This window comes from Pseudomonas guariconensis (assembly GCF_900102675.1).
Lineage (GTDB): Bacteria > Pseudomonadota > Gammaproteobacteria > Pseudomonadales > Pseudomonadaceae > Aquipseudomonas > Aquipseudomonas guariconensis.
This window is the reverse complement of sequence record NZ_FMYX01000002.1, coordinates 114,406-533,285: the sequence shown is the minus strand read 5'-3', so window position 1 is coordinate 533,285 and position 418,880 is coordinate 114,406. Positions and strand designations below refer to the sequence as shown.

The window sequence follows — 418,880 nt, the reverse complement described above, 5'->3', positions numbered from 1 at the left end:
GTCGGGTGTGTAAGCGCTGTGAGGCGTTGAGCTAACCGATACTAATTGCCCGTGAGGCTTGACCATATAACACCCAAGCAATTTGCTTCTGCAGATTGCGGTGGTGAAGACGAAAGAACCGAAAGTTCGCAACCACAACGATCACATATCCGAATTGGCTGGAGTGTCATAAGACAGTCTGGCAACAGAATTTCTTGACGACCATAGAGCATTGGAACCACCTGATCCCATCCCGAACTCAGTAGTGAAACGATGCATCGCCGATGGTAGTGTGGGGCTTCCCCATGTGAGAGTAGGTCATCGTCAAGATTCATTTCGCAAAACCCCTATCTGCGTGAGCAGGTAGGGGTTTTGTCTTTAAGTAGAGAGACCAGAAATTCGCAGGCACGTCCGAGGGACGGGCCAGCACACAGAATTTCTTGACGACCATAGAGCGTTGGAACCACCTGATCCCATCCCGAACTCAGAAGTGAAACGACGCATCGCCGATGGTAGTGTGGGGCTTCCCCATGTGAGAGTAGGTCATCGTCAAGATTCAAACCCAAAGCCCCTGTTCGCGATGCGAACAGGGGCTTTGTCTTTTCCGGCTGTCACACTGCTGTTCTACGCACCTTACCGCTACGTCGTGCCTGTAGCTTGCGCCACCAGATGTACACCCCTGTGATCGATAACATTGCGATCACCACCCCTAAAATCGCAATCAGCACCTGCCCCGCGACTCCGATGATGCGCCCCCCATGAATGGGAAGCTGCAAACGATAGAACTGCTCACCCAGCGTGCCTTCTCCGGCAATTTCCTGCCCTATTAGCTGGCCATCGGTGCCGTGAAAGAACAGCCAGGACTTACCATGGGCTTGTGTATCGTGCTGGCCAAACCCCGCGCCATAAAAGTTGTACTCGAAGCTGTAATAGAGCTCACCGATCGGTGCGCTCAGTCCAAGCCTTGCGCCTTCCTCCTGCGCGCGTTGATACGCCTGTTGGTAGGTAAGCTGTGTCACACCCAGGGCTTCCTTGGGCATGACGCCCCGGGCTTCGTAGACACTCGGCTCAACGGGTGAAAACAACGAAATGGCGGGTTTGAAGACCTGGGCCGGCAGGTTCATCGCCACACTGCTGATGGCAATGGGCAACAGTAGTAGCCACAGCCATAAGCCGCTGGCTCTGTGGATATCCATGTTCAGTCGATACGCGTGCCCGCCCTTGATCTTCCAGGCGGTGCTCCATTTGCGCCAGAACGGCCGGCCGCGGGGCAGGGTGAGTAATACAGCGATGAGGCAATCCACGACCCAGAGGATCGCCACCACACCCATCAGCACAATCCCCCAATTGCCCGGCAGAGTCAGGCTGTAATGTAGCTCCAGCATGAACGGCATGAAGTTCTCGCGTGAGAAGCAGCATTCGCCCCAGTAGCGCTGGCCCAAAGTCTCACCGCTGACCGGATCGAGATAGAACACGGTGTTCTTCTCGTCATAGGGCTTGCCGGACTGTGGATCGTTGCGTGGAACCATCGCCAGCAGCGCGGAGTGCCCCGCCTCCTGTGGATATTCCATGTACCAGACTTGCAGCCGCGGATACTGGGTCTGCAACTTGTCCACAAGCGTGCCGGGTTGTTGCAGCGCCCCGGTGGCCGAAGCTTCGTAGAAACCTGGGTTGAGCCATTCGTCGAGTTCGTGATGGAAGGCCAGCACGCTGCCAGTCAGGCCGGCGACGGCCAGAAACGCTGCCGTGGCCAGGCCAAGGTAGCGGTGCAACAGGACATAGAGTTGACGCATTTACAGGGCTCCAGGAAAGCGCCGGAAACGAAAAAGCCAGCACCTGGGTCAGGAGCTGGCTTCGAGCATGGAAAGGAACGAGTCAGAACTGATAGCTGACCGTGGCACTGACATTGCGTTCTTCGCCCATGTAGCAGTAGTTCAGGCTCGCACAAGACGCGACGTAGGATTCGTTGGTCAGGTTATTGGCGTTGAGTCGCACATCCATTCCCTTGAGCCCGACCTTGCCCAGGTCATAACCGACCGAGGCGTCGAACAAGGTATAGGAGGGAACCTTCATGCTGTTTTCCGCATCGACCCAGCTATAACCCACATAACGCACGCCGCCACCCAGGCGCAGGCCATCAAGCGGGCCTTGGAGGAAGTTGTAGTCGGCCCACAGCGAATACATCTGTTCCGGCGCCTGGGTCGGCGAACGGCCTTTATTGTCCAGGCCTTGGGTCACCAAGCTCGGCATCGATTTGGTGTATTCGATGTCGGTGTAGGTATAACCCCCGATCAGCTTGAAACTGTCGGTCACCTGCACATGAGCTTCCAGCTCCAGGCCCTGGGAGCGAACCTCGCCCACCGCACGATAGAACTCTTCGTTCGGTTGCTTGGAGGCCAGGTTCTCTTGCTCGATGCGGAACACCGAGGCCGTGAACAAGTTGTCCGTGCCGGGCGGTTGGTACTTGATACCGGTCTCCCACTGCGTGCCTTCGGTCGGCGCCAGCGGACGGCCGTTCTGGTCGGATACGGTGTTGGGGTTGAACGACTCGGAGTAGCTCACGTAAGGCGCAACGCCGTTTTCGAACAGGTACAGCACACCCGCACGGGTGGTGAACTTGGAACGGTCGTCGTTGACCTTGGTATCGGTGTCGCGGTTCTCCTCCGATACCTTGACCCAGTCCTGACGCAGGCCCAGGGAGAAGCGCCATTGGTCCAGTTCGACCAGATCCTGTAGGTACACGCCGGTTTGCTGCAGACGCCGCAGGTAGTTGTTTTCGCCGAGGGCCTGAAGGTTGCCGTTGCCATAGTGCGGGTTACCGGCATCCAACGGATCGACAGTGCCGTAGCGCCAGGTCACATCGGCCTTGCGCCGCTGATAGTCGGCGCCGAGCAAAACGGTGTGTTTAGCAGCGCCTGTGAAGAATTCCGCCTGGAGCATGTTATCGACGATAAACGAATGCAGGCGTTCGTCGCCGCCGGTATAGGCGCGGTTGAGGATGTTGCTGGTGGCATCCGCCCAGCCAGCCGAATAGACCTGGTCCATCGACACATCCGAATCTTGATAGCGGAAGTTCTGACGTGCGGTGAAGACATCATTGAAGCGATGTTCGAATTGGTAGCTGAACGACTGCTGGGTGCGCTCGTAATCGTCGATGTCCGGTTCGCCCTCGAAGAAGTGGTCGGACAAACGCAGGCCGTTGCGAGGGTGCAGCATGCCATCGGCCGGGTTGCCGCCGTGATAACCGCCATTGGGGTCGTGCTGCAGGTAGGCCTGCAAGGTCAGTGATGTGTCTTCGCTAAAGTCGATGCTGACCGCAGGTGCGATTGCGTAGCGTTCTTCCTTGTTGTGATCGAATTGAGTGTCCGAAGCGTCCGCAAGACCAGTCAGGCGATAGGCGATGCGTTTGTCGTCATCCAGCGGGCCGCTGAAGTCGAAACCCATGCCACGTTGGCCCTGGGTGCCAACTGTGGCCTGGATCTGATGATAAGGATCGAACAGTGGCTTCTTGGTGGTCAGTGCCACCAGCCCGCCTGGCGAGCTGCGGCCATACAGCACGGAGGAGGGCCCTTTGAGGATGTCGATGCGCTCGAGGAAGTACGGATCCACCTGCATGGTGCTGTAGGTGCCGTTATCGCCCATGGATTTCAGGCCGTCTACGTAGATGTTATCCACAGACCCGTCGTTGAAGCCGCGCATGGCTACGTAGTCGTAGCGATGGGTCGCGCCGTAGGGGTTGGTCAAGACGCCAGGGGTGTAACGCATGGCCTGGGCGACGGTCTGGGAGCCCTGGTCGTCCATCTGCTGGCGAGTGACCACCGAGACCGACTGGGTGGTTTCCAGGATCGGCATGCTGGTCTTGGTGGCCACTTGGCTATGAGTGGCGTTGTAGCCTTCCATGCTGCCCAAGGCATTGCCCAGGGTGAAGCTGCGGATGTCGGTGCTTGGCAACGACAGCGCAGCATCCTCAGGCTGCGCGCGCAGCACATAGCTGCTTGCGTCCTGGCTGACGGCTTCCAGCCCAGTGCCATTGAGTAACTGGCGCAGGGCCTGGTCGATGGCGTACTGGCCCCGTAAGCCAGGCGATTGCAGCTTACCTGTCATCTGCGGGGTGCTCGACAAGGTAATGCCCGCCTGGCGGGCGAACTGGTTGAGCACGTCATCCAGATTTCCGGCGGGGATCGAGTACGGCTGGCTCATACCCACCGGATCGGCGGCCAGGACATGTGGAGCAACGCCCAAGAAACCGAGGGTCGTGCCGAGCAGGGCTGCGCGTATGGCTCGGCCGAGAAAAACGCAATTCAAGACAGGTCGAAAATCATTCTTATCGACGGTGCTTAGTTGAGGCAAGGCATCTGGCATGGAAAAGGTCCGTGGGTTCGGTAAGGGCTGAAGGAGTCGCTTACTGTCCTAGCCGGACTTGTGAGAAAAACCCGCCAGAAAAACCTGCAGGAAAATGAAAAAATCAGGCCAGCCGTTCCAGGCGGACCCACCAGCGGGTGCGTTGACGAACGAATACCGGTAGCGTCTGGGGCAACAATTGCAGCAGTTTGTCGGTGTCCTCCAGGCGGAACACGCCAGACAGCCGTAGGTCGGCGATGTCCTCAGTGCATCCCAGGTAGCCATGGCGATAGCGGCTCACCTCCCCCAGGAAGTCGGCCAGACGCATGTCGCGGGTGACAATCAGCCCCTCGGCCCAAGCGCTGGCGTCCATCGGCTGTCGTTCGATCGGTCGCGGCCCGAGGGCATCCACGCGCCAGGACTGGCCAGGGGTGATCCACTGCAACGGCGCGCCATCGGGCCGGTGCAGGGCTACCTTGCCCTGGCTGACGCTGATGCGTGTGCAATCGGCGTCCTGACGCACCACGACCTGGCCACCGAAATCTTCGAGGAGGGCGTCACGAGTCTGGATCAACAAGGGGCGCTGTGCGTCATTGCATGTGAGCATGAGTTCGCCCTGGCGCAGCTGGATGAGCCGCTGGCGTTCGTCGAAAGCCAAATTCACGGCGCTGCGGGTGTTGAGCTGCAGCAATGAGCCGTCCTCAAGCGCAATGCTTCGGCGTTCGCCTGTGCCTGTGGCGTAGTCCGAGGCCCAACTGCTCAGTGCCTGTTGATCCTTGCCCAGCCAGGCAGCCGTACCGACCAGGGCGAGCCCGCCTAACAGCTTGAGTGCCTGGCGTCGGTTCAAGCGGCGTTGGCTGGTTTCGAGGGTCTGAAGGGCGACGTTGACGCCCGCCATGGCACGCAGGTCCAGATCCTGGTGCAGGCTCACGACACGCTGCCAGGCCACTTCATGCGCATGATCGGCGCTGCGCCATTGTTCGCATTGCAGCTGCAGCGCAGGGGTATGGCCACTTTCACGCAGGCGCAGGAGCCACTGGATGGCTTGTTTGACTACCTTGGGCGAAGGCGGGCAGACGCCTATCGGCTCATGGCTCATCGTCATAACGCAGCTGGTAGCAGTGATACAGCGCGTCCGCCACATAACGTTCGACAGAGCGCAGGGAGATACCCATTTGTTCGGCGACTGCCTTGTGGCTCAGTCCTTCGCATTGGGCGAGCAGGAAGGCGCGGCGGACCTTGGGCTTGAGGCCGTCGAGCATGCGCGCAATGCGCTCGAGCAGTTCCAGCATCAGTTCGCGGGTTTCGGCCGAGGGCGCTTCGGCCAGCGGTAGGTTGGCCAGCGCTTCGAGGTAGGCTCGTTCAACCTCTTCGCGTCGCCAGTGATCAATCACCAAGCCACGCGCTACCGTGCGCAGAAAGGCGCGCGGGGCGTTGAGTTCCAGGTGATCGCGTTGCAGCAGACGCACGAAGGTGTCATGGGCGAGGTCTGCGGCATCGGCGGCATTGCCCAGCTTGCTGCGCAACCAATTGTGCAGCCAGCCGTGATGATGGCTGTAGAGCGTATGCACGGAATCTCTGAAAGACATGGAGGCGCGCTGTGCTGTTAGGTATTAATGATAATAAGTCTCATTGTTAGCGGGCTGGAATTATTTTGCAACTGCCTTGAGCGGTGGGCTCGGCGTGCGGGCCCTACCTGCAGGTTTTAGCGTGCTGCCTGGCTGTCCAGATAGTTGCGAATGGTGCGCGATGCGTTGTTCAGGTGCCGCTCCAGTACGCTGACGGCTTCGTCCACCTGCTTTGCGCTGGCGGCATCGACCAACGCAATGTGATCGTCCTGAGTCAGCTTGCCCAGGCCCATCGAGGACAGGTGAAAACGCAGGAAGCGTTCTTCCTCGTTGAGCTCGACCTCGATCATGCGCAGCAGCTTCTGGTTGCGCGCCTTGCTGTAGAGCGTCATATGCAGCAAGCGGTTGAGACGGCCGATGTCGGCATGGCGGGTTTCGTGCTCCAACTGCTGGATATAGCCGCGTGCCAGGGCGATGTCTTCTGGTTCGAGCAGGGGAACCGACTGGCGTAGCGCCTCGGACTCGAGCATGACTCGCAATTCATAAGTATCGACCGCATCCTCGCCGATCAGTGGGGCAACCACGGCGCCCTTGTGCATCACCACTTGCAGCAGGGACTGCGCTTCCAGCTGGCGTAGGGCTTCGCGCACGGGCATGCGGCTGACGCCGAACAATGTGGCGATCTCCTGCTGCCGCAGGGCGGTCCCAGGTGGCAGGCGGCCGTCGACAATGGCGCTGCGCAGACGCTCTTCGATCACGCTGCGTGCCAGATGCGCTGGCACCTGTTCGCCGCCCAGAACAGTTTTCAGAAGTCGGGGTTTTTCGGCCACGTGGACGTCTGCCTTGATAGAAATTGGATCCAATAACACTAGAAAGCAGCGAAGGGGGTGTCAAACCAACGCGATAACAGGCGCTGAGCCGACTGGCATGGCGCGAAGAACGGCTATCGTGAAGGAAGTCCCGTAGTAAGGGAAGCGCTACTTCATGCAGCGATAAATCCGCACCGTCCGAGGATTTTCGAAGCTTTACAAGGCATGATGCGCAAGCGTTTGCGCGGGGCGACTCCAATAGTTTTGTGATGATCGTCACAGGGGCGCAATGAAACTTGTTTCCTGTGAATCGGCGTCTAGGCTGTCTGGAACAGGCGTGCTGGTTTGAGTCTGTGAAGATACCGACCAGCGAATTGACACTATTCTGCGGGAGTGCTGTACAATTGACGCCTGCTAAGCTGTGCTCTTTGATCTGATGTTTTTTTGACGCTTTGCGTTCTGACAAAGTGCACCGATATTTTTGATCTCCGACAAATGGATGTGCGGCATCTATCGGTAAAACGTCGGTCCTGAATTACAGAGTCATAGTTTTGGCGAAAATCATTCCTTCTTTGGCCATTCCCGGCCTGAGTGCCGAGCACTGCCAGTTCCACACCCAAGGACTGTACTGGGTGGCCTGTGACACGGCCGAAGATGCCAGCGCGATTTGCCGCCAGGTCATCGAGGCAATGACAGGCGATGCCAAAGCGACGCTGATCGACAGTGCGCAGGGGGTGCGCGAAATCGTCGATGGGCTTGCTCCGGACCGTGGACCGGGGCAACTCGCCTTGTACCAAGCCCAGCCTCATGCCGCACGCCATCTTGCCCAAGACCTGCCACGCATCGACCCGACCGGTCGCGTGATCGTGGCCCGGGTATCGGCGACGGATTGGGAGGACAGCGACATAGGGAGTTGGTGTCGCGAAATGGCCGACAGCCTTCGTGATGCGGGCAGCGTCCTGTTGATGGTCAGCGAAGGGCAGAGCGTCTGGCTGCTCGAGCAGCTGCGTAGGTGCAATCAGGATCTCGATGGGTTGGCCCAGCTCTATCGTGGCCAGGGTGGGGTACGTTACCTGTTGCATTATTGGCGCAACGCGCTGGGTGTCGTTGGCACCGAAGATATCGAACTGACGCGTCACACCGGTGGTTTCGTGCTTGCAGGCCGTCCTCAACCGCTGGCCGAGACCGGCGGCGACGAGCTTCTGTTCCTGGCCCAGCGACAGGTGCTGGAAGGCGCGCCGGCCTTCTCCGAGCACTGGCAATTGTTCGATAGCATCAGCGAACTGGGTGCCAGGGCTGGTGTGGCGGTGTCCGCCACGGTGATCTTCCCCATGGACGGCGGGCAGCGCCTGGACGTTCTCGCGCGGCAACTGCACACCCTGCGCCTGTTGCGGGGCAACGCCCTGAAACTGGTGGTGCGCGAAATGGCACCAACGCTTCGCTATCAGGACGAGCAATTGCTGCTGGCCTGTGGTGCCAGCTTGATCGTGCCTTTCGGCGCCAGCCTTTCACGCTTCCTGACTCAGGTCGACAGCATCCAGGGCTACACCTGGCGCCGTCGGCTGCCGGCTGACTTCGATGCGTTGCTGGCTCGCCTGCGGCCGCTGCCGATATCGGGCCTGGTCTCACCGCGCGCCTTCGCCGATGCCGTGCTGCAGATGTGGCAGGGCATGCGCAACGGGGAAATCGTCCACCAGCTACTGGTGCTGCGTCCCGCCCCTGGTCTGTCCTCCTTGCAAGCGTGTTCACGCAGTATCTTCCGCCGCGACGGGGATATCGCCTGCGTGGTCGACGACATGCTGTACCTGTTCCTCTTCGCTTGCCGCGCCGAAGGCGTCGAGCAAGCGCTGGACCACATTTTCCAATTGTCCTGGCGGGAGCTGTTCATCGGCCGGGAACTGCTTGTCACGCCTGAAAGCCTCGGTGCGCCGGCATTCATGGATGAGACGCAGCCGGTGGCGCCGGTTGCCGATGCGGCCAGCGTGCCGATGTCCAAGGTCCGTGCCGTATTGCAGCCAAGGCCCATATCGCTGCCACGACGAGGCAAGGCATGAATTTCGAGCAACTGCTGCAAGTCATCGGCATCAGTGCGCTTGGCACGCTGATCCTGGCGTTCGCTCTGCTGCGCCTGAAAACCTGGGTGCAGAGCTGGTTGAAACACCGTTTGCCGCCACGTCACATGAAAGCTGCGGGCGTGCGTCGACGTGGGGAGAAGCATGAGTAACTCGATGGTCATTGCCCACCCACTGTCCCGTTGGCCGGGCCTGGGCGCCTGGAACCTGTATTTCCTGGCGAAGTTCGTCATGCTCGCCGCGGGGCTGCTGGACTTCCAGCCGTTGCCCAACCTGCTGTTCGCAGCCTTCCTGATGGTGCCACTGCCAGGGCGCTGGTTACGTGTCGTGCGGCAACTGGTGGCTGTGCCGATCGGCATCGCTTTGTTTTATCAGGACACCTGGCTGCCGCCATTCGAGCGTCTGCTCGCGCAGCCCGGTGTGCTCGATTTCACGCCTGACTACATGCTGGAACTGCTGGGCCGCTTCATCAATTGGTACTTGGTGGGCGCCTTGTTGTTGACGGTGGTGGGCTACTTCTACCTAAGACACTGGTTGCGCCTGAGCACCCTGAGTGTGGTCGGACTGCTGTGGCTGGCCGCAAGCGGATTGCCGTCGATCACGCCGGTCACCTCGCGCCAGGTCGTGACCGACGTTGCTACGCAGGAGGCAGCTGCCGTGGCAGCAGACGATGCCACGCTCAATGCCAAGCTGGATAGCTTCTTCGACCGCGAGCGCCAGCGGGTCACCGCCTTCCCGGTGGTCAAGCCCGATGAGCAACCTTTCGATTTGTTGGTGATCAACGTCTGCTCCCTGGCCTGGGATGACCTCACCGCTGTCGGCCTGCATGAAAACCCACTGTTCTCGCGCCTGGACGTGATCTTCGACCAGTTCAACTCGGCTACCTCGTACAGTGGCCCGGCCGCGATCCGCGTGTTGCGGGCCAGCTGTGGCCAGCCCTCGCATGAAATGCTCTACAAGCCGGCACCCGATCAGTGCCTGTTGTTCGATAACCTCGCCCGGCTGGGCTTCGAGCGTGAGACATTGCTCAACCACAGTGGGCACTTCGATAACTTCCTGGGTGACATCACTACCCAGCACATGCCGCAGCCGAGCCTGTCCAGCACCGACTTCCGCCGCTCGCTGGTCGGTTTCGATGGCTCGCCTATCGCCAGTGATCTGGAGGTGCTGCAAGGCTGGTGGGGGCGCCGCCAGGCGTCGGGAGCAGCGCATGTCTCGCTGTTCTACAACACCATCAGCCTGCATGACGGCAATCGCATAGTGACTGCTGATGGGGGAACCCGTATGGCGGACTACAACACCCGCGCGACGCGTCTGTTCGATGACCTGGGCAAATTCCTGGATGAACTGCAACGCAGCGGTCGCCGAGTCGTCGTGGCGATCGTACCGGAGCACGGCGCGGCGCTGCACGGCGACCGCATGCAGCTGCCCGGCATGCGCGAGATCCCTACGCCATCGATCACCCATGTGCCGGTAGGGCTCAAGTTCATCGGCATGGATCAACCAGGCCGGCGCGAGCCTCTGCATGTCTCGGCGCCCACCAGCTACCTGGCCCTGTCCGAACTGGTATCGCGCGTCTATGCCAACCAGGGAGCCGGCCAGGTCCTGGATTTGCCTGGTGTGCTGAAAGATTTGCCCACCACCGAACATGTCGCTGAAACGTCCGGCGCCCAGGTAATGGATTTCCAAGGCACCAGCTACATGCGTCTGCAAGGCCAGCCGAACTGGCAACCGATCCCGAAGGAGAGCAACTGATGACAAGGAAAGCAGATCCCGCTGATCGCAGTGATGACATCGCCCGGTTGCGTCAGCATCTGGATATGCCCGAACTGAACTACCAGGACATCTCGTTGATGGTGGGGGTGCGCGAGGCGCTGCGGCGCTGGCCCTTGCTGGGAGAAAGCTGTGCGAAGTCCATGAGTGACCTCGCCCATGAGATAGCTCCAGCGCCCAAGGCTACCGCGCGATGACCAGCCTTGCGCTGCATGGGCTGCGTGGCGGCCTGGGGCGTAGCTCCGTGCTCGCCGCGTTGGGGCATGCCCTGCGGGAACTGGGTGAGCGGGTGCTGCTGGTCGACTTATGCTCGAACAACCTGTTGGGCCTGCACTTCAATCTGCCGCTGGTTGGATGCGACGGTTGGGCGAACGCCGAACGGGACGGTCGCCCGTTCGGCGATCAGGTATTCGAAGTGTTCGACGGCTTATGCGTGATGCCCTTCGGCGAGCTTGACGAACCGGCCCTGGCCGAGCTGAGCGGGACATTCAACCCTGGGATCTGGAGTGCCCGCCAGGCGCAGTTGGTCCGGCACTTCGACTGGGTGCTATTCGATTTGCCATCTTCGGGCGCCTTGCGTGAAGTGGAGGTCGATGTACGTGTACTGGTCGCAGAAGCTGAAATGACCAGCCACATTTTGCTGGAGCGCCAGGCGCCGGAGCGCTTCGATCTGCTGCTTATCAACCGTTTCGACGCGGCCAGTCGCTTGCAGAGCGATGTGCTGATGGTCTGGCGCAGGCTTTACCACAACCGCCTTCCTCTGCAGGTGATACATCGCGACGAGGCATTCGTCGAGGCGCTGGCCTGCAAGGCTCCGGTCGGCCACTACGCCCCCCAGAGCCTGGCCTCCCGTGACGTACAGAGCCTAGCTGTGCGCTGCCTGACGAGGCGTCGATCGTGAAACTGTCGCCGGCCAATGCCTACCACTACTACTCCCACCTAGGTGCGGCGCGCCTGACTGCGCTGGTGTTCACCCTGGGCACCTGGCTGGCCTTCCTTCTGCTGCGTCTGGAGTCCCCGGCCTGGCAAGCGCTGCTGGCTGATCGGCGGCGGCTGTTCCCGCAAGTGGCCGGCAAACCGCCGACCTTGGGCGACCCACTGCGCTTGCTGATCCAAGGTGCGTGGTTGTTGATCCGACACGAGCCGCAACCGCGCAAACCGTCCGCGCTGGCCCGCGGCTGCCGCGCCCTGTTTGACGCCGGGGCCGCCCTGCTGCAACGCCTGCGTCGCCTTCGCTTGCACATGGTCGAGAAGTTGCGGCGGGTGCCCAGCCAGGTGCGCACCAGCACTTGGCAGCGTAACGCCGCCCAACAGCTGCGGGGCCTGAGCAAAGGTGCCCGGCGCGCGTTCTACTTTGTGCTCACGGTGTGCGCCCTTGCACTGGCGCTGCTGTGCGTGACCGAGCCATTCGGCTACCTGGCCCAGCTGATGTTCATTCTGCTGCTGTGGGGCATCGCCATGCTGGTGCGCCACATGCCCGGTCGCTTCCCGACCCTGATGTTGATCATCCTCTCGACGATCATTTCCTGCCGTTACCTGTGGTGGCGCTACACCTCCACGCTCAACTGGAACGATACGTTGGACCTGGTGTGCGGGCTGACCCTGCTGATTGCCGAGACCTACTCCTGGTTCGTGCTGATCCTGGGTTATATCCAGACCTGCTGGCCACTGGAGCGCAAGCCGGCTAACCTGCCGGAGCAGCTTACCGAGTGGCCGACCGTGGACCTGATGATCCCCACCTACAACGAGGACCTCTCGGTGGTGCGTACCACTGTGCTCGCGGCGCTGGGCCTGGACTGGCCGCGCGAGCGTCTGCGCATCTACCTGCTCGACGATGGCCGCCGCGATAACTTCCGCGCCTTTGCTGAGGAAATGGGTGTTGGTTACATCATCCGTCCCGACAACAAGCACGCCAAGGCTGGCAACCTGAATCACGCCCTGGGTGTCACCGACGGCGAGCTGATCGCGATCTTCGACTGCGACCATGTGCCGGTGCGTTCCTTCCTGCAGATGACGGTGGGCTGGTTCCTCAAGGACCCACGCCTGGCGCTGGTGCAGACACCTCACCATTTCTTCTCGCCTGACCCGTTCGAGCGCAACCTGGGCACCTTCCGCAACCGCCCCAACGAAGGCGAGTTGTTCTACGGCCTGATCCAGGATGGCAACGACATGTGGAACGCGGCCTTCTTCTGCGGCTCCTGTGCCGTGCTGCGGCGTACTGCCCTGGAAGACATCGGCGGGTTCGCCGTCGAGACCGTGACCGAAGACGCCCATACCGCCCTGCGCCTGCACCGCCATGGTTGGAACTCCGCCTACCTGCGCCTGCCGCAGGCGGCCGGGTTGGCCACCGAGAGCCTGTCGGCGCATATCGGCCAGCGAATTCGCTGGGCGCGCGGCATGGTGCAGATCTTCCGTACCGACAATCCGTTGTTCGGTCGTGGCCTGAGCCTGTTCCAGCGGGTGTGCTATGCCAATGCCATGTTGCACTTCCTGGCCGGTCTGCCGCGTCTGGTGTTCCTGACCGCGCCGTTGGCGTTCCTGCTGTTGCACGCCTACATCATCTACGCCCCGGCGCTGATGATCCTGCTCTACGTGCTGCCGCACATGATCCACGCCAGCCTGACCAACTCGCGCATGCAGGGCAAATACCGGCGCACCTTCTGGGGTGAGGTCTACGAGACCGTGCTGGCGTGGTACATCGCACGGCCCACCACGGTGGCCCTGTTCGCGCCGAAGAAGGGCAAGTTCAACGTCACTGCCAAAGGCGGGCTGATGGAGGAGAGCCAGTTCGACTGGCGTATCGCCCAGCCTTACCTGTTGCTGGCGGTGCTCAACTTCGTCGGGCTCGGGTTCGCGGTCTGGCGCCTGTTCACTGGCCCGACCGAAGAGATCGGCACGGTCATCGTCAGTTCGCTCTGGGTGACCTACAACCTGTTGATCATCGGCGCCGCGACGGCCGTGGCCGCCGAGGTTCGCCAGGTACGACGTGCGCACCGGGTGCAGATGCACCTGCCGGCCGCCCTGGTCCTGGAGAACGGTCACGCCTATCCGTGCACCCTGGTGGACTATTCGGACAGCGGCATCGGCCTTGAGCTGGGTGACGGCCTGGCACCGAAGACCGGTGGCCGGGTGCGTCTGCTGCTCAGCCGAGGGGAGCGTGAGTTCGCCTTCGATGCACGAATCACCCGCCGGGTTGGGCGCCACCTCGGCCTGACCTTCGATGAACTGGACACACAGCAACGCATCGACCTGGTGCACTGCACCTTCGCCCGTGCCGACGCTTGGCTGGCCTGGCAGGAGGCGCATCAGCACGACCGCCCGCTGCAAAGCCTGGTCGATGTGCTGAAGCTGGGTGGCGTCGGCTACCTGCGACTGCTCGAGTACGTTCCGGTGCGGCTGTTGGGGCCGGTACGACCTCTGGTCGTGCTGGCGCGCTGGCTGGCCACCTTCATGCCGCGCACCCCGCGGCCTCTCCCTTCCACGAATCTTTCAACCCGAGACGCATCATGACTCGTTACCCCGCACGTACCTGGGGCCTGGCGATGGCGCTGCTCGCCTGCGTGTTCCAGGCCACCGCCGACACCACCCCGCCCACCCCCGAGGCCGTTGCCGAGCCGGTGGTACCCAACTGGCCCGTGGCGAGAACGTTCGAGCAGCTCGGGCATCCGGCCGACACCCTGTTGCTCGGTGTGCGCAACAGCGAGCAGATCGAATTCGGCCTGCGTCGCGACCGGCTCGCCACCGAAGCTGTCCTGCAGTTGGACTACACGCCCTCGCCGGCGCTGCTGCCGACCCTGTCGCACCTGCGCGTCTACCTCAATGATGAGCTGATGGGCGTGTTGCCGGTGGAAAAGGACCAGCTTGGCCAGCGCGTCCAGCGTCAGCTGCCGCTCGATCCCAAGCTGATCAGTGACTTCAACCGGGTGCGTCTGGAGTTCGTCGGGCACTACGCCGACGTCTGTGAAGACCCCGCGCACAGCGGCCTTTGGCTGAACCTCAATCGCAAGAGCGAGGTTCATCTGCGCGAGCAGGCCCTGGCGATGGAAAACGACCTGGCCTTCTTCCCGTTGCCGTTCTTCGACGCGCGCGATACCGGCAAGGTTGACCTGCCGGTGGTCTTCGCCGCGAGCCCGACGCTGGGGGAGCAACGTGCCGCCACGATTCTCGCGTCCTATTTCGGCAGCCAGGCGGGTTGGCGCAAGGCGACCTTCCCGGTGCTCTTCGATAGCCTGCCGGCTGCAGGCGACAAGCCAAAGCCGGCGATCGTCTTTGCCAGCAACGAGCGTCGTCCGGCATTTCTGGCCGACTACGAGAAGTTCCCGCGGGTGGACGGCCCGGTGGTGCAACTGATCGACCATCCGAGCGATCGTTGGAGCAAGCTGCTGCTGGTGCTGGGGCGCAACGACGAGGACCTGGTCAAGGCTGCCTCGGCATTGGCGGTGGGCAACAACCTGTTCCGTGGCGACCGAGTGAAGATCGAACAGATGAGCGATCTGCAGCCTCGCAAGCCATACGATGCGCCGAACTGGACCCGCACCGACCGTCCGGTACGTTTCGCCGAGTTGCTCGATTACCCGCAGCAGTTGCAGGTCAGCGGCTTGCAACCGAACGCGATCATCCTCGATGTGAACCTGCCGCCAGACCTGTTCGTTTGGCGCAACCAAGGCATTCCGCTGCGCACGCTGTACCGCTATACGCCGCCAGCGGTCACGGACGAATCGCGCCTGACCATCAGTGTCAACGATCAGTACATCACCAGCATGCCCTTGGTAGGCAATGATCGTCGTGGCGGCACGCTCGAAGAGCTGCGCCTGAGCGTGCTATCCAGCGATAGCACGGCATTGAGCGAGCAGGCATTGGTGCCGGCGCTGAAGATCGGTGACCGCAACCGCCTGCGGTTCGACTTCAGCTTCGCCAGTAAGCTCGGCAGCTCTCAGCGTGATCAGTGCCAGACCTCCTTGCCGGTGGACGTACGCGCGGCCATCGACGAGAACTCCACCATCGACCTCTCCGGTTATCACCACTACATCGCCATGCCAGACCTGCGTGCCTTCGCCCGCAGCGGTTTCCCGTTCAGCCGCATGGCAGATCTGTCCGAAACCCAGGTCTTGGTACCCGCCAAACCGACGCCGATGCAGGTGGGTATTCTGCTCGATGTGGTAGGTAGCATTGCCGGTCAAGTCGGCTACCCGGCCTTAGGGATTCGCCTGATCGACGACTGGAAGCAAGCGGCCTCGGCGGATGCCGACCTGCTGGTTATCGGCACATTGCCCCAGGAGCTGGCCCAGGAGCGCAACCTTGGCCTGCTGCTCAACGCCCAGCGCGACTGGCTGGCGCAAGGACGCTCCACAAACATGCCCGGTCGCCACCGGTTCGACACATCGCCCGTGCCGGCCAGCAGCCATGTGGCAATAAGTGCCCAGGCGCCGATCGGCGCGATCACAGGGCTCAAGTCTCCCTTCCACGAGCAGCGCAGCGTGGTCGCCTTGCTGGGCAATACCGATGCCGACTATGCGCTGCTGCGTGAGGCGCTCGGCGATACCGGCAAGCTCGATGCGGTAGCCGGCTCGGTCACCCTGGTGCGATCCAGCGGGGTGAGCAGCCAGTTCGTGGGCGAGCATTATTTTGTCGGCCAGTTGCCCTGGTGGCTGCTGTTGTGGTTCCACCTGTCCGAGCAGCCGTTATTGCTCGCGGTCCTTGCCACCATCAGCGTGCTGTTGTTCGCCTTCCTGCTGTGGCGCGCGCTGCGTTGGGCTGCCCGACGCCGGCTGGGTGAGGCTGACTGATCATGTGGCGGTTTGTGCTGATGCTGGCGCTGAGCCTGCCCGCAATCGCGGGCGCAGCGCCAAACTGTCCTTGGCCGGCCTGGGAGCGTTTGCGCACAGAGCTGGTGAGTGTGGACGGACGCGTGCTGGACCCCAGTGATGAGCGCCTGATTACCACCTCCGAAGGGCAGAGCTATGGGCTGTTCTTCGCCTTAGTGGCCAATGACCGGGCAACCTTCGCTCAACTGCTGCGCTGGACCAGCAACAACCTGGCCGAAGGAGACCTCACGAGCCATTTGCCGGCCTGGTTGTGGGGGCGTGACGCCAAGGGCAAGTGGCAGGTACTCGACCCCAACAATGCCAGCGACGCTGACCTTTGGATCGCCTACAGCCTGCTTGAGGCGGGGCGTTTGTGGAACGAACCCAGCTATACCCAGCTGGGTCAGCACCTGCTATGGCGCATCAGCGCTCAAACCCTGCGCAAACTGCCTGGCCTGGGCATCATGCTGCTGCCGGCGGACTACGGTTTTGACGATGCCCGAGGCTGGCGCCTTAACCCGAGCTATCTGCCACCGCAACTGCTGGACCGCTTCGCCCTGGTCGACCCCCTGTGGGGCGAGCTTGCGGGCAACACCCGTCGGCTGCTGCGCGATGCCTCTCCCAAAGGCTTTGCGCCCGACTGGCTGCTATGGACGCCCACCGGCAAGATCGAGCCCGACCCGCAACATGGGAGTGCCGGCGACTATGACGCCATTCGTGTCTATCTGTGGGTAGGCATGCTTGCCAAGGACGCTGCCCAACGGGTTGAACTACTCCAGCATTTCGCGCCGATGGCCATGCTGACGACACAAAAGGGACAGCCGCCGGAAACCGTAGACGCCCGTAGTGGCCAGGCTCGTGGTGGCGGACCAGGTGGTTTCTCGGCCGCACTGCTGCCATTGCTGGCCGTGACACCGAATGCCGACGAAGGGCTGCGCGCCCAGCGCCAGCGAATAAAGGATCATCCGATAGAGCCTCGTGCGTACTACAGCCAGATGTTGGCGTTGTTCGGCCAGGGCTGGGATGAGGCGCGGTATCGCTTTGACAAGGAGGGTCGCTTGTTGCCGGCCTGGAGTACGTCATGTACCGATTGATTAGCATCGTGCTGCTCACAGGGCTTTGCAGCCAGGTTGCCGCGCAACCGACTGACCGCAGCGAGCAACGCCAATGGCTGCTGGAGCAGATCCGCATGGGCGAGGCTTTGCACCGCGATGATCTGGTTCGCGATGCGCTGGGTCGCTTGCGCCTGCTTGAGCCGCGCGACGCCGAGGTGCTGTTCGCTTCGTTGCGCCTGGCCCTGCGCGAGCGTGATCAGGACCAGGTCACCCAGCTCATGGCGCGCATTAGCCAGGAGGCGCCCGGTAGCGTCCAGGAGCACAAGGCCAAGCGTCTGATCGAGTTGCAGCAGCCGGAGGCAACCCGGCGCCTACAACAGGCACGCCTGTTCGCAGTGACCGGGCGCAATCAGGAGGCGCTGGAGATTTACGATCAGTTGTTCGCGGGTGAGCCGCCCAGTCTGGAGCTGGCGCTGGACTACTGGCGTGTGCGCAGCGCCTTGCCTGGCCAGCGGCGCGAAGCGATCGAGCAATTGCAGGCTCTGGATCGGCAGTACCCAGGGAATGCTGGGCTGCGCCAGACCCTGGTGGGGCTGCTGTTTGCTGAGAAACGAGATCCCGAGGCGCTGGCCCTGCTCGAATTGCTCTCACGTGATCCAGGCGCACGCGATTCTGCTGCGCAGCGTGAATTCGACTATCTCTCTGGGCAGCCCGTGGGCGCTGCCAGCGTGGCGGCCTGGAAAGCTTTCGTCCAACGCTATCCGGCATCACCGCTGTTGCCCCAGGCCAACCAGACCCTTGCCCAGCAACGTCAATTGATCGCCGATCCCGCTTGGCAGGCCGGTCAGCGTGGCAAGCAGTTGCTCGACCAAGGGCGTAACGCCGAGGCTGAGGCCCAGTTGCGCCGTGCCTTGCGCCAATACCCCGACGATGCCAGCCTGCACGGCGCCTTGGGTTATGCGTTGATGCGCCAGAGCCGTTTCGAGGACGCCAACGCCGCGTTTCGTCTGGCTGCCACCAAGGAGCAGGACACCTATTGGATCAGTCAGTGGAAGGATCTGGAGTCGTCCAGCCATTACTGGATGCAATTGAAGAAAGCCGACCAGGCGCTGGAACGGCGCGATATTTCCACCGCCCGTGCGATCTATCAACAGGCGCGTCAGCAGCGGCCCCAGGATGAATTCGCCGTGCTTGGCTTGGCCGACGTGGCGGTCGCCGAGGGCGATCCGGCCACTGCTGAGCGGTTGTACCTTCAGGTTCGGCGCATGGCGCCGGACAACGAGAGTGCTGTGCGCGGCCTGATGCGGATCTACCAAGCACAATCACCCGACAAGGCGCGTGCCTACCTTAACGGCCTGCCACCTCGGCAACAGGCAATGTTCGCCAGCCTGCGCCGCAGCCTGGAACTGGAGCAATTGCGCAGCGAAGCCGATGCAGCCGTGCAGCGGCAGGACTGGGCAGCGGCAAGCCTAGCGCTGAAGCGGGCAGTCGAGTTGGCGCCAGATGAACCCTGGCTGGTTTACCAACTCGCCGGCAGCCTTCGTCAGCAAGGGCGTATCGGCGAGGCCGATGCCGCCTTTGCCAAGCTGTTGCAACGGCATCCGACCGACCCGCAAGCGCGCTATGCCCATGGCCTGTTCCTGGAGTCCACTGACCGTGATGCCTTGGCACTGGATAGCCTTGCCGGTGTCCCCAAAGGTGCATGGACCGACGACATGCATGCCCTTGAAAAGCGCGCGCGGCGCCGTGTCACTCTGGCTCAAGCGCGACAGTTGCGCGACCAGGGGCGCGAAGCCGAGGCAAGCGCACTGCTCGAGGCCGGGATTGCCCGCGGCGAAGGCGACACCGATGACCTACTGATGCTCGCGGACTGGGCGGCGACCCGGGGGGATCACAGCACAGCCCGAACGTACTTCGAACGCGTGCTGGAGCGCCAGCCGGAGCAACCTGAGGCCCGCCTTGGGTTGATCGAGGGCTGGATAGCCGAAGGCAACCTGCCCCGAGCACGCCAGGCCCTGGAGCGGCGTGCGCCCCAGTTCCCGCCCGGGCAGATCGACGCACAGCGGCGTCTGGCTAATGCCTGGCTGGCAGTGGGCGACCGGGCGCAGGCGGCGTCGCTGCTAGACCGTCTGGTGGCCGAGCAAGCCCAGCCTGATCCGCTATTGCGTCGAGATGCTGCGCGATTGGCAGTGCAGCAGGACCCGCAACGAGCACTGGATCTTTACGCCGCGGCGATGGCCGATGCCGACCTGCTCGAGCGCCGCGCGGTGCAACCAAGGGACGATCGGGCGCTGACCTATGCGAGCCGCGCCAAGGACGAGGATGACTGGCTGGCGCGTAGCCTGCGCAGCGACGTCGATGAGCTGTACCGTCAGCAGAATCCCAGCATCACGCTGATGCATGACTATGGCTGGCGCAATGACGATGGGACTCCTGGGATCTCTGAGCTCAAGAGGCAGACGACTCTGTTTCATGCCGACATGCCCCTGCAGGATGGCAAGGCGTTCGTGCGCCTGGAGCGGATTGGCCTGGATGCGGGCAGCTTCGATCTCGAAGATGGCCAGCACACCGAGGCCTTCGGCACCTGCCAGGTCCGCGGTACCACCCGTTCGGGTGATCCGCTGCCGGCCGGTTGTCCTGGCGGGTCGCAGACGGCCAATGGCCGGATCATGGCGCTGGGCTGGGAAGGGGAGCGCTGGGCTGCCGACCTCGGCACTACCGATGGCTTCGAGGTCAACAACTGGCTAGGCGGTGCAACGGTCAATGGCGACCTGGGAGAGCTTGGCTGGTCGCTGACCGCCTCACGGCGGCCGATGAGCAATTCGCTGCTTTCGTTTGGTGGTGCCAAGGACCCGCGCACGGGCGTGCGTTGGGGCGGGGTCACCGCTAACGGCGCAACGCTCGGGCTGAGCTGGGACCAGGGCGGCGACGATGGTGTATGGGCCAGCCTCGGTCATCATTGGCTGTATGGTGAGAATGTCACCGACAACCAACGTACCCGAGCCATGGCGGGTTACTACTACCGTCTGCTGGAGCGGGCTGACGAGCGCATGCGTATCGGCCTGACCGTGATGCACTGGCGGCATGACAAGGATTTGGGCGATTACTATCTGGGCCAGGGCGGCTACTACAGCCCGGAGCGCTACAACTCCATCGGCGTGCCGTTCAGCTATGCCTGGCGCAACTACGATTGGTCGGTATTGCTGGAAACCTCGGTCAGCTGGTCCCAGGCTAAGAGTGGTAGCCGTCCGCGCTATCCCAACCAATCGCTGAACGACAAGATGATCAATCGCTATGATCTCGAAAGCTCGAACCTCGGCGATATCAGCGAGGGCAGTTCCAGCAACGGCGTGGGTTATCACTTAAGAGGCCTGTTCGAGCGCCGCCTGAGCGACCATTGGGCCTTGGGCGGGGGCTTCGACTGGCAGCACAGCGATGACTACGCGCCGAGCAGCGCCATGCTCTACGTGCGGTATCTGTTCGAGCCCTGGCGCGGCAACCTGCTGTTGCCGGTGGAACCGCTGGAGCCCTACAGCGAGTGGCGTTGAGGCCTGGCAGCCGCTTTTAGCAGGAACACCTGCCCCTGCTGAAAGCGGCCAGACGGTCCCCAAGATGAACAACAATTCATCCAGGCGATCCATCGCCCCCGGTTGACGACAGGGGGAGGGCAAGGCGTAGTATTGATAGTTAGCAAACTATGAATATCCTTGGTTCCTCTCATGACGCTTGATGCACTGCACATGAAGATCAGCAGCGGCATGGTCGTGGCCGCCCGCCACTGGCGACGCATCTGCCAGGCGGCCCTGACGGGCTACGGCATCTCCGAAGCCTGCGCTGTGCCACTGCTGATGATCGTGCGCCTGGGCGATGGGGTGCACCAGGTCGCGGTGGCCCAGGCCGCCGGCCTGGAAAGCCCGTCGTTGGTGCGCCTGCTCGACCAGCTGTGCAAGGCCGGGCTGGTATGTCGCAGCGAAGATCCCCTGGACCGCCGTGCCAAGGCCCTGAGCCTGACCAAGGAGGGCCGCCGTCTGGCCGAGTCGATCGAAGAAGAGCTAGTGCGCCTGCGCCGACAGGTGTTGCGCGGGATCGACCAAGCCGACCTGGAGGCCACCTTGCGGGTGATCCAAGCCTTCGAAGACGCCAGCCAAGTCGCACCGGGCGGGCTTGCATGAACGGCTTCTTCAGTTCGGTCCCACCGGCCCGCGATTGGTTCTATGGCGTGCGCACCTTCGCCGCTTCGATGATCGCCCTGTACATTGCCCTGCTCATGCAATTGCCACGTCCCTACTGGGCCATGGCCACGGTGTACATCGTCTCGAGCCCCTTCGTCGGGCCGACCAGCTCCAAGGCGCTGTATCGCGCCTTGGGCACGTTGCTGGGTGCCGGCGGGGCGGTCTTGCTGGTGCCGCCTTTGGTACAGTCGCCAGCGCTGCTCTGCGTCGCCATTGCCTTGTGGACCGGCACGCTGCTGTTCCTGTCGCTGAACCTGCGCACGGCCAACAACTATGTGCTGATGCTGGCCGGCTATACCTTGCCTATGATCGCCCTGGCGGTGGTCGACAACCCGCTGGCGGTGTTCGATGTGGCCTCCTCCCGAGCCCAGGAAATCTGCCTGGGCATCGTCTGCGCGGCGGTGGTCGGCGCGATCTTCTGGCCGCGCCGCTTGGCGCCGGTGGTGCTCGGCTCGGCCAACAGCTGGTTCCACGAGGCGATTCGCTACAGCGACACCTACCTGGCCCGCGAAGTCGCCGCCGACAAGGTCGCCGGCATGCGCGCCTCGATGGTCGCCACCTTCAACAGCCTGGAGATGATGATCGGCCAGCTCGGTCATGAAGGCACCGGCCCCCATACCCTGAAAAATGCCCGGGAGCTGCGCGGACGGATGATCCACCTGCTGCCGGTGATCGATGCCCTGGACGATGCGCTGATCGCGCTGCAAAGCCGCGCCCCGGCCCAGTTCGCTCAGCTCCAACCACTGCTGGCCGAAACCCGCACCTGGCTAGAAGGCACAGCCCAAGACGCCTCGCTGGCCCGCTGGACTGCCCTGCACGAGCAGCTCGAGCGCCTGCAGCCCAGCGCAGCCGCACTGGACCAACGCCAGCAATTGCTGCTCTCCAACGCCCTTTACCGACTGAGCGAATGGATCGACCTCTGGCAGGACTGCTGCGCGCTGCAGCACGCCTTGCGCAAGGATGATGCCACGCCATGGCGTGCGGTGTACCGCCACTGGCGCCTGGGCCGGCTGACGCCGTTCTTTGACCGCGGGCTGATGCTCTACTCGGTGTTTTCCACCGTCACCGCGATCATCGTCGCCAGTGGCCTGTGGATCCTGCTCGGCTGGAACGATGGCGGCAGCGCGGTGATCCTCGCCGCGGTGGCCTGCAGCTTCTTTGCCGCCATGGATGATCCGGCGCCCCAGATCTACCGATTCTTCTTCTGGACGCTGATGTCGGTGATCTTCTCCAGCGTCTACCTGTTCCTGGTGCTGCCCAACCTGCACGACTTCCCGATGCTGGTGCTGGCCTTCGCTGTGCCGTTCATCTGTGTCGGTACCTTGACCGTGCAGCCGCGCTTCTACCTCGGGACCTTGCTGACCATCGTCAACACCGCCACCTTCATCAGCATCCAGGGCGCCTACGACGCTGACTTCCTGACCTTCATCAACGCCAACATGGCGGGCCCTGTGGGTTTGCTGTTCGCCTTCATCTGGACCTTGCTGTTGCGTCCGTTTGGCGTGGAGCTCGCGGCCAAGCGCCTGACCCGCTTCAGCTGGCAGGACATCGTCGAGATGACCCAGCCCGCGACCCTGGCCGAGCATCGCCATGTCGGCGTGCAGATGCTCGACCGCCTGATGCAGCACCTGCCGCGCCTGGCCCAGACCGGGCAGGACAGTGGCGTGGCGCTGCGTGATCTGCGTGTGGGCCTCAACCTGCTGGACTTGCTGGCGTACATGCCGCGAGTCGGCCAGGCGCCACGCGAACGCCTGCAGACCGTGGTGGATGAGGTGGGCGCTCACTATGCCCAGTGCCTGCGCGCCAAAGAGCGCCTGCACGCCCCGGCGGCATTGCTGCGCAACATGGAGCGCGCCCGCCAGGCGCTGGCCCTGGATGCGCACGACAACGACCGAGGCGATGCCCGCGTGCACCTGTTGCATGCCTTGAGCGGCCTGCGTCTGGCGCTGTTGCCGGGCGTCGAGGTGATGCTCGAACCGGCCGACCAACCGCAATTGCCCCCGGGCATCGATGGAGCCCCACTGTGATCGGTGATCTGGATATCAGCGGGGTATTTCTGCCCACGCTGCTGGTGATGATGGTCTTCACCTACCTGTTGTTCCTGGGCGTGCACGCCGTGCTGGTGCGCCTTGGGTTCTACCGCCTGGTCTGGCACCGGGCGTTGTTCAACGTTGCCCTTTACGCCGTGCTCCTTGGCGCGGTGGATCACTTTTGTCGAAACCTGATGCTGCCATGAAAAAACCGTTGTTGACCTTGGGCCGAGTGGTCCTGACATTGCTGGTGGTGACCTTCGCGGCCGTGCTGGTCTGGCAGATGGTCGTGTACTACATGTTCGCGCCCTGGACGCGCGATGGGCACATTCGTGCCGACGTGATCCAGATCGCCCCGGACGTATCGGGGCTTATCCAGAAGGTCGAAGTGCGCGACAACCAGATGATCAAGCGCGGCGACGTGCTGTTCACCATCGACCAGGACCGCTTCACCCTGGCCCTGCGCCAGGCCAAGGCGACCCTGGCCGAGCGTCAGGAAACCCTGGCCCAGGCCTCCCGTGAGGCGCAGCGCAACCGTAAATTGGGCAACCTGGTGGCGGCCGAGCAGTTGGAGGAGAGCCAGTCGCGTGAGGCACGCGCTCGTTCGGCGGTCAGCGAGGCCCAGGTGGCGGTGGACACGGCCCAGCTCAACCTCGACCGTTCGGTAGTGCGCAGCCCAGTGGACGGCTACCTCAACGACCGCGCGCCGCGTGCTCATGAATTCGTCACCGCCGGGCGGCCAGTGCTGTCGGTGGTCGACAGCGCCTCGTACCACGTCGATGGCTATTTCGAAGAGACCAAGCTCGGCGGTATCCACATCGGCGATGCCGTGGACATCCGCGTGATGGGCGACAACACCCGGCTGCGAGGCCATGTGCAGAGCCTGGCGGCGGGCATCGAGGATCGAGACCGCAGCAGCGGCGCCAACCTGTTGCCCAACGTCAACCCGGCCTTCAGCTGGGTGCGCCTGGCCCAGCGGATCCCGGTGCGTATCGCCTTCGATGACGTGCCAGAAGACTTCCGCATGATCGCCGGGCGTACCGCCACGGTGTCGATCATCGAGGGCCAGCGGCCATGAAACAGCTGATCCTGGCGGGGCTGTGCCTGTCCCTGGGCGCCTGTATGATGGTCGGCCCGGACTACGAAGTGCCCAAGGACGCCGCCGTGCAGCGCAGCGACCTCAACGGCCCGCTGCGCCAGGACGCCGACAGCGTGGTCTCGGCGCCGGTACCAGACGACTGGTGGCAGCTGTACCAGGATCAGCGCTTGAACGAGCTGGTGCGCCAGGCCCTGGCGGCCAACACCGAGCTACGCGTCGCGGCGGCCAACATCGCCAAGGCTCGTGCCCAGGTGGAAGTGGCCGAGTCCCAGGGTGGCTTCAACGGTGGGGTCAAGCTCGGCGCCCAGCGGCTGCAGGAATCCGGCGAAGCTTTCCTGCTGCCGGAAAAGGTGCCGGTGGCCAACATCGGCGAGGCGATCATCAGCGCCAGCTACCAGTTCGATCTGTGGGGCACCTTCAAGCGTGGCACCGAGGCCGCCAAGGCCAATGCCGACGCGGTGCAGGCCGCGGCCGATACTGCGCGCATCACCCTGGTGGCCGACGTGGTCAAGGCTTACACCCAGGTGTGCTCGGCCAACGAGGAGTACCACATCGCCCGTGAGTCCCTCGACCTGCAGGAACAGAGCGTGCAATTGAACCAGCGCCTGCGCGACGCTGGCCGCGGGGATGAAACCCAGGTCACCCGTTCGCAGACCCAGTTCAAATCCTTGCGCGCCGAGCTGCCGCGCTTCAAGGCCGAGCGTGAGGCTGGCCTTTACACCCTGGCGGCCCTGCTGGCCAAGCCGGTCGAGCAGCTGCCGGCCGGTACCGCTGACTGCGCGGAGCTGCCACACATCACCCAGTTGCTTCCGGTAGGCGATGGCGCTGCGCTGCTCAAGCGCCGCCCCGACGTGCGCCAGGCCGAACGTCAGCTCGCCGCCGCCACCGCCGCCATCGGCGTGGCCACCGGTGCGTTGTATCCGGACATCAGCATCGGCGCCCAGGTCGGCACCATCGGTATCCTTGAAAACCTCGGTGACCCGTCGACCAACCGTTGGGGCTTCGGCCCGCAGGTCAGCTGGACGATCCCCACCAACGGCACCCGGGCGCGCATCCGCATGGCCGAGGCCTCGACCCAGGCGGCGTTGGCGCATTTCGATGGCGTGGTACTCAATGCCATCCGCGAAACCCAGACCCGCCTGGCCCAGTACAGCGCGTTGCTGGAGCGCCGCGACGCCCTGGCCGACGCCGAGCGTTCGGCGAAGGAGTCGGCGGACCAGACTCACCTGCGATACCAGGTGGGACGCGAGTCGTTCCTGGCCGATCTGCAGGCGACCCGCACTTATACCGATGTGCGCGCGCAGCTGGCTGCTGCCAATACCCAGGTGGCCATGGGGCAGATCGGGGTGTTCCTGGCCTTGGGCGGTGGATGGCAGGGCGCGGCGGCCAAGCCTTGAGGACCCATACGCGAGCGTCATGATCAAGGGCAACGCCCTCGGCGCGGCGCAAGTGTCGTCAGTTTGTCACAAGATTTTTCATGAAATCCGCCCATGAGCCTTGAGCGAAAGGGAGTGGAAGTGAACAATGTTCTCTTTCGTATTTACCGCGAGAGTGGCCATGATGTTCCCCTTCCGTCTGCTCGCCTGGCTGCCCGCCTTGTTGCTCGGCCCGATACTGGCGCTGAGCAGCACCCCGGCGCTGGCCGAATCCCCCGCCGAGGCTGCCAAGGCGTTGCACCTGCTCGACTACATCGGCGCCGACTACCCACCGACCGTGCACGACGGCAAGGTGGTGGATGCGGGTGAATACCGCGAGCAGCAGGAGTTCAGCGCCGTCCTGGCCGAAGTGCTCAAGGCCCTGCCGGACAATCCTGAGCGTAACGGGCTCGAACAGGGCGTGCAGGCACTGCGTCAAGCCATCGACCAACGCCAGGAGGGTGCAGTCGTCGCCAAGCAGGCCCGCCAGCTGGGCGCACGACTGGCGGTGGCTTATGAAGTCAGCCAGGCGCCGATCATCACCCCCGATCCGGCCCGTGGCGCCTCGCTGTACGCACAGAACTGCGCCATCTGCCACGGTGATACCGGTGCCGGCGATGGCCCGGCGGGCCTGGGGTTGGAGCCGCCGCCGGCCAACCTGCGCAGTGTCGCGCGCCTCGACCAGCTGAGCCTGTTCGACCTCTACAACACCCTGGCGCTGGGCATCGAAGGCACCGAGATGCCGTCGTTCGCCGACCAGCTCGATGAACGTCAGCGCTGGGATGTGGCCGCCTACGTGGCGAGCCTCACGGCCGACCCGCAGGCCGCCAAGGGCGACAAGACCTGGAACTTGGCCGACCTGGCGCGCCAGACCCCGGCCGAAGTCGCTGCCAGTGAAGGCGCCGAAGCCGTGCTCGCCTTCCGCGCCCAGCGTGCCCAGCCGCCGCAGGTCAAGCGTGGCCCTGCGCAGTTGCTCGAGTACACCGCCAGCACCCTGGACAAGAGCTTGGCCGCCTACCGCGAAGGCGACCATGACCAGGCTTATGACCTCTCGGTAGCGGCCTACCTCGAAGGCTTCGAGCTGGTCGAAAGCTCCCTGGATAACATCGACACCCTGGCACGCAAGGACACCGAGAAAGCCCTGATGGCCTATCGTCAATCGCTTCAGGACGGGCTGCCGGTCGCCCAGGCCGAGCAGCGCCTGGCCGAGGCCAAGGCCAAGCTCGACGGCGCCGCCAAGCTGCTGGGCGGCGATGGGCTGAGTTGGTCGCTGAGTTTCGTTTCCGGCCTGTTGATCCTGCTGCGTGAAGGGCTTGAGGCCATCCTGGTGCTGGCGGCGATCCTGGCCTTCTTGCGCAATACCGGCCAGCAATCGGCAGTGCGCAGCGTCAATCTCGGCTGGGGCCTGGCGCTGGTCGCAGGCTTCGCTACCTGGGCCCTGGCGGCCTACGTGATCGACGTCGGTGGTGCTCAGCGCGAGCTGCTCGAAGGCTGTACGGCGTTATTCGCCGCGGTGATGGTGCTGTGGCTGGGCGTGTGGATGCACGACCGTCGCCACGCTGCGGCCTGGCAGGACTACATCAAGAGCAGCCTGGTCAGCGGTGGTGGGCGCTTCGGCTTTGCGGTACTGGCGTTCTTCTCGGTGTACCGCGAGTTGTTCGAGGTGATCCTGTTCTATGAAACCCTGTGGCTGCAGGCCGGCCCAGCGGGCCACAACGCCGTGCTGGCCGGAGGGGCTACTGCGCTGGTGCTGCTGGTGGGCCTGGCCTGGGTGATCCTTCGTGGCTCGGCCAAACTGCCGTTGTCGCTGTTCTTCACGATCAATGCGGCCTTGCTGTGCGTCTTGTCGGTCGTGTTCGCCGGGCATGGCATCAAGGCGCTGCAGGAAGCTGGCGTGTTGGGCACGCGGCCCGTGGCGTTCTTCGAGTTCGACTGGCTGGGCATTCATGCCGATGCCTATTCGCTCGGCGCGCAGGCGCTGGCATTGCTGGCGATCATGTTCCTCTATGGGCGGTCACGCCTGGCCGAGAAGCGCCGGATCGCGGCGAGCTGAAAGCCGCTCCCGCAGGCATACTGTGAACCTGTGGGAGCGGCCTTGGGCCGCGATTGGAGGGGCAAGCCCTCCCCAACGATTTCGAGGAAACACCTGCAATGCGTGTATGGATCGATGCCGACGCCTGTCCCAAGGCGGCCAAGGACCTGATCGTCAAGTTCGCCCTCAAGCGCAAGTTCGAGGTGGTGCTGGTGGCCGGCCAGGCCCAGATCAAGCCGGCGTTTGCCTGTGTTCGGCTGATCGTGGTGCCCAGCGGCATGGACGCGGCCGATGACTATCTGGTGGAAAACGCCGTGCCGGGCGAGCTGGTGATCTGCAGCGACGTGCCGTTGGCCGATCGCCTGATCAAGAAGGGTGTGTCCGCCCTCGACCCGCGTGGGCGTGAGTTCGATGAGCGCAACATGGGCGAGCGCCTGGCGGTGCGCAACCTGTTCACCGAGCTACGCGAGCAAGGGCAGGTCGGGGGAGGGCAGGCGCCTTATGGCGAGCGGGAGAAGCAGGCATTCGCCAATGCCCTGGACCGGATTCTCACCCGGCTGTCGAAGGTGTGACGAACAGCCCCCAAGGGTTGGATGGGTATCCGACTGCTTGGGGGCGGAGCTGGTCAATCGTTCTCGTGGGTCAGCTCCAGCACTCGATCCACCAGCTTGTAGATACCGCTGGCCGCCTCGCTGATGGACGTGGCCAGCATGTAGGCGGGTGTGGTCACTAACTTGCGTTGGGTGTCCTCGACGATGTCGTGCACATCGCACTCCTCGTGGGTACCGCCCATCTTCACCACCGCCGCGCTGGTGTCGGCGTCGGTACCGATGGTGCAGACCACGCCCGGGCCGTAGATCTTCGCCGCCAGCGCCGGGGAAATGCAGATCAGACCCACCGGCTTACCCGCCTCGGCGAACGCTTCGGCCAGTGCCAGCACGTCCGGATTGACTGTGCAGTTGGCGCCCTCGACGGCAAAGTTGGACAGGTTCTTCGCCGCGCCGAAGCCACCCGGGACGATCAGTGCGTCGAAGTCCTCGGCCCTGGCTTCGCGGATGTCCTTGATCTGGCCGCGAGCGATGCGCGCCGACTCCACCAGCACGTTGCGCGATTCAGGCATGGGCTGGCCAGTGAGGTGATCGATCACATGCATCTGGGCGATGTTGGGCGCGAAGCACTGCACCTGGGCGCCGCGCTGATCGAGGCGCAGCAGCGTGATCACGCTTTCGTGGATCTCGGCGCCGTCGTAGACGCCACAGCCGGAAAGTATCACCGCAACTTTTTTCGTCATGCTCATTACTCCAGTGTCGAGGCGCTAAATGTCCTCTAGTTTGGCAGATGTCGCCATAGGGTTTCCCACGCACGAGGCCTAATCTTTGGGGATAACCCCGGAGATGCTTGTCCATGGACCTGATTCTGCTGGCCGTGCCGTTCTTTTTCGTGCTGATCGCCGTGGAGCTGATTGCCGACCGCGTGCGTGGTCAGCGCAACTACCGGCTGGCCGATGCGATCAACAGCCTGAGCACGGGCGTGCTGTCGACCAGCACCGGCCTGTTGACCAAAGGCGTGGGGCTGGTGAGCTACGCCCTGGCCTGGGAATATCTGGCCTTCTCGCGCCTGCCGGGGGACGCCTGGTGGACCTGGCTGCTGGCTTTCGTGCTGTACGACTTGTGCTACTACTGGCTGCACCGCCTGGGACATGAGCGCAATATTCTCTGGGCCGCCCATTCGGTGCATCACCAGAGCGAGGAGTACAACCTCACCACCGCCCTGCGCCAGACCAGCAGCGGCTTCATCTTCTCCTGGATCTTTTACCTGCCCCTGGCGCTGATCGGCGTGCCACCGCTGGTGTTCGTTACCGTGGCCTCGCTGAATCTGCTCTACCAGTTCTGGGTGCACACGCGGCACATCCCCAAGCTGGGCTGGCTCGAATGGGTGCTGATCACGCCGTCCAACCATCGCGTCCACCATGCGCAAAACCCTCTGTACTTGGATCGCAACTACGCAGGCGTGTTCATTCTCTGGGATCGGCTGTTCGGCACCTTCCAGGAAGAGGACCCTCGTGAACCGGTGGTGTTCGGCGTGACCACACCGCTGGCCAGCTGGAATCCGCTGTGGGCCAACCTGCAGTTCTATGCACAGCTCTGGGAGGATGCCAGGCGTACCCACTCGCTGCGGGACAAACTGCGTATTTGGTTCATGCCCACCGGCTGGCGTCCGGCTGACGTCGCGGCACGTTATCCACAGGCCAAGCCGGACCTGGCGCGGTTTCACAAGTTCGAGATTCCGTTGGGGCGAAGGTCACAGGTTTACGTCGTGGCGCAGTTTGCAGCCTACGTTGCCTTGGGCAGCTACCTCATGCAGGTGGCCGAACAGGTGCCCACGGCCGGCCTCGTGCTGGGCTGGACAGTCATGGCGTTTGGTTTGTTCGTGCTCGGCGCTGCACTCGAGAATCGGCCTTGGGCCAGGCGCCTGGAGCTGGCACGACTGACATCGAATGCACCGGCGCTGTACCTGGCCGGTGCCATGGGCTTAGGGCCGGTCACGCCCTTGGGGTGGCTCCTGCTCCTGGGATACAGCGTTGCCAGTCTCTGGGGTCTGACCCGCTGCGGCTGCCTTGCGCTCGGCGCGCAGGGTGCGGAACCGGCGGCGCAACCAGAGCAGGCCACCGAGCGCCAGCAGGCCGCCGAGCACCCATAGCTCGTACTTCTTCACATTGCCCAGCATGCCTTCGAGGATGGCGCCGAAGTGGTACGCCGCGGCGCCCAGGGCCAGGGCCCAGACCGCTGCGCCGATGCCGTTGAGCAACAGGTAGCGCCGGGGTGGGTAGCCGGACAGACCTATGGCCACGGGCATGACCGTGCGCAGGCCGTAGACGAAGCGAAAACTCAGGACCCAGATGTCCGGATGGCGGCGGATGTGGTCAAGTGCCCGGTCGCCCATGGCTTGCCAGCGTGGTTTGCGCGCGAGGATGGCCCGGCCGTGACGGCGGCCCATGAAGTACCACAACTGGTCGCCGGCATAGCTGCCGAAGAACGCTGTGAGCACCACCAGATTGATATCCATGTATCCGCGGAACGCAAGGAAGCCCGCAAGAACCAGGATGGTCTCGCCTTCAAAAAACGTGCCGAGAAAAAGGGCAAAGTAGCCGAAATCCTGCAGGAATTGTTGAAGCATTTTCTGGGGTGCTAGCGAAATGAACGCGCAGCCTACCCCTTCGCGCGCGTTCGGGAAAGTGTCCAAATGTGTCTCGACGTGAACAATTCCTACAGGAAAGGTCGCTTTGGCCTCTGGTCAAAGGGTTGCCCAATACTGTCATCCCAGCGTCATAATGGCGGCTTATAACTGTCGCGCCAGCCCGCGTGCGCGGGCCCAGGAGTCTGCCGTGAGCGTTGCCCCGTTCATCCTCCTTCCTCTTGCCACCAGGCTGCGCAGCGACCGTCGGGATGCGTTTTCCACCAGGATCCTCTCCCTCGATGTACCGCTGGAAGCTGCGCAGGACTGGTGCCGCTTCAAACGGGCAGGCGCCGATGGCATCCTGACCTCTTTTCGCTGCCCGCGCCGCTCAATTGTCGAGAGGGCAGTCACGCCCTCCAGGAACGTCAGATGAACAATGAAGTGCTAACACCTGTCGCGATCAAGGATGCCCAGGCGGTTCCCGAAGAAATGGTGCAGACCCCGCCGGATCTGCCACCAGCAGCCGAGCCTGCGGCCGAAGCTGTCGCGCCTGCGCCCGCGCCTGCCATCGCCATTCCGAGCCTGGACGACAGCAGCCTGTACATTCATCGCGAGCTTTCGCAGCTGCAGTTCAACATTCGGGTGCTCGAGCAAGCGCTGGACGAATCCTACCCGCTGCTCGAGCGCCTGAAATTCCTGTTGATCTTCTCCAGCAACCTGGACGAGTTCTTCGAGATCCGCGTGGCGGGCCTGAAGAAGCAGATCACCTTCGCCCGCGAGCAAGCCGGTGCCGACGGCCTGCAGCCGCACCAGGCGCTGGCGCGCATCAGCGAGCTGGTCCATGGCGAGGTCGAACGCCAGTACGCGATCCTCAACGACGTGCTGCTGCCGGAGCTGGAGAAACACCAGATCCGCTTCATTCGCCGCCGGCACTGGACGACCAAGCTCAAGACCTGGGTACGTCGCTACTTCCGTGACGAAATCGCGCCGATCATCACCCCGATCGGCCTGGACCCGACCCACCCCTTCCCGCTGCTGGTCAACAAAAGCCTGAACTTCATCGTCGAGCTCGAAGGTGTCGATGCCTTCGGCCGCGATTCGGGTCTGGCCATCATCCCGGCACCGCGCCTGTTGCCGCGGGTGATTCGTGTGCCGGAAGACGTCGGTGGCGCCGGGGACAACTTCGTGTTCCTGTCCTCGATGATCCACGCCCACGCCGATGACCTGTTCCAAGGCATGAAGGTCAAGGGCTGCTACCAGTTCCGCCTGACCCGTAACGCTGACCTTGCGCTGGATTCCGAGGATGTCGAAGACCTGGCGCGGGCTCTGCGTGGCGAACTCTTCTCGCGCCGCTACGGGGACGCTGTGCGCCTGGAAGTGGCCGACAATTGCCCTAAACACCTGTCGGACTACCTGCTCAAGCAGTTCAGCCTGAGCGAGAGCGAGCTGTACCAGGTCAATGGCCCGGTCAACCTGACCCGGCTGTTCAGCATCACCGGCCTGGACAGCCACCCTGAGCTGCAATACACCCCATTCACCCCGGCGATTCCGAAGATCCTGCAAAACGCCGACAACATCTTCAGCGTGATCGGCAAGCAGGACGTGCTGCTGATGCACCCGTTCGAGTCCTTCACCCCGGTGGTCGACCTGCTGCGCCAGGCCGCCAAGGATCCGCACGTGCTCGCCGTGCGCCAGACCCTGTACCGCAGCGGCGCCAACTCCGAGATCGTCGACGCCCTGGTGGATGCGGCGCGCAACGGCAAGGAGGTCACGGCGGTGATCGAGCTGCGTGCGCGCTTCGACGAAGAGTCCAACCTACAGATGGCCAGCCGTCTGCAGGCTGCGGGTGCGGTGGTGATCTATGGCGTGGTCGGCTTCAAGACCCACGCCAAGATGATGTTGATCCTGCGTCGTGAACAGGGCGAGATCGTGCGCTATGCCCACTTGGGCACGGGCAACTACCACGCCGGTAATGCGCGCCTCTACACCGACTACAGCCTGCTCACGTCCGACGATGCGCTGACCGAGGACGTCGGCAAGCTGTTCAGTCAGCTGATCGGCATGGGCAAGACCCTGCGTATGAAGAAGCTGCTGCACGCGCCGTTCACCCTGAAAAAGGGCATGCTGGACATGATTGCCCGGGAAACCCAGTTCGCACTGGAAGGCAAGCCTGCGCACATCATCGCCAAGTTCAACTCGCTGACCGATGCCAAGGTCATCAAAGCCTTGTACAAGGCCAGTCAGTCGGGCGTGCGCATCGATCTGGTGGTCCGCGGTATGTGCTGCCTGCGCCCAGGGATTCCGGGGGTTTCACACAATATCCAGGTGCGCTCGATCATCGGTCGCTTCCTGGAGCACACGCGGGTGTTCTACTTCCTCAATGGCGGCGAGGAGCAGATGTTCCTGTCCAGCGCCGATTGGATGGAGCGCAACCTCGACAAGCGCGTCGAGACCTGCTTCCCGGTGGAAGGTAAAAAGCTGGTGCTGCGGGTCAAGAAGGAGCTCGAGGGTTACCTCACCGACAATACCCACGCATGGATCCTGCAGCCGGACGGCCGCTACGTGCGCAGCACGCCGACCGGCAACCAGAACCCGCGCAATGCCCAGGCCACCCTGCTCGAGCGCCTGAGCAATCCGGTTCTCAACGTACGCTGAGGATGAAGTTGACCCGGGCCAGCCACTGCGCCTCGTTGGCGAAGTCGGCCTGGGTCAGCTGGTTTTCTTCCAGCCAGCCCTGCGGGAATACCACTTCCAGGTTGTCCTCGCCTGCCTTGAGCTCCACCTTCGGCATCTGCTGTGTACCGCGGATGTGGTGGAACAGGATGGCGAAGCGCAGCAGCACGCACAGACGGATCAACTGCACGCCTTCATCGCCGAACTCCGCGAACTTGTCCTTGGGAATGTTACGGCGGTGGCCACGAACCAGCAGGGCCAGCATCTGCTGGTCCTCGCGGGAGAAACCAGCCAGATCGGAGTGTTCGATCAGGTAGGCGCCATGCTTGTGGTAGTGGTAATGGGCGATATCCAACCCGACTTCGTGCACTTTGGCCGCCCAGCTCAGCAGGTCCCGCCAGTTGCCTTCTTCCAGGCCCCAGGCCTTGGCCACTTGGTCGAACGCATGCAGCGCCTTGCGTTCGACACGTGCCGCTTGGCCTTGGTCGACGTGGTAGCGCTCCATCAGCGAATTCAGGGTGCGCTCACGAACGTCCTCGTGATGGTGACGGCCTAGCAGGTCGTACAGTACGCCTTCGCGCAGGGCGCCGTCACAATGGTCCATGCGTTGCAGTTCGAGGGCGTCGAAGATCGCCTCGAGAATCGCCAGGCCTGCCGGGAAGATCGCGCGACGATCCGGCTTGACGCCTTCGAAATCGATTTTGTCGACCTCGCCGAGCTTGAACAATTTGCGCTTGAGCGCCGCCAGGCCTTCGGCGTTGACCTCGCCACTGCCCATGCCGTTGGCCTTGATCGCCGCGCCAATGGCACGGATGGTGCCAGACGAGCCGATGGCTTCGTCCCAAGTCAGGCGATGCAGGGCGTTCTCGATGCTCATCAACTCCAGGCGTGCGGCGGTATAAGCCTGGGCGTAGCGTGCGGGGGTGATCTTGCCGTCGCGGAAATATCGTTGGGTGAAGCTGACGCAGCCCATCTGCAGGCTCTCGCGCAGCAGCGGCTCGAAGCGCTGGCCGATGATGAACTCGGTGCTGCCGCCGCCGATGTCGGCGACCAGGCGCTTGCCCGGGGTATCGGCCAGCGTGTGGGAGACGCCCAGGTAGATCAGGCGCGCTTCCTCGCGGCCGGAGATGACCTCGACCGGATGGCCGAGGATGGCTTCGGCGCGCAGGATGAATTCGTTGCGGTTTCGTGCTTCGCGCAGGGCGTTGGTGCCGACGATGCGAACGGCGCCCTGGGGCATGCCGTTGATCAGTTGCGAGAAGCGCTTGAGGCATTCGAGGCCGCGCTGCATGGCTTCTTCGCTCAACTGACGCTCTTCACTGATGCCGGCGGCCAGCTGCACTTTTTCCCCGAGCCGCTCGAGAATGCGGATTTCACTGTGGTGGGCCTTGGCCACGACCATGTGGAAACTGTTGGAGCCAAGGTCGATGGCGGCGATCAGAGACAGGTTCTTCGCGGTGGTATGCGGCATGATCTCGATGTTCTCGGTCGATAACCCGCCAATCCTGCCATGATCCATGGCTTGCGCCAACGCATGACAATTGTCGGGATTGATGCAGGGCAATGTGCCACTCGATGCTATGACAGTGATGTGACAGTTTCGATTCGTGGCGTCTTGCACAACTATAGTTACACTCAATCGTGCGCGACTTCCTGTAGGACGTAGGTGCAGCTATGATGGGCAACGTTTTTTATTGCTTACGACCTTGGAGATTTCCATGAGCGACAAAATCAAACACGTCACCGACGCCAGCTTCGAAGCCGACGTACTGCAGGCTCAAGGCCCGGTGCTGGTCGACTACTGGGCTGAATGGTGCGGCCCATGCAAGATGATCGCTCCGGTCCTGGACGACATCGCGGCTACCTACGAAGGCAAGCTGACCGTCGCCAAGCTGAATATCGACGAAAACCAGGAAACCCCTGCCAAGCATGGCGTGCGTGGTATCCCGACCCTGATGCTGTTCAAGAACGGCAACGTCGAAGCGACCAAGGTTGGCGCCCTGTCCAAGTCCCAGCTGGCCGCGTTCCTCGACGCCCACCTGTGATGTGAAAAGCCCCGCACATGCGGGGCTTTTTTCTGGGCCCAAGCGCTTGTGAGTGCAGGATTGCCCGCGAATTCGAGGGTGAAGCCACGGCTGCCTTCACAGGTAAATCGGTTCCCACGAGGCACGATTTACCCAGTCAAAACCCCTAGACGTCGAAAAAAGCAAGTGTTACATTCGGCCTCGCACTGTTTCTCCAGTGCCCTCTGCACGCCGTCGCCGAAGCATCCCTAATTCGAATCAGTACGCGATCCTGTCGCCATCTAGCGGCGCGGCCTCATTAAGCCAACGCTTAATTCTCCCTTCTTACATGATTACGTCACTCCCCTTATGAACCTGACTGAACTCAAGCAAAAGCCGATTACCGATCTTTTGGAAATGGCCGAACAGATGGGCATCGAAAACATGGCCCGTTCGCGCAAACAGGACGTGATTTTCGCCCTGCTGAAGAAGCATGCGAAAAGCGGCGAAGAGATCTCGGGTGACGGCGTGCTGGAGATTCTCCAGGATGGTTTCGGTTTCCTGCGTTCGGCGGATGCCTCCTACCTGGCCGGCCCTGACGATATCTACGTCTCGCCCAGCCAGATCCGTCGCTTCAACCTGCGCACTGGTGACACCATCGTCGGCAAGATCCGTCCGCCGAAGGAAGGGGAGCGTTACTTCGCCCTGCTGAAAGTCGACACCATCAACTTCGACCGCCCGGAAAACGCGAAGAACAAGATCCTGTTCGAGAACCTGACGCCGCTGTTCCCGAACGAGCGCCTGAAGATGGAAGCCGGCAACGGCTCTACCGAAGACCTCACTGGCCGTGTCATCGACCTGTGCGCACCGATCGGTAAAGGCCAGCGTGGCCTGATCGTCGCTCCGCCGAAAGCGGGCAAGACCATCATGCTGCAGAACATCGCGGCCAATATCACCCGCAACAACCCCGAGTGCCACCTGATCGTCCTGCTGATCGACGAGCGCCCGGAAGAAGTGACCGAGATGCAGCGCACCGTACGCGGCGAAGTGGTCGCCTCGACCTTCGACGAGCCGCCGACCCGTCACGTGCAGGTTGCCGAGATGGTCATCGAGAAGGCCAAGCGCCTGGTCGAGCACAAGAAAGACGTGGTCATCCTGCTCGACTCCATCACCCGTCTGGCCCGTGCCTACAACACCGTCATTCCGAGCTCCGGCAAGGTCCTGACCGGTGGTGTCGACGCCCACGCCCTGGAAAAGCCAAAGCGCTTCTTCGGTGCGGCGCGTAACATCGAGGAAGGTGGTTCGCTGACCATCATCGCCACCGCGCTGGTCGAAACCGGCTCGAAGATGGACGAAGTGATCTACGAAGAGTTCAAGGGCACCGGCAACATGGAGCTGCCGCTGGACCGTCGCATTGCCGAGAAGCGCGTGTTCCCGGCCATCAACATCAACAAGTCCGGTACCCGCCGCGAAGAGCTGCTGACCGCCGACGACGAACTGCAGCGCATGTGGATCCTGCGCAAGCTGCTGCACCCGATGGATGAAGTTGCCGCCATCGAATTCTTGGTCGACAAGCTCAAGCAGACCAAGACCAACGACGAGTTCTTCCTGTCGATGAAGCGCAAGTAAGCGCTGTAGATCAGGATGTAATTGGGGCCGCCTCGTGCCCCTTCGCGGGTAAATCCGCTTCCACAGGTTTCGTGCGATTCTGGTGGAAGCAGGTTTACATGCGAAGGGCTGCGAAGCGGCCCCAAGTCATTTTTGCCCCCAACAAAGCCTTGAACGGCGCTACACTCTGCAACCCCGATCGATACGGCCAACACGAGGCTTCTGCATGCAGTATCGCGACTTGCGCGACTTCATCCGTGGCCTGGAACAGCGCGGTGAACTCAAGCGCATCCAGGTTCCGATCTCCCCCATCCTGGAAATGACCGAAGTCTGCGACCGCACCCTGCGCGCCAAGGGCCCGGCGCTGCTGTTCGAAAAGCCCACCGGCTTCGACATGCCTGTGCTGGGTAACCTGTTCGGTACGCCGGAGCGCGTGGCCATGGGCATGGGCGCCGAGTCGGTCGATGAGCTGCGTGAAATCGGTAAGCTGCTGGCCTTCCTCAAGGAGCCCGAGCCGCCGAAAGGGCTCAAGGACGCCTGGTCCAAGCTGCCGATCTTCAAGAAAGTCGTGTCCATGGCGCCGAAGGTCATCAAGGACGCGGTGTGCCAAGAAGTCGTGGTCGAGGGCGAGGACGTCGACCTCACCCAGCTTCCGATCCAGCACTGCTGGCCGGGCGATGTGGCGCCACTGATCACTTGGGGCCTGACCGTCACCCGCGGCCCCAACAAGGATCGCCAGAATCTCGGTATCTACCGCCAGCAGCTGATCGGCCGCAACAAGGTCATCATGCGTTGGCTGAGCCACCGTGGCGGTGCGCTGGACTACCGTGAATGGTGCGAGAAGCACCCCGGGCAGCCATTCCCCGTGGCCGTTGCCTTGGGGGCGGATCCGGCGACCATCCTCGGTGCCGTGACCCCCGTGCCGGACACGCTCTCCGAATACGCCTTCGCAGGCCTGTTGCGCGGCAATCGCACCGAGCTGGTCAAATGCCGTGGCAGCGACCTGCAGGTGCCGGCCACTGCCGAGATCATTCTCGAAGGGGTGATCCACCCAGGTGAAATGGCCCCGGAAGGGCCGTATGGCGACCACACCGGTTACTACAACGAGGTGGACAGCTTCCCGGTCTTCACCGTCGAGCGCATCACCCACCGGCAAAAGCCGATCTACCACAGCACCTACACTGGCCGTCCGCCGGATGAGCCGGCGATCCTGGGCGTGGCGCTGAACGAAGTGTTCGTGCCGATCCTGCAGAAGCAGTTCCCGGAGATCGTCGATTTCTATCTGCCGCCGGAAGGTTGCTCGTACCGGATGGCGGTGGTGACCATGAAAAAGCAGTATCCAGGGCACGCCAAGCGCGTGATGCTGGGTGTGTGGTCGTTCCTGCGACAGTTCATGTACACCAAGTTCGTTATTGTCACCGACGATGACATCAACGCCCGTGACTGGAACGACGTGATCTGGGCCATCACCACGCGCATGGACCCCAAGCGTGATACGGTGATGATCGACAACACGCCGATCGACTACCTCGACTTCGCGTCGCCGGTATCGGGCCTGGGGTCGAAGATGGGCCTGGATGCCACGCACAAGTGGCCGGGCGAGACTACACGCGAATGGGGGCGTGCCATCGTCAAGGACGAGGCCGTCACCCGCCGTATCGATGAGCTGTGGGATCAGTTGGGAATAGATTGATGCAGGTAACGTTGCAGCCGTCCGGAGCGGTACTGGCCGTCGAGCCCGGAGAACGGATTCTGGATGCGGCCCGGCGTCTGGGTTATGACTGCCCCAACAGCTGCCGCAACGGCAATTGCCACGTTTGCGCCGCGCTGCTGGTAGAAGGGCGGGTGCGCCAAGAAGGTGAAGTTCGCGATCATGGCGAGCTGTTCACCTGCATCGCCGAGCCGCTGGAGGACTGCGTGGTGCTCTGGGATGGTGTGCTGGCCCTGGGTGAGTTGCCGGTGCGCAAGCTGGCCTGCACCTTGAGTGAGTGCGTCGAGGTTGGTGGCGACGTCTGGCGCGTGCGCCTGCGCGCCCCCGCCGGCAAGGCGCCGCGCTATCACGCCGGACAATATCTGATGATCGAACGTGAGGGAGCCGACAAGGCGGCCTTCTCCCTGGCATCGGCCCCCCATGGCGGTCGTGACCTGGAGCTGCATGTGCTGGCGCGTGAAAACAGCGCCCGGCAACTGATTAGCCAGTTGCAGCGCGACGGCGTGGCACGCATCGAGCTGCCGTTTGGCGACGCGCACCTGGCCGAATTGCCGGACGGGCCGCTGGTATTGATCGCCGCCGGTACCGGCATGGGCCAGATGCACAGTCTGATCGAGCATTGCCGCGCCCAAGGCTTCAAGCATCCGGTTCACCTGTATTGGGGCGTGCGTCGACCCGAGGACTTCTACCAGATCGAGCATTGGTCCGAATGGGAGCAGTTGCCGAATCTTTTCCTGCACAAGGTGGTGAGTGATCTGTGCGGTTGGGAAGGACGCTGTGGGCTGTTGCATGAAGCGGTCTGCGAAGATATCGCTGACTTGAATCAGGTGCATGTCTATGCCAGCGGTTCGCCCACCATGGTCTACGCGACTCTGGATGCGTTGGTCGAGGCCGGTATGGATGCGCATCGCATGCGCGCCGATGTTTTCGCCTACGCACCGCGGGCCTGAAACAGCACACGGCACACCGCAAAGGTGTGCCGTTTTTAATAACCGAAGTGTGCCATTCGTATTATAAGGCGCTCATTGTTGCCGCCGCGGTTAATAACTTTCACTATACTCGGAACAATACCTGTCTGTTATCCGCAAAGGCAGATGAATACTGGGCTCACGCAATACTTTTGACTTGAGTTCCGGACACTTTCTGCCGTACGGTAATTCCAGCGAGGCGTCACGGCTTTTACAGTGACAGCCTTCGGTAGTTTACGGGGAATAATGGCGGCAGCATGATGTCGACACTTGAAAGTTCGTCGTGGCAGGTGACTTATCCTCCTTCGCTGGATTTCGGTCAGCAGTTGACCGAAGAGCAGTTGCATCACTCCATGAAACTGACCATGTCGCGTCACGAAGGTGGACCGGTGTGGTTGTTCGCCTATGGTTCGCTGATCTGGCGGCCGGAATGCAATTCGGTCGAGCGCCAGCGGGCGCGCGTGCATGGGTACCACAGGGGCCTGTATCTATGGTCCCACGAGCATCGTGGCACGCCCGATTGCCCGGGGCTCGTGTTCGGCCTGGACCGTGGTGGCTCGTGCAGCGGTTTTGCCTATCGCCTGGACGAGAACAACCTGGATGACTCGCTGATGGCCCTGTGGCAACGCGAGATGCCGTACCCGGCGTACCGGCCGCACTGGCTCAACTGCCGGTTGAGCGACGGCAGCAAGGTGCAGGCCCTGGGTTTTGTGCTGGAGCGGCATCTGCCGTGCTATGCCGGCAATCTGCCGGACGCGTTGCTCAGTCAGATTCTGGCCAGTGCCAAAGGGCGCTATGGCAGTACCCGGGACTATGTCGAACAGACGCTCAACGCCTTGCGCAGCCACCAGATGCCCGATCGCAATTTGGAAGCGCGGTTTCGCAGGTGCCATAACCTGCGCGAGGTGTAAGAAACGCCCGTTCCCCATCAAGTGCTTGCGACTCTCGGGGGGCTTGCCGTCCGTGGGCAGGCCTCGCCCAGCCCCCTATTTGGTCAGCACCACCAACTTGCCCACAGCCTTGCGCTGCGCCAATCGCTCGATGGCTGCACCGGCTTCTGCCAGCGCATAGGTCTGCGACACCAGCGGTTTGAGCTTGCCCTCGGCATGCCAGACGAACAACTGGCGGAAGTTGGCTGCGTTGTCCTCGGGCTGGCGCTGGGCGAAAGCGCCCCAGAACACGCCCAGCACTGCGGCGCCCTTGAGCAATGCCAGGTTCACGGGTAACTGGGGGATGGTCCCGCTGGCAAAGCCCACCACCAGTAGTCGACCGTTCCAGGCCAGACCGCGTACGGCCTGCTCGAACAGTTCGCCACCCACCGGGTCGTAGACCACATCGACGCCCTGGCCCCCGGTCAGGCGCTTGATTTCATCCTTCAGGCTGGCCTGGCTGTAGTCGATCAGCTCATCGGCTCCGGCAGCCTTGGCGACGGCGAGCTTCTCGGCGCTGCTGGCTGCGGCGATCACCCGGGCGCCCATGGCTTTGCCGATCTCCACGGCGGCCAAGCCCACGCCGCCGGATGCACCGAGCACCAATAGGGTTTCGCCGGCCTTGAGCTGGCCGCGCTGGCGCAGAGCATGCATCGAGGTGCCATAAGTCATGCCGAACGCTGCAGCGGTGGCGAAGTCCATCGACGCGGGAATCGGCAGCACGTTATAGAAGGGCACGGCGACCTGCTCGGCGAAGCTGCCCCAGCCGGTCAGTGCCATGACCCGGTCGCCGACCGCGAAGGCGCCGGCCTTATCCCCGACCGCCGCTACCACGCCGGCCGCTTCACCCCCAGGGGAGAACGGCAGCGGTGGCTGGAACTGGTACTTGCCCTCGATGATCAAGGTATCGGGAAAGTTGACGCCGGCGGCATGAACCTCCAGCAGAAGCTCGTTCTTCTTCGGTACCGGGCTTGCCACCTCCTCCAGCACCAGGTTTTGCGCAGGGCCGAGGGTTTTGCACAACACTGCTTTCATCGGGGCTATTCCTTTGCGTGCGTTGGCCGATAAGTGTAGGAGGGGCACAGGACGGGTCAACGAGCATGCCCCGCCCTGATGGGGCGGCATAAGCCCGGGCTTGGGTTTGAGCGATGTGCTGGGTAAGCTGGCGCCAACTGTATTGAGGAGCGAATTCGTGAAAGCGTGGATCTTGATGATGCTGGCCTTGTTGTTGCCAGCGGCGGCCCTGGCCGAGGAAGCCAAGGAAGGAGAGCCCAAGGTGGCCTACATCAGCCTAAGTCCACCTTTCGTCGGCAACTATGCCCTCGACGGCAGCCCCAAGCTGCGTGTGTACAAGGCCGACGTTGCCCTGCGCGTGACTGGTGATGCCGCGGCCACCGCGGTCAAGCACCATGAACCGCTGATTCGCAACCAGCTGGTGGCACTGTTCACCCAGCAGGGTGTGGACAACATGAGCAATGTCGAGGCCAAGGAAAAGCTGCGCCAGGAAGCGCTCAAGCAGGTTCAGCAGGTGATGGAAGCCGAGGAAGGCAAGCCGATCGTCGAGGACTTGTTGTTCAACAACCTGATCGTGCAATAAACGCGCTTTTCACGGGTGGACCCGTTCCCGCAAGGCTTACCGTCGGGCCTGCGGGGCCGGGTTTACCAGTGTGTCAGGTCGTCAGCGCCAAAATCGCTGCCCACTGTTCGGCCGTGACCGGCATTACCGACAAGCGGCTGCCTTTTTGCACCAACGGCAGTTCGTCGAGGGCGGCCTGCTGCTTGAGCAGCCCGAGGCCCAGCACCTGGCGAAAGGTCTTCACATGGGCAACGTCCACGGCGCTCCAGGGGTTCTTCTCGGCAGTGGCCTTGGCATCGTAGTAATGGCTCTCGGGGTCCAGCGCGGTCGGGTCGGGATAGGCCGAGGCAGTGATGCGCGCGATACCGGCAATGCCCGGCTGTGGGCAGCTGGAGTGGTAAAAGAAGAATTCGTCGCCCACGCTCATGGCGCGCAGGAAATTACGGGCCTGATAGTTGCGCACCCCGTCCCAGCGCGCCTGTCCGAGACCTGCCAGGGCTTCGATGGAGAGCTCGTCTGGCTCGGATTTCATCAGCCAATAGGCCATGGGTGAGGCTCCTGAAAAAGTTTGAAATAACCTGACGCATTTAACCGACAGTCGGTTGGCGTCAACGTTTGCGTGTCGACTCAGGTTGTCGGAAAATGCGCCGATTTTAAGCTTGACGCTCCGGCAGCACCAAGAAGGTTGCCGAGCCTGACTGTTTGCCTAGGGGGGCAATCATCAATGAACCAACGCAAACCGGACCTGCTCTGGATCCTGGTCTTTATCTTTGGCCTGGGTGTCGTCACCACCGGTTATGCGCAGAGTTTCCTTGAGCGCAAGGTGGACGCCGCCTACCAGATGCCGGTAGATCCAGCCCAGCCGCAGCGCTGATCTGTCCGCAGGCGCCGTTCAAGCCGGCGCCAGGTACCAGCCTCGGTCCGAGACCGTTCCCTTGAGCGGAACATCCCAACTGGCCTGAGCTAGCCGCTCCACTTTCTGGCACTCATGGGCCAGCCCCAGCAGCAGCGGTTTCTTCCACATCTTGCGGCGCGCCTGGTAAGCCAGGCTGCGGTCATAGAAGCCGCCTCCCATGCCCAGGCGCCCCCCCACCTCGTCGAATCCCACCAATGGCAGCAGGATCAGGTCCAATGACCAGATCGGCCGTTGGCGCTTGCGTTCGACCACAGGTTCAGGAATGCGGAAGCGGTTGGGGCGCAGCTTTTCGCCGTGCTCGAAACGCTGGAAAACCATGCGCGTGCGCGGCCAGGCATGCAGTACCGGCAGGTAGACACGCTTGCCGCGTCGTTGGGCCTCGCGCAGCAACAGGCGCGGATCGATCTCGCCATCGTTGGGCAGATACAGGGCGATGTGCCGGGCGCGGCGGAACAACGGATGCTGGGCCAGCTGGCGGTACAGGCCGAGGGAGGCTTGGCGTTGTTGGGCGGGCGTCAGTGCGCGGCGGGCATTGCGAAGCAGACGGCGCAATTGGGGGCGGGTGAGCGGCGCGGTGTCGGTCATGGCACAGGCGTTCCCAGATGTGCCGGACGCCGTGGCGACCGGACGATTTGCCCGCCAGGGCAGGCGGGCAAGAAAGAATTCAGGCTCCCCGACAAGACCGCTATCGGTGTAGCCCTTGAACCCGAAAGTTCAAGGTGGAGATTGCAGGGGGCGTTAAGGCTTTCCGTCGGGCGGACATGCACACCGGCCCCAGCGTGCAACCCCCGTGGTTGTGCGTATCGGCTCAGGGACATAACCGACTGGCGCATCCCCCAGGGAGTGGCGCCAGTATACCAAGCTCAGCCGATTTTGGTATCCGCGTCGTCGGACAGCGCCTGGTCGACCCGCTCGAGCAGGTCGCGCACTTGCTCGCGTGTGGTGCCGCTGGCGGCAACATCCGGACGCTCCTGACGGTGCAGCAGTTCGTGGGTGATGTTCAGGGCTGCCATGACCGCGATGCGGTCCGCACCGATCACCTTGCCGCTGCTGCGGATCTCGCGCATCTTGCCATCCAGGTAGCGGGCGGCGCTGACCAGGTTGTTGCGCTCTTCCGGCGGGCAGATGATCGAGTATTCCTTGTCGAGGATCTGGACGGTGACGCTATTGCTTGAACTCATGAGTCTTGCTCCAGGGCCTTGAGGCGTAAAATCATCGACTCGACCTTTCGCCTTGCGATCTCGTTCTTTTCGATGAGGTGGGCGCGCTCCTCGCGCCAGGATTTTTCCTGCGCTAGTAGGAGTGCATTTTGCCGTTTTAGTTGCTCGACTCGCTCGATCAGCAACTCGAATCGGCTCATCAGCGCTTGCAAGTCGTTCTCTGGCATGGGTTGCACTCGATTCGCTCCCTCGTTGACTGCCTGGCGATCATGCCTCTTCCGGGGGCGGTACAGCCAGTGCGGATGGTCTTGGCGCGCCTGCCGGTGCTAGGATACAAGGTCTTCATTCTAGTCATTGCGCCGCCTGGCGCCTAGCTGCCCATGCCCAATACCCAATCGCCCTACACTGCCTTCGCCACGCTGCTCTCCAGCAATGGCCATCCTGTCTCCCCCGCCGAACTGCACGGCCTGCTGATCGGTCGCAGCTGCGCCGGCGCAGGCTTCGATGCCGATTCCTGGCTGGCCGACGCCGCCGGTGCGCTGGAGAACGAGCCGGTGGATGCCGTGCGCGCCGCCTTGCTTGGTCTGCAGGAAATGGTCAAGGCCGAGCTCACTGGCGAAGACATTGCCATCGTCCTGCTGCTGCCGGGCGACGATGCGCCGCTGACCGAGCGTGCCACTGCCCTGGGCCAATGGTGCCAGGGCTTCATCACAGGCTTCGGGCTCAACGCCGGCGGCAAGGACCTCTCCGACGAAGCCAAGGAAGTCCTACAGGACTTGGTGGCCATTTCCCAGGTTCAGGACGCCCTCGAAGAGTCCGAGGACGGTGAGAGCGACTACATGGAAGTCATGGAGTACCTGCGCGTCGCCCCGTTGTTGCTGTACACCGAGCTGGCCAAACCCGCTGCGCCCGCGCCCAAGCCATCGCTGCACTGATACCCCGGGGGTCCTGCCCATGAGCCATATTCCGAAGGCCGAATATGCCCGTCGGCGCAAGGCGCTGATGGCGCAGATGGTCCCCAACAGCATCGCCATCCTGCCGGCGGCCGCGGTTGCCATCCGCAATCGCGACGTCGAGCACGTTTACCGGCAGGACAGCGACTTCCAGTACCTGAGTGGCTTCCCTGAGCCCGAGGCGGTCATCGCGCTGATTCCTGGCCGTGAGCATGGCGAGTACGTGCTGTTCTGCCGCGAGCGCAACCCTGAGCGTGAGCTGTGGGATGGCCTGCGTGCCGGCCAGGAAGGCGCGATCCGCGACTTTGGCGCCGACGACGCCTTCCCCATTACCGATATCGACGAGATCCTGCCCGGCCTGATAGAAGGCCGCGACCGGGTCTATACCGCCATGGGCAGCAATCCCGAGTTCGACCGCCGGTTGATGGAGTGGATCAACGTGATTCGCTCCAAGGCGCGGCTCGGCGCCCAGCCTCCGAACGAATTCGTTGCCCTGGATCACCTGCTGCACGACATGCGCCTGTATAAATCGGCGGCAGAGGTGAAGGTGATGCGCACCGCCGCGAAGATTTCCGCGCAGGCTCACGTGCGGGCCATGCAGGCGTGCCGGGCCGGGTTGCACGAATACAGCCTGGAAGCAGAACTGGATTACGTATTCCGCAAGGGCGGCGCGAAAATGCCGGCCTATGGTTCGATCGTCGCGGCCGGACGCAACGCCTGCATCCTGCACTACCAGCAGAACGACGCCCCACTCAAGGATGGCGACCTGGTGCTGATCGATGCCGGCTGTGAAATCGACTGCTACGCCAGCGACATCACCCGGACCTTCCCGGTCAGCGGGCGTTTTTCGCCGGAGCAGAAAGCCATCTACGAACTGGTGCTCAAGGCCCAGGCCGCCGCGTTCGCCGAGATCGCGCCGGGCAAGCACTGGAACCACGCCCATGAGGCGACCGTGCGGGTTATCACCGAGGGGCTGGTGGAGTTGGGGCTGCTCAAAGGTGACGTGCAAGCGCTGATCGACAGCGAGGCCCATCGTGCGTTCTACATGCATCGCGCCGGTCACTGGCTGGGCATGGATGTGCACGATGTGGGCGATTACAAGGTGGGCGGGCAGTGGCGCGTGCTCGAGCCGGGCATGGCGCTGACCGTCGAGCCCGGTATCTACATTGCCGCCGACAACCAGAACGTCGCGAAGAAATGGCGCGGCATCGGCGTAAGGATCGAGGACGATGTGGTGGTGACCAAGCAGGGCTGTGAAATTCTGACCTCCGACGTACCGCGCACGGTTGCCGAGATCGAAGCGTTGATGGCCGCCGCCCGTAAGGACGCGGCATGAACCGGGTCAACCTGGCGATCATCGGTGGCGGCCTGGTCGGGGCCAGCCTAGCCCTGGCCTTGCAGGCCGGCGCCAAGGCGCGCGGTTGGAAGATTCTGCTGATCGAGCCGTTCGCCCCGGGTCACAGCTTCCAGCCCAGCTACGATGCCCGCTCCTCGGCGTTGTCCTACGGCACCCGGCAAATCTATGAGCACTTGGGCCTGTGGCAGCTGATCAGCCAACGCGCCGAGCCAATTAGCCAGATCCAGGTGTCCGACCGAGGTCGCTTCGGCGCCACCCGCCTGGATGCGATCGAGGAAGGCGTGCCGGCGCTGGGCTATGTGGTGGAGAACGCCTGGCTTGGCCAATGCCTGTGGCAGAGCCTTGATGCCGATGTGGTGAGCTGGCGTTGTCCGGCCGAGGTCAAGGCCATGCAGGCTGTCGCCGGCGGCTACCGCTTGCTGCTGGACGACGACACCAGCCTTGAGTGCGACCTCGCGGTACTCGCCGACGGTGGCCGCTCGGGCTTGCGCGAACAACTGGGCATCCATGTCCGGCGTACCCCCTATGAACAAAGCGCACTGATCGCCAACATCACCCCGGGCGAAGCCCATCGCGGGCAGGCCTTCGAACGGTTCACCGAGCAGGGCCCGATGGCCTTGCTGCCGCTGCCGGAAAACCGCTGTGCGCTCGTCTGGACCCGCCAAGGGATGGACGCCCAGCGCCTGGCCGAGATCGACGAACGCAGCTTCCTGCGTGAACTGCAAGATGTATTCGGCTACCGCCTGGGCGCCCTGCGTCAGGTAGGGGTGCGCCATCTGTATCCGCTCGCCTTGATCGAAGCCCAGGAGCAGGTGCGTCCACATCTGGTGGTGCTGGGCAACGCGGCCCACAGCCTGCACCCGATCGCAGGGCAGGGCTTCAACCTGTCGCTGCGTGACGTGCAGTCGCTGGCCGAAGCCCTGCTGGCCGGCCCGCAGCCGCTGGGCGACCTTGCCACGTTGCAGGCCTACCATCAGCGTCAGCAACTGGACCAGGCCATGACCATCGGTTTTTCCGACCAGGTCACCCGCTTGTTCGGCAGCAGCCAGCCTTTGCTGGCCGCCGGTCGCAACCTTGGGTTGCTCGGCCTGGACCTGCTGCCGCCGGCCAAGCGCTGGTTCGCCCGACAGGCCATGGGCCTGGGTACCCGTCCCGACCCGCGAGGCCGTGCATGAGCGATTCGCGCAGGCTCGCCCGAAAGGCCCGCATGTTGCGGTGGCTGCTCAACCTCTACCCACCCTATCTGGGCGCCGGTATCCGCGTGCAGCACATCAGTCCCGACATGCGCAGCATCAGGGTGCGCATGAAGCTGACCCGTTGGAACCGCAACTACGTCGGCACCCAGTTCGGTGGCAGCCTCTATTCGATGGTCGATCCTTTCTACATGTTGTTGTTGATCGAGCGACTCGGGCGTGAATACATCGTCTGGGACAAGGCCGCCACCATCGATTTCATCGCACCCGGCAAAGGCCCGGTATTCGCCGAATTCCATGTCGATGACGCGTTGCTGGAGGACATTCGCCAGCAGACCGCCAGCGGCAAGAAGTACCTGCCTCGTTTGCAGGTCGATATCCGCGACGGTGCAGGCGAACTGGTTGCGCGGGTCGATAAAACCCTTTATGTGCGGCTCAAGCCGCAAGCGAGGCAGGCGTAAGGCATGGAAATGCGCGCAGATCTGTTGATTGTCGGTGCCGGTATGGTCGGCAGCGCCCTGGCCTTGGCCTTGCGCCACAGCGGCCTGGAAATTCTCCTGCTCGACGGCAGCCCGCTGTCGGTCAAACCCTTCGATGCCCAAGGGCCATTCGAACCCCGCGTCAGCGCACTGTCGGCGGCCAGCCAGCGTATCCTCGAGCGCCTGGGCGCCTGGGAAGGCATCGCCGGGCGCCGGGTCTCGCCGTATACGGACATGCACGTCTGGGATGGCAGCGGTACGGGTCAGATCCACTTCTCGGCAGCCAGCGTGCACGCCCAGGTGCTTGGCCATATCGTCGAGAACCGCGTGGTGCAGGATAGCCTGCTGGAGCGTCTTCACGACAGTGACGTCGGCCTGCTGCCCAATGCTCGCCTGGAGCAGATGCGCCGCTCCGGCGACGAATGGCTGCTGACCCTGGCCGATGGGCGGACCCTGCGTGCGCCGCTGGTGGTGGCCGCCGATGGCGCCAACTCCGCGGTACGCAAGCTGACCGGTTGTGAAACCCGTGAGTGGGATTACCTGCACCACGCCATCGTCACCAGCGTGCGCTGCAGCGAGGCGCACCAGGCCACGGCCTGGCAACGCTTTACCGATGAAGGGCCGCTGGCTTTCCTGCCGTTGTCCCGTGATGACGGGCAGGCCTGGTGCTCGATCGTCTGGTCGACCACGCCGGAGCAGGCCGAGAAACTCATGGCCTTGGATGACGCCGCCTTCTGCGAGGCGCTCGGTCGTGCTTTCGAGGGGCACCTGGGTGAGGTGGTGAGTGCCGATCCACGGCTTTGCGTGCCGCTGCGCCAGCGCCATGCCAAGCGCTATGTGGACGAGGGGCTGGCGCTGATCGGCGACGCCGCGCACACCATCCATCCGCTGGCCGGACAGGGCGTCAACCTGGGCTTTCTGGATGCTGCCGTGTTGGCCGAGGAGCTGGAGCGCGCCTGCGAACGTGGCGAACGGCTCGCCGACGTGAAGGTGCTGAGCCGCTTCGAGCGGCGACGCATGCCGCACAACTTGGCGTTGATGGCAGCGATGGAAGGTTTCGAGCGGCTGTTCCAGGCTGATCCATTGCCGCTGCGCTGGCTACGCAACAGCGGGTTGAAGCTGGTGGAGCAGATGCCGGAGGCAAAGGCGTTGTTCGTGCGCCAGGCGCTGGGGCTTTCCGGGGATCTGCCGGCCTTGGCCAAGGCCTGAGGGCGTCCGGCAACATTCGGTAACGTCTGCGCAGGTGAGGTAGATAATGGGATTCACTACCATTTGCACCTCTCAACTCAGCGAGGAAGACCCCGATGTTGCCACGCAAGCCCCTATTGGCCGCTCTGGCCCTGACCCTGTTCGGCGGCACTGCCCAGGCGGCGGATGAAGTGGTGGTGTATTCCTCGCGCATCGACGAGCTGATCAAGCCAGTGTTCGACGCCTACACCGCCAAGACCGGCGTGAAGATCAAGTTCATCACCGACAAGGAAGCCCCATTGATGCAACGCATCAAGGCCGAGGGCGAGAACGGCGTGGCCGACCTGCTGCTCACCGTCGATGCCGGCAACCTCTGGCAGGCTGAACAAATGGGCATCCTGCAACCGATCAAATCGGACGTCATCGACCAGAACATCCCTTCCCAGTACCGCGCTTCCTCCCACGACTGGACAGGCCTGAGCCTGCGTGCGCGGACCATTGCCTACTCCACCGAGCGGGTAAAACCCCAAGAGCTGACCACCTACGAAGCCCTGGCCGACAAGCAATGGGAAGGCCGTCTGTGCCTGCGCACGGCCAAGAAGGTCTACAACCAGTCGCTGACTGCGACCCTGATCGAGAACCACGGCGAGGCCAAGACCCAGGAAATCATCAAGGGTTGGGTGAACAACCTGTCCACCGATGTGTTCTCCGACGACACCGCCGTGCTCCAGGCCATCGAGGCCGGTCAGTGCGACGTGGGCATCGTCAACACCTATTACTACGGTCGTCTGCACAAGGAAAAGCCCAACCTGCCGGTCAAGCTGTTCTGGCCCAACCAGGGCGACCGTGGCGTGCATGTCAACTTGTCGGGCATCGGCCTGACCAAGCACGCGCCGCACCCGGAGGCGGCGAAGAAGCTGGTCGAGTGGATGACCGGCGTCGAGGCGCAGAAGCTGTTTGCCGACATCAACCAGGAATTCCCGGCCAACCCGAAGGTCCAGCCGTCCGAGGAAGTCGCGGCCTGGGGTAGTTTCAAGGCCGACAGCATTCCGGTGGAAGTGGCCGGCAAACGCCAGGCCGAGGCCATTCGCTTGATGGACCGGGCTGGCTGGAACTAAGACCCAGGCTTTATCCTTCAGGGCCTGCAAAGGCCCTTCGCGGGTAAACCCGCTCCCCAGGAACACCCGCTCCCTCGAGGGTGTTCCTGGGGAGCGGGTTTACCTGCGAACGACCGCGCAGCGGTCGCCATCAGCACAGAGACGTTCGCCTTGCCCCACACCCTCCAACGCCGTTGGTACTTCCCGGTCTTTCTCGTCGCTGCTTTGGTGCTCTTGCCCCTGAGCGTGCTGCTGCTGTCCTGGCAGTCGATCGACGTGCAAATCTGGTCGCACCTGCTCGACACCCAGATGAGCCGCTTGCTGGGCAACACGCTCACGCTGGTGCTGGGAGTGGGCGTCGGGGTGACGGTGCTGGGTGTGAGCCTGGCCTGGCTGACCAGCCTTTGCCAATTCCCCGGCAGGCGGTGGCTGGACTGGGCGCTGATGCTGCCCTTCGCCATCCCAGCCTACGTATTGGCATTCGTCTTCGTCGGCCTGCTCGATTTCGCCGGCCCCGTGCAGACTGCCCTGCGCGAGGTGTTCGGGCCCATGCGCCTGCCTCGGGTGCGCTCCACCGGTGGCGTGATCACCGTGCTGGTGCTGGTGTTCTACCCCTACGTCTATCTGCTGGCGCGTAGCGCCTTCCTGGCCCAAGGCAAAGGGTTGATGGAGGCGGCGCGGGTGCTTGGGCTGTCGCCGCTACAGGCGTTCTGGCGTGTGGCGCTGCCCATGGCCAGGCCCGCCATCGGTGCAGGCATCGCCTTGGCCCTGATGGAGACCCTGGCAGATTTCGGCGCCGTGGCGGTGTTCAACTTCGACACCTTCACCACGGCCATCTACAAGACCTGGTATGGCTTCTTCAGTCTTTCCAGCGCAGCGCAACTGGCCAGCCTGTTGCTGCTGGTGGTGATGCTGGTGCTGTACGGCGAGCGGCGGGCTCGTGGCAAAAGCCGCCATGGCAACGAGCGGCCCCGGGGGCAGGCGCTCTATCACCTGCGTGGCCTGAAAGCGCTGGCGGCTACCGGCTGGTGCCTGTTGGTATTCGCCTGTGCTTTCGTCATCCCGCTGCTGCAATTGCTGGCGTGGTTCTGGCAGCGGGGGCGGCATGACCTTGACGAGCGGTACATTGGCTTGGTGCTGCATACCCTCTACTTGGGCGCCATGGCTGCCTTGATCACGGTCAGCGTGGCCCTGCTGTTGGCCTTTGCGCGGCGTCAGTCGCCAACCCGAGGCATCCGCGCCGGGGTGGGCGTGGCCAACCTGGGCTACGCCCTGCCGGGCTCGGTACTGGCCGTGTCGATCATGCTTGCCTTCAGCTACCTGGACAACCAATGGGTGGTTCCGTTGTCCCGATGGTTGGGCGGCGCCGGCAAACCGTTGTTGCTGGGCAGCCTCTGGGCTTTGCTGCTGGCCTACCTGGTGCGCTTCATGGCCGTGGCCTACGGTCCGCTGGAGAGCAGCCTGGAGCGTATACGGCCGTCGCTGCCGGAGGCTTCGCGCAGTCTGGGGGTCGGTGGCGTGGGGTTGTTTTTCAAGGTGTATCTGCCATTGCTGGTGCCGGGCGCCCTGAGTGCGGCGCTGCTGGTGTTCGTCGATGTGCTCAAGGAGATGCCGGCGACGCTGCTGATGCGACCGTTCGGCTGGGACACCCTCGCCGTCAGGGTGTTCGAGATGACCAGCGAAGGCGAATGGGCACGAGCCTCGCTGCCAGCGTTGACGCTGGTGCTGGTCGGCCTGCTGCCGGTCATCGGGTTGATCCGCCGTTCGGCTCGGCGTCCCGGGCATCGTCACTGAGGGTGCCAGGCTCCGCCCTTGCGGCTACAATGCGCGGCATTCGCTGCGGCGGGTCCTGAACAAGATCAGGCGACGGATCAACGTTGCCGACCGCCGCTGCCTCGCCACGCCCGGAAGGAGAAACCCATGGGACAGCGTACGCCTCTGTATGACCTGCACTTGGCGCTCGGCGCCAAGATGGTCGATTTCGGTGGTTGGGACATGCCCCTGCACTACGGTTCGCAAGTCGAGGAGCACCACCAGGTGCGCAGTGATTGCGGCGTCTTCGATGTATCCCACATGACCGTCATCGATGTTGCCGGCGACCAGGCCACACCCTGGCTGCAACGTTTGCTGGCCAACGATGTGGCCCGTCTGGATAGCCTCGGCAAGGCGCTGTACAGCCCGTTGCTCAACGCCGACGGCGGCGTCATCGACGACCTGATCGCCTACCGCACGGAAATCGGCTATCGCCTGGTGGCCAACGCCGCCACCCGCGACAAGGTCCTCACCTGGCTGCAGGCGCAGAGCGCCGGTTTCGCCATCAACTTCGTCGAGCGCTCCGAGCTCGCCATCCTCGCCATCCAAGGCCCCCATGCCCGCGAAAAAGTCGCCCAGTTGCTCAGTGCCCCGCGTGCTGCACTGGTCCGTGAGCTGCGCCCGTTCGAAGGGGTTGCCGAAGGTGACTGGTTCATTGCCCGCACCGGCTACACCGGCGAGGACGGCCTGGAGATCATCTTCCCCGGCCAGCAGGCGCCAGCCTTCTTCAACGACCTGGTCGGTGCAGGCATTGCGCCGAGCGGCCTAGGTGCGCGCGACACGTTGCGCCTGGAAGCCGGCATGAACCTTTACGGCCAAGACATTGACGAAAACCATACGCCACTGACCTCCAACCTCGGCTGGAGTGTCGCCTGGGAACCGGCCGAGCGCGACTTCATCGGGCGTACCGGCCTGCTTGCGGAAATCGAGCAGGGTGTGCAAGAGAAACTGGTCGGCCTGGTGCTGGAAGAGCGTGGTGTACTGCGCGCCCATCAGGTAGTGCGGGTAGCCGGGATTGGCGAAGGGGAGATCACCAGTGGTAGTTTCTCGCCTACGCTGAGCAAATCCATCGCCTTGGCGCGTGTGCCCATGGCTACGGGCGAGCGTGCCGAGGTGGAGATTCGTGGCAAGTGGTATCCGGTGCGGGTGGTCAAGCCGACCTTCGTGCGCCATGGAAAGATTCTGATCTGAACAATTACCGGCGGGCTGACCGCTGAGCCAATCGAGGAAGACAACAGATGAGCAATATCCCCGCCGAACTGCGTTTTGCCGAAAGCCACGAGTGGGCACGCCTGGAGGCCGATGGCAGCGTGACCGTCGGTATCAGCGATCATGCCCAGCAAGCCCTGGGTGATGTGGTGTTCGTCGAATTGGCAGAAGTGGGCAAGGTGTTTGCCGCTGGCGACGCCGCGGGCGTGGTCGAGTCGGTCAAGGCCGCTTCGGATATCTACGCACCTGTGGCCGGCGAAGTCATCGCCGTCAACGAAGAACTGGCCGACAGCCCTGAGCTGCTCAACGAAGAGCCCTACGCTGCCTGGATCTTCAAGCTCAAGCCAAGCAACCCAGCCGATCTGGACAACCTGCTGGACGCTGCTGGCTACCAAGCTGCCATCGGCGAGTAAGCCTTCCTGGCACAACTAAACCCCTCCTGCAGGCGCGATCCGAGCCCTGCGGGAGCGGGTTTATCCGTGAAGAAGTCACTGGGCAACGCAAGATTTCACGCAGCATGGGCAATCCCTTCCTAGACTTGTAAGTCTCCATGAGACCTGGTCCAGGAAGAGACGATCGCCATGTCCCAGTCGCCATCCTTGAGTCAACTGCAAGAGCTCAACCCCTTCCTGCGTCGTCACCTGGGGCCTGATGCCTCAGAGCAGAAGGCCATGCTCGATGCCCTCGGCATCGCCAGTCGCACCGAACTGATCGAACAGACCGTCCCCCCGGGCATCCGCCTGGCCCGCCCGCTGGACCTTCCGCCCGCCCTGGATGAGCAAGCTGCCCTGGCCAAACTGGCTGGGTACGCGGAGCAGAACCAGATCTGGACCAGCCTGATCGGCATGGGTTACCACGGCACCGTCACGCCCACCGTCATTCTGCGCAATGTGCTGGAGAATCCGGGCTGGTACACCGCCTACACGCCTTACCAGCCGGAAATCGCCCAAGGGCGGCTGGAGGCGCTGCTGAACTTCCAGCAAATGGTGATCGACCTCACCGGCCTGGCCCTGGCCAATGCCTCGTTGCTCGATGAAGCCACTGCGGCGGCCGAGGCCATGGCCCTGGCCAAGCGGATGGCCAAGAGCAAAAGCAATGTCTTCTTTGCCGACGAGCACTGCCATCCGCAAACACTCTCGGTGCTGCGCACTCGCGCCGAGGGGTTCGGCTTCGAACTGATCGTCGATTCACTGGACAACCTGGCCAAGCATCAGGTGTTCGGCGCCTTGATGCAGTATCCCGACACCCATGGGGAAGTGCGCGACCTGCGTCCACTGATCGAGCAATTGCATGGCCAACACGCCTTGGCCTGCGTCGCGGCGGATATCCTCAGCCTGGTGGTGCTGACCCCACCCGGTGAGCTGGGGGCCGATGTGGTGCTGGGTTCGACCCAGCGTTTTGGCGTACCCATGGGCTATGGCGGCCCCCATGCCGCATATTTCGCCTGTCGTGATGAGTTCAAGCGCGCGATGCCGGGGCGCATCATCGGCGTCTCGCGCGATGCTCGCGGCAATACCGCCCTGCGCATGGCCTTGCAGACCCGCGAGCAGCACATCCGCCGCGAGAAGGCCAATTCCAACATCTGCACCGCTCAGGTGCTGCTGGCCAACATCGCCGGGTTCTACGCGGTCTATCATGGTCCTGAAGGGCTCAGGCGCATCGCTCAGCGCGTGCATCGGCTGACGTTCGTCCTGGCCGCAGGCCTCGAAGCCAAGGGCATCAAGCGGGTGAACCAGCACTTCTTCGATACCTTGACCCTCGACGTTGGCGGTACCCAGGCGGCGATCATCGAAAGCGCCGAGAAGGCCCGGATCAATTTGCGCATTCTCGGGCGCGGACACCTGGGCGTCAGCCTGGACGAGACCTGCACCGAGGCGACGGTCATGCGTCTGTTCGATGTCTTCTTGGGCGTCGACCATGGCCTGCGCATCGCCGACCTCGACGCCCAGGCGCTCCCCGAAGGCATTCCGGGGGCGCTGGTCCGGCGTACGCCGTTGCTCACCCATCCGGTGTTCAATCTGCACCACAGCGAAACCGAGATGCTGCGCTACCTCAAGCAGCTGGAGAACAAGGACCTGGCGCTGAACCAGTCGATGATCCCGCTGGGCTCGTGCACCATGAAGCTCAATGCCACCAGCGAGATGATCCCCATCACCTGGCCTGGCTTCGCCTCGCTGCACCCCTTCGTCCCGGCCGGCCAGGCCCAGGGCTACAAGGCCATGATCGACGAGCTGGAAAGCTGGTTGTGCGCCATCACCGGCTTCGATGCCATCTGCATGCAGCCCAACTCGGGCGCCCAAGGCGAATATGCAGGGCTGATGGCAATCACCCGCTATCACCAGAGTCGCCATCAGCCGCAGCGGACCCTGTGCCTGATTCCATCATCGGCGCACGGCACCAACCCTGCATCGGCGCAGATGGCTGGCATGGAGGTGGTGATCGTTGACTGCGACGATGATGGCAACGTCGACCTCGGCGACCTCAAGGCCAAGGCGCGCGCTGCTGGCGATAGACTTTCCTGCCTGATGATCACCTACCCCTCGACCCATGGGGTGTATGAAGAAGGCATTCGTGAGATCTGTGAGGTGATCCACCAGCAGGGGGGCCAGGTGTACATGGACGGCGCCAACCTCAATGCCCAGGTCGGCCTGACACGGCCGGCCGACATCGGTGCCGATGTCTCGCACATGAACCTGCACAAGACCTTCTGCATCCCCCATGGCGGCGGGGGGCCCGGCATGGGGCCGATCGGGGTGCGTGCCCACCTCAAGGCGTTCGTTGCCAGCCACCCGGTGGTGCCGGTGCCAGGGCTCGACCCGAACAATAGCGCAGTCAGCGCCGCGCCCTGGGGCAGTGCGAGCATCTTGCCGATCAGCTGGATGTACATCGCGATGATGGGGCCGCAACTGGCCGATGCCAGTGAGGTGGCGATTCTTTCAGCCAACTACCTGGCTCACCAGCTCGATGGGGCATTCCCGGTGTTGTACCGGGGGCGCAACGAGCGTGTCGCCCACGAGTGCATCCTCGATCTGCGCCCGCTCAAGGCGCTGACTGGAATCACCGAGGAGGACGTGGCCAAGCGCCTGATGGACTACGGCTTCCATGCCCCGACCATGTCCTTCCCGGTGCCGGGTACCTTGATGGTCGAGCCTACCGAGAGCGAATCCAAGGCTGAGCTGGACCGCTTTGTCGAGGCGATGCTGGCGATCCGGGCGGAGATCGATGAAGTGAAGGAAGGCAACTGGCCCGCCGAGGACAACCCGCTCAAGCATGCCCCCCATACCCTGGCCGATGTGCTGGCGCCCTGGACGCGCCCCTACAGCCTGGAGCAAGGCGTAGCTCCCAGTGCTCATGTGCGCTTGCACAAGTATTGGCCAGCGGTGAACCGGGTCGACAATGTGTATGGGGACAGGAACCTGTTCTGCTCGTGCGTGCCGGTGGAGGCGTATCGCTGAGGCTGATGCTAGGCCACCCAAGGTAGGTAGGAAGCAGAGGGAAATGGGCGATTGAAGCAGCGGTTAGATGACCCCAGCATCTGAGTCGTCTGCTTGCGGGTCAGCCGCTCCCACAGGGCCAGCGCGGACCAGTGGGAGCGGGTTTACCCGCGAACAAGACGCCACGGAGCAAGACCGTTGCTCATACAGGCCCGAGATGGATCTGTCGGAAGGACCCTGCGGTGTTACTCGACGACGGCGTTCTTGGCCAGGATAGCGTTGGCCAGGTCCATGTCGGTCGCTTGCATGCCAGGGTTGTCGGCGCGCACCTTACGGAGCGCTGCCTCCAGGTATGGCCCGCGGATGGCGCCTTCGCTGGCAACGAAGCTGCCGGCATCGTCTTGGGCGGCCACGACCATCTTGTGGTCTTTGGAGGTCAGGTAGCTCGACGCGGTGGTCGCGCCGGAAGTCATGACGTTACGCCAGAAGGTATCGGCCATGGCGGAGCCAACAGGCAGCGAGAGCAGGGCGGCGGCTGCGATGGCGGTTTTGAGACGCATGGTGCATTCACCTCGAGTGGTGAGGGTTGTGGGAATGGCCGTTTGGATCGTGTCTGAGTGACGCAAGTTCCCTGAATACAAGGGAATTTTGCTCAGGAGCAGACCCTGAGCACCTCCGCCAGGCTGGTCTGTCCGGCGCTGATTTTCACCTCCCCGCAGTGGCGCAGGTCCTGCAAACCTTCCGCCAGAGCCATCCGACGCAGGGCGGCCAGATCGCTGTTGGAGCCGATACTGGCGCGCAGGCCTTCGCTTGGGATCAACAGCTCGAACAGCCCCGTGCGGCCATGAAACCCCGTCCCTCGGCAAGCACGACAGGCAACACCGTCGAGGGCCGCCGTGCCCTGGCAGTCGCCGCAGAAGGTACGCACCAGGCGCTGGGCCATGACGCCGAGCAGTGTGGCTTTGAGCAGGTAGTCCGCCACACCCAGCTCCTGTAGACGGGTGATCGCGCTGCAGGTGTCGTCGGTGTGAAGGGTGGACAGCACCAGATGTCCCGTCAGGGCTGCTTGCACCGCGACCTGGGCGGTCTCGCGATCACGTATCTCACCGATCATGATGATGTCCGGATCCTGGCGCAGCAGGGCGCGCACGCCATTGGCAAACCCCAGGTCGAGGCTCGGCTGGACCTGCAGCTGGTTGAACGCAGGCTCCAGACGCTCGATAGGGTCTTCGATGGTGCACAGGTTGACCTGGGGCGTGGCCAGTTGGCGTAGGCTGGCGTAGAGCGTGCTGGTCTTGCCCGAGCCTGTGGGGCCTGTGACCAGGACGATACCCTGGCGGTGGTTCAGCAGCCCTTGCCATTGGCGTAGCAAGTCGCCCTCCAGGCCCAAGTGGTGAAAGTCCTGGTGCGATTGTTGGGAGTCGAACAGCCGCAGTACCAGTTTTTCGCCGAAAGGCGTGGGTAATGTGGACAGCCGCAGTTCCACGTCGCCCCCCCCCGGCAGACGGCTTTTCAGTCGACCGTCCTGGGGGCGGCGCTTTTCTGCGACATCCATGCGCCCCAAGTGCTTGAGGCGGCTGACCAACGCCAGGGTGACACCTGCCGGAAAGGCATAGACCGTATGCAGCAAGCCATCTATGCGATATCGCAGCTGGCCCTGTTCTCGGCGCGGTTCGAGGTGGATATCGCTGGCGCGCTGTTCGATGGCGTACTGCAGCAGCCAGTCGACGATGTGCACGATGTGGGCGTCGTCGGCGCTGGCCTCAGTGTGGCGCTGGCCGAGCTCCAGCAGATGCTCCAGTTCACCCAGGCCAGTGGTCTGCTGGCGCTGTGCGCCCTTGACCGAGTGGGCCAGGCGAACGAAGGTCTGGGCCAATTGGCGAACCTGCACCGGGCTGGCCAGTACGCGGCGGATCGGCTTGCCCAGGCTGCGGACCAAGTCGGCCTCCCATTCGCACTGGTAGGGTTGGGCGCTGGCCACCGTGACGCAGCTGTCGTCCACAGCCACGGCGAGGATGCCGTGGCGCTGGGCGAAAGCTGGCGACATCAGGCCGCTGACCTGCTGCAGGTCGACTTGCAGTGGGTCTATGCGCATGAACGGTTGGCCGGCCCGGTTGGCGAGCCATTGGCAGAGGATGTCCAGGTCCAGGCGTCGGTCGGGGTGGCGACGGTCATGGAGGTCGAGGCTGGCGATGGTCTCGAGCGGATGCTGATCTGGGTGGCGGTGGGCCTGTTCGAGAACGCGCAGGGTGTCGCTGGCGTCCAGGTGCTGTTCGATGAGCAGGGCGTCGAGCACTCGGCTCAGGTCAAGGGCGTGGGTGTCGTCGGTATACATAGATGGCTTCCTTGCCAGGGTGGATCGGTCCCGGGGAAGGCTAGCCGGCGTCAGGTGAAGGAGTCGGGGCAAAAAGTGTCTGGATCTTGCTCAGAGAAGCCGAACGAGGCCACCCCCGTCTCGCAGTCCTCAGCTTGCAGCCACCTCGGCCATCCGCGGCATGTTCTCAAGGCGCACTTCACCGACACACACCAGGTTGCGCAATTTCTGTGCAATGACTTCGGCCCGATGCCAGCTAAGTCCGTCCACACCCACTTCGATATCCAGCAGATCGTCCTGCTGTTGCACATGGACGCTGTGCGGAGTCAGAAACTGCAACGCGAACAGATTGAGCACCCGGCACAGGCTGTCCGGCTCGGCCTCGGCCTGCAGGCGATAGCGTGCGGTGCAGTGAGCGGCGCTGGCGGCCCAGGTGTCGGTGCGTTGCGGGGTGTCGGGGCGTTCGAGTGCGTTCATGCCGATCTCCATCGTCGAGGGAGAAATTCTGGCAGGTCGAGGGGGGTATTTTTTCGCTATGATTCCAGCCAATCGCCCCTTGGTAGCTATTTCTATTCGAATCTGTGCGAAATGGAGAATTATTCATGCAAAGCGACCTTGACGCTTACGATCGCCGCATCCTGGAGCTGTTACAAGAGGATGCTTCGCTGTCCAGCGCGCAGATCGCCGAGCGTATCGGCCTTTCGCAATCGCCGTGCTGGCGGCGCATACAGCGCTTGAAGGACGAGGGGATCATTCGTGGCCAGGTGACCTTGCTCGACCGCAAGAAGGTTGGCCTCAATACGCAGATCTTTGCCGAGGTTAAGCTCAATGCCCATGGGCGTTCTAACTTCACCGAGTTCACTGAGGCGATCCGGGGTTTTCCGCAGGTGCTGGAGTGTTATGTGCTAATGGGATCGGTTGATTTCCTGCTGCGCATCGTCACGCCGGACATCGAAGCCTACGAACGGTTCTTCTTCGAGAAATTGTCCAACGTGCCAGGGATCCAGGAAGTCAATTCGATCGTGGCCCTGTCCGAAATCAAATCCACCACCAGCCTGCCGTTATCGAGGTGAAGCGTTCACAGGGGAACCCGCGCTCACAGGGCTGCGCAAAACCAGGATCTGCGCCGTATCTGTAGGAACGGGTCCACCCGTGAAGTAGCGAGCCGGTATCAAACTTTGAGCAAATGCTTCCAGCCCCTGCTCTGATCGATGACGCGGGCCTGCTCGATCCGCGCCTCCAGCAGTTCATCGCTGATCGGCAGTTCCGCCAGCTCATGTAGCTTCTTCAGGTCGCCATACAGCCGGTCCATCTGCGGCGCCTCGAGGACGTGACGCGCGTGGTGCAGCCAGGCCAGCAATTGCTCGATGCGCGGCAGTTGCTCGGCAAGGTCTTCTGGACGCTGGGCATACAGCGGCAACTTCAGCGAACGGCCTTCCTCGCCCAGCAGGTGCGCCAGCCAGCTGGCCAGGTGCGCCTTGCCCTGGCGCTCGCCCCGGCCGGCGCGCTCGACGGTCCAGGTACGGGCCAGCAGCCAGCGCGAGGTTTCCAGGGAGAACTGACCCCAGCGAGTGTCTTCGAGCTCGTCGGCGAACTGCTCGGGGGCGGCGCGGCGGACGTCTTCGTCGTCGTTGCCGGCCTGTACCAACGGACGCCAGTCTTCCAGCAGGGCGTCCAGGCGCAGACGTAGGTCACGTGTGGTCGCGCGGGGGGCGGCCTGGCCCAGAGTGCTGACCAGGGCACGCAGCTCGGCCAGGCACTGCACCCAGTCCTGCAGCAGGCGCCAATGGCCGCTGTGACGGTACTGCTCGGCCAGGCGCTGGCTACTGCCGAGCAACTGCCAGGCCAGCGCCGCGAAGGCGTCGTCCACCGAGGTTTCGGCTTCAAGTTCGGTGTTCGGCAAACTCAGCTCATAGCTTTCGGGCTCGAGCAGGCGGTAGCCGCGCTCGGCTTTGCTGATGTCGCAGGGCATCAGCGGCAGACTGGCGGCCAGTTCGGCGGCCAGTTCCAGCAGCGCTTCAGGGGCACCTTCGCGCAGCTCAAGCTCCAGCTCGCAGATTTCTTCCTTGCGCTTGCCAGCGATGACGAAGCCTTGGTCAAGGGCGGCTTCGATCACCACCTTGGCTTTGCCACGACCCCAGGCGATCTCGGCGAATTCGCGGGTGAAGTCGGTGGTGAACAGCGGCTTGATGGTCTTTTTGTCCAGCCCCGCTAGCTGCTCTGGCCAGCAGGTGTGGTCGAGCTTCTTGAGGTCCAGCTTGACCTTGTCCAGGTGCCATTCGTGTTCGTTGCGCTCGGACAGCCCGGCCACGCTCTGGCCGCGGCACTTGAGGGTCTGGATGATGACCTCGCCGTCCCGACGCAGGCGCAGGGCAACGCGGGCAGCCGCGAGGTCGCGGTCTGGGGTGTCGAAGTACTGGTTGAGCAGTTCGCGGGTCTGCCAGCCGGACTTGTTGCGCTTCTTCAGCAGGGGGTGCTCGCGCAGGGCGGCAAGGGTCTCGCGGCTGGCGCGGAGCTTGAGTTCGGTTTCTTTGTGCATCGCAGACTCGAAGGAGGGGGCATCGTTGTCGTGCAGTCTACAGGAGTCGGCTCCCGGCTGTTGGGTTGTTCCGGGGACGGGATGCATTGCTATGATGGGCCTCGAGCCCGAGGAGAGCGCTTATGCCCCTGCCGTCGCTGAAAGACCAGTTCGCCGCCCTGATCGCCGCACCGTCGGTCAGTTGCACCCAGGCTGCGCTGGACCAGTCCAACCGTCAGGTCATCGACTTGCTGGCCGGCTGGCTTGGCGATCTTGGCTTTGTCTGCGAGATCCGCCAGGTAACGCCTGGCAAGTTCAATCTGCTGGCCAGCCGTGGCACGGGCCCCGGCGGCCTGGTGTTGGCCGGACACAGCGACACCGTGCCCTATGATCCACAACTGTGGGCCAGCGATCCGCTCAAGCTGACCGAGGTCGATGGCCGCTGGGTGGGCTTGGGCAGTTGCGACATGAAAGGCTTCTTTGCGCTGGTCATCGAGGCCGTGTTGCCGCTGTTGGAACACGATTTCAAGCAACCGCTGCTGATTCTTGCGACCTGCGACGAGGAGAGCTCGATGTCCGGCGCCCGCGCCCTGGCTGAGGCCGGTCAGCCCCTAGGCCGCGCGGCAGTGATCGGTGAGCCCACGGGCTTGCGGCCGATTCGCATGCACAAGGGCATCCTCATGGACCGTATCGACATCCTGGGACGCAGCGGGCATTCCTCTGACCCAAGCCTTGGGCACAGTGCCCTTGAGGCGATGCATGCGGTGATGGGCGAGCTGATGGGCCTTCGCCAGCAATGGCAGCAGGCCTACCGCAACCCGCAGTTCAGCGTGCCGACCCCGACGATGAACTTTGGTTGCATCCACGGCGGCGACAACCCTAATCGCATCTGCGGCCAATGCGCCCTGGAGTTCGACCTGCGTCCGCTGCCTGGCATGGATGTCGAACAGCTGCGCGCGGCGATCCGGGAAAAACTCGTGCCGGTGGCCGAACGCCACGAAGTGCGCATCGACTATGCGCCGTTGTTTCCGGAAGTCCCACCGTTCGAGCAGGCCGCCGACGCCGAACTGGTGCAATTGGCCGAACGTCTGACCGGCCATCGCGCCGAGGCAGTGGCCTTTGGCACCGAAGCGCCTTATCTTCAACAACTGGGCTGCCAGACCATCGTGCTGGGCCCGGGCGACATTGCCTGTGCCCACCAGCCGGGCGAATACCTTGAAATGTCACGTATCGAGCCTACCGTGCGTCTATTGCGTGATCTGATCCGGCACTATTGCCTGAGCTAGGGTCTGTATGAAATGTGTTCGCCCGCGCGTACACGCGCATTGGAGCCCTGTTCCAACGCAGCATGGGCCAGAGCGGATACATTTCGTACAACGCCTAAACGTCCATTGACCTGATTCGTCCCTGCCTAGAGGAGACCGCGCGTGACCGCAAGCCTGTTCCGACGATGATTTTGAACGCCGCCGTTTGTTCGCCGTTCTCCGTTCACTTATCCACAGGCCTTGTCATGCCCGATTACGTCAACTGGCTGCGCCATGCTTCTCCCTACATCAACGCTCATCGCGACTGCACCTTCGTGGTCATGCTCCCAGGCGATGGCGTGGAACACCCCAATTTCGGCAACATCGTCCACGACCTGGTGCTGCTGCATAGCCTCGGCGTGCGGCTGGTGCTGGTCCATGGCTCGCGTCCGCAAATCGAGAGCCGCCTGGCCGATCGCGGCCTGACACCTCATTATCATCGCGGCATGCGTGTCACCGACGCGGCGACCCTGGACTGCGTGATCGATGCCGTCGGCGCCCTGCGCCTGGCCATCGAGGCGCGCCTGTCGATGGACATCGCCGCCTCGCCGATGCAAGGCTCGCGGCTGCGGGTGGCGTCGGGCAATCTGGTCACCGCCCGGCCGATCGGGGTGCTCGAAGGGGTCGACTATCACCACACCGGCGAGGTGCGGCGGATCGACCGCAAGGGCATCAACCGCCTGCTCGACGAGCGCTCCATCGTGTTGCTGTCGCCCTTGGGCTATTCGCCTACCGGCGAGATCTTCAATCTGGCCTGCGAAGACGTGGCGACCCGCGCCGCCATCGAGCTTGGCGCCGACAAACTGCTGCTGTTCGGTGCCGAACCCGGCTTGCTGGACGAGCAGGGCAAGCTGGTGCGTGAGCTGCGTCCACAACAGGTACCCGCGCATCTGCAACGCTTGGGCAGCGACTATCAGGGCGAACTGCTCGATGCCGCCGCCGAAGCCTGCAAGGGCGGTGTGGCGCGCAGTCACATCGTCAGCTATGCCGAGGACGGCGCGCTGCTGACCGAGCTGTTCACGCGTGGCGGCGGGGGCACGCTGGTGTCCCAGGAGCAGTTCGAAGTGGTGCGTGAGGCGACCATCGACGATGTGGGCGGTTTGCTGGAGCTGATCAGTCCGCTGGAGGAGCAGGGGATCCTGGTGCGGCGCTCGCGTGAAGTGTTGGAGCGAGAGATCGAGCAGTTCAGCGTCGTCGAGCGCGAAGGCATGATCATCGCCTGCGCGGCGCTGTATCCGATCGCCGATTCCGACGCAGGAGAGCTGGCGTGCCTGGCGGTGAACCCTGAATATCGCCATGGCGGACGTGGCGACGAGTTGCTGGAGCGGATCGAGAGCCGGGCACGGCAGCAGGGCCTTAGCACCTTGTTCGTGCTCACCACCCGTACCGCGCATTGGTTCCGTGAACGCGGCTTCGCGCCCAGTGGGGTGGAGCGGCTGCCGGCGGCGCGGGCATCGCTGTACAACTACCAGCGCAATTCGAAGATTTTCGAGAAGCCGCTTTGAGACTGTGCTGATCTCTTCGCGGGCGACACGGTCCCGGAATGAAAAACGCCGCCCCTTGGGGCGGCGTTTTCGTTTACACGGTATGCAGGTACCAGTTGTACTCGAGGTCGGAGATCGAGTGCTCGAACTCCTCCAGCTCGCTCTCCTTGCACGCGACGAAGATGTCGATGTACTTCGGATCGATGTACTTGTTCAGGATTTCGCTGTCGTCCAGCTCGCGCAGGGCATCGCGCAGGTTGTTCGGCAGGCTCTGCTCCAGCTGTTCGTACGAGTTGCCTTCGATCGGCTCACCCGGCTCGACCTTGTTGGTCAGGCCATGGTGCACACCGGCCAATACGGCGGCCATCATCAGGTACGGGTTGGCGTCGGCACCGGCCACGCGGTGCTCGATGCGCACGGCATCCGGCGAACCGGTTGGCACGCGCAGGGCTACGGTACGGTTGTCCAGGCCCCAGCTCGGCGCATTCGGCACATAGAACTGTGCACCGAAGCGACGGTACGAGTTGACGTTCGGGCACAGGAACGCCATGGACGCGGGCAGGGTCTCGAGCACACCGCCGACAGCGTGACGTAGCGCGGCGTTCTGCTCGGGATCCTCGCTGGTGAAGATGTTGTTGCCATCTTTGTCCAGCACGGAGATGTGTACATGCAGGCCATTGCCCGCCTGGCCCGGGTAGGGCTTGGCCATGAAGGTGGTGTCCATCTCATGGTCGTAGGCGATGTTCTTGATAAGGCGCTTGAGCAGTACGGCGTAGTCACAGGCCTTGAGCGGATCGGGGACGTGATGCAGGTTGACTTCGAACTGGGCCGGGGCGCTTTCCTTGACGATGGCGTCGGCCGGAATGCCTTGCTCCTTGGCGCCTTCGAGGATGTCCTGCAGGCAATCGGCATACTCGTCCAGGTCGTCGATCAGATACACCTGGGTCGATTGCGGACGCTTGCCCGAGATTGGCGAACGCGGCGGCTGGGGACGGCCGTTCACGTTTTCCTGGTCGATCAGGTAGAACTCGAGCTCGAAAGCTGCGCAGATCGTCAGGCCCATCTCGGTGAACTTGTTCACCACTTGGCGCAGGACCTCGCGCGGGTCGGCGAAGAACGGCTCGCCTTCCAGTTCGTGCATGGTCATCAGCAGTTGAGCGGTGGGGCGCTTCTGCCAGGGTTCGTTGGAGAGGGTGCCGGGGATCGGGTAGCAGATGCGGTCGGCATCGCCGATGTCCAGGCCAAGGCCGGTGCTTTCGACGGTGGAACCGTTGATATCCAGGGCGAAGAGGGAGGCGGGCAGGTTGATGCCTTTCTCGTAAACCTTGTGGAGGCTGGTGCGCTCTATGCGCTTGCCGCGCACCACACCATTCATATCTGCAATCAGAAGGTCAACGTAGAGAACCTCAGGATGTTCCTTAAGGAACGCGTTCGCTTCGTTAAGCTGAACGGCACGCGGGGGTACCGACATGATGCAACACCTTTGTTGTTAAAAATATCAATCAAGGGGGGCTTGCAAGCCCAGTCAATCCGAAAGACCTAGCGAAGTCAAGCCAACCCCATGATGCCCCGAAATGGCACAGCAACGGCAGAAATGCTGCATCTGGGGGCAACTCATTATCCGCTATTTTGGCCCCAAAGGGCTATCGCAGGCTGAGCGTGGTTTATTTTTTACGGAGTGGTTGTGTAAAAAAATGAACAAGGCTAAGCTCGGCCTCAACCCAGAACACAATAATACGAGGGTCACATGGTCCGCCTGCCGAGACCTGAAAGCGCTGCCTGCGCCGCGCACACAGGTGTTCCCAGCATTCGCCGCGAAGGCTGCGCACGCATCGAGTCCTGCGCGCGCGCTCTGCTCGCAATAATTGACGGCTGGTCAGGTCCATCCTCCGTTCGTAGCAGTTTCCTGCACGTCCTTTCGCTTCTCTGCCCTTTGTTTGTATCGCGGACACGCTTGTTTCGAGTGTATCTGCTGTCGTCTTGCGCGTGGGTTTTTGCTTTAGCCAAGCACTGCATCCAGAATCAAGGCGCGGGTCTGCCATGGCATTTGCGGCCAGGCAGCGTCCGTCTTGATCGACGCCAGGCGTCAGCGGCGCCCGACTATCGTCAGCCGGGCCACATTACCTCCTGAGGTATTTATGAGTACCAACCTCGACCAGCTCACCGATTGGTTGAAAGAGCACAAGATCACCGAAGTGGAATGCCTGATCAGCGACCTGACCGGCATCACCCGCGGCAAGATTTCGCCGACCAACAAGTTCATCGCCGAAAAGGGCATGCGCCTGCCCGAAAGCGTCCTGCTGCAGACCGTGACCGGCGACTACGTCGACGACGACATCTATTACCAACTGCTGGACCCGGCCGACATCGACATGATCTGCCGCCCAGACGAGAGCGCTGTGTTCCTCGTGCCATGGGCCATCGAGCCGACCGCCCAGGTCATCCACGACACCTACGACAAGAAGGGCAACCCGGTCGAGCTGTCGCCGCGCAACGTGCTCAAGAAAGTCCTGAAGCTGTACGCCGACAAAGGCTGGCAGCCGATCGTGGCGCCTGAGATGGAGTTCTACCTGACCAAGCGCAGCGAGGATCCGGACTTCCCGCTGCAACCGCCAGTGGGTCGCTCCGGCCGTCCGGAGACCGGTCGCCAGTCGTTCTCCATCGAGGCTGCCAACGAGTTCGACCCGTTGTTCGAGGACGTCTATGACTGGTGCGAACTGCAGCAACTGGACCTCGACACACTCATCCACGAAGACGGCACGGCGCAGATGGAGATCAACTTCCGTCACGGCAACGCTCTGCACCTGGCCGACCAGATCCTGGTGTTCAAGCGCACCATGCGCGAGGCGGCGCTCAAGCACAACGTGGCCGCGACCTTCATGGCCAAGCCCATGACCGGCGAGCCGGGCAGCGCCATGCACCTGCACCAGAGCGTGGTGGACGTGGCCACCGGCAAGAACATTTTCTCCAACGAGGACGGCAGCATGAGCGAGCTGTTCCTCAACCACATCGGCGGCCTGCAAAAGTTCATCCCTGAAGCGCTGCCGCTGTTCGCCCCCAACGTCAACTCGTTCCGCCGATTCCTGCCGGACACCTCGGCACCGGTGAACGTCGAATGGGGCGAGGAGAACCGCACCGTTGGCCTGCGTGTGCCTGATGCCGGGCCGCAGAACCGCCGCGTGGAAAACCGTCTGCCAGGCGCCGACGCCAACCCTTACCTGGCCATTGCCGCGAGCTTGCTGTGCGGCTACATCGGTATGGTCGAGGGCATCGGCGCCAGTGCGCCGGTCCAGGGCCGTGGCTACGAGCGGCGCAATCTGCGCCTGCCGCTGACCATCGAAGATGCCTTGGAGCGCATGGAAAACTGCCGCGCGCTGGAACAGTACCTGGGCAAGAAATTCATCAGCGGCTATGTGGCCACCAAGCGGGCCGAGCACGAGAACTTCAAACGGGTAATCAGCTCCTGGGAGCGAGAGTTCCTGCTGTTTGCCGTCTGATCAAACTTGGGGCCGCTTCAGCGCGGCTGTCGGATAACGGAGAAGCACATGAGCGTCAACAACCCGCAAACCCGTGAATGGCAAACCTTGAGCGGTGAGCACCACCTGGCGCCTTTCAGCGACTACAAGCAGCTGAAGGAAAAAGGACCGCGCATCATCACCAAGGCCCAGGGCGTGCATTTGTGGGACAGCGAGGGTCACAAGATCCTCGACGGCATGGCCGGCCTGTGGTGTGTGGCCGTCGGCTATGGCCGTGAAGAACTGGTGCAGGCGGCGGAAAAACAGATGCGAGAGCTGCCGTACTACAACCTGTTCTTCCAGACCGCTCACCCGCCAGCCCTGGAACTGGCCAAGGCGATCACCGATGTGGCGCCCAAGGGCATGACCCATGTGTTCTTCACCGGTTCCGGCTCCGAAGGCAACGACACCGTGCTGCGTATGGTTCGCCACTACTGGGCGCTCAAGGGCAAGCCTGGCAAGCAGACCATCATCGGCCGCATCAACGGCTATCACGGCTCCACCGTCGCTGGCGCAAGCCTCGGCGGCATGAGCGGCATGCACGAGCAGGGCGGCCTGCCGATCCCGGGCATCGTGCACATTCCACAGCCGTACTGGTTCGGTGAGGGCGGCGACATGACCCCTGATGCGTTCGGGGTATGGGCTGCCGAGCAACTGGAAAAGAAAATCCTGGAAGTGGGCGAAGACAACGTCGCGGCGTTCATCGCCGAGCCGATCCAGGGGGCGGGCGGGGTAATCATTCCACCGGACACCTACTGGCCGAAGATCAAGGAGATCCTCGCCAAGTACGACATTCTGTTCGTCGCCGACGAAGTGATCTGCGGCTTCGGCCGTACCGGCGAGTGGTTCGGCTCGGACTACTACGGTCTGGAACCCGACCTGATGACCATCGCCAAGGGCCTGACCTCCGGTTACATCCCCATGGGCGGTGTGATCGTGCGTGACACCGTGGCCCAGGTTCTCAGCGAAGGCGGCGACTTCAACCACGGCTTTACCTACTCAGGCCACCCGGTGGCCGCTGCCGTGGGCCTGGAAAACCTGCGCATCCTGCGTGATGAGAAGATCGTCGAGCGCGCCAGGACCGAAACGGCACCTTATTTGCAAAAGCGTTTGCGTGAACTGCAAGACCACCCACTGGTGGGCGAGGTACGCGGCCTGGGCCTGCTCGGTGCGATCGAGCTGGTCAAGGACAAGGCGACCCGCACCCGTCACGAGGGCAAGGGCGTCGGCATGATCTGCCGTACGCACTGCTTCGAGAACGGGCTGGTGATGCGTGCGGTGGGCGACACCATGATCATCGCGCCGCCCTTGGTGATCAGCCACGCAGAGATCGATGAGTTGATTGAAAAGGCGCGCAAGTGCCTGGACTTGACGTACGAAGCGATCAAGTGACGGTCTGCTAGGCTGGCAAAGCGACATTAAGCGGTTACAGGGCCCTGCTTTCCTTGAAACAGCGCCTTGTAACTTGCCAGACTAGCGGCTGTTTCAGTCGCCCAGCGCTGTACCGTGGGATCTTGGCTGCTGAACAGATGGCTTGATAATAAATTCTGGAGCATTACGCATGAAGAAAATGGGCAAGACGTTGCTGGCCGCGGCCCTGATGGGTGCCATGGCTACCGCTGTTCAGGCTGACGACAAAACGCTGCACGTCTACAACTGGTCCGACTACATTGCACCGGACACCATCGCCAACTTCGAGAAGCAGACCGGCATCAAGGTCGTCTACGACGTTTTCGACAGCAACGAGACCCTGGAAGCCAAGCTGCTGGCCGGCAAATCTGGCTACGACGTGGTCGTGCCGTCGAACAACTTCCTGGCCAAGCAGATCAAGGCAGGTGTCTACCAGGAGCTCGACCGCTCGAAGCTGCCGAACTGGAAGAACCTGGACGAAGACCTGCTCAAGGCCGTGGGCGATGCCAGCGACCCGGGCAACAAGCATGCCTTCCCGTACATGTGGGGCTCGATCGGCATCGGCTACAACCCGGAGAAGGTCAAGGCCGCGCTGGGCGTGGACAAGATCGATTCTTGGGACGCCGTGTTCAAGCCTGAGAACATCGCCAAGCTCAAGAGCTGCGGCGTGAGCTTCCTGGATGCACCGACCGAAATGATCCCGGCGGCCTTGCACTACCTGGGCAAACCGTCCAACAGCACCGACAAGAAAGACCTGAAGGCCGCCGAAGAGCTGTTCCTGAGCATTCGTCCTTCGATCACCTACTTCCACTCCTCCAAGTACATCTCTGACCTGGCCAACGGCAACATCTGCGTGGCAGTCGGCTACTCGGGCGACCTGGAGCAATCCAAGGCCCGTGCCCATGAAGCCGGCGACAAGGTCAAGCTGAGCTACGTCATTCCGAAGGAAGGCGCCGGTACCTTCTACGACATGGTCGCCATTCCGAAGGATGCCGAAAACGTCGAAGCCGCCTACAAGTTCATGGACTTCCTGATGCAACCGGAAGTCATGGCTGGCATCACCAATGCCGTGCGCTTCCCGAACGGCAACAAAGCTGCGACTGCACTGGTAGACAAGGAAATCACCAGCGATCCGAGCATCTACCCGCCAGCTGACGTGAAGAAAAAGCTGTACGCGATCGCCGACCCGGGTGCCAAGGCACAGCGTGAGATCACTCGCAGCTGGACCAAGATCAAGTCGGGCAAGTAAGCCCGTCTCGAAGCCCTCTGGGCCGGGGTTTCCCGGCCCGGAAGGCGTGTAAGGCAATTTTGTTTGCGGCATCGATGCAGCAAAGGTAAGTTGCGCGCCGGTTTTGCGTGTACGGCAGCGTCGCCGTCACCCAGAGGCACTGATTGTGAGGACCATCCACTTGTCTATTTCCGTATTTCGCAAGGCCATGATGGCTGGAGCGGGTCTGACGCTGGCATTCGGCGTCCAAGCAGCGCCCACGGTGCATATCTACAACTGGTCGGACTACATTGGCCCGACGACCCTCGCCGATTTCCAGAAGGCAACCGGCATCGAGGCCAAGTACGACGTCTTCGATTCAAACGAAACCCTGGAAGGCAAGCTGCTCGCCGGTCGCACCGGCTATGACGTGGTCGTGCCGTCCAACCATTTCCTGGGCAAGCAGATCAAGGCGGGCGCCTTCCAGAAGCTCGACCGCAGCCTGCTGCCGAATTATTCCAACCTGGACCCGGCTCTGATGAAGCGCCTCGAGCGCAATGACCCGGGCAACCAGTACGCCGTGCCGTATCTGTGGGGCACCAACGGCATCGGTTACAACGTCGAGAAGGTCAAGGCGGTGCTGGGCACCGACAAGATCGACTCCTGGGCCGTGCTCTTCGAGCCCGAGAACATGAAGAAGCTCTCCCAGTGCGGCGTGGCGTTCCTGGACTCGGCCGACGAAATGCTGCCGGCCGTGCTCAACTACATGGGCCTGGACCCTAACAGCAGCAATCCCAAGGACTACCAGGCGGCCGAAAAGAAACTCCTGGCCGTGCGTCCCTACGTGACCTACTTCCATTCCTCGAAATACATCACTGACCTGGCCAATGGCGATATCTGCGTCGCCGCCGGATTCTCCGGTGATGTGTTCCAGGCCAAGGCCCGCGCCGAAGAGGCCGGCAAGGGCGTGAAACTGGCCTACGCCATTCCAAAAGAAGGCGGCAACCTCTGGTTCGATGTGCTGGCGATTCCCAAGGACGCCAGCAACGTCAAGGAGGCCCATGCCTTCATCAACTATCTGCTGAAACCTGAGGTCATCGCTCAGGTCAGCGATTATGTCGGTTACGCCAACCCGAACCCCAGGGCTGGCGACCTGATGGATCAGGCCGTGAGGACTGACGCTGCGGTCTACCCTCCGCAGGAAGTGCTGGACAAGATGTTCGTCAATGCTGAGTTGCCACCGAAGGTGCAACGTCTGATGACCCGTAGCTGGACCAAGGTCAAGTCGGGCAAGTAATCATCCAGACCCTCTACGTTCCTGCCAAAACAGGCCGTGTGGGCATAAAAATCTTGTTGGGAGTTTCACTCATGGCAGTTGCCTCCGGTGCCTATAAAAAAGCCCTCGAGGGTGGCCAGCAACCCAAGCAGGTGCTGGTCAAAATCGACCGGGTCACAAAAAAGTTCGACGAAACGGTAGCCGTGGACGATGTGTCCCTGGAAATCCGCAAGGGTGAGATCTTCGCCCTGCTGGGTGGCTCCGGCTCCGGCAAGTCCACCTTGCTGCGTATGCTTGCCGGCTTCGAGCGTCCGACCGAAGGGCGGATCTTCCTCGATGGCGTCGACATCACCGACATGCCGCCCTACGAGCGGCCGATCAACATGATGTTCCAGTCCTACGCGCTGTTCCCGCACATGACCGTGGCGCAGAACATCGCCTTCGGCCTGCAGCAGGACAAGATGCCCAAGGCCGAGATCGACGCCCGCGTGGCCGAGATGCTCAAGCTGGTGCACATGACTCAGTACGCCAAGCGCAAGCCGCACCAGCTTTCCGGTGGCCAACGTCAGCGTGTGGCCCTGGCCCGCTCCTTGGCCAAACGCCCCAAGCTGCTGCTGCTGGACGAACCGATGGGCGCCCTGGACAAGAAACTGCGCTCGCAAATGCAACTGGAGCTGGTCGAAATCATCGAGCGGGTCGGCGTGACCTGCGTGATGGTGACCCACGACCAAGAAGAGGCCATGACCATGGCCCAACGCATCGCCATCATGCACCTGGGCTGGATCGCCCAGATCGGCAGCCCGGTGGATGTGTACGAGACCCCGACCAGCCGCCTGGTCTGCGAGTTCATCGGTAACGTCAACCTGTTCGAGGGTGAAGTGGTCGACGACGCCGAAGGCCATGCGCTGATCGCAAGCCCTGAGCTCGAACGCAATATCTACGTGGGCCACGGTGTCACCACCTCGGTCGAAGACAAGCACATCACTTATGCGCTGCGTCCGGAAAAACTCCTGGTGACCTCCGAGCAGCCGACCTGCCAGTACAACTGGTCGCGTGGCAAGGTCCATGACATCGCCTACCTGGGTGGTCATTCGGTGTTCTACGTGGAGCTGCCGAGCGGGAAAGTGGTCCAGTCCTTCGTCGCCAACGCCGAGCGCCAGGGCACCCGCCCGACCTGGGGCGATGAAGTGTACGTCTGGTGGGAAGACGACAGCGGCGTGGTATTGCGCTCATGAACATTCGCAAGCTCAAGCGAGCACTCAACAAAGTGACCCCGGAGGGCCGCCATCTGGTGATCGGCGTGCCGTTCATCTGGCTGTTCCTGTTCTTCATGCTGCCGTTCTTCATCGTCCTGAAGATCAGCTTCGCTGAAGCCGACGTGGCGATCCCGCCCTACACGGAGATCTACAGCTACGTCGAGGACAAGATCCAACTGGTGCTCAACCTGGCCAACTACGGCCTGTTGACCGAGGATGAACTGTACATCTCGGCCTATCTGGGCTCGCTGAAGATGGCCTTCTTCAGCACCCTTCTGTGCCTGCTGATCGGCTACCCGATGGCCTACGCCATCGCCAATGCCCGCAAGGAAACCCAGACGGTCCTGCTGCTGCTGATCATGATGCCGACCTGGACCGCGATCCTGATCCGCGTCTATGCCTGGATGGGCATCCTCAGCAATAACGGCCTGCTCAACAGCTTCCTGCTGTGGATCGGCTTGATCGACCAGCCGCTGCAGATCCTCAACACCAATCTGGCGGTGTACATCGGCGTGGTCTATTCGTACCTGCCGTTCATGATCCTTCCGTTGTACGCGAACCTGGTCAAGCACGACCCGAGCCTGCTCGAGGCCGCAAGCGACCTGGGTTCGAGCACCTTCAACAGCTTCTGGAAGATCACTGTGCCGCTGTCGAAGAACGGCATCATCGCCGGCTGCATGCTGGTGTTCATCCCCGTGGTGGGCGAGTTCGTGATTCCTGAACTGCTCGGCGGCCCGGAAACCCTGATGATCGGCAAGGTGCTGTGGCAGGAGTTCTTCAACAACCGTGACTGGCCGGTGGCATCCGCCCTGGCGGTGGTGATGCTGGCGATCCTGATCGTGCCCATCCTGCTGTTCAACCGCAGCCAGGCCAAAGAAATGGAGGGCAGAGCATGAAGCGCTTCGGTTTCTCCAAGCTGATGCTGGTGCTCGGCTTGCTGTTCATCTACCTGCCGATGCTGATCCTGGTGATCTACTCGTTCAACGCCTCCAAGCTTGTGACGGTCTGGGGCGGCTGGTCGGTGAAGTGGTACGTCGGCCTGCTGGACAACAGTCAGTTGATGGGCTCGGTGATGCGCTCGCTGGAGATCGCCTGCTACACCGCGATCGCCGCCGTGGCGTTGGGTACCCTGGCCGCCTTCGTGCTGACCCGGGTGACCCGTTTCAAGGGCCGTACCCTGTTCGGTGGCCTGGTAACAGCGCCTCTGGTGATGCCTGAGGTGATCACCGGTCTGTCGCTGCTGCTGCTGTTCGTGGCCATGGCGCAGATGATCGGCTGGCCTCAGGAGCGTGGCATCGTCACCATCTGGATCGCTCACACCACTTTCTGCGCAGCCTATGTGGCGGTGGTGGTGTCGGCGCGCCTGCGTGAGCTGGACCTGTCCATCGAAGAGGCTGCCATGGACCTGGGTGCCAAGCCGTGGAAGGTGTTCTTCCTGATCACCATCCCGATGATCGCGCCATCGCTGGCGGCGGGCGGCATGATGTCCTTCGCCCTGTCGCTGGATGACCTGGTACTGGCCAGTTTCGTGTCCGGTCCAGGTTCGACCACCTTGCCGATGGAAGTGTTCTCCGCTGTGCGCCTTGGCGTGAAGCCGGAAATCAACGCCGTGGCCAGCTTGATCCTGCTGTCGGTATCGCTGGTGACCTTCCTGGTGTGGTACTTCAGCCGCCAGGCCGAAGAGCGTCGTCGCAAGGCTATCCAGCAAGCCATCGAAGAGGGCGCTGCGGCGAATGTTTCGCAGCCGCAGGTCAAGCGTCCGGTTCAGGCTACCGCGTCGGTCTGATCCATCCGTGGGCCGCTTTGCGGCCCTTCGCAGGCTCCGCGAGCTCCTGCAGGTATCACATGCGATACCTGCAGGAGCGCATCGGGGCCGCGCGAGGGCTGCGACGCATCCCCAGGCTCAATCCGGCCAGTTCCAGGCCGGTTCATCGAGCATCCCCTGCCCAGCCATCAACGTCTGCCCGAGATCTTTTTCCAGGCGGATCGAGTGACAGGCTTCGTCTTCTTCCAGCGCCGCCACCAAGCGCGGAGCATGGGAGACCACCCACACTTGGCAATGCTGCGCAGCGTGGCGGATCAAACGCGCCAAGGCCGGTAGCAGGTCCGGGTGCAAGCTGGTTTCCGGCTCGTTGAGCACCATCATGCTCGGCGGCCTGGGCGTCAGCAGGGCGGCCACCAGCAGCAGATAGCGCAGGGTGCCGTCGGACAGTTCCGCGGCGCTCAACGGGCGCAGCAGCCCGGCTTGGTGAAAACGCAGGCTGAACAAGCCCCCGGGCTGCGCATCGATTTTCAGATGAGCCCCAGGGAAAGCGTCGCCGATGGCTTGCTGCAAGGCGCCGAAGTCACCGATCTCATCGATGGTCTGCAAGGCAGCGGCCAGGTCGCGGCCATCGTGGTGCAGCACGGGGGTGCGGGTGCCCAGGCGTGGCTGGCGTGCCGGTGCCTCGGCGTCGGTGCGAAAGTGATCGTAGAAGCGCCAACTGCGGATGCGTTCGCGCAGGCGCAGGACTTCCGGCGAATCCTGCAGGCTGCCGACGTGGTCGAACAGGCTGTCGAATTCGGTCATGTGCTGGTTGCGCACCTGCCACTGGCGCGTCTGGCGTGCCTTGACCATGGCCGCGCTACGCTCAACCAGCAGACTGGCAGGGCGGCACACCGGGCCAGCCCAGATCGCCTCGTGCTTGATCTGCGGGTCGAGGGCGAACTTCGACCGGCTCGGCTCGGGCAATCCGAGGCTGATGGCGTAACCGAAATCGTCGTCGGCAAACCCCAGGCGCAGACGTTTGACATGTTGACGCGGCCCACCCTGCACGGGCACGTCGCCCTGGCGCATGCGCCGGCTGATCGTCTCGGGGCCGGCCCAGAACGTCGACTCCAGGCCGCCCTCGGCGGCCAGGGCGTTGACCACCCCGCCACGGGCCGTCTCGGCCAGCAGGCGCAGGGCTTTGTAGAGGTTGGACTTGCCGCTGCCATTGGCGCCGGTGATCACGTTCAACCGGCCCAGGGGGATGACCAGCTGGTTGATCGAGCGGTAGTTGGCAATGGCCAGGGTGTTGAGCATGGGCCTTTTCCTTGTCCTGTGAAGCGGCAGTATCCCCGATTCTGCGTGCAGAAGTTTTGATGGATCTGAGTCAGTGCCAGTTGTCCGTGCCTGATCTACGCTTTCACTCGCGTCCCTCAATCCAATTGGCACAAGCAAGGAGCCTGCATGACGTTAGCGCGTCCGCTGATGGTCGTTTGCCTGGGGCTGCTGTCCATGCTGTCGGGCTGTAGCAAGGAAGAGTCGAAAGCTGAACTCCCCAGGGTGGGTGTAATCCAGGTCAAACCTACCGATTTTGCCGCCAGGGTGACCCTGACCGGCGATGTCCAGGCGCGGGTTCAGACCGACCTGTCGTTCAGGGTCGGCGGCAAGATCATTTCCCGTAGCGTGGATGTAGGCGATCACGTCAAAGCCAACCAGGTGTTGGCGCGCCTGGACCCCAAGGATCTGCAGAACAACGTCGATTCGGCCAAGGCCGAAGTATTCGCCGCCCAGGCGCGTGTCACCCAGACCAGCGCGGCCTTCGTGCGTCAGCAAAAGCTACTGCCCAAGGGCTACACCAGCCAGAGCGAGTACGACTCCGCCCAGGCGTCGCTGCGCAGCGACCAGAGTGCGCTCAAGGCTGCCCAGGCGCAGTTGGCCGATGCCCAGGAGCAGTTGAGTTATACCGCGCTGGTATCAGAGGCCGACGGGGTCATCACCGAGCGTCAGGCCGAAGTCGGCCAGGTGGTGCAGGCGACCATGCCGATCTTCAGCCTCGCCCGCGACGGCGACCGCGATGCGGTGTTCAACGTGTATGAGTCCCTGCTGGTGGCGCCGCCGAGCGATGCAGGCGTCATTGTCAGTCTGCTGGACGATCCCAAGATCCAGGCGCAAGGGTTTGTCCGGGAAATCACGCCGACCGTCTCCGCGCAGAGTGGCACGGTGCAGGTCAAGGTAGGGCTGCGCAACGTACCTCCCGGTATGCAGCTGGGCGCGCCGGTCACCGCCACCACCAATGCCCAGGGGCGGCCGAGTGTCGAGCTGCCCTGGTCGGCCTTGACCAAAGCGTTGCACGAGCCGGCGGTCTGGGTGGTGGGCGAGGGGGACAAGGTCGAATTGCGCAAGGTCGAGGTCACACGTTACCTGACCGGCAAGATCGTGGTCGCCAGCGGCCTGAAAAGTGGTGAAACCGTCGTGGTCAGTGGTGGGCAATTGCTGCACCCGAACATGCAGGTGCACAAGGTCGACGCCAAGGACGGGGGAGGAGCGCCATGAAGCGCGTGCTGCTTGTGTTGCCGGCCAGCCTACTGCTGGCCGCCTGTTCCAGCGAGGAGCAAGCACCCGAGCCGATCCGGCCGGTGTTGTCGATGACCGTCGAACCCCAGGTACAGTCGCAGCTGGGGCGCTTTGCGGGCAGTATCCAGGCCCGCTTCGAAAGCACGCTGGGGTTTCGTGTGTCCGGGCGTATCGCCCGGCGCTGGCTGGACGTCGGCGCCCAGGTAAAGCCCGGCGATACCTTGGCCACCCTCGATCCGACCGATCAGCAGAACCAACTGCGCGCTGCCGAAGGCGACCTGGCCAAGGTGCAAGCGCAGTGGATCAACGCCCAGGCCGACGCACGACGGCAACAGCAACTATTTGATCGAGGCGTTGGCGCCCAGGCGCAATTGGACATCGCCCAGACCAACCTCAAGACCACAGGCGCTGCACTGGAACAAGCCCGTTCGGCAGTGAGTCAGGCCCGTGACCAGCTCGACTACAGCACCCTGCGCAGCGACCACGCCGCCGTCATCACCGCCTGGCAGGCCGAGGCCGGGCAGACGGTGACGGCCGGGCAGGCCGTGGTCACGCTGGCCCGTCCGGACGTCAAGGAAGCGGTGATCGATCTGCCTATCGGTCTGGCCGAGCAACTGAACAAAGGCCTGACGTTCACCGTCGCCTCGCAACTGGACCCCACCATCAACACCACCGCTACCTTGCGCGAGCTGGAGCCCCAGGCCGATGCCACGACGCGAACCCGTCGTGCGCGGCTGACCCTGGCCAGCACGCCGGCCGCCTTCCACCTGGGCACTGCCATCAGCGTGACGTTGAGCTCCGCGGTTTCGCCGCGCAGCCAGCTGCCGCTGAGCGCCTTGCTCGAACGCGACGGCAAGACCCAGGTGTGGGTGATCGACCCGAAACAGAAGACCGTGGCCATCCGTGACGTAGCCCTGATCGAGCGCACGCAGGACAGCATCGTCCTGACGTCCGGCGTTCAGCCAGGCGAGCGGGTGGTCACAGCCGGCGTGAACAGCCTCAAGCCGGGCCAGAAGGTCGCATTCGATGAGGACGCGCAATGAAAGGAAGCTTCAACCTGTCCGAGTGGGCGCTCAGGCACCAATCGTTCGTCTGGTACCTGATGTTCGTCGGGCTGCTGATGGGGATTTTTTCGTATTTCAACCTAGGACGTGAGGAAGACCCGTCCTTCACCATCAAGACCATGGTGATCCAGACCCGCTGGCCAGGGGCGACCCAGGACGAGACGCTGTATCAGGTCACCGACCGCATCGAAAAGAAGCTCGAGGAGCTCGACTCGCTCGATTACACCAAGAGCTATACCCGCCCTGGTGAATCCACTGTCTATGTCTACCTGCGCGACACCACCAAGGCCAAGGACATCCCGGAAATCTGGTACCAGGTGCGCAAGAAGATCCAGGATATCCGCGGCCAGTTCCCCTCGGGCATCCAGGGCCCTGCCTTCAACGACGAATTCGGCGATGTGTTCGGTTCGATCTATGCCTTCACCGCTGATGGCCTGACCTTGCGCCAGCTGCGCGACTACGTGGAAGTGGCGCGGGCCGAAGTGCGCGATGTGCCCAACATCGGCAAGATCGAGCTGATCGGCACCCAGGACGAAGTGCTCTACCTGAACTTCTCCACCCGCAAGCTGGCGGCCCTGGGCATCGACCAGCGCCAGGTGATGCAGGCTTTGCAATCGCAGAACGCGGTCACCCCGGCGGGCGTGATCGAAGCGGGCCCCGAGCGCATCTCAGTGCGTACGACCGGGCAATTCGCCTCGGAAAAGGACCTGCAGACCGTCAACCTGCGGATCAACGACCGCTTCTTCCGCCTCGCGGATATCGCCGATATCGAACGTGGCTATGTCGATCCACCTTCGCCAATGTTCCGTTACAACGGCCAGACGGCCATCGGCCTTGCGATCGGCATGAAGGCCGGTGGCAACATCCAAGTGTTTGGCGCCGCGCTGAAGAAGAAGATGGACAGCGTCGTCGCCGACCTGCCGGTGGGCGTGGGCGTGCACACCGTGTCCGACCAGGCCGTGGTGGTCAAGCAGGCGGTGGGCGGCTTCACCAGTGCGCTGTTCGAGGCGGTGGTGATCGTGCTGGGGGTGAGCTTCGTCAGCCTGGGCGTGCGCGCAGGTCTGGTGGTGGCGTGCTCGATCCCGTTGGTGCTGGCCATGGTGTTCGTGTTCATGGAGTACAGCGGCATCACCATGCAGCGGATCTCCCTCGGAGCGCTGATCATCGCCCTGGGCCTGCTGGTGGATGATGCGATGATCACGGTGGAGGTCATGGTCACGCGGCTGGAGATGGGCGAAAGCAAGGAGCAGGCGGCGACATTCGCCTACACCTCCACAGCCTTCCCCATGCTTACCGGCACGCTGGTGACCGTGGCCGGTTTCGTGCCGATCGGGCTCAACGCCAGCTCTGCGGGTGAATACACCTACACCTTGTTCGCCGTCATCGCGGTGGCGTTGCTGGTGTCGTGGGTGGTGGCGGTGTTCTTCGCGCCTGTGCTGGGCGTGCATATCCTGAGCAGCAGCAAGCTCAAGGCCCATGAGGCCGAGCCTGGCCGCGTGGGACGGGCGTTCGAGCACAGCCTGCTGTGGTGCATGCGTCATCGCTGGCTGACCATCATCGGCACGGTGTTGCTGTTTGTCCTGGCGCTGATCTGCGAGCGCTTCGTGCAGAACCAGTTCTTCCCTTCGTCCGACCGCCCCGAGATCCTGGTCGACCTGAACCTGCCCCAGAACGCGTCGATCGAGGAAACCCGCAAGGTCGTCGACCGGTTCGAGGCCAGGATCAAGGACGACCCGGACCTGGTGCGCTGGAGCACCTACATCGGCCAGGGGGCGATTCGCTTCTACCTACCGCTGGATGCGCAATTGCAGAACCCCTACTACGCGCAGCTGGTAATCGTCAGCAAGGGCTTCGAAGAGCGCCAGGGCATGATGAAGCGCCTGGAGAAGATCCTGCGCGAAGAGTTCGTGGGCATCGGTACCAACGTCCAGTCGCTGGAAATGGGCCCGCCGGTGGGACGTCCGATCCAGTACCGGGTCAGTGGCAAGGACATCGACCAGGTGCGCAAGCATGCGATCGAGCTTGCCACCCTGCTCGACGCCAACGAGCACATCGGCGAGATGATCTACGACTGGAACGAGCCCGGTAAGGTGCTGCGCGTGGAGATCGCCCAGGACAAGGCGCGCCAGTTGGGGCTGTCGTCCGAGGACGTGGCCAACGTGATGAACAGCATCGTCAGCGGCACGCCGATCACCCAGGTCAACGACAACATCTACCTGATCAACGTGGTCGCCCGTGCCGAAGACAGCGAGCGTGGCTCGCCCGATACTCTGCAGAACCTGCAGATCCTCACCCCCAACGGCACCTCGATCCCGCTGCTGGCCTTCGCCACCGTGCGCTACGAGCTGGAACAGCCCCTGGTATGGCGCCGCGACCGCAAGCCAACCATCACCATCAAGGCCTCGGTCAACGGCGACATCCAGCCCACCGACCTGGTGGCCCAGCTCAAGCCTGAAATCGACCAGTTCATCGACAAGCTGCCGGTCGGCTATGAAGTGGCCACCGGCGGTACGGTGGAAGAAAGCGCCAAAGCCCAAGGGCCGATCCGCAAGGTCATTCCGCTGATGCTGTTCCTCATGGCGACCTTCCTGATGATCCAGCTGCACAGCGTGCAGAAGCTGTTCCTGGTGGTCAGCGTGGCGCCACTGGGGCTGATCGGCGTGGTGCTGGCGCTGGTGCCCACCGGCACGCCCATGGGCTTCGTGGCCATTCTCGGTATCCTGGCCCTGGCCGGCATCATCATCCGCAACTCGGTGATCCTGGTGACTCAGATCGACGAATTCGAGGCGCAAGGGTTCTCGCCCTGGGATGCCGTCGTGGAGGCGACCAACCACCGCCGCCGACCGATCCTGCTGACCGCGGCGGCGGCGAGCCTTGGCATGATCCCGATCGCTCGGGAAGTGTTCTGGGGGCCGATGGCCTACGCGATGATCGGCGGCATCATCAGTGCAACGCTGCTGACGCTGTTGTTCCTGCCGGCGCTCTATGTGGCCTGGTACAAGATCCGCGAGCCGCAGACACAACGTTAGGGCACGCAACGGGTCTGTGGGAGCGGGTAGATCCGCTCCCACAGACCCGTTGCCACCTTCGAAATCGGCGCGGAATTTTAGTTATATAAAAATTCTTAAACAGTATTTTTCAGAATAAATACACGTCTCTAAGATTGCCCTCAAGCCAGGCGCAATCACCTTCCTCTGCCCGGCACTTCATACCCAAGGAGAACGAGCATGAGTGCATCTGTGCGTAGCATCGACGGTCAGGACGAAACCACCATTCTGCGTGAAATCCAGAGCGCGCTGCGCGATCTGCGCTTCGGTGCGGTGGAGATCACCGTGCACAACGCCCAGGTCGTGCAGATCGAGCGCAAGGAAAAATTCCGCCTCCAGCAGCCAGGCAACAAGTCCGGCTGATACCGCCCCCTCTAACAAACTAGAAAAATGCCAATCGGGAGCTTCACCATGTCCATCCGCCGTTATGCGCTTGCCGCTCTGGCCAGTGCCGTTTTTGCCGGTTCCGCGATCGCCAAGGACTACGAACTGCTGAACGTGTCCTACGACCCGACCCGCGAGCTGTACCAGCAGTACAACGCCGAGTTCATCAAGCACTGGCAGGCCGCTCATCCCGGCGACAAGGTGAAGATCCAGCAATCCCATGGCGGCTCGGGCAAGCAGGCCCGTGCGGTGATCGATGGCCTGCGCGCGGACGTGGTGACCCTGGCCCTGGCCGGCGACATCGATGAAGTGGCCAAGCTCGGCAAGAGCCTGCCGCAGGACTGGCAGAAACGCCTGCCTGAGGCCAGCACGCCCTACACGTCCACCATCGTGTTCCTGGTGCGCAAGGGTAACCCCAAGGGCATCAAGGACTGGGGCGACCTGATCAAGAAGGACGTCTCGGTCATCACCCCCAATCCCAAGACCTCCGGCGGCGCCCGCTGGAACTTCCTCGCCGCCTGGGCCTATGGTCTGAAGACCGGCGGCAGCGAAGACAAAGCCAAGGCGTACGTGCAAGAGCTGTTCAAGCACGTGCCGGTGCTCGATACCGGCGCCCGTGGCTCGACCATCACCTTCGTCAACAACGGCCAGGGCGATGTGCTGCTGGCGTGGGAGAACGAAGCGTTCCTGGCCCTGAAGGAAGACGGCGGCAGCGACAAGTTCGAGATCGTCGTGCCGTCCCTGTCGATCCTCGCCGAGCCACCGGTAGCCGTGGTCGACAAGAACGCCGAGAAGAAAGGCAACACCGAGATCGCCACCGAGTACCTCAAGCACCTGTACAGCCCGGCCGGCCAGAAGATTGCCGCCGAGAACTTCTACCGCCCGCGTGACGAAAAGGTCGCTGCCGAGTTCGGCAAGCAGTTCCCGAAACTGGAGCTGGTGACCATCGACAAGGACTTCGGTGGCTGGAAAACTGCACAGCCCAAGTTCTTTAACGATGGTGGTGTGTTCGATCAGATTTATCAGGCACAGTGATCGGCCATGAAAACTTGCGGGGCCGCGGTGAGGCCCCGAAAAGCAACACCCTTCAGTAGCCTGCACCAGCCCGGGATCACGCCCGGGCTTCGTGCGTTCAACCAGGGAACTTTATGTCACGTCGTATTTCCCCCGTCATACCCGGCTTCGGGCTGACACTGGGCTACACCTTGGTGTATCTCAGCCTGATTGTGCTCATACCGCTGGCCGCCATGTTCGTGCATGCCGCGCAGCTCACCTGGGAACAGTTCTGGAGTATCGTCAGCGCTCCGCGGGTTCTGGCCGCGCTCAAGCTGAGCTTCGGCACCGCCCTGTTCGCCGCCCTCATCAATGGTGTGATCGGCACCCTGCTGGCCTGGGTGCTGGTGCGCTACAGCTTTCCCGGTCGCAAGATCATCGATGCGATGATCGACCTGCCGTTCGCTTTGCCCACCGCTGTGGCGGGTATCGCCTTGACCGCCTTGTATGCGCCGGCCGGCTGGGTTGGGCAGTTCGCGACCGACCTGGGCTTCAAGATCGCCTACACCCCACTGGGCATTACCCTGGCGCTGACCTTCGTCACCCTGCCGTTCGTGGTGCGCACGGTGCAGCCGGTGCTGGCCGATATTCCGCGTGAAGTCGAAGAGGCCGCTGCCTGCCTGGGTGCCAAGCCGCTGCAGGTGTTCCGCCACGTGTTGGCCCCGGCGTTGCTGCCGGCCTGGCTGACCGGCTTCGCCCTGGCGTTCGCCCGGGGCGTAGGCGAGTATGGTTCGGTGATCTTTATCGCCGGCAACATGCCGATGAAGACCGAGATCTTGCCGTTGCTGATCATGGTCAAGCTCGACCAGTACGATTACACCGGTGCCACCGCCATTGGCGTGCTGATGCTGGTGGTTTCCTTCATCCTGCTGCTGCTGATCAACCTGTTGCAGCGGCGCATCGAAACCCCTTGAAGGAGGCCCGGTAATGTCTTCGTCATCCCTTGGCGCAGCGGCCGCCGCCAACGCCGCCCGCCGTGGCAGTGCCACCTCAAGGCGTGTGCTGATTGCCCTGGCCTGGCTGGTGTTCGCGCTGTTCTTGCTGCTGCCGCTGTTCATCGTCGTGTCCCAGGCCCTGAAGAATGGCTTTGGCACGTTCTTCGAAGCCATCTTCGAGCCCGACGCCCTGTCGGCGCTGAAGCTCACCCTGTTCGCGGTGATCATCTCGGTGCCGCTGAACCTGGTGTTCGGCGTCAGCGCCGCCTGGTGCGTGAGCAAGTACACCTTCCGCGGCAAGAGCCTGCTGGTGACCCTGATCGACCTGCCGTTCTCGGTTTCGCCGGTGATCGCCGGTCTGGTCTATGTGCTGATGTTCGGTGCCCAGGGGCTGTTCGGCCCCTGGCTGCAGGACCACGACATCCAGATCGTGTTCGCCCTGCCGGGCATCGTGCTGGCGACCATCTTCGTGACTGTGCCTTTCGTGGCCCGAGAGCTGATCCCGCTGATGCAGGAACAGGGCACGCAGGAGGAGGAGGCCGCGCGCCTGCTCGGCGCCAACGGCTGGCAGATGTTCTGGCACGTGACGCTGCCGAACATCAAATGGGGCCTGATCTACGGCGTGGTGCTGTGCACCGCGCGGGCCATGGGTGAGTTCGGCGCCGTGTCGGTGGTGTCCGGGCATATCCGTGGCGTCACCAATACCTTGCCGCTGCACGTGGAGATCCTCTACAACGAGTACAACCATGTCGCGGCCTTCAGCGTGGCCAGCCTGCTGCTGATCCTGGCGCTCTTCATCCTGCTGCTCAAGCAGTGGAGCGAGAACCGTATTAACCGCCTGCGCCACAGCGCCGCGGAGGAATGATTCATGTCGATCGAAGTTCGTAACGTCAGCAAGCGCTTCAACGCCTTCCAGGCCCTGAACAACATCAACCTGGATATCAACAGCGGCGAGCTGGTGGCCCTGCTGGGCCCGTCCGGCTGCGGCAAGACCACCCTGCTGCGCATCATCGCCGGCCTGGAAACGCCCGACCAGGGCAATATCGTGTTCCATGGCGAGGACGTGTCCGGCCATGACGTGCGTGATCGCAACGTCGGTTTCGTGTTCCAGCACTACGCTTTGTTCCGCCACATGAGCGTGTTCGACAACGTCGCTTTTGGCCTGCGCATGAAGCCCAAGGGTGAACGCCCGAGCGAGAGCAAGATCGCCGAGAAAGTGCACGAGCTGCTGAACATGGTGCAACTGGACTGGTTGTCCGACCGCTACCCTGAGCAGCTGTCCGGCGGTCAGCGCCAGCGTATCGCCCTGGCCCGTGCCCTGGCGGTGGAGCCCAAGGTGCTGCTGCTCGATGAGCCCTTCGGTGCGCTGGACGCCAAGGTACGCAAGGAGCTGCGCCGTTGGTTGGCGCGCCTGCACGAGGACATCAACCTGACCTCGGTATTCGTCACCCACGACCAGGAAGAAGCCATGGAAGTGGCAGACCGCATCGTGGTGATGAACAAGGGTGTGATCGAGCAGATCGGTTCGCCGGGCGAGGTGTATGAACACCCTGCCAACGACTTCGTCTATCACTTCCTGGGCGACTCCAACCGCCTGAGTCTGAGCGAGGGCCAGCATGTGTTGTTCCGTCCGCACGAAGTGTCGCTGTCGCGCCATGAGACCGAAGGCCACCAAGCCGCCGAAGTGCGCGACATCCGCCCATTGGGGGCGACCACGCGTGTCACCTTGAAGGTGCCAGGACAGAGCGAGTTGATCGAGGCGGAAGTGGTCAAGGACCACGACAGCCTGTCGGGGCTGGCGCGGGGGGAGACGTTGTTCTTCCGGCCGAAGGTCTGGCAGAAGGTAACGGACATCTGATCCATCGTGCACACCGATAACCCGGGCATCGTCCCGGGTTTTTTTGGACTGCAGGAATCTGTGGGAGCGGGTTTGCCCGCGGATGCATGGTGAAGAGGCGGGCGTAGTCGAGGGCGAACCCGCTCCTACGGAGGGTGTGCAACCCCACCTGTGCGCCAGGGCCATGCCTTGTCGCTATATTTCATATGCCGAGCAGGCATCGTTTTTTCGGTGCACTGCTGCAGCCCTTGAACGACGCGGCCTGGGCGCAACCGTAGCTTCTTTATATTCAAAAAAGATCTATTTTTAATTTTAAATATTACTTTCTGGGATAAGCCTTCGCGCCCGATGATTCAGCCATGAATCACGCCCCAGGGAGTTCTATCGATGGGTAATGTCCAGTCGGCCGTCAGGGCCTACGACCAGCCATGGCGTCCGGCATCGGGCGACCTGGTCGAGCTTGGACGCACGCTTCGCCTGCCATTGGGCCAACTGCGCCTGCAACGCACGCCTGTCAGTGGCCTCAAGCGTCGCGACACGCTGGCACTAGGGCTGCTGGTTTTGGCCCTGCATGGCGCTGCGGCCTACTGGATCAGCCAGGCGCCGACTCCAGTATTGCCCGTGGTTCCACCACAGATTCCGCCGATGACCATCGAGTTCGCCGCGCCCGCACCACCTGTGGTCGAGCCCCCTCCACCGGCTCCAGCGCCGCCCGTGGTCGAGCCGCCACCCCCTGTGGTGGACGAGCTGGCGGCCAAGCCTGCGCCAAAACCGATACCCAAGCCCAAGCCGAAACCTGCGCCCAAACCAGTGGCCAAGCCGCAGCCCAAGCCCGTCGAGGCGCCGCCCGCTCCACCGGTGGCGGCCCCCGCGCCGGTGGCTCCGCCGGCACCGGCGCCGGTTACGCCACCTTCGGCCAGCGCTGCCTATTTGAAGAACCCCGCGCCGCAGTACCCACAAATGGCCCATCGCCGGGGCTGGGAGGGGTCGGTGCTGCTACGTGTCGAGGTGCTCGCCAGCGGCAAGCCTGGGCAGATCCAGATCCAGAAGAGCAGCGGTCGCCAGGTGCTGGATGACGCGGCCCTCGCCGCAGTGAAGCGCTGGAGCTTCGTGCCGGCCAAGCAGGGCGAGGTGGCCCAGGTTGGCTGGGTCAGCGTGCCGATCGATTTCAAGCTTCGTTAATTCGCGCCCATCGACGTACAAAGGAAGACTTCATCATGAGCCTGTTGGCATCCCCACTCGAATCCGTTGAAAGCGCCGTCATCTGGCTGCTGGTTGGTTTTTCCGTGGCTACCTGGGCGTTGGCCTTGGTCAAGGTCGTGCAGTTCGTGCGCCTGAAGCACCAGGATCGGCGCTTCCATGAGCAGTTCTGGGCGGCCTCGAGCCTCGATGCGGCAGCCCAGCCCAGCCACGATCTGCCCGGCCCCGCCGCCCGGGTGGCCCAGGCAGGCTACGCGGCGATTGCCGTCGGGGAGCCGGGCCAGGCCAATGACCTGAGCCATGCCATCAATCATCAGGACCGTCTGGAGCGCGCGCTGCGTCAGCAGATCGTGCGTGAACGCCGCTCCCTGGAAACGGGCCTGGCAGTGGTCGCCAGCATCGGCAGCACCTCGCCTTTCATCGGCCTGTTCGGCACTGTGTGGGGCATCATGGAAGCGCTCAAAGGCATCAGCGCGGCAGGCTCGGCGAGCCTTGAAACCGTGGCCGGGCCGATCGGCGCGGCGTTGGTGGCCACCGGGGTCGGTATCGCCGTCGCAGTGCCTGCGGTGCTGGTCTACAACTACTTCCTGCGTCGCCTCAAGCTGACCGCCGCCGACCTCGACGATTTCGCCCATGACTTCTACAGCCTGGCGCAGAAGAGTGCCTTCCGCGTACTCGTGCACCCTGCAGTGCACAAGGCCCAGACCGGATTCACCCAACCGGTGAAGGAGGCTTCCTGATATGGCCTTCTCGACCCAGGACAGCGATGAAGTCCTCAGTGAAATCAACGTCACGCCCTTGGTGGACGTCATGCTGGTGCTGTTGGTGGTGTTCATCGTCACCGCACCGCTGCTGACCAACGCCATCCCCATCAACCTGCCCAAGACCGAGGCCGTGGCCCCGGTCGAGCAGAAGGACCCGCTGGTGGTGAGCATCGATGGCAGCGGCAAGCTGTTCATCAACAAGGACGAGATCCAGCCCGATCTGCTGGAAACCAACCTCAAGGACGCCAAGGCCAAGGACGCCGAGCTGCGCGTCCAGTTGCAGGCCGACGATGGCGTCAATTACGGCGAAGTGGCGCGGGCCATGGCTGCCATCGAACGCGCCGGGATCAGCAAGTTGGCGGTGATCACCGCACGCTGACCGGCAAACCCTCTTCAGGCAAGTGCTTCAGGGCCATTTTCCTTGGCAGGGGATGGCCCTTTTTTTTGGGCTGTACGTTTTGAGCTTCGTGCGGCAAGAGGGCACGAGTTAGCGACTGAAGCGTGTCGCTTAAAACTTAAAGCTATTAATAAATAGCGCCTTATTCCTTTACTGATATAACCGTCTCCTCAATACTGGTCCCAAGCACGCAAACTTCCAGGAGGCGTCCCCATGCGCAATGAGTCGATCCGTTACCTGATTGTGCCGGGCTGGCAAGGATCGCCAGACAACCATTGGCAAACTCACTGGCAGCGTAGTCTGCCCAACAGCGTCCGGGTCGAGCAGCGCGACTGGCTCACGCCTCAGCGGCGCGACTGGGTCCAGGCGCTGGAGCAGGCAATCGCCGCCGAACGCTCGCCGGTGATCCTGATCGCCCATAGTCTGGGCTGCATCACCGTCGCTCATTGGGCCGCCCAGGCCCGCCCGGCCTTGCTGCGCCAAGTGCGCGGCGCATTGCTGGTGGCTCCGGCGGATGTCGAGCGGCCCAGCTGCTCGCCCGCGCTGCGCAATTTCGCACCGATCCCGCTACAGCCGCTGCCATTCCCGAGTCAGGTGGTCAGTTCGGACAACGACCCGGCCGTCAGTGTGCCGCGTGCATTGCACCTGGCACGGGCCTGGGGCGCCGAGGCGGGGCTGCTGGCCAATGCCGGTCATATCAACGTCAAGTCCGGCCATGAGCGCTGGGAGCAAGGTTTCGCCTACCTCTATCGCCTGCAAGGCCGTATCGAACAGCGGGCCTTGCGCCGCGCCTGATCCGCGAACCGTTCACGTACACCAAGACGCCCGGCCGGCGGCGGCCTCGGGCGGGAGCGCGTCATGACCATCCACAACACTTTCGGTCAGCCTTTGCTGACCTTCCCCGAGCAAGACAAAAGCCCATTGAGCATCCGCGCCAAGGCGCTGGTGTTCATCGACCCTCGTTCGCAACAGCTGCGCGATGCCTTGGAGCACCTGGCACCGCAACCGGTGCCGGTGCTAATCCGCGGCGAGACCGGTACCGGCAAGGAACTGCTGGCCCGACAGGTCCATCGTGCCAGTGACCGCAGTGGGTTGTTCGTCTCGGTGAGCTGCGCGGCGATCAGCCCGACCTACGCCGATGCCGAGTTGTTCGGCTACAGCGCCGGCACCCTAGGGGGAACCGCCAGCGGCCGGGCGGGCTGGTTCGGCTCGGCCAATGGCGGCACCCTGTACTTGGACGAGATCGCCGACCTGCCGCTGGCGATCCAGGGCAAGCTTCTGGCGGCGCTGGAGAACCGCGAAGTCACCCGCGTCGGCGCCCAGCGGCCGCAGCCGGTGGATGTCCGCTTGGTGGCGGCGTCCAGTATCGACTTGGCCCAGGCCGTGCGTGCCGGGCGCTTCAACGAGCGACTCTACCTCTACCTGCGCGAAGGCCAGCTGGAATTGCCGGCGCTACGCGAGCGGGTGGGGGATATCCTGCCGCTGGCCGAATACTTCATCGGAATCTACAGCCTACGCCTGGGCGTTCCGGTGCCGCTGATCAGCGAAGCCGCCCAGCAGGCCCTTGAGGCCCATGCCTGGCCCGGCAATACCCGCGAGCTGGAAAACGTCATCCACTTTGCCCTGTTGGTGAGCGATGCCGGGGAAATCCTCCCACAGCACCTGGACCTGCCCGACACCACGCCGCTGGCCAGCCTGGCGCGCCAACTTGCGCAACTGGGCCAGAGCCAGGAGCCGCAAACGAAATCGGCGGTGCGCCAATTGCTGGCTTCGACGTTGGCGAGCCTGGGATAAACCCTGTGCTAGAGCGGGTAACCGTTGGTCAGAAGCGAATGCGGTAATGGCAATTTGTTTTAGTTATAAGCGGCTAAGCAAAAGATATTGTTCCGGAATAAAAATTCCCGGTATCGTCCGCTTCACGCCCCCATTCAAAGGGTGGGCACCGACTTCGCCATCATCAATGGCTCCAGCTTGATAACAAGGATCACCATGAAAAAAACTCTGCTGACCACTGCCCTGGCCGCTGCCCTGTCGCTGGCCGGTTTCGCCAACGCCGCCGAGAAGCTGGTCGTGGCTGCTACCCCCGTACCCCACGCCGAAATCCTCGAACTGATCAAGCCAACTCTGGCCAAGGAAGGCGTGGACCTGCAGATCAAGGTCTTCACCGACTACGTCCAGCCTAACGTGCAGGTCGACCAGAAGCGTCTGGATGCCAACTACTTCCAGACCCTGCCGTACCTGAAGAACTTCAACGAAGGCAAGGGTACTCACCTGGAAACCGTGATCGGCGTACACGTCGAGCCGTTCGGTGGCTACTCCAAGAAGGTCAAGAGCCTGGCTGAGCTCAAGGACGGTGCCACTGTCGCCATCCCCAACGAAGGCAGCAACAGCGGCCGTGCGCTGATCCTGCTGCAAAAGGCAGGTCTGATCACCCTGAAAGATCCGAAGAACGCCCTGGCCACGCCCAAGGACATCGCCGAGAACCCGAAAAACCTGAAGTTCCGCGAGCTGGAATCGGCCATGCTGCCGCGCGTGCTCGATCAGGTCGACCTGGACATGATCAACACCAACTACGCCCTGGAAGCCGGTCTGAACCCGGCCAAGGACGCCCTGGTAATCGAAGGCAGCGACTCGCCGTACGTGAACTTCCTGGTTGCCCGCCCGGACAACAAGGACAGCGAGGCCATCCAGAAACTGGCCAAAGCCCTGACCAGCCCGCAGGTGAAGGAATTCATCGCCAAGAAGTACAGCGGTGCGGTGCTGCCGGCGTTCTGATCTTCACGCCTGAAAGAAAAACGCCGACGTATTTGCGTCGGCGTTTTCGTTCATGCCCCCGATTTGGCCAGCGCCCGACGCAAGGCCAGGAGCCATTGAAGTTGCTCGTTCGAAATGGGTGGGCAGGCGCTGTTCATTGGGGATTCCTGAAGGCTGTCTGAGTGCCCTTTGAGAGGCCATCGACAGGAAAGATCCCAGGTCAGGACGAAATTTCCGCGCCCGCCGACGAAGGGTACGCGTTGCGGCCGATCGCAGGCTTTGCTCCCAAGGGCACAGCGCCAAGCCGAAGAATGTCGCCGTACCTGTGGGAGCGGGTGGGGCTGCATGGCAGCCCCGGGGATTTCAGCTATTGCGCGGCAACCAGTTCAACAGAAACTCATTCACCACCTGCGGGCTCTCGAGACTCGAGATGTGCCCCGCGAACGGAATCTGCGCCGCCAGGCAGCCGATCAAGCGGGCCATTTCGTTGGACTCTGCCGGTGGCCGGGGAATGTCCTGGTCGCCACACAGCACGATAGTACGTTCGCCTGGCAATTCGCCCAGCCGCGCCAGCAGGTCTGGCCGACCGAAAATCACTCGGCCCATCGGCTCGAGGCTTTCCCGGATCGCCTGGGCGCTGCTGGCCTTGAGCTGGGCGCGAAACTGCTCACGGATCTCAGGTACCGTCTGGCCCCCGGCATGGAAGAAGATCGGTACGACGATGTCGAGCAAGGCATCGCTGAAGCCGCCCGCTGCGCTCGCGGCATCGAGCAGGCCAAAGTATTTCAGGCGGGTGGCGTCCGGCTCGGCGCCCAGGTAGGTGTCCATCAACACCAGGCGGTCGATGCGCTGGGGGTGCTCGATGGCCAGTTGTGCGCCCCACATGCCGCCGACCGACAGGCCGACCAGATGGCATTTCGGGATATCCAGGGCATCGAGCAATGCCAGGTGCTGGCGCGCCAACACGCTCATGTCGGTGGTGGTGGGCGGTGGCGCTGTGGAGTCGCCGTGGCCCCAAAGCTCGGGCACGATCACCCGGTAGTGTTTCGACAGTGCCTCGATCTGCGGCTGCCACATGGCCGCCGACCACAAATAGCTGTGGCCCAGCAGCACGGGGAAACCTTGGCCCTGGTCGACATAGCTCATGCGGGCGCCGTCGATTTCAATGAAGTGCTTGTGCATCGGGATCCTCGGGAGCGAGTTGAAGGTCATGGCTCGGGCCGTCACTGTACCGGCAGCAGTCGCAAGGTGCTTTGCGCTGGAATCACACCCATCTGCGCCCGTTGATATCGCCCATTGATGTAATCCTCGGCTTGGTCGCCATAGTGCGGGTCGAACAGCACACCGCTCTGGCCTACCGGGTTGATGGTCAGGGCCGCGCCGGGGTCTGCGAAATCGATCAGGCGCCGGGTTGAGGGGCCGTAGTTGACTGCCCAGGGTGCCGGACCGATCTTCGCCGAGAGGTTGTTGGGCACCTCATGGGTACCGGGTGCGGCGAAGGGGCCAACGTTGAACAGCAGGTTCAGCGGCTTCTTCACTCCCAGCGGGTGGTTGTGGGTCAGGGTGTGGGCTTTGCCCCACTGCCAGCGGGCCGGGTCCTTGCCGAACGTCTCGCGCAGGTGAGCGAGGCTGCGTTGCCAGGCCAGCTTGACGATAGCGGTGCGGTCGGTATGTTCGCTGGCGCCGCGTAGCGCCCACCAAGGCGACTCGGGATCGGCTGCCAGGCGCGGCAGGGCTGCATCGATGACGCGGGTGTTGATCAGGACCGGGAACCAGGTATCTCCCAGTTCGTCGTGCAGGGCTGCGAAGGCCAGTTCATACAGGAACTGGTTGAACAGGGTGGCACTGGTCGAATCCAGCGGGTAGTCGCCCCGCCAGGCGGCCAATTGTTCCACCAGTTCCTTCTCCTGCTCGCCCTGAGCGATGGCGCGCAAAGTGCCCATCAGCGGTGCCAAGGTGCGTGGGCCGTAGTCGGTGGCGGTATCGAGCTGCAAAGCTTGGGTGTTTTGGGTGTCCCACTGGATACCTGGCGCGGCCAGGTGTCGGTCGAGCTGGCGACCACGATCGGGCAGGTTGTAATAGCCAGGGACCGGCACGACGGCCGGAGGCTGGAAGTTGGCCGAGACGATGTAGCCGCTGGCAGGGTTCTCTTGCTGTGGGTTCACGCTGAACGGGTAGAAGCCGGGTTTGTCGGCCTGGGACGTGCTGCCATCGAGAATGAACGACGGATTGACCCCCTCTGGGCGCACCGGCAATTGCGCTGCTGCCCACCACCCGATGTCGCCACGGGCATTGGCCCAGACAAGATTCAGGCCGGGGGCATGGATCTTCGCTGCCGCGTCGCGCATCTTGCCCAGGGTATCGGCGCGGTTGACCTGATAGAAGCCATCGAGCAAGGGGTTGTCGGTTTCCAGGAATGCCCACCACATGGCAATCGGCCTAGGCCCGGCGGTGGCGCCGATCACATCGTTGACGATCGGGCCGTGGGGCGAGCGACGTAGGGTGATAGACGCGGGGGCCTGGCCTTTGACAGCGATCTGCTGCTCGACTTTTTCCAGCGGCTGCCACCTGCCAGCGACCCTGACCTGATCGGGGTCGTTCGGGTTGACCTGCTCGGCGATCAGGTCCACGTCGTCGTTCTGGAACATGGTCAGGCTCCAGCCGAAGTCCAGGTTGTGACCGAGCAGGGCGAAGGGGTTGAGCGCCTGGAAGTAGCCATACAGGTTGAACCCCGGTGCCGACAGTTCAGCCTCGTACCACACTGCCGGGACGGCAAAGCCAATGTGCGGATCGCCGGCCAGCAATGGGCGGCCGCTGCGCGTGCGGGTGCCAGACACGGCCCAGGCATTGCTGCCTTCGAACTGGGGGATGCCGGCCTCGCCCAAGGCCTCGTGACTCAAGCGTGCCAACTGCTCCAGGCTGCGCCAGTCCGCAGCAGCCAGGGGCGCGGCCAGGGCGCCGTCCGGTTGCCAGTCGAGATCGAAGATTTCCAGGTACTGAGGGCCGAGCTGATCGCGGATATAGGTCAGCGCAGGCTCGGTGCGAAAGGCAGCGGCAAAACTGTACGCCAAGTAGCCGGCGATGCTGAGCGTGTCCTCGGCGGTGAAGGGGCGTGGGTGGATGCCCAGCAGGTCGAACTCCATGGGCTTGGGGTGGCTGGCCTGCCATTGGTTGACCCCGTCCAGGTAGGCCTGTAGCGCCTGCCAGGCCGGCGATTGCTGGTCCTGGCGCTGGGCCATGCGTGTGGCCTGTTCGCGGATACGCAGGCTGCGAAACAGGGTGTCGGTGGGGATCAGGTCGGCGCCCAGCACTTCGGCCAGCTCTCCACGGGCCAGGCGCCGCAGGATTTCCATCTGGAACAACCGGTCCTGGGCATGCACATAGCCCAGGGCACGGTACAGGTCAGACTCGTTCTGCGCCTGCAGATGAGGGACGCCGCGAGCGTCGTAGCGTACGCTGACCGGCGCCTCGAGGCCGGCAACACTTGCCTGGCCCTCGCGCTGTGGCTGCTTGCCTTGCACGTACCAGTAACCGGCGCCTACGGCAGCGGCAATCGCCACTGCCAGCAGGGTCAGGCTGCGCTTCATCAAGACTCCTTGTGCATTCGAGCGAAAAGTGTGGTCCGATCATCGACGGATTCGCGAACTGAGCATAGTCCCCTGGAAGGAGTCTCCATGTCCCTCAGCGAAAAACAGAAAATGCTGACTGGCCAGCTTTACCATGCCGGCTGCCCTGAACTGCAAGCCGAGCAGATCGCCAACAAGCACTGGATGCACCGCTACAACAGCAGTGTCGAGCTGCTCAACGACGCCCGCCACGCGCTGTTGGTGGAGCACTTCGGCCATGCCGGCCCAGGCGCAGTGATTCGTCCGCCATTTTATTGCGACTACGGCTACAACATCAGCGTGGGTGCCAACACCTTCATGAATTTCAATTGCGTGATTCTCGATGTGTTGCCGGTCCATATCGGCGAGGACTGCCAGATCGGCCCTGCGGTGCAGATCTACACCGCTGACCATCCGCTGGACCCCGAGGTCCGCCGCAGCGGGTTGGAGAGCGGCCGGCCGGTGCGCATTGGCAACAACGTGTGGATCGGTGGCGGGGCGATCATCCTGCCGGGCGTGAGTATCGGCGACAACGCCGTGGTGGGCGCCGGCAGCGTGGTCACCCGCGACGTGCCGGCCGGGGCGATCGTGGTGGGCAACCCAGCGCGGGTGCGTCAGCCGGCCCAAGGGCAGTAGCAGCCCTGGGCCAGGGTGTTGGACGCGTTGATCTTGCGGCCTTCGACCAGCGCCTTGAGGACCGGCTCGATGAAGCTGTTGCTGGCATTGCACACGGCGCCCTCGCTATAAGGGCCGAAGTAGGCCAGGCGGCCTTCGCGGTCCCAGATGGCCACGGCGGGAGACGCTGGCAGGTGCTCGCTGCCGGGCAGCGCGGCCAAGGGTTGGAGCGCCGCCAGGTTGTCAGGCAACTGGCCTTGGCTACCGGGCTTTTGCACCACATGAAAGCGCACGCCTTGAGGTGCGAAATGTTCGATCAGCTCGCCCAGGTGCTGCTGGTTGCCGACGTTGCAGGGGCAGGCCGGGTCCCAGAAATGCACCACCCGGATCGGGCCTGGGCCGGCCAGCTCGGCGGGCAACTGCAATTGGCTGCCCTCGAACAGCGTTGTCTGGTCGTCGAACGTGCGCAGGTAGCGCGCCTGGAAACTGGCGTACGCCCACCAGAGGACGGCAGCGCAGAGCAGCAATGCGAAGGCGGTGAGCAGGGATTTTCGGGTGGGCATGGTGTGTCCGCAGGATTTGGGGCAGCGAGAACCCTGTGGGAGCGGTCTGTTCTGGCAAAGGGTCTAGCTTGCCACGATGACGCCCAGAGCTGAATATCACAGGTCAATACTCGCTTCGCTGTGGATCCGCCCGATGCCCGCCACCTTTCACCCCGACCTCCTGCGCGCCAGCCTTGCGCCCTTGGCGGCCCGCCACCCTCTGTCGTCCCAAGGCCTGGACTACCAGCGTTTCTATGGCCTGGACCTGCCGGTGCGCCAAAGCTGGCTGGGCGGCTTCAAGGCGGCGGGCTTCGAGTTGGTGGGGCAGGTGTGGTTGCCGCAGCGGCCTGTGGCGACGCTGTTTCTGCTGCACGGCTACTACGACCACATGGGGCTGTACTGCCATGTGATCGAATGGGCGTTGGGTCAGGGGTTCGCGGTCATCAGTTGCGACCTCCCAGGCCATGGGTTGTCGAGTGGCGAACGGGCCAGCATCACTGATTTCGCCGTCTACCAGCAGATGCTCGATGCTTTGTTCGAACAGGCCCGTCTGCTCGACTTGCCACGCCCATGGCATCTGTGCGGGCAGAGCACTGGCGGGGCGATCGTGGTGGATCACGTGCTGCACCACGGCGAGCAGAGCCCGGCCGATGGCCAAGTGATCCTGCTGGCGCCTTTGGTGCGGCCACGCTCGTGGTATTGGTCGAAACTCAGCTATTGCGTGCTGCGCCACTTCGTCAACGGCATCGAGCGGCGCTTCAGCGAGAACAGCAACGATCCGGCGTTCCTGCCGTTCCTGGAGGCCGACCCACTGCAACCGCGGCGGTTGCCGACGGCCTGGGTCGGGGCCCTGGTGGCCTGGGTCAAGCGTATCGAGGCCGCGCCGCGCAGCGTGCGGCGACCGGTGATCGTGCAGGGGGAAGCCGACGCCACGGTGGATTGGCCCTACAACCTCAAGGTGCTCAAGGCCAAGTTCGCCGAGCCGCAGATCCTCATGCTGCCCGAGGCGCGTCATCATCTGGCCAACGAGTTGCCGGCCATTCGCCAGCGCTACTTCGCCTTCATCGATCAGCGCCTTGGCTGATCACTGCAGGTCTGCGGCGCTCCGCCCCACCGCCAGACCGGCGCGCACCGCTTCCAGGGCTGCCTTGTAGTAGGCCTTGCCCTCGGCGGATTCGGCGAAGGTGGCGAATTCCTCGAGCTCGGCGTCGGACAGGTCGCGGTAGACGTACAACAGGGTGTTGTTCAAATCCTCGCCGATCTGCTGCATCAGGCGCTGGCGCTGGCCATCGAGCAGGCTGCTGGCCTGACCTGCCCCGAACAGGCCGGGGATCATGGAGCTGAGGCTGTCGGCCGCGACGCCGGCGATTGCCAGGCTCACCTCGGCACCGGCTTCCCGGGCAGGCAGGGCCTGGGCCAGGTGGCCGATGATCAGCATACGGTTGTCGCTGGCCTGGATCTTCGGCAGGCCCTTGGCATTCTTGGCCAGTTGGTCCTTGCGCGTAGCCAGCAGTTCGGCGGCCACGACCTTGCGCCCAAGCGGCGACTGGAAGAAGGCCAGCGCAGGCGCAGGGTTGGGCAGGTTGGCGCGCAATTGCGCCTGGGCCCGGCGGTCCATGGCCTGGGCCTGGAAACGCTGGTTGCTGTTGTTGACCAGCGCCTGGTAGACCGCAGGCGGCAGGCTGTTCTTGTAGCGCTGCTGGGCAGCGCTCACGGCATCGGTGAAGTGGGCGCGCTGGTCGGGCCAGCCGGCGACCTTGTACAGCTGATCGAGACTGTCTGCCCAGACAGGCATGGTGCAGATCATCATCAGCAGCAGGGAAAACAAACGGCGCATTCAGGACTCCTGTCGGCAGGCCGCTATTGTCCTTGGGGCGGCGTGGCTTTGTCGAGACGCCGATGACGGTTGGCGGCCAAGTGGCGCTGTCGGTTTTCACGGCGAGTCGATACTATGCGCCATGCCCATCTCTCTTGAATATCCGATGCTTTCTACCATCGTCGACGACCTGGCCAACCGTGGTTGGTCCCGCCAGCCTTTTTTCCTGCCCGAAGCATTGATCAGCGCCTTGGCGGCCGAGTGCCGACACCGTGCCGCCGAGGGCGAATTGAGCCCGGCCGGCGTGGGGCGCGGCACCGGACAAGAGGTGCGCGAAGCGATCCGTGGCGACCGCATCCAATGGCTGGAGCCGGGTGAGTCCGAGGCCTGTGACCGTTACCTGACGGCCATGGACAGCCTGCGCCAGGCGCTGAACCAGGGCTTGTACCTGGGCCTTGAGGACTTCGAGTGTCATTTCGCCTTGTATCCACCAGGCGCCTTCTATCGCCGTCATGTGGACCGTTTCCGCGACGACGACCGACGCGCGGTCTCGGCCATCCTCTACCTCAACGAGAATTGGCAACCCCAGGACGGTGGCCAGTTGCGCATGTTCCTCGCCGAGGACGCGCAGCTGGATGTGCAGCCGGAGGCGGGCAGCCTGGTGGTGTTCCTGTCTGGCGATATCCCCCATGAAGTCTTGCCGGCCAGGCGTGATCGCCTGTCTCTGACCGGCTGGTTCCGCCGTCGTGGCAATGAACCGTTCTGATTTGCCCAGGGTCCTGGTCAGCGCCTGTCTGCTGGGGCAGCCGGTGCGCTACGACGGGCGCGACAGCGGGCACCCGGATCTTCTTCAGCGCTGGCAGGCCGAAGGCCGCGTGGTGCCGCTATGTCCAGAAGTGGCGGGCGGCCTGCCGACACCCCGCCCCCCAGCGGAAATTCCGGGGGGGCAGGGGGCGGCGGTGCTGGACGGGCAGGCCCAGGTAGTGACGGTGACCGGGTTGGATGTCAGCGAAGCCTTTCTTGCTGGCGCCCGGCAGGCCCTGGCGCTGGTGCGTGAACATAGCATCCGTGTGGCGGTGCTCAAGGCAGGCAGCCCTTCATGTGGCAACCGGTTGACCTACGATGGGACCTTCAGCGGCGTGAAGGTCCCGGGGGAAGGGGTGACCACAGCGCTGTTGCGCCGCGAAGGCGTGCTGGTGTTCAGCGAGCTGGAGCTCGAAGACGCACAGCGAGCGCTGGAAGGTATGGGCCACTAGCAAGGATTCGCCAGACGATAAAGGTCGATGCCCCCTGCAGCGTTTGGCAGGCCATCACTGGCTCGCTGCCTGGTTCTTGAGCCACTTCTGTTCCAATGCCGTCAGACGGCCGTCGTCCTTGATGCGCTGCAGGGCATTGTTCACTGCGCTTTCGAACGCCGGGTTGTCCTTCTGGAATGGAATCACCCGTGCGTCGGCGCCATAGGGCTGGCTGATATCCAATTGCCCATCGAGTGTCTGTTTGGCATCGAGCTGATCGAGGGCGATGTCGAACTTGCCGCTCTGAACGCCAGGCAGCAACTGATCCGCAGGGGCCTCGACGAATTGCGCACGCACATCCAGTTCCTTGGCGATGGCCTGGCCCAGCTCGATTTCAAAGCCAGTCAGGTGTTCGTTTTCCTTGTAGGCGTAGGGTGGGGTATCGGATTGCACGGCAATGCGCAGCTCGCCCCGGTCGTTGACGTCGTCTATCAGCTCGGCCTGGGCCAATGGGCTGATCAAAAGTGCCAGAAGTACGCCAGTGCTCAAACGCATGAATGCCCCCATTTTCTTTTGGCAGTTGAATATGTTTCGCCGCGACTTTCTGACTTGTTACGGTCGAATGCAGGCTATGACCTTAGCTGCGCTGCAATGTTTTGAGCGGCGATCATTTTTTCTGGTCCTGTCCGGCAAGACCTTGGCGCCCAATTGAACTATGGTGATTTATCGCTGCGGTTCGTTAATGGACAGTAGTCAATGAAAGTGAAACACAGGAGATGTGAATGAACAGCCTATTTTCGCGTGCTGCCGTTGCCGGCTTGTTGATGGGGGTGTCGGTGTTCGCGGGCGCCGCGGACGCGCTGAAGAGTCAGGAGCCGCCCGAGGGCGCCAAGGTCTTCATCGTTTCCCCCGCTGACGGAGCGACCGTCGACAAGACCTTCACGGTCAAGTTCGGCATCGAGGGCATGGGGCTCAAGCCTGCGGGCGATGCGACCCCGCACACGGGTCACCATCACCTGCTGGTTGATGTCGACAAAGAGCCTGCGGCTGACCAGCCGCTGCCGACCACCTTGATGCCGGAGAACAACGCACCACTGCCGGCCGGCCCGCAAGTGTTGCACTTCGGCAAGGCGCAGACCGAAGCCACCATCACCCTGACGCCAGGCAAGCACACCCTGCAACTGGTCCTGGGGGACCGGTTCCATGTGCCGTTCAAGCCAAGCGTCGAGTCGCAGAAGATCACCGTGCAGGTGAAGTAAATCCCGACTCTTTCGCGGCCCTCTGGCACAGCGAGATGCTTGAGAGCGATACATGACCTGTGGGAGCGGCGGTTCGGCGCTCCGATTTACCCGCGAAACAGACACCGTCGATACACAGGCAAAAAAAAGGAGGCCACCCGGGCCTCCTTTTTTTATGCAGCGCAGTAACTTAGAACAGCACGCGAGAGCGGATAGTGCCCTTGACCTGCTGGAGTTTTTCCTGCGCCAGGTCCGAGTATTCGGCATCCACGTCGATGACCACGTAACCCACTTTCTCGTCGGTCTGCAGGAACTGACCGGAGATGTTGATCCCGTTTTCGGCGAAGACCTTGTTGATTTCGCTGAGTACGCCGGGGATGTTTTGATGAATGTGCAGCAGGCGGTGCTTGCCTGGGTGCGCCGGGAGGGCAACTTCCGGGAAGTTGACCGACGATACGGACGTACCGTTGTCGCTGTACTTGACCAGCTTCTCGGCCACTTCCAGGCCGATGTTGGCCTGGGCTTCGGCGGTGGAGCCACCGATGTGTGGGGTCAGGATCACGTTGTCCAGGCCGCGCAGCGGGCTTTCGAACTGCTCGTCGTTGGAGCGAGGCTCGACCGGGAAGACGTCGATGGCGGCGCCGATCAGATGCTGATCCTTGATCGCGGCGGCCAGGTGGTCGAGTTCGACCACGGTGCCACGGGCGGCGTTGATCAGGATCGAGCCCTTCTTCATCGCACGGATTTCCTTCTCGCCGATCATCCACTGGGTGGATGGCAGCTCAGGCACGTGCAGCGAGACGATGTCGGCCAGGCCCAGCAGCTCATGCAGGCTGGTCACCTGGGTGGCGTTGCCCAGCGGCAGCTTGGTCAGCGGATCGTAGAAGTAGACCTGCATGCCCAGGCTTTCGGCCAGGACCGACAATTGGGTGCCGATCGAGCCGTAGCCGACGATGCCCAGTTTCTTGCCACGAATCTCGAAGGAATTGGCCGCGCTCTTGATCCAGCCGCCACGGTGGCAGGAAGCGTTCTTCTCGGGGATGCCACGCAGCAGCAGGATGGCTTCGGCCAGCACCAGCTCGGCAACGGAGCGGGTGTTGGAGAACGGCGCGTTGAACACGGCGATACCGCGCTCGCGGGCTGCGTTCAGGTCGACCTGGTTGGTACCGATGCAGAAGCAGCCGACAGCGACCAGTTTCTTCGCGCAGTCGAAGATCTCTTCGGTCAGCTGGGTGCGAGAGCGAATGCCGATGAAGTGGGCATCAGCGATCTTTTCCTTCAACTCTGCTTCCGGCAAGGAACCAGTGAGGTACTCGATATTGGTGTACCCGGCAGCCTTGAGGGTATCGACCGCATTCTGGTGCACACCTTCAAGAAGAAGGAACTTGATCTTGCTCTTGTCGAGAGAAGTCTTGCTCATCTGCGTAAACCTGTATCCCGGAGAAAAAATGGCAGGGGGGTAAAGCGGCGCGGCGTCGGCCTTAGCACGAACGGCGGGAGCGCTATGCTAGCATACGCGACAGAATCTGAGCTTATCCCGACAGGTGAAGAGTGCTCAGGGTGACTATGAATAGTTCGAGAGTTCAGCCGATGACCAACACCGCGGTACTTGATGAACTGATGACCCTGGTCGACCCGAGCAAGGTTCTTACCGACCCGGCTTCGCTGGAGGCCTACGGCAAGGACTGGACCAAGCACTATCCACCGGCGCCCTCGGCGATCGTCTTCCCTCGGTCCATCGAGCAGGTGCAGGCCATTGTCGCCTGGGCCAATCGACATCAAGTCGCGTTGGTGCCCTCGGGCGGGCGCACCGGCCTCTCTGCCGCCGCGGTGGCCGCCAACGGCGAGGTGGTGGTGGCCTTCGACTACATGAACCGGATCCTCGACTTCAACGCTTTCGACCGCACCGTGGTGTGCCAACCGGGCGTGATCACTCGCCAGTTGCAGCAGTTCGCCGAGGACAACGGCCTTTATTACCCGGTGGATTTCGCCTCGTCGGGCTCCAGTCAGATCGGTGGCAACATCGGCACCAATGCCGGCGGCATCAAGGTCATTCGCTATGGCATGACCCGTAACTGGGTAGCAGGGCTGAAAGTGGTGACCGGCAAGGGTGAGCTGCTCGAGTTGAACAAGGGCTTGATCAAGAACGCCACCGGCTACGACCTGCGTCAGCTGTTCATTGGCGCCGAAGGCACCCTGGGCTTCGTGGTCGAGGCCACGCTGCGTCTAGACCGTGCGCCGCGCAACTTGACCGCCATGGTGTTGGGTACGCCGGACTTCGACTCGATCATGCCAGTGCTGCATGCCTTCCAGGGCCGGCTCGACCTCACCGCGTTCGAATTCTTCTCCGACAAGGCCTTGGCCAAGGTCATGGGGCGTGGCGACGTGCCGCCGCCGTTCGAGACCGATTGCCCGTTCTATGCCCTGCTGGAGTTCGAAGCCAGCACCGAAGATGTGGCCAACGAAGCCCTGGCCACCTTCGAGCATTGCGTCGAGCAGGGCTGGGTACTCGATGGCGTGATGAGCCAGAGCGAGACCCAACTCAAGAACCTATGGAAACTGCGCGAGTACATCTCCGAAACCATTTCCCACTGGACACCCTACAAGAACGACATTTCCGTCACGGTTTCGAAGGTGCCGGCGTTCCTGCGGGACATCGATGCCATCGTCGGTCAGCACTATCCGGACTTCGAAGTGGTCTGGTACGGCCATATCGGCGACGGCAACCTGCACCTGAACATCCTCAAGCCCGATGACATGGCCAAGGACGCGTTTTTCGCCACCTGCGCCAAGGTCAACAAATGGGTGTTCGAGATCGTCCAGCGTTACAACGGCTCGATCTCCGCCGAGCATGGCGTGGGCATGACCAAGCGCGACTACCTGGGCTACAGCCGGTCACCTGAGGAAATTGCCTGCATGAAGGCAATAAAGGGGGTGTTCGACCCGAACGGCATCATGAATCCGGGTAAGATCTTCGCTCCTGAATAAGTACGCAGTATCCAGAGGAGTCGGCCATGAGTTACCAGCACCAGTACCTAGACGGCACGCGCATCCACTTTCCCCTGGGCAAGGTGGTCTGCATAGGCCGTAACTACGCCGAACATGCCAAGGAGCTGGACAACCCAATCCCCAGCGAGCCTCTGCTGTTCATAAAACCCGGCAGTTGTGTGGTGCCCTTGGAGGGTGGTTTCAAGATCCCGACCGAGCGGGGGGCCGTGCATTATGAAGCGGAGATTGCCGTGCTGGTCGGCAAGCCGCTGTCGACCCACCCCAGCGAAGAAGAAGTGCGCGATGCCATTTCCGGCTTTGCCCCGGCCTTGGACCTGACCCTGCGCGACGTGCAGGCCAAGCTCAAGGAGAAGGGCCTGCCTTGGGAACTGGCCAAGAGCTTCGACGGTGCCTGCGTCCTGCCGCCGTTCGTGGTCGCCGACACCTTCGAGGACCTGACCGATATCGGCATTCGCCTGTCGATCAACGGCGAAGTCCGCCAGGACGGCAACAGCGCGATGATGCTCAACCCCATCGTGCCGGTCATCCAGCATATTGCCGCTCACTTCTCCCTGCTCCCGGGTGATGTCATCCTCACCGGTACACCCGTTGGCGTCGGCCCCTTGAGGGTGGGCGATGAGCTGGCGTTGGAGCTTCCCGGCGCGAGCCGCTTCGAAAGCCGCGTGTTGTGACCCGCTGACGATGACAGTCTTATCGGGCTGTCATCGTATTCAACGCGATATTTGCCGTTTTTTTCACAAATCATCCGGATAATGCCCCGGATATTTCATTAGCCGAAGTTAGGGAGAACTCGGCGATACCAGGAAGCGCTCTTCTATGGCATTTACCTCCAGTGCTCCACGCCCAGTTCGCAAGCGCGGTATTTTCCGTCGTTGGCAGGTATGGGTAGGGGTAGTCGCAGTGTTGGGCTATGTCCTGGCGGTGATCATGCATTGGGACGATCGCGCCGTGCTGTGGGTCAAGGAGCGCTTCGAGAACAAGGTCGAGCGCGGTGAAAGCGTCTGGCTGCCGGACTACGTGGCGGACATCGATGCCAAGGTATTGCCGGGCATGTCGGACGATGAGCCATCGGACCTGGCGTTCAACCCGTTTACCCGGACCCTGTTCGCGGTAATGGGGAACAACCCTTTCCTGGTCGAGCTGAGCCTCGAGGGTGATGTGCTGCGCAAGATCCCGCTGGTGGGCTGGGACAACCCCGAAGGGGTCGCGGTGTTGGCCGATGGCCAGATCGCGATCGTCGACGAGCGCAAGCATGACATGACCCTGGTGAGCGTGGATGCCAGCACCGCCAGCTTGACCTACGCGGACCATCCGCACCACGACCTGGGCAAGTCAGCCAACAGCAACAAGGGTTTCGAGGCCATCGCCTGGGACCCTGTCCGCCAGCGTCTGCTGTTGGGTGAAGAGCGTCCGCCCAAACTGTATGCCTGGAGCACCGATGGCAAAAGCCCGCTCAAAGGCGAAAAGCAGGTTGTGCCCAGCGACCAGCTCGATGTGCGCAATCTCTCCGCCTTGTGGATCGATCCCCGCACGGGGCATTTGCTGGTCTTGTCGGCTGATTCCAACTTGCTGCTGGAACTGGACGAAAAGGGCAAACAGGTCAGCTTCATGACGTTGCTCGGCGGTTTCAACGGCTTGAAGCACACCATTCCGCGCGCCGAGGGCGTGGCGACGGATGACCAGGGCAACCTGTACATGGTGAGTGAGCCAGACCTTTTCTATCGTTTCAGAAAGAACTGACGGCATTAAGTTTTATTTCAGTCGACCATGATTAGATTCCGGCCTTTCTTATCGGATCTATCTTCATGTGTCGTCGTTCACGCCTGTTCCTTGTTCTGGTGCCGTGCCTTGCGCTGCTGGCGGGTGGATTGGCCGCCCATGAGTTTCGTCTGTTCGAGCGTGGCTGGTTCAATCTTCAGGCTTGGTGGCAGCCTGCCGAGCAGGGCATAGGCCTTGATCGTTACCGTGTGACGCTCGAAGCCCAGCCTATCGCAGGGCTGGATGACGATATCTCGGCGCTGACCTTCGACCCCGACCGCAAGACCCTCTTTACCGTCACCAACAAACGCTCCGAACTCATCGAACTGTCGCTGGAAGGTCGCATCCTGCGCCGCGTCCCCCTGACCGGCTTCGGCGATCCCGAGGCGGTGGAATACGTGGGAACCAACAGTTATGTGATCACCGACGAGCGTGAGCAGCGGCTGATCCGCGTGCATCTGGACGACGACACACTGTTTCTCGACGCCAACGATGCCGAGCAGCTCACCTTGGCCATTGGCCGTAATGGCAACAAGGGCTTCGAAGGCCTAGCCTACGACTCGGCAGGCAAGCGCCTGTTCGTGGCCAAGGAGCGCGACCCGATGATGATCTACGAGATTCACGGCTTCCCCCACGGAAAACCCGGAAAACCCTATGCGGTGCATGTGGTGCAGGACCGCAAGCGCGATTCGCGGTTGTTCGTGCGTGACCTGTCGAGCCTGCAGTTCGACGAGCGCACGGGGCATTTGCTGGCGCTGTCGGATGAGTCTCGGTTGGTGGTGGAACTGGATGTGGAGGGCCGGCCGCTGAGCACGCTTTCGTTGAACAAAGGCTTTCAGGGGCTCAAGCGCAGTGTGCCGCAGGCCGAGGGCCTGGCCATGGACGAGGAGGGGACCATCTATCTGGTCAGTGAGCCGAACCTGTTCTACGTCTTCAGGCAATCGACAGATTGAACGCGGGGCGCGAGCAGGTCTGAGCTCGAAGTCGCCAACTCCCACCGGATACCGGTGGAAACTGGCGAGGTCTTCAACGGGCTGCAATGCAGCCCCAGAAGGGTTACTCGGCCTTGAGCGTCTTGACGCCTTCGGCGGTGCCGAGCAGCAGCAGGTCCGCCGGACGCGCCGCGAACAGGCCGTTGGTGACCACGCCGACGATGGCATTGATCTGCGACTCCAGGCCGACCGGGTCGGTGATTTGCAGGTTGTGCACGTCAAGAATGACGTTGCCGTTGTCGGTCACTACGCCTTCGCGATACACCGGGTCGCCGCCGAGCTTGACCAACTGGCGAGCCACGTGGCTGCGGGCCATGGGGATCACCTCGACCGGCAGCGGGAAGGCGCCCAGCACGGGCACCAGCTTGCTGGCGTCGGCAATGCAGATGAAGGTCTTGGCCACCGCCGCGACGATCTTCTCCCGGGTCAGGGCCGCACCGCCGCCCTTGATCAGGTTCAGGTGCGCATCGCTCTCGTCGGCACCGTCCACATAGAACTCCAGTTCGCTGACACTGTTGAGTTCGTACACCGGGATGCCGTGGGACTTCAGGCGCTCGGCGGTGGCTTCGGAGCTGGCGACAGCGCCGTCGAAGGCGGTCTTGTGCTTGGCCAGGGCATCGATGAAGAAGTTGGCGGTCGAACCGGTGCCGACGCCGACGACGCTTTTCTCATCCAGCTTGGGCAGAATGAAGTCGACGGCAGCCTGGGCGACGGCCTGTTTGAGTTGGTCCTGGGTCATGCGGGCTCCGAGAGGGGCGGGATTTCAAAGCCCGGTATTATAGACGCAAGTGCCGGCAAAACCTCGGTTTCGCTGTGGTCGCCCGACGTAGCGCTGCGGTAGACTCCCAGGCCTTGTCCCGCGGCCAGTGATGCTTTCCCGATGCTCGAACAGTACGTCAAGAAGATCCTCACCTCGCGCGTCTACGACGTCGCTGTCGAAACCCCGCTGCAGAGCGCTGGCCAGTTGAGCAAGCGGCTGGGCAACCAGGTCCTGCTCAAGCGCGAGGATCTGCAGCCGGTGTTCTCCTTCAAGATCCGTGGGGCGTACAACAAACTGGCGCAGCTGAGCCCAGAAGAACTGGCCCGCGGCGTGGTCACCGCCTCGGCCGGCAACCATGCCCAAGGTGTGGCACTGGCGGCGCGCGAATTGGGTATCAAGGCAACCATCGTGATGCCTAAGACCACCCCGGAGATCAAGGTCGAAGGCGTGCGCTCGCGCGGCGGCAAGGTGGTGCTGCACGGCGACTCCTTCCCCGAGGCGCTGGCCTATTCGCTCAAGCTGGTCGACGAGAAGGGCTTCGTCTACATCCACCCCTATGACGACCCCCACACCATTGCCGGTCAAGGCACCGTGGCCATGGAAATCCTGCGCCAGCACCCGGGGCGCCTGGACGCGATCTTCGTGCCCGTCGGCGGCGGTGGCCTGATTGCCGGCATCGCCGCCTATGTGAAGTACCTGCGTCCCGAGATCAAGGTGATCGGCGTCGAGCCGGACGATTCCAACTGCCTGCAGGCCGCGATGGCTGCAGGCGAGCGCGTGGTGCTGCCGCAGGTCGGCCTGTTCGCCGACGGCGTGGCGGTGGCGCAGATCGGCCAGCATACCTTCGACATCTGCCGACAGTATGTGGACGAGGTGGTGACGGTCAGCACCGACGAGATTTGCGCTGCCATCAAGGATATCTACGACGATACCCGCTCGATCACCGAACCTGCAGGCGCCTTGGGCGTGGCGGGCATCAAGAAATACGTCGAGCTGTATGGCGTATCCGGCCAGACCCTGGTGGCGATCGACTCGGGTGCCAACGTCAATTTCGACCGCCTGCGCCATGTGGCCGAGCGCGCCGAACTGGGCGAAAAGCGCGAGGCGATCATCGCTGTGACCATTCCAGAGCGACCGGGCAGCTTCAAGGCATTCTGCGAGGCGATCGGCAAGCGCCAGATCACCGAGTTCAACTACCGTTACCACGCCGACAAGGAAGCGCACATCTTCGTTGGCGTGCAGACTCACCCTGAAACCGATCCGCGGGCGATGCTGGTCCAGCAACTGACCGAGCAAGGCTTCCCTGTCACCGACCTGACCGACAACGAACTGGCCAAGCTGCATATCCGCCACATGGTCGGCGGGCACTCGGCAGGGGCCAGCGACGAGATGGTGCTGCGCTTCGAGTTCCCCGAGCGCCCAGGGGCGCTGTTCAATTTCCTCAATAAACTCGGCGGTCGCTGGAACATCTCCATGTTCCACTACCGCAATCACGGCGCAGCCGATGGCCGAGTGGTCGCAGGCCTGCAGGTACCGGACGACGAACGCCACCTGGTACCGGCGGCACTGGCCAAGATCGGCTACCCCTACTGGGACGAGACCGATAACCCGGCTTACAAGCTGTTCCTGGGCTAAACGACTAAGCTTGCCCTATCGCTCAAGGACGTCAAGATATGGAATACCTGACCACCCTCAAGGCCCTGCACATCGGTGCCACCGTGTTGTTGCTACTGGGCGCGCTGGGCCTGGCGATCTGGACCGTCGCTGCCCGCCGTCGTGGCGATGCCGAGGCCTACGGCAAGCTGCTGCGCCGGCCTCTGGTGTTTGTCTGGTTGTTGATGGGCGTTTGCTTGGTGAGCATGCCGTTCACCGGTTGGTGGCTGGTGCACCTGATCGGCTGGCCCCTGGGGCAGACGTGGTTACTGGCCTCCAGCGTCATTTACAGCGTGGGCGCGTTCACTGCCTGGTGGTTGTTGGTCCGTCTCAACCGGCTGCGCAAGGCTGAACCCACGGGGTTGCGCTTCACCCTGGCGTTGGCGTTGATCAGTGGCGTGTGCTTGCTCTCCATCGCCGGACTGATGGGCGCCAAGCCGATCTGAGCCCCAAGGGGTCGTTCCACGCCCCATCGCAGGCTTGGCCAGCTTCCACCTGGATCCGCTTTGAAAGGTAGGCGCTGGCGCAGCTGCGATGCTCCGTCACCAACCCTTCATGAAACCGCGGTATATCGTTACAGACCCTCGGCGACGTTCATGAGCCGGGCCCCGGCAAGACCCCATGGAACACAGAGTTTTCACCTCGCCGCACATAAGCTTGGCGGGCGCGTTGCTGCGCTCGTGAGCTTTGTGGAACAATGCGTTGACATGCGTTTGCGAGGTTGCTGCCGTGATCGACCCGGATGGTTTTCGCCCCAATGTCGGGATCATTCTTACGAATGATGCCGGGCAGGTGCTATGGGCTCGACGGATCAACCAGGATGCCTGGCAATTCCCCCAGGGTGGCATCAACCCTGACGAGACGCCGGAAGACGCCCTGTACCGCGAGCTGAACGAAGAAGTAGGCCTGGAACGCGAGGATGTGGAAATTCTTGCCTGCACCCGTGGCTGGTTGCGTTATCGTTTACCCCAGCGCCTGGTGCGCACCCACAGCCAGCCCCTGTGCATTGGCCAGAAACAGAAGTGGTTCCTGCTGCGCCTTGTGAGCAATGAGCAGCGGGTACGCATGGACCTGACCGGCAAGCCGGAATTCGACGGCTGGCGTTGGGTCAGCTACTGGTATCCCTTGGGCCAGGTGGTGACATTCAAGCGTGAGGTCTATCGCCGCGCCTTGAAAGAGCTAGCCCCGCGCCTGTTGACGCGCGACTGACGACGGAGTCCGACCCCGAGCCATGCTCAATACGCTGCGCAAGATCGTCCAGGAAGTGAACTCCGCCAAAGATCTCAAGACGGCGTTGGGGATCATTGTCTTGCGCGTCAAGGAAGCCATGGGCAGCCAGGTCTGCTCGGTCTACCTGCTCGATCCGGATACCAACCGATTCGTGCTCATGGCCACCGAGGGCTTGAACAAACGCTCCATCGGCAAGGTCAGCATGGCCCCCAACGAAGGCCTGGTCGGCCTGGTCGGTACCCGGGAAGAGCCGCTGAACCTCGAAGACGCCGCCGCTCACCCCCGTTATCGCTACTTCGCCGAAACCGGCGAGGAGCGCTTCGCCTCCTTCCTCGGTGCACCGATCATCCACCACCGTCGTGTGGTCGGGGTGTTGGTCATCCAGCAAAAGGAGCGCCGCCAGTTCGACGAAGGCGAAGAAGCCTTCCTGGTCACCATGAGCGCCCAGCTCGCAGGCGTTATCGCCCATGCCGAGGCCACCGGCTCCATCCGGGGCCTGGGCCGCCAGGGCAAGGGCATCCAGGAGGCGCGCTTCGTCGGTGTGCCTGGCTCGCCGGGCGCTGCCGTCGGCAAGGCCGTGGTGATGCTGCCGCCGGCCGATCTGGAAGTGGTCCCGGACAAGACCGTCGAGGACATCGACACCGAACTCAAGCTGTTCAACACCGCTCTGGAAGGTGTGCGCGCCGACATGCGCAAGCTGTCGGCCAAGCTCGCCACCCAGTTGCGCCCGGAAGAGCGCGCGCTGTTCGACGTCTACCTGATGATGCTCGAGGACGCGGCTTTGGGCGGCGAGGTGGCGCAGGTCATCAAGACAGGCCAATGGGCCCAGGGCGCCCTGCGCCAGGTGGTGGGCGAGCACGTCAGCCGCTTCGAGTTGATGGACGACGATTACCTGCGTGAGCGGGCATCGGACGTCAAGGACCTGGGCCGGCGCCTGCTGGCCTATCTCCAGGAGGCGCGCTCGCAGACGCTGGTCTACCCGGACAACACCATCCTGGTGAGCGAGGAACTGACCCCGGCGATGCTCGGCGAGGTACCGGAGGGCAAGCTGGTCGGCCTGGTCTCGGTACTCGGCTCGGGCAACTCCCACGTGGCGATCCTGGCTCGGGCCATGGGTATCCCGACGGTCATGGGCCTGGTCGACCTGCCGTACTCGAAGGTCGACGGCATCGAAATGATCGTCGACGGCTACAAGGGTGAGGTGTTCACCAACCCGGGCGAGGTGCTGCGCAAGCAGTACAGCGACGTGGTCGAGGAGGAGCGCCAGCTGGCCCAGGGGCTGGATGCCCTGCGTGAGCTGCCGTGCGTGACCCCGGATGGCCACCGCATGCCGTTGTGGGTCAACACGGGGCTGCTGGCCGATGTCGCCCGTGCCCAGCAGCGTGGTGCCGAAGGCGTGGGCCTGTACCGCACCGAAGTGCCTTTCATGATCAACCAGCGTTTCCCCAGCGAGAAGGAACAGCTGACGATCTACCGTGAGCAACTGCAGGCGTTCCATCCGCTGCCTGTGACCATGCGCAGCCTCGATATCGGCGGCGACAAAGCGCTTTCGTACTTCCCGATCAAGGAAGAAAACCCCTTCCTGGGCTGGCGTGGCATCCGTGTGACCCTCGACCACCCAGAAATCTTCCTGGTGCAGACCCGCGCCATGCTCAAGGCCAGCGAGGGCCTGAACAATCTACGCATTCTGCTGCCGATGATCTCCGGCATCCATGAGCTGGAAGAGGCGCTGCACCTGATCCACCGCGCCTGGGGCGAGGTGCGGGACGAAGGCACCGATGTGCCGATGCCGCCGGTCGGGGTGATGGTCGAAATTCCTGCCGCGGTGTACCAGACCCGCGAGCTTGCGCGTCAGGTGGACTTCCTGTCGGTCGGTTCCAACGACCTTACCCAGTACCTGTTGGCGGTCGATCGCAACAACCCGCGCGTCGCCGACCTCTACGACTACTTGCATCCAGCGGTGCTTCAGGCCTTGCAGACCGTGGTCAGCGTCGCCCATGAAGAAGGCAAACCGGTGAGCATTTGCGGTGAGATGGCCGGCGATCCAGCTGCCGCCGTGCTGCTGATGGCGATGGGCTTCGATAGCCTGTCGATGAACGCCACCAACCTGCCAAAGGTGAAGTGGATGCTGCGTCAGATCAACATGAGCAAGGCCAAGGAACTGCTGGTCGATGCCATGAGCCATGACAACCCGCAGGTTATCCACAGTTCGCTGCAGTTGGCCCTGAAGAACCTGGGGCTGGCGCGGATGATCGGGCCTGGGGCCAACAAGACCCTCTGACATCACTCCTGGCCTCTTCGTGGGTAAACCCGCGAAGAGGCCGATACACCAATGCCTTTCAGACCAGCAGCTCGACCTCTCCCAAGTGCCCGCCAAAGGGCCCGAAACTGCGCTCGATGATTCGCCGCCGTCCTTGGTCATCGACCAGCAATACCGTACTCGCCCGTGTTCCATAGTTCTGGCTGGCAATGAACACGCTCGACAGCAGCTTCTCGGTCGCCAACCCCACGCCAGTTTCCGGCAGATCGCTGTCATGGGCCGGCGCTGCATCGGCGAGCAACGCCAGCAGATGCTCCGGCTGAGGATCCTCAAGTAACGCCTCCAGCCCATTACGCGCCTTGATCAGCTTGGGCCAGGGCGTATCCAGCCCGGCATTGGACAGCCCGTACACCCCAGGCTCCAGCAGGCGCGGCGAGGTCTGGCGTGCGTTCAGGTAACCCAGCTGCCCTGCATCGTCCACCAGTAGATTGAATCCTGAGTACTGGCTGCTGCGGCTGGCCACCTGGTCGAGGTAAGCCTCCACGCCCAGGTCCCCGCGCAGATAGGCCGCCACCAGCTCGCCGCGTGAGCGTGGCCCGAGTGGCTGTTGTGGGTCACGGATGTTGGTCAGCGCCGCGAAGCGTCCCAGGGGGCCGATGCCCAGCCAGGTGCCACCGGCTTCCAGGTCGCGACCGGCATGCACGCCCGGGGCGTCCTCCCAGGCGGCCAGGGCCTGGGTCGGGCGGGCGTAGAACTCGTCACGGTTGGCCGCGACGATCAGCGGCAGGGCGTGCCCCGGCCGCCAGGCGAAAACGATCAGGCACATGTCAGGGCCTCGGTTGTTTTGGCCACTCTACCCACTAGGGCTGCGTCTATCCATCACCTGACAGAGAGTTCACTAGAGCCACGGGGCTGGCTTCCGCTACCATGGCGGATTGTTTCCATAAGGGGCGACGAATGGAATTCGTACTCTATCTGCTGTTGGGGGCCTGCGCCGGTGTGTTGGCCGGGCTGTTCGGTGTGGGCGGTGGCATCATCATCGTGCCGGTGCTGGTGTTCAGCTTCACCCTGCAGGGCTTCGACCCTTCGGTACTGACTCACTTGGCCGTCGGCACGTCGCTGGCGACCATCGTCTTCACGTCGATCAATGCCGTGCTCGAGCATCAGCGCAAGGGCGCGGTGCAGTGGCCGATCTTCGCCTGGATGACCCTGGGCATCCTGCTCGGCGCGCTGGTCGGGGCCAAGACTGCCTCGCTGATCCAAGGCCCGATGCTGCAGAAGATCATCGGCGTGTTCGCCCTGGTGATCGCCGCGCAGATGGCCTTGGACCTCAAGCCCAAGGCCAGCCGTGGTATCCCCGGCAAGCCTGGCCTGACCGCTGCTGGCAGCGTGATCGGCTGGGCCTCGGCGATCTTCGGCATCGGCGGCGGCTCGCTGACCGTGCCGTTCCTGACCTGGCGCAGCCTGCCGATGCAGCAGGCAGTGGCGACCTCGTCGGCCTGTGGTTTGCCGATTGCCGTGGCCAGTGCCCTGAGCTTCATGTGGCTGGGTTGGAACGAGCAGCACTTGCCGGCTCACAGCATCGGTTACGTCTATCTTCCTGCGCTGGTGGGTATCGCGGTCACCAGCATGTTCTTCGCCCGATTCGGTGCCCGCCTGGCGCACAGGTTGTCGCCGCGTTTGCTCAAGCGCCTGTTCGCCGCGCTGCTGTTTTGCGTCGGTCTGAGCTTTTTGATTTAACCCGAGAGGAATGACAATGCTGCCTTACCCGCAGATCGACCCCGTGGCCGTGGCCATCGGGCCGCTGAAAATCCACTGGTACGGCCTGATGTACCTGATCGGCATCGGCGGCGCCTGGCTGCTGGCCTCGCGCCGGTTGAACCGCTTCGATCCCACCTGGACCCGCGAGAAACTCTCCGATCTGGTGTTCTGGCTGTCCATGGGGGTGATCGTCGGTGGGCGCCTGGGCTATGTGCTGTTCTATGACCTGCACCAGTACTTGGCCAATCCGACGTTGATCTTCGAGGTCTGGAAGGGCGGCATGTCGTTCCACGGTGGCTTCATCGGCGTGATGCTGGCGGCATTGTGGTTCGGCAAGCGCAACAACAAGTCGTTCTTCGAGCTGATGGACTTCGTCGCCCCGCTGGTGCCGATCGGCCTGGGCGCCGGGCGCATCGGCAATTTCATCAACGCCGAGCTGTGGGGCAAGGCCACCGACCTGCCTTGGGCGATGGTCTTCCCGCCGTTCAGCGACCCGGCGCAACTGCCGCGTCACCCGTCGCAGCTGTACCAGTTCGCCCTCGAAGGTGTGGCATTATTCGTGATCCTTTGGCTGTACTCGCGCAAACCGCGCCCGACCATGGCCGTTTCCGGCATGTTCGCGCTGTTCTACGGGATTTTCCGCTTCATCGTGGAATTCGTGCGGGTACCCGACGCCCAGCTGGGGTACATCGCCTTCGGCTGGTTGACCATGGGTCAGTTGCTCTGCGTGCCGATGATCGCCGGCGGCATCTTCCTGATCTGGTGGGCCTACAACCGCAAACCTACGGCCAAGGCCACCGTTTGACTCTCACGGCAGGGGCGATCCCCCTGCCGTTCTTGCTACAGGTAAGCCATGAAACAGTATCTAGACCTGGTCCGTGACGTCATCGAAAACGGTACGTTGCAGGAAAACCGCACCGGCATCCGCACCATCAGTCTGCCGGGCGCCATGCTGCGTTTCGACCTGCAGAAGGGCTTCCCGGCCATCACCACGCGCAAGTTGGCGTTCAAGTCGGCGATCGGCGAGATGGTGGGTTTTTTGCGCGGCGTGAAGAATGCCGGGCAGTTCCGTGAGTTGGGCTGCAAGGTCTGGGACCAGAACGCCAACGAGAACGCTCAGTGGCTGGCCAATCCCTTCCGCCAGGGCCACGACGACCTGGGTGAAATCTACGGCGTGCAATGGCGCCAGTGGCCGGGCTACAAGCGCATCCCGCTGAGCAATCCGGCGGCCATCGAGATGGCCGAGAAGGCAGGCTTTCGCCGCATCGCCCAGGATGAAGAAGACGGCCAGGCGTTCGTCATCCTGTACAAGGCCATCGACCAGGTGCGCCAGTGCCTGGACACCATCGCCCACGACCCGGGCAGCCGCCGCATTCTGTTCCACGGCTGGAACTGCGCCCAGCTCGATGAAATGGCCCTGCCGCCGTGCCACCTGCTGTATCAGTTCCACCCCAATGTCGAGACCAAGGAAATTTCCCTGACGCTCTACATCCGTTCCAACGACCTGGGCCTGGGCACACCGTTCAACCTCACCGAAGGCGCGGCGCTGCTGTCGCTATTCGGCCGGCTGACCGGCTACACCCCGCGCTGGTTCACCTATTTCATCGGCGATGCCCATGTGTATGAAAACCACCTGGACATGCTGAACGAGCAGATGAAGCGCGAGCCATTGGCAGCGCCGAAACTGGTGATCAGCGACCGCGTGCCGGCGTTCGCAGAGACGGGCAAGTACGAGCCCGAGTGGCTGGAGAAGATCGAGCCGAGCGACTTCTGGCTGGAAGGGTACGAGCACCATGCACCGATGACCGCGCCGATGGCGGTCTGACCCTGAGAGGGCTGGGCTGCTCGCAGCCCCCCCTCAATGCCCGTGACTGCGTCCCACGTGGGAGTGCTCGGTTTCAGGTACCGATACCGCCCCGTTCGTCTCCAGTTGCTGAAGGATCGCGCACTCCGATCCTTTGGCGTTGCACTGCTGGCGCAGCTCCACCAACTGCGCCTGCAGCGCCATCAACCCATCGATTCTCGCCTGCACATGCTCGATATGCTCGTCGATCAGCGCATTGACGCTGCCGCACGAATCGTCGGGGCTGTCGCGCAGGCGCAACAGGCTGCGGATTTCGTCCAGGGTCATGTCCAGGGTGCGGCAGTTGCGGATGAAGGTCAGTCGCTCCACATGGGCCTGGGTGTATTGCCGGTAGTTGCCTTCGGTGCGGGCGGGGGCCGGTAGCAATTGCTCGCGCTCGTAGTAGCGGATGGTCTCCACGGCGCACTCGGTGGCCTTGGCCAGTTCTCCGATCTTCATGGCAATCTCCAGGAAAGGGGCTTGACCCTATAGTGGCTACAGGGTGTTCACTTGGCAACAACCCACTCTGTGGATACCTGCAGAGGTCAGCGCTCACGTTAAGGATGATTCCATGAACCAGCCTGTCAGCCCCGAACATCAGCATGACCACGGCCATGATCACGATCATGGCGACAAGGCGCACAGCCATGCCTCCCATGGTCACGGTTGCTGCAGCTCCAGTGCCGCGCCAGCCAGGGTGCAATTGACCGAGAGGGCCAGTGGTCAGGCACGGCTCAGCCGTTTCCGCATCGAGGCCATGGACTGCCCCACCGAGCAGAGCCTGATCCAGGACAAGCTCGGCAAGCTGGCGGGCATCGAACAACTGGAATTCAACCTGATCAACCGCGTGCTCGGCGTGCGCCACACGCTGGAGGGTACGGCCCAGATCGAGCAGGCCATCGACAGCCTGGGGATGAAGGCCGAGCCTATGAGCGCTGAGGGTGACGATGCCCCAGCCGCGCCCCTGGCCCACAAGCCCCGTTGGTGGCCGCTCGCGTTGTCGGGTGTGGCGGCGATCGCCGCCGAGCTCGTGCATTTCTCCGGCAAGGCACCGGAGTGGGTCGTGGCGCTGTTGGCGCTGGCAGCCATCCTCGGCTGTGGCCTGGGCACCTACAAGAAGGGCTGGATCGCCCTGAAGAACCGCAACCTCAACATCAATGCATTGATGAGCATCGCCGTGACCGGTGCCGTGTTGATCGGCCAATGGCCGGAGGCGGCCATGGTCATGGTGCTGTTCACGGTTGCCGAATTGATCGAGGCGCGCTCGCTGGACCGCGCCCGTAATGCCATCGGTGGGCTGATGCAACTGAGCCCGGACCTGGCCACGGTGCAGCAGGCTGACGGCCAATGGCGTGAGGTCGAGGTGCGGGATGTGGCTATCGGCGCCTTGGTGCGCGTGCGCCCTGGTGAACGCATCGGCCTGGACGGCGAAGTGGTCAGTGGGCAATCGAGCGTCGATCAGGCGCCGATCACCGGCGAAAGCCTGCCGATCGAAAAGGCTGTCGGCGACAAGCTGTTCGCCGGCACCATCAACCAGGCCGGTGCCTTGGAGTACCGGGTCACTACGGCGGCAGGGCAGTCGACCTTGGCGCGCATCATCAAGGCCGTCGAAGAGGCCCAAGGCGCCCGGGCGCCGACCCAGCGCTTCGTCGACCAATTCTCGCGCATCTACACCCCGGCGGTGTTCGCGGTGGCCCTGACGGTGGCGATCATTCCACCGCTGTTCATGGCCGGCGCCTGGTTCGACTGGATCTACCGCGCGCTGGTCCTGCTGGTGGTGGCCTGCCCTTGCGCCCTGGTGATCTCCACCCCGGTGACCATCGTCAGTGGCCTGGCGGCGGCGGCGCGCAAGGGCATCCTGATCAAGGGCGGCGTGTACCTCGAAGGCGGGCGCAAGTTGGACTTCCTGGCTCTGGACAAGACCGGCACCATCACCCATGGCAAGCCGGTACAAACCGACAGCAAGGTGCTCGACCCGTTGTTCGAAGGCCGCGCCCAGGCGTTGGCGGCAAGCCTGGCGGCGCGCTCCGACCACCCGGTGTCGGGCGCCATCGCCCAGCATGCCCAGGCGCAGGCCCTGGAGCTGAGCGACGTGCGTGAGTTCACCGCCCTGGCTGGTCGCGGCGTGCGGGGCGAAATCGACGGCACCCTGTATCACCTGGGCAACCATCGCCTGGTCGAAGAGCTGGGCCTGTGCTCGCCGGCTCTGGAGGCCGAACTGGACCAGCTCGAGCGCCAGGGCAAGACCGTCGTGCTGCTGCTCGACGGCTCCGGACCGCTGGCGCTGTTCGCCGTGGCGGACACGGTCAAGGACAGTAGCCGCCAGGCCATCGCCGAGCTGCATGCGCTGGGTATCAAGACTGTCATGCTGACCGGCGATAATCCCCATACCGCCCAGGCCATCGCCGCCCAAGTGGGCATCGACCGCGCCGAAGGCAACCTTTTGCCGGCGGACAAGCTCGGCAGCATCGAGGCACTGTACGGCCAAGGGCATCGTGTCGGCATGGTCGGTGATGGCATCAACGACGCGCCGGCCCTGGCCCGCGCCGAGATCGGCTTTGCCATGGCGGCGGCTGGCACCGACACCGCCATCGAGACCGCCGACGTGGCGCTGATGGACGATGACTTGCGCAAAATCCCCGCCTTCGTCAGGCTGTCGCGCCAAAGTGCGGCGATCCTGACGCAGAACATCGTTCTGGCATTGGGCATCAAGGCGATTTTCCTGGCGATCACCTTCGCCGGCATGGCGACCATGTGGATGGCGGTGTTCGCCGACATGGGCGTGAGTCTGCTGGTGGTGTTCAACGGCTTGCGCCTGCTGCGTAAATAGAGGTAATTCGATGCTGAGCGCGGAGCTCAAAGCCTTCTACATGGTGGCCCGCCTGGGCAGCATCACTTTGGCTGCGAAGAAGCTCGGGCTCAGCCAGCCCACGGTGACCACGCAGATCCGCAACCTGGAGAGCCACTACGCAGTTGAGCTGTTCTACCGGGGTGGGCGGCGCTTGGTGCTGAGCGAGGAGGGCGCGCGACTGTTGCCGATGGTCAAGGCCTTGCTGCAACAGGAAGCCGACATCGAGTTCGAGCTGCGCAACAGTGGTCAGGCCCAGGGCGGTTTGCGCATCGCCGCCACCGCACCCTATTACATCCTCGATCTGGTGAAGATCTTCCGTGAACGCTTGCCACAGGTGGAACTGACCGTAGAAATCGGCAATTCCCAGCAGGTGCTGGAGATGCTCGAGGACTACCGGGTGGACATCGCTGCCTCTTCCCAACTGGTGGAAGACAATCGTCTGGTGCGTCGCGTGCTGGGTAGCGACCCGCTGGTCGTGGCGGTGCACCGCAACCACCCGCTGGCCCATCGCCACGCAGTTTCCATCGACGCGCTGGCCGGGCACTGTCTGTTGATGCGTGAACCTGGTTCGACCACTCGCAAGCTGACCGAGCGCATGCTCGAGGAGGCCGGGGTCAACGGTGGGACGCTGTTGGAAATTGGCAGCCGTGAATCGATCCGCGAGGCGGTGCTGCGCAACATCGGCATCAGCATCATTGCCCGCCATGAAGTGCCGCATAACCCGGAGCTGCGGGTGTTGACGCTGGAGAATGCTCCAGTGATGCACGAGTACTTGTACTGCCTCAAGGAGCGGCGCCAGGCCAGGTTGCCGGCGGCGTTCCTGGGCGTGGCACAAGAGGTGGTGGGATCGCAGTTCTAGATCGGTGTTGGCTCCTTGGGGGTGTGTGCTGAACCCTGTAGGAGCGGGTTTCCCCTGAAAGCGCCGTTGAGTTCACTACAAAAATCCGTGAATGGCACTATCGGCAGCTTTTGCTTACCAGCCACATAACCTTCGCATTGAGTTCCTAGCATGGCCCCATCTGTTCGATGAGGCCCTGTCATGAACAACGCTATCCCTGCCCCGGGCGCACAAATGAAAGTGCGCAACATCCACAAGCGTTTCGGCGCCTTCACGGCCCTCAACGATGTCTCCCTGGACATCGCCGCCGGCGAGTTGGTCTGTCTGCTGGGCCCTTCCGGCTGTGGCAAGACCACGCTGCTGCGCTGCATCGCCGGTCTAGAGCGCCAGGACCGTGGCGAGCTGTACATCGGCGAACGCGATATCTCCCACTTGCCACCCCAGGCCCGTGACTACGGCATCCTGTTCCAGTCCTATGCGCTGTTCCCCAATCTGACCGTCGAGGCCAATATCGCCTATGGTCTGACCGGCAGTAGCCGCGAGCAGGCACGCCATCGTGTGGCGCAGATGCTCGAACTGGTCGGTCTCTCGGGCAGCGAGAAGAAATACCCCGGCCAGCTGTCCGGCGGCCAGCAGCAACGCGTGGCCCTGGCCCGCGCCCTGGCGCCGTCGCCTTCGCTGTTGTTGCTCGACGAGCCCATGTCGGCACTCGATGCACGTGTTCGCGAGCACCTGTGCACCGAGTTGCGCCAGCTTCAGCGCCAGTTGGGCATCACCACTCTGATGGTGACCCACAACCAGGACGAAGCCATGTTGATGGCCGACCGCATCGCCGTGATGAACAACGGCCAGGTCGAGCAGTACGCCACCCCGCAGGAAATCTACGACCAGCCCGCCACGCCGTTCGTGGCCGAATTCGTCGGTCAGGGCAACTGGCTGCCCTTCCAGCGCAGCGGCGACAGCCATGCCCAGGTGGGGGGCATGAACATGCGCCTGGCCCCTGGGGCGGTGCACAGCAGCAGCGGTCGACTGTTCTGTCGCCCTGAGGCGATCACCGTCAACCCGGTGGTGCATGAGGAGAACCTGTTCCCGGCCATGGTCCAGGAGATCACCTTCCTGGGTAACCGCTGCCGCATGAGCTTCGAGCTCAAGGCCCTGCCTGGCCATTCGCTGCTGGCGGAGCTGGCGCCAGAGGCCATGCCGCGCCTGGGGTCCCAGGACATCTGGGTGGCCTTGCCGCCGCGCAGCCTGCAGGTCTTTGCCTGAGATGGCCGCGCCCCTGTCCGTCGCGATCCCCCAGGCCAAGTCGGCACCACGCAGTGGTGTCGCTCTGGGCGATCGACTCTTCGTCGTCGGCGGCAAGTGCTTGCTGCTGCTCCTGCTCATCCTCGCCGTGCTGATGCCACTGCTGGCGATCTTCTGGCGTGGCTTCAATGGTGAGGCCGGTCAAGGTGGCGGCCTGGTCGCCGCCCGTGAACTGTTCGCCAGCGAGAACTTCCACTGGCTGTTGGGCAACAGCCTGAAGGTCGCCTTCAGTGTCGCGGCCATTGTCGTGCCGCTGGCCTATCTGTTCGCCTATGCCTTGCAACGCACGCTGATCCCCGCCAAGGGGCTGTGGCGAGGCATCTCGCTGCTGCCGCTGCTGGCGCCGTCGATGCTGCCGGCGATCGCGCTGGTCTACCTGTTCGGCAACCAGGGCCTGTTGCGCGGGCTGCTGACCGATAACGTCTATGGCTTCTGGGGCATCGTGCTGGGCGAGGCGATCTACACCTTCCCCCATGCTTTGATGATCCTGCTGTCGGCTTTGACGTTGGCGGATGCACGTCTGTTCGATGCCGCGTCGAGCATGGGCGCCGGGCCCTGGCGCGCGTTTCGCAGCATCACCTGGCCCGGCACCCGCCAAGCGGTGTTCGCCGCGTTCTGCCTGGTGTTCACCCTGACCATCACCGATTTCGGCGTGCCGGTCGTGGTGGGAGGCGACTATCAAGTGCTGGCGCTGGAAGCTTACAAGGCGGTGGTCGGCCAGCAGCAGTTCGGTCGGGGGGCGTTGATCGGCATGGTGTTGCTGGTGCCGGCGTTGCTGAGCTTTACCGTCGATGCCTGGCTGCGCCGACGCCAGGGCGATGCCATGAGCGGTCGTGCGCAGGTGTTCCAGCCCCAGCCGTCGCGCCGCCGTGATGCGTGCTTCCTGGCCATCGTGCTGCTGGTCTGCGCGGTGCTGTTGCTGGTCATCGGTATGGCGGTGTACTCGTCGTTGGTAAAGTTCTGGCCGTACAACCTGTCGCTGTCGTTCAAGCACTATATGTTCGACGACACCGCCGGTGGCGGCTGGCTGGCGTACCGCAACAGCGTGACCATGGCGCTGGCCACGGCGCTGATCGGCAGCCTCGTGATCTTCACCGGCGCCTACCTGATGGAGAAGACCCAGGGCCAGCGCCTGCTCAACCAGTCCCTGCGCCTGCTGAGCTTCATTCCCATGGCGGTGCCGGGCCTCGTCCTTGGCCTGGGCTATGTGTTCTTCTTCAACCTCAACGGCAACCCATTGCACGTGTTCTATGGCGGCATGGCGCTGCTGGTGGTGTGCACCATCGCCCACTACCTGACCACGGCGCAGATGACCGCGACCACTGCCCTGCGCCAGCTCGACAGTGAGTTCGAAGCCGCCGCGCTATCGCTCAAGGCACCGTTGTACAAGCACTTCATGCGGGTGACCGTGCCGATCTGCCTGCCGGCGCTGCTGGACATCATCCGCTACCTGTTCGTCTCGGCGATGACCACCGTGTCGGCAGCGATCTTCCTGTACAGCCCCGACACCATTCTCGCCGCCGTCGCCGTGTTGAACATGGACGACGCCGGCAATGTGGGCGGCGCCGCCGCCATGTCCACTTTGATCCTGCTGACCAGCGCGACCGCTTCGCTGCTGCTGGCCGGTGCATCCCGCGGCCTGCTGCGCCGCTCCCAGGCCTGGCGCCAGCGTGCGCCCGGCCATTGACCGACTGCCAACCCTGTAAGGAACCGCATCATGTTCAAGCCCCTCGCACTTGTCGCTGCCGTATCCGCCGTGTTCAGCCTGCAGGCTTCGGCCGCCGGGACCCAACTGACGGTCTACACCGCCCTGGAAGCCGAGCAGCTCAAGAGCTACAAGCAGGCCTTCGAGAAGGCCAACCCGGACATCGAGATCAAATGGGTGCGTGACTCCACCGGTATCATCACCGCCAAGCTGCTGGCCGAAAAAGACCGCCCGCAGGCAGACGCGGTGTGGGGCCTGGCTGCCTCCAGCCTGGCCATCCTCGACCAGCACGGCATGCTCGAAGCCTACGCGCCCAAAGACCTGGGCAAGATCTCCCCCAACTACCGCGACGCCGCCAACCCGCCTGCCTGGGTCGGCATGGACGTCTGGGCTGCCACCCTCTGCTTCAACACCGTCGAGGCCGAGAAGCAGGGCCTGAGCAAGCCGGTGAGCTGGCAGGACCTGACCAAGCCTGAGTACAAGGGCAAGATCGTCATGCCGAACCCGGCCTCGTCGGGCACCGGCTTCCTGGATGTCAGTGCCTGGCTGCAGACCTTCGGCGAGCCTCAGGGCTGGGCCTACATGGACGCCTTGCACCAGAACATCGGTCAGTACGTCCACTCCGGGTCCAAGCCGTGCAAGCTGGCTGCGGCCGGTGAGTTCCCGATCGGTATCTCCTTCGAGTACCCGGCCGTGCAGCTCAAGCGCCAGGGCGCGCCGCTGGATATCATCCTGCCCAAGGAAGGCCTGGGCTGGGAAATCGAAGCCACCGCGGTCATCAAGGGCTCGCCGAAGGCCGAGGCTGCCAAGCGCCTGGCCGACTTCTCGGCAAGCCCTGCGGCCATGGAGCTGTACAAGGAAAACTTCGCCGTGCTTGCCGCCCCTGGCATCGCCAAGCCGCAGACCGAGCTGCCGGCAGATTACGAGCAGCGCCTGATCAAAAACGATTTCGCCTGGGCCTCGAAGAACCGCGACGAGATCCTGAGCGAGTGGCGCAAGCGCTATGACGGCAAGTCGGAGAAAGTCGCTCAGCAGTAATCGCGGCTAGTCTCTTGCGAGGGCCGCTTGCCCTCATTCGCGGGTAAACCCGCTGCCACAGGGATGATGCTGAACCTTGTGGCAGCGGGCTTACGCGCGAATGTATTGGTACCTAATTCTGGAGATGAGCAATGCCCACCCCCGAACAGATCATCCATGCCACTTTCACTCTCTACGAACGCCACGGCGCCGACGACTACATCGGCGAGGCGATCACCCAGATCGAGCACATGTCCCAGGCCGCCGAATTGGCCATGGCCGAGGGTTTCGACGATGAAGTGGTGTTGGCCGCGTTCTTCCATGACATCGGCCATCTGTGCGGGGAGGGCGAAGGGGACATGGGCGGCTATGGGGTGGTCAGCCACGAGCGGATCGGGGCCGAGTACCTGCGTCGCTGCGGTTTCGGCGAGCGCATGGCGCGGTTGGTGCAGTACCACGTCGAGGCCAAGCGCTACCTGACCTTGCGCCAGCCGGGTTACTACGACCGCCTGAGCGAGGCGAGCCGGCGTACGCTCGAATATCAAGGCGGGGTGATGAGCGATGCCGAGGCCGACGCATTCGAGCAGGACCCGTTGTTCAAGGTCAGTCTGCGCATGCGCGAGTGGGACGAAATGGCCAAGGAGGTCGGGGTACCGGTGATCGACCTGGCGCTGCTCAAGGAAAAGGCCCTGGCGTTGCTCTGACAGACCTCTACGCGGCTAAACCCGCGAAGGGATCTACAAGTCGTTCACCAGGGCTTCGAGTTGCTCCTGCCGCTCGGCCTGATTGACTCGCGCGCCAGGGTTGAGCGTCGACCACTGGGGGTGCGCCCGGGCGCGCTTGAGGGCCTCGGGCAGCTTGCCCTCACGCCAGGCTTTTTCATCCGGCTCGCTTAGGCGGATGCTGTCTTGCGCGGCATGTCCGCGGCTGTCGAGCGCTACCATCAGCTGTTGTTGGCGCAGCGCCAGCAGGCGCAGCACTGTGTCGTCCACGGTCAGTTCGCGCTGGCCTTTGAGCTTGCCCATCAGGCGCGACCCATAGTTGCGCGCCGTTTGCAGTGCGCCACCGGCAATGGCCCCGGCCAGGGCGGCGGCACCCAGGGTCAGGCCACCCACCAGCAGGTCCACGCCAGCCCCGGCGGCAGCCCCGGCCGCCACGCCGCTGCCCAGGCGCACGCCGAGCAGCTTCAAAGTCTCCGGGTTGAACAGGTCATCCCCCCAGCGCCCATCGAGCAAGGGCAGGTCACCGGCATGGGCGTCGTCGCGACGGAAGGCATAGAGCTTGAGCAGTGCTTCGACGCAGCGTTGCTCGCGTTGACGCACCTCATGACGCAGGGTTTCGATGGCTTGGGCTTCGGCGGCAGGTTCGGCCTCGACGCTGCGTCGGCAGGCGGCGCAGTCGAGCAGCAACTCGGCGATCAAGCGCTTGGCACTTTGCTGGCGTGCCTTGCGCTGGGCTTGCTGGTCGTCGATCAAGCGTTGCAGGGCGGGGCGGGCGTCCTCGAGCAGCAGGGCCAGGCTCTCGTACAGGCGCCGTTCGCCATCCTCGGGCGGCGCCACGCTGTCGAAGCGCACCAAGGCGTGCAGGCCAAGACGGGCGAGGGCTTCGCGCCACTGCGGCTCGCGATGTTGCTGGCTGGCGACGAAGTTGAGCACGGGCAGCAAGGGCTTGCCGCAACTGGCCAGGACTTCCAGCTCATCGCGGTACTTGGCCAGCACCGGCTCGCGGGCATCGATCACATAGAGCCCGGCATCGCTCGCCAGCAGTTGGCGCAGGACCTTGGCTTCCTGTTCGAAACGCTGGCGCGCCTCGCTGCCCTGGAGAAACCGCTCCAGCCGTGCCGGGCCGTCCAGGCGTTCGCCGGGGCGTTCCAGGCGTTCCAAGTAATCGAGCAGGGCGATGGCATCTTCCAGGCCGGGCGTGTCGTACAGCTCCAGCAGCGGCTCGCCGTCCACCGACAGCCGCGCGCCCTCCACGTGACGGGTGGTGCTGGGCCGGTGGGAGACCTCGCCGAAGCTGACGTCACGGGTCAGGGTGCGCAGCAGGGAGGTCTTGCCGACGTTGGTGTGGCCGACCACGGCCAGCTTCAGGGGCTCAGTCATGGCCGTGCTCCAACCAGGTCATGGGCGAGGTGTCGGCGTGGGGCAGGCCGAGGCGATCCAGGGCGTCATGCCAATCACCCAGGCGATCGGCGTCCAGCGGCTCGCCTGGGAGGGCCTGGAGCAGCCAGATGCGTGTGGCCCCTGCGTTACGTGCCAGTTCGGCCAGCAGTGCGAGGCTGCCACGGTCAGGCGAGCGACGGGGGTCGCAGGCGATGGCCAGGCGGGCTGGCGGGAAGCGGCTCAGTTGCTCCAGCAGCTTGTTGCGCGATTCGCGGCTGTCCAGCACGCCCGCGTTGGCCACGGTCTTGGGCAGAATGGGTGGCCAAGGACGCTGGTCATCCAGCTCCAGGCCGACCAGCAGGGCGCCGCCATCCTGAACGCCCAATTGGCCGGCCCGGAACTCGGGCAGGGCGTGAGGCGCGGCGTCCTGCACGCCGAGCCGTTCGCTGCTGGGCATCAACACATCGCGCAGGTGGCTGTAGCCGGGCAGGTTCAGGTCCAGCTTCAAACGCGCGCGACCCTGATGCCAGTGCCACAGGCAGAGCAGGGCGAGCAACAGGCGCGGCAGCAAGCCGTACACCAGCACCACGCCAAGCAACCAGCTGGCCCAGGCCTGGCGTGCCAGGTCGAGCGCGGGCAGGGTGTCGCCGCTGGCGCGGATCAGGGCTTCATCGGGCACCGCGAAGCCCAGTAACGAAGGCAGAGCGCCGAGGGTCTGGGTCAGATGGATGAACGGTTCTGCGGCGAGCAGGGTGGTTTCCCAGACGAAGCCGTAGCGCCGGGTGGCCAGCAACGCCAGAAGCATGCCCACTGCGGCGACCATTGCCAGCAGCCACAGGCCATGCACCAGCGCGCCGAGCAGCCAGCGGTTGAGCCGTTGGCGTTGTAGCATCACCAGCAAGGCGGGGGCCAGGTGCGCGGCCTGCGCATCGCGGGCCAGTCGTTCGCTGAGCCATAGCCACAGACGGCCAAGGCCTGTGTCGTGCTCGCCGGCCAGCAACAGCCCGGCGGCCCATCCCAGCAGCATCAGCAGGTTCAGCCCCAGCAGGCTGCCCAGGGCCCAGAACACATTCACCGGGCGCTGCCCGTCGCCCAGGGCCGCCAGCCCCAGGCCGGCGCCGCTGAGAACGGCCAGTACCATCAGGGCCAGCAGGGCCAGGCGCGCGCCCTGTTTCCAATGGCGCAGGGCGTGGGTCATACCATCGCGTTCGGCCAGCCACAGCGCGCGCGTTTCGATGCGCGCCGCCAGGTCGCCACCTTGTTGGCGGGCGCGGCGGTTGGCTTCCTGATCCTCCAGGGGGCCGGCCTGTTCCTCGCGCAGGCGCACCGCTTCGGTAAGCCAGCGTTTGTCGAATAGGGTGGGTGCAGTCACGAGCTCTTCCATTGCACAAGTCAGGGCAAAGCATAACCCAGGCGTCGGGTGCTATCCTCGCCACCATGAATACATCACTCCCCCTCAGCCTGATCGCGGCACTCGCCGAGAACCGTGTGATCGGCATCGACAACACCATGCCCTGGCACCTGCCGGGGGACTTCAAGTACTTCAAGGCCACCACCCTGGGCAAGCCCATCATCATGGGGCGCAAGACCTGGGATTCGCTGGGCCGCCCCTTGCCGGGGCGCCTGAACATCGTGGTCAGCCGCCAGCCGGGCCTGCAATTGCAGGGCGCCGAGGTGTTTCCCTCGCTGGAGGCAGCTCGGGTACGGGCCGAGCAGTGGGCGCGGGAACAGGGCGTCGGCGAGCTTATGTTGATCGGCGGGGCGCAGTTGTACGGGCAAGCGCTGGAGAAGGGCTTGGTCAGCCGCATGTACCTGACCCGGGTGGAGCTATCGCCGGAGGGGGATGCGTGGTTCCCTGAGTTCGACAAGGCTCACTGGCGCTTGGTGTCGAGTGAGCCGCAGGCCGAGGAAGGCAAGCCTGCGTATCACTTCGAGGTGTGGGACAAGGTTTGAAACTACCGGGGCTGCTTTGCAGCCCTTCGCGGGTGAACCCGCTCCCGCAAGGATCACCACCAACCCTGTGGGCGCAGATTTACCCGCGAAGCAGTCGCCACGGAGCTAGGAATGGCTCAGCTCGGCATGGGCATCATCGGCCAGCACCTGCTGGTCGGTCTGCTTGAGCAACTGGCTGGTGACTACGCCTGCCGTCATGGAGCCGTTCACGTTCAATGCAGTGCGACCCATGTCGATCAGCGGCTCCACGGAAATCAGCAACGCGACCAGCTCCACCGGCAGGCCCATGGCGGGCAGCACGATCAGCGCAGCGAAGGTCGCGCCGCCGCCCACACCGGCTACACCTGCCGAGCTGAGGGTGACGATGGCCACCAAGGTGGCGATCCACAGTGGGTCGAAGGTATCGATGCCCACCGCAGGCGCGACCATCACCGCCAGCATGGCCGGGTACAGGCCGGCACAGCCGTTCTGGCCGATGGTGGCGCCGAACGAGGCGCTGAAGCTGGCGATGGACGGCGGAACGCCCAGGCGCCGGGTCTGCGCTTCGATGTTCAGCGGGATGCTCGCTGCGCTCGAGCGGCTGGTGAAGGCGAAGGTGAGCACGGGCCAGACCTTGCGCAGAAAGCGCAGCGGGCTGACGCCGGTCGCGGCCAGGATCACGCCATGCACCACGAACATCAGGCCCAGGCCCAGGTACGACACCACCACGAAGCTGCCCAGCTTGAGGATGTCCTCGAGGTTGGAGCCGGCGACCACCTTGGCCATCAGCGCCAGCACGCCGTAGGGAGTGAGCTTCATCACCAGGCGCACCAGGCGCATCACCCAGGCCTGCAGGGTATCGATGGCCGCCAAGGCGCGGTTGCCCTTGTCGGCGTCGTCCTTGATCAGTTGCAAGGCAGCCAGGCCCAGGAACACAGCGAAGATGACCACGCTGATGATCGAGGTCGGCTTGGCCCGCGCCAGGTCACCCACCGGGTTGGTGGGGATGAACGACAGCAGCAATTGCGGGATGTTGAGGTCGGCGACCTTGCCCGCGTAGTCGCTGTGGATGGTTTGCAGCCGCGCGGTTTCCTGGGCGCCGGCCACCAGGCCGTCGGCGCTCAGGCCGAAGAGGTTGGTCAGGGTGATGCCGATCAGCGCCGCGATCGCGGTGGTCAGCAACAGGATGCCGATGCTCAGCACGCTGATCCGGCCCAGGGACGATGCGTTGTGCAGGCGAGCCACGGCGCTGAGGATCGAGGCGAAGATCAGCGGCATCACGATCATCTGCAACAGGCCCACGTAACCGTTGCCGACCAGGTCGAGCCAGGCGATCGTCGCCTTGAGTACCGGATGGCCCGCGCCATAGAGCGTGTGTAGCACCAGACCGAACGATACGCCCAGCACCAGGCCGAGCAGGACTTTCCGGGCCAGGCTCCAGTCGGTACGGCGGGTTTGCGAAAGGCCCAGTAACAAGACCACGAAGGCCAGCAGGTTGAGTGACAACGGCAGGTTCATTGAAGCTCCAGGGTAAAGCACAAGAGGCATCGCCTCTGATTGAGCGATTGCGAACGCAAATGCTAACAGCCTGAAAACAAACGAATTTATACCCAAATCGAATGTGCTTAGTCGTTTCTGGAATATAAAGGCGTCGCACCTGGAACATCACGTGGCGCGTGGAGAAGGTTCGACGTCGCTGTCGGGCCCTTGTAGTGGCGGGGGTTTGTCTAGCGTTGCAGGTCCACTGTTCAGGAGAACTTGCAATGAAGTCTGCTCCGAAAGTACTCGCGGCGGGCCTGGCCCTGCTGCTGAGCGTCGAGACCTGGGCCACCGAGCTCAAGCACTGGCCCGCAGAGGCCGCCAAGCAGTTGGACAGCATGATCGCCGCCAATGCCAACAAAGGTAACTACGCGGTGTTCGACATGGACAACACCAGTTACCGCTTCGACCTGGAAGAGTCCCTGCTGCCGTTCATGGAAAACAAAGGGCTGATCACCCGCGACAAGCTCGACCCCTCCCTGAAGCTGATCCCGTTCAAGGACACCGCTGATCACAAGGAGAGCCTGTTCAGTTACTACTACCGCCTCTGCGAAATCGACGACATGGTCTGCTATCCCTGGGTGGCCCAGGTGTTTTCAGGCTTCACCCTCAAGGAACTGAAGGTGCAAGTCGATGAGCTGATGGCCTCCGGCAAGCCGATCCCGACCACCTATTACGACGGCGACCAGGTCAAGCAGATGGAGGTGCAGCCGCCGAAGGTCTTCACCGGGCAGACAGAGCTGTACAACAAGCTGATGGAAAACGGGATCGACGTGTACGTGATCTCCGCAGCGTCCGAGGACTTGGTGCGCATGGTCGCCTCGGACCCCAAGTACGGCTACAACGTCAAACCGCAAAACGTGATTGGCGTCAGTCTGTTGCTAAAGAACCGCACCACCGGGCAGTTGACCACGCCTCGCAAGCAGATCAGCGAAGGCAACTACGACGCCAAGGCCAATCAGGAGCTGGAGCTGACACCCTACCTGTGGACTCCGGCCACCTGGATGGCAGGTAAACAGGCCGCCATCCTCACCTACATCGACGAATGGAAAAAGCCCGTGCTGGTCGGCGGCGACACCCCCACCAGCGATGGCTACATGCAGTTTCACAGCGTCGATGTGAACAAGGGCGGCATCCATCTATGGGTCAACCGCAAGGCCAAGTACATGGACCAGATGAACGGGATGATCGCCAAGAACGCAGCGGCCCAGGCCAAGGAAGGGCTGCCGGTGACGGCGGACAAGAACTGGGTGATCGTGACGCCGGAGCAGATTCAGTAGCTCCTGTGTTGCTTGATTGGATTCGCGGTTAAACCCGCTCCCACAAAAAAACCGGCGCACGGGGCGCCGGTTTTTTTATGCCTTCAGGCCTTAAAGCCCTTCGAGCATCGCCTTGTTGCGCACAGCGCCTTTATCGGCGCTGGTGGCCAGCAGGGCGTAGGCCTTCAAGGCGGTGGTCACCTTGCGTGGGCGGGCTTCGGCAGGCTTCCAGCCTTTCTTGTCCTGCTCGATGCGACGGTGCGCCAGTTCCTCGTCGCTGACCAACAGGTTGATGGTGCGGTTAGGGATGTCGATGAGGATCTTGTCGCCGTCGCGCACCAGGCCGATGGCGCCGCCTGCAGCGGCTTCCGGCGAGGCGTGGCCGATCGACAGGCCCGAGGTGCCGCCAGAGAAGCGGCCGTCGGTGAGCAGGGCGCACGCTTTGCCCAGGCCCTTGGACTTGAGGTACGAAGTCGGGTACAGCATCTCCTGCATGCCCGGACCGCCTTTGGGGCCTTCATAGCGAATGATCACCACATCGCCGGCCTTCACTTCGTCGGCCAGGATGCCGCGCACGGCGCTGTCCTGGCTTTCGAAGATCTTCGCGTTGCCTTCGAACACCAGGATCGAGTCGTCGACACCGGCGGTCTTCACCACGCAGCCGTCCAGGGCAATGTTGCCGTACAGCACCGCCAGGCCACCTTCCTGGGAGTAGGCGTGCTCGACGCTGCGGATGCAGCCTTCGGCGCGGTCGGCGTCCAGGGTGTCCCAACGGGTCGATTGGCTGAAGGCGGTCTGGGTCGGGATGCCGGCAGGGCCTGCCTTGAAGAAGGTGTGTACCGCTTCGTCATCGGTTTGGGTGATGTCCCACTTGGCGATGGCTTCTTCCATGCTGCGGCTGTGCACGGTCGGCAGGTCGGTGTGCAGCAGGCCGCCGCGGGCCAGTTCGCCGAGGATGCTGATGATGCCGCCGGCGCGGTGCACGTCTTCCATGTGGTACTTCTGGATGTTCGGCGCCACCTTGCACAACTGCGGGACTTTACGCGACAGGCGATCGATGTCGCGCAGGTCGAAGTCCACCTCCGCTTCCTGGGCGGCGGCCAGCAGGTGCAGGATGGTGTTGGTCGAGCCGCCCATGGCGATGTCCAGGGTCATGGCGTTCTCGAACGCCTTGAAGCTGGCGATGCTGCGCGGCAGGACGGACGTGTCGTTCTCGCCGTAGTAGCGTTTGCACAGCTCGACGATGGTGCGGCCAGCGGTCAGGAACAGCTGTTCGCGGTCGGCGTGGGTGGCCAGGGTGGAGCCGTTGCCCGGCAGGGCGAGGCCCAGGGCTTCGGTCAGGCAGTTCATCGAGTTGGCGGTGAACATGCCGGAGCACGAACCGCAGGTCGGGCAGGCGCTACGCTCGTACTCGGCGACTTTCTCGTCGCTGGCGCTGGAGTCGGCGGCGATGACCATGGCGTCGACCAGATCCAGGCCATGGCTGGCCAGCTTGGTCTTGCCGGCTTCCATCGGGCCACCGGAGACGAAGATCACCGGGATGTTCAGGCGCAGGGCGGCCATCAGCATGCCGGGGGTGATCTTGTCGCAGTTGGAGATGCACACGATGGCGTCGGCGCAGTGGGCATTGACCATGTATTCCACGGCGTCGGCGATGATCTCGCGGCTCGGCAGGGAGTACAGCATGCCGTCATGGCCCATGGCGATGCCGTCGTCGACCGCGATGGTGTTGAATTCCTTGGCCACGCCTCCGGCGCGTTCGATTTCGCGGGCGACCAGCTGGCCCAGGTCCTTCAGGTGCACGTGGCCTGGGACGAACTGGGTGAACGAGTTGGCGATGGCGATGATCGGTTTCTTGAAGTCTTCGTCCTTCATCCCGGTGGCGCGCCACAGGGCACGAGCGCCGGCCATGTTGCGGCCCTGGGTGGAAGTCTTGGAACGATAATCAGGCATGAAGCACTCCTGGCGGCTTAATCAGGTCACAAAATGGGGAGTGAGCTTGTCTTTCCTTTGCGCCGAAGGCCGGTTGCCGCTGGCACGGATGAGGCCGAAAGCGTCACGGGATCGCCGTGTGCTCGACCAGAGCTCATAAACCCGCCGGGGATGTCTGGCGATGAATAGGCCGATTCTACACCGCTGGCGCGGCGAGGGAATGGTTCAGGTACAGGTGGTACGTTTTGAGCTTGGAGCTACGAGCTTGGAACTACAAGCTGCAAGACGGGTGCGGTGAGGCTACCCTCTTGCAGCTTGCAACGGTCAGCTGTTGGGCAGCAGGCGGCAGGTGATGCTCTTGATGTAGCGGGTCTCGGGGATCGCTGGGTGCACGGGGTGGTCTGGGCCTTGGCCGCCGCGCTCGAGCAACTGCAGGTTGCGGTCCAGGTGGCGGGCGCTGGTCAGCAGGATGTTGTGCAGGTCGTCCTCGGGCAGGTGCATCGAGCAGGAGGCGCTGACCAGGATGCCATCCTTGGTGAGCATGCGCATGGCTTGCTCGTTCAGGCGACGATAGGCAGCCTCGCCGTTTTTCAGGTCCTTCTTGCGTTTGATGAAGGCGGGTGGGTCGGCAATGATCACGTCGAAGCGTTCCTCGGCGGCCTTGAGCTCGCGCAGGGCCTCGAACACGTCGCCTTCGATGCAGGTCAGCTTCTCGCTGATACCGTTGAGCGCTGCGTTGCGCTCGACGCCGTCGAGGGCGAAGCCCGAGGCATCGACGCAGAACACTTCGCTGGCGCCGAACACACCGGCCTGCACGCCCCAGCCACCGATGTAGCTGAACAGGTCCAGTACACGCTTGCCCTTGACGTAGGGGGCCAGGCGCGCGCGGTTCATGCGATGGTCGTAGAACCAGCCGGTCTTCTGGCCATCACGCACAGGCGCTTCGAACTTCACGCCGTTCTCCTGTAGCGGGACCCAGTCCGGGACTTCCCCGTAGACCGTCTCGACATAACGTTCCAGACCTTCGGCATCACGGGCGGCGGAGTCGTTCTTGAACAGGATGCCGCTGGGCTTGAGCACCTGCACCAAGGCGGCGATCACATCGTCCTTGTGCGCCTCCATGGTGGCCGAGGCCAGTTGGACCACCAGCATGTCGTAGAAGCGGTCCACCACCAGGCCCGGCAGCAGGTCGGAATCGCCGTAGACCAGGCGGTAGCAGGGCTGGTCGAACAGACGCTCGCGCAGGGAAAGGGCCACATTGAGGCGGTGAACCAGCAGCGACTTGTCCAGGGGCAGCTTGGCGTCACGGGACAGCAGCCGTGCGCAGATGAGGTTGTTCGGGCTCATGGCCACCACGCCCAAGGGCTTGCCGTTGGCGGCTTCGAGGATGGCCTGCTGACCGGCCTTCAGGCCTTGCAGCGGGGTTGCGGCAACATCGACTTCATTGCTGTAGACCCACAGGTGGCCGGCGCGCAGGCGGCGGTCGGCATTGGCTTTGAGGCGAAGGCTGGGCAGGGACATGACGTCGCTCCGGGAAAAAAGAGCGGGATTATAGCGTGTTGGCCATACGCTGAGCGTTGCCCCGTCGGTTTTCCGCTGCCCGGACAAGCGCTTTTTCGGGTCAACCCCTCCCACAGGGTTCAGTGGTGCCCAGCGACACCGCTTAGCCTGTGGGTACGGGGTTGCCCGCGTCTCAGGCCAGCGCCTTGACCAGCTGTTCGCTGAATGCCGGAATGTCGTCGGGCTTGCGGCTGGTGATCAGGTTGCCATCGACCACCACTTCTTCGTCGACCCACTCGCCGCCAGCGTTGCGGATGTCGTCCTGCAGGGTCTTGTAACTGGTCAACCGGCGCCCCTTGGCCAGGCCACAAGAGACCAGCAGCCAGGCGCCATGGCAGATCACGGCGAGCGGCCTGCGGGCCGAATCATGGCTTTTCACCAGCTTCTGGGCAGCCGGGATGATCCGGATGGTATCGGAGTTCTGCACCCCGCCTGGCAGCACCAGGGCGTCGTACAGGTCCAGGCTGGCGCCTTCGAAGGTGGCGTCCACGGCGAACTCATCAGCGGGCTTGTCATGGTTCCAGCCGCGCACCGTGCCTTCCTTGTCGCTCAGGATATCGACCACCGCGCCGTTGCGTTCCAAGGCCTCGCGTGGGCCGGTCAATTCCACCTGCTCGAAGCCATCGGTGACCAAGAAAGCCACGCGCTTGCCGTTCAGTATTGCACTCATGGGAGGTTCTCCTTTGAGGGTGGGTCTTGAGAGTGCAGGCCAGTGGCGTGGGGGAAAGTTCCGGCGCAGTGCGCCAGTGGTGGGTGCCCTGCCGGGCGGAGGACGGTAGAATTCGCCGTCCTCAATGTATGTGTGCACCATGTCCCAGGAACTCAGCCCCGAACAGATCCAGCAGGTCCTGCAAGGAATCAGCATCGCGCCGCAACCGCAGATCATGGTCGATCTGCAGTTCGAGCAGTACATGCCAGACCCGGACCTGGACACCATCTGCCGGCTGATCGCCCAGGATCCGGGGCTCTCGGGGGCCTTGCTCAAACTGGTGAATTCCCCGCACTTCGGGCTGGCCGACAAGGTCGGTTCGATCCAGCGCGCCGTGGCGCTGTTGGGCAGCGGTTCGATCATCAACCTGATCAACGCCTTGTCGATCAAGGGCGAGATGAGCGATGAAACCATCGTCACGCTCAATCGCTTCTGGGACACCGCCCAGGACGTGGCCATGACCTGCCTGACCCTGGCCAGGCACACCGACATCCCGGCCGTGGACGAGGCCTATACCCTGGGCTTGTTCCATGATTGCGGCGTGCCGCTGATGCTCAAGCGCTTCCCCGACTACATGAGCGTGCTGGAAACCGCCTATGCCCAGGCCAGCGAGCAGACGCGGGTGGTGGACACCGAAAACCGCATGTTCAACACCAACCATTCGGTGGTGGGTTACTACACCGCCAAGTCCTGGCGCCTGCCGGAGCACATCACGGCGGCCATCGCCAATCATCACAATGCCCTGGCAGTGTTTCGCGACGACGCTTCGGGCGATACTCGACTGAAGAACCTGCTCGCGGTGCTGAAGATGGCCGAGCACATCTGCGCCTCTTACCGGGTACTGGGCAACCAGGCCGAAGACCATGAGTGGCAGGTGGTCGGGCCCTTGGTGCTCGACTACATCGGCCTGTCGGAGTACGACTTCGAGCACCTCAAGCAAACCATTCGCGAATTGGGCGGACACTGAAAGACCATGCCGGAACTACCTGAAGTCGAGACTACCCGGCGCGGTATCGCGCCTTACCTGGAAGGTCAGCGGGTCAGCCGCGTGGTGGTGCGTGACCGGCGCCTGCGCTGGCCGATCCCTGAGGACCTGGATGTGCGTCTTTCCGGGCAGCGCATCCTCACCGTTGAGCGGCGCGCCAAATACCTGTTGATCAATGCCGAGGTCGGCACCTTGATCAGCCACCTGGGCATGTCGGGCAACCTGCGCCTGGTGGAGCAGGGCTTGCCGGTGGGCAAGCACGAGCACGTAGACATCGAACTGGAATCGGGGCTAGCCCTGCGCTACACCGACCCGCGTCGTTTCGGCGCGATGCTTTGGAGCCTGGACCCGTTCAATCATGAGTTGCTCATGCGTCTGGGGCCGGAGCCGCTGACCGACCTGTTCGATGGCGAGCGGTTGTTCCAGTTATCCCGCGGGCGGAGCATGGCGATCAAGCCGTTCATCATGGATAACGCCGTGGTGGTGGGGGTGGGTAACATCTACGCTACCGAGGCGCTGTTCGCGGCCGGCATCGACCCGCGGCGCGAGGCCGGCGGCGTCTCTCGGGCGCGTTATGTGAGGCTGGCGATCGAGATCAAGCGGGTGCTGGCAGCGGCGATCGAGCAGGGCGGCACGACGCTGCGCGACTTCATCGGAGGCGACGGGCAGCCGGGATACTTCCAGCAGGAGTTGTTCGTGTATGGGCGCGGGGAACAGCCATGCAAGGTCTGCGGCACGACGCTCAGGGAAGTGAAGCTGGGGCAGCGGGCCAGCGTGTACTGCCCGCGCTGCCAGCGCTGATCATGATTGGGATCGCCTCATGGGCCTTCGCGGGTAAACCCGTCGCCACAGGTTACTGGTGGTCTTAAGAGCACCGCAGAATCTGTGGGTGCGGGTTCACCCGCGAAGAAGTGCGAAACCCTTGCCGAGCGCTTCAAGCCTTGCCGGTGATCCGCTTGTACTTTTCCATCAGCTCGTCGTGGGTCTCCGGGTGAGCTTCATCCAGAGGGATGCAGTCGACCGGGCAGACCTGCTGGCACTGCGGCTCGTCGTAATGACCTACGCACTGGGTGCACAGGTTCGGGTCGATCACATAGATCTCTTCGCCTTGGGAGATAGCGGCGTTCGGGCACTCGGGTTCGCAGACGTCGCAGTTGATGCAATCGTCGGTGATGATCAGGGACATGGGGGCTCCGGCCGGGGCTATTGGCCCGGGCATGTATCAAACCAGTGGGCACAATTGTGCCGCATTCGCGCCCGCAGTGCACGCTGGCGCGATGATCAGGCGGTGGGTGTCACTTCTTGAAGCGTAGGGTCAGCGCCTCGGCGACCACCGGGTGGACGAATTTGCTGATGTCGCCACCCAGGGCGGCGATTTCCCGGACCAGGGTCGAGGAAATGAACGAGTAGCGCTCCGACGGCGTCAGGAACAGGCTTTCGACGTCCGGCGCCAGTTGCCGGTTCATGTTGGCCAGCTGGAACTCGTACTCGAAGTCCGAGACTGCACGCAGGCCGCGCAGGAAGACATTGGCACCTTGCTCCTTGGCGAAATGCGCCAGCAGGCTCGAGAAACCGATGACCTCGACATTGGGCAGGTGCTTGGTGACCTCACGGGCCAGCTCCACGCGTTGCTCCAGCGGGAACAGCGGGTTTTTCTTCGGGCTGGCGGCGACTGCGATGATCACGTGATCGAACAGACGCGAGGCGCGCTCGACCAGATCGCCGTGGCCTTTGGTAATGGGGTCGAAAGTACCCGGGTACAACACTCGGTTCATCGCGTCATCCTGGCTGGAGTGCGTTGGGGAGTCGGATGGTAGCGCAGCGACTGCTGCCCGGCCAAGTCGCACGGCCGAATGAGGGCACTATAGACAGCCAGGCCGTTCGTTGTCATGCGCCCCGTGCCAGGCGGGTGGCCAGGGCGTCGCTGAGCCGGGCGGCGAGGGCGTAGACCGACAGTTGCGGGTTGGCGCCAATACTGGTGGGGAACAGCGAGCCGTCGTGGATCGACAGGTTCTCCAACTGGTGGTGCCGCCCCAGGCTGTCGCACACCGCCTGGCGTGGATCCTCGCCAAGGGCGCAGCCGCCCATTACGTGGGCACTGCCCAGGCGCGTGCGAAACGGCTCCAGGCGCAATTCGTCGATCAACGCCTGCGCCTGGGGCAGGTCTGTGGTGTAGCGGGCATCGCTGTGCACCGGTATCACTTGGGTAGCGCCGGCGGCGAACTGGATGCGCGCCATGCTCAAGTAGGCCCGGCGCAGGCCATCGCGCAAGTAGTCGGTGATGGGATAATCGAGCACCGGCGAGCCGTCGCCGCGCAGCTCCACCTGGCCGCCCTGGCTCTCGGGGTGGAAACCATCGCGCAGCAACGCCAGCATGACATGGGTATGTGGCAACGCGGCCATGCGCCGGGCGCTTTCTTGGCCATGGGCGCCCAGCAGCGTGCTTGCCAGCGCCGGATGCAGCGGGGGCACTTCGAGTTTGAAGCCGATCGGCCCATCGACGCCGTCGCGCCACTGGAATTGGTCGCTGTAGATGGACTGAGGCGCGCCATAGAACGGATCGATGCGCTCATCGAACAAGGCCGCGCTGAAATTGACCAGGTGCAGGAAGGTGCGCTTGCCCAGCCGTCGGTGCGGGTCGGGCGCCTCGGAGCGCAGCAGCAGGGCTGGGCTGTTGATGCCGCCGCCAGCCAGTACATAATGCCGTGCGCGGATCCGTACCTGGTACCCGGTCGGCTCCACGGCCCGGCGGTCCAGGGCCTGGCACAGCAGTTGGGTGATGCGCCTGCCGTCATGTTCGAATCGCTGCGCACGGGCCAGATAGAGCAGCTCGCCGTGGTTGTCGAGGGTGGTGGGAATGCTGGTCACCAGCATCGATTGCTTGGCGTTGACCGGGCAACCCATGCCGCAGTAGCCCAAATTCCAGCAGCCGCGCACATTGCGCGGAATCACTGCCCAGCGGTAGCCGAGCACTTCGCAGCCCCGGCGCAGCACGTCGTTGTTGGGGTTAGGCGGCAGGGCCCAGGGGCTGATGCCCAGGCGTTGCTCGATACGCTCGAACCAAGGGCGCAGGTCTTCGCTGGCGAGCCCTTTGACGCCGTGCTCCCGGGCCCAGTGCTCGAGGGTTTGCTCAGGGGTGCGGAAACTGGAGGTCCAGTTGACCAAGGTGGTACCGCCCACGGCGCGCCCTTGGAGGATGGTGATGGCGCCATCCTTGCTCATGCGCCCGAGCCCTTCCTGGTACAACTGGGCGTAGGCCTCGTTTTCCTGCAGGTGGAAATCGCTGCTGGTCTTGAGCGGGCCTTCCTCGATCAACAGCACCTTGAAGCCTGCGGCGCTGAGCAGCTCTGCGCTGGTGGCGCCGCCAGCACCACTGCCAATCACGGCGATGTCGGCCTCCAGCGTCAGGTCCTGGTCCAGACGCGAACCATCGTAGGTGATCCAGCCTCGGGCGAGGCCTTGGCGAAACGGGTCGGCGACAGGCATGGGCAAGCCTCTTAGTCAGATCTTCGGTGGGCCGGGATAGCCGCAGGCCGCCCAGGCCTCGGGGCGTTCGTACCAGGCCATGAGCAGCAGTTGCAGCAGCGAGGCGTGGCCCATGCGCAGCATGTCCAGCGAACTGTCGCGCCAGCGTCGCAGGAAGGTGTTCACCTGGGCGCTGCTGGCGTTTTCCCAACTGCCCCAGATGCCCGTCAATGGTCCACGGGTCAGCGGCAGGCTGAGCACGTCGAACAACTGGCGGGTGAGTTTGAGCATTTCAGGCGAGAGCGCTGCCAGCTTGTGATCCAGGCTGTGCAGTACCAGTGCGTCGCTGGCCTGAGTGCCGGCGAGCACCACCGGAATCACCGCAGCCAGCATCGGCAAGTCGTCTTCGCGTAGCACCGAGAAACCTGCAGCGGATGTCTGCGGCGCACAGCCGACCAGGCTGGCAGTGCTCAAGAAAACGCTGGCACCCAGGCTGAACCGAAGCAGGTCTCGGCGGTGCATGGCATCCCCTCGCTCAACGGATGAACAGCTTGAAAATCAGACGCTGCAAGGCTTTGCCATAAGGAGGGTAGATCAGCCGGGCGGTGTTGAGGCGTTGCTTGGCCAACACCGCCTTGGCCTTGCTGAAGGTCAGGAAGCCTTCATGACCATGGTAGTGGCCCATGCCCGAGGGGCCGACGCCGCCAAAGGGAAGATCATCTTGGGCCACATGCAAGAGCGTGTCGTTCAGGCACACGCCGCCGGAATGGGTGTTGCGCAGCACGTGGGCCTGCTCGGCGCGGTCGTAGCCGAAGTAGTACAGCGCCAGGGGCCTCGGGCGCTGGTTGATGTAGGCCAGGGCCTGATCGAGGTTGTCGTATGGCACCAGGGGCAGCAAGGGGCCGAAGATCTCGTCCTGCATCACCTGCATGTCGTCATTCACCGCCATCAGCACGTGAGGGGGCAGGCGACGACCCTGGCGGGGCTCGTCGGCATACAGGTCGAGCACCCGGGCGCCCTTGTCGCGGGCATCGGTGAGCAGCCGCTCCAGGCGTTGCAGTTGCCGGGTGTTGATGATGGCGCTGTAGTCGGGGTTGTCGGCGATGCGCGGGTACAGACGGCGCATGGCGCGTTGGTAGGCTTCGGCGAAGGCGTCGAGGCGCTCGCGAGGAACCAGCACATAGTCAGGGGCGACGCAGGTCTGGCCGGCATTGAGACCTTTGCCGAAAGCGATGCGCTCGGCGGCGGTTTCCAGCGGCACACTGGCGCAGACGATGGCCGGCGACTTGCCGCCCAGTTCCAGGGTCACCGGGGTGAGGTTGGTGGCGGCAGCCAGCATGACTTGTCGACCCACGCTGGTGGACCCGGTGAACAGCAGGTGGTCGAAAGGCAGGCGCGCGAAGGCCTGGCCGACTTCGACCTCGCCGAGCACGACGCTGACCAAGTCCGCCGGGAACACGCGCTCGAGCAGGGTCTTGAGAGCCTTCCCGCTGGCCGGTGAGGCCTCGCTGAGCTTGAGCATCACCCGGTTGCCGGCGGCCAAGGCGCAGGTCAACGGCCCGATCGCCAGTAACAAGGGGTAGTTCCACGGCACGATGACCCCGACCACGCCCAGCGGTTGATAAAGCACCTGGGCGCTGGCCGGTTGGAAGGCCAGGCCGACCGTGCGTCGCGAAGGTTTCATCCAGCGTTGCAGGTGACGCTCGGCGTGACGCAGGCCTTGGATCGACGGCATCAGCTCGGCGAGCAGGGTTTCGTCGGCGCTGCGGCCATCGAAGTCTCGGTCGATCGCCTCGATCAGCGATTGCTGGTTTTGCAGCAGCGCTTCGCGCAGGCTCCGGAGCCATTGCCGACGTTGGGCCGCCGGCGGCATGGGATTGTTTGCGAAGGCTTGGCGCTGGGCATCGAACAACGCGGGCAGGTCGAGGTCGGAATGCACTGGAAGCTGAGTGATCGGCGAGGTCATGGCTGCTCCGCTGGGGTGCTCGGTGGCTAGAGCATATACTCTAATCCGTTGCCTGGACATTCAATTAAGGTGTGCCGTCTTGAAAATTTACCGACAGCGCGGACTCGTCTGCCTGCCGTCCACCCTGGCGGACTTTTCGCAGGTAAACCCATTCCCACGGACCCCCGCGCCCGCAGCACCGTGCATTGCCTGGTCGATACGCCGTAAGATGAACCATCAACGAACCTGGAGCTGAGCATGGCCCCGCGCATGAAGACTCGCGAGCGCATCGTGCAGAACAGCCTGGAGCTGTTCAATCAACAGGGCGAACGTAGCGTCAGCACCAACCACATCGCCGCGCACATGGAAATTTCGCCCGGCAACCTCTACTACCACTTCCCCAACAAGCAGGCGATCATCGCCGTGCTCTTCAACCAATACGAAGAGCTGGTAGACAGCTTCCTGCGTCCGCCACAGGGGCGTGTCGCCACGGTCGAGGACAAACGTTTCTACCTCAAGGCCTTGCTGGCGGCCATGTGGAACTACCGATTCCTGCACCGGGACCTCGAGCACCTGCTCGACAGCGACCCGGAACTGGCTGCCCGTTACCGCCGTTTTTCCCAGCGTTGCCTGCAGCAGGGCCAGGCGATCTACCGGGGCTTCGTCGATGCTGGCATTCTTGCGATGGATGCCGCGCAGGTCGAATCGTTGACCATCAATGCCTGGATCGTGCTGACATCCTGGGTACGTTTTCTCAGTACTACACGCGAACATTCCGCGCATCTGGGAGAAGAAGCCTTCAAGCGTGGTGTCTACCAGGTGCTGGTGCTCGAACTGGGCTTCGTCACTGCCAGCGCGCGTGCCGCCGTGGATGCCCTCTGCGAGGAGTTCCACGTTCCGTTCAACCAGGCCCTGGAGCAGTGACCCCGGGCTTTCGTGCTATCGATCAGGAGATTGTCATGCCTCTTGCGCAATTGATCACCCCAACGCAGCTGGCCGAGCGCCTGGGCGCGCCTGGGTTGGTGATCCTCGACTGTCGCTTTGCCCTGGAAGATGTGGACTACGGCCAACGCAGCTACGCCCTCGGGCATATCGCCGGCGCGCACTTCGCGGATCTGGAGCGAGACCTGAGCGGGCCGGTGGTCAAGGGCGTGACGGGCCGTCACCCGTTGCCGGATCCGCAACGGCTGGTCGAGCGCCTGCGTGAGTGGGGGATGGACAACGACAGTCAGGTGGTGCTTTACGACGACGGCCCGGGCGCCTTCGCTGCCCGCGCCTGGTGGCTGCTGGCCTGGCTGGGCAAGCGCGAGGGGGTGTCGATTCTCGACGGAGGCCTGAAGGCCTGGCACGCCGCGCATCAGCCGCTGAGCCTGGACCCTCCGGCCAAGCGTGAGGGCACCTTCACCGGTGCGCCGGACATGAAACTGGTGATCGACGCCGAGCATCTGGCCAAGGGGTTGGGCAATCCAGAAATGACTCTGATCGATGCCCGTGGCCTGCCGCGTTTTCGCGGTGAGGTCGAGCCGATCGACCCAGTGGCCGGGCATATTCCCGGGGCTCAGTGCGCGGCCTTCACCGACAACTTGGGGCCGGATGGACACTTTTTGCCGGCCGAACAGCTCAAGCAGCGTTTTGCCCAGAAACTGGCAGGGCGGGCGCCAGAACAGGTGGTGGCCTACTGCGGATCGGGCGTGACCGCCTGCCACAACTTGTTCGCCCTGGCATTGGCGGGGTACCCGCTAGGCAGACTCTACGCCGGGTCGTGGAGCGAGTGGATCAACGATCCTGGCCACGGTGTGGCAACCGGTGATTGACGCCACCTGAGGAAAGCGGGGGCGTGATACAGGCCAATCCCTTCGACGATCAAGCCCCCTGCACCAACCACTGCGGAATCCTGCGCTCCAGGTAATACCCTGGATTGCGCAGGCTCCCTTCCACGAAGCCCACATGGCCACCTCTGCTGTGCAGTTCCAGATGCGTGTCGCGCGCCAGTTCACTCGCAGTCGGCAGGCTATGGTCGAAGACGAAAGGGTCGTCGCTGGACTGGATGATCAGCGTCGGGGTGCGGTTTTCGCCCAGGTAGTAGCGACTCGACGAGCGCCGGTAGTAGTCGTAGGCATCGCTGAAGCCGTTCAGGGGCGCGGTGACCTTGCCGTCGAAGTCCCAGAAGTTGCGTAGGTTGCGCAATGACCCGAGCCGTTCCAGTTCGGCCAGCCGCTCCACATGGCCGTTGTCGCGAAAGTGCCGCTGTTTTCGTTGCACATAGGCCAGCAATTCGCGCATGAAATGCGCTTGGTAGACCTTCGAGAAACCCATCCCGATACGGTCTGCGCTTTGGTCCAGGCGAAACGGTACCGATACTGCGACTGCCGCTTGCAGTTGGCTGGCCGAGCCGCTTTCCCCCAAATACTTGAGCAACACATTGCCGCCCAGCGAATACCCCACCGCATAGAGCGGTGCCAAGGGTCGCTGGACACGCAAGTGACGGATGGTCTCGGCCAGATCCTCGCTGGCGCCGGAGTGGTAGCTGCGCGTCAACAGGTTGGGCTCGCCCGAGCAGCCTCGCCAGTTCACTGCGACACTGGCCCAGCTATGGGCCTGCAGGGCCTGCTGCAGGCCTTTGACATAGGGCGAGTGGGACGAGCCGGTCAGGCCATGGAGCACCAGGACCACGGGTGCGTTGACCTGATTGGGGCCAAGCCAGTCGAGGTCGAGAAAATCTCCGTCGGAAAGCCACATTCGCTCGCGGGTGCGATGCAACTCGGGCGTTTTACGCCAGAGCGGGCCCCACAAGGTTTGCAGATGCGGATTGGAGAGGCCGATGGCGGGCGTGAACTGGGCGATAGGACTTGGCATGCTGGACAACTCGTCATGTGCTCGCCTAGCTTGCCATGAAGCGCCTCTTCAGGGGTTGCCCTATACGCCTATGGTCGGTGGCTCGGGCAACGGCTGCTGATCGACGGCAGGGCCAAGGGTGGCGAAGAAAGCCTTTTTTATATCGAGCCAGCCCCGAGCGGCTTGTCGAATGCCCTCGGGTGTCAAGGCTGCGAGTTTCTCCTGGTAGCTCGCCAGATGATTGGCTGGCAGCCCCTGATGGCTGAATGCTGCCAACCCGTTTGCCAGCACCGCATTGTCGGCCATGCCACGCATCAGCTTGCCCGCCAGCTGGTTCAGGGCCAGGTCGCACTCGGCCTGGGTGGGCCCATGGGCGATGAAGCATTCAAGCACGTTCGATACCAGGACCCTGGAGGCATCCCGGTATTCAGGTGCGATATCCCAGCTCACCTGCCACAGGCATCCCGCATCCATCGGTTCTAATACAGCATAGATGCTGTAGGTCAGCGCGCGACGTGTGCGCAGCTCGGCGGTCAATCGGGACTCGAACCCCGCTCCCAGGATTTCAGTGGCCATGAGCAGGGCTGGGTAATCCTCGTCCTTTGGCCAGACATGCAGCGGGAGTGTCAGCAGCACCTGAGTGCTGGCGCCTGGACGCTCAAGATGCAGGGGACCAGCGGCAGATACTGGCAGCGCTGGCGGAGGCACGGCGGCCCACTGCTGCGGCAGTGCCTGGGTAAGATCGTTTACCAGCGCTTGGGCCTCTTCACGGGACAGATCGCCAACCAGGCCGATGTCGAGATTGTTGGCGGAGTAGGCTTGTCGATGGAAGGCGCGTACATCGTCTGGCGTCAGGGAGCCCAGCCCATCGAGTGTTCCGGCCAGTGGGGTGGCATAGGGATGACCTGCGAGCAATTGCTCCATCGTGGCGTCGAACAACCGTGCATGCAGAGGCTGGAGGCTGCTTTGCTGTGCACCGACAAGGCGCGCGCTGATCTTGGCGACATCTTCTGGGCGCAAGGCAGGCCGGGCGACCATCTCGGTGATCAAGCGCAAGGCGCAAGCGCGCAGGTCCGGCGTGTTCAGGCTGCGCAGCGTGACGATCGCGCAGTCTTGGGTCACCTGCCGGTTCATGACCGCGCCCAGACCCTCCAGTCGCTCGGTGAATTGGGTGGCGTTGAGCTCGGCAGTGCCTTGGTCCAGCGCGTACAGGGCCAGGGCTGCCAGACCGGGCGTATCGCCGTCCAGGGCGCTGCCAGCCTTGAAGCGCAGCACCAGGTCGAACATCGGCCGTTCGTGGGAAGCCAGAAAACGCACGCGAGTGCCTTCTTTCGTACGCCAATGCTGTACGTCGTGCTTCACGAGCGGGAACGGGTCAAGGTTCAGTGCCTGCGCCGATGCGAGGTTGGCCAGCGTCAGGGAGAGGTTGTCCGGCGCAAGAGGGTTGCAGGTTTCGGCGTTCGCCGAGGTGGAAGAGAGATCGTTCATGCTGGCACTCCGTGCTGCAGGTAGGTTGTCGTCAGACGCTCCCGCCTCAGGTATTCGCTGGCGACACGTTGCAGGGTGGCGCTGGTGAGGTCGCGGATGATTCGTGGCGCTTCATCGTGTAGCGCCGGATCCAGGCCGGCCGCGGCCGCATGGCCAATGAGCGTCGCCTGGTGCGCGAGGTCGTCCCGCTCGTAGAACTGCCTGGCCAGCAGGCGCAGCTTTGCACCTTCGAGCTCTGTTTCTGGTAGTGCAGCAGTTCGAAGCGTGTCGATCAGTTGCCATACCTCGGTAGCCGCCTGTTGGGCAGTGGCCCTGTCCGGGACCGTGGCGCTCGAGAGCGTCATCAGGGTGTCGCCCCGCACGTGGTGGTCATAGGAGAGTTGAGCGTATTTGAGGAGGCGTTTGTCACGCACCAGTTGGCTGTACAGCCGGGCACTGTAGCCAGTGCCCAGAATTTGGCAGAGCAAGCGCAGCGCCAGGACGGTTTCCTGAGAAGGGGCTGTGGCCTGGCTCGGGACGTTGAACGACATGAACAGGCCATCCACCAGCGTGGGCTGAACGAGCGTCTGGCTGCGTTCGGCAAGCACGCCTCTGTGCCGAGGAGCGGGTTTGGCATCAAGGGGGGCGGGTGGCAGGGCCGCGAAGTAAGTCTCTACCTGGTGACGCAGGACTTTGGGATCGACCGCGCCCGCGACCACCAAGGTCGCGTTGTTCGGTTGATACCACGTCTGATACCACGTCCGTACCGATGCCAGGCTCATCTCTTCGAGGTCGATCGAATATCCGAAGCTGGGCATGGCATAAGCGTTGTCCCCGTGGGCGAGCATTCGGTGCTGTTCGAATGCCAGCTGGATCGGCGAATTGTCCACTCTGAAGCGGCGTTCGTCGGCAACGGCTTTGACTTCCTGTTCGAATGCAGCCGGGTCCAGTGTGGCGTTCTTCATGGCATCGGCCATGAGTTCCAGAGCAACAGGCAGCCGGGAGGCAGGCAAGATCATCTCGAACGAAGTGGCGTCGTCATGGGTGGTGGCATTGGCCACACCGCCCAGGCGGGCGATCAATCGGGAGTACTGTCCAGCCGGGAGTTTACTGCTACCTTGGAAAACCAGGTGCTCGAGCAGGTGCGACAGATTCGAATGCCCCGGTGGCTCGTGGCTTGCGCCGATGTGGTACCACAACTGGACGGCTGCCAGTGGGGCGCTGTGGTTTTCATGCAGGTAGACCGATAAGCCGTTGTCGAGCCTGAAATGGTGCAAAGGGGCAGGCTTGGCTGATGCCAGTACGTCGAGACTGGCGCAACCTGTGTGGGCCTGATTAGGTGGAGTTGGGGAAGAAATCATCGCTGAAGTGCTCCTCATGGGCGATAAGCCGGAGCAGCTTCAGCGATAGAAAAGGTCCATCTGCGTTACATAAGTAGGCAGACCGTCGATTCAGCCCCGTTGCCAGAGCGCGTAATGCACCTGCCCGGTCTTTTTCTCCCGGTGCAAGCGCCAGTTGCCGGGCATCTGCAAGGTGGAAGGCGCCGCTTCGCTCTCGGTGTAAACCCAGGCGCTTTCGCTCAGCCACTGGCGGTCTTCAAGCAGGTTGCAGGTGTCGGCCAGCAGGTCCTGGTGGAAGGGCGGATCGAGGAACACTACGTCGAACTGTTGTTTGGCCGGGCCTTGCAGGTAGCGCAGGGCATCGGTCTGCAGGATCTGGCCACGCGGGCAGCGCAGCACTTCCAGGTTGTCCTTGAGGTTGGCGATGGCCGCTGGGTTGCTGTCCAGGGCGACGGCATCCTTGGCTCCCCGCGACAGGGCCTCGAGTACCAGGGCGCCGCTACCAGTGAAGGCATCCAGCACCAGAGCACCCTCGATATAGGGTGCCAACCAGTTGAACAGGGTCTCGCGGACGCGGTCCGGTGTCGGCCGCAGGCCTTCACCTTCCGGGACCGTCAGGCGGCGGCTGCGCCACTCGCCGGCGATGATGCGCAAGTGTCCTGGGCCCTTGCTCTGGGCCTGGCCCGGACGGGCAGGGGTCGATGGCTTGGCCATTAATGCTCCGGTATGCCGAGCGGCTGCTCGGCGGGTTTGTCAGTGGGCGGCGGCAGTGGTTTCTGCGCCACGGTCGGGCCGACGGTGACGATCACCAGCTTGTCCGCCGCCAGGTGCTTGTTCATGGCGGCCTTGACCTGCTCGACGGTCAAGGCCTGGGACTGCTGCATGAAGTCCTCGAGCCAGGTCAGCGGCAGGTTGTAGAAACCGATGGCGCCCAGTTGGCCGACGATGCTCGAGTTGCTGGCGTTCGACAGCGGGAAGCTGCCGGCCAGTTCGCGCTTGGCATCGTCCAGCTCTTGCTGGGTGGGGCCGGTCTTGAGGTAATCGGCGAGGATGTCCTGGACCAGCTTGAGCGTGCCTTCGCTCAGTTCGGCACGAGTCTGCAGATTGATCATGAACGGTCCGCGCACCTGCATGGGGCTGAAGGCCGAGTACACGCCGTAGGTCAGGCCGCGCTTCTCGCGTACTTCGCTCATCAGTCGTGTGCCGAAAGCGCCGCCGCCGAGGATCTGGTTGCCCAGGGACAGCGCCGGCCAGTCCGGATCCTGGCGGTCGATGCCCAACTGCGCCAGCATCAGGTGGGTCTGCTTGGACGGGAAGTCGATGTGGGTCAGGCCAGGCTTGGGTTCGGCCGGCTGAGCAGGCTTGGCCAGCGCCGGCCCCTTGGGCAGCGCGCTGGAGACCTGGGCGGCGATGGCTTCGGCCTCGGCCCGGCTCAGGTCGCCGACCAGGGCGATCACGGCATTGCCGGCAGCATAGGCCTTGGCGTGGAACGCCCGCAGCTGCGCCAGGCTAATGCCAGGGATGCTTTCGGCACTGCCATCGCTGGGATGGGCGTAAGGGTGGTTGCCGTAGAGCTGGTTGAACAGGGCCTTGCCGGCGATCTTGCCCGGGTTCTGCTTTTCGTACTCGAAGCCGGCCAGCAGCTGGTTCTTGATGCGCTTAAGGGCGTCATCCGGGAATGTTGGCTTGCCCACCACTTCGGCGAACAGCTTCAGGGCTGGCTCGCGCTTGTCCGGGGTGCTCAGGCTGCGCAGGGTGGCCACGGCCATGTCGCGGTAGGAGCCGTTGCCAAAGTCCGCCCCCAGGCCTTCGAAGCCTTGGGCGATGGCGGTCACGTCCTTACCGGCCACACCTTCGTTGAGCATGGCATTGGTCAAGGTCGCAAGCCCCGGCACATCGCCGTCCTGGCTGCTGCCGGCCGCGAAGGTCAGGCGCAGGTCGAACATCGGCAGCTCACGCGCTTCGACGAACAGCACCCGCGCGCCTTCGGCGGTGCTCCAGCTCTGGATGTTCAGTTGGCGCCGACTGGGCGCCTTGCCGTCCAGCTCGGCCAGCGACTGCAACGTATTGGCCGGGCGCGCCGCCGTGTCCTGGGCCTTTGCGGCGTTGTCCGACTGAGCCGGGCGGGCCAGCACGAGGGCCAGGGCCACGACCAAGGTGATGATCCCGAGGCCGAACAGGGTGTAGCGTGGGGCGCTGCGATCACTCATGAGCGGACTCCTCGGGCAGTACGTGGGCAACGCTCAGGCGTTCGCGGGTGAAATAGGTGCGTGCGGCGTCCTGGATGTCCTGCGGGGTCACGCGCTTGAGCTCGTCCAGCTCGCTGTCGATCAGCTTCCAGGACAGGCCCACGGTCTCCAGCTGGCCGATGGTGGTGGCCTGGCTGCTGATGGAGTCGCGGTCGTAGACCAGCCCGGCGATCACCTGGGCGCGCACGCGTTCGAGCTCCTCGGCGGTGGGCGGGGTGGTCTTGAGTTCGTCGAGCAGTTGCCAAATGCCTTTCTCGACGTCGGCCAGGGTTTTCTGCTTCTGCACGTTCGGCGTGGCCGAGATCATGAACAAGCTGTCACCGCGGGTGAAGGCGTTGTAGCCCGACGAGGCGCCGGCCACCAGTTCCTGGCCACGCTCAAGGCGTGACGGCATGCGCGCGCTGTAGCCGCCATCGAGCAGGGCCGAGATCAGTCGCAGGGCATTGACCGCGCGCGCATCCTTGGCGGTGGCCAGGCTGGGCACGTTGAAGCCGTAGATCAGGCTTGGCAACTGGGTGCGTACATGCAAGGTCAGCTGGCGCAGGCCGGGCTCGGCCAGTTCCAGAGGCAGCTTGGCGGGAGGAACGGCTCGTTTGGGGATTGCGCCGAAGTACTTCTGCGCCAAGCCCTTGACCTCGTCGAGGGTGACATCGCCGACGACTACCAGCGTGGCATTGTTCGGGGCGTACCAGGATTCATACCAGTGGCGCAGCTCCTCGACCTTCATACGCTCGAGGTCGGCCATCCAGCCGATAGTCGGTGTGTGATAGCCACTGGCCGGATAGGCCATCGCGCGAAACAGCTCGTAGGCCTTGGCATTGGGCTGGTCGTCCGTGCGCAGGCGGCGCTCTTCCTTGATGACTTCGATTTCGCGGCTGAACTCATCGGCCGGCAAACGCAGGCTCGCCAGGCGGTCGGCTTCGAGCTCCAGGGCCACCGGCAGGCGGTCGCGGGCCAGCACTTGGTAGTAGGCGGTGTAGTCGTCGCTGGTGAAGGCGTTTTCCTCTGCGCCCAGGTCACGCAGGATGCGCGAAGCTTCGCCCGGACCGATCTTGGCACTGCCCTTGAACATCATGTGTTCGAGGGCATGGGACAGGCCGGTCTGGCCTGGCGTCTCATAGCTGGAGCCGACCTTGTACCAGATCTGCGAGACCACCACCGGTGCGCGATGGTCTTCGCGCACGACCACTTTCAGGCCATTGTCGAGAATGAACTCGTGGGTGGGTTGCGGATCGGCGGCAAGGGCCGCGAACGGCAGGCAGAGCGTGCTGAGCAACAGGCCAGCGGCGCGGCGGGCTAGAGCATTCATACGTTGGATAACCTGTACGGCGGCCCGCAGGGTTTAGCGTCGGCGGGCCAGGAGGTGCTAGGATACTGATCCGGTTGCCTGGCGACCATGCCTGTCGCCGTTCTGGCCTGCGGGCCTGACGACAAAATATTGCGCATGAACCAGCCGGATTCAAAATAGTCTGTTCTGCGTTTAGAGAATTCCCGATGCGCCGCTGATGGCCCATCGCTACCCTGAGATAGCCGTCTTCCATGTTTGGTTCCAACGACGACAAAAAAGCGCCGGCCGAGGCTGGCGAAAAGAAAGGCCTGTTCAGCTGGTTTCGCAAGAAGCCGCAGCAACCTGTCGCCGAACAGCCGCAAACCCCTGAACCGCAAACCGTAGAACCGGTCGCGCCGCAGGCCCCCGTAGAGCAGCCCGAGGTTGTTCCGGCCGAGCCGGTGGCCCCGGTCATTGCAGCGCCGACCCCAGAGCCGGTCGCGTCCGAGCCATTGCAGGCCCCGCAGCCTGAGCCGATCGCGTCCATGCCGCTGCAGGCGCCTGCTCCGGAGCCGGTCACCTCCACGCCTGTACAGGCTGTGCCGCCAGTGGTCGCGCCTGCAGCGCCGGTGAGCAATCTGGTGCTGCCGGTGGCTGAGGAACCCGTGGCCTTGGTCCCGGATCTGGAGCCCAAGGCCCCGCCGGTCATACCTGAGCGTCCAGTGGTCGAGGTGGCCCCGGTGGCCACTCCCGAGGCGCCCAAGGCACCCGTCGAGCCAGCACCGACACCGCGTGACCCCGCACCCGAGCCGGCCGAGGCTCCCGCGCCGGCTGTCGCCGAACCCGCCAAGCCCGGCTTCTTCGCCCGCCTCAAGCAGGGCCTGTCCAAGACCAGCGCCAGCATCGGCGAAGGCATGGCCAGCCTGTTCCTGGGCAAGAAGGCCATCGACGACGACCTGCTCGACGAGATCGAGACCCGTCTGCTGACCGCCGACGTTGGCGTCGAAGCCACGTCGGTCATCGTCCAGAACCTGACGCAGAAGGTCGCTCGCAAGCAGTTGGCCGACGCCGATGCCCTGTACAAGTCGCTGCAGGAAGAACTGGCTGCCCTGCTGCGCCCGGTCGAGCAACCGCTGAAAGTCCAGGTCCAGAACAAGCCGTACGTGATCCTGGTCGTGGGCGTCAACGGCGCCGGCAAGACCACCACCATCGGCAAGCTGGCCAAGAAACTGCAACTCGAAGGCAAGAAGGTCATGCTGGCCGCTGGCGATACCTTCCGCGCAGCGGCGGTGGAGCAGTTGCAGGTGTGGGGCGAGCGCAACCAGATTCCGGTCATCGCCCAGCACACCGGTGCGGATTCCGCCTCGGTGATCTTCGACGCCGTGCAGGCCGCCAAGGCACGGGGCGTCGATGTACTGATCGCCGATACCGCCGGTCGCCTGCACACCAAGGACAACCTGATGGAAGAGCTCAAGAAGGTCCGTCGGGTCATCGGCAAGCTCGACGCCGAGGCGCCCCACGAGGTGCTGCTGGTGCTCGATGCCGGCACTGGCCAGAACGCCATCAGCCAAGCCAAGTACTTCAACCAGAGCGTCGAGCTGACAGGCCTCGCCCTGACCAAGCTGGACGGCACCGCCAAGGGCGGGGTGATCTTCGCCCTGGCCAAGCAATTCAACCTGCCGATCCGCTTCATCGGTGTCGGCGAGGGCATCGATGACCTGCGCACCTTCGAGGCCGAGCCGTTCGTCAAAGCCCTGTTTGCCGAGCGGGAGCACCCATGATCCGATTCGAACAGGTTGCCAAGCGCTATCCCAATGGCCATGTCGGCTTGCATGAGCTGAGCTTCCGGGCGCGTCGGGGCGAGTTCCTGTTCGTCACCGGGCACTCGGGCGCGGGCAAGAGCACCTTGCTGCGCTTGCTGCTGGCCATGGAGCGTCCGACCAGCGGCAAGCTGCTGTTGGCTGGGCAGGACCTGGGGCAGATCAGCAATGCGCAGATCCCGTTCCTGCGCCGGCAGATCGGCGTGGTGTTCCAGAACCACCAACTGCTGTTCGATCGCACCGTCTTCAACAACATCGCCCTGCCGCTGCAGATTCTCGGGCTGTCCAAACCCGAGATCGCCAAGCGCGTGGACTCGGCCCTGGAACGTGTGTCCCTGAGCGACAAGGGCGAGCTGTTCCCAGCCGACCTGTCCACGGGCCAGCAGCAGCGGGTGGGTATCGCCCGTGCCATCGTTCACCAGCCGGCCTTGCTGCTGGCAGACGAACCTACCGGTAACCTGGACCCGCGCCTGGCCGCGGAAATCATGGGCGTGTTCGAGGACATCAACCGCCTGGGGACCACCGTATTGATCGCCAGTCACGACCTGGCGCTGATCGCGCGCATGCGGCACCGCATGCTGACTCTGCAGCGCGGTCGTCTGATCGGCGATGGGGAGGCCGGGCAATGACCACTACACGTACGCCTAAGGTATCCGAGCGTGTCGCGCCGAAGGCTGCCGATCCGCAGCCATCCAAGCAGCGCGGCGGCCACGATGACGATGGCCCGGATTTTCGCAGCCTGCTGCACGCCTGGCTGGAGAGCCACCGCGCCAGCCTGATCGACAGCTTGCGCCGCCTGGGCAAGCAGCCGATCGGCAGTTTCTTCACCTGCCTGGTGATGGCCGTGGCCCTGAGCATGCCCATGGGGTTGTCGTTGCTGCTCAAGAACGTCGAGAAGCTCGGCGGTTCCTGGCAGCGCGCCGCGCAGATCTCCCTGTACCTCAAGCTCGATGCCGGCAGCCGTGAAGGTGAAGCGCTGCGCGACGAGATCAAAGGCATGCCCGGTGTGGCCGATGCCCAGTACGTCAGCCGCGAGCAGGCGCTGGAGGAATTCCAGCAGCAGTCCGGTTTGGGCGAGGCCCTGCGCGAGCTGCCGGACAACCCGCTGCCTGGCGTTGTGGTGGTGACGCCGACAGAGGTCGACAAGCCGGCCTTGGAAGCCCTGCGCCAACGGCTGTCGGAGCTGCCGCGAGTCGAAGTGGCGCAGCTGGATCTGGTCTGGGTCGAGCGCCTGGCGGCGATCCTCAAGTTGGGCGATCGATTCGTCTTCGGCTTGGCTGTTTTGCTGATTTCGGCCCTGCTGTTAGTAATCGGTAACACAATTCGTCTACATATCGAGAACCGCCGCATCGAGATCGAAGTGATCAAACTGGTGGGCGGTACCGACAGCTATGTGCGCCGGCCCTTCCTCTACATGGGCGCGCTCTACGGCCTGGGTGCCGGCGTGTTGGCGTGGGGGATCCTGGCGTTCTCGCTGGACTGGCTCAACGATGCGGTCGTGGACCTTTCCGGGCTGTACGGGAGCGACTTCGCCCTGGCAGGTGTGCCAGGGTCTGATGGACTTTCGCTCTTGATCGGTGCTGTACTGTTGGGGTATATCGGTGCGTGGATCGCGGTCGCTCGTCACCTGAACGAGCTGGCACCACGATAATGTTTTTACGCCAGCATTGACTTTTCTACCGTTCTGGGAACTTGTTTCGTGGTTTCCGGTCAATGTTGGCAGTGCCCACAAGGCGCGAGTTTAGTAAGTCGGAGGTTCTTGAATGACCAATTCGTTGCAACCTGCATATGCCCTGGTTCCCGGTGCAAACCTGGAAGCCTATGTGCACACGGTCAACAGCATTCCCCTGCTGACGGCCGAGCAGGAGCGTGAACTGGCCGAGCGTCTCTACTACGAGCAGGATCTTGAGGCCGCTCGGCAAATGGTGATGGCCCACCTGCGTTTCGTCGTACATATCGCTCGCAGCTATGCTGGCTACGGGCTGGCCCAGGCCGACCTGATCCAGGAAGGCAATGTTGGCCTGATGAAGGCGGTAAAGCGTTTCAACCCGGAAATGGGCGTGCGTCTGGTGTCCTTTGCGGTGCACTGGATCAAGGCCGAGATCCATGAGTTCATTCTGCGCAACTGGCGCATCGTCAAGGTGGCCACCACCAAGGCCCAGCGCAAGCTGTTCTTCAACCTGCGCAGCCAGAAGAAGCGTCTGGCCTGGCTGAACAATGAAGAAGTCCATCGAGTGGCCGAGAGCCTGGGTGTCGAACCCCGTGAAGTGCGCGAGATGGAGAGCCGCTTGAGTGGCCAGGACATGGCTTTCGACCCGGCGGCCGAAGCTGACGACGACAGCGCCTTCCAGTCGCCCGCGCATTATCTGGAAGATCACCGCTACGACCCGGCCGTACAGCTGGAAGACGCAGACTGGAGCGACAACTCCACCAGCAACCTGCACGTTGCGTTGCAGGGTCTTGATGAGCGCAGCCGTGACATCCTCTATCAGCGTTGGCTGGCCGAGGAAAAGGCAACGCTGCATGAGTTGGCGGACAAATACAGTGTTTCGGCCGAGCGGATTCGCCAGCTGGAAAAGAACGCAATGAACAAGGTCAAGGCGCTGATCACGATCTGATCAAGACCTGGCCATACACGAAAAGCCGCTTGCCTTTGGGCAAGCGGCTTTTCTTTTGGCTTCATGAAGGGGGCAAGCTGTCCTCGCTGTGGGCACTCAAGGACGCAGTTGCATCAAGTAGCTCGGCCCACCCAGCTGGCTCATCTGCCGGCGAATCCACCCAGCGCGGCTGGCGACATAGGCGCTGGGCCGGCTAGCGCTCCATTTCAGCGGACTGGGCAGTACGGCGGCCAGTTGAGCGGCCTGCTGGCGGGAAAGACGGCTGGCATCGACGCCAAAGTGGTAGCGGGCGGCGGCCTGTGCCCCGAACACACCCTTGCCCCATTCAGCGCTGTTCAAATAGACCTCGAGAATCCGCTCCTTCGACCAGAACAGCTCGATCAACCCGGTGAACCAGGCCTCCAGGCCTTTGCGCAGCCAGCTGCGACCGGACCAGAGGAACAGGTTCTTGGCGACCTGCTGGGTCAGGGTGCTGGCCCCCCGGATCTTGCCGCCGCGTTCGTTGTAGGCCAGTGCAGCCTGGATCGCCGGCAGGTCGAAGCCCCAATGGCTGGCGAACTTCTGGTCCTCGCCAGCAATGACCGCGACTTTGAGGTCGTCGGAGATCCGCTCCCAAGGCGTCCATTCACGTTGCAAGTCGATCGGCTCGCCGTTGATCCAGGATTGCACCTTGCGCTCGACCATCAGCGCCGTGCCCGGTGGCGGTATCCAGCGCAGGGCCAGCACCACGACGATGCTGCCGGCGGCGAACCAGAGCAGGGCGCGGGCGAGGCGACGGATTAGGGATGACAGCATGGTGATGGCTTGGCCGGACCGTTGGAACGGGCCATTATACAGACCCCTTTCGAGGAGTCGTCCCATGCTTCGCAGCTTCCTGATGCTCGCCGCTTTCTTCGGCTTCACCGGGGTCGGTTTGGGCGCCTTCGCCGCCCACGGCCTGAAGAACCGCCTGACGGCCGACTACCTGGCGATCTTTCACACCGGCGTGACCTACCAGTTGGTGCATGCCTTGGCGCTGTTCGGCGTCGCGCTGCTGTCTGTGCACCTACCGGGTCGGTTAATCGGCTGGGCCGGTGGCCTGTTCGCCGTCGGAATCTTGCTGTTCTCCGGTAGTTTGTACGTGCTGACCCTCAGCGGCCTGGGCAAGCTTGGCATCATCACGCCCATCGGCGGGCTGTGCTTTCTGGCCGGTTGGTTGTGCCTGGGTCTGGCGGCCTGGCGCCTGAGCTGACCAAGTGGTCCACAATCGCGACTAATGGCGTTGGCTGGCCTTGGGTTGAAGTGCGGATCAGGGCTAGAATGCCGACCCCCAAAGCACAATGGTGGCCGTGCGCATGCGCATTCAACTGAACGGTGAACCTTACGAATTGCCCGATGGCGAGAGCGTCGCTGCCCTGCTGGGCCGGCTGGAGCTCGCTGGTCGCCGAGTGGCGGTGGAACTGAACCTGGATATCGTCCCGCGTAGCCAGCATGAAAGCACGCGGCTCAGTGAAGGCGACCAGGTCGAAGTGGTCCATGCCATCGGTGGCGGCTGATCCGCCCGGTGATTCACCTGCAAGTCCCGTAACCTTTTCCCGAGGATCCACGATGAGCAACGTTCGTAGCGACAAGCCCTTCACCCTGGCCGGGCGCACTTTCCAGTCGCGCCTGCTGGTTGGCACCGGCAAGTACCGTGACATGGAAGAAACCCGCCTGGCCATCGAGGCCTCGGGTGCCGAAATCGTCACCGTTGCCGTGCGCCGTACCAACATCGGCCAGAACCCGGGCGAGCCGAACCTGCTAGACGTGCTGCCTCCCGATCGCTACACCATCCTGCCGAACACCGCCGGTTGCTACGACGCGGTCGAGGCAGTGCGCACCTGCCGCCTGGCCCGAGAACTGCTCGATGGCCACAATCTGGTGAAGCTGGAAGTCCTGGCCGACCAGAAAACCTTGTTCCCCAACGTGATCGAGACCCTCAAGGCCGCCGAAGTGCTGGTCAAGGACGGTTTCGACGTGATGGTCTACACCAGCGACGATCCGATCATCGCCCGCCAGTTGGCTGAAGCCGGCTGCATCGCGGTGATGCCGCTGGCAGGTCTGATCGGCACTGGCCTGGGTATCTGCAACCCCTACAACCTGCAAATCATCCTGGAAGAGTCCAAGGTACCGGTGCTGGTCGATGCGGGCGTGGGTACGGCCTCTGACGCGACCATCGCCATGGAAATGGGATGTGAGGCAGTGCTGATGAACTCGGCCATCGCTCATGCCCAGCAACCGGTGCTGATGGCCGAAGCCATGAAGCACGCAATCGTCGCCGGTCGCATGGCCTACCTGGCCGGGCGCATGCCGAAAAAACTCTATGCCAGCGCCTCGTCGCCGCTGGAAGGTCTGATCAAGTAAGAGCCTCTGATGACTGAATCGCAAGAAACGCCGATTACCACCGACGGCGAAGCGCGCCCACACCGCCGCATCAAGAGCTTCGTGATGCGCGCAGGGCGCATGACTGAAGGCCAGCAGCGTGGTCTGGAACAGGGCGGTCCGCTGTTCATCCTGCCCCTGGCCGATAGCCCGGTGGACTTCGACCAGGTGTTCGGGCGCTCGGCGCCGCGTACCCTGGAGATCGGATTTGGCATGGGCCATTCCCTGCTGGAAATGGCCGCTGCCTCGCCTGAGCAGGACTTCATCGGTGTCGAAGTACACCGTCCTGGTGTCGGTGCACTGCTCAACGGTGTGCTCACTCAGGGCCTGAAGAACCTGCGTGTGTATGATTGTGACGCCATCGAAGTGCTCAACCGCTGCGTGGCCGACAACAGCCTCGACCGCTTGATGCTGTTCTTCCCGGACCCATGGCACAAGGCGCGCCACCACAAGCGCCGTATTGTCCAACCGGAGTTCGCTGAGCTCGTGCGTCGCAAGCTCAAGGTGGGTGGTGTGTTCCATATGGCTACCGACTGGGAGCCCTATGCCGAGCATATGCTGGAGGTGATGAGCGTCGCCCCGGGCTACCGCAACCAGGCCGCCGACGGGACTTACGTGCCGCGCCCAGAGGAACGCCCGATCACCAAGTTCGAGCGCCGTGGCGAGCGACTGGGGCATGGGGTGTGGGATTTGAAGTTCGAAAAGCTGGCCTGATCCTTCAGAGGAGCGCCGCACGCCTTCTCTTACCTGTCTGTTGCTTGACCATCCTGCTTTGGCAGGTGCGTAGCGCATGATATGTCACCGCAGCTCATGCGCTATGTGAGCCTCCTGACCTCGGGTAACGACGCCCGGAGACGCCAGGAGGCTCAATATGTACACACAGCGCTATCTCTCATCATTACTGCGTTCGCTGTTGGTCGGTGCCCTGCTGGGCGTTCCGACGCTGGTCATCGCTGAATCCGCTGCCGTTGGGGGCGGGCTGGATACCTCTGCCATTGCGATGTACCAGCGCTCGCTCAGCGACAGTGGCCTGCATTTCGGTTTGCGCAAAGTCGAGAAGAGCACGGCGTTTCTGATCGACAGCGGCAACGACGCCGCGCCGGCCTTGCTGGTGGGCAGCGGGCATGCGGTGCTCGACGTGTTCGATCAGGTCGCTACGCAACTGACGGGGATCGGTCTGGTCAGATTCCGGGACCTTCCAGACGCAACCTTCGAGGTCGCCCACGTGCGATTTGCCTCGCGTCGAGGTCTGGACTTCGCCATTTTCGAGTTGCATCAGACGCAGGGCGCGCTCAAGGCATTGGGCATTACGCCTTTAGTTCTGGCTGGACGCAAGGCAGTTGATGGCGAAACGATCATTGCCGCGACGTGCCAGGGTAGTGTCAGTGGTGTCGCCAGCTGGCCGGAACAAGCATTGCCCTGGATCGACATGCAGACTGGCGAGGGAACCTTGTTCCGACACCTTTTGATGTTGAACGACGTCAGCCTGCACGACGGGGACTCCGGTAGTCCGATCGTGGATGCCAGCAATCATAGTGTCTTGGCGGTCGTGCACAGCGTTGTGCCAGGCGGCGCCCATGCGTCAGATATGAGCTTCCTGCCGGCGTGCTTACGTCAGGGACGCTTCAGCGCTGAGGCCCAAGGTTGTGGATTGGACAATGTCTTCAATGTCGTGGTGGAAAAAGACGATGACGATCGTCTGATCTACAAGCCGTCCGATCAGGCGCCAATGCTCATTGATTCTTCGGTGTATTCGACGACTTCTCTGTACCAGGCCAAGCTTGCGCAGTGGCCGGAGCAGTGCGAGGAATCGAATGGGTATGGCGCGCCACAGGCATCGGGCGTTGCGCTGAATCTACACTTGGAGGGATTCACTCTTTCACCAACCAATCCCACGGTGCTGGCGTTGTGCATTTGGGGGCGTGAGGCTAGTGCTCCCGAGCCTGCTAGCCGTAACGCTGTGGCTCTGCCGGTGGTAGTGCTCCAGCCGGGGCCGGCCGCGCAGCCGGAGCTGAAAATCAGCGCACCTTACTATGATCATCACGGGCGCAAGGCCTACCGAGTGCGTTTTCCCTCCAGGCACCTCTTGTTCCGAAGGGTGGAATTCAAGCTGGGCCCTTGGCAGGGCACTGATTGCGCGAGCCTTCAGAACTACGGTGATTTACCCGCTACGGCAACGGGAAAGATCGTGGTCGGGCAGGATACACGGCTGTGTGCAGTGGGCATTGATCATGCCGGGCAGCGCTCTGTACCCATAGAGGTACGGTTGCAACCCTGATTTGAATGGAGGCGCAAGCAGGCCTGCCGCCGCGCACCCGTTCATTTACCCCCGTCGATCAGCCACCACGCCGATCAATACCAGTACCACCAGCAATACCGGCGCCAGGGCATAGTTGTTGAACTGGGCCAAGCCCTTCACCACCCACGGCGTTGCGTAGATCAGCGCCGCGCCGCTGCCGATCATCACCAGCAATGCCATGAAGGGGACGCGCAGGGCGCCGGCCAGGCCGCCCAGGCGTTGCTCCACCCAACCCTTGATGTCGGTGCCAAACAGCACCAGCATGCAGCCTACCAAGGCCAGGGAAATCTCCGACAGGTTGCTGCGGCTCCAGCGGGAGACGGTCGCGAGCAGGTCAAGTACCAAATCCATGGGTCATCCTTAGGTCAAGAAATACTGCAACAGGTCGTTGAGGAACAACTGGCCGCGTGGTGTGGCCACCAATCGATCCGGTTCGACCTGCAAAAGGCCCTTTCGTTCTGCCTCGCGCCGGGCCTCTGCCAGCTGCGACAGGGGCAAGCCGGTACGCTGGGTGAATAGCTCGGCTTCCACACCCTGGGTCAGGCGCAGGGCGTTCATCAGGAACTCGAACGGCAACTCCTGCGCGGGCAGGAGCTTTTCGCCGGCCTTGAACGGCTTGGCCAGGTTCAGGTAGTCCTTGGGCAGGCGGGTCTTCCAGGTGCGCAGGATGCGGCCGTCGGCAAAGGTCAGTTTGCCGTGGGCCCCGGCACCGATGCCGATGAAGTCGCCGAAACGCCAATAGTTGAGGTTGTGGCGCGCGGCCCGGCCCGGCTGCGCATACGCCGAGACCTCGTACTGCTGGAAGCCGTTCGCCGCCATCAGGGCCTGGCCGGCTTCCTGGATGTCCCAGAGAATGTCGTCTTCGGGCAGCTCCGGCGGCTGGTTCCAGAACACCGTGTTCGGCTCCACCGTCAGCTGGTACCAGGACAGGTGCGTCGGCGCCAACTCGATGGCCTGGCGCAGGTCGGCCAAGGCGTCGTCCAGGGACTGGTCGGGCAGGCCGTGCATGAGGTCCATGTTGAAGTTGTCGAAGCCGGCTGCGCGTGCCATGTCCGCGGCGCGGATCGCCTCGTCGCCGTTGTGTATACGCCCCAGGGCCTGGAGCTTGGCGGGCTGGAAGCTCTGTACGCCGATGGACAAGCGATTGATGCCGGTTTGCCGGTACGCCTTGAATTTCTCTTGCTCGAAGGTCCCTGGGTTGGCTTCCAGAGTGATTTCGATGTCGACGGCGAACGGGATGCGCTGCTCCACGCCGCGCAGCAAACGCCCCAAAGCCTTGGCGCTGAACAGGCTTGGAGTGCCGCCGCCGAAGAAGATCGAGCTGATGGGGCGTCCCTGGACCGCAGCCATCTCCTGATCCAGGTCGGTCAGCAGCGCATCGACGTACGCCTCTTCCGGCAGATCAGGCCCGGCAGCGTGAGAATTGAAGTCGCAATAAGGGCATTTGCGCACGCACCAGGGAATATGGATATACAAGGCCAGAGGTGGGAGTGCGGCGAAACCTGCCGCGCCGCAATGGCGCAGCTGGGTGGACAACGTTTCGGTCATGCCAGGCCCAGACGTTGACGCAGCAGGGCCATGGCGCGGGCGCGGTGGCTGAGCTGGTTCTTTTCGACAGGGCTGAGGTCGGCGCTGGAGCACTTGCGCTCCGGGACCCAGAACAACGGGTCGTAGCCAAACCCGTGCTCGCCGCTGGCCTCGAACAAGATGCTGCCATGCCACAACCCTTCGCACAGAATCGGCAGCGGGTCATCGGCGTGACGCACCAGGGCCAGCACGCAGACGAACTGCGCGCCGCGCTCTGCGGCGGGTACATCCTGGAGTGCTTGGAGCAGCTTGGCGTTGTTCGCCGCATCGCCCTTGCCGTCGGCATAGCGCGCCGAGTAGATGCCCGGTGCGCCGCCCAGAGCGTCCACTGCCAGGCCCGAATCGTCGGCCAGGGCCGGCAGGCCGGAGATACGAGAAGCATTGCGTGCCTTGAGGATGGCGTTCTCGACGAACGACAGGCCGGTCTCCTCCGGTTCGACCTGGCTGAATTCGCCGATCGAACGCAGTTGCACGGACTCGCCGAGCATGGCCTGGAGTTCCTTGAGTTTGCCGGCGTTGTGGCTGGCCAATACGAGCTGTTGGAAATTCATCATTCGCCTGGGAACACTTCCTGGTTGAAGCTGAGTTTGTGGCTGACGCCGCCGGTCTCGACGTTCAGGTCGAAGGTCAGGGTTTCTGCCTGGTCAATCTTGAACTGGGCGATGTAGTAGACCGCGCCCTGGTCGGTGATCTGCTTGAACGACAACGGGCTGCTACGCCCGGTGAGGTCCTTTACGGTGCCACTGACCACCGCCATGCCTGGCTTGCCGGCCTTGAGCACGGCGATATTGAGCACGCCTTGATTCTTGCTGCGGGTCAGGCCCGTGGCCGCGGCCACATCCGGTTGCAGCATGCTTGAGGTGAAGGCGCTGTAGTGGACCGTCACGTCGCCGAAGACTTCCTTGCGTTCCGGCCTGGCGGGGTCTGCAGCCAGAACTGGCAAGGCCAGGCACAGGCTGATCAAGAAAAGTGCAAGGCGACGCATGGTGCGATCCTCCAGTGGGATGGGCTCGATGTCAGACCGCGACCTGATGTTCCTGCAGGCCTCGGCTGCTGACGCGATAGATACCGATTTCTCCTAGAAGATTAGGCCAAAGCCGGCCTGCCCACCCATTACGGTGCAGACGGTCGACCGCCAGACGGTCGATCACCTTGGCGCGACGTTCGTGGCACAGGTCCTCGAAGTCGGCGAAGGTACAGAAGTGGATGTTCGGCGTGTTGTACCAGGTGTACGGCATGAAGTCCGAGACGGGCATGTGCCCCTTGGTCGCCAGGTACCAGCGGCAACGCCAGTGGCCGAAGTTGGGGAAGGTGATGATGCACTCGCGGCCCACCCGCAGCATTTCGTCCAGAATGCGGTCAGGGTATTCCACGGCCTGCAGGGCCTGGGTCATGACCACCACGTCGAAGCTGTTGCTGGCGAAGTTGCCCAGGCCTTTGTCCAGGTCCTGCTCGATGACGTTGACACCTTTGGCCACACAGGCGGCAATGTTGTCGGCGTCGATCTCCAGCCCGTAGCCGGTGACGTTCTTGCGATCGCGCAACGAGGCCAGCAGCTCGCCGTTGCCGCAGCCCAGGTCGAGTACCCGGCTGCCGGCGGGGATCCAGTCGTGGATGATTTCCAGGTCGGCTCTCATGCTGTCCTCAGATGGCGATGCGGTTCATGTAGTTCGCGAAACCTTGCATGTAGCGAGGCGTGGGGATCAGGAAGGCATCGTGCCCGTAAGGTGAGTCGATCTCCAGGTAGCAGACGTTCTTGCGCGCGGCCATCAGTGCATCGACGATTTCTCGAGAACGCGCCGGCGAGAAGCGCCAGTCGGTGGTGAACGACATGATGCAGTAGTCCGCCGTGACATGCTCCAGCGTTGCCGCCAGGTCCCCCCCGTGGGTGGCGGCCGGGTCGAAGTAGTCCAGCGCCTTGGTCATCAGCAGGTAGGTATTGGCATCGAAGCGCCCGGAGAACTCCTCGCCCTGATAGCGCAGGTAGCTCTCGACCTGGAACTCGACGCTGTGGAAGTCATAGTTGAGCTTGTCGCTTTTGAGTTCGCGACCGAATTTCTCGCCCATCGAATCATCGGACAGGTAGGTGATGTGGCCCACCATGCGCGCCAGCATCAGGCCGCGCTTGGGCACCACGCCCTTGTCCTGGAACGAGCCGCCGTGGAACTCAGGGTCGGTGAGGATGGCCTGGCGGGCGACTTCGTTGAAGGCGATGTTCTGTGCCGAGAGCTTGGGCGCCGAGGCGATGTCCACGCAGTGGCGTACTCGGTCCGGGTAGCTGATGGTCCATTGCAGGGCCTGCATGCCGCCCAGGCTGCCGCCGACCACCGCCGCCCACTGCTGGATGCCGAGGCGATCGGCGAACCGCGCCTGGCTGTGTACCCAGTCTTCGACGGTCAGGACCGGGAAGTCGGCGCCATAGGGCTTGCCGGTGGCAGGGTTGACGCTGCTCGGCCCCGTACTGCCGTTGCAGCCGCCGAGGTTGTTCAGGCTGACCACGAAGAAGCGATTGGTATCGATCGGCTTGCCGGGGCCGATGCAGCTGTCCCACCAGCCGGGCTTTCGGTCGGTGGGGGCGTGATAGCCTGCGGCATGATGATGGCCGGAGAGCGCATGGCAGATCAGCACGGCATTGCTGGCGGTGCTGTTGAGGGTGCCATAGGTCTCGTAGATCAGCTCGTAGCTGGCCAGCGAACGGCCACAGGCCAACGCCAGCGGCTCATCGAACCGGGCAATTTGCGGTGTTACCAGACCAACGGAATCTTCGGGAAAGACAGTGGACATCGACCCTGCTCACGCTTGACGGAGGCGTAAGTCTAAAGAGCGCTATCCCCAGCGGCAAGCAAAGGCTTGCCGCTGGAAACACCAGGGTCAGATCATGCGCCAGAGGATCTCCGGCATGCCGACATATTCGGCAAGTACCGGCATGGCGTAGGACTGGATGACCTGGATCGCCAGGAAGGCGAAGATCGGCGAAATATCCAGCCCGCCCAGGTTAGGAATGAGCTTGCGGAACGGCGCCAGCACCGGCTCGCTGATCTGGTAGGCCAGTTCGGCGGCAGGGTTGTGGCTGTTGGGCGCGACCCACGAGACGATCACCATGACGATCATCGCCACCCAGAAGATCTTCAAAAACAGCGAGGTCACGCCGATGATCGCCCAGATCACCAGTTGCAGCGGGCTGTAGCTGTAGAGCACGAACATCATCACGAAGGCCATCAACAGCGCCTGGATGGCCACCGACAGCAGCAAGGACGAGGTGTCCAGGCCGCCGATGCTGGGGATGATGCGGCGCAGCGGCTTGAGTAGCGGCTGGGTGGCGCGCACCGCGAACTGGCTCAGGGGGTTGTAGAAGTCGGCCTTGACCAGTTGCAGCACGAAGCGCAGCAGGACGATCACCAGGTACAGGCTGACCAGGGTTTGCACCACGAAGATCATGGCGCCGGACAATGCATTCATCGACAGCTCCTTATTTGCCCAATTGCTCGGCCAGCTCGGCGGAACGTTTTGCCGCGGCCTCCAGTGCCTGCTCGACGAGCGCCTCGAAGCCGTTGCCCTGGAACGATTTGATCGCCGCTTCCGTAGTACCGGCTGGCGAGGTGACGCGCCGACGCAGCTCGGCGGCGTCCACGTCGCTGGAGACGGCCATGCGTGCGGCGCCCAGTGCGGTCTGCAAGGTCAACTGCGAGGCGGTTTCACGCGGCAGGCCAAGTTTTTCGCCGGCTGCGGTCATGGCTTCGATCAGCAGGAAGAAATAAGCCGGACCACTGCCGGAGACGGCGGTGACGGCATCGAGTTGCTGCTCCTGGTCCAGCCACAGGGCGGTGCCCACGGCGCGCAACAGTTGCTCGGCCTGCTGCCGCTGCTCGGCAGACACCTCGGCGGTGGCGTACAGGCCACTGGCGCCTTCGCGCAACAGGGCCGGAGTGTTGGGCATGCAGCGAACCACCGGGCGTGGGCCCAGCCAGGCTTGCAGGCTGGCGCAAGTGATGCCGGCGGCGATGGAAACGATCAGTTGACCTGGCGCCAGATTGGGCTGCAGAGCCTGGCACACGGCCTTCATGACCTGCGGCTTGACCGACAGGACGATCACATCCGCGTCGGCGATGGCCTGGGCGTTGTCTTCGAAGGCTTCGATGCCGTGCTCGGCCTGGATCTTGGCCCGGGTCTCGGCGCCCGGGTCGCTGGCGCGGATCTGCGCGGCGTCCAGACCCTGGGCACGCAGGCCGCCGATCAGGCTGGCGGCCATGTTGCCGGCGCCGATAAAGGCAATACGTGTCTTGCTCATGTCAGGTCCTTGAAGGAAAGAGTGAGTAAAGCATGGAATCAGGGGCGTCCGTAGTCGCGGGCACCGAACAGGGCGGTACCGATGCGCACCCAGGTCGCTCCCTGTGCAATGGCCGCTTCCAGGTCATGGCTCATGCCCATGGACAAGGTGTCCAGGCCCAGTCCAAGGCCCTCCTGCAACTGGCGCAGGGTGGCGAAGGCCGCTTCCTGGGCGACACGGTCCTCGGTGGGTTCGGGGATCGCCATCAAGCCCCGCAGACGCAGGCCGGGCAGACTGGCAATGGCACTGGCCAGGGCCGGCACATCGGCTGGCTGGCAGCCGGACTTGCTGTCCTCGCCACTGACGTTCACCTGCAGGCAGACATTCAGCGGTGCCAGGTCGGCAGGGCGTTGTTCGGACAGGCGTTGGGCGATCTTCAGACGGTCCACGGAATGTACCCAGTCGAAATGTTCGGCGATTGAACGGGTCTTGTTCGACTGGATGGGGCCGATGAAGTGCCAGGTCAAGGGCAGGTCGCGTAATTCTTCCTGCTTGGCCAAGGCTTCCTGGAGGTAGTTTTCGCCGACGTGGAGCACGCCAGCGGCGTGGGCTTCGCGCACGGCATTGGCGGGTTTGGTCTTGCTCACCGCCAGCAGTTGAATGCTGGCCGGGTCGCGTCCGGCAGCCTTGGCCGCGCTGTCGATGCGAGCGGCGAGGGCGGACAGGTTGTCTGCTATGGTGGACATGGAATCGATGCCGACGGCTCAGTGGTCTGCGGCATTCTACCTGCTTGATGGCCTTTGGGGAGTCTCATGGATGTGACCGACCTGTTGGCCCGGGCCGTGGCTGCGGGCGCTTGCGACCTGCACCTGGCGACGGGCGAAGTACCGGTGCTGCGCCTGGACGGCGAGCTGCAGCGCCTGGATCTGCCGCCTCTGGCGGCTGCGACCCTGAACGATGGGTTTGCTCCGCTGCTCGATGAAGCCCAGCGCCGCCAGTGGGCGCAGGGCGATGAGTTGGATATTGCCTTGACACTGCCAGGCGCCGTGCGCGTGCGTGCGAACCTCTATCGCCAGCATCGTGGGCCAGGCGTGAGCCTGCGACTGCTGCCGGCTCGCATTCCCAGCCTCGATGAGCTGGGCCTGGAGGAAGTGTTTCAAGCGATTGCCCAGTGGCGCGATGGCCTCGTGCTGGTCGGCGGGCCGACAGGCAGCGGCAAGTCATCGACCCTGGCGGCTCTGATCGATCAGCTCAATCGAACGCAGGCGCTGCACATCGTCACCCTCGAAGACCCCATCGAAGTTATCCACAGCGGCCAGCGCAGTCTGGTCAACCAGCGCGAGATCGGCCGCGACTGCCGAAATTTTGCCCAAGGCCTGCGCAGTGCATTGCGCCAGGATCCGGATGTAGTCGTGATCGGCGAGCTGCGTGATCTGGAAACCATCCGCCTGGCCTTGCGCGCTGCGGAAACGGGGCACTTGGTGCTGGCGACGGTGCATACCCGCTCGGCGGTGAACAGCATCGACCGCCTGGTGGAGGTGTTTGCGCCAGAGGAAAAGGCTCTGGTGCGGGGCATGCTGGCGGAGTCGCTGCGCATGGTGGTGGCGCAGACATTGATCAGACGATTGGATGGCGGGCGTGTGGCGGCCAGGGAAGTGCTGGTGGCTACGCCCGCCGTACGCAACCTGATCCGTGAAGGTCGCATGGCGCAGTTGCATTCAGTGATGCAGACCGGAGCGGCGGCGGGGATGAGGACGATGGAGATGGCGATGCAGCAATTGCAGGGGGCGGGGCTGATCGCGTCAGGCTGAGGTTGGATCTTCGGCCCATTCGCGGATAAAACCGCCTCCACCCACCGCGCGGAGCTGGGATTGGCGCGGTTCTTGTGGGAGCGGGTTCACCGGCGAATGGGCCGAGCAGCAGTCCCGGTGATGTCAGGCAGTTCGAAGAACCTGGGCTCCACCGAGGGGCAGGTCAGCGTTTGGCCAGGGCCAGGGTCTGCTGTTCTTTAGGCAGCACGCGCTTGGCCACCACGTAGTGCTTCTGCCAGTACGGCTTGCTCAGGGTGTCGATGCTCACCCGCTTGCCGGTGCGTGGCGCATGGATGAAGCGGTCATTGCCCAGGTAGATGGCGACGTGGTTGACCCGGCGGCTCTTGATGTTGAAGAAGATCAGGTCGCCAGGCTTGAGGTCGCTTTTTGCGACTTTGACGCCGTGCCCTTTGGCCATGGCATTGGAGGTGCGCGGCAGGTCGACGTCGGCGACATCGGTGAAGGCGTACTTGACCAGGCCGCTGCAGTCGAAGCCCTTGCTCGGGCTGCTGCCGCCCCAACGATAGGGCGTGCCCAGTACATTCACTGCGCGGCTGAGCACGTTGCTGCTCTGCTTGGCCGACATGGCCACGACGGGCAGATTGCTTGAAGCCTTGGCGGCATTGCTTGGGCGGGCGCGCAAGGTGCTGTATTTGACCGGCGCGTGTTTCACCGAGGCGTTGGTGGTATAGCCGGTGAAACCATTGGGAAGACGTTGCTCACGATTGGTGGCGTGGGCGGCCAGGGGCAACAATAGGCAGAGGGTCAGCCATGTCTTGAACAGAGGCGGCATAGTTGAAGCTCTTTTTAGGTATGTGTTGGCTTTGGCGCGCAACTCTATAACAGCTTCGGGTGATTTTTTGCTCCGTTGGTCGATTGCGCGGGTACCATACGTCGGCTTCCCACGGAAAAGTCACATTTTCCGTTAGAAAATTTTTTTGCTAACCCACGGAGGACAAGCATGAACGGTTATCAACAGGGTGGGCTGCACGACACCCACAGCAAGGTCCTTGGCTACCTCTTGTGGATCTTCGGTTTCACCGGCTCGCACCGCTTCTACTACGGCAAGCCGATCACCGGGACGATCTGGTTCTTCACCCTGGGGTTACTCGGTATCGGCTGGCTGATCGACCTGTTCCTGATTCCGTCGATGGACCGTGAGGCGGACATGCGCTTTCAGTCCGGTCGCGTGGACTACAACCTGGCCTGGATCTTCCTGACGTTCCTCGGGATCTTCGGCGTGCACCGGCTGTACCTGGGCAAGTGGATCAGCGCGTTGATCTATCTGCTCACCGGGGGCTTGTTCCTGATTGGTGTGCTGTACGATTTCTGGACCTTGAACAGCCAGATCTCCCAGGTCAACGCCCAGCGCCGCTGACAGAAAAAAGGCCTTGTCGCATCGAGCGGCAAGGCCTTTTTCGTTACTGGCGGGTCTGGCGCTGTTGCAGCAGCAGGTTGCTGAACCCTGCCCCGGCAAGCTGCTTCTGGGCGACCGTCAACTGCTCACGGTTGCTGAACGGGCCGACCAGGACGCGGTACCAGGTTTCATCTTTCACTGTCCCTGACTCCACCTTGACCGCTTGGCCAAGCAGGATGATTTGCGCACGAACCTTGTCGGCATCGGCCTGTTTGCGGAACGAGCCGGCCTGCAGGAAGAAAGTGGTAGTCGCCGCAGGCTTGATCACCGGAGGGGCGGGTGGAGGCGTCTGCCCCATCAGGGCGGCCTGGGCGCGCGCGGTATCGATCTTCGCAGCTTCCGCTGGCGTTACCGGCTTGACCGGCTGCACTGGCTGGGCCGGTACCGGTGGGGTTTTCTCCGGTACGGCCTCCGGCGGCACGATGACCTCTGACTCCGGCAGCAGGGTGTAGAAGTCGTACTTCGGCTTGACCGGCTGCTGTGTCGTCGGTGCGCTGGTCTTTCCGGCTTCGGCGACCTTGGCGGGTTTTTGCTGCTCAGGCTTGGCGCGCTTGATGTCTTCGCTGCCTGGCTCGAGCTTCATCAAAAAGACAACGAAAGCGCCTACGGTGAGGCCGACCGCCAGCCAGATCCAACCAGGAATCGGCTGTTTGGCCGGTGCCTGGTTGCGGCTGGCGCCACGCTTGGGTGCAGGTTTTTTCTTGGCAGCCAACTTACATGCGCTCCAGGCTTTCCAGGCCGAGCAGTTCCAGACCTTGCTTGAGCGTACGGCCGGTCAGAGCGGCCAGACGCAGACGGCTTTGCTGCTGTTCGGCGGTTTCGGCGGCGAGGATCGGGCAGTTCTCGTAGAAGCTGGAGAACAGGCCTGCGATGTCGTACAGGTAGCTGCACAGCACATGTGGGGTGCCCTTCTCGGCGACATTGTTGAGTACTTCACCGAACTGCGCCAGGCGAGCGGCCAGATCCTGCTCATGGGTCGCCTGCAGGACGATGTTGCCCTCGACTTCCTCGAAGCCCTTGCCCAGCTTGCGGAATACGCTGGCCACTCGGGTGTAGGCATACAGCAGGTAGGGTGCGGTGTTGCCGTCGAAGTTGAGCATCAGCTCGAAGTTGAAGCTGTAGTCGCTGGTGCGGTGCTTGGACAGGTCGGCGTACTTCACCGCGCCGATCCCGACCACTTCACCAATGTGGCGCAGTTCGTCTTCGGACAGGCTCGGATTCTTGTCCTTGACCAGTGCGTAGGCACGCTCCTTGGCCTCGGTCAGCAGGTCGATCAGTTTTACGGTGCCGCCGTCACGTGTCTTGAACGGGCGGCCGTCAGCGCCGTTCATGGTGCCGAAGCCCATGTGTTCCATCTGCATTGGGTGGCCGACGAAGCCTGCGCGGCGCGCGACTTCGAACACCTGGTTGAAGTGCAGGGCCTGGCGCTGGTCGACGAAGTACAGGGCACGGTCGGCCTTGAGGACGTTGCTGCGATAGCGGACGGCGGCCAGGTCGGTGGTGGCATAGAGGTAGCCGCCATCGGCCTTCTGCACGATCACCGGCAGCGGCTCGCCTTCGGCATTCTTGAATTCATCGAGGAACACGCACTTGGCGCCCTGATCCTCGACCAGCAGGCCCTTGGCCTTGAGGTCGGCGACCACGTTGGCCAGGTCGCCGTTGTAGGCGCTTTCGCCCATCACGTCGGCCATGGTCAGCTTGACGTTGAGCAGCTCGTAGGTCTTCTGGCAGTGGGACAGGGAGATGTCCTTGAAGCGGGTCCACAGGGCCATGCACTCAGGGTCGCCGGCCTGCAGCTTGACCACCAGGCCACGGGCGCGGGTGGCGAATTCCTCGGACTCGTCGAAGCGCTTTTTCGCCGCGCGGTAGAAGTTCTCCAGGTCCGACAGCTCGTCGCTGGTGATCGGGTTTTCTTCCAGGTAGGCCAGCAGCATGCCGAACTGGGTGCCCCAGTCGCCCACGTGGTTCTGGCGGATCACCTGGTCGCCGAGAAACTCCAGCACGCGTGCGACGCTGTCGCCGATGATGGTCGAGCGCAGGTGGCCGACGTGCATCTCTTTGGCCAGGTTCGGTGCCGACATGTCGATCACCACTTTCTCGCTAGGGCCGGCTTTGCGCACGCCCAGATGATCGTCTGCCAGGGCTGCGTCCAGGCGGTTGGCCAAGGCCTGGGTGTTCTGGAAGAAGTTCAAAAAGCCCGGGCCTGCAATCTCGACCTTGGTGATGTCGGCGCTGGCCGGCAGGGCGTCGATGAGCTTTTCAGCCAGGTCGCGCGGCTTCATGCCGGCCGGCTTGGCCAGCATCATGGCGATGTTGCTGGCGAAGTCGCCGTGGGTCTTGTCCCGGGCGTTTTCCACCTGGATCGCCGGCGTCAGTCCCTCAGGCAGCACGCCGTCGGTGACGAGTTGGGTGAGGGCTTGCTGGATGAGCTGGCGAATGGTGTCTTTCATGGCGTTCTCTTTTCGACCGCAAGCGCGGTGGGGCGCTTCGATGCGCAGGTGGAAAAACTGGGCATTATCCGTTCCCGGGGGCGTGTTGCCAACCTTTGAGCGGCAAGCTGGGTATGGAGCGGCAAGCTTCAAGCTTCAAGCTGCAAAAAAAGCGCAGCGTGCACGGCCTGCCCTTGCTTGTTGCTTGCAGCTCAATAAAGGTCGACCGGATCTACGTCCAGCGACCAGCGCACCTGGCGCCCGGATGGCATGTGTTCCAACACTAGCAACCAAGCGCTGATCAGTCGATGCAAGGGCGCCCGGGCATTGGCCTGGAGCAACAATTGCGCGCGGAAACGCCCCGCACGGCGCTCCATGGGCGCAGGTACCGGGCCGAGCAGCTCGATACCCTGCAGGTTCTGCTCGGCCAACAGCCGTTCAGCGGCGCTGCAGGCCTCGTCCAGAAAACCCTCGGCCTGGCCTGGCTTGTGCGCCTCGGCCCGGAGCAGGGCGAGGTGGGAGAAGGGCGGCAGGCCGGCCGCGCGGCGTTCGCTCAGGGCCTGCTCGGCAAAGGCGAAATACCCTTGCTCGGTCAGTTGCACCAGCAGCGGATGTTCGGCCAGGTGGGTCTGGATGATCACCTTGCCGGGCTCCTCTGCCCGACCAGCGCGGCCGGCGACCTGGACGATCAACTGCGCCATGCGTTCGCTGGCGCGGAAGTCCCCGGAGAACAGGCCGCCATCGGCGTCGAGGATGGCCACCAGGGTTACCCGGGGGAAGTGGTGACCCTTGGCCAGCATCTGGGTGCCGACCAGGATGCTCGGCTGTCCGCGCTGAATAGTGGTGAACAGGTTGTGCATCGCATCCTTGCGCGATGTGCTGTCGCGGTCGACCCGCAGGATGGGATAGTCCGGGAACAGCACCTTCAGACGCTCCTCGGCGCGCTCGGTACCCGCGCCCACCGGGCGCAGGTCGACATGGGCGCATTGCGGGCACTGGTGGGGCAGGCGTTCGTCGTGGCCGCAGTGGTGGCAGCGCAACACGCCGGAGCGCTGGTGCACCGTCATCCGGGCGTCGCAGCGGGGGCATTCGGACAGCCAGCCGCAATCGTGGCACAGCAGGGTCGGCGCGAAGCCGCGGCGATTGAGGAACACCAGCACTTGCTGGCCTGCTTCCAGTGTCTGGCGGATGGCCTGTTGCAGCGGGCCGCTGATGCCGCTGTCCAGCGGCAGGCTGCGTACGTCCAGGCGCAGGAAGCGCGGTGCGCGAGCGCCGCCGGCGCGTTGATTCATGCGCAGCAGGCCGTAGCGGCCGCTGTGGGCATTGTGCAGGCTTTCCAGCGAGGGGGTGGCCGAGCCCAGCAGGATCGGGATGTTCTCTTGGTGGGCGCGGACCACGGCCAGGTCCCGGGCGTGGTAGCGCAGGCCTTCCTGCTGTTTATAGGAGCCGTCGTGCTCCTCGTCGATGATGATCAGCCCGGGATTTTTCATCGGTGTGAACAGTGCCGAGCGGGTGCCGATGATGATATCGGCCTCGCCGTCGCGGGCGGCGAGCCAGGCATCCAGGCGTTCGCGATCACCGACCGCCGAATGCAGCAGGGCGATGCGAGCGTTGAAGCGTTGCTCGAAGCGCGCCAAGGTCTGCGGCCCAAGGTTGATTTCCGGAATCAGGATCAGTGCTTGTTTGCCGGCCTCGAGGGTTTCACGGATCAGTTGCAGGTAAACCTCGGTCTTGCCGCTGCCGGTCACCCCCGCCAGCAAGAAGGCATGGAAGGCGCCGAAGCCCGAGCGCACGGCATCGAATGCGGCCAGTTGCTCTTCATTCAAGGGCAGCTCCGGCTGTGCCAGCCAGTGTTCGTGACGGGGCTGGGGCAAATGGCGGCGGACCTCTACCTGAACCAGTTCCTTGGCCAGCAGCAAATCGAGGCTGTCCTTGCTCAGGCCCAGCTTGGACAGCACGCTGTGGGCGACGCCGTGCGGATGCTGGGCCAGGGCCTTGAGGGCGTCACGCTGGCGGGGGGCGCGTGCGATACGCGGGTCTTCGAGGCGGGCGCCGGGAGCGACATGCCAAAAACGCTCTTGACGCATCTCGGCCGGCTCGCCCTGGCGCAACAAGGTGGGCAAGGCCCAGTTAAAGGTGTCGCCCAGGCTGTGCTGGTAGTACTGCGCGGTCCACAGGCACAGCTTGAACAGTGCCGACGGCAGCGGTGAGACCGGATCGAGCAGGGCACTGGCGGGCTTGAGCTTGTCGGCGGGCACTTCGCTCTTGTCGCAGACCTCCACCAGTACGCCGATCATCTCCCGGCGGCCAAACGGCACGCGGATGCGCATGCCAGGCGTCAAGGCCTGGCGGGCCATGCTTGCTGGTGCCCTATAGTCGAACAGGCGACGCAAAGGCGAGGGCAGGGCTAGGCGCAGAATGACGTCGGACACGCGGGAGGTCTCTGGATGGCAGGTTTACAAGTTCCGCGAGCCTAGCAGACGACAGTCGGTGATCGCGACAACTTGCGCTGGCGCCTTGCTCTGGTATTATTCGCCGCCTAATTACGTGCGGTATTCAACAATTGGTGTTGGGTGGCGGCACGCAGCTCGAGGAAGTGACCATGAAAGCAGATATTCATCCGAACTACGAAGTAGTTGCAGTCACCTGCAGCTGCGGCAACAAATTCGAAACCCGTTCGACCCTGGCCAAGCCGCTGGCGATCGACGTGTGCTCCCAGTGCCACCCGTTCTACACTGGTAAGCAGAAAGTCCTGGACACCGGTGGTCGCGTACAGAAGTTCGCCGATCGCTTCGGTATGTTCGGTACCAAGAAGTAATCATGCGCATGGCGAATCCCTCGGGTTTCGCGCTGCTGCAAAAAAAGGCGCCCCTTGTGGGCGCTTTTTTTGTGGGCGCGATCTGGCATTTTCCCGCGCTGGCTTTCTGCCCATTGCCCGACAAGCCGCAGCAGGTGGCGGTGCGACAGGTGGTCGATGGCGACACCTTGCGTCTGAGTGATGGACGCAGCGTTCGGATGATCGGCATCAATGCACCGGAAATCGGCCGTAAAGGTCGCACCAGCGAGCCCTATGCCGAGGCCGCCAGGCAGCGTTTGCAGGCGTTGGTCAAAGCCAGCGACGGTCGGGTCGGGCTGGTGCCGGGGGTAGAGGGAAAGGACAAGTACGGTCGCACCTTGGCGCACATCTATGGCCGGGATGGCAACAATCTTGAAGCCACACTGCTCAGCGAGGGCTTGGGCTATCGCGTCGCGGTGGCGCCCAACGTCAAGCTTTCCCGCTGCCAGCAACAGGCCGAGCAGGCGGCCAGGGCGGCGCGGATCGGGTTATGGCGGCAGTCGCCAGTGCTGCGAGAGGGTGATGTCCGGCAGTCGGGCTTTGCTGTCATAAGCGGCAAAGTAAAGGCTATCGAGCGCAATCGTGGTGGTGTTTGGCTGGAACTTGGCAATGCGGTGGTGCTTCGCATTCCCGCTCGTCTGCAGCGCAACTTCCCCTCGAGCTTCTTCGATAACCTCAAGGGACGCCAGGTCGAGGCGCGCGGCTGGGTGCTGGATCGTTCCCGCAAGGGTGGGCTGAAGCCTGGGCAGCGACGCTGGGAATTGCCGTTGACCGATCCGAGCATGCTCGAACGGATTTCAGGGTAAATAGTTGTAGACATTTCGCTATTAAATTGTACACACTTGATGGTGTATGCCCCCGTGGGTTATAGCGTAAAGTCGTAGGCTAAAGGCCTTGACACAAGTGACCGGGCAGTCTTGTGGCCCCCCGGCTCTTTGCGTATCCTCGGCGGTCCGTCAGAACAGTAAACAAGCGGAATGCCCACCATGTCAGACCTGAAAACCGCCGCTCTCGAATACCACGCTCAGCCTCGTCCGGGGAAACTGAGCGTCGAACTCACCAAGCCGACCGCAACCGCCCGTGACCTGGCCCTGGCCTACAGCCCGGGTGTCGCCGAGCCTGTGCGTGAGATCGGCCGTGATCCAGAGCTGGCCTACAAGTACACCGGCAAAGGCAACCTGGTTGCGGTGATTTCCGATGGTACCGCCATCCTCGGCCTGGGTGACCTGGGTCCGCTGGCGTCCAAGCCGGTCATGGAAGGCAAGGGTGTTCTGTTCAAGCGTTTCGCTGGCATCGACGTATTCGACATCGAAGTCGACTCCGAAAGCCCGCAAGCCTTCATCGACACCGTCAAGCGTATTTCCATCACCTTCGGTGGCATCAACCTGGAAGACATCAAGGCGCCTGAGTGCTTCGAGATCGAGCGCACGCTGATCGAGCAGTGCGACATTCCGGTCTTCCACGATGACCAGCACGGCACCGCGATCGTCACTGCGGCCGGCATGATCAACGCCTTGGAAATCGCCGGCAAGAAGCTCGACGAAGCCAAGATCGTTTGCCTGGGCGCTGGCGCTGCCGCCATCTCTTGCATGAAGCTGCTGGTCAGCATGGGTGCCAAGGTCGAGAACATCTTCATGATCGACCGCACCGGCGTGATCCACGCAGGCCGTGACGATCTGAACCAGTACAAGGCCCAATTCGCGCACGCGACCGACAAACGCACCCTGGCTGACGCACTGGAAGGTGCCGATGTCTTCGTGGGTCTGTCCGGCCCGAACCTGCTGAGCCCGGAAGGCCTGAAGAGCATGGCTGCGAACCCGATCGTGTTCGCATGCTCGAACCCGGATCCGGAGATCAAGCCAGAGCTGGCCCACCAGACCCGCAGCGACGTGATCATGGCTACCGGTCGTTCCGACTACCCGAACCAGGTCAACAACGTGCTGGGCTTCCCGTTCATCTTCCGTGGCGCTCTGGACGTACGTGCCAAGCGCATCAACGAAGAAATGAAAATCGCCGCCGCCATCGCCCTGAAGGACCTGGCCAAGCTGCCAGTGCCGCAGGAAGTCTGCGACGCCTACGGCGTGCAGGCGCTGGAATTCGGCCGTGAGTACATCATTCCGAAGCCGATGGACCCACGCCTGATCACCGTCGTCTCCGATGCCGTGGCCAAGGCTGCCATCGAGTCCGGCGTTGCAACCCTGCCGTATCCGAAGCACTACCCACTGCAGAACGTGAACGACGTGTTCAACGGTTAATGCAGAACGCAAAAAAGAACCGGCTCAAATGAGCCGGTTTTTTTTGCTTCGAGTTTAGAGCTGCGAGCGACACGTTGTTCGAGGTTGTCTGTAGGGGGGGGCCGGGAGAGCCGGCGCGCCCTTCTTCTTGCTTGTCGCTTGTGCTGCTTAGAAAAGATCCATCGGCGCCGCTTCATCGGCCGGCAGCGGGCTGCCTGGTGCCGCACCGTTGCCCAGCTCGTCTACCGAAGGCGGGGAATCCTCGGCCTTGAAGAGCTCGAAATAGGCATTCGGAGTGCTTGGCGTGGCGGCGCGGCCGCTGACCGGATCGACCCGCAGGCTGAGGATGCCTTCCGGTTCGGCTGGGGCGTGCTCGGGCTTGCCTTTGAGCGCCGCACCCATGAAGTTCATCCAGATCGGCAGCGCGGCGGTGCCGCCATACTCGCGCCGGCCCAGGGTCTCCGGCTGGTCGAAGCCAACCCACACGGTCGTCACGTAGTCGGCGTTGTAGCCAGTGAACCAGGCGTCCTTGGACTCGTTGGTGGTGCCGGTCTTGCCCGCCAGATCGTTTCGACCAAGGGCCAGGGCGCGGCGGCCGGTGCCGCGCTTGATCACGTCCTGCAGCATGCTGGTGAGAATATAGGTGGTACGACCGTCGACGATGCGCTCGGCCACGACCGGTGCCTGTGGCGCGGGTGCCACCTGGCCAAGTGTCGAGGGTGCTTCGCCTGGCAGCGGCTGGATGCTGATCGGCTGTTCCGGCGCGGCGATGCCGGCCTGGTCCTGACCCTCTTGAGGAACCCTCGCCGGATTGGCGGTGAACAGGGTTTCGCCGTTGCGGCTCTCGATGCGTTCGATCAGATAGGGGCTGATCTTGTAGCCGCCGTTGGCGAAAGTGCTCCAGCCCGTGGCGATTTCCATCGGCGTGAGGGTTGCGGTCCCCAGCGCCAGAGACAGGTTCGGCGGCAGGTCCTGCTTGTTGAAGCCAAACTTGGCGATGTAGTCGATGGTCTTGCCCACGCCGATCGATTGCAGCAGTCGGATCGAGACCAGGTTGCGCGACTTGTACAGGGCTTCGCGCATGCGGATCGGGCCGAGGAAGGTGTTGGTGTCGTTCTTCGGGCGCCAGACCTTGTCCAGGTACTCGTCGACGAACACGATCGGTGCGTCGTTGACCAGGCTGGCGGCGGTGTAGCCGCTGTCCAGTGCGGCGCTGTAGACGAAGGGCTTGAAGCTCGAACCGGGCTGGCGCTTGGCCTGCATGGCGCGGTTGTAATTGCTCTGTTCGAACGAGAAACCGCCGACCAGTGCGCGGATGGCGCCGTTGTAAGGATCCAGAGTGACCAGTGCGCTCTGGGCACCAGGCACCTGGCTGAACTTGAGCTTGCCGTCTTCCAGGCGCTGCACACGGATCAGATCACCGACCTGGGCTACGTCCGCGGGCGATTGAGGGGAGCGACCCTGAGCATTGCTGTTGAGGAATGGCCGGGCCCATTTCATGGTGTCCCAGGCTACGTGCTCCTCTTCGCCACTGCGGGTCAGCACCTTCAGGCCGCTCTTGTCGACCTGAGTGACGATGGCAGGCTCAAGGCCCCCAAGGGTGCGCTGCTTGCTCAGCTCCTGCAGCCAGGCGGCGTGGGTCTTGCCTGGGAAACGCGATTCTGGGCCGCGATAGCCATGGCGCTCGTCATAGTCGGTCAACCCAGTGAGCACGGCCTTGTTGGCCATCTCCTGCATGTCGCTCGGCACCGTGGTGGTCACGCGGAAGCCTTCGGTGTAGGCATCGCTGCCATAGCGGCCGACCATTTCGGCGCGGGCCATTTCGGCGATGTAGGGCGCGTTAACCTCGGGTGTCGGGACGTGATAGCTGGCATTGAGCGGCTCGGCCAGGGCGGCCTCGTAGCTGGCCTGGTCGATCTTGCCGAGCTTGTACATGCGGCCCAGGATCCAGTCGCGGCGCTCCTTGGCGCGCACCGGGTTGGCCAGCGGGTTGAAGCGAGACGGCGCCTTGGGCAGGCCAGCGATCATGGCCATCTGGGCCAGGCTGATGTCGCGGATGGACTTGCCGTAGTACACCTGTGCAGCGGCTTCGATGCCGTAGGCGCGGTTGCCCAGGTAGATCTTGTTGACGTACAGCTCGAGGATTTCGTCCTTGGTCAGCTCGCGTTCGATCTGCAAGGCCAGGAGGATTTCATTGGTTTTGCGCGAGAAACTGCGCTCGCTGGTGAGGAAGAAGTTCTTCGCCACCTGCATGGTGATCGTGCTGCCGCCGGTCTGGATGTGGCCAGATTTCACCAGCTGGGTCGCGGCGCGCATCAGGCTGCTCGGATCGACCCCATAGTGATTGAGGAAATTGTCGTCCTCTGCTGACAGAAGCGCCTGGATGAACTGTGGGGGAATATCCGCGAAACGGATAGGCGAGCGGCGCATTTCGCCGAATTCCGCAATCAGCTTGCCGTCGCTGCTGTACACCCTCAAGGGGATCTGCAACTGGATGCTTCTGAGGGACTCGACCGAGGGGAGGCTGGGGCTAAGATACAGAAACGCACCGCTCACACCGAGTACGAGCGCGCAGATGACTGCGACGAAAGACCACCAGAAGAACTTCAGCAGACGTATCAAGGCTTTTGGGTGTCCAGGTTGGGAGTGGATTGCACGCGGTCCGGCGGACAGGAAAAAACGCTGGGCATTATAAGCATTTTTCGCTTTGCCGGGGCGACCGGCCGGCCTGGACGGTCGGCTCCTGTAGTGCGGCACTGCGACGATCTTTCAAGGAAGAACCATGCTTGGACGTTTCGGCAGGGATGCCGGTTCACTGCTGGGGGTGGAAATCGCCTCCGGTTCCGTTCGAATCCTTCAATTGCAACGGCGCCAGGGCGGCCATGCAGTCTGCGCCTGGGCCGTGGAGCCTTTCGAGGCGCCACCGGGGCACTGGACGGCACATCCTGATGTGGTGGCCAAGGCCTTGCAACGAGCCTGGCAGCGTAGTGGGTCTCGTCAGCGTCAGGCCGCAGTGGCGTTACCGGGCTCTGAGGTGATCTGCAAGGTACATCGGCTGCCGGCGCGATTGTCCGACAGCGAGATGGAGGCGCAGTTGCTGGCCGAGGCCGAGCGCCTGTTTCCGTTTCCATTGCAGGACCTCGCGCTGGATTTCCAGACGCTCGAGACGGTGCCGGGGCCGGTCGATGAGGTGAGCGTGCTGGTGGGGGCTTGCCGCCACTGTCTGTTGGAGCCGTTGGAGCAGGTGTTCCACAGCGCTGGCTTGCAGTTGGTGATGGTCGAAGTCGACAGCCTGGCCTTGGCCCGCACGCTCGCCCCTGGCCGACTTACCGCAGCGGCGGTCCTCAGGATCGAGGCTGTTCGTGCCACCGTGCATACCTGGTCGGAGCCTTTCATGCCTCAGCGTCTGGAGTTGCGCTTCGTGCCCGAGCAGGACCAGGCACAACGCCTCGAACGTATCGGGCACTGGCTGCGCAGTGCGCTGACGGGAACATCCGTCGAATGCCTTCACGTCGCACCGTGCGATGTGCCGGAAGACGGCTGGCTGGGAGGGCTCGCGCAGCAACTGGCGATGCCGTGTGAGTCGCTCTGGCCTTTCGCTGGCCTGGCGCTGGCGGGCCTGGCCATGGATTCCACGCTGTCGTGCAGGGAGGCTGGTGGCATGGCGCTAGCCTACGGACTGGCATTGGGAGGAGGGCAGTGATGCTGCGGTTGAACCTGCTTCCCTGGCGCGAACGGCAGCGCCTTGCGGCAGTTCGGCGCTTCAAGCTGGCCGTGCTCGCCAGTGTCCTGGTCGCCTTCTGCGGCGTGATGCTGCTCGACCATATGGCCCGTCAGCGTTTGCAGAGCCAGGAATTGGCCATTGCGCAAAGCCAGGCTTTGTTGCAAGAGCAGCAAGCGGAGCTCGCGCGCATCGATGGGCTGCGTGAGCGGCGCGAGGCCGTGCAGGCGCAATCTTCAGCCCTGGCTCGCCTGCGTGCCGATCAAGGTCTGCCTTTGGTGGTGTTCGCCGAGCTTGAGCGGGCCATGCCAGAGGGATTGAGCTTGAGCGAACTGACCTTGCAGGAAAATCGCGTGCAAGTGCTTGGGTTGGCGGCGTCCCCCGCTGTCCTGGCGCAGCTCATGCGCGCGCTCGAGCAGTCTGCCGTCCTGCAGGGGCTGGAGCTAAAACGCCTTCGCAATGTGCCAGCGGGTGAAGAGTTCTTGTTGTTGGCCCAGGTGCCGGTTTCGTGGTCATGACGTGGGCCGAGGTGACCGACTGGCGGGAGTGGGGGATCCGTTCGCGGGGTTTCATTGCTGCGATTCTGGCGACGTTGATCGCCCTGGTGTTGCTTGCCGGGTGGTTCGGGCTTCTCCAAGGGCGGTATCGGACCTATCAGTTGGGCAAGGGCCAAGAGCAATCATTGAACTTGGCGCTGTCGGGCAATTCGCAGGCGCTGCACCTGCACGAGTCTGCCCGGCTGGCGCTGGACGATGCCACGCTGCAGTTGCGCGATGCGCGTTGGCGCCTGGCTGCGGGTGCGAACATGAGTGATCTGCTCGACGAGCTGACCAGTTCGGGACATGCCCATGGGTTGGTGTTCGAACAGCTCGATGTGGAGCAGGCGCGCGTGGAGACTGGCTACCAGATGGTGCCGCTGCGGGTAGAGGTCGTGGGGCGTTATGCCGCGCTGCGGATGTGGCTGGACGAATGGTTCGGCCAGGTTCGTCTCTTGCGGGCAACGAGCCTGCGGCTGGTCGACTTGCCCGAGCGTCCAGGCCTGCTGCGCCTGCAGGTGCAGGTCGCTTCGTATCACCCGGGCGAAGAACTGCCGGTACCGGCCTCGCTGGCCCATGAGCCGGCGAGGCCGGCGGCCCGCCCTCCGCGCGTGGACCTGTTCGTACCCTGGTCGACTCAGGCCGCCGTGACGGGGCTGGCTGGCGTGCCCCTGGATCAGTTGGAGATGGTCGGCAGCCTGTCGCAGGCTGGGCATCACCAGGCTCTGCTGTGGTCGGCTGGACGGTTGTATCGGGTGTGTTCTGGGGACCGTGTGGGGCGTAATGAGGGTGTCGTGGTACGGATCGATCGACACCAGATCGAGGTGCGCGAGCGTGTGTTCGTCGCGGGAGTGTGGCACGAGCGGTCGGTCTACCTGGCCATGGGAAAGCGGGTCAACAACGAGGTCATGGATGACGCTGAACAAACTGAAGATCGGCATGGTGATGGCAATGCTGTCGAGCCCGGCGGCGACAGCATCGCTTTATCGAGGTGAGCCGCTGTCCCTGAATTTCCAGGACATCGAAGTGCGCGCGGCGCTGCAGGTGCTGGCCGATCATGCCGGCATCAACTTGGTTGCCAGCGACACGGTACAAGGCAGTCTTACCTTGCGCCTGGAAGACGTGCCCTGGGATCAGGCGCTGGACCTTGTATTGCGCAGCAAAGGACTGGCCCGGCGCGAGGAGGGTAACGTTCTGGTGGTCGCGCCCATCGCGGAGCTGGCAGAGCAGTTTCGTGAAGCCCGGTCTGGGCAGGCGCTGGATGCGCAATTGCAGCCCATGCGGCGTGAGCTGCTGCCGATCCATCACGCCAAGGCGGCGGACATGGCAGAGTTGTTGTTGGCCGCGCTCGCCGACGAGGGCATTCTCACCGGGCGCGGCAGCCTGAGTGTCGACCCACGGACCAACACCTTGGTGGCCTACCAGCCGGCCGACCGACTCGCCGAGTTGCGGCGACTGGTGGGGCAGCTGGATGTGCCGGTGCGACAAGTGCTGATCGAGGCGCGGATCGTCGAGGCCAACGTCGATTACGAAAAAAGCCTGGGTGTGCGCTGGGGCGCGCCCCTGCAAGGCGATACCGCTCGTCTGGGAAAAGAACTGTTCGTCGACCTGGGTGTGGAGCGGGGGACGTCCGGCATTGGGTTGGGGGTGCTACGAGGCGGGACGCTGCTGGACTTGGAGCTCAGTGCCATGGAAAAGAGCGGAAACGGCGAGATCATCTCCCAGCCGAAGGTGGTCACCGCTGACAAGGAGACCGCGCGGATCATCAAGGGTACCGAGGTGCCTTACCAGGAAACCAGCAAGAGTGGCGCGACCTCCATCTCGTTTCGCGAGGCATCGTTATCGCTTGAGGTGACGCCGCAGATCACGCCCGATGGCAAAGTCGTGATGGCTGTCAGGGTGACCAAGGACGAGCCTGACTACGTCAATGCACTGAACAACGTCCCGCCCATCCGCAAGAATGAGGTCAACGCCAAGGTGCGGGTGGCGGACGGCGAGACGATCGTCATCGGTGGCGTTTACTCGACCACGCAAAACAATGTGGTCGACAAGGTGCCATTTTTAGGCGATCTGCCGTATGTTGGCAGGCTGTTTCGACGCGATGTATTACAAGAGAAAAAATCCGAGCTGCTGGTCTTCCTGACTCCGCGTATCATGAGTGACCAGGCGATTGCTGTGAGTCGTTGATTCTGTGCGAAATTTGATACTTGTGGGACCCATGGGCGCTGGAAAAAGCACCATCGGACGCCTATTGGCCAAAGAGCTGCGCCTGTTGTTCAAGGATTCCGACAAGGAAATCGAGCTGCGAACCGGCGCCAACATCCCGTGGATCTTCGACAAAGAAGGCGAGCCGGGCTTTCGTGACCGTGAGCAGGCCATGATCGCCGAACTCAGTGGCCTCGATGGCGTGGTCCTGGCGACCGGCGGCGGCGCGGTGATGCGTGAAGCCAATCGCAGGGCGCTGCGTGAGGGCGGACGGGTGATCTACCTGCACGCCTCGGTGGAGCAGCAGGTCGGGCGCACAGCGCGTGATCGCAATCGGCCACTGTTGCGCACTGCCAACCCGGAGGCGACCCTGCGCGCCCTGCTGGAAACCCGCGACCCGCTTTACCGTGAAATCGCTGACCTGGTGGTGGAAACCGACGAACGGCCGCCGCGCATGGTGGTGCTCGACATCCTTGAGCGCTTGCAGAAGTTGCCGCCCCGGTAAGCCGGGACTATTCTCGGCGACCAACGCCGAGGCGGGTTGAACGTTACCGCGCGGGGTCGCCTGGACGATGCCGCGCCCTAGTACATTGTGGGGATACATGCAGACATTAAAGGTCGACCTGGGCGAACGCAGCTACCCGATCTACATTGGCGAAGGCCTGCTGGACCAGCCCGAACTGCTGGCGCCGCACATTGCCGGACGGCAGGTCGCCATTGTCTCGAACGAAACCGTTGCCCCCCTGTATCTCGAACGTCTGCGCCGCACCCTCGGTGCCTATGCGGTATTGCCCGTGGTGTTGCCCGATGGCGAGGCCCACAAGAACTGGGAAACCCTGCAACTGATCTTCGATGCCCTGCTCACCGCCCGGCATGATCGCCGGACCACCGTGGTGGCCCTGGGCGGTGGTGTCATCGGTGACATGGCCGGCTTCGCCGCTGCCTGTTACCAACGCGGCGTCGACTTCATTCAGATACCGACTACCTTGTTGTCCCAGGTCGATTCCTCGGTGGGCGGCAAGACCGGTATCAATCATCCCTTGGGCAAGAACATGGTCGGCGCGTTCTATCAGCCCAACGCCGTGCTGATCGACACCGCCAGCCTAAAGACCCTGCCGGCACGCGAACTGTCGGCGGGCCTGGCCGAGGTCATCAAGTACGGCCTGATCTGCGACGAGCCGTTCCTGACTTGGCTTGAAGCCCACATCCATGACCTGCGCGAGCTGGAGCCCGTCGCGCTCACCGAAGCCATCCGCCGCTCCTGCGCGGCCAAGGCTGCGGTGGTTGGGGCTGACGAACGCGAATCCGGCGTGCGGGCCACGCTTAACCTCGGTCATACCTTCGGCCATGCCATCGAGACCCACATGGGTTATGGCGTTTGGCTGCATGGCGAAGCCGTGGCGGCCGGCACCGTGATGGCGCTGGAAATGTCCATGCGCCTGGGCTGGATCGACCAGGCTGCGCGAGATCGCGGCATTCGTCTGCTGCAGGCGGCCGGCTTGCCGGTGGTGCCTCCCCAGGAGATGACCCCTGAGCACTTCATGGAACACATGGCGGTCGACAAGAAGGTCCTCGACGGTCGCTTGCGCCTGGTGCTGCTGCGCCAGATGGGCGAGGCCGTGGTGACCGACGACTATCCGAAAGAGATTCTTCAGGCCACGTTGGCAGCGGATTACCGCGCAATCGTGGCCCAGCTTTGAGGTTGTGACAGCGCAATGACCAGTTTGCATGCCGATGAGGCGTTTCTCGACCACTATCAGTTGAGCCACGATCCGTTCGCGCCCCGTGTGCCCGGTTTCAAGTTCTTCCCCGCCCAGCGCAAGCCGGTGCTGGGCCAACTGCATCATCTGGCGCGTTATAGCCAGCTGATGCTGGTGGTCACAGGCCCTGTGGGCAGCGGCAAGACCCTGCTGCGCCAGGCCCTGGTGGCCAGCACCAACAAGCAGTCGGTGCAGAGCGTGGTGGTCTCGGCCCGTGGCGCGGGCGACGCGGCCAGCGTTCTGGCCCAGGTGGCACAGGCACTCAATGTCGCCAATGCCGAAGTGCAGACCATCCTCGCCCAAGTCGTGCAACTGGCGCTGACCGGGCAGGAAGTCTATTTGCTGGTGGACGATGCGGAACAACTCGACGAGTCGGCACTCCAAGCGTTGCTGGAGCTGGCGGCGGGTGTTCCGGAGGGCCGTCCGCACGTGTTCCTGTTCGGTGAGCCGTCACTGATCGCCGCACTGGAAGGGCTCGATGCCGACGGAGAGCGATTCCATGTCATCGAGCTTGCGCCCTACAGCGAGGAGGAAACCCGCGAGTACCTGGAGCAGCGTCTGGATGGCGCAGGCCGGGGCATCGAGGTGTTCACCCGTGAACAGATCGTCGACATCCATGAAAACTCCGACGGCTGGCCTGGCAACATTAACCAGGTCGCCCGCGATACCTTGATCGAAGCCATGATCGCTAGCCGCAGTACGGTGAAGCGACCATCCATGGGGTTCAATATGCCTAAGAAACACGTGCTCGCGCTGTCCGCTGTCGTCGTGGTCGCGGTTGCCGCGGCGGTCCTGATGCCCAAGAAGGGCGGTGACAAGCCTGCCGAAGCGCCTGCCGCCCAGGCCCAGTTGCCGCTGGGTGAAGGCCAGCCGGCCAATGCCCAGTCCAATAATGGTGGTCCAGCCATCGAGTTCTCCGGCTCTTCCCAGCCAATGCCACTGCCGCTGGTTGGGCAGTCGCAGCCGGTGATGCGCGAGCCGCTGGCCCAGGCGGCCGGCATGGGTGATGGCGAGGAGGGCGGCCCGGCCGGCAACACCGCACTGCAGCCGGCCAACCCGCCGACTGTCACGACCATCGCGCCGCCGCAAGGTGCCACCGCAGGCCCAGCCCCGGTACCGGCTCAGCCTGTCACTAGCGCGCCGGCCCAGAGTGTCGCCACCGCACCAGCCCAACCTGTTGCACCTGCGCCCAAGCCAGTCGCAACCCAGCCGGCCAAGCCGGTTGCACCTGCCAAGCCTGCCCCGGCGCCGACCCAGGTCGCCACCGCCAAGCCGGCTGCCAAGCCAACCGCTGGTGGCGCGGGCAATAGCGGCTGGTACAGCGGTCAGAAACCGGGCAATTACGTGGTGCAGATCTTCGGCACCAGCTCCGAGGCCTCCGCCCAGTCCTTCGTCAAAGCCCAGGGTGGCGACTATCGCTACTTCAAGAAGACCCTGCAGGGCAAACCCCTCTACGTGGTGACCTACGGCAACTTCGCCAGCCGCGATGCAGCGGTTGCGGCAATCAAGAACTTGCCAGCCAAGGTCCAGGCTGGTAAACCTTGGCCACGAACCGTAGGCAGCGTCCAACAAGAGCTGGCCACGGCCCGCTGACACCTTCCGGGCGGCTCCACCCTGCTGCCCAGTTGCCTGAGTTTCGATAAGCCTGCTGCGCCTGAGCGCAACAGGCTTTTCTGTCCCGGACTGCCGGCCACAAGCCCTTTCTTGCAGTCATGGCTGAAACGCTTCAGACTCGAGCCAAGCCGCTACCACGGCGCATGGCGCAAAAACATTCAAAGATGCGACATAAGTTTTCAATGATGCGTCATGAAAATTTGTGGGCGTTGCTGTCCCTGTGCAACAATGGTTTCCCATTGCCCACCGCAAAAAGCTGGCATTCGATCGGCGTGGATGGTAAGTGGTTGTACTAAAAAGAGATTTGCCTTGGTTGAGAGGCGAACCTGGTGAGAAAGTGTCTATGAAAACAGGTCTGTACCATCCCGAAGAATTCAAGGACAACTGTGGTTTCGGCCTGATCGCCCATATGACGGGCGAGGCGAGCCACCATCTTCTGCAAACCGCCATGCAGGCGCTGACCTGCATGACCCACCGCGGCGGAATCAACGCCGACGGCAAGACCGGCGACGGTTGCGGTCTGCTCATGCAGAAGCCCGATCAATTCCTGCGTGCCGTGGCCCAGGAACACTTCGCCGTCGAGCTGCCCAAGCAGTACGCCGTCGGCATGGTGTTCTTCAATCAGGACCCGGTGAAGGCCGAAGCGGCCCGCGCCAACATGGATCGCGAGATCATCAATGCTGGCCTGAAGCTGGTCGGCTGGCGCAAAGTCCCGATCGACACCAGCGTGCTTGGCCGCCTGGCCCTGGAGCGCCTGCCGCAGATCGAGCAGGTCTTCATCGGCGGCGAAGGCCTGAGCGACCAGGAGTTCGCCATCAAGCTGTTCAGTGCCCGTCGTCGCTCGTCCGTGGCCAATGCCCACGACGCCGACCACTACATCTGCAGCTTCTCGCACAAGACCATCATCTACAAAGGCCTGATGATGCCGGCGGATCTTTCCGCCTTCTATCCGGACCTGGGCGATGAGCGCCTGAAAACCGCGATCTGCGTGTTCCACCAGCGCTTTTCCACCAACACCCTGCCGAAGTGGCCGCTGGCGCAGCCCTTCCGCTTCCTCGCCCACAATGGCGAGATCAACACCATCACCGGCAACCGCAACTGGGCTATCGCCCGTCGCACCAAGTTCGCCAACGATCTGATCCCCGACCTCGAAGAGCTCGGCCCGCTGGTCAACCGCGTGGGTTCGGACTCCTCGAGCATGGACAACATGCTCGAGCTGATGGTCACCGGCGGCATCGACCTGTTCCGCGGCGTGCGCATGCTGGTACCGCCAGCCTGGCAGAACGTCGAGACCATGGACGCCGACCTGCGCGCGTTCTATGAGTACAACTCCATGCACATGGAGCCGTGGGACGGCCCGGCCGGTATCGTCATGACCGAGGGCCGCCACGCGGTCTGCCTGCTGGACCGCAACGGCCTGCGTCCGGCACGCTGGGTGACCACCAAGAACGGCTACATCACCCTGGCCTCGGAAATCGGCGTCTGGGACTACAAGCCCGAGGATGTGCTGGCCAAGGGGCGCGTTGGCCCGGGCCAGATCTTCGCCGTGGACACCGAAACCGGCCAGATTCTCGACACGGACGCTATCGACAATCGTCTGAAGTCGCGCCATCCCTACAAGCGCTGGCTGCGTCAGCACGCCCTGCGCATCCAGGCGACCCTGACCGACGACCAAGGCGTGGCCAGCTATGACGCTGACCAGCTCAAGCAATACATGAAAATGTTCCAGGTCACCTTCGAGGAGCGTGACCAGGTGCTGCGTCCGCTCGGTGAGCAGGGCCAGGAAGCGGTCGGCTCGATGGGCGACGACACGCCAATGGCCGTGCTGTCCCAGCGCGTGCGCTCGCCGTACGACTTCTTCCGCCAGCAGTTCGCCCAGGTAACCAACCCGCCGATCGACCCGCTGCGCGAGGCGATCGTCATGTCCTTGGAGATCTGCCTGGGCGCCGAGCGCAACATCTTCCAGGAATCCCCCGAGCATGCCTCGCGGGTAATCCTCAGCTCCCCGGTCATCTCGCCTGCCAAGTGGCGTTCGCTGATGAACCTGGAGCGCGAAGGCTTCGATCGCCAGCTGATCGACCTCAACTATGAAGAGAGCGTCGGCCTGGAAGCGGCCATCCGCAACATCGCCGACCAGGCCGAGGAAGCCGTACGCAGCGGCAAGACTCAGTTGGTGCTGAGCGACCGCTACATTGCCCCAGGCAAGCTGCCGGTGCATGCCTCCCTGGCGGTCGGTGCGGTACACCATCGTCTGACCGAGCAAGGCCTGCGCTGCGACAGCAACATCCTGGTCGAAACCGCCACCGCCCGTGACCCGCACCACTTCGCCGTGCTGCTGGGCTTCGGTGCCTCGGCCGTCTACCCTTACCTGTCCTATGAAGTGCTGGCCGACCTGATCCGCACCGGCGAGGTGCTGGGCGACCTGGATGAAGTGTTCAAGTACTACCGCAAAGGCATCTCCAAAGGCCTGCTGAAGATCCTGTCGAAGATGGGCATCTCCACCATCGCCTCCTACCGCGGCGCCCAGCTGTTCGAAGCCGTGGGCCTGGCCGAGGAAGTGGTCGGCCTGAGCTTCAAGGGCGTGGCCAGCCGCATCAAGGGCGCACGCTTCGTGGACCTTGAGAACGACCAGAAGCTGCTGGCGGCCGAAGCCTGGAGCGCGCGCAAGCCGATCCAGCAGGGCGGCCTGCTCAAGTTCGTCTACGGCGGCGAGTACCACGCCTACAACCCGGATGTAGTCAACACCCTGCAAGCAGCAGTGCAGAAGGGCGACTACGCCAAGTTCAAGGAATACACCACACTGGTCGACCAGCGTCCGGTGTCGATGATTCGCGACCTGCTCAAGGTCAAGCTGGCCGACCAGCCGTTGGCGCTGGACCAGGTCGAGCCGCTGGAGGACATCCTCAAGCGCTTCGACTCCGCGGGCATCTCCCTCGGCGCCCTGTCGCCGGAAGCCCACGAGGCCCTGGCCGAGGCGATGAACCGCCTGGGCGCGCGCTCCAACTCTGGCGAGGGCGGCGAAGACCCGGCCCGCTACGGCACCATCAAGAGCTCGAAGATCAAGCAGGTGGCCACCGGCCGCTTCGGCGTCACCCCGGAATACCTGGTCAACGCCGAAGTGCTGCAGATCAAGGTGGCCCAGGGCGCCAAGCCCGGCGAGGGCGGCCAGCTGCCTGGCGGCAAGGTCAACGGCCTGATCGCACGGCTGCGCTATGCCGTGCCGGGCGTCACCCTGATTTCGCCTCCTCCGCACCATGACATCTACTCGATCGAAGACCTGGCCCAGCTGATCTACGACCTCAAGCAGGTCAATCCGCAGGCGCTGGTGTCGGTCAAGCTGGTGGCCGAGGCCGGCGTGGGCACCATCGCCGCTGGCGTGGCCAAAGCCTACGCGGACCTGATCACCATCTCCGGCTACGACGGTGGCACCGGCGCCTCGCCGCTGACCTCCATCAAGTACGCAGGTGCGCCGTGGGAGCTGGGCCTGGCCGAGACCCACCAGACCCTGCGCGGCAACGACCTGCGTGGCAAGGTGCGGGTACAGACCGACGGTGGCCTGAAGACTGGCCTGGACGTGATCAAGGCGGCCATCCTTGGCGCCGAGAGTTTCGGTTTCGGCACCGCGCCGATGATCGCCCTAGGTTGCAAATACCTGCGTATCTGCCACTTGAACAACTGCGCTACCGGCGTTGCCACCCAGAACGACAAGCTGCGCAAGGACCACTACATCGGTACCGTCGACATGGTGGTGAACTTCTTCACCTTCGTCGCCGAGGAAACCCGTGAGTGGCTGGCCAAGCTGGGCGTGCGTAGCCTGGGCGAGCTGATCGGGCGTACCGATCTGCTCGACATCCTGCCAGGCGATACCGAGCGCCAGCAGTACCTGGACCTGTCGCCGCTGCTGGGCAGCTCGCACATTCCGGCCGACAAGCCGCAGTTCTGCGAAGTCGACAAGAACCCGCCGTTCGACAAAGGCGAGCTGGCCGAGAAAATGGTCGAGATGGCCCTGCCGGCGATTCGCGATCTTTCCGGTGGCGAATTCAGCCTGGACATCTGCAACTGCGACCGTTCCATCGGCGCGCGTATCTCCGGCGAGATCGCCCGCCTGCACGGCAATCAGGGCATGGCCGGTGCGCCAATCACCTTCCGCTTCAAGGGCACTGCCGGCCAGAGCTTTGGCGTGTGGAACGCCGGTGGCCTGAACCTGCACCTGGAAGGGGATGCCAACGACTACGTGGGCAAGGGCATGACCGGCGGCAAGCTGACCATCGTGCCGCCTGCCGGCAGCCCGTTCGAAACCCAGCACAGCGCCATCGTCGGCAACACCTGCCTGTATGGCGCCACTGGCGGCAAGCTGTTCGCCGCTGGCACCGCGGGCGAGCGCTTCGCTGTGCGTAACTCCGGCGCCCACGCTGTGGTCGAGGGTACCGGCGATCACTGCTGTGAATACATGACCGGCGGCTTTGTCTGCGTCCTGGGCAAGACCGGTTACAACTTCGGTTCTGGCATGACTGGCGGCTTCGCCTACGTGCTCGACATGGACAACACCTTCGTCGACAAACTCAACCACGAGCTGGTGGAAATCCAGCGCATCAGTGGTGAGGCGATGGAGGCCTACCGCAGCCATCTGGCGCGGGTCCTTGGCGAATACGTGGAAGAGACCGGCAGCGAGTGGGGGCGCGAGCTCTCGGAGAACCTGGACGACTACGTGCGTCGCTTCTGGTTGGTCAAGCCCAAGGCCGCCAACCTCAAGCAACTGTTGTCCAGCACCCGTGCCAACCCGCAGTAAAAGCAGCTGCAAGTGGCGAGCCTCGAACTGCAAGTTGAAGCGGTTCGAGGTTCGCCCGGCTTAAGTGATCGTCTTGCGGCTTGCAGCGCTTAGCTTGCAGCTGCTGTTAAGAGGTTTTGAAAAATGGCTGAACGTCTGAACAACGACTTCCAGTTCATCGAAGTGGGCCGTAAGGACCCTAAGAAAAAACTGCTGCGCCAGCGCAAGAAGGAGTTCGTGGAGATCTACGAACCCTTCAAGCCCCAGCAGTCGGTCGAACAGGCACACCGTTGCCTGGGTTGCGGCAACCCGTATTGCGAGTGGAAGTGCCCGGTGCACAACTTCATCCCCAACTGGCTGAAGCTGGTCTCCGAAGGCAATATCCTGGCGGCGGCGGAGCTGTCGCACCAGACCAACACCCTGCCGGAAGTGTGCGGTCGTGTGTGCCCGCAGGACCGCCTGTGCGAGGGTGCCTGCACCCTCAACGACGGCTTCGGCGCGGTGACCATCGGCTCAGTGGAGAAGTACATCACCGACACTGCCTTCGCCATGGGCTGGCGCCCGGACATGTCCAAGGTCAAACCGACTGGCAAGCGTGTCGCAGTCATCGGTGCAGGCCCGGCGGGCCTGGGCTGCGCCGACGTGCTGGTGCGTGCGGGCGTGACTCCGGTGGTGTTCGACCGCAACCCTGAAATCGGTGGCCTGCTGACCTTCGGTATCCCCGAGTTCAAGCTGGAAAAGACCGTGCTGAGCAATCGCCGCGAAGTCTTCACCGGCATGGGCATCGAGTTCCGCCTGAACACCGAGGTGGGCAAGGACATCACCATGGAACAACTGCTCGCCGAATACGATGCAGTGTTCATGGGCATGGGTACCTACACCTACATGAAGGGCGGTTTCCCAGGCGAGGACCTGCCGGGCGTGCATGACGCGCTGGACTTCCTGATCGCCAACGTCAATCGCAACCTGGGCTTCGAGAAGTCGCCGGAAGACTTTGTCGACATGCAGGGCAAGAAGGTGGTGGTGCTTGGCGGTGGCGACACCGCGATGGACTGCAACCGCACCTCGATCCGCCAAGGTGCCAAATCGGTGACCTGCGCCTATCGCCGCGACGAGGCCAACATGCCGGGTTCGCGCCGCGAGGTGAAGAACGCCAAGGAAGAGGGCGTGAAGTTCCTCTATAACCGTCAGCCCATCGCCATCGTCGGCGAGGACAAAGTCGAAGGCGTGAAGGTGGTCGAGACCCGTCTTGGCGAGCCGGATGCCCGTGGCCGTCGTAGCCCTGAGCCGATTCCAGGCTCCGAGGAAATCTTGCCGGCCGATGCCGTCGTGATCGCGTTCGGCTTCCGTCCGAGCCCGGCGCCGTGGTTCGAGCAGTTCGACATCCAGACCGACAGCCAGGGCCGCGTGGTGGCACCGGAGAAGGCCAAGTTCAAACACCAGACCAGCAACCCGAAAGTGTTCGCCGGTGGCGACATGGTGCGCGGTTCGGATCTGGTGGTGACGGCGATCTTCGAAGGCCGCACTGCAGCTGAAGGCATTCTTGACTATCTCGGCGTCTGATCCGTCAGTGGGGCTGCTTTGCAGCCCTATCTCGGCCAAAGCCGCTCCCACAGGTACAGCAAGGTCTCGATAAGGGTGTGAGATGTGTGGACCTGGGCGACGAAAGGCCGCCCAGGAAGCATTTTTGTATACAAAAATGCTTGATCTACGGCACTCAATAGACAAAACGCATGGCCTTGGCCGTGCCTTTTGTGTCGGCGTCTGAGAAAATGCCCGCACTTTTTTGCTGGATGCCGACATGACTGCCCTGAAGAACGATCGTTTCCTGCGTGCACTGCTCAAGCAACCCGTAGACGTCACCCCGGTCTGGATGATGCGCCAGGCCGGTCGCTACCTCCCGGAGTACCGCGCCAGCCGCGCCAAAGCGGGGGACTTCATGAGCCTGTGCATGAACCCGCAGTTCGCCTGCGAGGTCACCTTGCAGCCGCTGGACCGCTACCCGCTGGACGCGGCGATCCTCTTCTCGGACATCCTCACCATCCCCGATGCCATGGGCCAAGGCCTGTACTTCGAGACCGGCGAAGGCCCTCGCTTCAAGAAGGTCATCAGCACCCCGGCCGACATCGAAGCGCTGCCGATCCCAGATCCGCACAAAGACCTTGGCTACGTGATGGATGCCGTCAGCACCATCCGCCGTGAGCTCAACGGCCGCGTACCGCTGATCGGCTTCTCCGGCAGCCCTTGGACCTTGGCCACCTACATGGTCGAAGGCGGTTCGTCCAAGGACTTCCGCAAGACCAAAGCCATGCTCTACGACAATCCCCAGGCCCTGCATCTGCTGCTGGACAAGCTCGCCCAGTCGGTCACCAGCTATCTCAACGGCCAGATCCAGGCCGGCGCCCAGGCCGTGCAGATCTTCGACACCTGGGGCGGCAACCTGTCGGCGGCGGCCTACCAGGAATTCTCCCTGGCCTACATGCGCAAGATCGTCAGCGGCCTGATCCGCGAGCACGAAGGGCGCAAGGTGCCCGTTATCCTGTTCACCAAAAACGGCGGCCTGTGGCTGGAAAGTATCGCCGAGGCCGGCGCCGACGCCTTGGGCCTGGACTGGACCTGCGAGATCGGCGATGCCCGTCGCCGGGTCGGTGACAAGGTCGCTCTGCAGGGCAACATGGACCCGACTGTGCTGTATGCCAAGCCCGAAGCCATCCGCAAGGAAGTGGCGCGGATCCTGGCAAGCTATGGCCATGGCAGCGGTCATGTGTTCAACCTGGGCCATGGCATTACGCCTGAAGTCGACCCGGAACACGCTGGTGCATTCATCAACGCCGTGCACGAGCTGTCGGCGCAATACCACGCTTGAGTTCGAGTATGGCCGCCTGCATCTGCTGATGCAGGTGTGCCAGCGGCTGCCTTGCAGCCGTCGCAAGGCCGAACAGCTCCAGGCCAGGGTCGAATTGGCGCTGGAGCCGGTTTGCGCGGTTTCAGGCAGGGGTCTTGGAAGGCAACCGGCTCAAATGCAGGGCCACCAGCAACGCCACGACCAACAGGCTGCCGATGAACAGGCCGATGCCGTTCCAGCCGGCCTGGTGCCAGAACACGCCACCGGCGGTGCCGGCGATGCTCGAACCTGCGTAGTAGCTGAACAGGTACAGCGACGAAGCCTGGCCCTTGGCCTTGAGCGCCCGGCGTCCTATCCAGCTGCTGGCCACCGAGTGGGCGCCGAAAAAGCCGAAGGTGAACACCAGCATGCCCAGGATCACGATCACCAGCGGGCTGGTCAGGGTCATCAGCAGCCCCGCGGCCATCACTACGATACTCGCCCAGAACACCTTGCGCCGACCCAACCTGTCGGCCAGGGCGCCGACCTGCGCGGAGCTGTAGATACCTGAGAGGTAAACCACCGAGAGCAGGCCGACCAAGGCTTGGTTCATGTGGTAGGGCTCGGCCAGCAGGCGATAGCCGATGTAGTTGAACAGCGTGACGAATGCACCCATCAGCAGGAAGGCTTCGAGAAACAGCCAAGGCAGCCCGGCGTCCTTGAAGTGCATGACGAAGCCATCCAACAGGCTGCGCGGATTCAGCGGCTGGGAGCGGAAGTTACGCGACTCGGGCAATACCTTCCAGAACACCAGCGCCGCCATCAACGCCAAGCCGCCGATGGCCAGCATTGCCGTGTGCCAGCTGACGAAGTCGATCAGCACGCCCGTGATCAACCGACCGCTCATGCCGCCAATGGCATTGCCGCCGATGTACAGGCCCATGGCCAGACCGATGTGTTGCGGGTGGATCTCTTCGCTCAGGTAGGTCATCGCCACGGCCGCCAGGCCGCTCAGTGACAGGCCGACCAAGGCGCGGGTAGCGAGCACCAGCTCCCAGCTAGGCATCACTGCGCTGGCCAGCGTCGCAAGCGCCGCGCACAGCAGGGCGAAGACCATGACCGGCTTGCGCCCGATGCGGTCCGAGATTGGCCCTGTGACCAGCAAGCCGAAGGCCAGTGTGGCGGTGGAGACCGAGAGCACCAGACTGCTTTGCGCCGCATTGATGGAAAACTCCCGCGACAACAACGGCATCATCGGCTGCACGCAGTAGAGCAAGGCAAAGGTGGCGAAGCCGCCGCTGAACAAGGCCAGTACGGTCTTCATGAAGGCGGGGGTGCCTTTCTCTATCCAGGCGTCGTTCCGGACGGGGTCAGGCTCAAGGGATAGCGGGGCGACGGCGGATTTCACGGCAGGGTACCTCGGGGCGCGGGGCCGGCGTTGCGATGGAAAAAAGCATATAGCTGGCTAATGATTAGATCCAATATATTGTTCGACCTGTTTAATAGGTTCTGCGACTGATTCGGAGGCTTCATGGAACTGCGCCATTTGCGGTATTTCATCGCCGTGGCTGAAGAACTGCATTTTGGACGCGCGGCCCAGCAACTGGGGATTTCCCAGCCACCTTTGAGTCAGCAGATCCAGGCCCTGGAGCAGGAGCTTGGCGCGCGCCTGTTCGAGCGCACCAATCGGCGGGTGGAACTGAGCGAGGCCGGGCGCTTGTTTCTCGAAGAGGCGCGTCAGGTCCTGGCGCAGGTGGAGAAGGCTGCCGATGTCGCCCGGCGGGCGCAGTTGGGCGAGTTGGGCGAAATGAAGATCGGCTTCACCTCATCGGCCCCCTTCACGTCAAAAATCCCCAAAGCATTGCATGCGTTCCGCCAGCGGTTTCCGGCGGTACACCTGAGCCTTCGGGAGATGAGCAGTCGGGATGTGGCCGAGGCGGTGTTCAACGAGTCCATCGAAGTCGGCCTGATGCGGCCGATGCCCTTGCCGGAGGGGTTGGTCGCCACCGAGTTGTTCAGCGAGCCGCTGGTGGCGGTGATCAATGCCTCTCATCCGCTGGCCCAGGGCAATGAGCAGGGGCTGTATATGGAAGCCTTGGCCCATGAGCCCTTCGTGTTCTTTCCGCGTAGCTACGGCAGTGGCCTGCATGCGCAGTTACTGAGCCTGGCGCGCCAGGCTGGGTTCAGCCCGCATTTTGCCCAGGAGGCAGGGGAGGCGATGACCATCATCGGGTTGGTGTCGGCGGGGTTGGGGGTGTCGGTATTGCCGGCGTCGTTCCAGCGCATGCGCATCGACGGGGTGGTCTATCGCACATTGCTGGACGAGGGCGCGATCACGGCGGTATGGCTTGTCCAGCGCCAGCTCGGCGGATCGGCCATGGCCCGTGCCTTTGCCGAGTTGTTGACGCAGCAGGTACTGGATTGAGGATGAATGCGGTCTGCGGTGCTGTTCGCGGGTAAACCCGCTCCCCGAGGAATCCGTGCAAGCCTCAGCGCCAGCGCCGGAAGATCAACGAGGTGTTCACGCCGCCGAAGGCAAAGTTGTTGTTCATCACATGCTCGTGGCTCATGGCGCGCATGCCCCCGCGCAGGTAGTCCAGCTCGGCGCAGCGAGGGTCGATGTCATCGAGGTTCAGGGTGTGCACGTACTGGTCGCGATTCATCATCTCGATGCTGAACCAGGACTCAAGTGCGCCGCAGGCACCCAATGTGTGGCCAAGGAAGCTTTTCTGGGAACTGATCGGCATGCGCGGGCCGAACAGCGCGTGGGTGGCCAGGGTCTCGGCGATGTCGCCTTGTTCGGTGGCAGTGCCATGGCCGTTGACGTAGCCAATGGCCTCGACGGGCAGGCCGGCATCTTCGAGCGCCAGTTCCATCGCCCGGCGCATGGTCACCTGCTCCGGGCGGGTGATGTGCTGGCCGTCGGCGTTGCTGCCAAACCCTACGATCTCGGCGTGGATATGCGCGCCCCGGGCCAATGCATGCTCCAGCTCTTCCAGTACCAGCATGCCGGCGCCTTCACCCACCACCAGCCCATCGCGTGCGCGGTCATAGGGGCGCGGCGTCAGGGTGGGGGTGTCATTCTTAAGGCTGGTCGCGTACAGGGCATCGAACACCATCGCCTCGCTGGGGCACAGCTCCTCGGCACCGCCGGCCAGCATCAGCGGCAGGCGCCCGAACTTGATTGCTTCATAGGCATAACCGATACCCTGGCTGCCGCTGGTGCAGGCGCTGGATGTCGGGATCAGGCGCCCGGTCAGCCCGAAGAAAATGCTGATGTTGGCGGCTGTGGTGTGCGGCATCATGCGCACGTAGGAGTTGGCATTGAGCCCGTCGGCCTTTGAATTGAGCAACATGTTGCCGAAGGCCTTGATCTCTTCGGTGCTGCCGATCGATGACCCGCAAGCCACGCCCATGCGTCCATCGCGGATGCTCGGGTCGTCCAGCAGCCCGGCATCGGCCAGGGCGCGTTCGGCTGCGGCGACCGCCAGCCGTGACACGCGTCCCATGCTGCGCAGTTGCTTGCGTGTCCAGTGCCCTGGCACTTGGAAGTCATCCACAGGGCCGGCCAGGCGAGTGTTGAGTTCTTCGAAGCGGTCCCACTCGTCCATGCGCCGGATACCACTGCGATTGGCGGCGAATTGCCGGGCAATGCTGTCCCAGTCGCTGCCCAGGGCAGTGATGCCGGCCATGCCGGTGACCACAACGCGACGCATCAGCATAGCCCTCCGTTGACGGCCAGTACCTGGCGGGTGATGTAGGCCGCTTCGTCCGACATCAGGAAATTGACCGCGCCGGCCACTTCCTCCGGGGTCCCCATACGTTGGGCAGGAATCATCTTGAGCAGTTCATCGACCGGTACCTGTTCATCGAGCATGTCGGTGTCGATCAGCCCCGGGGCCACGCAGTTGACCGTGATGCGGCGCTTGCCCAGCTCGATGGCCAGAGCCTTGGCGGCACCGATCACGCCCGCCTTGGAGGCGCTGTAGTTGACCTGGCCGCGGTTGCCGATCAGGCCGGATACTGAAGTGATGCAGACGATGCGACCAGGTGCGCGACGGCGGATCATGGGCATCATGAGCGGGTGCAGGACGTTGTAGAAGCCGTCCAGGTTGGTCCGCATGACCTGGTCCCAGTCGTCTTCACTCAACGCAGGGAATGCGCCATCGCGGGTCAGTCCGGCATTGCACACCACTCCATAGTAGGCCCCGTGAGCGTCGACGTCCTCGCCCAGGATGCGGGCGCAGGCCGCCCGGTCGGCGACGTCGAACTGCAGGATCCGCGCCTGACGCCCCAGCCCACGCACCTGTTCGGCGACCGCCTCGGCCGCGTCGCGGCCGCTGCGGCAATGCAGCACCAGGTCGAAGCCTGCGCGTGCCAGGCGCAGGGCAATGGCGCGGCCGATACCGCGGCTGGAGCCGGTGACCAGGATAGTGTCAGTCATGGGGTGTTTCCTCGGGTGCCGCTTCGGCCAGGTAGCCAGTGGCCTGGGGCGGACGGTAGACGTTCAGGCGCGCGCTGGCATGGATACCCTCACCGCGCAGGTGACATTCGAACACGCCCATGCCGCTCTCGTCTTCAAGCGATCGCAGGGCATGGATGCGCAGCTCGGCGCCGGCCGGGAACTGCGCCACATCGCATTCGAAGCGACGGGTACCCAACAGAAAGCCCATTTCCACCGCACGCCCGGCGCGGCGAGCCTGGTACCCAGCATAGGCGGCCACGCTCTGGGCCATCAGCTCCAGGCCCAGCCAGGCGGGCAGGCTGCCGTCGGCGCGGTTGAACTGACCGCCCGGGCGGACCGTTGCACGGGTATGGATCTGTTCGTCGTCGCAGCTGTCGATGCGGTCGATGAGGATCATATCTGCGGCATGCGGCAGCAGTTCGGACAGTGGCCAGGTGTTCATGGGGCGTCTCCGAGAATCAGGCTGACATTGTTGCCACCGAAGGCGAACGAGTTGCTCATCAGGCGGCGCGGCCCCTGCGGAGGCAGGCGTTGGCTGCCATCGACCAGGTTCAGGGCCGGCAACCGGGGGTCGCGCTGGCCATCCCAGACATGAGGCGGCAACAGGCCCTCTGGGTTGTGCCGGCTCAGGGCAAGCCAACAGAACGCCGCTTCCAAGGCGCCGGCGGCCCCCAGGGTATGGCCGGTCATGGGCTTGCTGGAGGAGCAGGGCACGCGATCGCCGAACAGCCCGTGCACGGCGAGGCTCTCCATGGCGTCGTTGTGGACGGTGGCGGTGCCGTGCAGGTTCAGGTAGTCGATCTGTGCAGGCGTTAGGCCGGCATTGTCCAGTGCTTTGCCCATGGCCTGCAAGGCGCCCTTGCCGGTGGGCTCTGGTGCTGAGATATGAAACGCATCGCAGCTTGCGCCTGCGCCGAGCAGGGCGATGCCTGGCCCGTCGCCTGCGCGTTGGCGGGTCATGAGAAACAGGGCTGCGCCCTCGCCGATGTTGATACCGTCGCGGTTGGCCGAGAAGGGATTGCAGCGCTCGGCGCTGACGGCCTCCAGCGCGCTGAAGCCGTTGAGCGTCAGGCCACACAAGGTATCCACGCCTCCGCACAGCACGGCATCGCACAGGCCCAGGTCGAGCAGGCGGCGGGCACTGAGCAACGCTCGGGCACTGGAGGTGCATGCGGTCGACAACACATAGGCCGGGCCTGACAGTTGCAGCCATGCGGCCAGGAATGTGGCCGGTGCGCCGAGGGCTTGTTGAGCGTAGTCGTAGCTATCCGGGAAGCGGCCGGTGCGCACGTACTGCGCGACGCCGTCGCTGCCTTCGGCGATCCCCGAAGTGCTGGTGCCCAGCACCACGCCCACGCGCTGTGGGCCGTGGCGTTCGATGGCGTGGCGAATGGCAGGCTCGATTTGCAGTGCCGCGCTATAGAGCAATTGGTTGTTACGGCTTTGGTGACCGGGCAATGGCAGCTCGGGCAGAGGGCCTGGCACGGCCCCGACGGGCAGACGGCGTCCGGCTACCCAACCCTCTTGCGGCTGCATGCCACCGCAGTCGCCGGCAAACAGTGCGCGGGCAACCTGGGCTTGGCCGTGGCCGAGGGCGCAGACCAGGCCCAGGGCGTCGAGGAAGGCGGTCATGGCGTGTTCTCGCTGGGCAAGGGGGTGACTAGATAACGCAGGCCTTGGCCGAGGTTCAAGGTGAAATCATCCGGGTCTTGGTAGTCCACCTGCCAACGCGTCTGTAGCGAACGCCGCTGTCCGTGCTGGAGGGCTTCGGGATAGAGCTGTGTCAGCTGGGCCTCTGGGGTGAGCGCGAAGAGCACGGCGGCGAACAGTTCGCGGGCAGCCGGGTTGGGGGGCAGCAGACCGTCTGCGTGCCATTGACGGCCGTCGAACAGTTGGCGCGCCTGGGGAATGCCCATCAGATCGAGCAACGACCAGCGCAAGCGGCCCTCCTCTCGCTGGATCACCAGCAGCCAGTCCTGGCGCTGGCCATCCTGTTCGCGTTGTACATGCAACTGACGAGGCAACTGCAACTCCGGCAGCCGCTCAGGCAGGGGGGCTCGACCGGTGCAGGCGCCGAGCAGCAGGCAGGCCAGCAGAATCCACAGATGTTTCATGGTTGCCGAGGCCCTCCATCGTTGGCGCCGGCCCAGGGCGCCAGGAGAAAACTGAACACCAGGCCCAGGCTCACGGCCATGCCGAAATTACTCACTGCCGGGGTGCTGGAAAGCGCCAGCAAACCGAACGACAGCCACGTGGTGAGTGCTGCCAGCAAGGTACCCAGCAGGCTGACGGCACTGCCGCCGACGCGCTCATGCATCAGGATTGCATAGTCCACGCCGATGGCGGTCACCAGCAGCAGGCCAAACAGGCTGAACAGGGTCAGCGGTTGTCCCAGCCAACCAAGACTCGCCAGGCTGCACAACGCCGCGAGCAGCGGCAGGGCGACGATGCGCAGGGCGCTGCGCAGGCCGAACGGCAGCATCAGCACCATCCCTATCAACGCGCACGACAGCAACTTGAGTTCGGCGGCACTGACCTGAGTGGCGGTGAACAGCTGGTTGAGCTCGCCTAGGCGATCGACCAAGTGTACGCCGGGCAGGTCCTGGGCCTGAAGGCGCAACAGCGAGACATCTGCGTGGCCTTGCAGGCTGACGATCGCCGCCACGCCCTGACCGTCCTGGCCCAGCCACAAGGGGCGCCAGGCTTCGCCCAGCGGCCCCTGCAGGGCCTCGTCGATCGACAGCGGTGCCAATGTCTGCAGTTGAGCGATCTCCGTCTGCAAGGCCTGCTCGGGCACACCAAGGGCCAGCAATGGCTGCCAATGCCCAGGCAACTGCAGCAGGGCGTTGCGCACTTGCTGCTGCGTCGCTGGGCTGGTCACCAACTGGCTAAGGGACAGGTAGCCCTTGAGCTTGCCCAGGTCGACCAACTCATCGAGCTTGCCGCTCAGCGTCTGCAAGCGGTCGAGCAATTGACTCTGGTTATCGGCACGCACCAGGAAGAACTGGCTGGTCGGCTGGTAGCCAGTGATGCGCGCCACGGCCTGGGCCTGTTCGAGCAGTTGCGGTGGGGCGCTGATCCACTGGCGGATGTCGTTGCGGCTTTGCAACTGCCACAACCCGGCCACACAGAACACCAGCAACAGACCGAGCAGCATGACGCTGGGCACTTTGCGCAGCAGGCGCTCGCGCAGGTCGGTCAGGGCCTGGGCCACGCGCAGCGGCCAGGGGGAAGGACGCAGGTCCATGTGCTGCAACAGCGCAGGCAATAGGCAGACGGCGCACAGGTAGGCACCCAGCAAGCCTGCGGCGGAAAACGCCGCGATCTGGGTCAATGCCGGGAACGGCGTGAAGGCCAGGGCCAGGTAGCCGATGCAACTGGTCGCAAGGCTCAAGGTCATGCCGGGCAAGGTCAGGCGCAGCGCCGTCCAGCTGTGCCAGGGGCGCAGGCTCCAGCCCTTGGACAGGTAGTGCAGCGGGTAGTCCACCGCCACGCCGATCAGGCTGGCCCCGAGCACCAGGGTCATCACGTGCATCTGGCCGAACAGCGCGACGCAGGCCACCGAGCCGAACAGCATGCCGACCGCCACCGGTACGAACGCCAACAGCGCGCGCCAGCGCCGCAGGGCCAGCAACAGCAGCAGGAAAATGCCCACGGTTGCCCCGCCGCCCACCCAGGTGATCTCCCGGCTGGCCTGGCGTTGACCGGCGGCGGCGTGCAGCAGGCCGCTGGCCGCCAGCAGCTGGGCGCCTGCCTGGTCGGCCTGCCGACGGGCCTGGGCGAGCAACGCCTCTACTTGCAAGGGCAAGTTCAGGTCGAAGGCGTTGCCCACGGTGCCCGCGCGCAGCAGCACCCAATGCTTGCCGTCCGCTTCGGCCACCAGCGCGCCGCTGGCGGTGTCGAGCTGGACATTGGCGGGCCTGGGCTGGCTGGCCTGGATGCGTCCGCTCAGGCCCAGCCAGTCGTCCTGGCTCGAGACCAGGCTCAAGCCCGCAATGGGGTCGACCAGGCTCTGGACGCGTTGCTCGATGAAGGCGTCGGGCTGTTCGGCCAGTTGCTGCCGGTCAGCGGCCGAGAGCATCGCCAGGCGGCCTCGCAGTAGCTGCGCACGCACCGCCTGCAGGTCGGTGTGCAGGTTCCACTGCACCTTCTCGAACAGGCCGCTGGCCTGCCACCGGGTGGCCAGGCCCTCGGCCAGGGCAAGGGCTTGTTGGCGATCGGGGTGGCCAACCAGCACCAGCATTTCGCGGTTCAGCGGCGCCTGCATGCGTTGTTCGGCGCGTTGCACCAGCGGGTCCTGGGGCGCGCCAGGCACCAGGGTCATCAGGTCGGAGGACAGGGGCGCACCGCGGTGCCACTGCCAGGCCGCGAGCGCGAGCATGGCCAGCAACAGGGCGAGAAACAGGCGCGGCAACAGGCGTTCAATCGGCAAAGTCACGACGCTCCGAGTCGCTCAAGGCGCTGGCACCGCGGCTGTCCTGCATGCGCAGGACCGTGCTGTCGCCCTGGGTTTCGGCCAGCACGATGCGTTCGACGAAACGCCCGCCGGTGATATCGATGCGGGTGAAGATCTGCTTGAGCAACATCGAGCGCGGCGTCAGGCGCAGTTGCCAATGCTCGGCGTCACCGCTCAGGCTCAGCTCGAAGTCCCGTTGCAGGCCGCTGCTGTCGCCTTGCAGGACCGCGAAGAACAAACGGTTCTGCTGTGCTCCGGCGCTCTGGCTGGGCAGCGGTTGCCAGCCACCCGGATCACGACGGGCGATGCCGCTTGCGTCGATGCGGTAGTCCTGACGCAGCGGGGTGCGCAATAGCCAGAGCAAGCCATGGTCGCGTGCCAGGACGAAGCGGCCCTGGCTCGTCAGCGGTTGCGCCAGGGCACGCAGGTGTTTCTCCTGCACGAAGTTGCCGCTGACCACCGCTGGCGCGCTCAACTGCTTTTGCAAGTCGGCCAGGTCGAAGGCCATCGCCATCGGGCTTGAAAGCAGCATCAGCAATACCGCCAGCAAGCGGTGCAAGCGGTTCATGGCAGCACCTTGGCTACGGCATCGAGCATCACCTGGGGCGAGGCCAACTGCATTTCGCCGCTCTCGATGTGCACCGCGACCTGTACGGTGCTGGCGCGGGTCATGCGTTCACCGGTGTCTGCGTCGCTGATCAGGTAGTGGATTTTCAGGCGGCTTTCCCATTCCACCAGACTGGCGCGGACCTTCAGGCGTTGGCCGAAGGTGGCGCCACGGATATAGCGCAACTGCAAGTCGATCACCGGCCACATGTAGCCGCTGGCCTGCATGCGCCGATAGTCTTGCCCGAGGCGTTCGAGCAGCGCGCAGCGGGCGACTTCGAGGTATTTCACGTAATGGCCGTGCCAGACCACGTGCATGCTGTCCACGTCGAAGAAGGGCACGACGATCTCACTGTCGACATGGAACACGCCGGGGTTACGCATGCAGCCTCCAATGGCGTTCGCCGATGCGCGTCAGGCACAGCCGCAGTTCGTGTTCCAGGGCGCGGTCTTCGATGACCGGGGCGAAGTCCGCCAGCAACGCCTGGTGCATCTGCGCAAGGGCAGGCGGCAGCGGGGCGGTAACGGCTTGGCGGCCGCGCAGCCAGACGCCCTGGTTAGCGGCCAGCAAGGTAGCGGCGGCGACCTGTTCGGACAGTTGCAGAACGCGCAGCGCGTCCCGGGCGGCGATGGTGCCCATGCTGACTTTGTCCTGATTGTGGCATTCGGTGGAGCGCGAGAACACGCTGGCCGGCATCGTTTGCTTGAGCGCCTCGGCGGTCCAGGCGCTGGCGCCGATCTGCACGGCTTTGAAACCATGGTTGAGCATGGCCCGGTCGGCCTGGGCCCCGGAGAGGTTGCTGGGCAGGCCATGGTTGTAGCGGGTGTCCACCAGCAGGGCGAGCTGGCGGTCGAGTAGGTCGGCGACGTTGGCCACCAAGGTCTTGAGGCTGTCCATGGCAAAGGCGATGTGCCCGCCATAGAAATGCCCGCCGTGCAGCACCCGCTCGGCATCGCCATCAATGATGGGGTTGTCGTTGGCACTGTTGAGTTCGGTCTCGATGAAGCTGCGCAGCCAGCCCAGGCTGTCGGCCAGAACGCCCAGCACATGCGGCGCGCAACGCAGCGAATAGCGGTCCTGCAGGCGGTGCAGGGGGGCGGCTGGGGCGTCGAGGGCCAGGTCCTGGCGCAGCCAGGCCGCGACTTGGTTCTGGCCTGGGTGCGGCTTGGCGGCGAACAGGCGTTCGTCGAAGTGCTCGGGGTTGCCTTGCAGGGCGATGACGTTCAGCGCAGTGATGCGCGTTGCCAGATGCAGCAGATAGTCGGCACGGGCGTAGGCCAGGCAAGCCAGACCAGTCATCACGGCGGTACCGTTCATCAGCGCCAGGGCTTCCTTGGGGCGTAGCACCAGTGGCTGCCAGCCCAGTTCGCGGTGCACGTCCGCGCTGCTGCGGCGCACGCCCTGGTACATCACGTCACGCTCGCCCGAGAGCGCGGCGGCGACGTAGGAGAGCGGCGTCAGATCGCCGCTGGCGCCCACCGAGCCTTCTTCGGGAATCAGCGGCAGGATGTCGTGGGCGAGAAAATCGCGCAGGCGCTCCAGCAGCTCCAGGCGCACGCCAGACATGCCATGGCTCAGCGAGCGCAGACGCGCCGCCAGCACCGCACGGGTGGCGGGCGCATCGAGCAACTGTCCCAGGCCGCAGCCATGGAAGGTGTACAGGTGGCGCGGCAGGGCCTCGACGTGCTCCAGGGGCACGGCCACCACGCAGGAGTCGCCGTAACCGGTGGTGACGCCGTAGATCACCCCTTCCTTGTGCAGCAGAGTATCGAGAAAACGTGCGCCGCGGGCGATGCGCTCCCGGTACTCGGCGTCGGCCTGCAGCAAGGGGCGGGCGTGGCGTTGGCTGAGGGCAAGGATGTCCTCGATGGCCAACGGCGCTTCGCCGAAGGTCACGGACTCATGCGGATGCGTCGTCATCGTCGCTCCAGAAAGGGTAGAAGTTGAACCATTGGTCCGGCGCCTGCTGGCAATAATGGCCCAGGCGGGCGGCATAGCGACCGGCCCATTGGGCGATCACCTGCTGGCGCTGCTCGCGGCGCCAGTGCAGTTCCTCGGCAAAGGGCTCCAGGGTGATCCGGTAGCGCCCGTCCTGCTTGAGACAAAACAGCAGGTTGACGGGACACTTCAAAAGGCCGGCCAGCAGCCAAGGGCCCTGGGGAAAGGCCGCCGGATAGCCGAGGAAGTCCACCTCGACCGTACGGGCGCCATGCAAGGGGATGCGGTCGCCGGCAATTGCGAGCCATTCGCCGCGCTCCAGGCGCTCGGAGAGCTGCAGCATGATCGCCGGGTCCAGCTCGCTGACCTGGATCAGCCGCAGGTGGCTGGCGCCGGCCTCGCCGAGCAGACGGTTGAAGCGTTCGGCGTGGCGGGTGTGCACCAGCACGTTCATGCGCACCTGCTCTCCCAGTTCGGCAAGGGCTCGGCACACCTCCAGGTTGCCCAGGTGCGCGCCCACCAGCAATTGCCCACGTGCGCCGCGCAGTTGCTGGCGCAGTTCGCTGGTGTCGCGGATCTCGATGTCTTCCAGGCGCAGCCTGCCGTTCCAGGCATCGAGTTTGTCCAATAGGGCTTCTGCAAAGGCCATGAACTGGCGAAACACTCGCCAGTGATTGGGCGGCGGAGTTCGGCCACCACTGCATTGCCACAAACGCTGCTGGTATTGCCAGGCACTGCGCCGGGCCTTGCGACCGAACAGGAAGAAGTACAGCACGATGGCATGGATCAAGGGGCTGAGCAGACGACGACCGAGCAGGCGCGCCAGCACGGCGGTGAGTTTCATCAACCAGAAACTGCCGCGTTCACGTTGCGCCGCCCAATGCTGCGATCGGTCGCTCATCGACGCCACCTGCGCCAGAGGATCATCGGCGCACGCAGGAGCATGCCGACACACAATCTGGCGTGCATGCGCGAAATCAGAACGTTGTCATGGAGCAGACGAAAATGCGAGACGCCGTCGGCGGGGTAGTGCACCCGGGTCGGCAGCCAGCGCATCGGTTGCCCACGCCACGACAGGCGCACCAGGATTTCGGTGTCGAAATCCATGCGCCGGCCCAGGCGCACCGAGTCGATCAGCGCCAGGGTCGGCGGCAGGGGATAGACACGAAAGCCGCACATGGAGTCCGGAATGGCCAGGGACAAGGTGTTGATCCAGACCCACACGTGGGTCAGGTAGCGGGCGTAGAGCCTGCCCTTCGGGACACTGGCGTCGTACTGTGGATAACCGCACACCAGCGCCTGGGGCTGGGCACGCGACAGCGCCAGGAAGTCCCCGACCGCTGTCAGGTCGTGCTGGCCATCGGCGTCCACTTGCAGGGCATGGCTGAACCCCAGCCGCGCGGCCTCGCGCAAGCCGGTCATCACCGCGCCGCCCTTGCCCTGGTTCAGGTCCAGGCGAACGAGGAATGTCTGCGGCTGCTGCGCCAGCTCGCGCAGCACCTGGGCACAACCAGGGTGACTGGCATCGTCCACGAGAATGCAGGGCAGCCCGGCACGCAACAACTCGGCGACCACCGTGGGCACGGCGCGCTCATGGTTGTACACCGGAATGACCGCACAGGGATTATGCACCGGCGTGCTCCAGGAGGATGCGGCCACTGGAACAGGGCTGCTCGCCGTTGGCGTAGGTGAAATAGAGCTTGCCGCGCTCGGCGTCGAAACGAAGCGTCAGCTCGATCTCGTCTCCGGGGCGGACCAATTGCTGGAACTTCAGCACTTCCATGCCGGCAAACCGATGCCCGCTGGGAATCAGCGGCGCGGCGAGGTCCATGGCCCAGTCGATCTGCACCACGCCCGGCAGAATAGGGGTGCTTGGAAAGTGGCCGGTGAAGCAGGCCAGATCCGCTGGTACTGCCAGTTTCACGCGCAACTGATGGGCGTCCTGCAGGGTATCGAGGACCTCCGGCGCATTACTCCTGGGCGCTGCCAGCAGGGCCTGGATGTGCGCCTGGGGCAGCTTGCCCTGGGCATTGAGCGGCAGTTGGCGCACCAGGCGCCAGCGCCGGGGCAGGGCCACGGCTTCGCAGTGCTGGGCCAGGTGCTCGCGCAGCGCCTCGATCAGGGCACGCCGCCCATGGTTGCGCAATTGGTGCAGCCCCAGAGGGGTGAGTACCAGCAAGACGCCGAGGAAGGCACGGCCTTGCTCGACCATGCCCAAACGCGCCTCGCTGACCCAGGCATGGGTGCACAGGGCTTGCTCCAGCCTGGGCAGGGCGATGCGTTTTTCTTCGAGCTTGACGATCCGGTCCAGCCGCCCGAGCAGGCGTACGCGTCCGTCGGCCTCGATGTGCGCTGCATCGGCGGTGTGTTCCACGTGCCCCTCGGGCAGGTAGGGCGAGCTCACGCACAGGGCACCCTCGGCCGACAGGCTCAAGACCACGCCTGCGAAGGGCGACCAGCGCTGCTCCCCTTGGCGCCAGGCGATGCCGCCTGTCTCGGAGCTGCCGAGGATTTCCACCGGCCATTGCCCCAGGCGCTGCTGCAAGCGCTGCGCGGCATCGCCGGGCAGCTCGCCGCCCGATGAGAACACGCAGCGCACCTTGGCCAGGGCCGTCCAGTCCAGATTGTCGCCCATGCGCTTGAGCAGGGCGGGGCTGGCGACCCAGGCAAAGGCTGGCTGGGCCAGGCTGGCGCGTTGCAGGTCTTCAGGGAACGGCACCTGACGCCGCAGGAAGCCGCGCCCGGCGCACAGCGGCCAGAGCACGCGGAACAGCAGCCCATAGATGTGCTGCGAGGCGACACTGCCGATGATCCAGGCGTCGCCCAACGCGGTGCCCCATTGCTGCTCCAGGGCGCGTACCTCGTTGGCCAGCTGGCGCAGGGTCTTGCCGATGAGCTTGGGTTCGCCGCTCGAGCCCGAGGTGCACAGGCCGATGCGGCATTGGTCCGGATCGAGGTCGACCGGCGCCAGCGGGGAAGTATGCAGCGACGCCAGGTCGAGGTCGCCGGGCTGATCAGTGAGCCACAGGTCGACCTGGTCGTTCCAGCGCAGCCGGGTCTGGGGCTGCAGGTCGGCGGGCAGCAGGACCTGAACGCCTGCGCGCCAGGCACCCAATAGCGCGATGGCCAGGTCGGCGGCGTCTTCCAGATGCACCGCCAGACGGCGCACGCCCCGCTGCTGCAGGCCCGCGGCCAGGCCCAGGGCGGCATTTCGCAGCCCTTCGTGGTCCAGGGGCGGCTCCAGGGTCACTGGGCGCGCGGTCGTCAATGGGCGCAACAGGTGCTCGGGATCGATCCAGTTCATGAGCGTCCTCGCACATGGTGTCGTGTCAGCCATTCGGCAGCGAACAGCACGCCCATCGCCAGGTACGCGATCAGGCCGTTGTACAGCGTCCACCAGGTCAGTGGCGCCCAGAGCGTGAGCCCGGCGGCGATCACGCCATTGATCACGAAAAACAGACTCCAAACCTGCGTCACGCGCCGCGTATAGGCGACGGCCGCAGGCGGCAGGTCAGGCTCGCGCAGGCGTGCCATGCGCTCGACGACGGGCGGGCCGTACTTCAGGCTCGAGGCGAACAGGGCCAACATGAACGCATTGACCAGTACCGGGTACCAGCGCAGCAACTGCGCGCTGTCACTCAAGGCCAGCACAGCGCAGAACGCCAGGGCCACGGCGGTCATCCCCAGGTCGCCTGGCCTGCGCGCCGTGCCAACGGCGCGGGCCAGCCAAAGGGCAGCGAGCAGCAAGGCGAACTGCCAGGGTGCGAACCGGGCCAGGCCGAAGTACACGGCGAAGGGATAAAGCACCCCGGCGATGACCAGAGCGAGGCCGAACAGGCGTTTCATGCTGCGGTGTTGACCAGGCGGAAGACCGCTTCGACCACGTCATTGACGGTGCGCACCGACTTGAAGTCCTCGGCGGTGATCTTCTTGCCGGTCTGGCGCTTGATGTGATCGATCAGGTCGATGGCATCGATGCTATCGATTTCCAGATCCTGGTACAGGTGGGACTCCAGGCTGATGCTGGCCGGGTCGAGCTCGAACAGCTCGACGAGGGCGTTGCGCAGGAGGTTGAAGATGTCTTCGCGGTTTTGCATGGTGCGGTCTCAGGCGGCCTGACGGGCAGTGACGAATGCTGCCAGGGTGGCGATATTGGTGAAATGGGAGCGGGTGTCCTTGGCGTCGGCGTCGATCTTGATCCCGAAACGTTTCTGCAAGGCCAGGCCGAGCTCCAGGGCGTCCACCGAGTCCAGGCCCAGGCCCTCGCCGAACAGGGGTTGTTGGTCATCGATGTCCTGGACGTCGATGTCTTCCAGCCCCAGGGCGTCGATGATCAATTGCTTGATATCACGGTGCAGGTCTTGCTGTGGATCGCTCATCTTCGGCGAGCTCCTTGATGAAATACTGATGCAGGTAATCGTTGAGGCGTCGAGAGGCCACCGGTGCCGGGCCCAGCGCAGCGAACGAGGCGGGGTCGATATCGGCACCGACATGTAGACGAAAATGCACGCGTCGGCGCGGAATGCGGTACCAGGGCTCATGTTTGGTCAGGGTGCTGGGGCTGACGCTGATGGTCACGGGTGTAATGATTTTCGCACCGCGCAAGGCGATCGCGGCGGCACCGCGATGAAAGGCCGGGGCCTGGCCGGGCGGTGTGCGGGTGCCCTCGGGGAAGATGATCAGCGGCTGTCCCTGGCGCAGGGTGTCGGCGGCGGTTTCGAGCATCTGCACGCTGCCATCGTTGCCGATGTAGCGTGCCTCGCGCACCGGGCCGCGGGTGAAGGGGTTGTCGAACAGGCTCTGCTTGACCACGCAATTGGCGTTGCGGGCCAGGCCGATTAGAAACACCACGTCGATCAGCGATGGATGATTGGCGATGATGAGCTGCCCCGGACGGCCCAGACCCTCGGCTCCGACGACCTCGTAGGTGAGCACGCCGCTGACCCGCATGAAACGTATGAACCGCCAGAACAGCCAGCCGATGGTTCGGCGGGCGCGTTGCTGGTGGCGTTCGACGCCACCGGGCAGGCAGGCGAGCAGCGGAAACACCAACACGCGCAGGCACAGGCTGCCGACACCGAACAGGGCAAAGCTCAGTGCGGTCGCCACCAGGCGCCAGGGGTAGGCATCCCGTGGCTTGTTCACGCGAGCCGTTGCCAGTTCCATGAGCGTCGCTTTCCTGGGTGGGTGAGCCTGGACTGGTCGGTCAGCAGGGCGCGCAGCCAGCTCAAGGCGTGGGGCATGTTGCCAGGGACGGCTTCGCTGCCTGGGGTCAGGTCCAACTGCCATTGCTCGCCAGGGGTCAATAGCAGCCCTAGGGCATAGGAGAGCGGTACGTCGCTGATCCAGGGTGCATAAGCCGCTGGCGGCAGTTCTTCGGCAACGATCAGCAATACGGCTGGCGCGCCTTCATGGAGCAGGCCGGCCGCCTCGACGAGGCCATGTTCGAATCCGTCGTCGGCCGCGGCCAGGGCGGTCATTTCGCAGCTCTGCCCACGCAGGATCGACCACAGGCCGATCACCGCATTGTGCACCGAGAGGCTGAACTGGGTGGGCGAGAGCGGCTCGCCCTGGGCGAGGTCGTTGAGGATGGAGAAGGTGCGCGGGGTTTCACCATGGCGCGAGACGTACACCAGCGGCAGCGATTCGTACCCCTCGGCTAGCGGCCAGCCGACAGCGAACGCCATGCGTGCCAACGGGCTCAGGCGCCGGCGCTGCAGGGCCGGAAGGAAGGACACGTCCGGCACCTGGCTGTCGCCTGGCGACACGGACTCACCGTCGGCCCAGGCACGCCAGTCGGCAGGCGTGTGCAGACCGGGGGCCCAGGCGCGCCATTGGCTGATGTTGAAAGTGATCACGATGTGCTTGTTTCCCGCCCTGCGGGCGACCTTTGGCGTCGGAGTGGCTCGGAGCGGCCTGAGGGATTCACACTCGCCGAGTGGCGCGCATTATCCCGGTGCAGGGGACCGCTAGCAAATACGCCTTGGACAATGACCAATGAACAACGCTCTGGCTAGTCGACCCGCTCCGATCGATTACCCGCGGTTTCCGATGAACGGTTACGAAGGTTATCGGCACCGGGGTAGGAAAGGTTGAGCGGGCGGTACTGGTCATTGTCGCTCGCCGGACACATACTCGGGCATTCGTTGATACACGGAGGTCTTCCATGCGGCGCGTGGTGTTCAATCAGAAAGGTGGCGTGGGCAAGTCGAGCATCGCCTGCAACCTGGCGGCGGTCAGTGCCAGTGAAGGCTATCGGACCCTGTTGATCGACCTGGATGCCCAGGCCAACTCCACCCAGTACCTCACCGGGCTGACCGGCGAGGACATTCCCATGGGCATCGCCGACTTCTTCAAGCAAACCCTCTCCAGCGGGCCCTTTGCCAAGAAGAACAAGGTCGATATCTACGAAACGCCGTTCGACAACCTCCACGTGGTCACTGCGACCCCGGAACTGGCCGACCTGCAGCCCAAGCTCGAGGCCAAGCACAAGATCAACAAGCTGCGCAAACTGCTCGATGAGCTGGACGATGACTACGAGCGAATCTACATCGATACGCCACCTGCGCTCAATTTCTACGCGGTTTCTGCGTTGATCGCCGCCGATCGGGTGCTAATCCCATTCGACTGCGACAGCTTCTCACGCCAGGCGCTGTATGGCCTGCTCGCGGAAATCGACGAACTCAAGGACGACCACAACGAAGACCTGCTGGTCGAGGGCATCGTCGTCAATCAGTTCCAGTCACGCGCCAGCCTGCCGCAGCAGATGCTCGACGAGTTGCTGGCCGAGGGCTTGCCGGTCCTGCCGGTGTATCTGGCCAGTTCGGTGAAGATGCGTGAATCCCACCATGCGAGCTTGCCGTTGATCCACCTGGAGCCTCGACACAAGCTGACCCAGCAGTTCGTCGAGCTGCACGCGCTGCTCGAAGAGAACGCCTAGACCCCCTGGCTGCGCAACCACTCCAGCAAAGACTGGAGTGGGAAAGCGCCTGCCTGGCGGGCGACCTCACGACCATTCTTGAACAGGATCAGGCTGGGGATCGAGCGGATGCCCAACTGACCGGCGAGGTTGCGGTTGGCCTCGCTGTCCAGCTTGGCCAGGCGACAGCGCCCGGCAAGCTGGCGGGCGGCTTGTTCGAAGACCGGGGCGAACGATTTGCACGGCCCGCACCAGTCTGCCCAGACGTCCAGCAGCAGGGGCAAATCGCCTTTGATCTGGCTGGCGTAGCTGCGTTCATCGAGGTCGAACGGCGTGGCCAGCAGTACCTCTTGCTTGCAGCGTCCACACTTGGGGTGGTCCCCCAGGCGTTCGGCGGGCAGGCGGTTGAGGCCGTTGCAATGGGGGCAGGGAATCAGCAGAGGTTCGGACATTTCATCTCCTGTTCGGTTTATCGCAGGCTGTCGCAGCGCCCACGGGGCCTGATCTGAAGCAGCCACATCTTGTGAATACTGGCGACAGCCCTGGCAGGGCATTCACGAGGAACAGCTGATTTCCAGGTGCTTGCCCCACTCGGGCGGACGTTCGGCATAGGCCTGCATTGCAGGTTGTTCTTCGAATGGATTGCTCAGCACCTGATGCAACCGCCGTACTTCGCTGTAATCCCCCGCTTCGGCCGCTTCAATGGCTTTTTGTGCCAGGTAATTGCGCAGGATGTACAGCGGGTTGACCGCATGCATGCGCTCGCGCCGGCCTTCGGCGTTGGCGGGTTCACGCTGGCAGCGGGCCAGGTAATCCTCGCCCCAGGCGTCGAACCCGGCCAGGTCGATGAAGTCATCGCGCACCACCTTGAGGGCATCGGCCACGGGCTGGTCGCCAAGCCTGCGGAAGAACAGGGTGTAGTCCACGCCGCCGCTCTGCATGCGTTGCAGCAGGCGCTCCACCAAGGCCATGTCACCGTCCTCGGCTGTGGTGAAGCCCAGGCGCCGACGCATCAGATCCAGGTAGTGAGCCTGGTACAGCGGCAGGAACAGGCCCAGCGCTTCCTTGAGCGGCTCCACCTCGATCACCGTGGTCAGGGCCTGGGCCAGGGCGCTCAGGTTCCAGTGGGCGATGGGCACCTGGTTGGCGTAGCTGTAGCGACCGCGGTCGTCGGAATGGTTGCAGATGAAATTGGCGTCGAAGTCGTCGAGGAAGGCGTAGGGGCCGAAGTCGAAGGTGATGCCCAGGATCGACATGTTGTCGGTGTTCATCACGCCATGGCAGAAGCCGTAGGCCTGCCACCGGGCGATCAGCTCGGCGTTGCGTTCGACGATGGTGCGGAACATGGCCAGGTAGGGCTGTTCTGCCTCCCGGCACTCGGGGTAATGCTGCTCCAGGACATGGTCGATGAGTTGGCGCTGCTGCTCTGGCTGGCGGGTGTAGTAGAAGTACTCGAAGTGACCGAAGCGCACATGGCTTTGCGCCAGGCGCAGGAGCATCGCGGCGCTTTCGCGGGTCTCTCGCCACACCGGGGTGCTCGAGCCGATCACGCACAATGCGCGGCTGCTGGGAATGCCCAAGGCGTGGAGGGCCTCGGAGGCCAGGAACTCGCGGATCGAGGAGCGCAGTACGGCACGGCCATCGCCCATGCGCGAATAGGGGGTCTGGCCGGCGCCCTTGAGGTGCAGGTCCCAGTGCTCGCCGGCGTCATTGAGCACTTCGCCCAGCAGCAGGCCACGGCCGTCGCCCAGGCGTGGGTTGTAGGAACCGAACTGGTGCCCGGAATAGACCATCGCCCGCGGCTCTGCCTCTTCCCAAAGCTTGTGGCCGCTGAACAGCTCGGCGAACACCGGCAGTTCGGCCTGGGCCGGGTCGAGGTCGAGCAGGGCCATGGCCGATTCGCTGGCCACCACCAGGCGTGGCTCGGCAATCGGGTCGGGCAGGACCTCGGTGGAAAAGGCATCGCCCAGGCGGGCGAAGCGGTTGTCGAAGGTCAGTTGGTCGAGGGCTTTCACAGGCCGGCTCCTGGGATCGGGGGTCAGGGGCCGCTTTGCGGCCCTTCGCGGGTAATCCCGCTCCCACAGGTCCAGCGCTGTGCCTGTAGGAGCGGTTTACCCGCGAACGAGGGCGTAGCCCTCGCAAGGGTTGTGCACAGAATAAAGTATTCGAGTGCACTCAGGCCGGTGCAGTGCCATCCGGTTTCGGGTTCTCCACCGGAATCAACTGCTGTTTGCCGCCTTGCATGTCCATCAGGAACACCTCGACCTGGCGCACCGAGATCTTGATGTTGTGCGCCTTGAACTCGCGGTTGATGTAGCGGTTGATCTCGTCCAGCGTCGGGTTGCGGTCGCCCAGGTCGCGGACGTGCATGCGCAGTTCGTGGTCCAGCGAGCTTTCGCCGAAGTTGAGGAAGTACACGATCGGCTCAGGATCCTTGAGCACCCGTGGGTTTTCGTGGGCGCCCTTGAGCAGCAGTTCGCGCACCAGATCCAAATCCGAGCCGTAGTCGATGCCCAGCTTGAGCGTGACGCGGGTGACGGTGTCGGTCAGGGACCAGTTGATCAGCTGGCCTGTGATGAAGGTCTTGTTGGGGACGATGATGTCCTTGCGGTCGAAGTCGGTGATGGTGGTCGCACGGATGCGGATCTTGCTCACCGTGCCGGATAGATTGCCGATGGTGATGGTGTCGCCGATGCGCACGGGGCGCTCGAACAGAATCATGATGCCGGAGATGAAGTTGGCGAAGATCTCCTGCATGCCGAAGCCCAGGCCCACCGACAGGGCCGCCACCAGCCATTGCAGCTTGTCCCAGCTCACCCCGAGGGTCGACAGGGTGCTCACGATGCCCACACCCACGATGGTGTAGGAGAGCAGCGTGGTGGTGGCGTAGGCGCTGCCTTGGGCCAGGTTCAGGCGCGACAGCACCAGCACCTCCAGCAGGCCCGGCAAGTTGCCGGCCAGGGCGAAGGTGATACCGACGATCACCAACGCACCGAGCAGGTCGCCCAGGCTGATCGGCACCATGCTGGCCGCCGCGCCAGTGCCGCTGGTGTATTCGTACAAGGTGAAGTTGTTGAGATAGGCGAAGACCGAGATCAGGTCCGACCAGACCCAGTACAGGCCGGCGATGAAGCCGCCAAGCAGGGCCAGGCGGATCAGGCGCAGCGACTGCTGGTTGACCTGTTCGATATCCAAGGTTGGTTCTTCGACGATCACCTCGCCGTCCAGCCCTTCCTTGGCAGCCTGGCGTTTGCTCAGGGCGCGCTGGTAGGCCAGGCGCCGGGCCGCAACCGAGAGCCCGCGTACGAACGCGGCCTCGATCACCAGCCAGAACAACAGCAGGTAAAGGGTATAGATGAGTCGGTCGGTGAGCTTGAGCGCGGTGTAGTAGTAGCCGAAGCACACGGCCACGAATAGGGCGATGGGTAGCGCGGTGAAGGCCACCCCGACCGCTTTGCGGAACAGCGAGGTGTCTCGGTGCGCGGGGCTGCTCAGCAGCAGGCGGCTGAGCAACCAGGCCATCAGGGCATAGCAGGTGAGCACCACACCGATGCCCAGCACGTCATCGGCCAGGGCCGACGGCTGATGCTCGGCCACCGCCACCACACCTACCAGGGCCAGCACCACGGTGCCCAGTCGGCGCACCCAGCCGCGCAGGAACTCGACCTGCGGCTTGTGCCAGCGGAAGTGGATCTCGGCAACGCCGCCCGGCGCGAGGATGCGGTAGGCGGTGTAGAACACCAGCCAGGCCTGGGCGATCTGCCACAGGGCGGCGCCCAGGTTAGCGTTCTGGCCGCGAGCGTCGATCTGCAGGGCGTAGCTGCCCAGGGCCAGGGCCAGGGCGACCGGCATGGCCAGGAGGATATTGATCAGGATCGCCTGGGGCGTATGCCACTGGCTATCGCGACGGAAGTGGCCGATGTCCTGGTGAACCTTGCCCAGGCGCTGATAGAGGTACTTGCGCCGCCATAGCAGTGCGCCGATCACCAGCAGCAGCGGCAGGAACAACAGCGGGCGCTGCGCCAGGCCGTCGGTCAGCTCCTTGAGGCCCGAGCCCCATGGCAGGTTGGCGACCTGGTCGGCAAACCGCTCGGGCACATGGCTCAGCCACTCCCAGTCCAGCGGCTTGTTGCTGGGAATCCAGAACATCTGCTCTTCCAGGGTGGTGCGCAGACTTTGGGCGGTGCTGAGCAATTGCTTCTGGTTCAGCTGCAGGGTGATGGACTCATTGAGCAGCGCCGACAGCTCGCGGTTCAGGCGCTCGAGCAGGTCGCTGCGGGTGATCACCACCTCCAGCAAGGCCTTGCGCAGCTGTGGTGTGGCCTCTTCCTCGGGCTGGGCGGCCAGCAGCTTGTCGACGTAGGTCGAGGGGCTGCTCATCTGCTCGCGCTGCTGATTGATCTCGAACTGATAGAGGCGAATGTCGGCGATCTGGTCGGCCAGGTTGCGATCGACTTTCAGGTGCGGCAGGGATTGCTTTTGCTTGTAGAGGATCTTCGATAGCAGCAGGCTGCCCTTGAGCACGTCGATCTGTTCGTCCAGAGCCTGGTCGGCCTGGGTCAGGCTGTCGAGTTGCTGTTTGGTGCGCAGGTTCTGCTGGGTGACCTCGTTGAGCCGGTCGGTGCTCTTGAGCAGGTAGTCCGAAAGCTTGACGTTGGCGGTGCTCTCGGTGGCCAGCAAGGTGCTGCTGCCGGCCTTCTGGGCTTCGAGCGACTGTTGGGTGACGGTCTGCTGGGACTGGGCCAGACGCTTGTCGTTGATCAGCGTCTGCAGCTCCTGGATTTCTTGCTCTAGGCGCGCGGCGCGCTCGATCAACAGGTCGTGGCGGGCATTGCCCAGATCCTGCAGTTGGCTGTTGCTGGTCATTTCCTGGCGGCGCAGAGCCATGCGTGCATTGAGCGCGGCCAGCTCGGCGTTGAGCTGGTTGCGTTGGTCTGCGGAAATCGGTTTGCCGCCGTCCTTGCCCGATTTTAGGCTGCTGTTGATCTGCTGGATGCGGGTCTGGCTGCTGCTGATTTCGGCCTGGGCCCGTTCAGGGCGGGTCTGGGAGTTGATGATCAGGCTGTTGGCTTCGGAGAGCGCTTTTTGCAGTTCGCCTTGCTCAGTGCTGCGCTCGCTGAGCATCTGCTCCAGCTGGGGTACGGCCAGGTTGGCATAGCGCTCAGCCACCGGCACGCTCTTGGTTTGCTTGAGCTTGGTCAGCTCGCGTTGACCGTCACGGATCTCGTTGGGCGCGCTGGCCAGCTGCTGTTTGAGCTCGGCGAGTTTCTTTTCGCTGTCTTCCTTGCTGGCGAGCAGGACCAGGGTCTGCTCGAGCACTTGCTGCAGGGCCTTCTGCTCGGCTTCCGGAAGTTTGCGCTCGGCGATCTTGTCGAGGCTGTGCTGGACGCTGGCGGTGGTCGGGACCTCGGCCGCCATGACGGCGAACGAGAGGGACAGGCACAGCCCGAGCAGGGCTGCGCGGAGGGACACACGCAGGGACATAGGCAGAATTCTTGCGAAACGAGGCAAATCGAAGTTTAGAGGAACAACCCGGGGCCGGGTCGAGTACCTTCCGGGAATCTGACGCCCACTTTCTGGATCTTGTTCCCGTCCATGGTCGCCACGGTCCAGATCGTGCTGTTCCATTCGACCTGGTCGCCTACTACTGGAGCGCCTCCGACCTTCTGTCGGATGAACTGGGCAAGCGGCATTTTCGCGTCCAATCCGTCCAGCTTAAGGCCATAAAGCGCCGCCACCGCGCCGAGCTCGGCATCGCCTTCGAGCACGAAGTCGCCGAAGAAGCGCAGGTCCAGCCCCCGCTGCGGCGCCTGGCTGAACAGTTTGCCCAGGGCCGGCAGGTTGTGCTCGTGGCCGATCACGCACAGCATGTCGCCGACCTCCAGCACGGTGCTGCCTGAGGGGTGCAGCAGTTGCTCGCCGCGGAACAGTGCGGCGATACGGGTGCCCTCTGGCATCTTCAACTCGCGCAGGGCGGCGCCGATGCACCATTTTTCAGCACCCAGGCGATAGACGAACAGCTCCCACTCGCTGGTGATGTGCACCTCCAGAGCGGAGCGGGAAATCGGGGCCGGGTCCGGCGGCACGGTGACTTTCAACAGCTTGGCCATCCACGGCAGGCTGGTGCCTTGCACCAACAGCGAGACCAGGACGATGAAGAAGGCCAGGTTGAAGAACAGCTGGGCATCGGGCAGGCCGGCCATCAGTGGGAACACGGCAAGAATGATCGGCACCGCGCCGCGCAGGCCGACCCAGCTGATGAAGGCTTTCTCGCGGCCGTGGAAGGCCTTGAACGGCAGCAAGCTGGCCACCACCGACAGGGGGCGCGCGAACAGGATCATCCATAGCGCAAGGCCCAGCGCTGGCAAGGCGATCGGCAGCAGATCGTGAGGCGTGACCAGCAGGCCCAGCACCAGGAACATGCCGATCTGCGCCAACCACGCCATGCCATCGAGCATGTGCAGAATGCCGTGACGGCTGCGGATGGGGCGGTTGCCCAACACCAGGCCGCACAGGTAGACCGCCAGAAAACCGCTGCCGTGCAAGGCGTTCGTCAGCGAGAACACCACCAGGCCGCCGGCGATCACCAGGATCGGATACAGCCCGCCGGCCAGGTTGATGCGATTGACCAGTTGCAGCATCAGCCAGCCACCGCCCAGGCCCAGCAGGCTGCCGATGCCGAACTCGCGCACCAAGTGGGTCAGCAGGCTCCAGTGCAGGCCGGTCTGGCCGCTGGCGATCATGTCGATCAGGGTGACGGTGAGAAAGACCGCCATCGGGTCGTTGCTACCCGACTCGATCTCGAGCGTCGCGGTGACACGCTCGTTCAGGCCCTTGCCACCGAGCAGGGAGAACACCGCCGCGGCGTCGGTGGAGCCGACGATGGCGCCGATCAGAAGGCCTTGGATGAGGCTCAGGTCGAACAGCCAGGCGGCGGCCATGCCGGTCAGCCCGGTGGTGATCAGCACGCCGACCGTGGCCAGCGACAACGCGGGCCACAGCGCCACGCGAAAGCTCGCCACCCGCGTGCGCAGGCCGCCGTCCAGCAGGATCACGGCCAGGGCCAGGTTGCCCACCAGATAGGCGGTCGGATAGTTGTTGAAGATGATGCCGCCACCATCGACGCCGGCGACCATGCCGACGGCGAGGATGATGACCAGGATAGGAATGCCAAGGCGCGATGACAGCGAGCTGACCAAGATACTTGCCCCGACCAGCAGTGCGCCGATCAGAAACAGGCTGTTGATGGTGCTCGCATCCAAAGGCAGTACTCCGGTACATCGCGGGGAAAAAGGACTTGATAGCGTTGACTAGCAGGTCGCGTGCCAATCGATTCTAACCTGATGAATTGGCAGCCTGTAAAGCGTTTCTGAAAATGAAAAAGGCACCCCGGAGGGTGCCTTTTCAGGTGTTGCCAGTACGGGCGCTATCGCGGGGCAAGCCCGCTCCTACAGGTACTGCGCTGCGCTTATGGGCAGCGATATCCCTGTGGGAGCGGCGTTGGTCACGGACAAGCCGGGACAGGTTCAGCCCTGCTTGACCTCGCGCATAGGCTTGCCCTTCACCGGTGCGCCATTGGCCACGTAGTACTTGGCGGTGCTGCGCGGCAGCGGCTTGCGGCCACGGATCTTGTCCGAGATTTTCTCGGCGATCATGATCGTGGTGGCATTGAGGTTGCCGGTGATGATGATCGGCATGATCGATGCGTCGACCACACGCAGGCCCTGCATGCCGTGCACGCGGCCTTCGCCATCGACCACTGCCATGTCGTCGGTGCCCATCTTGCACGAGCAGGACGGGTGGAAGGCGGTTTCGGCGTGCTCGCGGATGAACTTGTCCAGTTCCTCGTCGGTCTGCACGTGGGCGCCCGGGCTGATCTCGCGACCACGGTATGGATCCAGCGCCGGCTGGGCCATGATCTCGCGGGTCAGGCGGATGCCGTCGCGGAATTCCTGCCAGTCCTGCTCGGTGGCCATGTAGTTGAACAGGATGCTTGGGTGCTGGCGCGGATCCTTGGACTTGAGTCTGATGCGGCCACGGCTAGGCGAGCGCATCGAACCCATGTGGGCCTGGAAACCGTGTTCCTTCACGCCGTTGGAGCCGTTGTAATTGATCGCAACCGGCAGGAAGTGGTACTGGATGTTCGGCCATTCGAACTCAGGACGGGTGCGGATGAAACCGCCTGCCTCGAACTGGTTGCTGGCGCCGATGCCAGTGCCGTTGAACATCCATTCAGCGCCAATGGCTGGCTGGTTCCACCACAGCAGCGACGGGTACAGCGAAACCGGCTGGGTGCACGCGTATTGCAGGTACAGCTCCAGGTGGTCCTGCAGGTTCTCGCCGACGCCTGGCAGGTCGTGGACGACCGGGATGTCGAGGCTTTCGAGCAGTTCGCGCGGACCGACGCCGGAGCGCTGCAGCAGCTGCGGCGAGGCGATGGCGCCGGAGCTGACGATGACTTCCTTGCGGGCGCGGGCTTCGACGCGCTCTTCGCTGTCGCCGACCAGGTAGGTCACGCCGATGGCGCGCTTGCCGTCGAACAGCACGCGGTCGGTCAGGGCGTGGGTGACGATGGTCAGATTCGGACGCTTCTTGGCCTGGTCCAGATAGCCGCGGGCGGTGCTGGAGCGACGACCGTTCTTGGTCACGGTACGGTCCATCGGACCGAAGCCTTCCTGCTGGTAGCCGTTGAGGTCTTCGGTACGTGGGTAACCCGCCTGCACGCCGGCTTCGACCATGGCGTGGAACAGTGGGTTGTTGCCGGCTTTAGGCGTGGTCACGCTGACCGGGCCTTCGCCGCCGTGGTAGTCGTTCGGGCCGATATCGCGGGTTTCGGCCTTGCGGAAGTACGGCAGGCAGTCCAGGTAGGTCCAGTCTTCGAGGCCTGGCAATTTCGCCCAGCCGTCGAAATCCATGGCGTTGCCGCGGATATAGCACATGCCGTTGATCAGCGAAGAGCCACCCAGGCCCTTGCCACGGCCACACTCCATGCGGCGGTTGTTCATGTGCGGCTCAGGATCGGTTTCGTATGCCCAGTTGTAGCGACGGCCCTGCAGCGGGAAGGCCAGGGCGGCTGGCATCTGGGTACGGAAGTCGAAGCGGTAGTCGGGGCCACCGGCTTCCAGCAGCAGTACAGTGACGCCGGCATCTTCGGTCAGGCGGGTCGCCAGGGTGTTACCGGCGGAGCCGGCACCGACGATGATGTAATCGTATTCTTTGGACATGAAAGTACCCTCATGTTGGCGGTGATCAGGGAGCGGAAACGCCCGTGCGCAGCGGCACGGGCGTGGCTAGCTAGACAGGGTTCAGAAAACCGAGTTGTAGCCGCCCAGCTCGACCTGGACCGACTTGATGCGAGTGTATTGAGCCAGCGAGCTGACACCGTTCTCACGGCCGACACCCGACTGCTTGTAACCGCCGACCGGCATTTCGGCCGGCGATTCGCCCCAGGCGTTGATCCAGCAGATGCCCGCTTCGAGCTTGTGGATGATGCGGTGGGCGCGGCTGATGTCGTTGGTGCAGACGCCGGCGGCCAGGCCGTACTCGGTGTCGTTGGCGCGACGGATGACTTCTTCTTCGGTTTCGTAGGTCAGGATGCTCATGACCGGGCCGAAGATCTCTTCCTTGACGATGGTCATGTCGTCGGTGCAGTCGGTGAAGACGGTCGGGGCAACGAACGCGCCCTTGGCGAAGTCACCGGCCATCAGACGCTCGCCGCCGCACAGGACGCGGGCACCTTCTTCCTTGCCCTTGGCGATGTAGCCCAGGACGCTTTCCATGTGCGCGAAGCTGACCAGCGGACCGAAGTTGGTGTTCTCGTCTTCCGGGTTGCCGGCACGGATGCGGGCGACGCGTTCGGCGATCTTGGCTTCGAAGGCCGCTTTCATCGACGACGGGATGAATACGCGGGTGCCGTTGGTGCAGACCTGACCGGAGCTGTAGAAGTTGGCCATCATGGCGATGTCGGCGGCCTTGTCCAGGTCGGCGTCGTCGCAGATGATCAGCGGCGACTTGCCGCCCAGTTCCATGGTGACTTCCTTGAGCGTGGAGCTCGAGGCGCTGGCCATGACTTTCTTGCCGGTGGTGGTGCCGCCGGTGAAGGAGACTTTCTCGATGCGCGGGTGCTCGGTCAGCCAGGTGCCCACTTCGCGACCGCTGCCGGTCAGGACGTTGAACACGCCGTCCGGCAGGCCGGCTTCGGTGTAGATCTCGGCCAGCTTCAGGGTGGTCAGCGAGGTGACTTCCGAAGGCTTGAAGATCATGGCGTTGCCGGCGGCCAGGGCCGGGGCGGATTTCCACAGGGCGATCTGGATCGGGTAGTTCCAGGCACCGATGCCGGCGGTCACGCCCAGTGGCTCGCGGCGGGTGTAGACGAAGGAGCTCTCGCGCAGCGGGATCTGCTCGCCTTCGATGGCAGGAACCAGGCCTGCGTAGTATTCCAGCACGTCGGCGCCGGTGACGATGTCGACGTAACGGGTTTCGGAATAGGACTTGCCGGTGTCCAGGGTTTCCAGCATGGCCAGCTCGTCGTTGCGCTCGCGCAGGATCTCGACGGCGCGGCGCAGGATGCGCGAACGCTGCATGGCGGTCATTGCGGCCCAGACTTTCTGGCCACGCTCGGCGCTTTCGACGGCGCGCTCGACGTCAGCCTGGGTGGCACGTTGCACGTGGGCGAGGACTTCGCCGGTGGCCGGGTTGATGGCTTCGAAAGTGGCGTCGGTGCTAGCGTCGACGTAACCACCATCAATGTAGAGTTTTTGCGTTCCGAAACGGGCCATAGTGTCCTCGCAAGTGCAGTGTGTGGTTGGCTACCGCGTCACGCTCCTGCCTGGTTGGCAATCGCCGCGCGCGGTTGTTCAGAGGCCTGGTCGGTAGTGTCCAGACTCTGCTGTTTAGCCAGTTGTAGATCCATGTATTCGTAAGCAATCCGTATTGCCTGGTCGGTGTCGAATGCATCACCGGACAGCGCGCCACGCAGCCACAGGCCATCGATCAGGGCCGCCAGTCCGCGGGCAGCCTTGCGCGCATGGTAGAGCGGCAGGACGCGACGGAACTGGCAGCACAGGTTGGAATACAAGCGGTGGTCGTTGATCCGCTGCAACCTGTGCAGGTCTGGCTGGTGCATGCTGGAGGCCCAGAAGGCCAACCAGGTTTTCATTGCCGGGCCGTTCACCTGGCTCGCATCGAAGTTGCCCTCGATGATCACTTTCAGGTGGGCGCGCGGGCTGTCGTCCGTCAGTGCCTGGCGACGCGCCGCAACGCCTTCGTTGAGCATGCTCATGATGTAACCCATCGTCGCTGCGATCAGGCCGTTCTTGTCCCGAAAGTAGTGACTGATGATGCCGTTCGACACACCGGCCAAACGGGCAATCAGCGCAATGCTGGCATCTCCCAGTCCCACCTGATCGACCGCCTGCAACGTGGCTTCGATCAACTGCTGGCGGCGGATGGGTTGCATACCGACCTTGGGCATGTTGCATATCTCCTCAGGCCTGCGAGCAGACGACGAGCGGCTGCCTCGGCGAAGGCCAGTCTATTTTGTTTTGATTGAACGTTCAATCAATAAAGAATAAGCTCTGCGACAATTTGTGCCATTGACAGTTTTTCAGCTGATCGAGAAGGCACGGATTGACACCCCAGGAAATCGCGTAACCCCCGGAATACAAGGCGTTGACGGGCAAGAGCGATGCGAAATGCAGATTCCGCCGAGCGGTCATGGGCCGCGCGGGCAGCCACTGGAGCGGGCTTGGATCTGTTTTATTTGCAACGATTCGATTCGGGATCGCGATTTCCTAGGTGCTTTTATAACACCTGATGCTGTGGGGCTATTGCACCATTTGCTCGGGAAGACTGATTAGCCTCCACTCCCGCACTGCCCGGAGCATTCGTGCAATGAGTTCTGCCTCCCTAACCAACCCTCCCGCCGAACGGGTACGGGTCAACCGCGTTGTGTTCTATACCTCCGCGTTGCTGGTCCTCGTTTTGACCGCCCTGCTTATCGCTGTCCCTGAAACCGCCGGCCGTGTGCTGAGCGTGGCGCAGGCCTGGCTGACCCGTACCTTCGGTTGGTACTACATGCTGGTGATCTGCGGATACCTGCTGTTCGTCGTCTATCTGGCCTTCTCCGACTTCGGCAAGCTCAAGCTTGGCGGCAAAGATGACCAACCCGATTTCAGCTACGGCGCCTGGGCCGGCATGCTGTTCTCCTCAGGTATCGGTATCTCGCTGCTGTATTTCGGCGCCTCCGAGCCGCTGGACCATTATTTCAACCCGCCTGAAGGTGCCGCCGCGAGCCATGAAGCCGCGCGCCAGGCGCTGCAACTGACCTTCCTGCACTGGGGCCTGCATGGCTGGGCGATCTACGCCCTGGTTGGCTTGGCCGTGGGCTACTTCGCCTATCGCCACAACCAGCCGTTGGCCCTGCGTTCGGCTCTGTACCCGCTGGTCGGTGAGCGCTGGGTCAAGGGCGCTGCCGGCAACGCAGTGGACATCTTCGGCATGTTCGTCACCTTGCTGGGCCTGGTGACCAACCTGGGTATCGGTTCGATGCAGGTGGCGTCGGGCCTTGAGTACCTGTTCGGCATCGACCACAGCAAGACCAACCTGCTGGCGGTGATTCTGGTCATGGCCGGCGTGGCGACCGTGGCTGCGGTGTCGGGCGTGGAAAACGGTATCCGCCGTCTGTCCAACCTGAACATCATGCTGTTCAGTGGTCTGTTGATCTTCGTTCTGTTGGGTGGCAACACCCTGCACCTGCTCAACGGCTTCGTGCAGAACATCGGTGACTACCTCAATGGCATCGTGCTCAAGACGTTCGACCTTTACGTCTATGAAGGCGACGGCGCCAAGTCCGAGCGCTGGCTGGGCCTGTGGACCGTGTTCTACTGGGCCTGGTGGATCTCCTGGGGCCCATTCGTCGGTATGTTCATTGCCCGTATCTCCAAGGGCCGTACCGTGCGCCAGCTGGTCAGTGGCGTGCTGTTGATCCCGCTGGGCTTTACCCTGGCGTGGCTGTCGATCTTCGGCAACACCGCGCTGGACCTGGTGGTTAATCAGGGCGCTGTGGAGTTGGGCAAGACCGCGTTGGAACAGCCGTCGATGTCGATCTATCAGTTGCTGGAATTCTTCCCGGCAGCCAAGTTCGTCATCGGTGTGGCGGTGTTCGTCGGCTTCGTGCTGTTCCTCACCCCGGCCGACTCCGGTGCAGTGATGATGGCCAACCTGTCGTGCAAAGGCGGCAAGGTGGATGAAGACGCCCCGCACTGGATGGTGGTGTTCTGGTCGGTCGTCATTACGCTGGTAACCATCGGCCTGCTGTTCGCCGGTAACTTCGAAGCCATGCAGACCATGGTGGTTCTGGCTGGCTTGCCGTTCTCCGTGGTGCTGGTGCTGTTCATGTTCGGTCTGTACAAGGCCATGAAGCAGGACGTTGCGGTCGAGCAGGAGCGTGCCGAACTGGCTGCCCGTGGCCGTCGTGGCTTCAGCGAGCGCCTGAGCCAGATGGATTTGCAGCCGAGCCAGGCCGTGGTCCAGCGCTTCATGGACAAGTACGTCAGCCCGGCGCTCAAGGAAGCTGCCGCGCAGATGCGTAACCAGGGCTTCGATGTCGAGGCACGTGCCGGTCACTCCCGTTCGCTGATGGGTCTGCGCGTGATGATGGAAGAGGGTAATCCCTTCGTCTACGAAGTGAGCCTGGATGGCTACCAGGCCGCGCCGAGCGAGGCCGCGGCAGAAGGTGAGGCAGAAGTGCGCCAGCGTTTCTACCGCGCTGAGGTCTACCTGCATGATGGCAGCCAGGAATACGACCTGATGGGCTTCACGCCGGAGCAGATCGTGCGCGACGTGCTGGATCAGTTCGAAAGCCACCGCCAGTTGCTGGGCCGTGTCTATAGCTGATAGCGCCTGAGCTTGTCATGACAAAGGCCCGACTCGCGAGAGTCGGGCCTTTGTCGTTTCAGGGGGCTTGCAGGAGCAACAGGTCTTCGCGTGGCGCCGAGTGGTGTTTGGCGATGTCCTCGGCTTTGGTGCAGAGCTTCAGGGGCAGGTCCTGCCATTTGAATTCCTGGCTGGCATGGCGAAGCATTTGGTAGCCAGCCGGCTCGTTGCAGTCGAGGGTCCCGGGTGGGCCGTGCTTGATGCGATAGCACTGAAGGTCCGGCGGGGCGATCTTCCAGGTGACCTTCATGTCGCCGTTGTCGAGGCGCTCTAGGGTCATGTCCGGATCGGGAACGGGCGCTGGCCAGAGCATCCGCGCAGAAGGCCAGGCCTGCATACCGGGCACTGGGCCGGCCAACGCAGGCGAGGCAATCCAGGCGAATGCCAGCCCTAGGCAGATCGAATGTCGCGCGAGCATGGTGACCCTCCTTATTTGTGTAGAAGGGCCACTGTGAGTGCTGAAAGTGAGCGCAGCGCGGTACATCTTTAGTGAAGCGTGATGGCTTCAGCGGTTGCTGTAACGGCCATGCTTGCCATGGGCGGGCATGGCCTGGTTGCTCCGTTCGGCGATCATCTGGTGAAGGCCGATCAGCTCTATGCCCTGCTGCTTGAGTCGGGGAAGTTCTCGTTCCAGCACGTCCAGGGTCTGAGGGTAGGGGTGGCCGATGAGCACCGCCGAGCCTTGTCTGCGGGCCAAGGCCACGCCCTGCTGCAGCTGCGCGGAGATGGCCTCGGTGGTGCGGGTATCGTCCAGGAAGACATCTCGCGAAACATGCGCCAGTCCAAGTGCCTGGGCCTTGGCCGCGGCCACGGTGGCGGCACTGGTGCGGCTGTCGACGAAGAACAGGTGGCGCCGCTGCAACTCTGCCATCAGCCAGGTCATGGGCTCGGCCTGGGAGGTCATGCGGCTGCCCATATGATTGTTGATGCCGGCGGCGAAGGGCACTTTGGCCAAGGCGGCATCCAGGCGGCGGGCGAGCTCTTCGATCGGGGTGCCTGGGTGCCAGGCGTACGGGCCGGTGGCAGGGTCCATGGGCATGTGCAGGATCACCGTGCGCCCGGCTTTGTGGGCTTGGCGGGCGAAGTCGGTGGCATGGGGCGTATCGGGCATGATAGCCATCGTGATCGGGCCCGGCAGGGCGAGGGTGCGGCTGTCGCGCTCGCTGCTCTGGCCCAGGTCGTCGATGATGATGCTCATGTAGGCCTTGGCCGGCGCCGCATGGGCGGTGCCGGCCAACAGGCAGAACAGCGTCAACAGCAGGTAACGCATGAGACGGGTCAGTCGCCCTTGGTGATGTTCAGGCCTTTGAGCAGGCTCAGGGCCTGGCTGAGCTGGAAGTCACCATCCTGCGGCCGCTCCTTGCGCTTGCTGCTGCCGGTCGGACGGTCGGCACCGCCGTTGCCGTTGCCCAGGTGGCCCTGCAGGTCGGCCTCCTTGAAGTTCTCGGTGTCCGCTTCGGCGGTGAGCTTGGCTGGGCGTACCTCGATGTCCGGGACAATGCCCTGGGCCTGGATCGAACGGCCGTTGGGCGTGAAGTACAGCGCGGTGGTGAGCTTGAGCGCGCGGTCGTTGTTCAGCGGCAACACGGTCTGTACCGAGCCCTTGCCGAAGCTGTCGGTGCCCATCAGCACCGCACGCTTCTGGTCCTGCAGGGCGCCTGCGACGATTTCCGAAGCCGAGGCGCTGCCGCCGTTGATCAGCACCACCAGCGGCACGCCTTCGCTGGCGTCGGCCCGGTCGGCGGAGAAGCGCAGCTCGGAGTTGGCGATGCGGCCCTTGGTGTAGACGATCAGGCCTTTGGTGAGGAAGTGGTCGGCCACTTCCACCGCCGATTGCAGGACGCCGCCGGGGTTGTTGCGCAGGTCCAGGACCACGCCGCGCAGTTTCTTGCCGTTGTCCTTGCGCAGCTTGGCCAGTGCCTTACCGACTTCCTCGCCGGTCTTGACCTGGAACTGGGTGATACGGATGTAGCCGTAGTCGTTCTCCAGCAGCTGACTCTTGACGCTCTTGACCTGGATCACCGCGCGGGCGAGGGTCACGTCGAAGGGCGTGCCGCCGTCGCGGACCAGGGTCAGGGTGATCTTCTCGCCCACCTTGCCGCGCATCTTGTCCACGGCTTCGGTCATGGTCTGGCCGCGGGTCGGGGCGCCGTTGATCTTGACGATCAGATCGCCCGCCTCGATGCCGGCGCGCGAGGCCGGGGTGTCGTCGATCGGCGACACCACCTTGACGAAGCCGTCCTCCATGCCCACTTCGATCCCCAGGCCGCCGAACTCGCCGCTGGTGCTTTCCTGCAGCTCTTGGAAGTCCTCTGGGCCCAGATAGGCCGAGTGAGGATCGAGATTGCTCAGCATGCCCTTGATGGCGTTTTCCAGGAGGGTTTTGTCGTCCACCGGCTCGACATAGGCGGCCTTGATGCGATCAAGGACCTCGGCGAAGGTGCGCAGCTCATCCAGCGGCAGTGGCGCCTTGGCGGTCACCTCGGTGGCCGGTACCGCCGCGCGGCTGGCCGGTGCGGCCGGCTCGGCGGCGGAAACCAGGGGCGCGCCGACCACCAGGGCGATGGTCAGGGCCAGCTGGGTGAGGCGAGACGAGTGCAGCATGTCGAACGAACTCCTGATCCTGTTGGTGCTCCCTCGAGGGAGCATCGGCGCAGCTGTGGCTATGCCGTAAAAAAGTTGACTAACCGCGGCACCACTGCGAAGGGTCGGTGGGGCGACCCTGCTGGCGAATGGCGAAATACAGGCCCGAGCTGTCCTGTCCACCGCTGTCGCCAACGGTGGAGATGGCCTCTCCGGCCTTGACGATGTCGCCGGCGCGCTTGAGCAGGCTCTGGTTGTGGCCGTACAGGCTCAGGTAACCATTACCATGGTCGAGAATGACCAGAAGTCCAGCGCCACGCAACCAGTCGGCGAACACCACGCGCCCGCCGTGTACGGCGCGCACCTGGGTGCCCGGGTTGGCGCCGATCATCACACCGTCCCACTTGGCCCGGTCATCGCCACCGCGTGCATCGCCGAAGCGTGCCAGCAATCGACCATTGACCGGCCAGGGAAGTTTTCCGCGGGCAGCAGAAAAAGCGCCGCCGTAGCTTGCGCCTTCGCTGGAAACGAGGGGGCCGAGGGTGGTGCGGGTTTTTTTCGGGGCTTCTTCTTCGTTGGCGGCAAGGGCCTGCTGCTGGCGGCGCTGCTCTTCGGCCTGCTGCTGGGCCAGCAAGGCTTTCTTGCGGGCTTCTTCGGCTTCGCGGGCCTGGCGGGCGAGGGTTTCCTCGATGGTCTTGAGGACCTTGGTCAGCTCGGCCTGATCCTGCTGGCGGGACTGCAGTTTCTGGTCGCGAGCCTGCATGTCGGTGTTGAGCTTGGCCAGGACTTGCCGGCGTTCGTTGCGCACGGCCTCAAGTTCCTGGCGGCGGCTGTCGAGGTTGCCACGCTGGGCCAGCAATTGCGCCTGTTGGCGGCTGATGTCCTGCTCGACGTTGGCCAGCTGGCGCAGGGTCTCGTTGAAGGTGCGCAGTTGTTCGAGGCGCGCCTTGCTCAGGTAGTCGTAATAGGTGAGGGTGCGGGCGAATTTCTCGGGATTCTGCTGGTTGAGCAGCAGCTTGAGGTATTCCTCGCGGCCGCTCTGGTAGGCGGAGCGGGCCTGGATGGCGATCAGTCGCTGTTGTTCAACGCGGGCGCTCTGGAGTTTTTTTTTCTCGGTATCAAGGCGCTCCAGCTCGCCCTCGGTCTTTTTTAGTTCTTGTTGCAGAGCCTCCACCTGCTTTTCCAGGTCGCCGATTTCGGTCTCGGTGGACTTGAGGTCTTTTTGCACGCCGGACTTTTCCTCCTGGAGCTTGCCCAGCATCTTCTTCAGCTCGGCGATGTCCTGGCGGGTGGCTTCCAGTTGTTGCTGGGTCTGCGCGCGCTCGTCGGCAAAGGCCGGGCTGAGCAGGCAGGACAGGGCGAGTAGGATCAGGGCGCGAAGCATGGAGTTGGGCGTACCAGGGATGGAGACTGGCCTAGTATGCCCGCCTGGGCCTGCAAAAAAAACGTCTCGCAGTGTCAGCGGTCAGCTTCAAGCTGCAAGTGTCAAGAAACAGCGAGCGCTGGCCCGCTTTTTATTGCCACTTGCAGCGTGTGCCTCGCGACGTGTGGATCAGTCGTCGACGAGGATCGACGTACCGGTCATTTCGGCAGGCTTTTCCAGGCCCAGCAGCTTGAGCATGGTTGGCGCCACGTCCGCCAGCACGCCGCCTTCGCGAACCTTGAGGTTGCGCTTGCCGACATAGATGAACGGCACAGGCTCGGTGGTATGGGCGGTGTGCGCTTGGCCCGTGCAGGCGTCTTCCATCTGCTCGACGTTGCCATGGTCGGCGGTGATCAGCGCTTCGCCGCCCACCTTGTCCAGTGCCTGGACGATGCGTCCGACGCAGCCGTCCAGCGCCTCGACCGCCTTGACCGCGGCTTCGAACACACCGGTGTGGCCGACCATGTCGCCGTTGGCGTAGTTGACCACGATCACGTCGTAGCGCTGCTGCTCGATGGCCTCGACGATACGATCGGTGACTTCCGGTGCGCTCATTTCCGGCTGCAGGTCGTAGGTGGCGACCTTCGGCGATGGGATCAGGATGCGCTCCTCGCCTTCGAACGGCTCCTCACGACCACCCGAGAAGAAGAAGGTGACGTGGGCGTACTTCTCGGTCTCGGCGATGCGCAGCTGGGTCTTGCCCTTCTTGGCCAGGTATTCGCCGAGTACATTGTCCAGGCTGGCTGGAGCGAATGCGGCCGGGGCCGGGATCTTGGCCGAGTATTGGGTCAGGCCAATATAGGCGGCCAGCTTGGGCAGACGGGCGCGAGGGAACTCGTTGAAGTCTGCCTCGACGAATGCGCGGGACAGCTCGCGGGCACGGTCGGCACGGAAGTTCATGAAGATGACGGCGTCGCCGTCCTCGACCTTGACGGCTTCTCCGATGCGGGTGGCCTTGACGAACTCGTCGCTTTCATCACGGGCGTAGGCCGCTTCCAGGCCGGCCAGGGCCGATGGCGCGGTGTAGTCGGCGACGCTGTCGACAATCAGGTTGTAGGCGGCGCTGACACGGTCCCAGCGGTTGTCGCGGTCCATGGCGTAGTAGCGGCCGATGAGGCTGGCGATGCGGCCCTTGCCCAGTTTGGCGAAGGTGGCATCGAGCAGTTCGATGGACGACTGCGCGCTGCGCGGCGGAGTATCGCGCCCATCAAGGAAGGCATGCAGGTAGATCTTGTCGGCGCCACGCTGCGCGGCCAGTTCGGCCATCGCGATGAGGTGATCCTGGTGGCTGTGTACGCCACCGTCGGACAGCAGGCCGAGAATATGCACGGCCTTGCCGGCGCCCACGGCCTTGTCCACCGCGCCGGTGAGCACCGGGTTGCTGAAGAACTCGCCATCGCGGATGGCCTTGGTGACCCGGGTGAAGTCCTGGTACACCACCCGCCCGGCACCGAGGTTCATGTGACCGACCTCGGAGTTGCCCATCTGGCCGTCGGGCAGGCCGACATCCATGCCGGAACCGGAGATCAACCCGTTGGGCTGGCTGGCGCGCAGGCGATCGTAGACCGGTGTATTGGCGGCGAAGATGGCGTTGTATTCGGGGCTTTCGCTATGCCCGAAACCATCGAGGATAATCAGGACCAAGGGTTTTGGCGTGTTCGTCATCAATCCTACTCACGGTTGCAAGATGATAAAGACACGCATTTTAGGGCAAATCGGCCAGCGGCGGCCAATTTCCTCCAAATGAACGGGCAGTGCCCGACAGGCTGTCGATACGAGGGATTTTCCAGTGGGGCCGCCGGGCTTTGGCGGGCCTGGGGGGCTGTGTATACTGGCCGGCATTTTCAATCGCGTGGAACACCCTCAGATGGTTGCTAACCTGATTCAATTTGCGACAAACCACTACATCCTGGTGGCGATCTTCGTTGTTCTGCTGGTCCTGCTGCTCATCAACGAAATCCGCCGTGGTGGCCAGAGTCTGAGCAACGGCCAGCTGACCGCGCTGGTCAACGCCGACAAAGGCGTGGTGATCGACATCCGTCCGAGCAAGGAATACTCGTCGGGCCATATCGTCGGCGCCCTGAACATCCCGCAGGACAAACTGGTCAACCGTATGGCCGAGCTGGACAAGCACAAGGGCAAGACCCTGATCGTCGTTGACAGCATGGGCCAGCAGTCCGGCACCATCTGCCGCGAGCTGCTCAAGGCTGGTTACACTGCCGCCAAGCTCAGCGGTGGCGTTTCCAGCTGGAAAGCCGATAACCTGCCCCTGGTGAAGTGATCATGAAGCCTGTCATCGTCTACTCCAGCGACTATTGCCCCTATTGCATGCGTGCCAAGTACCTGCTCGAGAGCAAGGGGGTGGCCTTCGAGGAAATCAAGGTCGACGGCAAGCCGCAAGTGCGCGCCGAGATGAGCCAGAAGGCGGGCCGCACCTCGGTACCGCAGATCTGGATCGGCACCACCCACGTTGGCGGATGCGATGACCTCTATGCATTGGAGCGGGCGGGCAAACTCGATGCCCTGCTCGAGGCCTGAATCACAGCTCTTACATAACCATTAGGAAAAGATCTGCCATGACTGACCAGCAGAACAACGGCGCCGCCGACGACAATTCCCCGCAATTCTCCCTGCAGCGCATCTACGTGCGCGACCTGTCCTTCGAGGCGCCGAAGAGCCCGCAGATCTTCCGTCAGCAGTGGGAACCGAGCGTCTCGCTGGACCTCAACACCCGCCAGAAAGCCCTGGAAAGCGATTTCCACGAAGTGGTGCTGACCCTGTCCGTGACCGTCAAGAACGGTGAAGAAGTGGCCTTCATCGCCGAAGTGCAGCAGGCCGGTATCTTCCTGATCAAGAACCTCGACGCGGCCTCCATGAGCCATACCCTTGGTGCGTTCTGCCCGAACATTCTGTTCCCGTATGCCCGCGAGACCCTGGACAGCCTGGTGACCCGTGGTTCGTTCCCGGCGCTGATGCTCTCCCCGGTCAACTTCGACGCCTTGTACGCGCAGGAAATGCAGCGCAAGCAGGAAGCCGGCGAAGCGCCGACCATGCAGTAATCGCTGTAAAAAAAAGCAAAGGGCGACTTCGGTCGCCCTTTTTTGTCGGTGAGTTCCCGGTTCGCGGGTTTGCCCCCGAACAGGCTGGGCATCAACTGCCGGCAAAGCCCTGCTGGCGCCACGCCTCGTAGACGGTTACCGCCACGGTGTTGGACAGGTTCAGGCTGCGGCAGCCGGGCCGCATGGGCAGGCGCAGGCGCTGCTGCGCAGGCAGGCTGTCCAGCACCTCGGTGGGCAAGCCCCGGCTCTCGGGGCCGAACAGGAAGGCATCGCCCGGCTGGTAATCGACCTCGTGGAAGGCATGCGAGCCTTTGGTGGTAAAGGCGAACAGTCGCGGCTGGCCGAGGCTCTCCAGGCAGTCAGCCAGGCTCTGGTAGCGCTTGAGCGTGGCATACTCGTGGTAATCCAACCCTGCCCGGCGCAAGCGCTTGTCGTCCAGCTCGAAGCCCAGCGGCTCGATCAGGTGTAGGGCGCAGCCGCTATTGGCGCAGAGGCGGATAATGTTGCCGGTATTCGGCGGAATCTCTGGTTGAAAGAGGATGACGTGAAACATGCACGGCTCCAGGCGTGAAGATGACGAGCATTCTACCCTTGAACCCGACCTGCGTTCGAAGGCTTGGCCACGTGTGCTGTTGTCCCTGGCAATCGTCGGCATGATGGTGGGGTTGATGATCGGACGCCTGACTGCGCCCCAAGAGCGGGTGCTCGAACAGGTGGAAGTGGTGCAGGACGGCCTGGATTTGTGGTTCAACGACGAGCCCAAGCTGCACGGTGAAACGGTGCAGGGCACGGTGGCTGTTGTGTTCCAGGCCGAGGGCCAGCCCCAGCGAGGCCAGTTGCAAGTGCAAGGAAAGCCGGCTGGCTGGCGGTTACAGAACAGCGAGGAAGGTTTGTTGCTGACGGTGGTCGCCGCGCGCCCTCTGCACGGCGAGTGGAGCGGTGCACAGGACGCTGGGCGCTGGCGGGTGCAGGTGAGGCTGCACGAATAAAAGAGGGGATATCCCGGCCTGCCTGTACCGAGGTCCCCGAAACTGGAGATATCTGTCTTATTGCAGATGCCGTGCCAGTTTCTGAACCTACAGAAACGCTGGGTATTGAGCGGTTTTGGCGGGGTTTTTCGAGATTTTGTGCCTCGGTGCGGTGCAGAGGGCACAGGATCGGTGCAGATGGAGCCTTTGGGGCTGCTGGGGGCCGCGGTGCGGCCCCACAATAAAAAATGGCGGATTCAGCGAGGATCAATGATCGTCGCCATCTTCCTCATCCCCGCCGTCGACGCGCATTCCCAGTTCCTTGATCTTGCGTGTCAGGGTATTGCGTCCCCAGCCCAGCAGTACGGCGGCATCCCGGCGGCGGCCTGCGGTATGCTTGAGGGCGGTCTCGATCATGATGCGCTCGAAGCTGGGCACGGCGCTGTCGAGCAGGTTCGACTGGCCGCGGGCCAGGGCCTGGTCGGCCCACTGGCGCAGGGCCTGCTCCCAGTTGGTGACCGGTGCCGAGTCCTGCGGCAGGTTGAGCAACTCCGGCGGCAGGTCGCCGATCAGCACTTCGCGGCTGGAGGCCATGACGGTGATCCAGCGGCAAGTGTTCTCCAATTGGCGGACGTTGCCCGGCCAGGGCAGATTGCGCATGAACTCTTCGGTTTCCGGCTTGAGCAGCTTGGGCTCGACGGCCAGTTCCTTGGCGGCGCGACCAAGGAAGTGCCGCGCCAGGGCAGGGATGTCCTCGCGCCGATCGGCCAGGCGCGGAATATGGATACGGATCACGTTCAGGCGGTGGAACAAGTCTTCGCGAAACTTGCCGGCCTGCACCAGCGACTCCAGGTTCTGGTGGGTCGCGGCGATGATGCGCACGTCCACCTTGACCGGCACATGACCACCCACCCGGTAGAACTCGCCGTCGGCCAGGACCCGCAGCAGGCGGGTCTGGGTGTCGGCGGGCATGTCGCCGATCTCGTCGAGAAACAACGTACCGCCATCGGCCTGCTCGAAGCGGCCGCGGCGCAGGTTGGCGGCCCCGGTGAAGGCGCCTTTCTCGTGGCCGAACAGTTCGGATTCCATCAAGTCCTTCGGGATTGCCGCCATGTTCAGGGCAATGAAGGGTGATGCCGCCCGCGGACTGTGGCGGTGCAGGGCGTGGGCGACCAACTCCTTGCCGGTACCGGACTCGCCGTTGATCAGTACCGTGATGTTGGAATGGCTGAGGCGACCGATCGCGCGGAACACCTCCTGCATCGCCGGCGCCTCGCCGATGATTTCCGGCGTGCGGGCCAGGCTTGTCGGCACATCGAGTGCCTGTTGTTCCTGGGCATGTTGATTGGCGCGCTTGACCAGCGAGACTGCATCGTCCACGTCGAACGGCTTGGGCAGGTATTCAAAGGCGCCACCTTGATAGGAGGCGACGGCGCTGTCCAGGTCCGAATGGGCGGTCATGATAATGACCGGCAGGCGCGGGTGTTGCTCGCGGATCTGTGCAAGCAGGTCCAGGCCGCTGGTGCCGGGCATGCGGATGTCGGAGATGATCACGTCCGGTTGCTGGCGGGCCAGGCGGCCCATGACGCCGTCGGCGCTGTCGAAGCTCTGGGTGGTCATGCCTTCTTGCTGCAGGGCTTTTTCCAGGACCCAGCGGATGGAGCGATCATCATCGACGATCCAGACGGTTTCACTTCGGCTCATGAGGCGGTGGCTCCTTGTTCCAGGGGCAGGTAGATCGAGAAGGTGGTGTGGCCGGGGTGGCTGTCACATTCGATCAGGCCCTGGTGCTGGCTGATGATGTTCTGAGTGATGGCCAGGCCCAGCCCGGTGCCGTCCGGGCGGCCGCTGACCATGGGGTAGAAGAGGGTGTCCTGCAGTTGCGCAGGGATGCCCGGGCCGTTGTCGGTGATCTCGACCCGCGCTACCAGGCGATGGCGCACATGGCCAATGGTGAACTGGCGCACCGCGCGGCTGCGCAGGGTGATGCGGCCCAGGCGCAGGTCGTTCTGGCTGGCGATCGCTTGCATGGCGTTGCGCACGATGTTGAGCACCGCCTGGATCATCTGTTCGCGGTCGACCAACACATCCGGCAGGCTCGGGTCGTAGTCGCGCACCAATGTGATGCCGCCCTGGCTTTCGGCTTCCACCAGGCTGCAGACCCGCTCCAGCACTTCGTGGATGTTGGTCATGGCCAAAGATGGCAGTTTGTTGGAGCCGAGCATGCGGTCGACGAGGTTTCGCAGGCGGTCGGCCTCCTCGATGATCACATTGGTGTAGTCGCGAAGGTCGTCATGCGGCAGCTCCCGGGCCAGCAGTTGCGCCGCCCCGCGGATGCCGCCGAGGGGGTTCTTGATCTCGTGAGCCAGGCCGCGTACGAGCAGCTTGGTGGTTTCCTGCTTGCTCAGCTGGGCTTCTTCCTTGGTGATACGTAGCAGGCGGTCACGGGGGTGGACCTCCAGCAGCAGCAGGGTCTGGCCCTGGTGCAGGATCGGCGTCACGGCGTAGTCGACGGTGATGCTCTGGCCGGTCAGCGAGGTCAGTTGCGCTTCGCGCTTGGTGAACGGGTGCGCCTGCTCCACGGCCAGGCGCAGAGAGTTGAGCGCTTCGACCGACTCGGTGAACAGCTCGCTGATGAACTGGCCGTGACTGCGCTGACCACTGACCGCCAGCAGCATTTCAGCGGCAGGGTTCATGTACTCCAGGCGCAACTCGGCATTGAGCAAGAGCGTGGCCGTGGTCAGGTTGTCCAGGAGCAGTCGGTGCTGTGCATCGCTGATGGTCATAAGGCGTCGTCGACCTCTTTTGGCGCTTGCCAGGCACTGTTTTGGAAGGGCCGGGCGCGGGATGGATCCGCGGGTGCGATTCCGTCCTTTAAAAAATGCAAGAAACAAACCAAAGCTCTGAAAAGATGCGGCATTTACCGATAAAGGCCTGGATTTGCGCAAATCCGGACCAGAAACTCTGGGTGAAGCGTTTCATTTGAACCAGATTGGGGAACAGTCTGCGGTTAGGCGCACTGGCGTGCACCAAGATAGAGCATAGCGTGGTGGGGAAGGTTTCTGCGTGGGCAGAAACGAAAACGGCCTCCCGAGGGAGGCCGTTTTTGATCATGTCATCGGCGCGAGGCGCCGATCAGATCAGCAGCTGTAGTACAGCTCGTATTCCAGCGGGTGAACGAAGGTACGGACCTTGATCTCTTCCTCGCTCTTCAGCTCGATGAAGGCATCGATGAAGTCGTCGGAGAACACGCCGCCCTTGGTCAGGAACGCACGACCTTTGTCCAGCTCTTCCAGGGCTTCTTTCAGGCTGCCGCAAACCTGCGGGATGTCCTTGGCCTCTTCAGGCGGCAGGTCGTACAGGTTCTTGTCGGCAGCATCGCCTGGGTGGATCTTGTTCTGGATGCCGTCCAGGCCGGCCATCAGCAGGGCTGCGAAGGCCAGGTACGGGTTGGCCGATGGGTCCGGGAAGCGCGCTTCGATACGGCGGGCTTTAGGGCTGCCGACGTAAGGAATACGGATCGAGGCGGAACGGTTGCGAGCCGAGTAGGCCAGCATGACCGGGGCTTCGAAACCTGGGACCAGACGCTTGTAGGAGTTGGTCGATGGGTTGGTGAAGCCGTTCAGGGCCTTACCGTGCTTGATGATGCCGCCGATGAAGTACAGGGCGGTGTCGGACAGGCCGGCATAGCCTTCGCCGGCGAAGGTGTTCTTGCCGTCTTTCCAGATCGACATGTGCACGTGCATGCCCGAGCCGTTGTCGCCGTACAGTGGTTTCGGCATGAAGGTGGCGGTGCGGCCGTAGGCATCGGCAACGTTGTGCACGACGTACTTCAGGGCCTGTACTTCGTCAGCCTTCTTAACCAGGGTGTTGAACTTGACGCCGATTTCGTTCTGGCCGGCAGTCGCCACTTCGTGGTGGTGAACTTCGACGGTCTGACCCATTTCTTCCAGTGCGTTGCACATGGCAGTACGGATTTCGTGGTCGTGGTCGAACGGTGGGACCGGGAAGTAGCCGCCTTTGACGCCTGGACGGTGGCCTTTGTTGCCGCCTTCCACGTCGGCGTCGGTCATCCACGAGCCTTGCTCGGAGAAGATCTTGAACATCGAGCCGGAGATGTCCGATTTGAACTTCACTTCGTCGAAGATGAAGAACTCAGGCTCCGGACCGGCGAAGACGGTGTCACCGATGCCGGTGCTCTTGAGGTACTCTTCGGCGCGCTTGGCGATCGCACGTGGGTCGCGGTCGTAGCCCTGCATGCTCGAAGGATCGACGATGTCGCAGGTCAGGATCAGGGTCGGCTCTTCGGTGAACGGGTCCAGTACGGCGGTTTCATCGACCGGCATCAGGATCATGTCGGAGGCTTCGATGCCTTTCCAGCCAGCGATGGAGGAACCGTCGAACATCTTGCCGACTTCGAAGAAGTCGTCTTCCAGCGCATCGCGCGCCGGCATGGTCACGTGGTGCTGAGTGCCTTTGGTGTCCGTGAAACGCAGATCAATCCACTTGACGTCATGATCTTTGATGAGTTGAACCGACTTCGACATAGTGTCCTCCGGATGGTCTAGGGCGCGGTGGGCCGCTGCCCTGGAAAAAGGGTGTCGCCGGGCGCGGATAGTCGGCCAAGCTTGCCTGCCTCACAAGGGAGCAAATTGCATGCCAGTGCCCGAAAATGGCGAAGGCGGGACAAAAGGGGGCGGTTACAGGCAATTGGGGCCCCCGGTGCGGCGAGAAATGCACTCTTGCGAGGCGTGTTTTTAAGTGCGCGCACCAAATGTGTGCATTCTTTTGGGTGGCGTGTTTCCCTTGAGGTCCGTTCGCGACTAAAAGCGCTCCTGCAAGGGGCGCACACCGGCTGCAATTCATGCTGACCCTGGCGGCAGGGGCATTACCCCAAAAGGGGCAGCACAGGCAGCGCAAAATGCGCCTTCGGCAATATCTGGAAGCTTCTGATCAAAAGTTGCTCAAAGCTTGAGCAATTTCCGCTATAATTCGCGCCCCTCATTTTCGGCAGGCCCGGTGCGCGCTGTTAAACCAATGAAACTTATCGTCAAAGTCTTCCCAGAGATCACCATCAAAAGCCGGCCGGTGCGCAAGCGTTTCATCCGCCAGCTCGGCAAGAACATCCGCGTCGTGCTCAAGGATCTGGATCCTGAGCTCGCGGTCGATGGCGTCTGGGACAATCTCGAGGTGGTCACCCGCGTCGAGGACGAGAAGATCCAGCGCGAGATGATCGAACGCCTGACCTGCACGCCGGGCATCACCCACTTCCTGCAGGTGGAGGAGTATCCGCTGGGCGACTTCGACGACATCGTCGCCAAGTGCAAGCACCACTTCGGCCACCTGCTGGCCGGCAAGCGCTTCGCCGTACGCTGCAAGCGCGGTGGTCACCACGACTTCACCTCCATGGATGTCGACCGTTATGTCGGCAGCCAACTGCGCCAGCAGTGCGGCGCCACCGGCATCGACCTCAAGACCCCGGAAGTCCTGGTGCGCATCGAGATCCGCGATCAGCGCCTGTACGTGATCCATAACCAGCATCAGGGCATCGGCGGCTATCCGCTGGGCGCCTTGGAGCAGACCCTGGTGCTGATGTCCGGTGGCTTCGACTCCACCGTCGCGGCCTACCAGATGATGCGCCGTGGCCTGATGACCCACTTCTGCTTCTTCAACCTTGGCGGCCGCGCCCACGAGCTCGGCGTGATGGAAGTCGCCCATTACCTGTGGAAGAAGTTTGGCAGCAGCCAGCGCGTACTGTTCATCAGCGTGCCGTTCGAAGAAGTGGTCGGCGAGATCCTGAACAAGGTCGACAACAGCTACATGGGCGTGACCCTCAAGCGCATGATGCTGCGCGCCGCCGCACGCATGGCCGACCGCCTGGAAATCGAGGCGCTGGTCACCGGCGAGGCGATCTCCCAGGTTTCCAGCCAGACCTTGCCGAACCTGTCGATCATCGACTCGGCTACCGACAAGCTGGTGCTGCGCCCGCTGCTCGCGAGCCACAAGCAGGACATCATCGACACCGCTTATCAGATCGGCACTGCCGAGTTCGCCAAGCACATGCCTGAATACTGCGGCGTGATTTCGGTGAACCCGACCACCCATGCCAAGCGCCACCGCATGGAGCACGAAGAGAAGCAATTCGACATGGCGGTGCTCGAGCGAGCCCTGGAGCGCGCCAAGTTCATCTCGATCGACCACGTCATCGACGAGCTGGGCAAGGACATCGAGATCGAGGAAGTGGCCGAGGCCTTGCCAGGCCAGATCGTTCTCGATATTCGTCATCCCGATGCCCAGGAAGACGAACCCCTGGTGATCGACGGCGTCGAAGTCCAGGCCATGCCGTTCTACGCGATCAACAGCAAGTTCAAGCATCTGGATGCCAACCGCCAGTACCTGCTGTATTGCGACAAAGGTGTGATGAGTCGTCTGCACGCACACCACCTGCTCAGTGAGGGACATGCCAATGTGCGTGTTTATCGTCCGGCATAAGACGCCAGGGCTGTATGGCGGCAGCATCCGCCATCGCCCTCCCGACCATCGGGCCCGCTGAGCCTCAAACCGTACATATTCGCCGCCTACACTGGCGGCAACCGAATCCTCTGATCGAGATACAGTTGTGATCGAAAATCTGCGTAACATCGCCATCATCGCCCACGTTGACCATGGTAAAACCACCCTGGTCGACAAACTCCTGCGCCAGTCGGGCACCCTGGAGCGTAACGAGCTCAACGACGAGCGCGTGATGGACTCCAACGACCAGGAAAAAGAGCGCGGCATTACCATCCTGGCGAAGAACACCGCCATCCGCTGGAACGACTACCGCATCAACATCGTCGACACCCCCGGCCACGCCGACTTCGGTGGCGAGGTCGAGCGCGTGATGTCGATGGTCGACTCCGTGCTGCTGCTGGTCGACGCCCAGGACGGCCCGATGCCGCAAACCCGCTTCGTGACCAAGAAAGCGTTCGAAGCCGGCCTGAAGCCGATCGTCGTGATCAACAAAGTCGACCGTCCGGGCGCGCGTCCTGACTGGGTTCTGGACCAGATCTTCGATCTGTTCGACAACCTTGGCGCCACCGACGACCAGCTGGACTTCCAGGTGGTCTACGCCTCGGCCCTGAACGGCATTGCCGGCCTGGACCACACCAACATGGCCGAAGACATGACCCCGCTGTACCAGGCCATCGTCGACCACGTGCCGGCACCGACCGTCGACGTCGACGGCCCGTTCCAGATGCAGATCTCCGCACTGGACTACAACAGCTTCCTGGGCGTTATCGGCGTTGGTCGTATCGCCCGTGGCCGCATCAAGCCGAACACCCCGGTCGTCGCCATCGACACCGAAGGCAAGAAGCGCAACGGTCGTATCCTCAAGCTGATGGGTCACCACGGTCTGCACCGCGTTGACGTCGAAGAAGCCACCGCCGGCGACATCGTCTGCATCAGCGGCTTCGACGAGCTGTTCATCTCCGACACCCTGTGCGACATGAACCACGTCGAAGCGATGAAGCCGCTGACCGTCGACGAGCCGACCGTTTCGATGACCTTCCAGGTCAACGACTCGCCGTTCTGCGGCAAGGAAGGCAAGTTCGTCACCAGCCGTAACATCAAAGAGCGTCTGGACAAAGAGCTGCTGTACAACGTTGCCCTGCGCGTTGAAGAAGGCGACTCGGCCGACAAGTTCAAGGTTTCCGGTCGTGGTGAGCTGCACCTGTCGGTTCTGATCGAAACCATGCGTCGCGAAGGCTTCGAAATGGCCGTAGGCCGTCCTGAAGTGATCATCCGCGAAGTCAACGGCGTCAAGCAGGAGCCGTTCGAGAACGTCACCATCGACATCCCTGAAGAATCCCAGGGCAAGGTCATGGAAGAAATGGGTCTGCGTAAGGGCGACCTGACCAACATGGCGCCAGATGGCAAAGGCCGTGTGCGTCTGGAGTACAACGTTCCGGCCCGTGGCCTGATCGGTTTCCGTAACCAGTTCCTGACCCTGACCAACGGTGCAGGCATCCTGACCTCGATCTTCGATCGTTACGACACCATGAAGCCAGGCACCATGTCGGGCCGTCTGAACGGTGTTCTGGTTTCGATCGAGACCGGCAAGGCCCTGACTTACTCGCTGGAAACCCTGCAGGCTCGCGGCAAGCTGTTCATCGAGCACGGCCAGGACATCTACAACGGTCAGATCATCGGCCTGAACAGCCGTGACAACGACCTGGGCGTGAACCCGACCAAAGGCAAGAAGCTCGACAACATGCGTGCTTCGGGCAAGGACGAAGTCATCGCTCTGGTTCCGCCGGTTCGCCACACCCTCGAACAGGCCCTGGAATTCATCCAGGACGACGAGCTGTGCGAAGTCACGCCGAAGTCGATCCGTCTGCGCAAGAAGATCCTCGACGAAGGCGAGCGTACCCGCGCTGCCAAGAAAGCCAAGGCTTGATGTACTAGCCTGAGCTGAACGAAAACGCCCCCGGTCGAAAGGCCGGGGGCGTTTTTGTTTGTCTTATGTTCTGGTGTCGCCCTGGCTGTCGGAAACCGCGCCCACAGGGTTCCCAGTGACCGCTGTGGGGGGAGCCGCGAACAGGTCGTTACAGGCAAGCGATCAGCGGGTGGTCGCCTTGGGCTTGTAGGCGCAATACCCGGGGCGTGGCCCGATTTTCGGGTGATTGCGGCAGGTGTCCGGGCGCTTGTCGTAGATGGTGCACAGCCGGCTCTTGCGATCCAGGTACAGGCAGTCGTCGTTGCTCATCCGGGTCAGGGTGAAGATCCCCGACTTCTGGTTGAAGCGCTCGATGATGCCGTCCTTTTGCAGGCGCTTGGCGATGTTCTTCGGGGGTTCGTCCTTTTCGAACTCGTCCACCACGCCGATGCGGATAAGGTCCTTGATCTTGACCTCCACCGGCAGGGTGCAGCAGGTCGAGTGGCAGCCCCCGCACATATGGCTGGCATAGCGTTGCCAGGTTTCCAGGCGGTCGACTTCGGCGGCGGCGATCAGGGTCGGTTTCATCGTTGTGTGGGCGTATCCAGTTGGGGCGCGCGATAATACCGGAGTTGTTCAAATTGTGAACAACCTTTCGCCCGAATCGCCGAGTGGATGTGAAAACCGCGAACCCACGCTGTCGCTCTGTGTCGAAGCGTCTAGGCTGAACAACCTGTGCTTTCGTCAAACTTGCCCGAGGATGCCGCATGTCCCAGGAACCCAAAGCGCGTGATGCAGAAGTGGCTGAGTTCCGCGCCGCTGTACTGGCCAAGCTGACCTACGCGGTCGGCAAGGATCCGGAGCATGCCTTCGATCACGATTGGTTCGAAGCCATTGCCCTGGCTGCCCGCGACCACATGGTCGATCATTGGATGGACCACACCCGCCAGGCGTATCGACGCAGCCAGAAGCGGGTCTATTACCTCTCGCTGGAATTTCTCATCGGCCGGCTGCTCTACGACAGCCTGAGCAACCTCGGACTGCTGGACATCGCCCGCGAGGCCCTCGAAGGCCTGGATGTAGACCTCGAACGCATCCGCCTGCTCGAGCCGGATGCCGCGCTGGGCAATGGCGGCCTGGGGCGGCTGGCGGCCTGCTTCATGGAGAGCATGTCGACCTTGGGGATTGCCGCCCATGGCTACGGTATCCGCTACGAGCATGGTCTGTTCCGCCAGGCCATGGTCGATGGCTGGCAGCAGGAGCAGACCGAGAACTGGCTGGATTTCGGCAACCCTTGGGAGTTCGAGCGGGCCGAGGTGATCTACCCGATCAGCTTCGGCGGCAGCGTCGAGACGGTGCAGGACACCCACGGCCAACCGCGTCAGGTCTGGTGGCCGGGCGAGACGGTGCGGGCGGTGGCCTACGACACGCCGGTGGTCGGCTGGCGCGGGGCGAGCGTCAACACGCTGCGCTTGTGGCGCGCCCGGGCACTCGAAGAGCTGCACTTGGAGCGCTTCAATGCCGGGGACCATTTGGGCGCTGTGGCCGAGGTGGCACGGGCCGAGAGTATCTCGCGGGTGCTGTACCCGGCCGACAGCACCGAGGCGGGCCAGGAACTTCGCCTGCGCCAGGAGTACTTCTTCGTGTCGGCCTCTCTGCAGGACCTGTTGCGCCGCCACTTGAACATGCATGACAACCTGCTCAACCTGCCGGACGCGGCGGCCATTCAGCTCAACGACACGCACCCATCCATAGCTGTGGCCGAGTTGATGCGCCTGTTGGTGGATCAGCACGAGATCCCCTGGGATACCGCCTGGGAGCTGACCGTCAACACCCTGGCCTACACCAACCACACTTTGCTGCCCGAAGCCCTGGAAACCTGGCCGGTGGCGTTGATGGAGCGCATGCTGCCACGGCACATGCAGATCATCTATCTGATCAACGCCTACCACATCGATGCGCTGCGGGCCAAAGGCCTGCATGACTTCGACGTGCTGCGGGCGGTGTCGCTGATCGAAGAGGACAACGGCCGTCGGGTGCGCATGGGCAACCTGGCCTTCCTCGGCTCACACAGCGTCAACGGCGTGTCGGCCCTGCACAGCCGGCTGATGCGCAGTACGGTGTTCGCCGAGCTGCACAAGCTCTACCCGCAACGGATCAACAACAAGACCAACGGCATCACCTTCCGACGCTGGCTGTACCAGGCCAACCCGCAGCTCACCGCGATGCTGGTCGACGCGCTGGGCCCGGAGGTGCTGGACGACCCGGAAAGCAGGCTCAAGGCGTTGGTGCCGTTTGCCGAGAAGGCGACCTTCCGCAAACAGTTCGCCGCCCAGCGCCTGCACAGCAAGCGGGCGCTGGCCAGCATCATCCAGGATCGGGTCGGGGTCACGGTCGACCCGCAGGCGCTGTTCGACGTGCAGGTCAAGCGCATCCACGAGTACAAGCGCCAATTGCTCAACCTGCTGCACACCGTGGCCCTGTACCAGGCCATGCGCGCCGAGCCCGGGACCGACTGGGTGCCGCGGGTGAAGATCTTTGCGGGCAAGGCTGCGGCCAGCTATCACCAAGCCAAGCTGATCATCAAGCTGGCCAACGACATCGCCCGGGTGGTCAACAACGACCCGACCGTGCGCGGCCTGCTCAAGGTGGTATTCCTGCCCAACTACAACGTGAGCCTGGCCGAGAGCATCATTCCGGCAGCCGATCTTTCCGAGCAGATCTCCACGGCCGGCTATGAGGCTTCCGGCACCAGCAACATGAAGTTCGCCCTCAACGGCGCGCTGACCATCGGCACCCTCGACGGCGCCAACGTGGAGATGTGCGAGCAAGTGGGAGGCGAGAACATGTTCATCTTCGGCCTGACCGCCCAGCAGGTGGAGGAACGGCGGCGCTCCGGTGACTTTGGTGCCGGCGCTGCGGTCTCGGCGTCCAGCCGCCTGGCCGATGTGCTGCAGGCGATCCGCAGCGGGGTGTTCTCGCCGGATGATCCGGCGCGATACACCGGGCTTGTGGACGCGCTGGTGGCCTACGACCGCTTCCTGGTGTGCGCCGATTTCGATGCGTACTGGGACGCCCAGCGGCGGGTCGAGGCGTTGTGGCATGCGCCGCAGGACTGGTGGCGCATGGCGGTGCTCAACACGGCGCGCATGGGCTGGTTCTCCTCGGACCGGACCATTCGCGAATATGCCAGCGAGATCTGGAAGGCATTGGACTGAGGTGTCGCCATTCGCGGGTAGACCGCCTCCACGGGTGCATCGCAGGCCTGGGGGGAATGCGGTCCTTCGGGAACCGGCCCGCCCGCGAATGGACCCTAACGCCGACCACCGGCCTGGCAAGGGCTGAACTACCCACCTATTGTGCCGTCTGAGAGCCGTGGCGAGTCTCATCGCTCGCTAGCCCGCAACTCTCCCTGTAAACTGCGGGGGTTTTTCTCCCCCTTTCCATTTCGGAGCCATACATGTCCCGCGTTACCCTGAGTCGCTATCTGATTGAGCAGACCCGCAGCAACAATACCCCTGCCGATCTGCGCTTCCTGATCGAAGTGGTGGCGCGTGCGTGCAAGGAAATCAGCCACCACGTTTCCAAGGGCGCCCTGGGCGGTGTCCTGGGCAGCATGGGCACCGAAAACGTGCAGGGCGAAGTGCAGAAGAAGCTGGACGTCATCTCCAACGACATCCTGCTCGAAGCCAACGAATGGGGTGGCCACCTGGCCGGCATGGCCTCCGAGGAAATGGACAACGCCTACCAGATTCCGGGCAAATATCCCAAAGGCGCCTACCTGCTGGTCTTCGACCCGCTCGACGGCTCGTCGAACATCGATGTCAACGTTTCGGTCGGCACCATCTTCTCGGTACTGCGTTGCCCCAACGAATACCTGAGCCAGAACGAAACCCTCAACGAAAAAGCCTTCCTGCAGCCCGGCACCCAGCAGGTCGCCGCCGGTTACGCCATCTACGGCCCGCAAACCATGCTGATCCTGACCCTGGGCAATGGCGTCAAGGGCTTCACCCTGGATCGTGAACTGGGCAGCTTCGTCCTGACCCACGAAAACATCCGTGTACCGGAAACCACCGCCGAGTTCGCCATCAACATGTCCAACCAGCGTCACTGGGAAGCTCCGGTCCAGCGCTACGTGGGCGAGCTGCTGGCCGGTGAGACCGGTCCGCTGAAAAAGAACTACAACATGCGCTGGATCGCTTCGATGGTGGCCGATGTGCACCGGATCCTGACCCGTGGCGGCCTGTTCATGTACCCACGCGATGCCCGCGAGCCGAGCAAGCCGGGCAAGCTGCGCCTGATGTACGAGGCCAACCCGATGTCGTTCATCATTGAGCAGGCTGGCGGCGCGTCCACCAACGGTTACGATCGCATCCTCGACATCCAGCCAGAGAGCCTGCACCAGCGTGTGTCGGTGATCCTCGGCTCGAAGGAAGAGGTCGAGCGCGTCACCGCCTACCACAAGGAGTAAGTCATGCTCGCACCTTGGCAGCCGTTACTGGAATGGTGGTTCGGATGGGGTAGTAGCCCCCAGGCCGTGGCTGACGAGAAGAGCTCGCTGTGGTTCGGCAAGCACCATGACGATGAAGCCCGTGAGTATTTCGGCGAGCTGGTCGAGCATGCCCTGGCCGGCGGCTTGGACGAGTGGCAGCAAAGCCCCCAGGGTTGGCTTGGCCTGCTCCTGCTGCTCGATCAGCTGCCGCGCATGATCTACCGTGACACGCCGCGCGCCTTCGATGGCGACCGTCGTGCCCAGGTGATCGCCATGCAGGGCCTGCAGAAGGGCTGGGACTACCAGCTGCTGCCGATCCAGCGTGTGTTCGTGCTGCTGGTGCTGGAGCATGCCGAGGTGCTGGACTGGCAAAACCTGTGTGTCGAGCGCTACCAGATGCTGCTCGACGAGCAGCCCGAGGCCAATGCCCGGTTGTTCGAGGGTTTCCTCGATTATGCCGAGCAGCATCAACGGGTGATCGCTCGCTTCGGCCGCTTCCCACACCGCAACCTGGTGCTGGGCCGACCGAGCACCAGCGAAGAAATGGACTTTCTGCTGGAGCCGGGTTCGCGTTTCTGAGCATTTGAATCGATTGCGGGGCAGTTCGCTCCCACGCTTGTCGTGGACGTGAACTGCCCCGCAATCGTTTCCGCTGTGATCAGCGTCTCACGGCGCGCGCCAGCCGACCAATGGCGTAGGGTGAAAACCAAGGGACTAGGGAACCGAGGCGGCTTTTTGTCTTCTAAGCTGTCTGCAGGCCACCATGCCTGTGCCTTCATCTCCAGGAGTGTCCCTTCATGTCGTTGCGTTCCCTCGCCCTGTTGTCCTTGTGCGTCGTCCTGACCGCTTGCAGCAAGATCAACCAGGAAAACTATTCCAAGCTCAAGACGGGCATGAGCAAGGCTGAAGTGGAGCAACTGCTCGGCACCCCGGCCGAGTGTTCGGGCGCGTTGGGCATGAGCAGCTGCACCTGGGGGGACGAAAAGAGCTTCATCAGCGTGCAGTATGCGGCGGACAAAGTCCTTATCTATTCCGGGCAGGGTCTCAAATGAAGCGTTTGCACCTGCTGTTGGCGTTCTGCGCGGTAGTCGTCCTGGGTGGCTGCGCCACTTCGGCGACCGATCCTCTGGTACCCAAGACTGCCGGAAACATCGACCTCAAGCGCTATGAAGGCAAGTGGTTCGAGCTGGCACGCTTGCCGATGCTGTTCCAGCGTGACTGCGCCCAGTCCGAAGCCCACTACAACCTGCGGCCCGATGGCACGATGGGTGTGCTCAATCGCTGCCGCATGTTCGATGGCGAATGGCTGCGCGCCGAAGGTTCGGCCTGGCCGCAGGAGCCGGGGCACAATGACCGGCTGTGGGTAGAGTTCAACAATTGGTTCACGAAGCTGGTGCCGGGCGTGGCCAAGGGCGAGTACTGGGTGCTGTATGTGGACGAGCGCTACCGCACGGCGATTGTCGGCAGCCCGGACCGCAAGTACCTGTGGCTGCTCGCGCGAACCCAGACCCTGCCGGCGGTGGAGCGCGAAAGCCTGCTGGCCAAGGCGCGTCAGCAAGGCTATGACACTACCCGCCTGATCTGGCGTGCCTCGGACAAGCAGATCGTCGCTTCGCACTAATTCAGGCAGGTAGAACGCAATCGCGGCGGTCCGGCATAACGGGCCGCCGCGATTGCGTTTGGGCAGGTGACGGATCAGTCCAGCAACTGACGCAGTACCTCCATGAACGCTCGAGCGCTCGCTTGCTCCTGCGCGTGGCGGCCCTGGCGCACAACCCATTGCCCATTGACCATCACGTCGCGCACCTGGCGATCGCCCCCGGCGAACAGCCAGCGATTGAGGATCCCATCACCGCTGGCTGTGGCGAGGTAGGGGTCCTGTCCATCCAGCACCAGCCAATCGGCGCGTTTGCCGACAGCCAGCTCGCCGACAGCCTGGCCCATCGCTTGGGCGCCGCCGACCAAGGCTGCGTCGTACAAGGTACGACCGACCATTGGCTGGTCGCCGCGATACAGCCGGTTGCGGCGCTGGTCACGCAGGCGCTGGCCGTATTCCAGCCAGCGCAATTCCTCCACGACGCTGAGTGACACATGGCTGTCCGAGCCGATGCCCATGCGCCCACCTTGGGCCAAGAAGTCGACGGCGGGGAAGATGCCGTCGCCCAGGTTGGCTTCGGTGGTCAGGCACAGGCCGGCCACGGCATGGCTGCGGGCCATTGCGCTGACCTCGTCGGCCTCGGCGTGAGTGGCATGGACCAGGCACCAGCGCGCGTCTACCTCGACATTCTCATAGAGCCACTGCAAGGGACGGCGACCACTCCAGGCCAGGCAATCGTCGACTTCCTTCTGTTGCTCGGCGATATGGATGTGCACGGGGCACGCCTGGTCGCCGGCAGCCAGCACTTCGGCGATCTGCTGCGGCGTGACTGCGCGCAGGGAGTGGAAGCACAAACCCAGGCGCTGGGCTGGCTGGGCCGCCAAGTGCGGGGCGAGGCGCTCCTGCAGACGCAGGTACTGCTCGCTGGAGTTGATGAAGCGGCGCTGGCCCTCGCTCGGCGCCTGACCGCCGAAGCCTGCGTGGCTGTAGAGCACGGGCAGCAGGGTCAGGCCGATACCCGTGTCGGCGGCGGCGGCGCTGATACGCAGCGACAGCTCGCCCGGGTCGGCGTAGGCGTGGCCGTTGTGGTCGTGGTGGACGTAGTGGAACTCGGCGACCGAGGTGTAACCGGCCTTGAGCATCTCGATGTACAGCTGGCGGGCGATGACCTGCACTTGCTCGGGGGTAATGCGCCCGACCAGACGGTACATCAGGTCGCGCCATGTCCAGAAACTGTCGTTAGGGTTGCCAGCCACTTCCGCCAGGCCTGCCATCGCACGTTGGAAGGCGTGGGAGTGCAGGTTCGGCATGCCCGGCAGCACCGGACCACCCAGGCGCTCGGCGCCTTCGGCCGAGGCGTCGGCCTCGACATGGGTCAAGCGGCCATCCTCGGCAACTTCCAGGCGGACATTGCTGGCCCAGCCAGTAGGCAGCAGGGCGCGTTCGGCGAAAAAGGCAGGCATCGGGGAAAATCCTGTTATTGTTTAACTTGTATATACATATACAGGCGTTTGCCTGCCGGGTAAACTGCGGCAAGCTACCGCTCAATCAAATTGCACAAGGATTCAACGCCGTGCCGACACCTCCTGTCTCCGCGCTGGTTGCCCAGATGGGCGAAGGGCCGGCGCCGCTCTACGCCCGGGTCAAGCAGATGATCGTCCAGCAGATCGAAAATGGCAGCTGGCCGCCGCATCACCGGGTACCGTCCGAGAGCGAGCTGGTCAGCCAACTGGGCTTCAGTCGCATGACCATCAACCGTGCCCTGCGAGAGCTCACCGCAGAAGGGCTGCTGGTGCGCATGCAGGGCGTTGGCACGTTCGTCGCCGAGCCCAAGACCCGTTCGGCGCTGTTCGAGGTCAACAACATCGCTGACGAGATCGCCGGCCGTGGCCATCAGCATAGCTGCCAGGTCATCCGTCTCGCCGAGGAGACCGCCGGTTCCGAGCGCGCCCTGGCCTTGGACATGCGCGAAGGCCAGCGGGTGTTCCATTCGCTGATCGTGCACTACGAGAACGGCGTGCCGGTGCAGATCGAAGATCGCTACGTCAATGCCCAGATCGCCCCGGACTACCTCAAGCAGGACTTCACCCTGCAAACGCCCTATGCGTACCTTTCGCAGGTCGCGCCACTGACCGAGGGCGAGCACGTGGTGGAGGCGATCCTCGCCGAACCCGAGGAATGCCGATTGCTGCAAATCGAGCAAGGTGAGCCTTGCTTGCTGATTCGCCGCCGCACTTGGTCCGGTCGCCAGCCGGTGACTGCGGCGCGGCTGATCCACCCCGGTTCCCGTCATCGCCTCGAAGGACGATTCAGTAAATGACTCATTTGCAGTTGCTGCGTGCCAAAGATTACCCGCGCATGCCTTGGAAGAACGGTGGCGGTTTCACCGAAGAGATCACCCGCGACTCCGGCGAAGGCCTGGATGGCTTCGGCTGGCGCCTGTCGATCGCCGACATCGAGGAGTCTGGTGGATTTTCCACCTTCGCTGGCTATCAGCGGATCATCACCGTGCTGCAAGGCGATGGCATGCGTTTGCTGGTCGATGGCCAGGCCAGCCGGCCGCTGCTGCCGTTCGACGCCTTTGCTTTCAATGGCGAAAGCCAGGTCAGTTGCAAGCTGCTCGGTGGCGCGATCCGCGATTTCAACCTGATCTACGCGCCGCAACGCTACCGCGCGCGGTTGCAGTGGTTCGACGGCACCAGCCGGATATTCAGCTCGGCCTCGACGGTATTGCTGTTCGCCGCCAGCGGGCAGGTAGAGGTGTCGGCATCGGGACAGGCCAAGCAGCAGCTCGGTTTGTATGACTGTCTGCACCTGGAAGGCAATGACGGATTGCTCGGGTTGGATGTGCAAGGGCGGTTCTGCCTGATCGAATTGATGCCGCGGTAAACCCGGCATTGTGAAAGGGGCTGCTGCGCGGCCTGATCGCGGGTTTTCCTGCGGTTGGGTCGCGCAGCGGCCCTTTTTGTTTTTCGGCTTCCCGAGGAACGGTACGAAAAATTTGGTTGTCCATGCTTGTACATACAAGTAAAGGTGTGTTTGTATATTCACATCGACACACCGCCGTCGACCTGACCGCAGAGGACATTCCCGTGACCGACAACAACAAATACCGTGACGTAGAAATCCGCGCCCCGCGTGGCAACAAGCTGACCGCCAAGAGCTGGCTGACCGAAGCGCCGCTGCGCATGTTGATGAACAACCTCGACCCTCAGGTCGCCGAGAATCCGAAGGAGCTGGTGGTCTACGGCGGTATCGGCCGTGCCGCACGTAACTGGGAGTGCTACGACAAGATCGTCGAGACCCTGACCCGCCTGGAAGACGACGAGACCCTGCTGGTCCAGTCCGGCAAGCCGGTCGGTGTCTTCAAGACCCACGCCAATGCCCCGCGCGTGCTGATCGCCAACTCCAACCTGGTGCCACACTGGGCCAACTGGGAACACTTCAACGAACTGGACGCCAAAGGCTTGGCCATGTACGGCCAGATGACCGCCGGCAGCTGGATCTACATCGGCAGCCAGGGCATCGTCCAAGGCACCTACGAAACCTTCGTCGAGGCCGGACGTCAGCACTACGACGGCAACCTGACCGGCAAATGGGTCCTGACCGCAGGCCTGGGCGGCATGGGCGGCGCCCAGCCACTGGCCGCGACCCTGGCCGGCGCCTGCTCGCTGAACATCGAATGCCAGCAGAGCCGCATCGACTTCCGCCTGCAGACCCGCTACGTGGACGAGCAGGCCAAGGACCTGGACGACGCCCTGGCGCGCATCGCCAAGTACACCGCCGAAGGCAAGGCCATCTCCATCGCCCTGCACGGCAACGCTGCTGAAATCCTGCCTGAACTGGTCAAGCGGGGCGTGCGCCCGGACATGGTCACCGACCAGACCAGCGCCCACGACCCGCTCAACGGCTACCTGCCGGCCGGCTGGACCTGGGAGCAGTACCGCGACCGCGCCCAGACCGACGCCGCTGCGGTGGTCAAGGCCGCCAAACAGTCCATGGCCGTGCACGTACAAGCCATGCTGGACTTCCAGAAAATGGGCGTGCCGACCTTCGACTACGGCAACAACATCCGCCAGATGGCCAAGGAAGAAGGCGTGGCCAATGCCTTCGACTTCCCAGGCTTCGTGCCGGCTTACATCCGTCCGCTGTTCTGCCGCGGTGTCGGCCCGTTCCGCTGGGCGGCGCTGTCCGGCGACGCCGAGGACATCTACAAGACCGACGCCAAGGTCAAGGAACTGATCCCGGACGACGCCCACCTGCACCGCTGGCTGGACATGGCCCGCGAGCGCATCAGCTTCCAGGGTCTGCCGGCACGTATCTGCTGGGTGGGCCTGGGCCTGCGCGCCAAGCTGGGCCTGGCGTTCAACGAAATGGTCCGCAGCGGCGAGCTGTCGGCACCGATCGTCATCGGCCGCGACCACCTGGACTCCGGCTCGGTCTCCAGCCCGAACCGCGAAACCGAAGCCATGCGTGACGGCTCCGACGCCGTCTCCGACTGGCCACTGCTCAACGCCTTGCTCAACACCGCAGGCGGCGCCACCTGGGTTTCGCTGCACCACGGCGGTGGCGTGGGCATGGGCTTCTCCCAGCACTCGGGCATGGTCATCGTCTGTGACGGTACCGACGAAGCGGCCGCGCGTATCGCTCGCGTGCTGACCAACGACCCAGGGACTGGCGTGATGCGTCACGCCGATGCCGGCTACCAGATCGCCATCGACTGCGCCAAGGAACAGGGCCTGGACCTGCCGATGATCACGGGCTGATCGACGTTCCTTTGGTAATTGCCGAACAACGTTGATACTGAAAACAAGAAGGGGCCTGCGGGCCCCATGCGAATTGGAGTAGCGAAGTGACCGAACTGACTCTCAAGCCCGGCACCCTGACCCTGGCCCAACTACGGGCCATCCATGCAGCGCCCGTGCGCCTGCAACTGGATGCCAGCGCCGACCAGGCCATCGACGCCAGCGTTGCCTGCGTCGAGCAGATCATTGCCGAAGACCGCACCGCCTACGGCATCAACACCGGTTTCGGCCTGCTGGCTTCGACCCGCATCGCCAGCCATGACCTGGAAAACCTGCAGCGCTCGCTGGTGCTGTCCCACGCCGCCGGTATCGGCGCGCCGTTGGACGACGACCTGGTGCGTCTGATCATGGTCCTGAAGATCAACAGCCTCAGCCGCGGCTTCTCCGGCATCCGTCGCAAGGTCATCAACGCGCTGATCGCCTTGGTCAACGCCGAAGTCTATCCACACATCCCGCTCAAGGGCTCGGTCGGCGCCTCTGGCGACCTGGCACCGCTGGCGCACATGTCGCTGGTCCTGCTGGGTGAGGGCAAGGCACGTTACAAAGGTCAGTGGTTGCCTGCCACCGAGGCTCTGGCCGTCGCCGGCCTGGAGCCGCTGACCCTGGCTGCCAAAGAGGGCCTGGCCCTGCTCAACGGCACTCAGGCGTCCACCGCCTACGCCCTGCGCGGCCTGTTCCATGCCGAAGACCTGTACGCCGCAGCCATCGCCTGTGGCAGCCTGACCGTCGAAGCGGCCCTGGGCTCGCGTTCGCCGTTCGACGCACGTATTCACGAAGTCCGTGGCCAGCGCGGCCAGATCGACACCGCGGCCTGCTTCCGTGACCTGCTGGGCGACTCCAGCGAAGTGTCCCGCTCCCACGAAAACTGCGGCAAGGTCCAGGATCCGTACTCCCTGCGTTGCCAGCCGCAAGTCATGGGCGCCTGCCTGACCCAACTGCGCCAGGCCGCCGAAGTGCTGGCGATCGAGTCCAACGCTGTGTCGGACAACCCGCTGGTCTTCGCTGCCCAGGGTGACGTCATTTCCGGTGGCAACTTCCACGCAGAACCTGTGGCCATGGCCGCCGACAACATCGCCCTGGCCATTGCGGAGATCGGCGCGCTGAGTGAACGCCGCATCTCGCTGATGATGGACAAGCACATGTCCCAGCTGCCGCCGTTCCTGGTGGAAAACGGCGGCGTCAACTCCGGCTTCATGATCGCTCAGGTCACCGCGGCCGCCCTGGCCAGCGAGAACAAGGCCCTGTCGCACCCGCACAGCGTCGACAGCCTGCCGACCTCCGCCAACCAGGAAGACCATGTGTCCATGGCGCCGGCCGCCGGCAAGCGTCTGTGGGAAATGGCCGAAAACACCCGTGGCGTCCTCGCCATCGAGTGGCTGGGCGCCTGCCAGGGCCTGGACTTGCGTGAAGGCCTGAAGACCTCCGCCAAGCTGGAGCAGGCCCGTCTGGCCCTGCGCCGTGAAGTCCCGCACTACGACCGTGACCGCTTCTTCGCGCCGGACATCGAAGCCGCTGCCGAGCTGCTGGCCAAGGGTTGCCTGACCGGCCTGCTGCCAGCTGGCGTACTGCCCAGCCTGTAATACCCTCGGGGCCGCTCGCGGCCCATCGCAGGCTTCGCCAGCGCCCGCAGGATCGCAACTGCCTGGAGGCGCTGGCGAAGCCTGCGATGGGAGGCGAAGCGGCCCTTGTAGCCATCACCGGCAGAACAATAATAAGGGTGCGAAATGCAAGAAGGTCTCAAGCGCGGGCTAACGGCTCGGCACATTCGTTTCATGGCGCTCGGTTCCGCGATCGGTACCGGGCTGTTCTACGGTTCGGCATCGGCCATCCAGATGGCCGGCCCGGCAGTGCTGCTGGCCTACTTGATCGGTGGCGCGGCGGTCTTCATGGTCATGCGGGCCCTCGGCGAGATGGCCGTGCACAATCCGGTGGCCGGCTCCTTCGGTCACTACGCCAGTACCTACCTCGGCCCCATGGCGGGCTTCATCCTCGGCTGGACCTACGCCTTCGAGATGGTCATCGTCGCCATCGCCGATGTCACCGCGTTCGGGATCTACATGGGCTTCTGGTTCCCGGAAGTAGCCCGCTGGATCTGGGTGCTGGGCATCGTCTTCATCATCGGCGGCCTTAACCTGTGCAACGTCAAGGTTTTCGGTGAGATGGAGTTCTGGCTATCGCTGCTCAAGGTCGGCGCCATCGTGGCGATGATCCTGGCAGGTTTCGGCATCATGATCTTCGGCATGGGCCAGGCCAGCACTGGTGCCACTGTCGGTGTGAGCAACCTGTTCAGCCACGGCGGCTTCATGCCCAACGGCATCAGCGGTCTGATCGCCTGTTTCGCGGTGGTGATGTTCGCCTTTGGCGGCATCGAGATCATTGGCGTCACCGCCGGTGAGGCGAAAGATCCTCAACGCGTCATTCCCAAGGCGATCAACGCTGTACCGCTGCGTATCCTGCTCTTCTACGTGCTGACCCTGTTCGTACTGATGTGCCTTTACCCGTGGCCGCAGATCGGCAGCCAAGGCAGCCCGTTCGTGCAGATCTTCAGCAACCTGGGCATCGGCTCGGCGGCCGCGGTGCTGAACATCGTGGTGATTTCGGCGGCCGTCTCGGCCATCAACAGTGACATCTTCGGCGCTGGCCGCATGATGTATGGCCTGGCCCAGCAAGGCCATGCGCCTCGCAGCTTCGGCAAGCTGTCCAAGCACGGCGTGCCGTGGATGACCGTGCTGGTGATGGGCGCTGCGTTGCTGATCGGCGTGGTGCTCAACTACGTGATCCCAGAGAACGTGTTCCTGCTGATCGCCTCGATCGCCACCTTCGCCACCGTGTGGGTATGGCTGATGATCCTGATGAGTCAGGTGGCCATGCGCCGCAGCATGACACGCGAGCAGATCGCCGAGCTGAAATTCCCGGTACCGTTCTGGCCTTATGGGCCGGCAATGGCCATTGCCTTCATGTTGTTCATCTTTGGTGTGCTCGGTTACTTCCCGGACACTCAGGCCGCGTTGATCGTCGGCGTGATTTGGGTGGTGTTCCTGGTGGCCTCCTACCTGCTGTGGTGCAAGCCACGGGCAGGGCAGGGCCAACGGGTTCGCGAGCCGGCCGAGCTGCACCGCTAGTCACGGAGAACGCTTATGAGAACCCTCTGGCAGCACTGCCACGTGGCGACAATGGCCCAGGGCCTTTACTCGATCATCGAGGACGCCGCGATCGTCACCAACGCCGGGTTGATCGAGTGGATCGGCCCGCGTGGCGAGGTACCCGTGGTCGGTGCCGAGCGCACGGTGGACCTGGGCGGCGCCTGGGTCACCCCGGGCCTGATCGACTGCCATACCCATGCGGTGTTCGGCGGCAATCGCAGCGGTGAGTTCGAGCAGCGCCTGCAGGGCGTCAGCTATGCCGAGATCGCGGCCAACGGCGGCGGTATCGCCAGCACCGTACGGGCGACCCGCGCGGCCAGCGAAGACGAGCTGCTGGCCAGTGCTCGTCAGCGGGTCAAGGCGTTGATGCGCGATGGCGTGACCACCTTGGAGATAAAATCCGGCTACGGCCTGGACCTGGCCAACGAGCGCAAGATGCTCAGGGTCGCTCGGCGTCTGGGTGAGGAGCTGCCATTGACCGTGCGCAGCACCTGCCTTGCCGCCCACGCCCTGCCGCCAGAATATGCTGGCAGGGCGGATGACTACATTGCGCATATCTGCGAAGAAATGCTCCCGGCCCTGGCCGAAGAGGGCCTGGTGGACGCCGTCGATGCCTTCTGCGAACACCTGGCGTTCTCGCCGGCCCAGGTCGAAAAAGTCTTCATCAAGGCAAGTGAACTGGGCCTGCCGGTCAAGCTGCATGCCGAGCAGTTGTCGTCGCTGCACGGCTCGAGCCTGGCGGCACGCTACCAGGCGCTGTCGGCCGACCACCTGGAGTTCATGACCGAGGAAGACGCCATCGCCATGGCCGAGGCCGGCACTGTCGCCGTGCTGTTGCCGGGCGCGTTCTACTTCCTGCGCGAAACCCAGTTGCCGCCGATGGATGCCTTGCGCCGCCATGGCGTGAAGATCGCCCTTGCCAGCGACCTCAATCCGGGCACCTCGCCCGGGCTGTCGTTGCGCTTGATGCTGAACATGGGTTGCACCTGCTTCCGTATGACGCCTGAAGAAGCCCTGGCGGGCGTGACCGTGCATGCGGCCACGGCCTTGGGGTTGGGCGAAAGCCATGGCTCGCTTGAGGTGGGCAAGGTCGCGGATTTCATCGCCTGGCAGATCGAGCGCCCGGCGGATCTGAGCTATTGGCTCGGCGGCGACCTGCCCAAGCGGGTGGTGCGCCTGGGTCATGAGATATCCAACTGAGTGAGGGCACATGGACAAGGTATTGAGTTTTCACCAGGGCCAGCTGCCGCTGCTGATCAGCATGCCTCACGCAGGCCTTGGCCTGACCGACGCCGTGCGTGACGGCTTGGTCGAGCAGGCGCGCAGCCTGCCAGACACCGACTGGCACATCCCACGTCTGTACGATTTCGCCAGGGACCTGGGTGCCAGCGTGGTGGCCGCCCAGTATTCGCGGTTCGTCATCGACCTGAACCGCCCGGATGACGACAAACCGTTGTACGCCGGCGCCACCACAGGCCTGTACCCGGCGACGCTGTTCGAGGGTGAGCCGTTGTTCAAGGCGGGCCAGGAACCCTCAGCCGATGAGCGCAAAGGCTACCTGGAGCACATCTGGCGTCCTTACCACGATACGATCCGCCAGGAGCTCGCGCGCCTGCGCGAGATTCACGGCTATGCCCTGTTGTGGGATGCCCACTCGATCCGCTCGGTCATCCCACACCTGTTCGACGGCAAGCTGCCGGACTTCAACCTGGGGACCTTCAGCGGCGCCAGCTGTGACCCGGTCCTGGCCGAGCGTCTGCTGGGTGTCTGCGCGCAGGCCCAGGGCTATACCTGCGTGCTCAACGGGCGCTTCAAGGGTGGGCACATCACCCGTCATTACGGCGATCCGGCGAACCACATCCATGCGGTGCAACTGGAGCTGGCGCAGAGCACCTATATGGAAGAGCTCGAGCCGTTCAAGTACCGCGAGGACCTGGCCCAGCCGACCCAAGTGGTGCTCAAGCAGTTGCTCGAGGCCGTCCTGGCCTGGGGCAGGGAGCGCTACGGGCGGTAGGTCCGCTGTCCTGTTCGCCGGTCTACCCGCTTCCACAGGTTCATCGCCAGAGCCGTGGAAGCGGGGATTCCCGCGAACGGCCCCGCACACATCCACCTGTTTCACCGTGACACATGCTCAAAGCGCAATTCAGGTTTATGATGCCAGGCGGCAGATTAAATCCTCACACGGAGTGCGCAATGCAGACCCTGTACCCGCAGATCAAACCCTACGCCCGGCACGATCTGGCCGTGGAAGCACCGCATGTGCTGTATGTAGACGAAAGCGGATCGCCAGAAGGTCTGCCGGTGGTATTCATCCACGGTGGCCCCGGCGCGGGCTGCGATGCCCAGAGCCGTTGCTACTTCGACCCTACCCTCTACCGCATCATCACCTTCGACCAGCGCGGCTGTGGCCGATCGACTCCGCATGCGAGCCTGGAAAACAACACCACCTGGCACCTGGTCGAGGACCTGGAGCGCATCCGTGAGCACCTGGGCATCGACAAGTGGGTGCTGTTCGGCGGCTCCTGGGGCTCCACCCTGGCCCTGGCCTATGCCCAGACCCACCCCGAGCGGGTCCATGGCCTGATCCTGCGCGGCATCTTCCTGTGCCGCCCGCAGGAGATCCAATGGTTCTACCAGGAAGGCGCCAGCCGCCTGTTCCCCGATTATTGGCAGGACTACATCGCGCCGATTCCGCCGGAGGAGCGGGGCGACTTGGTCAAGGCCTTCCACAAGCGCCTGACCGGCAACGACCAGATTGCCCAGATGCACGCGGCCAAGGCCTGGTCGACCTGGGAAGGCCGGACCGCGACCCTGCGTCCCAACCCTCTGGTGGTCGATCGCTTCTCCGAGCCGCAGCGCGCGCTGTCCATCGCGCGTATCGAGTGCCACTACTTCATGAACAACGCCTTCCTCGAGCCGGACCAGTTGATCCGCGACTTGCCGAAGATCGCCCATTTGCCGGCAGTGATCGTCCATGGTCGCTATGATGTGATCTGCCCGCTGGATAACGCCTGGGCGTTGCACCAAGCCTGGCCCAACAGCGAGCTAAAGGTGATCCGCGACGCAGGCCACGCCGCCTCCGAGCCGGGGATCACCGACGCCTTGGTGCGCGCTGCCGACCAGATGGCCCGGCGCCTGCTCGACCTGCCTCTGGAAGAAGCATGAAAGGGCTGCTGCAGCGCGTACGCGGTGCGCGCGTCGAGGTAGAGGGCCAAATCGTCGGCTCGATCGATCAGGGCCTGCTGGTGCTGGTGGCCGTCGAGCCGGGGGATACCCGTGAGCACGCCGACAAGCTTCTGCACAAGCTGCTCAACTACCGGGTATTCAGCGACCCCCAGGGCAAGATGAACCTGTCCCTTAAGGACATCGGCGGCGGCCTGCTGCTGGTGTCCCAGTTCACCCTGGCCGCCGACACTCGCAATGGCATGCGTCCCAGCTTCTCCACCGCTGCGCCGCCAGCGCTCGGCGTCGAGATATTCGACTATCTTCTTGAGCGGGCCCGCGCCGCCCATGGCGATGTCGCCAGCGGCCGATTCGGGGCGGACATGCAGGTGCATTTGGTCAATGATGGCCCCGTAACATTTATGTTACAAATATGAGGTTAAAAAACCCCTTGTTTGAAGGAAAACAAGTGGGTTTGTACGATAAATAGTTGTTTCAGCCTGATGCGTTGTAACGCGCCCTGCTGGATAATCGCGCGCTGCGTGAGCCTACGTTCGTAGGCTCGTTTCACTCTGACTCGAGCACTGTCTGGAACCGTTTGGGGAATCATTAGGCCCTTACGGGGTCCGAACAGTGCTCGCCAACCCGGCATTGGTCGCTGGCCGTTGGTTTCATGATCTGTTTTCGGCGAGGGTTGCTCGTGATTGTTAGTCCCTGTATTGCACAAAGAATCCCCGGAAATCGGCTTCGCAAGGCCCTGGCGGCAGGCGTCGCGCTGGTTGGCCTGATGAGCGCTGGCCAGCTTTGGGCATTCAATCTTGACGATGTTGCAGCCAAGGCAAAGGATCTCGCCGGTCAGAAGTACGAAGCACCGAAGAGCAACCTGCCAGCGGTCTTCCGTGACATGAAGTTCGGGGACTACCAGAAAATCCGTTTCATCCAGGAAAAGGCCGAGTGGGCCAAGGACAAGACGCCGTTCAAACTGTCCTTCTACCATCAGGGCATGCACTTCGACACGCCGGTGAAGATCAACCAGGTCACCGCCACCAAGGTCGAAGAAATCAAGTACGACCCGAGCCGCTTCGAGTTCGGCGACGTCCCGCACGACCCCAAGACCGTCGAAAACCTCGGCTATGCCGGTTTCCGCGTGCTCTATCCGATCAACAAGGCCGACAAGCAGGACGAGATCATGACCCTGCTTGGCGCCAGCTATTTCCGCGTCGTCGGCAAGGGCCACGTGTATGGCCTGTCCGCCCGTGGCCTGGCCATCGACACCGCGCTGCCGTCGGGCGAGGAATTCCCGCGCTTCACCGAGTTCTGGGTCGAAAAGCCAAAGCCGACCGACAAGCACCTGGTGATCTACGCCCTGCTGGATTCGCCACGCTCCACCGGCGCCTACAAGCTGACCCTGCGTCCAGGCAGCGATACCCTACTGGACGTCAAGTCCAAGGTCTTCCTGCGTGACCATGTCAGCCGCCTGGGCGTTGCCCCGCTGACCAGCATGTTCCTGTTCGGCGCCAACCAGCCGTCCAAGGTCCTCAATTACCGCCCGGCCCTGCACGACTCCGAGGGCCTGTCGATCCACGCGGGCAACGGCGAATGGCTGTGGCGCCCGCTTAACAATCCCAAGCATTTGGCCGTGAGCAGCTTCAGCGTGGAGAACCCCCGTGGTTTCGGCCTGCTGCAGCGCCAACGTGAGTTCAGCGCCTACGAAGACCTCGACGACAACTACCAGAAGCGTCCAAGCGCCTGGGTCGAGCCGCGTGGCGACTGGGGCAAGGGCACCGTCGACCTGGTCGAGATTCCGACCGCCGACGAGACCAACGACAACATCGTGGCCTTCTGGAGCCCAGAAAAGCTGCCTGAGCCTGGCAAGCCGATGGAGTTCGAGTACCGCCTGCGCTGGACCATCAACGAGTCCCAACTGCACTCGCCAGAGCTGGGCTGGGTCAAGAAGACCATGCGCTCCACTGGTGATGTGAAACAGTCCAATTTGATCCGCGAAGCCGATGGCAGCGTGGCTTTCCTGGTCGACTTCGAGGGGCCGACCCTGGCCGCCCTGCCGGAAGACACCGCCCTGCGCAGCCAGGTCAGCGTCGGCGACAACGCCGAGGTGGTCGAGAACAACCTGCGCTATAACCCTGAAACCAAGGGCTGGCGCCTGACCCTGCGACTGAAGGTCAAGGATCCGAGCAAGTCCACCGAGATGCGCGCCGCACTGGTGCGTGACGTTCCGGTGGAACCGGCCAAACCGGCCAAGGAAGGCAAGCAGGACAAGGCCGCAGCCAAGCACGCCAAGGCCGAGAAAGCCGCCAAGGCTGAACAACCTGCCGCCGATGCGGCACCCACCAACGGGGCACCGGCCACCACCGAAAAAGTGATGACCGAGACCTGGAGCTATCAGTTGCCTGCCGATGAGTAACTCAAGCGCACGGCCAGAATCGCTTGGCGAATACCTGGCCCACCTTCCCCTGAGCGATGAGCAGCGCGCGGAACTCGCCAGCTGCCAATCGTTCAGTGAGCTGCACCAACGCCTGGCGGCCCGACCGGCCGCCAACCCCGCCGCGGCCGTGCAGGCCTCGGTGGGCCCACGCCTGACCGTGGGTAGCGCCGCCGAGCTCGAGGACGCCGAAATGCTCGGCGTCGACGGCAGCGGCCGGCTGTGCCTGAAGATCGCACCGCCGATCAAGCGTACCCGCGTAATCCCCGAGCCATGGCGCACCAACATCCTGGTGCGCATGTGGCGCCGGCTCACCGGGCGCACCAATGCACCGCAACCGCCCAAGCGCGAGTTGCCACCGGCCCGCTGGCGCCGGGTCGGCTCCCTGCGCCGCTATATTCTCCTGGCCTTGATGATCGGGCAGACCCTCGTTGCCGGCTGGTACATGAAGGGCATCCTGCCGTACCAGGGCTGGTCGTTCGTTTCGCTCGACGAAATCATGGCCCAGTCGCTCTGGGAGTCGGTGGTGCAGGTCTGGCCCTATGCTTTGCAGACGAGCATCCTGATCCTGTTCGGCATCCTGTTCTGCTGGGTGTCGGCGGGCTTCTGGACCGCGCTGATGGGCTTTCTCGAATTGCTCACCGGTCGTGACAAGTACCGCATCTCCGGCAGCAGCGCCGGCAACGAGCCGATCGCGCCCCAGGCGCGTACCGCGCTGGTCATGCCGATCTGCAACGAAGACGTGCCACGGGTGTTCGCCGGCCTGCGTGCGACCTTCGAGTCGGTGGCCGCCACGGGCGACCTGGACCGGTTCGACTTCTTCGTGCTCAGCGACACCAACGACACTGACATCGCCGTGGCCGAGCAACAGGCCTGGCTGGACGTGTGCCGTGAGACCAAGGGCTTCGGCCGTATCTTCTATCGCCGCCGCCGTCGTCGCGTGAAGCGCAAGAGCGGCAACCTGGACGACTTCTGCCGTCGTTGGGGGGGCGAGTACAAGTACATGGTCGTGCTCGACGCCGACAGCGTCATGAGCGGTGAGTGCCTGACCAGCCTGGTACGCCTGATGGAGGCCAACCCGGACGCCGGCATCATCCAGACCGCGCCCAAGGCCTCGGGCATGGATACCCTCTATGCGCGCCTGCAGCAGTTCGCCACCCGCGTCTATGGCCCGCTGTTCACCGCCGGCCTGCACTTCTGGCAACTGGGCGAATCGCACTACTGGGGCCATAACGCGATCATTCGCATGAAGCCCTTCATCGAGCATTGCGCCCTGGCGCCATTGCCGGGCAAGGGTGCGTTCGCCGGTGCGATCCTCTCCCACGACTTCGTCGAGGCCGCGCTGATGCGCCGTGCCGGCTGGGGTGTGTGGATCGCCTATGACCTGCCGGGCAGCTACGAAGAACTGCCGCCGAACCTGCTCGATGAACTCAAGCGCGACCGGCGCTGGTGCCACGGCAACTTGATGAACTTCCGACTGTTCCTGGTCAAGGGCATGCACCCGGTACACCGCGCGGTGTTCCTGACCGGTGTCATGTCGTACCTGTCGGCGCCATTGTGGTTCTTCTTCCTGGTGCTCTCGACCGCGCTGCTGGCGACCAACACGCTGATGGAGCCGCAGTACTTCATCGAGCCGTTCCAGCTCTACCCGCTGTGGCCGCAATGGCATCCGGAGAAGGCCATCGCGCTGTTCTCCACCACCGTCGTGCTGCTGTTCCTGCCCAAACTGCTCAGCGTCATCCTGATCTGGGCCAAGGGCGCCACGGAGTTCGGGGGGCGCATCAAGGTCACCGTGTCGATGCTGATCGAGATGCTGTTCTCCATGCTGCTGGCGCCGGTGCGGATGATTTTCCACACCCGCTTCGTCCTGGCCGCGTTCCTCGGCTGGGCGGCGACCTGGAATTCGCCGCAGCGTGACGACGACTCCACGCCGTGGAGCGAGGCAGTCCGTCGCCACGGTCCGCAGACGCTGCTGGGCATCGCCTGGGCGGCCTTGGTGGCTTGGCTGAACCCAAGCTTCCTGTGGTGGCTGGCGCCGATCGTGGGCTCGCTGGTGCTGTCGATTCCGGTCTCGGTGATTTCCAGCCGTACGCGCCTGGGCCTGGCGGCCAAGGACGAGAAGCTGTTCCTCATCCCCGAGGAATACGCGACGCCGCAGGAGCTGCTGGCGACCGACCAGTACACCCATGAGAACCGCTGGCATGCCCTGCACGACGGCTTCGTTCGTGCGGTGGTCGACCCACGGCAGAACGCCCTGGCGTGCGCCATGGCTACCGCACGCCATGGTCAGGCCGCGCCGATCGAGGCGTTGCGCATCGAGCGTGTGGCCAAGGCCCTGGAAGTCGGGCCCAAGGGCCTGGATGGCAACACCCGCCTGGCGCTACTGAGCGACCCGGTGGCGCTCTCGCGCCTGCATGAGCAGGTATGGGCATCGAACAACGAGGCCTGGATCGGGGTATGGCGCAGCTCCATCACCAACGATCCACACTCGCCGCTGCTGCCGTTGCACCCGGAAAACCAGGCCCAGCCTTCACTGGTCGGCGCCTGATTCCCCAAGGGCCGCTTTGCGGCCCTTTTCCCAGGCTTCGCCAGAGTCCTCCGGTGTCTTCACCGAACCTGTGGAGGCTGCTGAAGCCTGCGGCCAGGGCCTGTGTCTCTATTTTGGCCAACAATGTCCCCCCCGGCTCTAGGTCCTAGGCCGCGCATGCGTTAGCATCCCTCTCGATATTGCGTATCGGTCTATCGACCTTTCCAACAATAAAATTCGCAACACTTTGCTAGGGGACTTGGTAATGATGAAGAAATACCTGTCGCGACTGCTGGTCGGTGTCACCGCACTGGTCGCCGTCACCGCCGCCCAGGCGGGCGCCATCGAAGACGCCGTCAAACGCGGTACCTTGCGGGTCGGTATGGACCCGACCTACATGCCCTTCGAAATGACCAACAAGCGTGGCGAGATCATCGGTTTCGAGGTGGACATCCTCAAAGCCATGGCCAAGTCCATGGGCGTCAAGCTGGAAACCGTCTCCACCGCCTATGACGGCATCATCCCAGCCCTGCTGACCGATAAGTTCGACATGATCGGCAGCGGCATGACTCTGACCCAGGAGCGCAACCTGCGCCTGAACTTCAGCGAACCCTTCATCGTCGTCGGCCAGACCCTGCTGATCCGCAAGGAACTCGCGGGCGAGATCAAGTCCTACAAGGACCTGAACAACGAGAAGTACCGCATCACCTCCAAGCTCGGCACCACCGGCGAGATGGTTTCCAAGAAACTCATCAGCAAGGCCAAGTATCACGGTTACGACAACGAGCAAGAGGGCGTGATGGACGTGGTCAACGGCAAGGCCGATGCTTTCGTCTACGACGCCCCGTACAACGTGGTAGCGGTCGAGAAGGCCGGTGCCGGCAAGCTGCTGTTCCTCGAAGAGCCGTTCACCTACGAGCCGCTTGCCTTCGGTCTGAAGAAGGGCGACTACGACAGCATCAACTTCATCAACAACTTCCTGCACCAGATCAAGAACGACGGGACCTACGATCGTATTCACGACAAGTGGTTCAAGAACAAAGACTGGCTGAAGGACATGGAATAAGCAGTAGCTACAAGCCGCAAGCTGCACGCTGCAAGATGAAACAGAGCCTACGCTTGGCCTGTTCTTGCCGCGTGTTGCTTGCGGCTTGCCGCTTTCTGGAGTACCCCAATTGATCAAGCACAAGAAAGCCCAGTGGCCCTGGCACGGGTTGACCGCGCTGGTCCTGGTGGGGCTGGCGTTCAGCCTCTACCTGGCCACCTCGATGATTTCCTACGAGTGGCGCTGGAACCGCGTTCCCCAATATTTCGCCTACCAGGCCGAAGAAGCGCAGCGCGCCGCTGAAAACGGCTCTGTCGAAGACATCACCCTCTCGGGCGACACCGCCCGCGTGACGCTCAAGGATGAAAGCGGCGGTCAGCAGGTCGTCACCGTCGCCAAGGACAGCCTGCTGCTGAGCCGTGGCGATGACGTCGCCGAGGGCGACCAGATCGGCGTGACCCGCCAGTGGGCCATTGGCCCCTTGACCTGGGGCCTGTGGACCACCCTATGGATCTCGGTAGTGTCCGGCGCCTTGGGCTTGGTGATCGGCCTGTTCGCCGGTTTGTGCCGGCTGTCGAACAACCCGACCCTGCGCGATCTTTCCACCGTCTATGTCGAGCTGGTACGCGGCACACCGCTGCTGGTGCAGATCTTCATTTTCTACTTCTTTATCGGCACCGTGCTCAACCTGTCCCGGGAATTCGCGGGGGTGGCGGCGTTGGCGTTGTTCACTGGCGCCTACGTAGCCGAGATCGTGCGCGCCGGTGTGCAGTCGATCGCCAAGGGGCAGAACGAAGCGGCACGCTCGCTGGGCCTGAACGCCAGCCAGTCGATGCGTCACGTGATCCTGCCCCAGGCGTTCAAGCGCGTGCTGCCACCGCTGGCCGGCCAGTTCATCAGCCTGGTCAAGGACACCTCGCTGGTCTCGGTGATCGCCATCACCGAACTGACCAAGAGCGGCCGCGAGGCTATCACCACCTCGTTCTCGACCTTCGAGATCTGGTTCTGCGTGGCAGGCCTGTACCTGCTGATCAACCTGCCGCTGTCGCACATGGCCAGCCGGCTCGAGCGGAGGCTTGCGCAAAGTGATTGAAGTCCGTGATCTGGTAAAAGTCTTCGACACCCGTGGCCAGGTGGTGCGCGCGGTGGACAACGTCTCCACTCGCGTGGCCAAGGGCGAAGTGGTGGTGGTGCTTGGGCCGTCAGGCTCGGGCAAGTCGACCTTCCTGCGTTGCCTGAACGGCCTGGAGCATTTCGATGATGGCCATGTGTCCATCGACGGCCTGCAGCTGGATGATCCGAAGACCGACATCAACGCCTACCGCCGCGAAGTCGGCATGGTGTTCCAGCATTTCAACCTGTTCCCGCACATGACGGTGCTCGAGAACCTGTGCCTGGCCCAGAAGGTGGTGCGCAAACGTGGCAAAGCCGAGCGCGAAGCCAAGGCGCGCGCGCTGCTGGAGAAGGTCGGCATTGCCCAGAAAGCCAACGAATACCCTTCGCGCCTTTCCGGTGGCCAGCAGCAGCGCGTGGCCATCGCCCGAGCCCTGGCGATGGAGCCGAAGGTGATGCTGTTCGATGAACCCACCTCGGCGCTGGACCCGGAAATGGTCGGCGAGGTACTGGATGTCATGAAGACCCTGGCCCAGGAAGGCATGACCATGGTCTGCGTGACCCACGAAATGGGCTTTGCCCGTGAAGTGGCCGACCGCGTGCTGTTCTTCGACCACGGCAAGCTCCTCGAAGACTCCCCGCCCCAGCAGTTCTTCGCGGCTCCCAAAGACCTGCGCGCCCAGGCCTTCCTGCGTCAGGTGCTGTAGAGCGGGGAGCAAGCTTCAAGCGGCATGAAAAAAGCCGAACCGAGATGGTGAACTCATCTCCGTTCGGCTTTTTCTTGTGCTTGCAGCTGCTTTACAGCCGGAAGCGTGCTACCAGCCCCTGAAGGTGTGTCCCCAGGCGCGCCAGTTCGACGCTGGAGCTCGCGGTTTCCTCACTGGCTGCCGATGTCTGGTCGGAAATGTCACGTACGTTCATCACGCTGCGGTTGATCTCCTCAGCCGTGGCGCTCTGTTGCTCGGCTGCCGTGGCGATCTGCTGGTTCATCGCCTGGATCGACGAGACGGTGCGGGTGATGGTTTCCAGAGAACCTCCGGCGCGACGGGTCAATTCGACGCTGCTGTCGGTCAGGGCGCGGCTGCCATCCATCACCCCCGCCACGCGCTGGGTGCCGCTTTGCAGGCTGGCGATCAGTTCCTCGATTTCCTCGGTCGATTGCTGGGTGCGCTGGGCGAGGCTGCGCACCTCGTCTGCGACCACGGCGAAACCACGACCGGCTTCACCTGCACGAGCGGCCTCGATGGCCGCGTTGAGCGCCAACAGGTTGGTCTGCTGGGCCACCGACTTGATGACGTCCAGCACGCTGCCGATCTTGTCGCTCTCGGCCTTGAGCTGGTTCATGGCCTCGCTGGAATTGACCACTTCGCTGGCCAGGCGCTCGATCTGGGCGATGGCTTCACCGACCACGCGATCGCCTTCACGGGCCTGCTGATCGGCCATCAGCGCCGCCTCGGAGGCCTGCTCGGCGCTGCGGGCGACCTCATGCACGGTGGCGGTCATTTGGTTCATGGCAGTGGCGACCTGATCGGTCTCGACCTTTTGATTGTTGACCCCGGCGCTAGTCTGTTCGGTCACCGCCGACAGCTCCTCGGCCGCGCTGGCGATCTGGGTGACGCCGTCACCGATGCCGCTGATCAGCGTCCGCAGGCCTTGGTTCATGCGTTTCATGCTCGCTTGCAGCTGGCCCAGCTCGTCGCGGCGCTCGATCGATTGGTCGTCCTGGCTGAGGTCGCCATTGGCCACGCGCTCGGCGGCCGCGAGGATCTGGCGCAGCGGCACGATGATCTGCCGGGTGATGGTCCAGGCGGCCAGCAGACCCAGCAACAGGGCGAGGGCGGTGGCGGCGGCCAGCATACGCTTGGCTTGGCGGGTACCTTCGTCGCGTACCTTGGTTTGCGAGACTGTCATGGCCGCGCTGGACTCGAGCAGCACGTTGCCTTGCGTGGCCATGTGCTGCAGCGCCTGTTCGATTGCGGTTTGCGCGCTGTCAGGTTGTGTCGCGCGGCGCTGGTCGGCCTGCTGGAGCTGCTCGTAGCCTTGGCGGTACTGGCGCACAGCTTCCAGCTGCTGCTCTAGGCGCTGGTGATCGACAGGTTGTTCGATTTGCCCGAGCATCGCCTGCACTTGCTGCTCGAGCTTGTCCAGGGTCTTGTCCAGCTCGGTGAGCGAGGCTTGGTCGTGACGGGTCGTATAGTTCAGGCGGGCGATACGCAGCTCCTGGGTGGTCTGGTAGATCAGCGAAATGTTGCCCAGCTTGTCGCCGCGGTTGGTGACGTTGTCGATACCTGTCCAACCTGTGGCAGTGATCGCCAGGGTCAGCAGCAACACCAGGCCGAAGCCAAAGCCCAACTTGCGATTGACGCTCATGTTCCCCAGAAAATGGGCAAACCCTTGATACATGCTTCACTCCCCCGTCGGCTTGGTCGCATTTTTGTCATGCTTCCAAGGCCATCGGCTTGCCGGGGGGAAACTTGATGGGAGGTGTTTGACCCGCTCGTCAGAAAATGCGCGACAGCAATGCTGTCACGGCGGTCTCCACACGCAGGATACGATCGCCCAGCTGCACCGGCGCCAAGCCTGCTTTGCCCAGCAGATCGACCTCATAGGGGATCCACCCGCCTTCCGGGCCGATGGCCAGGGTCACAGGCGACTCCACGGCGCGTGGACAGGCCGGGTAGGGGCCTGGATGAGCGACCAAGCCAAGCGTACCGGCCGCGATGGCAGGCAGACGGTCTTCGACGAACGGCTTGAAGCGCTTCTCGACGATCACCTCGGGCAGCACGGTGTCACGGGCCTGCTCCAGGCCCAGGATGAGGTTCTCGCGGATCGTCTCGGGGTTCAGGAAGGGCGTTTGCCAGAAGCTCTTCTCGACCTTGTAGCTGTTGACCAGGATCAGCCGTGGCACCCCCAGGGTGGCGACGGTTTGGAACAGGCGACGAAGCATTTTCGGGCGTGGCACGGCCAGCACCAGGGTCAGCGGTAGCTTGGCCGGGGGCGGCTGGTCGAAGGCCACCTGCAGCTCGGCTTCATGCCCTGCCAGGCGCAGCACCGTGGCCTTGCCCATCAAGCCATTGACCTGACCGACGCGCAGGGTATCGCCCACTTCGACGCCGTGGATCTCCTGCATGTGAGTGAAGCGCCGGTCAGCCAGCACCACGCGATCGGCCGCGATGAAGTCGGCCTCTTCAAGTAACAGCAGGTTCACGGTTGGGTCGCTGGCGGCTGGTCGTTGTGGTCATCCGAGGCCGCTTCTTCGGCCTGGCTGCGCTTGCGGATCAGGCTGCCGCACAGCACGCCGACCTCGAACAGCATCCACATGGGCACGGCGAGCAGGGTCTGGGAGAAGATGTCCGGTGGGGTCAGGATCATGCCGACCACGAAGCAGCCGATGATGACGTAGGGGCGGATCTTCTTCAGGTACTGCACATCGACTACGCCGATCCACACCAGCAGCACCACTGCCACCGGGATCTCGAAGGCGACGCCGAAGGCGAAGAACAGGGTCATGACGAAGTCCAGGTAACTGGAGATGTCCGTCATCATCGACACGCCCTCGGGCGTGGCGCTGGCGAAGAAGCCGAAGATCAGCGGGAACACCAGGAAATAGGCGAACGCCATGCCGGCATAGAACAGGATGATGCTCGAGACCAGCAGCGGAATGGCGATGCGCTTTTCATGGCGGTACAGCCCCGGTGCAATGAAGCCCCAGATCTGCTGGAGGATGAACGGGATGGCCAGGAACAGCGAGACGATCATCGTAAGCTTGAACGGCGTCAGGAACGGCGAGGCCACGTCTGTGGCGATCATCGTCGCGTTGGCCGGCAAGTGTGAGCGCAGGGGCGCCGAGACCAGGGTGTAGATCTGCTGGGCGAAGGAGAACAGCCCAGCGAAGATCAGGAAGATGGCGGCTACGCAGCGCAGCAGGCGGGTACGCAGTTCGGTCAGGTGCGAAACCAGCGGCATCGGCTGGTCGTGTTCCGGTCTATCGCTCATGGGGCTCGTGGCGGCTGCGGCGGCTCAGTGGGGGCGGCAGGGGATACCGGGGCGCTGCTGCCGGGAGCGGCAGGGGTGGTCGATGGCGCCGGTGTTTCGCTGTTGCCGATGGATGGCGTGGCTGGCCTGCTCGGATCGAGGATGCGCTTGGCTTGTTCCTCCATCTGCAGGATGTGCTCATTGTGCAGTTGGCGGCGGATCTCGTCGGCACCGATCTCGCGCTCGACTTCCGTCTTGATGGCGTTGAAGCTGCGCTTGAGTCGGCCGATCCACAGGCCTGCGGTACGCGCGGCACCAGGCAGGCGCTCGGGACCGAGCACCAGCAGGGCGACCAGACCGACGAGCAGCAGCTCGCTGAAGCTGATGCCGAACATGGGTCAGTCTTTCCGCTGCGGCTCTTGGACCGGCTGGGCCTGGCCTTCGATAGTCTGGCCCTGGGGCTGCTGGGCGGTGTTCTGCACGGGGGCTGCGGGCTGGGCCGGCGGCGGGGTCTGCTCGGCCGGTTTGTTTTCTTCCTCGTTCATCGCCTTGCGAAAGCCCTTGATCGATTCGCCCAGGTCGCTGCCCAGGTTCTTCAGCTTCTTGGTGCCGAAGACCAGGATTACGACGACCAGCAGGACGATCCAGTGTTTCCAGTCAAAAATACCCATTTCGTACTCCTGAAATTTACAGGTACAGCGAATTTTTCTGACAGCGCGGCCCCTGTAGGAGCGGGTTCACCCGCGAACACCGGCCAAGCCAGTGCTCTCTACCGCGTTGCATTCTTCGCGGGGAAACCCGCTCCACAGGGACGCGCTGCGCCCCGGGAATACATCAGTTGGAAGGCTGGCGTGCGGCCTTCTCGTCATGCCCGGAGAGCCCGAAGCGGCGCTCCAGTTCATCGAGCACGGCCTGTGGGTGTTGGCCCAGCGCGCTGAGCATCACCAAGCTATGAAACCACAGGTCGGCGGTTTCGTAGATGACATCGCCGTAATCCTTGCTGATGGCGGCATCCTTGGCGGCGATGATGGTTTCGACGGACTCTTCGCCCAGTTTCTCGAGGATTTTGTTCAGACCCTTGTGGTACAGGCTGGCCACGTAGGAGCTGTCGGGCGCCGCTTGCTTGCGTTGCTCGAGTACTTCGGCAAGGCGGTTGAGGGTGTCGCTCATGTCAGTGTCCTGCGCTGTAGATGGCATCCGGATCCTTGAGGACCGGGTCGACGGTTTTCCACTGGCCGTCTTCGAAGACGCGATAGAAGCAGCTTTCGCGGCCGGTGTGGCAGGCGATATGGCCCAATTGCTCGACCATCAGGATGATCACGTCGGCGTCGCAGTCCAGGCGCATTTCGTGCAGCTTCTGCACATGGCCGGACTCCTCGCCCTTGCGCCACAGTTTGCCACGTGAGCGCGACCAGTAGATGGCGCGTTGCTCGGCAGCGGTCAGGGCCAGGGATTCGCGGTTCATCCAGGCCATCATCAATACGCGTCCGGTCTTATGGTCCTGGGCGATCGCCGGCACCAGGCCATCGCTGTTCCACTTGATCTCGTCCAGCCAGTCTTTCATCGTCGACTCCAAATCCGGACCCACGCCTGTGTCGGGCCCCTTGCGCTAGTGTGCCAGCCAGCCGCGCGGCTGGCTATTGGCGCACGATCAGGTAGAGCCCGGCCGCCAGCATCAGCCAGGCTGGCCAGGCCGCCGGGGCGCTGAGGCTGGCCGCCCCAGCCGCCAGGGTGGCACCGCCGCCGAGCAGGCCGGCACCGAGCAGACGTAGAGCCCAGCGGTCGCCCTGGCGGCGGCGTTCCGGCAGTTGCGGATCGTTCAGGTGCGGCTGCGACAGACGCTCGAGCAGGTCGCGGGTCATGTCGGCCAGGTGCGGCAGTTGCTCTACCTGGCTTTGCAGGTTGCCGAACACTGCCTTGGGGCTCATGCGATCACGCATCCAGCGCTCCAGGTACGGCTTGGCGGTGCTCCACAGGTCGAGGTCGGGGTAAAGCTGGCGGCCCAGGCCTTCGATGTTGAGCAAGGTCTTCTGCAGCAGGACCAGCTGCGGCTGGACTTCCATGTTGAAGCGTCGGGCCGTCTGGAACAGGCGCATCAGTACCTGACCGAAGGAGATGTCCTTGAGCGGTTTCTCGAAGATTGGCTCGCACACGGTACGGATAGCCGCCTCGAACTCGTTGACCTTGGTCTGCGCCGGCACCCAGCCCGAATCGATGTGCAGTTGGGCGACGCGCCGGTAGTCGCGCTTGAAGAAGGCGATCAGGTTGCGCGCCAGGTAGTCCTGGTCTTCGGAGGTGAGGCTGCCGACGATGCCGCAGTCGATGGCGATGTACTGCGGGCTCCAGGGCTTGACCGTGCTGACGAAGATGTTGCCCGGGTGCATGTCGGCGTGGAAGAAACTGTCGCGGAACACCTGGGTGAAGAAGATCTCCACACCACGCTCGGCGAGCAGTTTCATGTCAGTGCGCTGGTCGGCCAGGGTCGCCAGGTCGGTGACTGGCACGCCGTAGATGCGCTCCATCACCAGCACCTTGGGGCGGCACCAGTCCCAATACACCTGGGGTACGTACATCAATTCCGAGCCTTCGAAGTTGCGGCGCAGCTGGCTGGCGTTGGCTGCCTCGCGCAGCAGGTCGAGCTCATCGAAGATGGTCTTTTCGTAGTCGCTGACCACTTCCACCGGGTGCAGGCGTCGGGCGTCGGCCGAGACCCGCTCGGCGCCCTTGGCGATCAGGAACAGCCAGGCCAGGTCCTGGGCGATCACCGGCTTGAGGCCAGGGCGCACCACCTTGACCACGACCTCTTCACCGCTCTTGAGGCGTGCGGCATGCACCTGGGCCACCGACGCCGAGGCCAGGGGCTCGACGTCGAAGCGGCTGAACACTTCGCCGACCTTGGCGCCCAGCTGCTCCTCGATCAGCGCCACGGCCTGCTTGGGGTCGAATGGCGGCACGCGGTCCTGCAGCAGCATCAGTTCATCGGCGATGTCGGTGGGCAGCAGGTCGCGGCGGGTGGACAGCAGTTGGCCGAACTTGATGAAGATCGGCCCCAGGTCCTGCAGGGCCATGCGCAGGCGTGCACCGCGGCTGAGCTCGGACGGTTTGCGCGGGAGCCAGCGCCAGGGCAGCAAGGCGCGCAGGCTCATCAGCCACCAGGGCAGGGGAAGGTCGAACAGCAGGTCATCGAGGCGGTAGCGGATCACGACGCGCTGGATGCGCAACAGACGGCGGACGGCGAGCAGCTTCATGCGTTATCGCTGGTATCAAGGGATCGGGCGAGGCGGCGCAGGCGCGCCTCGAGGCGTTCAACGTCGACCTTCAGGGCATCGAGCTCACTGAAGGCCGCTTCGGCTTCGCGCCGGCCGACCAGGGTGCGGGACTCTTCGGCCAGGTACTCGGAGAGGTTCTGGCTGAAGCGTGAAAGGCCCTGGCGGGTCCAGCGGGCGCGCAGGCGGATATGCCCGGCGACCAGTGCAGTGGCGACCGGCCCCAGCCAGCGCGACAGCTCGTACTCCCAGTCCAGTTCCAGGTCCTGGAGCACACCGACCAGGTCCAGCAGCACGGCGCTGTCGCCATGCAGTTCGACCTGAGGGCTGTGCAGCACGGCGGTCTTGTCCTTGGCGAAGGCCAGTTGGGCGAGGCTGCCGGCCGGCGCGCGCAGGCTGCAATCGACCTCGCCTTCCCAGTGAGCAGCGAGCATCAGGCCTTGTTCATCGGGCAGGATGTACAGCTGCAAGGCCGGCTGGCGGCAGTCGATCTCGATCACCTTGCCTTCGAGCGCAGCCAGGCGCGGCAAGGCCGTGCTGTCCATGCGCAGGACCCGGTTGAGCCCATGCTCGACGCTGGCGAGCAGGCCGGCCAGGAGCATCAGGGTTTGATTCCCCGGTGCACGGCGACGATGCCGCTGGTCATGTTGTGGTAGGTGACGCGGTCGAAGCCGGCCTCGACCATCATGGCCTTGAGGGTTTCCTGGTCGGGGTGCATGCGGATCGATTCGGCCAGGTAGCGGTAGCTTTCCGAGTCGTTGGTGATCAGCTTGCCGGCCAGTGGCATGAAGGCGAACGAGTAGGCGTCGTAGGCCTTGGACATGAGCTTGTTGGTGGGTTTGGAGAACTCCAGCACCAGCAGGCGACCGCCGGGCTTGAGGACGCGCAGCATCGAGCGGATGGCTTCGTCCTTGTGGGTGACGTTGCGCAGGCCGAAGGCGATGGTCACACAGTCGAAGTGGTTGTCCGGGAAAGGCAGCTTCTCGGCGTCGGCCTGGACGAACTCAATGTTGCCGGCCACGCCACGGTCGAGCAGGCGGTCACGGCCGACCTTGAGCATCGACTCGTTGATGTCGGCGAGCACCACTTGGCCGGTGGGGCCTACCAGGCGCGAAAACTTGGCGGCCAGATCGCCCGTGCCACCGGCGATGTCCAGCACCCGGTTGCCGCTGCGCACGCCCGACAGCTCGATGGTGAAGCGTTTCCACAGGCGGTGCATGCCCCCGGAAAGCACATCGTTCATCAGGTCGTACTTGGCGGCTACCGAGTGGAAAACCTCGGCGACTTTCTTCGCTTTCTGGCTCTCGGGTACGTTTTGGTAGCCGAAGTGGGTGGTGGGTTCGGCGTGGTCGCCTTTGCGCTGGTCGTTCATATCGCTTCACCGAAAAAAATTACGGCCATTCTAGGGGCAACGGGCGGATTTGTCTTGGCGGGGTGCTCCGTGGGATGGGCGCGGGCATAATGGCGTCATTGTGTTGATATCCAGGATTGCCCGCATGACCCAGATCAGCGTTGAACGCAAACACTCCCTCGGCCGCGAGGCCGCCCGCGCCAAGGCCGAGGTGCTGGTGGACCGGCTGACCCGCGAGTACGACCTCAAGGCAAGCTGGCAGGGCGACCGCGTCGACGTGTCGCGCAGCGGTGCCAATGGCAGCGTGCATATCGGCGAGGACACCATCCGCGTGGAGCTCAAGCTTGGGATGATGCTGTCGATGATGAGCGGCACCATCAAGGGCGAGATCGAGCGAGCGCTGGACAAGGCCCTGGCCTGACGGCCCTCCGAGTACCAAGCTGCAAGAAAAAGCAGAATCGCGTACGGCGGGATTTTGCTTTCTCTTGCAGCTGCGCTCTTAGGGTGAGGATTCTAATTTTCCGCCCTACCTTATGCTCAAGCCCGCGTTCCATGGGCAGTTCCTCCATTCCCTCAAGCGAGTGAGGTGCAGAGCATGGCCAAAGTGAACCTGAAGAAAAAAGACGACGCCCCAGGCAGCACCTTGGGCGAGGTGCGCGGCTACGCGCGCAAGATCTGGCTGGCGGGCCTGGGTGCCTATGCCCGTGTCGGCCAGGAAGGCTCGGACTACTTCAAGGAGTTGGTCAAGGCCGGCGAAGGCGTCGAGAAGCGTGGCAAGAAACGCGTCGACCAACAGCTCGACGCCGCCAACAACCAGATCGACGAAGCGACCGTGCAGGTAAGCCGTGTTCGGGGCAAGGTCGAGATTCAACTCGACAAGATCGAGAAAGCTTTCGATGCACGGGTCGCCCGCGCCTTGAATCGCCTCGGCATACCGTCTAAACATGACGTTGAAGCGTTGTCCATCAAACTCGAACAGCTGACCGAGTTGCTCGAGCGTGTCGCGCGCAAACCATAAGGAGAGCAGGATGGCTGGCAAGAAGAACACCGAGAAAGAAGGCAGCTCCTGGGTCGGCGGGATCGAGAAGTACTCCCGCAAGATCTGGCTGGCTGGCCTGGGTATCTATTCCAAGATCGACCAGGACGGCCCGAAGCTGTTCGAGTCGCTGGTCAAGGATGGTGAAAAGGCCGAAAAACAAGCCAAGAAGAATGTCGATGACGTGAAGCAAAGCGCCAAGTCGTCCACATCCTCTCGTGTCTCCGATGTGAAAGAGCGCGCGTTGGGCAAGTGGAGCGAGCTGGAAGAAGCCTTCGACAAGCGCCTCAATAGCGCCATCTCGCGCCTGGGCGTACCAAGCCGCAACGAGATCAAGGCCCTGCACCAGCAGGTCGATAGCCTCACCAAGCAGATCGAGAAACTCACCGGTGCTTCGGTGACGCCAGTGTCCAAGGCTGCTGCCAGCAAGACCGCCGCCAAGCCTCTGGCGAAAGCGGCTGCCAAGCCTGCGGCGAAGACGGCTGCGGCGAAACCGGCCGCCAAGCCGGCTGCGAAGCCTGTAGCCAAGGCGGCTGCCAAGCCTGCGACGAAGAGCGCTGCGGCAAAACCGGCTGTCAAGGCGACTGCCGCCAAACCTGCGGCCAAACCCGCTGCGGCGAAGAAGCCCGCGGCGAAAAAAGCACCCGTCAAGCCCGCGGCAGCCAAGCCAGCCGTGCCGGCCGCCAGCGCCGCCCCCGCTGCAACCGCCGCTCCGGCACCCGCCGCTGCGCCGGCCAGCAGCACGCCATCGGCACCGGTGAACGCCGCTACCCAGGCCTAATACCGCGTCGCCCCTTTCGCGGGTAAACCCGCTCCCACAGGTTCAGCGTTGAACCTTGTGGGAGTGGGTTTACCCGCGAAAGCGTCAGGCCAGGCAACGCATCGCGTGCGCCTTACCCCTCCAGGTATCTGCCCGCCAGCTGTTCGGCAGCCCCGCGTGCAGGGCCTACCAGATGTGGCGCCACCAGCATCATCACTTGATACACCACGATGCCCACGTCCCCTTCACGCCCAAGCACCCGCTGGTAATCGAGCGAAAACATCAGGGTCAGGGTGATCTGCTCCACCAGTTGCCCCAGCGCTTGCGTGTCGCTGCTCACAAGGCCTTGGCTCTTGAGGCTGGCGAGCAGGGCCGCCAGTGTGCGCTTGAGCGCATTGATCAGGCTGCGCATGCCGCGGGCCAGCTTCGGCAGGCGTCCGGTCAGGTTCGACAGGTCTTGGAACAGAAAACGGTACCGGGCCATGTGCTCGACGATCAGGTGCAGGAACAACCAATAATCCTCGGCGTCCAGGCGCACGCCCAGGGGTGGGTCCAGCAGCGGCATGAGCGCTTCCTCGAAGCGCTCGAAGAGCCCCAGCACCAACGGCTCCTTGCCATGAAAGTGGTAATAGAGGTTGCCCGGGCTGATGCCCAATTCGTTGGCGATCTCCAAGGTCGAGACGTTGGGTTCGCCCTGGCGATTGAACAAGTGCAAGGCGCATTCGAGGATACGATCACGGGTCTTCATCGTGTCAGCGTGCCCTGACATAGCTGCCCGGAGCCGGGCCCAGCGGTGGATAGCTGGCGTTGCCCAGCTCGGTCGCGGGGGCTTTCAGGCGCCCGGAGCGCTGGCCGATCCACTCCAGCCATTGGGGCCACCAGCTGCCTTCGTGGCGTGTGGCGTCGTGCACCCAGGCACGTGGGTCGCTCGACAGCGTGGGGTTCTCCAGGAAATGCGCCTTGGGGTTGCCAGGCGGGTTGATGATGCTCTGGATATGGCCGCTGTTGGCCAGCACGAAACGGCGTTTGCCACCGAGCAGCAAGGCCGAGCGGTACACCGCGTCCCACGGAGTGATGTGATCGTTGTTGCCGGCAACGGTGAAGCTGTCCAGGGTGACCTGGCTCAGGTCGATCGGTGTCCCGCACACCTGCATGCCGTTCGGGTAGGTCAAGGGGTTGAGCTTGAAGAAGTCCAGCAGCTCGCCATGAAACGCCGCGGGCAAACGCGTGTTGTCGGCGTTCCAGTAAAGGATGTCGAAAGCCGGTGGTGTCCTGCCCAGCAGGTAATTGTTGATCCAGTAGTTCCAGATCAGGTCGTTGGGCCGCATCCACGCGAAGATCCGCGCCACCTCGCCGCCATCGAGCACACCGCGCTGGTACGAGCGGCGCTTGGACGCCTCGATGGTCTGCTCGTCGGCGAACAGGCTCGCCGGGCTGTCGAATTGGCTGTCCAGCAGGCTGACCAGGTAGGTGGCGCTGCGTACCCGGCGCAATTGGCCCTTGGCCTGCAAGTGGCCCTGCAGGGCGGCCATGGTCAGGCCACCGGCGCAGGCGCCCATCAGGTTGGGGTCGCGGCTGCCGCTGATGCTGCGGCAGGCGACGAGGGCCTCTTCCAGCGCTTCCACGTAGCTGGACAACCCCCATTCGCGATGGCGTGGATCGGGGTTGCGCCAACTGACCATGAACACCTGCAGGCCGTTCTTGAGCATGTACTGCACGAAGCTGTTGGTCGGCCCAAGGTCGAAGATGTAGTACTTGTTGATCTGCGGCGGAATGACCATCAGCGGTCGGGCGTACTGTTTTTCGCTCATCGGCTTGTACTGGATCAGCTCCAGCAGCTCATTGCGAAACACCACGGCGCCAGGGGTGGCGGCGAGATTCACGCCCACCTCGAAAGCGCGCTCGTCCACCTGGCGCGGCAGGCCGTCGTTATGACGCAGGTCGTCGAGCAGGTGGGCCACGCCGCGGACCAGGCTCAGGCCGCCGGTGTTGAAGATTTCCTTGACCGCCAGAGGGTTGAGCAGCGAGTTGCTCGGAGCCAGGGCATCGTTGAGCAGGTTGAACAGAAAGTGGACACGAGCGCGGTCATCGTCGTCCAGCGTACTTTCCTCGATCCATTGGCGAGTTTGTTTCTGCCAGGCCAGGTATGCCTGCAGCCCGCGACGGTAGAAAGGGTTCTGGCTCCAGGTCGGGTCTTTGAAGCGGTTGTCGCGCGGGTGGGGCTGGTGCGGGCTGTCGCCGAGCATCACCCGGGTCAGTTGACCGCCCAGGGCAAGCAGATGATGGGCGGTGTGCAAGGGGTTGCGCAGGCCAAGACGGCCGACATTGCGCAGTGTCGAGAACAGATCGCGCCCGCGCAGGCCGGTGATCGCGTTCTGTACATTGATGCTCGTGGCGGGGACCGGTGTCGTCCCTTTTACCGGTTTATCTGTCATCCCACACTCCGTCGTAAGGCCTCATCCACGTTCGTCTCGCGTAACCATCACCACCGGTGGGGCGGGGTTCAGCCGCCAGGGCCAGGGGCCGGGCGAGGATGCATGACCGCGCGCTGGCGCTCCTGCTGAAGGAATTTCATGATGATCGGCGCCACGGCTTCGGCCCGAGTAATCAGGAACAAATGCCCGTCGTCGATGATGTGCAGCTGTGCGTTGGGAATACGCCAGGCCAGCAGACGCATGTTGATCAGCGGAATCAACGGGTCATCGTCGCCGGCCAGTACCAGTGTCGGCTGCTGGAGCTTGTGCAGCCAGTGGATACTGGTCCAGCCAAGGCCAGCGAACAGTTGCCAGTAATAACCGGTCTTGCCGCCCGAGCGCACCTTGGCCGCGTGGTGCAGGGCCAGGTCGGGGTCGCGGCGAAAACCACCGCCATAAATCAACGGCGCGATGCGGATCACATGGGAGGGCTGCACATAGCGCCGGGGGCTGGCCATCATCATCAGCACCTTGGGCTTGCCCGGCACCATGAAGGCCCCAGCAGCGGTCGCGGCGAGGATCAGCTTCTTGCAGCGCTCGGGGTAATCGTGGGCGAACTGCTGAGCCAGGGCGCCGCCCCAGGACACGCCGATGACATTGACCTGGCCATAGTCGAGGTAGTCGAGCATGCGCGCAGTCAGCTTGGCCAGGCCTGGGAAGCGGTAAGGGCGGCTGGGCGTGGACGAGCCGCCGACACCCGGCACATCGAAGGCGATGACCTCGATGTCCGGGTCCAGCGCCTCGATGAACGGGAACACCAGCTCCAGGTTGGCGCCGATGCCATTGAAGATCAACAAAGGCGTCAGATGCGGCTTGCCGGGGCGGACCGCGGTGCGGATGGACTGGTTGTCCAGCTCGACTGTCCTGAATATGTAGGGTTGCGGCATGCACGGAACTCTAGGTCAAAAAGACGCCATGACGCGACCAAGCGGCCATGGCGACAGGTCTCATCGTTCGTGGACGTACGTCCCCGGTGCGGCTTCGCCTGCGGTGTAGGCGCGATTGCCCAGGCGGGTCGGCGCCTTTTTCAGCTCACCTGCGCGTTCACCCAGCCAGGCTTGCCAGTGTAGCCACCAGGAGTCGGCGTGCTTGATCGCGTTTTCCTGCCAGGCCACGGGATCGTCCGGGCGGTCTTCACCGGTCATGAAGCGCGCCTTGGGATTGCCGGGCGGGTTGAGGATGCTCTGGATATGCCCGCTGTTGGACAGCACGAACTCGATCTTGCCGCCGAACAGGTGCGCCGAGCGGTAGCAGGACTGCCACGGGGTGATGTGGTCGGCAGTGCCGGCGACGCTGTAGATGTCGCAGTGGACCTTCTTCAGGTCGATGGCGGTACCGCACACTTCCAGGGCGTCGGCGCGGGTCAGCGGGTTGTTCTTGAACATCTCGATCAGGTCGCCGTGGAAGGCGGCGGGCAGGCGCGTGGTGTCGTTGTTCCAGAACAGGATGTCGAAAATCGGCGGCTCGTTGCCGAGCAGGTAGTTGTTGACCCAGTAGTTCCAGATCAGGTCGTTCGGGCGCATCCAGGCGAACACCTTGGCCATGTCGCTGCCTTCGAGCACGCCGGCCTGGTAGGAGTGGCGCTTGGCGGCTTCGAGGGTCTGCTCGTCGACGAACAGCGCGACCTGGGTGTCCATGGTGGTGTCCAACACACTGACCAGCAGGGTCAGGGCGTTGACTTTGTTCTCGCCCAGCGCCGCGTAGTGGCCGACCAGCGCGGTGCAGGTGATGCCGCCGGAGCAGGCACCGAGCATGTTCAGATCCTTGCTGCCGGTGATCGTCAGCACCGCGTCCACGGCTTCCTTGAGTGCATCGATGTAGGTCGACAGGCCCCATTCGCGCTGAGCCTTGGTGGGGTTGCGCCAACTGATGATGAAGGTTTGCTGGTTCGAGCGCAGGCAAAAGCGCGCCAGGCTTTTTTCCGGGCTCAGGTCGAAGACATAGAACTTGTTGATTTGTGGCGGCACGATCAGCAGCGGACGGGCGTGCACCTGTTCGGTGATGGGGCTGTACTGGATCAGCTCCAACACGTCGTTGCGATACACAACGGCCCCTTCGCTGGTGCCCAGGTTCTTGCCCACTTCGAAGGCGTCCATGTTCACCTGGCTGGGCATGCCACCGTTGTTGACCAGGTCCTTCGCCAGGTTGGACAGGCCATCGAGCAGGCTCTTGCCGCCGGTCTCGAAGAAGCGCTTGACCGCTGCCGGGTTGGCCAGGGTATTGGTCGGGGCCATGGCCTCGGTCATCAGGTTGATGACGAACTGCCCGCGGCTGACATCCTGAGGGGAGAGGTCGCTGTTGCCGATCCAGTCCTGCAGCTCCTTGCGCCAGGCCAGGTAGGTCTGCAGATAGCGGCGATACAGTGGGTTCTGGCTCCAGGCCGGGTCATTGAAGCGGCGGTCATCGCCACTGGGCTGCAGGCTGGACTTGCCCAGCAGCACGTTCTTGAGTTCCAGGCCAAAGTGCGCCACGTGCTTGGCGCTGTGCAGCGGCTGGCGAACGGCCTGGCGCAAGACGGTGCGCGCCGATGTCAGCAGATCCTTGCGACGAATGCCGATGACCGGGTTCAGGCCCAGGGTGTTCTCCGAGGCCTGCCGCTGCAACTCATCGTTGTTCTTGTTACTCATCTACGACGCTCCGTTGTCCTGAGACGAGTACCGGTTGGCTGTGGCGGGTACACAGACGATTGCCCGGTACTGCTGCTCGGGTGACCAGTGATAAGAAACAGCGGTGCTGCGACCGGATGCGTCAGGCGATGAGCTGCGGGATTTTCTGCGTGTGAAGACAGCCTGCTTTCGCTCGCGACCTCTACATACCGGCCCGACCCTGCCCGCGCGTTCGACGATGCAGGGAACTTGCCAGCTCCATTGGTTACCCGACTTTCATGTAATGCGCAAGACAGCTCGTGCATGAGCTGTCTGTAGGGCATTCAAACAGATGAGATTAGAAAACGCGCTCTAAAGCGTGGAAGTCTTGCACTAGAGCATGAGTTTGACGACGGATTCGGCCGGGTCGCGGGATTTGCCGGCTTTGTGCAACTCATCGAGGTACTCGGTCCACAGCTGCTCCTGGCGTAGGCACAACTGCTCGAGGTACTCCCAGGTGAACAGGCCGCTGTCGTGGCCATCATCGAAGATCAGTTTCAGGGCGTATTGCCCGGCAGGTTCCAGGCCCGTAAGGCCGACGTTGATCTTGCCGAACTGCAGGATGGGATTGCCGTGGCCCTGGACCTCGGCGGAGGGGGAGTGCACCCGCAGGAATTCGGCGGGCAGGTGATAGACCTCGCCGGGGGCGTAAGTGAGGCTGAGGGTCTTGGAGGCTTTGTGCAGGTTGATGGCGGTGGGCAGGCGGGCCATGGGGGAATCTCTCGGGAGCTGATAAGGCAAGCTTCCAGCTTCTTGTGGAGGGATTCAAGGGCCCATTCGCGGGTGAACCCGCTCCCACAAGGTCACTGCAATCCTTGTGGAGCGGGTTACCCGTGAAGAAGGCGACGCTGGGCTTACAGGATGTAGCGCGACAGGTCTTCGTTCTGCGCCAGCTCACCGAGGTGGCTGTTCACGTAGGACGCGTCGATGCGGATCGGCGCTTCGTCATGGGCGCTGGCCAGGTCGCCCGCGCTGAACGACACCTCTTCGAGCAGGCGCTCGAGCAGGGTGTGCAGGCGGCGGGCGCCGATGTTCTCGGTCTTTTCGTTGACCTGATAGGCGATCTCGGCCAAGCGCTTGATGCCGTCGGCGGCGAACTCGATGTTCAGGCCTTCGGTCTTGAGCAGCTCACGGTATTGCTCGGTGAGCGAGGCGTGCGGCTCCTGCAGGATGCGCTCGAAGTCTTCCGGGGTCAGCGCCTTGAGCTCGACACGGATCGGCAGACGGCCTTGCAGCTCAGGTACCAGGTCGCTTGGCTTGCTCAGGTGGAACGCGCCGGAGGCGATGAACAGGATATGGTCGGTCTTGACCATGCCCAGCTTGGTGTTGACGGTGCAACCTTCGATCAGCGGCAGCAGGTCGCGCTGCACGCCTTCGCGGGAGACATCGGCGCCGCCGACGTTGCCGCGCTTGGCCACTTTGTCGATTTCGTCGATGAACACGATGCCGTGCTGCTCGACCGCTTCCAAGGCCTTGGCCTTGAGCTCTTCCTCGTTGACCAGGCGGCTGGCTTCCTCGTCACGTACCATCTTGAGCGCTTCCTTGACCTTGAGCTTGCGCGCCTTGCGCTTGCCCTTGCCCATGTTGGCGAACAGGCTTTGCAGCTGGTTGGTCATTTCTTCCATGCCGGGTGGCGCGGCGATCTCGACACCCATGGACTCGGCCACTTCGATCTCGATTTCCTTGTCGTCCAGCTGGCCTTCGCGCAGGCGCTTGCGGAACAGCTGGCGGGTGTTGGAGTCGCTGCTCGACTGCGAGGCTTCCTCGGCGAAGCTGCTGACCCGGGCCTGGGGCAGCAGGGCGTCGAGGATGCGGTCCTCGGCAGCGTCCTCGGCGCGGTGGCGCACGCGGATGATCTCCTGCTCGCGGAGCATCTTCAGCGCGGCATCGGCCAGGTCGCGGATGATCGATTCGACGTCACGGCCGACATAGCCCACTTCGGTGAACTTGGTGGCTTCGACCTTGAGGAATGGCGCGTTGGCCAGTTTGGCCAGGCGACGGGCGATCTCGGTCTTGCCCACGCCGGTTGGGCCGATCATCAGGATGTTCTTGGGGGTGACTTCTGCGCGCAGCTCGGCCGGCAGCTGCATGCGGCGCCAGCGGTTGCGCAGGGCAATGGCCACGGCGCGCTTGGCGTCGTCCTGGCCGATGATGTGGCGGTTGAGTTCGTGAACGATCTCGCGGGGGGTCATGGACATGATGAAAATGGTCCTTGATCAGAGTGGGTCAGCGTGGAAAAGCCCTGTCACCGGGACCGGGCGCCAAAACAGCTGATCACTCGGCTAGGTCCTGCTCCTCGATGGTCAGGTTGTGGTTGGTGAACACGCAGATGTCACCGGCGATGTTCAAGGCGGTCTCGGCGATCTCGCGAGCCGAGAGGTCGGTCTTGTTCAGCAGGGCGCGCGCAGCGGCCTGGGCGTAGGCACCGCCGGAACCCATGGCGATCAAGCCGTCTTCGGGCTCGACCACGTCACCGTTGCCGGTGATGATCAGGGAGGCATCCTTGTTGGCCACGGCGAGCATGGCTTCCAGGCGGCTCAGGGAACGGTCGGTGCGCCACTCCTTGGCCAGTTCGACGGCGGCACGGATCAGGTGGCCCTGGTGTTTTTCCAGCTGGCCTTCAAAACGCTCGAACAAGGTGAAGGCATCGGCGGTGGCACCGGCGAAGCCGGCGATGACCTGGCCGTGGTACAGGCGACGGACTTTCTTCGCGTTGCCTTTCATCACGGTATTGCCGAGGGAAACCTGGCCGTCGCCGCCCATGACGACTTTGCCGTGGCGGCGGACTGAAACGATGGTAGTCAAGGGAGAGTCTCCACGCAGCGGGGCGAAAATGCCTGTTGCAGACTCATATGGGGGTGGGGGGAAGGATTTCAACCGGGGGGGATGAATGGTCGTGCCGGGCAGGGCCATCGGTGTTGCCCATTCGCGGGTAAGCCCGCTCCCACAGGCGCTAGGATCCCTGTGGAGGCGGGCTTACCCGCGAAATGGATTCGCTCAGGCCTCGTGGCAGACGTGCCCGTCGACCAAGGTATAACGCACCGCGCCCGGCAGGCAGTGGCCGATGAACGGGCAGTTCTCGCCGCGCGAGAACCATTGCTCGCCCGCGACCGTGGAAGCGTTCGGGTCGAACAGCACCAGGTCCGCCGCTGCGCCGACCTTGAGCTCGCCGGCCGGCAGACGCATGGCCGCCGCCGGGCCGCTGCTCAGGCGGGCCAGCAAGGTCGGCAGGTCGAGCAGGCCGTCTTCGACCAGCGTCATGGCCAATGGCAGCAGCAGCTCGACGCTGCTGATCCCAGGCTCCGTGGCACCGAATGGTGCCAGCTTGGCGTCACGCTCGTGGGGTTGGTGGTGGCTGGAGATCGCCTGGATCACACCCGATTTGACCGCCTCGCGCAGCCCATCGCGGTCGGCGGCGGTGCGCAGCGGCGGTTGCACGTGATAGAGGCTGGAGAAGTCGCGCAGCGCCTCGTCGGTGAGAATCAGCTGGTACAGCGCCACATCGGCGGTGACCGGCAGGCCAAGCTGCTGGGCCTGGGCGATCAGTCGTGCACCGCGGGCGCTGGTGATCTGGCTGAAGTGCGCGCGTACGCCAGTTTGTTCGACCAGCAGTAGGTTTCGCGCCAGGGCCACGGTCTCGGCAGTCTCGGGGATGCCCGGCAGGCCGAGGAAGCTCGCCATCGGGCCTTCGTGGGCCAGGCCGCCCTGGGCCAGGTCGCGGTCCTGGGAGTGGAAAACCACGGTCAGGTCGAAGGTGGCGGCATATTCCAGCGCGCGGGCCAGGGTGCGGTTGTTCGGGATTTCCTTCAGGCCGTTGCCGAAGGCCACGCAGCCGGTGTCGCGCAAGGCGACCAGCTCGGCCAGTTGCTCGCCTTCCAGGCCCTTGGTCAAGGCGCCAATCGGGTAGACCTTGCTGTTGGCCGCTTCACGGGCGCGGTCGAGGATCAGTTCGGCCACGGCCGAGGTGTCCAGCACCGGTTTGGTCTGCGGCGGGCAGCACAAACTGGTGACACCACCGGCGACCGCAGCGCGGGTCTCGCTGGCGATGTTGCCCTTGCGGCTGTATCCCGGCTCGCGCAGGGAGACGCCGAGGTCGACCAGGCCCGGGGCTGCCACCAGGCCGTCGGCCTGGATCGTGCGGTTGGCAGTGAAGCCGGCGGGCGCTGCACCGATGGCCGCGATGCGACCGCCGTCGAGGTGCAAGTCAGTGATGGTGTCCAGGCCGCTGGCAGGATCGATGACCCGGGCGCCGATAATGCTGATGGTCACTGGGCGTTCTCCTGGTCGAATTGACGTTGCGCGGTCTGGCCGCTCATGGCCATGGACAGCACGGCCATGCGCACGGCGATGCCGTAGGTCACCTGGTTGAGGATCACCGAGTGCTGACCGTCGGCTACCGCCGACTCGATCTCCACCCCACGGTTGATCGGACCGGGGTGCATGACGATGGCATCGGGCTTGGCGCCGGCCAGGCGTGCGGTGGTCAGGCCGAACAGGCGGTAGAACTCGCCCTCGCTGGGCAGCAGGCCGCCGGCCATGCGTTCGCGCTGCAGGCGCAGCATGATCACCACGTCGACATCTTTCAGGCCCTGGGCCAGGTCGGTGTAGACCTTCACCCCGTACTGCTCGATACCCACCGGGATCAGAGTCTTGGGGCCGACCACGCGGATGTCGGGGCAACCGAGGGCCTTGAGCGCCAGCATGTCGGAGCGGGCCACGCGCGAGTGCAGGATGTCGCCGACGATGGCCACCGAGAGGTTCTCGAAGCTGCCTTTGTGGCGACGGATGGTCAGCATGTCGAGCATGCCCTGGGTAGGGTGCGCATGGCGGCCGTCACCGCCGTTGATCACGGCGACTTCCGGGCAGACATGCTCGGCGATGAAGTGGGCGGCGCCCGAGTCGGAGTGGCGCACGACGAACATGTCGGCGGCCATGGCTTCGAGGTTACGCAGTGTGTCGAACAAGGTCTCGCCCTTGCTGGTCGAGGAGGTCGACACGTTCAGGCTGATCACGTCCGCCGACAGGCGCTGGGCGGCCAGCTCGAAGGTGGTGCGGGTACGGGTGGAGTTTTCGAAGAACACGTTGCAGACGGTCTTGCCGCGCAGCAACGGGACTTTTTTCACGGCCCGGGCGCCGACTTCCAGGAAGGAGTCGGCGGTGTCGAGGATCTCGGTCAGCAGTTCGCGGGGCAAACCGTCGAGCGAGAGAAAGTGGCGCAGCTGGCCCTGGTCATTGAGCTGCAGCGGGCGCTTGGCGTCGAATGGCGTCATCGCGAGGGACTCTTAAAGGGCGGAAGCGGTGGCGAGGTCCTGGCGCTCGAGGACGAGCGGTGCCGGTCCGGTCAATTTTACCCGTTCAGTGGGCGCCAGTTGCAAGGTGGCGCCCAGCACGTTCGGGCGGATCGGCAATTCGCCGGCGTCCAGGTCCAGCAGGCAGACCAGGGTGACGCTGGCCGGGCGGCCATAATCGAACAGTTCATTGAGCGCGGCGCGGATGGTGCGACCGCTCATCAGCACGTCGTCCACCAGCACCAGGTGCTGGCCTTCGATTTCGAAGGGCAGCTCGGACGGACGCACTTGCGGGTGCAGGCCGTTCTGGCTGAAGTCGTCGCGGTAGAAGGACACGTCCAGGGTGCCCAGCGGGCTGCTGTCGCCCAGCTCCTGCTGCAGGGCCTGGGCTACCCATACGCCGCCGGTGCGGATGCCGATGAAGCGCGGCTCGGTGATAGTGCGACGGGCCAGGTGGGCGCGAAGGTCGACGGCCATCTGCCGGATCAGGTCGGCGGGATTGGGTAGGCTCATTGCGTGCTCCTCGGAAGGGGGGCGCCGGGCTGGGCCGGCGGCGAAGCGGATTTAAGTATTGGCCTCCAGCCAGCCCTGCAGGAGCAGGGCGGCGGCAATGGCATCGACCGGGTTGTCGCGGTAGCTGCCATGGCGCATGCCTCGGGCCATCTGCTCGCCCTTGGCTTCGAAGGTGGTCAGACGCTCGTCATGAGTGTGCACAGGCAGGTTGTAGCGGCCATGCAGGCGGCGGGCGAACTTCTCGGCCCGGGCGCTCATTTCGCTGGGCGTGCCGTCCATGTTCAGCGGCAGGCCGACGACGATGGCGTCGGGCTTCCATTCGGTGATGAGCTTTTCCACCTGGGCCCAGTCCGGGACGCCGTTCTGGGCTTTAAGCGTGCACAATTCGCGGGCCTGGCCGGTGACCACCTGGCCGACGGCCACGCCGATCTGTTTGCTGCCATAGTCGAAGCCCAGCAGCAGGCGCAGCTCGGCCATCAGGCGTGACCCGCTTGGCTGGTCAGCAGGCTGAGGTTGATCCCCAGGCTGGCGGCGGCTGCCTCGAGGCGCTGCTCGCTGGCCAGTCCGAAGATGATCTCGGGGTCGAAGGGGCAGTTGAGCCAGGCGTTGTCGGCAAGCTCGGCTTCCAGTTGGCCGGCTTCCCAACCGGCATAACCCAAGGTGATCAGGCTCTGCTTGGGCCCTACGCCTTCGGCGATGGCGAACAGCACGTCCTGGGAGGTCGAGAGCGACAGCCCCTGCAGCTCCACCGTGGCCTGATAACTGCAGTCGCTGCTGTGCAACACGAAGCCACGATCGGTCTGCACCGGGCCACCCTGGTAGATCGGCACCTGCAGGGTGCTGGCCGGTGGCTCCTCATCCGGGCGTAGCTGCTCCAGGATGTCGGCCAGGTTCAGCTCCTGCGGGCGGTTGATCACCAGGCCCATGGCGCCGTTGGCGTTGTGCTCGACAATATAGGTGAGGGTCTGGGCAAAGTTCGGATCGACCATGTGCGGCATGGCGATCAGGAACTGATGCTTGAGGTAGCTCGGGCTGAGGGTTTTCATGAGTGATAGTGTGGCGTCAGCTGGGCTCGGCTTCAAGCTGCAAGCTTCAAGCGGCAAGAAAAAGCACGGCTGTGCATGCCCGCGCTTTTTTCTTGCCGTTTGAGGCGTGTGACGTGCGGCTAGTTACTGGACAACCGGTCCCCGCGGGCGAAGCGCCAGGTACGGATGATCTCCAGGCGGTCGAACTCCGCCAGGTCGCCTGTGAACGGTGCAAACGGCGCGGCCAGACGGACGATGCGTTGGGCCGCCTGGTCGAGCACCGGCTGACCAGAGGATTCGAGCACCAGCACTTCGTACAGCGAGCCGTCGCGGTTGATCGAGACCATCATCCGCAAGTTGCCGTAGATCTGTTGGCGTCGCGCTTCTTCGGGATAATTGAGGTTGCCCACGCGCTCCACCTTCTTGCGCCATTCTTCCTTGTACCAGGCGCCTTTGTCGCGCATGGTCGAGGCTGCGTTGAGGCGATGGATGCGCGGGCGCTTGGCATACATCTGCTGTTCGTTGGACAGCTCCGCCTCGAGGCTGGCGATCTGGCTGGAGAGCTGCGAACTGTCGAAGTCCGGCACCGCTGCCTGGGGCTTGGGCTGCGCCTTGCTTTCCTTGGGCTTGGGCTCGACCTTCTGCACCTTGGGCGCCTTGGTGGCCACCGCGGACTTCTGCGGCGGGGGCGGGGTTTCCTGGCGAGCGGCTGGCGGTGGGGTGATCTTGTTGATCTTGCTGTCCTGGAAGGGCGCGACCTCGGTGGTCTTGGGTACGGCTTTCTTTTCCAGGGTGCCGCTGCCTTGCTGGTTGTCCTGGGCCTGGAAGTCGGCCTTCTCGGGCGGCTTCTCGCTCTTGAAGGTGGCCAGGGTGATGTCCATCGTGTGGCGGATTTCGCTGGGCTTGCTGATGGTGAAACCCACGCCGAGGATCAGCGCCAGGTGCACCAAGGCAGCCAGGAACAGGGTGAAGCCAAGCCGGTCCACCGGGCGGACGCGGGGTGGGAGCAGGTCGGCAGGGATGTCGGCAGGCAGCGTCATCAGGTATCCAAGGGCAGCTTCGAATCACAAGCTGCAAGCTTCAAGTAAAAGCGGCCCGGTGCAGGCCTGCCCGTACGTGCAGCTTGCAGCTTGAAGCTGCGCATCATACCCCACTGCGTGGCATTGCCACGTGTCCTCGGTCAGCGCGCCTTGAGCTTGCGATCAATGGCGTCCATCAGCTGGGCGCCGATGTGGGTGTCGTAGGCGGCGTCGATTTCGCGAATGCAGGTCGGGCTGGTGACGTTGATCTCGGTCAGGTAGTCGCCGATCACGTCCAGGCCGACGAACAGCAGGCCCTTCTCGCGCAGGGTCGGGCCAACTTGGGCGGCGATCCAGCGATCGCGCTCGGTCAGCGGGCGGGCTTCGCCTCGACCGCCAGCGGCCAGGTTGCCACGGGTCTCGCCGCTGGCCGGGATGCGCGCCAGGCAGTAGGGCACCGGTTCGCCGTCGATCATCAGGATGCGCTTGTCGCCGTCCTTGATCTGCGGCAGGTATTCCTGGGCCATGATCTGCTGGGTGCCATGCTGGGTGAGGGTCTCGAGGATCACCGACAGGTTGGGGTCGTCCTTGCGGTGGCGGAACACCGAGGCACCGCCCATGCCGTCCAGCGGCTTGAGGATCACGTCGCCACGGCTATCGGCGAACTCACGCAGGATGTCCACGCGGCGGCTGACCAGCGTGGGCGCCATGCACTGCGGGAACTGGGTGGCGAACAGCTTCTCGTTGCAATCGCGCAGGCTCTGCGGGCGGTTGACCACCAGCACGCCTTCGCGCTCGGCCTGCTCCAGCAGGTAGGTGCTGTAGACGAACTCCATGTCGAAGGGCGGATCCTTGCGCATCAGGACCACATCCAGCTCACTCAGGGCGCCGTCCTGCTCCTCGCCCAGTTCGAACCAGCGGGCCGGATCGGCGAACACCTTCAGGGGGCGCATCTGGGCCCGGGCCTGGCCCGCACCCAGGTAAAGGTCGCGCTGCTCCATGTAGAACAGGCTCCAGCCACGTTCCTGGGCCGCCAGCAGCATGGCCAGCGAGCTGTCCTTTTTGTAGGAGATGGACGCGATAGGGTCCATGACAATCCCGAGGCGAACGCTCATGGGGTGGTTCCTCTTGGCGGCGCGGGGCCGCGGTGATTCGAAAGAAAAGTGGCTCAGGGTGGCGCCGGGAGCGCCGATGGTCAAGGGGTTCGGCGGATGGAATGGCTATCCGGAGTGTGCTAAAAGTGCAGCTGCAAGCCTTGAACTACAAGCCTTGAGAAAAACCAGCCATGCGTCGGCGCGCTTTTTCTCGCAGCTTGATGCTTGCAACTGCAGCTAATTCCCACTGGTAGGCAACTATGGAACAACCCCTGAAGGTGATGGTGATCGACGATTCGCGCACGATCCGCCGCACCGCACAGATGTTGCTCGGCGAGGCCGGCTGCGAGGTGATCACCGCCAGTGATGGTTTCGATGCCCTGGCCAAGATCGTCGACCACAAGCCCCAGGTCATCTTCGTCGATGTACTGATGCCTCGCCTGGATGGCTACCAGACCTGCGCGGTGATCAAGCAGAACAGCACCTTCAAGGATACCCCGGTCATCCTGCTGTCCTCGCGCGACGGCCTGTTCGACAAGGCCCGCGGTCGGGTGGTCGGCTCAGACCAGTTCCTGACCAAGCCATTCAGCAAGGAAGAACTGCTCGATGCGATCAGGGCTCATGTGCCCGGTTTCGTCGTGCAAGAACAACACGCACCCTGACACCGCCGCGCCTGGCGGCGTCTTCTTTTCCTTTAAATGGGGAAACAGCATGGCCCGAGTTTTGATCGTCGACGATTCGCCGACAGAGATGTACAGACTGACCGCCTGGCTGGAGAAGCATGGCCACCAGGTGCTCAAGGCCGACAACGGCGCCGATGGCGTGGCCCTGGCCCGTCAGGAGAAACCCGACGCGGTGCTGATGGACATCGTCATGCCGGGCATGAATGGTTTTCAGGCTACCCGTCAGCTGAGCAAGGACCCTGAGACCCGCGCCATTCCGGTGATCGTGGTCACCACCAAGGACCAGGAAACCGACCGGGTCTGGGCCACACGCCAGGGCGCGCGCGACTTCCTGACCAAGCCTGTGGAAGAGGCGGCCCTGATCAGCAAACTCAAAGAAGTGCTCGGGGCTTGACCACCCGCCCCCATGGCGCGTCGCTGACCGCCTTCGAGTTGTTGCTGGACATCGACCGGCGTTGTCGCCTGTTGGTAGCGGACCAGCCCTTGCAAGACACCCGCTTGCAGCAATGGAGCGGCATTGGGTTTCGCATTGCCGGGCAGTGGTTCGTGGCCCCCATGGGCGAAGTCGCCGAGGTCCTGCATGAGCCGCGCACTAGCCGGGTCCCCGGCGTGCAGCCCTGGGTCTGCGGTGTGGCCAATTTACGTGGCCGGCTGCTGCCGGTTATGGACTTGAGCGCCTTCTTTGGCCTAGGCCCTGCGGCGGCGGGCAAGCAGCGGCGTGTGTTGGTGCTGGACCACGAAGAACTGTTCGCCGGCCTGTTGGTGGACGAAGTCCTGGGCCTTCAACACTTTGCCCTGAGCAGTCTGGAGCTGTCGCCACCGCAGCCCTTGCTGCGTGCCGCGGCGCCCTTCGTCCAGGGGCATTTTCCCCGTGAACGCAACTGGGCGATCTTCAGCCCGTTCGCCCTGGCCCAGGCGCCAGGCTTTCTCGACGTGGCGTTGTAGAGGATGCTTCGACCGTGAACAAACCCGCCACCCCCGTCGCTCCGGTTGCCGAAAGCCAGCGCAGCCGCAGTATTGCGCAGATCACCGCACTGTTTTTGGTGCTCATCCTGGCGATCATCCTGCTGTTCGCCAACTTCGCGTACCTCAATACCCAGTCCAACTACGACAAACAGTACATCGGCCACGCCGGCGAGTTGCGCGTGCTGTCCCAGCGCATCGCCAAGAACGCCACCGAAGCGGCGGCCGGCAAGGCCCTGGCGTTCAAGCTGCTGTCCGATGCGCGCAATGACTTCGAGCGGCGCTGGCGTTATCTGCGCGAGGGCGACAAGGCCACCGGGCTGCCGCCGGCGCCGCTGACCGTGCGGGACGAGATGGACGCGGTCCGTCAGGACTGGGACAACCTGCGCAAGAATACCGACACCATCCTGGCCAGCGAGCAGACCGTGCTGTCGCTGCACCAAGTGGCGGCAACGCTGGCCGAGACCGTGCCTCAGTTGCAGGTCGAATACGAAAAAGTAGTGGAGATCCTCCTGCAGAGCGGAGCGCCGGCGAGCCAGGTGGCGGTGGCCCAGCGTCAGTTGCTGTTGGCCGAGCGCATTCTGGGTTCGGTCAACACCGTGCTGGCCGGTGATGACACCTCGGTACAGGCCGCCGATGCCTTTGGCCGCGACGCCAGCCGTTTCGGCCAGGTGCTCGAAGGCATGCTTGGCGGCAACCCGGCGATTCACGTGACCAAGGTCGAGGACGCCGATGCTCGCGCCCGCCTCGCGGAGATCGCCGAACTGTTCCAGTTCGTCTCCGGGTCCGTGGACGAGATCCTCGAAACGTCGCCTGAACTGCTGCGCGTGCGCGAGGCGGCCGGCAATATCTTCAGTCTGTCGCAAACCTTGCTCGATGAAGCCTCGCACCTGGCCAACAGCTTCGAGAACCTGGCCAGCGGGCGCACCCTGGCTACTGTCGGTGGCTATCTGCTGGGGTTGGTGGCGCTGGCTTCGATCATCCTCATCGGCCTGGTGATGGTGCGCGCCACCCACCGCCAGTTGCGCGAGACCGCCGAGAAGAACGAGCGCAACCAGCAAGCGATCATGCGTCTGCTGGACGAGATCGAGGAGCTGGCCGATGGCGACCTCACCGTCACGGTGTCGGTCACTGAGGACTTCACCGGCGCCATTGCCGATTCGATCAATTATTCGGTCGACCAGTTGCGCGACCTGGTGGCCACCATCAATCACAGTGCCGAGCAGGTCGCCGCCGCCGTGCAGGACACCCAGAACACAGCGCGCCAGCTGGCCAAGGCCTCCGAACACCAGGCCGAGCAGATCAGCGAGGCGTCCCTGGCGGTGGGCGACATGGTCGAGTCGATCGACCGTGTGTCCTCCCACGCCTACGAATCGGCCAAGGTGGCCGAGCGTTCGGTGGCCATTGCCAACAAGGGCAACGAGGTGGTGCACAACACCATCCACGGCATGGACAACATCCGCGAGCAGATCCAGGACACCGCCAAGCGGATCAAACGCCTGGGCGAGTCTTCCCAAGAAATCGGCGATATCGTCAGCCTGATCGACGACATTGCCGACCAGACCAACATCCTTGCGCTCAATGCCGCGATCCAGGCCTCCCTCGCTGGCGAGGCCGGGCGTGGTTTTGCGGTGGTCGCCGACGAAGTGCAGCGCCTGGCCGAGCGCTCCTCGTCGGCTACTCGGCAAATCGAGGCGCTGGTGCGGACCATCCAGGTCGACACCAACGAGGCGGTGATCTCCATGGAGCAAACCACCGCCGAGGTGGTGCGCGGTGCGCGCCTGGCCCAGGACGCCGGGGTGGCGCTTGCCGAGATCGAAGGCGTATCGCAGACCCTCGCCGAGCTGATCCACAGCATCTCCGACGCAGCCCAGTTGCAGACCTCCTCGGCCGGGCAGATCTCCCACACCATGGCGGTGATCCAGCAGATCACCGCCCAGACCTCGGCCGGTTCCAGCGCCACCGCCGACAGCATCCGCCACTTGGCGCGCATGGCCAGCGAGATGCGTCGTTCGGTCTCCGGTTTTACCCTGCCGGCACCCGCCGAGCGGCGTTGAGGAGCGACAGATGGCTGCTTCAGCAGTGAGCCCCGAGCGCCACGACACCGTCGCCCTGGCGTGGGTCAAGGCGCCGATCCTCGATTGCCTGGGCCAGGCCCGCCAGGCCCTGGAGCGATTCGCCAGCGAACCGGGCGATCCGGCGATGCTGGCTTTCTTCGTCGACAACCTGCATCAGGTCCAGGGTTGCCTGCGCATGCTCGAACTGCGCGGTGCAGCGCACCTGGCCGAGGAGCTGGAGCTGCTGGGCCGGGCCATGGCCGATGGTCAGGTCAGCCCCCGAGGCGATTGTCTGGGTGCGCTGTTCCGCGGGCTCGAGCAATTGCCGCCGTATCTGGAACGGCTGCGCGGCTCGCGACACGACCTGCCGTTGGTGGTGGTGCCGCTGCTCAACCAACTGCGCGGCTGCCGTGGCGTCGAGCCGTTGCCCCAGGGCAGCCTGGTCGGCGGCGTGGCGCAGCGTCTGGCTGGGGCGGCGGACCTGGCGGATTTGGACCTGTCCCTGGGCAACTGGCGCGAACATTTGCAAGCCGGCCACGGACGCGACGCCCTGCGCTCGGTGGTGACGGCACTGTGCGATGACCTGATGCGCATCAAGGACCGACTCGATCAGTACATGCGCGGCGATCGTGAGCAGCGTGAGCAACTGGAGGCCCTGCTGGCGCCGTTGCGCCAGGTCGCCGATACCTTGGCGGTGCTTGCCTTCCAGCAGCCGCGCCGGGTGATCATCGACCAAGTACTGGTGCTGCAGGCCCTGGCCCAGGGCGAGCAGGCGGTGGACGACGCCGTGCTGATGGATGTGGCCGGCGCCCTGTTGTACGTGGAGGCCACCCTCAACGGCATGGTCGGCCCGCTGGAGGAAACCGGCCAGGGCGGCCTGCCGGGCGCGGACCTGACGGAGATCCGCCAGCTGGTACTCAATGAGTCCCTGGCGGTGCTGCAACAGGCCAAGGACTTGATCGGCGATTGCCTGGAGTCGGGCTGGCCGGCAGAACGCTTGCAGCCGCTGCCGGGGCTTTTGCACCAGATCCGTGGCGCGCTGACGATGCTCATGTGGCCGGAGGCCGCCGAGGTGTTCGGTGGCTGCGCAGGTTATGTGCAGGGTTGGCTGTCGCATCTGGAGCAGCCGCCACCTGCAGACGAGCTGGCGCATCTGGCCGAAGCCTTGAGCGCTGGCGAGTGCTATGTGCAATGGCGGGTGGCCGATCCGCTGGTCGATGCCCAACCATTCATCGACAGGGCGCGGGCCAGCCTGGCGGCGCTGGGTGTGTCGTGCGGGCAGGCCGAGGCTCGCGTCGAGTTCGAAGCGGTCGATGAAGAATTGCGGGATGTCTTCCTCGAAGAGGCCGGCGAGCTGCTTCCGGAAATCGAACGCCACTGGCTGCGTTGGCGCGCCGACAATGCCTTGCGCGAGGCCCTGGTCGAGGTGCGCCGAGCCCTGCATACCCTCAAAGGCAGTGGTCGCATGGTCCATGCCGAGGCGCTGGCCGAGCTTGCCTGGGGCGCCGAGCACTTGCTCAACCGTGTACTGGAAGGGCGGATCACCCTTGGCGCCGAAGGGGTGCTGGCCCTGCAACAGGTGTTCGTCCGGCTCCCGGACTTGCTCGCCGACTTCGCGGTGGGCCATCTGCCGTCGCGGGTCGAGGTCGAGCCGTTAGCCGGCCACTTGCATCATCTGGCGATCAATGATGTGTCGGCGTCGGCGCCGGCGCAGGTCGACGGGCTCGACCCACAATTGTTGGCGATCTTCGGCAACGAGGCCCAAGGCCATCTCGCCAGTCTGGAGACGTTCCTGCGCGATGCCGATGGCCATGGCACGCCCGTCAACGACAGCCTGCAGCGCGCACTGCATACCTTGAAGGGCAGCGCGGCGATGGCGGGCGTCATGCCGATCGCCGAGCTGGCCACCGCCTTCGATCGACTGGTGCGCGAATACAAAGGTCACGAACTGCCCTTGCAGGTGGCGGAGCTGGAGTGGCTGGAGGCGGCCCGCGCCTTGTTCCACCTCGGCCTTGCGCAACTGGGTAGCACGCCGTTGGCCCCTATCCCGGGGGCGGCGCAGTTGATCGAGGAGGTCGGGCAGTCGGTGGATGTGCGCCTGGCCTTCCTGCAGCAGGACCCACAGCACAGCCATCGACCCAAACGCGATCCGCAGCGAATCGCCGCGTTCCTGACCCAGGGTATGGATATCCTGCTCGAGGCCGAGGCGCTGCTGTCGCGTTGGCAGGCGCAACCCGGCGACCGCTCGGTCTTGGAAACGCTGCTGGACGAGTTGACCACCCTCGGCCAGTCGGCGTATCTGGCCGAGTTGTGGCAGGTGGATGAAGTCTGCGAGGCGTTGCTTGACCTGTATGGCGCGGTGGAAGAGGGCAGTCTGGCCGCCAGCCCGCGATTCTTTGCCCTGGCCCAGCAGGCCCATGAGGCGCTGCTCGACATGTTCGACGAGATAGCTGCCGGCCAGGCGCTCAGCGCCCGCGTCGATTGCATCGCGGCCATGCGCGGCCTGTTGGACGACGCCCTGGACCCCGGGATCATGGGCGTGGTGGGCCAGGATGCGGTGGCACCTCTGGCGGTCTACCCGACAGCGAACGATCCTGCATTGGTGCAACTGTTCCTCGACGAGGCGGGCGATATCCTCGATGGCGCCGACCAGGCATTGGCGCAATGGGCTCAGGACCCGGACAACCACTCGGCACTGTCGACCCTGCAGCACGACCTCCAGACCCTCAAAGGCGGTGCGCAGATGGCTGGCGTGGGTGCGGTGGAGGTGTTGGCCCACGCGCTGGTCGCGCTTTACGAGGGCCTGGTGGATCGCCGCCTGGGGGCTACTGCCGAGCTGCTCGATCTGTTGCGGCGCGGCCACCAGACCCTCGGGCAGATGCTGCACGCGCTACGCGAAGGGCAGGCGCCGGCTTCGGCAACGGCGCTCCTGGGCGAGCTGCGCGAGTACCGCCATGCCCCACCTGCGCCTGCTGCCGTCGAGGCAGCGGCGGACGAAGCCCAACGCTCGAGCGATAACGAACTGCTCGAGGTCTTTCTCGAAGAAAGTTCGGATATCGTCGAAAGCGCCGCTGCGGCCCTGGCGCGCTGGCAGGCCGATCCGCGTAACAGCGTCGAGGTGGAGAACCTGCTGCGTGATCTGCATACCCTCAAGGGGGGCGCGCGGATGGTCGAGATCGCCGCTATCGGCGATCTGGCCCATGAACTGGAATTCTTGTACGAACTGCTCGCCGCCGGCCGCTTGCCGCCGAGCCCGGCGCTGTTCTCCTTGCTGCAAAACTGCCATGACCGTCTGGCACACATGCTCGACGCCGTGCGCCTCGGTCAGCCCCTGCACGCAGCCACGGCGCTGATCGACTATATCCGCAATTTCAGCAGTGCCGCGTTGACCGACAGCGCGGCCGGCCAGGTCCCGGTCGAAGCGCCGTCGCCGGAGGCGCCGGCCGCCGCGCCGGAGCGCGCGCCGGGCGACATGGTCAAGGTGGACGCCGAGCTGCTGGACGATTTGGGCAACCTGGCCAGTGAGCACTCTGTTATTCGCGGGCGCATCGAGCAGCAAGTCAACGATGCCCAATTCGCCCTCAACGAGATGGAAACAACGCTCGAGCGCATGCGCGACCAGCTGCTGCGCCTGGATATCGAGACCCAGGGACGGATGTCCAGCCGCTACCAGGCCGAGGGCGATGCGTACGAGGATTTCGACCCGCTGGAGATGGACCGCCATTCCCAGTTGCAGCAGTTGTCCCAGGCGTTGTTCGAGTCGGCTTCGGACCTGCTCGACCTCAAGGAAACCCTCGCCCAGCGTGCCCAGGAAGCCTACAGCCTGCTCCAGCAGCAGGCGCGGGTGAACAGTCAATTGCAAGAAGGTCTCACGGCCACCTTGATGGTGCCCTTCGAACGCTTGGTACCGCGCCTGCAGCGGGTGGTCCGCCAGGTGGCCAGCGAGCTGGGCAAGCAGGTCGAACTGGTGGTGGGCAACGCCGAGGGCGAGCTGGACCGCAGCGTGCTCGAGCGCATGGTGGCGCCTCTGGAGCACATGCTGCGCAACGCCGTGGACCACGGCCTGGAGTCGCGCGAAGCGCGTCTGGCGGCGGGCAAGCCGGAGCAGGGCACCATCCATCTGAACTTGCTGCACGAAGGCGCTGATATCGTCATCGAGATGAGCGACGACGGGGCCGGAGTGCCCCTGGAGGCGGTGCGCAACAAGGCCATCAAGCGTGGCCTGCTGGACCCGCAAGCATACTTGAGCGATCACGAGATCCTGCAATTCATCCTGCGTCCGGGCTTCTCTACCGCTGAGAAGATCACCCAGATCTCTGGCCGGGGTCTGGGGATGGACGTGGTGCATGAGGAGGTCAAGCAGTTGGGCGGCTCGATGAGCATCGAGTCGAGCCCGGGCAAAGGCGCGCGATTCTTGATCCGCTTGCCGTTCACCGTGTCGGTGAACCGAGCGCTGATGGTGCACCTGGGCGAGGAGCAGTACGCAATCCCGCTCAATACCATCGAAGGCATCGTGCGCGTGCCGCCCGCTGAGCTTGAGGCTTGTTACCAGCTGAGCGCACCGCGCTATGCCTATGCCGGTCACGAGTACGACCTGCGCTATCTCGGGGAGGTGCTCCAGGGCGGTGTGCCTCGGCCAAGTCTGCTGGGGCAAAGCGTGCCATTGCCTGTGTTGCTGGTGCATTCCCAGGAGCAGTCGTTCGCCATCCAGGTGGACAGCCTGTCGCCAAGCCGAGAGATCGTGGTCAAGAGCCTGGGGCCGCAGTTCGCGGCGGTGCCTGGGCTGTCCGGCGCGACCTTGCTGGGGGATGGCCGGGTAGTGCTGATTCTCGATTTGCTCGGCCAGTTGCGCGGGCAGCAGCGGCGTCTGGCGCGCCTGCCGGGTGGCTACGGGGGGCCGCGTCCGGTGTTTGGCCCGGCACCGCGTCAGCGTCTGCTGGTGATGGTGGTGGACGACTCGGTCACCGTGCGCAAAGTCACCAGTCGTCTACTGGAGCGCCACGGTATGAGTGTGCTGACGGCCAAGGACGGTGTGGATGCCATGGCCTTGCTGGAGGAGCACCGCCCCGATGTGCTGCTGCTGGACATCGAGATGCCGCGCATGGACGGCTTCGAGGTGGCCACGCGCATCCGCCGCGATGTCCGTCTGAAGGATCTGCCCATCATCATGATCACCTCGCGTACCGGCCAGAAACACCGCGACAGGGCCATGGCCATCGGCGTCAACGACTACTTGGGCAAGCCTTATCAGGAGTCGGTCCTGTTGCAGAGCATCGCCCATTGGAGCCAACCCCATGCTTGAATACATCGCCGGCCAGCGCAGCAGCCTGACCGGTCTGCTACTGCCTTTGAGCGACCGCACCCTGGTGCTGCCCAATGTGGCGGTGGCCGAGCTGATCGGCCAGCGCACCTTCGCCTGCCAGGCGGGCGACCCGGCCTGGCACCTGGGCTGGATCGACTGGCGTCAGCAGCGCTTGCCGCTGATCGGCCTGGAGGCCGCCTGTGGCGGCGAGACCGTTTGTGGCGAGCGGGCACGGGTGGTGGTGCTCAACGCGCTGGGCGATACCGGCCTGCGCTACCTGGCGTTGCTACTGCAGGACATCCCACGCTCCTGCAAGCTGGACAGCCAGCTCAACTATGTGGATGTCCCCTTGGCGAGCCTGGAGCTGGCGGCGGTGCAGGTCGGCGAGCAGGTGGCGCGGGTACCTGACTTGGCGGCGCTGGAGCGCATGGTGCGTGACGCGGATCTTCACTAGCTTCAAGTTGTAAGCTTCAAGCGGCAAGCTAGCTGTGTCGGGGGCGTCCCCGTGCTTTGCTTGAGGCTTACAGCTTGAAACTTGAAGCTGTCAGGGAGGTCAGTGTTTGCATGTATTACGGTGAACGCTTCAACGCCTGGACGCACCTGGTCGGTGCCGTGCTGGCCTGTATCGGTGCCATCTGGCTGATCGTCGTGGCCGGATTGCAGGGCGATCCGTGGAAGATCGTCAGCTTTTCCATCTACGGCAGCACTCTACTGCTGCTCTACAGCATCTCAACGCTCTACCACAGCACCCGTGGGCGGGCGAAGGTGATCATGCGCAAGCTCGATCACTTGTCGATCTACCTGCTCATCGCCGGCAGCTACACGCCGTTCTGTCTGGTCAGCCTGCGCGGCCCCTGGGGCTGGAGCCTGTTCGGCGTGGTCTGGGGCCTGGCCTTGATCGGCATGCTCCAAGAGATCAAGCCGCGCTCCGAGGCGCGGGTGCTGTCGATCATCATCTATGCGGTGATGGGCTGGATCGTCCTGGTGGCGGTCAAGCCGTTGCTGCAGAGCCTGGGCGGCGCCGGCTTCGCCTGGCTGGCGGCCGGCGGTGCGTTCTACACCATCGGCATCCTGTTCTTCGCCTTCGACAGCCGCTTTCGCCATTGGCATGGCATCTGGCACCTGTTCGTCATCGCCGGCAGTCTCATGCACTTCGTCGCGGTGTTCTTCTACGTGCGTTAGAAGTCGCCCCACAGCTGCTGGGCCACCGACAGCGCCACGACCGGCGCGGTCTCGGTGCGCAGTACCCGTGGGCCAAGGCGTGCGGCGTGGAAGCCGGCGGCCTTGGCCTGGTCGACTTCGGCGTCGCTCAAGCCGCCTTCGGGGCCGATCAGGAATGCCAGGCGGCCGGGGTGTGCATGGCTGGTCAGCGGTTCAGCGACCGGGTGCAGCACCAGCTTGAGGTCGGCCTCGGTATCCTTGAGCCATTCGGCCAGGGTCACCGGCGGGTGGATCACCGGCAGCGTCGAGCGGCCGCACTGTTCGCACGCGCTGATCGCCACTTGCCGCCAATGGGCCAGGCGCTTGTCGGCGCGTTCGTCCTTCAGGCGCACTTCGCAGCGTTCGCTGACGATTGGCGTGATCGCGTTGGCGCCAAGCTCGGTGGCCTTCTGGATCGCCCAGTCCATCCGCTCGCCGCGGGACAGGCCCTGGCCCAGGTGGACATGCAATGGGGACTCGGCCTGGCCGGGCAAGGCCTGGTCCAGGGTGACGCGCACGGATTTCTTGCCGACGTCGAGCAACTGGCCACGAAACTCCTGGCCACTGCCGTCGAACAGTTGCACAGCGTCTCCGGGCGCCATGCGCAGCACGCGGCCAATGTAGTGGGCCTGGGCTTCGGGCAACTCGTGCTCGCCGAGGCTCAGGGGGGCGTCGATGAAGAAGCGGGACAGTCTCATGGCTTTGCTCAGGAAATGAAATGGACATCGTCCCCGTGGAAGTGGCGTTGGGCCGCTGCGATTTACTGGCGAATGCGAGGGGAAATCCTCGATCCGCATTCGCAGATGAACCCGCTTCCACAGGGGGCGAGGCGAGCCTCAGGGTTAGCCCGGATCGCGGAAGTCGGGGTGGAAGTTGGCCGGCACCGCCACGCTGACGCTGTCGCGGGTGGCGATGTCGATGCCTTCGCTGGCCACTTCGGCGAGGAAGTCGATCTGCTCCGGGGTGATCACGTAGGGCGGCAGGAAATACACCACGCTGCCCAGCGGTCGCAGCAGCGCGCCGCGGGTCAGGGCGTGTTCGAAGACCTTCAGGCCGCGCCGCTCCTGCCAGGGGTAGGCAGTCTTGCTGGTTTTGTCTTGGACCATCTCGATGGCCAGGGCCATACCGGTCTGGCGGATCTCGGCGACATGGGCGTGGTCGGCCAGGTGCGCAGTGGCGCTGGCCATGCGTGCCGACAGGGCCTTGTTGGCCTCGATCACGTTGTCTTGCTCGAAGATGTCCAGCGTCGCCAGGGCCGCGGCGCAGGCCAGCGGGTTACCCGTGTAGCTGTGCGAATGGAGGAACGCCCGCAGGGTCGGGTAATCGTCGTAGAACGCCTGGTAGACATCATCGGTGGTCAGGCAAGCGGCCAGCGGCAGGTATCCGCCGGTCAGGGCCTTGGATAGGCACAGGAAGTCCGGGCGGATCCCGGCCTGTTCGCAGGCGAACATCGTCCCTGTGCGGCCGAAGCCTACGGCGATTTCGTCGTGGATCAGGTGCACACCATAGCGGTCGCAGGCCTCGCGCAGCAGCTTGAGGTATACCGGGTGGTACATGCGCATTCCGCCAGCGCCCTGGATCAGCGGTTCGACGATCACGGCGGCGATGCTGGCGTGGTGCTCGGCCAGGGTCTGTTCCATGAGCGCGAACATGTTGCGTGAGTGCTCTTCCCAGCCCATGCCTTCGGGGCGCAGGTAGCAGTCCGGGCTCGGCACCTTGATGGTGTCGAGCAGCAACGCCTTGTAGGTCTCGGTGAACAGCGGCACGTCGCCCACCGACATGGCGGCGATGGTTTCTCCGTGATAGCTGTTGGTCAGGGTGACGAAGCGCTTCTTGTTCACCTGGCCTTTGTTCTGCCAGTAGTGGAAGCTCATCTTCAGCGCCACTTCGATGCACGACGAGCCGTTGTCGGCATAAAACACCCGGTCCAGCCCCGCCGGTGTCATGGCCACCAGGCGTTCGGACAGCTCGATTACCGGCTGGTGGCTGAAGCCGGCCAGGATCACGTGCTCGAGCTGATCGACCTGGTCCTTGATGCGCTGGTTGATGCGCGGATTGGCGTGGCCGAACACATTGACCCACCAGGAACTGACGGCGTCCAGGTAGCGCTTGCCTTCGAAGTCCTCCAGCCACACGCCTTCACCACGGCGGATCGGGATCAGCGGCAGCTGCTCGTGGTCTTTCATCTGGGTGCAGGGGTGCCAGAGGACCTTGAGGTCACGTTGCATCCACTGTTGGTTGAGGCCCATGGGCAGATCTCCTGGCGGGGCGTGCTGAGGCCGACAAGCCTAAGCAATGGGGCCGCGCAGGACAACCGACGCGCAGCGCGTGATTGCGTCGAAAATTAAATTTCCTGTGCTGGCAAGCACTTGATGTCACTACGCTGGCAGGGTCTGGAGACCTGACGTATTCTTAACGCATCTCGTCCCAGGGGCACTCTCCCCCTCTTTTCTGTCACTTCTGATCCGGAGTTCGCCAACATGGCTGCTGCTTGGGTGCGCCTGTGCGCGTTGGTATTGATTGGTGTCTCCAGCGGTGCCGCGCTGGCCAAGGACACGAGCCCCACGGCGATCGTCGTGGGTGGGGGCCTGGCAGGCCTGACCGCGGCCTATGAACTGCAGAACAAAGGCTGGCAGGTCACGCTGCTGGAGGCCAAGTCCGGCATGGGCGGCCGTTCGGGCCTGGCCACCAGCGAGTGGATCGGCAACGGCAAGAGCCAGCCGGTGCTCAACCAGTACCTGGACCGTTTCAAGCTTGAAACACTGCCCGCGCCTGAATTCGTACGCACCCCCGGCTACCTGATCGACGGCGAGTATTTCAGCGCCAGCGATCTGGCCACCAAGCAACCGGCCACCGCCGATGCGCTCAAGCGTTACGAGAAGACCCTCGATGATCTGGCCCGTTCGATCGAGGACCCGCTGAACCCGGCCGCCACCAGCACCTTGTTTGCCCTCGACCAGATGAACGTCTCCACCTGGCTGGACAAACTGCAACTGCCTGCCACGGCACGGCAATTGATCAACCAGCAGATCCGCACCCGTTACGACGAGCCGTCGCGTCTGTCGCTGCTCTATTTCGCCCAGCAGAACCGGGTCTACCGCGGTATCAGTGATCGTGACCTGCGCGCTGCCCGCCTGCCAGGCGGCAGCCCGGTGCTGGCGCAGGCCTTCGTCAAGCAACTCAAGACCATCAAGACCAGCTCGCCGGTCACCTCGATCGTCCAGGACAGCAAAGGCGTGACGGTCAAGGTCGGCAGCGTCGGCTACCAGGCCGATTATTTGGTCATGGCCGTGCCGCTGCGCGCCCTGGCGAAGATCCAGATGACTCCGGGGCTGGACAGCCAGCACCTGGCGGCCTTGAAAGGCACCAACTACGGTTGGCGCGACCAGATGATGCTCAAGTTCAAGAAACCCGTCTGGGAAAGCCGTGCGCGCATGTCCGGCGAAATCTTCAGCAATGCCGGCCTTGGCATGTTGTGGATCGAGCCGGCGCTCAAAGGCGGCGCGAATGTGGTGATCAACCTCTCGGGGGACAATGCCCGACTGCTGCAGGCCTTTGGCGACAAGCAGATGGTCGATCAGGTGCTGATTCGACTGCACGCGTTCTATCCGCAGGCCCGGGGCGCGTTTACCGGCTACGAAGTGCGCCGCTACAGCACCGACGCCGGTACTGGCGGCGCCTATCTGGCCTATGGCCCAGGCCAGATCAGCAAGTACTGGCGCCTGTGGGAGCGTCCGGTGCAACGCATAGCCTTCGCCGGCGAGCACACCGATGCACTCTACCCTGGCACCCTGGAAGGCGCGCTGCGCAGCGGCCAGCGTGCTGCCAGCCAGGTGCAGGACCTGGCGGCCGGCAAGTCGTTCGATCCGGCCAAGGCTGCACCGGTTGCCGCCGCCGCAGCGGGCGCGGTTGCCGCCAAGGACAAAGGTGGATTCTTCTCCAACCTGTTCGGCGGATCGTCCGGCAAGGCACCTGCCAAGGCGGACGCGGTGAAGGCAGAGGAAGCCAAGCAGGACAAGCCAGGCTTCTTCTCGCGCCTGTTCGGTGGCGGCGACAAGCCCCAGGCCAAAGCTGCACCGATCGCCAAGGCTGACGAGGTCGCACCGGTGGTAGCGCCGGAACCTGAGCCTGCCCCAGCGCCAGTGGCCAAGGAGGAGCCCGTCAAGCCAGCGGCGAGCAAGGTTGCACCTGCCAAGCCCGCCCAGGCCCACAAGCCGTCCGCCAAACAGGCCCACAAGCCCGCGCCGGTGAAAAAGACCACGGCCAAATCCGAGCCTGTGAAAAAACCACTGGCCAATACCCAGGCCAAGGCTGGCTGAGGACTCGGGCCCCTCGCGGTGAGCCGCTTCTTTTTGGGTAAACCCGCTCCCATTCGGATTGCGTTGTTTTAGGACATTGCAACCGATTGCGAGCGGGTTTACACAGCACTACGACAACCCGCCGCTGAACATCTATCGTTAATGTTTTCTTAATAGGAAACTTCCAAAATACCTATCGTATTTGTCGATAATCCCAAGCGAATTTTTCCGCTTTCTTTCGATACGTTACGCGTTAGTCTGTGCACAGCTTTCACGGAGAATCACGCCAACATGCAACTGCGCAACTCTGCTTCTCGCTACGGCCTGGTCAGTATCGTCATGCATTGGGGCGTGGCCCTGGCGGTCTTCGGGTTGTTCGGCCTCGGCCTGTGGATGGTCGGCCTGGACTACTACAGCCCCTGGCGCAAGTCCGCGCCCGATCTGCACAAGAGCATCGGCCTGGTGCTGTTGGCGGTGATGGTGCTGCGTGTACTTTGGCGTTTCGTCAGCCCGCCACCGCCGGCACCTGCCAACCATGGCGCATTCACCCGCCTGGCCGCGAAGCTTGGCCATGCGGTGCTGTACCTTGGGCTGTTCGCCGTGATGATTGCCGGGTACCTGATTTCCACCGCGGATGGGGTGGGCATCCCGGTATTCGACTGGTTCGAGGTTCCGGCGCTGGTCAGTGACCTGCCCGATCAGGCGGATACCGCCGGAGCCATTCACCTCTACCTGGCCTGGGGGCTGGTGATTTTTGCCATCCTGCATGCCTTGGCAGCTCTGAAACACCATTTCATCGACCGTGACGCGACCCTGAGCCGTATGCTGGGCCGCAAAGCTTGACTCTCTACCTCAATTGCATAGGAAGGAAGTAAGGATGTTCAAAAAGACTTTTGCCGCACTGGCGCTCGGTACCGCACTGCTCTCCGCCGGCCAGGCCATGGCTGCCGAGTACAAGATCGACAAGGAAGGCCAGCACGCGTTCGTCGACTGGAAGATCAGCCACCTGGGTTACAGCTTCATCCACGGTACCTTCAAGGACTTCGACGGCAACTTCACTTGGGACAGCGCCAAGCCTGAGGCCAGCAAGATCGCCGTCAATCTGAAGACCGCGAGCCTGTGGTCGAACCACGCCGAGCGTGACAAGCACATCGCCAGCGCTGACTTCCTGGACGTTAAGAAGTACCCGGAAGCCAAGTTCGTCTCCACCAGCGTCAAGTCGACCGGTGAAAAGACCGCTGACGTGACCGGCGATCTGACCATGCACGGCGTGACCAAACCTGTCACCTTCAAGGCAACCTTCAATGGCGAAGGCAAGGATCCATGGGGCGGCGAGCGTGCCGGCTTCAACGCCACCACCACGCTGAACCTGAACGACTTCGGCATCAAAGGCCCAGGCCCGTCCTCCCAGACCCTGGATCTGGACATCAGCGTCGAAGGCGTGAAGCAGAAGTAATTCGCTTTGTCCTGACGAAAAACGCCGCCCATTGGGCGGCGTTTTCGTTTGCGCGAGTGCTGGCTCAGCCCTTGCGGGTCAGCAAAGCAGGACGCTCACCGCGTGGGCGGCTCGGCAAGTCATCGAGTTGCTCCGGTGTCGGATAGCGATCGAGCTTGGACTCCTTGCGGATGATCACCGGCTGATGGGTTTCACGCGGGCTGCGAACGGCTGGCTCTTGGCGGGAGAAGTCGTCACGGCTCGAGGAGCGGTTGCGGCCGCCGCCATTATTGTCGCGGCGTGCACCGCCGTTGTTGTTGCGGGTGCGTTTCTCGCCGGAACCTTGCCCCTGGCTCTGACCTTGGCCTTTGCGCTGGCCGCCGCCATTGTTGCGTGGCTGGCCGCTGCCGTTGCGTTGGCCCTGCCCTTGGCCTTGACCCTGGCCGCCGCCTGGACGACGGTTACGGCCTTGGTTCTTGGCGTTTTGGTAGGGGCTGACGTAGTCGGCGCGGTTGCCGAAGTTGTCGATGTCGTCGTCCAGGAATTCTTCTGGATCACGGTCCACCGGAACCGACGGCATGCCGCTCTGGCCTTGGGCCGCTTGCTGCTGGCGGGGTTTCTTGTTGCGCGGCTTGCGCTGTTGCTGGGATTTCTCGCCGGACTTTTCCTGCTCGGCTGGCTTCTCGGAGGCGTGCTGCTTGGCCTTGCCTTTATCCTTGCCTTTGTCCTTGCGACCGCCGCTGCCGTCCTTGCTGCCTTCGGCGCGCTGCTGATTGCGGCCACCACGACCGTTGTTCTGCGGACGTTCGCGCACTTCCGGCTTCTCGGCTTCCACCTGGCTTGGGTCGAAGCCCATCAGGTCGCCGTCCGGGATCTTCTGCTTGGTGACCCGCTCGATGCTCTTGAGCAGTTTTTCTTCATCCGGCGCGACCATGGAGATGGCTTCGCCCGAACGGCCCGCTCGACCGGTACGGCCGATGCGGTGGACGTAGTCTTCCTCGACATTAGGCAGCTCGAAGTTGACCACGTGAGGCAGTTGGTCGATATCCAGGCCGCGGGCGGCGATATCGGTGGCGACCAGCACGCGCACGGTGTTGGCCTTGAAGTCGGCCAGGGCCTTGGTGCGGGCGTTCTGGCTCTTGTTGCCGTGAATCGCGGCAGCGCTCAGGCCGTGCTTTTCCAGGTACTCGGCCAGGCGGTTGGCGCCATGCTTGGTACGGGTGAATACCAGCACCTGCTCCCAGGCGCCGAGGGTGATCAGGTGGGCCAGCAGGGCACGCTTGTGGCTAGCCGGCAGGCGATAGACACGTTGCTCGATACGCTCGACCGTGGTGTTCGGCGGCGTGACTTCGATGCGCTCGGGGTTGTGCAGCAGCTTGTCGGCAAGGTCAGTGATGTCCTTGGAGAAGGTCGCCGAGAACAGCAGGTTCTGACGTTTGGCCGGCAGGCGGGAAAGGACTTTCTTGACGTCATGGATGAAGCCCATGTCGAGCATGCGGTCGGCTTCGTCGAGCACCAGGATTTCCACATGGGACAGGTCCACGCTGCCTTGGCCGGCCAGATCGAGCAGGCGGCCCGGGCAGGCGACCAGGACATCGACGCCCTTGGCCATGGCCTGGATCTGCGGATTCATGCCGACGCCGCCAAAGATGCAGGCGCTGATCAGGTTCAGATCACGGGCATAAACCTTGAAGCTGTCGTGTACCTGAGCTGCCAGCTCGCGGGTCGGGGTCAGCACCAGTACGCGAGGCTGACGCGGGCCGTGGCGCTGGGACTTGTCAGGGTGGCCACCGGGAAACAGACGCTCGAGGATCGGCAGTGCAAAACCGCCGGTTTTACCAGTACCTGTCTGGGCAGCGACCATCAGGTCGCGACCTTGCAACACGGCGGGAATGGCCCGCTGTTGCACCGGAGTGGGCTGGGTATAGCCCGCAGCCTCGATAGCGCGGACAAGAGCCTCGGAGAGACCGAGGGAAGCAAAGGACATGGGCAATCCTGTTCTCGTGGGGGCTGGGCCCGATGGGATGATCTGCCTGGCGCGACGGGCATCGGCGAGATGCGATCGCGTCCGGTCCAGCTGGGCATTCACTGCGCATCCGGGAGGCGGCGGGCGGCACTGGGTGCGTTGCCGACGGGTCGAGATGCCTGTTGCGAGGCCGAGCGTCCGGGCGTGAGCCGGGCGGGAAGGCCCGAGTATAACAGAGCTATCGCGCTCTGCTGTGTTCGTGCTGCTCAACGGCGTCAGGAATATTGCCGAGGTCGCTGTCGTAACGGGCATTGATGGCCGCATACGCAGGGTCTTGCTTGAAGCGTCGCAGCTCGTCGGCGAACGCCTGTGCCAAGCGTTCCCTTCCGGGTTTGTTCGCAAGTCCCAGGTATTGAGGGTGTCGGCTGATTACCAAGGGTAGCTCCTGAACCTGTCCCTCGAGCCCCAATTGCCGCCGCAACAGGCGCCCCGCACGGCGGTCTGTCACCAGTAGATCGATGCGCCCGAGCATCAACTTGCCGAAATTCGCCTCATGGGTGGGCGCCGGCTCTCGACGAAACAGGAAGGACTCGCTGAACGCCCGGCTGTAGGTGTAGCCCGGCGAGGTCCCTACGGTAAGGCCCGCAAGGTCTTTCAGGCGTTCGATGGCGTGAGGCCTGGCGTCGGCCTGGAACAGCACGAACTCAACCTCCGAGAGTGCCTCGTCCGGGTAGACCATGAACGGTTTGCGCGAATCGACCTGGAAGATGTCCAGCACACCGTCGGCCGCACCTTGCTCCACCATGGCGAGACAGCGTTTCCAGGGCAGCAGTTGCCAGTCGACATCGATGCCGAGTCGCTTGAGCACTTCGTTGGCGACTTCGTAGTCGATGCCTTTGGGCTGGCCTTCGTGCCAGTAGATATAGGGCGCCCAGTCATCGCTAACCAAGCGCAGGCGCTCCGCCTTGGCAAACGGGCTCAGGCAGACGAGCAGCAGGGCGCAAAGAAGGGGGGTTAAGTCAGGCATGGCGGCAGCGTACGTCCAATGTGTGTCCGAGGCCAGTGAAGCCTGTCGTCAGCCTTTGTCAGGCTTGAGCAGATGATCCCGCACGTCCTGATACTTGCTCCCCAAAGACAGACGTAAGCCAGGGTGGTGCAACAATTGGTGCAGTTGTTCGCTGTTCAGGCGCCCTTGGCGTTGCTGAAGATTTTCCAGTGCCTTGTCCCACCAGGCGAAGGTACAGGCCCGATCGAATTCGTTGGCATAGGGGTAGCAGCCGTACAGCAACTCCCGAGCAAATTGGCGTTGGTGGCGGGGCAGTGTCAGGCTCAGGGCCTTGTATCCCAGGCGATGCAAGGTGGGCGGTTTTGGCAGGCGGTCGTTGACCAGGGCTACGTCGGCCAGGGCGGCCTCGCCCAGAGGGTCATCCCCGTGCTTGTGCAACCAGGCCTGGATCTTGGCGCGGAACAGGTCCTTGCGGCTCCAGTAGTGGTGGATGACGTCGGTGCAGTCGGTCAGCGTCAGCGTGCGATAGGCCGCCACGGCCAGACAGAACTCTTCGAGGGTATAGGCGTTGGGGACGATGGGGTGGAACTCGTCCATCAGCGCGATCGATTGGTCGAGTGCTCCTGAATCCTCTGCCGCAAGGCCGATGACGCCGGAGTTGACCAGGTTCATGTGGTCATCCGCCAGGCCGCGCGCGTGCAGGATGTTGCGCAGGCCTTGGTACAGGTCGGTGTTCGGGTTTTCGCCATAGCGTGCGCAGATGGCGTTGCACAGCAGATGGCCGGGCTTGACGCGACGCAGCAGTTCCATCGGCGATTGGCGGAAGAACGTGTCGGTGTCGATCAGCACCGCCTGGGAATGCTGCTCGAGGGCCTGGCGTAACAGAACATGCTTGCTGCGAAAATGGTAGCCATGGGGTTGGGCCCAGGCCGCGCGCGTGGCATCGCAGATAAGGTGAACGGTGACCGGGAGTTTCGCGTAGGGCGCGGGGTCGTCGGTATGGACCTGGATGTCCAGGGCTTGGCTGCCGGACTCTTTCAGCTGGGCGAGGGCGCTGATGATGCTGAAGCAAGCTTCCTGATGGTAGGTCTTTGCACCGAACGCTAGATAGATGAGCTGAGGTGCCGAGGAAGGCAAAGGCTGCATGGGCGGCTCGCTAACAGGTCTAAGGCTGGATGAAAGGTTTTAGCCTAATACCTAAGCCTTAAAGCTGCCTTAAGGACCTGTTAGCGAAATATGTCAGCGCGGCAGCTTCAGGTTGTTCCAGATCGCCAGGCTCGGCTCGGCCTGGTTCAACGTGTAGAAGTGCAGGCCCGGTGCGCCGCCTTGGAGCAACTGCTCGCACATGCGGGTGATCACCTCTTCGCCGAACGCCTGGATGCTGGCGGTGTCGTCGCCATAGGCTTCCAGCTGCTTACGAATCCAGCGGGGGATCTCAGCACCGCAGGCGTCGGAGAAGCGCGCCAGCTTGCTGTAGTTGGTGATCGGCATGATGCCGGGCACGACCGGGATGTCCACACCCATCTTCTGCACGCGCTCTACGAAATAGAAGTAGCTCTCGGCATTGAAGAAGTACTGGGTGATGGCGCTGTTTGCACCGGCCTTGACCTTGTGCACGAAGTTGGTGAGATCGGACTCGAAATTGCGCGCCTGAGGGTGCATCTCCGGGTAGGCCGCGACTTCCAGATGGAAGTGATCGCCGCTTTCCTGGCGGATGAACTCGACCAGGTCGCTGGCATAGCGCAGCTCGCCATAGGCCATGCCCATGCCAGACGGGAGGTCGCCGCGCAGGGCAACGATGCGCTTGATGCCTGCTGCCTTGTACTGGGCGATCAGGGCGCGCAGCTCTTCCTTGCTGTCACCGACGCAAGACAAGTGTGGCGCGGCAGGAATCTTCACTTCGCTTTCCAGCTGCAGCACCGTGTTCAGGGTGCGATCGCGGGTGGAACCACCGGCACCGTAGGTGCAGGAGAAGAAATCGGGGTTGTAGCCCGCCAGCTGGCGAGCGACCGCCATCAGCTTTTCATGGCCGGCATCGGTCTTGGTGGGGAAAAACTCGAAACTGTAGCGGCGTTCTTGTGACATCACTCGTTCCTCGTGCAGCCCGCCTCACGCGGCAAGCTGCAAGTAAAAGCCAGATCGGTGATGGCCGATCTGGCTTGGCATCGTTCAAGATTCCTTAGCCTGGGCTTCAAGCGGCATCGGCGCGCTCTGCCGCTGCTTGCCGCTTGAAGCTTGCCGCTTAGTAGCGGTAGGTGTCCGGCTTGAACGGGCCTTCGACGGTCACGCCGATATATTCGGCCTGCTGCGGGGTCAGCTGGGTGACCACGCCGCCGAAGCCGCGGACCATTTCCAGGGCCACTTCTTCGTCGAGTTTCTTGGGCAGTACTTCCACGGTCAAGCGCTCGGCCTTTTGTGCGGCAGGCAGTTGGGCGAACTTCTGCTCGAACAGGAAGATCTGGGCCAGCACCTGGTTGGCAAACGAGCCGTCCATGATGCGGCTTGGGTGGCCAGTGGCGTTGCCCAGGTTCACCAGGCGGCCCTCGGCCAGCAGGATCAGGTAGTCGTCGTTCTGCGGATCGAAGGTGCCAGCGCCGGTACGGTGGATCTTGTGAACCTGCGGCTTGACCTCTTCCCATGCCCAGTTCTTGCGCATGAAGGCGGTGTCGATCTCGTTGTCGAAGTGACCGATGTTGCAGACAACGGCGCGCTTCTTCAGGGCCTTGAGCATGTTGGCGTCGCAGACGTTGACGTTACCGGTGGTGGTGACGATCAGGTCGATGCGGCCCAGCAGGTCTTTGTTGATGCCGGCCTCGGTGCCGGTGTTGATACCGTCCTTGAACGGCGAGACGACTTCGAAGCCGTCCATGCAGGCCTGCATGGCACAGATCGGGTCGACTTCGGTGACCTTGACGATCATGCCTTCCTGACGCAGGGACTGGGCCGAGCCCTTGCCCACGTCTCCGTAGCCGATCACCAGGGCTTGCTTGCCCGACAGCAGGTGGTCGGTACCACGCTTGATGGCATCGTTGAGGCTGTGACGGCAACCGTATTTGTTGTCGTTCTTGCTCTTGGTGACCGAGTCGTTGACGTTGATCGCCGGAACTTTCAGCTCGCCTTTGGCCAGCATGTCCAGCAGACGGTGCACGCCAGTGGTAGTTTCTTCGGTGATGCCATGGATCTTCTCCAGCATCGCCGGGTACTTCTTGTGCAGGATTTCGGTCAGGTCACCGCCGTCGTCCAGAACCATGTTGGCGTCCCATGGCTGACCGTCCTTGAGGATGGTCTGCTCGATGCACCATTCGTACTCCTGCTCGGTCTCGCCCTTCCAGGCGAAAACCGGAATGCCGGCGGCGGCGATGGCGGCAGCGGCCTGGTCCTGGGTCGAGAAGATGTTGCACGACGACCAGCGCACCTCGGCACCCAGGGCGACCAGGGTCTCGATCAGCACGGCGGTCTGGATGGTCATGTGGATGCAGCCCAGGATCTTGGCGCCTTTGAGCGGTTGCTCAGCCTGGTACTTGCGACGCAGGCCCATCAGCGCGGGCATTTCCGATTCGGCGATGATGACTTCCTTGCGGCCCCAGTCGGCCAGGGAAATGTCGGCGACCTTGAAGTCGGAAAAACCTGCAGGCGTGTTTACAGCGCTCATCGAGAGCCTCCATTCGTAGTGTGCGAATGGGCGCCGTTGTGCGTTAGGCGTCCGCAGTGCGGACAACGCCCCAACCGAGCCTGACAGGCCGAGCCTGCTGCAGCGCCCCTCGGATGGGTGGCGGGATGGCCCCCGCGGCGGGTGGCCATGTGAATCGGCAGGGATTATAGCCGTGGCGTCGTGCCACGCCCAAGGTTTTCTGTCGCTTAATCGAGACGATAGTCGATGTTCAATGGAGAGGTGCCAAAGGCTCTGCCATCATTACCCTACGTTAGCCAAGCAGGTCAGGAGTACCGATGAATTTCCACACCCGCAAATGGGTAAAACCCGAAGACCTCAATCCCAACGGCACCCTGTTCGGTGGCAGCTTGCTGCGCTGGATCGACGAAGAGGCGGCGATCTACGCCATCGTCCAGTTGGGCAACCAGCGCGTGGTCACCAAGTACATGTCGGAAATCAACTTTGTCAGTGCCTCGCGTCAGGGCGACATCATCGAGCTGGGCATTACCGCCACCGAGTTCGGCCGTACGTCCATCACTCTCAAGTGTGAAGTGCGCAACAAGATCACCCGTAAAAGCATCCTGACCGTCGACAAGATGGTCTTCGTCAACCTGGGCGAGGACGGCCTGCCGGCCCCCCATGGGCGAACCGAGATCAAGTACATCCAGGACCAGTTCCCCGATACCGCGGTGGAATGACATCGGGGGCCGCGAAAGCAGCCCCAAAAGCCTCAAGGCTGTGCAGTAACCCCGCGCACCACCCGCCCGATGCTCAACCCCTGCACCAGGATCGAAGACAGCACCACGATGTAGGTGATCGACAGCAGCAGGTCACGCTCGGCGCCAGCGGGCAGCGACAGCGCCAGGGCCACCGACACTCCGCCGCGCAAACCTCCCCAGGTCAGTACGCGGACAGTCCCCTTGGGCACGCTGCGCCAGCGGCGCAGCAATACGATCGCAGGCGCCACGGTCAGCAGGCGCGACAGCAGCACTGCCACGGCCAGCACGCTCCCGGCGGCCAGGTGCAGCCAGTTGAACGGCAGTAGTAACAATTCCAGGCCGATCAGGGCGAACAGCAGGGCATTGAGCATGTCGTCGATCAATTCCCAGAAACCGTCCATGTAGCGACGGGTCATGTCGTTCATCGCTAGGTTACGCCCCAGGTTGCCGATGATCAGGCCGGCCACCACCATTGCGATCGGCGCCGACACATGCAGCTCGTAGCACATGGCCGAGCCGCCGATCACCAATGCCAGGGTCAGCATCACCTCGACCTGGTACTGCTCGACGCTCTTGATCATGCGATAGGTGGCGTAACCAATCACACCGCCAAAGGCGATCCCGCCAATGGCTTCTCGGGCGAACAGCAAGGCGGTGTCGGCAAAGCTTGGCGCCTCGCCGAGCTGGACGATGCCCAGCAGGACGGTGAATACCACCACCGCCGTGCCGTCATTGAACAGCGACTCGCCCACGATCGTAGTCTTGAGTGGCTTGGAGGCATTGGCGGTACGCAGTGCGCCGAGTACGGCGATCGGGTCGGTGGGGGAGATCAGCGCGCCGAACAGCAGGCAGTAGATCAGCGGCACGTTCCAACCGAACATCGAGAAAACCCAATGGGCCAGATAGCCGATGACCAGCGTGGCGATCAGTACTCCGAAGGTGGCCAGCAGGCCGATCGGCCAGCGGTAGCTGCGCAAATCGGCGAGGTTGACGTGCAGCGCGCCGGCGAACAGCAGGAACGACAGCATCCAGTGCATCAACAGGTCGTTGAAATCGATCTGGTTCATCAGCCCCTCGACGCGCGCTTCCAGGCCGGGGAAGCCGATCAGGCTCAGGCCTTGCAGGATCAAGGAGAACAGCAGGGCGGTGACCATCACGCCGATGGCCGGCGGCAGGCCGATGAAGCGGTAATTGACGTAGGTGAGGAGGGTGGTCAGGCAGATAAAAGCGGCAACAAGTTCAAGCATCCGAAATCCTGTGACAGTGGCTTCCAAGTCGTTACCCGAAATGCTCGGGCAGTTCTTTGATGGTCTGGTGAGCGTTTCGGGACACACCTTATGACCCGATCCGAAAGATTCGTTCCGCCGGACAGGGCGCTGATTCCTACATTAGGGCTGGAAATCGATATAGTGTCGGACAATCAGGCCAACGAGGGCCTGGACTCTGTGCAAGGACCCTCCCGTGTTGGCAACTTCGCTGGTTTTGGTCGCGGCCCTGCTCCACGCGACTTGGAATACCCTGATCAAATTCAGTGGCGAGCGTTTGCTGGTGATTGCCAGCATGGACCTGGTAGCCCTCGCCTTCGCCGTGGCGGCGGTGGCGTTCGTAGACATTCCTCCGGCGCACATCTGGCCTTGGTTGCTCGCATCGGCGCTGGCCGAGCAGCTGTACCGCTTTTTGTTGATCCAGGCGTATCGGGTTGGCGATCTGGGGCTGGTCTATCCTCTGATGCGCGGCCTGTCGCCCTTGGTGGTGCTGGGGCTGACGCTGGCCTTTGCCGGAGAATCGCTCAGCGACAAGCAGATCATTGGCATCCTGCTGATTCCGTGCGGCATGGCCTGCCTGCTCTGGCAGGGCGGCGGCGGGGATCGGCTGCCGTGGTCGATGCTGCCAGTGGTCGCGCTGATCGGTCTGTGCATCGGTTGCTACACCTGGTTCGACGGCAGGGCCGTGCAAATCTGGGGCAAGCCGTTGGATTACCTGGTGTGGTTGACCTTGCTCAGTGCTTGGCCGTTTCCGTTGCTGGCAAGCGTGGCGCGGCGGGCGCCGTTCGTGTTGTTCTGGCGCACCCAGTGGCGCCTGGGGTTGGCGGTGGGGTTGTGCGTGTTGTTGAGCTATGCCCTGGTGCTATGGGCCATGCACCTGGGGTCGGTTGCCGAAGCGGCGGCATTGCGGGAGCTGAGCGTGATCCTCGTGGTGCTGCTGGGCATGCGCTACCTCAAAGAACCTTTTGGCGGGCCAAGACTCCTAGCTTGCGGGCTGGTCCTGGCTGGCATGCTGGTGATGAAGCTCTGAAACCGATCATTTGAACAAGGAGTCCTTTCCATGACCGTTGCCCTGTGGTGCATCCTGATTGCCATGATCCTGCCGCCGCTGTGTGGGTTGACGGCGAAACTGAGCAGTGGCCGTTTCGGCTTGCGTGAAAACCACGATCCGCGCGCCTTCCTCGATACCTTGTCGGGCCTGCCACGCCGTGCCCATGCCGCCCAGCAGAACGGCTTCGAGGCCTTTCCCGCTTTTGCTGCCGCGGTGCTCGTTGCCGATATCGTCGGTAACGCGGAGCAGGTGACGCAGGATGTACTGGCGGTGCTGTACATCACCAGTCGCCTACTCTTCATCATCTGCTACCTGGCCGACCTGGCCATCCTGCGTTCACTGGTGTGGTTTGCCGGGCTGGCGCTGATCATTGCGTTTTTCGTGGTTTCCATCTGAAAGCGTGTCGCGCTCTTCGCGGTTAAACCCGCTCCCCCATGGCACTGTGGGTCTTGAGGTCTGTGCAGGCTTGTGGGAGCGGGTTCCGCCGCGAAGCATCCAACCCTGATCAAGGGACTTTCGGCACCTCAGGCAGCGCCGCGCCCTTGGGCCACAGCATCCAGATCTGCCCTGGCTGCTTCATGTTCCCTGCCAGTTCGCCGGCCTGCGGGCCAGTTCCCCAGAACAGGTCTGCGCGGACCTCGCCGGTGATGGCGCCGCCGGTGTCCTGGGCGCCCACCGGACGCACCACCGGGCTACCATCCGGACGGGTAGTGGACAGCCACAGCAGGCTGCCCAGGGGGATCACCTTGCGATCGATGGCGACGCTGTAACCGGCGGTCAACGGCACGTTCAACGAGCCGCGCGGGCCTTCATTGCTGTCTGGACGGGTGCCAAAGAATACGTAGCTGGGGTTGCTTGCCAGCAGCTCGGGAACCCGCTGCGGGTTGGCCTGGGCCCAGGCGTGAATGCTGCCCATGGTCACGTCTTCTTTCTTCAACTGGCCTTGCTCCACCAGCCAGCGACCGATGGGACGGTAGGGATGGCCGTTCTGGTCGGCGTAGCCCAGGCGCAGTTGGCGTCCGTCTTCTAGCTGAATGCGCCCGGAGCCCTGGATCTGCAGGAATTGCAGGTCCATCGGATCGGTCAGCCAGGCCAGTACCGGCGCTTTCACGCCGTCGCGGTTGATCACTTCAGCGGTGTCGTAGGGCTTGAGCACGCGGCCATCGAGGCGCCCGCGCAGGCGTTTGCCTTTTAGTTCCGGGTAGATGCTGGCCAAGTCGACCACGATCATGTCTTCGGGAATACCGTACACCGGCACGTGGGCGGTCTCGGTACGGCTGAGGCTTCCGGGGTAAACCGGTTCGTAGTAACCGGTGATCAGGCCGTGGGCGTTGTTCTGCGCTGAACGCAGGCCGTAGACCGACAGGTTCTGCTGTAGGAAGGCACGGATCTGGGCGGCGTCTTCAGGCATGCGGGCCGCGGCCTCGCAGGTAGCGGCCCAGACCGGGTCACGCTTGAGCTTTTCGCATCCATTGCGCCAGGCCTGGAAACCGGCCAACAGGTCGTCGTCGCTGACGCTTGGCAGGTCTTGCCAGGTGGCCGGGGCGTAGGTCGCCACGGCGTGGGGTTCGGGTTTGGCATTCTCGCCGCCGTTGCAACCGGCCAGCAGGGCCAGGGTGGGAAGCGCCCAGGCAAGGTGGCGCAGAGCAGATCTCATGGTTGAATCCTTGAATGGGCGGCCTGTACGGCTGCCCATGTTTTTCGTGGGGGTATTGGTCTTTGTCGAGCAGGCGAGGATACTGTCGGCCCTTTCCCTCTGCCAATGTGACCGTGATGTTGAAATGTTTCACCGTTCTGCTGTTGGTCGGCCTGTCCCTGGCGGCCTGTGACCGTGTCGATCCTAACTCACCACTGGGTCAGCGCAAGGCGATCTTCAAGCAAATGCTCAAGACCAGCGAGGATATGGGCGGCATGCTGCGGGGTCGATTACCGTTTGACGGCGCCCGGTTCGCCGAGGGTGCGGTGAAGCTCGATGGTCTGTCCCGCGAGCCGTGGCAGCATTTTCCGCAGGTCAAGGATGAAGGTGACAGCAGCGCGCGGCCTGAGGTGTGGGAGCGTCAGGCGCGTTTCCAGGATTTGGCTCGGCAATTGGAAGGGGTGACGGGCGAGCTCGTCAGCGTGACCCGTGACCAGCCACTGGAGGCGGCAAGCCTGAAGGCGCCAATGGACAAGGTCGAGGCCGCATGCAAGGCCTGCCACACGGAATTTCGCAATCATTGATTGCCCGCATGGCCGGGCTTGAGGCTGCTTCCCGCAATGCCTGCGGGAAACTGCGAAGGGCCGCGCAACGGCCCCGATATGCAGGGGCACAACTACCGTGCATTGCCCCTCTCAGCGGTAGCCCAGGGAGCCGATGTCACTTGTCCAGCTCCAGCTCGGCCTGCTTGAGTTCAGCCTGGGACTCTGCAAGCTTGCGCTCGCGCTTGGCGATCTTGTCCTTGTCGCCCTTGGCATGAGCCTCGGCGAGGTCTGCCTTGCGTTCGGCCACTTCCGCCTTGGCCTCGGCGACCTTGGCTTCACGCTCGTGTTTCAGGCCGGCATCGGTGCAGTGGGCGGCGTTTTCCTTCAAGGCTTTTTCCAGGCCACGGATCTGACCCCAATTGTTGTGCTTGCGGGCGTATTCGAGCTGGTTCTCGATGGCGCTGCGTTTGGCCGCGCAACCGGTCAGGCCTGGGGTGGGCTGCGCTGCCTGCGCAGTGCCAGCGGCCAGGCCGAGGATGGCCAGAATTGTCAGGGCGGAACGGGCTTTCATGAACACTTCCTTCAATAGCAACAAAATTTGTAGGGGATAGTGCCTACAACCGTTTGCCGAGTGAACCCTGGAAACGGGTGCTACATCGCTTTCAGAAAAACCCTACTCCGGCGTGACTGACTCAGCGCTCCAGTCCATCGACGGCTTCTTGCAGCTCCTTCTTGGCCTCGGCGAGCTTTTCCTTGCGCTTGTTGATCTTCTCCGGGTCGCCTTTCTTCATGGCCTTGTCCAGGTCCTTGGTGCGCTGGTTCACTTCGTGGCGGGCCTCGAGGACCTTCTGCTCACGCTCCTTGCGCAGGCTGGAATCGGTGCAGTGTTCGGTGACTTCGGCCAGGGCCTTTTCCAGGCCGGCCTGCTGCTCGCTGTTGCCATGGCTGCGCGCTTGTTCGAGCTGTTCGCTGATAGCCTGGCGCTTGGCCGCGCAGCCGGTCAGCCCAGGCTGCTCTTCGGCGGCCAGCAGAGGGCTGGCGGCGATGCTGAGCAAGGCGGACAGTGCAAGAGACGAAAGCAATTTCATCGGGGACTCCATTCGAAGGCAGGACAGCGGAAAACGAAATGCTGCCCTGATCTGACGAAATTAGAAACCCTGGATTGCGTGTGCGCGCAATTGCATGGCCAGCAGGGCCAGCGTTTCATCCGTGAAGAACGCCTCCAGTTGCGCGGCGCGTCCAGGGCCGATACCGGGCTCGGCCAGCCATTGTTCACGGCGCTTGGCCGCGAGGGTCTGCCAATCCGGTCCCAGTGGGAGGTTGCGCGGAGCCGGGACACCGAGGGCCCGCAACCAGCGCTCGAACGGTTGCTGCCGAGCATTGGCAAAGGCTTGCAGCAACTGCTCTGCACGCGCCGTGCCGATGCCCGATATGCGCTGCAGGTCGTCGCGCTCCAAGGCCAGCCAGTCATGCAGGCTGCTCACGGCCCCGCTTTCCACCAGGCGCGCCCAGGTGGCGGAGCCAAGGTTGGGCATCTGCAAACCCTGGCGGCCGCTCAACCAGGCCAGGCGGGCGAGGAACTGCTCCTTGCAGGTGTCGTCGGGCCGCCAGCAACTGAGTGGATGGTGCTGTGTGGCGTCCGGCGGCGTCACGGGCTCCCGGTGCGTCGAGCGGTGCACCACGCTTTCCAGTCGCGGCACGGTCAGCCCGGCCAGGGTGATCGCCACTTGGTCACCAGGGCGTATGTCCAGCCGCTGCCAGCGGGCCAGCGAACCGAGGCTGACCAGGCTGATGCGGCGGTCATCCAATACGACCGGGTGCAGGTGCAGCATGGGCGTGATGCGACCGGTCCGTCCTACCCGAAAGCGCACCTCGCGCACCTCGGCCAGGGCTTGTTGGAATGGGTACTTCCAGGCCGCTATCCAAGAGGGCGGCTTGGCCCGCCAGCGTTTGGCCGGGGGCCGACTGTCCTGGCGCAGAATCACGCCATCGGTCGCGAAGGGCAGGGCTGAGCGGTACCAATGCTGGCGCCAGTGCGAGGCTTGGTCGAAGGTCTCGATGGCGACGCTGTAGCGCTGGCTATCGGCAAAGCCGAGCTGCGCCAGCCGTGACAGGCGGTCGGCCTGACGGGGCGGCCCATCGGGCCAATCCCAAACGAACAGACCGATGCCGCCACCTTGGGCATCATCCAGGCTCTTGCGCGCCAGGAGGCCTGCCACCGTACCGCGGGCGTTGGCGCTGCCGGCCAGAGCTTGCGTGTGATTGTCCCGACGCCAGTAGAGTTCGCCCTGCAGCACGAGGTCGATCGGCTCCGGCAGTTGCCGAGTGATGCCGCTCAGGTGGGGAATATGGCGACTCCAATCATGTCCCAGAAGGCCATCACCGCGGCTGAGCAACTGCACCAAGCGCCCTTCGCGGTACACCAACGACGCTGCGACGCCATCCACCTTCGGTTGTATCCAGACATCGCGCTTGCCTTGCAGCCAAGCTACCACTGCCTGTTCATCGGCCAGTTTGATCACGCCGGTGTGAGGTATCGGGTGAGGTAGGGCGCCGCGGGCGCTGGCCAGCGGCTCATCGCTGCCTGGCAGGTCGAAGCAGATTTGCAACGCGTGCAGGCGCTGCCGGCTCTGGTCGTAGAGTTCGTCCGCCACGGGTGAATGGCCTTGGCGGTGGTACTGGTCGTCCCAGGTGGCCAGGGTTTCGCGCAGTCGGGTGATTTCCTCGTGGGCACGGGCCGGGGGCCAGGATGGACAGACGTCGGCTTGACTGACGATCGGCAGAAGTATGAGCAATGCAGCGATGAGCATTGGGGGCATGGCCAGCATCCTTGCTTGGCAGGAGGGAATGCTCAGCCTAGGCAATCGCAGGCCAGGGCGGCGGGCGGAGTTGTCAGTCGATATGTCACGAAAAAGCCCCTGCCGATCACTCGGCAGGGGCTTTTCCTTGCAACCTGTAGCGTGCGGCCTGCAATCAGCCGCTTACCCTTACAGGCCGGCTGCGGCGCGCAGGGCGTCGACGCGGTCGGTGCGTTCCCAGGTGAAGGTGGTGAAGGTGTCGTTGCCGACGGTCTTCTGCTGTGGGATACGGCCGAAGTGACCATAGGCAGCGGTTTCCTGGTACATCGGGTGCAGCAGGTCGAGCATGGTGGTGATGGCGTACGGGCGCAGGTCGAAGCACTCGCGGACCAATTGTACGATCTTGTCGTCGGCGATCTTGCCGGTGCCGAAGGTGTTGATCGAAATGGAGGTCGGCTGGGCCACGCCGATGGCGTAGGACACCTGGATCTCGCAACGGTCGGCCAGGCCTGCGGCAACGATGTTCTTGGCCACGTAGCGGCCGGCGTAGGCTGCCGAGCGGTCGACTTTGGACGGGTCCTTTCCGGAGAACGCGCCGCCACCGTGACGCGCCATGCCGCCGTAGGAGTCGACGATGATCTTGCGACCGGTCAGGCCGCAGTCGCCCACTGGGCCACCAATGATGAAGTTGCCGGTCGGGTTGATGTGGAACTGGGTGTCCTTGTGCAGCAGTTCGGCAGGCAGGGTGTGCTTGACGATCAGCTCCATGACGGCTTCACGCAGATCTTTGTAGGAGACTTCCGGGTTGTGCTGGGTCGACAGGACCACGGCATCGATACCCACGACCTTGCCGTTTTCGTAACGGCAGGTGACCTGAGACTTGGCGTCCGGACGCAGCCACGGCAGCAGGCCGGACTTGCGCGCTTCGGCCTGGCGCTCGACCAGGCGATGGGAGAAGCAGATCGGGGCAGGCATCAGGACGTCGGTTTCGTTGCTGGCGTAGCCGAACATCAGGCCCTGGTCGCCCGCACCCTGGTCTTCCGGCTTGGAGCGGTCGACGCCCTGGGCGATGTCCACCGACTGTTTGCCGATGATGTTCATCACGGCGCAGGTCGCGCCGTCGAAGCCGACGTCGGAGCTGTTGTAGCCGATGTCGATGATGACTTTGCGCACCAACTCCTCCAGGTCGACCCAGGCGGAGGTGGTCACTTCACCGGCAATGATGGCGACACCGGTCTTGACCAGGGTTTCGCAAGCAACGCGGGCGTATTTGTCCTGGGCGATGATTGCATCAAGGACCGCGTCCGAAATCTGGTCGGCGATCTTGTCCGGATGCCCTTCGGACACGGACTCGGAAGTGAAAAGGGAGTATTCGCTCATCTCGACGGGTTCCTAAAAATTTACCGATGGTGAGTGTCGCCAGTCGTCCGCTGGAAATGGCGGACCTGAATCTGGAAACCGTTACGCAAGCCCACATAGAGGCTGTCCCCGGGTACTAGCCCCGCTACCCGGGCCCAACGGGCCAGGTCTTCCTGCTCGAAGCCCAACCAGAGATCGCCGCAGGCTTCCCGCGCCCAGCTCTGATCATGGCTGCACAGCTCGGTGACCAGCAGGCTGCCGCCCGCTTTCACCCGTTTGGCCAGCAGGCGCAGGGCCAGGGCCGGGTCGCTGAAATGGTGCAACACCATGTTCAGCACTACGCAGTCGGCTTCCACATCCGTTGCACCCAGTGCATCGGCCAACTGCAGGTTTACATTATCCAGCCCTTCGCGCTCGCAGACCTGGCGGGCCAATTCGAGCATGGTCGAGCTGTTGTCCAGGGCCGTGACCTGATTGAAGCGCCGTGCCAGGTCCGGCAGGAAGCCGCCATCGCCTGGACCGACTTCCAGCGCGCTGGCCTCGGGGCCGAAACTCAGGTTGTCGAGCAGAGCCAGCAGGCTGTCGCGGTACTGCGGCAGGCCGGCGATCAGGTCTTGCTGGGCGCGAAACTTTTCTTCCACGCGCAGGAAAAAGTCCTGGCTGGTGGCGGCGCGGCGTTGTTGCACCTGGGCGATACGGGCCTGCACGTCCTGCGTCAGGGCCAGGCCGTCCACCTCTTCGAGCAGGGCTGCGTGCAGGCGACCGCCCAAGCGCAGGCTGTCGGGCAAGGCGCGGCGGTAGAAGATCGCATTGCCCTCGCGGCGCGTGGCCACCAGTTCAGCCTGGGCCAGTACCTTGAGGTGATGGCTCATGCCCGATTGGCCGATGTCGAAAATCTGTGCGAGCTCCAGCACGCCAAACGAGTCGCTGGCCAGCGCGCGCAGCACGTTCAGGCGCAGCGGGTCGCCGCCGGCCTTGCACAGGGCGGCCAGCTCGTCGCTGCGTTGAGGGGTGATGGGCGCGCTTTGGTTCATGAGGCGGCAGTCTAGACAGGGGATGCTGTCGTAGCAATAGCAATATCAAAAAGTTTTGATATTGGCGATGAGCTGCGGTCTGCAGGGGGCAAGCTGCAAGGTTGGAGCAGATCGGGCGCCGATCTACCTCTGCTTGCAGTGTCGAGCTTGTCGCCTGTGGCTGGAAAAGTTTGCCCCCGGCCCCGCCTGTGGGCGAAAATGGCGGCCTTTTTCGTTTCACTACCTTTTCAATCCCCAGGAGACTCAGCGATGCCCAGCCGTCGTGAACGTGCCAACGCCATTCGTGCCCTCAGCATGGATGCCGTGCAAAAGGCCAACAGCGGCCACCCAGGTGCCCCCATGGGCATGGCGGATATCGCCGAAGTGCTTTGGCGCGATTACCTGAAGCACAACCCGAGCAATCCGAAATTCGCCGACCGCGACCGCTTCGTGCTGTCCAATGGCCACGGCTCGATGCTCATCTACTCGCTGCTGCACCTGACCGGCTACGACCTGTCGATCGACGACCTCAAGGCCTTCCGTCAACTGCACAGTCGCACGCCGGGTCACCCGGAGTACGGCTACACCGCAGGCGTCGAGACCACCACCGGCCCGCTGGGCCAGGGTATCGCCAACGCCGTGGGCTTCGCCCTGGCGGAAAAAGTCCTGGCGGCCCAATTCAACCGTGAAGGCCACACCATCGTCGACCACCACACCTACGTGTTCCTGGGCGACGGCTGCATGATGGAAGGTATCTCCCACGAAGTCGCGTCCCTGGCCGGCACCTTGGGCCTGAACAAGCTGATCGCCTTCTACGACGACAACGGCATCTCCATCGACGGCGAAGTGCACGGCTGGTTCACCGACAACACCCCGGCGCGCTTCGAGGCGTACAACTGGCAGGTGATCCGCAACGTCGATGGCCATGACGCCGACGAGATCAAGACTGCCATCGAGACCGCCCGCAAGAGCGATCGCCCGACCCTGATCTGCTGCAAGACCATCATTGGCTTCGGTTCGCCCAACAAGCAGGGCAAGGAAGACTGCCACGGCGCGCCGTTGGGCAACGATGAAATCGCCCTGGCCCGCAAGGAACTGAACTGGAACCACGGTCCGTTCGAGATTCCGGCCGACATCTACGCAGAATGGGACGCCAAAGCCGCCGGCGCCAAGCTCGAAGCCGACTGGAACCAGCGCTTCGACGCCTATGCCAAGGCCTACCCTGAGCTGGCCGCCGAGTTCAAGCGCCGTGAACGCGGCGAGCTGCCGGCCGACTTCGCCGAGAAGGCCCAGGCCTACATCAACGAAGTCGCCGCCAAGGGTGAAACCATCGCCAGCCGCAAGGCCAGCCAGAACGCCCTGAATGCCTTCGGCCCGCTGCTGCCTGAGTTCCTCGGCGGCTCGGCTGACCTGGCCGGCTCCAACCTGACCCTGTGGAAGGGCTGCAAAGGCGTCAGCGCCGATGACGCCAGCGGCAACTACGTGTTCTACGGTGTGCGCGAGTTCGGCATGACCGCCATCATGAACGGCGTCGCCCTGCACGGCGGCCTGGTGCCTTATGGCGCGACCTTCCTGATGTTCATGGAATACGCCCGCAACGCGGTACGCATGTCCGCCCTGATGAAGCAGCGCGTCATCCATGTCTATACCCACGACTCCATCGGCTTGGGCGAAGACGGCCCGACCCACCAGCCGATCGAGCAGCTGACCAGCCTGCGCAGCACGCCGAACCTGGACACTTGGCGTCCAGCCGACGCGGTGGAATCCGCCGTGTCCTGGAAGCAGGCCCTGGAGCGCAAGGACGGCCCATCGGCGTTGATCTTCTCCCGTCAGAACCTGCAGCACCAGGAGCGCGATGCCCAGCAGATCGCCAACATCAGCCGCGGCGGCTACATCCTCAAGGATTGCGCCGGCGAGCCTGAGCTGCTGCTGATCGCCACCGGTTCCGAAGTGGGGCTGGCGGTCCAGGCGCATGCCAAGCTGACCGAGCAGGGCCGCAAGGTGCGTGTGGTTTCCATGCCGTGCACCAGCGTGTTCGACGCCCAGGACGCCGCCTACAAGCAGTCCGTTCTACCGCTGGAAGTCGGTGCGCGTATCGCCATCGAGGCTGCCCACGCGGACTTCTGGTACAAGTACGTGGGCCTGGAAGGCCGCGTCATCGGTATGACCACCTACGGTGAGTCGGCGCCGGCCTCCGCACTGTTCGAGGAATTCGGCTTCACCCTGGAGAACATTCTGGGTACCGCTGAAGAGCTGCTGGAAGACTGATGTAAGGATCTGCGGGCGGTGTCGCCCCGATTCGCGGGCAAGCCCGCTCCCACGGTGGTCGTGTATCCCTGTGGGAGCGGGCTTGCCTGCGAATGCCACACCGCAATCCCGCAGGCTGCTGACAATAGATCTGTTCCGTGAGTATCGAATGCCCCATCCGCGTCCCTACAAAGTTGCACTCAACGGTTACGGCCGTATCGGTCGTTGTGTCTTGCGCGCACTGTTCGAGCGAGGAGCGGACGCCGGCTTCGAGATCGTCGCGCTGAACGACCTGGCCGATCAGGCCAGCCTCGAATACTTGACCCGTTTCGACTCCACCCACGGGCGATTCCCTGGCGAGGTGAGGGTTGACGGCGACTGCCTGCACATCAATGGCGACTGTGTGAAGGTCCTGCGCAGCGCCACCCCGGAGGGCATCGACTGGGCGGCGCTGGGCGTCGATCTGGTGCTGGAGTGCTCCGGGGCCTACAACACTCGTGCCGATGCCCAGCGCTTTCTCGATGCCGGCGCGCCGCGGGTGCTGTTCTCCCAGCCGATGTCCAGTGAAGCGGATGTCGACGCCACGGTGGTCTATGGCATTAACCAGGACTGCCTGAGCGGCGAGGAGCGCCTGGTGTCCAACGCCTCCTGTACCACCAACTGCGGCGTGCCGCTGTTGCGCGTGCTGGACCAGGCGTTTGGCATCGAGTATGTGTCGATCACCACCATTCACTCGGCGATGAACGACCAGCCGGTGATCGATGCCTATCACCATGAGGACCTGCGCCGCACCCGTTCGGCATTCCAGTCGGTGATCCCGGTGTCCACTGGTCTGGCGCGCGGCATCGAGCGCCTGCTTCCGGAACTTGCCGGTCGAATCCAGGCCAAAGCCGTACGCGTGCCGACCGTCAACGTCTCGTGCCTGGACATCACCCTGCAGACCGCCCGTGATACCAACGCGGCAGAGGTCAACCGGGTGTTGCGCGAGGCTGCGCTGAACGGCCCGCTGAAAGGGCTGCTGGCCTATACCGAGCTGCCCCACGCCAGTTGTGATTTCAACCATGACCCGCATTCGGCCATCGTCGATGCCAGCCAGACCCGTGTTTCCGGCCCCCGCCTGGTGAACCTGCTGGCCTGGTTCGACAACGAATGGGGGTTCGCCAACCGTATGCTCGACGTTGCCGGTCATTTCCTGCACGTCGTCCACCAAACCCGCACCAAACAGCCCTGAAGGACTGCATTCATGACCGTGTTGAAGATGACCGACCTCGACCTGCAAGGTAAGCGCGTACTGATCCGCGAAGACCTCAACGTCCCTGTGAAAGACGGTGTGGTAGCCAGCGATGCGCGTATCCTGGCCGCGCTGCCGACCATCAAGCTGGCCCTTGAGAAGGGCGCTGCCGTCATGGTCTGCTCGCACCTGGGTCGCCCCACCGAAGGCGAGTTCTCCGCCGAGAACAGCCTCAAGCCGGTGGCTGATTACCTGAGCAAGGCCCTGGGCCGCGACGTGCCGCTGGTCGCTGACTACCTGGACGGTGTCGAGGTCAAGGCCGGCGATCTGGTGCTGTTCGAGAACGTGCGCTTCAACAAGGGCGAGAAGAAGAACGCCGACGAGCTGGCGCAAAAGTACGCCGCCCTGTGCGACGTATTCGTCATGGATGCCTTCGGTACCGCCCACCGCGCCGAGGGTTCGACCCACGGGGTTGCCAAGTTCGCCAAGGTTGCGGCTGCAGGCCCGCTGCTGGCGGCCGAACTCGATGCCCTGGGCAAGGCCCTGAAAGCCCCGGCCAAACCGATGGCCGCCATCGTCGCCGGCTCCAAGGTCTCCACCAAGCTGGATGTGCTCAACAGCCTGAGCACGGTCTGCGATCAACTGATCGTCGGTGGCGGCATCGCCAACACCTTCCTCGCCGCGGCGGGCCACAAGGTCGGCAAGTCGCTGTACGAACCTGACCTGGTCGACACCGCCAAGGCGATCGCCGCCAAGGTCAGCGTGCCGCTGCCGGTGGACGTAGTGGTTGCCAAGGAGTTCGCCGAGAGCGCCGAAGCCACCGTCAAATCCATCGCCGATGTGGCCGATGACGACATGATCCTGGATATCGGCCCGAAGACTGCCGAACAGTTCGCCGAGCTGCTCAAGTCGTCCAAGACCATTCTGTGGAACGGCCCGGTCGGCGTGTTCGAGTTCGACCAGTTCGGCAACGGTACCAAAGTGCTGGCCAAGGCCATCGCCGACAGCGCCGCCTTCTCCATCGCCGGTGGCGGTGACACCCTGGCGGCCATCGACAAATATGGCGTAGGCGCTGATATCTCCTACATTTCTACCGGTGGCGGCGCGTTCCTCGAATTCGTCGAAGGCAAGGTCCTGCCCGCCGTGGCTATCCTGGAAGAGCGGGCCAAGGCCTGAGTATGGCGGCGCCTGGCAAAGGGAGCGACCTGATGGTCAAGCAATTGCCTGTGATGATCCTGGCCCTGTTGCTGGGCGCCTGCTCCAGCAAGTCTGCCGATACCGAGCCGTCGCAGCCGCCCAAGGGCGGCTGCTACCAGTCTCAGTGGCAGGCGGAAACCGCGCCGGTCATCAACAAGCGCATGGGCCCGGAGGGCCTGGAAAAGTACGACGACGAACACCAGCGCCAGGCGCCGGGCTGCCCTTGATCGGGCGCCAGGCAACCAAGGTTGGGTTTTGTGGTCTTGGATTAGGGGCCGCGTAGCGGATCCACGACGAGGTTTTTGGATGAAAGCGCTTCTGGCCGCATTGGCCCTGGCGACCCTGGCAGGATGCTCGCTGCTGCAACCGGCCCCATCCGCTTCGGCGGACAACTGGACCCGCTGGGTCTGCGACAGCCAGGCCGAAGTGCTCTGGCGATTCGCCGATGCGAGCCAGGATGCGGTCGACGTACGCCTAGGCGGCGGCGACCAGGTCTACCGGCTCAAGTCCGAGCCGGGCGCCTCGGGCGCGCTGTACAGCGACGGGGTACTTGCCTTCCACACCAAGGGCGACGAAGGCCTGGTGTATTGGGTGGCGACCAACGATCTGATTGGGCGGGGCTGCAAGGCACCGTGACTGGCCGGGCCGCGACGGTGGCCCACACTACTTGAACAGCAACCGCCCCTGCGGCAGGCTTGCACGAAACAACGACGCTTGTCGGGAGAGAGATACACAATGGCACTCATTAGCATGCGCCAGATGCTGGACCACGCCGCCGAGTTCGGCTACGGCGTTCCGGCTTTCAACGTCAACAACCTCGAGCAGATGCGCGCCATCATGGAAGCTGCGGATGCCACCGACTCCCCGGTCATCGTCCAGGCCTCGGCCGGCGCCCGCAAGTACGCTGGTGCCCCGTTCCTGCGTCACCTGATCCTGGCGGCGATCGAAGAGTTCCCGCACATCCCGGTGTGCATGCACCAGGATCACGGCACCAGCCCTGACGTCTGCCAGCGTTCCATCCAGCTGGGCTTCAGCTCGGTGATGATGGACGGCTCGCTCAAGGAAGACGGCAAGACCCCGTCCGACTACGAGTACAACGTTCGCGTCACTCAGCAGACCGTGGCATTCGCCCACGCCTGCGGCGTGTCCGTCGAAGGCGAACTGGGTTGCCTGGGCAGCCTGGAAACCGGCCAAGCCGGTGAAGAAGATGGTATCGGCGCCGAAGGCACTCTGGATCACAGCCAGATGCTGACCGACCCGGAAGAAGCCGCCGACTTCGTCAAGAAGACCCAGGTCGACGCCCTGGCCATCGCCATCGGCACCAGCCACGGCGCCTACAAGTTCACCAAGCCGCCAACCGGTGACATCCTGGCCATCGACCGGATCAAGGAAATCCACAAGCGCATTCCCAACACCCACCTGGTCATGCACGGTTCTTCCTCGGTGCCCCAGGAATGGCTGAAGGTCATCAACGAATACGGCGGTGATATCAAGGAAACCTACGGCGTGCCGGTCGAAGAAATCGTCGAAGGCATCAAGTACGGCGTGCGTAAGGTCAACATCGATACCGACCTGCGCCTGGCCTCCACGGGTGCCATCCGTCGCTACATGGCCCAGCACCCGAGCGAGTTCGACCCACGCAAGTTCTTCGCCGAGACCGTGAAGGCCATGCGTGATGTCTGCATCGCCCGTTACGAAGCCTTCGGTACCGCCGGCAACGCCTCCAAGATCAAGCCGATCTCCCTGGAGGGCATGTTCCAGCGTTACGCCAAAGGTGAGCTGGCCGCCAAGGTCAACTGATCCTGCCATGAACGAGGGGCCGTTTCGCGCTGGCGAAACGGCCCCTCGTTCATATTGGATGCGGATCGGATACACTCGCGGTTCTTCTCGCTGAACGTCGTGCAATGACCGCATTACGCTACCTGCAAGCCTACCCGCCTCACCTGCAAGAGCAGGTCCGCCAGATGATCGCCTCCGATCGCCTGGGCGATTACCTGCGCCAGCGCTACCCGGATCGACACGACGTACAGAGCGACAAAGCGCTGTACAGCTATGCCCAGGACTTGAAACAGCAATACCTGCGCAGTGCGCCGAATCTGGACAAGGTGCTGTTCGACAACCGCCTGGATCTGACCCATCGCGCCCTGGGCCTGAACACTGCTGTCTCCCGTGTGCAGGGCGGCAAACTCAAGGCCAAGAAGGAAATCCGCATCGCCTCGCTGTTCAAGGACGCGGCGCCCCAGTTTCTACGCATGATCGTGGTGCACGAGTTGGCGCACCTGCGCGAGCGGGACCACAACAAGGCGTTCTACCAGCTCTGTCAGCACATGGAGCCGGACTATCATCAATTGGAATTCGACCTGCGCGTCTACCTGACCTACCAGGAACTGCCGGGCACCACCTGAGGATCGAGCAGCATGGATGTGAGCAAGACCAAGAGCAGTTTCTACCGGCGTCTCTATGTGGCCTGGTTGATCGACAGCCAGACCGCAACCAGTGTTCCGGCGCTGATGGAGGCTACCGGCATGCCTCGTCGCACCGCACAGGACACCATCGCCGCACTGGCCGACCTGGATATCGTTTGTGAATTCGAGCAGCAGGCCGGGGCGCGTAATCACGCCGGGCACTACCGCATCCACGATTGGGGTGCCATCGACAAGCAGTGGATCATCCAGCACCTGCGCAAGATCAGGGACGTGCTGGGGTATCCATGACCTGAGCGCCCCAGCCGCTCGATGCCCTCTCGCCTCAAGCCTTGCGCATACCGATATGCGCAATGCCATCCTCCAGGTACTGCTCTCCCGCCACCTCGAATCCATGCCGCGCATAGTAGGCCTGCAGATGTGCCTGGGCCGACAGGTAGATCGGTGTCCCAGGCCAGCAGTGCTCGGCGCACTCCAGCCCCTTGAGCAACAGCTGATGGCCCAGGCCGCCACCGCGCGCGGCGGGGGCGGTTACCACCCGGCCAATGACCACGTCGCCGCCTTGGGATTGGGGGTCGAGCAGGCGCAGGTAGGCCACCAAGCGGTCTTGTTCCCAACCCATCAAGTGCAGCGTATCTGCGCAAAGGTCCTGGCCGTCGACCTCCTGGTAGGCGCATTGCTGCTCCACCACGAAGACTTCAGTGCGCAACTGCAGGATGGCATAGAGTTGCTCCTTGCCAAGGTCGGTATGGTGCTTGCAGATCCACTCGATGGACATGGGTATGAACTCTTTGAAGGGGCGGTCGATCATCGCAAATCCCGGCGCTGGCGACGAGTCAGACATTGCCCAAAAACGGCTTCAACTGCATTCGGCCAAAATAGAGGCTATTTGATATCATTTGTCGGCTGCCGTCCGAGAGGGCTTTGTGTAATCTGCCCATCCTGTAGTAGTGCGGATCGCCACCATCAGAGTGGATCACCCACCTGCGAAAGGACTCGAGCATGCGGCCATTGCTTTGCGCGCTTGGTTTACTGTTGATCGTGCTGGTCACTCCCGCCGTGGCGGCCGAGAAGTTGCGTCTTGTGGCCGACAGTTGGCCGCCGTTCACAGACAGCGACTTGCCCGGCGGCGGCCTGGCCACCAACATCGTCACCGCGGCACTGACCCGTGCTGGCTACACCAGCAATGTCGAGCAGGTGCCCTGGGCCAGGGCCTTGATGGGTATCGGCGAAGGCCGCTACGACATCTTGGTCAACACCTGGTACAACGACTCGCGCACGCGTCTGGGCGCATTTTCCAAACCCTACCTGGTCAACCGCATCCGCCTGCTCAGGCCGCAAGATACGCCTTTGAGCTACCGTCAGCTGGCCGACCTCTACGACTATTCCATTGCCGTGGTACGCGATTACGCCTATTCCCCGGAATTCGACGCCGACGCCCGTTTGCACAAGGTGGCGGTGCGCAACTTCTCCTCGGCGGTGCGCATGCTGGCGGCGGGCAGGGTCGACCTGACGGTGGAGGACGAATTCGTCGCGCGCTACAGCCTGCAACGCGAGCCGAAGGAGGTGCGTGAGGCCGTGACCTTCGTAGAGCCCGCGTTGGGCGAAAACAACCTGCACATCCTCGTCAGCCTCAAGCACCCCCATCATCAGCAGATCATCGAGCGCTTCGACCGCGCCATCGCCGCGATGAAGGCCGATGGCAGCTATGCCCGTCTGTTGCGCCAACACGGGTTCTGATCCGCCTCAGCGCCCTCTGGCTTCAAGAGCGGGTTGGCCTGGGAGCGTCAGCCCGTTGGGCTTTCCTTGATCAGGTGCGCCGCCAGGGTACGCAGCGGCCCGAGTTGGCGGCAGATCAGCGCCAGTTGGGTTTGCACCAGACGCTGATGTTCGTCCAACTCTTCGGGCATCTGTTCCAAGGCGCCGGCCAGGGCTTCCTCGGCATCGCTGTGGATGGCCACGGGCAGGCGGGCGGCCAGTCCATTGGCGATCTCATCGAGGCTGTTGGCCAGGCTCTGGCCGGCGCCATCGATCAACTGCTCGTGAACCTCCGGCGGCAGCGCCGTGTCGCGGTGTGCACCGAGCCCGGAGAGGTAGCTGAGCAGGGTGTGCGAGAGCACCAGGAAGCGGAAGCCCACATCGGCTTCCTTACGGAAGTGCCCAGGCTCCATGAGCATGTTGGCCAGTGTGGTCGACAGTGCCGCATCGGCGTTGTGGGCGTTGCGCCGGGCCAGGCGATAGGCCAGGTCGTCGCGCTTGCCATGGGCATATTGCTGCATGATCTGGCGCAGGTAGGCACTGGCGCAGGTCAGCGTATTGGCCAGCACTTTGTTCAGGCGCCGTCCCTGCCAGTCCGGCAGGAACAGGAACACCGCCAGGATGGCAATCAGGCTGCCCACGAGGGTATCGAACAGGCGTGGCAGGAACAGGCCGTAGCCATCGCCGATCTGGTTGAAGCAGAACAGTACCATCAGGGTGATCGCCGCCGTGGCCAAGGTATAGCGGGTGGTTCGGTTGACGAAGAACACCACCCCGGCGACCACCGCGAACATCGACTGGATGACCGGGCTGGGGAACAGGTCGAACAGCGCCCAGCCCACCGTGAGGCCGACAGCCGTGCCCACTACGCGCTGCACCAGCTTGCGGCGGGTCGCACCATAGTTGGGCTGGCAGACGAACAGGGTAGTCAGGATGATCCAGTAGCCTTGGGTCGGGTGGATCAGGTGCACCATGCCGTAGCCCACCGACAGCGCCAGGGACAGGCGCAGGGCATGGCGGAACAACAGCGAAGTGGGCGTCAGCTGCGTGCGCAGGCGGCTCCAGACATCCTTGAGGTTGCGTGGCGAGCGGTCGAGCAGGCTGCTGTCGCTGGCATCGGCCAGACTGTCGGGGTTGCTGGCGGCGCCCAGCAGGCGGTCCAGGGTCGCCAGGTTGCCGGCCAGCGCCCGCAAAGAGCGCAACAGGCCGCGCCAGGCTGGATTGCTTTGCTGGCGCAAGTGTTCCAGGGAGGCGTTGAGGTCTTCCAGCGCTTCGGCGAACCCGCCGCCGTAGACGAACGGCTGGCGCAGGCGGATCGAGTGGGACAGTTGCTGGCAGGCCGAGCCTTGCTGGCGCAGCAGGCGCTGGCAGCGGAACATCACATCGCTGTGGAAGAACGCTTCGGCCAGTGCGTTGTAGGGATAGTGCGAGGCACTGACCCGCTCATGGATGTCCTGAGCCAGAAAGTACAGCTTCAAATAACGGCTGACCTTGGCGTTCGGCTGGCTGTTGCCAACCCGGTGCAGGATGATTTCCTTGGCTGCGTTCAGCGCCGCCACTACTTTGCCATTTTGCTGGGCCAGTTCCAGGCGGCGGGCTTCCAGGTCCAGGTTGCGGATCGGCTCGAACAGGTTGGCCTTGAGCTTGAGGTAGCGGCCAAGCTCCATGAACAACTTTGCCAGGCTCTGCTGCACCGGCTGGTTGGAGAACAGCGCCTGCCACAGGACCGAGAGCAGCCCATACCACGCCGCACCGGCCACCAGCAGCAACGGTTCGTGCCAGAAATCGCTGACCTGCCCGCCGCGCTGGTCCACGCCGATCATGGTGTACACCGAGAGGATCAACGTCGCCGAGGCGATGGCGCCGTAGCGTTCGCCCAAGGCACCGAGCATGGTCAGGGCGAAGGCTGCCAGGGCCAGTGCGCCAGCGAAGATCCAGGGGTAGGGGAACAGCAGCTCCACCGACAAGGCGGCGATGGCGAAACACACCAAGGTAACGGCCAGGGCGCTCAGGCGGCCTTGCCAGCCGTCGTCGGTCTCGGCCAGGGCGCTGGCGATAATGCCGAGGAACAGCGGGATCAACAGCGCCATTTCGTCCTGGTACCAGCAAAGCGCCAGGCTGCCGGTGAGTGCGATCGTTACCCTGATGCTGTAGCTGAACTTGTCTTGGCCCCACAAACGACGCAATGAATGGCGGAACGAGCTCGATGACATGATGGCCCTGGGCAGTGATCGAATGAATACCTTGGCGCCATTCATAGTGGGCCGCGCAGCAGCCCCAGAAAATCGGCACCTCAGCACAGACCAGCAAGAAGCGTTCCGTGCTGCTGAAAGGATTCTACTCTACACGAACTGCGCTGCAGCGTTGGCCGAGGCCCATGCCCACTGGAAATTGAACCCGCCCAGGTGGCCCGTGACATCGAGCACTTCGCCGATGAAGTACAGCCCAGGACTCTTCAGGGATTCCATGGTCTTTGAAGACACCTCGCGGGTATCGACGCCGCCGAGGGTCACCTCCGCGGTGCGATAGCCTTCGGTACCGGCCGGCACCAGTTGCCAGGCCGACAGCTTATCCGCCACCTGGGCCAGTTCGGCCGGGGTGTACTGCTTCATCGGCTTGGACACGAACCATTGCTCGGCCAGCAGATTGGCCAGCTTGCGGGTGAAAACCTCGCCCAGCAGCGTCTTCAGCTCGCTGTTGGGGCGTTCGGCCTGCTGCTGTTGCAGCCAACTGAGGGCGTCTCGATCGGGCAACAGGTTGATCTCCACGGTATCGCCCGCCTCCCAGAACGAGGAAATCTGCAGGATCGCCGGGCCACTCAGGCCGCGGTGGGTGAACAACAGGTTTTCCCGGAAACTGGTGCCGTTGCAACTGGCGACGCAGTCCAGTGCGGTGCCGGAGAGCTCGGTGCACAGGGCCTTGAGTTGAGGCTCGGTGATGGTGAAGGGCACCAGACCCGCGCGGGTCGGCAGCAGGGTATGGCCGAACTGACGGGCGACCTGGTAGCCAAAGCCGGTAGCGCCCAGGGTCGGGATCGACAGGCCGCCGGTGGCGATCACCAGGGACTGGCAGGCGAACGGGCCGGCGGAGGTTTGCAGACAATAGCCTTCGGCGGTCTTCTCGATCTGCTCGATGCTGGTCTGCAGGCGTATCTGGGCCCCGGCCTCGTCGCATTCGGCGAGCAACATGTCGAGGATGTCGCTGGACTTGTTGTCGCAGAACAGCTGGCCAAGTTTCTTCTCGTGGTAAGGCACGCCGTGCTTGCACACCAGTTCGATGAAATCCCACTGGGTATAGCGGGCCAGGGCCGACTTGCAGAAGTGCGTGTTCTGCGAGAGGAAGTTGGCGGGCTCGGTGTACATGTTGGTGAAGTTGCAGCGACCGCCCCCGGACATGAGGATCTTCTTGCCCGGCTTGTTGGCGTGGTCGAGCACCAGCACCCGGCGTCCTCGGCGGGCGGTGAGCTGGGCGCACATCAGGCCGGCGGCGCCGGCGCCGATGATGATCACGTCGGTGGAATGCACGGTGTAAACCTTTTCTGAAATGACACACTGGCCCCCGTGGAAGCGGGTTTACCCGCAATGCGATGGTGGACTCACTGCCGCCTTCGCGGGTAAACCCGCTTCCACAGAGTCGTGCAGATCTTTAGATGATGCGGACTTTCAGGGACCGACCCTTGATCTTGCCGCTGTTCAGGCGCTGCATGGCTTGTTTGGCCACAGCGCGCTCCACCGCCACGAAGGCCTGGAAGTCGAAGATGGCGATTTTGCCTACCTGTTTACCGGGGATGCCTGCGTCGCCGGTCAGCGCGCCGAGAATATCGCCTGGGCGCAGTTTGTCCTTGCGGCCTGCGGCGATGCACAAGGTGGTCATCGCTGGCAGCAAAGGCTCACCCCCTTTGTGTTTGAGGTTGTCGAGCTGCTCCCAGCGCAGCGGGCGCTTCTGCAGGTCCTCGATGGCCTGTGCGCGGTGGCCCTCGGCAGGCGCGACCAGGCTGATGGCGATGCCTTTTTCGCCAGCGCGACCGGTGCGGCCGACGCGGTGTACGTGAATCTCCGGATCACGCGCCAGCTCGACGTTGATCACCATGTCCAGACCGTCGATGTCCAGGCCACGGGCCGCCACGTCAGTGGCCACCAGCACCGAGCTGCTGCGGTTGGCGAACATTGTCAGCACCTGGTCGCGGTCGCGTTGCTCCAGGTCGCCATGCAGGGCCTGGGCGACGATGCCCTTGGCGGTGAGGTGGGCTACCACGTCCTCGCACTGCTGCTTGGTGAAGCAGAACGCCACGCACGACTGCGGGCGGAAGTGGCCGAGCACTCGGGTGACGGCTTCCAGGCGTTGCTGCGGGTCGATCTCGATGAAGTGCTGTTCGATCTGGTTGTCGGCGTGCAGGCTTTCGACCTTGACCTGCTGTGGCTTGCGCATGAACTCGGCGGCCAACTGCTCGATGCCGGCCGGGTAGGTGGCCGAGAACAGCAGCGTCTGGCGGCGCGAAGGGGTCTTGCCGATGATGCTGGCGATGGCGTCGAAGAAACCCATGTCGAGCATGCGGTCGGCTTCATCCAGCACCAGGGTATTGAGCCCATCGAGCACCAAAGTGCCCTTGTCCAGGTGCTGCTGGATGCGCCCTGGGGTGCCGACGATGATGTGTGCGCCATGCTCCAGGGAGGCGATCTGCGGGCCCAGCGAAACGCCGCCGCACAGGGTGAGGATCTTGATGTTGTCTTCGGCACGGGCCAGGCGACGCAGCTCCTTGGCCACCTGGTCGGCCAGCTCGCGGGTCGGGCACAGTACCAGGGCCTGGCAGCCGAAGTAGCGCGGATTGATCGGGTTGAGCAGGCCGATGCCGAAGGCGGCGGTCTTGCCGCTGCCGGTCTTGGCCTGGGCGATCAGGTCCTGGCCCTTGAGGATGACCGGCAGGCTCTGGGCCTGGATCGGCGTCATCGAGGCGTAGCCGAGGGCGTCCAGGTTGGCCAGCATGGCGGCGGACAGCGGCAGAGTGGCAAAGGCGGTGGAGTCGGTGGTCACGAGGCGGGCCTGCGTTGCGAAGCGAAAAATGCCGCACAGTCTACCAGCCTCGTGGCCATTCGCCCTACGACTCCATGTGCGCTTCCTGACGACGGGCACGCCTTCCGTCTGTCGGCGACAACTGCAGGAAGATCGCTGCGGCCAGCATGGCCATCAAGCCGATGGTCAAGAAGGTCAGCTGGAAGGCGCCCAGGGTGCTTTCCACCCCCTCTGCGCTGCCAGCGGCGGTAAAGCCGCCAAGCAAGGCGCCGGCACAGGCCACCCCCAGGCTCAAGGACAGCTGCGCGACCACCGACAACAGGCTGTTGCCGCTGCTGGCGCTGGCGTCGTCCAGGTCGATCAGGGTCACGGTGTTCATGGCGGTGAACTGCATGGAGTTCACGGCGCCGAGCAGGGCCAGTTGCGCCAGCAGCAGGGCATACGGCGTGTCTGCGTCCACCAGTCCCAGACTGGCCAGCAGCAGGCCAAGCAACAGGGTATTGCCGGTGAGGATGATGCGATAGCCGAAGCGTTCGATCAGCGGCCGTGCGATGGACTTGGCGAGCATCGCCGCGGCGGCCAGAGGGATCATGCTCATGCCGGCCTCGGCGGGCGAATAGCCCAGCGCCACCTGCAGTAGCAACGGCACCAGAAACGGCAGAGCGCCGCTGCCCAGGCGGGCGAAGAGGTTGCCGAGGATGCCGATGGCGAAGGTGCGCACCCGGAACAGGCCCGGCGAGAACAGCGGCTGCGGATCGCGCCCGGCGCGCAGCCAATAGGCGGCCAGGCAGGCCATGCCGGCGAACAGCAGCAACATCACCCGCAAGTGCGGCAGGTGCAGCTCACCCAAGCCTTCCATGGCAATGGTGATCAGTACCATCGCGGCGCCGAACAGGATGAACCCCGGGCCGTCGAAGGTAGTGCGCTCGGCGCCGCGCAGATCAGGGATGAACTTCCATACCGCATAGCAGCCCAGTGCACCGACGGGCAGATTGAGCAAAAAGATCCAGTGCCAGGTGAGGATCTCCACCAGCCAGCCGCCCAGGGTCGGTCCCAGCAGCGGGCCAAGCAGGCCGGGGATGGTGATGAAGCTCATGATCCGCACCAGCTCCGAACGCGGGTAGGCGCGCAGCACCACCAGCCGCCCGACTGGCAGCATCAGCGCACCGCCCAGGCCCTGGATGACCCGGGCCAGGATCAGGAACGTGAGGCTGTTGGCCATGGCGCAGAGCAGCGAGCCCAGGCTGAAGAGCAGGATGGCGCTGAAGAAAATGCGCTTGGTGCCGAAGCGGTCGGCGATCCAGCCTGAAGCGGGAATCAACAGGGCCACTGTGAGCATGTAGGCGATGATCACACCCTGCATGCGCAGCGGGTCTTCGGCCAGGGAGCGGGCCATGGCCGGTAGGGCGGTGTTGAGGATGGTGCCGTCCAGGGACTGCATGAAGAAGGCGATGGCCACCACCCAGGGGATCCAGCGGGCGGTGACGGGGTCCAGCGGGGCGCGTTCGGGCATGAATACCTCGGCTTTGCTGCTTGATCGTGCTGGCCCGCCTCCACAGGGTTATCGTCCTGTAGGAGCCCTGTGAAGCAGCCAGCACAGACCCATTACAGGGTGAGGGTCAGGGCTTTGACCAGCGCCCCCGGCAAATGACTCGACCCGGTGCTGCGCTGGCCGTAGGTACTGGTCGACAGGATCAGCTCTCGCTCACGCGTCAGGTCTTCCAATTGACTGCCCAGCAGGTTGTACAGGCTGTCATCGAAGCGCATGGTGCCGACCGGCCCCTGGATGCAACCGTCCTGCACCCAGAAGGTGGCGAAACGGGTCAGGCCGGTCATGCGGGCGGCGGGCAGGTCCGAGTAGTTCAGGTACCAGAGATTGCTGATATACAGGCCCGTGCCGAGTCGCTCGAGGACCTGCGCCGAAGGCAGATGCCCCGGAGCCAGGCTCAGTGCACAGGGCGACTCGAAGCTGTCGGCGCCGTTGGCCTGCAGGTCGAACTCCGCAGCGCTGCGCGCGCTGACCAAGCGCGCGTGTGCGCGGCCTTCGTGGATCAGGCGCACGTCCTGGCGCGGCGAGCCTTCGTCGGAGAAGGGCGGGCTGAGCGAGCCGCTGACCTGTTCATCGAAACCGACCTGCGGACTGAGGCTGGCATCGCCGGTGTACAGGCGCTGCAGCGCGCTGTTGCCTGTGGCCAGAGCCTGCGCGGAAAAACCACCCCAGCAGAGCATGCCGGCAATCTCGTCCATCGCCGCCGGGGCCAGGTAGGCGCGGTAGCTGCCAGGCTTGAGGATGATTGCCGGGCGGCCAAGGAAATCCAGTTGCTCGCGGGCCTGGCGCAGGCGCGCCACCAGGGCCGCACTGTCCCAGACCTGACCTGCATAATTGGCCTTGACCGCCTGGCCATTGGCGTGGAACAGGCTCCAGTCGAAGTTGAAACTGTTGGCCTGATGCCAGCCAAAGGCCCCGAAGGAGCTGGCGAACCCCCGGCAGATGGGGCCTGCGGCATAGATACCGACCAGGTCCAGATCGCCGGCTTCACGCTCGATCAGTCCAAGAACATCGGCGCAGTCCGGCAGCGCCGCTGCCTGCAGGTTGTGGCTGTGCCAGGCGCTTTCATCAAGACGCAGGTAAGGGTCGACAGGCAGCAGCGGCAGGATCTGACGCAGCTGGGCCAGCGCGTCGCGCAGGCGCTGGCGGTCCAGCTGTGGATCGTCGCCCAGCGTGAAGTGCTGCTCGGCCTGGCGCCCGTCGCGGATCAGGCGCAAGTGCGCGCTGGCCTGGGCGACTTCGCCGGCCTGGCGCACGCGGGCATGGTTGAAGCGGATGAACTGTGAATGCTCGGCACTGTAGCCGAGGGTGAACTGCTCGCCAGCCTGGAGTGCGTCGCGCAGGGCGCCTGTCAGGTCCTCGAAGCGTTGCTGGGGCGTGGCGCTCATCAAGCGTCTCCTCCGAATACGTCGATCTGGCGGAACACGCATGCCGGCGAGGCATGGCCAACCCGTACCACCTGGTTGGGTTCGCCCTTGCCGCAGTTTGGCGTGCCCAGTATCTGGAACGTGCTGCGATCGCCGACGGCGGCGAGATTGCCCCAGAACTGCGCGGAGATGCCGCGGTAGTTGGGGTTCTTCACTACGCCTTTGAGTTCGCCGTTTTCGATCAGTTGGCCCCATTCGCAGCCGAACTGGAACTTGTTGCGTGCGTCGTCGATGGACCAGGAGCGATTGGTGCGCATGAGGATGCCATGCTCGATACCACCGATCAGCTGCGCCAACGACTGGTCGCCCGGCTCGATGTTGAGGTTGGCCATGCGATCGATCGGCGCGCGATTCCAGCCACAGGCCCGGCTGTTGGCCACGCCATCCAGTCCCGAGCGGTACTGCGACAAGGCGCCGCCCAGCGGGCGCAGCAGCAGGCCGTCGCGGATCAGGAACTGCTTGCTCGCCGCAGTGCCGTCGTCGTCGAAGCTGTAGCTGGCCAGCTCTTCGGCGATAGTCGGGTCGAAGGTCACGTTGAGCAGCTTCGAGCCGTATTGCAGGTGACCAAAGTCGCTTGCCTTGACGAAGCTGGTGCCGGCGTAGTTTCGTTCGTCGCCCAGGATACGGTCCATCTCCAGCGGGTGGCCGATGGACTCGTGGATCTGCAGCATCATCTGGTCTGGCATCAGCAGTAGGTCGCGCGGGCCGCTGGGGGTATTGGGCGCGAGCAGCAATTGCAGGGCCTCGTCGGCGATGCGCCTGGCCGCACCGACCAGGCCACAGCGCTCGATCACCTCGAAGCCGCCTTGCTGGCCGAAGTTCTCCCTGCCTAGGCTGCGGCTCTGGCTGTCCTGGCCATCGCTTGTGGTCACGCCCAGGCCCGGGAACAGGAAACGTTGGGCATGGCGCAGCTCGGCGCCTGCAGAATTGAGGTAGGTCTGCTCGACAAGGCTGATGCCCAGGCTCGCCTGCCAATCAACCAGGCGGCTGTCCTTGGGCACGCTGGCCGACTCGGCGGTGAGCAGCTCGAGGCACTCGGCAAGGCTAGGCAGGGGATGTTCGAAGTGGGGCGAAACATGGTCATGGCGCTCGCTGGCCACCGGTTGCCCGCTCAGGTCCAGCAGACTGTAGGCGGCGATCGTGCGAGCCAGCGCCTCGGCCTGTTCGAGGGCGCGTTGCAGACCGGCTTGGGACACGTCGGCGGTGGCAGCGTAGGCTTCCACGCCCTTGACGCGCACGGTGAGCATGGCGCCTTCGTCCTGGCTGAAGAATGGTGGCTCGGCCACATTGCGACGCACCGACAGACTCTGGTGCGACTGCTTCACATGGCGCAGGGAAAACACCTCGGCCGAACTGCGCAGCGCAGCAAAGCGCTGGCGTAGCAAGGCACTGGAATCGAACATGCGGGAACCTCCGGTGCGCGGTGGCTCCCCCTAGAACCACCCCCTCTTGCAGGCCCAGGCAGGCTATGTTGCCTGACTTGAGCGGTGCGAGGTCATTATGGCAGCCTCGCCCTTGGTCGGTGGAAGAAATAACGTGCGGCCTGAATCGTCAAAAGGTGAATTTTGTTGTGAACAGCAGACGGATCAGCTGGTGGTGCTGGGGCATGTTCGATGCCCTGTTGTTAATCGACTACATATTCAAAGCGATCGCCAGCGACAGGATTCCATTCGTTTCCGACGCGCTGCGGATTGCTGTGGTCGCCAGCGACGAAGGTACGGCGACCGCGGTGCTTTTTGCCTTGCGCTTGGGCCTGCTGGTGTCAGTGGGCATCAGTTGTGCGCTGTTTTTCACCCAGCGCAATGCCGTGAAATGGCTGGTGGGGTTGCAACTACCGCTCAGGCTGCTCTTTTTCATTCCCTCTGTTTCGGTCTTCTATCTGTACGAGGGCTATCAAGCGTCAGCACATCCGCTGATGTTCTTTTTGATCGTGCTGGCGTGTGAGCTGTTCAAAATCTGGACCCTCTGGTTCTTCGGTAGAAACCAGGTGTCCACCTGATGGGTGAGCGGGAATCTGGCGTTGTAAACATAAAAAAGGAGAGCCGAAGCTCTCCTTTTTCGTTTACCGCGTTGGATCAGCCGATGGTCATGAGGCTGGCGTTGCCACCTGCTGCTGCGGTGTTGACGCTCACGGCGCGCTCGATTACCAGACGCTCCAGAGCGATCTGGTGGTCGCCGCTGGAGAGGCCATGGACGCCGACGATGGCGCCGGCGCGCTTGGCCACTTGCTCGCACACGCCGCGCAGCTGGTCAGAGTCGCCGTGGTGGATGACGGCATCGAAGGCGACGTCGTCCTTCTGCCAGTCGGCCACCAGCTTGACCTTGGCCTGCAGCTCCTTCGGCAGGCGGGCACGCAGGCTCTTGCCGGGCTCTGCGTCGGCCCATACCGCCGAGCTGCCCACGGCCAGTACGGCAGCCAGTTGGGCCAGCAGGTCGGCATCGTTGTCGGCCAGGCAGAGCACGTGCTCACGTGGCAACACGGTATAGGTGTTGCGCTCGCCGGTCGGGCCGGGCAGCACGCGGCTGATACCGCTCTGGGACTGGGCGGCGAACTGGTCGCACAGGCTGGCCAGCTCACCCAGCTGGCTGCTGGCAGCCCAGGTCTTGAGGGTGTGCAGCGGCTTGATCAGTTGGTCGCGCAGGACAGTATCGACCTTGCCTTCGCCGTCGACACGCTGGAAGTGGCGGGCGATGGCGTCGGCCGGGCGGGTCGACAGCAGGCGGTACAGGTAGAGCGGACCGCCGGCTTTCGGGCCAGTGCCGGACAGGCCTTCGCCACCGAACGGCTGGACGCCGACCACGGCGCCGACGATGTTGCGGTTGACGTACATGTTGCCGGCATTGACGTTGTCCACCACCTTGGCGATGGTTTCGTCGATGCGGGTGTGCACGCCCAGGGTCAGGCCGTAGCCGGAGGCGTTGATCTGCTCGATCAACTGGTCGAGGTCCTTGCGGTTGTAGCGCACCACGTGCAGGACCGGTCCGAAGATCTCACGCTTGAGTTCGTCGAAGCTTTCGAGCTCGATCAAGGTCGGCATCACGAAGGTGCCGCGCTTGATCTCTTCACCTTCGGCGATGGCGACCTGGTAGACCGTACGACCTTTGTCGCGCATGCCCTGGATGTGCTTCTCGATGCCTGCCTTGGCTTCGGCGTCGATGACCGGGCCGATGTCCACGGACAGACGTTCCGGGTTGCCCAGGCGGCTTTCGGCCATGGCGCCCTTGAGCATCTCGATCACGCGGTCGGCGGAGTCTTCCTGCAGGCACAGCACACGCAGTGCCGAGCAGCGCTGGCCGGCGCTGTCGAACGCGGAGGACACCACGTCAATGACCACCTGCTCGGTCAGGGCCGAGGAGTCGACGATCATGGCGTTCTGGCCGCCGGTCTCGGCGATCAGCGGAATCGGACGGCCTTGGTTATCCAGACGGCCAGCAATGTTGCGTTGCAGCAGGCGAGCGACTTCGGTGGAACCGGTGAACATCACGCCTTTGACGCGCTCGTCACCGACCAGGCCGGCACCGACGGTTTCGCCGCGGCCTGGCAGCAGTTGCAGCACGCCTTCAGGGATACCGGCTTCCAGCAGCAGGCGCACAGCCTGGGCGGCGACCAGCGGGGTCTGTTCGGCAGGCTTGGCCAGGACCGGGTTGCCGGCGGCCAGGGCCGCGGCGACCTGGCCGGAGAAGATCGCCAGCGGGAAGTTCCACGGACTGATGCACACCACCGGCCCAAGCGGGCGGCAGCTGTCATTGCTGAAATCGTTGCGTGCCTGCACCGCGTAGTAGCGCAGGAAGTCCACCGCTTCGCGCACTTCGGCGATGGCGTTGGCGTAGGTCTTGCCGGCTTCGCGCACCAGCAGGCCCATCAGCGGCTGGATATCGGCTTCCATCAGGTCGGCGGCGCGTTCGAGGATCGCGGCGCGTTCGGCTGGCGGCGTGGCCTGCCAGATCGGAGCGGCGTTGAGTGCGCACTGGATGGCATTGTCGACGTCCTCGACAGTGGCTTCCTGCACGTGACCGACGACATCGCGGTGGTCGGCCGGGTTGAGCACTTGCACGGCAGGTTGCTCGCTGGCGGCGCAGGCCAGCAGCGGGGCCGCTTTCCAGTCATTGTGGGCAGTGGCCAGCAGTGCGCAGGACAGCGACGCCAGGCGGTGTTCGTTGGCCATGTCGATGCCGGCCGAGTTGGCCCGCTCGCTGCCATACAGTTCACGCGGCATAGGAATGCGCGGATGCGGCAGGCCGATGCTGCCCTCCTGGGTGCCCATGCGCTCGATGCTGGCGACCGGATCGGCGACCAGTTCCTGGATCGAGATCGAGTGGTCGGCGATGCGGTTGACGAACGAGGTGTTCGCACCGTTTTCCAGCAGACGACGGACCAGGTAGGCCAGCAGGGTTTCGTGGGTGCCGACCGGGGCGTACACGCGGCATGGACGATTCAGCTTGCCTTCGGAGACCTTGCCCACCACCTGCTCGTACAGCGGTTCGCCCATGCCGTGCAGGCACTGGAACTCGTACTGGCCTGGGTAGTAGTTCTGGCCGGCAATGTGGTAAATGGCCGACAGGGTGTGGGCGTTGTGGGTGGCGAATTGTGGATAGATGGCTTCCGGTACCGACAGCAGCTTGCGAGCGCAGGCGATGTAGGAGACGTCGGTGTACACCTTGCGGGTGTAGACCGGGTAGCCTTCCAGGCCCTCGACCTGGGCGCGCTTGATCTCGCTATCCCAGTAGGCGCCCTTGACCAGACGGATCATCAGGCGGTGGCGGCTGCGCTTGGCCAGGTCGATGACGTAGTCGATCACGTACGGGCAGCGCTTCTGGTAGGCCTGGATGACGAAGCCGATGCCGTTCCAGCCAGCCAGCGATGGCTCGAAGCACAGGCGCTCGAGCAGGTCCAGGGACAGCTCCAGGCGGTCGGCTTCCTCGGCGTCGATGTTCAGGCCGATGTCGTACTGCTTGGCCAGTTGAGTCAACGACAGCAGGCGCGGGTACAGCTCCTCCATCACGCGCTCGTACTGGGCGCGGCTGTAGCGCGGGTGCAGGGCGGAGAGCTTGATGGAGATGCCCGGGCCTTCATAGATGCCACGGCCGTGGGAGGCTTTGCCGATCGAGTGAATCGCCTGCTCATAGGAGGCCAGGTACTTCTGGGCGTCGTGCTCGGTCAGGGCGGCCTCGCCGAGCATGTCGTAGGAGTAACGGAAGCCCTTGGCTTCGAACTTGCTGGCGTTGGCCAGGGCCTCGGCGATGGTCTCGCCGGTGACGAACTGTTCGCCCATCAGGCGCATGGCCATGTCGACGCCCTTGCGGATCATCGGTTCGCCGCTCTTGCCGATGATGCGGGTGAGCGAGGAGGTCAGGCCGGATTCGTTGTGGGTGGAGACCAGCTTGCCGGTCAGCAGCAGGCCCCAGGTGGCGGCATTGACGAACAGCGACGGACTGTTGCCCAGGTGCGGCTGCCAGTTGCCGGTGCTGATCTTGTCACGGATCAGGGCGTCACGGGTGCCTTTGTCCGGGATGCGCAATAGCGCCTCGGCCAGGCACATCAGCGCCACGCCTTCCTGGGACGACAGGGAGAATTCTTGCAGCAGGCCCTGGACGATGCCGGCGCGGCCGCTGGCGCTCTTCTGGTTGCGCAGTTTCTCGGCGATGCCGGCCGCCAGCTTGTTGGTGGCCTCGGCCTGCTCGGTGGAGAGACGCGCCTGCTCCAGCAGCATCGGCACAACTTCAGGTTCCGGGCGACGGTAGGCGGCAGTGATGGCCGAGCGCAGGACCGATTGCGGCAGGATGCTTTCAGCGAATTCGAGGAAGCACTGGTGGCTGTGGTCGGGCTGGACGTCGCCGGCATCGTCGCCGAGGCTGGCGGCATGGCCGTTGAGTTCGTTCAGGGTGGCGCCACCCTCGAGCTTCTCCAGATAGTTGAAGATCGCTTGCTTGATCAACCAGTGCGGCGTGCGGTCGATGGACTGCGCAGCTGCTTTGAGTCGCTCACGGGTCGGGTCGTCGAGTTTGACCCCAAGGGTGGTCGTCGCCATTTCTTATCCTCGTTATTGCCACGGATGTGGCCTAAGCTGGCGGCAAGATTAGCTGTAGGACAATCCGGGTGCAACCGGGTGCAACCCGTTTTTTGATCAGCGTAGGTGCAACTCGTCCGACGGCTCCATGGGTGGCAGGAAAATGTACTTTCTTGGTGCTTTTTCTTATGAAAAACCCGGTTTTTGAAACAAAAAGGTGCAAAGAAGCGGTTTTGTCTGAAAATGCAGGTGTAGGTGCAACTTGCAAATGAAAAATGGTTGCACCTCGTTCGTGTTGTTGCATAGGATGCGCCGCCTAGGTGCAACCGCCTTGCCGGCGGTCGCAAAACATAAAAACAACGCCAGGGCACAACCATGGGCAATCCACTCACGATCACCTTCGTGATCTACATTGCGGCAATGGTGCTGATCGGCTTCGCCGCCTATCGCTCCACCAAGAACCTCTCCGACTACATCCTGGGCGGTCGCAGCCTTGGTAGCGTGGTCACCGCGCTTTCCGCCGGCGCCTCCGACATGAGCGGCTGGCTGCTGATGGGCCTGCCGGGCGCTATCTATTTCGCGGGTCTTTCCGAAGCCTGGATCGCCATCGGCCTGACCGTCGGCGCCTACCTCAACTGGCTGTTCGTCGCCGGTCGCCTACGTGTGCAGACCGAGTTCAATGGCGATGCCCTGACCCTGCCGGACTACTTCTCCAGCCGTTTCGAAGACAACAGCGGTCTGCTGCGGGTCATCTCGGCGATCGTCATCCTGGTGTTCTTCACCATCTACTGCGCCTCCGGCATCGTTGCCGGTGCCCGCCTGTTCGAAAGCACCTTCGGCATGCCTTACGAGACCGCCCTGTGGGCCGGCGCGGCCGCTACTATCGCCTACACCTTCGTCGGTGGCTTCCTGGCGGTCAGCTGGACCGACACCGTACAGGCTTCGCTGATGATCTTCGCGCTGATCCTCACTCCGATCATCGTGCTGATCTCCACGGGTGGCTTTGACACTACCTTCCTGGCCATCGAAGCGCAGAACCCCGCCAACTTCGACATGTTCCGCGGCGCGACCTTCATTGGCATCATCTCGCTGATGGGCTGGGGCCTTGGCTACTTCGGCCAGCCTCACATCCTGGCGCGTTTCATGGCCGCCGACTCGGTCAAGTCGATCGCCAAGGCCCGTCGCATCTCCATGACCTGGATGATCCTGTGCCTGGCCGGTACCTGCGCCGTCGGTTTCTTCGGTATCGCCTACTTCTCGGCTCACCCTGAGGTCGCAGGTCCCGTCACCGAGAACCATGAGCGTGTGTTCATCGAGCTGGCCAAGATCCTGTTCAACCCCTGGATCGCGGGTGTTTTGCTGTCGGCCATCCTGGCTGCGGTGATGAGTACCCTGAGCTGCCAGCTGCTGGTGTGCTCCAGCGCGCTGACCGAAGATTTCTACAAATCCTTCCTGCGCAAGAATGCTTCCCAGCGTGAACTGGTCTGGGTCGGCCGCCTGATGGTGCTGGCTGTGGCTCTGATCGCCATCGCCATGGCCGCCAATCCGGAAAACCGCGTACTGGGCCTGGTGGCCTACGCATGGGCAGGTTTCGGTGCCGCTTTCGGTCCGGTCGTGCTGATCTCCGTGCTGTGGAAGGGCATGACCCGCAACGGCGCACTGGCCGGTATCGTGGTCGGCGCCCTGACGGTGATTCTGTGGAAGAACTACGTTGGGCTGGGTCTGTACGAAATCATCCCGGGCTTCCTGTTCGCCAGCATCGCCATCGTAGTGGTGAGCAAGCTGGGTGCCCCGACCGGCAGCATGGTGTCGCGCTTCGAGAAAGCCGACGCGGCGTATCACGCCGAGAAGTGATCCTGCGTTAGGACAACTGCTTTGTTCGCGGCAAGTCCGCTCCCACAGGCTCCAGTTGCCTGGGGGCGGGCTTGACCGCGAGTGCAGCATGCGCCGATCGACAGCCAGGCCTGACTCCGCCTGCCTGACAAGGTAAACTTGTCGCCCCCGCAGGAGTTGCCATGAACTATCGTCACGCCTTCCACGCCGGTAATCACGCCGACGTCCTCAAGCACATCGTGCTGACTCGCCTCATCGCCCTGATGTCGCGCAAGGAGCAGCCGTTCGCCTACATCGATACCCATGCCGGCCTTGGTCTGTATGATTTGCAGGGCGACCAGGCGACCCGCACCGGTGAGTACCTCGAAGGTGTCGCCCGACTGTGGAATCGCGAAGACCTGCCGACCGTCACCGCTGACTACCTGCGAATCATCAAACGCCTGAATCCGGACGGCGAGCTGCGCTATTACCCCGGATCCCCGGAGCTGGCGCGGCGCCTGATGCGTCAGCAGGATCGGGCGCTACTCAACGAGAAGCACCCCGAAGACGGCCCGCTGCTCAAGGAAAACATGAAGAAAGACCCGCGGGTGGTCGTGCACCTGGGCGAGGGCTGGCACGTGCCTCGGGCATTGCTGCCGGTGCAGGAGAAGCGCGCGGTGATGTTGATCGACCCGCCTTTCGAGCAGGCCGATGAGCTCAAGCGCTGCACCGTGGCGATGAAAGAGGCGATCGGCCGCATGCGCCAGACCGTCGCTGCGATCTGGTACCCGATCAAGGATCAGCGATCGCTCACGCGGTTCTATCAAGACCTCACCAGCACCGGGGCGCCCAAGCTGCTGCGGGTCGAGTTGTATGTCCATCATCAGGACAGCCCCCAGGGTCTCAATGGCTCGGGCCTGGCTATCGCCAACCCGCCGTGGGGGCTGGAAGAGGAGCTGCGCGAGCTGTTGCCGTGGTTGGCCAAGGAGCTGGCGCAAACGGCCGGCAGCTTCCGGATGGACTGGCTGATCGCCGAGTGACAAGGGCCTGTTGCGCAGCCATGCCAGGCTGCGAACTCGCTCGTGGTACAGCGCTGCTTCCTGTAGCCCCTTCCAGCAATCGCACCCCCTGCTGTTTGCGTTATAATTCCGCCCTTTAGCCGCCATCCGCCTGCAAGGCCGATGGCGCATCCCTACCGAAAGAAGAGGCTAGACCCTTGGCATTGACGATTCTTGGCCTGTCCGGCGCCCTTAGCCATGACCCTTCCGCGGCCCTGTACATCGACGGCAAACTGGTTGCCGCCGCCGAAGAAGAGCGCTTCGTGCGTGACAAGCATGCGAAGAACCGCATGCCCTACGAGTCGGCGAAGTTCTGCCTGGAGCAGGCCGGCATCAAGCCGTCCGACGTCGACGTAGTGGCCATTCCGTTCGCCCCCATCAGCCTGTTCGGCAAGGCGCGCTGGCACTATGCCAAGCGCTACTGGTACGCCCCGGACCGCGCCCTCGACGCGATCCTGATGGGCAACCGTCGCTACAAGCGTTACCGCAAGAAGATCGTCTGGTGCCTGGAGCAGCTGGGCTTCGACCCGAAGAAGATCAAGATCGAACCGGTCGAACACCACCTGGCCCACGCCTCCAGCGCCTACCACTGCTCGGGCTTCAAGGAAAAGACCGCGATCCTGGGTATCGACGGCAAGGGCGAGTACGCCACCACCTTCTTCGGCTACGGCGAGAACGGCAAGATCCACAAGATCAAGGAGTTCTACGATCCGGACTCCCTGGGTGGCCTGTATGGCGCGATCACCGAGTTCCTCGGTTTCGAGATGCTCGATGGCGAATTCAAGGTCATGGGCATGGCGCCCTATGGCGACGCCAGCAAGTATGACTTCTCCCGTCTGGCCAGCTTCGAGAACGGCGAGCTGGTGATCAACACCGAGTACGCCAACGTCATTGGCCTGCGCCGCTATAAAGAGAAGGGCAAAGGTTTCTACTTCTCGCCCAAGCTGATCGAGTGGCTGGGGCCCAAGCGCGAAGGCGACATCGCCGACGAGCCATACATCCACTACGCCGCGAGCATGCAGGCGCTGTTCGAGAAGCTCGCGCTGCAAATGATTGACTACTACCTGGGCGACATCCTCAAGCAGGGTGGCAAACTCGCCTTCGCCGGCGGTTGCGCGCTGAACGTCAAGCTCAACCAGAAAATCATCGCCCGCCCAGACGTCAAGGAACTGTTCGTGCAGCCTGCCTCGGGCGATGCCGGTACCGCCGTCGGTGCCGCAGCGTATGTTTCCCACGCCCGCGGCGTGCCGGTCGAGAAGATGGAGCACGTCTACCTCGGCCCTTCGTACTCCAACGAAGACGTGATCGCCGCCTGTGCCCGTCATCCAAATGCACCGAAATGGCGCAAGATCGACGATATGCCGCAGCGCATCGCCAAGATCATGGTCGATGGCAACCCAGTGGCCTGGTTCCAGGGCCGCATGGAGTTCGGCCCGCGTGCGCTGGGTGGTCGTTCGATCATCGGTTGCCCGAGCGTGCCGGGCGTGGCCGACCGGATCAATGAGCAGATCAAGTTCCGCGAGCGCTGGAGACCCTTCTGCCCGTCGATGCTCGACACTGTAGGGCCGCAGATGATCAAGGTCGATCACCCCGCGCCGTTCATGACCTTCACCTTCGAGGTCGCCGAGGAATGGAAAACCCGTGTACCAGAGGTGGTCCATGAGGACGGCACCTCTCGCGCCCAGGTGCTCAAGCGTGAATACAACCCGCGTTACTACGACATGATGAAGGCCCTCGAGGACCTGACCGGCAACGGCGTGTCGCTGAACACGTCGCTCAACCGCCGTGGCGAACCCATGATCTGCTCGCCGACCGATGCCCTGAACATGTTCTTCGGCTCGGACCTGCAGTACCTGATCATGGAGGACATCCTGGTAGTCAAGGACGGCGCGGCGCCTTATGACCAACCGCTCTGAACGGCGCGTCCTGCAGTTCTGCCACGGCTATGACGGGCCATTCCTCGATTGCGCCCGTCAATATGCCAGTCTGTTCCAGGGCAGCGGCTTCAAGGTCACCACGGTCTTTCTCACCGGAAAGGCCGACCCCCAGGTAGCCGCAGGTTGCGCGTCGGACGAAGTGCTGTTTCTGGAGTTCAGCTCCAAGGCCGTACGTGGCCTGAAGCTGGGCGCGATCGCCGCGTTGCGCAAGATCGCCGCGGCCCGCGACTTCAGCTTCTGCATCGCCCACCGCTTCAAGCCGATCTATGTGGCGCTGCTGGGTACCCGCTTGCCGGTGATCGGCGTGCACCATGCGTTCGGTGACTACCAGCGCGGCGGTCGGCGCCTGTTCGCCAACCTGTTCAAAAAGCGTCTGAGCCTGCTCGGCGTTTCCGATGCGGTGCGTGACGACATGCGCCATTGCCTGGCGCAGTGGCCGGTCGAGCGAATCCAGACACTGTACAACCGCATCGATGTCCAGGGGCTGCAGGCCGGCCTGGTGCCTCGTGAGGAGGCGCGCCGGGCGCTGGGGCTCGATCCGCAGGCCTGGGTCGTCGGCAACGTCGGTCGCCTGCATCCCGACAAGGACCAGGCCACTTTGCTTCGCGGCTTTGCCGAGGCGCTACCCGATCTGCCAGCTGGCGCCCGTCTGGCGATCCTGGGAGAGGGCCGCCTGGAAGCTGCGCTCAAAGCGCAGGCGGCGCAGCTGGGTATTGCCGGTCAGGTGGATTTTCTGGGCCAGGTGCCCAATGCGCGGCGCTATTTCCAGGCGTTCGACGTGTTCGCCCTGAGCTCCGACCATGAGCCGTTCGGCATGGTTCTGCTGGAGGCGATGGTTGCCGGCGTACCGCTGCTCGCCACGGCGTGTGGTGGAGCCCTCGAGGTGGTTGAAGGTGTGGGCGTGCTGTTCCCGCTTGGGGATGCCGCTCAGCTGGCCCAAGGCCTGAAGCATATGGCCGGGCTGGATGCGGCGCAGCGCCAGGCGTGCGCCGAGCACATGCTACAACGCCTGCATGAGCGATTTTCCGACCAGGCCGTACGCGAGGCCTTCTGGGCCTTGCCGCAGGTGCGGGCATTGGTGGCGGAGGCGTGATGCTCAATCATATCCGGGCCCTGCGCGAGCGCGGCTGGTCCGTCATCGACGGTCAGGCCTACGCCGATGCCTGGCATCGTTTCGGCGGCAGTGTCGCCACCCATCCGCAGGTGGTCGAGCAATTGGCGGACCTGGCGCAGATCCCTGTGCGTTACCTGGGTTGGCACCACGCTGGCGAGCTCAAGGCTGCTATTCCAACTTGGGGGCGTCACCTGGCGCTGTCCAAGGACGTGCTCAAGCGCCACGGTAAGAAGGGCCTGTTCGACCTGGGCAATGCGGAAATCATCCTGCCCGCAGCTCCCGATGCCGGTGCGCCACTGCGCCATGCAGCGCGTTATCTTTCCGAGTTGAACCAAGGTCGATTCACTGGGCTCAAGGCGCAAGCCGAGCAGCTGGCCATGGCCCGTGCCCATGAAGACTTGTCGAAGAAGTTCCGTTACAACCAGCGCCGCGAGCTGCGCCTGCTGGAAGAGGCGGGCGGTGTGGTGCGGCCGATCAGCGACTTCAGCGCGACCGAAATTGCCGCCATCTACTGCGACCTGTTCATGCGCCGCTGGGGGTTCCCGGCCACGGGCGCGGCGCGTATGGCTGAGGTGCTGGAGCGCCTGCGTGACCTGTTGATCGGCTCAGTGTTGCTGCTCGATGGGGCGCCGATCGCGATCCAGCTGGTGTACCGGGTCGAGGCGCCGGAATGGATCAGCGTCGAATACATCAACGGCGGGGTCGACCCAGAGACCAAGGCCTTCAGCCCGGGCAGCGTCCTGAGCTTCCTCAATACCCAGGCTGCCTGGGAGGACGCCAGGGCGCGCAACAAACCGCTGCGATTCTCCTTCGGTCGCGCCGACCGCGAGTACAAGGACCGCTGGTGCAACCCGGTGCCGGTGTTCCAGTCGTGAGCCGCAAGCAGCAGTTGCTCAAACGCCATCGGCGCAACAAGCGCCTGGGGCTGCTGGCCGGGCTCATGGTGCTGGCCGCCCTGGGGGTATTGACTTGGTGGTGGCTGCCACTGGTGCTATTGCCGCTGGTGTGGATTGCCCACGAGGCCTGGTTCGCTGATCACCTGTTCTATTCGCCCTCCGAAGACTATGCCTACCGCTTCGGCGAATTGACCCGCCAGGCCGCTGCGCGGCTTCAGGGTGACCGGCTCCAGGTCGATGTGCCACTGGCAGGCGATGAGACGCTGATCCTCGAAGTACGGGTCAAAGCCAACTGGTTGGGGCGTTTTCTCGACCCGCAGGTGCTGCTTGATGGTGAGTCCGAGCAGGACTGCCAGACTTTCGAACGCGGCGTCGATGGTGTCCGCTTCCTGAACCTGACCGGTTTCGCCGCGCCCCTGATGGCGGGTGTCTTGCGTTTGCGCGGTCGCCACTGTCGGCTGGTCGGCGAGCCTCGCCTGTGGATAACCCCCTCGGTCGAATTGCACAAGCGCCGTGTGATGGTCATCGCACCCCATGCAGATGACGCTGAGCTTGCTGCCTATGGCCTGTATAGCCAGGCCGAAGAAGCCTGGGTGGTCACCCTGACCGCAGGTGAGATCGAGGCCGAGCACTATCAGCAGATGGGCCTGCCCAAGGCTGAGGCGGCGCGCCTGAAGGGCCGTCTGCGCGCCTGGGACAGCATCGCGGTGCCGCGCTGGGCGGGCGTGCCTGAGTCGCGCTGTGTGCAGTTGGGCTATTTCTGTCTGCAATTGCCGGCGATGCAAGCGGCGCCGGACATGCCGGTGGGCTCGCGTGAGGCGGACATGGCCGACATCCGCCCCTTCCGCCGATTCAACCCCTTCGACTTGCCAGGTGATGCCGATGGTGCACCGACCTGGAACAACCTACTGGCCGATCTGCGCGCCGTCCTGGAGCGGGCGCGGCCCCAGGTGCTGGTGATGCCACATCCACAGCTCGATCCACATCCGGATCACATCTGTGCCCAAGCGGCGGTGCTCGAAGCGTTGCAGGGCCTGGACTGGCAGCCCGAGACGCTGCTGTGCTACGCCAACCACCTGCACGACAATGACCGCTGGCCGATGGGTGACAGCGGCGACGGCGTTGCCTTGCCCCCGCAGTTGAGTGCCGACCAGGTCTGGGCACCCTGCAGCCAGGTATTGAGTCTTGCCATCCAACGCGACAAGGCCATGGCCTTGGGCATGATGCATGACCTGCAGCCCAGCGCGCCGTTCAAGCGTCGCTTGCGGCGTGCCCTGCAACGCTGGCTGGCCGGACGCAAGCCATCGCCTTATGGCGAGAACGAATTCTTCCGCAAGGCGGTACGCCGCCACGAGCTGTTCTGGCGTCGCACGTTTGAGCGCGACGAATGATTGAAGGCGCAGAGGCCCAAGCAAAGCAATGAAAGTCCTATTTCTGGTGCAGAAGGAGCAACGGGCGATCCTCGACCGCCTGTACGATGGGGTGGCCGCCAATTGCGATTGCGACCTGCGCTGGCTGAGCAGCGAGGACCAGCGCAACCTGCGCCGCTACTTCAAGCGCGAGGTGGATGTCACGCGCTATGACCGGATCGTGTTCTTCCTACGCTTCAAGCAGGAGATCCGCCAGGTCCCGTTCATCCGCAGCGTGCCCAACCTGGTGATTCTCGAGCACGACGCCTACCAGAACTACATACCGTGCAAGTACACCGGCAAGTTCAGTGCGCATTATCGCCAGTTGCCGTGGGCTCGGGTGATCAGCTCCGGCTATATGGTCAGCGAGCGCCTGCGCCAGGAAGGTTTCGACGCAGTGTTCGTGCCCAAGGGTTACGACGAGCAATTGCTCACAGACCAGGGGCGCGAGCGCGATATCGAGCTGGCCTTCGTCGGCAGCACTGGAAGCGTCGCCTACAGTGGTCGCAAGGCGTTGCTCGATGAGCTGGGTCAGGTGGAGAACCTGGTGGTCACCCGCACCAAGTCCGGCGAGGATTACTGCAATACGCTCAACCGTATTCGCTTCTTCGTCAGCGCCGATGTGGGCATGGGCGAATACATGATCAAGAACTTCGAGGCCATGGCCTGTGGCTGCGTGCTGCTGGCCTATGACCAGGGCGAGGCGGAGAACCGTGCACTGGGTCTTGAGGACATGCACAACTTGGTGCTGTACGACAGCATTCCGACCTTGCGGGAGAAATTGGCGGTACTGCGCAACGACCCCGAACTTGCCGAGCGCATCGCCCGTAATGGTCGTGAGCTTGCGGTGTCACGCTTTAGCTTCGCCCAGGTAGGACGCAGCATCGTCGAGCATCTGGTACCTGCGCTGCGTCCGCATCCGCCGCTGACCCGTTGGCAGCGTCTGCGCCTGGCACTGGGATTCTGACCGGCTTCTTTTACCTGGGGCTCGGCGGCGGCTTCCAGCCGCCCGGGCCGGTGTGCGGCCCAGCGCAGTCTTGGTAGGTGCTGGCGAAGCGGCCCCAGGACCTGACAGCCGCTATCGATTAGCAGACCTCAATGGGCCAGCAGGGCAGCCTCGAAATCGGCGACGGGGAACTGATTGGCGAGTTTTTCTCGCTCGATGTACCGCGCCATGTGCTGGACGTTGCGCCGAACCATTCGCGCCGAAAGCGGTGCACGCAGGAAGCGCATGTCCGCCACATCGATCAGCCCAAGGCGCTGGTCGGGTGTCATCACCACGTTACCCAGGTGCAACGAGCGGAAATAAATGCCCGAACGGTGCAACTGACGGATCAACTCGATCAGTTGAGGCATAAGGGCGTCCCAACTGAACCCAGGTTTGCGCGACAGCTGCAGCAGTGTTTCGCCCGGCAGTGGGCGGTACAGCACGGCGGTGCGTCCTGGCAGTTCGAGCTTGTGGTGGCTGATCACCTGCAGGGTCGGGATCCCCAGTTGCGTCAGGCGTGCCGCATTTTCGACGAAGCGTTGCGAGTAGGGGCGCAACAATGCAGATGAAATCAAACGCTTGCGACGGAAGATTTTAAGGATATTGCCATTCCCTAGCAGGTAGACTTTGGCGCCGTAGCTATCTGCCTCTAGAACCTTGGCACCGAGTGTCAGCTGATCGAAGTCGACCTGGGAGAGCCGGGAGCATTGCATGGGTAGGGCCTTGTCGTCTGGCAAGCAAAATGACCGGCAATAATGCCGAAAATAACGCGCCAGTACCATGATGGTGGCGTTGGATTGTTTCAGGGATCGAAGCCAAGAAGCATTGCGCCGGCCTGCGAAGAGGCTGGTCATGTGGGTCTGGTGCTGCCCCGACGGGTGCCCTGGACAAACCCTGTGTTAAAATTTCCGGTTCAACCTGAACAGCGAGCTCGATGATGGCCGAAACACCGCTACCGGCGGAGCAAACCTCCAGCCTGAAGATCTACTTCCGGCTGCTGAGCTACGTCAAACCCTATATCGGCATTTTCCTGCTGAGTATCGTGGGCTTCGTGATCTTCGCCTCCACCCAGCCGATGCTGGCGGGGATTCTCAAGTATTTCGTCGATGGATTGAGCGATCCACAGGCGGTCCTGTTCCCGGACGTGCCCTACCTCAAAGACATGCAGTTGCTGCAGGCCGTGCCGTTGCTGATCATCCTGATCGCAGCCTGGCAGGGCCTGGGCTCGTTCCTGGGCAACTACTACCTGGCCAAGGTCTCCCTGGGGTTGGTGCATGACCTGCGGGTGGAGTTGTTCAACAAGCTGTTGGTGCTGCCGAACCGCTATTTCGACAGCCACAACTCCGGTCACCTGATTTCCCGCATCACCTTCAACGTGACCATGGTCACCGGCGCCGCCACCGATGCGATCAAAGTGGTGATTCGCGAAGGCCTGACCGTGGTGTTCCTGTTCGCCTACCTGCTGTGGATGAACTGGAAGCTGACCTTGGTGATGGTTGCCATCCTGCCGGTCATCGCCCTGATGGTCAGCACCGCGAGCAAGAAGTTTCGCAAGCAGAGCAAGAAGATCCAGGTGGCCATGGGGGACGTCACCCATGTAGCCTCCGAGACCATCCAGGGCTATCGCGTGGTCCGCAGCTTCGGCGGCGAGGCCTACGAGCAGCGTCGCTTCAGCAACGCCAGCCAGAGCAATACGGACAAACAACTGCGCATGACCAAGACCGGCGCGCTGTACACGCCGATGCTGCAGCTGGTGATCTACAGCGCCATGGCCGCGCTGATGTTCCTGGTGCTGTTCCTGCGTGGCGATGCTTCGGCGGGCGACCTGGTGGCTTACATCACCGCCGCGGGCCTGCTGCCCAAGCCGATCCGCCAGCTTTCGGAAGTCAGCTCGACCATCCAGAAGGGCCTGGCCGGCGCCGAGAGCATCTTCGAGCAGTTGGACGAGAAGCCCGAGGTGGACACCGGTACCGTGGAAAAGGACAAGGTGGAAGGCCGCCTGGAGGTGCGCAACCTCAGCTTCACCTACCCAGGCACCGAGCGCCAGGTACTGAGCGACATCAGCTTTACCGCCGAGCCTGGGCAGATGATCGCACTGGTTGGGCGTTCCGGCAGCGGCAAGTCCACGCTGGCGGCGCTGATTCCACGCTTCTATCACCATGATCAGGGGCAGATCCTGCTCGATGGCGTGGAGATCGAACAATACCGACTGCGCAATCTGCGTCGACATGTGTCCCAGGTGACGCAACACGTCACTCTGTTCAACGATACCGTGGCCAACAACATCGCCTATGGCGACCTGGCCGGTGCGCCGCGTGAGGCGATCGAGGCGGCGGCTGCCGATGCCTACGCCAAGGATTTCGTCGACCAGCTACCCAAGGGTTTCGACACCGAAGTCGGCGAGAACGGCGTGCTGCTTTCCGGTGGCCAGCGCCAGCGCTTGGCGATTGCCCGCGCACTGCTCAAGAACGCACCGCTGCTGATCCTCGACGAGGCGACCTCGGCACTGGATACCGAATCCGAGCGGCACATCCAGGCGGCGTTGGACCACGTGATGGAAGGCCGCACCACCCTGGTGATCGCCCACCGCCTGTCGACCATCGAGAAGGCCGACCTGATTCTGGTCATGGACCAAGGCCGCCTGGTGGAGCGTGGCACCCACGCCGAGCTGCTCCAGGCCAATGGCCATTATGCCCGCTTGCACGCCATGGGGCTGGATGAGCCGGAAAAGGCCGATATCACCTGACCCCCCCCTGAATCGGGGCCCTCTCGGCCCCGATCATCATTGGTAACGCACAGATCGCAGCTGGCCATAAAGCCGTCGCCGACCCTGTGCTAATATCCTGCCCCTGTTCATTATTTTTCATATGGGTTGCCCATGAAGTTGTCCATGCCGCGTTTCGATCAAGCCCCGGTCCTGGTGGTCGGTGATGTCATGCTCGACCGCTACTGGCATGGCGGTACCTCGCGGATCTCTCCCGAAGCACCGGTGCCGGTGGTCAAGGTCGAGCAGATCGAGGATCGCCCCGGCGGCGCGGCCAACGTCGCACTGAACATCGCTGCCCTTGGCGCGCCTGCCTCGCTGGTCGGCGTGACCGGTCAGGACGAGGCTGCCGACAGCCTCGCCAACAGCCTGCAGGCTGCAGGTGTGCGCTCGGTCTTCCAGCGCATCGCTCATCAGCCGACCATCGTCAAGCTGCGGGTCATGAGCCGTCACCAACAGCTGTTGCGCATCGATTTCGAAGAACCGTTCGCCACCGACCCGTTGTCGTTGGGCGAGGAGGTCGATGAGCTGCTCGAAGGCATCAAGGTGCTGGTCCTGTCCGACTACGGCAAGGGGGCGCTGAAGAACCATCAGAGCTTGATCCAGGCGGCGCGGGCCAAGGGCATTCCAGTGTTGGCCGACCCCAAGGGCAAGGACTTCTCCATCTACCGTGGCGCCAGTCTGATCACCCCGAACCTCAGCGAGTTCGAGACGATCGTAGGTCGTTGCGCCGACGAGGCCGAACTGGTCGCCAAGGGTCTGCAATTGCTCCAGGATCTGGAACTGGGCGCGCTGCTCGTGACCCGTGGCGAGCATGGCATGACCCTGCTGCGCACCGGGCACCCGGCGCTGCACCTGCCCGCCCGGGCCCGTGAAGTGTTCGATGTCACCGGTGCCGGCGATACCGTGATCTCGACCCTGGCCGCAGCCATTGCCGCCGGCGAGGATCTTCCCCACGCTGTCGCGCTGGCCAACCTGGCTGCAGGTATCGTGGTCGGCAAACTGGGTACCGCTGCCATCAGCGCGCCGGAGCTGCGCCGGGCGATCCAGCGTGAAGAGGGCTCCGAGCGCGGCGTGCTCACCCTCGACCAGTTGCTGCTGGCCATCGATGATGCCCGGGCACACAACGAAAAGATCGTCTTCACCAACGGGTGTTTCGACATTCTCCACGCTGGGCATGTGACCTATCTGGAACAGGCTCGCGCTCAAGGTGACCGCCTGATCGTGGCGGTCAATGACGATGCTTCGGTCAGCCGTCTCAAAGGGCCGGGTCGTCCAATCAACAGTGTCGACCGTCGCATGGCCGTACTGGCTGGCCTGGGGGCTGTGGATTGGGTCATCAGTTTCCCTGAAGGCACGCCGGAAAACCTGCTCAGCCAGGTCAAACCGGACGTGCTGGTCAAGGGCGGCGACTATGGCATCGACCAGGTGGTCGGCGCCGATATCGTCAAGGCCTACGGTGGCACCGTGAAGGTACTGGGACTGGTGGAGAACAGCTCGACCACCGCCATCGTCGAGAAGATCCGCAAGCACTGATCTGCAACGTAGGTATCGCGTGACAATTCCCCCATAGCGCAATGCTTGTGGGGAGCTTGTCACGCGATTGGCCTGTAAGGCCTGCTGTCGTTACTTGTGCAGTGCGCGCTGCAACAGCGCCCGCGCCTTATCGCTGAATCGCTGCAGGTGCGAGGTCGGCACCTGCTCAAGGCCTTGTTGCTTGATCCACTCTTTCCAACGAATCCGCTCATCCTTCACCACCCAGCCTTCCTGTCGGGCAAAGCTTTCGGCCAGGTACAGACCGCGGGTGCTTGCAGGCACCAGTTGGTCTTTCTTCAAGGTATAGAGCTCGGCCGTGGGCTGGCCATCGATCAGTGGCATCAGATACAAGTCAGGGCGCTTGCGGTTCAGGCGTGCGACCAGTCGGTCGCCTTCCAGCCGTTCGTCGACATGGAACAAACTGAGCGACTTGGCCTCCCGGGGGACCTGCAGGCGAAGGTCATAGATCAACTGCAGGGATGCCGTTGGCAGGTGCACATAGGCGCGTGGGCGTTCCAGCAGCATGAGGTTGTCGCAGTGAACCGGACGGGCTGCACCGGACTCGGGGGACAGAACAAACGGTAATGCCTCGCGGTAGTGCAGGGCGTCGGCGTAGGGGGCTGGCAGCCAGGTATCGTTGAAACGCCCACCGAGCCAGCCTTCGGGCGTCTCCATCAGGCACTCCTCGGCCACCTCCTGGATGGCGGTGTGCAGCGGCAGGTTCAGTTCCTGGGCCGGGACATAACCGGAAATAAGCTTGAGCACGACATCGCCGCGATCCTGGCGGCGCTGGCGCACCAGCACCCAGTAATCGCGATGCTGCCAATGCAAGGTCAGACGCACCGATACCCCGAGGTTGGCCAGTTCGACCACAAAACGCTCCGGGTTGCCCAGCTGAATGGCTTTGCGTCGCTGCTGCACCTGGGAGAAGTTCAACGGCATGCCGATGGGCTTGTAGGTCAGGCCGTCGGGCGTGGCTTCGACATGCAGCGGTAAAGTTTTGAAGTTGCTCGGGTTCTTGCGGATCAGCGTTCGCGGCACGAGGCTCCTCCTTGCGTTGGGCGCCCGTCTGGGCGATTCAAGGCCGTCCCAGGATTCGGGCGACGGTGGCCACGTTATGGGCCAGGTGCAACGGGTTGATGGTACCGACGATAGCACTGCTCACCCCCGGGTGGGAGAACAGCAGCTCGAAGCTGGCCTGCACCGGATCGACCCCGGGCGCGAGGCAGATGTGCCCGCTGGCCAAGGCCTTTTTCACCAGGATGGCCTTGCCGTGTTCGGCAGCGTAGTCCAGCACCGGGCGTTCTGCCTGCTCGTTGAGGTTGTAGGTGACCATGGCGCAGTCGCCTTGCTCCAGCGCCTTGAGTCCGCCGGCTACGGTCTTGCCGGACAGGCCGTAGCCGAGGATCTTGCCCTCCTGCTTGAGTTCGGCGAGGGTCTGGTAGACGCCTTGCTGTTCGAGGATTGCCAGGTCGTTGCCATCCGAATGCACCAGCACCAGCTCGATGCGGTCGGTCTCCAGACGACGCAGGCTGCGCTCCACCGACAGGCGAGTATGGGCGGCGCTGAAGTCGAATCGGGACTGGCCGTCCTCGAACTCCTCACCCACTTTGCTGACGATCACCCACTCGTCGCGCTGCCCGCGCAACAGCGGCCCCAGGCGTTCCTCGCTGCGGCCATAGGCAGGGGCGGTGTCGATGAGATTGATACCCAGCTCTCGCGCCTGGGCCAGCAACAGCCGGGCCTCGTCATCACCTGGAATGGTGAAACCGGTGGGGTACTTGACGCCCTGGTCCCGGCCAAGCTTGACGGTGCCCAGGCCCAGCGGCGAGACCTTCAGGCCGGTGCTGCCCAGCGGGCGATGGAGGTCGTGCAGGGTCGGCAGGCTCATGGCAGCAGTTGCTCCCAGGCAGGCACGCCAACCGGGGGGCGGGGCAAGTCGGTCAGGTCCGGTTGGGCGGTGGGGCGGATGCCGTCCCGATCCAGGCTCGCCAAGACGCGATCAGCAAAGTCCGGTGCCAGGGCCAGCTTCGTCGGCCAGCCCACCAGCAGGCGCTGCTGGTCAGCCAGGAAGGCGTTGTCCGGGCGTACCAGGCCTGATTGCGCAGGTTCTGCGCGGTCGACACGCAGGGTGGCCCAGCGAACTGGGCTCTGGTCGACCCATGGCAACAGGCTGGCGATTTCCTTTTGCGCCGCGGCGATCTGCGCCGCAGGCTCGCGGGCGACCCCCTCGGCTTCGGCCAAATCCCCCCCCAGGTACCAAACCCACTGCCCGTCCGCAGCCGGGTGGGTGGTGACGGTCACCCGAGGCTTGGGGCCGCCGCCCAGGCAGTGGGCGTAGAGCGGTTTGAGATTCGGCCCCTTGGCCATGACCATATGCAGCGGACGGCGTTGCATGGCGGGTTGGCTCAGGCCCAGGGCCTGGAGCAGCGCCTCGGTGCCCGCGCCGGCGCTGAGGACGATGCGTTGGGCACGAATTTCACGGTCATCGACACGCAAGCCGACGAGCTCGTCGCCTTCTTTCAAGGGTTCGATGCGCTCACCGGCCAGTAGGCTGTCGCCGGCCAGTTCGGCCAGGTTGGCGAGCAGGCTGGGCACGTCGATGACCAGTTCGGCCAAGCGATAGACCTTGCCCTTGAAGGCACGATCCTGCAGAGCGGGGGGCAATTGATCGCCCTTGACCTGATCGACCCGACCGCGCACGGCTTTGCTGGCGAAGAAGCTGGTGAGGTTGCCGGCCAGGGTGCCAGGAGACCACAGGTAGTGGGCTTCGGAGAGAATGCGGGTCTTGCCGAGGTCGAGCTCGCCGTTGCCGGCCAGTGCTTCGCGCCAGCGGCGAGGCATGTCGGCGATGGCCTCCGATGCGCCGGTCAGGGCGCCATGCAGGGCGTACTTGGTACCGCCGTGGATGATGCCCTGGGACTTGATGGTCTGCTCGCCGCCGAGGCTGGCGCGCTCGACCAGCACGGTCGAGTACCCCAGGCGCTGCAGCCGGGCATTGAGCCAGAGGCCTGCGACCCCGGCGCCGACGATCAGCACGTCAGTGGAAATGGCAGATGGCATGCGGGCACCTCTAGAACTGGGACAGTTGCCCAGTATACAGGCTGTGGCGTGATGCTTGTCCGGGGAGAGATGCAGACCGTTTTGTCGCGTTCGCGGGTAAACCCGCTCACACCGTTACAGCGGCGTACCTATGAGCGCCGAAGAACCGGTGAGGGCGGGTTTGCCCGGTGAAGAGGGCACTACCACAGGGCAAGATGCTTGCCGCCCATGGGCGTGCATGAAATGCGCTGTCGCTCAGTGCCCCGCGGTCTTGGAGAACAGCTGGATCACCACCACGCCGCCGACGATCATGGCCATGCCCAGCATCGCCGGGAAGTCCAGCTTCTGCCCATAGATCACCAGCGCCACCGCGCTGATCAGCACGATGCCCAGGCCCGACCAGATGGCGTAGGCGATACCCACTGGAATGCTGCGCACCACCAGCGTCAGCATCCAGAACGCCACGGCGTAACCGCACACCATCAACAGCAGGGGCAGCGGTGTGCTCAAGCCCTTCACAGCTTTCATGGAAGCGGTGGCGATGACTTCTGCGCAGATGGCGATGGTCAGGTAGGTATATGCGTTCATGGTGCGAGTCTCCGTTGCCAGGCCTCGCATTCTAGGCCTAGGTGAAATGCGGTAAAGTCATTACCTATCTAACTTGGAGATAGGTTCAATGGCTGAGCAGTGGAGTCTGGATCAGCTGCGTCTGTTCCTGCGGGTGGCCGAGTTGCGGTCGTTTTCTGCTGTCGCACGGGAGCAGCGCAAGGCGCAGTCAGCCATCAGCAATGCAATCGCGCTGTTGGAGACGGACTTGGGCGTAACGTTGTTCGAGCGCAGCAGCGGGCGCCAGCCACGTTTGACCGAGAGTGGTGCGGCCCTGCTCGAGGATGCCCGCGAGCTGCTACGCCAGTGCGAGCGTCTGGACGGCCGGGCCTTGGCATTGATGCGGGGGCAGGAAGCACTGCTGCGGGTAGCCAATGACGAAGCCATGCCCTACCAGCCGGTCATCGACAGCCTGGACGAGTTGTCCACCCGCTTTCCGTTCCTCGAGGTGCAACTGGCCAGCGGTGCTCAGGGGGATGTGGCGCGCAAGCTGGTCGAGCGGCGTGCGGACCTGGGGTTGTTCTTCCATCACGAGCAGATTCCCGCCTCGCTGGAGCGTCGGGCGCTGGGCAGCGTCGAGATGGTCACGGTCTGCGCCGTGGGGCATCCGCTGGCCCGTGAGCAGCGGGTCAGTCGTCAGCAACTGGCGCGTCATCGGCAATTGCTGATCACGCCCCAGCAAAGCGGTTATCCGGGTGGCGAGGCGATCAGTCCGCAGGTGTGGCGCGCCGACAGCTTCTATTCAATGGCTGAACTGCTGATGCGTGGCCTGGGCTGGGCCTGGCTGCCGCGGCATGTGGTGCAGTATCCGACCTACCAAACGCACATGGTCGAACTGGACAGCGAGTGGCGCCCGCCGGCGCTGGTGGTCGAGCTGGCTTGGCGCCGCGACCAGCCGTTGGGGCCGGCGGCGCAATGGTTGGCCGAGCGCTTCGCCGTGCACCTGCGGGCGATTGGCTGAGGCTCGCCGCTTGCAGGCCTTTTCTTGCGGTTCCTTGTACACTGCGTCGCCATGAACAGAACCCTCTATACCTTGCTGTTTCACCTGGGCCTGCCGCTGGTCGCGCTGCGCCTGTACCTGCGTGCCCGCAAGGCCCCGGCCTACGGCCAGCGCATCGCCGAGCGCTTTGCCTGCAAGCTTGCGCCCATGCGCCAGGGAGGCATCTGGGTGCATGCGGTGTCGGTAGGCGAGAGCATCGCTGCTGCGCCGATGATTCGCGCCCTGCTCAAGGCCTACCCGGACTTGCCCATTACCCTGACCTGCATGACCCCGACCGGGTCGGAGCGGATCCGTGCGATGTTCGCCGAGGAGCCGCGCATTCAGCATTGCTACCTGCCATACGATCTGCCGTGGGCCGCCGGGCGTTTCCTCGATCATGTGCGGCCACGGCTAGGCATCATAATGGAAACCGAGCTGTGGCCAAACCACATTCACCAATGCACCAAGCGCGGTATCCCGGTGGCCTTGGCCAATGCTCGGCTGTCCGAGCGTTCGGCCCGCGGTTACGCGCGCTTTGCCGGGCTGACCGGTCCGATGCTCGCTGAGATGAGCCTGATCGCCGTGCAGACCGAGGTCGAGGCCGAGCGTTTCCGCAGCTTGGGCGCGCGCCCCGAGTGCGTGCAGGTGACCGGCTCGATCAAGTTCGACCTGAAAATCGACGAGCAACTGCAACCACGTGCCAAGGCCTTGCGCGAACAGTGGGGCGCCGAGCAGCGCCCCGTGTGGATCGCCGCCAGTACCCACGAGGGTGAGGATGCGCTGATCCTGGAGGCCCATCGGCAGTTGTTGCAGGTTCATGGTGATGCGCTGCTGATTCTGGTGCCGCGTCATCCGGAGCGCTTCGATGCGGTGTATGCCTTGTGCCGCGATCAGTTCGCCACGGTGCGACGCTCCCTGGGGACGCCGGTGAACGGCCAGACTGCGGTGCTGTTGGGCGACACCATGGGCGAATTGCTGTTCCTCTACGCATTGGCTGATATCGCCTTCGTCGGCGGAAGCCTGGTGGCTACCGGCGGGCACAACCCACTGGAGCCTGCTGCGCTGGCCTTGCCGGTGGTCATGGGACCACATGTGTTCAATTTCCTCGAGATCACCGCCATGTTGCGTGAGGCCGGTGCCTTGCAGCAGGTGGATGATGCCGAGGGACTGGCTGGCGCTATACGCCGCTTGATCGAGCTGCCACAGGATGCCCGGCGCATGGGGCTGGCGGGCAAGGCCGTGATGCAAGCCAATCAAGGGGCCCTGGACCGGCTTGTGCAGGCATTGGCGAAATGGCTGTGATGACGCAAAAGGTGGCAAACAGATAGTTCATTTGCGCTGGGCGTGCTGCCTACGCTCCTGTCCAGGACGCCAACAGGCGTGTCGAAGATTGGAGGAGACGCCGCATGTACAGCAGGACACTCACCGCGTTCGGCCTGATGACCGCCTTGTCGGCACAGGCCTCGATCGGTGTGCCGAAGTACCCAAAGTTCATCGAACCGTGGGCCAGCGTGAGCGTGAACTACCCGGATCCAAACGCCAGCATCCAGCACACCGGGGCCTATTTCATCGACGCCTTGAAAGGGCCGCACTTCACTATCGATGACAACGCCAGTTGGTCGGTGGATGACGACGATCAGGGTAGGTTGGAGATGGTGCCGAAGGTGCTGGGCAAGCATAGCTTCGTTGAGGAGGTCCTTGTGACCTCGGGCGCTCTGGCGTGCAATTTCAGCATCATGTACGACCTGCGGCGTGTCAGGCTTCATGCCGCGTCCATCGGCGAGGCCTACGCCGACTGCAGGTCTTCGCTGCATATCGATGGCGATCACAACGCAATTCGTTTCTTCATGAAGTGATGTGCATCGACAGGCTGTGCCAGCTACTTCACGAGCCACTCGGCAGGCGTGCCCGTGAAGTAGCGGTAGCGCGTCCTCAAGGTCGCCGCTCGAAGTTCTTTGCCGCCGCGGCTGCCAGGTCGGGTGGGAGGAAGTCCTTGTCCGGGTTGTAGTCGGCTTTCAGATAGCGGCCCAAGTCCTGCAGGTCCTGCGGACTGAGCGTCCCGGCGGCTTGCTTGAGGCGCAGGTTGTCGAGGATGTAGTCGTAGCGGCTGTTGTTGTAGTCGCGCACCGAGGTGTAAAGCTGGCGCTGGGCATCGAGTACGTCGACGATGTTGCGGGTACCGACCTGATAGCCGATCTCGGTAGCCTCCAGGGCACTCTGGTTGGAAATGATCGATTGCTTGCGCGCCTGTACCTGTTCCACGTCTGTGTTCACTGCGCGGTGCAGGTTGCGGGTGTTCTCCACCACCTGACGACGCAGGCTTTCGCGCTGCTGTTCGCTCTGGCTCAGGCGCTGGTACGCTTCGCGCACTTGGGAACTGGTCAGCCCGCCACTGTAGATCGGGATGTTCAACTGAAGGCCGATGCTGGTCTGCTCCACGTCGCCGCTGTAGCGCCCGAAGGGCGAGGGGTTGGTGAAGCCGAGACTGTCATTGTCGCCTTTTTGGTACTTGGCCACAGCATCGAGCGTCGGGGCGTGGCCGGCCTTGCGCTGGCGCAGGGTTTCCTCGGCGGCGGTCACGGCATGGTTGGTGGCAAGCAGGTTGAGGTTCTGCCGCGCCGCGGTATCGACCCAGGCCTTGGCATCGTTGGGGATTGGCACCTGCACCGGTAGGGTATGGACCACGCCCTGGATCGAGCTGTATTCGCGGTTGGTCAGGGTCACCAGGGCCTCGAAGGCATCCTGTACCTGGCGCTCGGCGATGATCCGGTTGGCCCGGGCGGTGTCGTAACTGGCCTGGGACTGCAGCACGTCGGTCTTGTCCGAAAGGCCGACGTCGAAGCGCTCGTTGGACTGGTCCAGCTGGCGCTTGAAGGCCGCTTCCTCGGCTTTGGTCGAGGCCAGGTTGTCCTGGGCGCGCAGTACCGCGAAGTAGTTTTCGGCGGTTTGCAGAATCAGGTTCTGTTCGGTGGCCGACAGCTCGAGGGCCGCCTGTTCATTGACGGCTTCGGCTGCCTGCAACTGGAACCAGCGGTCGGCACGGAAGATCGGCTGCGCCAGTGTGGCGCTCCAGGAATTGCCGCTGCGGTTGGACGTGATGGAGGGCTCGTCGATCTTGGTGCGAGTGTTGAGCATCTCGGCACCGGCCGACAGGTTCGGCAGCAGTCCGGCCCTGGCCTGGGGGACCACTTCGCGACGAGCGCCGTAGTCGGCGCGGGCGGCGGCCAGGTCGGCGTTGTTGTCGACCGCCTCCTGGTAAACGCTGACCAGGTCGGTTTTCACCGTCGTGGGCATATCCGCTGCCCAGACCACTGCGTTGGACGCACAAGACACGGCTATCGCCAGTGAGAGTTTGCGCAGCATAGGCAATCCTTGAAATGAATTTCTGAACTGTTGAGTATCGAGCGATGGCCAGTGTAGTGCCGGGCGCACCTGGCAACAATCGCCTGACGTGCCTTTCATCATTCGCCAAGCTACACGCTTGGCTTTGCCGACCACTTGAGTCTAGACTGCGCATGTTCTTGTCGGGGTGCCTTGAATCGAAGGCTGAGATCGGATAGTTCCGGATCCCGTTGAACCTGATCAGGTTAGCGCCTGCGTAGGGAACAAGATTGCTCGCTTTCCCGGCGAGATCTTGTGCCAGGTCCGGGATTGTCGAAGCTCAAGCTCAAGGCACTTCTCGCATCCGGCACCGCACCGTCCTAGGTGTATCCGCGCCCCTTCAGGTTCTCCCCGACATTCCACGCTGTCTGGAGAGCCTGTGATGAGCCAACAAGAAAAATCGATCCACCTCAGCGAGTCGGCGCAAGTCGACCAGCAGTCCGTGCAACCTTTCCCCCGTTCGCGCAAGGTCTATGTCGAAGGCTCGCGCCCCGATATCCGCGTACCCATGCGCGAGATCAGCCTGCATGACACGCCCACGGACTTCGGTGGCGAGCAGAATGCGCCGGTGCTGGTGTACGACACTTCTGGTCCCTATACCGATCCCAATGTCGTCATCGATGTGCGCAAAGGCTTGGGCGATGTGCGCTCGGCGTGGATCGAGGCCCGTGGCGATACCGTGCGCCTGGATGGCCTGAGCTCGAACTTCGGTCAGCAGCGCCTGAACGACCCCGAACTGGCCAAGCTGCGTTTCGCCCACGTGCGCAACCCGCGCCGTGCCAAGCCAGGCGCCAACGTCACCCAGATGCACTATGCACGTCAGGGCATCATCACCGCCGAGATGGAATACGTCGCCATCCGCGAGAACATGAAGCTGCAGGAGGCCCGCGCCGCTGGCCTGCTGGACCAGCAGCACGCCGGGCACAGCTTCGGTGCCAGCATTCCCAAGGAAATCACCCCTGAGTTCGTGCGCGAGGAAATCGCCCGCGGCCGCGCGATCATCCCCGCCAACATCAACCACCCGGAACTCGAGCCGATGATCATCGGCCGTAACTTCCTGGTGAAGATCAACGGCAACATCGGCAACAGTGCCCTGGGGTCCTCGATCGAGGAAGAAGTGGCCAAGCTGACCTGGGGCATCCGCTGGGGTTCGGACACGGTCATGGACCTGTCCACCGGCAAGCACATTCACGAAACCCGCGAGTGGATCATCCGCAACTCGCCGGTGCCGATCGGCACCGTGCCGATCTACCAGGCCCTGGAAAAGGTCGGCGGTGTGGCCGAGGACCTGACCTGGGAGCTGTTCCGCGACACCCTGATCGAACAGGCCGAGCAGGGCGTGGACTACTTCACCATCCATGCCGGCGTGCTGCTGCGCTACGTACCGCTGACCGCCAAGCGGGTCACCGGTATCGTCAGCCGTGGTGGCTCGATCATGGCCAAGTGGTGCCTGGCACATCACAAGGAAAACTTCCTGTACACGCACTTCGACGAGATCTGCGAAATCATGAAGGCCTACGACGTCAGCTTCTCGCTGGGCGACGGCCTGCGTCCGGGCTCGATCGCCGATGCCAACGACGCGGCCCAGTTCGGTGAGCTGGAAACCCTGGGCGAGCTGACCAAGATCGCCTGGAAACATGACGTGCAGTGCATGATCGAAGGCCCGGGCCACGTGCCGATGCAGTTGATCAAGGAAAACATGGACAAGCAGCTCGAGTGCTGCGATGAGGCGCCGTTCTATACGCTGGGTCCGCTGACCACCGACATCGCCCCTGGCTACGATCACATCACCTCCGGTATCGGTGCCGCGATGATCGGCTGGTTCGGCTGCGCCATGCTCTGCTACGTGACGCCCAAGGAGCACCTGGGCCTGCCGAACAAGGACGACGTAAAGACCGGCATCATCACCTACAAGATCGCCGCGCACGCCGCTGACCTGGCCAAGGGCCATCCGGGGGCACAGATCCGCGACAATGCCTTGTCCAAGGCACGCTTCGAGTTCCGTTGGGAAGACCAGTTCAACCTCGGCCTGGACCCGGACACCGCCCGTGCGTTCCACGACGAGACGTTGCCCAAGGAGTCGGCCAAGGTCGCGCACTTCTGCTCGATGTGCGGGCCGAAGTTCTGCTCCATGAAGATCACCCAGGAAGTCCGTGAGTACGCAGCCAACCAGCGTATCGAGGCGACGGATGTGTCCGTGGAAGAAGGCATGCGCGAGCAGGCCGAGCGGTTCCGTCAGGAAGGCAGCCAGCTGTACAAAAAGGTGTAACGCATCCCGGCCCCTTCCTGTGGGAGGGGCACATTTTTCTGTGTGGGGCACGGCCCTGTGGGGGCGGGTTTACCTGCGAATGCTGAGTTCACTGACGCATTCGTGGGTAAACCCACTCCCACAGGGCTGTGCCCTTCGTCAGTTTGACTCGGTATCCCCAACAACAACTCTGGTAAGCCCGCCGATGACCACTCCCAGCCACTTCTCCCCCGACCACCCGGTCCCTCACGGGCAGCGCCAATTCGGCGCCCGCGACCTGTTTTCCCTCTGGTTCTCCCTCGGCATCGGCCTGATGGTCCTGCAGGTCGGCGCGCTACTGGCGCCAGGCCTTGGCTTGGCAGGCTCGGTGCTGGCGATCGCGCTGGGCTCCGCGGTAGGCGTGCTGCTGTTGGCGGCGGCCGGGGTCATCGGCAGCGACACTGGGCTATCGGCCATGGCCACCCTGCGCCTGAGCCTGGGGCGTCATGGCGCGCGTCTGCCGGCGCTGCTCAACTTGTTGCAACTGGTGGGGTGGGGGTCGTTTGAGATCATCGTCATGCGCGATGCCGCCAGCCTGCTCGGCACCCGGGCGTTCGGCGAGGGCAGCGGCTGGAGCAGCCCTCTGCTCTGGACCTTGTGCTTTGGCGCTCTGGCCACCTTGCTGGCGGTGAGCGGCCCACTGACCTTCGTGCGCAAGGTGCTGCGCAAATGGGGTATCTGGCTGCTGCTCGGGGCGTGCCTGTGGCTGACCTGGAACTTGTTCGCCAAGGCCGACCTGGCGGGCCTGTGGCGCCAGGCGGGCGATGGCTCGATGTCACTGGCGGTGGGCTTTGACATCGTCATCGCCATGCCGTTGTCGTGGTTGCCGTTGATCGCCGACTACTCACGTTTCGGCCAGCGAGCCAGCCGCGTGTTCGGCGGTACGGCGCTGGGCTTTTTCATTGGCAATGCCTGGCTGATGAGCTTGGGCGTGGCCTACACCCTGGCCTTCGCGCCGAGCGGTGAGGTCAATGCACTGCTACTGGCCTTGGCGGGGGCAGGTCTGGGTATTCCACTGCTGCTGATCTTGCTGGATGAGTCGGAGAACGCCTTTGCCGACATCCATTCTGCTGCCGTGTCTACGGGTTTGCTGGTGCGCATGAAGGTCGAGCACCTGGCCCTGGCCATCGGCGTGCTGTGCACATTGATCGCCCTGCTGGCGCCGCTGGCGCAGTACCAGAACTTCTTGCTGTTGATCGGATCGGTGTTCGCGCCGTTGTTCGGTGTCGTGCTGATGGACCACTTCGTCATTCGCCGTCGGCAGATACCGGCGGCGATCAGTGGCTTACACTGGCAGGCGCTGGTCGCCTGGGCGGTGGGGGTGGCGGCATATCACTTCATGGCCAATGTCGCACCGGAGCTGGGGGCGACCCTGCCGGCACTGCTGCTGGCAGGGGTACTGCATGGCCTGCTGAGCCTTAGCCGCGGCCAGGAAACAGCTCGGGCTTGAGCACGCCATTGAGGCGTGGATAGGGGATCTTCAGTTCGATGTGGCCCATGGAATAGGGCGCAATGGCATAGACTTCGTACTTGACCACCACCGCGCCATAGGTCAGCGCCACGTGCGGGGACTTGCGGAACGGCCAGGTCTTGATGAATTCGGGGTCCTTGTCCATGCCGGTGCTGATCATCCAGGCGCGGTGGGACTCCTCGACCGTCTTCCAGAAGGTCTCCTCCTGGCCCGGCAGCAGCATGTCCTGCAGGGTCAGGACCTTGTCCAGCTTGCGCGAATAGTTGATGAACCCGCGCCCCGGCATGCCGTGGGCGCCACCGCTGTCCAGATAGCTGGACAGTTCGATGATCACCAGCCCGTCATGCTGCTCGCGTACCTTGGCCTGCAGGTAGCTGCTGTTGCGTTTTTCGGCAGTGGCCAGGTATTGCTGCTCATAGGCTTGCAGCGAGGTAGGCGCGGTGCTGCGCTGGTTGTCTTCGGTCAGCTGCAGCAGGCGCTGTTCGACGATGGCGTCGAGCTTGGGCAGGGCCGGGAAATGAATGGTGTCGATGTTCACCAGTGGGCAGTCGCTCTCGCTGCAACCGGGTTTGACGTGTTCCCAGGCGTCGCGCTTGACCTCGAGCGGGGCTCGGTAGTTGGGCTCGAACAGGCTTTGGCAGGCGCCAAGGGCCAATGCCAGCACAGCCACGGAAGTCAGTTTGACAAGCGTCATGATGATCCTTGCAGAACAGATGGAGTCGAGCTTCGACCGTCGGCGCGGCCTTCAGTTCGCCACTAAGCTAACAGAGTAGAGACGCTCTGTCCTGGCCGCCTGAACGGTCGTTGGAAAGGGGTGAAACACGACGGCTCGCAGAGTAGGATGGCGCGATGCGGTAAATGAGGTAACGAGGATTCCCATGTCAGATACGTTGAATTCAGTGCCCAAGGCGGTCGAGATCGTCGAGCAGGCCAACTGCTTCCAGGGCTTCTACCGGCTCGACAAGGTGCGCTTGCGCCATGAGTTGTTCGCTGGCGGCATGGGGCGGGAGATCAGCCGGGAACTGTTCGTGCGCCATGATGCGGTCTGTGTGCTGCCATACGATCCTCAGCGTGACGAGGTGGTGCTGATCGAGCAGTTCCGCGTCGGTGCCTTGGGCAAGGTCGAGAACCCTTGGCTGATCGAGATGGTCGCCGGGCTCATCGACAAGGACGAGGAGCCCGAGGAGGTCGCCCACCGCGAAGCCCAGGAGGAAGCCGGCCTGACCTTCAGCGCACTGTGGCCCATGACCCGCTACTTCCCGTCGCCCGGAGGCAGTGACGAGTACGTGCACCTGTTCCTGGGGCGCTGCTCCAGCGAAGGCGCCGGCGGGCTGCATGGTCTTGAGGAAGAAGGCGAGGACATCCGCGTGCGCGTCTGGTCGTTCGAGGACGCCCTGCAGGCTGTGCGTGACGGGCGTATCTGCAACGCCGCGACCATCATCGGCCTGCAATGGTTGGCGCTGAACCGTGCGGAAGTGCGAGGGATGTGGTCGTGAACCTGTTACGCGAGCGCTATCGGGTCGACCTGGCCGGGCTGCAGGCAGCTTGCGAGGCCAACTACGCCCGCCTGATGCGTCTGTTGCCAGACATGCGCACCACCCAGAGCTCGCGGCGCATCGGCATGACCCAAGGTGACCAGATGCTGGGCGTGCTGGTGCTCGACGTGGTGCTGGCGTGCCCCTACACCACCACCCTGCGCGTGCGTCAGGAACACAGCCTGCCCTGGTTGCCGGTGCCGCATCTGGAGGTGCAGGTGTACCACGATGCACGCATGGCCGAAGTGGTCAGTGCCGAGCATACCCGGCGCCTGCGCAGCATCTATCCCTATCCCAACGCGGCCATGCACCAGCCGGATGAAAAAGCTCAGCTCAACCTGTTCCTGGGTGAATGGCTCAGCCACTGCCTGGCCTGCGGCCATGAGTTGGAAGCCGTTCGCTGAAATGTGACGGCGGTCGGTTTCAGCCCTTTGCTCCGGCCCCTTCGGCATCCCATAATCGCGCTGAATCCGTTCGAGGAGCCGGCCGTTGCCGCAATTCAATCTCCCTCAAGCCTCGGCACCCCTGCAGGTGGTGCAACTGACCGACGCCCACCTGTTCGCGGACGCGGGCGGCACCCTGCTGGGCATGAATACCCGCGACAGCTTGCAGCATGTGGTCGAGCAAGTGCGGCGCGAGCAGCCGCAACCGGACTTACTGCTGTGCACCGGTGATCTGTCCCAGGATGGCAGCGTCGCGTCCTATGAAGCCTTCCGCCAGCTGACTGCGGCGTTGGGTGCGCCGAGCCGCTGGCTGCCGGGCAATCACGATGAGGCCAAGGTGATGGCCGAGTTCGCGCAGGGCAGCGACCTGGTGCAGGCGGTGACCGATCTGGGCGCCTGGCGCATTGTCATGCTCAACTCGAACGTGCCCGATGCCACCCATGGTTGGCTCGCCGACGATCAACTGACCCTGCTGGAGCAAGCCCTGGCTGGAGCGGGGGAGCGTCACTGCCTGGTCTGCCTGCATCATCAGCCTGTGGACATCGGTTGTGCCTGGATCGCGCCGATCGGCCTGCGCAATGCCGATGAGCTATGGAAGCGACTGCGCGGTTATACACAGGTAAGGGCAGTGCTCTGGGGGCATATCCACCAGCCTTGGGATGAGCGGCGTGAAGGTGTTCGTCTGTTGGCCACGCCCTCGACCTGCATCCAGTTCGCCCCCAACAGTGAGGACTTCCAGGTCAGCGAGGAGCAGCCCGGTTACCGGTGGTTGCGCTTGCATGGCGATGGGCGAGTCGAGAGTGGGTTCGAGCGGGCCCGGGATTTCAACGTACAGCTGGATTTCAACAGTCCGGGGTATTGAGGCTCGGTGTGCTCCAGGTAAGGGCCCGCGAACAAGATGCAAGCCCTTGGCCGCCTGCGGCGTGAAGAATTTGTTGCGAAAAGCCCGAAGCTGCGCCAAAACCCAGCGAACAGGCTACACTGCGCGTCCCTGCGCCCGCACGGACGGGCGCGCCGCAGTACACTCCGGGGGCAGCATGTCGGGTTCCATCCTTTATATCCACGGCTTCAACAGCTCGCCGCTGTCGAGGAAAGCCCTCCAACTCGAGGCGGTGATGCAGCAACTGGGCCTGGCCGACCAACTGCGTGTGCCTGCCTTGCATCACCACCCGCGTCAGGCCATTGCCCAGCTCGAAGGGGCCATCGCCGAGCTGGGCCACCCTTTACTGGTGGGCAGTTCGCTCGGCGGCTACTATGCCACCTACCTGGCCGAGCGCCATGGCCTGAAGGCACTGCTCATCAACCCGGCGGTCGGACCGCACCGGCTGTTCGACGGATACCTCGGCACCCAGCGCAACCTGTACACCGACGAGACCTGGGAGCTGACCCTGGACCATGTACACGCCCTGGCCGAGCTGGAGGTGCCGCCCCCCCTGGATGCCAACCGCTATCAGGTATGGTTGCAGACCGCCGATGAAACCCTGGATTATCGCCAGGCCGAGCGCTATTACCGAGCTTGTGCCCTGCGCATCCAGGCTGGCGGCGACCACGGTTTCCAGGGTTTCGCCGAGCGTCTTCCGGCATTGCTGGCCTTCGCCGGCATTGCGCGCGGGCAGTATGCGGCGCTCGATTTTTCTGTATTTTGACTTTTTGCATTCACCAGACTGACGACGAGAACCCATGGCCAATCCCAGCGCTAGCGCCTATAACGCAGACGCCATCGAAGTCCTCTCGGGCCTTGACCCGGTCCGCAAGCGGCCGGGCATGTATACCGATACCAGCCGGCCCAACCACCTGGCCCAGGAAGTCATCGACAACAGTGTCGACGAAGCCCTGGCCGGCCACGCCCGTTCGGTACAGGTGATTCTCCACGCCGATCATTCGCTGGAAGTCTGCGACGATGGTCGCGGCATGCCGGTGGACATTCACCCCGAGGAGGGGGTGTCCGGGGTCGAGCTGATCCTCACCAAGCTGCATGCTGGCGGCAAGTTCTCCAACAAGAACTACCAATTCTCCGGCGGCCTGCATGGGGTGGGCATCTCGGTGGTCAACGCCTTGTCCAGCCAAGTCCGCGTACGCGTCAAGCGCGATGGCACCGAGTACCAGATGACCTTCGCCGATGGCTACAAGGCCAGCGAACTGGAGGTGGTCGGCACTGTTGGCAAGCGCAACACTGGCACCAGCGTCTATTTCAGCCCCGACCCGAAATACTTCGATTCACCTAAGTTTTCCATCAGCCGCCTCAAGCATGTGCTCAAGGCCAAGGCCGTGCTTTGCCCAGGCCTTCTAGTCAGCTTCGAAGACAAAGCCAGCGGCGAAAAGGTCGAATGGCATTACGAGGACGGCCTGCGCTCGTACCTGGTCGATTCGGTCAGCGAGTTCATGCGTCTGCCCGACGAGCCGTTCTGCGGCAGCCTCGCGGGCAACAAGGAGGCGGTCGACTGGGCCTTGCTATGGTTGCCCGAGGGCGGCGACAGCGTCCAGGAAAGCTATGTCAACCTGATCCCCACCGCCCAGGGCGGCACGCACGTCAATGGGCTGCGCCAGGGGCTGCTGGATGCGATGCGCGAGTTCTGCGAGTTTCGCAACCTGCTGCCGCGTGGCGTCAAGCTGGCGCCCGAGGATGTCTGGGAGCGCATCACCTTCGTCTTGTCCATGAAGATGCAGGAGCCACAGTTCTCTGGCCAGACCAAGGAGCGCCTGTCATCCCGCGAGGCGGCGGCGTTCGTTTCCGGCGTGGTCAAGGATGCGTTCAGCCTGTGGCTCAATGCCCACCCCGAGCTGGGCATGCAATTGGCGGAGCTGGCCATCAGCAACGCTGGGCGTCGTCTGAAGGCGAGCAAGAAGGTCGAACGCAAGCGCATCACCCAAGGCCCGGCACTGCCTGGCAAGCTGGCCGACTGCGCAGGCCAGGACCCGATGCGTGCCGAGCTGTTCCTGGTCGAAGGTGACTCGGCCGGCGGTTCGGCCAAACAGGCGCGTGACAAGGAGTTCCAGGCGATCCTGCCCCTGCGCGGCAAGATCCTCAACACCTGGGAAGTCGATGGTGGCGAAGTCCTCGCCAGCCAGGAGGTGCACAACATCGCCGTGGCCATCGGGGTCGATCCGGGCGCTGCGGACCTGTCGCAGTTGCGCTACGGCAAGATCTGCATCCTCGCCGACGCCGACTCCGACGGTCTGCATATCGCCACGCTGCTATGTGCCTTGTTCGTTCAGCACTTCCGCCCGCTGGTGGAAGCCGGTCACGTGTACGTGGCCATGCCACCGCTGTATCGCATCGACCTGGGCAAGGAGATCTACTACGCCCTCGACGAGGCGGAACGCGACGGCATCCTGGACCGCCTGGTGGCCGAGAAGAAACGTGGCAAACCGCAGGTCACCCGATTCAAGGGGCTGGGCGAGATGAACCCACCGCAGTTGCGCGAGACCACCATGGATCCGAACACCCGGCGCCTGGTCCAGCTGACCCTGGACGATGTGCAGGGCACCACCGAGATCATGGACATGCTGCTGGCCAAGAAGCGCGCCGGCGATCGCAAGAGCTGGCTGGAGACCAAAGGTAATCTCGCCGAGGTACTGGTTTGACCCGCCTGCTCGCAGCGGTCTGCCTGCTGTTGGTCGCCTTGCCGAGCCTGGCGGCCAACTGGCCTGAGCTCAAGATGAGCGAGGAACACCCGGTCGATGGCATGCGCGGAGGCAACCTGTCGGGCCTGGCCTGGTGCCGTGGGGCCTTGTGGACGGTGTCCGACCGGGACGACGACCGCATCTACCGCCTCGATCAGCAGGACCGGACCTGGCGTGCCCAGCCACTGACGTTCACCCCGCCACCGGTGCCGGAGAGCGGTCTGCCTTGGGGATTGAAGTCGCGTAATTGGGCGGCCTCTTATATCCGCGGCGGCGAGCTGGACTTCGAGGGCATCAGCTGTGATCAGGCCGGCAACTTCTACCTGATCAGCGAAGCCCATGCCGCGGTGTTGCAACTGCCTGCCGATGGCGAACCGCGCTGGCTGAAGATCGACCCGGCCATGGTGCGCCAGGCGCGTGCCAGCGGCATGCTGCTGCACTTCAATGCACTGTTCGAAGGGCTGGCAGTCCACCCGTCCGGGGATCGTCTGTGGCTGGCGGCCGAGCGGGAGCGACGCGGTCTGCTGCTGGTAGAACGCCAGCAGTCGGTCTGGAACTGCGCACGCAGCTGTGTGTTGCTCAGCGAGGCGGGCGTCGAAATGCAGCCCAAGCAAATGCCCAATCCGCAGGCCATGGCGCGGGACTTCTCCGACCTGGCATGGTACGAGGGCAAACTGTACACCCTCGAACGCAACGCCTATCGCATCTGCCGCCGTGACAGCGAGAGCGGGCAGGTCGAGCGTTGCTGGTCGTTCGCCGCCGATGCCTTGGTTGAATCGCGCCGCTACGACCAACCGTATGGGCTGGCCGAGGCGTTGGTGATCGACGCCAAAGGTGCCTGGGTGGGTGTGGACAACAACAACGGCGATCGTGCCGATGGTGAGGCTCGTCCAATCGTCTGGCGTTTCGCGGCCCCTGAAGGTGGCTGGAACGCCAAGCCGTAGGCTTGCCGGCCGATTTGAATTTACCCGGCGCGGCGGTAGTTGCCGTCGCGCCAGAACCTGAAATGACGAGGCCCGCATGAGCGACTCACTGGAACTCAGTCTCGAAGGCGTCGAACGCCGCTCCTTGGCTGACTTCACCGAACAGGCCTACCTCAACTACTCCATGTACGTGATCATGGACCGTGCCTTGCCGCATATCGGCGACGGTCTGAAGCCGGTGCAACGACGCATCGTCTACGCCATGAGCGAGTTGGGGCTCGATGCCGATGCCAAGCACAAGAAATCGGCGCGCACCGTCGGTGACGTGCTCGGCAAGTTCCACCCCCATGGCGACTCGGCCTGCTACGAGGCCATGGTGCTGATGGCCCAGCCATTCAGCTACCGCTATACCCTGGTCGATGGCCAGGGCAACTGGGGTGCGCCGGACGATCCGAAGTCATTCGCCGCGATGCGTTACACCGAGGCGCGCCTGTCGCGTTATTCGGAGGTGTTACTCAGCGAGCTGGGCCAGGGCACTGTCGACTGGGTGCCGAACTTCGATGGCACGCTCCAGGAGCCTGCCGTGTTGCCGGCGCGCCTGCCGAACATCCTGCTCAACGGCACCACCGGCATCGCCGTGGGCATGGCCACCGACGTGCCACCGCACAACCTGCGTGAAGTCGCCAGCGCTTGCGTGCGCCTGCTCGACGAGCCCAAGGCCACCATCGAGCAACTGTGCGAGCACATCCAGGGGCCGGACTATCCGACCGAAGCCGAGATCGTCACGCCGCGCGCCGAGATCCTCAAGCTCTACGAGAGCGGCCGTGGCTCGATCCGCATGCGTGCCGTGTACCGGGTAGAAGACGGCGACATCGTGGTGACGGCCCTGCCGCACCAGGTCTCCGGTGCCAAGGTGTTGGAGCAGATCGCCGCGCAAATGCAGGCCAAGAAGCTGCCGATGGTCGCCGACCTGCGCGATGAGTCGGATCACGAGAACCCCTGCCGTATCGTCATCATCCCGCGTTCGAACCGGGTGGATGCCGACGAACTGATGCAGCATCTGTTCGCCACCACGGACCTCGAGAGCAGCTATCGGGTCAACGTCAACATCATCGGTCTGGACGGCCGGCCGCAGTTGAAGAACCTGCGTGCCTTGCTGCTCGAATGGTTGGAGTACCGCATCGGTACCGTCCGCCGCCGCTTGCAGCACCGTCTGGAGAAGGTCGAGAAACGCCTGCATCTGTTGGAAGGCTTGCTCACAGCGTTCCTCAACCTGGATGAAGTCATCCACATCATTCGCACCGAAGACCAGCCCAAGCAGGCTCTGATCGCTCGCTTCGACCTCACCGAGGTTCAGGCCGATTACATCCTCGAGACCCGCCTGCGTCAGCTGGCGCGCCTGGAAGAGATGAAGATCCGCGGCGAGCAGGACGAACTGCTGAAGGAACAGGCCAAGCTGCTGGCGCTGCTGGGCAGCGATGCCAAGCTGCGCAAGCTGGTGCGCAGTGAGCTGATCAAGGATGCCGAGACCTACGGCGACGACCGCCGCTCGCCGATCGTCGAGCGAGCTGAGGCCAAGGCACTCTCGGAAAACGAGCTGATGCCGACCGAGCCTGTTACCGTCGTGCTTTCCGAGAAGGGCTGGGTACGCTGCGCCAAGGGGCATGACATCGATGCCACAGGCCTGTCCTACAAGGCCGGTGATGGCTTCAAGGGCGCTGCCGCGGGCCGCTCCAATCAGTACGCCGTGTTTATCGATTCCACCGGGCGCAGCTATTCGCTGGCTGCCCACAGCTTGCCTTCGGCACGTGGCCAGGGTGAACCGCTGACCGGTCGTCTGACGCCGCCACCGGGCGCGAGCTTCGAATGCGTACTGCTGCCTGATGACGATGCGCTCTATGTGGTAGCCTCCGACGCCGGCTACGGCTTCGTGGTCAAAGGCGAAGACCTGCAGGCGAAGAACAAGGCCGGCAAAGGGCTGCTCAGTCTGCCCAACGGCGCCAAGGTCATGACTCCAAGGCCGGTGACGGACCGGGAGCAGGACTGGCTGGCTGCGGTGACCACCGAAGGTCGCCTGCTGATCTTCAAGGTCAGCGATCTGCCGCAATTGGGCAAAGGCAAAGGCAACAAGATCATCGGCGTGCCCGGTGACCGAGTCGCCAGCCGTGAAGAGTTTGTCACTGACCTTGCGGTAGTGAGTGAGGGGGCGACCCTTGTATTGCAAGCGGGCAAGCGTACGCTATCTCTCAAGCCTGACGATCTTGAGCATTACAAAGGCGAGCGGGGACGGCGTGGCAGCAAGCTGCCGCGTGGCTTCCAGCGCGTGGATGGCATGGCGGTTGAACGCCCTGAGTGAACCGGCTGTCTGTCTGAAGCGGCAATTACAGCGTCATTTCAGGCAGAAATGCTGGAGTCGGGCGGTTATTTCGCGGATGATAGTGCCCTTGCGGTACCGGCGTGGCCGTGTGCCCGTAAGAATCTACATGAGTATCACTGCGGTTTGCCCCTGGGCGACCGCTTGGATGGGATGAATGAAATTTCTGCGCCTTCCATTTGCGCTGTTGATGACAGGTCTGCTGGGACTGAGCGGATGCAGCATGCATCAGCCGGTAGCCTTGTATCAGCTGGACAGCGGTGATCCAGGCCAGCCCTCGCAGAGCGCCGGCATGGCGGTTGTGCTCGGCCCGGTATCGGTCGCCGATTACCTGCAACGTGAAACCTTCCTGCAGCGTCAGCCTGATGGCAGCCTGACCTCGGCGACCGACGGTCGTTGGGCCGGCAGTTTGTCCTCGGACATCGATCAGTTGCTGGTTCGCCAATTGGCCTGGCGTCTGGACAGCCAGCGCGTGGTCCTGGCCCCGGCGACCGCCGGTTTCAATCCTGACGTGCAAGTGTTGCTGTCGATTACCCGCCTGGATTCGGGCAAGAACCAGCCGGCGATTCTCGACGCCCAGTGGCGCCTGCTCGATCGTCGCGGCAAGGTACGGGATAACCGTATCGTTCACCTGGAGCAGCCACACGAGGGCTCCGAGGCGTCCCAGGTGCAGGCCCAGGGGCAATTGCTGCAGAAGCTGGCCGAGCAGCTCAGTGTTGCGGTCAAACCGCTGGCTAACCAGCCGGCAATTGCTGAAGAGACCCCGCCTCAACGCAAGTCCGCCCCGGTTCAGGTCAAGAAGGGGCCTGAGAAGCCAAAGATTCCGATGGCCTCGCCGATTCGGACCGACATGGAGGTCTACCGGTTCTAAACCGATAGACACAAAAAAGCCCGCAGCGATGCGGGCTTTTTTTTGCTTCGTGAAGTGCTGGTGATTCGAGCTGTTGGAACGGTTGCGAATTAGAAGGCCGGTGTACGGACCCTCGCAGGTTGAGCCAGCTCCTACGGTGCGCTGGCTCGGCCCCAATCGTTCCTGAAGCTCAGGCCCGGCGCTCGTGCATGCGCGCCAACTGGCGCTCGAGCATGGACGGATAGGGCTCCATCAGTCGCTCGACGCAGCAGGCGCCTTCTGGGCTGGCTATCGGGCGGATGCGGGCTCGTTGACGAATCAGTCCATCATCGCTGATCTTGCGCTCCACCAGCAGCAAGTTACGGCTGTGCTGCGAGAGCGCCAGGGCATCCTGGGCTTTTTCGGTCATCAGCAGGTCGACCTGCTCCAGACCCTGCAGGTCGTCTGCCAGGACCAAGCCCAGCTGCAGTTGCAGGGTGATGCCACTGTCGGCCACCTCGATCTGCAAGGCATGGCCCAGCGCCCGTAGCAGTTCGCCGCAGCAGATGGCATTGGTCAGGTAATCCTCGCCACAGTCGCGACTGTGGAACAGCAGCAGGGTGCTGCCATCGTTGAGGGTGTAGGTCTCGCCGTCATACAGCGATGCGGCCTGCTCCAGGCAGTCGCGATAGCGCTCCAGCAACTCGGTCAGGCGTGTGCGGGGCAGGCGGCGCAGTTGCTCCTGGGAGCCCAGTTGCACGGCGAGCACGGCGCTGTACTGCGGCTCGTCGGACACAGCAGCGACAGGCTTGGCGTGGCTGTCCTCGGCGTCGATCAGACCGGCGAAGGCATCATCGTCCTCGTCGTCTTCAGTTGCGAGCTTGGTTTTTGTCGTGGCCTTGGGGGTAACGACGACTTCGTCCAGGTCCTCGAAATCTTCTTCGATTTCCTCCGGTTCTGGCGGCGGGGGTGGTGCCAGGCGGGTGTGCAACTGACGCGCCAGGTCGCCGATCTCGTCCTGACGGTCGGTTGCAGGCGTATATGGGTGCGGGTCGCGCAGCCACACGCGCAACTGCAAGAGCGGCGTGGTGATGTGACGGCCCAGGCGCAGGCTCAGGGCCAGTGCCAAGGCCAGCAGGATGCCGCCGAGGATACCCATGCTCTGCAGGCTGATGGTCATCGGCTGCTGGAACTGACTCATGTCCAGGCTGATGCGCAGTTGCCCGGCGGTCACGTCCTGGAAGGTGATCTTGGTCTGGTAAAGCCCTTCAGCCTCGCCCAGCAGTCCGTTCTTCGGCCGTTGGCCGGCTTCGGCCAGCATGCGGTTGTCCACGCTGTAGATGGCCGCATGGGCCACCAGCGGATTCTTCACCAGATTGCCCAGCAATACGTTGAGGCTGAGGATGTCATTCGACACCAGCAGCTCGGTCGCCGAGTTGGCGGTCTGGATGGTCAGGCTCTGGCCGAGGGCGTCGGCCTGCTCATGCATGGCCTGCCGGAACTGCAGACCCATGACGCAGGCATAGATCACCAGCGCCAGGGCCACCAGGAAAATATTGTGGCTGGCGATGCGCAGAGCCAGCGGAACGCGACGCTGGCGCAGGGCTCGGAAGATCATCAGGAAGAAGTTATCAGGTTTGACTGGCGTGGGCCGGTTCACAGAGCGCGGCTCTTTATGGCGAAAAAGGTGTTGCGCAGTATAGCGAGCCGTGTTTTGTCGGCAAAGTATCGGTAGCGCCCGATGGTCACGGAAAATCGGTAGAATGCGCATTTTTCATCGAAGTCGGAGCCCGGTCTTGCGCGAAATCGTCCTGATCAACATCACTGGTGAAGACCGTCCCGGTCTCACTGCGGCCATCACTGGCGTCCTGGTCCAGGGCGGTGTGAACATTCTCGACATCGGCCTGGCGGTGATGCATGGCACCCTGTCCTTCGGCATTCTGGTCGATATCCCGGACAACGAAGTGGCCACCAACTTGCTGCAGAGCGTTCAGGCCAAAGCTCATGCGCTGAACCTGCAGGCCCGCTACACGCCCATTTCCGAGGCCGACTACCAGCATTGGGCCGACAGCCAGGGCGAGGCACGCCATATCGTGACGTTGCTCAGCCGCAAAGTGACACCGGAGCAGTTGCAGCGGGTCAGTGCTGTGATCAGCCAGTACGGCCTGACCATCGAGCGCATCGAGCGCCTGTCCGCTCGGGTGTCGCTGGATGCCTCGTGCGAGAAGAGCAAGGCCAGTCTCGAGATTTCCGTACGCGGCGAGCCGAGTGATTCCCAGGCCCTGCGCGCGGACTTCTTCGCCCTGGCCGAGGAGCTGAGCGTCGACATCGCCTTCCAGAAAGATGACCTGTTCCGCCGCAACCGGCGCCTGGCCGTGTTCGACATGGACTCGACGCTGATCGAGGCTGAAGTGATCGACGAGCTGGCCAAGGCCGCCGGTGTGGGCGAGCAAGTGGCGGCGATCACCGAGCGCGCCATGCGCGGTGAGTTGGATTTCCGTGCCAGCTTCAAGGAGCGCATGGCCTTGCTCAAGGGCTTGGATGTTGGCGTGCTGGACCAGATCGGCGCTTCCCTGCGCCTGACGGAGGGGGCCGAGCACCTGTTCGCCGAGCTCAAGCGGCTGGGCTACAAGACAGCGATCTTGTCTGGTGGCTTCTCCTACTTCGCCAAGCAGGTGCAAGCGCGCCTGGGCATCGACTATGTCTTTGCCAACGAACTGGAAGTGGTCGACGGCAAGGTCACCGGCGTCGCTGTTGAGCCGATCGTCGATGCGCAGCGCAAGGCCGATCTGCTGCAGCAACTGGCGAGCGAAGAAGGCCTGCAGTTGGAACAGACCATTGCCGTGGGTGATGGCGCCAACGACCTGCCGATGCTGTCGCTGGCCGGCCTGGGTGTGGCTTTCCGTGCCAAGCCGCTGGTGCGCCAGTCGGCCAAGCAGGCAATCTCCACCCTGGGGCTCGATGGCGTGCTGTACCTGCTGGGCCTACGGGATCGCGACGCGCGTAGCTGAGGTTGGCGCCTAATGACGTAGCACCATGAAAAAGGCCCCGCCTGTGCGGGGCCTTTTTTCGTGGCGATGACTCAGGCTTGGGCAGGCTGTGCGAGCAACTCGCCCATACGTACCGCAGAGCCTGCACCCAGGCTTTGCGCCCACTTCACCTGCTCTGGGCCAAAAAGCACGATTGCGGTCGAACCCAGCTTGAAACGGCCCAGTTCGGCGCCTTTCTCCAAGTGGATAGGGGCACGGCTGCCTTCGTCGTAGCGGAAGGTCTTGAGTTCACGCTTGGGTGGCGTGACCAGGCCTGCCCAGACCGTCTCGATCGAGGCCACGATCATTGCGCCGACCAGCACTACAGCCATCGGGCCACGCTCCGTATCGAACAGGCAGACTACACGCTCGTTGCGGGCGAACAGCTCGGGTACGTTCTCGGCAGTGGTCTGGTTGACCGAGAACAGCCGGCCTGGCACGTAGACCATTTCTCGCAGGGTGCCGGCCAGTGGCATGTGCACGCGATGGTAGTCCTTAGGCGACAGGTAGATAGTGGCGAACTCCCCCCCCATGAAGGGCTCGGCCAGGGCGGGATCGCCGCCGAGCAGTTCCAGGGCACTGAAACTGTGCCCTTTGGCCTGGAAGATACGGCCATGCTCGATCGGACCGAGCTGGCTGACGGCACCATCGGCCGGGCACAGGATGGCGCCTGGGGTTTCGTCCAGCGGGCGGGCGCCTGGCTTCAGGGCGCGGGTGAAGAAGGCGTTGAAATGTTCGTAGGCGGTCAGGTCTTCGACCAATGCCTCGGACATGTTCACCTGGTAGCGCTTGGCGAACCAGGCGGTGAAGGCGTTCTTGAACCAGCGGGCGCGGCATTCGGCGACGCAGCCGGCCAGCCGCGAGAGCAGGTGATGCGGCAGCAGGTACTGGCTGATGATGAACAAACGGGATTTCATTGGGTTTCCTTGGAATTTCAAACTTCTACAGGCGTGTCCGGATGGTTGCCCCATTCGCCCCAAGAGCCGGCGTAGGCCTTCACTCGTGGATAGCCGAGGGCTTTGGCCACCAGATAGGTGAAGCCGGAACGATGGTGGGTCTGGCAGTGAGTGATCACTTCCTTGTCCGGGGTGATGCCGAGTTGTTGCAGGATGTCGGCCATGTCCGAGCGGATGCGCAGGTGGTCGTTCAGGTCCATGCCTGCGGTCCACTCGAAGTTGACCGCGCCGGGAATGTGCCCGCCTTTGGCGGCCAGGACTTTCTCGCCTTTGTACTCGCCGGGGCTGCGGGCGTCCCAGATGGCCAGGTCCGCCGCGCCCAATCGGCTTTGCAGGTATTCGCGGGTGGCGGTGGGCTCTGCATGCAGTTGCAGGCTGACCGGGCTGCCGCCGCTTGGCGGGATTTCAACGCTGAGCTTGTCAGCGGGCCAGGCCTGGATGCCGCCATTGAGGTAGTGGTAACGCGTGTGCCCGATGACATCGAGCAGCCAGATGAAGCGCCCGGCCCAGCCGCCCCCTTCATCGTCGTACACCACATAGACCGCATCGTCCCGGTGCTCGAGTTCACCGAACAGCTTCTCCAGGTCAGCCCGCGCCGGCAGCAACCCTGGTGCCGGTGGTTGTCCCAGCTGGGTGCGCTTGGGATCGACGAACCGGGCGCCAGGGATGTGCCCGCTGCCATAGCGATTGACGCTGGTCAGGTCGACGAGGATCAGCTGTGGCGAATCCAGGCGCGCGAGCAGGTCGGCCGGTTCGATCACCAGGGGCAAGCCGGAAAAGTCAGTCATCCACGATCTCCAGGGTGGAATAGAGGAGGCGATTGTAGCCTAAGGCTCAAGCGTTGCGGTTGGTAAAGGCCGACAGGGCACGCTCGGTGCATTGGGCTGTCTTGCCGAAAGCCTGCACGCTGACATCGGCCATGGGCCTGCCGCCTTGGTCGGCGATCATCAGCATCGTCACCTGGCCGTTGACTGCCAGCGAGCGCAGCAACAAATGCTCGCTGGACAGCAGTGCTCGCAAAGGAGTTGGCAGCAAGGCCGAGAACTGGGCGTGGTTCTCCGGCGTCAGGCGCAGTTGCGCTGCCTGGCCCATCAGCCGTTGCAACAATTTGCTCTGGTTCAGTGGCAGCACCAGCGAGGCTGCCTCCGGGGGCAGACCTGCGGTCTGCTGAACACGCAGGCATTCATTGGGTCTGTCGAGCGCCAGCAGCATGACCCGCTGCATGCCGCAGGCCAGGAGGGCTTCGCGCGCCTGGGTGCTCAGGTGCAGGATGGTGGTGAACGGGCTGGGTTGGACCAGCAACTCGCCACAGATTTTGCGCCAGTGTTCCAGATCCTTACTGGTGGGTGGCTCAGGTGCGAGCATGTCTGGATGCGGTCGCCGCTGGTGCCAGGGCCAGAGCAGCGCTTCGGCGGGATGGAACAGGGCGTGCCGGGCGTGGTGCCGGGCACTGGCTGCCGCTTGCTGGTGAACCTGTTGCTGGACATCGTCGAGCGAGGTTTGTAGGTACAAGGCCGTCAGCAACTGCCAGCGCAGTAGGTGAGGGTTGTCCCAGCCCACCTGCGCCGCCAGAGCCAGTCCGTTGGCCAGCAGCACGGTGTTGGCCGGTTGGTTGAACCAGCGGCGCAGCCCGGGCTCTTCATCCAGACGCTGTTGCTGGGTGAAGGCATCCTGCTCGCGCGCGATGGTCAGGATCTGGGCCAATTGTTCGCGCTCATCGAGCAGCAGGCGATAACCCTGGGTCACCCAGCCGGGCAAGCGCCATTGCTCGGCCATGGCCTGGCACAGGGTCACGATGCGCACGCCGAACAGTGCCTGCTCGACTTCGGCGGCCTCCTCGCCCTTGTGGATGACTCGCAGTTCCCAGGCATCGAGCAATTTAGGGTAGGCCAAAGCCAGGGGCCACAGTGGTGACAGGAACAACAGGCTGCCCCAATGGATCTCTTGCCACAACCGGGCCAGGCGGCTGGCGAACAGGCCACTGGCCTGCTGGGCAGCGTGCTGGCTGATCAGCAGGAACTGACGTAGTACCGGCGGAATATCTTCGCCAGGGACGGCAGGCAGACGTGCCAGCAGGCTCGCGGTGCGGGCCAGACCTAGGCGATTGAGGGCGACTTCCAGGCTTTCGGCGGGTTCGGCCTGGCTGGCGTTGGCCGGATGGTTCGCCTCGCGCATCACCGAAAGCACCAGCGCTGGGCTGTCCTGCATGAGTTCGGCGATGTCGCGCAAAGAGCGCCGGCTATCGTTGATGGCGGCCAGTACCCGGTCATGACTCTCCTTGGGTACTGGCAGGCGGATGCCATCGAGCAGTTTTACCCAGGCATCGAGCGTGGGTGGAATCTGGCTTGGTACCTTAGCGTCCATTGGCATTTTGACATCAGTCCGAACTGGCTTTTCGCATTTTGTGCCTATAGTCTGGCGCAGTTCTGTCGATAAGTAGAAGAAGAGTTTTAAAGCTCCCGCCCCTGACCCTGACCACCACAGCAAGTGCTTTGAACCTATGGCTAAAATTATCGGCATCATCGTCGTATTCGCGAGCGTGCTCGGCGGCTACGTGCTATCCCACGGCAAGATCGCGGCGCTGATCCAGCCGTTCGAAGTGCTGATCATCGGCGGTGCGGCCTTCGGTGCGTTCCTTCAGGCCAACCCTGGTCACATGACCATGCATGTGATCAAGAAGTCGCTGAAGATGTTCGGCACCCGTTTCACTCACACCTTCTACCTGGAGGTGCTGGGCCTGGTCTATGAGATCCTCAACAAGAGCCGCCGCGAGGGCATGATGGCCATCGAGGGTGATATCGAAGACCCAGCCGCCAGCCCCATCTTCGCCAAATACCCGGCCGTTCTGGGCGACGAGCGCATGACCGCGTTCATCTGCGACTACCTGCGCATCATGTCCACCGGCAACATGGCGCCCCACGAGCTCGAAGGCCTGTTCGACATGGAGCTGTTGAACATGAAAGAAGAGCTCGAGCACCCTTCCCATGCGGTGACAGGCATCGCCGATGGCATGCCCGGCTTCGGTATCGTGGCCGCGGTTCTCGGGATTGTCGTGACCATGGCATCGCTGGGCGATGGCGACCAGAAGTCCATCGGTCTGCACGTGGGCGCCGCGCTCGTGGGTACGTTCTTCGGTATTCTCGCGGCCTACGGCTTCTTTGGTCCGTTGGCCAACGCCCTGCGTCATGACGCGAAGGAAGAGCTGAACGTCTACGAGGCAATCAAGGCATCGCTGGTGGCCTCTGCCTCTGGCATGCCGCCGTCGCTGGCCGTGGAGTTCGGGCGCAAGGTGCTTTATCCGGCGCACCGTCCAAGCTTCGCCGAGCTGGAACAAGCGGTTCGCGGTCGCTAAATCATGGAGAACAATCAGCCCATCATCGTCAAGCGCGTCAAGCGCTTTGGCGACGGTCACCACGGCGGTGCCTGGAAGATCGCCTTTGCCGACTTCGCCACCGCGATGATGGCGTTTTTTCTGGTGCTCTGGCTGCTGTCCACGGCCACGCCTGAACAGAAGCTCGCCATCGCTGGCTATTTCAAGGACCCGATAGGCTTCTCCGAGAGCGGCACCCCCTACGTCATCGACCTGGGTGGTTCGCCACAATTGGCGCCGGAGAAAACCATCAATCCGGAAGAAAAATCCGAGCCGACACCTGACACCAGCATCCAGTTGGACAAAGACAAGGTCGAGACCTTGGCCGAGCAGGTCGAGCAGGAGCGCTTGCAATTGCTGTTGCAGGAACTGCAGAACAAGGTCGAGGAAAACCCGCAACTGCAGAAGTTCAAGGACCAGATCCTCTTCGAGATCACCCAGGACGGCCTGCGCATTCAGATCATGGATGCCGAGAACCGGCCGATGTTCGACCTGGGCAGTGCACGCCTGCAGCCATACTTCGAGGACATCCTGTTGGCCATGGCCGACACCATCAAGGCAGTGCCGAACAAGATCAGCATCAGTGGTCATACCGATGCCAAGCCATACGCCGGCACTGGCGAGTTCGGCAACTGGGAACTGTCGGCCAACCGCGCCAACGCCGCGCGCCGTGCGCTGGTCGCCGGAGGGTATCCGGATGAGCAGGTGGCACGGGTGGTGGGTTATGCCTCGTCGTCGCTGTTCGATCGCAAGGACCCGTTCAACCCGGTCAACCGACGTATCGACATCATTGTCCTGACCAAGAAGGCCCAGCGCACCATCGAAGGCGAGCAGGGCACGCCACAGGCCCCGCCGGCGACAGAACAGGCTCCGGCCAATGGTGCGCCGGGGGCGGCTACCCCGGCCGCGCCGGGCCCGGGCGATACGGCTCAGGCACCGATGCAGCCGCGTGAGCTTCGCCAGAAGCTGAACATCTTCGAAGATGGCGTGTTGAAAATGGACAATACCCAGGAGTGAGACCTGGGCTGGGCCAGTCCACATAAGGCCGCGTCTGCAATCGCTGCAGGCGCGGCCTTGTTTTGTCTGGGAACTGTTCGGCAGGCCCGCGCTGGATGACTCAGTAGGTGTCCTGCGGCAGGCTGGCGATGATCGAGCGGTAGCTGTTCATCCGCTGTGGCTTGATGCGCCCGTCATCCAGAGCCTGGAGCAAGGCGCAGCCGGGTTCACGGTCGTGTTTGCAGTCGCGGAAGCGGCAGTGGCCGAGCAGTTCGCGGAACTCGATGAAGCCGGCCTCGACATCGTCGCGGCTGACATGGCCCAGGCCGAATTCGCGGATGCCGGGTGAGTCGATCAGATCACCACCATTGGGGAAATGGTATAGGCGGGCTGTGGTGGTAGTGTGCGTGCCTTGGCCGGACCATTCGGACAGATCGCCCACACGAGTCCTGACCTCCGGCAACAGGCTGTTGACCAGCGATGACTTGCCGACCCCGGACTGGCCAACGAACACGCTGATGTGCTTGTCCAGCGTCTGCTGCAAACGCTGCATGCCCTCGCCCTGATGAGCCGAAACCTCAAGAAGGGGATAACCCAGGTCGCGGTAAACCGCCAGGAGGGCCTCGATGGTCGGGCCGTTCTGCTCATCGATCAGGTCGGCCTTGTTCAGCAGCAGAAGAGGGCGGATGCCTGCGTGTTCGGCGGCGACCAGGTAGCGGTCGATCAGGTTGGCCTGGGGTTCGGGGGCGGGAGCGAAGACGATCACGATCAGGTCGACATTCGCCGCGACCGGCTTGAGCTGGCCGTGATTGTTCGGCCGGCACAGCTCGGCGGTGCGGGGCATCTGCGCGACGATCACACCATTGCCCTGGTTGCCCGCTCGCCATACCACCCGATCGCCAGTGACCAGTGCCGGTAAATTGGCTCGCAAATGACAGCGAAACACCTGGCCCTTGGACTCGCCATCCTGCGCCTCGACCTCCACCTGCACGCCGAAGTGAGCGATCACCAGCCCCAACTGCTCAGGGCCTAGATCACCCCCTTCCAGCTCCTGCAGGGCGTGTTGCTCACGTTTGGCGGCGCGAGCGGCGCGCTCGCCTTGGATTTTTTCGATGCGCCAGTTTTGGCGACGGTTGAGCTGGCGTTTGGCCATGGAGGTTCCGTGTCGGCGGGGCAGAAGGAAAAACGGCTGGCAGTTTAGCATGGACCATCCTGTCCCTTGCGTTGGCGTTTGCGCCACGAAAGCCGCGTCGTGGGCTAAAATGACGGCCTATTCGAGGAGCCCCTTCATGCAAAACGCACAGAACCTGATCTGGATCGATCTGGAAATGACCGGTCTGGATCCGGACAACGACGTCATCATCGAGATGGCGACCATCGTCACCGACAGTGAGCTCAACACCCTGGCCGAAGGGCCGGTCATCGCGATCCACCACAGCGATGAAGTGCTGGCACGTATGGACGACTGGAACACCCGGACCCACGGTGCTTCCGGCCTGACCCAACGTGTGCGCGAGAGCCGCATCGACATGGCTGAGGCCGAAGCGCAGACCTTGGCCTTCCTCGAACAATGGGTGCCCAAGGGCAAGTCGCCGATCTGCGGCAACAGCATCTGCCAGGATCGCCGCTTCCTTTATCGCCACATGCCTAAGCTCGAAGGGTTCTTCCACTACCGCAACCTGGACGTCTCCACGCTCAAGGAGTTGGCAGCCCGCTGGGCCCCGCAGGTGCGCGACAGCTTCAAGAAGGGGGGGACCCACCTGGCGTTGGACGACATTCGTGAGTCGATCGCTGAGTTGCGGCACTACCGCGAACACTTCATCAAAGTCTAAGTTTCGAGCCTCGAGCCAAGCATCAGCGCCACAGCGGCTGAGTGATCAGCCAGCCGTGGCGTTTTGTTTGTGGGTTTGGCGTTTGCCGCTTTTTTTGGACATGCACCATGTTGTTGATGCTCTACCTTGTCGCCATCACCGCCGAAGCCATGACCGGCGCGCTTTCCGCGGGGCGCCGCGGCATGGATTGGTTTGGCGTGGTGCTGATCGCCTGCGTCACCGCGCTGGGCGGCGGTTCGGTGCGGGATGTACTGCTTGGGCACTACCCGCTGACTTGGGTGAAGCATCCCGAGTACCTCGTGCTGACCAGCTTTGCAGCTTTGCTGACCATCTTCATAGCGCCGCTGATGCGCCATCTGCGCTCGCTGTTTCTGGTGCTCGATGCGCTGGGGTTGGTGGCCTTCACCTTGATCGGTTGCATGACTGCCCTGGAGATGGGGCAGGGCATGCTGGTGGCTTCGATCAGTGGCGTGATCACCGGTGTGTTCGGTGGCATCCTGCGGGACATCTTCTGCAACGATATCCCGCTGGTATTCCGCCGGGAGCTGTATGCCAGCGTCTCCTTTGCCGCCGCCTGGTTCTACCTGGGTTGCGTGCACTTCAAAGTGCCAGCCGAGCAGGCCATGCTGCTGACCTTGTTCGGTGGGTTCCTGGTGCGCTTGCTGGCAATCCGCTTCCATTGGGAAATGCCCAAGTTCCACTACAACGACCAGCAATGATTGCCTCTCTGCAGGCCTGAGGGGCTGGGTCGCTACTGATCTTCGTGCTGTGCCAGCGCCCACTCCACATGCTCGCGCACCAGTGCCGAGGGGTGCTCGCGCCGGGCACGCAAAGCTTCGAGTACAGGGATGGTAGTCGGGGCATTCCCCAGCCCCACCGCCAGGTTGCGCAACCAACGTTCGTAGCCTGCACGGCGCAGGGGAGAGCCCTCGGTGTTGTTCAGGAAGGTCGCTTCATCCCAGAGGAACAGTGCGGCCAGCTCGGCGTTGTCCAGGCCGTGACGTGGCTTGAAGTCGTTTTCCTGGGTCGGGCGGGCGAAGCGGTTCCAAGGGCAGACGATCTGGCAATCGTCGCAACCGAACACCCGATTGCCAATCAGCGGGCGTAACTCGACCGGAATTGCGTGCTTGAGTTCGATGGTCAGGTAGGAAATGCAGCGACGGGCGTCGAGCACATACGGCCCGACGAAGGCGGCGGTCGGGCAGATGTCCAGACAGGCCTGGCAGCGTCCGCAATGTTCGCTGGTCTGGGCCTGATCCACCGGCAGTGGCAGGTCGACGAACAGCTCAGCAAGGAAGAAGTAGCTGCCGGCCTTGCGATTGAGCAGCAAGGTATTCTTGCCGATCCAGCCCAGGCCGGCCTGTTCGGCGATGGCTTTTTCCAATACTGGGGCGCTGTCGACGAAGGCGCGAAAACCAAAGGGGCCGATGGCCTGCTGGATACGCTCGGCCAGGTGCTGCACGCGTTTGCGCACCAGCTTGTGGTAGTCGCGACCCAGGGCATAGCGGGAAATGTAGGCTTTCTCAGGCTGAGCGAGCATCTGGGCCATGCGTGTATCGCCGGGTAGGTAGTCCATGCGCAGTGACACCACACGCACAGTGCCGGGTACCAGTTCGTCGGGGTGCGAGCGTTTGCTGCCATGGGCGGCCATGTAGTCCATCTCGCCCTGGTAACCGGCTTCCAGCCAGCGCTGCAGGTGATGTTCGTGCTCGCCAAGCGCCACGTCGGCGATACCGACGTGTGCGAAACCGAGTTCGCGGCCCCAATCCTTGATCGATTGGGCCAGCGTATTGAGGTCAGGAAGGCAAGCGGACATGGATGGACAAGGCAATACAGGCAGAGGTGCGTATAATTCTGCCAGACATCGGAGCCTTTGACCCCATGCCTCAGACCAAACACCCCGGTAATGCCCCCCAGCTGCTGAGCAGCCTGACCACTGCGCACCTGCCAGCGCGGCGCGCCGACGCCCACAAAGGCGACTTCGGTAACGTCCTGGTGGTCGGGGGCGATCTGGGCACCGGCGGAGCGGTGATGCTCAGTGCCGAGGCGGCCCTGCGCTGCGGTGCTGGCCTCGTGAGCGTGGCCACACGCCCAGAGCACGTCAGTGCAGGGCTTGCGCGTCTGCCCGAAACCATGTGGCTCGGCGTGAGTTCGGCCAACCAGTTGATGGGCGTGCTCGAGCGCGCCTCGGTGTTGGTAGTCGGCCCTGGCCTGGGCCAGGCCGCCTGGGGGCGCAGCCTGTTGTCGGCGGCGGCCAACGCGCCTGTGCCGCAGGTGTGGGATGCCGATGCGCTGAATCAGCTGGCGCACAGGCCCTTGGCCCTGCACAGCGGCAGCATCCTCACCCCGCATCCTGGGGAGGCAGCGCGCATGCTGGGTATTTCCACTGAGGCGGTTCAGGCCGACCGCCCGGGAGCTGCCCGCAAGCTTGCGCGCAAGCATGCCAGTGTCTGCGTGCTCAAGGGCGCCGGTACCTTGGTGGCAGGCCCGGATGGGCAGTTGGCGCTGTGCGAGCGTGGCCATCCGGCCATGGCGGGCGCGGGCCTGGGCGATGTGCTGACCGGTGTGCTGGCCGCCTTGCTGGCCCAAGGCATGGACGCGTGGTCGGCCGCTTGCCTGGGCGTGTGGTTGCACGCCTGTGCAGGGGAGCGCTTGGGTGTGAAGGGAAGAGGCTTGGCGGCCAGTGATCTGGTTCCGGTCATTCGTGAGTTGTTGGAGGAGCATTCAGCGTGTCTGGCATAACCCTGTTTCTGGTCGACGAACCGGCCACCGTCGCATTTGGTGCACGCTTGGCCGAAGTGACCGGCGGTCATGGCGTGATCTTTCTCGAAGGCGATCTGGGCGCGGGCAAGACCACGCTTTCGCGCGGGCTGATCCGCGGCCTGGGCCATACCGGGGCAGTCAAAAGTCCGACCTTCACCGTGGTCGAGCCTTACGAAATTGGCGATGTGCGCGCCTTCCATTTCGACCTGTACCGTCTGGTCGATCCGGAGGAGCTGGAGTTCATGGGGATCCGTGACTATTTCGAAGGGGACCCGCTGTGCCTGTTCGAATGGCCACAAAAGGGTGCGGGCGTTTTGCCAAAGCCCGACCTGACCATTACCATAAGCCCGCAAGCGAGTGGACGCTCGCTTCTCCTTTCACCGCAGGGGGCTCGCGGTGAGGCCTGGTGCGCCGCCCTGGCCACAGAATTCAAACAGTAAATGGGGTTAGGTATGCGCATACGCGCACTGGTCGCCGTCGTTGGGCTGCTGCTGACAGCGGTGACCGTTGACGCTCTGGCCGTCACACAAGTCAAGAGCATGCGTCTGTGGCGCGCACCGGACAATACGCGGCTGGTCTTCGATCTGTCCGGCCCTGTGCAGCACAGCGTCTTCACCCTGACCGCGCCGGACCGCCTGGTCATCGACATCAACGGCGCCACCCTGGGCGGTACGCTGAATGTCGCCACCTCCAATACGCCGATCAACAGTGTGCGCTCCGCCCAGCGCACGCCCACTGACCTGCGCGTGGTGGTCGATCTGAAAAAGGCCGTGACGCCCAAGAGCTTCACCCTGGCGCCCAACGCGCAGTATGGCAACCGTCTGGTGGTCGATCTGTACGATCAGGAAGCCGATGCCGTTGCCGCCAGTACTCCGACCCCGCCGCCTGCGCAAACACCCGCTACTGCCCCGGCCGTGCCGGTGTCGCCTGCCCAGCCGGCTATCAAATTGCCGCCGGTGCCCAGTGGCAAGCGCGACATCGTCGTCGCCATCGACGCCGGCCATGGTGGCGAGGACCCAGGCGCATCGGGCTCGCGTGGGCAGCATGAAAAAGACATCGTCCTGCAGATTGCCCGCGAGCTGCAGCGCCAAATCAACACCGAGCGTGGCTATCGCGCCGAACTGACCCGAACGGGCGATTACTTCATCCCGTTGCGCAAGCGCACCGAGATCGCGCGCAAGAAGGGCGCCGACCTGTTCATTTCCATCCATGCCGACGCCGCGCCGTCCAAGGCCGCTTTCGGTGCATCGGTGTTCGCGTTGTCCGACCGGGGCGCAACCTCAGAGACCGCGCGCTGGCTGGCCGACACGGAAAACCGCTCCGACCTGATCGGGGGCGCCGGCAATGTCAGCCTCGATGACAAGGACCGCATGCTTGCAGGTGTACTGCTGGATCTGTCCATGACCGCCACGCTCAGCTCCAGCCTCGATGTGGGGCAGAAGGTGTTGGGCAACATGGGGCGCATCACCCCGTTGCACAAACGCCGCGTGGAGCAGGCTGGGTTCATGGTGCTGAAATCCCCGGATATTCCGTCGATCCTGGTGGAAACCGGGTTCATCTCCAATGCCAACGAAGCCGCCAAGCTGGCGACCAAGAGCCACCAGCAGGCTTTGGCCCGCTCGATCCACACTGGTGTGCGTCAGTATTTCCAGCAAAGCCCCCCTCCCGGGACTTACATCGCATGGCTGCGCGATAGCGGCAAGATTGCCCAGGGACCGCGCGAGCACACTGTGCGGCCCGGCGAAACCCTGGCCATGATCGCCGTGCGTTATCAGGTCAGCGTGGCCAGCCTGCGGACCACCAACAGCCTCAAGAGCGATGAGCTGAAGGTCGGCCAGCACCTCGACATCCCTGGCACTACCCTGGCTGCCCAGCAATGAGTGGTGGTTCGCGCATCCAGTTGCTCAGCCCTCGGCTGGCCAACCAGATCGCCGCAGGCGAGGTGGTCGAGCGCCCGGCTTCGGTCGCCAAGGAGCTGCTTGAGAACAGCCTGGACTCCGGTGCCCGGCGTATCGATGTGGAAGTCGAGCAGGGCGGCGTGAAGCTGCTGCGCGTGCGGGATGACGGCGGCGGCATCGCGCCTGACGATCTGCCGCTGGCCTTGGCGCGCCATGCCACCAGCAAGATTCGCGAACTCGAAGACCTCGAAGGCGTGCTCAGCCTGGGCTTTCGCGGCGAGGCCCTGGCGTCGATCAGTTCGGTGGCGCGCCTGACGCTCACCTCGCGCACTGCCGGCGCTGGCGAAGCCTGGCAGGTGGAGACCGAGGGGCGCGACATGACGCCGCGTGTACAGCCCGCCGCGCACCCTGTCGGCACCTCGGTCGAGGTGCGTGACCTGTTCTTCAATACCCCGGCCCGGCGCAAGTTCCTCAAGTCGGAGAAGACCGAGTTCGATCACTTGCAGGAAGTCGTCCGGCGTCTGGCCTTGGCTCGCTTCGATGTCGGCTTCCACTTGCGACATAACGGCAAGAGCATCCTCAGTCTGCACGAGGCGCCCGATGAGCTGACCCGGGCGCGGCGGGTCGGCACGATCTGCGGCCCGGGCTTCCTCGAGCAGGCGCTGCCTATCGATGTCGAGCGCAATGGCCTGCGTTTGTGGGGCTGGGTTGGCCTGCCGACGTTTTCGCGCAGTCAGGCTGATCTACAGTACTTCTTCGTCAACGGTCGCGCCGTGCGTGACAAGTTGGTGGCCCATGCGGTGCGGCAGGCCTACCGCGACGTGCTGTTCAATGGCCGGCACCCGACCTTCGTGCTGTTCCTCGAACTCGAGCCGAACGGGGTTGACGTCAACGTGCACCCCACCAAGCATGAAGTGCGTTTTCGCGAAGGGCGCATGGTCCACGATTTTCTGTATGGCACTCTGCACCGTGCCCTGGCGGACGTGCGTCCGGAAGACCAGCTCGCCGCACCGGCAGCGGCTACCGAGATCGTCCGTCCCAGTGGTCTGCAGGCCGGTGAGTTCGGGCCCCAGGGCGAGATGCGCCTGGCCTCGCCGGTGCTGGAGCAGCCTCAAGCCGAGCCGCGCCAGTCGTTCGCCGGTGGTGGCTCGGGTTATCAGTACCAGTACACCCCACGCCCCTCGCAGCCTGTGCCGGTTGCTGAAGCGCAGGCTGTCTATCGTGAATTCTTCGCCCCGCTGGAGGGCGGCGCCTCTGTCCCGGCGGCGTTGCCGCAAAGCCAGGGCGATGTGCCGCCATTGGGCTTTGCCCTGGCCCAGCTCAAAGGCATCTACATCCTGGCCGAGAACGCCGTTGGCCTGGTGCTGGTAGACATGCATGCCGCCCATGAACGCATCATGTACGAGCGCCTCAAGGTGGCCATGGCCAGCGAGGGGTTGAGTGGCCAGCCGCTGCTGGTGCCCGAGTCGCTGGCCCTCAGCCAGCGCGAGGCCGACTGCGCCGAGGAGCATGCCCAATGGTTCCAGCGCCTGGGCTTCGAACTGCAGCGCCTGGGCCCAGAAACCCTGGCGATCCGGCAGATTCCTGCCTTGCTCAAGCAGGCCGAGGCCAACCGGCTGGTCCAGGACGTGCTCGCGGATCTCATGGAGTACGGCACCAGTGATCGTATCCAGGCGCACCTCAACGAGCTGCTCGGTACCATGGCCTGTCACGGCGCGGTGCGTGCCAACCGCCGCCTGGCCATCCCCGAGATGAACGCGCTGCTGCGTGACATGGAGAACACCGAGCGCAGTGGCCAGTGCAACCACGGTCGGCCGACCTGGACCCAGCTAGGGCTGGATGACCTGGACAAACTTTTCCTGCGCGGTCGATGACATGAGCGGCAAGCCCCCAGCGATATTCCTCATGGGCCCGACGGCGGCCGGCAAGACCGACCTTGCCATCGAGCTGACCAAGGTGCTGCCCTGTGAGCTGATCAGTGTCGATTCGGCGCTGGTCTATCGCGGCATGGATATTGGCACCGCCAAGCCTTCCAAGGACGTGCTGGCTGCACACCCCCATCGGCTGATCGACATTCTCGACCCGGCCGAGAGCTACTCGGCGGCGCAATTTTGTACCGACGCGCTGGAAGCGATGGCCGAGATCACCGCGCGGGGCAAGATCCCTTTGCTGGTGGGCGGCACCATGCTTTATTACAAGGCGCTGGTCGATGGTTTGGCGGATATGCCCGCCGCAGACGCTGCCGTGCGTGCCGAGCTTGAGGCCCAGGCGCGGGACCTGGGCTTGGCCGAGCTGCACCGGCAATTGGCCGAAGTGGATCCGGAATCGGCGGCGCGCATCCATCCCAACGACCCGCAGCGACTGATTCGCGCCTTGGAAGTCTATCGCGTGAGCGGCGAAAGCATGACCGCGCACCGGCAACGTCAATACGCGGAAAGTCGCGGCTCAGACGCAGGCGCGGGCGGTCATTTGCCCTATACTGTCGCCAGTTTGGCGATCGCTCCTACAGATCGTCACATTTTGCATCAGCGAATTGCGCTACGATTTTCGCAAATGCTGGAACAGGGGTTCGTCGACGAGGTCCGAGCACTGCGTGCCAGAAGTGACTTGCACGCAGGGCTGCCGTCTATACGGGCAGTGGGGTATCGGCAGGTCTGGGACTACCTGGACGGCAAGCTGACAGCCGAAGAAATGCGTGAACGCGGTATCATTGCCACTCGCCAATTGGCCAAGCGGCAATTCACCTGGTTACGTGGTTGGTCCGGCGTGGAGTGGCTCGACAGCCTGGCCTGCGACAATCTGTCCCGCACCTTGAAATACCTGGGGGCCATCTCCATATTGAGCTGAGTCCCTGCAATTGCCGTCTATTCTTGCGATTAGAATGGCTTGAATGACCGATTTTATTGTTTTTTTACTATTGATCCTTACAGGAGTGCGGCATATGTCAAAAGGGCATTCGCTACAAGACCCTTACTTGAACACCTTGAGAAAAGAAAAGGTCCCGGTTTCCATTTACCTGGTAAACGGGATCAAGCTGCAGGGCTCGATCGAATCCTTCGACCAGTTCGTGGTACTGCTGAAGAACACCGTCAGCCAGATGGTCTACAAGCACGCCATTTCGACCGTGGTTCCTGCCCGTCCGGTTCGCCTGCCAAGCCCGTCCGATTCCGAACACGGCGACAGCGAGCCAGGCAACGCCTGATAGGAGCCTGCATTGTTCTTTGAGCGCCACGGTGGTGGTGAGCGAGCGTTGCTCGTTCACTTGGAAGGTCAGAACCCTGAGGCGCGCGAAGACCCGCAGGAGTTTCAGGAGCTGGCGCTGTCGGCCGGAGCGGAGATCGTTTCGCTGGCCACGGTGGCCCGGCACCAGCCTACAGCCAAGTACCTGATTGGCAGTGGCAAGGTCGAGGAACTGCGCGATCTGGTCCACGCCGAACAGGTCGATCTGGTGATATTCAATCACACCCTCACGCCCAGCCAGGAGCGCAACCTCGAGCGCGTCTTTGAGTGTCGTGTGCTCGACCGTACCGGGCTGATCCTTGACATTTTCGCCCAGCGGGCGCGCACCCATGAGGGCAAGCTGCAGGTCGAACTGGCTCAGCTCGAGCATATGAGCACGCGCTTGGTACGCGGTTGGACCCACTTGGAGCGGCAGAAGGGCGGTATCGGCCTGCGCGGCCCGGGTGAGACCCAGCTGGAAACCGACCGCCGCCTGTTGCGGGTCCGCCTGCGGCAGATCAAGGCGCGTCTGGAAAAGGTGCGCAGTCAGCGCGAACAGGCAAGGCGCGGCCGCAAACGTGCGGATATCCCATCCGTTTCGCTGGTGGGCTACACCAACGCCGGCAAGTCCACGCTGTTCAACGCCTTGACCACCTCCGACGTCTACGCCGCCGATCAGTTGTTCGCGACCCTCGATCCGACCTTGCGCCGACTCGAACTCGCCGACCTAGGCCCGATCGTGCTGGCCGACACCGTGGGATTCATCCGCCACCTGCCGCACAAGCTTGTCGAGGCATTTCGGGCTACGCTCGAAGAATCGAGCAACTCCGACCTGTTGCTGCACGTCATCGATGCTCATGAGCCCGAGCGTATGGAGCAGATCGAGCAGGTACTGGCGGTGCTGGGCGAGATCGGAGCCGAAGGCTTGCCGATCCTCGAGGTCTATAACAAACTCGACCTGCTCGAAGATGTCGAGCCGCAGATCCAGCGAGATGCCGACGGCAAACCGCAGCGGGTCTGGGTATCGGCACGTGATGGACGTGGCCTGGAACTGGTTGGCCAGGCGATTGCCGAGTTGCTGGGGGATGATCTGTATGTCGGAACCCTGCGTCTGGAACAGCGACTTGCCCGCTTGCGCGCGCAATTCTTCGCTCTGGGCGCGGTGCAAGGCGAAGAGCACGATGAAGAAGGTCGCAGCCTGCTGAGCGTGCGATTGCCCCGGGTGGAGCTCAATCGCCTGGTCAGTCGCGAGGGCATGGAGCCTGAACTTTTCATCGAGCAACACACTTTGCAATAAATGCCCGTCGAGGTCGCCGGGCGACCGTGACAGGCATTCTGTAGCATTGGACGGCGCGCCGTGGGCGCGTCTTTGCTTTATCAGATGGAGAGCGCTATGGCTTGGAATGAGCCGGGTGGCAACTCGAACAATCAGGATCCCTGGGGCGGCCGTCGTGGCGGCGGTGGTGGCGACAAGAAAGGTCCACCGGATCTGGACGAGGCCTTCCGCAAGCTGCAGGACAGCCTCAACGGCATGTTTGGCAGCGGCAAGAAACGCGGTGGCGGTGGTGACCGCAATGTTGGCAAAGGTGGCGGCCTGGGCCTGCTGGGCATCGGCCTGGCCGTGCTTGCGGCCATCTGGCTGTACAGCGCCGTGTACGTCGTGGACGAACAGGAACAGGCTGTGGTGCTGCGCTTCGGCAAGTACTACGAGACTGTCGGTCCGGGCTTGAATATCTATTTCCCGCCCATTGACCGTAAATATCTTGAGAACGTGACCCGCGAGCGGGCCTACACCAAGCAGGGCCAGATGCTCACCGAGGACGAGAACATCGTCGAGGTGCCGCTGACCGTGCAGTACAAGATCACCAACCTGCAGGACTTCGTACTCAACGTCGACCAGCCGGAGGTCAGCCTGCAGCACGCGACCGACAGCGCCCTGCGCCATGTGGTGGGTTCCACCTCGATGGACCAGGTGTTGACCGAAGGCCGTGAGCAGATGGCCGTCGATATCCGTGAGCGCCTGCAGCGCTTCCTCGACAACTACCGCACCGGTATCACCGTCACTCAGGTCAACGTGCAGAGCGCGGCAGCCCCGCGTGAAGTGCAGGAAGCGTTCGATGACGTGATCCGTGCCCGCGAGGACGAGCAGCGTGCACGCAACCAGGCCGAGTCCTACGCCAACGGTGTGGTGCCGGAGGCCCGTGGTCAGGCTCAGCGCATAATCGAGGATGCCAACGGCTACCGCGATGAAGTCATCGCCCGCGCCAAGGGTGAGGCCGATCGCTTCAGCAAGTTGGTTGCCGAGTACCGAAAGGCACCGGACGTGACCCGTCAGCGCCTGTACCTGGAGACCATGCAGGAGGTCTACAGCAATTCGAGCAAGGTCCTGGTGACCAGCAAGGATGGGCAGAACAACCTGCTCTACCTGCCACTGGACAAGATGGTCGAAGGCAGCCGCCATTCGGCCGCACCGGTCAGCACAGTACCGGCGTCGGCCAACGATGCGGCCGCGCGCGCGGCGCAGGAAATGCAACAGCAGCAACAATCGCTGCGTTCTAGGGAGAGCCGCTGATGAGCAATAAATCGCTGATCGCCCTGATCGCCGCCGTGGTGCTGGCCATCGTGGCCTGGAACAGCTTCTACATCGTGTCCCAGACCGAGCGTGCGGTATTGCTGCAATTCGGCCGCGTGGTCCAGGCGGATGTCCAGCCAGGCCTGCATGTGAAGGTCCCCTACGTCAACCAGGTGCGCAAGTTCGACGCCCGTCTGATGACCCTGGATGCACCGACCCAGCGCTTCCTGACACTCGAGAAGAAGGCGGTGATGGTCGATGCTTACGCCAAATGGCGAGTCAAGGACGCCGAACGCTTCTACACCGCGACCTCGGGCCTCAAGCAGATCGCCGATGAGCGTCTGTCCCGTCGTCTGGAAAGCGGCCTGCGTGACCAGTTCGGTAAGCGCACCCTGCACGAGGTGGTCTCCGGTGAGCGTGATGCGTTGATGGCCGACATCACCGCTTCGCTGAATCGCATGGCCAGCAAGGAACTGGGTATCGAGGTCGTCGACGTGCGCGTCAAGGCCATCGACCTGCCGAAGGAAGTCAACCGCAGTGTGTTCGACCGCATGAGCACCGAGCGTGAGCGTGAAGCCCGTGAGCACCGCGCCAAGGGTAACGAACTGGCCGAAGGTATCCGTGCCGATGCCGACCGTCAGCGTCGTGTACTGCTGGCCGAGGCCTATCGTGAAGCGGAAGAGACCCGCGGTGACGGCGACGCCCAGGCGGCTGCCATTTATGCCAAGGCTTACAACCAGGACGCGGACTTCTATGCGTTCTACCGTAGCCTGCAGGCCTATCGCGAGAGCTTCTCCAGCAAGAGCGACGTGCTGGTCCTCGATCCGAAGAACGAGTTCTTCCGCTTCCTGGACAAGAGCAAGCCTTGAGCCCTTCCTGAAGACGCACCCCGCCTGGCAGCTAAAATGCCAAGCGGGGTGCATCCTGAAGGAAAAGGGGTGTATGATGAGTCAGCCGGGAAATTCCCGGCTTTTTTGCGTCTGCAAGGTTGATCGGCAACGTGTCGGTTGACGGTTTGGTCAGGTCGCAAGGCTATTCGAGGGTATTGGGTACGGTGGTAGCGCTGGGATCGGTGCTGCCCGCTGCTGTGCGCCAATGCCTGCTTTACTGACGGCTCGCCAGCTGGCAAGCCGCCCGGACCAGAGGGGAAATGGCGTAATGGCAACGGTAGACCGCTGGCTGCTGCCAGATGGCATCGAGGAAGTACTGCCGCCTGAGGCTGCGCGCATCGAGATCGCGCGTCGCCAGGTGTTGGACCTGTTCCAGAGTTGGGGTTACGAGCTGGTCGTCACCCCGCATATCGAGTACCTGGAATCGCTGCTCACCGGTGCCGGCCAGGACCTGGACCAGCGCACCTTCAAGGTGGTCGACCCGCAGTCCGGTCGCCTGATGGGCTTCCGCGCCGACTTCACTCCGCAGGTGGCGCGTATCGACGCCCACACCTTGCGTCGCGAAGGGCCGAGCCGCCTGTGCTATGCCGGTAGCGTTCTGCACGCTCAACCCCGTGCACTGTCCACTTCGCGCAGCCCGATTCAGCTCGGTGCTGAGTTGTACGGCGATGCCAGTCCCACCAGTGACGTCGAGGTCATCAGCCTGATGCTCGCCACGTTGCAACTGACCGATGTCGCCGATGTGCACATGGACCTCGGCCATGTGGGCATCTACCGTGGCCTGGCCCGTGCCGCCGGCTTGTCCGGGGCGGTCGAGCAGCAGTTGTTCGACGCCCTGCAGCGCAAGGCCGTCGATGAAGTGCAGGCCCTGACCGCCGACCTGCCGAAGGATCTGGGCAACATGCTGCGTGCCCTGACCGAGCTGTGCGGTGGTCGTGAGGTGCTGGCCGAGGCCCGCGTCCGCCTGGGGCGTGCGCCAGCCAGCGTGCTGGCGGCGCTTGACGATTTGCTGGCGATCGCCGATCGCCTGGCGGCGCGTTATCCGGACTTGCCGCTGTACTTCGACCTGGGCGAGTTGCGCGGCTATCACTATCACACCGGCGTGGTGTTCGCCGTGTTCGTTCCAGGCGTCGGTCAGTCGATCGCCCAGGGCGGACGCTACGACGACATCGGCGCCGATTTTGGCCGGGCACGCCCAGCCACTGGATTTTCCACGGATTTGAAGACCCTGGTCACACTGGGGCGAGCGGAGGTCGTATTGCCTTCTGGCGGGATCTGGATGCCCGACAGCGGCGACACGGCCCTCTGGCAGATGGTCTGCCAGTTGCGCAACGAGGGCCAGCGTGTGGTCCAGGCACTGCCTGGTCAGCCGTTGAGTGCTGCTCTCGAGGCGGATTGTGATCGGCAATTGATTCAGCAAGACGGGCGCTGGCAGGTACTGCCGCTGACCCATTGAGATTCTTCGTCGGCCGTGGGCCGGCAACCAAGTTTGCGTGAATGAGGACAAGTGTTATGGGTAAGAATGTCGTCGTCCTGGGCACCCAATGGGGTGATGAGGGCAAAGGCAAGATCGTCGATCTGCTGACCGAACATGCTGCCGCCGTAGTGCGCTACCAGGGTGGCCACAACGCGGGTCACACCCTGGTGATCAACGGTGAGAAGACCGTTCTGCACCTGATTCCTTCCGGCATCCTGCGTGAAGGCGTGCAGTGCCTGATCGGCAACGGCGTGGTCGTGGCTCCGGATGCCTTGATGCGTGAAATCACCAAGCTGGAAGAGAAGGGTGTACCGGTGCGCGAGCGCCTGCGCATCAGCCCGGCTGCTCCGCTGATCCTGTCCTACCACGTGGCCCTCGACCAGGCCCGTGAAAAGGCGCGTGGCGAAGCCAAGATCGGTACCACTGGCCGTGGTATCGGCCCAGCCTACGAAGACAAGGTCGCTCGTCGCGGCCTGCGTGTTGGCGATCTGTTCCACCGCGAGCGTTTTGCCGCCAAGCTCGGTGAGCTGCTGGATTACCACAACTTCCAGCTGGTGAATTACTACAAAGAGCCGGCCATCGACTTCCAGCAGACACTGGACGAGTGCATGGCCTACGCCGAGCAGCTCAAGCCGATGATGCTCGACGTCACCGCCGAACTGCATAACCTGCGCCGCGCTGGCAAGGACATCATGTTCGAAGGCGCCCAGGGCTCGCTGCTGGATATCGACCACGGCACCTACCCGTACGTCACCAGCTCCAACACCACCGCTGGCGGTATCTCCACGGGTTCCGGCGTTGGCCCGATGTACCTGGACTATATCCTCGGCATCACCAAGGCCTACACCACCCGCGTGGGTTCTGGCCCGTTCCCGACCGAGCTGTTCGACGAGACTGGCGCCACCTTGGCCAAGCGCGGCCATGAGTTCGGCTCCACCACCGGTCGTGCTCGCCGCTGCGGTTGGTTCGATGCCGTGATCCTGCGTCGCGCTATCGACGTCAACAGCATCTCGGGTATCTGCCTGACCAAGCTGGACGTGCTGGACGGCCTGGAAACCATCAACATCTGTGTTGGCTACAAGAACGAGAACGGTGCGGTCATCGACGCGCCTTCCGACGCTGACAGCTACATCGGCCTGGAGCCGGTGTACGAAGAGATGCCAGGCTGGAGCGAGTCGACCCTGGGCGTGAAAACCTTGGAAGAACTGCCGGCCAACGCTCGCGCCTACATCAAGCGCATCGAGGAGCTGATCGGTGCGCCGATCGACATCATCTCGACTGGCCCGGACCGCAACGAGACCATCGTGCTGCGTCATCCGTTCGCCTGATCAGTCGCTTCGGCAGTGATCGAACGCCGCGCTCCGCAAGGAGTCGCGGCGTTTTCATTTGGGCACCATGCAGAAATGCCTTGTCAGGCGCCAGACATTGGCGTTTATCCCTGCTGTGCTGGGCATAACCCTTGCTGTATGAAACTCCTGTCGGTGCCATCAAAGTAATGGCGCCAGAAAACACGGGAGTTACAACGTGTCTGCCATTCTTTCACTGTTACGAAGCCGCCTCTTGCGGCCAGTGTTTGTTGCACTTGGTATCGCTCTTCTGGTGCAGGTGCTGGTTGCCGTTGCACTAACGCGGAGCACGGTCACCGCCCTAGAAGCCGATTTGGGTGCACGCTTGGGCAGCGACAGCCAGAAACTGGCCGCTGAACTGGAGCAGGCCGGGCAGGATGTCCGCGCCGGGCTCGACAGCCTCTCGGCCAGCACTCGTCAGCGCCTGAGCGCCGGCCTTTCCGAGCGCCTGCAGGGTGAGCAGCAGCAACTGCGCGCCACGCTGGAGAAGAACCTCAAGGACTCGGCCAACGACATGGCCGAGCTATTGGCCTCTGTCGCGCCGCGCGCCATCTGGGACAACGATGTACCGACGCTTTCGGACTTTGCGCGTCGCGCGCAGCGCAATCCCAATGTGTTGTTCGTCATTTATGACGACGCCCAAGGCCAACACCTGACCCGCTACCTGAATCGCCAAAATCCCATCAACCAGACGCTGATCGAGCGCGGGCAGGGCGAGCGCGCGTTGGACAAGGTGCTCGATGCCGCGCGCAAGGACCCTTCGGTGTACTACGTCGAGGCGTCCATCAACCCCAATGGCGCCGAGATCGGCAAGGTGCTGATGGGCGTGTCGACCGCCGGGGTGGAGCAGGAGCTCAAGGCGCTGGACCAGCGCTTTGCTGCCTTGATCGCCAGCGGCGAGCAACTGGTGGGCGATAGCCTGGTGGCGGCCGCCGCCGACAGTGGCAAGGCCCTGCGGTCGCGTCTCGAGACCGCACAGAACAGCGCCACCGCCATGCAGGCCAACACCGCGCAAACCGTGCGCGATGCCGCGGCCGAGCTGCGCTGGCGGATCGGCCTGGGCCTGGTGCTGGTAGGCTTGGGCGTGTTGTTGGTGGTGGCCGTGGTGCTGGGGCGGCGTGTGGTCAACAAGCTGCGCTTGTTGATTGGGGCGCTGAACGATCTGGCGGCGGGCGAGGGCGATCTGACCAAGCGGGTGGCGCTCGACAGCCGTGACGAGATCGGTGATATGGCCTCGGCGGTCAATCGCTTCGTCGACAAGTTGCAGCCCATCGTCCGCGAGGCTGGCGAAGTGGCTCAGCGTACGGGAGTGGAAATCGACACCATGGCTCAGCGCAACGCAGGTGCCGACGCAGCCGCTGCGCTGCAGCGTGACGAGGTCGCCGCCAGTCTGCGTGATCTTTCGAGCATGGCGGACGAGGCCCAGGCCGAAAGCCAGGCCATGCAAGCGGCCTTGCAGCAAGTGGTGGATATCCGCCAAGCCACTGACGAGAACAGTCGCGCTTCCACCCAGCTGGCGCGTTTGATCGAGAACCTGGCCGGGGAGGTGGAGACGGGTTCTCAGGTAATCGAACGGCTGGCCAAGCAGAGCGAGCAGATCGAAGTGGTGTTGACCGTGATCCACGGCATCGCTGAGCAAACCAACCTGCTGGCGCTCAACGCCGCTATCGAGGCTGCCCGGGCCGGAGAGACGGGACGCGGCTTTGCCGTGGTCGCCGATGAAGTGCGCGCCCTGGCAAGCAAGACCCAGAGCTCTACGGGCGATATCCAGGCGCACATCGCCGCCTTGCAGGCAGGAGCCAAGGAGGCGGTGGCCACCATTAGCCAGGCCGGTCGCCAGGCAAGCGAAGGGTTGTTGGTGCTGCGTGACAATGAGCGTCGTCAGCAGTCGGTACAGGCAGCGGTGGAGCAGGTGCACTCGGCCATCGGTCTCGCGACCCGGGCGGCTGAACAACAGGCTCACGGCGCGCAGGCTGTGCGCGGACGAGTGGAGAATATCCATGCCCAGGCTGAGCGTTCGGCAGAGGTGGTGATGCAGACCACGGCCAGCAGCAAGGTGCTGGATGATCTGGCGGCACAGTTGCGGGCGAGCCTGGGGCAGTTCCGCGCCTGAAAAAACGTAGGGGGTGTGACGGGGCGACTGTTGCCCTGCCGGATCCAGGGGCTGTAAAGCAGCCCCTGGATCGGGGGGGGATCTACGAAACGGTTTACGCCTTGTTCAGATACATCCGCGTGGTCAGCAAATACACCGGCAACCCCGACACCACGATCAGTAGCGCCGCATAAGGTGCTGCCGCGGCGAATTCGACGTTGGCGGTATGCGCCCAGACTTCTGTTGCCAGCGTCGTCATGCCGGTGGGGCTGAGTAGCAGGGTAGCGGTCAGCTCCTTCATGGCATCGAGGAATACCAGGGCGAAGGCCGCTGCCAGGGCTGGGAAGATGATCGGCAGAGTCACCCGGCAGAAGGCGCCAAAACTGCTGGCGCCCAAGGTTCGGGCCGCTTCTTCCAGCGTGGGGGAGGCTTTGTTCAGGGCCGTGCGCACGGGGGCCTGTGCCAGTGGCAGGAACAGCAAGGCATAGGCCAGCAGCAGCAGGGCGGACGTCTGGTAAAGGGCCGGCACATAGTGCAGGGCGAAGAACACCAGCGTCAGCGCGATCACCAGCCCTGGCAAGGCATGCAGCAGGTAGGGCAGGCGCTCGGCCCAGATCGCCAGGCGGCCCTTGTAGCGCACCACCAGAAAGCTGATGGGCAGCGCCAGCAGCACGCAAAAACCGGCTCCACCCAAGGAGACTGACAGTGACGTCAGCAGTGCCTTGCCGATTTCCGTAACCGGAAATGCTGCCGATGAACCCACACTCAACCAGTAGCCGAGCATGGCCAAGGGGATTCCGCTGCCCAGTACCGCCAGTGACAGGCAGAACAACTGCCCCAAGGGCATCCAAACCCGTAGGCGAACCGGTTGACCGCGACGGGCCACGCCCTGGCCGATCCGCACATGGCGCGCCTTGCCACGTACGCGCAGTTCCAGCCAGAGCATTGCCAGGCACAGCGCCAGCAGCACAGCCGAAAGCATGGCCGCGTTGGCGTTGCTGAACTCCAGTTCGAACTGCTGGTAGATGGCCGTGGTGAAGGTCTGTAGGCCGAGGATGGACAGGGCGCCGAACTCCACCAGCATGTGCAGGGCAATCAGCAGTGCGCCGCCGATCATCGAGGGCCACAGCAACGGCAGGGTGATCTTGAAGAATACCCCCCAGCGGCTGCAGCCCAGGGTGCGCGCCGACTCCTCAAGAGAGGTGTCGAGGTTGCGCAAGGTCGCGGCCACAGGCAGGAACACCAGCGGGTACTTCGACAGCGCCATGACCAGGATTGCCCCGCCCAGGCCCTCGAAGTCCGAACTCAGCGACACCCAGGTGAAGCTGCTGACGAACGACGGCACAGCAAAGGGTAGGCACAGCACCACCCCCCAGAGGCGACGGCCTGGCAGGTCGCTGCGCTCCAGCAGCCAGGCCAACGCCAGTCCGACGATCAGGCAGGCCACTGTGACCCCTATCATCAACATCAAGGTGTTGCGCAGCAGCCCCCAGACGAAGGGGCGCCAGAGCAGGCGAAAGGCTTCATGCCAGCCGGCTTGCCATGCCTTGAGGGCGACGTAGAGCAATGGCAGCAAGCTCATCGCCACCAGGAACAGGACGGGCAGCACCACCCAGATCGAGGGGCGCTTGCGGCGTGGCACGAAGCGCGCCAGGGCCGGCTGGGGCAGGGCGGCAGTCATCAGAGCAGGCCGACCTCTCGTTCAAGCTCCAAGGCTTCCTCGGCGTTGCCAAGGTCCGCCGGCGAGATCTTCGGTGGGCGTAGCTCTTCGAACGGCTTCAGGCCCTGATCCGAGACCATGCCTTTATGCAACGGGTATTCGGCGGTGGTCTGGGTGATGACGCGCTGGCCCTCTTCGCTGGCCATCCAGTTGAGCAGGGCTTGGGCTTCCTTCGGGTGCTTGCTGGCCTTGACGGCGCCGGCACCGGAGATGGTTACCAGATTGCCGGCGTCGCCGTCGGCCAGGTAGTAGAGCTTGGAGTCCAGCTGGCCACGCTCGCGCTTGAGGGCATACCAGTAGTAATTGTTCACTAGCACGGTATCGACTTCACCGCGCTCGACGGCTTTGAGGGCCACCATGTTGTTGGTGTAGGCCTTGCCGAAGGCTTTGAGGCCGGTTAGCCATTCCTCGGTCGCTTCGCGGCCATGCAGCTTGAGGATGGCCACGGCTTGTTCTTGGAAGGCACCGCTGGTAGGCACGTAGCCGACACGGCCATCCCACTCGGGGTTGGCGAAGTCCATGACGCTTTTCGGCAGGTCCTTCTCGTCGATTTTCTTGGGGTTGAACACGACGATCCGGGTTCGCGCGGTCACACCCATCCAGGTACCGTTGGCGCCGACGTATTGCTTGGGCAGCATGTCCAAGGTCGCGTCATCGATTTTCGCCAGCAGGCCCAGTTCGCCCAGGTTGTTCAGAGGCGGGGATTCTTCGGTATAGATGACATCGGCGGGCGAGCGATCGCCTTCCTCGATGATCTGACTGGCCAGCTGGTTGCTGCTGCCCTTGCGAATATTGATGTGAATGCCGGTCTTGGCCTCGTAGGCCTTGGCGATGGCTTCGCCGATTTCTTTGTGCTGGCCGTTGTACAGGGTCAGCGTGACCGGTTCGTCAGCCAAGGCGGCCGGTGCGCCGATCACCAGGCCGAAGAGAGCGGCGGCCAGGCTGCGCATCAGCAGTTGCGGGCGGATCGTCATGCGGGTACTTCCTCGCTTACGGCTACATATTTGGAAACAATGGTAAACGAAATCGTTTCTCAAGTGGCCGTATGGCGAGAAATTCATCAGCAGACAAAGGGCTAAGGAGGCGTCTCTTCCTGGTGGGGCTGGTTTGCCTGTGGAGAGCGATACGCAGTGCTTGGCACCGGCTTTGCCGGTGTTTGCGCATGAAGCCGTTGCTGCAGAGGGCGGGGGGCTAAATCGCAGGCAAGAAAAAACCCACTAGCAAGCTAGTGGGTTTTTGTATGGTGCCCAGGAGAAGACTCGAACTTCCACGACCGTTAAGTCACTGATACCTGAAACCAGCGCGTCTACCAATTCCGCCACCTGGGCAAAGCTTTACATCTTCTGTGCAAGACGACTATCGTTCGTTTAACACAGTAGTAACAGATCCTTGGTCATCTGTTACTTGAAAATAGTTGGTGCCCAGGAGAAGACTCGAACTTCCACGGCCGTTAAGCCACTGATACCTGAAACCAGCGCGTCTACCAATTCCGCCACCTGGGCACACATTTCGTCGAGGTCACATGATGCTTTACATCGCGTTGCATCTCAACTACAACGTCGGCTGTCCGTCGTTGTGGTGCGCACTATACGGACGCTCCTGAGGGCTGTAAAGCCCCGGATCAAAAAAAAATTCAAAAAATTCAACTTGTTGATTCCGCAGGCCTATTGCCTCCACTTCGACGCTCCGCTGGGGCTGTCCAAGGCAGACATTTCCGGTTTCAATACGCCTATGCCAGAATTCTTATCTATATACCCCAAGGTGAACCCCTTCTGATGGCCGATTGGCAATCCCTCGATCCCGAGGCCGCTCGCGAAGCGGAAAAATACGAAAATCCCATTCCTAGCCGTGAGCTGATCCTGCAGCGTCTCGCCGACCGTGGCGAACCGGCCGCTCGCGAAGAGCTGGCCGCCGAGTTCGGCCTGCACGAAGAAGACCAGATCGAAGCCCTGCGCCGCCGCCTGCGCGCCATGGAGCGCGATGGCCAGCTTATCTATACCCGGCGCGGCACCTATGCCCCGGTAGACAAGCTTGACCTGATCTGCGGTCGCGTTTCCGGCCACCGCGATGGTTTCGGCTTCCTGATCCCGGATGATGGCAGTGAAGATCTCTTCCTGAGCCCTGCGCAGATGCGCCTGGTGTTCGACGGTGACCGCGGTCTGGCCCGGGTTTCCGGTGTCGATCGCCGTGGCCGTCGTGAAGGCGTGCTGGTCGAAATCATCTCCCGTGCCCACGAGAGCGTGGTCGGCCGCTACTTCGAGGAAGGTGGCATTGGTTATGTCACTCCCGATAACCCGAAGATCCAGCAGGAAGTGCTGGTGACTGCCGGGCGTAACGGTGGTGCGAAGATTGGCCAGTTCGTCGAGATCAAGATCACCCATTGGCCGACCCCACGCTTCCAGCCCCAGGGTGATGTGGTGGAGGTGATCGGCAACTACATGGCGCCCGGCATGGAGATCGATGTCGCGCTGCGTAGCTACGATATTCCTCACGTCTGGCCTAAAGATGTGATCAAGGAAGCGCGCAAGTTCCGCTCCGAGGTCGAAGAGAAGGACAAGGAAAAGCGCATCGATCTGCGTCATCTTCCGTTTGTCACCATCGATGGCGAAGATGCCCGCGACTTCGACGATGCCGTTTATTGCGAGCCCTTGGGCAAGCTGCGGCTGTTCTCGGGCGGCTGGCGCCTGTACGTGGCGATCGCTGACGTTTCCAGCTATGTGCGCCTAGGTTCGGCCCTGGATGTCGAGGCGCAGCAGCGCGGCAACTCGGTGTACTTCCCCGAGCGCGTGATTCCGATGCTGCCCGAGGAGCTGTCCAACGGCCTGTGTTCGCTGAACCCGCACGTCGATCGCCTGGCCATGGTCTGCGAAATGACCATCAACAAGGCCGGCCAGATGGTCGACTATCAGTTCTACGAAGCGGTGATTCATTCCCATGCCCGCCTGACCTACAACAAGGTCAGCAGCATGCTCGAACATGCCCGTACCCGCGAAGGCAAGGCCCTGCGCGAGGAGTACAGCGCGGTTCTGCCGGACCTCAAGCACCTCTATGCCCTGTACAAGGTGCTGGTGGCGGCTCGCCACACCCGTGGCGCGATCGACTTCGAGACCCAGGAAACCCGCATCATCTTCGGTGAAGACCGCAAGATCGATGAGATTCGCCCGACCGTACGCAACGATGCCCACAAGCTGATCGAGGAGTGCATGCTGGCGGCCAACGTGGCCACCGCCGAGTTCCTGCAGAAGCACGGCGTTCCGGCACTCTACCGTGTTCACGATGGCCCGCCACCGGAGCGCCTGGAAAAACTGCGCGCATTCTTGGGCGAGCTGGGCCTTTCGCTGCACAAGGGCAAGGATCCTTCGCCGAAGGACTACCAGGCCCTGTTGGCGAGCATTGCCGGGCGCCCGGACTTCCATCTGATCCAGACCGTCATGCTGCGCTCGTTGAGCCAGGCGGTGTACAGCGTCGAGAATAACGGCCACTTCGGCCTGAACTACGAGGCCTACACCCACTTCACCTCGCCGATTCGCCGTTACCCGGACCTGCTGGTGCATCGCGCCATCCGCAGCGTGATCCGCTCGAAGATCGATACTCCGCATGTCAAGCGGGCGGGTGCCATGAGCATTCCGAAGGCGCGCATTTACCCATACGACGAGAACACCCTCGACCAGATGGGCGAGCAGTGCTCGATGACCGAGCGACGTGCCGACGAGGCCACGCGCGACGTCGTCAACTGGCTCAAATGCGAATACATGCGCGACCGTGTCGGCGAGACCTTCCCGGGCGTGATCACCGCGGTGACCGGCTTCGGCCTGTTCATCGAACTGACCGACATCTATGTGGAAGGCCTGGTACATGTCAGCGCCTTGCCGGGTGACTATTACCACTTCGATCCGGTGCACCACCGTCTGTCTGGCGAGCGCAGTGGTCGCAGCTTCCGCCTGGGCGATACTGTCGAGGTCAAGGTCATGCGTGTCGACCTGGAGCAGCGCAAGATCGACTTCGAGATGTCCGAGGCGAGCGTCAACGCCCCGGTCGGTCGCAAACCCGCTGCCGCGGCCGACAAAGCGGTACCTGCAGCCCAGCCGGCACCTGCATCCGAGGCGAAGATTTCGCCCAAGCCGCGCAGCCGCAAAAGCGAGACTGCCGAGGCGTACTTCCCCAAGGACGCCGTGCAGCGTAATGCCGAAGTGCGCAAAAGCCGGGAAATGAAAAAGGCGCTGATGAGCGAGGCCCGTCACAGCCACGCCAGCGGCAAGTCGGACAAAGGCGCCAAGGCGTCCGGCAAGCCGACCAAGCATCGCAAAGGGCCGTCGAAGTCCGGCGCGCCGCGCAAAGGCAAGAACAAGTCATGAGTCAGCTGGAAAAAATCTACGGCGTGCATGCCGTGCAGGGGCTGTTGCAGCATCATCCCAAGCGGGTCAAGCAGATCTGGTTGTCCGAGGGACGCAGCGAGCCGCGTATCCAGAGCCTGTTGGCCTTGGCGGCGGAAAACCGCGTTCCGGTCGGCCAGGCCGAGCGCCGCGAGCTCGATGCCTGGGTCGAAGGTGTGCACCAAGGTGTCGTTGCCGAGGTCAGCCCGAGCCAGGTCTGGGGCGAGGCCATGCTCGACGAGTTGCTCGAACGTGCCGAACGGCCACCGCTGATCCTAGTGCTCGATGGTGTCACCGATCCGCATAATCTCGGTGCCTGCCTGCGTACTGCCGATGCTGCCGGTGTCACTGCAGTGGTGATTCCCAAGGACAAGTCGGCGACGCTCACGGCCGTGGTGCGCAAGGTCGCCTGCGGCGCTGCCGAGGTGATTCCACTGGTGGCCGTGACCAACCTTGCCCGTACGCTGGAGAAACTCCAGCAGCGTGGGCTATGGGTGGTCGGGACTGCAGGCGAGGCCGAGCAGGAGATCTACCAGCAGGATCTGACTGGCCCGCTGGTGATGATCATGGGCGCCGAAGGCAAGGGCATGCGTCGCCTGACCCGCGAGCACTGCGACTTCCTGGTCAAGTTGCCGATGGCCGGTAGCGTCAGCAGCCTGAACGTGTCGGTGGCTACCGGGGTGTGTCTGTTCGAGGCTGTGCGCCAGCGTCAGGTCAAGGGCTGATGCCCATTTACGGCTGATCCCGCTGCTACAGGGCAGTGGGAGCGGGATTACCCGCAAAAGGGGCGGCGCCTCTTTCGCGGGGCTCCGGCAATTTGTTTCCGGCTGTTCAAATAATCGCCAGCCACCTTGCTTGTACTCCCCGCCTTCTCTACAATTGCGCCCCTTGCCAAGCAGGCAGGCGCGCATGTGCCTCTTTCCAAGGCAAGACATACAGTGTCATTCACTCCTTGTCTGACCACAGTGCTGGCAGACTACTAACCCGTAAGGAGCATTCATGCGTCATTACGAAATCATCTTCCTGGTTCACCCGGACCAGAGCGAGCAAGTCGGCGGCATGGTTGAGCGTTACACCAAGCTGATCGAGGAAGACGGCGGCAAGATCCACCGCCTGGAAGACTGGGGCCGTCGTCAGCTGGCCTACGCCATCAACAACGTTCACAAGGCTCACTACGTGATGCTGAACGTTGAGTGCACCGGCAAGGCCCTGGCCGAGCTGGAAGACAACTTCCGCTACAACGATGCCGTGATCCGTAACCTGATCATCCGTCGCGACGAAGCCGTCACCGGCCCGTCCGAGATGCTGAAGGCCGAAGAGAACCGCAGCGAGCGCCGTGAGCGTCGCGAGCGTCCTGAAGCTGCTGATGGCGTCGATGGCGACGACAGCAACGACAGCGACAACAGCGATAACGCTGACGAGTAATCCACGGACCTTTTTGAGGAGCCTATTACATGGCACGTTTCTTCCGTCGTCGTAAATTCTGCCGCTTCACTGCTGAAGACGTGAAAGAGATCGACTACAAAGATCTCAACACCCTGAAAGCTTACGTATCCGAAACCGGCAAGATCGTTCCAAGCCGTATCACCGGTACCAAAGCTCGTTATCAGCGTCAGCTGGCTACCGCTATCAAGCGCGCCCGCTTCCTGGCCCTGCTGCCCTACACCGACAGCCACGGCCGCTGAGACCGGGTCGTCGACAAGTAGCAAGGGATAAGCATGCGAGCGTTGGCTGATTTCATCATGCGCGGTCGTGTGCAGGCCTCCATTGTGGTGGCCGGTTGTGCGGCGTTGCCGCTGTTGTTCTGGTTGAGTGCCGCCGCCGGGAGCCTGGTGTTCCTGCGGCGCGGTTTCAAGGACGCTTCCTCGGTCATCGTCTGGGGTATCTTGCCGGCGTTGGCCTGGTGGATCTTCGGCGAGCCACGCACCTTGATGGTGCTGCTGGGGACGCTGGGGCTGGCTGCGCTGCTGCGCGCCGGACATTCCTGGAACCGGGTGCTGTTGTCCAGCATCGCCCTGGGCCTGTTGTACGGTGTTGTGCTTGGTTCGGTGTTCCGCGAACCGATTGAAGCTCTGGCGCGAGCGCTTGAAAAAGCCCTGCCGCAGATGCTCGACGGCCTCTACCAGCAGTTGTCGGTAGAGGAACAGGCACACCTTGGAAGCCTCATCGTACCGGTGCTCGGCGGCCTGATTGCGGCTCTGTTGCAAGTTGTCAGCGTGCTGGCCCTGATGTTGGGTCGCTACTGGCAAGCCGTGTTGTACAACCCGGGAGGTTTCGGCCGCGAGTTTCACGCGGTACGGATTCCCCTGGTGCCGATGCTGGTGCTGTTGGCCTGCATGCTGTTCGGCCCGAACTTCGGTCCTGGCCTGGCATTGCTGACACCACTGTGCAGTGTGCCGCTCATGTTCGCGGGGATCGCCCTGCTGCATGGGTTGGTGGCCCAGAAGCGCCTGGCCAAGTTCTGGCTGGTGGGGTTGTACGTGACGCTGGTGCTGTTCATGCAGCTGACTTATCCGTTGCTCGTGGTCTTGGCCATTGTCGATAGCCTGATTGATTTTCGCGGTCGCAAGTCCCCTCACCAGGGTGACGATTCCGCGAACGGTGAAGGTTAAAAGTTAAGAGGTTTTACCAAATGGAACTGATCCTGCTGGAAAAAGTCGCCAACCTGGGCAACCTGGGCGACAAAGTAAAAGTAAAAGGTGGTTACGGCCGTAACTTCCTGCTGCCTTTCGGCAAGGCCGTCGTTGCCAACGCCGTCAACCTGGCTGCGTTCGAAGAGCGTCGCGCCGAGCTGGAAAAAGCTGCTGCCGAGCGTAAAGCTTCGGCTGAAAGCCGCGCTGCCCAACTGGCCGAGCTGGAAGTGACCATCACTGCCACCGCTGGTGACGAAGGCAAGCTGTTCGGTTCGATCGGCACCCACGACATCGCTGACGCCCTGACCGCCTCCGGCGTTGAAGTGGCCAAGGCTGAAGTTCGTCTGCCGAACGGCACCATCCGTAACGTCGGCGAATACGACGTTGCCGTGCACCTGCACAGCGACGTTGAAGCCACCGTTCGCGTGGTTGTCGTCGCAGCCTAAGCTGCCGCGAATCGGTTGGCTCCTCGGGGCCAGCCGGTTAACATCGGGCACGGTCCTGCATCATGCAGGTCGTGCCCTTTGTCTTTTTCATCACCCAGATTTTTCGTGTGGACATGAACGAGATCAGCAATCCCGAACAACTAGACCTGCAGACTGCCGCCCTCAAGGTGCCGCCGCACTCCATCGAGGCCGAACAGGCCGTGCTCGGTGGCCTGATGCTGGACAACAACGCGTGGGAGCGGGTGCTGGACCAGGTCTCGGACGGTGATTTCTATCGGCATGACCACCGCCTGATCTTCCGCGCCATCCACAAACTGGTGGATCAGAACCAGCCGTTCGACGTGGTCACGCTGCACGAGCAGTTGGACAAGGAAGGCCTCTCGACCCAGGTCGGCGGGCTGGCGTACCTGGCCGAGCTGGCCAAGAACACGCCCTCGGTGGCCAACATCAAGGCCTATGCGGCGATCATTCGCGAGCGGGCCACGCTGCGCCAGTTGATCAGCATCAGCACCGATATCGCCGACAACGCCTTCAACCCCCAGGGCCGCAATGCTGCGGAAATTCTCGATGACGCCGAACGGCAGATCTTCCAGATCGCTGAAGCACGGCCCAAGACCGGTGGCCCGGTGGGCGTCAACGAGCTGCTGACCAAGGCCATTGACCGCATCGACACGCTGTTCAACTCCGACAGCGACATCACCGGTCTGTCGACCGGCTATACCGACCTGGATGAAAAGACCAGCGGCCTGCAGCCAGCGGATCTGATCATCGTCGCGGGTCGCCCTTCGATGGGTAAGACCACCTTCGCCATGAACCTGGTGGAGAACGCAGTGCTGCGCAGCGACAAGGCGGTGCTGGTGTTCTCCCTGGAGATGCCCGGCGATGCGCTGATCATGCGTATGCTGTCCTCCCTGGGGCGCATCGACCAGACCAAGGTGCGTTCCGGTCAGCTGGACGACGACGACTGGCCGCGCCTGACCTCGGCAGTCAACCTGCTCAACGACCGCAAGCTGTTCATTGACGATACCGCCGGCATCAGTCCCTCGGAAATGCGTGCCCGTACCCGCCGTCTGGTCCGCGAGCATGGCGATATCGCCATGATCATGGTCGACTACCTGCAGTTGATGCAGATCCCTGGCTCCAGCGGTGATAACCGGACCAACGAGATCTCCGAGATCTCGCGTTCCCTCAAGGCGCTGGCCAAGGAATTCAACTGCCCGGTCATCGCCCTGTCGCAGCTCAACCGCTCCCTCGAGCAGCGCCCCAACAAGCGTCCGGTGAACTCCGACTTGCGTGAATCCGGAGCGATCGAGCAGGACGCCGACGTGATCATGTTCGTCTACCGTGACGAGGTGTATCACCCCGAGACCGAGCACAAGGGCATCGCCGAAATCATCATCGGCAAGCAGCGTAACGGCCCCATCGGCTTCATCCGCCTGGCGTTCATCGGCAAGTACACCCGT

The 418,880-nt window shown here is 63.4% G+C and carries 368 protein-coding genes, 2 tRNA genes, 2 rRNA genes, 1 other RNA gene, 3 pseudogenes and 2 riboswitches (1 of these 378 running past the window's edge); of the genes and pseudogenes, 216 read left to right on the top strand and 160 right to left on the bottom strand.

The annotated features are described in order from the left end of the window. Positions 1-193: 193 nt before the first annotated feature. Positions 194-309: ribosomal RNA gene (gene rrf / locus BLS27_RS05300) — 5S ribosomal RNA — on the top strand. A gap of 109 nt (positions 310-418) precedes the next feature. Beyond that, positions 419-534: ribosomal RNA gene (gene rrf, locus BLS27_RS05295) — 5S ribosomal RNA — on the top strand. 56 nt (positions 535-590) lie between these two features. Here rrf (BLS27_RS05295) and BLS27_RS05290 read toward each other — a convergent pair. The 5 genes from BLS27_RS05290 to BLS27_RS05270 form a co-directional block, all read right to left on the bottom strand. After that, positions 591-1,772 (bottom strand): PepSY-associated TM helix domain-containing protein, encoded by a 1,182-nt coding sequence (locus BLS27_RS05290; protein ID WP_090343529.1) that lies wholly within the window; start codon positions 1,770-1,772, stop codon positions 591-593. Positions 1,773-1,854: 82 nt separating this feature from the next. Next, entirely contained in the window at positions 1,855-4,341 is a 2,487-nt protein-coding gene (locus BLS27_RS05285) for a TonB-dependent siderophore receptor (RefSeq protein ID WP_482211641.1), read from the bottom strand. 103 nt (positions 4,342-4,444) lie between these two features. Further along, positions 4,445-5,425 (bottom strand): FecR domain-containing protein, encoded by a 981-nt coding sequence (locus BLS27_RS05280; RefSeq protein WP_269475559.1) that lies wholly within the window; start codon positions 5,423-5,425, stop codon positions 4,445-4,447. Next, on the bottom strand, positions 5,409-5,909 hold the full coding sequence (locus tag BLS27_RS05275) for a sigma-70 family RNA polymerase sigma factor (RefSeq protein WP_043212089.1): 501 nt from the start codon (positions 5,907-5,909) through the stop codon (positions 5,409-5,411). The genes BLS27_RS05280 and BLS27_RS05275 overlap by 17 nt, the downstream gene beginning before the upstream one ends. A gap of 116 nt (positions 5,910-6,025) precedes the next feature. Further along, a complete protein-coding gene (locus BLS27_RS05270) occupies positions 6,026-6,718 on the bottom strand; it encodes a GntR family transcriptional regulator (RefSeq protein WP_090343523.1) in 693 nt (230 codons plus the stop codon). 542 nt (positions 6,719-7,260) lie between these two features. Here BLS27_RS05270 and bcsE point away from each other — a divergent pair. The 16 genes from bcsE to BLS27_RS05190 all read left to right on the top strand — a co-directional run bounded on the left by bcsE (position 7,261) and on the right by BLS27_RS05190 (position 28,781). Further along, on the top strand, positions 7,261-8,751 hold the full coding sequence (gene bcsE / locus BLS27_RS05265; RefSeq protein ID WP_090343543.1) for a cellulose biosynthesis protein BcsE: 1,491 nt from the start codon (positions 7,261-7,263) through the stop codon (positions 8,749-8,751). After that, the gene (bcsF, locus tag BLS27_RS05260) at positions 8,748-8,921 is read left to right on the top strand and encodes a cellulose biosynthesis protein BcsF (RefSeq protein ID WP_090343520.1); all 174 of its coding nucleotides are present in this window, start codon (positions 8,748-8,750) and stop codon (positions 8,919-8,921) included. The genes bcsE and bcsF overlap by 4 nt, the downstream gene beginning before the upstream one ends. After that, the gene (bcsG, locus tag BLS27_RS05255) at positions 8,914-10,524 is read left to right on the top strand and encodes a cellulose biosynthesis protein BcsG (RefSeq protein ID WP_090343516.1); all 1,611 of its coding nucleotides are present in this window, start codon (positions 8,914-8,916) and stop codon (positions 10,522-10,524) included. Before bcsF ends, bcsG begins: the two co-directional genes overlap by 8 nt. Next, positions 10,521-10,739: a cellulose biosynthesis protein BcsR gene (gene bcsR / locus BLS27_RS05250; RefSeq protein WP_090343513.1), complete on the top strand. Its 219-nt coding sequence runs from the start codon at positions 10,521-10,523 to the stop codon at positions 10,737-10,739. Before bcsG ends, bcsR begins: the two co-directional genes overlap by 4 nt. Then, positions 10,736-11,443, top strand: coding sequence for a cellulose biosynthesis protein BcsQ (gene bcsQ / locus BLS27_RS05245; protein ID WP_090343510.1), 708 nt, complete (start codon positions 10,736-10,738; stop codon positions 11,441-11,443). Before bcsR ends, bcsQ begins: the two co-directional genes overlap by 4 nt. Continuing rightward, entirely contained in the window at positions 11,440-14,052 is a 2,613-nt protein-coding gene (gene bcsA / locus BLS27_RS05240; RefSeq protein ID WP_090343507.1) for a UDP-forming cellulose synthase catalytic subunit, read from the top strand. Before bcsQ ends, bcsA begins: the two co-directional genes overlap by 4 nt. Further along, positions 14,049-16,328, top strand: a complete 2,280-nt coding sequence (gene bcsB / locus BLS27_RS05235) for a cellulose biosynthesis cyclic di-GMP-binding regulatory protein BcsB (RefSeq protein WP_090343504.1) — start codon at positions 14,049-14,051, stop codon at positions 16,326-16,328. The genes bcsA and bcsB overlap by 4 nt, the downstream gene beginning before the upstream one ends. A 2-nt stretch (positions 16,329-16,330) precedes the next feature. Beyond that, positions 16,331-17,440 carry a cellulose synthase complex periplasmic endoglucanase BcsZ gene (gene bcsZ, locus BLS27_RS05230; protein WP_090343501.1) on the top strand — a complete coding sequence of 370 codons (1,110 nt, stop codon included), beginning with the start codon at positions 16,331-16,333 and terminating at the stop codon, positions 17,438-17,440. After that, positions 17,428-20,949, top strand: coding sequence for a cellulose synthase complex outer membrane protein BcsC (gene bcsC / locus BLS27_RS05225; protein ID WP_090343498.1), 3,522 nt, complete (start codon positions 17,428-17,430; stop codon positions 20,947-20,949). The genes bcsZ and bcsC overlap by 13 nt, the downstream gene beginning before the upstream one ends. Positions 20,950-21,120: 171 nt before the next feature. Beyond that, positions 21,121-21,573 (top strand): MarR family winged helix-turn-helix transcriptional regulator, encoded by a 453-nt coding sequence (locus BLS27_RS05220; protein ID WP_043212113.1) that lies wholly within the window; start codon positions 21,121-21,123, stop codon positions 21,571-21,573. Continuing rightward, on the top strand, positions 21,570-23,660 hold the full coding sequence (locus BLS27_RS05215; RefSeq protein ID WP_090343495.1) for an FUSC family protein: 2,091 nt from the start codon (positions 21,570-21,572) through the stop codon (positions 23,658-23,660). The genes BLS27_RS05220 and BLS27_RS05215 overlap by 4 nt, the downstream gene beginning before the upstream one ends. Continuing rightward, entirely contained in the window at positions 23,657-23,869 is a 213-nt protein-coding gene (locus tag BLS27_RS05210) for a DUF1656 domain-containing protein (RefSeq protein WP_043212118.1), read from the top strand. The genes BLS27_RS05215 and BLS27_RS05210 overlap by 4 nt, the downstream gene beginning before the upstream one ends. After that, on the top strand, positions 23,866-24,741 hold the full coding sequence (locus BLS27_RS05205) for an efflux RND transporter periplasmic adaptor subunit (RefSeq protein ID WP_043212120.1): 876 nt from the start codon (positions 23,866-23,868) through the stop codon (positions 24,739-24,741). Before BLS27_RS05210 ends, BLS27_RS05205 begins: the two co-directional genes overlap by 4 nt. Then, positions 24,738-26,159 (top strand): efflux transporter outer membrane subunit, encoded by a 1,422-nt coding sequence (locus tag BLS27_RS05200; RefSeq protein WP_090343492.1) that lies wholly within the window; start codon positions 24,738-24,740, stop codon positions 26,157-26,159. Before BLS27_RS05205 ends, BLS27_RS05200 begins: the two co-directional genes overlap by 4 nt. Before the next feature lie 127 nt (positions 26,160-26,286). Next, on the top strand, positions 26,287-28,230 hold the full coding sequence (locus BLS27_RS05195; protein WP_090343489.1) for a cytochrome c/FTR1 family iron permease: 1,944 nt from the start codon (positions 26,287-26,289) through the stop codon (positions 28,228-28,230). A 98-nt stretch (positions 28,231-28,328) separates the two neighbouring features. Further along, positions 28,329-28,781, top strand: a complete 453-nt coding sequence (locus BLS27_RS05190; protein WP_070571798.1) for a YaiI/YqxD family protein — start codon at positions 28,329-28,331, stop codon at positions 28,779-28,781. Positions 28,782-28,834: 53 nt separating this feature from the next. Here the strand turns inward: BLS27_RS05190 and elbB are convergent, their stop codons facing one another. After that, positions 28,835-29,500 carry an isoprenoid biosynthesis glyoxalase ElbB gene (elbB, locus tag BLS27_RS05185; RefSeq protein ID WP_043212126.1) on the bottom strand — a complete coding sequence of 222 codons (666 nt, stop codon included), beginning with the start codon at positions 29,498-29,500 and terminating at the stop codon, positions 28,835-28,837. A 113-nt stretch (positions 29,501-29,613) separates the two neighbouring features. Here elbB and BLS27_RS23955 point away from each other — a divergent pair. Continuing rightward, positions 29,614-30,240 (top strand): annotated as a pseudogene (locus BLS27_RS23955) (sterol desaturase family protein); the annotation flags it as partial. 501 nt (positions 30,241-30,741) lie between these two features. Here the strand turns inward: BLS27_RS23955 and BLS27_RS05175 are convergent. Further along, positions 30,742-31,386 (bottom strand): DedA family protein, encoded by a 645-nt coding sequence (locus BLS27_RS05175; RefSeq protein WP_167358062.1) that lies wholly within the window; start codon positions 31,384-31,386, stop codon positions 30,742-30,744. Positions 31,387-31,594: 208 nt separating this feature from the next. Between BLS27_RS05175 and BLS27_RS05170 the strand changes: the two genes are divergently transcribed. Beyond that, complete coding sequence (locus BLS27_RS05170; protein WP_043212130.1) at positions 31,595-31,819, top strand: hypothetical protein; 225 nt, start codon at positions 31,595-31,597, stop codon at positions 31,817-31,819. Continuing rightward, positions 31,816-34,041 carry a polyphosphate kinase 1 gene (gene ppk1, locus BLS27_RS05165; protein ID WP_090343486.1) on the top strand — a complete coding sequence of 742 codons (2,226 nt, stop codon included), beginning with the start codon at positions 31,816-31,818 and terminating at the stop codon, positions 34,039-34,041. Before BLS27_RS05170 ends, ppk1 begins: the two co-directional genes overlap by 4 nt. On the opposite strand, the gene ppx is transcribed toward ppk1, so the two are convergent. Continuing rightward, complete coding sequence (gene ppx, locus BLS27_RS05160; protein ID WP_043212175.1) at positions 34,028-35,530, bottom strand: exopolyphosphatase; 1,503 nt, start codon at positions 35,528-35,530, stop codon at positions 34,028-34,030. The two genes, ppk1 and ppx, sit on opposite strands and share 14 nt — an antisense overlap. Positions 35,531-35,777: 247 nt before the next feature. Between ppx and trxA the strand changes: the two genes are divergently transcribed. The 5 genes from trxA to BLS27_RS05135 all read left to right on the top strand — a co-directional run bounded on the left by trxA (position 35,778) and on the right by BLS27_RS05135 (position 41,260). Beyond that, entirely contained in the window at positions 35,778-36,104 is a 327-nt protein-coding gene (trxA, locus tag BLS27_RS05155) for a thioredoxin TrxA (RefSeq protein ID WP_012274768.1), read from the top strand. Between the two features lie 327 nt (positions 36,105-36,431). Further along, entirely contained in the window at positions 36,432-37,691 is a 1,260-nt protein-coding gene (rho, locus tag BLS27_RS05150) for a transcription termination factor Rho (protein ID WP_043212134.1), read from the top strand. Between the two features lie 205 nt (positions 37,692-37,896). Next, positions 37,897-39,363, top strand: coding sequence for a 4-hydroxy-3-polyprenylbenzoate decarboxylase (gene ubiD / locus BLS27_RS05145; RefSeq protein ID WP_090343483.1), 1,467 nt, complete (start codon positions 37,897-37,899; stop codon positions 39,361-39,363). Further along, a complete protein-coding gene (locus BLS27_RS05140; RefSeq protein ID WP_043212136.1) occupies positions 39,363-40,331 on the top strand; it encodes a CDP-6-deoxy-delta-3,4-glucoseen reductase in 969 nt (322 codons plus the stop codon). The genes ubiD and BLS27_RS05140 overlap by 1 nt, the downstream gene beginning before the upstream one ends. 278 nt (positions 40,332-40,609) lie before the next feature. Then, entirely contained in the window at positions 40,610-41,260 is a 651-nt protein-coding gene (locus BLS27_RS05135) for a gamma-glutamylcyclotransferase (protein WP_043212177.1), read from the top strand. Between the two features lie 75 nt (positions 41,261-41,335). Here the strand turns inward: BLS27_RS05135 and BLS27_RS05130 are convergent, their stop codons facing one another. Beyond that, positions 41,336-42,313 (bottom strand): NADPH:quinone oxidoreductase family protein, encoded by a 978-nt coding sequence (locus tag BLS27_RS05130; RefSeq protein WP_090343480.1) that lies wholly within the window; start codon positions 42,311-42,313, stop codon positions 41,336-41,338. Positions 42,314-42,470: 157 nt separating this feature from the next. Here BLS27_RS05130 and BLS27_RS05125 point away from each other — a divergent pair, with 157 nt between their 5' ends. Then, the gene (locus tag BLS27_RS05125; protein WP_043212140.1) at positions 42,471-42,875 is read left to right on the top strand and encodes a flagellar basal body-associated protein FliL; all 405 of its coding nucleotides are present in this window, start codon (positions 42,471-42,473) and stop codon (positions 42,873-42,875) included. 73 nt (positions 42,876-42,948) lie between these two features. On the opposite strand, the gene BLS27_RS05120 is transcribed toward BLS27_RS05125, so the two are convergent. After that, positions 42,949-43,401, bottom strand: coding sequence for an EVE domain-containing protein (locus BLS27_RS05120; protein WP_043212142.1), 453 nt, complete (start codon positions 43,399-43,401; stop codon positions 42,949-42,951). 177 nt (positions 43,402-43,578) lie between these two features. On the opposite strand from BLS27_RS05120, the gene BLS27_RS23775 reads away from it, so the two are divergent. After that, positions 43,579-43,728: a hypothetical protein gene (locus BLS27_RS23775; RefSeq protein WP_167358061.1), complete on the top strand. Its 150-nt coding sequence runs from the start codon at positions 43,579-43,581 to the stop codon at positions 43,726-43,728. A gap of 18 nt (positions 43,729-43,746) precedes the next feature. Here the strand turns inward: BLS27_RS23775 and BLS27_RS05115 are convergent, their stop codons facing one another. The 4 genes from BLS27_RS05115 to BLS27_RS05100 all read right to left on the bottom strand — a co-directional run bounded on the left by BLS27_RS05115 (position 43,747) and on the right by BLS27_RS05100 (position 45,157). Then, a complete protein-coding gene (locus BLS27_RS05115) occupies positions 43,747-44,355 on the bottom strand; it encodes a 5-formyltetrahydrofolate cyclo-ligase (RefSeq protein WP_090343479.1) in 609 nt (202 codons plus the stop codon). A gap of 81 nt (positions 44,356-44,436) precedes the next feature. Further along, positions 44,437-44,616: non-coding RNA, 6S RNA (gene ssrS / locus BLS27_RS05110), on the bottom strand. A gap of 17 nt (positions 44,617-44,633) precedes the next feature. Then, positions 44,634-44,951, bottom strand: a complete 318-nt coding sequence (locus tag BLS27_RS05105; RefSeq protein ID WP_043212146.1) for a cell division protein ZapA — start codon at positions 44,949-44,951, stop codon at positions 44,634-44,636. Beyond that, complete coding sequence (locus tag BLS27_RS05100) at positions 44,948-45,157, bottom strand: TIGR02449 family protein (protein WP_043212148.1); 210 nt, start codon at positions 45,155-45,157, stop codon at positions 44,948-44,950. The genes BLS27_RS05105 and BLS27_RS05100 overlap by 4 nt, the downstream gene beginning before the upstream one ends. A gap of 153 nt (positions 45,158-45,310) precedes the next feature. On the opposite strand from BLS27_RS05100, the gene BLS27_RS05095 reads away from it, so the two are divergent. The 10 genes from BLS27_RS05095 (at position 45,311) to gcvP (ending at position 57,673) form a co-directional block, all read left to right on the top strand. Beyond that, positions 45,311-45,865 (top strand): YecA/YgfB family protein, encoded by a 555-nt coding sequence (locus BLS27_RS05095; protein ID WP_043212150.1) that lies wholly within the window; start codon positions 45,311-45,313, stop codon positions 45,863-45,865. 19 nt (positions 45,866-45,884) lie between these two features. Next, positions 45,885-47,219 (top strand): Xaa-Pro aminopeptidase, encoded by a 1,335-nt coding sequence (gene pepP, locus BLS27_RS05090; RefSeq protein ID WP_043212152.1) that lies wholly within the window; start codon positions 45,885-45,887, stop codon positions 47,217-47,219. Continuing rightward, positions 47,216-48,415, top strand: a complete 1,200-nt coding sequence (ubiH, locus tag BLS27_RS05085; protein ID WP_090343476.1) for a 2-octaprenyl-6-methoxyphenyl hydroxylase — start codon at positions 47,216-47,218, stop codon at positions 48,413-48,415. Before pepP ends, ubiH begins: the two co-directional genes overlap by 4 nt. Beyond that, positions 48,412-48,894 carry a DUF4442 domain-containing protein gene (locus tag BLS27_RS05080; RefSeq protein WP_043212156.1) on the top strand — a complete coding sequence of 161 codons (483 nt, stop codon included), beginning with the start codon at positions 48,412-48,414 and terminating at the stop codon, positions 48,892-48,894. Before ubiH ends, BLS27_RS05080 begins: the two co-directional genes overlap by 4 nt. A 9-nt stretch (positions 48,895-48,903) precedes the next feature. After that, positions 48,904-50,121 (top strand): 2-octaprenyl-3-methyl-6-methoxy-1,4-benzoquinol hydroxylase, encoded by a 1,218-nt coding sequence (locus BLS27_RS05075; protein ID WP_167358063.1) that lies wholly within the window; start codon positions 48,904-48,906, stop codon positions 50,119-50,121. A gap of 95 nt (positions 50,122-50,216) precedes the next feature. Beyond that, a complete protein-coding gene (locus BLS27_RS05070; RefSeq protein WP_070571787.1) occupies positions 50,217-51,218 on the top strand; it encodes an extracellular solute-binding protein in 1,002 nt (333 codons plus the stop codon). Positions 51,219-51,368: 150 nt separating this feature from the next. Then, positions 51,369-52,991 (top strand): ABC transporter permease, encoded by a 1,623-nt coding sequence (locus BLS27_RS05065; RefSeq protein WP_070571786.1) that lies wholly within the window; start codon positions 51,369-51,371, stop codon positions 52,989-52,991. 126 nt (positions 52,992-53,117) lie between these two features. Then, a complete protein-coding gene (gene gcvT, locus BLS27_RS05060) occupies positions 53,118-54,200 on the top strand; it encodes a glycine cleavage system aminomethyltransferase GcvT (RefSeq protein WP_043211562.1) in 1,083 nt (360 codons plus the stop codon). A gap of 47 nt (positions 54,201-54,247) precedes the next feature. After that, the gene (gene gcvH / locus BLS27_RS05055) at positions 54,248-54,631 is read left to right on the top strand and encodes a glycine cleavage system protein GcvH (protein ID WP_090343470.1); all 384 of its coding nucleotides are present in this window, start codon (positions 54,248-54,250) and stop codon (positions 54,629-54,631) included. A gap of 168 nt (positions 54,632-54,799) precedes the next feature. Then, positions 54,800-57,673 (top strand): aminomethyl-transferring glycine dehydrogenase, encoded by a 2,874-nt coding sequence (gene gcvP / locus BLS27_RS05050; protein ID WP_090343467.1) that lies wholly within the window; start codon positions 54,800-54,802, stop codon positions 57,671-57,673. 224 nt (positions 57,674-57,897) lie between these two features. On the opposite strand, the gene BLS27_RS05045 is transcribed toward gcvP, so the two are convergent. From BLS27_RS05045 to BLS27_RS05035, 3 genes are all read right to left on the bottom strand, one after another. Beyond that, entirely contained in the window at positions 57,898-58,212 is a 315-nt protein-coding gene (locus BLS27_RS05045) for a DUF2388 domain-containing protein (protein WP_043211555.1), read from the bottom strand. A 92-nt stretch (positions 58,213-58,304) separates the two neighbouring features. Then, positions 58,305-59,987 (bottom strand): GspE/PulE family protein, encoded by a 1,683-nt coding sequence (locus BLS27_RS05040; protein ID WP_043211553.1) that lies wholly within the window; start codon positions 59,985-59,987, stop codon positions 58,305-58,307. 129 nt (positions 59,988-60,116) lie between these two features. Next, positions 60,117-60,443 carry a hypothetical protein gene (locus BLS27_RS05035; protein WP_043211552.1) on the bottom strand — a complete coding sequence of 109 codons (327 nt, stop codon included), beginning with the start codon at positions 60,441-60,443 and terminating at the stop codon, positions 60,117-60,119. A gap of 125 nt (positions 60,444-60,568) precedes the next feature. Here BLS27_RS05035 and BLS27_RS05030 point away from each other — a divergent pair, with 125 nt between their 5' ends. After that, positions 60,569-61,039 (top strand): Lrp/AsnC family transcriptional regulator, encoded by a 471-nt coding sequence (locus tag BLS27_RS05030; protein ID WP_090343465.1) that lies wholly within the window; start codon positions 60,569-60,571, stop codon positions 61,037-61,039. A 98-nt stretch (positions 61,040-61,137) separates the two neighbouring features. Here the strand turns inward: BLS27_RS05030 and BLS27_RS05025 are convergent, their stop codons facing one another. After that, positions 61,138-62,505, bottom strand: a complete 1,368-nt coding sequence (locus BLS27_RS05025; RefSeq protein WP_090343462.1) for a CYTH domain-containing protein — start codon at positions 62,503-62,505, stop codon at positions 61,138-61,140. Positions 62,506-62,627: 122 nt separating this feature from the next. Between BLS27_RS05025 and argE the strand changes: the two genes are divergently transcribed. Further along, a complete protein-coding gene (gene argE, locus BLS27_RS05020) occupies positions 62,628-63,770 on the top strand; it encodes an acetylornithine deacetylase (protein WP_043211548.1) in 1,143 nt (380 codons plus the stop codon). A 224-nt stretch (positions 63,771-63,994) separates the two neighbouring features. After that, complete coding sequence (gene argA / locus BLS27_RS05015) at positions 63,995-65,293, top strand: amino-acid N-acetyltransferase (protein ID WP_043211546.1); 1,299 nt, start codon at positions 63,995-63,997, stop codon at positions 65,291-65,293. A 73-nt stretch (positions 65,294-65,366) separates the two neighbouring features. Here argA and BLS27_RS05010 read toward each other — a convergent pair whose 3' ends face one another. After that, positions 65,367-66,743: a glutamine synthetase family protein gene (locus BLS27_RS05010; RefSeq protein WP_043211544.1), complete on the bottom strand. Its 1,377-nt coding sequence runs from the start codon at positions 66,741-66,743 to the stop codon at positions 65,367-65,369. Between the two features lie 667 nt (positions 66,744-67,410). On the opposite strand from BLS27_RS05010, the gene BLS27_RS05005 reads away from it, so the two are divergent. From BLS27_RS05005 to BLS27_RS04975, 7 genes are all read left to right on the top strand, one after another. Further along, positions 67,411-68,769 (top strand): glutamine synthetase family protein, encoded by a 1,359-nt coding sequence (locus BLS27_RS05005; RefSeq protein ID WP_043211541.1) that lies wholly within the window; start codon positions 67,411-67,413, stop codon positions 68,767-68,769. 48 nt (positions 68,770-68,817) lie between these two features. Then, positions 68,818-70,179 (top strand): aspartate aminotransferase family protein, encoded by a 1,362-nt coding sequence (locus BLS27_RS05000; protein ID WP_043211539.1) that lies wholly within the window; start codon positions 68,818-68,820, stop codon positions 70,177-70,179. A 169-nt stretch (positions 70,180-70,348) separates the two neighbouring features. Further along, positions 70,349-71,446 carry a polyamine ABC transporter substrate-binding protein gene (locus BLS27_RS04995; RefSeq protein ID WP_043211536.1) on the top strand — a complete coding sequence of 366 codons (1,098 nt, stop codon included), beginning with the start codon at positions 70,349-70,351 and terminating at the stop codon, positions 71,444-71,446. Positions 71,447-71,606: 160 nt separating this feature from the next. Further along, the gene (locus BLS27_RS04990; RefSeq protein WP_043211534.1) at positions 71,607-72,701 is read left to right on the top strand and encodes a polyamine ABC transporter substrate-binding protein; all 1,095 of its coding nucleotides are present in this window, start codon (positions 71,607-71,609) and stop codon (positions 72,699-72,701) included. A 71-nt stretch (positions 72,702-72,772) separates the two neighbouring features. Then, positions 72,773-73,915: a polyamine ABC transporter ATP-binding protein gene (potA, locus tag BLS27_RS04985; RefSeq protein ID WP_043211532.1), complete on the top strand. Its 1,143-nt coding sequence runs from the start codon at positions 72,773-72,775 to the stop codon at positions 73,913-73,915. Next, positions 73,912-74,832 (top strand): ABC transporter permease subunit, encoded by a 921-nt coding sequence (locus tag BLS27_RS04980; protein WP_043211531.1) that lies wholly within the window; start codon positions 73,912-73,914, stop codon positions 74,830-74,832. Before potA ends, BLS27_RS04980 begins: the two co-directional genes overlap by 4 nt. Continuing rightward, positions 74,829-75,722 carry an ABC transporter permease subunit gene (locus BLS27_RS04975; RefSeq protein ID WP_043211529.1) on the top strand — a complete coding sequence of 298 codons (894 nt, stop codon included), beginning with the start codon at positions 74,829-74,831 and terminating at the stop codon, positions 75,720-75,722. The genes BLS27_RS04980 and BLS27_RS04975 overlap by 4 nt, the downstream gene beginning before the upstream one ends. 117 nt (positions 75,723-75,839) lie before the next feature. On the opposite strand, the gene BLS27_RS04970 is transcribed toward BLS27_RS04975, so the two are convergent. Further along, positions 75,840-77,000: an AAA family ATPase gene (locus BLS27_RS04970; protein ID WP_090343460.1), complete on the bottom strand. Its 1,161-nt coding sequence runs from the start codon at positions 76,998-77,000 to the stop codon at positions 75,840-75,842. Between the two features lie 147 nt (positions 77,001-77,147). Between BLS27_RS04970 and BLS27_RS04965 the strand changes: the two genes are divergently transcribed. From BLS27_RS04965 to BLS27_RS04900, 14 genes are all read left to right on the top strand, one after another. After that, positions 77,148-78,236: an efflux RND transporter periplasmic adaptor subunit gene (locus BLS27_RS04965; protein ID WP_043211527.1), complete on the top strand. Its 1,089-nt coding sequence runs from the start codon at positions 77,148-77,150 to the stop codon at positions 78,234-78,236. Next, a complete protein-coding gene (locus BLS27_RS04960) occupies positions 78,233-79,300 on the top strand; it encodes an efflux RND transporter periplasmic adaptor subunit (RefSeq protein ID WP_043211525.1) in 1,068 nt (355 codons plus the stop codon). Before BLS27_RS04965 ends, BLS27_RS04960 begins: the two co-directional genes overlap by 4 nt. After that, complete coding sequence (locus BLS27_RS04955) at positions 79,297-82,350, top strand: efflux RND transporter permease subunit (protein ID WP_043211523.1); 3,054 nt, start codon at positions 79,297-79,299, stop codon at positions 82,348-82,350. Before BLS27_RS04960 ends, BLS27_RS04955 begins: the two co-directional genes overlap by 4 nt. Positions 82,351-82,548: 198 nt before the next feature. Beyond that, a complete protein-coding gene (gene oscA, locus BLS27_RS04950; RefSeq protein WP_043211521.1) occupies positions 82,549-82,731 on the top strand; it encodes a sulfur starvation response protein OscA in 183 nt (60 codons plus the stop codon). A 48-nt stretch (positions 82,732-82,779) separates the two neighbouring features. Continuing rightward, entirely contained in the window at positions 82,780-83,787 is a 1,008-nt protein-coding gene (locus BLS27_RS04945; RefSeq protein WP_043211519.1) for a sulfate ABC transporter substrate-binding protein, read from the top strand. 113 nt (positions 83,788-83,900) lie between these two features. Beyond that, positions 83,901-84,719, top strand: coding sequence for a sulfate ABC transporter permease subunit CysT (cysT, locus tag BLS27_RS04940; RefSeq protein WP_043211517.1), 819 nt, complete (start codon positions 83,901-83,903; stop codon positions 84,717-84,719). Between the two features lie 13 nt (positions 84,720-84,732). After that, on the top strand, positions 84,733-85,605 hold the full coding sequence (cysW, locus tag BLS27_RS04935) for a sulfate ABC transporter permease subunit CysW (protein WP_043211515.1): 873 nt from the start codon (positions 84,733-84,735) through the stop codon (positions 85,603-85,605). A gap of 3 nt (positions 85,606-85,608) precedes the next feature. Then, positions 85,609-86,598: a sulfate/molybdate ABC transporter ATP-binding protein gene (locus BLS27_RS04930; RefSeq protein ID WP_090343457.1), complete on the top strand. Its 990-nt coding sequence runs from the start codon at positions 85,609-85,611 to the stop codon at positions 86,596-86,598. Between the two features lie 366 nt (positions 86,599-86,964). Next, a complete protein-coding gene (locus tag BLS27_RS04925; RefSeq protein WP_043211510.1) occupies positions 86,965-87,759 on the top strand; it encodes an energy transducer TonB in 795 nt (264 codons plus the stop codon). A gap of 35 nt (positions 87,760-87,794) precedes the next feature. Further along, a complete protein-coding gene (locus BLS27_RS04920; RefSeq protein ID WP_043211508.1) occupies positions 87,795-88,517 on the top strand; it encodes a MotA/TolQ/ExbB proton channel family protein in 723 nt (240 codons plus the stop codon). 1 nt (position 88,518) lies between these two features. Beyond that, entirely contained in the window at positions 88,519-88,920 is a 402-nt protein-coding gene (locus tag BLS27_RS04915) for an ExbD/TolR family protein (RefSeq protein WP_043211507.1), read from the top strand. A gap of 231 nt (positions 88,921-89,151) precedes the next feature. After that, complete coding sequence (locus tag BLS27_RS04910) at positions 89,152-89,733, top strand: alpha/beta hydrolase (RefSeq protein WP_090343454.1); 582 nt, start codon at positions 89,152-89,154, stop codon at positions 89,731-89,733. Between the two features lie 63 nt (positions 89,734-89,796). Further along, complete coding sequence (locus BLS27_RS04905; protein ID WP_090343451.1) at positions 89,797-90,732, top strand: sigma 54-interacting transcriptional regulator; 936 nt, start codon at positions 89,797-89,799, stop codon at positions 90,730-90,732. A 195-nt stretch (positions 90,733-90,927) separates the two neighbouring features. After that, positions 90,928-91,713, top strand: coding sequence for a MetQ/NlpA family ABC transporter substrate-binding protein (locus BLS27_RS04900; RefSeq protein WP_043211500.1), 786 nt, complete (start codon positions 90,928-90,930; stop codon positions 91,711-91,713). 342 nt (positions 91,714-92,055) lie between these two features. Here the strand turns inward: BLS27_RS04900 and BLS27_RS04895 are convergent, their stop codons facing one another. Together BLS27_RS04895 and BLS27_RS04890 are read right to left on the bottom strand one after the other, a co-directional pair. Continuing rightward, the gene (locus tag BLS27_RS04895; protein WP_090343447.1) at positions 92,056-92,874 is read right to left on the bottom strand and encodes an alpha/beta fold hydrolase; all 819 of its coding nucleotides are present in this window, start codon (positions 92,872-92,874) and stop codon (positions 92,056-92,058) included. Positions 92,875-92,915: 41 nt separating this feature from the next. Further along, the gene (locus tag BLS27_RS04890) at positions 92,916-95,279 is read right to left on the bottom strand and encodes a penicillin acylase family protein (protein ID WP_090343444.1); all 2,364 of its coding nucleotides are present in this window, start codon (positions 95,277-95,279) and stop codon (positions 92,916-92,918) included. Between the two features lie 87 nt (positions 95,280-95,366). Here BLS27_RS04890 and BLS27_RS04885 point away from each other — a divergent pair, with 87 nt between their 5' ends. Continuing rightward, positions 95,367-95,933: a sugar O-acetyltransferase gene (locus BLS27_RS04885; protein WP_043211492.1), complete on the top strand. Its 567-nt coding sequence runs from the start codon at positions 95,367-95,369 to the stop codon at positions 95,931-95,933. Here the strand turns inward: BLS27_RS04885 and BLS27_RS04880 are convergent. After that, a complete protein-coding gene (locus tag BLS27_RS04880; protein WP_043211490.1) occupies positions 95,912-96,475 on the bottom strand; it encodes a DUF6436 domain-containing protein in 564 nt (187 codons plus the stop codon). The two genes, BLS27_RS04885 and BLS27_RS04880, sit on opposite strands and share 22 nt — an antisense overlap. Before the next feature lie 133 nt (positions 96,476-96,608). On the opposite strand from BLS27_RS04880, the gene bipL reads away from it, so the two are divergent. After that, a complete protein-coding gene (gene bipL / locus BLS27_RS04875) occupies positions 96,609-97,538 on the top strand; it encodes a phospholipase BipL (RefSeq protein WP_090343441.1) in 930 nt (309 codons plus the stop codon). Here the strand turns inward: bipL and BLS27_RS04870 are convergent, their stop codons facing one another. After that, positions 97,539-98,291: a DUF2059 domain-containing protein gene (locus BLS27_RS04870; protein ID WP_090343438.1), complete on the bottom strand. Its 753-nt coding sequence runs from the start codon at positions 98,289-98,291 to the stop codon at positions 97,539-97,541. Between the two features lie 121 nt (positions 98,292-98,412). On the opposite strand from BLS27_RS04870, the gene BLS27_RS04865 reads away from it, so the two are divergent. After that, complete coding sequence (locus BLS27_RS04865) at positions 98,413-99,036, top strand: 2OG-Fe(II) oxygenase (RefSeq protein WP_090343435.1); 624 nt, start codon at positions 98,413-98,415, stop codon at positions 99,034-99,036. Beyond that, positions 99,023-99,526, top strand: a complete 504-nt coding sequence (locus BLS27_RS04860) for a 2-thiouracil desulfurase family protein (RefSeq protein WP_090343433.1) — start codon at positions 99,023-99,025, stop codon at positions 99,524-99,526. The genes BLS27_RS04865 and BLS27_RS04860 overlap by 14 nt, the downstream gene beginning before the upstream one ends. Before the next feature lie 54 nt (positions 99,527-99,580). Here BLS27_RS04860 and BLS27_RS04855 read toward each other — a convergent pair whose 3' ends face one another. Further along, positions 99,581-100,060: a transporter substrate-binding domain-containing protein gene (locus tag BLS27_RS04855; protein ID WP_043211568.1), complete on the bottom strand. Its 480-nt coding sequence runs from the start codon at positions 100,058-100,060 to the stop codon at positions 99,581-99,583. Positions 100,061-100,287: 227 nt separating this feature from the next. Between BLS27_RS04855 and BLS27_RS04850 the strand changes: the two genes are divergently transcribed. Next, entirely contained in the window at positions 100,288-100,764 is a 477-nt protein-coding gene (locus BLS27_RS04850; RefSeq protein WP_043211481.1) for a DUF4399 domain-containing protein, read from the top strand. A 169-nt stretch (positions 100,765-100,933) separates the two neighbouring features. Here the strand turns inward: BLS27_RS04850 and serA are convergent, their stop codons facing one another. After that, a complete protein-coding gene (serA, locus tag BLS27_RS04845; RefSeq protein ID WP_043211478.1) occupies positions 100,934-102,163 on the bottom strand; it encodes a phosphoglycerate dehydrogenase in 1,230 nt (409 codons plus the stop codon). 170 nt (positions 102,164-102,333) lie between these two features. Between serA and BLS27_RS04840 the strand changes: the two genes are divergently transcribed. From BLS27_RS04840 to BLS27_RS04825, 4 genes are all read left to right on the top strand, one after another. Next, on the top strand, positions 102,334-103,731 hold the full coding sequence (locus BLS27_RS04840) for an FAD-binding oxidoreductase (RefSeq protein WP_090343430.1): 1,398 nt from the start codon (positions 102,334-102,336) through the stop codon (positions 103,729-103,731). Positions 103,732-103,757: 26 nt separating this feature from the next. After that, on the top strand, positions 103,758-104,423 hold the full coding sequence (locus tag BLS27_RS04835) for a fumarylacetoacetate hydrolase family protein (protein WP_090343426.1): 666 nt from the start codon (positions 103,758-103,760) through the stop codon (positions 104,421-104,423). Between the two features lie 145 nt (positions 104,424-104,568). After that, complete coding sequence (locus BLS27_RS04830; protein WP_090343424.1) at positions 104,569-105,492, top strand: SdiA-regulated domain-containing protein; 924 nt, start codon at positions 104,569-104,571, stop codon at positions 105,490-105,492. A gap of 65 nt (positions 105,493-105,557) precedes the next feature. Then, positions 105,558-106,463 (top strand): SdiA-regulated domain-containing protein, encoded by a 906-nt coding sequence (locus tag BLS27_RS04825; protein ID WP_043211469.1) that lies wholly within the window; start codon positions 105,558-105,560, stop codon positions 106,461-106,463. A gap of 103 nt (positions 106,464-106,566) precedes the next feature. Here the strand turns inward: BLS27_RS04825 and rpiA are convergent, their stop codons facing one another. After that, positions 106,567-107,241, bottom strand: coding sequence for a ribose-5-phosphate isomerase RpiA (gene rpiA, locus BLS27_RS04820; protein WP_043211467.1), 675 nt, complete (start codon positions 107,239-107,241; stop codon positions 106,567-106,569). Positions 107,242-107,382: 141 nt separating this feature from the next. Here rpiA and ilvA point away from each other — a divergent pair, with 141 nt between their 5' ends. From ilvA to ptsP, 4 genes are all read left to right on the top strand, one after another. Beyond that, positions 107,383-108,897 (top strand): threonine ammonia-lyase, biosynthetic, encoded by a 1,515-nt coding sequence (gene ilvA / locus BLS27_RS04815; protein ID WP_090343422.1) that lies wholly within the window; start codon positions 107,383-107,385, stop codon positions 108,895-108,897. Positions 108,898-108,935: 38 nt separating this feature from the next. Then, entirely contained in the window at positions 108,936-109,361 is a 426-nt protein-coding gene (locus tag BLS27_RS04810; protein ID WP_043211463.1) for a DUF2269 family protein, read from the top strand. A gap of 283 nt (positions 109,362-109,644) precedes the next feature. Next, the gene (locus BLS27_RS04805; protein ID WP_029614755.1) at positions 109,645-110,124 is read left to right on the top strand and encodes an RNA pyrophosphohydrolase; all 480 of its coding nucleotides are present in this window, start codon (positions 109,645-109,647) and stop codon (positions 110,122-110,124) included. A 22-nt stretch (positions 110,125-110,146) separates the two neighbouring features. Further along, the gene (ptsP, locus tag BLS27_RS04800) at positions 110,147-112,426 is read left to right on the top strand and encodes a phosphoenolpyruvate--protein phosphotransferase (RefSeq protein ID WP_070571747.1); all 2,280 of its coding nucleotides are present in this window, start codon (positions 110,147-110,149) and stop codon (positions 112,424-112,426) included. A gap of 58 nt (positions 112,427-112,484) precedes the next feature. Here ptsP and BLS27_RS04795 read toward each other — a convergent pair whose 3' ends face one another. Continuing rightward, complete coding sequence (locus BLS27_RS04795; RefSeq protein ID WP_090343420.1) at positions 112,485-113,231, bottom strand: NRDE family protein; 747 nt, start codon at positions 113,229-113,231, stop codon at positions 112,485-112,487. A gap of 131 nt (positions 113,232-113,362) precedes the next feature. Between BLS27_RS04795 and BLS27_RS04790 the strand changes: the two genes are divergently transcribed. From BLS27_RS04790 to BLS27_RS04780, 3 genes are read left to right on the top strand one after another with little or no spacing between them, the layout of a single operon-like run. Next, a complete protein-coding gene (locus tag BLS27_RS04790; protein ID WP_043208693.1) occupies positions 113,363-114,145 on the top strand; it encodes a sulfite exporter TauE/SafE family protein in 783 nt (260 codons plus the stop codon). 16 nt (positions 114,146-114,161) lie between these two features. Continuing rightward, the gene (gene lgt, locus BLS27_RS04785) at positions 114,162-114,971 is read left to right on the top strand and encodes a prolipoprotein diacylglyceryl transferase (protein ID WP_043208691.1); all 810 of its coding nucleotides are present in this window, start codon (positions 114,162-114,164) and stop codon (positions 114,969-114,971) included. A gap of 48 nt (positions 114,972-115,019) precedes the next feature. Beyond that, a complete protein-coding gene (locus tag BLS27_RS04780; RefSeq protein WP_043208690.1) occupies positions 115,020-115,991 on the top strand; it encodes a thymidylate synthase in 972 nt (323 codons plus the stop codon). 33 nt (positions 115,992-116,024) lie between these two features. Here the strand turns inward: BLS27_RS04780 and cadR are convergent, their stop codons facing one another. Next, entirely contained in the window at positions 116,025-116,468 is a 444-nt protein-coding gene (gene cadR / locus BLS27_RS04775) for a cadmium resistance transcriptional regulator CadR (RefSeq protein WP_043208688.1), read from the bottom strand. A gap of 112 nt (positions 116,469-116,580) precedes the next feature. On the opposite strand from cadR, the gene BLS27_RS04770 reads away from it, so the two are divergent. From BLS27_RS04770 to BLS27_RS04745, 6 genes are all read left to right on the top strand, one after another. Then, a complete protein-coding gene (locus tag BLS27_RS04770) occupies positions 116,581-118,839 on the top strand; it encodes a heavy metal translocating P-type ATPase (RefSeq protein ID WP_090343418.1) in 2,259 nt (752 codons plus the stop codon). 10 nt (positions 118,840-118,849) lie between these two features. Beyond that, entirely contained in the window at positions 118,850-119,719 is an 870-nt protein-coding gene (locus BLS27_RS04765) for a LysR family transcriptional regulator (protein ID WP_090343414.1), read from the top strand. Positions 119,720-119,899: 180 nt separating this feature from the next. After that, positions 119,900-120,964 carry a putative 2-aminoethylphosphonate ABC transporter ATP-binding protein gene (locus BLS27_RS04760; RefSeq protein WP_043208682.1) on the top strand — a complete coding sequence of 355 codons (1,065 nt, stop codon included), beginning with the start codon at positions 119,900-119,902 and terminating at the stop codon, positions 120,962-120,964. Between the two features lies 1 nt (position 120,965). Beyond that, on the top strand, positions 120,966-122,690 hold the full coding sequence (locus tag BLS27_RS04755) for a putative 2-aminoethylphosphonate ABC transporter permease subunit (RefSeq protein WP_090343411.1): 1,725 nt from the start codon (positions 120,966-120,968) through the stop codon (positions 122,688-122,690). A gap of 30 nt (positions 122,691-122,720) precedes the next feature. Continuing rightward, positions 122,721-123,746: a putative 2-aminoethylphosphonate ABC transporter substrate-binding protein gene (locus tag BLS27_RS04750; protein ID WP_090343408.1), complete on the top strand. Its 1,026-nt coding sequence runs from the start codon at positions 122,721-122,723 to the stop codon at positions 123,744-123,746. A gap of 131 nt (positions 123,747-123,877) precedes the next feature. Beyond that, on the top strand, positions 123,878-124,429 hold the full coding sequence (locus BLS27_RS04745; protein WP_090343406.1) for a phosphonate degradation HD-domain oxygenase: 552 nt from the start codon (positions 123,878-123,880) through the stop codon (positions 124,427-124,429). A 33-nt stretch (positions 124,430-124,462) separates the two neighbouring features. Here BLS27_RS04745 and BLS27_RS04740 read toward each other — a convergent pair whose 3' ends face one another. Both BLS27_RS04740 and BLS27_RS04735 read right to left on the bottom strand, forming a co-directional pair. Continuing rightward, entirely contained in the window at positions 124,463-125,827 is a 1,365-nt protein-coding gene (locus BLS27_RS04740; protein ID WP_043208676.1) for a GTPase/DUF3482 domain-containing protein, read from the bottom strand. Further along, positions 125,820-127,211, bottom strand: coding sequence for a DUF2868 domain-containing protein (locus BLS27_RS04735; protein ID WP_090343403.1), 1,392 nt, complete (start codon positions 127,209-127,211; stop codon positions 125,820-125,822). The genes BLS27_RS04740 and BLS27_RS04735 overlap by 8 nt, the downstream gene beginning before the upstream one ends. Positions 127,212-127,264: 53 nt before the next feature. On the opposite strand from BLS27_RS04735, the gene BLS27_RS04730 reads away from it, so the two are divergent. Continuing rightward, positions 127,265-127,780, top strand: coding sequence for a dihydrofolate reductase (locus tag BLS27_RS04730; protein ID WP_043208669.1), 516 nt, complete (start codon positions 127,265-127,267; stop codon positions 127,778-127,780). Positions 127,781-127,885: 105 nt separating this feature from the next. On the opposite strand, the gene BLS27_RS04725 is transcribed toward BLS27_RS04730, so the two are convergent. Beyond that, complete coding sequence (locus BLS27_RS04725; RefSeq protein WP_090343401.1) at positions 127,886-129,277, bottom strand: L-cystine transporter; 1,392 nt, start codon at positions 129,275-129,277, stop codon at positions 127,886-127,888. A gap of 245 nt (positions 129,278-129,522) precedes the next feature. Between BLS27_RS04725 and BLS27_RS04720 the strand changes: the two genes are divergently transcribed. Then, positions 129,523-130,578 carry an HAD family hydrolase gene (locus BLS27_RS04720; protein ID WP_043208665.1) on the top strand — a complete coding sequence of 352 codons (1,056 nt, stop codon included), beginning with the start codon at positions 129,523-129,525 and terminating at the stop codon, positions 130,576-130,578. Between the two features lie 90 nt (positions 130,579-130,668). On the opposite strand, the gene ilvD is transcribed toward BLS27_RS04720, so the two are convergent. From ilvD to BLS27_RS04705, 3 genes are all read right to left on the bottom strand, one after another. Continuing rightward, on the bottom strand, positions 130,669-132,510 hold the full coding sequence (ilvD, locus tag BLS27_RS04715) for a dihydroxy-acid dehydratase (RefSeq protein ID WP_070571736.1): 1,842 nt from the start codon (positions 132,508-132,510) through the stop codon (positions 130,669-130,671). A 303-nt stretch (positions 132,511-132,813) separates the two neighbouring features. Then, the gene (locus BLS27_RS04710) at positions 132,814-134,010 is read right to left on the bottom strand and encodes a class I SAM-dependent rRNA methyltransferase (protein ID WP_043208660.1); all 1,197 of its coding nucleotides are present in this window, start codon (positions 134,008-134,010) and stop codon (positions 132,814-132,816) included. 172 nt (positions 134,011-134,182) lie between these two features. Then, positions 134,183-134,719, bottom strand: coding sequence for a type 1 glutamine amidotransferase domain-containing protein (locus tag BLS27_RS04705; protein WP_043208659.1), 537 nt, complete (start codon positions 134,717-134,719; stop codon positions 134,183-134,185). 193 nt (positions 134,720-134,912) lie between these two features. Here BLS27_RS04705 and BLS27_RS04700 point away from each other — a divergent pair, with 193 nt between their 5' ends. Beyond that, positions 134,913-135,725, top strand: coding sequence for an HDOD domain-containing protein (locus BLS27_RS04700; RefSeq protein ID WP_178113791.1), 813 nt, complete (start codon positions 134,913-134,915; stop codon positions 135,723-135,725). Positions 135,726-135,731: 6 nt separating this feature from the next. After that, positions 135,732-136,544 (top strand): bifunctional DNA-formamidopyrimidine glycosylase/DNA-(apurinic or apyrimidinic site) lyase, encoded by an 813-nt coding sequence (mutM, locus tag BLS27_RS04695; RefSeq protein WP_090343398.1) that lies wholly within the window; start codon positions 135,732-135,734, stop codon positions 136,542-136,544. Between the two features lie 133 nt (positions 136,545-136,677). On the opposite strand, the gene BLS27_RS04690 is transcribed toward mutM, so the two are convergent. The 5 genes from BLS27_RS04690 to BLS27_RS04670 all read right to left on the bottom strand — a co-directional run bounded on the left by BLS27_RS04690 (position 136,678) and on the right by BLS27_RS04670 (position 141,174). Then, positions 136,678-136,929, bottom strand: coding sequence for a YfhL family 4Fe-4S dicluster ferredoxin (locus tag BLS27_RS04690; RefSeq protein ID WP_043208655.1), 252 nt, complete (start codon positions 136,927-136,929; stop codon positions 136,678-136,680). A 109-nt stretch (positions 136,930-137,038) separates the two neighbouring features. Beyond that, complete coding sequence (gene coaD / locus BLS27_RS04685) at positions 137,039-137,518, bottom strand: pantetheine-phosphate adenylyltransferase (RefSeq protein WP_043208653.1); 480 nt, start codon at positions 137,516-137,518, stop codon at positions 137,039-137,041. A 112-nt stretch (positions 137,519-137,630) separates the two neighbouring features. Next, on the bottom strand, positions 137,631-139,229 hold the full coding sequence (locus tag BLS27_RS04680) for a GMC family oxidoreductase (RefSeq protein WP_090343396.1): 1,599 nt from the start codon (positions 139,227-139,229) through the stop codon (positions 137,631-137,633). Between the two features lie 15 nt (positions 139,230-139,244). Continuing rightward, positions 139,245-139,730 carry a twin-arginine translocation pathway signal protein gene (locus BLS27_RS04675; protein ID WP_070571732.1) on the bottom strand — a complete coding sequence of 162 codons (486 nt, stop codon included), beginning with the start codon at positions 139,728-139,730 and terminating at the stop codon, positions 139,245-139,247. Between the two features lie 13 nt (positions 139,731-139,743). After that, a complete protein-coding gene (locus BLS27_RS04670) occupies positions 139,744-141,174 on the bottom strand; it encodes a coniferyl aldehyde dehydrogenase (protein WP_090343393.1) in 1,431 nt (476 codons plus the stop codon). 237 nt (positions 141,175-141,411) lie between these two features. On the opposite strand from BLS27_RS04670, the gene BLS27_RS04665 reads away from it, so the two are divergent. Both BLS27_RS04665 and BLS27_RS04660 read left to right on the top strand, forming a co-directional pair. Beyond that, complete coding sequence (locus tag BLS27_RS04665; protein ID WP_043208646.1) at positions 141,412-142,077, top strand: TetR/AcrR family transcriptional regulator; 666 nt, start codon at positions 141,412-141,414, stop codon at positions 142,075-142,077. Positions 142,078-142,112: 35 nt separating this feature from the next. Next, complete coding sequence (locus tag BLS27_RS04660; RefSeq protein ID WP_090343391.1) at positions 142,113-142,967, top strand: sulfurtransferase; 855 nt, start codon at positions 142,113-142,115, stop codon at positions 142,965-142,967. A 49-nt stretch (positions 142,968-143,016) separates the two neighbouring features. Here BLS27_RS04660 and BLS27_RS04655 read toward each other — a convergent pair whose 3' ends face one another. The 6 genes from BLS27_RS04655 to BLS27_RS04630 form a co-directional block, all read right to left on the bottom strand. Further along, on the bottom strand, positions 143,017-144,009 hold the full coding sequence (locus BLS27_RS04655; RefSeq protein ID WP_043208643.1) for a hydrolase: 993 nt from the start codon (positions 144,007-144,009) through the stop codon (positions 143,017-143,019). A gap of 60 nt (positions 144,010-144,069) precedes the next feature. Then, the gene (locus BLS27_RS04650; RefSeq protein WP_090343388.1) at positions 144,070-145,476 is read right to left on the bottom strand and encodes a M16 family metallopeptidase; all 1,407 of its coding nucleotides are present in this window, start codon (positions 145,474-145,476) and stop codon (positions 144,070-144,072) included. Further along, positions 145,473-146,816: a M16 family metallopeptidase gene (locus BLS27_RS04645; protein ID WP_244155207.1), complete on the bottom strand. Its 1,344-nt coding sequence runs from the start codon at positions 146,814-146,816 to the stop codon at positions 145,473-145,475. The genes BLS27_RS04650 and BLS27_RS04645 overlap by 4 nt, the downstream gene beginning before the upstream one ends. A gap of 90 nt (positions 146,817-146,906) precedes the next feature. After that, complete coding sequence (gene rsmD, locus BLS27_RS04640; protein ID WP_043208640.1) at positions 146,907-147,509, bottom strand: 16S rRNA (guanine(966)-N(2))-methyltransferase RsmD; 603 nt, start codon at positions 147,507-147,509, stop codon at positions 146,907-146,909. Continuing rightward, entirely contained in the window at positions 147,509-149,005 is a 1,497-nt protein-coding gene (locus BLS27_RS04635) for a M16 family metallopeptidase (RefSeq protein WP_090343385.1), read from the bottom strand. The genes rsmD and BLS27_RS04635 overlap by 1 nt, the downstream gene beginning before the upstream one ends. Further along, positions 148,998-150,353 (bottom strand): M16 family metallopeptidase, encoded by a 1,356-nt coding sequence (locus BLS27_RS04630; RefSeq protein WP_090343382.1) that lies wholly within the window; start codon positions 150,351-150,353, stop codon positions 148,998-149,000. Before BLS27_RS04630 ends, BLS27_RS04635 begins: the two co-directional genes overlap by 8 nt. Before the next feature lie 230 nt (positions 150,354-150,583). On the opposite strand from BLS27_RS04630, the gene ftsY reads away from it, so the two are divergent. The 4 genes from ftsY to rpoH all read left to right on the top strand — a co-directional run bounded on the left by ftsY (position 150,584) and on the right by rpoH (position 154,749). Then, the gene (ftsY, locus tag BLS27_RS04620) at positions 150,584-152,092 is read left to right on the top strand and encodes a signal recognition particle-docking protein FtsY (protein WP_090343379.1); all 1,509 of its coding nucleotides are present in this window, start codon (positions 150,584-150,586) and stop codon (positions 152,090-152,092) included. After that, positions 152,089-152,760: a cell division ATP-binding protein FtsE gene (gene ftsE / locus BLS27_RS04615; RefSeq protein ID WP_043208636.1), complete on the top strand. Its 672-nt coding sequence runs from the start codon at positions 152,089-152,091 to the stop codon at positions 152,758-152,760. The genes ftsY and ftsE overlap by 4 nt, the downstream gene beginning before the upstream one ends. After that, the gene (ftsX, locus tag BLS27_RS04610; protein ID WP_043208634.1) at positions 152,757-153,782 is read left to right on the top strand and encodes a permease-like cell division protein FtsX; all 1,026 of its coding nucleotides are present in this window, start codon (positions 152,757-152,759) and stop codon (positions 153,780-153,782) included. The genes ftsE and ftsX overlap by 4 nt, the downstream gene beginning before the upstream one ends. 112 nt (positions 153,783-153,894) lie before the next feature. Further along, the gene (rpoH, locus tag BLS27_RS04605; protein ID WP_043208632.1) at positions 153,895-154,749 is read left to right on the top strand and encodes an RNA polymerase sigma factor RpoH; all 855 of its coding nucleotides are present in this window, start codon (positions 153,895-153,897) and stop codon (positions 154,747-154,749) included. Between the two features lie 96 nt (positions 154,750-154,845). Here the strand turns inward: rpoH and mtgA are convergent, their stop codons facing one another. Next, on the bottom strand, positions 154,846-155,544 hold the full coding sequence (gene mtgA / locus BLS27_RS04600; RefSeq protein WP_043208711.1) for a monofunctional biosynthetic peptidoglycan transglycosylase: 699 nt from the start codon (positions 155,542-155,544) through the stop codon (positions 154,846-154,848). 64 nt (positions 155,545-155,608) lie between these two features. Between mtgA and BLS27_RS04595 the strand changes: the two genes are divergently transcribed. From BLS27_RS04595 to BLS27_RS04575, 5 genes are all read left to right on the top strand, one after another. After that, a complete protein-coding gene (locus BLS27_RS04595; protein ID WP_043208631.1) occupies positions 155,609-155,980 on the top strand; it encodes a DUF423 domain-containing protein in 372 nt (123 codons plus the stop codon). 103 nt (positions 155,981-156,083) lie between these two features. Then, the gene (gene thiS, locus BLS27_RS04590; protein WP_028689131.1) at positions 156,084-156,284 is read left to right on the top strand and encodes a sulfur carrier protein ThiS; all 201 of its coding nucleotides are present in this window, start codon (positions 156,084-156,086) and stop codon (positions 156,282-156,284) included. A 52-nt stretch (positions 156,285-156,336) separates the two neighbouring features. Next, positions 156,337-157,131: a thiazole synthase gene (locus BLS27_RS04585; protein WP_043208630.1), complete on the top strand. Its 795-nt coding sequence runs from the start codon at positions 156,337-156,339 to the stop codon at positions 157,129-157,131. 9 nt (positions 157,132-157,140) lie between these two features. Further along, complete coding sequence (gene trmB / locus BLS27_RS04580; RefSeq protein WP_090343377.1) at positions 157,141-157,863, top strand: tRNA (guanosine(46)-N7)-methyltransferase TrmB; 723 nt, start codon at positions 157,141-157,143, stop codon at positions 157,861-157,863. A gap of 157 nt (positions 157,864-158,020) precedes the next feature. After that, the gene (locus tag BLS27_RS04575; protein ID WP_090343374.1) at positions 158,021-159,427 is read left to right on the top strand and encodes a hypothetical protein; all 1,407 of its coding nucleotides are present in this window, start codon (positions 158,021-158,023) and stop codon (positions 159,425-159,427) included. A gap of 45 nt (positions 159,428-159,472) precedes the next feature. On the opposite strand, the gene BLS27_RS04570 is transcribed toward BLS27_RS04575, so the two are convergent. From BLS27_RS04570 to BLS27_RS04530, 9 genes are all read right to left on the bottom strand, one after another. Next, on the bottom strand, positions 159,473-159,799 hold the full coding sequence (locus BLS27_RS04570) for a DUF3392 family protein (RefSeq protein WP_043208627.1): 327 nt from the start codon (positions 159,797-159,799) through the stop codon (positions 159,473-159,475). A gap of 9 nt (positions 159,800-159,808) precedes the next feature. Next, entirely contained in the window at positions 159,809-160,996 is a 1,188-nt protein-coding gene (gene hemW, locus BLS27_RS04565; protein WP_070571722.1) for a radical SAM family heme chaperone HemW, read from the bottom strand. After that, positions 160,993-161,589: an RdgB/HAM1 family non-canonical purine NTP pyrophosphatase gene (gene rdgB / locus BLS27_RS04560; protein ID WP_043208624.1), complete on the bottom strand. Its 597-nt coding sequence runs from the start codon at positions 161,587-161,589 to the stop codon at positions 160,993-160,995. The genes hemW and rdgB overlap by 4 nt, the downstream gene beginning before the upstream one ends. After that, positions 161,586-162,020, bottom strand: coding sequence for a DUF4426 domain-containing protein (locus tag BLS27_RS04555; RefSeq protein WP_043208621.1), 435 nt, complete (start codon positions 162,018-162,020; stop codon positions 161,586-161,588). Before BLS27_RS04555 ends, rdgB begins: the two co-directional genes overlap by 4 nt. A gap of 31 nt (positions 162,021-162,051) precedes the next feature. Continuing rightward, positions 162,052-162,672 (bottom strand): methionine biosynthesis protein MetW, encoded by a 621-nt coding sequence (metW, locus tag BLS27_RS04550; protein ID WP_043208620.1) that lies wholly within the window; start codon positions 162,670-162,672, stop codon positions 162,052-162,054. A 7-nt stretch (positions 162,673-162,679) separates the two neighbouring features. Continuing rightward, complete coding sequence (gene metX, locus BLS27_RS04545) at positions 162,680-163,819, bottom strand: homoserine O-succinyltransferase MetX (protein ID WP_070571721.1); 1,140 nt, start codon at positions 163,817-163,819, stop codon at positions 162,680-162,682. Positions 163,820-163,906: 87 nt separating this feature from the next. After that, entirely contained in the window at positions 163,907-164,494 is a 588-nt protein-coding gene (locus tag BLS27_RS04540) for a YggT family protein (RefSeq protein WP_043208615.1), read from the bottom strand. A 10-nt stretch (positions 164,495-164,504) separates the two neighbouring features. Further along, entirely contained in the window at positions 164,505-165,323 is an 819-nt protein-coding gene (gene proC / locus BLS27_RS04535) for a pyrroline-5-carboxylate reductase (protein ID WP_043208613.1), read from the bottom strand. A 38-nt stretch (positions 165,324-165,361) separates the two neighbouring features. Next, positions 165,362-166,048, bottom strand: a complete 687-nt coding sequence (locus BLS27_RS04530; protein ID WP_043208611.1) for a YggS family pyridoxal phosphate-dependent enzyme — start codon at positions 166,046-166,048, stop codon at positions 165,362-165,364. A 66-nt stretch (positions 166,049-166,114) separates the two neighbouring features. On the opposite strand from BLS27_RS04530, the gene BLS27_RS04525 reads away from it, so the two are divergent. Continuing rightward, positions 166,115-167,113, top strand: coding sequence for a type IV pilus twitching motility protein PilT (locus BLS27_RS04525; protein WP_090343371.1), 999 nt, complete (start codon positions 166,115-166,117; stop codon positions 167,111-167,113). A 163-nt stretch (positions 167,114-167,276) separates the two neighbouring features. Here BLS27_RS04525 and BLS27_RS04520 read toward each other — a convergent pair whose 3' ends face one another. Continuing rightward, complete coding sequence (locus BLS27_RS04520) at positions 167,277-167,906, bottom strand: C40 family peptidase (protein ID WP_043208607.1); 630 nt, start codon at positions 167,904-167,906, stop codon at positions 167,277-167,279. Positions 167,907-168,074: 168 nt separating this feature from the next. On the opposite strand from BLS27_RS04520, the gene BLS27_RS04515 reads away from it, so the two are divergent. Continuing rightward, on the top strand, positions 168,075-168,491 hold the full coding sequence (locus BLS27_RS04515) for an NINE protein (RefSeq protein ID WP_043208605.1): 417 nt from the start codon (positions 168,075-168,077) through the stop codon (positions 168,489-168,491). Positions 168,492-168,534: 43 nt separating this feature from the next. On the opposite strand, the gene BLS27_RS04510 is transcribed toward BLS27_RS04515, so the two are convergent. From BLS27_RS04510 to BLS27_RS04500, 3 genes are all read right to left on the bottom strand, one after another. Further along, positions 168,535-169,242, bottom strand: coding sequence for an SPOR domain-containing protein (locus tag BLS27_RS04510; protein ID WP_043208603.1), 708 nt, complete (start codon positions 169,240-169,242; stop codon positions 168,535-168,537). 1 nt (position 169,243) lies between these two features. Then, positions 169,244-170,980 (bottom strand): arginine--tRNA ligase, encoded by a 1,737-nt coding sequence (gene argS / locus BLS27_RS04505; protein WP_090343368.1) that lies wholly within the window; start codon positions 170,978-170,980, stop codon positions 169,244-169,246. Positions 170,981-171,171: 191 nt separating this feature from the next. Next, positions 171,172-173,391, bottom strand: a complete 2,220-nt coding sequence (locus BLS27_RS04500) for a primosomal protein N' (protein ID WP_090343365.1) — start codon at positions 173,389-173,391, stop codon at positions 171,172-171,174. A 170-nt stretch (positions 173,392-173,561) separates the two neighbouring features. Here BLS27_RS04500 and rpmE point away from each other — a divergent pair, with 170 nt between their 5' ends. From rpmE to BLS27_RS04485, 3 genes are all read left to right on the top strand, one after another. Continuing rightward, entirely contained in the window at positions 173,562-173,777 is a 216-nt protein-coding gene (rpmE, locus tag BLS27_RS04495) for a 50S ribosomal protein L31 (protein WP_023378219.1), read from the top strand. A 2-nt stretch (positions 173,778-173,779) separates the two neighbouring features. Then, complete coding sequence (locus BLS27_RS04490) at positions 173,780-174,601, top strand: thermonuclease family protein (protein ID WP_043208594.1); 822 nt, start codon at positions 173,780-173,782, stop codon at positions 174,599-174,601. 180 nt (positions 174,602-174,781) lie between these two features. Beyond that, the gene (locus tag BLS27_RS04485) at positions 174,782-176,050 is read left to right on the top strand and encodes a malic enzyme-like NAD(P)-binding protein (protein WP_043208592.1); all 1,269 of its coding nucleotides are present in this window, start codon (positions 174,782-174,784) and stop codon (positions 176,048-176,050) included. A gap of 147 nt (positions 176,051-176,197) precedes the next feature. On the opposite strand, the gene BLS27_RS04480 is transcribed toward BLS27_RS04485, so the two are convergent. Next, on the bottom strand, positions 176,198-178,648 hold the full coding sequence (locus BLS27_RS04480; RefSeq protein ID WP_425262095.1) for a penicillin-binding protein 1A: 2,451 nt from the start codon (positions 178,646-178,648) through the stop codon (positions 176,198-176,200). 163 nt (positions 178,649-178,811) lie between these two features. Here BLS27_RS04480 and pilM point away from each other — a divergent pair, with 163 nt between their 5' ends. From pilM to hemE, 10 genes are all read left to right on the top strand, one after another. Continuing rightward, a complete protein-coding gene (gene pilM / locus BLS27_RS04475) occupies positions 178,812-179,732 on the top strand; it encodes a type IV pilus biogenesis protein PilM (protein WP_090343359.1) in 921 nt (306 codons plus the stop codon). After that, positions 179,732-180,268, top strand: coding sequence for a PilN domain-containing protein (locus tag BLS27_RS04470; protein ID WP_090343357.1), 537 nt, complete (start codon positions 179,732-179,734; stop codon positions 180,266-180,268). The genes pilM and BLS27_RS04470 overlap by 1 nt, the downstream gene beginning before the upstream one ends. Beyond that, on the top strand, positions 180,265-181,281 hold the full coding sequence (locus BLS27_RS04465; protein WP_244155210.1) for a pilus assembly protein PilP: 1,017 nt from the start codon (positions 180,265-180,267) through the stop codon (positions 181,279-181,281). The genes BLS27_RS04470 and BLS27_RS04465 overlap by 4 nt, the downstream gene beginning before the upstream one ends. Then, positions 181,238-182,473: a type IV pilus secretin PilQ gene (locus tag BLS27_RS04460; protein WP_324724953.1), complete on the top strand. Its 1,236-nt coding sequence runs from the start codon at positions 181,238-181,240 to the stop codon at positions 182,471-182,473. Before BLS27_RS04465 ends, BLS27_RS04460 begins: the two co-directional genes overlap by 44 nt. 4 nt (positions 182,474-182,477) lie before the next feature. Next, entirely contained in the window at positions 182,478-182,996 is a 519-nt protein-coding gene (aroK, locus tag BLS27_RS04455; protein ID WP_043208585.1) for a shikimate kinase AroK, read from the top strand. Positions 182,997-183,093: 97 nt separating this feature from the next. Beyond that, positions 183,094-184,191, top strand: a complete 1,098-nt coding sequence (aroB, locus tag BLS27_RS04450) for a 3-dehydroquinate synthase (protein WP_090343351.1) — start codon at positions 183,094-183,096, stop codon at positions 184,189-184,191. Between the two features lie 15 nt (positions 184,192-184,206). After that, positions 184,207-185,844, top strand: coding sequence for an AAA family ATPase (locus tag BLS27_RS04445; RefSeq protein WP_043208580.1), 1,638 nt, complete (start codon positions 184,207-184,209; stop codon positions 185,842-185,844). Between the two features lie 364 nt (positions 185,845-186,208). Beyond that, a complete protein-coding gene (gene gltB / locus BLS27_RS04440; RefSeq protein ID WP_090343348.1) occupies positions 186,209-190,654 on the top strand; it encodes a glutamate synthase large subunit in 4,446 nt (1,481 codons plus the stop codon). Positions 190,655-190,777: 123 nt separating this feature from the next. Further along, positions 190,778-192,196, top strand: coding sequence for an FAD-dependent oxidoreductase (locus BLS27_RS04435; RefSeq protein WP_043208574.1), 1,419 nt, complete (start codon positions 190,778-190,780; stop codon positions 192,194-192,196). 238 nt (positions 192,197-192,434) lie between these two features. Further along, entirely contained in the window at positions 192,435-193,499 is a 1,065-nt protein-coding gene (hemE, locus tag BLS27_RS04430; protein WP_043208573.1) for a uroporphyrinogen decarboxylase, read from the top strand. 121 nt (positions 193,500-193,620) lie between these two features. Here the strand turns inward: hemE and BLS27_RS04425 are convergent, their stop codons facing one another. Next, complete coding sequence (locus BLS27_RS04425; RefSeq protein ID WP_090343345.1) at positions 193,621-194,865, bottom strand: MFS transporter; 1,245 nt, start codon at positions 194,863-194,865, stop codon at positions 193,621-193,623. A gap of 123 nt (positions 194,866-194,988) precedes the next feature. Here BLS27_RS04425 and BLS27_RS04420 point away from each other — a divergent pair, with 123 nt between their 5' ends. Beyond that, positions 194,989-195,882 (top strand): LysR family transcriptional regulator, encoded by an 894-nt coding sequence (locus tag BLS27_RS04420; protein WP_090343343.1) that lies wholly within the window; start codon positions 194,989-194,991, stop codon positions 195,880-195,882. Positions 195,883-195,946: 64 nt separating this feature from the next. Here BLS27_RS04420 and BLS27_RS04415 read toward each other — a convergent pair whose 3' ends face one another. Genes BLS27_RS04415 through BLS27_RS04335 form a run of 17 tightly spaced genes read right to left on the bottom strand, consistent with a single transcriptional unit; the run spans position 195,947 to position 210,781 of the window. After that, on the bottom strand, positions 195,947-197,173 hold the full coding sequence (locus BLS27_RS04415) for a beta-ketoacyl-ACP synthase (protein ID WP_043208697.1): 1,227 nt from the start codon (positions 197,171-197,173) through the stop codon (positions 195,947-195,949). Then, entirely contained in the window at positions 197,173-197,901 is a 729-nt protein-coding gene (gene fabG / locus BLS27_RS04410) for a 3-oxoacyl-ACP reductase FabG (protein WP_090343340.1), read from the bottom strand. Before fabG ends, BLS27_RS04415 begins: the two co-directional genes overlap by 1 nt. After that, positions 197,894-198,364 (bottom strand): hotdog family protein, encoded by a 471-nt coding sequence (locus tag BLS27_RS04405; protein WP_043208565.1) that lies wholly within the window; start codon positions 198,362-198,364, stop codon positions 197,894-197,896. Before BLS27_RS04405 ends, fabG begins: the two co-directional genes overlap by 8 nt. Continuing rightward, positions 198,361-199,554: a beta-ketoacyl-[acyl-carrier-protein] synthase family protein gene (locus BLS27_RS04400; RefSeq protein ID WP_090343337.1), complete on the bottom strand. Its 1,194-nt coding sequence runs from the start codon at positions 199,552-199,554 to the stop codon at positions 198,361-198,363. Before BLS27_RS04400 ends, BLS27_RS04405 begins: the two co-directional genes overlap by 4 nt. Next, positions 199,551-200,036 carry a DUF3261 domain-containing protein gene (locus BLS27_RS04395; protein WP_090343335.1) on the bottom strand — a complete coding sequence of 162 codons (486 nt, stop codon included), beginning with the start codon at positions 200,034-200,036 and terminating at the stop codon, positions 199,551-199,553. The genes BLS27_RS04400 and BLS27_RS04395 overlap by 4 nt, the downstream gene beginning before the upstream one ends. Further along, positions 200,033-202,360: an MMPL family transporter gene (locus BLS27_RS04390; RefSeq protein ID WP_425262094.1), complete on the bottom strand. Its 2,328-nt coding sequence runs from the start codon at positions 202,358-202,360 to the stop codon at positions 200,033-200,035. Before BLS27_RS04390 ends, BLS27_RS04395 begins: the two co-directional genes overlap by 4 nt. Further along, the gene (locus tag BLS27_RS04385; protein ID WP_043208558.1) at positions 202,344-202,946 is read right to left on the bottom strand and encodes an outer membrane lipoprotein carrier protein LolA; all 603 of its coding nucleotides are present in this window, start codon (positions 202,944-202,946) and stop codon (positions 202,344-202,346) included. The genes BLS27_RS04390 and BLS27_RS04385 overlap by 17 nt, the downstream gene beginning before the upstream one ends. Next, entirely contained in the window at positions 202,943-203,368 is a 426-nt protein-coding gene (locus BLS27_RS04380; protein ID WP_043208556.1) for an acyl-CoA thioesterase, read from the bottom strand. Before BLS27_RS04380 ends, BLS27_RS04385 begins: the two co-directional genes overlap by 4 nt. After that, positions 203,361-204,905: an HAL/PAL/TAL family ammonia-lyase gene (locus BLS27_RS04375; protein WP_090343329.1), complete on the bottom strand. Its 1,545-nt coding sequence runs from the start codon at positions 204,903-204,905 to the stop codon at positions 203,361-203,363. Before BLS27_RS04375 ends, BLS27_RS04380 begins: the two co-directional genes overlap by 8 nt. Next, on the bottom strand, positions 204,886-205,824 hold the full coding sequence (locus BLS27_RS04370) for an LpxL/LpxP family acyltransferase (protein ID WP_090343327.1): 939 nt from the start codon (positions 205,822-205,824) through the stop codon (positions 204,886-204,888). The genes BLS27_RS04375 and BLS27_RS04370 overlap by 20 nt, the downstream gene beginning before the upstream one ends. After that, a complete protein-coding gene (locus BLS27_RS04365; protein ID WP_090343324.1) occupies positions 205,821-206,555 on the bottom strand; it encodes a glycosyltransferase family 2 protein in 735 nt (244 codons plus the stop codon). Before BLS27_RS04365 ends, BLS27_RS04370 begins: the two co-directional genes overlap by 4 nt. After that, positions 206,548-208,227: an ApeI family dehydratase gene (locus BLS27_RS04360; RefSeq protein ID WP_090343321.1), complete on the bottom strand. Its 1,680-nt coding sequence runs from the start codon at positions 208,225-208,227 to the stop codon at positions 206,548-206,550. Before BLS27_RS04360 ends, BLS27_RS04365 begins: the two co-directional genes overlap by 8 nt. Beyond that, positions 208,224-208,769, bottom strand: a complete 546-nt coding sequence (locus tag BLS27_RS04355; RefSeq protein WP_090343318.1) for a COG4648 family protein — start codon at positions 208,767-208,769, stop codon at positions 208,224-208,226. The genes BLS27_RS04360 and BLS27_RS04355 overlap by 4 nt, the downstream gene beginning before the upstream one ends. Continuing rightward, entirely contained in the window at positions 208,766-209,020 is a 255-nt protein-coding gene (locus BLS27_RS04350) for an acyl carrier protein (RefSeq protein WP_070091934.1), read from the bottom strand. The genes BLS27_RS04355 and BLS27_RS04350 overlap by 4 nt, the downstream gene beginning before the upstream one ends. A gap of 9 nt (positions 209,021-209,029) precedes the next feature. Next, positions 209,030-209,302, bottom strand: a complete 273-nt coding sequence (locus BLS27_RS04345; protein ID WP_043212500.1) for a phosphopantetheine-binding protein — start codon at positions 209,300-209,302, stop codon at positions 209,030-209,032. Further along, positions 209,271-210,089, bottom strand: a complete 819-nt coding sequence (locus BLS27_RS04340) for a lysophospholipid acyltransferase family protein (protein WP_043212502.1) — start codon at positions 210,087-210,089, stop codon at positions 209,271-209,273. The genes BLS27_RS04345 and BLS27_RS04340 overlap by 32 nt, the downstream gene beginning before the upstream one ends. Beyond that, on the bottom strand, positions 210,065-210,781 hold the full coding sequence (locus tag BLS27_RS04335; protein WP_090343316.1) for a beta-ketoacyl synthase chain length factor: 717 nt from the start codon (positions 210,779-210,781) through the stop codon (positions 210,065-210,067). Before BLS27_RS04335 ends, BLS27_RS04340 begins: the two co-directional genes overlap by 25 nt. A gap of 308 nt (positions 210,782-211,089) precedes the next feature. On the opposite strand from BLS27_RS04335, the gene BLS27_RS04330 reads away from it, so the two are divergent. Next, positions 211,090-211,863 carry a ParA family protein gene (locus tag BLS27_RS04330; protein WP_043212506.1) on the top strand — a complete coding sequence of 258 codons (774 nt, stop codon included), beginning with the start codon at positions 211,090-211,092 and terminating at the stop codon, positions 211,861-211,863. Here the strand turns inward: BLS27_RS04330 and trxC are convergent. The 7 genes from trxC to betI form a co-directional block, all read right to left on the bottom strand. Beyond that, positions 211,860-212,294 carry a thioredoxin TrxC gene (gene trxC / locus BLS27_RS04325; protein ID WP_043212507.1) on the bottom strand — a complete coding sequence of 145 codons (435 nt, stop codon included), beginning with the start codon at positions 212,292-212,294 and terminating at the stop codon, positions 211,860-211,862. The genes BLS27_RS04330 and trxC overlap by 4 nt on opposite strands. A gap of 102 nt (positions 212,295-212,396) precedes the next feature. Continuing rightward, a complete protein-coding gene (gene selO, locus BLS27_RS04320; protein ID WP_043212510.1) occupies positions 212,397-213,857 on the bottom strand; it encodes a protein adenylyltransferase SelO in 1,461 nt (486 codons plus the stop codon). 160 nt (positions 213,858-214,017) lie between these two features. Then, positions 214,018-217,326 carry a mechanosensitive channel MscK gene (mscK, locus tag BLS27_RS04315; RefSeq protein ID WP_090343313.1) on the bottom strand — a complete coding sequence of 1,103 codons (3,309 nt, stop codon included), beginning with the start codon at positions 217,324-217,326 and terminating at the stop codon, positions 214,018-214,020. A gap of 35 nt (positions 217,327-217,361) precedes the next feature. Beyond that, positions 217,362-219,104, bottom strand: a complete 1,743-nt coding sequence (locus BLS27_RS04310; RefSeq protein ID WP_090343311.1) for a potassium/proton antiporter — start codon at positions 219,102-219,104, stop codon at positions 217,362-217,364. Between the two features lie 264 nt (positions 219,105-219,368). Further along, positions 219,369-221,066 carry a choline dehydrogenase gene (betA, locus tag BLS27_RS04305; RefSeq protein ID WP_043212515.1) on the bottom strand — a complete coding sequence of 566 codons (1,698 nt, stop codon included), beginning with the start codon at positions 221,064-221,066 and terminating at the stop codon, positions 219,369-219,371. A gap of 81 nt (positions 221,067-221,147) precedes the next feature. Then, the gene (betB, locus tag BLS27_RS04300; protein WP_043212517.1) at positions 221,148-222,620 is read right to left on the bottom strand and encodes a betaine-aldehyde dehydrogenase; all 1,473 of its coding nucleotides are present in this window, start codon (positions 222,618-222,620) and stop codon (positions 221,148-221,150) included. A gap of 38 nt (positions 222,621-222,658) precedes the next feature. Further along, complete coding sequence (gene betI / locus BLS27_RS04295; protein WP_070571690.1) at positions 222,659-223,315, bottom strand: transcriptional regulator BetI; 657 nt, start codon at positions 223,313-223,315, stop codon at positions 222,659-222,661. Positions 223,316-223,734: 419 nt separating this feature from the next. Here betI and BLS27_RS04290 point away from each other — a divergent pair, with 419 nt between their 5' ends. Next, positions 223,735-225,738, top strand: coding sequence for a BCCT family transporter (locus tag BLS27_RS04290; protein ID WP_070571689.1), 2,004 nt, complete (start codon positions 223,735-223,737; stop codon positions 225,736-225,738). A 58-nt stretch (positions 225,739-225,796) separates the two neighbouring features. Here BLS27_RS04290 and BLS27_RS04285 read toward each other — a convergent pair whose 3' ends face one another. From BLS27_RS04285 to gpmI, 5 genes are all read right to left on the bottom strand, one after another. Continuing rightward, positions 225,797-226,195 (bottom strand): hypothetical protein, encoded by a 399-nt coding sequence (locus BLS27_RS04285; RefSeq protein ID WP_070571688.1) that lies wholly within the window; start codon positions 226,193-226,195, stop codon positions 225,797-225,799. Positions 226,196-226,282: 87 nt separating this feature from the next. Then, positions 226,283-227,047, bottom strand: coding sequence for a divergent polysaccharide deacetylase family protein (locus BLS27_RS04280; RefSeq protein WP_043212528.1), 765 nt, complete (start codon positions 227,045-227,047; stop codon positions 226,283-226,285). Positions 227,048-227,055: 8 nt separating this feature from the next. Beyond that, positions 227,056-228,381 carry a S41 family peptidase gene (locus BLS27_RS04275; protein ID WP_043212530.1) on the bottom strand — a complete coding sequence of 442 codons (1,326 nt, stop codon included), beginning with the start codon at positions 228,379-228,381 and terminating at the stop codon, positions 227,056-227,058. A gap of 79 nt (positions 228,382-228,460) precedes the next feature. Next, on the bottom strand, positions 228,461-229,744 hold the full coding sequence (locus BLS27_RS04270) for a murein hydrolase activator EnvC family protein (protein ID WP_090343308.1): 1,284 nt from the start codon (positions 229,742-229,744) through the stop codon (positions 228,461-228,463). Positions 229,745-229,912: 168 nt separating this feature from the next. Further along, complete coding sequence (gpmI, locus tag BLS27_RS04265) at positions 229,913-231,448, bottom strand: 2,3-bisphosphoglycerate-independent phosphoglycerate mutase (protein WP_043212538.1); 1,536 nt, start codon at positions 231,446-231,448, stop codon at positions 229,913-229,915. Positions 231,449-231,650: 202 nt separating this feature from the next. Here gpmI and BLS27_RS04260 point away from each other — a divergent pair, with 202 nt between their 5' ends. From BLS27_RS04260 to secB, 3 genes are read left to right on the top strand one after another with little or no spacing between them, the layout of a single operon-like run. Next, complete coding sequence (locus BLS27_RS04260; protein ID WP_043212541.1) at positions 231,651-232,064, top strand: rhodanese-like domain-containing protein; 414 nt, start codon at positions 231,651-231,653, stop codon at positions 232,062-232,064. A 2-nt stretch (positions 232,065-232,066) separates the two neighbouring features. Continuing rightward, positions 232,067-232,321 carry a glutaredoxin 3 gene (gene grxC, locus BLS27_RS04255; protein ID WP_043212544.1) on the top strand — a complete coding sequence of 85 codons (255 nt, stop codon included), beginning with the start codon at positions 232,067-232,069 and terminating at the stop codon, positions 232,319-232,321. A 38-nt stretch (positions 232,322-232,359) separates the two neighbouring features. After that, positions 232,360-232,842: a protein-export chaperone SecB gene (secB, locus tag BLS27_RS04250; protein ID WP_090343305.1), complete on the top strand. Its 483-nt coding sequence runs from the start codon at positions 232,360-232,362 to the stop codon at positions 232,840-232,842. A gap of 91 nt (positions 232,843-232,933) precedes the next feature. Here the strand turns inward: secB and trmL are convergent, their stop codons facing one another. After that, a complete protein-coding gene (trmL, locus tag BLS27_RS04245; protein ID WP_043212548.1) occupies positions 232,934-233,395 on the bottom strand; it encodes a tRNA (uridine(34)/cytosine(34)/5-carboxymethylaminomethyluridine(34)-2'-O)-methyltransferase TrmL in 462 nt (153 codons plus the stop codon). On the opposite strand from trmL, the gene BLS27_RS04240 reads away from it, so the two are divergent. Next, a complete protein-coding gene (locus tag BLS27_RS04240; protein ID WP_043212550.1) occupies positions 233,394-233,831 on the top strand; it encodes a hypothetical protein in 438 nt (145 codons plus the stop codon). The genes trmL and BLS27_RS04240 overlap by 2 nt on opposite strands. 246 nt (positions 233,832-234,077) lie before the next feature. Here the strand turns inward: BLS27_RS04240 and ntrC are convergent, their stop codons facing one another. The 3 genes from ntrC to glnA form a co-directional block, all read right to left on the bottom strand. Then, the gene (gene ntrC / locus BLS27_RS04235) at positions 234,078-235,514 is read right to left on the bottom strand and encodes a nitrogen regulation protein NR(I) (protein WP_043212552.1); all 1,437 of its coding nucleotides are present in this window, start codon (positions 235,512-235,514) and stop codon (positions 234,078-234,080) included. Then, positions 235,511-236,596, bottom strand: coding sequence for a nitrogen regulation protein NR(II) (gene glnL / locus BLS27_RS04230; RefSeq protein WP_090343303.1), 1,086 nt, complete (start codon positions 236,594-236,596; stop codon positions 235,511-235,513). Before glnL ends, ntrC begins: the two co-directional genes overlap by 4 nt. Before the next feature lie 354 nt (positions 236,597-236,950). Then, positions 236,951-238,357, bottom strand: coding sequence for a type I glutamate--ammonia ligase (gene glnA / locus BLS27_RS04225; protein ID WP_043212556.1), 1,407 nt, complete (start codon positions 238,355-238,357; stop codon positions 236,951-236,953). Positions 238,358-238,847: 490 nt separating this feature from the next. Between glnA and thiI the strand changes: the two genes are divergently transcribed. After that, a complete protein-coding gene (gene thiI / locus BLS27_RS04220; protein WP_043212559.1) occupies positions 238,848-240,302 on the top strand; it encodes a tRNA uracil 4-sulfurtransferase ThiI in 1,455 nt (484 codons plus the stop codon). A 127-nt stretch (positions 240,303-240,429) separates the two neighbouring features. Continuing rightward, positions 240,430-242,250: a translational GTPase TypA gene (gene typA / locus BLS27_RS04215; RefSeq protein WP_043212561.1), complete on the top strand. Its 1,821-nt coding sequence runs from the start codon at positions 240,430-240,432 to the stop codon at positions 242,248-242,250. Between the two features lie 162 nt (positions 242,251-242,412). Here the strand turns inward: typA and BLS27_RS04210 are convergent, their stop codons facing one another. Beyond that, a complete protein-coding gene (locus tag BLS27_RS04210; RefSeq protein ID WP_043212564.1) occupies positions 242,413-242,817 on the bottom strand; it encodes a YkgJ family cysteine cluster protein in 405 nt (134 codons plus the stop codon). Positions 242,818-242,996: 179 nt separating this feature from the next. Between BLS27_RS04210 and BLS27_RS04205 the strand changes: the two genes are divergently transcribed. From BLS27_RS04205 to BLS27_RS04185, 5 genes are all read left to right on the top strand, one after another. Next, positions 242,997-245,447, top strand: a complete 2,451-nt coding sequence (locus BLS27_RS04205) for a glycogen/starch/alpha-glucan phosphorylase (RefSeq protein WP_043212566.1) — start codon at positions 242,997-242,999, stop codon at positions 245,445-245,447. A 242-nt stretch (positions 245,448-245,689) separates the two neighbouring features. Further along, on the top strand, positions 245,690-246,700 hold the full coding sequence (locus BLS27_RS04200; RefSeq protein ID WP_013974568.1) for a class 1 fructose-bisphosphatase: 1,011 nt from the start codon (positions 245,690-245,692) through the stop codon (positions 246,698-246,700). A gap of 3 nt (positions 246,701-246,703) precedes the next feature. Continuing rightward, complete coding sequence (locus BLS27_RS04195; RefSeq protein WP_090343300.1) at positions 246,704-247,300, top strand: DUF924 family protein; 597 nt, start codon at positions 246,704-246,706, stop codon at positions 247,298-247,300. Between the two features lie 218 nt (positions 247,301-247,518). Further along, positions 247,519-247,773, top strand: coding sequence for an outer membrane protein assembly factor BamE domain-containing protein (gene bamE, locus BLS27_RS04190; RefSeq protein WP_043212571.1), 255 nt, complete (start codon positions 247,519-247,521; stop codon positions 247,771-247,773). Beyond that, positions 247,770-248,342: a lipocalin family protein gene (locus tag BLS27_RS04185; protein WP_090343297.1), complete on the top strand. Its 573-nt coding sequence runs from the start codon at positions 247,770-247,772 to the stop codon at positions 248,340-248,342. The genes bamE and BLS27_RS04185 overlap by 4 nt, the downstream gene beginning before the upstream one ends. A 74-nt stretch (positions 248,343-248,416) precedes the next feature. Here the strand turns inward: BLS27_RS04185 and BLS27_RS04180 are convergent, their stop codons facing one another. Then, on the bottom strand, positions 248,417-249,781 hold the full coding sequence (locus BLS27_RS04180) for a formimidoylglutamate deiminase (RefSeq protein ID WP_090343294.1): 1,365 nt from the start codon (positions 249,779-249,781) through the stop codon (positions 248,417-248,419). A 146-nt stretch (positions 249,782-249,927) separates the two neighbouring features. Here BLS27_RS04180 and hutC point away from each other — a divergent pair, with 146 nt between their 5' ends. From hutC to BLS27_RS04110, 14 genes are all read left to right on the top strand, one after another. Further along, entirely contained in the window at positions 249,928-250,638 is a 711-nt protein-coding gene (hutC, locus tag BLS27_RS04175; RefSeq protein ID WP_208599403.1) for a histidine utilization repressor, read from the top strand. Continuing rightward, positions 250,635-251,207 (top strand): HutD/Ves family protein, encoded by a 573-nt coding sequence (locus BLS27_RS04170; protein ID WP_090343289.1) that lies wholly within the window; start codon positions 250,635-250,637, stop codon positions 251,205-251,207. Before hutC ends, BLS27_RS04170 begins: the two co-directional genes overlap by 4 nt. 203 nt (positions 251,208-251,410) lie before the next feature. Next, positions 251,411-253,084, top strand: a complete 1,674-nt coding sequence (hutU, locus tag BLS27_RS04165) for a urocanate hydratase (RefSeq protein ID WP_090343286.1) — start codon at positions 251,411-251,413, stop codon at positions 253,082-253,084. 86 nt (positions 253,085-253,170) lie between these two features. Then, positions 253,171-254,703 (top strand): histidine ammonia-lyase, encoded by a 1,533-nt coding sequence (gene hutH / locus BLS27_RS04160; protein WP_043207115.1) that lies wholly within the window; start codon positions 253,171-253,173, stop codon positions 254,701-254,703. Positions 254,704-254,847: 144 nt separating this feature from the next. Then, a complete protein-coding gene (locus BLS27_RS04155) occupies positions 254,848-256,245 on the top strand; it encodes an amino acid permease (protein WP_043207117.1) in 1,398 nt (465 codons plus the stop codon). 15 nt (positions 256,246-256,260) lie between these two features. Beyond that, complete coding sequence (gene hutI, locus BLS27_RS04150; RefSeq protein ID WP_090343283.1) at positions 256,261-257,466, top strand: imidazolonepropionase; 1,206 nt, start codon at positions 256,261-256,263, stop codon at positions 257,464-257,466. Between the two features lie 10 nt (positions 257,467-257,476). Beyond that, the gene (hutG, locus tag BLS27_RS04145; protein WP_090343280.1) at positions 257,477-258,280 is read left to right on the top strand and encodes an N-formylglutamate deformylase; all 804 of its coding nucleotides are present in this window, start codon (positions 257,477-257,479) and stop codon (positions 258,278-258,280) included. A gap of 179 nt (positions 258,281-258,459) precedes the next feature. Then, positions 258,460-259,431: a prolyl aminopeptidase gene (gene pip, locus BLS27_RS04140; RefSeq protein ID WP_043207123.1), complete on the top strand. Its 972-nt coding sequence runs from the start codon at positions 258,460-258,462 to the stop codon at positions 259,429-259,431. After that, positions 259,428-259,865: a D-aminoacyl-tRNA deacylase gene (gene dtd, locus BLS27_RS04135; RefSeq protein WP_043207126.1), complete on the top strand. Its 438-nt coding sequence runs from the start codon at positions 259,428-259,430 to the stop codon at positions 259,863-259,865. The genes pip and dtd overlap by 4 nt, the downstream gene beginning before the upstream one ends. Before the next feature lie 263 nt (positions 259,866-260,128). Next, a complete protein-coding gene (locus tag BLS27_RS04130) occupies positions 260,129-261,850 on the top strand; it encodes a glucan biosynthesis protein G (protein ID WP_043207342.1) in 1,722 nt (573 codons plus the stop codon). Further along, the gene (gene mdoH / locus BLS27_RS04125; RefSeq protein ID WP_090343277.1) at positions 261,843-264,416 is read left to right on the top strand and encodes a glucans biosynthesis glucosyltransferase MdoH; all 2,574 of its coding nucleotides are present in this window, start codon (positions 261,843-261,845) and stop codon (positions 264,414-264,416) included. The genes BLS27_RS04130 and mdoH overlap by 8 nt, the downstream gene beginning before the upstream one ends. Before the next feature lie 247 nt (positions 264,417-264,663). Further along, positions 264,664-265,461 (top strand): transporter substrate-binding domain-containing protein, encoded by a 798-nt coding sequence (locus BLS27_RS04120; protein ID WP_043207344.1) that lies wholly within the window; start codon positions 264,664-264,666, stop codon positions 265,459-265,461. A gap of 109 nt (positions 265,462-265,570) precedes the next feature. After that, positions 265,571-266,533 (top strand): amino acid ABC transporter permease, encoded by a 963-nt coding sequence (locus BLS27_RS04115; protein WP_070571066.1) that lies wholly within the window; start codon positions 265,571-265,573, stop codon positions 266,531-266,533. Further along, complete coding sequence (locus BLS27_RS04110; RefSeq protein WP_043207132.1) at positions 266,526-267,260, top strand: amino acid ABC transporter ATP-binding protein; 735 nt, start codon at positions 266,526-266,528, stop codon at positions 267,258-267,260. Before BLS27_RS04115 ends, BLS27_RS04110 begins: the two co-directional genes overlap by 8 nt. Positions 267,261-267,351: 91 nt before the next feature. Here the strand turns inward: BLS27_RS04110 and BLS27_RS04105 are convergent, their stop codons facing one another. From BLS27_RS04105 to ubiE, 10 genes are all read right to left on the bottom strand, one after another. Beyond that, entirely contained in the window at positions 267,352-268,956 is a 1,605-nt protein-coding gene (locus BLS27_RS04105; RefSeq protein WP_043207133.1) for a methyl-accepting chemotaxis protein, read from the bottom strand. Positions 268,957-269,053: 97 nt separating this feature from the next. Then, on the bottom strand, positions 269,054-269,761 hold the full coding sequence (locus tag BLS27_RS04100; RefSeq protein ID WP_043207137.1) for a 16S rRNA (uracil(1498)-N(3))-methyltransferase: 708 nt from the start codon (positions 269,759-269,761) through the stop codon (positions 269,054-269,056). Then, positions 269,758-270,549, bottom strand: a complete 792-nt coding sequence (tatC, locus tag BLS27_RS04095; protein WP_043207138.1) for a twin-arginine translocase subunit TatC — start codon at positions 270,547-270,549, stop codon at positions 269,758-269,760. The genes BLS27_RS04100 and tatC overlap by 4 nt, the downstream gene beginning before the upstream one ends. Then, the gene (gene tatB, locus BLS27_RS04090) at positions 270,546-270,923 is read right to left on the bottom strand and encodes a Sec-independent protein translocase protein TatB (protein ID WP_043207140.1); all 378 of its coding nucleotides are present in this window, start codon (positions 270,921-270,923) and stop codon (positions 270,546-270,548) included. Before tatB ends, tatC begins: the two co-directional genes overlap by 4 nt. A gap of 3 nt (positions 270,924-270,926) precedes the next feature. Next, the gene (locus BLS27_RS04085) at positions 270,927-271,199 is read right to left on the bottom strand and encodes a twin-arginine translocase TatA/TatE family subunit (protein WP_043207142.1); all 273 of its coding nucleotides are present in this window, start codon (positions 271,197-271,199) and stop codon (positions 270,927-270,929) included. 163 nt (positions 271,200-271,362) lie between these two features. Next, positions 271,363-271,698, bottom strand: coding sequence for a phosphoribosyl-ATP diphosphatase (locus BLS27_RS04080; RefSeq protein WP_043207145.1), 336 nt, complete (start codon positions 271,696-271,698; stop codon positions 271,363-271,365). A 1-nt stretch (position 271,699) separates the two neighbouring features. Beyond that, the gene (gene hisI, locus BLS27_RS04075; RefSeq protein ID WP_027592414.1) at positions 271,700-272,092 is read right to left on the bottom strand and encodes a phosphoribosyl-AMP cyclohydrolase; all 393 of its coding nucleotides are present in this window, start codon (positions 272,090-272,092) and stop codon (positions 271,700-271,702) included. Between the two features lie 73 nt (positions 272,093-272,165). After that, complete coding sequence (gene ubiB, locus BLS27_RS04070; protein WP_043207148.1) at positions 272,166-273,776, bottom strand: ubiquinone biosynthesis regulatory protein kinase UbiB; 1,611 nt, start codon at positions 273,774-273,776, stop codon at positions 272,166-272,168. Further along, positions 273,773-274,396, bottom strand: a complete 624-nt coding sequence (locus BLS27_RS04065) for a ubiquinone biosynthesis accessory factor UbiJ (protein WP_070571072.1) — start codon at positions 274,394-274,396, stop codon at positions 273,773-273,775. Before BLS27_RS04065 ends, ubiB begins: the two co-directional genes overlap by 4 nt. Next, on the bottom strand, positions 274,396-275,166 hold the full coding sequence (gene ubiE, locus BLS27_RS04060) for a bifunctional demethylmenaquinone methyltransferase/2-methoxy-6-polyprenyl-1,4-benzoquinol methylase UbiE (RefSeq protein ID WP_043207154.1): 771 nt from the start codon (positions 275,164-275,166) through the stop codon (positions 274,396-274,398). Before ubiE ends, BLS27_RS04065 begins: the two co-directional genes overlap by 1 nt. A 124-nt stretch (positions 275,167-275,290) precedes the next feature. Here ubiE and BLS27_RS04055 point away from each other — a divergent pair, with 124 nt between their 5' ends. The 3 genes from BLS27_RS04055 (at position 275,291) to BLS27_RS04045 (ending at position 276,962) form a co-directional block, all read left to right on the top strand. Continuing rightward, on the top strand, positions 275,291-275,566 hold the full coding sequence (locus BLS27_RS04055) for a polyhydroxyalkanoic acid system family protein (protein WP_043207157.1): 276 nt from the start codon (positions 275,291-275,293) through the stop codon (positions 275,564-275,566). 174 nt (positions 275,567-275,740) lie between these two features. Next, positions 275,741-276,163, top strand: a complete 423-nt coding sequence (locus tag BLS27_RS04050) for a phasin family protein (RefSeq protein ID WP_043207160.1) — start codon at positions 275,741-275,743, stop codon at positions 276,161-276,163. A gap of 10 nt (positions 276,164-276,173) precedes the next feature. Then, complete coding sequence (locus BLS27_RS04045) at positions 276,174-276,962, top strand: phasin family protein (protein ID WP_090343276.1); 789 nt, start codon at positions 276,174-276,176, stop codon at positions 276,960-276,962. 112 nt (positions 276,963-277,074) lie between these two features. Here the strand turns inward: BLS27_RS04045 and BLS27_RS04040 are convergent, their stop codons facing one another. The 14 genes from BLS27_RS04040 to gshB form a co-directional block, all read right to left on the bottom strand. Then, entirely contained in the window at positions 277,075-277,689 is a 615-nt protein-coding gene (locus BLS27_RS04040; RefSeq protein ID WP_090343274.1) for a TetR/AcrR family transcriptional regulator, read from the bottom strand. Between the two features lie 4 nt (positions 277,690-277,693). Then, positions 277,694-279,376, bottom strand: a complete 1,683-nt coding sequence (phaC, locus tag BLS27_RS04035; protein ID WP_090343270.1) for a class II poly(R)-hydroxyalkanoic acid synthase — start codon at positions 279,374-279,376, stop codon at positions 277,694-277,696. Between the two features lie 68 nt (positions 279,377-279,444). Beyond that, positions 279,445-280,302 (bottom strand): poly(3-hydroxyalkanoate) depolymerase, encoded by an 858-nt coding sequence (gene phaZ / locus BLS27_RS04030; protein WP_043207169.1) that lies wholly within the window; start codon positions 280,300-280,302, stop codon positions 279,445-279,447. A gap of 60 nt (positions 280,303-280,362) precedes the next feature. Beyond that, positions 280,363-282,042: a class II poly(R)-hydroxyalkanoic acid synthase gene (gene phaC, locus BLS27_RS04025; RefSeq protein ID WP_090343267.1), complete on the bottom strand. Its 1,680-nt coding sequence runs from the start codon at positions 282,040-282,042 to the stop codon at positions 280,363-280,365. A 351-nt stretch (positions 282,043-282,393) separates the two neighbouring features. Then, positions 282,394-282,771, bottom strand: coding sequence for a gamma-butyrobetaine hydroxylase family protein (locus tag BLS27_RS04020; protein WP_043207175.1), 378 nt, complete (start codon positions 282,769-282,771; stop codon positions 282,394-282,396). Between the two features lie 143 nt (positions 282,772-282,914). After that, positions 282,915-284,258, bottom strand: a complete 1,344-nt coding sequence (gene hslU / locus BLS27_RS04015; protein WP_043207178.1) for an ATP-dependent protease ATPase subunit HslU — start codon at positions 284,256-284,258, stop codon at positions 282,915-282,917. A gap of 76 nt (positions 284,259-284,334) precedes the next feature. Further along, positions 284,335-284,865, bottom strand: coding sequence for an ATP-dependent protease subunit HslV (gene hslV / locus BLS27_RS04010; RefSeq protein WP_043207181.1), 531 nt, complete (start codon positions 284,863-284,865; stop codon positions 284,335-284,337). A gap of 192 nt (positions 284,866-285,057) precedes the next feature. Continuing rightward, positions 285,058-286,329, bottom strand: coding sequence for a dihydroorotase (locus BLS27_RS04005; protein WP_043207184.1), 1,272 nt, complete (start codon positions 286,327-286,329; stop codon positions 285,058-285,060). Beyond that, entirely contained in the window at positions 286,326-287,330 is a 1,005-nt protein-coding gene (locus tag BLS27_RS04000) for an aspartate carbamoyltransferase catalytic subunit (RefSeq protein ID WP_043207186.1), read from the bottom strand. The genes BLS27_RS04005 and BLS27_RS04000 overlap by 4 nt, the downstream gene beginning before the upstream one ends. 12 nt (positions 287,331-287,342) lie before the next feature. Continuing rightward, positions 287,343-287,861, bottom strand: a complete 519-nt coding sequence (gene pyrR / locus BLS27_RS03995) for a bifunctional pyr operon transcriptional regulator/uracil phosphoribosyltransferase PyrR (protein ID WP_043207188.1) — start codon at positions 287,859-287,861, stop codon at positions 287,343-287,345. A gap of 51 nt (positions 287,862-287,912) precedes the next feature. Further along, the gene (gene ruvX / locus BLS27_RS03990; protein ID WP_043207190.1) at positions 287,913-288,338 is read right to left on the bottom strand and encodes a Holliday junction resolvase RuvX; all 426 of its coding nucleotides are present in this window, start codon (positions 288,336-288,338) and stop codon (positions 287,913-287,915) included. Continuing rightward, positions 288,338-288,907 carry a YqgE/AlgH family protein gene (locus BLS27_RS03985; RefSeq protein ID WP_070571079.1) on the bottom strand — a complete coding sequence of 190 codons (570 nt, stop codon included), beginning with the start codon at positions 288,905-288,907 and terminating at the stop codon, positions 288,338-288,340. The genes ruvX and BLS27_RS03985 overlap by 1 nt, the downstream gene beginning before the upstream one ends. Before the next feature lie 119 nt (positions 288,908-289,026). Continuing rightward, positions 289,027-289,926: an energy transducer TonB gene (locus BLS27_RS03980; protein ID WP_043207195.1), complete on the bottom strand. Its 900-nt coding sequence runs from the start codon at positions 289,924-289,926 to the stop codon at positions 289,027-289,029. Positions 289,927-290,066: 140 nt separating this feature from the next. Continuing rightward, a complete protein-coding gene (gene gshB, locus BLS27_RS03975) occupies positions 290,067-291,020 on the bottom strand; it encodes a glutathione synthase (RefSeq protein WP_090343265.1) in 954 nt (317 codons plus the stop codon). 239 nt (positions 291,021-291,259) lie between these two features. Between gshB and BLS27_RS03970 the strand changes: the two genes are divergently transcribed. From BLS27_RS03970 to trhA, 7 genes are all read left to right on the top strand, one after another. Continuing rightward, positions 291,260-291,661, top strand: coding sequence for a response regulator (locus tag BLS27_RS03970; RefSeq protein ID WP_043207200.1), 402 nt, complete (start codon positions 291,260-291,262; stop codon positions 291,659-291,661). A 49-nt stretch (positions 291,662-291,710) separates the two neighbouring features. Then, positions 291,711-292,076 carry a twitching motility response regulator PilH gene (gene pilH, locus BLS27_RS03965; RefSeq protein ID WP_043207202.1) on the top strand — a complete coding sequence of 122 codons (366 nt, stop codon included), beginning with the start codon at positions 291,711-291,713 and terminating at the stop codon, positions 292,074-292,076. Further along, positions 292,073-292,627: a chemotaxis protein CheW gene (locus tag BLS27_RS03960; protein ID WP_043207204.1), complete on the top strand. Its 555-nt coding sequence runs from the start codon at positions 292,073-292,075 to the stop codon at positions 292,625-292,627. The genes pilH and BLS27_RS03960 overlap by 4 nt, the downstream gene beginning before the upstream one ends. A 71-nt stretch (positions 292,628-292,698) precedes the next feature. Then, the gene (locus tag BLS27_RS03955) at positions 292,699-294,702 is read left to right on the top strand and encodes a methyl-accepting chemotaxis protein (RefSeq protein WP_232092099.1); all 2,004 of its coding nucleotides are present in this window, start codon (positions 292,699-292,701) and stop codon (positions 294,700-294,702) included. A gap of 10 nt (positions 294,703-294,712) precedes the next feature. After that, a complete protein-coding gene (locus BLS27_RS03950; RefSeq protein WP_090343262.1) occupies positions 294,713-300,004 on the top strand; it encodes an Hpt domain-containing protein in 5,292 nt (1,763 codons plus the stop codon). Continuing rightward, entirely contained in the window at positions 299,997-300,458 is a 462-nt protein-coding gene (locus BLS27_RS03945) for a chemotaxis protein CheW (RefSeq protein ID WP_043207211.1), read from the top strand. Before BLS27_RS03950 ends, BLS27_RS03945 begins: the two co-directional genes overlap by 8 nt. A gap of 110 nt (positions 300,459-300,568) precedes the next feature. Then, complete coding sequence (gene trhA, locus BLS27_RS03940; protein ID WP_043207212.1) at positions 300,569-301,186, top strand: PAQR family membrane homeostasis protein TrhA; 618 nt, start codon at positions 300,569-300,571, stop codon at positions 301,184-301,186. Here trhA and BLS27_RS03935 read toward each other — a convergent pair. Both BLS27_RS03935 and BLS27_RS03930 read right to left on the bottom strand, forming a co-directional pair. After that, positions 301,183-301,902: a 16S rRNA (uracil(1498)-N(3))-methyltransferase gene (locus tag BLS27_RS03935; RefSeq protein ID WP_090343258.1), complete on the bottom strand. Its 720-nt coding sequence runs from the start codon at positions 301,900-301,902 to the stop codon at positions 301,183-301,185. The two genes, trhA and BLS27_RS03935, sit on opposite strands and share 4 nt — an antisense overlap. A gap of 144 nt (positions 301,903-302,046) precedes the next feature. Beyond that, on the bottom strand, positions 302,047-303,453 hold the full coding sequence (locus BLS27_RS03930) for an adenosylmethionine--8-amino-7-oxononanoate transaminase (protein WP_090343256.1): 1,407 nt from the start codon (positions 303,451-303,453) through the stop codon (positions 302,047-302,049). A 231-nt stretch (positions 303,454-303,684) separates the two neighbouring features. On the opposite strand from BLS27_RS03930, the gene BLS27_RS03925 reads away from it, so the two are divergent. The 3 genes from BLS27_RS03925 (at position 303,685) to BLS27_RS03915 (ending at position 306,958) form a co-directional block, all read left to right on the top strand. Then, on the top strand, positions 303,685-305,523 hold the full coding sequence (locus tag BLS27_RS03925) for a flavin monoamine oxidase family protein (protein WP_090343254.1): 1,839 nt from the start codon (positions 303,685-303,687) through the stop codon (positions 305,521-305,523). Positions 305,524-305,793: 270 nt separating this feature from the next. Next, entirely contained in the window at positions 305,794-306,345 is a 552-nt protein-coding gene (locus tag BLS27_RS03920; protein WP_043207219.1) for a cytochrome b, read from the top strand. Between the two features lie 34 nt (positions 306,346-306,379). After that, on the top strand, positions 306,380-306,958 hold the full coding sequence (locus tag BLS27_RS03915; RefSeq protein ID WP_043207221.1) for a YceI family protein: 579 nt from the start codon (positions 306,380-306,382) through the stop codon (positions 306,956-306,958). A gap of 64 nt (positions 306,959-307,022) precedes the next feature. Here BLS27_RS03915 and rhlE2 read toward each other — a convergent pair whose 3' ends face one another. From rhlE2 to ahcY, 5 genes are all read right to left on the bottom strand, one after another. Next, complete coding sequence (rhlE2, locus tag BLS27_RS03910; RefSeq protein ID WP_208599401.1) at positions 307,023-308,924, bottom strand: RNA helicase RhlE2; 1,902 nt, start codon at positions 308,922-308,924, stop codon at positions 307,023-307,025. A gap of 217 nt (positions 308,925-309,141) precedes the next feature. Continuing rightward, positions 309,142-309,930, bottom strand: a complete 789-nt coding sequence (locus BLS27_RS03905; RefSeq protein ID WP_043207226.1) for a substrate-binding periplasmic protein — start codon at positions 309,928-309,930, stop codon at positions 309,142-309,144. Between the two features lie 48 nt (positions 309,931-309,978). Continuing rightward, complete coding sequence (locus BLS27_RS03900) at positions 309,979-311,055, bottom strand: hypothetical protein (protein ID WP_090343250.1); 1,077 nt, start codon at positions 311,053-311,055, stop codon at positions 309,979-309,981. A gap of 93 nt (positions 311,056-311,148) precedes the next feature. Continuing rightward, entirely contained in the window at positions 311,149-311,994 is an 846-nt protein-coding gene (gene metF, locus BLS27_RS03895) for a methylenetetrahydrofolate reductase [NAD(P)H] (protein WP_043207230.1), read from the bottom strand. A gap of 157 nt (positions 311,995-312,151) precedes the next feature. Then, positions 312,152-313,561 (bottom strand): adenosylhomocysteinase, encoded by a 1,410-nt coding sequence (ahcY, locus tag BLS27_RS03890; protein ID WP_043207233.1) that lies wholly within the window; start codon positions 313,559-313,561, stop codon positions 312,152-312,154. A gap of 21 nt (positions 313,562-313,582) precedes the next feature. Then, a riboswitch (S-adenosyl-L-homocysteine riboswitch) is annotated at positions 313,583-313,678 on the bottom strand. A gap of 179 nt (positions 313,679-313,857) precedes the next feature. On the opposite strand from ahcY, the gene BLS27_RS03885 reads away from it, so the two are divergent. Next, positions 313,858-314,259, top strand: a complete 402-nt coding sequence (locus BLS27_RS03885; RefSeq protein WP_043207235.1) for an acyl-CoA thioesterase — start codon at positions 313,858-313,860, stop codon at positions 314,257-314,259. Between the two features lie 32 nt (positions 314,260-314,291). Here the strand turns inward: BLS27_RS03885 and BLS27_RS03880 are convergent, their stop codons facing one another. After that, positions 314,292-315,527: a cation:proton antiporter gene (locus BLS27_RS03880; protein ID WP_043207237.1), complete on the bottom strand. Its 1,236-nt coding sequence runs from the start codon at positions 315,525-315,527 to the stop codon at positions 314,292-314,294. Positions 315,528-315,741: 214 nt separating this feature from the next. Here BLS27_RS03880 and BLS27_RS03875 point away from each other — a divergent pair, with 214 nt between their 5' ends. After that, positions 315,742-316,575 (top strand): EamA family transporter, encoded by an 834-nt coding sequence (locus BLS27_RS03875; RefSeq protein WP_043207239.1) that lies wholly within the window; start codon positions 315,742-315,744, stop codon positions 316,573-316,575. A 30-nt stretch (positions 316,576-316,605) separates the two neighbouring features. Then, positions 316,606-316,992 carry an MAPEG family protein gene (locus BLS27_RS03870; protein WP_043207241.1) on the top strand — a complete coding sequence of 129 codons (387 nt, stop codon included), beginning with the start codon at positions 316,606-316,608 and terminating at the stop codon, positions 316,990-316,992. A 109-nt stretch (positions 316,993-317,101) separates the two neighbouring features. Here the strand turns inward: BLS27_RS03870 and mltA are convergent, their stop codons facing one another. Then, positions 317,102-318,253: a murein transglycosylase A gene (gene mltA / locus BLS27_RS03865; protein ID WP_090343247.1), complete on the bottom strand. Its 1,152-nt coding sequence runs from the start codon at positions 318,251-318,253 to the stop codon at positions 317,102-317,104. 116 nt (positions 318,254-318,369) lie between these two features. On the opposite strand from mltA, the gene BLS27_RS03860 reads away from it, so the two are divergent. Beyond that, the gene (locus BLS27_RS03860) at positions 318,370-318,816 is read left to right on the top strand and encodes a c-type cytochrome (protein WP_070571090.1); all 447 of its coding nucleotides are present in this window, start codon (positions 318,370-318,372) and stop codon (positions 318,814-318,816) included. 136 nt (positions 318,817-318,952) lie between these two features. Here BLS27_RS03860 and BLS27_RS03855 read toward each other — a convergent pair whose 3' ends face one another. From BLS27_RS03855 to BLS27_RS03835, 5 genes are all read right to left on the bottom strand, one after another. Next, positions 318,953-319,348: a DUF1090 domain-containing protein gene (locus tag BLS27_RS03855; protein ID WP_090343244.1), complete on the bottom strand. Its 396-nt coding sequence runs from the start codon at positions 319,346-319,348 to the stop codon at positions 318,953-318,955. A gap of 121 nt (positions 319,349-319,469) precedes the next feature. Further along, complete coding sequence (locus BLS27_RS03850; protein WP_043207250.1) at positions 319,470-319,865, bottom strand: DUF1090 domain-containing protein; 396 nt, start codon at positions 319,863-319,865, stop codon at positions 319,470-319,472. Positions 319,866-319,925: 60 nt separating this feature from the next. After that, complete coding sequence (gene ligB, locus BLS27_RS03845) at positions 319,926-321,596, bottom strand: NAD-dependent DNA ligase LigB (protein WP_090343241.1); 1,671 nt, start codon at positions 321,594-321,596, stop codon at positions 319,926-319,928. Positions 321,597-321,764: 168 nt separating this feature from the next. Then, positions 321,765-322,955: a methionine adenosyltransferase gene (gene metK / locus BLS27_RS03840; protein ID WP_043207253.1), complete on the bottom strand. Its 1,191-nt coding sequence runs from the start codon at positions 322,953-322,955 to the stop codon at positions 321,765-321,767. 20 nt (positions 322,956-322,975) lie between these two features. Continuing rightward, complete coding sequence (locus tag BLS27_RS03835; RefSeq protein ID WP_043207256.1) at positions 322,976-323,968, bottom strand: ArsR/SmtB family transcription factor; 993 nt, start codon at positions 323,966-323,968, stop codon at positions 322,976-322,978. A gap of 249 nt (positions 323,969-324,217) precedes the next feature. Between BLS27_RS03835 and tkt the strand changes: the two genes are divergently transcribed. From tkt to BLS27_RS03795, 8 genes are all read left to right on the top strand, one after another. Continuing rightward, positions 324,218-326,215: a transketolase gene (tkt, locus tag BLS27_RS03830; protein ID WP_043207258.1), complete on the top strand. Its 1,998-nt coding sequence runs from the start codon at positions 324,218-324,220 to the stop codon at positions 326,213-326,215. A gap of 148 nt (positions 326,216-326,363) precedes the next feature. Next, positions 326,364-327,425, top strand: a complete 1,062-nt coding sequence (gene epd, locus BLS27_RS03825) for an erythrose-4-phosphate dehydrogenase (protein WP_090343238.1) — start codon at positions 326,364-326,366, stop codon at positions 327,423-327,425. Positions 327,426-327,437: 12 nt separating this feature from the next. Next, positions 327,438-328,601, top strand: a complete 1,164-nt coding sequence (locus BLS27_RS03820; RefSeq protein ID WP_043207267.1) for a phosphoglycerate kinase — start codon at positions 327,438-327,440, stop codon at positions 328,599-328,601. Positions 328,602-328,633: 32 nt separating this feature from the next. Next, positions 328,634-328,849: a hypothetical protein gene (locus BLS27_RS03815; protein WP_043207346.1), complete on the top strand. Its 216-nt coding sequence runs from the start codon at positions 328,634-328,636 to the stop codon at positions 328,847-328,849. 79 nt (positions 328,850-328,928) lie between these two features. Beyond that, positions 328,929-329,258: an MliC family protein gene (locus BLS27_RS03810; protein WP_090343235.1), complete on the top strand. Its 330-nt coding sequence runs from the start codon at positions 328,929-328,931 to the stop codon at positions 329,256-329,258. Between the two features lie 99 nt (positions 329,259-329,357). Continuing rightward, the gene (fba, locus tag BLS27_RS03805) at positions 329,358-330,422 is read left to right on the top strand and encodes a class II fructose-bisphosphate aldolase (protein ID WP_043207275.1); all 1,065 of its coding nucleotides are present in this window, start codon (positions 329,358-329,360) and stop codon (positions 330,420-330,422) included. A 104-nt stretch (positions 330,423-330,526) separates the two neighbouring features. Beyond that, on the top strand, positions 330,527-331,027 hold the full coding sequence (locus tag BLS27_RS03800; protein WP_070571097.1) for a M48 metallopeptidase family protein: 501 nt from the start codon (positions 330,527-330,529) through the stop codon (positions 331,025-331,027). 12 nt (positions 331,028-331,039) lie between these two features. Continuing rightward, on the top strand, positions 331,040-331,336 hold the full coding sequence (locus BLS27_RS03795) for a winged helix-turn-helix domain-containing protein (RefSeq protein ID WP_043207283.1): 297 nt from the start codon (positions 331,040-331,042) through the stop codon (positions 331,334-331,336). A 34-nt stretch (positions 331,337-331,370) separates the two neighbouring features. On the opposite strand, the gene BLS27_RS03790 is transcribed toward BLS27_RS03795, so the two are convergent. Beyond that, positions 331,371-331,823, bottom strand: a complete 453-nt coding sequence (locus tag BLS27_RS03790; RefSeq protein ID WP_043207347.1) for a GNAT family N-acetyltransferase — start codon at positions 331,821-331,823, stop codon at positions 331,371-331,373. Between the two features lie 224 nt (positions 331,824-332,047). On the opposite strand from BLS27_RS03790, the gene BLS27_RS03785 reads away from it, so the two are divergent. Next, positions 332,048-332,785, top strand: coding sequence for a substrate-binding periplasmic protein (locus tag BLS27_RS03785; RefSeq protein ID WP_090343233.1), 738 nt, complete (start codon positions 332,048-332,050; stop codon positions 332,783-332,785). Positions 332,786-332,832: 47 nt separating this feature from the next. On the opposite strand, the gene yccS is transcribed toward BLS27_RS03785, so the two are convergent. The 6 genes and pseudogenes from yccS to BLS27_RS03755 all read right to left on the bottom strand — a co-directional run bounded on the left by yccS (position 332,833) and on the right by BLS27_RS03755 (position 342,192). Then, on the bottom strand, positions 332,833-335,016 hold the full coding sequence (gene yccS / locus BLS27_RS03780) for a YccS family putative transporter (RefSeq protein WP_043207349.1): 2,184 nt from the start codon (positions 335,014-335,016) through the stop codon (positions 332,833-332,835). Between the two features lie 129 nt (positions 335,017-335,145). Continuing rightward, positions 335,146-336,360, bottom strand: a pseudogene (locus BLS27_RS03775) (BaiN/RdsA family NAD(P)/FAD-dependent oxidoreductase); the annotation flags it as partial. Positions 336,361-336,448: 88 nt separating this feature from the next. Next, positions 336,449-337,786 carry an ATP-dependent RNA helicase DbpA gene (dbpA, locus tag BLS27_RS03770; protein WP_232092100.1) on the bottom strand — a complete coding sequence of 446 codons (1,338 nt, stop codon included), beginning with the start codon at positions 337,784-337,786 and terminating at the stop codon, positions 336,449-336,451. 112 nt (positions 337,787-337,898) lie between these two features. Next, positions 337,899-339,326, bottom strand: a complete 1,428-nt coding sequence (gene mdtD / locus BLS27_RS03765) for a multidrug transporter subunit MdtD (protein WP_043207291.1) — start codon at positions 339,324-339,326, stop codon at positions 337,899-337,901. A 92-nt stretch (positions 339,327-339,418) separates the two neighbouring features. Then, positions 339,419-340,750 (bottom strand): TldD/PmbA family protein, encoded by a 1,332-nt coding sequence (locus BLS27_RS03760; protein ID WP_043207295.1) that lies wholly within the window; start codon positions 340,748-340,750, stop codon positions 339,419-339,421. Further along, complete coding sequence (locus BLS27_RS03755; RefSeq protein ID WP_090343227.1) at positions 340,750-342,192, bottom strand: TldD/PmbA family protein; 1,443 nt, start codon at positions 342,190-342,192, stop codon at positions 340,750-340,752. Before BLS27_RS03755 ends, BLS27_RS03760 begins: the two co-directional genes overlap by 1 nt. Before the next feature lie 203 nt (positions 342,193-342,395). Here BLS27_RS03755 and BLS27_RS03750 point away from each other — a divergent pair, with 203 nt between their 5' ends. Then, complete coding sequence (locus tag BLS27_RS03750; protein ID WP_090343224.1) at positions 342,396-342,788, top strand: hypothetical protein; 393 nt, start codon at positions 342,396-342,398, stop codon at positions 342,786-342,788. Between the two features lie 76 nt (positions 342,789-342,864). On the opposite strand, the gene putA is transcribed toward BLS27_RS03750, so the two are convergent. Beyond that, positions 342,865-346,818 carry a trifunctional transcriptional regulator/proline dehydrogenase/L-glutamate gamma-semialdehyde dehydrogenase gene (putA, locus tag BLS27_RS03745; RefSeq protein ID WP_090343223.1) on the bottom strand — a complete coding sequence of 1,318 codons (3,954 nt, stop codon included), beginning with the start codon at positions 346,816-346,818 and terminating at the stop codon, positions 342,865-342,867. 354 nt (positions 346,819-347,172) lie between these two features. Here putA and putP point away from each other — a divergent pair, with 354 nt between their 5' ends. From putP to BLS27_RS03710, 7 genes are all read left to right on the top strand, one after another. Then, positions 347,173-348,651, top strand: coding sequence for a sodium/proline symporter PutP (gene putP / locus BLS27_RS03740; RefSeq protein WP_043207301.1), 1,479 nt, complete (start codon positions 347,173-347,175; stop codon positions 348,649-348,651). Between the two features lie 161 nt (positions 348,652-348,812). Next, entirely contained in the window at positions 348,813-349,649 is an 837-nt protein-coding gene (locus tag BLS27_RS03735) for a 23S rRNA (adenine(2030)-N(6))-methyltransferase RlmJ (protein ID WP_090343222.1), read from the top strand. 176 nt (positions 349,650-349,825) lie between these two features. Beyond that, positions 349,826-351,583, top strand: coding sequence for a carbamoyltransferase family protein (locus tag BLS27_RS03730; protein WP_043207308.1), 1,758 nt, complete (start codon positions 349,826-349,828; stop codon positions 351,581-351,583). Beyond that, positions 351,567-352,697, top strand: a complete 1,131-nt coding sequence (locus BLS27_RS03725; RefSeq protein ID WP_090343221.1) for a glycosyltransferase — start codon at positions 351,567-351,569, stop codon at positions 352,695-352,697. The genes BLS27_RS03730 and BLS27_RS03725 overlap by 17 nt, the downstream gene beginning before the upstream one ends. Further along, the gene (locus tag BLS27_RS03720; RefSeq protein ID WP_043207311.1) at positions 352,697-353,593 is read left to right on the top strand and encodes an antimicrobial resistance protein Mig-14; all 897 of its coding nucleotides are present in this window, start codon (positions 352,697-352,699) and stop codon (positions 353,591-353,593) included. Before BLS27_RS03725 ends, BLS27_RS03720 begins: the two co-directional genes overlap by 1 nt. Next, the gene (locus tag BLS27_RS03715; RefSeq protein ID WP_043207313.1) at positions 353,590-355,005 is read left to right on the top strand and encodes a PIG-L deacetylase family protein; all 1,416 of its coding nucleotides are present in this window, start codon (positions 353,590-353,592) and stop codon (positions 355,003-355,005) included. Before BLS27_RS03720 ends, BLS27_RS03715 begins: the two co-directional genes overlap by 4 nt. Before the next feature lie 28 nt (positions 355,006-355,033). Beyond that, complete coding sequence (locus tag BLS27_RS03710) at positions 355,034-355,990, top strand: glycosyltransferase family protein (RefSeq protein WP_090343220.1); 957 nt, start codon at positions 355,034-355,036, stop codon at positions 355,988-355,990. A gap of 128 nt (positions 355,991-356,118) precedes the next feature. Here BLS27_RS03710 and BLS27_RS03705 read toward each other — a convergent pair whose 3' ends face one another. Then, entirely contained in the window at positions 356,119-356,724 is a 606-nt protein-coding gene (locus tag BLS27_RS03705) for a BUD32 family EKC/KEOPS complex subunit (RefSeq protein WP_090343219.1), read from the bottom strand. 224 nt (positions 356,725-356,948) lie between these two features. Between BLS27_RS03705 and msbA the strand changes: the two genes are divergently transcribed. Both msbA and hldE read left to right on the top strand, forming a co-directional pair. Next, positions 356,949-358,757 (top strand): lipid A export permease/ATP-binding protein MsbA, encoded by a 1,809-nt coding sequence (msbA, locus tag BLS27_RS03700; RefSeq protein ID WP_043207321.1) that lies wholly within the window; start codon positions 356,949-356,951, stop codon positions 358,755-358,757. 132 nt (positions 358,758-358,889) lie between these two features. Continuing rightward, positions 358,890-360,311, top strand: a complete 1,422-nt coding sequence (hldE, locus tag BLS27_RS03695; protein WP_043207322.1) for a bifunctional D-glycero-beta-D-manno-heptose-7-phosphate kinase/D-glycero-beta-D-manno-heptose 1-phosphate adenylyltransferase HldE — start codon at positions 358,890-358,892, stop codon at positions 360,309-360,311. 90 nt (positions 360,312-360,401) lie between these two features. On the opposite strand, the gene BLS27_RS03690 is transcribed toward hldE, so the two are convergent. The 4 genes from BLS27_RS03690 to BLS27_RS03675 form a co-directional block, all read right to left on the bottom strand. After that, positions 360,402-361,352 (bottom strand): metal ABC transporter ATPase, encoded by a 951-nt coding sequence (locus tag BLS27_RS03690; protein ID WP_090343217.1) that lies wholly within the window; start codon positions 361,350-361,352, stop codon positions 360,402-360,404. A gap of 37 nt (positions 361,353-361,389) precedes the next feature. Further along, on the bottom strand, positions 361,390-362,202 hold the full coding sequence (locus BLS27_RS03685) for an aldo/keto reductase (protein ID WP_043207324.1): 813 nt from the start codon (positions 362,200-362,202) through the stop codon (positions 361,390-361,392). Further along, positions 362,199-363,374 carry an NAD(P)/FAD-dependent oxidoreductase gene (locus BLS27_RS03680; RefSeq protein WP_090343214.1) on the bottom strand — a complete coding sequence of 392 codons (1,176 nt, stop codon included), beginning with the start codon at positions 363,372-363,374 and terminating at the stop codon, positions 362,199-362,201. The genes BLS27_RS03685 and BLS27_RS03680 overlap by 4 nt, the downstream gene beginning before the upstream one ends. A gap of 234 nt (positions 363,375-363,608) precedes the next feature. Beyond that, positions 363,609-363,941: a DMT family transporter gene (locus BLS27_RS03675; protein ID WP_043207325.1), complete on the bottom strand. Its 333-nt coding sequence runs from the start codon at positions 363,939-363,941 to the stop codon at positions 363,609-363,611. 88 nt (positions 363,942-364,029) lie between these two features. Here BLS27_RS03675 and BLS27_RS03670 point away from each other — a divergent pair, with 88 nt between their 5' ends. The 3 genes from BLS27_RS03670 to BLS27_RS03660 all read left to right on the top strand — a co-directional run bounded on the left by BLS27_RS03670 (position 364,030) and on the right by BLS27_RS03660 (position 366,794). Then, positions 364,030-364,920, top strand: a complete 891-nt coding sequence (locus tag BLS27_RS03670) for a LysR family transcriptional regulator (RefSeq protein ID WP_043207326.1) — start codon at positions 364,030-364,032, stop codon at positions 364,918-364,920. Between the two features lie 51 nt (positions 364,921-364,971). Continuing rightward, positions 364,972-366,240: a lipid IV(A) 3-deoxy-D-manno-octulosonic acid transferase gene (gene waaA, locus BLS27_RS03665; RefSeq protein WP_043207327.1), complete on the top strand. Its 1,269-nt coding sequence runs from the start codon at positions 364,972-364,974 to the stop codon at positions 366,238-366,240. 104 nt (positions 366,241-366,344) lie between these two features. Then, on the top strand, positions 366,345-366,794 hold the full coding sequence (locus BLS27_RS03660) for a hypothetical protein (RefSeq protein WP_090343211.1): 450 nt from the start codon (positions 366,345-366,347) through the stop codon (positions 366,792-366,794). Between the two features lie 76 nt (positions 366,795-366,870). On the opposite strand, the gene BLS27_RS03655 is transcribed toward BLS27_RS03660, so the two are convergent. Continuing rightward, positions 366,871-368,301, bottom strand: a complete 1,431-nt coding sequence (locus tag BLS27_RS03655; RefSeq protein WP_043207331.1) for a TolC family outer membrane protein — start codon at positions 368,299-368,301, stop codon at positions 366,871-366,873. Between the two features lie 152 nt (positions 368,302-368,453). Further along, positions 368,454-368,560: riboswitch (TPP riboswitch) on the top strand. A gap of 141 nt (positions 368,561-368,701) precedes the next feature. Between BLS27_RS03655 and thiC the strand changes: the two genes are divergently transcribed. Together thiC and cytX are read left to right on the top strand one after the other, a co-directional pair. Then, the gene (thiC, locus tag BLS27_RS03650; protein ID WP_043207332.1) at positions 368,702-370,588 is read left to right on the top strand and encodes a phosphomethylpyrimidine synthase ThiC; all 1,887 of its coding nucleotides are present in this window, start codon (positions 368,702-368,704) and stop codon (positions 370,586-370,588) included. A 184-nt stretch (positions 370,589-370,772) separates the two neighbouring features. After that, positions 370,773-372,056 (top strand): putative hydroxymethylpyrimidine transporter CytX, encoded by a 1,284-nt coding sequence (cytX, locus tag BLS27_RS03645; RefSeq protein WP_090343208.1) that lies wholly within the window; start codon positions 370,773-370,775, stop codon positions 372,054-372,056. Here cytX and BLS27_RS03640 read toward each other — a convergent pair. Beyond that, positions 372,025-372,771, bottom strand: a complete 747-nt coding sequence (locus BLS27_RS03640; RefSeq protein WP_090343206.1) for an RsiV family protein — start codon at positions 372,769-372,771, stop codon at positions 372,025-372,027. The two genes, cytX and BLS27_RS03640, sit on opposite strands and share 32 nt — an antisense overlap. A 184-nt stretch (positions 372,772-372,955) precedes the next feature. On the opposite strand from BLS27_RS03640, the gene BLS27_RS03635 reads away from it, so the two are divergent. The 8 genes from BLS27_RS03635 to BLS27_RS03600 all read left to right on the top strand — a co-directional run bounded on the left by BLS27_RS03635 (position 372,956) and on the right by BLS27_RS03600 (position 381,847). Beyond that, positions 372,956-373,573: an NUDIX domain-containing protein gene (locus tag BLS27_RS03635; RefSeq protein ID WP_043207336.1), complete on the top strand. Its 618-nt coding sequence runs from the start codon at positions 372,956-372,958 to the stop codon at positions 373,571-373,573. Further along, a complete protein-coding gene (locus tag BLS27_RS03630; protein WP_043207338.1) occupies positions 373,564-374,016 on the top strand; it encodes a DUF1249 domain-containing protein in 453 nt (150 codons plus the stop codon). Before BLS27_RS03635 ends, BLS27_RS03630 begins: the two co-directional genes overlap by 10 nt. Positions 374,017-374,101: 85 nt before the next feature. Beyond that, on the top strand, positions 374,102-374,917 hold the full coding sequence (gene cpdA, locus BLS27_RS03625) for a 3',5'-cyclic-AMP phosphodiesterase (RefSeq protein WP_090343204.1): 816 nt from the start codon (positions 374,102-374,104) through the stop codon (positions 374,915-374,917). Between the two features lie 175 nt (positions 374,918-375,092). Continuing rightward, positions 375,093-375,701 carry a YqiA/YcfP family alpha/beta fold hydrolase gene (locus BLS27_RS03620; RefSeq protein WP_090343200.1) on the top strand — a complete coding sequence of 203 codons (609 nt, stop codon included), beginning with the start codon at positions 375,093-375,095 and terminating at the stop codon, positions 375,699-375,701. A 34-nt stretch (positions 375,702-375,735) separates the two neighbouring features. Then, positions 375,736-377,640 (top strand): DNA topoisomerase IV subunit B, encoded by a 1,905-nt coding sequence (gene parE, locus BLS27_RS03615; RefSeq protein WP_070571120.1) that lies wholly within the window; start codon positions 375,736-375,738, stop codon positions 377,638-377,640. A gap of 74 nt (positions 377,641-377,714) precedes the next feature. Continuing rightward, positions 377,715-378,623, top strand: coding sequence for an esterase-like activity of phytase family protein (locus BLS27_RS03610; protein ID WP_458860434.1), 909 nt, complete (start codon positions 377,715-377,717; stop codon positions 378,621-378,623). 76 nt (positions 378,624-378,699) lie between these two features. Continuing rightward, positions 378,700-380,958, top strand: coding sequence for a DNA topoisomerase IV subunit A (parC, locus tag BLS27_RS03605; protein ID WP_090343194.1), 2,259 nt, complete (start codon positions 378,700-378,702; stop codon positions 380,956-380,958). Positions 380,959-381,133: 175 nt separating this feature from the next. Next, the gene (locus tag BLS27_RS03600; protein ID WP_070571122.1) at positions 381,134-381,847 is read left to right on the top strand and encodes a PqiC family protein; all 714 of its coding nucleotides are present in this window, start codon (positions 381,134-381,136) and stop codon (positions 381,845-381,847) included. A 169-nt stretch (positions 381,848-382,016) separates the two neighbouring features. Here the strand turns inward: BLS27_RS03600 and BLS27_RS03595 are convergent, their stop codons facing one another. Beyond that, positions 382,017-383,465, bottom strand: a complete 1,449-nt coding sequence (locus BLS27_RS03595) for a histidine kinase (RefSeq protein ID WP_090343191.1) — start codon at positions 383,463-383,465, stop codon at positions 382,017-382,019. A 136-nt stretch (positions 383,466-383,601) separates the two neighbouring features. Here BLS27_RS03595 and serB point away from each other — a divergent pair, with 136 nt between their 5' ends. After that, entirely contained in the window at positions 383,602-384,816 is a 1,215-nt protein-coding gene (gene serB, locus BLS27_RS03590) for a phosphoserine phosphatase SerB (protein ID WP_043212004.1), read from the top strand. Between the two features lie 71 nt (positions 384,817-384,887). Here the strand turns inward: serB and asd are convergent, their stop codons facing one another. The 3 genes from asd to BLS27_RS03575 are packed head-to-tail and all read right to left on the bottom strand — an operon-like array spanning position 384,888 to position 388,160. Continuing rightward, on the bottom strand, positions 384,888-385,751 hold the full coding sequence (asd, locus tag BLS27_RS03585) for an archaetidylserine decarboxylase (RefSeq protein WP_090343186.1): 864 nt from the start codon (positions 385,749-385,751) through the stop codon (positions 384,888-384,890). Between the two features lie 17 nt (positions 385,752-385,768). After that, the gene (locus BLS27_RS03580; RefSeq protein ID WP_043212000.1) at positions 385,769-386,578 is read right to left on the bottom strand and encodes a rhodanese-like domain-containing protein; all 810 of its coding nucleotides are present in this window, start codon (positions 386,576-386,578) and stop codon (positions 385,769-385,771) included. 46 nt (positions 386,579-386,624) lie between these two features. Next, a complete protein-coding gene (locus BLS27_RS03575; RefSeq protein WP_070571125.1) occupies positions 386,625-388,160 on the bottom strand; it encodes an HDOD domain-containing protein in 1,536 nt (511 codons plus the stop codon). A gap of 130 nt (positions 388,161-388,290) precedes the next feature. Here BLS27_RS03575 and motA point away from each other — a divergent pair, with 130 nt between their 5' ends. Together motA and motB are read left to right on the top strand one after the other, a co-directional pair. Then, positions 388,291-389,142, top strand: a complete 852-nt coding sequence (gene motA / locus BLS27_RS03570) for a flagellar motor stator protein MotA (RefSeq protein WP_043211996.1) — start codon at positions 388,291-388,293, stop codon at positions 389,140-389,142. A gap of 3 nt (positions 389,143-389,145) precedes the next feature. Then, positions 389,146-390,177, top strand: a complete 1,032-nt coding sequence (motB, locus tag BLS27_RS03565) for a flagellar motor protein MotB (RefSeq protein ID WP_090343183.1) — start codon at positions 389,146-389,148, stop codon at positions 390,175-390,177. A 100-nt stretch (positions 390,178-390,277) separates the two neighbouring features. Here the strand turns inward: motB and rsgA are convergent, their stop codons facing one another. Next, positions 390,278-391,309, bottom strand: a complete 1,032-nt coding sequence (gene rsgA / locus BLS27_RS03560) for a small ribosomal subunit biogenesis GTPase RsgA (protein ID WP_090343180.1) — start codon at positions 391,307-391,309, stop codon at positions 390,278-390,280. A gap of 136 nt (positions 391,310-391,445) precedes the next feature. Between rsgA and orn the strand changes: the two genes are divergently transcribed. Beyond that, the gene (gene orn / locus BLS27_RS03555; RefSeq protein ID WP_070571130.1) at positions 391,446-391,988 is read left to right on the top strand and encodes an oligoribonuclease; all 543 of its coding nucleotides are present in this window, start codon (positions 391,446-391,448) and stop codon (positions 391,986-391,988) included. Positions 391,989-392,095: 107 nt separating this feature from the next. Further along, positions 392,096-392,707, top strand: coding sequence for a trimeric intracellular cation channel family protein (locus BLS27_RS03550; RefSeq protein ID WP_043211988.1), 612 nt, complete (start codon positions 392,096-392,098; stop codon positions 392,705-392,707). Between the two features lie 32 nt (positions 392,708-392,739). Here the strand turns inward: BLS27_RS03550 and queG are convergent, their stop codons facing one another. After that, positions 392,740-393,804, bottom strand: coding sequence for a tRNA epoxyqueuosine(34) reductase QueG (queG, locus tag BLS27_RS03545; protein ID WP_043211986.1), 1,065 nt, complete (start codon positions 393,802-393,804; stop codon positions 392,740-392,742). 65 nt (positions 393,805-393,869) lie between these two features. Between queG and BLS27_RS03540 the strand changes: the two genes are divergently transcribed. From BLS27_RS03540 to BLS27_RS24150, 13 genes and pseudogenes are all read left to right on the top strand, one after another. After that, a complete protein-coding gene (locus BLS27_RS03540) occupies positions 393,870-394,730 on the top strand; it encodes an NAD(P)H-hydrate dehydratase (protein ID WP_043212015.1) in 861 nt (286 codons plus the stop codon). Beyond that, entirely contained in the window at positions 394,718-395,191 is a 474-nt protein-coding gene (tsaE, locus tag BLS27_RS03535; RefSeq protein WP_090343177.1) for a tRNA (adenosine(37)-N6)-threonylcarbamoyltransferase complex ATPase subunit type 1 TsaE, read from the top strand. Before BLS27_RS03540 ends, tsaE begins: the two co-directional genes overlap by 13 nt. Beyond that, positions 395,192-396,631 (top strand): N-acetylmuramoyl-L-alanine amidase, encoded by a 1,440-nt coding sequence (locus tag BLS27_RS03530; RefSeq protein ID WP_167358060.1) that lies wholly within the window; start codon positions 395,192-395,194, stop codon positions 396,629-396,631. Further along, on the top strand, positions 396,628-398,523 hold the full coding sequence (gene mutL, locus BLS27_RS03525; RefSeq protein WP_090343172.1) for a DNA mismatch repair endonuclease MutL: 1,896 nt from the start codon (positions 396,628-396,630) through the stop codon (positions 398,521-398,523). The genes BLS27_RS03530 and mutL overlap by 4 nt, the downstream gene beginning before the upstream one ends. A 1-nt stretch (position 398,524) precedes the next feature. After that, positions 398,525-399,496, top strand: a complete 972-nt coding sequence (gene miaA, locus BLS27_RS03520) for a tRNA (adenosine(37)-N6)-dimethylallyltransferase MiaA (protein WP_043211981.1) — start codon at positions 398,525-398,527, stop codon at positions 399,494-399,496. Between the two features lie 94 nt (positions 399,497-399,590). Then, positions 399,591-399,851, top strand: a complete 261-nt coding sequence (gene hfq / locus BLS27_RS03515) for an RNA chaperone Hfq (protein WP_003258160.1) — start codon at positions 399,591-399,593, stop codon at positions 399,849-399,851. A 12-nt stretch (positions 399,852-399,863) separates the two neighbouring features. Next, entirely contained in the window at positions 399,864-401,165 is a 1,302-nt protein-coding gene (gene hflX, locus BLS27_RS03510; protein WP_043211980.1) for a ribosome rescue GTPase HflX, read from the top strand. A 96-nt stretch (positions 401,166-401,261) separates the two neighbouring features. Further along, on the top strand, positions 401,262-402,440 hold the full coding sequence (gene hflK / locus BLS27_RS03505; protein ID WP_043211979.1) for an FtsH protease activity modulator HflK: 1,179 nt from the start codon (positions 401,262-401,264) through the stop codon (positions 402,438-402,440). After that, on the top strand, positions 402,440-403,309 hold the full coding sequence (gene hflC / locus BLS27_RS03500; protein WP_043211977.1) for a protease modulator HflC: 870 nt from the start codon (positions 402,440-402,442) through the stop codon (positions 403,307-403,309). Before hflK ends, hflC begins: the two co-directional genes overlap by 1 nt. A 289-nt stretch (positions 403,310-403,598) precedes the next feature. Continuing rightward, complete coding sequence (locus tag BLS27_RS03495; protein ID WP_043211975.1) at positions 403,599-404,786, top strand: ATP phosphoribosyltransferase regulatory subunit; 1,188 nt, start codon at positions 403,599-403,601, stop codon at positions 404,784-404,786. A gap of 56 nt (positions 404,787-404,842) precedes the next feature. Continuing rightward, positions 404,843-406,135, top strand: a complete 1,293-nt coding sequence (locus BLS27_RS03490; RefSeq protein ID WP_013974430.1) for an adenylosuccinate synthase — start codon at positions 404,843-404,845, stop codon at positions 406,133-406,135. 532 nt (positions 406,136-406,667) lie between these two features. Beyond that, a pseudogene (locus tag BLS27_RS24155) lies at positions 406,668-407,408 on the top strand (HAMP domain-containing protein); the annotation flags it as partial. Next, a complete protein-coding gene (locus tag BLS27_RS24150; protein ID WP_390483973.1) occupies positions 407,382-408,266 on the top strand; it encodes a methyl-accepting chemotaxis protein in 885 nt (294 codons plus the stop codon). The pseudogene BLS27_RS24155 and the gene BLS27_RS24150, both read left to right, overlap by 27 nt. A 94-nt stretch (positions 408,267-408,360) precedes the next feature. Here the strand turns inward: BLS27_RS24150 and BLS27_RS03480 are convergent, their stop codons facing one another. The 4 genes from BLS27_RS03480 to BLS27_RS03465 form a co-directional block, all read right to left on the bottom strand. After that, entirely contained in the window at positions 408,361-409,926 is a 1,566-nt protein-coding gene (locus BLS27_RS03480; protein WP_043211970.1) for an ABC transporter permease, read from the bottom strand. Beyond that, a complete protein-coding gene (locus tag BLS27_RS03475; protein WP_043211968.1) occupies positions 409,926-410,939 on the bottom strand; it encodes an extracellular solute-binding protein in 1,014 nt (337 codons plus the stop codon). Before BLS27_RS03475 ends, BLS27_RS03480 begins: the two co-directional genes overlap by 1 nt. Before the next feature lie 267 nt (positions 410,940-411,206). Beyond that, positions 411,207-411,293: transfer RNA gene (locus BLS27_RS03470), tRNA-Leu, on the bottom strand. Positions 411,294-411,380: 87 nt separating this feature from the next. Then, positions 411,381-411,467, bottom strand: a tRNA-Leu gene (locus BLS27_RS03465). A gap of 273 nt (positions 411,468-411,740) precedes the next feature. Here BLS27_RS03465 and rnr point away from each other — a divergent pair. From rnr to dnaB, 7 genes are all read left to right on the top strand, one after another. Continuing rightward, complete coding sequence (rnr, locus tag BLS27_RS03460; protein ID WP_043211965.1) at positions 411,741-414,320, top strand: ribonuclease R; 2,580 nt, start codon at positions 411,741-411,743, stop codon at positions 414,318-414,320. Beyond that, positions 414,317-415,063, top strand: coding sequence for a 23S rRNA (guanosine(2251)-2'-O)-methyltransferase RlmB (gene rlmB, locus BLS27_RS03455; protein WP_043211963.1), 747 nt, complete (start codon positions 414,317-414,319; stop codon positions 415,061-415,063). The genes rnr and rlmB overlap by 4 nt, the downstream gene beginning before the upstream one ends. 274 nt (positions 415,064-415,337) lie before the next feature. After that, complete coding sequence (gene rpsF, locus BLS27_RS03450) at positions 415,338-415,763, top strand: 30S ribosomal protein S6 (RefSeq protein WP_043211961.1); 426 nt, start codon at positions 415,338-415,340, stop codon at positions 415,761-415,763. 29 nt (positions 415,764-415,792) lie between these two features. Next, entirely contained in the window at positions 415,793-416,023 is a 231-nt protein-coding gene (gene rpsR / locus BLS27_RS03445) for a 30S ribosomal protein S18 (RefSeq protein WP_009403887.1), read from the top strand. Between the two features lie 33 nt (positions 416,024-416,056). Further along, on the top strand, positions 416,057-416,950 hold the full coding sequence (locus BLS27_RS03440; protein WP_043211957.1) for a YybS family protein: 894 nt from the start codon (positions 416,057-416,059) through the stop codon (positions 416,948-416,950). Between the two features lie 20 nt (positions 416,951-416,970). Further along, positions 416,971-417,417, top strand: a complete 447-nt coding sequence (rplI, locus tag BLS27_RS03435) for a 50S ribosomal protein L9 (RefSeq protein ID WP_043211954.1) — start codon at positions 416,971-416,973, stop codon at positions 417,415-417,417. A gap of 113 nt (positions 417,418-417,530) precedes the next feature. Further along, positions 417,531-418,880, top strand: partial view of a replicative DNA helicase gene (gene dnaB, locus BLS27_RS03430; protein WP_043212012.1) — the 5' portion only. It continues 48 nt past the right edge of the window; only the first 1,350 of its 1,398 coding nucleotides appear in the window; the start codon lies at positions 417,531-417,533; the stop codon falls past the right edge of the window.

What these genes read in the sequence shown, in the direction of transcription:
- BLS27_RS05290 (WP_090343529.1), bottom strand. Translation starts at nt 1,772, where the DNA reads ATGCGTCAACTCTATGTCCTGTTGCACCGCTACCTTGGCCTGGCCACG.
- BLS27_RS05285 (WP_482211641.1), bottom strand. Translation starts at nt 4,341, where the DNA reads ATGCCAGATGCCTTGCCTCAACTAAGCACCGTCGATAAGAATGATTTT.
- BLS27_RS05280 (WP_269475559.1), bottom strand. Translation starts at nt 5,425, where the DNA reads ATGACGATGAGCCATGAGCCGATAGGCGTCTGCCCGCCTTCGCCCAAG.
- BLS27_RS05275 (WP_043212089.1), bottom strand. Translation starts at nt 5,909, where the DNA reads ATGTCTTTCAGAGATTCCGTGCATACGCTCTACAGCCATCATCACGGC.
- bcsF (WP_090343520.1), top strand. Translation starts at nt 8,748, where the DNA reads ATGAATTTCGAGCAACTGCTGCAAGTCATCGGCATCAGTGCGCTTGGC.
- bcsG (WP_090343516.1), top strand. Translation starts at nt 8,914, where the DNA reads ATGAGTAACTCGATGGTCATTGCCCACCCACTGTCCCGTTGGCCGGGC.
- bcsQ (WP_090343510.1), top strand. Translation starts at nt 10,736, where the DNA reads ATGACCAGCCTTGCGCTGCATGGGCTGCGTGGCGGCCTGGGGCGTAGC.
- bcsB (WP_090343504.1), top strand. Translation starts at nt 14,049, where the DNA reads ATGACTCGTTACCCCGCACGTACCTGGGGCCTGGCGATGGCGCTGCTC.
- bcsZ (WP_090343501.1), top strand. Translation starts at nt 16,331, where the DNA reads ATGTGGCGGTTTGTGCTGATGCTGGCGCTGAGCCTGCCCGCAATCGCG.
- bcsC (WP_090343498.1), top strand. Translation starts at nt 17,428, where the DNA reads ATGTACCGATTGATTAGCATCGTGCTGCTCACAGGGCTTTGCAGCCAG.
- BLS27_RS05220 (WP_043212113.1), top strand. Translation starts at nt 21,121, where the DNA reads ATGACGCTTGATGCACTGCACATGAAGATCAGCAGCGGCATGGTCGTG.
- BLS27_RS05215 (WP_090343495.1), top strand. Translation starts at nt 21,570, where the DNA reads ATGAACGGCTTCTTCAGTTCGGTCCCACCGGCCCGCGATTGGTTCTAT.
- BLS27_RS05205 (WP_043212120.1), top strand. Translation starts at nt 23,866, where the DNA reads ATGAAAAAACCGTTGTTGACCTTGGGCCGAGTGGTCCTGACATTGCTG.
- BLS27_RS05200 (WP_090343492.1), top strand. Translation starts at nt 24,738, where the DNA reads ATGAAACAGCTGATCCTGGCGGGGCTGTGCCTGTCCCTGGGCGCCTGT.
- BLS27_RS05195 (WP_090343489.1), top strand. Translation starts at nt 26,287, where the DNA reads ATGTTCTCTTTCGTATTTACCGCGAGAGTGGCCATGATGTTCCCCTTC.
- BLS27_RS05190 (WP_070571798.1), top strand. Translation starts at nt 28,329, where the DNA reads ATGCGTGTATGGATCGATGCCGACGCCTGTCCCAAGGCGGCCAAGGAC.
- elbB (WP_043212126.1), bottom strand. Translation starts at nt 29,500, where the DNA reads ATGACGAAAAAAGTTGCGGTGATACTTTCCGGCTGTGGCGTCTACGAC.
- BLS27_RS05175 (WP_167358062.1), bottom strand. Translation starts at nt 31,386, where the DNA reads ATGCTTCAACAATTCCTGCAGGATTTCGGCTACTTTGCCCTTTTTCTC.
- ppk1 (WP_090343486.1), top strand. Translation starts at nt 31,816, where the DNA reads ATGAACAATGAAGTGCTAACACCTGTCGCGATCAAGGATGCCCAGGCG.
- ppx (WP_043212175.1), bottom strand. Translation starts at nt 35,530, where the DNA reads ATGCCGCATACCACCGCGAAGAACCTGTCTCTGATCGCCGCCATCGAC.
- trxA (WP_012274768.1), top strand. Translation starts at nt 35,778, where the DNA reads ATGAGCGACAAAATCAAACACGTCACCGACGCCAGCTTCGAAGCCGAC.
- rho (WP_043212134.1), top strand. Translation starts at nt 36,432, where the DNA reads ATGAACCTGACTGAACTCAAGCAAAAGCCGATTACCGATCTTTTGGAA.
- ubiD (WP_090343483.1), top strand. Translation starts at nt 37,897, where the DNA reads ATGCAGTATCGCGACTTGCGCGACTTCATCCGTGGCCTGGAACAGCGC.
- BLS27_RS05140 (WP_043212136.1), top strand. Translation starts at nt 39,363, where the DNA reads ATGCAGGTAACGTTGCAGCCGTCCGGAGCGGTACTGGCCGTCGAGCCC.
- BLS27_RS05135 (WP_043212177.1), top strand. Translation starts at nt 40,610, where the DNA reads ATGTCGACACTTGAAAGTTCGTCGTGGCAGGTGACTTATCCTCCTTCG.
- BLS27_RS05130 (WP_090343480.1), bottom strand. Translation starts at nt 42,313, where the DNA reads ATGAAAGCAGTGTTGTGCAAAACCCTCGGCCCTGCGCAAAACCTGGTG.
- BLS27_RS05120 (WP_043212142.1), bottom strand. Translation starts at nt 43,401, where the DNA reads ATGGCCTATTGGCTGATGAAATCCGAGCCAGACGAGCTCTCCATCGAA.
- BLS27_RS23775 (WP_167358061.1), top strand. Translation starts at nt 43,579, where the DNA reads ATGAACCAACGCAAACCGGACCTGCTCTGGATCCTGGTCTTTATCTTT.
- BLS27_RS05115 (WP_090343479.1), bottom strand. Translation starts at nt 44,355, where the DNA reads ATGACCGACACCGCGCCGCTCACCCGCCCCCAATTGCGCCGTCTGCTT.
- BLS27_RS05105 (WP_043212146.1), bottom strand. Translation starts at nt 44,951, where the DNA reads ATGAGTTCAAGCAATAGCGTCACCGTCCAGATCCTCGACAAGGAATAC.
- BLS27_RS05100 (WP_043212148.1), bottom strand. Translation starts at nt 45,157, where the DNA reads ATGCCAGAGAACGACTTGCAAGCGCTGATGAGCCGATTCGAGTTGCTG.
- BLS27_RS05095 (WP_043212150.1), top strand. Translation starts at nt 45,311, where the DNA reads ATGCCCAATACCCAATCGCCCTACACTGCCTTCGCCACGCTGCTCTCC.
- pepP (WP_043212152.1), top strand. Translation starts at nt 45,885, where the DNA reads ATGAGCCATATTCCGAAGGCCGAATATGCCCGTCGGCGCAAGGCGCTG.
- ubiH (WP_090343476.1), top strand. Translation starts at nt 47,216, where the DNA reads ATGAACCGGGTCAACCTGGCGATCATCGGTGGCGGCCTGGTCGGGGCC.
- BLS27_RS05080 (WP_043212156.1), top strand. Translation starts at nt 48,412, where the DNA reads ATGAGCGATTCGCGCAGGCTCGCCCGAAAGGCCCGCATGTTGCGGTGG.
- BLS27_RS05075 (WP_167358063.1), top strand. Translation starts at nt 48,904, where the DNA reads ATGCGCGCAGATCTGTTGATTGTCGGTGCCGGTATGGTCGGCAGCGCC.
- BLS27_RS05070 (WP_070571787.1), top strand. Translation starts at nt 50,217, where the DNA reads ATGTTGCCACGCAAGCCCCTATTGGCCGCTCTGGCCCTGACCCTGTTC.
- gcvT (WP_043211562.1), top strand. Translation starts at nt 53,118, where the DNA reads ATGGGACAGCGTACGCCTCTGTATGACCTGCACTTGGCGCTCGGCGCC.
- gcvH (WP_090343470.1), top strand. Translation starts at nt 54,248, where the DNA reads ATGAGCAATATCCCCGCCGAACTGCGTTTTGCCGAAAGCCACGAGTGG.
- gcvP (WP_090343467.1), top strand. Translation starts at nt 54,800, where the DNA reads ATGTCCCAGTCGCCATCCTTGAGTCAACTGCAAGAGCTCAACCCCTTC.
- BLS27_RS05045 (WP_043211555.1), bottom strand. Translation starts at nt 58,212, where the DNA reads ATGCGTCTCAAAACCGCCATCGCAGCCGCCGCCCTGCTCTCGCTGCCT.
- BLS27_RS05040 (WP_043211553.1), bottom strand. Translation starts at nt 59,987, where the DNA reads ATGTATACCGACGACACCCACGCCCTTGACCTGAGCCGAGTGCTCGAC.
- BLS27_RS05035 (WP_043211552.1), bottom strand. Translation starts at nt 60,443, where the DNA reads ATGAACGCACTCGAACGCCCCGACACCCCGCAACGCACCGACACCTGG.
- BLS27_RS05030 (WP_090343465.1), top strand. Translation starts at nt 60,569, where the DNA reads ATGCAAAGCGACCTTGACGCTTACGATCGCCGCATCCTGGAGCTGTTA.
- BLS27_RS05025 (WP_090343462.1), bottom strand. Translation starts at nt 62,505, where the DNA reads ATGCACAAAGAAACCGAACTCAAGCTCCGCGCCAGCCGCGAGACCCTT.
- argE (WP_043211548.1), top strand. Translation starts at nt 62,628, where the DNA reads ATGCCCCTGCCGTCGCTGAAAGACCAGTTCGCCGCCCTGATCGCCGCA.
- argA (WP_043211546.1), top strand. Translation starts at nt 63,995, where the DNA reads ATGCCCGATTACGTCAACTGGCTGCGCCATGCTTCTCCCTACATCAAC.
- BLS27_RS05010 (WP_043211544.1), bottom strand. Translation starts at nt 66,743, where the DNA reads ATGTCGGTACCCCCGCGTGCCGTTCAGCTTAACGAAGCGAACGCGTTC.
- BLS27_RS05005 (WP_043211541.1), top strand. Translation starts at nt 67,411, where the DNA reads ATGAGTACCAACCTCGACCAGCTCACCGATTGGTTGAAAGAGCACAAG.
- BLS27_RS05000 (WP_043211539.1), top strand. Translation starts at nt 68,818, where the DNA reads ATGAGCGTCAACAACCCGCAAACCCGTGAATGGCAAACCTTGAGCGGT.
- BLS27_RS04995 (WP_043211536.1), top strand. Translation starts at nt 70,349, where the DNA reads ATGAAGAAAATGGGCAAGACGTTGCTGGCCGCGGCCCTGATGGGTGCC.
- potA (WP_043211532.1), top strand. Translation starts at nt 72,773, where the DNA reads ATGGCAGTTGCCTCCGGTGCCTATAAAAAAGCCCTCGAGGGTGGCCAG.
- BLS27_RS04980 (WP_043211531.1), top strand. Translation starts at nt 73,912, where the DNA reads ATGAACATTCGCAAGCTCAAGCGAGCACTCAACAAAGTGACCCCGGAG.
- BLS27_RS04975 (WP_043211529.1), top strand. Translation starts at nt 74,829, where the DNA reads ATGAAGCGCTTCGGTTTCTCCAAGCTGATGCTGGTGCTCGGCTTGCTG.
- BLS27_RS04970 (WP_090343460.1), bottom strand. Translation starts at nt 77,000, where the DNA reads ATGCTCAACACCCTGGCCATTGCCAACTACCGCTCGATCAACCAGCTG.
- BLS27_RS04965 (WP_043211527.1), top strand. Translation starts at nt 77,148, where the DNA reads ATGACGTTAGCGCGTCCGCTGATGGTCGTTTGCCTGGGGCTGCTGTCC.
- BLS27_RS04960 (WP_043211525.1), top strand. Translation starts at nt 78,233, where the DNA reads ATGAAGCGCGTGCTGCTTGTGTTGCCGGCCAGCCTACTGCTGGCCGCC.
- BLS27_RS04955 (WP_043211523.1), top strand. Translation starts at nt 79,297, where the DNA reads ATGAAAGGAAGCTTCAACCTGTCCGAGTGGGCGCTCAGGCACCAATCG.
- oscA (WP_043211521.1), top strand. Translation starts at nt 82,549, where the DNA reads ATGAGTGCATCTGTGCGTAGCATCGACGGTCAGGACGAAACCACCATT.
- BLS27_RS04945 (WP_043211519.1), top strand. Translation starts at nt 82,780, where the DNA reads ATGTCCATCCGCCGTTATGCGCTTGCCGCTCTGGCCAGTGCCGTTTTT.
- cysT (WP_043211517.1), top strand. Translation starts at nt 83,901, where the DNA reads ATGTCACGTCGTATTTCCCCCGTCATACCCGGCTTCGGGCTGACACTG.
- cysW (WP_043211515.1), top strand. Translation starts at nt 84,733, where the DNA reads ATGTCTTCGTCATCCCTTGGCGCAGCGGCCGCCGCCAACGCCGCCCGC.
- BLS27_RS04930 (WP_090343457.1), top strand. Translation starts at nt 85,609, where the DNA reads ATGTCGATCGAAGTTCGTAACGTCAGCAAGCGCTTCAACGCCTTCCAG.
- BLS27_RS04925 (WP_043211510.1), top strand. Translation starts at nt 86,965, where the DNA reads ATGGGTAATGTCCAGTCGGCCGTCAGGGCCTACGACCAGCCATGGCGT.
- BLS27_RS04920 (WP_043211508.1), top strand. Translation starts at nt 87,795, where the DNA reads ATGAGCCTGTTGGCATCCCCACTCGAATCCGTTGAAAGCGCCGTCATC.
- BLS27_RS04915 (WP_043211507.1), top strand. Translation starts at nt 88,519, where the DNA reads ATGGCCTTCTCGACCCAGGACAGCGATGAAGTCCTCAGTGAAATCAAC.
- BLS27_RS04910 (WP_090343454.1), top strand. Translation starts at nt 89,152, where the DNA reads ATGCGCAATGAGTCGATCCGTTACCTGATTGTGCCGGGCTGGCAAGGA.
- BLS27_RS04905 (WP_090343451.1), top strand. Translation starts at nt 89,797, where the DNA reads ATGACCATCCACAACACTTTCGGTCAGCCTTTGCTGACCTTCCCCGAG.
- BLS27_RS04900 (WP_043211500.1), top strand. Translation starts at nt 90,928, where the DNA reads ATGAAAAAAACTCTGCTGACCACTGCCCTGGCCGCTGCCCTGTCGCTG.
- BLS27_RS04895 (WP_090343447.1), bottom strand. Translation starts at nt 92,874, where the DNA reads ATGCACAAGCACTTCATTGAAATCGACGGCGCCCGCATGAGCTATGTC.
- BLS27_RS04890 (WP_090343444.1), bottom strand. Translation starts at nt 95,279, where the DNA reads ATGAAGCGCAGCCTGACCCTGCTGGCAGTGGCGATTGCCGCTGCCGTA.
- BLS27_RS04885 (WP_043211492.1), top strand. Translation starts at nt 95,367, where the DNA reads ATGTCCCTCAGCGAAAAACAGAAAATGCTGACTGGCCAGCTTTACCAT.
- BLS27_RS04880 (WP_043211490.1), bottom strand. Translation starts at nt 96,475, where the DNA reads ATGCCCACCCGAAAATCCCTGCTCACCGCCTTCGCATTGCTGCTCTGC.
- bipL (WP_090343441.1), top strand. Translation starts at nt 96,609, where the DNA reads ATGCCCGCCACCTTTCACCCCGACCTCCTGCGCGCCAGCCTTGCGCCC.
- BLS27_RS04870 (WP_090343438.1), bottom strand. Translation starts at nt 98,291, where the DNA reads ATGCGCCGTTTGTTTTCCCTGCTGCTGATGATGATCTGCACCATGCCT.
- BLS27_RS04865 (WP_090343435.1), top strand. Translation starts at nt 98,413, where the DNA reads ATGCCCATCTCTCTTGAATATCCGATGCTTTCTACCATCGTCGACGAC.
- BLS27_RS04860 (WP_090343433.1), top strand. Translation starts at nt 99,023, where the DNA reads ATGAACCGTTCTGATTTGCCCAGGGTCCTGGTCAGCGCCTGTCTGCTG.
- BLS27_RS04855 (WP_043211568.1), bottom strand. Translation starts at nt 100,060, where the DNA reads ATGCGTTTGAGCACTGGCGTACTTCTGGCACTTTTGATCAGCCCATTG.
- BLS27_RS04850 (WP_043211481.1), top strand. Translation starts at nt 100,288, where the DNA reads ATGAACAGCCTATTTTCGCGTGCTGCCGTTGCCGGCTTGTTGATGGGG.
- serA (WP_043211478.1), bottom strand. Translation starts at nt 102,163, where the DNA reads ATGAGCAAGACTTCTCTCGACAAGAGCAAGATCAAGTTCCTTCTTCTT.
- BLS27_RS04840 (WP_090343430.1), top strand. Translation starts at nt 102,334, where the DNA reads ATGACCAACACCGCGGTACTTGATGAACTGATGACCCTGGTCGACCCG.
- BLS27_RS04835 (WP_090343426.1), top strand. Translation starts at nt 103,758, where the DNA reads ATGAGTTACCAGCACCAGTACCTAGACGGCACGCGCATCCACTTTCCC.
- BLS27_RS04830 (WP_090343424.1), top strand. Translation starts at nt 104,569, where the DNA reads ATGGCATTTACCTCCAGTGCTCCACGCCCAGTTCGCAAGCGCGGTATT.
- BLS27_RS04825 (WP_043211469.1), top strand. Translation starts at nt 105,558, where the DNA reads ATGTGTCGTCGTTCACGCCTGTTCCTTGTTCTGGTGCCGTGCCTTGCG.
- rpiA (WP_043211467.1), bottom strand. Translation starts at nt 107,241, where the DNA reads ATGACCCAGGACCAACTCAAACAGGCCGTCGCCCAGGCTGCCGTCGAC.
- ilvA (WP_090343422.1), top strand. Translation starts at nt 107,383, where the DNA reads ATGCTCGAACAGTACGTCAAGAAGATCCTCACCTCGCGCGTCTACGAC.
- BLS27_RS04810 (WP_043211463.1), top strand. Translation starts at nt 108,936, where the DNA reads ATGGAATACCTGACCACCCTCAAGGCCCTGCACATCGGTGCCACCGTG.
- ptsP (WP_070571747.1), top strand. Translation starts at nt 110,147, where the DNA reads ATGCTCAATACGCTGCGCAAGATCGTCCAGGAAGTGAACTCCGCCAAA.
- BLS27_RS04795 (WP_090343420.1), bottom strand. Translation starts at nt 113,231, where the DNA reads ATGTGCCTGATCGTTTTCGCCTGGCGGCCGGGGCACGCCCTGCCGCTG.
- BLS27_RS04790 (WP_043208693.1), top strand. Translation starts at nt 113,363, where the DNA reads ATGGAATTCGTACTCTATCTGCTGTTGGGGGCCTGCGCCGGTGTGTTG.
- lgt (WP_043208691.1), top strand. Translation starts at nt 114,162, where the DNA reads ATGCTGCCTTACCCGCAGATCGACCCCGTGGCCGTGGCCATCGGGCCG.
- BLS27_RS04780 (WP_043208690.1), top strand. Translation starts at nt 115,020, where the DNA reads ATGAAACAGTATCTAGACCTGGTCCGTGACGTCATCGAAAACGGTACG.
- cadR (WP_043208688.1), bottom strand. Translation starts at nt 116,468, where the DNA reads ATGAAGATCGGAGAACTGGCCAAGGCCACCGAGTGCGCCGTGGAGACC.
- BLS27_RS04770 (WP_090343418.1), top strand. Translation starts at nt 116,581, where the DNA reads ATGAACCAGCCTGTCAGCCCCGAACATCAGCATGACCACGGCCATGAT.
- BLS27_RS04765 (WP_090343414.1), top strand. Translation starts at nt 118,850, where the DNA reads ATGCTGAGCGCGGAGCTCAAAGCCTTCTACATGGTGGCCCGCCTGGGC.
- BLS27_RS04760 (WP_043208682.1), top strand. Translation starts at nt 119,900, where the DNA reads ATGAACAACGCTATCCCTGCCCCGGGCGCACAAATGAAAGTGCGCAAC.
- BLS27_RS04755 (WP_090343411.1), top strand. Translation starts at nt 120,966, where the DNA reads ATGGCCGCGCCCCTGTCCGTCGCGATCCCCCAGGCCAAGTCGGCACCA.
- BLS27_RS04750 (WP_090343408.1), top strand. Translation starts at nt 122,721, where the DNA reads ATGTTCAAGCCCCTCGCACTTGTCGCTGCCGTATCCGCCGTGTTCAGC.
- BLS27_RS04745 (WP_090343406.1), top strand. Translation starts at nt 123,878, where the DNA reads ATGCCCACCCCCGAACAGATCATCCATGCCACTTTCACTCTCTACGAA.
- BLS27_RS04740 (WP_043208676.1), bottom strand. Translation starts at nt 125,827, where the DNA reads ATGACTGAGCCCCTGAAGCTGGCCGTGGTCGGCCACACCAACGTCGGC.
- BLS27_RS04735 (WP_090343403.1), bottom strand. Translation starts at nt 127,211, where the DNA reads ATGGAAGAGCTCGTGACTGCACCCACCCTATTCGACAAACGCTGGCTT.
- BLS27_RS04730 (WP_043208669.1), top strand. Translation starts at nt 127,265, where the DNA reads ATGAATACATCACTCCCCCTCAGCCTGATCGCGGCACTCGCCGAGAAC.
- BLS27_RS04725 (WP_090343401.1), bottom strand. Translation starts at nt 129,277, where the DNA reads ATGAACCTGCCGTTGTCACTCAACCTGCTGGCCTTCGTGGTCTTGTTA.
- BLS27_RS04720 (WP_043208665.1), top strand. Translation starts at nt 129,523, where the DNA reads ATGAAGTCTGCTCCGAAAGTACTCGCGGCGGGCCTGGCCCTGCTGCTG.
- ilvD (WP_070571736.1), bottom strand. Translation starts at nt 132,510, where the DNA reads ATGCCTGATTATCGTTCCAAGACTTCCACCCAGGGCCGCAACATGGCC.
- BLS27_RS04710 (WP_043208660.1), bottom strand. Translation starts at nt 134,010, where the DNA reads ATGTCCCTGCCCAGCCTTCGCCTCAAAGCCAATGCCGACCGCCGCCTG.
- BLS27_RS04705 (WP_043208659.1), bottom strand. Translation starts at nt 134,719, where the DNA reads ATGAGTGCAATACTGAACGGCAAGCGCGTGGCTTTCTTGGTCACCGAT.
- mutM (WP_090343398.1), top strand. Translation starts at nt 135,732, where the DNA reads ATGCCGGAACTACCTGAAGTCGAGACTACCCGGCGCGGTATCGCGCCT.
- BLS27_RS04690 (WP_043208655.1), bottom strand. Translation starts at nt 136,929, where the DNA reads ATGTCCCTGATCATCACCGACGATTGCATCAACTGCGACGTCTGCGAA.
- coaD (WP_043208653.1), bottom strand. Translation starts at nt 137,518, where the DNA reads ATGAACCGAGTGTTGTACCCGGGTACTTTCGACCCCATTACCAAAGGC.
- BLS27_RS04680 (WP_090343396.1), bottom strand. Translation starts at nt 139,229, where the DNA reads ATGCCTGTCGCCGACCCGTTTCGCCAAGGCCTCGCCCGAGGCTGGATC.
- BLS27_RS04675 (WP_070571732.1), bottom strand. Translation starts at nt 139,730, where the DNA reads ATGCACCGCCGAGACCTGCTTCGGTTCAGCCTGGGTGCCAGCGTTTTC.
- BLS27_RS04670 (WP_090343393.1), bottom strand. Translation starts at nt 141,174, where the DNA reads ATGACCTCGCCGATCACTCAGCTTCCAGTGCATTCCGACCTCGACCTG.
- BLS27_RS04665 (WP_043208646.1), top strand. Translation starts at nt 141,412, where the DNA reads ATGGCCCCGCGCATGAAGACTCGCGAGCGCATCGTGCAGAACAGCCTG.
- BLS27_RS04660 (WP_090343391.1), top strand. Translation starts at nt 142,113, where the DNA reads ATGCCTCTTGCGCAATTGATCACCCCAACGCAGCTGGCCGAGCGCCTG.
- BLS27_RS04655 (WP_043208643.1), bottom strand. Translation starts at nt 144,009, where the DNA reads ATGCCAAGTCCTATCGCCCAGTTCACGCCCGCCATCGGCCTCTCCAAT.
- BLS27_RS04650 (WP_090343388.1), bottom strand. Translation starts at nt 145,476, where the DNA reads ATGAACGATCTCTCTTCCACCTCGGCGAACGCCGAAACCTGCAACCCT.
- BLS27_RS04645 (WP_244155207.1), bottom strand. Translation starts at nt 146,816, where the DNA reads ATGATTTCTTCCCCAACTCCACCTAATCAGGCCCACACAGGTTGCGCC.
- rsmD (WP_043208640.1), bottom strand. Translation starts at nt 147,509, where the DNA reads ATGGCCAAGCCATCGACCCCTGCCCGTCCGGGCCAGGCCCAGAGCAAG.
- BLS27_RS04635 (WP_090343385.1), bottom strand. Translation starts at nt 149,005, where the DNA reads ATGAGTGATCGCAGCGCCCCACGCTACACCCTGTTCGGCCTCGGGATC.
- BLS27_RS04630 (WP_090343382.1), bottom strand. Translation starts at nt 150,353, where the DNA reads ATGAATGCTCTAGCCCGCCGCGCCGCTGGCCTGTTGCTCAGCACGCTC.
- ftsY (WP_090343379.1), top strand. Translation starts at nt 150,584, where the DNA reads ATGTTTGGTTCCAACGACGACAAAAAAGCGCCGGCCGAGGCTGGCGAA.
- ftsE (WP_043208636.1), top strand. Translation starts at nt 152,089, where the DNA reads ATGATCCGATTCGAACAGGTTGCCAAGCGCTATCCCAATGGCCATGTC.
- ftsX (WP_043208634.1), top strand. Translation starts at nt 152,757, where the DNA reads ATGACCACTACACGTACGCCTAAGGTATCCGAGCGTGTCGCGCCGAAG.
- rpoH (WP_043208632.1), top strand. Translation starts at nt 153,895, where the DNA reads ATGACCAATTCGTTGCAACCTGCATATGCCCTGGTTCCCGGTGCAAAC.
- mtgA (WP_043208711.1), bottom strand. Translation starts at nt 155,544, where the DNA reads ATGCTGTCATCCCTAATCCGTCGCCTCGCCCGCGCCCTGCTCTGGTTC.
- BLS27_RS04595 (WP_043208631.1), top strand. Translation starts at nt 155,609, where the DNA reads ATGCTTCGCAGCTTCCTGATGCTCGCCGCTTTCTTCGGCTTCACCGGG.
- thiS (WP_028689131.1), top strand. Translation starts at nt 156,084, where the DNA reads ATGCGCATTCAACTGAACGGTGAACCTTACGAATTGCCCGATGGCGAG.
- BLS27_RS04585 (WP_043208630.1), top strand. Translation starts at nt 156,337, where the DNA reads ATGAGCAACGTTCGTAGCGACAAGCCCTTCACCCTGGCCGGGCGCACT.
- trmB (WP_090343377.1), top strand. Translation starts at nt 157,141, where the DNA reads ATGACTGAATCGCAAGAAACGCCGATTACCACCGACGGCGAAGCGCGC.
- BLS27_RS04575 (WP_090343374.1), top strand. Translation starts at nt 158,021, where the DNA reads ATGTACACACAGCGCTATCTCTCATCATTACTGCGTTCGCTGTTGGTC.
- BLS27_RS04570 (WP_043208627.1), bottom strand. Translation starts at nt 159,799, where the DNA reads ATGGATTTGGTACTTGACCTGCTCGCGACCGTCTCCCGCTGGAGCCGC.
- hemW (WP_070571722.1), bottom strand. Translation starts at nt 160,996, where the DNA reads ATGACCGAAACGTTGTCCACCCAGCTGCGCCATTGCGGCGCGGCAGGT.
- rdgB (WP_043208624.1), bottom strand. Translation starts at nt 161,589, where the DNA reads ATGATGAATTTCCAACAGCTCGTATTGGCCAGCCACAACGCCGGCAAA.
- BLS27_RS04555 (WP_043208621.1), bottom strand. Translation starts at nt 162,020, where the DNA reads ATGCGTCGCCTTGCACTTTTCTTGATCAGCCTGTGCCTGGCCTTGCCA.
- metW (WP_043208620.1), bottom strand. Translation starts at nt 162,672, where the DNA reads ATGAGAGCCGACCTGGAAATCATCCACGACTGGATCCCCGCCGGCAGC.
- metX (WP_070571721.1), bottom strand. Translation starts at nt 163,819, where the DNA reads ATGTCCACTGTCTTTCCCGAAGATTCCGTTGGTCTGGTAACACCGCAA.
- BLS27_RS04540 (WP_043208615.1), bottom strand. Translation starts at nt 164,494, where the DNA reads ATGAATGCATTGTCCGGCGCCATGATCTTCGTGGTGCAAACCCTGGTC.
- proC (WP_043208613.1), bottom strand. Translation starts at nt 165,323, where the DNA reads ATGAGCAAGACACGTATTGCCTTTATCGGCGCCGGCAACATGGCCGCC.
- BLS27_RS04530 (WP_043208611.1), bottom strand. Translation starts at nt 166,048, where the DNA reads ATGTCCACCATAGCAGACAACCTGTCCGCCCTCGCCGCTCGCATCGAC.
- BLS27_RS04525 (WP_090343371.1), top strand. Translation starts at nt 166,115, where the DNA reads ATGGATGTGACCGACCTGTTGGCCCGGGCCGTGGCTGCGGGCGCTTGC.
- BLS27_RS04520 (WP_043208607.1), bottom strand. Translation starts at nt 167,906, where the DNA reads ATGCCGCCTCTGTTCAAGACATGGCTGACCCTCTGCCTATTGTTGCCC.
- BLS27_RS04515 (WP_043208605.1), top strand. Translation starts at nt 168,075, where the DNA reads ATGAACGGTTATCAACAGGGTGGGCTGCACGACACCCACAGCAAGGTC.
- argS (WP_090343368.1), bottom strand. Translation starts at nt 170,980, where the DNA reads ATGAAAGACACCATTCGCCAGCTCATCCAGCAAGCCCTCACCCAACTC.
- rpmE (WP_023378219.1), top strand. Translation starts at nt 173,562, where the DNA reads ATGAAAGCAGATATTCATCCGAACTACGAAGTAGTTGCAGTCACCTGC.
- BLS27_RS04490 (WP_043208594.1), top strand. Translation starts at nt 173,780, where the DNA reads ATGCGCATGGCGAATCCCTCGGGTTTCGCGCTGCTGCAAAAAAAGGCG.
- BLS27_RS04485 (WP_043208592.1), top strand. Translation starts at nt 174,782, where the DNA reads ATGTCAGACCTGAAAACCGCCGCTCTCGAATACCACGCTCAGCCTCGT.
- pilM (WP_090343359.1), top strand. Translation starts at nt 178,812, where the DNA reads ATGCTTGGACGTTTCGGCAGGGATGCCGGTTCACTGCTGGGGGTGGAA.
- BLS27_RS04470 (WP_090343357.1), top strand. Translation starts at nt 179,732, where the DNA reads ATGCTGCGGTTGAACCTGCTTCCCTGGCGCGAACGGCAGCGCCTTGCG.
- BLS27_RS04465 (WP_244155210.1), top strand. Translation starts at nt 180,265, where the DNA reads ATGACGTGGGCCGAGGTGACCGACTGGCGGGAGTGGGGGATCCGTTCG.
- BLS27_RS04460 (WP_324724953.1), top strand. Translation starts at nt 181,238, where the DNA reads ATGCTGTCGAGCCCGGCGGCGACAGCATCGCTTTATCGAGGTGAGCCG.
- aroB (WP_090343351.1), top strand. Translation starts at nt 183,094, where the DNA reads ATGCAGACATTAAAGGTCGACCTGGGCGAACGCAGCTACCCGATCTAC.
- BLS27_RS04445 (WP_043208580.1), top strand. Translation starts at nt 184,207, where the DNA reads ATGACCAGTTTGCATGCCGATGAGGCGTTTCTCGACCACTATCAGTTG.
- gltB (WP_090343348.1), top strand. Translation starts at nt 186,209, where the DNA reads ATGAAAACAGGTCTGTACCATCCCGAAGAATTCAAGGACAACTGTGGT.
- BLS27_RS04435 (WP_043208574.1), top strand. Translation starts at nt 190,778, where the DNA reads ATGGCTGAACGTCTGAACAACGACTTCCAGTTCATCGAAGTGGGCCGT.
- hemE (WP_043208573.1), top strand. Translation starts at nt 192,435, where the DNA reads ATGACTGCCCTGAAGAACGATCGTTTCCTGCGTGCACTGCTCAAGCAA.
- BLS27_RS04420 (WP_090343343.1), top strand. Translation starts at nt 194,989, where the DNA reads ATGGAACTGCGCCATTTGCGGTATTTCATCGCCGTGGCTGAAGAACTG.
- BLS27_RS04415 (WP_043208697.1), bottom strand. Translation starts at nt 197,173, where the DNA reads ATGCGTCGCGTTGTGGTCACCGGCATGGCCGGCATCACTGCCCTGGGC.
- fabG (WP_090343340.1), bottom strand. Translation starts at nt 197,901, where the DNA reads ATGACTGACACTATCCTGGTCACCGGCTCCAGCCGCGGTATCGGCCGC.
- BLS27_RS04405 (WP_043208565.1), bottom strand. Translation starts at nt 198,364, where the DNA reads ATGAACACCTGGCCACTGTCCGAACTGCTGCCGCATGCCGCAGATATG.
- BLS27_RS04400 (WP_090343337.1), bottom strand. Translation starts at nt 199,554, where the DNA reads ATGACCGCCTTCCTCGACGCCCTGGGCCTGGTCTGCGCCCTCGGCCAC.
- BLS27_RS04395 (WP_090343335.1), bottom strand. Translation starts at nt 200,036, where the DNA reads ATGAAACATCTGTGGATTCTGCTGGCCTGCCTGCTGCTCGGCGCCTGC.
- BLS27_RS04385 (WP_043208558.1), bottom strand. Translation starts at nt 202,946, where the DNA reads ATGAACCGCTTGCACCGCTTGCTGGCGGTATTGCTGATGCTGCTTTCA.
- BLS27_RS04380 (WP_043208556.1), bottom strand. Translation starts at nt 203,368, where the DNA reads ATGCGTAACCCCGGCGTGTTCCATGTCGACAGTGAGATCGTCGTGCCC.
- BLS27_RS04375 (WP_090343329.1), bottom strand. Translation starts at nt 204,905, where the DNA reads ATGACGACGCATCCGCATGAGTCCGTGACCTTCGGCGAAGCGCCGTTG.
- BLS27_RS04370 (WP_090343327.1), bottom strand. Translation starts at nt 205,824, where the DNA reads ATGAGCGACCGATCGCAGCATTGGGCGGCGCAACGTGAACGCGGCAGT.
- BLS27_RS04360 (WP_090343321.1), bottom strand. Translation starts at nt 208,227, where the DNA reads ATGAACTGGATCGATCCCGAGCACCTGTTGCGCCCATTGACGACCGCG.
- BLS27_RS04355 (WP_090343318.1), bottom strand. Translation starts at nt 208,769, where the DNA reads ATGAAACGCCTGTTCGGCCTCGCTCTGGTCATCGCCGGGGTGCTTTAT.
- BLS27_RS04350 (WP_070091934.1), bottom strand. Translation starts at nt 209,020, where the DNA reads ATGCAAAACCGCGAAGACATCTTCAACCTCCTGCGCAACGCCCTCGTC.
- BLS27_RS04345 (WP_043212500.1), bottom strand. Translation starts at nt 209,302, where the DNA reads ATGAGCGATCCACAGCAAGACCTGCACCGTGATATCAAGCAATTGATC.
- BLS27_RS04340 (WP_043212502.1), bottom strand. Translation starts at nt 210,089, where the DNA reads ATGGAACTGGCAACGGCTCGCGTGAACAAGCCACGGGATGCCTACCCC.
- BLS27_RS04330 (WP_043212506.1), top strand. Translation starts at nt 211,090, where the DNA reads ATGCGGCGCGTGGTGTTCAATCAGAAAGGTGGCGTGGGCAAGTCGAGC.
- trxC (WP_043212507.1), bottom strand. Translation starts at nt 212,294, where the DNA reads ATGTCCGAACCTCTGCTGATTCCCTGCCCCCATTGCAACGGCCTCAAC.
- mscK (WP_090343313.1), bottom strand. Translation starts at nt 217,326, where the DNA reads ATGTCCCTGCGTGTGTCCCTCCGCGCAGCCCTGCTCGGGCTGTGCCTG.
- betA (WP_043212515.1), bottom strand. Translation starts at nt 221,066, where the DNA reads ATGTCCAAAGAATACGATTACATCATCGTCGGTGCCGGCTCCGCCGGT.
- betB (WP_043212517.1), bottom strand. Translation starts at nt 222,620, where the DNA reads ATGGCCCGTTTCGGAACGCAAAAACTCTACATTGATGGTGGTTACGTC.
- betI (WP_070571690.1), bottom strand. Translation starts at nt 223,315, where the DNA reads ATGCCCAAGGTCGGTATGCAACCCATCCGCCGCCAGCAGTTGATCGAA.
- BLS27_RS04290 (WP_070571689.1), top strand. Translation starts at nt 223,735, where the DNA reads ATGAGTTCTGCCTCCCTAACCAACCCTCCCGCCGAACGGGTACGGGTC.
- BLS27_RS04285 (WP_070571688.1), bottom strand. Translation starts at nt 226,195, where the DNA reads ATGCTCGCGCGACATTCGATCTGCCTAGGGCTGGCATTCGCCTGGATT.
- BLS27_RS04280 (WP_043212528.1), bottom strand. Translation starts at nt 227,047, where the DNA reads ATGCGTTACCTGCTGTTGACGCTGTTCTGCCTGTTGGCCGGCACCGCC.
- BLS27_RS04275 (WP_043212530.1), bottom strand. Translation starts at nt 228,381, where the DNA reads ATGCTGCACTCGTCTCGCCTCACCCAGCTGGCCCTGACCATCGCCCTG.
- BLS27_RS04270 (WP_090343308.1), bottom strand. Translation starts at nt 229,744, where the DNA reads ATGCTTCGCGCCCTGATCCTACTCGCCCTGTCCTGCCTGCTCAGCCCG.
- gpmI (WP_043212538.1), bottom strand. Translation starts at nt 231,448, where the DNA reads ATGACGAACACGCCAAAACCCTTGGTCCTGATTATCCTCGATGGTTTC.
- BLS27_RS04260 (WP_043212541.1), top strand. Translation starts at nt 231,651, where the DNA reads ATGGTTGCTAACCTGATTCAATTTGCGACAAACCACTACATCCTGGTG.
- grxC (WP_043212544.1), top strand. Translation starts at nt 232,067, where the DNA reads ATGAAGCCTGTCATCGTCTACTCCAGCGACTATTGCCCCTATTGCATG.
- secB (WP_090343305.1), top strand. Translation starts at nt 232,360, where the DNA reads ATGACTGACCAGCAGAACAACGGCGCCGCCGACGACAATTCCCCGCAA.
- BLS27_RS04240 (WP_043212550.1), top strand. Translation starts at nt 233,394, where the DNA reads ATGCACGGCTCCAGGCGTGAAGATGACGAGCATTCTACCCTTGAACCC.
- trmL (WP_043212548.1), bottom strand. Translation starts at nt 233,395, where the DNA reads ATGTTTCACGTCATCCTCTTTCAACCAGAGATTCCGCCGAATACCGGC.
- ntrC (WP_043212552.1), bottom strand. Translation starts at nt 235,514, where the DNA reads ATGAGCCGAAGTGAAACCGTCTGGATCGTCGATGATGATCGCTCCATC.
- glnL (WP_090343303.1), bottom strand. Translation starts at nt 236,596, where the DNA reads ATGACCATCAGCGATGCACAGCACCGACTGCTCCTGGACAACCTGACC.
- glnA (WP_043212556.1), bottom strand. Translation starts at nt 238,357, where the DNA reads ATGTCGAAGTCGGTTCAACTCATCAAAGATCATGACGTCAAGTGGATT.
- thiI (WP_043212559.1), top strand. Translation starts at nt 238,848, where the DNA reads ATGAAACTTATCGTCAAAGTCTTCCCAGAGATCACCATCAAAAGCCGG.
- BLS27_RS04210 (WP_043212564.1), bottom strand. Translation starts at nt 242,817, where the DNA reads ATGAAACCGACCCTGATCGCCGCCGCCGAAGTCGACCGCCTGGAAACC.
- BLS27_RS04205 (WP_043212566.1), top strand. Translation starts at nt 242,997, where the DNA reads ATGTCCCAGGAACCCAAAGCGCGTGATGCAGAAGTGGCTGAGTTCCGC.
- BLS27_RS04200 (WP_013974568.1), top strand. Translation starts at nt 245,690, where the DNA reads ATGTCCCGCGTTACCCTGAGTCGCTATCTGATTGAGCAGACCCGCAGC.
- BLS27_RS04195 (WP_090343300.1), top strand. Translation starts at nt 246,704, where the DNA reads ATGCTCGCACCTTGGCAGCCGTTACTGGAATGGTGGTTCGGATGGGGT.
- bamE (WP_043212571.1), top strand. Translation starts at nt 247,519, where the DNA reads ATGTCGTTGCGTTCCCTCGCCCTGTTGTCCTTGTGCGTCGTCCTGACC.
- BLS27_RS04185 (WP_090343297.1), top strand. Translation starts at nt 247,770, where the DNA reads ATGAAGCGTTTGCACCTGCTGTTGGCGTTCTGCGCGGTAGTCGTCCTG.
- BLS27_RS04180 (WP_090343294.1), bottom strand. Translation starts at nt 249,781, where the DNA reads ATGCCTGCCTTTTTCGCCGAACGCGCCCTGCTGCCTACTGGCTGGGCC.
- hutC (WP_208599403.1), top strand. Translation starts at nt 249,928, where the DNA reads ATGGGCGAAGGGCCGGCGCCGCTCTACGCCCGGGTCAAGCAGATGATC.
- BLS27_RS04170 (WP_090343289.1), top strand. Translation starts at nt 250,635, where the DNA reads ATGACTCATTTGCAGTTGCTGCGTGCCAAAGATTACCCGCGCATGCCT.
- BLS27_RS04155 (WP_043207117.1), top strand. Translation starts at nt 254,848, where the DNA reads ATGCAAGAAGGTCTCAAGCGCGGGCTAACGGCTCGGCACATTCGTTTC.
- hutI (WP_090343283.1), top strand. Translation starts at nt 256,261, where the DNA reads ATGAGAACCCTCTGGCAGCACTGCCACGTGGCGACAATGGCCCAGGGC.
- hutG (WP_090343280.1), top strand. Translation starts at nt 257,477, where the DNA reads ATGGACAAGGTATTGAGTTTTCACCAGGGCCAGCTGCCGCTGCTGATC.
- pip (WP_043207123.1), top strand. Translation starts at nt 258,460, where the DNA reads ATGCAGACCCTGTACCCGCAGATCAAACCCTACGCCCGGCACGATCTG.
- dtd (WP_043207126.1), top strand. Translation starts at nt 259,428, where the DNA reads ATGAAAGGGCTGCTGCAGCGCGTACGCGGTGCGCGCGTCGAGGTAGAG.
- mdoH (WP_090343277.1), top strand. Translation starts at nt 261,843, where the DNA reads ATGAGTAACTCAAGCGCACGGCCAGAATCGCTTGGCGAATACCTGGCC.
- BLS27_RS04120 (WP_043207344.1), top strand. Translation starts at nt 264,664, where the DNA reads ATGAAGAAATACCTGTCGCGACTGCTGGTCGGTGTCACCGCACTGGTC.
- BLS27_RS04105 (WP_043207133.1), bottom strand. Translation starts at nt 268,956, where the DNA reads ATGTATCAAGGGTTTGCCCATTTTCTGGGGAACATGAGCGTCAATCGC.
- tatC (WP_043207138.1), bottom strand. Translation starts at nt 270,549, where the DNA reads ATGAGCGATAGACCGGAACACGACCAGCCGATGCCGCTGGTTTCGCAC.
- tatB (WP_043207140.1), bottom strand. Translation starts at nt 270,923, where the DNA reads ATGTTCGGCATCAGCTTCAGCGAGCTGCTGCTCGTCGGTCTGGTCGCC.
- BLS27_RS04085 (WP_043207142.1), bottom strand. Translation starts at nt 271,199, where the DNA reads ATGGGTATTTTTGACTGGAAACACTGGATCGTCCTGCTGGTCGTCGTA.
- BLS27_RS04080 (WP_043207145.1), bottom strand. Translation starts at nt 271,698, where the DNA reads ATGAGCGACACCCTCAACCGCCTTGCCGAAGTACTCGAGCAACGCAAG.
- hisI (WP_027592414.1), bottom strand. Translation starts at nt 272,092, where the DNA reads ATGAAAGACTGGCTGGACGAGATCAAGTGGAACAGCGATGGCCTGGTG.
- ubiB (WP_043207148.1), bottom strand. Translation starts at nt 273,776, where the DNA reads ATGAAGCTGCTCGCCGTCCGCCGTCTGTTGCGCATCCAGCGCGTCGTG.
- BLS27_RS04065 (WP_070571072.1), bottom strand. Translation starts at nt 274,396, where the DNA reads ATGCTCCTGGCCGGCCTGCTCGCCAGCGTCGAGCATGGGCTCAACCGG.
- ubiE (WP_043207154.1), bottom strand. Translation starts at nt 275,166, where the DNA reads ATGAACGACCAGCGCAAAGGCGACCACGCCGAACCCACCACCCACTTC.
- BLS27_RS04055 (WP_043207157.1), top strand. Translation starts at nt 275,291, where the DNA reads ATGACCCAGATCAGCGTTGAACGCAAACACTCCCTCGGCCGCGAGGCC.
- BLS27_RS04050 (WP_043207160.1), top strand. Translation starts at nt 275,741, where the DNA reads ATGGCCAAAGTGAACCTGAAGAAAAAAGACGACGCCCCAGGCAGCACC.
- BLS27_RS04045 (WP_090343276.1), top strand. Translation starts at nt 276,174, where the DNA reads ATGGCTGGCAAGAAGAACACCGAGAAAGAAGGCAGCTCCTGGGTCGGC.
- BLS27_RS04040 (WP_090343274.1), bottom strand. Translation starts at nt 277,689, where the DNA reads ATGAAGACCCGTGATCGTATCCTCGAATGCGCCTTGCACTTGTTCAAT.
- phaC (WP_090343270.1), bottom strand. Translation starts at nt 279,376, where the DNA reads ATGACAGATAAACCGGTAAAAGGGACGACACCGGTCCCCGCCACGAGC.
- phaZ (WP_043207169.1), bottom strand. Translation starts at nt 280,302, where the DNA reads ATGCCGCAACCCTACATATTCAGGACAGTCGAGCTGGACAACCAGTCC.
- phaC (WP_090343267.1), bottom strand. Translation starts at nt 282,042, where the DNA reads ATGAGTAACAAGAACAACGATGAGTTGCAGCGGCAGGCCTCGGAGAAC.
- BLS27_RS04020 (WP_043207175.1), bottom strand. Translation starts at nt 282,771, where the DNA reads ATGGCCCGCCTGCCCACCGCCATCAACCTGCACAAAGCCTCCAAGACC.
- hslU (WP_043207178.1), bottom strand. Translation starts at nt 284,258, where the DNA reads ATGTCCATGACCCCCCGCGAGATCGTTCACGAACTCAACCGCCACATC.
- BLS27_RS04000 (WP_043207186.1), bottom strand. Translation starts at nt 287,330, where the DNA reads ATGACGCCATTCGACGCCAAGCGCCCGCTGCAGCTCAATGACCAGGGC.
- pyrR (WP_043207188.1), bottom strand. Translation starts at nt 287,861, where the DNA reads ATGAGCCTACCCAATCCCGCCGACCTGATCCGGCAGATGGCCGTCGAC.
- ruvX (WP_043207190.1), bottom strand. Translation starts at nt 288,338, where the DNA reads ATGGCCGAGCTGCGCCTGCTGCTGGGCTTCGACTATGGCAGCAAACAG.
- BLS27_RS03985 (WP_070571079.1), bottom strand. Translation starts at nt 288,907, where the DNA reads ATGAAAACCCTCAGCCCGAGCTACCTCAAGCATCAGTTCCTGATCGCC.
- BLS27_RS03980 (WP_043207195.1), bottom strand. Translation starts at nt 289,926, where the DNA reads ATGACGCTGCCTGCCGACATCCCTGCCGACCTGCTCCCACCCCGCGTC.
- gshB (WP_090343265.1), bottom strand. Translation starts at nt 291,020, where the DNA reads ATGAGCGTTCGCCTCGGGATTGTCATGGACCCTATCGCGTCCATCTCC.
- BLS27_RS03970 (WP_043207200.1), top strand. Translation starts at nt 291,260, where the DNA reads ATGGAACAACCCCTGAAGGTGATGGTGATCGACGATTCGCGCACGATC.
- pilH (WP_043207202.1), top strand. Translation starts at nt 291,711, where the DNA reads ATGGCCCGAGTTTTGATCGTCGACGATTCGCCGACAGAGATGTACAGA.
- BLS27_RS03950 (WP_090343262.1), top strand. Translation starts at nt 294,713, where the DNA reads ATGGCTGCTTCAGCAGTGAGCCCCGAGCGCCACGACACCGTCGCCCTG.
- BLS27_RS03945 (WP_043207211.1), top strand. Translation starts at nt 299,997, where the DNA reads ATGCTTGAATACATCGCCGGCCAGCGCAGCAGCCTGACCGGTCTGCTA.
- trhA (WP_043207212.1), top strand. Translation starts at nt 300,569, where the DNA reads ATGTATTACGGTGAACGCTTCAACGCCTGGACGCACCTGGTCGGTGCC.
- BLS27_RS03935 (WP_090343258.1), bottom strand. Translation starts at nt 301,902, where the DNA reads ATGAGACTGTCCCGCTTCTTCATCGACGCCCCCCTGAGCCTCGGCGAG.
- BLS27_RS03930 (WP_090343256.1), bottom strand. Translation starts at nt 303,453, where the DNA reads ATGGGCCTCAACCAACAGTGGATGCAACGTGACCTCAAGGTCCTCTGG.
- BLS27_RS03925 (WP_090343254.1), top strand. Translation starts at nt 303,685, where the DNA reads ATGGCTGCTGCTTGGGTGCGCCTGTGCGCGTTGGTATTGATTGGTGTC.
- BLS27_RS03920 (WP_043207219.1), top strand. Translation starts at nt 305,794, where the DNA reads ATGCAACTGCGCAACTCTGCTTCTCGCTACGGCCTGGTCAGTATCGTC.
- BLS27_RS03915 (WP_043207221.1), top strand. Translation starts at nt 306,380, where the DNA reads ATGTTCAAAAAGACTTTTGCCGCACTGGCGCTCGGTACCGCACTGCTC.
- rhlE2 (WP_208599401.1), bottom strand. Translation starts at nt 308,924, where the DNA reads ATGTCCTTTGCTTCCCTCGGTCTCTCCGAGGCTCTTGTCCGCGCTATC.
- BLS27_RS03905 (WP_043207226.1), bottom strand. Translation starts at nt 309,930, where the DNA reads ATGCCTGACTTAACCCCCCTTCTTTGCGCCCTGCTGCTCGTCTGCCTG.
- BLS27_RS03900 (WP_090343250.1), bottom strand. Translation starts at nt 311,055, where the DNA reads ATGCAGCCTTTGCCTTCCTCGGCACCTCAGCTCATCTATCTAGCGTTC.
- metF (WP_043207230.1), bottom strand. Translation starts at nt 311,994, where the DNA reads ATGTCACAAGAACGCCGCTACAGTTTCGAGTTTTTCCCCACCAAGACC.
- ahcY (WP_043207233.1), bottom strand. Translation starts at nt 313,561, where the DNA reads ATGAGCGCTGTAAACACGCCTGCAGGTTTTTCCGACTTCAAGGTCGCC.
- BLS27_RS03885 (WP_043207235.1), top strand. Translation starts at nt 313,858, where the DNA reads ATGAATTTCCACACCCGCAAATGGGTAAAACCCGAAGACCTCAATCCC.
- BLS27_RS03880 (WP_043207237.1), bottom strand. Translation starts at nt 315,527, where the DNA reads ATGCTTGAACTTGTTGCCGCTTTTATCTGCCTGACCACCCTCCTCACC.
- BLS27_RS03870 (WP_043207241.1), top strand. Translation starts at nt 316,606, where the DNA reads ATGACCGTTGCCCTGTGGTGCATCCTGATTGCCATGATCCTGCCGCCG.
- mltA (WP_090343247.1), bottom strand. Translation starts at nt 318,253, where the DNA reads ATGAGATCTGCTCTGCGCCACCTTGCCTGGGCGCTTCCCACCCTGGCC.
- BLS27_RS03860 (WP_070571090.1), top strand. Translation starts at nt 318,370, where the DNA reads ATGTTGAAATGTTTCACCGTTCTGCTGTTGGTCGGCCTGTCCCTGGCG.
- BLS27_RS03855 (WP_090343244.1), bottom strand. Translation starts at nt 319,348, where the DNA reads ATGAAAGCCCGTTCCGCCCTGACAATTCTGGCCATCCTCGGCCTGGCC.
- BLS27_RS03850 (WP_043207250.1), bottom strand. Translation starts at nt 319,865, where the DNA reads ATGAAATTGCTTTCGTCTCTTGCACTGTCCGCCTTGCTCAGCATCGCC.
- ligB (WP_090343241.1), bottom strand. Translation starts at nt 321,596, where the DNA reads ATGCCCCCAATGCTCATCGCTGCATTGCTCATACTTCTGCCGATCGTC.
- metK (WP_043207253.1), bottom strand. Translation starts at nt 322,955, where the DNA reads ATGAGCGAATACTCCCTTTTCACTTCCGAGTCCGTGTCCGAAGGGCAT.
- BLS27_RS03835 (WP_043207256.1), bottom strand. Translation starts at nt 323,968, where the DNA reads ATGAACCAAAGCGCGCCCATCACCCCTCAACGCAGCGACGAGCTGGCC.
- tkt (WP_043207258.1), top strand. Translation starts at nt 324,218, where the DNA reads ATGCCCAGCCGTCGTGAACGTGCCAACGCCATTCGTGCCCTCAGCATG.
- epd (WP_090343238.1), top strand. Translation starts at nt 326,364, where the DNA reads ATGCCCCATCCGCGTCCCTACAAAGTTGCACTCAACGGTTACGGCCGT.
- BLS27_RS03820 (WP_043207267.1), top strand. Translation starts at nt 327,438, where the DNA reads ATGACCGTGTTGAAGATGACCGACCTCGACCTGCAAGGTAAGCGCGTA.
- BLS27_RS03815 (WP_043207346.1), top strand. Translation starts at nt 328,634, where the DNA reads ATGGTCAAGCAATTGCCTGTGATGATCCTGGCCCTGTTGCTGGGCGCC.
- BLS27_RS03810 (WP_090343235.1), top strand. Translation starts at nt 328,929, where the DNA reads ATGAAAGCGCTTCTGGCCGCATTGGCCCTGGCGACCCTGGCAGGATGC.
- fba (WP_043207275.1), top strand. Translation starts at nt 329,358, where the DNA reads ATGGCACTCATTAGCATGCGCCAGATGCTGGACCACGCCGCCGAGTTC.
- BLS27_RS03800 (WP_070571097.1), top strand. Translation starts at nt 330,527, where the DNA reads ATGACCGCATTACGCTACCTGCAAGCCTACCCGCCTCACCTGCAAGAG.
- BLS27_RS03795 (WP_043207283.1), top strand. Translation starts at nt 331,040, where the DNA reads ATGGATGTGAGCAAGACCAAGAGCAGTTTCTACCGGCGTCTCTATGTG.
- BLS27_RS03790 (WP_043207347.1), bottom strand. Translation starts at nt 331,823, where the DNA reads ATGTCCATCGAGTGGATCTGCAAGCACCATACCGACCTTGGCAAGGAG.
- BLS27_RS03785 (WP_090343233.1), top strand. Translation starts at nt 332,048, where the DNA reads ATGCGGCCATTGCTTTGCGCGCTTGGTTTACTGTTGATCGTGCTGGTC.
- yccS (WP_043207349.1), bottom strand. Translation starts at nt 335,016, where the DNA reads ATGTCATCGAGCTCGTTCCGCCATTCATTGCGTCGTTTGTGGGGCCAA.
- dbpA (WP_232092100.1), bottom strand. Translation starts at nt 337,786, where the DNA reads ATGCTGGCCAACCTGGACGCCCTCGGCTACGCCTCGATGACGCCGATC.
- mdtD (WP_043207291.1), bottom strand. Translation starts at nt 339,326, where the DNA reads ATGCCCGAACGCGCCCCGCTGGACCCCGTCACCGCCCGCTGGATCCCC.
- BLS27_RS03760 (WP_043207295.1), bottom strand. Translation starts at nt 340,750, where the DNA reads ATGAGCGCCACGCCCCAGCAACGCTTCGAGGACCTGACAGGCGCCCTG.
- BLS27_RS03755 (WP_090343227.1), bottom strand. Translation starts at nt 342,192, where the DNA reads ATGTTCGATTCCAGTGCCTTGCTACGCCAGCGCTTTGCTGCGCTGCGC.
- BLS27_RS03750 (WP_090343224.1), top strand. Translation starts at nt 342,396, where the DNA reads ATGTTCGATGCCCTGTTGTTAATCGACTACATATTCAAAGCGATCGCC.
- putA (WP_090343223.1), bottom strand. Translation starts at nt 346,818, where the DNA reads ATGGCGACGACCACCCTTGGGGTCAAACTCGACGACCCGACCCGTGAG.
- putP (WP_043207301.1), top strand. Translation starts at nt 347,173, where the DNA reads ATGGGCAATCCACTCACGATCACCTTCGTGATCTACATTGCGGCAATG.
- BLS27_RS03735 (WP_090343222.1), top strand. Translation starts at nt 348,813, where the DNA reads ATGAACTATCGTCACGCCTTCCACGCCGGTAATCACGCCGACGTCCTC.
- BLS27_RS03725 (WP_090343221.1), top strand. Translation starts at nt 351,567, where the DNA reads ATGACCAACCGCTCTGAACGGCGCGTCCTGCAGTTCTGCCACGGCTAT.
- BLS27_RS03720 (WP_043207311.1), top strand. Translation starts at nt 352,697, where the DNA reads ATGCTCAATCATATCCGGGCCCTGCGCGAGCGCGGCTGGTCCGTCATC.
- BLS27_RS03710 (WP_090343220.1), top strand. Translation starts at nt 355,034, where the DNA reads ATGAAAGTCCTATTTCTGGTGCAGAAGGAGCAACGGGCGATCCTCGAC.
- BLS27_RS03705 (WP_090343219.1), bottom strand. Translation starts at nt 356,724, where the DNA reads ATGCAATGCTCCCGGCTCTCCCAGGTCGACTTCGATCAGCTGACACTC.
- msbA (WP_043207321.1), top strand. Translation starts at nt 356,949, where the DNA reads ATGGCCGAAACACCGCTACCGGCGGAGCAAACCTCCAGCCTGAAGATC.
- hldE (WP_043207322.1), top strand. Translation starts at nt 358,890, where the DNA reads ATGAAGTTGTCCATGCCGCGTTTCGATCAAGCCCCGGTCCTGGTGGTC.
- BLS27_RS03685 (WP_043207324.1), bottom strand. Translation starts at nt 362,202, where the DNA reads ATGAGCCTGCCGACCCTGCACGACCTCCATCGCCCGCTGGGCAGCACC.
- BLS27_RS03680 (WP_090343214.1), bottom strand. Translation starts at nt 363,374, where the DNA reads ATGCCATCTGCCATTTCCACTGACGTGCTGATCGTCGGCGCCGGGGTC.
- BLS27_RS03675 (WP_043207325.1), bottom strand. Translation starts at nt 363,941, where the DNA reads ATGAACGCATATACCTACCTGACCATCGCCATCTGCGCAGAAGTCATC.
- BLS27_RS03670 (WP_043207326.1), top strand. Translation starts at nt 364,030, where the DNA reads ATGGCTGAGCAGTGGAGTCTGGATCAGCTGCGTCTGTTCCTGCGGGTG.
- waaA (WP_043207327.1), top strand. Translation starts at nt 364,972, where the DNA reads ATGAACAGAACCCTCTATACCTTGCTGTTTCACCTGGGCCTGCCGCTG.
- BLS27_RS03660 (WP_090343211.1), top strand. Translation starts at nt 366,345, where the DNA reads ATGTACAGCAGGACACTCACCGCGTTCGGCCTGATGACCGCCTTGTCG.
- BLS27_RS03655 (WP_043207331.1), bottom strand. Translation starts at nt 368,301, where the DNA reads ATGCTGCGCAAACTCTCACTGGCGATAGCCGTGTCTTGTGCGTCCAAC.
- thiC (WP_043207332.1), top strand. Translation starts at nt 368,702, where the DNA reads ATGAGCCAACAAGAAAAATCGATCCACCTCAGCGAGTCGGCGCAAGTC.
- cytX (WP_090343208.1), top strand. Translation starts at nt 370,773, where the DNA reads ATGACCACTCCCAGCCACTTCTCCCCCGACCACCCGGTCCCTCACGGG.
- BLS27_RS03640 (WP_090343206.1), bottom strand. Translation starts at nt 372,771, where the DNA reads ATGACGCTTGTCAAACTGACTTCCGTGGCTGTGCTGGCATTGGCCCTT.
- BLS27_RS03635 (WP_043207336.1), top strand. Translation starts at nt 372,956, where the DNA reads ATGTCAGATACGTTGAATTCAGTGCCCAAGGCGGTCGAGATCGTCGAG.
- BLS27_RS03620 (WP_090343200.1), top strand. Translation starts at nt 375,093, where the DNA reads ATGTCGGGTTCCATCCTTTATATCCACGGCTTCAACAGCTCGCCGCTG.
- parE (WP_070571120.1), top strand. Translation starts at nt 375,736, where the DNA reads ATGGCCAATCCCAGCGCTAGCGCCTATAACGCAGACGCCATCGAAGTC.
- BLS27_RS03610 (WP_458860434.1), top strand. Translation starts at nt 377,715, where the DNA reads ATGAGCGAGGAACACCCGGTCGATGGCATGCGCGGAGGCAACCTGTCG.
- parC (WP_090343194.1), top strand. Translation starts at nt 378,700, where the DNA reads ATGAGCGACTCACTGGAACTCAGTCTCGAAGGCGTCGAACGCCGCTCC.
- BLS27_RS03600 (WP_070571122.1), top strand. Translation starts at nt 381,134, where the DNA reads ATGAAATTTCTGCGCCTTCCATTTGCGCTGTTGATGACAGGTCTGCTG.
- asd (WP_090343186.1), bottom strand. Translation starts at nt 385,751, where the DNA reads ATGAAATCCCGTTTGTTCATCATCAGCCAGTACCTGCTGCCGCATCAC.
- BLS27_RS03580 (WP_043212000.1), bottom strand. Translation starts at nt 386,578, where the DNA reads ATGACTGACTTTTCCGGCTTGCCCCTGGTGATCGAACCGGCCGACCTG.
- BLS27_RS03575 (WP_070571125.1), bottom strand. Translation starts at nt 388,160, where the DNA reads ATGCCAATGGACGCTAAGGTACCAAGCCAGATTCCACCCACGCTCGAT.
- motA (WP_043211996.1), top strand. Translation starts at nt 388,291, where the DNA reads ATGGCTAAAATTATCGGCATCATCGTCGTATTCGCGAGCGTGCTCGGC.
- motB (WP_090343183.1), top strand. Translation starts at nt 389,146, where the DNA reads ATGGAGAACAATCAGCCCATCATCGTCAAGCGCGTCAAGCGCTTTGGC.
- rsgA (WP_090343180.1), bottom strand. Translation starts at nt 391,309, where the DNA reads ATGGCCAAACGCCAGCTCAACCGTCGCCAAAACTGGCGCATCGAAAAA.
- orn (WP_070571130.1), top strand. Translation starts at nt 391,446, where the DNA reads ATGCAAAACGCACAGAACCTGATCTGGATCGATCTGGAAATGACCGGT.
- BLS27_RS03550 (WP_043211988.1), top strand. Translation starts at nt 392,096, where the DNA reads ATGTTGTTGATGCTCTACCTTGTCGCCATCACCGCCGAAGCCATGACC.
- queG (WP_043211986.1), bottom strand. Translation starts at nt 393,804, where the DNA reads ATGTCCGCTTGCCTTCCTGACCTCAATACGCTGGCCCAATCGATCAAG.
- BLS27_RS03540 (WP_043212015.1), top strand. Translation starts at nt 393,870, where the DNA reads ATGCCTCAGACCAAACACCCCGGTAATGCCCCCCAGCTGCTGAGCAGC.
- BLS27_RS03530 (WP_167358060.1), top strand. Translation starts at nt 395,192, where the DNA reads ATGGGGTTAGGTATGCGCATACGCGCACTGGTCGCCGTCGTTGGGCTG.
- mutL (WP_090343172.1), top strand. Translation starts at nt 396,628, where the DNA reads ATGAGTGGTGGTTCGCGCATCCAGTTGCTCAGCCCTCGGCTGGCCAAC.
- miaA (WP_043211981.1), top strand. Translation starts at nt 398,525, where the DNA reads ATGAGCGGCAAGCCCCCAGCGATATTCCTCATGGGCCCGACGGCGGCC.
- hfq (WP_003258160.1), top strand. Translation starts at nt 399,591, where the DNA reads ATGTCAAAAGGGCATTCGCTACAAGACCCTTACTTGAACACCTTGAGA.
- hflK (WP_043211979.1), top strand. Translation starts at nt 401,262, where the DNA reads ATGGCTTGGAATGAGCCGGGTGGCAACTCGAACAATCAGGATCCCTGG.
- hflC (WP_043211977.1), top strand. Translation starts at nt 402,440, where the DNA reads ATGAGCAATAAATCGCTGATCGCCCTGATCGCCGCCGTGGTGCTGGCC.
- BLS27_RS03495 (WP_043211975.1), top strand. Translation starts at nt 403,599, where the DNA reads ATGGCAACGGTAGACCGCTGGCTGCTGCCAGATGGCATCGAGGAAGTA.
- BLS27_RS03490 (WP_013974430.1), top strand. Translation starts at nt 404,843, where the DNA reads ATGGGTAAGAATGTCGTCGTCCTGGGCACCCAATGGGGTGATGAGGGC.
- BLS27_RS24150 (WP_390483973.1), top strand. Translation starts at nt 407,382, where the DNA reads ATGGCCTCGGCGGTCAATCGCTTCGTCGACAAGTTGCAGCCCATCGTC.
- BLS27_RS03480 (WP_043211970.1), bottom strand. Translation starts at nt 409,926, where the DNA reads ATGACTGCCGCCCTGCCCCAGCCGGCCCTGGCGCGCTTCGTGCCACGC.
- BLS27_RS03475 (WP_043211968.1), bottom strand. Translation starts at nt 410,939, where the DNA reads ATGACGATCCGCCCGCAACTGCTGATGCGCAGCCTGGCCGCCGCTCTC.
- rnr (WP_043211965.1), top strand. Translation starts at nt 411,741, where the DNA reads ATGGCCGATTGGCAATCCCTCGATCCCGAGGCCGCTCGCGAAGCGGAA.
- rlmB (WP_043211963.1), top strand. Translation starts at nt 414,317, where the DNA reads ATGAGTCAGCTGGAAAAAATCTACGGCGTGCATGCCGTGCAGGGGCTG.
- rpsF (WP_043211961.1), top strand. Translation starts at nt 415,338, where the DNA reads ATGCGTCATTACGAAATCATCTTCCTGGTTCACCCGGACCAGAGCGAG.
- rpsR (WP_009403887.1), top strand. Translation starts at nt 415,793, where the DNA reads ATGGCACGTTTCTTCCGTCGTCGTAAATTCTGCCGCTTCACTGCTGAA.
- BLS27_RS03440 (WP_043211957.1), top strand. Translation starts at nt 416,057, where the DNA reads ATGCGAGCGTTGGCTGATTTCATCATGCGCGGTCGTGTGCAGGCCTCC.
- rplI (WP_043211954.1), top strand. Translation starts at nt 416,971, where the DNA reads ATGGAACTGATCCTGCTGGAAAAAGTCGCCAACCTGGGCAACCTGGGC.